The sequence below is a fragment of the Alphaproteobacteria bacterium genome (assembly GCA_020638555.1).
Taxonomy (GTDB): domain Bacteria; phylum Pseudomonadota; class Alphaproteobacteria; order Bin95; family Bin95; genus JACKII01.
Genome location: JACKII010000001.1, coordinates 794,848 through 1,253,531 on the forward strand (window position 1 = coordinate 794,848; position 458,684 = coordinate 1,253,531).

Consider the following 458,684-nt stretch of genomic DNA (forward strand, 5'->3'; position numbering starts at 1 on the left):
GCCGTTGGCGTCCGCCTGGGCCTTGAGGGTTTCCAGGCGCGGCAGTTCGCTTTCCGCGCTGGCGACGATCAGCTTGCCGATGCGCTTGTGCGGAATGCCGCGTTCGGCGCAATAGCCATAGAGAAACTGCTTGCCCTCGACGCAGGCTTTCGCCTTGAAGGTGCCGGTCGGGTAATAGATGCCGGCGTGGATGACCTCGCTGTTGCGGCTGGAGGTTTCGGAGCCGATCATGTCGGCCGCCTCCAGCACGATGACCTCGCGGCCGGCCTCGGCCAGCCATTTGGCACAGGCCAGGCCGACGACGCCGGCGCCGATCACCACACAATCCACACGCTCTGCCATCGTACGCACCGCGATTTCGCTAGGGTCGGAAACCCCTCCGTTGTGGCGCTGCCTCGGGCATTGGTCAACCGTCACGGCATTGTTAACGCGCGTACGTTGTTCCCGTTTGGGGGATACGGCATGATGCGGTCCTGCCACAATTTTGCCGGAGAAGGGCGGAATGCGGATCGGATTGATTTTGGCCATTGTGCTCGGTGTCATCGCGCTGGGGGCCAAGGCGAATCCGGAGTTCTGGAAGGGCGAGGGCTGGAAGACCGATTTCAGCCGCACCGTGGTCGATCTGAGCGAGATCATGAGCGGTGGCCCGGGGCGCGACGGCATTCCGCCGATCGACGACCCGCACTTCGTCGCTGCCGCCAAGGCGGACTACAACACGCGCGAGCCCGTGATCGCCTTCGGTCTGGGCGACGACCGGCGCGCCTATCCGCTGGCGGTGCTGATCTGGCACGAGATCGTCAACGACACGGTCGATGGCAAGCCGGTGGCGATCACCTATTGCCCGCTGTGCGACTCCTCCATCGTGTTCGACCGGTCGGTGGACGGGCGCGCCTTGCGGTTCGGGACCACGGGCAAGCTGCGTTTTTCGGATCTGGTGATGTGGGACGATGCGACCGAGAGCTGGTGGCAGCAATTCACCGGTCGGGCCCTTGTCGGCGCCTTTGCCGGCCGGCAACTCACCGTGCTGCCGAGCCGGGTGGAAGCGTTCGGCCTGTTCCGCGCGGCCCACCCGCAGGGCAAGGTTCTGGTGCCGCACGACGAAAACCGCCGCGCCTACGGTGCCAACCCCTATATCGGTTACGATCGGGCCGCGTGGCCGTTGCTCTATCGCGGCGAGGCGCCGGACGGCCTGCCCGCCCTGGCGCGGGTGGTGCGCGTCGGAGAGCGTGCCTGGACGCTCGACCTGTTGCGGGCGCGGGGGCGGATCGAAACCCGGGACGGGCTCGTCCTCACCTGGACGCCGGGGCAGGCGACGGCCCTGGGCAACCGCACCATTGCCAAGGGCGCGGACATCGGCAATGTCCTGGTTCGGCGCAACGGCGCCGCCGCGATCTTCAATGTGACCTTCGCGTTCGCGTTCCACGCCTTCGTGCCGAAGGGCGTCATTTTCGCCGACTGTGCCGGGGGGCGGCACACCACGGCGCCGGTTCGGTGCTTCTAGGCCATCGGTCCGGCCGCAACCGCACGCTTTTCTGCGTTGTCCCAGAACCCGATCTGGAGAGAATTGTTTGCCAGCATGGCGGATTCGCCCTGCCGGTTGGGGTCGGGCGCCGTAATATTCTTGTATCAATTTCTTGTATCACTTCGAAATATGTGGTATTAAAATACTGATTTCATATGGAGGGGTCAATGGATACCGAGCGCATGTTCACGGTGTATGGCCATGATTGTACTTGTCTGGTATTTTCCGACAACGGCCGCATCACGGATGCGGCGCCGTGTATCAGGCGGTTCGTTGGGATGAGTTCTCAGTTGTTCTTTGCATATGCAAGAAAAGCGGGTTGGACTTGGGAGGAGCTCCCGCCCTATGGCCCGAAGATCTCACCCGCAGGTCCCAGATGAAGTCCGCGAACGCGTCGCCGCGAGACTATTATCGTCTGAACCGACGACCTCATAGGTAACAGGTCCTGCTGCGACCTCGGTCTTGCTCCCCGGCGATGGGCGCGCTAGCTACAGCCCGACGCAAAGAGTGAAACCGCCATGACCCATCCGAATGCCACCGTCACCGCCGGCGCTGCCCTGGCCCGTCCGGCCGTGTTCGCCCAGGACAAGCCGCTGACCCTGATCGCCGGCCCCTGCGCCATGGAAAGCCGGGCGCATGCACTGGAAATGGCGGAGGCTCTGACCGCCATTGCCGGCCGGCTCGGCATCGGCTTCGTCTACAAGTCCAGCTTCGACAAGGCGAACCGCACCAGCCTGGGCAGCGCCCGCGGCATCGGCCTGGCCGACGCCCTGCCGATCTTTGCCGAGATCAAGGCCAAGTTCGGCTGCCCCGTGCTGACGGACGTGCACGAGAACGCCCATTGCGCCGCCGCGGCCGAAGCGGTGGACGTGCTGCAAATCCCGGCCTTTCTCTGCCGCCAGACCGACCTGCTGGTGGCCGCGGCCGAGACCGGGGCCGTCGTCAATGTCAAGAAGGGCCAGTTCCTGGCGCCCTGGGACATGCAGCACGTGGTCGCCAAGGTGACCGGCGCCGGCAACCCCAATGTGCTGGTGACCGAGCGCGGCGCCAGCTTCGGCTACAATACGCTGGTCAGCGACATGCGCGGCCTGCCGATCCTGGCGCAGACCGGCGCGCCGGTGGTGTTCGACGCCACCCACAGCGTGCAGCAGCCGGGCGGCCAGGGCGGCAAGTCCGGCGGCCAGCGCGAGTTCGTGCCGGTGCTGGCCCGGGCCGCGGCGGCGGTCGGCATTGCCGGCCTGTTCGTCGAAACCCACCAGGATCCCGACACCGCGCCCAGCGATGGCCCGAACATGGTGCCTTTGGCCGCATTGGAAGCGATGCTGAAGCCGATATTGGAACTCGACCGTATCGCCAAGGCGAACCCGATTACCCTCTGACGACTCCGAAAGCGAGCCCCGCCATGACCGCCATCGTCGACATTCACGGCCGCGAGATCCTCGATTCCCGCGGCAATCCCACCGTCGAGGTCGAGGTCGAACTCGAAGACGGCACCATGGGCCGGGCCGCCGTGCCCTCCGGCGCCTCCACCGGTGCGCATGAGGCGGTGGAGAAGCGCGACGGCGACGGCCGCTATGGCGGCAAGGGCGTGCAGGACGCGGTCGACGCCGTGAATGGCGAGCTGTTCGACGCGCTCAGCGGCCTGGATGCGGAGGAGCAGGTTTATCTCGACCAGGCGATGATCGAGCTGGACGGCACGCCGAACAAGGGCCGGCTGGGCGCCAACGCCATTCTGGGCGTGAGCCTCGCCGTGGCCCGCGCGGCGGCGCAATCGCTCGGCATGCCGCTCTACCGCTATGTCGGCGGCGTCTATGCCCGCACCCTGCCGACGCCGATGATGAACATCATCAACGGCGGCGAGCACGCGGACAATCCCATCGACATTCAGGAATTCATGATCATGCCGGTGGGCGCCGCCAGCTTCGGCGAGGGCCTGCGTTGCGGCGCGGAGGTGTTCCAGGCGCTGAAAAAGGCGCTGTCGGCGGCCGGCCACAACACCAATGTCGGCGACGAGGGCGGCTTTGCTCCCAACCTGTCCGGCACCCGCGACGCGCTGGACTTCATCCTCAAGGCCATCGAGAGTGCCGGGTACAAGCCCGGCGTCGATGTCATGCTGGCGCTGGACGCCGCGTCGACCGAGTTTTTCGAGGGCGGCAAGTACAACCTGAAGGGCGAGGGCAAGGTGCTGGATAGCGCCGGCATGGCCGACTATCTGGCCGCGCTGGTCAACGATTATCCCATTGTCTCCATCGAGGACGGCATGGCCGAGGACGACTGGGACGGCTGGAAGATCCTGACGGACAAGATCGGCAGCCGCTGCCAGCTGGTGGGCGACGACCTGTTCGTGACGAACCCGAAGCGGCTGGCCGACGGCATCCGCCAGGGCGTCGGCAATTCGATCCTGGTCAAGGTCAACCAGATCGGCACGCTGACCGAGACGCTGGAGGCGGTGGAGATGGCCCACCGCGCCGGCTATACCGCGGTGATGAGCCACCGCTCCGGCGAGACCGAGGACACCACCATCGCCGACCTGGCGGTCGCCACCAATTGCGGCCAGATCAAGACCGGTTCGCTGGCCCGGTCCGACCGGCTGGCCAAGTACAACCAGTTGTTGCGAATCGAGGAGCAGCTGGACCGTGCGGCGCTCTACAATGGCGGTGCTTTTATCCGCAAATAGAAGGTTTAAGTGCGAATCGCTTGACGGCATGGCCGCACCGGTGCATCGGTTGTGGCCATGACCTACCGGATTCGCTACCGCATCGTCGAATTTCTGCGCACATCGCGCCGGGCGATTCTGCCGGCGATCATTGCGTTGGCGACCCTGTATTTTGCGCTCTATGCGGTCTACGGGCCGAAGGGCTTCGGCATGCTGGGCGAACGCAAGGAGACGCTGGCCCTGTCATCGGCGGAACTCGGCCTGTTGGAAGAGGACCGGATGGCGCTGGAGCGGCGCGTGCGCCTGCTGGACGGCAAGGCCGTGGACCGCGACCTGCTGGAGGAAGAAACCCGTCGGGTGCTGAACCGAGCGCATCCGGACGAGGTGGTGGTGCTGATGCCGCCGCCGGTGGTTCCCGATCGCCTGGCCGACGCCGCGCGATAGGAGCCGCGCACCGGCGCATCGGCGGTCTTGGACAAGAGCATGACTTGCCGCGTCTGCCGTCTGCGGTATGGTAGGGGAACCGTATCACCGCAAGCGCAGGAACACCTTCATGGCCAGGTCCAAAGCGGCGGCAAGCACCGCCTCCAACGAGTTGCCTGCAGCGGACGTCGTCGAACAGTTGTACCGCGACATGTTGCTGATCCGCCGCTTCGAAGAGCGGGCGGGCCAGATGTACGGCATGGGGCTGATCGGCGGCTTCTGCCACCTCTATATCGGCCAGGAAGCGGTCGTGGTCGGCATGCAGACCGCGGTGCGCGAGGGCGACAGCATCATCACCGGCTATCGCGATCACGGGCATATGCTGGCGTGCGGAATGGATGCCAAGGGCGTGATGGCGGAACTGACCGGCCGGGAAGGGGGCTATTCCCACGGCAAGGGCGGCTCCATGCACATGTTCTCGAAGGAAAAGGGATTTTACGGCGGCCACGGCATTGTCGGCGCGCAGGTGTCGTTGGGCGTCGGCCTGGGCTTCGCCCACAAATACCGCGAGGACGGCGGCTGTTCCTTCGCCTATTTCGGCGACGGCGCCTCGAACCAGGGCCAGGTCTATGAGAGCTTCAACCTGGCCTCGCTCTGGCGTTTGCCGGTCGTGTTCGTGATCGAGAACAACCAGTACGGCATGGGCACCGCGGTCAGCCGCGCGGCCGCCGGCAACGGCCTGTTCGAGCGGGGCGCGGGTTTCGGCATTCCCGGCAAGCGCGTCGACGGCATGGACATCGTCACGGTCATGCGCGAGGGCAAGGAGGCCGCCGACTACGCACGCGAAAAGGGGCCGGTGATCCTGGAGATGGAAACCTATCGCTATCGCGGCCACTCCATGAGCGATCCGGCCAAATATCGCTCGCGCGAGGAAGTCTCGAAAATGCGCGAGGAACACGACCCGATCGAAGGCTTGCGGGCCAAGGCGCTCAAGGCCGGTCTGATCGACGAGGACGCCTTCAAGGCCATGGACCAGGAGGTGCGCAGCGTGGTGGCGGAATCCGCCGAATTCGCCCAGCAATCGCCGGAGCCCGACGTGGCCGAACTCTACACCGATATTCTGCTGGACGCTTGAGCCACACGGCCCGCGACTGCACCAGGGAGACCCAGAGGTTATGGCCATCGACATTCTCATGCCGGCGCTCTCGCCCACGATGGAAGAGGGCAAGCTGGCGAAATGGCTGGTAAAAGAAGGCGACGAGGTCAAGGCCGGCGATGTCATCGCCGAGATCGAGACCGACAAGGCGACCATGGAATTCGAGGCGGTCGACGAAGGCAAAGTCGGCCGCATTCTCGTTGACGAGGGCACCGAAGGCATCGCCGTCAACGCGCCGATCATGGTGCTGGTGGCCGATGGCGAGGCGGTGCCGGACGGCCCGTCCGGTGCGGCGCCGGCAAAGGCGCCGGACGGGGCCAAACCGGCCAAGGCCGAACCCCGGCTCGCGGCCGCGCCGCCCGCAAAGGCGAACGGAAAGGCGTCTCCCGCGCCAGCCGCCCCCGTGGTGGCAGCAACGGTCGACGGCCTGCCCGGCGCCGATATCGCGCCGGAAGGGGCAATGGGCGAAACCCAGACCCAGACCGTGCGCGAAGCGTTGCGCGACGCCATGGCGGAGGAGATGCGCGCCGACGACCGCGTCTTCGTCATGGGCGAGGAAGTGGCGGAATACCAGGGCGCCTACAAGGTGACCCAGGGCCTGCTGGAGGAATTCGGCGACAAGCGCGTCAGAGACACGCCGATCACCGAGCACGGCTTCACGGGCCTGGGTGTCGGCGCGGCCATGTCCGGCCTCAGGCCCATCGTCGAGTTCATGACCTGGAATTTCGGCATGCAGGCCATCGACCAGATCATCAACTCCGCCGCCAAGACGCTCTATATGTCCGGCGGCCAGATGGGCTGCCCCATCGTCTTCCGCGGCCCGAACGGCGCGGCGGCGCGGGTCGCGGCCCAGCATTCGCAATGCTATGCCAGTTGGTATGCGCACGTGCCGGGCCTGATCGTGGTCTCGCCCTACAGCGCCGCCGATGCCAAGGGCCTGCTGAAAAGCGCGATCCGCAATCCGAACCCGGTCGTCTTCCTGGAGAACGAGATTCTCTACGGCCAGTCGTTCGAGGTGCCGACCGCGGAGGACTGGGTGGTGCCGCTCGGCAAGGCCAAGGTGCTGCGCGAGGGCACGGACCTCACCATCACTGCCTTCTCCCGCGCCTGCGGCGACGCGCTGGCGGCGGCCGAGCAACTGGCGGAACAGGGCATTTCGGCCGAGGTGATCGACCTGCGCACCATCCGGCCGCTGGATGTCGCCACCATCATCGCCAGCGTGCGCAAGACCAACCGCCTGGTCAGCGTCGAGGAAGGCTGGCCCTATGCCGGCATCGGCTCGGAACTGGCGGCGCTTTGCATGGAACACGCGTTCGACTGGCTGGATGCGCCGGTGGTGCGCGTGACCGGCGAGGACGTGCCCATGCCCTATGCCGCCAATCTGGAAAAACTGGCCCTGCCCAGCGCCGAGCGCATCGTCGCCGCGGCGCGCCAGGTGACCTACGCCGACTGATCCGCTTCGTTCGACGGGACCCCGGCCCATGCCGACGCAAATCCTGATGCCCGCGCTTTCCCCGACCATGGAGGAAGGCAATCTGGTCAAATGGCTGGTGAAAGAGGGCGATACCGTTCGCGCCGGTGATCTGCTGGCGGAAATCGAGACCGACAAGGCCACGATGGAATTCGAGGCGGTCGACGAGGGCACGATCGGCAAGCTGCTGGTGGCCGAAGGCACCGAGGGCGTGAAGGTCAACGCGCCCATCGCCGTGCTGCTGGCCGACGGCGAGGATGCCTCCGCCGCGGAGGCGGCGGCCACGCCCGCGGCACCGGCGAAGACGGTGGAAGCATCCTCCGAGACGCCCAAGGCCGCGCCGGCCTCATCCGCCCCCGTGCCCCGGGCCAATGGCGCGGTGAAGGCGACGCCGCTCGCCCGGCGCATGGCCGAGCAGGCGGGCCTGGATCTGAACGTCCTCACGCCGACCGGGCCGGGCGGCAAGGTGGTGAAGGCGGACATTGAGCGGGCCATGCTGGGCGGCAGCAACGCCCGTGTCGGCGGGGCAAACGCCGCTGCCGCGGGCGGCGAGGGCCGCCTGTTCGCCAGCCCGCTCGCGCGGCGCCTGGCGAAGGAGGCGGGGCTGCCGCTGGAACGGATCGAGGGCTCCGGCCCGAACGGCCGCATCATTCGCCGCGACATCGAACGGGTGCAGCGCGACGGCCTGCCGGAACTGGCCGAGGAGGCGGCGCCCGCGGCCGCGGCGCCGGCAGCCCAGCCGAAGCTGGACCGGCCGGAACTGGCCGGCCTGCCGGATTACGAGCTGGTGCCGCACACCAGCATGCGCAAGACCATCGCGCGGCGGCTCACGGCCTCCAAGCAGACCGTGCCGCACTTCTACCTGACCGTGGATGTGGAACTGGACAATCTCCTGGAGGTGCGCAAGCAGATCAACGCGAACGCGCCGGAGGGGGTGAAGGTCTCGGTCAACGACTTTGTCATCAAGGCCGCCGCCATGGCGCTGATGCGCGTGCCGGACGCCAACGCCGCCTATGTCGACGAGGGGCTGCTGAAGTTCCGCTCCGCCGACATCTCCGTCGCGGTGGCGATTCCGAACGGTCTGATCACGCCGATCATCCGCGCCGCCCACACCAAGGGCCTGGCCGATATCTCGGCCGAGATGGCCGACCTCGCCAAGCGGGCGCGGGAGGGCAAGCTGCAGCCGATGGAGTTCACCGGCGGCACGTTCTCGATCTCGAATCTGGGCATGTTCGGCGTCAAACAGTTCGACGCGGTCATCAACCCGCCCCAGGGCGCCATTCTGGCGGTGGGCGCCGGCGAACAGCGGCCGGTGGTGAAGAACGGCCAGCTGGCGGTGGCGACCGTCATGAGCTGCACGCTTTCGGTCGACCACCGCGCCATCGACGGCGCCTTGGGCGCCCAGTTCCTGGCCGCCTTCAAGCCAATGATCGAGAACCCGGCGCTGATGCTGCTCTGACGACAGGAGCGGGCCGGTAGGGCCGCTCAGTTTCCCGGTTCATCCCGAGTTTGCGCGCAGCGCTGATCGAGAGGGTGGCTGCCGCCCTCACACCAGCCCGTGCACCCTGGCGAACGGGTCCCAGGACGGGTCGCGCTTCCAGTCATACTCGGTGCGGGTCGCCACGCGCTCGGCTTCGACCCAGTGGGCCTCCTACCCCTTCGAGCGCCAAGGCCAGTAGGCTCAAAGCTCTTCCCTCGGGTCCTGCCCACGCAGGATGCGGACGATTTCGACCGTCTCAGGAGCGATGATCCGGAAATAGATCGTATGCGGGCTATGGACACTGCGGCGGTAGCCCTCGCGGTAGTCTGACGCCTGGAATTGCAGGGGGCTGGCCGCGATCTGGCCCAATCTGGCCAGGAGGCTGTCGAAATACCGGTCGGCACGCTGGATGCCAAAGGTTTGAATGCCATGGCGATAGAGGCTTTCCAGGTCCGCATCGGCCTTGCGCGTAAGCCTATACGCGGCCATCCCGCTGCATTTCCTGCCTCACCGCCGCGCGAATGTCCTCTGGGGTGCGGTCGCTGACGCCGCTTTGTTCGCCTTCGATTAGCGCCGCAACCACGGCGTCCCGATGCCGGTTCCTCTCCTCGAGCAGGCGGAGGGCGTCGCGCATGACTTCGCTGGCGGACCGGTAGCGGCCCGAGGCAACCTGTCCGGCGATGAAATTCTCGAAATGCTCGCCAAGGGCCACGGACGTGTTTTTCATCGAAAGGCTCCTTTCCAGAGCAAGGTACCAAAGATTGGTACTTTCGCAAAGGGCCTGCACTCTTGATCCAGGCTACCGTTGCGATGCCGATGAAGGCGGTCTGGATCGCGGCTCACACCAGCCCGTGCACCCTGGCGAACGGGTCCCAGGACGGGTCGCGTTTCCAGTCATACTCGGTGCGGGTGGCGATGCGCTCGGCCTCGGCGGCGCCATAGAGGCGTTGGATTGCCGCCAGCGCCATGTCCATGCCGGCCGAAACGCCGGACGAGGTCAGGAACTTGCCGTCCTCGACCCAGCGCGCCTCCGGCTTCCAGTGCACAAGCGGGCCTTGCTCCGTCACCCAGGCGAAGGCCGCCTTGTTGCTGGTCGCGGCCTTGCCGTCGAGCCGGCCGGTCCGGGCCAGCAGGGCGCTGCCGGTGCAGACCGTCGTCACCAGGGAGGAAGCGTCGGAGGCCTCTCCCAACCAGCCGATCAAGGTGGCGTCCTCGACGCCCGGCCGCGTGCCGGGGCCGCCCGGCACCAGCAACAGGTCGAAGGCCGCACCGTCGGCGAAGGTCGCGTCGACGACGCTCGCCGGCCCCTGGCGGCTCGTCACCGGCTCGGCCGTGGCCGCCACCATGCGGATGCCGGGGGCGTCTTCCAGCATGCCGAACATTTCCAGCGGCCCGAACAGGTCCAGCAGTTCGAAGCCGGGGAAGATCACCGCGCCGATGGTTTTGGCCATGACCCTCGCTCCTATTCCGCCGCCACGGCTCCGGGCACCCGTTCCTCCGCCGGCGGCAGCGCCTTCAGCGCCGGCATCACCTTGGCGGCGAACAGCTCCATGTTGGCCCGCGCCTCGTCATGGGGCATGCCGGCCATGGAGAAAATGCCGGTGAACTGGTCCGAGCCCATGCGGTCCGCAATCTTGGTGATCTTCTGCACGCATTGCTCCGGCGTGCCATAGACCTGCAGGTCCATGAAGAACTGGATCGCGCCGTCCTCGTCCTGCTGCAGGTGCTCGGCAAACTTGCCGTAATACTCATAGCCCTTCTGGCCCTTCAGATGGTCCTTGTGGAACTCGTAGTGGTCCAGCACCGTCTGCCAGTAGCCGCCGATATAGTGCCGCGCCCGCTCGTAGGCTCGGCTCTCGTCCTCGTCGACAATGGTCCAGGCGGCGACGACCGGCTTCGGCGCCGGCTCGCCGTTCACTTCGCGATAAAGGGCCTTGTATTCGGCGAATTCCTTGGCCACGTGCTCCCACGGCTTTTGCGGGATCACCAGCAAGCCGATGCCCAGTTCGGCCATGATGCGGGAGCTTTCCGGCGAGACCGCGGCGGCATAGGTGCGGCCGCGGAAGCTCTGGAACGGCTCGGGCCGGATGGCGACACGCGGCTGCCGGTAGTGCTGGCCCTCGAATTCGACATGGCCGCTCTCCAGGCCGTTCAGCACCATCTGCGCCGCCTCGACGAAGCGCGAGCGGCTTTCGCCCATGTCCAGGCGGAAGCCGTCGAACTCCACCCGGCCGGCGCCGCGGCCCAGGCCCAGGATCAGGCGGCCGTCGCTGATATGGTCCAGCATGCTGATCTGTTCGGCCGTCCGCAGCGGATCGCGCCAGGGCAGCACCACCACCATGGTGCCGAGCTTCGCGTGCTTGGTGCGCCCGGCCATGTAGGAGAGGAACTGCAACGGGTCCGGGCACATGGTGTAGTCGGTGAAATGGTGTTCCACGCTCCAGACCGACTCGAAGCCCAGGGGCTCGGCCCGTTCGGCCAGCGCCATTTCCTCGCGCCAGACATCGCGGTCGGGGCGGGTGTGCCCCGGATTCTGAAAAATGACAGACATGCCTACATGCATTGCGCGCTTCCCATTGTACCGGTTGGTGGGACCAAAGTGTAACCGACATCACTGCCGCCGGCGGGCCGTTGCGCTAAGTCAACAATGGGAACCGGAGCGATGCAACCGCGGAGGTGAAAATGAGCACATTGGAGTTGTCGGGCCAGGCGGGCGGCGATCACCCGCGACGGGTGTTGGCGGTTTGGGGCTTTTGCGCGGCCGCGATCGCCTTCTGGGTCGGCATGGCGTGTTATCTCACCGCTTTGCCGGTTGCTGCGGCAATGGTCGCAGCGGTCGTTTTGGCGCTGGCGGTTATTCCGTTAGCGGGACGCATTGCCTATATAGTGTGGCAGGACGATGCCGACGGCTGACGCTGTCCATCGCCCTGTGGACCCTTGTGTCCAAACCCTTGATTGATCACTTGGCGGAGGCCGGAACCCGGCTTCCGCCATTTTTTTGTGCCCGATTTCCGATCCCTGGGAATTCTGGCAAGTCCGCATCTTCGCGAATTGACGGACAGCCATGCAGTTTTTAGGGTGCAGCTATGCGATGCGGGAATGCATTGCGTCAATGGAACCGTGACGGAGGATCGAACATGGGACTTTTGCGGCGATCACTGATCGCGGCTGCGACGGTGGCGGTAACGCTCACCGGTGCGGCTGAAGCCGAAACGCCGAAATACGGCGGCATCTTGAACTTCGTCGTTGGTTCGCGCCAGCCAAGCTTTGACGGGCATCAGGAATCGACCTTCGGGGTCATTCACCCGATTGCGCCCTTTTACAGCCTTCTGATCAAGGTCAACCCGGAGAATCCGGCCGATCCGACCGATTTTGTCTGCGATGTCTGCGTGGGCGATGTGCCCCAGCCGACGGATGACGGGCTGACCTACACCTTCCCCATCGTCAAGAACGCGACCTTCCACGACGGTCAGAAACTGACCGCGCACGATGTGGTCGCCAGCTTCAACCACATCATCAATCCGCCCAAGGGCGTGTTGTCCGTCCGCAGCTACATGTACGAGATGGTCGACAGTGTCGAGGCGACCGACGACTATACGGTGGTGTTTCATCTGAAGCGGCCGTCGCAGGCGTTCATTCCGGCGCTCGCAAACCCCTATAACTGGATCTATTCGGCCGACAAGCTGGCCAAGGACCCGAACTGGTACAAGACGAATATCGATGGCAGCGGCGCCTTCAAGCTGAAGGAAGTCCAGGCCGGTGCGTTGATCAGCGGCGTCAAATACGACAAGTATTTCAAGGAAGGCCGGCCGTATCTGGACGGCTTCAACGCCATCATCGCGCCGAAGCAGTCCGTCAGGGTCCAGGCGATCCGCGGTGGCCGCGCCGATATCGAGTTCCGGGCCTTCCCGCCGAAAGCGCGCGACGACCTGATTGCGGCCCTGGGCGACCAGATCACGGTGCAGCAGAGCACCTGGAACTGCAATGTGTCGGTGTCGCTGAATCACGGGTTCGAGCCGTTCAAGGACGAGCGGGTGCGCAAGGCGCTGACCCTGGCCATCGACCGCTGGGGCGGTTCGGAATACCTGTCCAAGATCGCCATCATGAAGACCGTCGGCGGCATCATCTTCCCGGGCCACCCCTATGCGCGCAGCAAGGAGGAACTGGAGAAGATGGTGGGCTATTGGCCCGACATCGAAAAGTCGCGTGCGGAAGCCCGTCGGCTGTTGAAGGAAGCGGGTTATGAGAACCTGTCCTTCGACCTGGTCAACCGCAATGTCGATCAGCCGTACAAGATCGCCGGCACCTGGTTGATCGGCCAGTGGAAGAAGATCGGCGTCACGGCCACGCAGCGCGCGGTGCCGACCGGCGAATGGTTCCGCTCGTTCCGCGAGACCAAGAATTACGAGGCCGCGGTCACGGCCAGCTGCCAGTCGGTGGTGAACCCGCTGCTCGACACGGCCAACAACCTGTCGATCGATCGTTCGCCGCAAAATTATCGCGGTTACAACGACGCCGAGGGCGATGCCATTTACGACAAGGCTGCCATGGCAACGAACCCGGAGGACGCAAAGAAGTATCTGCGCGAGTTCGAAGACTATATCATCAACGAAAAGGCGCATTACATGATCGTGCTGTGGTGGAACCGGATCGTTCCGTACCGCAGCTATGTCAAGGGCTGGAAGATCAGCCCGAGCCATTATCTGGGACAAACGCTGGTGAATGTCTGGCTCGACAAGTAGCCGGTTTCACCCGTCGCGGACCGGCGGGCCGGGACCATCCCGGCCGGCCGGTTCGAGGCGGCACCCGGCCCGGCGTGCGTGATTGCCGGGGCGGGGTTTTGGGTCCCTCGGGCCGTCGATCCTGGGCAAGTCTCGTCTGTCCGAGGTCTCCGGAAGGAAGAGCTTCGTCTCTATGCACAAGTATCTGGTCAAACGCGTAATCATGATGGTGCCGACGCTGATTGGCGCGGGCATCTTCATCTTTTTCCTGCTGCGCTTGATTCCGGGCGATGTCTGCCTTGTGCGCCTGGGCGGGCAGGGCGGATTCGTGGACGACGCCGCGATCCAGGCGTGCCGGGCGCAGTTCGGTCTCGACGAACCGCTGCTGATCCAGTTCGCCACCTGGTTCCTGAAGTTCTTCACCTTCGATTTCGGCATTTCCATGTGGACCCAGCAGCCGATCATTCACGAGGTCGGGCTGCGCTTCCAATTGAGCCTTCAGATCGCCCTGATGGCCACGTTCGTTTCGATTGCGCTGGCGCTGCCGCTCGGCATCATCTCCGCGGTCAAGCAGAACACCTGGGTCGATTATCTGGTCCGGTCCTTTGCCATCGCCGGCATCGCCATGCCGTCCTTCTGGCTGGGCATTCTGATCATTCTGGGCATTCTGCTCACCACCCAATGGGCGACCGGCGTTCCCTGGATGCCCCCGATCCACTATGTCCCGATCTGGGAGGACCCGTTCTACAACCTGTCCCAGTTGATCTGGCCCGCCCTGGCGACCGGCTATCGCTATTCGGCCGTCTCCACCCGCATGACCCGGTCCGCCATGCTGGAAGTCCTGCGCGAGGACTATATCCGCACCGCGAGGGCGAAGGGGGTGATCGAGAAGGTGATCGTCAACCGCCACGCGCTGAAGAACGCGATGCTGCCCGTGATCACGGTCATGGGCATCGAGTTCGCCTTTCTGATGGGCGGGTTGGTCGTGACCGAGCAGGTGTTCAACCTGAACGGGCTCGGCAAGCTGTTCGTCGAGAGCGTCACGAACTATGATTACACCATGACCCAGTCGCTGGTGTTGCTGGTGGCCGTGGTGTTCGTGCTCTCGAACCTGTGCATCGACGTGATCTATGCGTGGCTCGATCCGCGCATCCGCTATAGCTAGCCGGTCGGGAAGGAGCCCCTGGCGATGACCGCTGTCAGCCAAATCGAACCCGCCCGCCTGCCGGATCGCAAGACGATCCTGACCACCGTCCTGCGCTGGTGCCGTCGCCAGCCGATGGGCGCCATCAGCGGCGTGCTTCTGATCATCATGATCCTGGTGGCGGTTTTCGCCAGCCAGGTTGCGCCCTACGACCCGGAACTCAACGATTTCGCCAACATGCTGACGCCGCCGGGCGCGGAATTCCTGTTGGGCACGGACCAGTTCGGTCGTGACGTTTTGAGCCGGATCATCTATGGCGCGCAGACCGCGCTGCTGGTCGGCTTCGTCGCCTCGTTCGTCGGCTCGACCCTGGGGTTGGTCCTGGGCGTGACCAGCGCCTATCTGGGCGGGATGTTCGACCTGCTGTTCCAGCGGGTCATGGACGTGTTCATGGCGTTCCCGTCCATCATCATCGCGCTGGCCATCGTCGCCACCTTCGGCAGCGGCACGCAAAACGTGATCCTGGCGATCACCATTCCGATGATTCCCAACTGCGCCCGTGTCGTGCGTTCCAGCGCGTTGCAGGTGCGGGAAATCCCCTATATCGACGCCGCCCGCTCGCTGGGCTTCAGCCATGTGCGCATCGTGTTGCGCCACATGGCGCCGAACGTGATGGCGCCCTATCTGATCATGTTCACGAGCTTTCTCGGCCAGGCGATCCTGGCGGAAGCCTCGCTCAGCTATCTGGGCCTGGGCGTGCAGGAGCCGACGCCGGCCTGGGGCCTGATGTTGCAGGGCGGCGCCGAGGAATACGCCGAAAGCGCCATCTGGATCGCGCTGTTCCCGGGCCTCGCCATCACGCTGGCGGTGTTCGCCTTCAACCTGTTCGGCGATGCGGTGCGCGACACGCTCGACCCGCGGCTGCGCTCGAAATAGGGCTGCCCGTGACCGACATCCAACCGCTGCACCGCTGCCCCTGGGCCGGCGACGACCCGCAATACCAGCGCTATCACGACACCGAATGGGGCGTGCCGCAGTTCGACGACCGCGCCCTGTTCGAAAAGATCGTGCTGGAAGGGTTCCAGGCCGGCCTCTCCTGGATCACCATCCTGCGCAAGCGCGAGAATTTCCGGGCCGCCTTCGACGGCTTTCGCCCCGACGTGATCGCCTCCTACGACGCGACGAAGCAGGCGGCGCTGCTGGCGGATGCCGGCATTATCCGCAACCGGGCCAAGATCGCCGCCACCGTGACCAACGCCCAGGCCTGGCTCGCCCTGATGGAGCGGGGCTCGTTCGCCGACCTGGTCTGGGGCTTTGTCGACGGCCGGCCGCAACAGAACGCCTGGCGCTCCATGGCCGAGGTGCCGGCGGAAACGCCCGCCTCCAAGGCCCTGGCGAAGGAGTTGAAGCGGCTGGGCTTCCGCTTTTGCGGCCCCACCACCTGTTACGCCTTCATGCAGGCCATGGGGCTGGTGAACGACCACTTGGTTTCCTGTCCCAGGCATGCTGAAGTGGCCGCCCTGGCTTAAACCTCCCGATGTCCGGAGACCGAAGACCATGAGCATCACCGGCGGCTGCTATTGCGGCGCCATCCGCTACGAGGCGGACGGCGAGCCCCAGGCCCAGATTCAGTGTCATTGCCGCGAATGCCAGTACATCACCGGCGGCCATCCGAACGCCATCGTCATCTTGCCGCTGGCGGGCTTCCGCTGGACCAAGGGCGAGCCGGCCAGTTTCGCCCGCAGCGACCTGGAGCGGCCGGTCACCCGGTTTTTCTGCCCGACCTGCGGCACCGGCCTCGGCACGCGCGCGCCGGCGCGCCCGGACTCGATGATCGTCAAGGTCGGCACGCTGGACGATCCGAGCGGGTTCCGGCCGCAGGCGGCGATCTTCACCATCGACAAGCAGCCCTTCCACCATTTGCCGGACGGCGTGCCGGCCTTCGAGCGCCGCCCCGGATAGCCCCGCGGCGGGCCGGGCAGGGTGACGGCGCATGATGCGCGCGGTGGTCGGCCTGATCGCCTGTGCGCTCTACGCCTGGCGCGTGTCCGACCCGAAGGCGTCGTATGCCGCCTTCTATGATGCCTCGAACTGGCTGACCGGCTGGCTGTTGGACGCGGGCGGGCTGGCCGGGGTGGCGCGCAATGTGGTCAACCTCGTCCTGGTCGATCAGGCCGAGGGGTTCTTGCTCGGGATCGTGTTCCTGTCGGTCTTGCAGGCACCGTTGTGGGCGGCGCGCAAGGGCGGCGGCTGGTGCTGGCGGCGCGTGCTGCGGCTGCGCAACCGGCGCCGGGCCGCGAGGGGCGCGGCCAGGGGCGAGCAAGAGCCGCTGCCGCTCGGCCCACCGGTCGCGACCGGCCGGGACCGGCCCGAGGTGCGATGAGTCGCGGCACCGGTGTTTCCCGGCCGCCGCGGAGCGGTGGGCCGGGACCGGTTGCCGTCATCGAACACCCGCGCGGTCGGTGTTCGCAGGATGACGCCGGCCCCGGATCGGCGCTCCGCACCGTCCGGGGAACAGGGGCCTCCGCACCGTCCGGGGAACACCGGCGCTCCGCACCGTCCGGGGTACGGGGGCCTTCGCCCCGTCGGGGGGGGGGCATCGGTGCTTCGCCGAACGGAAGCGACAGTCAGGCCTTGTCGCGGTCGAAAATCCCGAGCTTCAACTCGGGCATGGTGCCCATCCAGAACGCGTGGTCGCGGTGATCCGCCAGGTCGTCGTCGGTGTTGGGGTGAACCAGCACGGTCAGGCCGTCGCGCTCCAGCGCCACGAAGGGCACGATCTCGGCGAACAATTCCTTGGGGAAATGCACCTGGTAGGACCATTCGGGGTGCGGACCCACCGGCTTGTCGTGCCAGCGGCCATAGACGGCGGCAGGGAAGGCCGCCTCCAGCTTCGCCCGCAGCGTCTCGGCCTTGGGCTTGGTGGTCGCGTCGTAATAGACGTGAATGTGATAGTCCTGAATCCGGCCGGTGATGGCCCGTGCGTCCGACATCTGCTAACCTCCGCGTTTCTGTCCATCCATATAGGCAGGTTGCCTGCCCGACAGGAGCCCGGCAGTGCCCGATTCCCTTGCAAGTCCCGAAACAGTGTTTAGCGCCTGCCCGCACGATTGTCCGTCCACCTGCGCGTTGGAGGTGGAACGGCTGGACGACCGCACCATCGGTCGGGTGCGAGGCTCGCACGAAAACCGCTACACCGATGGCGCCATCTGCGCCAAGGTCGCGCGCTACGCGGAGCGCATCCACCACCCCGACCGGCTGACCGCCTGCTTGCAGCGCACCGGCCCCAAGGGCTCCGGCGAATTTCGGGAACTCTCGTTCGCGGACGCGATCGCCGAGACCGCCGAGGCGTTCCTGAAGGCGGAAGCCCGCTACGGATCGGAGACGGTCTGGCCCTATTTCTATGCCGGCACCATGGGGCAGGTGCAGCGCGATTCGATCCATCGCCTGCGCCACGCCAAGAAATACAGCTTCCAACACGAAACCATCTGCGTGCCCACCGCCTGGAACGGCTTCGTCGCCGGCACCGGCTCGTTGCACGGCGCCGACCCGCGCGAGATGCGGGTGGCCGACGTGGTGGTGATCTGGGGCACCAACGCGGTCGCGACCCAGGTCAACGTCATGACCCACGCCGCGCACGCCCGCAAGACCCGCGGCGCCAAGATCGTGGTGGTCGACACCTACCGCACCGAGACCGCCCGCCAGGCCGACCAGTTCCTGTGCGTGCGGCCGGGCACCGACGGGGCGCTCGCCTGCGCGGTCATGCACGTGCTGTTCCGCGACGGCCATGCCGACCGGCCCTATCTGGAGCGCTACACCGATTGCCCGGGCGAGCTGGAGGCGCATCTGCAAACGCGCACGCCGGCATGGGCGGAGGCGATTTGCGGCGTGCCGGCGGCGGAGATCGAGGCGTTCGCGGCGCTGCTGGCGGCAAACCGCAAGCATTTTTTGCGCATTGGCTATGGCATGACGCGGCAGCGCAACGGCGCCCACAACATGCACGCCGTGCTCTCCATCGCCGCGGTCAGCGGCGCCTGGCAGTTCGAGGGCGGCGGCGCCTTCCACAACAACCGCGACATCTATCGCTGGAACAAGACGCTGGTGGAGGGGCGCGACTATGCCGACCCGTCGATCCGCCGGCTCGACATGAGCCGGATCGGCGAAGTGCTGACCGGCGATCCCGAGGCCCTGCGCGGCGGCCCGCCGGTCACCGGTCTGTTCATCCAGAACACCAACCCGATGATGGTCGCGCCGGACCTGACCAAGGTGCATCGGGGATTCGCGCGCGAGGATTTGTTTACCTGCGTGCACGAGCAGTTCCTGACCGACACGGCCAAGATGGCCGACATCGTCATCCCCGCCACCATGTTCCTGGAGCATGACGACGTCTACCAGGGCGGTGGCCACCAATACATCCTGCTGGGGCCGAAAGTGATCGAGCCGCCGGGCGACTGCCGCTCGAACGTGGCGGTGATCAACGCGCTGGCGCAGCGGCTCGGCTGCCCGCAGCCGGCCTTCCGCATGAGCGCGCGCGATCTGGTCGACGCGACCCTGAAGGCGTCGAAACGGGGCTCTTACGACGAGCTGTTGGTCCGCAAATGGGTCGATTGCCAGGTGCCGTTCGAAGAGGCGCACTATCTGAACGGCTTCGCCTGGCCGGATGGCAAGTTCCGCTTCAAGCCGGATTGGACCGGCATTCCACCGACCGACGACGCCACCGGCACCGGCCGGTTCGGCCCGGCGGACCGGATGCCGGCACTGCCGGACCACTGGGACGCCATCGACCGGGCCACGGCCGAGAAGCCTTTCCGCATGGTGACGGCGCCGGCGCGGTCCTTCCTGAATTCCACCTTCACGGAAACGCCGACTTCGCGCAAACGGGAAGGGCGGCCGGAGGTGATGATCCGGGCCGAGGATGCCGCGCCGCTTGGCATCGCCGACGGCGCTCCGGTGCGGATCGGCAACGAGAAGGGCGCGGTCACCGTGCATGCCCGCTATTTCGACGGGCTGACGCCGAACACGGTGGTGGTGGAAAGCGTCTGGCCGAACCACGCCTTTCCCGAGGGCGTCGGCATCAACCGGCTGACCTCGTCGCAGCCGTCTGCGCCGATCGGCGGCGCGCCGTTCCACGACACCGCCGTCTGGATCCGGCCGGCGGAATAGCCGTCCGGGCGCGGCTTGCGGGGTAATGGTGCGCGCCCACGGAGGCCCCGGACCGGCGCTCCGCACCGTCCGGGGAAGCGGGGACGTTGGGTTCGCTCAAGGGTGACGACGGCAACTCTCCACCCGCTTCAGCCTCGGGCTGCGCTCGCAGTGCGGACTTGACGTTCATAGAGTGAGCCTTCCCGGCCGAATTCCGGCCCCGCAGAGCGAGCTTTCCCGGCCGCGCCGGAGGCGGGGGCCGGGATCTCCCGCCCTCACGAACACCGCCGGCACCGATATGCGCGCGCCCACGGAGGCCCCGGACCGGCGCTCCGCACCGTCCGGGGAAGCGAGGGACTCCGGTCCGTCGCCGGGGCTATTTGTCGTATTTGAAGCCGATTTTCATCGTCACCTGATAATGGCCGACCTTGTCGTCCTTGATCCAGCCGCGCACCTGCCCGACCTCGAACCATTCCAGATTGCGGATGCTTTCGCCGGCCTTGGCGATGGCGCTTTGGATGGCGTCCGAAATCGATTCCTCGGAGGTGCCGACAATCTCGGTGACCTTGTAGACGTTGCTCATCCGTGGGTGTTCCTTCCGTTGCGTGAACACCCTTGACGTGGGGACGGGCCGCGCCTGCGACAATAATAACCAGTTCGAAAGCACAACCAGCCGCCGCGCTCGATGACGGAGCGCGCTCGGTCGACTGCGATTCTCAAGAGGAACGGGCGCCGCGCCCGGAATTCCGATCGGGCGGCGCCAACGGCGCGATCAGAGCAGGAAGATCGCCATCAGCGCCAGCACGACGAGCACGCTGACGGTGGAATACAGCATCAGATGGCTGAACGCGTCCCAGCTGGCCCGGTGGCGGCGGACGGAGTCTTCGAAGTTTTCCATGACTTCAGGCATCCCTCAAAGCGGCGACCCGCCATTGGTGGCGGCAACGCGATTGTTTCAGACCAAATGCCTACCCGGCAAGCGCGCCCGTATCTATGCGGTTTGAGGGCGCACGTCTTGCGCCCACCCGTTTTGAGTATGCCCGTTTTGAGTATGCCCGTTTCAGGCGCGTCCGTCGGTCGGGTTGAGCAGGGTGGTTTCGGCGACGGCAACGCTCGGGTGCAGCCTCACCCGTTCGCCCACGACCGGCGCCCGCCCCTCGGCCACCAGCCCGACCGCCAGCGGGTAGAGCCGGTGCTCCGCCGCCAGCACGCGGGCGGCCAGGATGTCGGCGTCGTCGCCGGGCAGAACGGGCACGGCGGCCTGGCCGATGATCGGCCCGGCGTCCATCTCCGCCCGCACATAATGCACGGTGCAGCCATGCCAGCGCACGCCGTCCGCCAGCGCCCGCTCGTGCGTGTCCAGCCCCTTGAACGCGGGCAGGATCGAAGGATGGATGTTGACCAGCCGGTCGCGCCAGCGTTCGACGAACCAGGGGGTGAGCAGGCGCATGAACCCGGCGAGGCAGACCAGTTCCACCCCGGCCTGCTGCAGGCGCGCGTCCAGCGCGCGCTCGAACGCCTCCCGGTCCCTGCCGAACGGCTTGCTGGCGACGACGGCGGTGGCAACGCCCCGGGCGGCGGCGTGCTCCAGCCCGGCCGCATCGGCGCGGTTGGCCAGCACCAGCGCCGCCTCCGCCGGATAGGCCGGGTCGGCCGCGGCGGCAACCAGGGCGGCCATGTTGCTGCCGCGCCCGGAGATCAGAATGCCGAGCTTGGTCTTGCCGCTCATCGGGTCAGCCGCCAGGGGGCATCCCCCTGCCACTGCACCCGTTCGGCGCCGTCGGCCACCGGCTGAATCGTGCCGAGCCGGATCGCATCGGGCTCGCCGGCGTCGGCCAGGGCGGCGCGCACTTCGGCCTCGCCCTCGGGCGGCACCGCGAGGATCAGCCCCAGGCCGCAGTTGAAGGTCTTGAGCATTTCCGCGACGGCGACCTCGCCCGCCTCGTGCAGCCAGCGGAACACCGCCGGCAGGGTCCAGGCGCCGGCGTCCAGGGCCGCGCCCAGCCCGTCCGGCAGCACCCGCGGCAGGTTGCCGGGCAGGCCGCCGCCGGTGATATGGGCGATGGCATGCACCCGGCCGGTCCTGGCCGCCGCCAGGGCCTGGCGGATATAGAGCCGCGTCGGTGCCAGCAGCGCCTCGCCCAGCGAGAGTTCCGGCGCGAACGGGGCCGGGGCGTCCCAGGCCAGGCCCAGGTCGCTCACCACCTTGCGCACCAGGCTGTAGCCGTTCGAGTGCACGCCACTGGAGGCGAGCCCCAGCAACACGTCGCCTGCGGCGACGCGGCTGCCGTCGATATAGGCGTCCCGCTCGACCGCGCCGACGACGAAGCCGGCCAGGTCATAGTCGCCGGCGGCATACATGCCCGGCATTTCCGCCGTCTCGCCGCCGATCAGGGCGCACCCGGCCTCGCGGCAGGCGCGCGCGATGCCGGCGACGACCGCGGTCGCCACGTCGCTTTCCAGATGGCCGCTGGCGAAATAGTCCAGGAAGAACAGCGGTTCGCCGCCATGGACGATCAGGTCGTTGGCGCACATGGCCACCAGATCCTGGCCGATGGTGTCGTGTCGGCCGGTGTCGATGGCAATGCGCAGCTTGGTGCCGACCCCGTCGGTCGCCGCCAGCAGCAGCGGATCGCGATAGCCGCAGGCTTTCAGGTCGAAGGCGCCGGCAAAGCCGCGCAGATCCGGCCGCGAGCCCATGCGCGCCGTTGCCGCCACCAACGGGCCGATCGCCCGGACGAAGGCATCGCCTGCCTCGATATCCACACCGGCATCCGCATAGCGGCGTCCGCCTTTGGACATGCCTACCTCGCCTTGATAAGAAGAAGCCGATATAAGAACCAATCGTGATTCATCCGGGCCCGGGCCCGAATCGAGTGGACCATAGCGAAAGGGCTTGGCAATGCAACGCAGGCGATGGGCGAACGGCAAGGCATGGCCCGGCCTCGCAGGGCTCGTCGCGCTGGCATGGGCCCTGCTGGCGGTTCCGGCCTGGGCGCAAGGCGCGGCCGGCGTGTATACGGTTACCGATATCGCCGTCAACAAACAGGCCCAAACCGGTCAGATCGCCCAGGATCAGGGCCTGGCGGAGGCACGGCAGGCCGCGTTTCACCATCTGTTTCAGCGCCTGGTGCCGCGCGCCTACCAGGCCTCGGAGCCGGCGCTGACGCCGGACATTCTCAACGGACTGATTGCCGCGGTAGACGTGATGCGCGAGCAGGTGACCGCCACCGCCTACCAGGCCAACCTTTCGATCCGCTTCGTGCCGGACCGGGTGCGCCGGCTGCTGGACGCCCGGCGCATTCCGTTCAGCGACCGGGCGAGCCCGCCGCTGCTGATCCTTCCGGTCTATGACTGGGCCGGTGCCCGCCAGCTTTGGGAAGTGCCGAACCCCTGGCACACGGCCTGGAGCGAGGAAGTGGGCACCGATGGTCTGCTCACCACGCTTCTGCCCGAGGGCAAGCCGGAAGAGCAGTTGCAACTGAGCGCCGATCAGGCCGTGGCCGGCGACGCGGCCGCGCTGCAACGCGTCGCCCGCACCTACAATGCCGGCGGTGCCGTGGTCGCGCTCGGCCGGTTTGCGGTCGACCCGCGGACGGCCAAGCCGGTGCTGGAGGTGACGCTCACCGGGCAGGGGGCGGCTCCCGCCGGTCCCTTCACCCGCCGCTTCACCGGCCAGCCGGGCGGCCGTGCCGGCATGGCGGCGGAGCAACTGACGCGGACGGCCGCGGCCACCATGCTCGACGAACTGGCCGACGCCTGGAAGCGCGAGAACCAGCGCCAGAGCGGGCCGGGGGGCAATTCGCTGCTGGTATCGGTGCCGCTCACCCGGCTGGGCGACTATGCCACCGCACTGCAAAGGCTGCGCGAGGTCGACGGCGTCGACAGCGTGGTGGTGTCGCGTCTGACGCCGCAACAGGCGGAGTTTCGCCTCGGCTATCGCTTTTCGCTGGAGCAGGTTCGCCAGGCGCTCGCCCAGTTCGGCATGCGCCTGACCCAGGAGCCCGGCGGCTGGGTGCTGCACGTCAATGGCTAGGCCGCCGCCAGACAGGGGAGCGCGGCCATGAGCGTGCGCGAGCGGGCGGCGGCCTGGCTGCTGATCCTGGCCGCGTTTATCCTGCTGCTATGGCTGTTTCAGCCGATCCTGCTGCCGTTCGTGGCCGGCCTCGCCATCGCCTATTTTCTGGATCCGGTGGCCGACCGGCTGGAGGCGTGGGGCGTCGGCCGCGGCTGGGCGGCGCTGTTCACGCTGCTGGCCTTCGCCGTTCTGGCCGTGGTGGTGATCCTGCTGCTGGTGCCGGTGGTCCAGAGCCAGATCGTCGGCCTGGCCGGCCGCCTGCCGGACATCGTTTCGGCTTTTCAGGCCTGGCTGGTGGGGTCGCTCGACCATTTGCAGGGCGTGGTGAGCCCGGAGGATTTCCAGCGCCTGAAAAGCGCGGTGACGTCGGAACTGGGCAGCGGCGTGAATATCCTGACCGGCATGGTTTCCGGCGTCTTTGCCAAGGGCATGGCCCTGTTCGAATTCCTGTCGCTGCTGGTGGTGACCCCGGTGGTGGCCTTCTACCTGCTGCGCGATTGGGATGGCATTGTCGCCAAGGCCGACGGTTTGGTGCCGCCGGAGTATCGGGAGACCGTCCGGGAGCAGGCGCACGCGGTCGACGACACGCTGTCCGGCTTCCTGCGCGGCCAGTCCAGCGTGTGTCTGACCTTGGGGCTCGGCTATGGCGTGGCGCTGGCGCTGGCGGGCCTGCCCTTCGGCTTCACCATCGGCCTGATGTCCGGTCTGGTCTCGTTCATCCCCTATATGGGCTCGATGTTCGGGTTCGTGGCCAGCGTCGGGCTGGCGCTGGTGGAATTCAACGATCCGCTGCGCATCGGCATCGTGGCGGCGATTTTCGTGGCCGGCCAGGCGATCGAGGGCAATGTGCTGACGCCGAAACTGGTGGGCGACAAGGTCAACCTGCACCCGGTCTGGGTCATGTTCGCGCTGTTTGCCGGCGGCTCGCTGATGGGCTTTGTCGGCATGCTGATCGCCGTGCCGGTGGCCGCCGTCATCGGGGTTGGCGTGCGCTTCCTGGTGGCGCAATACCGGGCCAGCGACCTGTACGATCACGGGGGGCGGTCATGACCGGCACCGCCCGGCAATTGCCGCTGCCGCTGCCGGTGCGCTCGGCCCAGGGGGAGGCGGACTTCCTGGTGGCCGACAGCAATGCCGAGGCCGTGCGCTGGCTGGATGCCTGGCCGGATTGGCCGGGCGGCGGCTTGTTGCTCTATGGGCCCGCCGCCAGTGGCAAGACCCATCTGGCGGCGATCTGGGCGGCGCGGGCCGCAGCCGAATGCCAACCGGCCGACCGCCTGACCCTGACCAGCGCATTGCATCTTGACGGCAACATGGCCATCGACGACATTGACCGGTGCGGCGATCCCCGGGCGTTGTTTCATCTCATCAACACGGCCCGCGAGCGCGGCCATTCCTTTCTGCTCACCGCGCGCGAGCCGGCCGCCGCCTGGAGCAGTGGCCTGGCGGATCTCGACTCGCGCCTGCGGGCGCTCCCGGCCGTGGGCTTGCAGGCGCCCGGCGACACCCTGCTGGCCGGACTGGCCGCAAAATTGTTCGCCGACCGGCAAATCACCGTGCCAGACTCCGTGATCGCCTTTATGCTCATTCATCTGGAACGCTCCTGCGCGGCCGTTGCCGCCGCGGTGGCCCGGCTCGACCGGGCCTCGCTGGCGCAGCGTCGCAAGATCACCCGGCAGTTCGCGCAGGACGTGTTGGCCCCAAAAGACCCGAATTAGCGGAGGATAGACGCCAATGGATATGGGAATTCGCGGCCGCAAGGCCATTGTCGAAGCCGCCAGCAAAGGCCTGGGCAAGGGCTGCGCCATGGCGCTGGCCGAGGAAGGCTGCGCGCTGTTCATCAACGCCCGCACCGCCAGCGAACTGGAGGCCACGGCCGAGGAAATCCGCAGCCGCTACAACGTGCCGGTCACCGCGATCCCCGGCGACATCACCCAACCCGAAATCCGGGCGGCGATCCTGCAAGCCTGCCCCGAACCGGACATTCTGGTGACCAATGCCGGCGGGCCCGCGCCCGGCAATTTCCGCACCGACACGCGCGAGCGCTGGCTGGCGGCGCTGGAGGCGCAGTTGCTCTCGCATGTGGAGATGATCACCGCCGTGGTCGACGGCATGGCGGAGCGCAAGTTCGGCCGCATTGTCAACATCACCTCGCAGAGCGTGAAAATGCCGGTGCCGAATCTGGGCCTGTCCACGGCGGCGCGCATGGCACTGACCGGATTTTCCTCTACCATCTGCCGCGAGGTGGCGCCGCACAACGTGACCATTAACGGCCTGCTGCCGGGCCCGTTCGACACCGACCGGCTGAAGGGCAATTTCAGCCACGCCGCCCAGGTCACCGGCAAGCCGGAAGCGGACCTGCGCCAGGCCCGCATGAACGAGAACCCGTCCAAACGCTTCGGCACCGCCGAGGAGTTCGGCGCCACCTGCGCCTTTCTTTGCAGCGTCCATGCGGGCTTCATCACCGGCCAAAACATTTTGATGGATGGCGGCCACTTCCCGGCGAATATCTGAGCCGTTGCGGCCCTTTTCGCGATAGGCCCCTTTTCGTGTCAGGCCCCACCCCGAGCGGCAAAAGTCCGCTCGGGAGCGCCCGGGTTCAGAAGCCGGCGCCCGGCTGGTCCAGATAGGCCTGTTCTTCCGGCGTGTTGTCGCGGCCGAGCGCGGCGTTGCGGTGCGGGAAGCGGCCGAACCGGGCGATGACGTCCCGGTGCTCGCGCGCATAGCGGGTCCATTCCGCATTGCCCAGCGGCTCGATCAGTTCGATGGAGCGGTCCTGGTCGGCCAGCGCCTCGCTGTGCTCGAACGGCAGATACCAGAACAGGCGTTGCACCGGCAGCGCGTCGCGGTCGAAGCCTTCGTCGATGGCGTGCTTGGCGACGCGCAGCGCGTGGGCGTCCTGGGCGAAGGCCTTCGCCTCGCCGCGATAGAACTGGCGAGAGAACTGGTCGAGGGTGATGACCAGCGCCAGGTTCGGGCCCGCGACATCCTTCCAGAAATAGTCGAGCATGCCGTGGCTCGCCGCCTGGTGCAGCCCGCCGAACCGGCGGCGGATTTCCGCGTCGAAGGCCTCGTCCTTGGCGAACCAGGCCTTGCGCGGTTCGCCATAGCCCGGCTCGTTCGGAGCGCCGAACCAGAAATCCAGCACCTGCTGGGCCGAATAGGGCGGATGGGAATCGTTCATGGCGGCGGGGGCTCCGGGGCGTGGGTCGTCGAAAAGGCGTGCGGTCAGGCCTGGAAGTAAGGCTTCGACACCGGATCGGCAACCCCGAGCGACGGCCGGGGCTGGAAGGGGGAGGCTGCGCGCCCGCATCCCCTTGCCGCCGCGGCCGGCACCGGCCTAAATCTAGCGCCATGCGCCTTGCCCTCTACCAACCCGACATTCCCCAGAACACCGGGGCGATCCTGCGCCTGGCCGCCTGCCTGGACGTCGGCGTCGACGTGATCGAGCCCTGCGGCTTCGTCTGGGACGACCGCCGGTTGCGCCGGGCCGGCATGGACTATCTGGCCGGTGTCGACCTGGTCCGCCACGCCTCCTGGCCCCGCTTCCTGGAGGCGCGGCCGCCGGGCCGGCTGGTGCTGCTCTCCACCAGCGCCACGCTCCGCCACACCGACGCGGCTTTCCGGCCGGACGACACGCTGTTGCTGGGCCGCGAGTCGGCGGGCGTGCCGCCAGACGTGCATCACCGCGCCGACCTTGCCATCCGCATACCCCTCCGCGCCACCGCCCGCTCGCTGAACGTGGCGCTGGCCGCCGCGCTGGTGCTGGGCGAGGCGTTGCGCCAGACCGACGGGTTTCCGCCCAACGGAATTCCCCCCGACGGGTTTCCGCCCGACCCCCTTTCCGATTCCCCGTTCGAGGACCCGCTGCCATGACCGCCACCGATGCCCGGAAACAGCGCGCCAGCGACTGGTTCGAGGCGCTCCGCACCCGCATCTGCACCGCATTCGAGCGGCTGGAGGACGAACTGGCGGACGGGCCGCACCGCGACCTGCCCCCTGGCCGGTTCGAACGCAAACCCTGGAGCCGCAACGCGGTTTCCGACGATCCGGACTCCGGCCCCGGCGGTGGCGGCATCATGGCGGTGATGCGCGGGCGCGTGTTCGAGAAGGTGGGCGTCAACGTCTCCACCGTTCACGGCCGCTTTTCCGAGAAATTCGCGGCCGAAATCCCGGGGGCTGCGGAAAACCCCGGCTTCTGGGCCAGCGGCGTGTCGCTGGTGGCGCACATGCGCTCGCCCAAGGTGCCGGCGGTGCACATGAACACCCGGCACATTGTCACCTCTCGCGCCTGGTTCGGCGGCGGCGCCGACCTGACGCCCATGGTGCCGGACGAGCGCGACACCGCCGACTTCCATGGCGCGCTGAAGGCTTGCTGCGACCGCTTCGACCCGGCCTACTATCCCAAGTTCAAGCAATGGGCGGATGACTATTTCTATCTGCCGCACCGGGGCGAGGCGCGCGGCGTCGGCGGCATTTTCTACGACTATCTCGACACCGGCGACTGGGAGGCGGACTTCGCCTTCACCCGGGCGGTGGGCGAGGCGTTCCTGGACATCTACCCGCAACTGGTGCGTCGCCACATGCACGCGCCCTGGACCGCAGCCGACCGCGAGCACCAGCTGGTGCGCCGCGGCCGCTATGTGGAGTTCAACCTGATCCACGACCGCGGCACCGCCTTCGGCCTCAAGACCGGCGGCAATACCGAGGCGATCCTCATGTCCATGCCGCCGGAAGCGAAATGGCCGTGAGCCGCTAGGGTGGAGTCTTTTCCAGCCGGCTCACCAGCCTATCTTCCCTGTCCTCGCGAAAGCGGGGACCCATGCCTGAGAGACAAATTCAGACTCCGTGTCCTGTGAGAAGTTCTCAGGCATGGGCTCCCGCTTGCGCGGAAGATGGGTTCAACCGGGACCGAAAACGCTCTAGCCCGCGGACTGGTGGCCGCGGAACGCGCTGGGGATGCGCTGGATGTCCTGCAACACGTCCGGCGGGATGTCGCTGCCCATTTCGGCCGAGGCGCTGGCAGAGACCGTGTCGCTGATGCCGCCGAAGCGTTCTGCGATCTTGCCGGCGATCTCGTCATGGCGGCCGATGGCGGCGCAGAGATGCAGCAGGTCGTCGGAGATCTCGCCGGCGAGCTTGTCCCACTGGCCCTGCTTGGTCATGTGGTTCAGCTTCAGGCCCAGCTCTTCCTGGCCGTGAGCGGCCAGCACCGGGTAATAGGCCGGGGTCGAGCCGTAGAAGCCGATGCGGTAGCGCACCCATTCCGCCACCTTGGCCACGCTCTCGTCGTCCGGACCGGTGGCGATGAAGCCGCCGCCGGAGACCTCGAACGTCTCCCGCGCCCGGCCGACATTGGCGAGGCCGCGGGCGATGCGGGGGACGATGGTCTCCTCCATGTATTTGCGGGTGCAGAACGGGTGCAGGCGCACGCCGTCCGCCTCCTCGGCCGCGACCCGCATCATCACCGGCCCGACGGCGGCCAGCGTCACCTTGGGCACGCCCGGCACGGTGTTCTCCGGCACGAAATTCGGCGTCATCAGGGTGAAGGTGTAGTGCTCGCCCTGATAGTCCAGCTTCTCGCCGCTCTCCCAGCAGCGCCAGATCGCCTTCAGCCCTTGCAGGTATTCGCGCATGCGCGGCGCGGGCGGCGTCCAGGGCACGGAGAAGCGCTTTTCGTTGTGGGCGCGGATCTGGGTGCCCAGCCCCAGCACGAACCGGCCGCCGGAGGCCTCGTACAGGTCCCAGGTGACATTGGCGGCGCTCATGGGCGAGCGGTTGAACGAGATGGCGATGCCGGTCGCCAGCTCCACCCGTTCGGTGCAGGTGGCGGCGACCGCCAGCGGCAGATAGGGGTCGTGCTTGTTCTCCATGGTGACGATGCCGTCGAAGCCGCGCGCCTCGACCGAGCGGGCCGCCTCCGGCACCTTGCGGAGATTGTCTTGCGGGATGGTGGTGACGATGCGCATGGGCCGGGCGGTCCTCGGTTGGCGATCTTTGGCCGGGAAGGGGGGCGCGGACTGGAACGCCCGCGCGGTTCGGCCCATATTGCCCGGCAACACCGCCTTCTGCCAACCGGGAGCCGTTCGCCCATGTCCGATTCCGCCCCCCTCATTCCCGACGTCTGGCGCGCGCCCGATGGCACCGCCCTTTCGTGCCGCGAAAAGATCAAGGTGCTGAACGAGAACCTGGAGGAATTGCAGCAAATGGCCCAGGACGCGCTCGAAGACGCCGTCATCATGGGCGCCGACGAGGGGCAGATCCGCGACGTGCTGCGCCGGCTGGTGGAGAGCCTGGAAAACCCCTATTGAGCCGGGCCGCGCCAGCCGATAGGGTCGGGCGCAGACACCTTTGCAGGAGATCCGGGTTCATGTCTTTGAAATTGTTCGATCTGTCGGGCCGCGTCGCCCTGGTGACCGGCGGCAATGGCGGTATCGGCCTCGGCATGGCCCGCGGCATGGCGGAGGCGGGGGCGGCGATCATGGTCGCCGGCCGCAATGCCGACAAGAATGCCGCCGCGGTGGCGGAACTGAAGGATCTGGGCGCCGAGGCTGATGCGGTGACGGTGGACGTGACCGACGCGGCCTCCTGCCGGGCCATGGTCGATGCGACCAAGGCCCGGTTCGGGCGCATCGACTGCCTGGTCAACAATGCCGGCACCGCCATCCGCAAGCAGCCGCAGGATTACGATCTGGCCGAATGGCAGGAGGTGCTGACCACCAACCTGACCAGCGCCTTTGTCTGCTCGCAGGCGGTCTATCCGCTGATGCAGGCGCAGGGCGGCGGCAAGATCGTCATGATCGGCTCGATGATGTCGATTTTCGGCGCCTCGTTTTCGGCGCCCTACGCCTCCAGCAAGGGCGGCATCGTGCAGTTGGGCAAGTCGCTGGCCAGTTCCTGGGCGAAGGACAACATCCAGGTGAACACGGTCCTGCCCGGCTGGATCGACACCGCCCTGACCATCCGCGCCCGCGAGCAGGTGGACGGCTTGCACCAGCGCGTGCTGGACCGCACCCCGGCCGGCCGCTGGGGCAAGCCCGAGGACCATGCCGGCATCGCCGTGTTCCTCGCCAGCCCCGCCTCGGACTTCGTCACCGGCACGTCGATCCCGGTGGACGGCGGGTTCTCGATTTATATCTAGCGCACATTCGGTCCTGGTCGACCCACTCTCCTGCCCCCTCTCCCGCGCAGGCGGGAGCCTATGCCTGAGGGCTTCTCACAGGACACGGGCTCTGTATTTGTCTCTCAGGCATGGGTCCCCGCTTGCGCGAGGACAGGGGAGATGGGGTGTGAGCCAGCGCGAAAAACTCCGATTGAGCGCAATTTCGGTTCGATTTTCGCCTGATCCGTCTCTTCCCTTCACGCTGAGGTGGCGCCTGAGGCGCCCTCGAAGCGCCCGGCCGGGGCTGCACTCGGCCGCGCCTTCACGGCTCGGCTTTGCCGGGCACTTCAGGCCGAAGGTGTGTTCGAACGACCGAACCGAATTGGCTCCGGGGTTTTGGTTCAGACGCGGGCGCGCGCCAGCCGCCACACCGCGACAATGTCCCAGAGCGCCGCCGCGGTGATCGCGGCACTGCCGAGCAGGGCGCTCGTCTCCGGGCGCAGCACCGGTGCGGGCTGGAGGCCCTGCACCTGGGTGCCGGCAAACCAGACCCAGGCGGCACCCGCCAGCGCCAGGGCGAGCGTCAGCGCCGCGGGCGGCAGCCAGCCGCTGGCGCCGAGCGCCTGGCGGATCAGCCATTGCCGCGTCGCCGGCTCGGCGTCGGGCGAGCCGGCGAGATCGGCCGCGGCCAGGGCCGCCTGGCGCCGTTCCTCCGCCGCGCGCAACAGCAGCAGGCCCAGCACGAGGCCGAGCACCAGCGGGAACAGGCCGATAAAGCTCGCGAGATCGACCGGCAGCGCACCGCCGAAGCCGGAGAGCGAGGCAAGCTGGCTGCGCTGGGCCGTGAACTGCTCCTTCAGCCGGTCCTGCGCCGTCTTGATCTCGTCCTGAAGCCTGGCCTGGAGCGTGAGCGTGCGCTGGATGTCGGCCGTCGCGCCGCTCGCCACCCCCAGCACGGCGTCCAGCTGGTCCCGGATGCTGGCGATCACCGCGCCGGCATAGGCCGCCTTGCCCTGGACCGTGAACCACCAGTCGGAGTCCAGCGAAGCGTCCACATGCGTGTCGTGGCTGATGGTGACGGTGTCGATGGCGGCCTTGCGCTGCTCCAGTGCATCGGCGGCGGCGCGGAGGTCGGCGGCGGTCGCCGCGGCTTCGGCTGGAGCACTCGCGGCGGCATTGCGGGCGCTTTGCACCACGGCCGAGAGGGTTTTGCCGTAGGCCGGCCGGATTTCGCGCGCCCAGACCCGCTCTGCCCGCTCATAGGCCGGCTTCACGATGGCGTCCCGGCCATAGGCAGCCATCAGAGGATAGGCGTCGCGGCGATTCTCGGCGACGGCGGTCAGGATTTCGTGCAGCGCCGGACTGACGGCGAACGAGGGATCGCCCGCGGGGCGGAAGGCCATGTTCGGGGCCTGCGGGCGGACCTCCTGCAACTGTTCCTGCGGTTGGCTCGGGCCTTGCGTTTGCTGCTGCAACTGTTCCTGCGGTTGGCTCGGGCCTTGCGTTTGCTGCTGCAACTGTTCTTGCGGTTGGCCCGGCATTTGCGCCTGCATCTGCATTTGCGGCGGCATGTTGGCCGGCGGCAGGCCCTGGAACGCAAGCCCCTGCGGCGCCATCTGCGCCTGCGGTGGCAGTTGCTGCTGCATGGGCGTTGCGAGGGGCCGGCACCGGCCACCTGCCGCGGCGAGGGCGCGGCCCGCGCGAGGCCGGCGGCCGGCAGGACGCGGCCCTGCTGCGCCTCGGCGATCAGGGGGCGGAGTGCGTTGAAGCGGCCGATCATGTCGTCGGTCGCCTCACGCAGCGTCTCTTCCAGCCGGCGCTGGGCGCGCTTGCCCGCCTCCGCCAGCGAGGCCACGCCCGGGTCGACCGCGGCGAGCAGCGCCCGGTTCGCCGCCATGGCGGCCTCGATGTCCGCAAGCGTCTTGGACGCGGCGATATAGGGGGCGACGGTCAGCAGATGCAGCAGCGCCAGCACGCCCGCCGCCAGATACAGGGTCCGCCGCGCCTGCCGGAGTGCGACACCCGAAGCCTTCAGCGTGTCGCGCGCTGCGTCCGCCACATAGCTCATGCCGCTGCCTCCCTGGAATGTGGAGCGGAAAGAACATGATAGCGAATTCCCGCCCCGACCGGAAATCCGGATTGCGCCGGGCGCCCGACGCGGCTCAGGGGAGGGGCGATTGCGCCTGGAAGATCTCCCGCACTTTCGCGCGGCTGACCTTGCCGTTGTCGGTCCGCGGCAGGTCGTCCATCAGGTCAATGGCGATCCGGACGCGATACGGCGCCCAGATTTCATGGATGCCGGCCTTGAGCCGGTCGATATCGGCGCCCGGCTCCGTCACCAGCGCCACGCAGACGAGATCGCCGCCGTCACTGTCCTTGATCGAGACCACGGCGGCGTCCCTGACGCCGGCGCCGGTGCGCAGCGTGTTTTCGAGGGCCAGGGGCGATTCCTTCACCCCGCCCATGATGACCATGTCGTCGGCCCGCCCCAGCAGCTTGACCTTGCGGGGGCCGATCATGACGCCGGCATCGCCGGTATAGAACCAGCCCTCGCGAAACCGCTGCCGCGTCTCCTCCTCGTTGCGGAAATAGGCATCGATCAGGCCGGGCTTCCGGAGCGCGATCAGGCCCGCCGTCCCATCCGGGACTTTCCGGTGGAGTTCGTCCCGGATTTCCAGTTCGACGCCCGGCAGCGGGATGCCGGTCCCCGCGTCCTGCATGCGCAACACGAAGCCGGCTTCGTTGGCGCCCATCATGCTGCGGAGCCGGGGGGTCAGTTTGGCAATGATGCGCTCTTGCAGGGACTGCGAGGCAGCGGCACCCGCGGACTCGGCGATCAGGTGAGGGTTCGGCCGGGCGTCGGCGGGGAGTTCGCCCAGCAGGCGCTCATACTCCAGCGGCAGCGCCCAGATATGTGTGATGCCATGGCGGCGCAGCGCGCCCGCGCGATCGGAAACCTTGACCAGGAGGGCACCGACCTTGAAGCAGATCAGGCACCAGCGGAGCATGCTGTTAATGCCGAAGACCGCGCCGATGATCAGCATTCTGGAGTCGGGGTTCAGGCCCGAGGTCAGGATGTCTTCGTTCAAGCGGAGTTCTTGAATTTGCCGGGTCACACAAATGAGCTTTGGAATGCCCGTCGTCCCGGACGACCGGCTGATGCGAACGGGATCCTGCCATTCGGGGAGCGGCAGGGCCTGGGACGCAGCGGCGGCCAGGTCCATCGCCAGCACCGTATGCACCCAGTCATCGCTCAAACGGTGGTGCCGGAACGGAGCCTGTCCTTCGACGGGCGAGTCCGACAGGGCGATATCCACATGATCGTAGAGAAAGCGCGCATGCTGCCAGGACTTGGCGTCGTCGGTTGTCGAGACGGCGCCCAGATTGTCGCAAGCGATGGTCAGCAGCCATGCGATGTAGAAGTGCGGATGGTGAATCGCGACGATCTGCCCGCGCCGGACCCCCAGGTCGGCAAGAGCCTTGGTAAACCGGAGCGCATCGTTCGCGAACCGCGAATAGGTAATTTCCGCATCATCGAGAATAAAAACTAAGCGATCTGGCGTATTGACGGCATGAAAATTCAGATAGTCGAACGTGGTTACCGGCGGTCTCTCCATGAAAACGGCTCCGTGTACCGAAATGTTCTTTAAAGGTATCCAGTTTGTCGGTATTGGCTGTTTATATGGAGCGCGGGATTTGGTCCAGGCCGAAGACCGGCGGAGGCAGGGCCGAATGCGGCCAAGACCCCTCGCCCGGTTGCGGGCCCGTCAACATTCTGTAATCGCCCGGCGGCGCGAACCGATTGGAGAGAGAATGGCACGCCTTACGGTCGAGCAGCGGCAGGCGCTCACCGCCTTGGAGGCTCGCAAGGCGCCGGCGCCTGCGGTCGCCACCGTGCCGGAGGACCAGCTGGCCCGACTCCTGTCGACCTACAACCAGGGGCGCCTGCCGGAGGCCTGGGCGCTGGCAAACGCCCTTCTCGCGCGCCATCCCGGTTCCTTCGGTCTCTGGAACATTTGGGGGGCCGCCAGCGACGGCCTCGGCAAGTCGGCGGAGGCCGTGCACGGCTTCCGGCAGGCGTGCGCCCTGAATCCGCACTCGGTGGACGCGCACTACAATCTGGGCAACACCCTGTTGCGGCAAGGGCAACGGGACGAGGCGATTGCCTGCTATCGCCGGGCGCTCGCGCTTCGGCCGGGCCTGGCCGAAGCCCATCACAATATCGGCCTTGCCCTGAAGGAGCAGGGGAAGATCGACGAAGCCATCGCTGCCTACCGGCAAGCAATCGCGGCCCGGCCGGACTATGGCGATGCGCTTTGCAATATCGGCGCGGCGTATCTCGACCACGGCAAGTTGGCCGAGGCCATCGCGGCGTTGCGACGGGCGCTGGCAATCCAACCCGGTCGAGCCGATGCGCTCTACAATATCGGCAATGCGCTGGCGCGTCAGAACAAGCCGGCCGAGGCCATCGCCGCCTATCGGCAGGCGCTCGCGCTTCGGCCCGACCATGCCGATGCGCACACCAATATCGGCAACATGCTGATGGCTCAGGGCAAGCCGGACGCGGCCATCGCCGCGTTTCGGCAGGCGCTGGCAATCCAGCCGGATCGTGCCGATGCGCTCTACAATATCGGCAATGCCCTGGCGCGTCAGGGCAAGCCGGCCGAGGCCATCGCCGCCTATCGGCAGGCGCTCGCGGTCCGGCCCGATCTTGCCGACGCGCACAACAATCTCGGTCATGCGTTGATGGGCGAGGGCAAGCTCGACGACGCCATCGCCTGTTTCCGGCGGGCGCTCGCGCTTCAGCCCGACCTGGCGGCAGCCCACAACAATATGGGCGCGGCGCTGAAAGATCTGGGCCGGCCCGGGGATGCGATCCGCGCCTGCCAGCGGGCGCTGGCGATCCGCCCGCACTATGCCGAGGCCCACAACAACATCGGAATTGCCCGGGCAAACCAAGGTCGGCCCGACGAGGCCCTCGCTGCCTACCGCCAGGCGCTGGCCATCAAGCCGGATTTTGCCGAGGCCCTCTACAATATCGGCAATCTGCTGAAGGATCAGGGCCGGCCCGCCGAGGCTCTCGCCTTCTATCGGCAGGCCCTGGCCATCGCGCCCGACTATGCCGAAGCCCACAACAATCTCGGCACTGCCTTGCAGAAGTTGGGTCGGGTCGATGAGGCGATCGCGTGTTACCGACGCGCGCTTGCGGCGGCGCCGGATTATGTCGAGGCGCAATGGAACCGGTCCCTGGCCCTGATCTTGAAGGGCGATTACCGGGAGGGCTGGAAACTCTATGAGAGCCGGATGCAAAAGGCGGATTTGAAGGCGGACTATCACCGCTTTGCCGCTCCCGCTTGGCGAGGCGATTTCGACATCGCCGGCAAGACGATCCTTGTCCATGGCGAGCAGGGGTTCGGCGATGTCATCCAGTTTTCCCGCTACCTGCCGCTGGTCGCCCGGCTGGGTGCCGAGATCGTGTTCGAGGTGCGGCAGCCGCTCACACGTCTGATGTCGACCCTCGATGGCCCGATGCGGGTCATAGCCCGGGGAGAGTGCCTGCCGGCGTTCGATGCCTGTTGCCCGGTGATGAGTCTGCCCCATGTCTTCGGCACCACGCTCGAAACCGTACCGGCGCCCATCCCCTATCTCCGCGCCGACCCGCTGAAAGTCCGGCAATGGCGGGAGGCGCTGGCGTCCGAGAAGAAGACGATCGGTCTGTGCTGGTCCGGTTCGGCCGACCATGCGAACGATGCCAACCGCAGCATCCCCATCGAAACCTTCCTGCGGTTCACCGAACGCATGGATTGCGACCTGATTTCCCTGCAAAAAGAGCCCCGCGATTTCGAACGGGAAAGGCTCGAACGGCGGTCGGACATCCAACGGTATGCCGATGACATGGGGGACTTCGCCGACACCGCGGCCTTGATCGCGTGCCTCGATCTGGTCGTCACGGTCGATACCAGCGTTGCCCACCTGGCCGGCGCGTTGGGCAAGCCCGTCTGGATCCTGCTGCCGTTCGCGCCGGATTACCGCTGGCTGCTGAAGCGCAGCGATTCGCCATGGTATCCGACCGCCCGGCTGTACCGGCAGCCGGCACCCGGCGACTGGGATCGGGTCATCGCCGCCGTCGGAGCCGATGTGCGCGCATTTCTGCAAGCGTAAGCGCAACCGCTTTGCGCCGGGCCTGCCAGGCCCCCACGGACCGGCCGGCGGAAACGGGCCTTACGGTCCGGCGGCCAATGCCGGCGCCCCGACGCCGCCCTCGATCAGGCTTTCGCCCGGCCGGACGATGGTGAACTTCACCGGCTCGGTCGTCACCTCGAACCCGGCCGTGGCATCGGCACCCGCCAGCTTCACCTTGGTGAAATAGCTGGCGTCCAGGTCGCCCTCGTCCGGGAAGTCGTCGCGGAAATGGGCGCCGCGGCTGTTCTCGCGCGCGACCGCCGCGTGGGTGATCGCCTTGGCGATCGTGATCTGGCTTTCCAGGTTCAGCCAGTCGTGCCAGGTCAGGTTGAACGCCGGCGAGGCATCCGGGATGCCGGTGCCAAGCAGTTCGGCCTCGAACCCGTCCAGCGCCACCAGCGCCCGGTCCAGCGAATCGCGGGTGCGGATAATGCCGGCCTCGTCCCACATCATGTCGAGCAGCCGCTTGCGCAGGCCGTTCAGGTCGCCCTTCGGCAGGGCGAAGGCGCGCAGCGAGGCCGCGGCCGCGGCCTGTGCGACGGCCAGGTCCGGCTCGCGCCAGCCGGGCTCCCCGGCGACGAAGGCCGCCATGCTCTCGCCCGCAATGCCGCCGAACACGGTGGAGTTGGCGACGCCGTTGCCGCCCAGGCGGTTGGCGCCATGCACGCCGCCCGAGTCCTCGCCGGCGCAGAACAGGCCGGGCAGGGCGGTGGTGGCATCAACGTTGAAGACGACGCCGCCCATCATGTAGTGCGCGGTCGGCACCACCTCGACCCGGCCGCCGGCCAGGTCGAAGCCGCAGTCGGCGCAGCGCTGCACCATGCCCTTGAACAGTTTCGCGACCTTTTCCGGCCCCAAATGCTTCATCTCGATATAGACGCCGCCATGGGGCGTGGTCTTGCCGTCGCGCATCTCGCGGTAGATTTCGCGGCTGACAATGTCGCGCGTCGCCCGCTCGCCGGCGGGATTGCGGTCCAGCATGAAGCGGTGGCCGTCGCCGTTCAGCAGATAGCCACCGGCGCCGCGCAAGCCTTCCTCCAGCACCGTGCCGGTCATGCGCGTGTCCTCGCCCGCCAAGAGGCCGGTGGGGTGGAACTGCACCATTTCCATGTCACGCAGCGTGAGCCCCGCCGCCAGCGCCATCGCCATGCCGTCGCAGGCCTTGTCGCCGGACGGGGTGTGGTAGCGGTACATGGTCGGCCCGCCGCCGGCGGCCATCAGCACCGCCTTGGCCCGCACCAACTTGAAGGCGCCGGTGCGCATGTCCGCGAGCAGCATGCCGGCGCAGGCCTGGCCATCCCGGTCCGGCACGATGGCCAGCGCCCGGTGCTCTTCCAGCCGGCGGACATTCGCCCGGGCCCAGATCTGCTCAATCAGACGGGAGACGATCTCGATACCGGTCAGGTCGCCCTTGTGCGCGGTGCGGTCGAAGCTCTGGCCGGCAAAGGCCTTCTGATGCAGGGTGCCGTCGGGGTTGCGGTCGAAAAAGCAGCCGATCTCGTTTTCCAACTCGCGGATGCGCTCGACCGCGCCGGTGACCAGACGCCAGCACAGGTCCTGGTTCGGCAGCCATTTGCCGCCGACGATGGAGTCCATGAAATGGCGCTCGATGCTGTCGCCGGGGTTGATGGCGACATTGTAGCCGCCCTGCACCATGCGGGTGCAGCCGCACTTGCCCAGCAGGCCCTTGACGGCGATGGTGATGTCCAGGTCCGGATTGGCCTGGGCCGCGTGCAGGGCCGCCATCAGGCCGGCACCGCCGGCGCCGACGATCAGAATATCGGTCTGGAGGGTCTCGAGGACGGTGGACGTCATGGGGGGCTCTCCGTCGGCCGCTAGCCGGCCAGGGCGCTGACGAGAAAGACGAGGCCGGTGCCCGCCGCGATCACGCCGCCCGCCGTGATCCAGCTTTTGCGGGCATCGCGCCAGGGCAGGAATTCCAGCGCCAGCACCCGCAGGCCGGCCAGCAAATGCACCGCCAGCAGGGTGACGAGGCCCCATTCCGCGATCTTGACCAGGGGGCGGTCGCTCCAGGCCAGGAAACCGTCGAGCCGCGCCGCGCCCTCGATGGCGAGGCCGAGCGCCAGGAAGTGAAAGGGCAGGAACACGGCCAGCAGCACGCCGGACAGCCGGTGCGCCAAGGCCGCATAGCGGCCGCGATGATGCTGCGAGCGGGGGCCTAGCAAGGCGAAACCCCGCCTTCCCGGACGCGATCCGGGATCTCCGTCAGCGTCTCCGTCGGCCAGGGATCCCGGATCAGGTCCGGGAAAGCACGGGAATTCTGCGCTTCCGGCCGGATCACGTCCGGGAAAGCACGGGAATTCTGCGTTTCCGGCCGGATCGCGTCCGGGAAAGCACGAAAATTCTGCGTTTCCGGCCGGATCACGTCGGGCGCGCCGGCTGGGAATGTTCGGATGTCTGATCGCATCGGCCTACACCCCCGTCAGGGCGCCGACGGCGCGGAAGCCGAGCCCCAGCAGCAGCAGGCCGAACGCCGCCAGCGCCAGATCCACGCTCATTCCCTTCCATCCCAGCCACTCGCGCAGCACGTTGCGCAGGCCGATGGGCGCATGCACGGACGCGGCCACGACGAACAGGCCATAAAACAGCGTCCAGCCGAGCGAGCCCTGGGTACGGGCCAGGATTTCCGCGGCGCTCAGGCCGCCGTGAATGGCATAGATCGCCAGTCCCAGATGCACCAGCACCAGCGGCGCCAGCACCTGCGCGCTGGCCCGCTGGGCCAGGAACAGCACCACCGGCATCAGACCTTGCCTCCGATCATGGCGAGCAGCGACAGCCGCTTCAGCCCGGCGACGCCGCGGGACGGGTTCAGGTCCACCGGACAATGCTCGGTGCAGGAGCCGTGGGAGTGGCAGGAATGGCAGCCGCCGCCGGCCATGGCCGCCGCCAGCACGCCCTTGCGGTCGGCCTCGCGGTCGTCATTCACCAGGGTCCAGGCGCGGTTCAGGGCGGCGGGGCCGAGATAGTCCGGGTCGCTCGCCACCACGTCGCAGGCGGCATAGCAGACGCCGCAATTGATGCATTCGATCGCCGCATCGGCGGCCTGGCGGCGCGGCGAGGCCGGATCGATGGCGTGCGGCTCCTCCGCCCGGCTGCGCGAGCCGGTGGCGCGGCCCTGGGCGGCCTGCCATTTCTCGAAGAACGGCGTCATGTCGGTGGCCAGGTCGCGGATCACCGGCAGCGAGCGCAGCGGCTCCAGCTCCAGCACGTCGCCGCCGCCGGTGGCGGTGTCGACATGGGTGCGGCAGGTCCAGCGCGGCCGGCCGTTCACGGTCATGCCGCACGAGCCGCACATGCCGACCCGGCAGGCGAAGCGATAGGCGAGCGTCGGGTCCAGTTCGCGCTGGATGTGGGTCACCACGTCCAGCACGGTCTGATGCTCGCGGCGCGGCACGGCGAAGGTCTGAAACGCGCCGTCCTCGCCGCCGCGCCAGACGCGGACGGTGAGCGTGTCCGGCGCGGCGGCCGGCGATGGGGATGGGGAGGGGGGGGCGGAACGCATGGTCGCGCGAGTATCGGGGCGGCCGGGGGCGGACGCAAGGTGATAAACGGCTGAAACGTCCATTGTCGCAGCCACCGCGGGCCAACCGGCGCCGGCCTCCCGATCAGAGCAGGCCGGTCAGAGCAGGCCGGTCAGAGCAGGGTGCGGAGCAGGTTGAGGTTGAGGGCGATGATGGTGGCCGCGATCAGGCCGCACAGCACGGTCAGCCAGCGTGGCGCCACCAGCGCCCCCATCTTGGCGGGGCTGGCCGCGAACATCACCAGGGGCACGATGGCAAACGGCAGTTGAAAGCTGAGCACCACCTGGCTCAGGATCAGCAGTCGTCCGGTTTCGCCGGTGCCATAGACCAGGATCACGCCGATGGTGGGCACGATGGCCAGAAGGCGGGTGATGAGCCGCCGCAACGCCGGGTTGATGCGGAAGCCGATAAAGCCTTCCATGACGATCTGGCCGGCCATGGTCGCGGTCACGGTGGCGTTCAGGCCGGAACACAGCAGCGCGATGCCGAACAGGGTCGGCGCCAGCGCGCCGCCCAGCAATGGCGCCAGCAGCGCGTGCGCATCTTCGATTTCGACGATTTCGGTGTTGCCGCTGGTGTGGAAGGTGGCGGCGGCCAGGATCAGGATCGACGCGTTGATGGTCAGGGCGAACATCAGCGCGATGGTGGAATCCCAGGTCGCGTTGCGCAGCGCCTCGCGCTTGGAGTCGGCGTCGAGGCCGTAGGCGCGCGTCTGGACGATGCCGGAATGCAGGTAGAGATTGTGCGGCATGACCGTCGCGCCGATAATGCCGAGCGCCAGATAGAGCATTTCGGGATTGCCGGCGATTTCCGGCGACGGAATGAAGCCGGTCAGCACCGCGCCCCAGACCGGGTCGGCGAGCGCGATCTGGACCGCGAAACAGGCGGTGATCACCACCAGCAGCGCGATCACCAGCGCCTCGATCCAGCGGAAGCCCCGGCTTTGCAGCCAGAGGATCAGCAGCACGTCGGCCGCCGTGATGACCACGCCGATGGTCAGCGGTATGCCGAACAAAAGGTAGAGGCCGATGGCGGTGCCGATCACCTCGGCCAGGTCGGTGGCGATGATCGCGGCCTCCGCGAACAGCCAGAGCGGCAGCGAGACCCAGCGGGGAAAGGCGTCGCGGCAGGCCTGGGCCAGGTCGCGCCCGGTGGCGATGGCGAGGCGGGCGCAGAGCGACTGCAACAGGATCGCCATGATGTTGGACAGCAGCGCGATCGACAGCAGCGTGTAGCCGAACTTCGCCCCGCCGGCGAGCGACGTCGCCCAGTTGCCCGGGTCCATATAGCCGACCGCCACCAGATAGCCGGGGCCGACAAAGGCCAGGAAGCGGCGGAAGCGCGAGCCGGTGACCGGCACGGCGACGCTGCGGAACACCTCGGATAGGGACGGGGTGCCGCGTCCCTCTCGCCATGCATTGGTTGTCACCACGCCCTCGACGGTGCCGGTCATCGAATTTAGTCTCAGCGATAAAATTTACCAAAGGCTAAGATTTGCGGTGCTGGCCCAGTTGTCAACCGGGAAATGGGCATGCGGTGGGCGCCAGGGGGCCGGCCTGTCTGTCCCGGACAAAAAAATCCCCGGCAGGCGGACGCCGGCCGGGGGTTCGGGACGGGGAAGGCCGCCTCGGGCCAATTGGGTTAGGCCGATTGGGTCGGGCCTATTGGACGGTCACATAATACAGCATGAACTGGTTGTCCGCGCGCTGGGCGAGCTCGACAGTGTCGCGCTTGCCCCAGGCCAGCCCCTGCTGGTGCAGCGGGATATAGCCGCGGTCGTCGTTGGTGATCTTGAACGCTTCGGCAATCATGGCATTGCGCTTCGGGATATCGGTTTCGGACAGGATCTTGTCCGTCAGCTCGCCAATGCGCGGATCGCAGTAATTGCCCAGATTGAACTTGCCGGCACCGCCTTCGCCGCGGCAGCGAATGAGGTTGTAGAGCACGTTCCAACTGTCGAAGCTGCCGGGCGTCCAGCCCAGCAAATAAAAGTCGGTATCGTATTTCGGCCCCAGCACCTTGGCGGCGTAAATGGACATCGGCTGGGCCAGAAGGTTCACCTTGATGCCGATCTTGGCCAGCATGCCGACCACCGCCGTGCAGATTTTTTCATCGTTGACATAGCGGTTGTTCGGGCAGTCCAGGGTGATCGAAAAGCCGTCCGCATAGCCGGCTTCGGCCATCAGCGCCTTGGCCTTGTCCGGGTCGAAGGGCAGGCGCTCCAGCCAGGCGCTCTTGTCGACCAGTTGCGGCGAGATCATCAGCGCCGACGGCTCCGACAGGTTGCGCATCACCTTGCGCTTGATCGCCTCGATGTCGATGGCCCGGTACATGGCCTCGCGCACGCGCACGTCGGCGAGCGGGTTCTTGCCCTTGATGTTGGAACTGCCGAGTTCCGGTGCCGACTGGTTCAGGCCCAGGAAGATGGTGCGCAGTTCCGGCCCGGTCAGCATGCCGGTGCCCTCGTTGCGCTCGACCCGGTTGATGTCCTGTACCGGGATCGGATAGGCCATGTCGATCGAACCGGAGAGCAGGGCCGCGACGCGGGTCGGGTCGCTGGAAATGGGCTTGAAGACGACCTTGGTCAGGTTGTGCTTCGGCGTGTCCCACCAGCCGGCATAGGGCTCCATGATCGTCTCGACGTCGGTTTCGCGCTTGACGACCCTGAACGGCCCGGTGCCGTTGGCGTTGAACGCCGCGTAATTGTCCTTGCCTTCGGTGACGCTGGACGGGGCGACGGCGTCATGCTCCTCCGACCATTCCTTGTCCATGATGTACCAGTTGGCCCATTCCGTCACCAGGATCGGGTTCGGCTGGCCGGTGATGAAATCGACGGTGTAGTCATCGACCTTGACCACCTGGGTGTCGTCCGGCAGGCGGGTTTTGAGGTCGGACCCGTCCGCGCGCACGCGTTTGGCGCTGAACACCACGTCGTCGGCGGTGAAAGCGTTGCCGTTGTGGAATTTCACGCCCTTGCGCAGGTGAAAGCGCCAGCGGGTCGGCTCCAGGATTTCCCAGCTTTCCGCCAGGGCCGGTTGGATCGACAGGTCCGGAGCGCGGCGAATCAGGCCCTCGTAGATATTGCCCAGGAATCCCAGCGTGAAGGTCTCGTTCAAGACGTAAGGATCGAGTGACTGCGCATCCTTCTGGAACGACCAGGTAAACTCTTTGGCTTGCGCGCTCGTGGCCAGACCCAAGGCCACCAACGCCGCCAACGCCGACTTCTTCATCCCATTCCCTCATCTTTTTTTAGCGTGCGAGTGGTGATGCACCCCAGACCGATGAGAATTTATACAGGATTATACAAGTAAACGCACGGCAATTTCCGCCATTTGGGCGAAGCCATTGGAGAGGTATGGCTTCGCCCGGGACGCTTGGGCCGGTCAGTTGCCGGTGAAATTCGGCTCCCGCTTGGCGCGCATGGCGTCGATGGCCTCGACATGATCCTGGCTGGTGCGGGCTACGATCATATGGCTGGAGACCTCGTCGAAATGGGTGCGCAGGTCCAGGGTCTGGCCCTGATAGACCAACCGCTTGATATAGCGCACCGAAATCGGCGCATTCTTGGCGATCTGCTTGGCGATTTTCATCACCTCGTCCATGAACACGTCATCCGGGAACACGTCGAGGACCAGGCCGATTTCCTTGGCTTCCTCCGCATTCACGAACCGGGCGGTCCAGAGCATTTCCAGCGCCCGCTGCACGCCGACAATGCGCGGCAGGAACCAGGCCGCGCCATTGCCCGGCACCAGGCCGACACGGGTATAGGTTTCGGCGAATCGGGCGGAGGCGGCCGCATAGCGGATATCGCAGTGCAGCGCCATGTCCAGGCCGGCGCCGGCGGCGACGCCGTTCAGGGCACAGATCACCGGCTTGTCGATGGTCTGGAGCGTCAGCGCGATCGGATGGATGTTGCGCTGCAGGTTTTCCTTGGCCTGGCGCGGGCTGGTCTGGTCGCTGCGGCCCATGCCGCCGGTGTCGCCGCCGGAGCAGAAGCCACGGCCGGCGCCGGTGACGACGATGCAGCGCACGTCGTCGCGGTCGCGGCACTCTTCCAGGCGCGCGGCCCAGGCGCGCAGCATCTCGTTGTTGAAGGCGTTGAGCTTTTCCGGAAAGTTCAGGGTGATCGTGGCGACCATGTCCTCGACCGAGAACAGCAGGCGGTCGGTATCGGTGACGCTCATGGAGGGCGTTTCCTTTTGTCCAAACAGGGAGGGATAAGGGTTAGTGGTCGGATTCGCGAGCCGGGCCGACGATAGTGCATCCGCCGTCGACCACCAAGGTTTGTCCGGTGATATAGCGGGCCCGGTCGGACAGCAGGAAGGTCACGGCGTTACCGATATCCCAGCCCTCGCCCTCGATTTTCAACGGCGAGGCGTTGCGGCGGCCGGCGCGGGCCTGTTCGCTCATGCCGTTGCGGATCACCATCGGCGTGTAGACCGGACCCGGCGCGACGCAGTTGACGCGGATGCCCTCCGGGGCGTGGTCCACGGCCATGGCCCGGCTGAGCGCGATCACCGCGCCCTTGCTGGCGGAATAGGCGGTCAGCCCGCGCGGGCGCAGCGCGCTGATCGAGGAAATGTTGACGATGGCGCCGCCGCCGCTTTCGGCCATGGCCGGGACGGCGTGCTTGGCGGTCAGCATCATGGTCTTGACGTTGACCTGCATCACCCGGTCCCACTCCTCCTCGGTCTCCTCGACCACGGTGCCGCGCGAGCCGATGCCGACATTGTTGTCCAGGCAATCGACCCGGCCCCACAGGCTCAGCGCCCGGTCGACCAGGGCCTTGCAGTCGGCGGATTGGGTGACGTCGGCGGCGAACGCGGCGGCGGTGCCGCCATTGTCCTGGATCATCCGGGCGGTGTGGCCCGCCAGCGCCTCGTCCCGGTCGACCACCAGGACCTTGGCGCCCTCGGCGGCCAGCAACAGGCAGGCGGCGCGGCCGTTGCCGATGCCGTCGCCGCGGGCACCGCCGCCGACGACGATGGCGACCTTGTCCTTCAGGCCGGATGCGGAGGGGATGTGCATGGGCGTGTCCTCGTGTTGGCTGCGCGGTTTGTTGGTTGCGCTGTGACAGTGCGTTGGCCGGGAAGTCTGGCAGGTCTCGCGAGTGGGCGCCAGACGCTCTAGCCCCGCTGGTCACCCTCCGGCATACTGACCGGCAAGCCCGAGACCATACCGAGGAACCGCCCCATGGACGCCCGTTTCAGCGCCGAAGAACTCGCCTTCCGCGACGAGGTTCGCGCCTTCATCCGCGACCGGCTGCCGGACGACCTGGCGGCGAAGGTGCGCCAGGGTCTGGAACTGACCAAGGACGACTATCGCCGCTGGATGATGATCCTGGGCGAAAAAGGCTGGCTCGCCACCAACTGGCCCGAAAGCGCCGGCGGCCCCGGCTGGAACGTGGCGCAGAAATACCTGTTCGAGGAGGAGATGGCCGTCTCCGCCTGTCCGGAAGTGGTGCCGTTCGGCACCCGCATGGTCGGGCCGGTGCTGCTGGCCTATGGCACCGACGCGCAGAAGGCGCAGCACCTGCCGGGCATTCTCTCCGGCGAGACCCTCTGGTGCCAGGGCTATTCCGAGCCCGGCGCCGGCAGCGATCTGGCCTCGCTCGCGACCAGCGCGGTCAAGGACGGCGACGACTATATCGTCAACGGCTCCAAGATCTGGACGACCCAGGCGCATATCGCCGACTGGATGTTCGCCCTGGTCCGCACCTCGAAGGAAGAGAAAAAGCAGCAGGGCATCACCTGCCTGCTGATCCCGATGGACGCGCCGGGCCTCGAAATCCGGCCGCTGATCAAGCTGGACGGCCGGCACAAGTTCAACCAGGAATTCTTCGCCGACGTGCGCGTGCCCCAGGCCAACCGCGTCGGGCGCGAGGGCGAGGGCTGGTCCATCGCCAAATACCTGCTGGGGCACGAGCGCTCGAACGGCGCCGGCGTGGCCGGTGCGCACATGATGCTGGACCTGTTGAAGAAAATCGCCCTCGACCAGCAGGCGGACGGCGGTGCGCTGGCCCAGAACCCGGATTTCCGCCGCAAGATCGCCGACCTGGAGACGCAGCTCACCACGCTGCAATTCGCCTCGTTGCGGGCGCTGGCCGGTGCGTCCGCCGACAAGGAGATCAAGCCGGAGGCCGCGGCCGGCCTGAAGCTCGGCATGGCGGAAATCCGCAAATCGATCAGCGAGGCCTGTGTGGAGGCGGGCGGCTACAGCGCCATGCCCTACAGCCAGAACGCCATCCGCTTCGGCTGGAACGAGCCGCCGGTGGGACCGGACTATCTGTTCAAGATGGCGCCCGACTATTTCGAGATGCGGGCCCGCTCCATCGCCGGCGGCTCGGACGAGGTGCAGAAGAACGTCATCGCCAAACGGGTGCTGGGCCTGTAGCGGCGCCCGCAAATTCCCCCGCCCTCCCGGGATGGCCGAGCCATTGGCGAGCTCGTGCGGTGGAGTGTTCCCCGGAGGCGGCGGAGTTGCGAGGCTTTCCGGACGTTACAGGCGATCCGGGATCTCCTCCCGTGCTGGCCTCCCGGAAGAGATCCCGGCTCAAGGGCCGGGAAAGCTGTGAGGCGGTGGAATACGCCGGATTCGTGCGGTGGAGTGTGCCCCGGAGGCGGCGGAGCCATGGCGAGCTTTCCGGACGCCGCAGACGATCGGGATCTCCTCCCGTGCTGGCCTCCCGGAAAGAGATCCGGCTCAAGGCCGAAAGCTGTGAGGCGGTGGAATACGCCGGATTCGTGGGGTGGAGTGTTCCCCGGAGGCGGCGGAGCCATAGCGGGCTTTCCCGGAGGCCGCAGGCGATCCGGGATCTCCTTCCGTGCTGGCCTCCCGGAAGAGATCCCGGCTCAAGGCCGGGAAAGCTGTGACGCGGTGGAATACGCCGGATTCGTGCGGTGGAGTGTGCCCCGGAGGCGGCAGAGCCATGACGAGCTTTCCCGGACGCCGCAGGCGATCCGGGATCTCCTCCGTGCTGGCCTCCTGGAAAGAGATCCCGGCTCAGGGCCGGAAAGCATTGAGGCGGTGGAATACGCCGGATCGTGCGGTGGAGTGTTCCCCGGAGGTGGCGGAGCCATGGCGAGCTTTCCCGGACGCCGCAGGCGATCCGGGATCTCCTTCCGTGCTGGCCTCCCGGAAGAGATCCCGGCTCAAGGCCGGGAAAGCTGTGAGGCGGTGGAATACGCCGGATTCGTGCGGTGGAGTGTTCCCGGAGGTGGCGGAGCCGCCATCCGGGGCCGATGCGAACACCGCCCCGCATAGAGCAGGAGTGCCTCGGTCGAGGCGAAGGGCAGCGGCTCCGGGCGCTCTACCCCTTCACCGCCTCCACCACCGCCGCGCCGAACGCCTCGGTGCCCAGCGGGCCGCCGAGGTCGGTGGTGCAGGCGTCCGGCGTCTGCAACAGCGCATCCAGGCCGCGATCCAGTGCTTCCGCCGCGGCGGCCATGGCGTTGTTCGAATCCTGCTCGCCCCGCCAGGCCAGCAGCATCGCAGCCGAGCGCATCAGCGCCACCGGGTTGGCAATGCCCTTGCCTTCGATATCCGGCGCCGAGCCATGGCTCGCCTGGGCGACCGCGATGCCGTCGCCCCGGTTCAGCGATCCCGCCAGCCCCAGCCCGCCGGAGAATTCCGCCGCGAGGTTGGAGAGGATGTCGCCATACATGTTGGTGGACAGCACCACGTCGAACCGGTCCGGCGTGCGCACCAGATGGCTGGTCATGGCATCGATGTGCTCGTTGTCCCATTTCACGTCCGGGAAGTCCTTCGCCACCTCCTCGACAGCGGCCAGGAACAGGCCGTCGGTCATTTTCAGCACATTGCCCTTGTGCACCGCGGTCACGTATTTGCGCCGTCGGCTCGCCAGTTCGAAGGCGGCGCGGGCGATGCGGAGCGAGCCCTCGCGCGTGATCTTGCGCAGGGAAAGCGCCACGTCCGCCGTCGGCATGAACTCGCCGCCGCCCTGGAACATGTTGCGGTCGGCATAGAAGCCCTCGGTGTTCTCGCGCACCACCACCAGGTCCATGCCGGGCGCGAAGGCGCCGGGAATCCCCTTGGACGGGCGGATATTGGCATAGAGTTGCAGGCCGGAGCGCAGGAATTTCGACGGCCCCATGCCGCCCTCGCTTTCCGGCGGATAGACGGCGGTGTCGGTCGGCCCCATGACGACGCCGTCGGCGGCGCGGCAGCGCTCCAGCACGTCCGGCGGCAGGGTGTGGCCGATGGCTTGCAGCGAAACCAGGCCGATGGGCACCTCTTCGAACTCCAGTCCCAGGCCGAACCGGGCGTCCAGCGCCTCCATCGCCCGGCGGGTGGCCGCCATGATTTCCGGCCCGATGCCGTCGCCATCCATCAGAAGAATGCGCATAAAGATATCCTTATATTTATGGCCGCCCGGTGAAGCAGGCCACTCGCCAAGCGCGTCGTTCTTACCTACAGTGCGATCGCCGAGCTGAAAAGGCCACGCGCCACACCACCGAAGGGAGACTCCGAAGCCATGACCTCGTCCAAGCATCCCGAAACCATCGTGCTGCACGCCGGCTATCGCGCCGACCCGGCGACCGGCGCCGTGGCCGTGCCGCTCTATCAGACCACGTCGTTCCAGTTCCGCGACACCGAGCACGCGGCGAACCTGTTCGCGCTGAAGGAACTGGGCAATATCTACACCCGCATCATGAACCCGACCAACGACGTGTTCGAGCAGCGGGTGGCGGCGCTGGAAGGCGGCGTGGCGGCGTTGTCGGTGGGCTCGGGCCAGGCGGCGAGCGCGTTTGCGGTCCAGAACATCGCCCATGCCGGCGACAACATCGTCGCCTCGACCGACCTGTATGGCGGCACCTGGAACCTGTTCGCCAACACGCTGAAGGACATGGGCATCGAGACCCGCTTCGTCGACCCGAGCGACCCGCAGAACTATGCCCGCGCCGTCGACGACAAGACCCGGGCCTTCTATGCCGAAACCCTGCCGAACCCGAAGCTGGAAGTCTTCCCGATCAAGGAGGTGGCCGATATCGGCCGGCCGCTCGGCATTCCGCTGATCATGGACAACACGGCGGCGCCGGTGCTGTGCCGGCCGCTGGATCACGGCGCGGCCATCGTCATGTATTCGACGACGAAATACATCACCGGCAACGGCACCTCCATCGGCGGCATGATCGTCGACGGCGGCAATTTCGACTGGGAGGCGCACAAGGAGCGCCAGCCCTATCTGAACCAGCCGGACCCGTCCTATCACGGCGCTGTCTGGACCGAGGCGGTGAAGCCGCTCGGCCCCATCGCCTATATCATCAAGGCGCGGGTGACGCTGCTGCGCGACCTGGGCGCGCCGATGGCGCCGTTCAACGCCTTCATGGCCATTCACGGCCTGGAGACGGTGACGCTGCGCATGGAGCGGCACTGCCAGAACGCCATCGCCGTCGCCAACCACCTGAAAAACCATCCGGCGATCGAACGGGTGATCTTCCCCGGTCTGATGGAAGGCGAGCCGCGCCGCCGCGCCGACACCTATCTGAAGGGCGGGTATGGCTCGCTGATGGGCATCGTCCTGAAAGGCGGCGCCGACGCCGGGCGGAGCTTCATCGACAAGCTGCAAATGTTCTATCACGTGGCCAATATCGGCGACGCCCGCTCGCTGGCGATCCACCCGGCGACGACGACGCACAGCCAGTTGTCGGAGGAAGAGCAGAAGGCCACCGGCGTCTCGCCCGGCTATGTGCGGCTCTCGATCGGCATCGAGCACATCGACGACATCCTGGCCGATCTGGACCAGGCGCTGGCCTGATCGCTTCTGGAGCGCCTCTGCATAAAGAACATCCCCGGACGCGTTCGCCCTGGAGCTTCCCCGGACGCGCCATCGCGATCCGGGGTCTCCGGGGGGCGGGGCGCAGGCGCATCGAGAGCTTCCCCGGACGCGCCATCGCGATCCGGGGTCTCCGAGGGGGCGGAGCGCAGGCTTAAAGAGGTCCCGGATCCGGCTGTGCCGGTCCGGGAAAGCTCTGGAGGGGGGCGTTACATGCGCGCCCAGAGCGTGTGTGCCAGCACGCCGACGCGGGCCTCGATCGCCTCCATCGCGTCCAGGATCGTGTCCTCGCGGAAGCGCTGGCCGACGATCTGCACGCCCGAGGGCCGGCCCTCGATCAGGCCGATCGGGATGTTGCCGGCCGGCAGGCCCATATAGTTGATGCCATAGGAATAGATCATCGAGTCGAACAGGTCCTTCGCCCCTTCGAAGGTCTCGTCGTGGTCGTAGTCGTGGGTCGGGCGCATCAGGAAAGGGGTCAGCACCAGCGGGTAGTCCTCCAGGAACACCGCCCACTGCCGGATCAGGCGCGAGCGGTCGGCGACGCGCAGCATATAGCCCTTGTGGTCGACCATGTCGCCGAAGCGGTAATACCAGTCGAAAATGGCCTGGATGGTCGGGCTGCCGTGCTGGCGCGCCAGCGGGTCGAGCCCTTCCTTGATCTCCAGCATCGCCACTTCGAGCCAGGCGTCGGCGGCCTCCTTCACCGACGGCACCGCCACCTCCTCCACCTGGTAGCCGGCGTCGGCCAGATAGCCGGCGGCGCGGTCGATGCTGGCGGCCACCTCCGGGTGGATCGGGTAGCCGTGCGCCGCCTTGGTGACCGCGACCTTGATCGGCTTTGGCAGCGGCGGGCCGTCGAACGGCACCGGCGCCCACCAGGGATCGCGCATATCGCGGTTCGCCATCACGCGGGTGGCGAGGCGCACGTCCCGGGTCTCGCGGCAGATCGCGCCCTGCACGCTCATCAACTGCGACAGCAGTAGGCGTTCTGCGCCCGCGCTGGGATTGAACGCCGGCACGCGCCCCAGGCCCGACTTCACCGTGGCGAGGCCGCAGCAGGATGCGGGGATGCGCAGCGAGCCGGCGATGTCGTTGCCGTGGTGGATCGGCCCGATGCCGGCGGCACAGGCCGAACTCGCCCCGCCGGAGGAGCCGCCGGGCGAGGCGCGCTCGTCCCACGGGCTGTGGGTCAGGCCGTGCAGCGGGTTGTCGGTGGTGCCGCGCATGGAAAGTTCCGGCGTGTTGGTCTTGCCGAAAATGATGGCGCCCGCATCCAGCAGATTCTGCACCACCGGCGCGTTGCCGGGCGCCAGATTGTTGGCCAGCGCCGGCAGGCCGTTGGTGTTGGGCGTGCCCTCATAGTCGACATTCACCTTGATGGTGACCGGCAGGCCGTGCAGCGGCCCCCAGGACTCGCCGCGGGCCAGCGCGGCGTCGGCCTCGCGCGCCTTGGCCAGCGCCTGCTCCGAATAGTCGTAGACGATGGCGTTCAGCGGCGGGTTCACCGCCTGCATCCTGGCCACGACCGAGGTCATGATCTCGTGCGCCGAGAATTGCTTGCTTTCCAGCCCCTGCCGCATCTCGACGGCGGAGCGTTTCCAGAGATCGCTGGTCATGGGCAAAGGCCTTTCCTCGGGACGGAACCAATCGGACCCGACCGAGGATAGCCGCGACCGGCCGCGGCTTCAAAGCGGATCGTCGGCTTGGGCGTCGGCCAGGGCGTCGGGGATGGCCGCCGGGTCCGTCACGATGCGAAACGCCCCGGCGTCGGCCAGTTCGGCCCGGCTGCCATAGCCATAGGCAACACCCAGGCCGGCCATGCCGTTGTTGCGGGCGCCCACCATGTCGTGGTGGCGGTCGCCGATCATCACGGTGCGTGCGGGGTCCAGGCCGTGGCGGGCCAGCACCCAGGCCAGCAACGCGCTCTTGTCGGTGCGGGTGCCGTCCAGCTCGGACCCGCAGACCGCCTCGAAATGCCGGTCGAAGCTGAAATGGGCGGCGATGCGGGTGGCATAGACCGTGGGCTTGCTGGTGGCGACGAACAGGCGGAGGCCGGCCTGGCGACAGGCGGCCAGGGTTGCGGGAATGCCGTCATAGACCCGGTTCTCGAACAGGCCCACCGCCCCGAACCGCTCCCGGTACAGGGCCAGTGCCCGGGGCGCCAGTTCCCGGTCGCCCAGCAGGGTCTCGAAGCTGGCGAGCAGGGGCGGGCCGATGCACCAGGTCAGGTCGTCCGCGGGCGGCGGCGTGCGGCCCAGCCGCTGCAACGCATGGCGGATGCAGGCGGTGATGCCGGGTTTCGGGTCGGTCAGCGTCCCGTCCAGGTCGAAACAGGCCGCCGACCAGCGGTGCGTCGTCATCCGATCCATGTTCGCCACGCCTCGCCCGAGACCCGCGCGTGCTCGCGAGGCCTAGGCCGCCGCGGGCAGGGCCGGGGCGGCGCCCAGCAGGCGGCAGATGGCCCAGGTCAGTTCGGCCCGGTTCAGGGTGTAGAAGTGGAACTCGTCCACGCCTTCCGCCTGCAACCGGCGGCAGAGTTCCGCTGCCTGGGTGGCGGCCACGAGCTGGCGGGCCTCCGGGTCGTCGTCCAGGCCCTCGTACAGCCGGCCCATCCAGTCCGGGATGCGGGCGCCGCACATGCCGGCGAATTTGGCGGCGGTGGCGAAATTGGTGATCGGCAGGATGCCCGGCACCAGCGGGATGTCGATACGGTTCGCCGCCAGCCGGTCGCGGAAGCGCAGATAGATGTCGGCGTCGAAGAAGAACTGGGTGATGGCACGGGTCGCGCCCGCGTCGATCTTGCGCTTCAGATAGTCGATTTCGAACGCGGCGCTGGGCGCGGCCGGGTGCGTTTCCGGATAGGCGGCGACGCTGATCTCGAAATCGGCGATCTTGCGCAGGCCCTCGACCAGGTCGACCGCATAGGCATAGCCATCCGGCTGCGGCAGATACTCCGCAGCGCCGTCCGGCGGGTCGCCGCGCAGGGCGACGATATGGCGGATGCCGGCGTCCCAATAGGCGCGGGCAATGGCGTCGATCTCGTCCCGGCTGGCGGCAACGCAGGTCAGATGCGCCGCGGGCTCCAGCTCGGTCTCGCGCCGGATGCGCGTGACGGTGGCGTGGGTCCGCTCGCGCGTCGTGCCGCCGGCGCCGTAGGTGACGGAGACGAAGCGGGGCTTCAGCGGCGCGAGGCGTTCGATCGTCTGCCAGAGCGATTCCTCGGCCTTGTCGGTCTTGGGCGGGAAAAACTCGAACGAAATCTGCACTCTTGGGCCTCCATAGGCGGTGTCGGTTCGGGCCGGGCCGTCAGGGGCGGCCGGCGGGTTGGGGCCGGATTCAGAGCCAGGGCGATCCGGCGATCCGGGCGCGGTTGATCAGGCTTTCGCCGGCGACCGTATGATCGGCCGTCCACAGGCGGACGGTCAGCGGGTCGCCGGGCAGGGCTTCCTCGCGCACCAGTTTCAGGCCGCAGCCGTCGAACCAGGTGCGCACTTCCTCGTCGTCGAATCCCAGCCGGCGGTGCGCGTGACGGCTGCGCAGGTCTTCGACCGAGTGACGGGCGAAATCGACCACGATCAGGCGGCCGCCGGGCCGCAGCACCCGCGCGGCCTCCGCCACCGCCCGTTCGGGCGTGTCGGCGAAATGCAGCACCAGATGCACCACCACCAGGTCGACCGAGGCATCGGCCAGCGGCAGCGCGTACATGTCGCCGAGCCGCAGGCTGACATGCTGCAGGTCGGCGCGGGCGACGCGGTCGCGCGCCACCGCCAACATCTCGCGCGAGATGTCGAGGCCGATGGCGTATTGCACCCGCGGCGCCAGCAGGCGCAGCACCTCGCCGGTGCCGGTGCCGATGTCCAGCAGCGTCTCGAACACGCCGGCCGGCACCTGGGCCAGAACCTGGCGGTCCACCTCGGCCGCGTCGATATGCAACTGGCGAATCGCATCCCACGATTCGGCATGGGTGCCGAAATAGGCGTCCGCTTCGGCCTGGCGCCGGCGGCGCACATCGCTGAGCCGGGCCTGGTCCAGCACGATCACCGGATCGTCGGCGGGGATCAATTCCAGCACCGCCGCGGCCAGCGGGTTGTCGATCCGCTCCAGCCGGTAAAAGCTCCAATTGCCTTCGCGCATCGGCGTCAGCAGGCCGACATCGGCCAGGATTTTCAAATGGCGAGAGACCCGAGGCTGGCTCTGGCCCAGGATTTGTGCGATTTCCGAAACCGCCAGTTCGCCGCTGGCGCACAGGCTGACAATGCGCAGCCGCGTCGGCTCGGCGATGGCTTTCAGCGACTCGATCAGGCTTTGCATGGCGGTCGCTCGCGGGCGGGGAAGCGTTTCTTCATAACGATATAAAGATATCATTATATAGAATGCGCTGGCAAGAGCCAAACGCAATTGTGATGCCAACCGCGGTGCCGGCGATGGCAATACGCACGATTATTGGCAAATATGGCCAATTGTGCTAGCAGGCGGATAACCTCTCCGGCATAGGATATGCGGGCGACCGGGTGCAGCGCCGTCAGGGCGCGTGCGCCTCAGAGGTTGGCCGGCCTGGTCGGCGTCTGGTGAGGATTTCGGAGTAGGGTGTGTGCGAATGGTACAGGTGAAGACCTGGTGCAGGAAGATCGGCCGCGGCTTGGCCGTCGGGGCGTTGTGTGCGGTTGCGGCCGGTTGTGCAACCAATCCGCCCGGCACCGTCTATGACCCGTTCGAGCCGGTGAACCGACAGGTGTTCGCGTTCAACAGCGCCGTGGACACCGTGCTGGTCCGGCCGGTTGCGGTGGTGTATCGCGACTGGGCGCCGCGCCCGTTCAAGATGATGCTGGGCAATCTGGTCAACCACCTGACCTTGCCGATGACCATCGTGAACGATCTGCTCCAGGGCAAGCCGGAGCAGGCGAAGATCGCGGCCAGCCGCTTCTTCGTGAACACCGTCGCCGGCATGGGCGGCCTGATCGACGTGGCCACCCCCACCGGCCTGAAACTGCACCAGGAAGACATGGGCCAGACCTTCGCCGTCCATGGCAGCGGCCCCGGCCCGTATCTGGTGCTGCCCCTGCTCGGCCCGTCGAACATGCGCGACGGCATCGGCACCCTGATCGACTGGTATGCCGATCCGATCCACGTGGCGAGCTACTTCCCGAACGAAGGCGGCACGGCCTTCCGCTACGGGCATGCCGGGGCGATCGGCCTGGTGCGTCGCGAGGAGCTGATCGACCCGATCGACTCGCTGAAACGCAGCTCGCTGGACTATTACGCGACCGTGCGCGCCGCCTACAACCAGCAGCGCGAGGCGGCCATCCGGGACGGCAAGCCCGATCCCGCGGCCGCAGGCCGGGACGCGTTCAGCGAGACCGAGAAGGCGACGAACACCCAGTAAGGCCGAGGCTGGCCGGGCCGGTTGCCGGCCCGGCTCCTTCCCCCGGACAGACAGCCGCCTTGACGCTGGCGGTCCGTCGCCGTACTGCCGGGCGAACGGAGCGGTGCGCGAACCGGCCGCTCCGGCTTATGGCTTTGATCCGCCGACCTTCGGCGCCGCGCGGGCGGCCGGAGGCGGCGCATGCGGTGAGGACCGATGGCAGAAGAAATCAAACGCGTGGTGCTGGCCTATTCCGGCGGCCTGGATACGTCGGTCATTTTGAAATGGCTGCAGGAAGAATACCGCTGCGAGGTGGTGACCTTCACCGCCGATCTCGGCCAGGGCGAGGAGTTGGAACCCGCCCGCAAGAAGGCCGAGATGTTCGGCGTTCGCCAGATTTTCGTCGAAGACCTGCGCGAAGAGTTCGTGCGCGATTATGTCTTCCCGATGTTCCGGGCCAACGCGCTCTATGAGGGCGTCTATCTGCTCGGCACCTCCATCGCCCGGCCGCTGATCGCCAAGCGCCAGATCGAGATCGCCGAACTGGTCGGCGCCGACGCGGTGTCGCACGGTGCCACCGGCAAGGGCAACGACCAGGTCCGCTTCGAACTGGGCTATTACGCGCTGAAGCCGGATATCAAGGTGATCGCCCCCTGGCGCGAGTGGGATTTGAACTCGCGCAGCAAGCTGATCGAGTTCGCCGAACAGCACCAGATTCCGATCGCCAAGGACAAGCGCGGCGAGGCGCCGTATTCGACCGACGCGAACCTGCTGCACATCTCCTACGAGGGCAAGGCGCTGGAAGACCCGTGGGTCGAGGCGGACGAGGATATGTACACCCGTTCGGTCGCGCCGGAGCGGGCACCGGATACGCCGCAATACGTCGAAATCGACTTCGAGCACGGCGACCCGGTCGCCATTGACGGTCAGGGCTACTCGCCGGCGGCGTTGCTCACCAAGCTGAACGAACTGGGCGGCGCCCATGGCGTCGGCCGGCTCGACATGGTGGAGAATCGGTTCGTCGGCATGAAGTCCCGCGGCGTCTACGAAACCCCCGGCGGCACCGTGCTGCTGGAGGCGCGGCGGGCGGTGGAAAGCCTTTGCCTCGACCGCGGTGCCCTGCACCTGAAGGACGAGTTGATGCCGCGCTATGCGGAACTGGTCTACAACGGTTTCTGGTTCTCGCCGGAGCGGGAAATGTTGCAGGCGGCCATCGACGAAAGCCAGAAACAGGTGACCGGCACCGCGCGGGTGAAGCTGTTCAAGGGCAGCGTGCGCACGGTCGGCCGCCGCTCGCCGAAGTCGCTCTACAACCCCGAATTCGCCACCTTCGAAGCCGATACGGTTTACGATCAAAAGGATGCGGCGGGTTTCATCAAGTTGAACGCGCTGCGCTTGCGGCTGCGCGGCATGATGGATCGCGGCTAGTTTCGGACAACTTGCCGCAAAACAGGCCAGAGCCGCAGGCGCACCTTGCATCCCGGAGAGAGGGCGCCTAGGTTCTGGCCATTCACATCGGAGCGAATTGACGGACGGTCGCCGCCGCGAATGGCAGGCAGCCGCGGCGAATGCGTTTCGGAACCGACGTTCCCCCGCCACCGGATTTCCAGCGAGCGTGCCTCGGCCTCTGCGCCTTTTTTCGCGCTTGTTGAGCAATGTTCGACGCTGGCTGGCGAACGCTGAACCCAGAGAAGGAGATATCCATGCAGCAGGAAAAGCGACTCAGCGGCAAGAAAGTGGCGATCATGGTGGCCAACGGCTTCCAGGAGACCCACATGACCGAGGTTCAGAAGGTTCTGACGCAGCAGGGTGCCGCGTCCTCGGTGATTTCGAATGAAATCGGTGTCGTCAATGGGTGGCATGAGGAATCCTGGGGTCACAACTTTTTCGTCGACAGCAGCCTGAACAAGGTGCTGCCCAGCCAGTATGACGCCCTGTTGGTGCCGGGTGGCGAGCGCTCGCTGCAGTCGCTCTGCGGCAACGCCCACGCCAAGCGCATCGTCAAGGGCATGATCGACTCCGGCAAGCCGGTCGGCCTGCTGGGCCGTGGCCCGCTGCTGCTGGTCGCCGCCGAGTGTGCTGCCGGCCGCAGCGTCAGCGGCAATGCGGTGATCGAGGAAACGGTGAGCAAGGCCGGTGCCATCTGGCAGGCGGGCGGCGAGCCGGTCGTCGACGGTGCGGTGCTCTCCGGCGCCGGTCGCGAGGACCTGGAAGCCTTCATCGAAATCTTCGTCGAGGCGATTGCCGTCGGCACGCTGGAGCAGACGAGCGAAGCCGCCTGATCGGCTAGCCCGCCCAAGCAACGGCGTCGCCGGGGGACAAGCCCAGTCGCGACGCCGCATGGCCCTGGTTCACGGCGATTTCCGCCAGACCCAGGGCATTTTTGTACCAGAACGCTTCTCCCGCCGCCGCCTCGGCGAAGGTGCGGCGTTCGGCAAAGCGCTGGCGGCCGGCCGCCAGCACCGCCCCCGGCCGCGGCTTCAGGCCGGTCATGACATTGCCATAGCCGTCGACATAGACCACCGCCGCCAGCTCGTCCGGCGTTTCCCTGCCGACCGGAGCCCGGTCCAGCGGCACGAGGCCGGTGCGGTCGCCCTCGGCGAGACGCGCACCGGTCGGTGCGAACAGGTCGCGGCCGTGAAACGAGGCCGACAGCCGCGCCGGCCGCCAGACGATGCGGTGCCAGGCCGGTGCGGCGTCGCGGGCGCGGGCGGCGGCGACCAGCAGCCCGTTGTCCGGCCCCACCAGCCAGCAGTCACCGGCTTGCACCGCCAAGGGCAGGCGGTCGCTGCCCACCCCCGGATCGACCACGGCGATGACGACGCTGCCGGGCGCCCAGTCCGACGCCAGCGCCGCCAGCAGGCACCCTGCCGCCAGCGGGTCGAAGGCCGGGGCGTCGTGCATCAGGTCCACCAGCGGCACATCCGGCGTGGTTCGGCGGATCGCGGCGTGCATCTGGCCGACATAGGGGCCCCGCCAGCCGAAATCCGTGTAGAGCAGGATCATGGCCCGACGCCGCGCTCGGGTAACGCATCCCCATCCGGGCGATCGATGCCGCCGGGCGGTTCGATGATCGGGTGATGCGACGCGGCGCTGCGGCGGAAATCGTCGAACAGCCGCGGGTCCGGCGCGATTTCGATCTCGCGCTTGAACGCCCGGAAGCCCCGGGCGAGGTAGAAGGGCAGGGCGTTCGGGTGGTCCAGCGTGCAGGTGTGTAGCCAGAGCCGCTCGGCCCCGCCCTCTTGAAACGCCAGGCGTTGCGCCTCGCCCATCAGCCAGACGCCGAGGCCGGCGCCGACCGCCTCCGGCACCAGGCCGAAAAAGACGATCTCGCAGGCCGGCCGCTCGCGCCAGTCGAGTTCCAGCAGGCCGATGGCCTCGCCGCGGTCTTCCCCTGCGGCTTCGAGGGCATAGACCGCGACGGCGGGGTGATGGATGACGGCGGCCAGTTGCGCATCGGTCATCACGGCCCGGCTGAACCAGAGCCAGTCCTCGCCGATGCGCCGGTACAGCGTGCGGTACCAGTCCAGGCCCGGCCGCTCCACCCGTCGGACGTGGAGACCGGGGCGCGGCGGGGCCGGATACGCGACGGGCGGCGCGGTTTTCTCCAGATGGGTGACGATGGCGGCAATGGAGCCGGGCGGCACCGGCAGCAGGCTCACTTGCGCCCCTCCGCCCGCCACTGCTCGACCCAGAGGGTGGCCGGGGCCAGATGGCCGGTGGGGCGCACGCCCTTCAGCCATTTCGGGATCACATACGGGTTGGCGCGGAAATAGAGCGGCAGCGCCGGCAGGTCCTGCGTGTAGATGCGCTGGAGTTCGGCCCATTTCGCCCGGCGCGACTCCCGGTCCAGGTCGACCTCGATGGCGTCGAGCAGGGCATCGACCCTGGGATTGCGGTAGCCGGTGTAGTTCTGGCCGGCCCAGTTGTTTTCCGCCGTCGGGATCATGGTGGAATGGAGCGTCGAACGGGGCAGGCTTTCCGGCGCGCTGATCCAGGCGAACATGGCCAACCCCTCGAAGCGCCGCTCGCGCACGGTCTGGCCGAAAAACACCCGGGCCGGCTCGTTGCGGATGCGTGTCTCGACGCCGATCTGCTTCCAGTAGGATTGCAGCACCTGCTCCACCTGCTCGCGCACCCGGGCGCCGGCGGTGGTCATCAGCGACAGGCTGAGCGTCTGGCCGTCGCCATTGACGCGCACGCCGCCGGGGCCGGGCGTCCAGCCGGCCTTCGTCAGCAGTGCCTTGGCTTTTTCGGGGTCGTAGGGATAGCGGGTCACGTCGTCCGAATGCACCCAGTCGAGCGGGCTGACATTGCTGTCCGCCACCGGCTGGCGGCCCTGGAACAGCCGCTGGCTGATCGCCTGCCGGTCGACGCCATAGAGCAGCGCCTGGCGGACCCGCCGGTCCGCCAGCACCGGATTGTCGAGATTGACGTCCAGATGCTCGTAGATCAGGCCGGCCTTGTAGACGAAGTCGAACGCGTCGCCGCGGCGTTGTTGCAGCGACAGCGCCTGGTCCAGGGTCAGGCCCAGCGGCCCGGCGATATAGTCGATGGCGCCGGACAGAAGATTGGCCTCCAGCGCCGCGGTGTTGGGGATCACCCGCACCACGATCCGGTCGAAATAGGGCTTGGGGCCGGGCCAGTGCGGGTTGCGCTCCAGCGTGGTGAAGGCGCCGGCCGAGACCGCGGCGATGCGATAGGGGCCGAAATAGAGGCCGGGATTGGCGGTCTCCCGGTCATAGAGCGTGCGCTGCTTGTAGGCGCGCGGGTCGGCCTCGAACACGGCGCGCTCCAGATGGGCCGGCAGCGGCTCCACCCCGAAGGCGTTGTAGGTGTAGGTGATGCGGTCGGTGTGCAGGATGACGGTGCGGGCGTCCGGCGTCTCCACCTTCCAGATGCGCTGGAACACGTCGGCGCCGGTGACGCCGCTGTCCTTGTGCTTGCCCACCTCCCAGGCGAAGCGGATGTCGTCGGCGGTGACCGGCACGCCGTCGCCCCAGGCCAGCCCCTCGCGCAGGCGGTAGGTGACGGCGATGCCCGCCTTGCCGTCCGGCGTGGTCTCGCGCACCGCGCCGCCGTTTTCCAGGGTCGGCAGCGTCTCGCACACCAGGCAGGCCAGTTGCCAGTCCCGGTCGTAGCCGGTGACCGGGCGCAGCGCCATGCCGAGCACATAGCTCTTGGCCAGCATGGCGTCGATGAGCGGGTGGAATGTGGAGGGAAACTGCGTGACGCCGATCACCAGCGTCCGCTTCGCCTCCTCCGCCCGCGCCGCCGGGGCCGCCGGGGCGGCGAGGCAGAGGGCGAGGATCAGCGCCAGCGCCACCCGCAGCATGGGGCTAGCCCGCTTTCGGCTGCCAGCCGTCGGGGGCGGCCAGGAATTCGCGCACCACCGCGGCCTTGTCCGGCGGGAAATAGCCGCGCGCCTCGGCTTCCTCGATCACGTCCCACCAGGTGGCGAGCCCGTGCAGCTTCACGCCCATTTCGCCGAGAGTCGATGTGCTTTCGGGGAAAATGCCGTAGTGGAACAGCACCATGCAGTCGTTGATGACGCCGCCCGCCTGGCGGATGGCGTTGATGAAGTTGACCTTGCTGCCGCCGTCGGTGGCCAGATCCTCGACCAGCAGCACGCGGGCGCCTTCCGGCATCACGCCCTCGATCTGGGCCATGCGGCCGAAGCCCTTGGCCTGCTTGCGCACATAGACCATGGGCAGGCCCATGCGCTCGGCGATCCAGGCGGCGAAGGCGATGCCGGCGGTCTCGCCGCCCGCGACCACGTCGATGCTTTCGTGGCCGATATCGCGCTCGATGGTCTGGACGGCCAGGTCCATCAGCTTGCGCCGGGCGCGCGGAAAGCTGATGAGCTGGCGGCAGTCGATATAGACCGGGCTGCGGCGGCCGCTGGTGAAGGTGAAGGGCTCGTCATCATAGCAATAGGCCGACTGGGTCTCCAGCAGGATATGCGCCATGGCGCGGGCGGCGACGGCGCGTTCGATCTCGTGCGCCTGGGCAACCGAGACCGGAGCGACCGAGACGGGGGAGACGGGAGCGGAGGGGGCGGTGGACATGGCGTTGCGGCACACTTCTTTTTTGGGACGAGGCTCGTATGGTGGGTCTCTCATACCATCCGTCGCGGCGTCCGCCCACCATTCATGCTGACCCAACTGACCCAGATCTTCGGCGACCTGTCGCCGGCCAGCCTGCTGTATGTGGTGCTGGGCGCCTATTGCTCGGCCGTGTTCCACAGCGTCGCCGTGTTCGGCGGCGGCCTGATCCTGTCGATCCTGCTGGCGCCGGTGATCGGCATCAAGGCGGTGGTGCCGGTGATCGCGGTCTCGCTGCTGGTCAGCCACACCAGCCGGGTGTGGGCGTTTCGCAAGGGCTTCACCTGGCCGGTCTATCGCAATCTGATGACGACCGCCTTTCCCGGCATCATCGTCGGCGCGGTGGTCTACTCCCACCTGCCGACCGAGGCGATTGCATTGCTGATGGGGGTGTTCCTGATCGCCACCATCCCGCTGCGGCGCACGCTGCACCGGCGCAATGTCAGCGTCGGCAAGCGCACGATCATGGGGGTGGGCGTGCCGTTCGGCGTGCTGAGCGGCTCCACGGTCGGCGCCGGCCTGATCCTGGCGCCGTTCATGCTGGCGGTGGGCCTGGCGGGCGAGGCGCTGCTGGGCACGATGGCGGCGGTGGCGCTGACGGTGAACGTCACCAAATCCGTGGTGTTCGGTGGCTTTGCCGTGCTGGACCCGGGCCTGGCGCTGGCGGGCTTCCTGGTCGGGCTCTGCACCATCCCCGGCAACCTGACCGGCCGCTGGATCGTGCGCCGCACCGGCGTGCGCGTGCACATCCTGGTGGTGGAAGCAGTGATCCTGGTGGGCGGCTGCTATTTCATCTACGCCGCCGGCCATGGCTGGGGCTGGTGGGGCTGGTGAGACCGGGGCGGGGCGGTATAGTTCCGGGCCAGGACCCGACCTTCCCCTGAGAGGACCCGCCCCATGTCCACCACCGGCAAACGCGTCGCGCTGATCACCGGCTGCGGCAAGGAAAACGGCATCGGTGCCGCCACGGCCCAGAGGCTCGCCCGCGACGGCGTGATCGTTGCGGTGGCCGATATCGCCGCCGCCGGTGTGGAGAACGACCTGGCGACCGACCGCGCGCCGTCGGCCTGGCAGGGCCTCGACACGCTCGTCGCCCGCATCGAGGCCGCCGGCGGCGAGGCGTTCAGCCTGACCGGCGATGTCAGCCAGGAGGCCAGCGCGAAATCCCTGGTCGACCGGGTGGTGGCGAAATACGGCCGGCTCGACATCCTGGTGAACAATGCGGGCGCGCCGCACGGCAAGGACCGGGGTCCGATCGAGGACGTGCCGGTCGAGGGCTGGGACGCGGTCATGAACATCAACGCCAAGGGCGTGTTCCTGATGACCAAGGCCGCGGTGCCGCACATGAAGCGCCAGGGCTGGGGCCGCATCGTCTCCATGGCGTCGGTGGCGGGGATGGTGGCGCTGCCGGAGCGGGCGGCCTATTCCGCCTCGAAGGCGGCGGTGATCGGCCTCACCCGGTCGGTCGCGCACGATCTGGCGCCGCTGGGGATCACGGTCAATTGCGTCTGTCCCGGCTCGATTGCCACGGACCGTGCAATTTCCTCGACCCTGCGCGCCGGCTGGAGCGATGTGCAGGCGGGCCTGGCCGAGCGCGCCCAGTTCCTGCCGGCGAAGCGGCATGGCGCGCCGGAGGAAATCGCCGCCCTGATCGCCTATCTCGCCAGCGAGGACGCCGGCTACACCACCGGCCAGGCCATCGCCGTCGATGGCGGCGGCCTGCCCGCGAGCGCGTTCTGAGGGTTCCATTCGGTGTGCCCCGGAATCGATCCGGGGCCGGCGTCCGCATGAGATCCTGGCGTCCGAGGCCGGCCCACCGCGTCGCTTTCCCGGCCTTGCGCCGGGACCTCATGCGGGAGGCGGGCCCAGCCGGAGGTCCCGGATCGGCGCTCCGCGCCGTCAGGGAAAGCTCGGGCCGGGAGAACTCGGCGCGGGGGTGGCTGGGCTCAGGCGGCGGCGATGGCGGCCCAGTCGATCGGCTGGTTGCGGTCGAGCGTGCGGGTCACCGGCGGCATGGCGTATTTCAGGCCGGTGGCGCAGTTGAACAGCACGCAGCTTTCGTCCGCCCGGATGCGGCCATCGCCGCGAGCGGCCTTGTAGGCGGCATAGGTGGCCGCCCCTTCCGGGCACAGCAACAGCCCCTCGTCGCGAGCGACCTCTTCCTGCGCCGACTGGATGGCGTCGTCGTCGACGGCGATGGCGAACCCGTTCGATTCGCGCACCGCGTCCAGGATGAGAAAATCGCCGATGGCCTGGGGCACGCGGATGCCATAGGCCAGGGTCTTGGCATTCTCCCAGCGCGTCGCGTGGCGCTCGCCCGCCTCGAAGGCGCGGACCATGGGGGCGCAGCCGGTCGCCTGCACCGCCACCATGCGCGGCCGCTTCGCGCCGATCAGGCCGATGGCCTCCAACTCGGCGAAGGCCTTCCACATGCCGATCAAGCCGGTGCCGCCGCCGGTGGGGTAGAGGATCACGTCCGGCACCTGCCAGCCCAGTTGCTCGGCCAGTTCCAGGCCCATGGTCTTCTTGCCCTCGATCCGGTAGGGCTCTTTCAGGGTGGAGGTGTCGAACCAGCCCATGGGCTCCTTGCCCTCGCCGACGATCTTGCCGCAATCGTCGATATAGCCGTTCACCTTCCAGACCTTGGCGCCCTGCAACTGGATTTCGCGCACATTGATGTCCGGCGTGTCCTCCGGGCAGAAGATATAGGCCTCCATGCCGCCGCGCCGGCAATAGGCGGCCATGGCGGCGCCGGCATTGCCGTTGGTCGGCATGGCGACGCGCTGGATGCCCAATTCCTTGGCCATGGAGACCGCCATCACCAGGCCGCGCGCCTTGAACGAGCCGGTGGGCAACCGGCCTTCGTCCTTGACCAGCAGCGGGGCGCCCGCGCCATTGGTCTTCTCCACCGCCGGCAGGCGCACCAGCGGCGTCACGATCTCGCCGAGACTGGTGATGTTCTCGCTGCGCCGCACCGGCAGCAGTTCGCGGTAGCGCCACATGGTCTGTGCCCGGCCTGCCAGCACGTCCTTGGTCAGGGCCTTCTTCACGCCCTCCAGGTCGTAGCGCACCAGCAGCGGCTTGCCGGCTTTCGAGAGATTGTGCAGCGTGTCGGCCGGATAACGGTCGCCCGCATAGCCGCACTCCAGGTGGGTGACGAAGGTTTCTGTCTCGGGAATGCCGTGCGGGTCGATCATCGGGAGCCTCTTGCGCTAAGGTGAGCGCAGCATACTCCCTCAACAGCCAGAGACCAGAGCCGATGCGCCTTGCCGTCGCCGGATTCGCGCTCGAAAGCGTGACCTTCCTGCCTGAAACCACGGATATTCCCGACTTCGAACGCGGGGCGCTGCGGGGCGCCGCGCTGGTGGAGGGGCTGGCCGGCACCAACACCAGCCTTGGCGGCTTCCTGGACGTGTGCGCGGCCGAGGGGGTGGAGCCGGTGGGCCTGGTCTGGGCCGGCGCCGGCGCGGCGGCCAGCGCCAGCGAGGCGGCGTTCGACACATATGTGGGCGAGATCGTCGCCGGCCTCGCCGCGGTCCGGGACGCGGTCGACGGCCTGCTGCTGCACCTGCACGGCGCGCTGGCCACGCCCAGCCGCCGCAACGCCGACGCCCAGGTGTTGCAGGCGATCCGCGCGACGGTGGGGCCGGACTTTCCCATCGCCGTCGCCTTCGACCTGCACGGCAATATCGGCGCGGACGTGGTCGAGGCCGCCACGGTGCTGGCGGGTTATCACTATTCCCCCCACACGGACATGGCCGCGACGGGCAAGCGCGCGGCGCGGATGCTGATTGCCCGGCTGCGGGGCGAGACCGGCCTCGCCATGGGCCATGCCCGGCCCGGCATCATCCTGCCCAGCATCTTCTCCGCCACCTGCCTGGAGCCGCTCGCGACCCTGATGCAGCACGCCCGCGACCTGGAACTGCACACGCCGGGCGTGCTCGACATCACGATTTTCTGCGGCTTCGCCTATGCGGACGTGCCGGACTGCGGCATGAGCGTGGTGGTCGTGACCGACGGCGATGCCGGCCTGGCGCAGCGCACCGCCGACCGGCTGGCCGGCCTCGCCCATGACTGGCGCACGGTGCTGTTCCGCCGCGAACTGGTGCTGGACGTGCCGGCCGGGGTCGAGAAGGCGCTGGCGCTGGCCGAAACCGCGGCCAAGCCCGTCTGCGTGCTGGAGCATGCCGACCGCCTGAACGACTCCACCTACACGCTACGGGAGTTGCTGGCGCGGGATCTGGGCGGCGTTCGCGTGTTCGCACCCTTTATGTTCGACCCGGAGAGTGCGGCGGCCTGTGTCGCCGCCGGAACCGGGGCCACGGTCGACCTGCGCCTCTGCGGCAAGACCTCGCCGCAGGCGGGCGGGCCGCTGAGCGTCACGGCGAAGGTGCTTTGGGCCGGGGACAAGACCATCAAGGTGACGGGGCCGCTCTACACCGGCGCCACCTTCAAGCTGGGCAACAGTGCGGTGCTGGACCTGGGCGGCGGCGTCACCGTCTCGCTGATCTCGGTGCAGTGGAGCGCCATCGACCGCGACCCGTTCGACCAGTTCGGCCTGAAGCCCGAGGATTTCGGCATCATCCTGCTGCGCTCCAAGACGCATTTCCGCCATGTCTACACGCCGCTCTGCGAGGACATTCTGATCGTGGACACGCCCGACTGGGGGCCCGCGGACGTGACGACGCTGCCCTACGAATACGCGGACCGGAACAGCTTTCCCTTTGTCGCTTGATACCGGCTTCCCCGAAGCCTGACCGGCGGACGAATACCTGAAAACCCCCGAAAACCACGATGGCGTCATTGCGAGCCCGCGCGGCGGCCGTGGCAATCCAGTCACGCTGCGACCTGGCAGAGCGGCCGGTCTGGTTTGCTTCGCCTTCGGCTCGCAATGACGGCTATCAGGGTGTCTGCTTTCAGGCGAAGCTTGAGCGAAAGCCGACCATCCGGGCCGCCGGCTGGATCAGGGCGGCTATTTCTTGCGCCACTGGCCTTCGATCAGCAGGAACGTGCCGGCCGGCACCTGTTTGTAAAGGCGCTGGCCGGTGACCGCCTCCACCTGTTGCAGGGTGGAGCCGGTGCGGTTGGCGATGGACTGGTACTCGGCGCGCCGGCCGGCATTGACCTCGTTCACCAGCGCCTGCACCTCGGCATTCTGGGCGCCGACCGGTGCGACATAGCCCTGCGGCGTCTCGCCGATCAGGCCCTGGGCGCGGGCGTCGCCCAGGCTCATCGCCTGGGCCGGCGCCACCGCCAGCAGCAACAACAGTGTCAGGACAAAGCGCATCAGAACAGATCCTTTCGCTCGCGCATCAGGTCCTCGACCTCGCGTTCGATCTTCACCCGCACCTCGCGCTCGATCTTGATGTTGAGATTGATGACGATCGGCTTGTCCGGCGCCTTCAATTGCACCGAGGGCTGGCAGCCTGCGAGCGCGAGGCCTGCCGCCAAGGTCACCGCGATTGAGAGCCTTCTTCGGTCCATGAAAAACTCGTGATGTCCGACGTATCATCGACCGCATCGTTCAGGATCTGACGCATCGGCCCTTCCAGTTTGATATTGATCTCAATGGGCAGCGGGTCAAGGGTGATGCCATCACGGGTCAGGGGCCGGGCGCTGCGGCCGCTGAAATGCAGGCCGATCGTCAATTCCTCCGCGTCCTGCTCGTCCAGGTCGATGGCGAACCGGTCGTAGCGGAAATCCTTCAGCGCCTGCACCACCAGGTCGGTGGCCTCGTTCGCCTGCTTCAGGGCATGGTCGACCGCGATGGGCGTGTAGCGGATGCGCCCCGGCTTGGTGGTCTCCAGCCGGGCGCCGCGCACCAGCATCTCGCCGTCGCGGGCGACGATGGGGATGCGGCCGGCCAGAACGCCCTCGGCCCGGAATTCGCCGAATTCGGCAAACCGCAAGGCCTGGGAGAGGTCGATGCCGTCGATCTCCAGCACGGTGTCGAAGCTCAGCGTCTCGGTGTTCAGGCGCAGCGGCTTGGCCCGCACCCGGCCGCCGAACAGGTCGAACTGCTCCAGATGCAGGCGCACGTCCTGAAGCGAGCGCATGTCGAAGGCGATCACGCCCAGGCTCAGCGGCACGCCCACATTGAGGCGGCCGATGGTGATGCGCTGCGGCCCGGCCGTGGCCGGCGGCACCAGGCTCGCCAACTCGACCGAGGCGACGGCGCCGGAGACCGAAAGTTCCGCGGTGGTCACATGGTCGACCGACACCGACAACCGGCCGTGCTGCGTCAGGCCCTTGGCCGACCAGCGGGCGGCGCCGTCGAGGGTGACGGCCGCGTTTGCGTCCAACACCAGATTGGCGGCGCTCGGAAACAGGTCGGCCGGTTGCAGCACGTTCGGCAGGAACAGCAAGGGCGCCCGGACGCGGACCGATCCCGTGCCGGTCGCCAGGTCGTGAGCACCCTTGACGGTGAAGGCGATGCGGTTCCCCTGGTCCGTGAGCCGGCCGGCAAAGCCGAGCCGGTCGCCCGCCTCGGTCAGGTTCAGCGCCAGGCGCAGCGGCACCACCGCCGGCCGGGCCACCGCATGCCGGATCCGGCCGATCACCACCTGCCCGGCATCGTGGCCTTTGCCCTGGCCGGACTCTTGGCCGAGCCGCAGGTCGGCCCGGATGCGGTCGGCCACCAGCGAGAGGTTCGGCACGCGGATCTCGCCGTCGCCGACGCGCAGGCGGTGGCTGTGCGGCGCGAGATCGACCCGGAAGCCGCTCAACCGGAATTTGGCGCCATGCGCCGCCTGTTGCACATCGCGCGCGGTGAAGCCGCCGGTGACGGGAGCGAAGCGCAAGGCGCCCGAGACCCCACCCCGGGCCAGGTCGATTGTCAGGCGCTGATCGTCGCCGGCCGCGAGGCGCAACTCGGTCGTCCCGGACTTTTCGGATGGCTTGGTCAGGCGCAGGGTGCGTCCCTCCAGGGCCAGCAGGCGGGCGCGGCTGCCGGGAGCCAGATGCAGGGTCAGGCGCTCGCCCCGCCAGTCCAGCGCCAGCGTTGCGTCCAGGTCCGCCTCGGCAAAGCGCACCGAAGGGTCGGGCGTGCCGCTGCTGCGTGCCGCCAGCGTCAGCCGGGCATGGGCGTTGCCGGGCGTGGCCTCCAGGTCGCGGAAGGCGAACTCGCCGCTGGCGCGCATCTTTCCCAGCCGCGTGTCGACCAGACGCAGGGTCAGGGCGTCGGCGGCGAGGCGCGGCGGGCCGGCCGGCGGCAATGTCGCCCGCAGCCCGCCTTCCGTCCGCACGGCGAAGACCGGGTTGCCGAGACGCAGCGCCAGCTCCCCCGCGGCCGTGATCGTGCCGTCGCTCGCCCGTTCCACGGCGATTTCCGGACTGCCGAGCAATGGGCCGCCATAGGCCGCGAACACGGGCTGCCGCAGCAGCGGCGCCAGGAGCGGCGGCAGGCGGGCGCGGATCGGCTCGGCGACGGTCAGGCCGGCGATCCGCAGACCCTCCGGCACGCGGACCCGGCCGCGATTGGCCGCGCCCTGGAAGACCAGGCGGCCGTTCACGCTGTCCATGGCGGCCTCGTCGCCCCAGCGCAGCCCTTTCAGCGCCAGCGAGACGACGCCGTTCGCCACGGCCCCGTCCCATGTTGCCGGCTCGGCGAGCGGCCCGTCCGGCAGGCGCAGCGACAGCAGGGTCACCGCCTGGCCGCTACCGTAAAGCGGCAGGCCGGCGGCGCGGAGGATCGGCGCCACCCAGTCGACGATGACGGTGCCGTTGGCGGTCAGCAGGGTTTCGGCGCCGCGCTGCCAGTGCACGGTCAGGGGCTGGTCCTGCGTTGCGCTGGCAAGCGTCAGCCGCAGGTCGTTCGGGGAGCCGTCCAGGTCGATCTGCGGTCGGGCCACGGCCCAGCCATCGCCGCTACCCTGCTCCGCGGCCAGCCGGACTGAGAGCGTCGGGGCGGAAGGCGTCGGGGCGGTGCCCGGCGCCTGCGCGGCCTCCGCCCGCAGGCTCAGGCCTTGCAGCGTCAGGCCGCCCGGCAGGTTTGCCCGCGGAGGGGTCCAGGTCACGGCGACCCGGCGGGCCTTGCCGAACGCGGCGGAGAGCGCCAGCGGACCCTCGGCCCGGGCCTGCTGGCCCGCCAGCGCCAGCGCACCGGTCAGCGCCAGCGACCAGGCGCCGTCCGGCCCCTGGGATGCCCGGGCTTCGTCCACGCTCAGGCGCGCCTCTCCCAGCGCGTGGTGCAGGCTCAGGGAGCCGGTGGCCGCGACGCCGGCCGCGAAGCGGGCGCGGAGCGTGCCCTCCACGCGAACCGGGCCTTGCGGCAGGTTCAGGGTCAGACGGGCCTGCCGCAACAGCAGGGAGCGCAGCGGGAAGGTCATACGGCGGGGAGGCGGCCGGTCGGGCGGGCCAGGCCGGGCCGGTGGGCTCTGCCGGCCGGCCTCGCCTGCGGGTTCGCCCCTGTCTGCCGGTTCGCCTCGTGCTGCGGGTTCGGCAGGCGCAAGCCGGGAATGACCGGGTTGCCGTCGGCGTTGAAGTCGATCGCGCCTTCCGCCCCGAAAATCCGCACCGCGTCGACCCGGCCCCGCACCAGTTGCAGCGGGTCGAACGTCACCTCCACCCGTCGTGCCGTGAGGGCGGGGCCGAGGCGCACCCCGGTCAGCACCGCCCGGTCGGTGCCGAGCGTCTCCAGCGTCGCCGCACTCTCGTCCAGGCCGAGGGCCTGGAGCAGGGGCCGGACCAGGAACTGGGCCCAGCTTTCCGCCCGAACCGGTGGAGCCACCAGCCCCGCGAGCAGAACGGACAGCACCAGGAGCCGGGTCAGGGCGGCAACCCGGCGCATCGATCAGCCCGCGGAGAAGGGGAAGGGCGTCATACCAGCGGCATCACCTCGGCCGCGAACCGCTCCATCCGGTCCAGCATTTCGCTGCGGTCGTTGGCGGTGAGGTTGACGATCATGATCTCCGTGCCCGCCTCGGCAAAGGCGCGCACGTCGCCGGCGCGCTGGTCCGCCGTGCCGGTCATGGCGATGCGCTGGCCGTCCAGGTCCGCCGCGGTCTCCGCATGGTAGGGGCTGTTGTAGGCGAGCGTCACCGCCGCCGGATCGCGACCGGCCTCGGCGACCGCCTGCTGCACCCGCGCGGCCCGCTCGCGATAGGCTGCCGGCGAGGCGAGGCGGAAGCGGGGGTTGGAGGCGAACGGGTACCAGACATCGCCCAGCCGGGCGACCCGCCGCATGGCCGGGCCGGTCTCGCCGCCGATCCAGAGCGGCGGGTGCGGCTTCTGCACCGGCTTCGGGTCGAAAATGATGTCGCGGAAGCGGACGAACTCGCCGTCGTAGGACGGGTTGTCCTGGGTCCAGAGCGCTTTCATCGCCTCGATATATTCGTTGGTCACCTGGCCGCGGCGGGCGAATTCCACGCCCAGGGTCTCGAACTCCTCGCGCATCCAGCCGGTGCCGCAGCCGATGGCGATGCGGCCGCCGGAGAGCACGTCCATGGTGGCGATGGACTTGGCCATGAACAGCGGGTTGCGATGCGGCAGCACCGCGACGGAGGAGAGAATGCGCAGCCGGGTCGTGGCGGCGCAGAGCCAGGCCATCAGCGTGAACTGCTCCATGCAGTCGCCGCCGCCGCCCTGGGTCCAGGGGAATTCGCCGGAATCGCTATAGGGATATTTGGCGTCGATGGACCGCGGGCAGAGAATGTGGTCCGAGACGGTCAGGTAGGCGAAGCCCAGCCGCTCCGCCGCCGTGGCGATGGCGCGGATATCCTCCGGATTGGCGAGCGGGCCGCGAAAGGGCGCGGAAAGGCCGAATTGCATGGGGGTGTCCTCCCGATTGCTGACAATAGCGGGTTATGGGCGCCGCGCCTACCGTTGGGGCGGCTTTTGCTTGGCCGGGACCGTCGGCATTTTGGATTTCAGCGGCTTCCAGTCCACCTTGGCGGCCAGGGTCGCGAACTGGGCCCGGTAGAACGGCGTCTCCGATGCGGGGGCGATACCGATGGTGCGCAGATAGGTGCAGGCGCGGAAGCGCAGGGTCTGCACCACGATTGCCGGCTGGCCGGCGACGGTGCCGTGCGCCTCGGTCACGACGCCGCCGTCGGCGCCGATCGGGCCCTGATAGGTGGTGTCCACCGTCAGGGATTGGACCCGTTGCAGGCTCTCCAGGGTTTCCTTGGCGAAGCCGTGCAGGTCCTTGCGCCAGGCGTTGCAGTCGATGCTGCGCGCGGTGCCGATGACGAACAGGGGCGTGGTTGCCGGCTCGCCCTTGTAGGCGATGTCGGCGAGCAGGGCGCTGCTGCGGGAAAGCGCGCGCTGGAAGCGGAACCGGTCGGTTTCGCCGAAGGTGAACAGCAGGCTGTCGCGCGGGTCGCTCCGCTTCACCGCCACCCGGACCGAGGCCAGCACCGCTTCCATCTTGGCGGTGCGTTCCGCGTTCGCCAGCAGGCTGGGCATTTGCGCGGTGACCAGCAGGGTGACCCGCGGTGCGCCGATCAATAGCAGCCATTTGTCGAACGGGACCGAGCCGACCCGTTCGCGGCCGCGGCCCAGCACGGCATCAAACTCGCCCTGGCGGGTGGGCTTGACCGTGTCGAGCAGGATGCCCTGGCTCGCCAGCGCCGCCGGGTCGCCCAGCAGGCCCTTGGACACCGGACCATAGGCTTCGGGCGGCATCTCGGTCACCAGAATGGTGGCGGAGCCGTCGTCCCAGAACACCCCGGTGAAATCCGGGCTTTCCACGAAGCCTTGCGGCAGGTCCATCACCGCGAAACTGCCGGCCAGCTGGTGCGCCGCTTCCGCGGGCGCCGCCGCAGGATCGGCCGCCACCGGATCGGCTGCGGCCGCCAGGGCCGGCGACAGCAGGGCGATCAGGCCCGCGAACAGGGCGGCGAGAACAGGGCGCCTTGGTTTCATTCTGTCAGGATTTCCCCTTGCACCGTTCGGGTCTGGCCGCGGAACACGGCGATTTGCTTGCCGTCCTGGTTGCGCACCTCGACATCGTAAACGCCGTTGCGTCCGGCTTGTGCCGTCTCGGTCGCGACCGCGGTCAGCCGGTCGCCCACCAGGCCCGGCGCCAGAAAGGTGACGTGGGCCGCTTGTGCGAGGGCCGGCCGGTTGGAGGCGTTGCTGGCATAGGCCATGGCCGTATCCGCCAGCGTGAAGATATAGCCACCATGGCAGACATTCAGCCCGTTCGCCAAATGGGGTTCCACGGTCATCGCAATGGTGGCGGTGCCGGGGCCGACCGACACCAGCGCCAGGCCGATATGGCCGGACGCCGGGTCCCGGTCCCGCAACCTGGCCGCAACCGCCTCCGCCAATTCCTGGGGCGAGCGTCCGCTCATGCGGGCACGGTCGATTGCATGGACGGACGGGCGTTGAAACCTTCGAACCACCGCGCCAGCTTCGGATGGCTCTCGCGCCAGCCCCAGTCGGCGAAGCGGAAATCCAGATAGCCCAGCAGGCAGCCGGTACCGATCGCCGCAGCATCGATGCTGGCCAGCGCATCGGCTTCGCTCTCCAGCGCGTCGAGCACGCGGTTGATGCGGTCCGTCTGCTGCTGGACCCAGCCATCCCAGCGGAACTCTTCCGGGCGGGCGAAGGTCTCGGTGCGCAGCAGCAGCGCGGCGTCGATCCCGGCTTCGGCCAGGCTCTCGCGCCGGGACACGCCCCAATGGCCGGCCGGATAGAGCGGACCGCCGACGGATTCGTTCAGAAAGCGCAGGATGATGCGGGAATCGAACAGGGCCTCGCCATTGTCTCGCACCAGCGCCGGCACTTTCTGCACCGGATTGACGGCCTTGATTTCGTCGCTGGCGGGCGCGGCATTGAGGTAGGCAATCTGCTGTGCCAGCCCGAGCTCGGCCACCGCCACGCGGCACTTGCGGACATAGGGGGAGGTGGAACTGCCAATGAGCTGCATCGGGGGTGTTTCCTTCGCAATTGCGCTTTGCGGACCGGTTTGGGCTTGCGGCCCGGGGTGGGGCCGTGGCTTCTTGGAAGAAATGTCTCATAGCAGGGCCGGCGCGCAAGCGATACGCCCAAAGCAGCCTTCGAGAGGACCGATCCCATGGCCGACCGCCTGTTCGAGGGGCTGGTGGTGCTGGACATTGCCAGCTTCATCGCCGCCCCCGTTGCCACCACCTTCCTGGCCGATTTCGGCGCCAACGTCATCAAGATCGAGGCACCGGGCGGCGATGGCTACCGGGCGCTGCACGCCGGCAACGGCATGCCGGACACCGGCGGGCAGGATTTCGCCTGGATGTGCGACAACCGTTCGAAGCGCGGCCTGTGCCTGGACCTGGTGAGCGAGAGCGGGCAGGACATCCTGCGCCGGCTGATCGCCAAGGCCGACGTGCTGGTGACCAATTTCCCCATGCCTGTGCGGCGCAAGCTGAAATTGATGTACGAGGACGTGGCGCCGCTGAACGACCGGCTGATTTATGCGAGCCTCACCGCCTATGGCGAGGAGGGGCCGGAGTCGGAACGCACCGGCTTCGACTCCACCGCGCTTTACGCCCGCACCGGCATGATGGACATGATGCGCGCGCCGGGCGTGGCGCCGGTGCGCTCGCTGCCGGGCATGGGCGACCATCCGACCGGCACGGCGCTCTATGGCGCGATCATGACCGGCCTCTACCGGCGCGAGCGGACCGGCAAGGGCAGCCATGTCTCCACCAGTCTGGTGGCGAACGGCATGTGGATGAACGGCTTCTACGCCCAGGCCGCCCTGATGGGCGCCCAGGTGGCCCTGCGCCCGCACCGGGACGACGCGCCGAACGCCGTCGCCAACCATTACTGCGCCAAGGACGGCCGCTGGTTCATCCTGGCGGTGCTGAACGAGGCGAAACAGGCGCCGCTGCTGTTCGAGGCCATGGGCCGGCCGGACCTGCTGGACGACCCCCGCTTCGCCGATCCGCAGGCGCGGCGCGAGAACTCGCTGGTGCTGACCAAGGTCATGGACGAGATTTTCGCCCGGCACGACTGGGCCTACTGGAAAGAGCATTTCGACCGGCTGGGCATCACCTATGGCCAGGTGGCCAAGATGGAAGACCTGGCCGGCGACGGGCAGTTGCGCCATGCCGGTGCGGTCGTGCCCGCCGACGGCGGCTTCGGCGCGGACTGGAGCGTCGGCACCCCGGTCCTGGTGCGGGACGAGGCCAAGCGACCGCCCGCGCCTGCGCCGGCGATCGGCCAGCACAATGCGGAAATCCTGGCCGAATTCGGGTACGCGCCGGCGGAGATCGCAGCGTTTGCGGCCGCGGGTGTGTTGAAGTGAACAGCGTGGCGCCCGCAACCCGTGAGACCCTGCCGCTGCGCGGCGCCGGCCTGATCGCGCTGCTGACGGCGCTGGCGGCGCTCGGCCAGTTCGCTTCCAGCGTCTACCTGCCCTCCATGCCGGCGATGCAGACCGGGCTGGACGCCTCGCGCGGCGCGGTGCAGGCCACCATGACCGCCTATCTGGCGGCGTTCGCCATCTTCCAGATCGTCTACGGCCCGCTGGCGGACCGGTTCGGACGGCGGCCCATCATGCTGCTGGGCGGCGTGCTGTTCGTGGTCGGCAGCCTGCTCTGTATGACCGCCCAGAGCATCGGCTTCGTCATTGTCGGCCGCATGGTGCAGGCCATGGGCGCTTGCGCCGGCGTCGTCGCCAGCCGCGCCGTCACCCGCGACCTGTTCGAGGGGCCGGAACTCAGCAAGGTCATGGCCGCCATCGCCATGGCCTTTTCCGCCGTCCCGGCGGTGGCGCCGGTCATCGGCGGCGCCTTGCAGGAACTGATCGGCTGGCGCGCCAGCTTTGCCGCCGCCACCGGCTTCGGTGTGGTGGTGCTGCTGGCGGTGACCGTCTGGCTGCGCGAGACCAACCGCAGCACCAAGGTCCGCCTGAGCTTCGGCACCATCTGGAGCGGCTACCGCACCGTCGCCGGCAATCCGCAGTTTCGCGCCTATGCCCTGACCACGGCGGCGACCATGGGCGGGCTGTTCGCCTTCCTGACCGGCGCGCCGGCGGTGGCGATCCAGGAGGCCGGGCTGTCGCCGATGGAATTCGGCCTTTATCCGGCGCTTTCGATTCCGGGCTTCATCATCAGCGGTACGTTGGTCCGCAAGTTGGTGGCGAAGACCGGCGACGCCTACCTGATGAAAGTGGGGGCGGCGGTGGCAGCGCTCGGCTGTCTCGCCATGCTGGCGATTGCCGCGGGCGGGCTGGTGACCGCCTGGAGCATGATGGTCTGCATGATGATCTTCGTCTGCGGCATGGGATTCGTGTTCTCGCTGGGGCATGCGGGCGCGCTGCGCCATTTCCCGGAGCGGGCGGGCGTGGCCTCCGGCCTGATGGGCGTGCTGCAACTGGGCTCGGCCGCGGTGTTTTCAGGCGTGGTGGCGGCCGTCGCCTCCTGGGGCGCGCTGGGGTTTGCCGCCGGCATGGCGGTGGCCGGCGTCGCGGCGTTCGTGTTCTCGCGCGGCTGTCGCTGAGACCGTCCGGCATCCTGTGGCTTGCCGGGGGGCAGCGTTAACCTCCTGTTAGGGTCAATCCGCGGTTAATCACCCGACGCCCAAGACGGGCGTCGGGAGAGGCCCATGCTGCCGGTCCGCCGCCGGTTCCTTGCCGCTGTGTTGTTGCTGGCGCTGGGCGCCTGTGCCGCCGAAACGGCGCGCGAGGCTCCGAGCCTCCGCCAGGCGGGCGGGCCGCCGCGGGTCGCGGTGTTGCCGCCGGACCTCAGCCTGGCGCGCCTGACCGCCGGCGGCACCCGCCAGCCGGTCGCTGCCTGGACGCTGGCGGCGGAGCGCAACCTGACGCTGGGCCTGATGGCGGCGATCCGCGAGCGGGGCGGTCGCGCCGAGCCTGCGCCGCACGACCTCTGGGCCGAGCCGGACCTGCAAGCCGTGCGCCGGCTCTATGGCCGCGTCGCCGCGGCAATCCTCGCCCACCGGTTCGGCCGCCGCGGCGACCGCCTGCCGGCCAAGGCCGGCCCGCTCGGCTGGAGCCTGGGGGAGGCGGCGGCACCGCTTCGCCACCGGCTGGCCGGTGCGGACTATGCGCTGTTCGTCACCCTGGACGACAGCTATGCCAGCGGCGGCCGCCGGGCACTGGCGGTGGCGGAAATGCTGCTGTTCCTGGTGCCCGCCACCTGGCCGAGTGGCGCCCAGGCCGGGCTGGCGACGCTGGTCGACCTGCGCACCGGCGCCGTCGTCTGGGCGTCGCACATCGACCGCGCCAGCGGCGACCTGCGGACCCCGGACGCGGCGCGGAGACCGCCGCCGCCCTGCTGCGGGACCTGCCGCTGTGAGGCGCGGTCCGGCCCTTCTGGCCGCGCTGGCGCTGGCCGGCTGCACCGCGCGCGGCCGCCGGCGCTGGAGCCGCAGGCGCGCCCGCCGGTGGCGGCGGACGAAGCGGGCCACTGGCTCGTCGCCGACCGGATGGAGCAGGCCTTGCGGAACGCCCCGGACCGCATCCGCGACCCGGCGCTGACGGCCTATGCGGAGGGCGTGGCCTGCCGGCTCGCCGGCCCCTATTGCCCGGATATCCGGGTCTATCTGGTGCGCCGGGCCGGCTTCAACGCTGGCATGTTGCCGAACGGCACGCTGATCCTGCGATCCGGCCTGTTGCTGCGGCTCGCCGACGAGGCGCAACTGGCGGCGGTGATCGGCCACGAACTGGGCCACTACATTCACCGGGACACGTTCGCGCAAGCCGAGCGGGCGCGGCAACTGGGCGATCTGACCGCCTGGATGGGGCTGTTCGGCCTGGCGCTGGGGGTGGCGGGCGGCACTGGCGCATGGCAGGCCGGGGTGGAACTGGACCGGCTCGCCTATGGCCGCGACCAGGAGCGCGTCGCCGATGCGTTCGGGCTGGAGCGCATGGCCGCCGCGGGCTACGACCCCGCCGCCGGTGCGGAGGTCTGGACGCTGGTACAGGCCGAGGCTGAGGCGAGCGGTGCCAGCGCGGCGGGCCGGCTGCTCGCCACCCATCCGGCACCGGCGGAGCGGCGGCAGCGGCTGACCGAGGCCGCGGCCGGCTTGCCGGGCAGCGCCGACCGGCGCCGCGGACGGGCGGCCTATCGCGCCGCTCTCGCCCCCTATCGCGCCGCCTTTCTGGCCGACGAGGTGCGCCTGCGCCAGCCGACCGCGACCCTGGTGCTGTTCCGCCATCTGGCCGCGCGCGACGGTCTGGACGGGCAACTGGCCTTTGCCTGGGGCGAGGTCTACCGCTTGCGCGGCTGGAAGGGCGACCGGGAAAAGGCGCTTGCCCGCTATGCCAAGGCCCTGGCCTTCGCCGACGCGCCGGCGGAGACGCACCGCTCCATCGGCCTGGTGCGCCGGGCGCTGGGCCAGAGCCGCGGCGCGCGCTTCGCCTTCGAGCGGTATCTGGCGCGCGCGCCGCGGGCAACGGACCGGGCGGTGGTCGCGGCCTATATCGCCGGGACGCTCTGAGCCATGCGATGGCAGCGAGCCATGCGATGGCGATTCCTCGCGGTGGCGGTGTTTCTCCTGGCGGTGGCCGGTTGTGCCCGCATCGCCGCGGTCGGGCCGGAGCGCGAGCCGGTCGGCCAGGGGTTGAGCGTGGCCGGTGGGGCCGGCTGGAACCGGCTGCCGGCGGAGGCTTTCGGGGCCGACCGGGCCTGGACCCGGGACGGGCCGGGGCTCGACCGGCTGCTGTTCGTGGCCGGGCGGGGCGAGGGCGAACCGTTGCTGACGCATCGGCGCGAACGGCGCTCGCTGCTGCTGCGGGCGACCATGACCCCCAGCGAGGTGATGGAGCTCTGGAGCACCGAACTGGCGCTGCGCGGCGGGCGGCAGGTGACCGTCGGCGGGTTGATGCCGGCGGCGTTCGCCGGTCGGCCCGGCTTCCGCTTCCAGTATGCCTTTGCCGGCGCCGACGGGCTGGTGTTCGACGGCTATGCCGCCGGCGCGATGGTGGCGGGGCGTCTCTACCTGATCGCCTTCACCGCCACCCGCGACCACGGTTTCGCCGCCCACTGGCCCGCCGTGGCCGCCCTGTTGCGCTCCGCGCGGATCGGGCCGGGGTGAAAAGCGACGAACGGGAAGCGGGGCGGGCCGAGCCTCGCGATTTGCGAACGAAAACCGCGCCACCGGTGGCGCCGCATCCATGCTCGCGGACCTGGTCCCGCGGCGTCAGCGGGCTTTTCCCCGGCGCGAATGGTCTTTAAGCTGTTCGCTTGGAATTCTTCCCTTGTCGCAGAGGCTTGGCGCCTTGCAGGTTCGATTGCACCCGGTCTTGTGGTTTGTCGCGCTGCCCCAACGGGGTGGCGGGCCCGTGCGCTGAGGGGAGCCGGCGCGCATGCGGCACACCATCGGCGGCCTCGCGGCCCTGTTTCTGGGGGCCGGCCTGCTGTTGCTGGGCCATGGCCTGCTGACGACGCTGCTGGCGGTCCGGGCCAATCTGGAAGGCTTTCCGGACACCCTGATCGGCGGTATCGGGACGGCCTATTACGCCGGCTTTTTTGCCGGCTGCGTGTTCCTGCCGCCACTGATGCGCCGGGTCGGCCATATCCGCATGTTCAGCGCCGCCGGCGCCCTGGTCGCCGCCGCGGCCCTGGGGCTCGGCCTGTTCGTCGAGCCCTGGACCTGGCTGCCGGTGCGGTTCTGCACCGGCTTCGCCATGGCGACCATGTTCATGGCGGTGGAAAGCTGGCTCAATGTCCGTGCCACCAACGCGACGCGCGGCCGGGTGATCGGCATCTATATGGTCATCAATCTGGGCGCGGCGACCGCGGCCCAACAGGGCTTGCGCCTGGCCCTGCCGGGCGGGCTGGACCTGTTCGCCATCGCCGCGCTGCTGGTCTGCCTCGGCCTGTTGCCGGTGGCGCTGACCCGCAGCGAGCAACCGCCGACGCCGCCCTCGGTGCGGCTGGACCTGCGGCGGCTGGTGCGCCTGTCGCCCATGGGTACGGTCGGCGTGTTCCTCTCCGGCCTGATCACCTCGCCCTTCTGGACGCTGGGGGCGGTCTATGCGCAGCGCCAGGGGTTCGACCTGGCGACGACGACGGTGTTTCTCAGCACGGTGATCCTGGGCGGCATGGCGATGCAATGGCCGCTCGGCTGGCTGTCGGACCGGGTCGACCGGCGGGCGGTGCTGATCGGCGTGTTCGGGCTGGTGGCGCTGGTCTCGGCGACGCTGGCGGCCTCGTCCTGGTTGCCGTTCGTCCTGCCGTTTTCCGCCTGGCTGGGCCTGGCGGCGGCGTTCGGCGGCACGGCGTTCTGCGTGAACGCGCTGTGCGTCAGCCATGTCAACGACCTGATGGGCGATGGCGACCGCATCAGCGTCAGCGCCGGCCTGCTGCTGCTGTTCGGCGCCGGTGCGATCGTCAGCCCGGTGCTGGCCGGCTTTACCATGGCCGAGTTCGGGCCGGGCGGAATGTTCGGCCAGATCGCCGTGGTTGCCGCCTTCGGCATGCTGTTCGCCGCGATCCGGCGCCGGGCCCGGCCGGCGCCGCCGGACGCGCAGAAAGAGCCGTTCGTCGCCGTGCCGCGCACCACACCCGCCGCCATTCCGCTCGACCCGCGCGTATCCGCGGAGGAGGCCGGGTTCGAGGACGTTCCGCTGGCCGATACCGGCGCTTGACGTCCCGGGGTGGCTCTCTACTTACTAGCGCCATGTCGAACAAAACCGCGCCGAACAAAACCGCTTCTGCCCTGCGCCTGCCCTCCGTCGAACGCCTGCTGTCCGAGCCGGCGATTGCCGCCCTGGCCGGCCCTTATGGCCGCCGCCCGCTGGTCGCGGCGGTGCGCGCGGCGCTGGACGAGGCGCGGGCGGCCGGCGCGTTCGATGCCGACGCCCTGCCGGACGCTCTCTCGCGCCGGCTGGCGGCGCGGCAGGCCATCGGCCTCAAGGCGGTCTACAATCTGACCGGTACGGTGTTGCACACCAATCTGGGCCGCGCGCCGCTGGCCGAGGAGGCGATCCGGGCCATGGTCGCCGCTGCCGGCGCGTCCGCCGTGGAGTTCGACCTGGCCAAGGGCCGGCGCGGCGAGCGGGACGCGCATGTGGAACGCTGGCTCTGCGAACTGACCGGCGCGGAGGCGGCGCTGGTGGTCAACAACAACGCCGCCGCGGTGCTGCTAGCCCTGAACGCGCTTGCCAGCGGCAAGGCGGTGCCGGTCAGCCGCGGCGAATTGGTGGAGATCGGCGGCGCCTTCCGCGTGCCGGACGTGATGAAGCGGGCCGGTGCCCGGCTGGTGGAGGTCGGCACCACCAACCGCACCCACCTGAAGGACTACGCCGAGGCCATTGAAACCGAAACCGAGCCCAGGACCGGCGCGCTGATGACGGTGCATCCCTCGAATTATGCGATCCAGGGCTTTACCGCCAAGCCGCCGCCGCGCGAGATCGCGGCGCTGGCGCACGCGCACGGCCTGCCTTTCATCGACGACCTGGGCTCGGGCGCGCTGATCGACATGGCGGCGCTGGGCCTGCCGGCGGAGCGGACCGCGGCGGAGGCACTGGCCGACGGCGCCGACATCGTCACCTTCAGCGGCGACAAGCTGCTGGGCGGGCCGCAGGCGGGCCTGGTGGTCGGCCGCAAGGACCTGGTGGAGAAGCTGCGGCGCAACCCGCTGAAGCGGGCCATGCGCCTCGACAAGGTGATGCTGGCCGCGCTGGAGGCGACGCTGGCGCTCTATGACGACCCGGAACGGGCGGCGCGGCGCATTCCCTCGCTGCGCCTGCTGACCCGGCCGGCGGCGGAGATCCGCGACCTGGCCGAGCGGCTGGCGCCGGGGTTTGCGGCGGCGGTGGGCGACGGCTTCGCGGTCGGCGTCGAGGATTGCCAGAGCCAGATCGGCTCCGGCGCGCTGCCGGTGGACCTGCTGCCGAGCGCCGCCCTGGTGGCGCGGCCGGTGGCGGCGAAAGGCAGCGGCCGGGCGTTGCAGCGCCTGGCGGCGGCGCTGCGCGCGCTGCCGCGGCCGGTGGTGGGCCGGCTGGCGGACGACGCCCTCTGGCTCGACCTGCGCTGCCTGGAGGACAAGGCCGGGTTCGCGGCACAGTTGCGGGAGTTGCGGCCATGATCGTCGCCACCGCCGGCCATATCGACCATGGCAAGACCGCGCTGGTGCAGGCGCTGACCGGCATCGACGCCGACCGGCTGCCGGAAGAAAAACGCCGCGGCATGACCATCGACCTGGGCTTCGCCTACTGGCCGGTGGAGGCCGGGCTGACCGTCGGCTTTGTCGACGTGCCGGGCCACGAGAAATTCGTGCGCACCATGCTGGCGGGCGTCGCCGGCATCGACCTCGCCCTGCTGGTGGTGGCCGCCGACGACGGGCCGATGCCGCAGACGCGGGAACACCTCGCCATTCTCGACCTGATGGCGGTGCCGGCGGGCGCGGTGGTCGTCACCAAGGCCGACCGGGTCTCGGCCGAGCGGCTGGCGGAGGTGGAGCAGGAAATCCGCGCCGCCACCCGCGGCACCTGTATGGCGGACGCGCCGCTCTGGGTCACCTCTGCCTATACCGGCCAGGGCGTGGCGGACTTGAAGGCCTGGCTGCTGGAGCGGGCGCGCGGCCTGGACCGACCGGCGGTCTCCGGCCATTTCCGGCTGGCGGTGGATCGGGCCTTTACGTTGCAGGGCGCCGGCCTGGTGGTGACCGGCACGGCGGTCAGCGGCGAGGTCCATGTGGGCGACCGGCTGCTGCTCTCGCCATTGGGGCGCGAGGTGCGGGTGCGTTCGCTCCACGCCCAGAATGCGGAGAGCGATACCGGCCGGGAACGCCAGCGGCTGGCGCTGAACCTGGTCGGCGTCGACAAGGACCTGGTGCGTCGCGGCGACTGGATCCTGGCGCCGGCAGTGCACGCGCCGACCGATCGGATTGACGTGTGCGTGCGGGTCGCGGCGGGCGAGGGCCTCTCGCTCGGAGACCGCCAGCCGGTGCATGTGCATCTGGGCGCGGCGGACGTGACCGGGCGGCTGGCCCTGCTGGAAGGGCGGCGGCTGGAGCCGGGCGAAAGCGGCTGGGCGCAACTGGTGCTGGACCATGCGGTGGGTGCGCTGGCGGGCGACCGCTTCGTGCTGCGCGACCAGTCGGCCCGGCTGACGCTGGGCGGCGGCCGGGTGGTGGACCCGTTCCCGCCCGCCCGCGGCCGGCGCGCGCCGGAGCGGCTGGCCTTTCTGGCGGCGCTGGACCGGCCGGACCGCGGTGCCGCGCTGGCGGCGGCGCTGGCGGCCTCGCCGAACGGGTTGGATCTCGGCCGGTTCGCGCTGGCCCACAACCTGATGGCGGCGGAGCGCGAGACGCTGACGGCGCGGCTGGACGCCAGGACGGCGGCCGGCCTCTCGTTCAGCCCGGAGCATGCGGCCGGCTGGGTCGAGCGGGTGCGCGCGGCGCTGACCCGCTGGCACGAGGACTTTCGCGACCGCGCCGGCGCGCCGCCGGAAAGCCTGCGCCGGACGCTGACGACCTCGGCGCCGCGGCCGACCTGGGCGGCGGCGCTGGCCCTGGCGCTCGCCGACGGCGTCACCAAGCAGGTGGGGCCGATGGTGGCCCTGGTCGAGCACGAGGCCACCATGGCCCATGCCGACCGCGTGCTGTGGGAGGAATTGGAGCCGCTGCTGCTGGAGGGTGGCCTGCGCCCGCCGCGGGTGCGGGAACTGGCGGCCAGCGTCGGCGAGGAGCCAGTGCGGATCGAGGCGGTGCTGCGCCGGGCGGCCAATCTGGCGCTGGTGGCGCCGGTGGCCAAGAATCGGTTCTTCCCGCCGCCGGCGATTGAGGCCCTGGTCGAGTCGGCCCGGCAACTGGCCGCGGACCAGCCGGACGGCCGCTTCACCGCCCAGCAATACAAGGATGCCACCGGCATCGGCCGCAATGTCGCGATCGAGGTGTTGGAGTATTTCGACCGGGCCGGCATCACCCGCCGCCGGGGCGATACGCGCATCCTTTTGTAAGCTGCCTCTTGCGCAATCGTGCCGAGAATGGTCCATTCCGCCCGGATCGGCCGTGTACCACGGTCCGAATGTCACGATTGGGATAGGGAGTTACCCCATATGCGTTCTCTGATCGCCGCCGCGGCCATGGCGGTTATTGGCACCGCGGCCTATGCTGACGGCGGCCTGCCGAAGCATCTGGCCTGGACGGCCTATGGCACCACCTCGTCCGGCTATGCCCAGTCGGTCGGCATCGGCAACATGCTGAAGGCCAAGTACGACACCGACCTGCGCATCATCCCGGGCAAGAACGATGTCAGCCGCATGCTGCCGATCAAGGTGGGCCAGGCCGATATCTGCGCCTGCGGTATTGCCGCCTATTTCGGTCAGGAAGGCGTGTTCATGTTCGCCGACGACCGCTGGGGGCCGACCAAGCTCTATAACCTGTTCAACAATATCGGCCGCAACGGCCAGTCGACCATCGTCGCGGGCGACCTGCACGTCAAAAGCTTTGCCGACCTGAAGGGCAAGCGCGTGTCGTGGGTGAAGGGTTCGCCGGCATTGCAGGTCAACCTGCTGGCGGCGCTCGCCTTCGGCGGCCTGACCCTGGATGACGTGCAGGTGGTGGTTGTGCCGGGCTGGGGCCAGTCCATGCAGGCGATCATCGACGGCCAGTCGGATGCGGCGGTGGGCTCGACCATCTCCAGCATCTTCAACCAGCTGGGCGCGAGCCCGCGTGGCCTGACCCATGTGGCCCTGCCGTTCAGCGACACCGAAGCCTGGGCCCGGGCCAAGGCGGTGGCGCCGTTCTGGAACCAGCAGATGATCAGCAACGCGGTCGACATCGAGTCGAACACGTCGGGCAAGGTGCCTTACGAGGGCAACAACTACCCCTATCCGATCTTTGTCGGCATGGACAAGCTGGACACCGACCTGGCCTACAACCTGACCAAGGCGGTGATGGAGAATTACGAGGTCTACAAGGACTCCGGTCCGGGCATGGACGGCTACCAGCTCCAGAACCAGAATTTCGAGTGGGTGTTCCCGTATCATGAGGGCGCCATCCGCTTTTACAAGGAAGCGGGTGTGTGGACCGACGCCGCCCAGGCCAACCAGGACATGCTGCTGAAGCGTCTGGAGGTGTTGGCCGCCGCGTGGAAGGACTTCAAGGGCATGGACGTCTCGAAGGATGAGCACGAGGCCAAATGGCTGGAGGTGCGGGCCAAGCATCTGAGCGACGCCGGCATGCCGGTGCCGTTCAAGGACCCGCTGCCCGAGCCGAACTGACGGTCTGTCATTCGCGCCGATTTCCAGCGGCCGGCGGGGCAATCCCGCCGGCCGTTTTCGTATCAGGATGCCGGGCCGGTTGGCATCGGGCCAGTTGTCATCGGGTCGATTGCTATCGGGCTGGTTGCCATTGGCGAGGCCCCGTGGTCCAATCCCGCCAACGACTCGACGCCCCGCGCGAGCGATGGGGCGCGCTCTCCAAAGGATGGAAACGCGATGCGATGGATTGTGGCGGCCCTTGCGGCGGCGGGCTTGATGGCGGGCAACGCCCTGGCGGCGGACGTGCAACTGCCGAAGCAACTGGCCTGGACGGCCTATGGCACGACATCGTCGGGCTATTCCCAGTCGATTGGCCTCGGCAACATGCTGAAGGCCAAGTACGACACCGACCTGCGCATTATTCCGGGCAAGAACGACGTCAGCCGCATGCTGCCGCTGAAGGCGAACCAGGCGGATATCTGTGCCTGCGGCATTGCCGCGTATTTCGGCCAGGAAGGCGTCTACATGTTCGCCAACGACCGCTGGGGGCCGACGCCGATCTACAATCTGTTCAACAATATCGGCCGCAACGGTGCCGGCCTGATCGTGGCCGGCGATCTGGGCGTGACGCGCTTTGCCGACCTGAAGGGCAAGCGCATCGCCTGGGCCAAGGGCGCCCCGGAAGTCAACCTGAACACCACCGCCAACCTGGCCTTTGCCGGCCTGACCTGGAGCGACGTGGTCCGCGTGGTCGTGCCCGGCTGGGGCCAGGCCATGCAGGCGATCCTGGACGGCCAGGCCGATGCCGCGTTCGGCACCACGCTTTCCAGCATTTACAACCAGATCAGCGCCAGTCCGCGCAGCCTGATCCACCTGCCGTTCCCGCATGACGACAAGGCGGCCTGGGCGCGGGCTTTGGCCGTCGCCCCCTATTGGTATCCGGTGACGGTGACGAATGCGATCGCCCTGGAAAAGAACCCGACCGGGGCGAAGTCGTACGATGGCGCGGCCTATCCCTACCCGACCTTTGTCGGCATGCCGACCCTGTCCGACGCCACCGCCTATGGCCTGACCAAGGCGGTGATGGAGAATTACGACCTGTTCAAGAATGCCGGGCCGGGCATGGATGGCTACCAGTTGCAGAACCAGAACCTGTCCTGGGTGCTGCCCTACCATCCGGGTGCGATCCGCTATTACAAGGAAGCCGGTCGCTGGACCGCGGAGAACCAGGCCACGACCGACGGCCTGTTGCAGCGCAACCGGGTGCTGGCGGATGCCTGGGCCGCGTTCCGGAAGACGACCGTCGCCAAGGACGCGTTCGAAACCGCCTGGCTGGCCGTGCGGGCGGAGCATTTGCGTGCCGCCGGGCTGGCGGTGCCGTTTCAAAGTCCGCTGCCCGAGCCGGACTGAGCCCGGCCGGCTCGGAGCGAGAAGGTGGCCGGCGGGGCGATTCCCGCCGGTTTTTTTATCTCCGGTTGCCTTCGCTTGTATCGCATGCTCAAATCCCGCCCGTTCAAAAGGACCCACGCCGATCAGGCGGGGCAAAAAACTGGGAGATCAACGTCATGAGATCGCTTTTCGCTGCGGTGGCGGCATCCGTATTGATGGCAGGCAGCGCGCTGGCCGCGGACGTGCAACTGCCGAAGAATCTGTCCTGGACGGCCTACGGCACCACGTCCTCCGGTTACGCACAGTCGGTCGGCCTCGGCAATATGCTGAAGGCGAAATACGACGTCGAACTGCGCATCATTCCCGGCAAGAACGACGTCAGCCGCATGCTGCCGCTGAAGGCCGGGCAGGCGGACATCTGCGCTTGCGGCATCGCGGCGTATTTCGGCCAGGAAGGCGTGTTCATGTTCGCCGAGCCGAAATGGGGCCCGACGCCGCTCTACAACCTGTTCAACAATATCGGCCGCAATGGCGCGGGTCTGATCGTCGCCGGCGATCTGGGCGTGAAGGGTTATGCTGATCTGAAGGGCAAGCGCGTCACCTGGGTGAAGGGTTCGCCGGCGCTGAACCTGAACTCCACCGCGGTGCTGGCCTTCGCCGGCCTGACCTGGAACGATGTCGAGAAGGTCGTGGTGCCGGGCTGGGGCCAGTCGATGCAGGCAATCATCGATGGCCAGGCCGATGCCGCCTACGGCTCGACCATTTCGTCGAAATACAACCAGATCAGCGCCAGCCCGCGCAGCCTGATCCATCTGCCGTTCCCGCACGACGACAAGGCGGCCTGGGCCCGTGCGCAGGCGATCGCGCCGCACTGGTATCCGATCGAAGTGACGAACGCGGTGGCGATCGAGAAAAACCCGACCGGCGGCAAGGCGTTTGACGGCGCGGGCTTCCCCTATCCGATCTTCGTCGCCAACCCGACCATGGACGAGACCGTTGCCTATGGCCTGACCAAGGCAGTGATGGAAAACTACGAGACCTACAAGGATTCCGGCCCCGGCATGGATGGCTATCAGGTCCAGAACCAGAACCTGTCGTGGATTTTCCCCTACCATCCGGGTTCGATCCGCTATTTCAAGGAGATCGGCAAGTGGACGGCCGAGAATCAGGCCAACACCGACGGCCTGCTGAAGCGGAACGAGGTGCTGGCCGCCGCCTGGAAGGAATTCCAGGGCATGGGCGTGTCCGGCGATGGCTATGAGAAAGCCTGGCTGGAGGTGCGGGCCAAGCATCTGAAGGATGCCGGCATGAAAGTGCCCTTCCCTGAGCCGCTACCGGAAGAGTGATCCGTGCGGAAGCCGCCCGGCCTTTGGGGTCGGGCGGCGTCTTTCCACGGTCGGTTGCGTCCGCCGGAAGCCGATGCTTCAATGGCGCCTCGCCAGCAATCCGGTAAGAAACCGGGTGCGGCCAATGACGACCGTGTTAGCGGAGGATGCCTCATGCGATCGATTCTAGCCTGGACCTGCGCCGCGTTGCTGCTTGCGGGCAACGCGGCCGCCGCGGACATCGAACTGCCCGCGGACTTGTCGTGGACGGCCTATGGCAGCACGTCTTCCGGCTATGCCCAGTCGGTCGGCCTCGGCAACATGCTGAAGGCGAAGTACGGTACCAGCCTGCGCATCATCCCCGGCAAGAACGATGTCAGCCGCATGCTGCCGCTGAAGGCGAAGCAGGCGGAACTCTGCGCCTGCGGTATCGCCGCCTATTTCGGCCAGGAAGGCGTCTATATGTTCGCCAACGAACGCTGGGGGCCGACGCCGCTCTACAACCTGTTCAACAATATCGGCGGCGCCGGCGGCGGGATGTTGGTGGCGCATGACCTGGGGATCAACAGTTATGCCGGCCTGAAAGGCAAGCGCATCACCTGGACCAAGGGCGCCCCGTCGCTCAATCTGAACACGACAGCGGCGTTGGCCTTCGCCGGGTTGACCTGGGACGACGTCACCAAGGTTGTGGTGCCCGGCTGGGGCCAGTCCATGCAGGCCATTCTGGACGGACAGGCGGATGCGGCCTGGGGTTCCAGCATTTCGAGCGTCGGCAATCAGATCGCGGCGAGCCCGCGCGGTCTCTGGCATCTGCCCTTCCCGCACAACGATACCGCGGGCTGGGAGCGTCTGCACGCCGTGGCGCCCTATATCTATCAAATGACGGTCACGAATGCGGTGGCGATCGATCACAATCCCGGCGGTGCCAAGTCGTATGAGGGCGCCGGCTATCCCTATCCCATCTTCATCAGCCTGCCGGACCTGCCGGACAGCATCGCCTACAACCTGACCAAGGCGGTGATGGAGAATTACGACAGCTACAAGGATGCCGGTCCCGGCATGGATGGCTACCAACTGGCCAACCAGCGCTTCGGCTGGGTGTTTCCCTATCACCCCGGCTCGATTCGCTTCTTCAAGGAAGCGGGGGTCTGGGACGCGGACGCTCAGGCCAACACCGATCGCCTGTTGCAGCGCAACGCGGTGCTGGCAGCGGCCTGGAAGGCGTTTCGGGGCATGGGCGTGACCGGTGACGCCTTCGAGGCCAAATGGCTTGAAACCCGTGCCCAGCATCTGAAGGCCGCGGGCCTGAGCGTGCCGTTCGCGGAGCCCTTGAATGACGATTGATCGATCCGGGCACATGGCCGCCGCCGGCCGTGGCCATGTGCTCCTTGCCCGGCGCCGTCGCGCGGCGTCTGTTGCCTCTCCCACCCGAACCCTGCATCTCTAACCCGAAACGGTCTCCTCCTCCATGACAAGCCCGTCGCCGGAACCCGGTTCCGTCAGTGCTGAAGAAGCGGTCGAACAGGCTGAAGCTGCCGTCGACCGCCACCGCAAACTGTCCCCCTTTTGGTGGACGATCCTGCTTGCATCGGCGCTGTTGTCGATCGCGCTCTCGATCTATGTGATTTTCGGTCTCGGCAACCGGCTCGGCCTCTATGTGCCGCTGGAAACCGAGTATTTCTATGCCATGCTGGGGCTGCTGCTGCCGCTGGTATTCCTGCTCTATCCGCCCTGGGCGGGGGTGGGGCCCATGGACCGGGTGCCATGGTATGACATACTGATTGCCGCCGTTACCTTTGGGATTTCGATCTATTTCGTGACCCACGGCAACGAGATCCTGGAGGACGGCTGGGAATACCTGCCGCCGCAGACGCCGGCAATCCTGGCTTTCGTCATGTGGGCGATCGTGCTGGAAGCGGCGCGGCGCGGCGGCGGTCTGCCGATCTTCTTCGTCTGCGTGATCCTGTCGATCTACCCGGTCTATGCGGACTGGTTCCCGGGCGTGCTGCAGGGCCAGCCGACCACGTGGACGGTGGCGGCCGCCTTCCACATCTACGGCACGGAGAGCGTGCTGGGCATTCCGATGACCGCCTTCGCCAACCTGGTGGTGGGCTTCCTGGTGTTCGGTGTGGCCTTGCAGTTTACCGGCGGCGGTGCCTTCTTCCTGAACCTGGCCTTTGCCATGCTGGGCAAGTACCGGGGCGGGCCGGCCAAGGTGGCGATCTTCGCCTCCGGCCTGATGGGCTCGATGAGCGGTTCGGTGATCACCAACGTGCTGACCACCGGCGTCATGACCATTCCGGCGATGAAGCGGGTCGGCTTCCGGCCCGCCTATGCCGGCGGCGTCGAGGCCTGCGCCTCCACCGGCGGCGTGCTGATGCCGCCGATCATGGGCGCCACGGCCTTCGTCATGGCGACCTATCTGGAAATCCCCTATGGCGACATCGTCCTGGCGGCGGTGATCCCCTCGGTGCTGTATTATTTCGGCCTGTTCGTGCAGATCGACGCCTATTCGGCCCGCTTCAAGATGAAGGGCCTGCCGGTGTCGGAACTGCCGCGGGTCCTGACCGTTCTCAAAGAGGGCTGGTATTTCATCTTCGTCTTCGCCCTGCTGATCGTCATGCTGCTCTACATGCAGCGCGAGGCGCAGGCGCCCTACTATGCCAGCCTGTTGCTGCTGCTGATCAACCAGGTCTCGCCGCGGCATCGCTGGAACATGCGCAAACTGCTGGATTTCCTGGTCGGCATCGGCAAGCTGTTCACCGAACTGGCGGCGATTCTGGCCGGCATCGGCCTGATCATCGGCGCGCTGACGCTGTCCGGCAAGATCGGCTCCATCGCCTATGAGCTGGTGAACGTGGCCGGCGACAGTGTCATCATGCTGCTGATTTTGGGCGCGGTGACCAGCTTCATCCTGGGCATGGGCATGACGGTGACGGCGGCCTATCTGTTCCTGGCGGTGACCGTGTCGCCGGCCCTGGTCGACGGCGGCCTGAACAAGCTGGCCGTGCACCTGTTCCTGCTCTACTGGGGCATGATCAGCTTCATCACCCCGCCGGTGGCCATCGGCGCCTATGCGGCGGCAAGCGTGGCGGAGGCGAGTCCGGTCAAGACCGGGTTCGAGGCGATGCGGCTTGGCACCGTGATCTATTTCGTGCCCTTCTTCTTCGCGCTCAACCCGGCGCTGATTGGCCAAGGGCCCACCCTTTATGTGATCGAGGTGGTCGCGGCCGCCCTGGTCGGCGTCGCGCTGCTCGGCGCGGCCTTGCAAGGCTATCTGATCGGCGTCGGAACCATGGTGTTCTGGGGGCCGGTCGGCTTCGCGTTGCGCATCGTGCTGTTCGTCGGCGGCGTCATCATGATGCTGCCGGGCGGCAAGATCGTCGGCTACAGCAACTGGGAGCTGAGCCTGGCGGCGGCGGTGCTGATCGTGCCCACCATCGTGCTGACCTGGATCGCCAACCGGTCCGTGGCGCCGGTGCCGGCGGAATAGCGCCTGTTCCTCCGCGTTGCGGCGAAATTAAACCCCCGGACCAGGCTGGTCCGGGGGTTTTTTCGTGGCTCGCAGGGGCCGTCGGGGACGGTGTGTCGCCGGTGGGTTGGAAGCGCGCCGGCTCAGGTGCCGGTGACGAAGGCCCAGAGGTCGTCGGCGCCGCGCTGGGCCACCATCTGCCCCAGCCGGATCGACCATTCGGCCTCGTTGCCGAACTCGTCGCGCCAGGTCCAGAGGCGGCGGGTGCGGTGGTGCAGCGAGTGCTCGTAGGTGAAGCCCATGGCGCCGTGCGACTGGTGCGCGATGGCCGAGCCCTTGGTCGCGGCCTCGCCCACCCGGACCTTGGCGGTGGCGATTTCGGCCAGCGCCGCCTCGCTCCAGCCGTCGGCGGTCAGGGCGTCCGGGGCGGAGACCGCCTCGGCAGCGGCGTCCGCGGCAGCGCCGGCGGCAGCGGCTTCGCCCGCCAGCTCGGCAAGCGCGTGCTGGATCGCCTGGAACTTGGCGATCGGCCGGCCGAACTGTTCGCGCTCCAGCGCATATTCCACCGACTGGTCGAGAATGCGTTGCAGGGCGCCGGCCATCTGGGCCGCGCGCACGGTGGCGCCGAAGCCTTGCAGCGCCGCCTCGTCCAGGCCGGCCGGGGCGGGCTCGACGCTGACCGGGACGACGGCATCGAACGAGACGTCGTCGGCCGGCTCGCCCGCCAGCGAGGTGCCGGGCACGATCGAGCAGGCGCCGGCGCGCACCATGGCCACGACCAGGGCTTCCTGCTCCGGCACCGGGCCGGCCTCGCGCGCCAGCACGACGATGTGGTCGGCATTGCGGGCGAACGGCACCGCACGGGCCGAACCCTCCAACTGGCCGCCCTTCAGGGTGATGCGCTGGTCGGGGCCTGCGGGAGCGACGGTCATCGGCCCCATCGGCACCTGCATGCCGGCCTGGGCCAGCAGCCAGCCGGCCATCAGCGTTTCGGCGAGCGGCACCGGGGTGGCGAAGGCGCCGGCCACTTTCAGCACGGCGAAGCCGTCGGCCATCTCCGCGCCGGCGCCGCCCAGTTCATCGCTGACCCAGGTGAGCGTCAGGCCGCTTTCCTCCAGCGTGTTCCAGAGGTCCGCCGGCCATTTGCCTTCCTCCGCGTCGTTGACGACGCCGGGTTCGCACAGGTCCTGGCATACGCGGGTGACGGTATCGACGATGATCGAGTCGGTCATGGGGGTGATTCTTGCCGTTCGGAAATGCGGATCGTGTTGGTCGTGCAGGAAACGCGGGCGCGGGGGAACTGTCAAGCGGGCGCTTGCGCAAGTGCGCGGGATGCGCGCGTATCAGGTTACCCAAAGCTGTCACAAACCGGTAACCGGCGTGACCCAAACGGTGGGCAGATTGGCGGCGCGGGCGGCGAGAGGCCGCTCCGCCAATCAGACGTTCGACCACACGGGATGCGTGCAATGCCAACCAAATTCGCTCTGACCCTGGGCGCCGTGCTCTACAGCACCACCGCCCTGTCCGCCGGGACGACGCTGTTCGACGACGTCGCCCCGCTCACCACCCCGGCGGTGGTGGTGCCGGAGGCGCAGGAACTCACCTCGCCCTTCGTCCTGCCGAACACGCCGACCATTGTCTTTCATCAGCAGGTGATCGCCGATCGCAACACCCAGCTCGGCCTGGGCCAGCAGAATTCCGGGTCCGCGGACATGATCGACACGAACCGCACCGGGCCGGACGCCAACCGCTATCTGTTCATGCCGTTCGAGCCCAATTACGGCGGCGGCGTAGCCGGCGTCGACGGCTCCGGCGTGCAGCGGGTCGACACCTGGGACGCGAACTACAACACCCGCACCGTGACGCTGGTGAACTCGCTGACCGACACCTTCATTCGCGGCGACGCCTCGCGCTGGACGCCCTGGGGCGGCTGGCTCACGGGCGAGGAGAACACCGGGACGGCCGGCGGCGTTCTGCACGGCCGCATGTTCGAGCTGACCAACCCGGTGGATGCGACCGGCCCGGGCGATGCCGATTTCGTCCACCGCAACATCATCCCGCGGGTTGCGCACGAGGGCGTCGCCTTCGACTCGCTGAACAACCTGTATTTCATCGACGAGCTGAACGGCGGCTCGCTCTACAAATACACCGCGGCCGACCCGAACGCGCCGGACGGCAACGCCTTTTTCGGTGCGGGCACGGTCTATGTGGCCAAGGTCGACGGCGGCAACAATTTCGGCGCCACCGGCGCGGTGCAGTGGGAAGCGCTGACCGACGCAATGGGCCAGGTGCTGCCGGCCTATGCGGCGGCGGTGGATGCCGGCACCGGCGACCTGGTCGGCGACGCGGCCGCCAATCTGGCACTGGCGACCGAGTTCAACCGGCCGGAAGACATGGAAATCGCCACGCTCGGCAATGGCGACGAGTTCCTGGCCTTCACCGCCACCGGCACGCACCAGATTTTCGGTCTGGACCTGACCACCGGGATGATGTCGGTCTTCGCCGACCGCAACACCATCGACCTGGCGACCGGCCTGCCGGTCGGGACGAATCTGGCCAGCCCGGACAACATGGCGGTGGATGCCGACGGCAATCTCTACATCGTCGAGGATCAGGCGGCGCCGAAGGCCGACATCTGGCGTGCGGTCGACCTGAACCACGACGGCGACCTGCTGGATGCCGGTGAGGGCCTGTCGCGTTGGATCGGCCTGCAGACCGCCGGCGCGGAGCCGACCGGCCTGTTCTTCAGCCTGGCTGACCCAAACGTCGCCTATGTGAACGTGCAGCACCCGTCGAGCGGCAACGACGCGCTGGTGCGCATCTCCGCCGTGCCGGTTCCCGGCGCCGGGCTGCTGATGGGTGGCGTGCTGCTCGGCCTGGTCGGCGTGGCCCGCCGCAAGCGGTCGTAGCAAGCTCGGACCCCGGCCGCCGCGGTGGCGGGAACCCTTGCTCGTGCTCGCTGCCGGTGTTCGCGGGGGGCGAGCGGCCCCGCATGGCGGCTCCGCCCCCTCCGGGGTACACGCGCTCTGAGAGATTGCGGGAATGAGCCGGGTTGCCGCCAGAACCCGGCGTGTTCCCCGGCCGCGCCGGAGGTGAGAGCCGGAGCCGGTCGCTCTCGCGAACACCCTCGCCGCTGCGTTTACCCCCGGAAGCGCGGTTCGGGCACGCCCTTGATGCCCAGGCCCTCGATCACGAACAGGCCGCCGTCGTCGGGGCCGTCGGCGGTCATGTTGTGGCTCTCGCTGATCGAGGTGATGTAGATGTCCTCCAGGTCCGGCCCGCCGAACATGACGCTGGTCGGGCGCGAGCAGGGCATGGCGACCAGCAGGTCGAGCGTGCCATCGGGCGCGAAGCGCGCCACCTTGCCGGCGGTCACCAGCGCCGACCAGATATAGCCCTTGGCATCGACCGTGCCGCCGTCCGGCCAGGCGTCGTGGGCCGCCTTGGTGTCGACCACGATGCGCTCGTTTGCGACGCCGGCGTCCGAATAATCGTAGGCGGCGATGCGGGCCTTTCGGCTGTCGGAGAAGTAGAAGGTCTTGCCGTCCGGGCTGAACGACGGGCCGTTGGTGACGATGATATCGCCCATCAGCGTGTCCAGCGACAGGTCGGGGTTCAGGCGGTAGAGCGTGCCCTGTGCCTCGCCGCTGATCCTGGTGGCCATGGAGCCGGCAAGCGAAGCGGCCCTGCTTGTCGCACTTGCCGTCGTTCAGGCGGTTGCCCGGCTTGTCCGGCTCCGGATCGGTGATGTGTTCGGTCTTGCCGGTGGCGAAGTCGAGGAAGTGGAAACCATCCTCCATCGCCAGCACCGCGCCGCCCTGTTCGCGCAACGCCATGGAGCCGACGGTGGAGGGCACCTGCCAGTCCTCGCGCCGGCCGGTCCGGGGGTCGAGCCGATGCACGGTCGGCCCGCGGCTGTCGAGCCAGTAGAGCGCCTGCTCGGCCACATCCCAGAGCGGGCCTTCGCCGAGCCTGTCGCGGGTGGAGCCGATGCGGCGGACGGTGTGGGGGCGGGCGGTTTCGCGAGACATGGGGGCGGTTCCTCGGTTTGGTGCTTTTGTCTGCAGCCAGTCTACCCCACCCTTCGGGCGTCATTGCGAGGCGGAGCCGAAGCAATCCAGGCCAGTGCCGGACCGGGAAGGGCATTGCCTGGATTGCTTCGTCGCCTGCGGCTTCTCGCAATGACGCCCACGAGGATGAGACGGCCTACCGCCCGGCGAACACCGGAATGACATCTTCGATCAGGCGCTGGGTCTGGTCGAGCAATTCCTGGTCGCTGCCGCCGGTCGGGCGCAGGACGAATTTGGAGACGCCGGCGGCGATATATTCCTCGATGCGGGCGCAGATGTCGTCGGCCGATCCCACCGCGAACGCGTATTTGGGGTCGCGGCCGGTGCGCTTCTGGATGTTCTTGACCAGGAAGGGCAGCGGGCCGTCCTCCCAGCCGCCGAAGCGGAAATAGAAGCCGGTTCCGTAATGGTCGTCGTCGATGGAGCGGCCGGCCTCCGCCGTCGCGGCCTTTGATCGCGGCGATCACCGGGGCGACCTGGGCCGGCGTCTCCGCGCCCGCCTGCCAGCCGGTGCCGATGCGCGCGGTCCTGCGGATCGCCGCCTTGGAGGAACCGCCGATCCAGAGCGGAATATTCTTGTTCACCGGCCTGGGGCTGATCGTGGCCTCCTTTGTACTGGAAATACTGGCCGTCATAGCTGACCTTTTTCCTCGCGCCAGAGGGCCGCGATCAGGTCCAGCGCCTCGTCGGCGATCTTGCCGGAGCCCTGGGACGAGCGGCCGGTGGCGCTCCAGTCCGGCGCCAGCGGCGAGCCGACGCCGAAGGCGGGCAGGATGCGACCGCCGAGAGGAAATCCACCGTCGCGCACTGCTTGGCCAGCAGCAGCGGGTCGCGCAGGCCGGCGCTGGCGACGTTCATGCCGAATTTCAGCCGCTGGGTGGCGCCGGCCAGCGCCGCCATGGTGCTCATCGCCTCCAGGAACGGCACTTTCGAGACCAGCCGATCGGTCTGCCAGAGCGAGTCGATGCCGCCGGTCTCGCACTGGTCGACCCAGCGCCAGAACGCCTTGGCGGACGAAAACGGAAACTCCGCCATGCCGAGGCCGATGCCGATTGCCATAATGAGGGTATCCCTTGTCCGCGGGTGCGCGTGTCGGGCCGCAGGATAGGACGTTCGGCGGACAGCGTCGATACGCAACGGCAAAGCGCCGGCCCCTTGAAAGAGCCGGCGCCGGGGAAGGGACCGGTACCGGACGCCCCTCGATACGCCCCGGACGGTGTCCGCGGCCACTCGGGGTGAAGCGGGGGGTGGGGAGTGGGGAGTCGACCGCCCACCGGCGCTTCATCCCGAGTAGCGGGCAAGGCCCGCGTATCGAGGGACGGTGTGCCTGACGCCCCTCGATACGCCCCGGACAGTGTCCGCGGCTGCTCGGGGTGAAGCGGAGGGCGGGACCGAAACGGCCGGGCTTCGGCCTATGTCTCGGGCGACAGGTCGACCTTGAACAGCGAGGTGTTGGCGATGTCGCGCAGATCGACGGTCATCACGCCGCTGTCGGCGGCAATGTCGATCCTGCCGTAGAATTGCAGGCCCTCGGACGGCGGCAGGTTGGCGACGCCGCCCGGGTCTTTCGAGAATTTCACCTCCGGCCCGAAGGTGTTGTCCATCGCACCCGGACCGAACGAGCCGGCATGGATCGGGCCGGAGACGAACTCCCAGAATGGCAGGAAGTCCTGAAACTGCGCCTTGTTCGGGTTGTAGTAATGGGCGGCGGTGTAGTGCACGTCCGTGGTCAGCCAGACGGTGTTGCGGATGTTCGCCGCCTTCAGGAAGGACAGCAGTTCGGCAATGTCGAACTCACGCCCCAGCACCGGGCCGTCGCCGTTGGAGCCGTTCTCGAAAGCGGTCTTGCCGTCGCGCACCAGGATGCCGATCGGCATGTCGGCGGCCATGACCTTCCAGGTGGCCTTGCTGGTCGCCAGTTCGCGCTTCAGCCACTGCAATTGCTCGCGGCCGAGGAAGTCGGTGGCGCTGCTGCGCGTCGGCTGCCGGTTCGGCGAGTTGTCGCCGCGATAGCTGCGCATGTCGAGCACGAACACGTCCAGCAGCGGGCCATAGGAAATCTTGCGGTAGACGCGGCCCGGCTCGACCAGGGACGGGTTGGTCGGCATGAATTCGTGGAAGGCCTGGTTGGCGCGGGCGGAGAGCAGGGCGACGCTTTTCTCGGTGTAGCGGTCGTCGGCCAGGATCTCGTTCGGATACCAGTTGTTCAGGGTCTCGTGGTCGTCCCACTGGGCGATCACCGGCACTTGGGCCAGCAGCGCGCGGACATTCGTGTCCATCAGGTTGTATTTGTAGTTGCCGCGGAACTCGGCCAGGGTTTCGGCCACCTTGGACTTTTCTTCCGTGGTGACGTTCTTCCAGATGCTGCCGTCCTTCAACGTGACTTCGGGCTTGATCGGGCCGTCGGCGTAAGATGCAGTCGCCGTTGTTCAGGAAGAAGTCCGGATTCTGGTCCAGCATGGCCTTGTAGCCGCGCATGCCGCCCCATTCGGTGTTGATGCCCCAGCCCTGGCCGCAGGTGTCGCCGGACCAGACGAAGGTGATGTCGCGCTTGGCCATGGGGGCCGTGCGGATGCGGCCCACCATCGGCTCGGACGTGGCCTTGTCGCTGTCGAGGCCGGCAAAGCGGACGCGGTAGAACACGTCCTGGCCCGGCTCCAGGCCGGTCACGACCATTTTCGCGGTGTAGTCGCTGTTGGCGAGTGCGTGCGGGCCGCGGATCAGGCGGGCGTTGTGGAAGTCTTCGGTGGCGGCGACTTCGACCATCATGCGGGCGGCGCGGTCGGCGCGGCTCCAGACCACGGCGCTGTTGGCGGTGATGTCGCCCGATTGGATACCGTGGGTGATGACCGGGCGGCCGCCGACAGCCAGCGCCGGACGGGCCAGGCGCCGGCGGCGGCGAGCGTCAGGCCCGCGCCGGCGGTCTGCAACAGGCGGCGGCGGGTGGTGAGGATGCGGGACATGGGCGGGCTCCGTGTCGGAAACGGTCAGAGACCCGCCTCCCTTATGGCGCCATCGCTACGCTGCCGTTGCAGACATTTGAAGGTTCGGTGACGGCCCCGCGCAGGCGCTCTCGTCCGTGTGTCTTTGTCCGGGAGGCATTCGCACCCGACTTTCGGTTCCTCCCCATTTCCCCGCGCAGGCGGGTGAGCCAGAGCGCTCGGCACTGGTTGACCCACTGTCCCGCCCATCTCCCGCGCAAGCGGGAGCCCATGCCTGAGAGCGTCTCACAGGACACGGACTCTGTCTTGGTCTCTCAGGCATGGGTCCCCGCATTCGCGAGGACGGGGAAGATTGGGTGGTGAGCCAGTGGGAAAAGAACTTTGCTCTAATCGGGACGATGGAGGGTCCGGATATCAATCCGCCGGCACGAATTTCGGCGGGTGGGCGCGGATCACGTCCTCGTTCAGCTTGGCGCCCCAGCCGGGGCCCGGCGGCAATTGCACCGCCCCGTTGCGGATGTCCGGCTTCCAGGTGAGGATGTCGTCCTTCCAGGGAATGTCGTCGATATCGATCTCCATCACCCGGAAATTCGGGATGGCTGCACAGAAATGCGCGCTCATCAGGCTGGAGAGGTTGCCGTAGAAATTGTGCGGCGCGCAGTTGATCTCATAGGCCTCCGCCATCGCCGCGATCTTGGCGCCGAGCCAGGTGCCGTTCCAGGGCAGGTCGACGATGGCGACGTCCATGCTGGCCTGCTCGAAAAAGGGCCGGAATTCGCGCAGGCCGAACAGGGATTCGCAGGACGCGATGGGGGTGGCGACCCGCTCGCGGATGGCGGCCAGCGCCTTCGGGTCGTAGAGGTCGATCTCGATCCAGGTCAGGCCCAGATCGTCCAGGCCCTGGGCGATCTGGCGGTAGCCTTCGGGCTTGAAGTTGAAGTTCAGGTCGAGGCGAATGCCCATTTCCGGGCCGGCGCCCTCGCCCAGCGCCGCGATCTGCTCGCGCAGACCGTCCACCAGCGCCGGGGTCGCGGGCAGCGCCGGCCAGCCGGGCGAGCGGCCGAAGCCCGGCATGTGCAGGCCCGCCGTTTCCGCCTCCGGATCGAACAGGAAAATGTTGGTCTTCAGGCCGCGGAAGCCGGCATCGCGCACCCGGCGGCCGAGCGCCACCAGGTCGTCGACCTTGCGGATCGCCGGCTGGCCGATCTGGTCCGCCATCTCCGGGTTGAGCAGATGGGTGCCGCAATGGCTCCAATAGACCGGGATTTCCGTGCGCATGGCCCCGCCCAGCAGGTCGTAGACCGGCGCGTTCAGGGCCTGGCCCTTGATGTCGAGCAGCGCGTTCTCGATCGCCGCGATGGCCTGCTGGTTGACGCCGCCCGGCGCCTGGCGGGTCATGGCGTAGAGCATCTGGTGCACGCGTTCGTGCGCCATGGCATCCATGCCGACCACGCGCTGCACCAGCCGGCGGATGACGACCGAAAGGCCGGGCGAGCCATAGCACTCGTTGTACTCGGCGATGCCGGTAATGCCCTCGTCCGTGGTCAGCTTCAGGAAGGAGAAATCCCGCCAGCCCGCGTTGCAGTGCAGGATTTCGCAGCCAGTGATGCGCATGGGATGGTCCGCCCGTCTACCGTTGAACGTGTCGGAACCGAGACTAACGAAACCAACCCAGCCCGCCCAGAGGGAATGGCGGTTGATGTGCGGTGCGCTATCGCAGGCGGACGCCCGCACCCATCAGGATCGCGCCTGTCAGAGGCGCCCGTCAGAAGCGTCCGTCGCAAGCGTGCGGGGTCCGGGGCGCCCGTTGGGGCCGCCCGGGTGCCGGGCGATCTGCCGGTCAGACGGCGAAGCCGCCGGTCTTGGTCTCCAGGTATTCGGCAATGCCTCTCGCGCGCGCCCTCGCGGCCCAGGCCCGAGTCCTTGGTGCCGCCGAAGGGTGCGCTGGCCGAGGTCGGATTGATGTCGTTGATGCCGATAATGCCGAAATTCAGCCCTTCGAAGGCGCGCATGCCGGTGGCGATGCTGTTGGTGTAGACATAGGCGGCGAGCCCGTAATGGGTGTCGTTCGCCATGGCCAGCACGTCGTCATCGTCGCCATAGGCGATCACGGGCGCGACCGGGCCGAAGGTTTCCTCGCGGTAGATCAGCATGTCCGGGCGCACGTCCGCCAGCAGGGTGGGGGCGTAGAAGCTGCCGCGGTCCAGGCCGTTGTCCATCAGCCGATGGCCGCCGGCCAGGACGCGCGCGCCCTTGGCGACCGCGTCCTTGACCTGGCGGTCGATTTTCTCGATGGCGGCCTCGTTGATCAGCGGGCCGACGCCGATGCCGTCCTCCAGGCCGTTGCCGGCGCGCAGCCGGTTCACCCGGCTCGTGAACTCCTCCAGGAAGGGCTCGACCTGGCTTTCGTGCACGAACATGCGGTTCGGCGAGATGCAGGCCTGTCCGGTGTTCAGGAACTTCACCGCCGCGGCGCCCTTGGCGGCGTGGACCGGGTCGGCATCCTTGAAGACGATGAAGGGCGCATGGCCGCCCAACTCGGCCGAGACGCGCTTCATGTTCGCGGCCGCCTTGCCGACCAGCATCTTGCCAACGGCGGTGGAGCCGGTGAAGGTGATCTTGCGCACCAGCGGGTTGGTGCAGAATTCCTCGCCGATCGGCTTCGGGTCGCGGGCGGTCACCAGGTTGATGACGCCTTCGGGCACGCCGGCGTCGATGAAGCACTTGTAGGTCTCGATGGCGCAGAGCGGCGTCGCCTCGGCCGGCTTCAGCACGATGGTGCAGCCCGCCGCCAGCGCTGGCGCCATTTTCCGGGTCAGCATCGAGATGGGGTAGTTCCAGGGCGTCACCGCGGCGACCACGCCCACCGGCTGGCGCAGCACCAGGAACCGCTGGTCGGCGCGACCGGACGGCAGCACGTCGCCATAAACCCGCTTCGCTTCCTCCGCATAGAACAGCAGGAAGTCGGCAGCATAGCCCACCTCGTTGTTGGACATGCGCAGCGGCTTGCCCTGCTCGACGGTCATGAGGCGGGCCAGGTCCTTGCGCCGCTCCAGCATGATCTGGTGGGCCTTGTAGAGAATGGCCGAGCGCTCGAACGCGGTCTTGCCGGCCCAGGCGGGAAAGGCCTTGTGCGCGGCCTCGATGGCGGCCTTGGCCTCGGCCGCGCCGCCGTCGGCCACCTGGCCGATTTCCTCACCGGTGGCGGGATTGGTGACCGGGAAGGTGGGGCCGGAAGTGGCCCAGACGCCGTCGATATACATGAGGGGAAGGCTCCGGAAGGGGGAGGGTGTCAGGGTGCAGAATGCCTGAGGCGGAGCAATAGCGGGTTTGGGGGAAGGGGGGAAGGGTGCGCCGCCGCGGCGATGCACCCGTACTGCCGCCTTCCTATGCCCTTTTTTGGCCTATGCCCTTTTTGGCCTATGCCCTTTTTGGCCTATGCCCCTTTTGGCTTGCTTTTGCGCATCAGCAGCAGCAGCGGGGCGGCGGCGAGCGTCACCCACATCATGAAATGGAAGTCGCCCAGATAGGCGATTGCGGCCGCCTGGCGGGTGACCTCCGCGTTCAGGGCCGCCACGCCCGTCTCCGTCTGCCAGTTCCAGGCCTGCGGCAGCCAGGGCGCTTGCAGCACCTGGCGGAACGGCGTCATGAGGTCGGCCAGGCTCGCATGGTTCGCCTGGGTGTTCTGGGCCAGCAGTGTCATCACCACCGAAATGCCGATGCTGCTGCCGATATTCCGCATCAGGCTGAACATGGCCGTGCCCTCGTTGCGGTAGTGCGGCGCCAGCGTCGAGAAGGTGACGGTGCTGAGCGGCACGAAGATGAAGCCCAGCCCCAGCCCCTGCATGATGCCGGTCCGGACGATGGCGGAAATCGGCACCTCGATGGTGAAGGCGGTCATCTCCCAGAGCGAAAAGGCGGTCAGGCCGATGCCGGTCAGCAGCAGCAGGCGCGGGTCGACCCGGCCGATCAACCGGCCGACGATCAGTATGGCGATCATCGTGCCGACGCCGCGCGGCGCCAGCACATAGCCGGTGGTGACGACCGGAAAGCCCATCAGCACCTGCAGGAAGGGCGGCAGCAGCGCCATGGTGGCGAGCAGGATCACGCCGATCAGGAAGATCAGCACCAGGCCGATGCTCAGATTGCGGTCGCGGAACAGGCCCGGCTCCAGAAACGGCTGCTTGGCCGTGAACATGTGCACCAGGAACAGGTAGGAGAACAGCGCGACCATGATCGCCTCGATCACGATCTCGGTCGAGGAGAACCAGTCCTGCGACTGGCCGCGGTCCAGCATCATTTGCAGCGCGCCGATGGCGAGGCTGAGCAGGGCGAAGCCGAACACGTCGAAGCTGCGGCTGCGGTCGCGCACCGTCTCCGGCACGAAGGTCAGAATGCCGAGCAGCGCCAGAATGCCGAAGGGCAGGTTGATGTAAAAGACATAGCGCCAGTTATAATACTCGGTCAGGTAGCCGCCGAGCGTCGGCCCCAGGATCGGGCCGACCATGACGCCCACGCCCCACATCGCCATGGCGGAGCCGTGCTTTTCCGGCGGGTAGGTGTCGAGCAGCACCGACTGCGACAGCGGCACCAGGCCCGCACCGAACACGCCCTGCAACAGGCGGAACAGCACGATCTCCTCCAGCGACTGGGCGGCGCCGCACAGCATGGAGGCGAGGGTGAAGCCCGTGACCATGCCGGCAAACAGCCGCTTGCGGCCCAGCTTCGCCGCCAGCACGCCGGTGGCCGGCGTCATGATCGCCGCGGCGACGATATAGGAGGTCAGCACCCACGAGATCTGATCCTGCGTCGCCGACATGCTGCCCTGCATGTGCGGCAGGGCGACATTGGCGATGGTCGTGTCCAACGCCTGCATGATCGTCGCCAGCATGATCGACCCGGTGATCAGGCCGCGGCCGAGCGGTGTGCTGTCCCCGGCCGTTGGGACTGTGGTCATCGCGGATGGTCGACTTCGGCCGCCAGGGCGGCCGAACTCTCCGTGAAGAGGGACAGCGCCGACTTCACCATGGCGGGAACGGGCCTTTTATAGCCGGTGTCGATCTCCACGCTGGTGCTCATGCCGGCGCGCAGGGGCAGGTCGGCCGCGGCGTCGTCGACGGCGATGCGCACCGGGATGCGCTGCACCACCTTGACCCAGTTGCCGGTCGCGTTCTGCGGCGGGATGATCGAGAATTCGGCGCCGGTCGCCTGGCTGATGCTCTGGACCGTGCCCTTCCAGTCATGGCCCGGATAGGTGTCCACCGTGATGTCGACCTTCTGGCCCGGCTTCACATGGGTCAGGTCGGTTTCCTTGAAGTTCGCCTCGATCCAGACGCCGGCCTGCGCCACCAGGCTCATGACCGGGGTGCTCGTCGGCCCGTCGCCGATCACGTGCTGGCCGATCTGCGGCGTGTTGCTGGCGATGCCGGCAAACGGTGCCCGCACCGCCGTCCGTTGCAGGTCGAGCGTGGCGCGGTCGCGGTTCGCCTTGGCCTCGCGGTAGCGCGGATGCTGCTCGACCGGCAGGTTCGGGTCGCCGCCAAGCTGCGCCTCGATCTGCTGGATCTGCTGTTTGGTGACGCTCAGATGCCGCATCGCCAGCTCGTAATCGTGCTCGGCCTGGTCGAACGAGGTCTGCGAAACATTCCTGCGCTTCAGCAGCATCGCCTGGCGGTCCAGCTGTTTGCGGGTGTAGTCGATATCGGTTTCCGCAATCGCCTTTTGCTCGACCGCCTCGCGATAGGCGGCCTTCAGGCGCACGATGTCGTCGCGCACATTGGTCAGTTGCGCGTCCGCCTCTTCCAGCGCGATCCGATAGGGTTCGCCGTCGATGCGGAACAGTACGTCACCGGCCTTTACCGGCTGGTTTTCGCGCACCGCAACGTCGGTGATCAGGCCGGAGACCTGGGCGGAAATCATCACCTTGTCCGCCTGGACATAGGCGTTTTCCGTGCTCACATAGCGGCCGCCGGTGATGTAGAAATAGCCGCCGACCAGGATGACGAGCACCGGGCCCAGAAGCAACAGCGGCCGCCGCCACCGCCGCATGCGCGAGCGGCGCTTCGGTCTGCCGCCGGCACCGGTGTCGACGCGGTTGCGGCCGGCCGGGGCCGGCACCGCCGCCGGTGTTTCGTTGGCCGGTGTTTCGTTGGCCTGCGTTTCGTTCGAGTGGGTTATTTCCGACATGATCGCCTTCGTCTTGCTGAGACATCCTGCATTGGCTCTGCCACCAGGCGTCCCTCAGCGCTAATCAGGTTCTGTTTGATTTGGGCGAGCGCCGTGATCAGCGCTTCGTATTCGGCTTGCGGCACGTCGCCCATGGCATCCGCCCGCGTATCCGCGGCAAGGTCCCACATATGGTCCAGAAGCGGCTGGGCCTTGTCCGTCAGCACCAGTTGCACCGCCCGCCGGTCATTCGGGTCCGGCTCGCGGGCGACCAGCCCTTGCTCCTGCAGCCGGTCGATGGTCCGGACCAGGCTGATGGGTTGGATTTCCAGCTTGTCCGCCAACGTCACCTGGTTGATGCCCGGCTGGATCGAGAGATAGGCGAGCGCCTGCCATTGCGCCTGCGACAGGCCGATTTCCTGCGCGCGGCGCAGGAAATTCTTGCGCAGCAGGCGCGCGACATCGCTCACCAGGAAGCCCAGGCTCGTTTCCGGATCGGTCTTCATACGGGGGCCGGTTATGGTTCGGGTTCGGTCAATCGGGAACGGCCTGGCCGATGGTTCGGGAATGCCATTCGATAGGTAGACATATAATACGCATTGCAATCTAAATCCAGAAAATTCGCTGCGGCGCGCCGTCCGCGTCCGTGCCGCGGGCGCCTTGCCTCACCCCCTTGCCCCTTCGCCCCCTTCCGCGCCATAAGAGGGGTCACGGCTTATCGCCTTGTTTTTCTCGCCAGGAGCCAACTCCCGTGTCCTCGTCCAAGCCCGTCATCATCGACCGCCATCCCGGCCGCTCCTCGCAGACCATCGGCATCGCGCGCGAACTCGACACGCCGATCGATCTGATCCACGAGCCCTCGGTCGGCGTGATCGGCAACAAGGGCGACAGCCAGTGCTATATCGGCGTGCAGCGCAAGGTGGAGGCGATCCACGAGGCGCTGCGGGGCAAGATCGGCACCGGTGCCGGCCAGATGCCGCTGCGCCTGGTGCAGCCGGAATACACGGTCGGCATTTCCGACGGCATCCGCAACGGCACGCGCGAGATGCGCTATTCGCTGATCGGGCGCGAGATCACCCAGGACAGCGCGTCCGAGCACCTGTCGGGCTCGGGCCTGGCCGGCTGCATCGCCGTCGTCGCCTGCGACAAGCCGCCGGTCGGCACGCTCGCGGCGCTGCTGGAGCACAACCAGCCGGCGATCATCATGTCCGACGGCTCGATCCATCCGGGCCACGATCCGGACTCGAACGAGCCGCTGGACATCGTCGCCTCCTACCAGGTGGCCGGCAGCCATGACGAGGACTACAAGTTCCGCATCGCCTGCCATGCCTGCCCGGGCTACGGCTCGTGCGGCGGCATGTTCACCTACAACACCATGCAGACCTTTATCGGCGTGGTCGGCCTGCAGCCGCTGCACATGGTGGCGCCGCCCTCCGACGATCCGCGCCGCACCGGCGAGTTCGCGGCGGAACTGGTGGGCCATTTGCAGCGGATGATCGAGCAGGGCGTGCGCCCGCGCGACATTGTCGGCCGCGACAGCCTGCGCAACGCGGTCATCGTCGCCATGGCCGTCGGCGGGTCGACCAATGTGGTGCTGCACGCGCCGGAGATCGCGCGCGCCGCGGGCTTTGCCCATTTCTGGCGCGATGTGATGACGCCGGAGGAGTTCAACCACCTCTCCCAGAACGTGGTGCCGGTGCTGACCGACGCCCGCCCCTATGGCCGCTATTCCATGGTGGATATCGACCGGGTCGGCGGCGTGCAGGTGATCGTCAAGGAGTTGATGGACGCGGGCCTTCTGAACGGCGACGTGCCCACCTGCACCGGCGAGACCCTGGCGGAGCAGGTCGCGCGCCTCGGCACGCCGAAGCCGGACGGCGACGTGATCCACTCCTGCGCCAAGCCGTACAAGCCGACCGGCGGCCTGCGCCTCCTGGGCGGCAATCTCTCGCCCGACTACAGCGCCATCCTGAAGCTGGCCGGCGTCGAGGGCGGCCTGGAGGACAACGTGTTCAAGGGCTCGGCCCGGGTGTTCGAGGGCGAGGCGGATCTGCTGGAGGCGTTGGACAAGACGCCGGACGTGTTCCAGAACCACGACATGGTCATCGTCCGCTACGAGGGCCCGGCCGGCGCGCCCGGTATGCCGGAAATGCTGGACAGCACCTCGCGCATCACCACGCTCTGCCGCGAGAAGGGCATTGTCGTCGGCCTGATGACGGACGCCCGCTTCTCCGGCGGCTCGGTCGGGCTGGTGATCGGCCATGTCGGGCCGGAGGCGGCGCTGGGCGGCCCCATCGCCCTGATCGAGGACGGGGACGAGGTCGTCGCCGACCTGAACAGCAACGAGCTGAACTGCACCGCGTTGCAGGACCAGGCTGTGTTCGCCACGCGCATGGCCGCGTGGCAGAAGGCGGTGGACGCCAATGGCGGCCTGCACCCGAAATGCGGCGTCGCCGACACGCGGCTGTTGCACCGCATGCGCAATATGGGCGTGCCCGCGACCCGCGGCGGCGGCATGCACCCGAACCGCGAGGTCTGGGTGCGCAACGAGCGCAAGCCGGAGGTCTCCGGCTTCGAGCCGAAGAACAAGTATCACTGAGGCTGGCGGCACGGCCATTTCCGAGCTTTCCCGGACGGCGCAGCCGATCCGGGACCTCGGAGCTTTCCCGGACGGGCGCAGCCGATCCGGGACCTCGGGCCGGGCCTGCCTCCCGCGTGAGATCCCGGCTCTCGCCTCCGGCTCGGCCGGGAAAGCATTGAGGCGACCGGGAATGGTGTTCCTTGTGGCGCATTCCGGCCGCGGATGGGGCGCACCCGAGCCGCGTTTGTTCCCCGGAGGTGGCGGAGCCGCCATCCGGGGCCGGTGGCCCTGTGCGAACACCGGTCCCGGCGGTGTTCGATCGTTGACACCGGTCCCGGCCCGCCGCTCCGCGACGGCCGGGAAAGCGAGCGTGCGGCGGGCGCCTCTTCCTCCGGCGCCCTACCCCTTCCAGGCGAAGGGGGCGAAATGGCCGTTATTGCCCTGGCCTTCCAGCGTCTCGGCGATGCCGAAGGCAGAGATGCGCATATGGCTCGCCTGGGCCAGGGCCAGCCGGCGGTTGGCGGGATGCGAGGTGTGGTCGATATGCATGGCCTCGCCCGGCGCGATGCGCGGCTCCACCCCCTTGATCGCGAACGACAGCACGCCCGGAATCTCGACCGAGCGCGCGAGGCCGTCCACCGTGAAGGCGATGGGCGCGCGCTGTACGCCGCGATGCTCGCTCACCAGCCCGTCGCAGACATGCTGCGGCACGCCGCCCGCCTTGCCGCCGGCAATGGCTTCGAGGGCTGCGGCCTGGGCGTCGCTGGCGGGGTCGATGACAGCGGCATAGGTCCAGTCGCCGTCGGCCATGACGCGGCCGGTCTTGAAGATCAGGGCGAACTTGCTGCCGGCCAGGTCGACGCCATCGGCCTGTCCTTCATCCACGCGGAAGATCAGCAGCGCCGTGCAATGGTCGCGCGTCGCCGGCCCCTGCGGGTTGGTGTAGATGCAGGGGCAGAGATAGTCGCAATTGCAGCTCTCCATGTATTCGCCCTTTATGGTCCAGGCCATGGCCGTGCTCCTTCCGCTACGATGATCGTGCGGATAGCCTAGGAGGGCTGGCGGGGGCCGGCAAGGCGGGGGAGTCCGAACCGCCGGCGGTCGGCGGGCGCACCTAGGGCACCACGCCGTCGGGCAGGGCGGCGACATGGGCGGCGATGGCGCCCGGCGTGGTGATCCAGACCCGTTCGTCCGCCTGCGCGATGATGTGCGAGAGCGCGCGGCGCAGATGGCGCAGGCGGTGGGGCTGGCCGACCAGATAGGCGTGCAGCGCGATGCCCATGACCAGCGGCTGCTCCCGCGATTGGGTCCGCATCTCCTCGAACGTGTCGACGATCATGTCGGCAAAGTCCGCAGCACTGCCCTGCCGGGCGGCAATCGCCGGAATGTCGTTCAGCTCCTGCGGGTAGGGGACCGACAGGATGCGGCCGCCGGATCGGGTGCGAAACCAGACCGGCTGGTCGTCATGGCACCAGTCGAGCAGATAGGTGTAGCCGCATTCCTCCAGCAGGTCCGGGGTCACCCGGCTTTCCGAAATCCAGGGGCCGAGCCATCCGGCCGGTCGCCGTCCCTCGAAGCGATGGAGGGTCGCCGCGCAATCGGCGATCAAGGCGCGTTCGTCCGCCTCGCGCATTTCGCCCTGGCGTTCCGAATTGGTGCGGCCGTGGCCGACCATCTCCGCGCCCCGCTGGCGGAACGCGGCCATGGCCGGGGCCGCATAGGCGTACATGGCCGTATTGGCGAGCACGGCCACGGGCAGGTCCAGGGCGTCGAACAGGTTCAGCAGCCGCCACACCCCGACCCGGTTGCCATAATCCCGCCAGGAGAAGTTCAGCACGTCGGGCTGCGGGCCGCCCGGCGCCAGCGCCGCGCCCAGCCCCTCGCCGAAGGCGAAATGCTCCAGGTTCAGCGCCAGATAGACCGCCAGCCTGCGGCCGTCCGGCCAGCAATAGTCCGGGCGCTCCGGCAAGGGCACGTAGTCGTAGCGCCCGTGCGTGGCAAGCGCGGCGGCCGCGCGCGGCGGCGGCTCGGATGGGGTGCCGGTCATCGTATCGGGCTCCTGTTCCGGGGCGGAGGGATTGGATCGCGACGGCAATGCAGCATTCCGGCCGCGGGAATATATTGCGATGCACAAATATGCATGTGTCTAGGGGCAACGATCAAAGTTCGAGCAGGTTTCGAATATAGCGGGATCGTAAACGAAAGTACCGATTTAATATCGCTCGGTATCATGGTGCGAAAAAGATTGACGGTAACGATCAATGATCGTGCAGATTGAGGGAATTTCGAATATTTCTTCATCATCCTGACCGTATTTCGGGCATTGGCAACATTATTCAACAATTGGCATGCCGTGTGCTTGTGAGAGGTTGTTTGGATTCGGGCCCTGTCGCGAACGGCGCGGTGCGATGTCCGGTGAACCTGACTGCCTTCTCAAAGCCAGGAGACGTTTGAATGACCCAAAATCCCCGCTCGCCATGGACGCGAATGCTGCGTCGCACACTGAGGCGCAGCGTCGGCGCCGCGGTGCTGGCCGGCGCGATCGCCCTGCCCGGAGCTCAGGCCCAGGCGGAGAGCGTGCTCCGCGTCGGCATGACCGCCGCGGACATTCCCATCAATATCGGCCAGCCGGACCAGGGGTTCGAGGGCTTCCGCTTCATGGGCTACATGCTCTACGACCCGCTGGTCCTTTGGGACCTGTCGAAGGCGGATGCACCGGCCGGCCTGACCCCGGGCCTGGCGGAAAGCTGGTCGGTCGACCCGGACAATCCCGAGCGCTGGATTTTCAAGCTGCGCAAGGGCGTGAAATTCCATGACGGCAGCGATTTCACCGCCGACGACGTGGTCTGGAATTTCGAGAAGGTCCGCAATTCCGACGCGCCGCAATACGAGCCGAAGCAGGCGGCGCTGGTCGCGGCGCGCATCCCGGCGCTGAAGGCCGTGAACAAGATCGACGACTACACTGTCGAGATCCTGACCGATGGCGTCAGCGCCTATGTGCCCTACCAGGTCAGCTTCTGGTTCATGTCGAGCCAGGAACAGTGGGAGAAGGTCGGCAGCTGGGCCGAATTCGCCAAGGCGCCGTCGGGCACCGGCCCCTGGAAGTTTGTCTCGCAGACGCCGCGGGCCAAGGTGGAAATGGTCCCGAACAAGGACTACTGGAACCCGGCCCGCGTGCCCAAGGTCGACCGCGTGATCCTGCGGCCGATCCCGGAAGCCTCGGCCCGTGTCGCCGCGCTTCTGTCCGGCCAGGTCGATTTCATCGAGGCGCCGCCGCCGGATGCGATTCCGCGGCTGAAGTCGTCGGGCATGAAGATCGTCACCAACGCCTACCCGCACAACTGGGCGATCAAGCCGAGCCGGATCGAGGGGTCGCCCTGGAACGACATCAATGTGCGCAAGGCGGCCAATCTCTGCATCGACCGCGCGGGCATGACCCAGATGCTGGGCGGGCTGGCGATCCCGTCGGAAGGCCATCTGCCGCCGGGCGACACCTGGTTCGGTGAGCCGACATTCAAGCTGGGCTACAAACCCGACGAGGCCCGCAAGCTCATGGCCGCCAGCGGCCACAGCGCCGACAAGCCGCTGACCGTGAAAATCGCGATCTCCACCAGTGGCTCCGGCCAGATGCAGCCGCTGCCCATGTTCGAATTCCTGCAGGCCAACCTGAACGAATGCTATTTCGACGTTCAGGCGGAGGTCATGGAGTGGAACGCGCTGACCGCGTTCGGCCGCAAGCCGGCGAACTCGGAAGAGGCCGTCAGCAAGGGCGTGAATGCGGTGGTCATCAGCCACGCGCTGCAAGACCCCTACAGCGCCTTCGAGCGGTTCTTCCTGTCGTCGCGCATTTCGCCGGCCGGCTCCAACTGGGGCATGCTGGTCGACCCCTGGTATGACGAGACCCTGGCGAAGGCGGCCAAGACCTTCGACGTGACCGCGCAGACCAAGATCCTGCAATCCGTGCACGAGCGTGTGGTCGACAATGCGGAATGGGTCTGGGTCGTCCACGACGTCAACCCGCGCGCGCTGGCCCCGTACGTGAAGGGGTTCGTGCAGGCGAAAAGCTGGTTCCAGGATCTGACGCCGATTTCCCTCGAACGTTAGGTCTTGCCGACCGCCGGCCCGGCCCAACCGGCCGTGGCCGGCGGCGGATCGGGCGCCATTCTCGTTGCGCTCTCCGTTTCCCCGCGATGCTTGGATTTGTTCATGCTGTTCTATGTTTTGAAACGGCTGGTGTATTCGATCCCGATCGCGCTCGGCGTCTCGGTGATCTGTTTTGCTCTTGTCCATATCGGGCCGGGCGATCCGCTCAGCACCCTGCTGCCGGAGGATGCGCCGCAGGAGGTCGTCGACCGTCTGAAGGCCGAGTACGGCCTCGATAAACCCCTGGTGATTCAATACGTCCTCTGGCTCGGCAAGGCGCTGACCGGGGATTTCGGCATTTCCATCGTCACCAGCCGCCCGGTGCTGGGCGAGGTGCTGCCGGCCCTGGTCAACAGCGTCATCCTGGCGGTAGGCGGCGCGATGCTGGGCTTCCTGGTCGGCATGATCCTGGGCGGCCTGGCCGGCTTTTTCCACGGCCGGCCCGCCGACCGCGCCTTTACCGGCCTCGCCATTACGGGCGTGAGCGTGCCGCACTACTGGCTCGCCATCGTGCTGGTGATCATCTTCTCGGTCGAACTGCAATGGCTGCCCTCGCTGGGCATGAATATGAGCGGGGCGACGGATTTCACCTTCAGCATCGAAAACCTGCGCCACATGGTGCTGCCGGTGATCGCGCTGTCGGTGATCCCCGCCGGCATCGTCACCCGCACGGTCCGGGGCGCGGTGGCGGAACTGCTCAACCAGGAATTCGTCGAGGCGCTGCGCTCCAAGGGCATGAGCGAGCACCGCATTCTCCGCCATGTCGCCAAGAACGCCGCGCCGCAGGTGCTGGCGGTGATGGGGTTGCAGATGGGGTATCTGCTGGGCGGGTCGATCCTGATCGAGACCGTGTTCGCCTGGCCCGGCACCGGCCTGCTGCTGAACAACGCCATCTTCTCGCGCGATATCCCGCTGCTCCAGGGCACGATCCTGGTGCTGGCCCTGATTTTCGTGGCGCTGAACCTGCTGGTCGATGTCGCGCAGGCGACGCTCGACCCGCGCATCAAACGCTAGCCCCGATTTCCGGTTGGAGACCGCCGTCATGACCGCTCCCACCCTCGATTCCCCCGTTCTCGCCGCGGCCGAGGCGCCGGCGGCCGGCCCGCAACGGCGCGGCTACTGGACCAGCGTGTTCGAGCGCCTGCGCCGCGACCCCGTCACCATCGGCTGCGCGGTGATCATCCTGTTGATCCTGTTGGCCGCCGTGTTCGCGCCGCTGATCGCGCCGCACGATCCGTACAAGACCAGCATGTTGAAACGCCTGGCCCCGGTCGGCTCGCCCGGCTTTCTGCTGGGGACGGACGAACTGGGCCGCGACATGCTGAGCCGGCTGATCTATGGCGGCCGCGTCTCGCTGTTCACGGCCATCGTGCCGGTGTTCGGCGCCTTGATCCTGGGCGGGACGCTGGGCGTCGTCGCCGGCTTTCTGGGCGGGCGGGTGAACATGATCATCATGCGCACCATGGACGTTTTCTACGCCTTTCCCTCGATCCTGCTGGCGATCGCCATTTCCGGCGCCCTCGGCTCCGGCATCGTCAACGCCGTCATCTCGCTGACGCTGATCTTCATGCCGCCGCTCTGCCGCGTGGCGGAGACGGTGACGACCCAGGTGCGCAACCTGGATTTCATCGCCGCCGCCCGGGCGACGCCCGCCAGCACCGGGCGCATCCTGCGCGTGCATATCCTGGGCAATGTGCTGGGGCCGATCCTGATCTACGCCTCCAGCCTGGTCAGCGTCTCGATCATCGTCGCCTCGGGCCTGAGCTTTCTGGGGCTGGGCGTCAGCCCGCCGGAGGCGGACTGGGGCCTGATGCTGAACACGCTGCGCCAGTCGATCTATGTGGCGCCGGTCAATGCCGCCCTGCCGGGCGTGATGATCTTCATCACCGGCATTTGCTTCAACCTGATGAGCGACGGCCTGCGGTCCGCCATGGACGTCAAGCTCTGATGCGCAAGGAGACCACCCGATGAGTTCCGATACCCCCATGGAAGATGCCCCCATGGATATTGAACGCTTTTCGCTCCTGGCCGCCCAGCGGGGCCTGCGGATCGAGAGCGCGGATATTCTGAGCCGCCTCTATGCCGGCTATTGCTCGCTGCAAGTTCTGCTGGCGCGCATGCCCGCCAACCCGGAACCCGCCATCGACCCTGCCAGCGTGTTTCTCGGCGACGGCGGGGAGGTCCGGCGATGACCGACCTGCACCATGTCTCCATGGCGGAGGCCGCGCGCCTGTTGCGATTGGGCACGGTCACGTCGCGGGACCTGACCGATGCCTGCCTGGAGCGGATCGCGGCCCATGATGCCGGGCTGAACGCCTATATTACCGTCTGCACCGACACTGCGCGGACGGCGGCGGACCGGGCGGACGCCGAGATCGCCCGGGGCCTGTGGCGCGGGCCGCTGCATGGCATTCCCGTCGCGCTGAAGGACATTTACGACACCGCCGGCATTCTCACCACCTGCCACTCGAAACTGTTCGCCGACCGGGTGCCGGAGACGGACAGCGATGCGTGGGCGCGGCTGTCGGCCGGCGGTGCCGTGCTGCTGGGCAAGACGGCGACGCACGAATTCGCCACCGGCGGGCCGTCCTTCGATCTGCCCTGGCCGCCGGCGCGCAATCCCTGGAACCCGGACCATATCCCGGCCGGCTCCTCCAGCGGGTCCGGCGCGGCCGTGGCGGCCGGCATGGCCTATATGGCCATGGGGTCGGACACCGGCGGCTCGATCCGCGGGCCGGCCGGCGTCGGCGGGCTGGCGGGCCTGAAGCCCAGCTATGGCCGCCTGTCGCGCCGCGGCATCTTCCCGCTGAGCTGGACGCAGGACCATGCCGGGCCGCTCGCCCGCACCAGCGAGGATTGCGCGCTCGTCCTGCAGGTGCTGGCCGGCCACGATCCGCTGGACCCGGCCTCGGTCAACGCGCCGGTGCCGGATTTTGTCAGCGGCCTCGACCGGCCGATCGAGGGCCTGCGCGTCGGCTGGTGCCGCAACTGGTACGAGGGCGAGGCGGATGCCAGCGTCGAGCAGGCGCTGGCGGCGACCGCGGAAACGCTCGCGGGCCTGGGGGCGGAGATCGTGCCGGTGGAGATGCCGCCGCTCGCCGACTTTCACGCCTGCGGCCGCGTCATCATCCTGTCGGAAGCGTTCGCGATCCACCGCCGCTGGATCGCGACCCAGCCGGAGCAGTATGGCGAGTTCTTCCGCCTGCGCACCCGCCTCGGCGCCTTCATCAGCGCCGACCAGTATCTGGACGCCATGCGCTGGCGCCGCTCGCTGGCCGCGGCCATGGTGGCCGCGATGGCCGATGTCGACCTGGTGCTGACCGCCAACCAGTACGGCCCGGCGGAAACCTTCGCCGCGTCGCAGCAGGACTTTCACTTCTTCGGCAAGCCGTCGCTCACCATGCCGGCGAATATCAGCGGCCAGCCGGCGCTGACGATCCGGGGCGGTCACGCCGCGAACGGCCTGCCGGTGGGCGTCCAGCTGATCGGCCACGCGTTCCGCGACGCCGACGTGCTGCGCGTTGGCCACCGGTTCGAACGGGCGCGCCCGGATCTGTTCACCTGGCCGGAGCTCTGAGCGCGGGTTCCCGTCGCTGGCTGCGATCGCCGCCCCCGGCCTTGAGCCGGGGGCTTGGCGGTGCGCTTCCCACAGGGGCCGGGTTGCGGGATTGGACTCTCAGGCATGGGCTCCCGCCTGCGCGGGAGAAGGGGGTGGTGAGACGGCGTGGGTGAGGGCGCTGGTGTCCCTCGCTACGGCGCTCCGCGCCTACTCGGGATGAAGCGCGGAGGATGAGGCGCGGGGGATGAAGCGCGGGGGATGGGGCGCTGCTTCCGCTGCTGTCCCGCTCTTCCCTTGCTTTCGCCTCTCCCTGTTTCTCCCTCTCCCGCTTATTCCTTCCACCTCCTTTCTCCCGCGCAGGCGGGAGCCCATGCCTGAGAGCCTCCCATGGGGCGCGGGTTTTGGGAGCCGTGTCCCGGACCGGCATCCGTTCAGGCCCGCGGACGCCGGTCCGATGGCGCGGGCGCCTGTCGATCCGGCGTACTGCGCCCAGTCGGGATGACGCGCGGGGGGATGGCCCGCGCCCGGTCTCAGGCGGCCTCGGTGCCGAGTGCGCCGATGCCCTGCGGGGTGTTGCCCCAGGCGCCGATGCGGGCGCAGCGGGACATGCGGGTCGGGCTCACCTGCACCTCGTCCGGCACCCGCGCCAGGCAGGCGTCGCCGGCATAGGGGCAGCGCGGCGCGAACGAGCAGGCCGCGGGCGGTGAGGACAGGTTCGGCGGCGTGCCGGGGATCGCCTGCAACCGCCGGCCGCGGCTCGCCGCATGGATCGTCGAGGAGAGCAGGCCCTGGGTGTAGGGATGTTGCGGGTCGCGCACCACATCGGCCAGCGGCCCGCTCTCGACGATCTGGCCGCCATACATCACCGCCAGCCGGTCGCCGATCTCGATGGCGACGCCGACATCGTGGGTGACGATGATGACGCCGAGCCCCAGCTCCCGCTGCAATTGTTGCATCAGCAACAGCACCTGGATCTGCACGGTGGCGTCCAGCGCCGTCGTCGGCTCGTCCGCCAGCAGGATTTTCGGATCGCACGACAGCGCCAGCGCGATCATGGCGCGCTGGCGCATGCCGCCCGACATTTCGTGCGGATAGTTGTTCAGGCGCTGGGCGGCGGAGGGAATGCGCACCAGTTCCAGCAGTTCCAGCGCACGGGCGCGGGCGGCGGAGTGGCTGCAGCCCTTGTGCTTCATCACCGCCTCGGTGATCTGCTGGCCGACGGTGTAGACCGGGTCGAAGGCGGTGGCCGGTTCCTGGAAGATCATCGCCACCTCGCCGCCGCGGAGCCGGCGCAGGCGCGCGCCGTCCATGTCCAGCACTTCCTCGCCCTCCATGCGGATCGAGCCGGACAGGCGGGTGCGCCGCTCCGGCAGCAGCCGCTGCACCGCGCGCAGCGACACGCTCTTGCCGGAACCGGACTCGCCCAGAATGCTGAGCACCTCGCCGCGCTTCAGGTCGAAGGAGACGCCGTTGACGGCGTGGACGGTGCGCTCGCGCGTGACGAAGGTGACGTGCAGGTCGCGGACGGCGAGCAGCGGTTGGGTCGCGGACATGGGGGAACTTCCTTCGGGCATCAGGCGGTGGCGCGGCGCGCATCCAGCGCACCGGAAACCAGGTGGCAGGCCGCCGCGTGGTCCGGCGCCTCGGCGCTGGTCAACAGCGGCGCGTGGATCTTGCAGAGCGCCTGCGCGTGCGGGCAGCGGGTGTGAAAGCGACAGCCCGACGGCGGGTTGATCGGGTTCGGCGGGTCGCCGCTGACCGGCGCTTCCTTGCGCCGGTTGTCCGGGTCCATGGACGGCTGGGCGCTGAGCAGCGCCCGCGTATAGGGGTGCTGGGGGTGGTCGTAGACGCTGTGAACGTCGCCGATCTCCACCACCTCGCCCAGATACATCACCAGCACCCGGTCGGAAATGTAGCGCACCACGTTCAGGTCGTGGCTGATGAAGATATAGGTCAGGTTGAATTCCGCCTTCAGATCGGTCAGCAGGTTCAACACCTGGGCTTCGACCGACTTGTCGAGGGCGGAGACCGCCTCGTCCAGGATCAGGAGTTGCGGCTGCATGGCCAGGGCGCGGGCAATGTTCACCCGCTGGCGCTGGCCGCCGGACAGTTCGTGCGGGTAGCGATGCAGGAACAGTTGCGGGTCGAGGCCGACCTTGGCCATCAGGTCGACCGCCCGCTCCATCGCCTCGCGCCGCGGCACGCCGGCCGAGACCGGGCCGAAGGCGATGCTTTCCTCGATCGGCAGGCGCGGGTTCAGCGAGGCATAGCTGTCCTGGAACACCATCTGCACCCGCGCGCGCATGTCGCGTACGGAAATACCGTCGGAAGCGCCGATTTTCTCACCGTCGAGGATGATTTCGCCGTCATCGTGGGTGATGAGCTGGATCAGCAGCCGCGCCATGGTGGACTTGCCGCAGCCGGATTCCCCGACCACGCCCAGGGTTTCGCCCGCATGGACGGTAAAGCTGACCCCGTCCACGGCGCGCACATAGGCGCTGGGCCGCCAGGGCAGCACGCCGGAGCCGATGGGGAAGTATTTTCGCAGTCCCGTGACCGAGAGCATGGATTTGGCAGGGGTTGGCATGGGGCCGTCCTTTGTTCGCGAGGGCGGGTGGATGGGGAGGGCGGGCCAGCCGGGGCGAGACCCCGCGGCCGGGTCGTGACGGGGTGGCTCACTGCATCAGCGTCGGCAGGAACAGGGTGATGTCCGGGATGAAGATCAGCAGCAGCAGCGTCACCACGTCCACCGCCAGAAACGGCATGACGCCGGCAAACACCTCTTCCAGCTTCAGGGGAATGGGCGAGGCGCTGCGCACCACATAGACGTTCAGGCCGACCGGCGGCGTCATCAGCGACATCTCCGCCAGCTTGATCGAGATGACGCCGAGCCAGATTGGGTCGAAGCCGGCGCCGGTCAGGATCGGGAACATCACCGGCAGCGTGATCACCATGATCGCGATCGGGTCGATCAGCATGCCGAGCACCAGGTAGATCAGCGCGAACGCGAACAGATAGGCGTATTTGTTCAGGTCCAGCGCCAGCAGGCCGTCGGTGATCTCGGTGACAAGGCCGGTATAGGTCAGGTAGCGGGCGAAGATGATGCCGCCGATGACGATGATGAAGATGACGGAGGTGGTGACGCCCGCGTCCTTCAGCGTCGCGACGGTGGTGCCGCGGTCGAGCCGCCGCTTGCCGAGCACGATCAGGAAGGCGCCGAACGCACCGACGGCGCCGGCATAGGTGGGCACGAAAAAGCCCGCATATATGCCGCCGATCACCAGCGTGAACAGCAGCGCCACGCCCCAGACGCCGGAGAGCGACTGCACCTTCTGGCGCAGCGAGATCGCTTCCGTCGCCCGCGGCGCCATTTCCGGCCGGACGCGGGCAATGCCATAGATCGCCCCCATATACATCGCGCCGGACAGCAGGCCCGGCAGCAGGCCGGCCATCAGCAGGAAGGCGATCGATTGCTCGGTCAGGATGGCATAGATCACCATCAAAATGCTGGGCGGGATCAGCGAGGCCAGCGTGCCGGAGGCGGCGATGCAGCCGGCGCTCAGGCGCTTGTCATAGCCGAAGGCCGTCATCTGCGGCAGCGCCATGCGGGTGAACACCGCGGCGTTGACCACGGTCGAGCCGCTGGCCGCGCCGAAGGCGGCCGAGGCGAGCGTCGTCGCCATGGCGAGCCCGCCCGGCAGACGCCCCAGCCAGTTGTAGGCCGCACGATAGAGGTCGGCGGTCAGCCCGGCCTGGGTCGCCAGCGACCCCATCAGGATAAAGAGCGGGATCACCGCCAGCGTGAACGAGTTGGTGGTGCTGAAGGGGATGGTGGCCATCTGGGCGATGGCGGCGTCGAAGCCGATCACCAGCAGGGTGCCGAGCACGCCGCAAAGGCCGAGGGCGACGCCGATATGGACGCCGAAGCCCAGCATGACGAGGAGGGCGGCGCCGACAATGGCGCCGCTGGTCATGGTATCGATCATGGCGTCACCGCGCGTCCGGTTCGATGAGGGAGACGGCGGAGCCGATTTCCCGTTGCAGCAACTCTTCGGCCGAAACCGCCGCGCTGCCGTCGGACAGGCGCCGGACATCGGCGATCAGGTCCGCGACCAGTTGCAGGATCATCAGGCCGGTGCCGAAGGCCAGCATCAGCCGTGCGGGCCAGAGCGGGAAGCGGATCAGGCCGAAGGTGGATTCGCCGATATCCAGGCTGAACTGCGCCTCCAGCACCGCCTGCCACAGCAGCAGGGAAAAGAAGGCGATGGCCATGAGGTCCGCGAACACGTCCATGGCCGCCTGCCCCCGCGGGCCGACGCGGGTGTAGAACAGCTCCACGCGGATATGGTTGCGGCGGATCTGCGAATAGGCGAGCGCGCCGAAGACGATCACCACCATGGTGCTTTCGGTCAGTTCCAGCGCGCCGGGGACGGGATGCGCCAGCAACTGGGTCCCGACGACGTCGGCGGTGCCGAGCACGGTCGAGAGCACCATGCCGATCGAGCCGATCATCAGGACGAGGAGCGCGACCCGCTCCAGCGATTTTGCAAAGACGCTCATGGCAGCCACCGTTCGCCGGTCAGGCCCGGCGTGCGCGGAAGGGGAACCGGAGCCGGCCGGCCCGTTTGGGCTTGGTGGCCGGCTCCGATGGGGGGCAACGGTTGCAAGAGGGCGTTACTGGGTCCACTCGCGCCAGGCCTTGGCGACGGCGGCGGCCTGTTCGCCATAGCCCCGTTCTTTCAGGTCCGCTTCCCAGGCGGCCAGCAGGTCCGGCGCCGCCGCCTTCCACTTCGCCAGTTCCGCGGGCGGGAACGCCTGGAACGCGCCGCCGGCGGCCTCGATGGCGGCCTTCGACGCCGCGTCGCCGGCAACCACCCAGTCGAGATAGTCCTGCTGGCTCTTGGCCGCCTGGTCGGTGAAGATCTCCTGAATGTCCGGCGGCAGCCGCTTCCAGGTGCGCTCGCCGATGATGATCATGTGGCCGGTGATGGTCATGATCGGGCCGCAATTGGTCTTGCCGACCTCGAACAGGCGCAGGCTCTCGATATTGCCAGTGTTCAGGAACGAATAGTCGATGGTGCCGCGTTGCAGCGCCTCATAGACCTCGACCGGGCTGACCGTGACCGGAACCGCGCCGATGGCATTGTGCAGTTTCGGCACGTCGGCCCCGAAGCTGCGCAGCTTCTTGCCCTTCAGGCTGGCGACCGTGGTGCAATCGGGCGAGGGGCCGGTCAGGTAATAGGAGCCGAGCGGCTGCTCGAACAGATAGTGCACGCGCATCTTGTCCGTCTCGTCCTTGAAGACCGGGAACTGCGCGTAGGATTTCTTCAGCACGTCGATGGCCTGGACCGGATCGTTGAAGACGAACGGGATCTGGAACGCCTTCCAGAACAGCAACTGGTCCGGGTAGTAGCCGGGCGGGATCGCCGCCATGTCGACCGCGCCGCGGCCGGCGAGCAGGCCCAGTTCGTTGCCCTTGCCGAGGCCGCCGGCGAAGGTGATGTCGATCTTGACCCGGCCGCCGGTCCGTTCCTCGATCTTGGCGGCGAAGTCCTTTTCCGCCTGAACGAACGGGCTGTTGGGCAGATAATGCCCCCAGCGCAGTTTGAACTCCTGCGCACTGGCGGTCGTCGTCACCGCCACCGCGGACGCCGCGATCAGAGCGGACCCCAAAATTCCCTTCAACGCCGATATCATTGTGTGCTCCTGGACTGTCGGACCGTGCGGCTCGTGAACGTGCGTTGTGCGGTTGCGAAAATGAACGCCTCAGAGCCTTCCAAAGCCCAACAAAGCAAGAAGTATGCCAATCGTGGAATATTGTGCGTTGCAATAATGGGTGGTGGCGGGCCGGCGGTCCGGCGCCAAAAATTTGGGCGGAGGCCGTGCCCGTTCGCTGGGCAGGGCCGGCCTGACGCATGGGCGCCGGCGGAAAGTTTCCCATTGCACAGGTTGTCGCGCCCGCGCACAGTAAACGCAACTTGTCGGGATGATTGTCCGTTCCGTGCAAGACAATTGCGAACTGGCGCCGACCGAGCGCTGGCCGAAACCCTTGGAGGAAACAATGCCCCTGTCTTTGAAGGGCCGGTTGCTGTGCGCCGGCTTGGCGACCCTTGCGGTCGCCTGGTCCGGTTCCGCGACCGCGGTAACAAAACTGACCTATGGCAGCTACCTGCCGGCCACCCATGTGATTCACGAGAAAGGCCTGCTGCCCTTCTTCAAGCGGGTAGAACAGGACACCAACGGCTCCCTGACCTGGGAATTGTTCTCCGGCGGCGCCATGGGCGGCCCGAAAGAGGCGTTGCAGACGATCGAGGACGATGTCGTCGATAGCGCCATCATCGTCGACGTCTATATCAAGCGCGATGTGCCGGTGTCGGTCACCATCGCCGATGTCGGCCTGCTGGTGGACGATCCGCTGGTCTTCGCCGCGGCCACGAACGAGGCTTATCTGATCGACTGCCCGCAATGCGCGGCGGAGACGAAGAAGCACAACAAGATTGCGCTCTCGCGCAATTCGACCGGCATCTACAACATCATGTGCACCAGCCCGATCCACACGCTGGAAGGGTTGCATGGCGTAAAGGTGCGCTCGGCCGGGCGGCACGGCGTGCTGATGAAGGAGCTGGGTGCGACGCCCGTCGGCATCACCACCGCCGAAATGTACGAGGCGCTGCAACGCGGCCAGGCGGATTGCACCACCGGGTCGACCGCGTGGCTGAACGCCTATGGCCTGAAGGACGTGATCAAGGCGGTGATCGACTATCCCATCGGCGCCTATATCGGCGGCGAGGGCATGAACATGAACGCCGACCGCTGGAACTCGCTCACCGACGCGGAGCGCATGGCGATCCGCAAGAACCTGCCGAAACTGGTCAGCGACACGGTGTTCGCCTACATGGCCGAGGGCGACCTCGCGCGCGAGGAAGCGATCAAGAACAACGGCCTGCAGGTTCTGGAAGCGGACGAACCGCTGAAGAACGCCATCGACAAATTCCGCCAGGGCGAGGTCCAGGTGTCCATCGACAAGGCCCGCGAGGCGGGGGTGAAGGACCCGGAACGGATCCTGAATCACTTCATGGCCAGCGTCGAGAAATGGCGCAAGATCGTGGCCGATATCGGCCGCGACAAGGAGAAATACGAGGAAGCGCTCTGGCGCGAGATTTTCTCCAAGGCCACCCCGTAAAACCGCCCGGCGATCCCGGCGGTTGCACCGCCGGGTGACGCGGCGGCGTCCCGGCGCCCGGTCTGCGGCGTGCCCGGACGCGCGGCCGGATGGCGGCTACTGCCCAGCGGAAGGCTCCGATGAAAAGCTTTGAACGGTTCTTCAACCGGCTGTCGAACTACAGCGCGTTCATTGCCGGCGCGGCCATGTTCGTGATGATGGTTCAGATCTCGCTCGACGTGGCGTTGAAATACATTTTCAGCTACCCGATCCCGGCGACGCTGGAGACGGTGTCGAGCTATTACATGGTGGCGCTGATCTTCCTGCCGCTCGGCATCGTCACCCGCGATCACGAGCATATCAGCGTCGAACTGTTCACCCAGGGGCTGAGCCCGCGCTGGCTGGCGCTGGTGAACGGCGTCGCGGGGATTCTGGCCATGGCCTATATCGGCGTGATGACCTTCCGTTGCGCCGAGGAAGCCTGGGAGAAGATGCTGATCGGCGAGTCCTGGGAAACCGCGATCTGGGACATGCAGGTGTGGCCATCGCGCTGGTTCATCCCGATCGGCGTCGGCCTGATGTTCGTCTATCTCCTGATCCACGTCATCGACAATTTCTCGTTCTTCGTCCGCGGCCACCGCATCATGACCAGCGGCGAAAGCCAGCATGGCCTCGACCTCGATCTCTAACTGTGCGGGTGCGGGCGGCTGGACGCCGCCGGCACTGGCACCCGCGCAGGAGCCGGAACATGGATAGTCTCACCATCGGGTTTTGCGGCATCGGCCTCGTGCTGGTTCTGCTGGCGCTTCGGGTGCCCATCGCCGTGGCGCTCGCCACGGTTTCGATCGGCGGCATCTGGATTTTGCGCGGGCAGGGTGCGGCGCTCGGCACGCTCGGCAGCCTGCCCTACGACTTTGCCTCCAACTTCACCCTGTCGGCGGTGCCGATGTTCCTGCTGATGGGCGCGGCCGCCTATCACACCGGCCTGACCGGCTCGCTCTACGACGCCGCCCGGCTGTGGCTGAACCGGCTGCCGGGCGGGCTGGCGGTCGCCTCGAACTTCGCGTCGGCCGGGTTCGCGGCGGCGTCGGGCTCCAGCGTCGCGACGGCGGCGGCCATGGGCCGGCTCGCCATTCCGGAAATGCTGAAGGCCGGCTATGACAAGTCGCTGGCGACCGGCACCATCGCCGCCTCCGGCACGCTGGGCGCGCTGATCCCGCCCTCGATCGCCTTCGTCATCTATGGCTGGTTCACGGAGCAGCCGGTCGGCACCCTGCTGATGGCGGGCTTCCTGCCGGGCGTGCTGACCGCTGTCATCTATGCGAGCATGATTATCTGGCGTTGCGCCCTGAACCCGAAACTGGCGCCGCCCATTCGCCAGCATGTGCCCATGAGCGCGAAGCTCGCGGCCCTGAAAGAGGTCTGGCCGCTGCCCCTGCTGGTGCTCTGCGTCATGGGCAGCATTTATGGCGGCGTCGCCACGCCGACCGAGGCGGGCGCGCTCGGCGCCTTTTTCGCGCTGATCATCGGTGCGGTGAAGAAGCAATTGAACCGCGAGACCTTCGTCCGCTCGTTCGTGGAGGCGTTGCGCACGGTCTCGGCGGTGTTCCTGGTCGCCATCGGCGCGATCCTGCTGACCCGCTTCCTGGCCATGGCCGGGGTGCCGCGGTTCATGGCCGAGATCGTGCAGCAATTCGATGCCGACGCGCTCACCGTGATCCTGGCGATGACGGTGATCTATCTCATCCTGGGCATGTTCCTGGACCCGCTGGGCCTGATGCTGCTGACGCTGCCGATCTTCCTGCCCGCCTTCAAGGTTCTGCACATCGACCTGATCTGGATCGGCGTGCTGGTGGTGAAGCTGATCGAGATCGGCCTGCTGACGCCACCGGTCGGGCTGAACGCCTATGTGGTGAAAGGCGTGGTCGGCGATGCGGTGCCGCTGACGACGATTTTCCGCGGCCTCGTCTGGTTCCTGGTCTGCGAGGCGGTCATCATGACCTTGCTGATCGCGTTCCCGGAAATCTCGCTCTGGCTGCCGGCTGTGCTGTCCGGCTAGGCCGGGCGCCGGTCCGGGCCTGCACACGCGATTGTGAGTGCGCTCGTTCGTCGACTGGCAGCGCGCGGCCGCGGAGGCGGGCCTGGCGGTGCTCGACCTGGTGCGCACCGACTCTGCCGCCGTCCTGCGCTCGCCGGAAAACGACGTGCTGGTTCTGGGGAGGTCGGAGGCGGCCTGACCGCGCCCGCACGGCTTTGTTCCGGCGCCGATGGCGCGCTGGAATAACCGGTTCAGGTGGCGCGGGGTCCGCGATAGAATGGCCGGCCGTGCGCGCGCCTGTCGGCGTGGGCCCGGTCGAACCCGCCCCGAAACAGGATGGTCCCATGCCGCAAGACACGAATGAGCTGGCGCCGAGCAGTATCGGCCAGATCGGGTTCTATGTGCATCAGATGCGGAACGAAGACGATTATTCGTTGAACAACCGCTTTTTCGCCTGGATCCGGGGCGACCTCGACGCCGACGCGCTGCAGCAGGCGCTGGATGCGGTGGTCGAGCGCCACCCGGTGCTGCGGACGATGCTGGTGCCGGCCGCCGGGCCGCGACCACTGCGCCAGGAGGTTCTTCCCGCCGCGCCGGTGGTCTTCGAACGGCACGACGCCTGCGCCGGCACCGTCGCCGAGACCGAAGCCGAGATGCGCCGGATTGTTCAGGCGTTTGCCCACACCCCGTTCGATGTCGGCGAGGAAGAGTTTCCGTTCCGGGCGCTGCTGGTTCGGGTCGACGACGACCGTTGCCTGTTCGGCATGATGGCGCATCACATCGCCTCCGACATGCTGTCGGGACAGATCCTGTTCCGGGACGTGGTGGCGTTTTACCGGTCTGTGACGCAGGGAACGGACGGGCCCGAGCCGCCGGCCGCCCAGTTCGCCGATTTCGCGACCCGGCAGTGGGACCGGTTGGAAAGCGGCGCCATGGACCGGCATGCGGATTTCTGGCGCGAAACCCTGGCCGGGCGTCCGCCCATGGTCGTGCCCGGCGCGCGGGCGACCGCCGCCGCTTCGCCCGTCCCGCAAGCCGGCGAGCGCCTGTCGCGGACGCTGCCGGATGCCCTGGCCACCGCCGTGCGCGGCCTGGCCTGGCGGCACCGGGCCACGATCACGACCGTGTTCCTGGCCGCCCTGGGCGTGTTGTGTCGCGAGAAGGGGGTGACGCAAACGACGCTCTGCATTCCGACGGCCAACCGCCCCGGGCCGAAATTCCAGGATGTGGTCGGCTGTTTCATGAACCCGGTGCTGGTGGTGCTGGAGGCGCAACCGGGCGAACCCTTTGCGGCGGTGCTGGACCGGATGCGCGACCGGGCCTCGCAGGCGTATGCCCACCGCGAATATCCGGTCGACCGGTTGAAGGCCCTTCTGGACGACGATTTCCGGGATATCGGCTATCCGCCCGGCCTGCTGTTCCAGTTGCTGCAACGTCCGGACGAGCTGGTTCTGGAGGCGGGTGGCTGCGTGTTCGAGCGCATCCTGACCGACATGCACCGCATCGCTGGCCTGTATTTTCCGCAAGCCCGGCTGCAGGTGCTGGTGTGGGAGGAACGGGACCGCATCACCTGCAGTTTCGACTATGACGCCGCGGCGTTCGAGCGGGAGACGGTGCAGGCCATGCTGGACCGCTACGTCGCCATCCTGCACGAGAATGCCGGCGCCGCGCCGGCCTGAGCCGCCCGGCGCAGCCCGGAGCCCGGCGATCCGCGTCCGTCGTCCGCGGCGGCCAGCGTGCGCAGGCTCCGGTCGCCGATCTTGCCGCCGGGGGTGCGGGGAGGGGCCGCGTGCGCCGGTGCACCGCCCCCGCAGCCGGGCCGTGGATCAGGCCGCTTTGCGATCCTGGTTCTGGCCGGGGCGCGTGGCGTCGTCGGCCAGCACCGGGGCCAGGCGACGGGCGGCGATTGTCTCGGAAACGCCGGTGCGCTCGGCATAGCGCAACAACTGATCCCGCTCCACGCGACCGATGCCGAAATACGAGGAGTCCGGATGGGCGAAATACCAGCCGCTGACCGCCGCGGTCGGCAGCATGGCATAGCCCTCGGTCAACTGGATGCCCGCTGCCGCTTCCGCATCCAGCAGTTGGAACAGGGTCGGCTTCTGGCTGTGGTCGGGGCAGGCGGGGTAGCCGGGGGCCGGACGGATGCCGCGATACTGCTCGCGGATCAGATCGGCGTTCGAAAGGTTCTCGTCCGACGCATAGCCCCAGAATTCGCGGCGAACGCGCTCGTGCATGCGTTCGGCAAAGGCTTCCGCCAGCCGATCCGCCAGGGCTTTCAGAAGGATGGCGTTGTAGTCGTCATTCTTGCGTTCGTAGTCCGCCAGCGGGCCTTCGATGCCGTGCCCGGCGGTGACCGCAAAGCCGCCCAGATAGTCGGTCTTGCCGCTGGCCTGCGGGGCGACGAAGTCGGCAAGGCAGAAATGCGCGCGCCCCTGGGACTTGTTCACCTGCTGGCGCAGGAAGGTCAGGGAGGCCAGCGGCTCGTTGAACCGGGCCGGGTCGTGCAGGACCACGCCTTCCTCGCCGTCGCTGTTCGCCGGCCAGAAGCCGATGACGCCGCGCGCTTCCAGCCATTTCTCGTCGACAATCCGCTTCAGCATCGCCTCGGCATCGGCGAACAGGGCGCGGGCGGCCTCGCCCACCACCGGGTCGTCGAGCAGGCGCGGATAGGTGCCGGCCAGTTCCCAGGTGCGGAAGAAGGGCGTCCAGTCGATGCGGTCCACCAGTTCGTCCAGCGGGTATTGGACGAAGGTCCGCGTGCCGAGGAAGGAGGGCTCCGGCGGGGTATAGGCCGTCCAGTCCAGCTTCGGCTTGTTGGCACGGGCATCCGCCAGGGTGACGGCTTCGTGCGTCGGGCCGGATTTGCGGCGGCGACGCAGCGTGTCGTACTCCTCGGCAATGTTCGCGGTATACGGGCCGAAGGTCTCGGCCGACAGCAACTGGCCCGCCACGCCGACGGCGCGCGAGGCGTCGAGCACGTGCACCACCGGCCCCTTGTAGGCGGGGTCGATCTTCAGGGCGGTGTGCAGCTTCGACGTGGTGGCGCCGCCGATCAGCAGCGGCGTTTTCAGGCCGCGGCGATGCATATCGCTCGCCACCTGGACCATTTCGTCCAGCGACGGCGTGATCAGGCCCGACAGGCCGATCAGGTCGACGGCCTCCTTGGCGGCGGTGTCCAGGATCTTGGCCGACGGCACCATGACGCCCAGGTCGATCACCTCGTAATTGTTGCACTGGAGCACGACGCCGACGATGTTCTTGCCGATGTCGTGCACGTCGCCCTTCACGGTGGCGAGCAGGATTTTGCCCTTTTTCTGCTGTGCGACGCCGGATGCCTCGGCCTCGGCTTCGATGAAGGGGATGAGGTGGGCCACCGCCTGTTTCATCACCCGGGCGGACTTCACCACCTGCGGCAGGAACATTTTGCCGGCGCCGAACAGGTCGCCGACCCGGTTCATGCCGTCCATCAGCGGGCCTTCGATCACCGACAGCGGCTTGTCGGCGCGCTGGCGGGCTTCCTCGGTGTCGTCGACGATGTGGGCGTTGATGCCGTGGACGAGCGCGTGCTCGATCCGCTGTTCCACCGGCAGTTCGCGCCAGGAATTGTCCTGCTCGCGCTTCTGTCCGCCCTGGCCGCGATACTCCTCGGCGATTTCGAGCAGCCGTTCGGTGCCGTCCTTGCGCCGGTTGAGGATGACGTCCTCGACGCGCTCGCGCAGGTCGGGCTTGATCTCGTCATAGACCGCCAGCTGGCCGGCATTGACGATACCCATGTCCATGCCCGCCCGGATGGCGTGGTAGAGGAACACCGAGTGCATGGCCTCGCGCACGGGCTCGTTGCCGCGGAAGCTGAACGAGAGATTGGACACGCCGCCCGAGATTTTGGCATGCGGCAACGACTGCTTGATCTCGCGGCAGGCCTCGATGAAGTCGACGCCGTAATTGTCGTGCTCCTCGATGCCCGTCGCGATCGCGAAAATGTTGGGGTCGAAAATGATGTCTTCCGGGTGGAAGCCGTCTTCGGTCAGCAGCTTGTAGGCCCGGGTGCAGATTGCGACCTTGCGCGCCTTGGTGTCGGCCTGGCCCTTTTCGTCGAACGCCATGACGACCGCGGCCGCGCCGTAGCGGCGGATCAGCCGGGCCTGGCGCAGAAACGCCTCCTCGCCCTCCTTCATGCTGATCGAGTTGACGATGGCCTTGCCCGCGACGCATTGCAGCCCCGCCTCGATCACCTCCCACTTGGACGAGTCGATCATGATCGGCACGCGGGCGATGTCCGGCTCGGCCGCGATCAGGTTCAGGAAGGTGACCATGGCCTCCTTGGAGTCCAGAAGGCCTTCGTCCATGTTGACGTCGATGATCTGGGCGCCGTTTTCGACCTGCTGGCGGGCGACTTCCAGCGCGGTGTCGTAATCGCCGCCCATGATGAGCTTCTTGAAGCGGGCGGAGCCGGTGACGTTGGTCCGCTCGCCGATATTGATGAATGTGGCTTGGGCTTGTTGCATGGTGATGGCGTGCACTCTCTGGGTCAGGCGGCGGAGACGAACGGATCCAGGCCGGAAAGGCGCAGGCGCGGCCGGTCGGCCGGAACCTGTCGCGGCGGGACATCCTTCACCGCCTCGGCGATGGCTTGGATATGATCCGGCGTGGTGCCGCAGCAACCGCCGACAATGTTGACCAGGCCTTCCTCGGCCCATTCGCGGATCAGGCGGGCCGTCATCGCCGGTGCCTCGTCATAGGCGCCCAGCTCGTTCGGCAGGCCCGCGTTCGGATACACGACCAGCGGCACCTCGCACTCGCGCGCCAGTTCCTCGACGAAGGGGCGCAGCTGTTCGGCGCCGAAGCCGCAATTCAGGCCGAAGGCCACCGGATCGGCGTGGCGCACGGCATACCAGAACGCGGTCACCGTCTGGCCGGAAAGATTGCGCCCGGTCAGGTCGGTGACGGTGCCGGTCACCATGACCGGCAGCTTCACGCCGGTTTCGTCCGCCAGTTGCTCCAGCGCGAACAGGGCGGCCTTGCAGTTCAGCGTGTCGAACACCGTCTCGACGGCAAAGCAATCCACCCCGCCCTCGAACAGGGCCTTGGCCTGGTGGTGGTAGGCCTTGCGCATTTCCTCGAACGTGACCGCGCGAAAGCCGGGGCGGTTCACATCCGGCGAGATCGAGCAGGTCCGGTTGGTCGGGCCGAGATTGCCGATGACATAGCGTGGCTTTTCCGGCGTCTTTTCGGTCCAGCGGTCGGCGGCGCGGCGCGCGATGCGGGCGCCGTCGAGATTGATGTTGTGCACGAACGGCTCGCAGCCGTAGTCGGACTGGCTGATCGTGGTCGCGTTGAACGTGTTGGTCTCGATCAGGTCGGAGCCGATGGCCAGATAGGTGTCGTGGATGCGCTCAATCACCGCCGGCTGGGTCAGGTTCAGCAGGTCGTTGTTGCCGCGCAGGTGATGGCCGTGGTCGGCGAACTGGCTGCCGCGATAGCCGGACTCATCCAGCTTTTCCGCCTGGATCATCGTGCCCATCGCGCCTTCGAGGACGAGGATACGGTCCGCCATCAATGCGGTCAGAGCGGGCCGGGTGTCGGCGGGCATAAGAAGGTCCTTTGGTCAGTGGAGATGCTTATAACCATATAAAGATATCGTTATATTGTCCAGGGCGAAATCCGCCGGCGCTGCGATACGCGGCGGTTGCGGCGGGCGTTTGCCCCGCTGGCATTGCGCGCCAAGCCGCCTATAATGCAGCCGTTCGCCCGATCCGAAGGAAAACTTATGGCCGCCGCCCACCCCGACGAGACCGTCGTAACCGCTGCGATCGCCGTGATCGGCAACGAAATCCTGTCCGGCAGTGTTCAGGACGAAAACATCGCGTATATCGCGCGCGGTTTGAACGAAATCGGCATTCAATTGCGGGAAGTCCGCGTCGTGCCGGACATTCACCGCGAGATCGCGGACGCGGTGAACGCGCTGCGCGGGCGCTGGGACTATGTGTTCACCACCGGCGGCATCGGCCCCACCCACGACGACATCACGGCGGAAGCGGTGGCCCTCGCCTTCGAGCGCAAGGTGACCTACCACCCGGAGGCCTTCGCGCGGCTGGAAGCCTTTTATGCGTCCCGCGGACAGGACTTTACCGAGGGGCGCAAGCGGATGACGCTGGCGCCGGAAGGCGCGGAACTGGTGAACAACGAGGCGATGATCGCGCCCGGCCTGAAGGTCGAGAACGTGTTCGTGCTGGCCGGTGTGCCCCGGATCGCCCAGGCCATGTTCGAGGCGACCAAGCCCTATCTGCGCCGGGGCAATGTCGTCCATTCCCGCTCGATCACCACCCATCTGGTCGAGGGCGAACTGGCCGGGCCGCTGGAGGCGATCCAGAAGCGCCACCCGCATGCGGACCTCGGCTCGTATCCGTTTTACAACACGCCGCGCGGCAATGGCGTGAAACTGGTGGCGCGCGCCACCAGCCAGGATCTGCTCGACACCGTCGGCGACGAGATCCGCCGCATGATCGCCGACCTCGGCGGCGAGACCATCGAAGACGACCGTAGTTGGTAAAGGGCAGATTCGGCCATGCGCGCCTTTTTCTCTGACGTTCATCTGAGCCATCAGCCGCCGGAAATCATCGCCCGCGGCCGGGCCGTTCCCCATTGGGAGGTGGCGGCCCGGGCCGGCGCCTTGCACCAGGCCCTGGTCGACGGCGGCCATAGCGTGGAAGCGCCGGAAAGCCATGGCCTGGCCCCGGTCGCCGCCGTGCACGATCCCGGCTATCTCGAATTCCTGGAGACCGCCTGGCAGCGCTGGCAGGAACTGCCGAACCCGCCGCCGGCGGTGCAGCCGAACGCGCATCCGGGCCGGCACATGACCGGCCGGCCGACGGACGTGCTGGGCCAGGCGGGCTATTACGTCACCACGAACTCCGCCCCCATCGTCGCCGGCACCTGGGAGGCGGCGCTGGCGTCGGCCGATACCGCCGTCAGCGCGGCCCGGGCGGTGCTGGACGGAGCGGACGTGGCCTATGCCGCCTGCCGGCCGCCGGGCCATCACGCCTATGCCGATACGGCCGGCGGATTCTGCTATCTCAACAATGTCGCTATCGCCGCCAACGACATGTTGCAGGAACTGGCGCGGGTCGCGATCCTCGACATCGACGTGCATCACGGCAACGGCACCCAGGGGATTTTCTATCGGCGGCGCGATTGCCTGTTCGTGTCGCTGCACGGCGACCCGGCCGAGTATTTTCCGTTCTTCGCCGGCTATGCGCACGAGCGCGGCGAGGGCGAGGGGCTCGGCTACAATCTGAACCTGCCCCAGGCCCAGGGCACCGGCGACGAGGACTATCTGTCGGCGCTGGACGATGGGTTGGGCGCCATCCGCCGCTATGCGCCGGATGCGCTTCTGGTCTCGCTGGGCTTCGATGCCTATGCGGGCGACCCGATCGGCTTCCTGTCGATTTCGACCGAGGGCTTTGGCCGGATCGGCGAAGCCATCGCCCGGCTGGGCCTGCCCACCGTCCTGGTGCAGGAGGGTGGCTACAATGTCGAGGCCCTGGGGGCCAATCTCACCAGCTTTCTGAACGGGTTCGCGAGCGGGCGCTGAAGACCCGCCCGCCCGCCGCACACGAGGACACGCCGATGGCTCACGAATTCCGCTTCGATTCCATGCCGTTCACGCCGGAGTTGGAGGCGTTCCGCATGGAAGTGCGGGAGTTCCTGCACCGGGAAATCGCCGCCGGCACCTTCACGCCCGGCGATACCGACAAGGAAGCGGGCTACAATCCCGAATTCTCGCGCAAGGTGGGCGAGCGCGGCTGGCTCGGCATGACCTGGCCCAAGGCCTATGGCGGTCACGGGCGCTCGCATTTGGAGCGCTATGTGATGACCGAGGAAATGCTGGCGATGCGGGCGCCGGTGCGCTTCCACTGGGTCGCCGACCGGCAGAGCGGCCCGGTGCTGCTGAAATACGGCCAGGAGGAGGTGCGCAAGGAGATCGTGCCGAAGATCGCGGCGGGCGAACTCTGTTTCTGCATCGGCCTGTCCGAGCCCAATTCCGGTTCCGATCTGTTCGCCGCGTCCACCCGCGCGACCAAGACCGACGGCGGCTGGCTGGTGAACGGCCGCAAGATCTGGACCTCGAACGCGCACCGCTCGCACTATATGATCGCCCTGGTCCGCACCTCGCCGTCGACGCAGGAAAACCGCCGCCACGGCCTGACCCAGTTCCTGATCAAAATGGACGAGAACGGGCCGCAACCGCGCCCGATCATCAACCTGACGGGTGCGCACGAGTTCAATGAGGTCGTGTTCGACGACGTGTTCGTGCCGGATTCCCATGTCATCGGCCGCGTCGACGAGGCCTGGAAACAGGCGACCGACGAGCTGGCCTACGAGCGCTCCGGTCCCGACCGCTGGACCGAAACCATCTTCTCGCTGATCGAGCTGACGCGGGTGGCGGAGGCCAGGGCGGACGACCGCATCAGCGCCGGCCTGGGACGGGAAGTCGCCCATCTGAAGACGCTGCGGCGCATGTCGGCCTCGATTGCAGGCATGCTCCAGGACGGCCAGTCGCCGGTGGCGGAGGCGGCGGTGGTCAAGGACCTGGGCACCAACTGGGAGCAGGCGCTGCCCAATACCGTGCGCCTGCTGGCCCCCAAGGCCGCCCAGGCCATGGCGGGCAACCGGGCCCGGTTCGAGGATGTGCAGCGGCTCAACACGCTGATCGCCCCGAAACTGACCATCCAGGGCGGCACGCGCGAGGTGCTGCGCGGCATCATCGCCCGCGGGCTGGGGCTGCGGTAGGACGTTTTCGGTCCTGGTTGAACCACCGATCTCCCGCGGAAGCGGGAGCCCATGCCTGAGAGCGTCTCACAGGACGCGGAGGCTGTCTTTGTCTCTCAGGCATGGGTCCCCGCTTCCGCGAGGACAGGGAAAATGGGGCGGCGAGCCAGCTGGGAAAGAACCTGCGCTAGCCGGGCCGTGACGGCTGCCGCCTTCCCGGGAGAAGGGGCTCAGGCGAAATCCAGCAACGGCCGGACCTCGCGGCCGAATTGCTCGATCTGGGCGTCGCGTTCCTCCGGCGTGCCGAGGAATTCCAGTTCGAAATGGCGGACGCCCGCGGCATGGAACTGCTGCAGGAAGGCCGCGATGTCCGCCGGTGCGCCCAGGGCCGCATAGCGTTTGGTCGCGCGCGAGAAGTCCATGGCGTAGCGCTTCGACAACAGCGCATTGGCGGCATCGTAGGCCTCCTCGTATGTGGGGCCGAGCCGCATGAACAACAGGTGCGAGGTGCCGTATTCGGCGTGCGAGCGGCCGGCGGCCGCGTAATGGCCGCCGATGCTTTGCAGGGCGGCTCGGTACTGGTCCGGCGTCACCACATAGCTCACATAGCCGTCGCACAGCGTGCCCGCGCGCCGGAACGCCGCCTCGGTGCGGCCGCCGACCCAAAGCGGTGGGCCGCCGGGGCGGGCCGGGGTCGGCAGCATCTGGGTTTCGGGGAAGGAGAAGAAGCGGCCGTCGTGCGCCACCTTCTCTCCGGTCCAGAGCTTGCGCAGCACCGCAATGCCTTCGTCCAGGCGCGCGCCGCGTTCCTTGTGCGGCACGCCGGCGGCGGCGAACTCGCCCGGAAACTCGCCGCCGACACCCAGGCCCATGACAAAGCGACCGCCGCTCACGCGGTCGAGCGTCGCCGCCTGCTTGGCCACCGGCACCGGGTGGCGGAGCGGCAGCAGATAGACCGAGGTGTGCACCCGGAGCCGGTCCGACAGCGCGACCACCTGCGCCAGTTGCACGAACGGGTCGAGGATCGGCAGGGCAAAGGCCAGATGGTCGCCGACGGCGAGCGCGGAGAAGCCGCCATCCTCGGCGGCGCGCACCAGCTTGCGGGTGTCGGCCACGGTCGGCATTTGCGAATGCAGGCCGAAGGTCACGGTTTTGGCGAGGGGGAGGGGCATGGGGCGCAATCCTCTTGGGCACGGTTATCGGCGTTGTGGGTCATTCAACGCCAAGGGCGGCGTGTTTGCCAAGTCGGGCCGGCGTGGTACTGATTCCGCTCGGCACAACACCGGAGCCTGCCCCATGGCCAACGCCCCCATCGACCTGAACAGCCAGAATCTGTTCGATATCCTCTACACCATGCGCGCCATGCGCCGGCTGAAGCCGGACCCGGTGCCGGACGAACTGGTGGTGAAAATCCTCGACGCCGCGATCCGGGCGCCCAGCGGCGGCAACAACCAGCCCTGGCATTTCGTCGTCGTCAAGGATGCCGCGATCAAGCAGGCGGTTCAGGTCTGGTACAAGAAGGCGCTCGATGAGGTCATCGGCCCGCGCTACGCCACCAGCGCGCCGCCGCCGGGTTCGAACGCGGAGAAATATCACCGCCAGCACCTGGCCGTGGAATATCTGACCGACCACTTCCACGAGGCCCCGGTCTGGATCGTTTGCTGCCTCAAGAGCGGCGGCGGGTTGCCGTCGCGCATGTCCGGCGCCTCGATCTATCCGGCGGTGCAGAACATCCTGCTCGCCTGCCGGGCGCTGGGGCTGGGCGCCAACCTGACCACGCGCCACCTGATCTATGCGGACGAGACGGAGAAGGCGCTGAAGCTGCCCGATGGCTGGCTCTCCTACGCCATCATCCCGATCGGTTGGCCCATGGGCCATTTCGGGCCGGTCAGCCGCGGCGACCTGAAGGATTTCGTCTCGCTCGACGTGATCGGCCAGAAGTGGGACGCGCTGGACTGAACGCGCGTCCGGCGTTCGACCGGGCGCCGCAATCGCGATCGGGGCTCTGTGCTATTGGCCTCGCTGCAACAAGCCGACAATGTCGCCGGCGGGCACCGTCTGGTTGCGGAAGGTGAAGGTGCCCTGCTCCGCCACCTCCTTCGCAGCGTTCAGCAGGGCGCTGTATGCGGCGTTGGCGAAGGCACCGCCGAGGCTCACACGCTTCACGCCCAGAGCCGCCAACTCCGCTATCGTGTGGAAGCCGGTGGCCCCGCCCATCAGCATGTTGAAGGGGCGGTCGATTTCGCTGAGCACACTGCGGATATCCTCCAGCGTGCGGAGGCCCGGCGCATACAGCACGTCGGCGCCGGCCTCTTGGAAGGCTTGCAGGCGGCGAATGGTGTCTGCCAGGTCGGTGACGCCGCGAATGTGGTTCTCCGCCCGGGCACATAGCATGAACGGGAAGGGGAGCGCGCGGGCCGCTTCGGCCGCCGCAGCCACTCGCTCGGCGGCTTCCGCGATGGGCCGGATGCGGGCTGCGTCGCCGGTGCGGCCCGGCGCCCAATCCTCGACCGAGCCGCCGACCAGACCGGCCTCCGCCCCCAGGCGGATGGTCTCGGCGACGCCTTCGGGCGTCTCGCTGAAACAATCCTCCAGGTCTGCGGCCAGCGGCAGGTCGGTTGCCGCGGCCAGCATGCGGCAATGCTCCAGCACTTGCTCGCGACCGACCTGGCTGTCGCCCAGGCCGAGGCTCCAGGCCATGCCCGCTGACGTGGTGGCCAGAGCCTTGTAGCCCAGGCCGGCCAGCATCTTTGCGCTGGTGACGTCCCAAGGGTTGGGAATGACGAAAATACCCTCCTGACGGTGCAGTCGTGCAAACAGATCGGCTTTGTCGACTTGGCTTCGCATTTCGGGTCCTTCCACGCTTGTCGAACCGGCGGCCGAACGCCATGATGCGCCCAATCCGAAGCCGGAGGAAGGCCATGGGCGTCATCATCGCCGCCGACAAACTCGAAGCGCTGATCGCGCGGATTTTCGAACACACCGACTGTGACAGCGTCGAGGCCAGGCGTATCGCGCATTACCTGCTGGACGCGAACCTGACCGGGCACGACAGCCATGGCGTGCTGCGCACCAGCCGCTATGTCTCCTGGCTGGAGCAGGGTCTGTTCAAGGCGGGGCGCACCATCAAGGTGGTGAGCGAGAACCCGGCCATGGCCGTGCTGGACGGCGATTACGGCATGGGTCACACCGTCGCCGAACAGGCGGTGGATTTCGGGCTGGAGCGGGCGAAGGCGAACGGCTGCTATATCGTGGCGCTGCGCAATGCCGGGCATGTGGGCCGCGTCGGCTCGTGGGCGATCAAGGCGGCGGAGGCGGGCTATGTCTCCGTTCATTTCGCCAATGCGCGCGGCTCGGTCCTGGTGGCGCCCTATGGCGGCACCGAGCGGCGGTTTTCGACCGCGCCCTTCTGCGTGGGCGTGCCGCGCAAGGGCGAGCCGCCGGTGATCCTCGACTTCGCCACCTCCATCGTCGCCGAGGGCAAGGTGATGGTCGCGGCGAAGGGCGGCAAGCCCTTGCCGGAGGGCGCGCTGATCGATGAGCACGGCAACCGCACCACCGACCCCGTGGCCCTCTATGGCACCGCGGGGCCGGATGCGCCGGTGGCCTTGCGCGACGGCAAGGGCGCGATCCGGGCCTTTGGCGACCACAAGGGGTCGGGCCTGGCGCTGATGTGCGAATTGCTGGGCGGCGCGCTCACCGGCAACGGCACCGCCGGCCCGCCGGGCAAGCCGTTCGCCAACGGCATGCTGTCGATCTATATCGACGCCGCCACGATCGACGACCAGGGTGGCTTTGCGGCGGAAGTGGCGGACTATGTGAATTTCGTCATGTCGGCCAAGCCTGCCGATCCCTCCAAACCGGTGCTGGTGCCGGGCGACCCGGAGCGCGCCACCAAGGCCGAGCGCCTCGCCAACGGCGTGCCGCTGGCCGACGACGCCTGGGCCAGCATCCAGGAAGCGGCGCGGCGCGTCGGCATCAACGATACGGACATCGCCGCCCTGAGCGGCCTGTAATCGTTCTTCTTTTCGAACCAAGGACCCCAGAGCCATGGATTATGTCGGCCTCGGCCTGCACTGGAACGACCTGGAAGTCGGCCAGAAATTCCGCACCATCAACCGCACGATCACCGAGGCGGATTTGGTGAACTTCATCAATGCCACCGGCATGGTCGAGATGATTTTCACCGACAAGACCTTCGCCAATCAGGGCGCGATCAAGGGCGCGCGGCCGGTGCCCGGCGCGCTCTGCTATTGCTTCGCCGAGGGGCTGCTGGTCCAGGCCACCATGCAGAACACCGGCCTGGCGATGCTGGAATGCGACCTGAAGGTGTTGGGGCCGACCAATGTCGGCGACACCATCCATGTGGAGGTCGAGGTGTTGTCGCTGCGTCCGACCTCCAAGGGCAATCGCGGCATCGTCAAGACCCGCAACGACATCGTCAATCAAGAGGGCGTGACGGTCGCGACCTTCGAGGCGACCCGGATGATGGCCGGTCGCTGACGGTCACGATTGCCGCCCCGAAACAGTGGCGCCGATTGGCAGGCGGTTTGCCGACAGTCCGCCAATCGGAACCCGCTTTCCACCAGAGGAAACCCCCACCATGCCGCAGACTCCCACCCAGCAAATTCCCGGCGTCTATCATCGCAAGATCGGCGATATCGTCGTCACTGCCGTAACCGACGGCTTTCTCGACGGCCAGTTGAGCGTGTTGCACAATATCACCGAGGAACAGGGCCAGGCCCTGATCCGCGACAATTTCGGGCCGGAGAAGGGGCGGCGCACCAGCGTCAACACCTTCCTGATTCAGAGCCAGGGGCGCTGCGCCATCGTCGATACCGGCTCCGGCACGTATATGGGTCCGACGGCCGGCTGGCAGCGGAACATGCTGGAGATTGCCGGCATCAAGGCCAGCGAGATCGACACGATCATGCTGACCCACATGCATCCGGACCATTCCGCGGGCCTGAGCGACCGGGAGACCTGGAAGCCGTTCTACGAGAATGCCGAACTGGTCTGCCACGAGAACGAACTGCCGCACTGGGAAGACGATGCGGCCATGGCCAAGGGCACGGATCGCGAGAAAATGCTCTATTTCCAATGCACGCGCGAGCAGGTGGGCCCCTATAAGGCGCGGATGCGGACGTTCGCGAAGGAACAGGAAGTGTTCCCGGGCGTGATCGCCATGCCGGCGAACGGCCACACGCCCGGCCACACCATCTATCAGGTCCAATCCGGCAACGAACAGTTGCTGATCTGGGGCGATACCGTGCATGTGCCGGAGATCCAGGCGCCCCATCCCGAGGTCTGCATCGACTTCGACACCGACAAGGAAAAGGCGGCGGCCAGCCGCCGCCGCGTCTTCGATATGGTGGAGACCGACCGGTTGCTGATCGCCGGCATGCACCTGCATTTCCCGGCGTTCAGCCATTTGGTGAAGCAGGGCAGCGGCTACCGCATCGTGCCCGAAACCTGGAAGTTCCAGATGTAAGGGGGGCGCTCCATGCCTTGGATCGAAGCGAACGGCGTTACCCTTCACTACAGCCTGGACGGGCCGGAGACCGGCCGGCCGCTGGTGCTGGTGCACGAGCTGGGCGGCACCAGCCACAGTTGGCAGCCCCTGATCCCGCGCGTCACGGCGGCGGGGCACAAGGTGCTGCGTTGGGATTGGCGTGGCTCGGGCCTGTCGGAGAAAATCCGCGGGGATTTCTCCATCGACGACATGTGCGCCGATCTGGCCGCGCTGATGGAGGCGGTGGGCTTCGGCCAGCCTGCGGACATGGTCGGCACGGCGCTGGGCGGCGGCGTCGCCATTGCCTTCGCCGCGCGCTATCCGGCCAGGGTCCGGAAGCTGGTCGTCTCCAGCCCCGCGACGGGCAGCCCCGGCGGCAATGAGCGGATCATGACCCGCGCGGCCGGGGTGAAGAAAGACGGCATGCGGCCGTTCGCCGATCCGAGCCTGGCGCTCTCCTACCCCGAGAAATACCGCACAGACCCAGCGGCATTCGCCGAATACCGCAACCGCTGGATTTGCAACGATCCGGACAGCTTTGCCGCCCACAATCTGATGCTGGGGGCCATGGACGAGTCGGTGAACTTCGGCAAGCTGGCCTGCAAGGCGTTGGTGCTTTCCGGTTCCGACGATCCGCTGCGCACCCCGGCCGCGGTGAAGGAGATCGCCGACGCCATTCCCGGCGCCGATTACCGGGAATTGCAGGCCGGCCATTTCCTGCCGGTCTATGCACCGGACCTGTGGGCCGAAACCGTGCTGCCCTGGCTGGCGGCGTGAGGAGACCGGGTCATGGCCTTGATCGAAGCGAACGGCATCGTCCAGGAATACGAGCTGACCGGGCCGGCCGGCGGCGCGCCGCTGGTGCTGATTCACGAATTGGGCGGCTCCCTGCAAAGCTGGGACCGCTGCATGCCGGCATTGGCCGCCGCCGGCCGCCGCGTGCTGCGCTACAACTGGCGGGGCACCGGGGCGTCGGAGAAGATCAGGGGGGAGCTGGATGTCGCGACGCTGTGCGACGACCTCGCGGCGCTGATCATCGCCGTCGGGCTTGCGCAACCGGCGGATGTGGCGGGCACGGCCCTCGGCGGTGGCGTCGCGCTGGCGTTCGCGGCGCGCCACCCGGCCAAGGTGCGCAGGGTCGCGGTCTCCAGCCCGGCGATCGGGGGGAGTGACGGGCTGAAAGACATGCTCCGGTCCCGCGCGGACCTGGTGGAAGTCCAGGGCATGCGCGGCCAGGTCGATACGAGCCTCGACCGCTCCTATTTGCCCAAATACCGCAGCGACCGGGAAGCCTTTGTCGCCTATCGCAACCGATGGATCGCCAACGATCCGGTGAGCTATGCCAGCCACAACCGCATGCTGGCGGCCATGGACGAAACCGCGCATCTTGCGCGCATTGCCGGCCCGGTGCTGGTGATTGGGGGCAGCGACGACGCCTTGCTGACGCCCACCGCCATGCGGGCCATCGCGGACGCCCTCCCCGTCGCGGAATTCCGCGAGTTGCCGACGGGCCATTTTCTGCCGGTCAACACCCCGGATTTGTGGGGGAGCGAAGTGTTGCCCTGGTTGGGCGAGGGGCGGTTCGGGTCCTAGTCTGCGCCGCTGCCGTTGCCGGTAATCCAAGCGCGCCTACATTGGCGACGGCATAGGTGGAGTTCTCCCGTTGGTGCCCCTCTATTCTTACCCGGAGAGGGGAGGAACTTGGCGTTTGAAGGAACAGTCAAAAAAGTTGTAGAATGAGGTGTCTGCGCATTCGGGTAACTGTCCCGTTTAAGCTGGGAATGTGCATGAGCAATGGTCTGTTGAGCCGGTTCAGTCCTCTGGCGACACTTCGACCCTGGCACCGCACATCCAAGAATGCGCGCTTGATTTGTTCGGTGGTAGCGGGCAATTGTTGGTATGAATGGCTGAGTCCATAAGGGATCGAGCGTCGATGAACATATGGCGGCATACCGCGGGCCGGGAAAGTTTGTACCGTCCATCGATTCGCTCTGCGGCGCGAATGCCGGATTGTGCGCACTGCCCGGTTCGCGACCACAGCCTCTGTGCGGGCATGGAGGCGGGCCAGCTGATCCGCGTGGCCGAGAAGACCGATCAGCTGGAAGCGACGCCGGGGCAGGCCCTGTTCTTTGAAGGCGATCCCGCGCGCCATTTCTTTACCATTCGCCGGGGGGTGGTGCGGGTTGTCCGAAGCTTCCCGGATGGCCGCCGCAGTGTTGTCGGATTTCTGCACGATGGCGATTTCTTCGGCGGCGGTTTCGGCCAATCGGCCTATCCCGCTACGGCCGAAGCCGTAACCGATCTGGAATATTGCCGGATCACCGTGCGGGACCTGGAAGAACTCGCCCAGGAGTTCCCGGCCCTGCACCGGCAGGTCGCCTCCATGGCGTCGGACCGGCTGCATGCCGCCAACGACCATATCGTCCTCTTGTCGCGCAAAACCGCGATCGAGAAAGTGGCGGCGTTTCTTCTGGCGTCCGCGGAATGGGTTGGCGACAAGGGCCAGTTCGACCTGCCCATGGCGAGAAGCGATATTGCCGACTATCTCGGCCTGACGATCGAGACGGTGAGCCGGACGATGACCCGTTTGATCGACAACCAGGTGATCGCGCTGCCGACGCCGCAGCGGGTGCGGGTTCTGGACTGGTCCGAGCTCAACACCTTGGCCAAGCCAGAGGCGGATCACACCGATCGATGATTTTCGCCTGACGCTTCGCAATGGCGCATGTCAGCCCCTGCCGTGAGGCGGTTTGGCGTTCGGAATCGGGATAGGGATATTGTATGGCATTGATTAACGCCGCCTATCCGGAGGGACTTTTGTAAGAGTCCCAGGGAAAAATAATGTCGAAGACGCTGTTTCTTTATATTTCACGTAGAATTCTGGTGTGGTTTTTCGGGTTTCTCGCCGTTGCAGCGATGGTTGTGCTGTTGCTGGAGGTGCTGGAGTTGGTGCGGCGCGCGGCATCTCGCGCGGACGTGGGCCTGGGCACGATCGTACAAATGGCATTGCTGCACCTGCCGCACATCATCGATATTGCCCTGCCGTTTGCGATGCTGTTCGCGGCCCTGGCGGCGTTGTCGCAACTGTCGCGGCATCACGAACTGGCCGTTGCAAGAGCGGCCGGATTGTCGATCTGGCAGTTGTTGTTGCCGGGATTGGCGGTGGCATTCTTGATCGGAGTGTTGAAGGTCGTTGCGTTTAATCCTTTGGTCGCCGTGTCGCTGACCATGTTCGAGGATTTCGAGGCGGTCTATTTCGACAAGAAATCCAGCAACACCGTATTTCAGGAGTCCGGATTGTGGTTGAAGGATTATTCGGAACGGTACAATTTTATCGTTCATGCGAACAAGCTGGTGCCCGGAAGCCGGTATCTTGAGGAAGTCACCGTCTTTGAGATGTCGGACGACGGCAAGTTCGAGAAGAGAATCGATGCGGCGCGGGGCGTATTGAAAAACGGGGTCTGGGCGTTTGACGATGTGAGCACCGTCGGTCCGGCCCAGGCTGCGGTCCAACAGCCCCATCTTGAATTGCCGACCCGGCTGACATGGCTCAAGCTCGAGGACAGTTTCGCGTCGCCGGCCAGCATGCCGGTTTGGCGTTTACCGGCGTTCATACGGCTGCTAGAAGACGCGGGCTTCTCTGCGGCGGCCCACAGGGTCCAGCTGCACATCGCATTGGCGGCTCCGATGGCGATGGTCTCGATGGTCTTGATCGCCGCGGGTTTCGCCATCCGGCCGCCTCGTCGGGGCGGCGTGCTTCTGCTGATGACGATGGCTGCCATTGCCGGCTTGGGTTTCCACTTGCTGACGCAAGTGTTCTTTCGCCTTGGATTATCCGGGCAGTTGCCAGCGGCTCTTTCTGCCTGGGCTCCGGTCGCATTCGTTACAATGTTGGGTGCCGCTTGGCTTTTGTATACCGAGGACGGATGATGAATTGTTTTTCTGAAGCCAAAAAGACGAGACCAATTATTGGGATTGTTGGTATAGTTTCTGTGCTTGTGCCGCTGCTTTTCCTTGTGCAGACCGGCATGGCCCAGGCGTCGGCTTCCAACAAGATTGTCCGCATCGTCAATGACTACCCGATCTCGGAATACGACGTCGATGCCCGGCTGCGCATGGTGATTGCCACCGCCGGCCGGCCGACGAGCGAGTCCGCCCTGCAACGGATCCGGTCCCAGGTGCTGGAGGGGCTGACGGACGAGCGGATTCAGTTGCAGGAGGCAAGCCGCCTGGGATTGACGGTCGATAACGAGGAAATTCAGTCGGCCATCGCCACGATCGAGAAATCCAACGGCATGGCGCAGGGCGCGCTGCTGAAGACGCTGACCGCCCGAGGGATCGATGCGGCGACATTGATCTCGCAAATCCGGGCGACCCTCGCCTGGCGGAAGGTGGTGCGGCAGCGATTGAGCGGCAGGGTCGCGATCAGCGACGAGGACATCGATGCCTATCTTGCCGATTTGGGACAAAGGCAGACCGAGGAATTTCTGCTGGCGGAGATCTTCATTTCCGCGCAGACGGTGCAGGACCTGCCCGCCGCGAAGGCCGTGATCGAGGATATCCGGGACCAGATCCGAAAGGGCAATTCGTTTCAAACCCTGGCCCGGCAGTTCAGCCAGGCGCCCACCGCGGCCGGCGGCGGGGATATGGGCTGGGTGGATGTCGATCAACTCGACCCGCGTTTGGCGGCCGCCCTGCGGGCGATGCCGGTCGGGCAGGTGTCGCCGCCGGTCGAGGTCGACGATGGCTATTACCTTCTGGCACTGCGCGATCGGCGCGAGTTCGGCAAGGAAGGGCGCCAGGAGACCCTGTACAACTTGCAGCGCTATTATGCGCCCTTCGCCCAGAACGCCAGCAACGCCGTGAAGCGGCAGATCGTGCAACGGGCGGAGCGGGCGCGGGCGGAAATTTCCGGTTGCACCGACGTGGCCGCGGTGGCGAAAAAATACGGAGCGCAGTCGACCGACCTGGGCGCCATCCGCCTTGGCGAGTTGCCGGGGCCCTTGCGCCCGTTCATCGAGAAACTCGGCGACAGCGGCAAGACCAAGGCCCTGACCCTTATTGACGGCGTCTTGATCATGGTGCTGTGCAACAAGGAGGTGAAGTCGATCGGACTTCCGGATCGCGACCAGGTTCGGGCGACCTTGTTGAACCGGCGGTCCGATCTTGAGGCGCGGCGATACCTGCGTGACTTGCGTCAGAATGCGCTGATCGAAATCCCGCAATAAGGCGACGACGTGTGCTCGCGGTAACCATGGGTGACCCCGCCGGAATCGGTGGGGAGATTACGCTGAAAGCCTGGTTGCAGCGCAAGAGCGACTGCATCCCCGCCTTTTGCGCCGTCGACAATGTCGAGCGCCTGCGCCGACTGGCGGCACGCCTGGGCTGGGAGGTGCCGGTCGTCGCCGTCGATACGGTCGCCGACGCCGCGAGCCGCTTTCCGCAGGCCCTTCCGGTCTTTCCGGTCGCCGCGCCGGTCCCCGACACCCTCGGGGCGCCGGATTCCCGGAGCATGGCCGCCATTATCGAAAGCATCGAAACCGCGGCCCGTCTGGCGATCGAAGGCGAGGTCGTGGGGATGGTCACCCAGCCGATCCACAAATCCTCCCTGTACGGGAAGGGGTTCGCCTTTCCGGGGCATACGGAATTTCTCGGGCATTTGACGGGAACGGAGGCGGCGCCGATCATGATGCTGGCGGGGCCGGATTTGCGGGTGGTGCCGGTGACGATCCACCAGTCCCTGGTGTCGGCCATCGCCAGCCTGAGCGGCGACCGCATCGAGGACACGGCCATCCGGGTGGCGCACGCGCTGACCGCGGATTTCGGGATCGAGCGACCGCGGCTGGCCCTGGCCGGACTGAACCCCCATGCGGGCGAAGACGGGGCTCTGGGCGACGAGGAGGTGCGCTTCATCCGCCCCGCCGCCGATCGGCTGCGCGCCCGCGGCCTGGCCATTGCCGGCCCGCTGGCGCCCGACAGCATGTTCCATGCCAAAGCCCGCGCCGGGTATGACGCTGCCATTTGCATGTATCACGACCAGGCGTTGATTCCCCTGAAGACGCTGGCCTTCTATGAGGGGGTCAATATCACCCTGGGGCTGCCCATCGTTCGCACCTCTCCGGATCACGGAACGGCGTTCGATATCGCCGGGAAGGGCGTTGCGAACCCGGCCAGCTTCATTGCGGCGCTGCGGCAGGCAAAAGCGATTGCGGCGTGCCGTGCCCGGAGCTGACGACAAGGCGCTGCCGCCCCTGCGCGAGGTGATCCAGCGGCACGGTCTCGCGCCGCTGAAGCGGTTCGGGCAGCACTTTCTCACCGATCCCCGGCTGATCGCGCGCATCGCAGCCGTGGCGGGGGACCTCACACAGGGCATGGTGATCGAAATCGGGCCGGGCCCCGGCGGCCTGACCCGCGCCCTGCTGGCGGCCGGTGCGCAACGCCTCGTGGCGGTCGAGTATGACGAACGATGTCTGGCCGCGCTGGAGGAACTGGTGTCGGTATATCCGGACCGGCTGGAGATCATCGCGGGCGATGCGCTGAAGGTGGATGTCGCCCGGATCGGCACACCGCCGCGGAAGATCGTCGCCAACCTGCCCTACAACATCTCCACCGTCCTGCTGACGCAGTGGCTTGCGCAGGCGCAGGCCTTTGCCGGCCTGACGCTGATGTTCCAGAAGGAGGTTGCGGATCGCCTGATGGCGGTGCCGCGGACGAAATCCTACGGGCGCCTCAGCGTTCTGGCGCAGGCGACCTGCCGCGTGGTCAAGAATTTCGATCTGCCGCCAGGCGCCTTCCATCCGCCTCCCAAGGTGACGTCGACCGTCGTCACGCTGACGCCGCACGAAACGCCGTTGCCCTGCCGGGTCGGCACCCTGGAGGCCTGTACGGCCGCGGCATTCGGCCAGCGGCGCAAGGTGCTCCGCACCAGCCTGCGTCGCTGGACACCCGCCGCGGAAGCCTTGCTGGAGGAAACCGGTCTGAACGCCGGCGCGCGGGCCGAAGAGCTGACGCCGGGCGATTTCGTCCGGCTGGCGGTGGCCCATGATCGGGATTTTCCGGACGGTCAGTGACCGGCCTGCAAGCCCCGGACGAACTCGCCCAGTCCGACCAGCCGGTCGCGGCGTGACCGTTCGGCCATCAGGATCGCGCGGACCTGGGCGACGCTGCGGTCGATATCGGCGTTGACGATCACATAGTCGTATTCCGGCCAATGGCTCATTTCGTCGGCCGCCTTTGCCATGCGCTCCGCCACGATCTCCGGCGGGTCCTGGGCGCGCCGGGTCAGGCGTTCCTCCAGGGCTCGGGTCGAGGGCGGCAGGATGAAGACCGATACCAGATCCGCCCGTGCGGATTCACGCAACTGTTGCGTTCCCTGCCAGTCGATGTCGAACAGCATGTCCTGGCCGGCGCTGAGCGCGGCCTCGACCGGGCCTCGCGGGGTGCCGTAGTAGTTGCTGAACACGCGCGCATGTTCCAGCAACTCGCCCCGGTTCAGCATGAGGTTGAACGTGGTCTTGTCGACGAACTGGTAGTCGACGCCGGCGACCTCTCCCGGCCGTTTGGTGCGGGTGGTGGCCGAGACGGACATGTCCAGATTCTCGTCTTCGGCCAACAGGCGCCGGGCAATGGTGGTTTTGCCGGCGCCGGACGGCGACGACAAAACCAGCATGAGACCGCGCCGACGCAGGATGGCATCCATATCGGTATCTCCTCAGGCGCGGACTATTCCACGTTCGCGACCTGCTCGCGCAACTGATCAATCGTGGCCTTAAGATCAAGCCCGATTCGGGTTAGGTCGATATCCTGCGATTTGCTGCAGAGCGTATTGGCCTCGCGGTTGAATTCCTGGGCCAGGAATTCCAGCTTGCGCCCGCAGGGCTCGCCGCGTGCGACCAGGTCGCGGCCGGCTTCGACATGGGCGGTCAGGCGATCCAGTTCCTCGCGCACGTCCGCCTTGGTGGCGAGCAGCGCGACTTCCTGGGCAATGCGGTCTTCGGAAAGGGCGGGCGTCGACGACACGAGGTCGGCGACGGCGCGGGTGATCCGCGCCTGGATGGCCTGCGGTTGCGTGGCCGCCGTCGCGCGCGCCGCGCCGGTCAGGCGTTCGATCGTGTCGAAATGGCTGGCCAGAACCGCATGGAGGGCCCGGCCCTCGTCGGCCCGAGCGCTCGCAAGCGCATCGACGGCAATCCTGGCACCGGCCAGCAACTCCGATTGGGCGGCGGCCTCCAGCGTGGGCGTTTGCGTGTCTTCGACCGCCTCGATCACGCCGCGCAGCGCCAGCAGCCCTTCGGGGCGGATCTGGTCGAAGATGGCTGTGTGGTGGCCCTCCGTCATGTCGCTGGCGCGTTTCTGCAGGGTCGCAAGCCACTCTTCGTTCAGTTGATAGGCCACCCGCTTGCGGGTCCACTGCACCTGAAGATTGATGGCAATGCTGCCGCGGGCGAACTGGCCGCTCGCGAGCTTGCGCACGGGTTGGTCCAGTGCCTCGAACCCGGAGGGCAGGCGCAAGCGAAGATCGAGGCCGCGGTTGTTGACGCTCCGCAATTCCCAGACCCATTGCAGGTCGTCCAGGCTGCCTTGCGACCGCGCAAATCCGGTCATCGAATGAATGGTCATGGGCTGCGCCTCATTCCGTGGCCTTGCGCGTATTTTCAAGCGCCCGCCATCGCGCGACATTGCGGTTGTGCTCGGCCAGGGTCCGGGCGAATGCGTGGCCGCCGCTTCCGTCGGCGACGAAATACAGGGCGTCGCTCTCGGCCGGGTGCGCGACCGCCATCAGGGCGGCCTCGCCCGGGTTGGCAATCGGCCCCGGCGGCAGGCCGGCAATTTGGTAGGTGTTGTACGGATGCGCCGCGGTCAGTTCGCTGCGGCGCAGGCCCCGCCCCAGCGGAGCCTTGCCGCCGGTGACGGCGTAGATCGTGGTCGGATCGGATTGCAGTCGCATATTGCGGCTCAATCGGTTGAAAAAGACGGCCGCCACCTGGCTCCGCTCCTCCGGAATGCCGGTCTCTTTCTCGACAATCGACGCCAGGGTCACCAATTCCTCCTTGCTGGCCAGCGGCAGTCCCGGGGCGCGGGACGCCCAGGCTGCCTCCACCGCCGCGGCCATCGCCGTCCGCATGCGGGCAAGGATCGTGGCACGCTCGGTGCCGCGTTGATAGTCGTAGGTTGCGGGCAGGAGCGTGCCTTCGGGGACCGACACGGGCAGATCGCCGCTCAATCCCTGCTCCGCCGCCAGGATTTTCAGGATGGCGCTGGACGTCAGGCCCTCGGCGAAGGTGATGAAGTGGACCTCGGTCTCGCCGCGCGCGATCCTTTCCAGGGCGGCCTGCAAGCTCGCGCCGGCGGGGAAGAGATATTCCCCGGCCTTCAACGCGCCCGACAGGCGACGCCAGTCACTCAGCAGGCGAAACAGCTGCGGGTGTTCGATGACACCGGCCCGCTTCAATTGCCAGGCGATTTCCAGGACGCCGCTGCCCTTGGCGATGACCACCGTTGTCGCCGCGGTCGATGGGCCGGGGGCCGTGATGGCCCTTTGCGCCCAAAGATACGCACCGCCGGCCGCCACCAGCGCCAAAACCACGGTCAGCGCCAGCAAACGCTTCCACACCGGCCGATCCCGTCCCGATCAATCAGGCCTTGGCAAAGATCAGCGAGGCGTTGGTCCCGCCAAACCCGAACGAGTTGGAAAGGACCGCGCGAATTTCGCGACGCTGGGCCGTTTTCGCGACCAGGTTCAGGTCGCACGCTTCCGAGGGCTGTTCCAGATTCAGGGTCGGCGGCAGGATGCCGTCGCGCATGGCGAGAATGCTGAAAATCCCCTCGACCGCGCCGGCCGCGCCCAGCAAATGCCCGATCGCCGACTTTGTCGAGGACATCGCAAGGTCGTAGGCGTGTTTGCCGAACAGCCGCTTCACGGCGCCCAGTTCGATTTCGTCGCCAAGCGGCGTCGAGGTGCCGTGGGCGTTGATATAGTCGATGTCGGCGACGGAAAGGTCCGCGCGCTTCAGGGCGCCGACCATGGCGCGATAGCCGCCGTCGCCATCTTCCGCCGGAGCCGTGATATGGTGGGCGTCGCCCGACAGGCCATAGCCGCGCAGTTCGGCATAGATTTTTGCGCCGCGGGCCTTGGCGTGTTCGTACTCTTCCAGCACGACCACCCCGGCGCCTTCGCCCATGACGAAGCCGTCACGGCCGATATCCCAGGGGCGCGACGCGCGCTCCGGCTCGTCGTTGTAACCGGTGGAAAGCGCCCGGGCCGCGGCGAAGCCGGCAATGCCGAGGCGGCAGATGGCGGCTTCCGAACCGCCGGCAACCATCACATCGGCGTCGTCGAAGGCGATCAACCGGGCGGCGTCGCCGATGGCGTGCGCCCCGGTCGCGCAAGCGGTCACGGGGGCATGGTTCGGGCCCTTGAAGCCGAACCGGATCGAGACCTGGCCGGATACCAGATTGATCAGGGCCGCCGGAATGAAAAACGGCGAAATCCGACGCGGGCCCTTGGTCTCCAGGATGATGGAGTTCTCGTAGATCGTGCCGAGGCCGCCAATGCCGGAGCCGATCATCACGCCGGTGCGGCAGCGCGCCTGCTCGTCGCCCGGCACCCAGCCGGAATCGTCGACCGCTTGTTGGGCGGCCGCGATCCCGTAGGTGATGAACGGGTCGATCTTGCGCTGTTCGCGCTTTTCGACCCAGTCATCCGGGTTCCAGAGACCATCTTCGGTGGCACCTACCGGGAGTTGCCCCGCGACTTTGCAGGGCAGGTCATCGACGTTGAACCGGTCAATCCGCTTTAGCCCGGATTGCCCTGCTACCAGTCGTTCCCAGGTTGCTTCAACCCCGCAACCAAGAGGAGTGACAAGGCCCAGCCCTGTAACCACGACGCGTCGCATGCACAATACTCCCGGCGATGTTAACCACGCCTTATATACGGACCCAAACGGTCAGGCGTTCTCTTGGATATAGGCGATCGCGTCTTTCACGCTTTGAATTTTCTCGGCGGCATCGTCGGGGATTTCCACACCGAACTCTTCCTCGAACGCCATCACCAGTTCGACCGTGTCGAGCGAATCCGCGCCCAGATCGTCGATGAAAGTGGCATTTTCGGTAACTTTGTCTTCCTCGACACCCAGGTGTTCGACAACGATCTTTTTAACGCGCTCAGCGACATCGCTCATGGATACGGGTCCTCTAAGGTTCTTGATGATGGGTTTTGTCGGTCGTGGCGTCTGCCCGTAACCCAGCGGGGAGGCCACAGGTTGGAAAAACCGCCCCAGCGCGAGCCGCGGAGGCCTTAGCGAGCGGTGTTACCATGATTTGACGCCACCTTCTAGGCCAACTCACACTGCGATTGGGCCGGAAACTTTCTGGTTGCAGCCGCGGCATATCCGCACCGGATCGCCTAAATCATCGCCATGCCGCCGTTGACGTGCAGCGTCTGCCCCGTCACATAGGCGGCCTCGTTGCTGGCGAGATACACCACGGCCGCGGCCACTTCGGGCCCGGAGCCCAGGCGCCCGGCCGGAATGCGCGGCAGGATGGCTTCCTTCTGTTTTTCGTTCAGGGCGTCGGTCATCGCCGTTTCGATGAAGCCGGGCGCGACGCAGTTGACGGTGACGCCACGGGCCGCGACCTCGGCGGCCAATGCCTTGCTCATGCCGATCATTCCGGCCTTGGAGGCGGCATAGTTCGCCTGGCCGGGATTGCCGGTCACGCCCACGACCGACGTGATGTTGATGATCCGGCCGAACCGGGCGCGGGTCATGCCGCGCAGCGCATTCTTCGCGAGCTTGAACCCGGCGGTCAGATTGACGTCGAGGACGGTCTGCCAGTCGGCGTCCTTCATCCGCAGGGCCAGGCCATCCCGCGTCAGCCCCGCATTGTTCACCAGGATATCCAGTCCGCCCAGCGCCGATTCGGCCTGCGCGACCAGGGCGTCGACCGCCTCGCCGTCGGCTAGGTTGCAGGGGGTGATGGCCGTGCGCTCGCCGCCGAGCTGGTCGGCCAGGCGTTCCAGCGCGTCAACGCGCGTGCCCGAGAGCGCGACCGCCGCGCCTTGCTGGTGGAAGGCCGTCGCAATGGCGGCGCCGATGCCGCCGGAGGCGCCGGTGACCAGGGCGCGCCGGCCGGTCAAGTCGAACATCATACCGATGGGCCTCCGCTTACAGCTTGCTCAACAGGGTTTCGATGTCGTCCGGGCCTTCCACGGCGACGCCGGCCAGATCGCGGTCGATGCGACGGACCATGCCGGTCAGAACCTTGCCGCCGCCCATCTCCACCAGCGTATCGACGTCGAGAGCCTTCATGGCCAGCACGCTCTCGCGCCAGCGCACCGTTGCGGTCACCTGGTCGACCAGCAGCGCGCGAATTTCCTCGGGATCGCTGGTCGGCCTCGCCGTCACGTTGGCGATCAGCGGCACGGAGGGCTCGTCCAGAACGATATTCGCCAGCGCTTCGCGCATGGCCTCCGCGGCCGGTTGCAGCAGCGGGCAATGGAAGGGGGCGCTGACATCCAGCATGATGGCGCGGCGCGCGCCTTTTTCCTTGGCGAGTTCCGCGGCGCGCTCGACCGCCTTGACCGCGCCGCTGACGACCACCTGTCCCGGTGTGTTGTCGTTGGCGATGGCGACCACGCCATCCGCGGCGGCCGCGGCGACAACCGCCTCGACGTCGGGGATGTCGAGGCCGAGCAGGGCGGCCATCGCGCCTTCGCCCACCGGCACCGCCGCCTGCATGGCCTCGCCGCGACGGCGTAGCAGCCGGGCCGTATCCGCTAGGCCGATGGCACCGGCGGACGCGAGCGCGGAGTATTCGCCAAGAGAGTGGCCGGCGACGACGGAGGCGATATCCGCCAGGCGCTTGCCGCCTTCGCGCTCCAGGGTTCGCACCAGGGCCACCGATACGGCCATCAGGGCGGGCTGGGCGTTGGCGGTCAGGGTCAGGTCTTCCGATGGCCCTTCGAACATCAGTCGGGACAGGCGTTGGCCGAGCGCGTCATCGACCTCCTCAAAGACCTCGCGGGCCACGGCCGAGGCTTCGGCCAGTCGCTGGCCCATGCCAACGGATTGAGACCCTTGTCCGGGGAACACAAATGCGCGCGCCATGGCGTTTCCGTCTCTGTATGATTAAAAGTGCTTCTGTTTGCCGAGAGCGACACGTTAGAGAACGGGTGTCGACCTTGTGTCAAGCGACATGGTACGAATTTTTCCCACTCCGGCCTTGCGCTAAAACCCAAAATCGGTATAAGGGCGCTTTCCGCTGCCGCGGGCTTTTCGTATGATTGGCCGAATGCGGTGGGGAGCGGGCAATTCCGCCGCCCGGTTTCCGGGGTTTGCGGCGGCATACCCGGCAAAATCCAAGGCCGCGGAGACCATAACCGGAGCAAGTGCGGACGGCGAGGAGTCGTACCGCCGGGATCGCTGAATGCCGTATTACGAGACAGTTTTTATCGCCCGTCAGGACATGTCCGCCGCGCAGGTTGAAGCGATGGCGGATGGCTTTGGCGAGCTGATGGCCGAACAGGGCGGCTCGCTGGCGAAGCGGGAAATGTGGGGCCTGCGCACGCTGGCCTATCGCATGAACAAGAATCGTCGTGGCCACTATGTCATGATGCATCTGGACTGCCCGCCGGAAGCCTTGTCCGAGATGGAGCGCCGGATGCGCATCTCCGAGGACATTCTCCGCTATATGTCGGTCAAGATCGACGCCATCCCCGAAGGGCCGTCGGCCATGCTGCAGCAGCGGGAGCGCGGGGACCGGGGTGACCGCGGAGATCGGGGCGACCGCGGAGATCGTGGCGACCGGGGTGATCGCGGCGAACGCCGCGGCCGGGATCGCGAGGAAGGGGAGAGCCGCGAGGCGCGTGCCCCCCGCAATGACGATGGCGCCGCCGCCGCAACCGATGGAGCGAACTAGTTATGGCTGCAACCGCCCGCCGGGCTTTCTTCCGCCGCCGCAAATCCTGCCCGTTTTCCGGCCCGAACGCGCCGACGATCGACTACAAGGATCTTCGCCTGCTGCAGCGTTTCATTTCCGAGCGCGGCAAGATCGTGCCGAGCCGGATCACCGCCGTGTCGTCGAAGAAGCAGCGCGTTCTGGCCCAGGCCATCAAGCGCGCGCGGTTCGTCGGCCTGCTGCCGTATGTGATCGACTGAGGGCACAGGGCCCCACCGAAGCGCGCCGGCATGGCGGGAAGCGGCGGGGCCTTGTGAGAGACGGCTTGGTCCAATGGCCCGTTACCTACCGATCGCGCTGGCTGCTGGACTGGGAAGTGCCGTTCTCTATGCCGCGGCCCTGAGCGGACACTTTCTCGGGGTCGTCCTGGCGTATCTGGCGGTGTTGCCGCTGTTCGTCGTCGGGTTGACCCGCGGTCCCGCGGCCACGGCTATTGCCGCGGTGTGCGCGGCAGCCGGCATCGTCGCCTTTGGCTCCTGGCTGCTGGGTTTGATGTTTGCCGTCACCCAAGCGATTCCCGCCGTCGCGATGACCGTCCTCGCCCTGCGCAACCGCCAGTGGACCGACGGTCAGACCTATTGGTATCCCGCCGGTCGGCTTCTGGCCGGCTTGTCGCTTTGGTGCGCCGGGCTGATCGTCGTGGCGGCGATTGCGCTCGCGGTCTCCGGCGATGGGCTCGTTGCCGGCGTGGAGACTGTGCTCCATGCCATGACGGCCGCATTCGGCCAGGAGGCCAATCTGCCGGTCGACGCTTCGGCGTTGAAGTCGGCGGCCATGATCCTGCCCGGGGTCGTTGCCTGGTCGTGGATGTTGATGATGACGGTGAACGGCCTGCTGGCTCAGGTCATCGCGCGTCGCCTGGGCAAGATCTTGCGCCCGCCGCTTCGCCTTGCCGACATCGACATCGGATACACCTGGATTGGCATCGGTGCCGTTTGCGTGCTAGTCGGCCTTGTCGTGCCCGGCGACTTCGGGTTTGGTGCCATCAATGTCGCCATTGTTTTGGCCTATCCGTTGTTCTTCCAGGGCCTGGGCGTGGTTCACGGCTTGGTGCATTACTGGGGAGGTGGGCCGTTGGCGTTCGGCCTGTTCTACTTCCTCCTGATTCTGCTGGGCTGGCTGGCGCTGGTTGTCATCGTGCTCGGACTGGCAGAGCCGTTTGTTCGACTTCGTACCCGCTTTGCCGGGCGCAAAAATACCTGATGGAGGTAAAGTGAAATGATCGAGATCGTCTTGTTGGAGCGGGTGGAACGCCTCGGGCAGATGGGCGACGTCGTCCGCGTGAAGCCGGGATTTGCTCGCAATTTCCTGCTGCCGCAGGGCAAGGCGCTGCGCGCAACCAAAGAGAATATGGCGGTGTTCGAAAGCCGTCGCGCCCAGCTGGAAGCGGAGAATTTGCGCCGCAAGGACGAGGCCGAAACCGTTGCCGAGCGCATGGACGGTCTGACGGTTGTTCTGATCCGTCAGGCGGGAGGCACCAACCAGCTCTATGGCTCGGTGACCGGTCGCGACATTGCCGAGGCGATCCGGGACGCGGGCTACACCATCCATGCGCGCCAGGTGCTGCTGGAGCGTGCGATCAAGGAATTGGGCATGCACGAGGTGCGCGTCGCCCTGCATCCCGAGGTGTCGATCACCGTCACCGCCAATGTGGCGCGCACGGTGGAAGAAGCCGCGGTTCAGGCCGAGGGCGGGGTTGTCGAGCAGGAGGAAGCCGGCTTCACCTTCGATCCCGACATCGATTTCGAAGAGCTGGGGACGCTGCCCGACGATGACCGTCGGCCGGTCGGCGATCCGGGCGAAAACCCGGAAGGCGAGGTCAACTAACCGCTCGCCTCCGCGGTTCCATAGACGTGTTTGCGGCCCTGGTAGTCTTCTACCAGGGCTTTTTCGTCGTCGCCGGGCAGCGGGGTGACGTAGGACGGCCCGACCGGCGTCTTGCCGAACCCGCCGGGAATATCCAGCACATAGGTCGGCTGGCACAGGCCGGAAAGCCGCCCCCGCAGGGCGGCGACCAGGGCCTGTCCCTCGGCGAGGCCGAGCCGGAAATGGCCCGTGCCGCGGGCCAGGTCCGGATGGTGCAGGTAATAGGGGCGAACCCGGATTTCGACGAACGCGCGCATCAACGCGGCCAGGGTTTCGACAGTGTCGTTGACAGAGCTGGTCCCGAAAAGTTGGACAAGGGCTTAAGGTGTGTTCCACCGAGCATCGGAGGAACCAAGTATGGCGAAGCGTCGCCGATTTACGGGTGAGTTCAAGGCCAAGGTTGCGCTGGAAGCGCTGCGGGGTGAACGTCCGATCCAGGACATCGCTGCAAAGTACGGCGTGCATCCCAACCAGGTGAGCACCTGGAAGAAGCAGGCGGTCGATGGCCTGAGCGGTGTGTTTTCGGACAAGGCCGAAAAGACGGAGCGGGATCATGAGGCGGCTGTTCGCGATCTGCACGCGAAGATCGGCGAATTGACGGTGGAACGGGATTTTTTGGCACGAGGGCTCAAGCGATGAGCCGGGACGTTCGCCAGGCCATGATCGAGCCCGACCATCCCAAGTTGAGCCTGAGCCGGCAATGCCGTCTGGTGGCGATCAGTCGGTCGTCGCTGTACTACCGCCCGCGGCCTGCCAATGCGGAGACGCTGGCGTTGATGCGGCGGATCGACGAGATCTACCTGGCCTGTCCCTTCTATGGCAGCCGGCAGATCATGCGCCAATTACGCCGGGACGGGCACCCGGTCGGCCGGCATCGGGTTCGCCGGCTGATGCGATTGATGGGCCTGCAGGCGATCTACCAGGCGCCGAAGACCAGCGAGCCACATCCGGAGCATCGGATCTATCCGTATCTTCTCAAAGACCTGGTCATTGGCCGCCCGAACCAGGCTTGGTGCAGCGACATCACCTACATCCCTGTCCAACGCGGGTTCCTGTATCTGGTGGCGATCATGGATTGGCACTCCCGCAGGGTGCTGTCGTGGCGGCTGTCGAATACCATGCACGCCGACTTTTGCGTCGAAGCACTGGACGAAGCGCTGACGCGCTACGGCAAGCCGGAGATCTTCAATACCGACCAGGGCAGCCAGTTCACCAGTTCCGATTTCACCGGCCTTCTGCAGGCGCACGAGATCCGGATCAGCATGGACGGGCGCGGCCGCTGGCTCGACAACGTGTTCATCGAGCGCCTCTGGCGGTCGCTGAAATACGAGGCTATCTACCTGCACGAGATTGCCGACGGCTTTGCCGCAAGGCGCGTCATCGGCGAGTGGCTGACTTTCTACAATGCCACCCGCCCGCACTCAGCCCTTGACGGCCGGACACCGGCAGAAGCGTATGAAACCGGCCTGCTGGATATGATGGACAAGACTGACGCCTTGCCCACATCTCCACAGGCCCAGCAGCAACAAAAATTTATCAATGGGATTTTGGCAGCCTGATCAGCAAGCGGGATACACCTTAGCAACGCTGCCAACCTGTCCAAACGACCAGGACCACCTCTGACACCGCGCAACAGCACTGTCTGGCTGACCATCGCAATGCCGGCGTCGATCAGGCGGGCGCAGGCCGCACGCGCCGCCGCCGTCAATTCCCGCGGATGATTGGCGTGCAGCGCGACATAGACACTGGTTCTGGCGGACAGGGCGCGGATCAGGGCCGGGTCGATGCGATCCGGGTCGACCACGGGAACGCGCGTGTGAAAGCGAATCACGCGGACATGATCGATGGCGTCCAGGGCCGCGACGATCTCGCCCAGGCGCCGCGGAGACAGGACGAAGGGGTCGCCGCCGGTGACGATGACCTCCCAGATCGAGGGCGTGTTGCGAATGTAGGCCAGCGCGCGCGCCAGTTCGTCGCCGGAGAGATTGCCCGCGCCATCCGGCCCCACCATCTCGCGCCGAAAGCAAAAGCGGCAGTAGACGGGACAGGTGTGCGTGGGCTTGAGGAGGGCCCGGTCCGGGTAGCGATGAACAATGCCCTTTACCGGCGCGAACGCATCGTCGCCAATCGGATCGTACCGTTCGTCGTCGGAGACGGTCAGTTCCGCCGCGCTCGGCACGAACTGGCGTGCGATCGGGTCCGACTCCGGGGCGCGGCCGATCAGGGCCGCCATGGCGGGGGTGACCGCCACGGCATAGGACGCCGCGACGGTTTCCAATTCGGCCCGGTGATCGTCGGTCGCGAACCCCGCTTCGATCAGTGCTTCTATGGTGCGCAGGGACATGCAAGCCTCGGCAGGGCCGTCGGGGAAATGGTAGAGAGGGGAAACGGCAGAGAGGGGAAACGGTAGAGATAGGAATGGGCCGCGTTTGACGGTAGGCTGAGCAATACGCCCAATCCGTGATCGAATTCAATCCATGCCGACCATAGACGTATCCGTTCATCCATCCGCCGATATGTTGCCGCGAGAGGACCAGCTGGCCTGGGCCATTGCCCGCTTCGCCTGCGGTCGGCCGCCGGTGCTGAACGAGGTCAAACGGACCGTGGCCCACCGCTTGGCCGACGCGCTGGCCGTGGCCCTGGCCGCGATCGATCGCAAGCCGGTTCGCGCGGCCCGGGGCATGGCGCTGGCGCACCCGCGCCCGCAGGGCGCCCGGGTTTTCGGCTGCGACACGCCCGTGCATGCGGAATGGGCGGCCTGGGCCAATGGCGTCGCGGTGCGCGAACTGGATTGGAACGATACCTTTCTGGCGGCGGATTTCGCCCACCCCTCCGATTGCATCGCGCCCTTGCTGGCGGTTGCCCAACAGACCGGCCGCACCGGTGCCGACCTGGCAGGGGCCATCGCCGTCGCCTACGAAGTGCAGGTTGCCCTGGTCAAGGCCATCGACCTGCACAGCCATAAGATCGATCACGTCGCCCATCTGGCGCCGGCGGTGACGGCGGGCCTGGCGGCCTTGCTCGGGCTGTCGAGCGAGGTGGCGTATGACGCCCTGAACCAGGCGGTGCACCTGTCGTTTGCGACGCGCCAGTCGCGCAAGGGGTCCATCTCGTCCTGGAAGGCGTATGCGCCGGCATGGGCCGGCAAAACCGCAATCGAGGCGGTGGATCGCGCCATGCGGGGCGAGGGCGGCCCCAACCCGATTTACGAGGGGGAGGATTCGGTTCTGGCCTGGATGCTGGGCGGCCCGGATGCGACCCACCGGGTCACCCTGCCCGGCCCGGGGGAGGCACCGCTCGGGATTTTGGAGACCTACCCCAAGGCGCATTCGGCCGAATATCAGGCGCAGGCGATGATCGACCTGGCCTTCGCGCTGCGGGAACGGGTAATCTTGGCGGATATCGCCAGCGTGGTGATTTACACCAGCGACCACACGCACCGGGTGATCGGCTCCGGCGCGAACGACCCGCAGAAATACGATCCGCTTGCCAGTCGGGAAACCCTGGATCACTCCCTGCCCTATATTTTTGCCGTCGCCCTGGAGGACGGCGATTGGGACCATGTGGCGTCCTACGCGCCCGAACGCGCGGCCCGGCTGGAGACCCATCGCCTCTGGAGTGCGGTCACGACCGAGGAAGACGCGCACTGGACCGAGCGGTATCACGCTACCGATCCGCGCGACCGCGTCTTTGGCGGTCGGGTGGAGGTGACCCTGAAGGATGGATCGGTCATCGAGGCGGAAAAGGCCGTTGCCGATGCCCACCCGAACGGCGCCGCGCCCTGGGATGGGCCCGACTACCAGGCCAAGCTACGCCGTCTGGCGTCGCCGCATATGGCCGCGGACGCGGTCGACCGCTTGTGGCAGATGGCCCAGGACCTTTCGACACTCGACGCTGGCCAGCTGGTCGCGCTAAATCCCAACCTTCCGGCGTTGGCCCTGGAGCCGCGCACCTCTGGTATCTTCGATTGGACGAACGCATGAGCAAGACCATCGCAATTCTTGGCGGTACCGGCGATCTGGGGACCGGCCTGGCGCGACGCTGGGCCAAGGCCGGCCATCGCGTGATCATCGGATCGCGCAGCGCCGAACGGGCGCAAGAGGCCGCGGCACAGGTGCCGGGAGCCGAAGGGATGGACAATCTGGCGGCGGCCAGTGCGGCGGAAATCGTTGCGATCACCGTGCCCTACGAAAACCAGTTGCGGACCCTGGACACGGTCAAGGAGGCGTTGCAGGGCAAGATCCTGATCGATGCGACCGTCCCGCTCATGCCGCCCAAGGTCGGGACCGTGCAATTGCCGGAGGGCGGCTGCGCGGCGGTGAATTCCCAGAAAATGCTGGGCGACGGCGTTCAGGTGGTGTCGGCGTTCCAGAATGTTGCGGCCGACAAGCTGAAATCCGATGCGGAACTGGACTGCGATATCCTGGTGGCCGGCGACAAGCTCGCGGCGCGCGACACGGTCATTGGATTGGTCGAAGACGCGGGGTTGCGGGGCTGGCACGCCGGACCGCTCGCGAATTCCGCCGCGGCGGAGGCGCTGACCAGCGTCATCATTCAGATCAATCGCCGCTACAAAATCGCCGGAGCGGGCATTCGCATCACGGGCGAGATCGGCAGTTCCGAAAAGGCGTAATCCTGTTCGCGCCGGCGGGTTCGCGGCCCTGCATGGCGAGTCTCGGCCGGCCGCCCGGTTCCTGTGGCATTTGTCCCTCCTTCGTCCCAATTGAAGATCATGGGAAGGGACGAGGCGACAGGGAGGTTCCCCATGAGCCGGGAAGCGATCCGCACGCACTATCTGGCCGATGAGGCCGGGCTGGTCCGACAGCTTGTGAGGCTGGCGGGGCTGGGCCGGACCGCTCGGGCGGCCATTGCGGCCGATGCGGCCAACCTCGTGCGGGCGGTGCGGCAGACGGGCCGCGTCGGCATGCTGGAATCCTTGCTGGCCGAGTATGGCCTCTCGACCCGGGAAGGCGTCGCCCTGATGTGCCTGGCCGAGGCCATGCTGCGGGTGCCGGATGCCGAGACGGTCGACGAACTGATCCGGGACAAGATCACACCGCACGACTGGGCCGCGCATATCGGCGATTCCGGCTCGATCCTCGTGAATGCCTCGACCTGGGCGTTGATGCTGACCGGGCGGCTTTTGGAGGACGACGGCGAGGGGGTTGCCGGCATCCTGCACGGCCTGGTCCGCCGGCTGGGCGAACCGGTGGTCCGAACCGCCGTCGGCCAGGCCATGGCCGAACTGGGCGCGCAGTTCGTGCTTGGGCGGAGCATCGACGAGGCATTGCAGCGCGGCCATGCGATGACCGCCAAGGGCTACACCTATTCGTTCGATATGCTGGGGGAGGCGGCGCGGACGGACGCGGATGCGGAGCGCTATCATGCCGCCTACGCCCACGCGATCCAACGCATCGCCCTGCGGGCCGTGGACGGTGGCGTTCGCCGCAATCCCGGCATTTCGGTGAAACTGTCGGCGCTGCATCCGCGCTATGAGCGGAGCCAGCGGGACCGGATGCTGCCGGAGATTTCGGCGCGGCTGCTGGAACTGGCGCGGGCGGCCAAATCCGCCGGCATCGGGCTGAATATCGACGCGGAGGAAGCCGAGCGCCTGGACCTCTCGCTGGATGTGATCGAGCGGGTTCTGGGCGATGGCAGCCTCCAAGGCTGGGACGGGTTCGGCGTCGTCGTGCAGGCCTATGGCCGGCGGTCCCTTCCGACCCTCGACTGGCTGCACGATCTGGCCGAGGCGCGCAACCGCAGGATCATGGTGCGTCTGGTCAAGGGCGCCTATTGGGACACGGAGATCAAACGCGCCCAGGCCATGGGATTGCGGGACTTTCCCGTCTTCACCCGCAAGGCGCACTCCGATGTCAGCTATCTGGCCGGTGCGCGCAAGCTGCTGGGGATGACGGACCGGGTCTACCCGCAGTTTGCCACCCACAACGCCCATTCGGTTGCCGCCATCCTTCGCATGGCGGGCGACCTTCGCATGGCCGGCGACCCTCGCCTGGGCGGCGACCGGCGCGACCGGTTCGAATTCCAGCGCCTGCACGGCATGGGCGAGGCGCTGCACGAGGCCGTGCGCGAGCGGGAGGGGACCGCATGCCGGATCTATGCCCCTGTCGGCGCCCATTCCGATCTGCTGGCCTATCTGGTGCGGCGACTGCTGGAAAACGGGGCCAATTCGTCGTTCGTCAACCAGCTCGTGGACGAGAGCGTTCCGCCCGAGGAGATTGCGCGCGACCCGATTGCGGTGGCCGAAGCGGCGGCGTTTGCGCCGAACGCTGCGATCGCCCGGCCCTCCCAGATTTTTGCGCCCCGTCGGAACAGCGCCGGTTGGGATCTCACCGACCCGGTCGATCTCGCCCGGATCGAGGCGGGCCGCGCCCCGTTTGCCGCGCCGTATCGGTGGCATGCCGCGCCGGTTTCGCCCGCTGCCGGCCAGTGGGAGCCGACGATCACCGTGACCAATCCGGCCCGACCGGCCGAGGTCGTGGGGACGGTCGCGGAGGCGGACGACCGTCTGGTGACCGCCGCCATGGGGATTGCGGTCGAGGCCCAGCCAGGCTGGGACGCGCGCGGAGCGGCCGGGCGCGCCGCGATCCTGCGCCGGGCGGCCGACCTGTACGAAGGCCATGCGGGCGAGGTGTTTGCCCTGACGGCGCGCGAGGCCGGCAAGACGCTGGCCGATGCCGTGGCGGAACTGCGCGAGGCGGTGGATTTCCTCCGCTATTATGCCGACGAGGCCGAGCGGATGGACGCGGCCGGTGGCGCACGCGGTGTCATCGTCTGCATCTCGCCCTGGAACTTTCCGCTGGCGATCTTCACCGGGCAGATTGCGGCCGCTCTTGCCACCGGCAATGCGGTCGTCGCCAAACCCGCGGAGCAAACGCCCCTGATCGCGTTCCGGGCGGCGCAATGGCTGATGGAAGCCGGCGTGCCGGAGGGCGTCCTCCAGCTCTTGCCGGGCGATGGCGCAACGGTCGGCGCGGCGCTCACCGCCGATCCGCGCGTTGCGGGCGTCTGTTTCACCGGCTCCGCCGAGGTGGCGAAAATCATCGACCGGCAGCTTGCGAACAGTGCGCCGGCGGCGATGCTGATCGCCGAAACCGGCAGCATCAATGCGATGATCGTCGATTCGACGGCGCTCCTGGAGCAGGCGACCCGCGACATCGTCCGATCCGCTTTTCAGTCCGCGGGCCAGCGGTGCTCGGCCTTGCGCATGCTTTACGTGCAACAGGATATCGAGACCGCGTTGCGCGCGATGCTGGAAGGCGCGATGGACGCGCTCACCGTCGGCGATCCGTGGTCCCTGGCAACGGATGTTCCGCCGCTGATCGACGCTGACGCCCATGCCGCCGTCGGCGGTTATGTGGCCGAGATGGCACGGCAGGGGCGCCTCTTGAAGCAACGCCCGGTTCCGTTCGAAGGGCACTTCGTTGCGCCTTGCCTGGTTCGGGTCTCCGGCATCGACGCGGTCGAGCGCGAGGTTTTCGGCCCCGTCCTGCATGTTGCGACCTTCGCGGCCGATGGGATCGAGGCGGTGGTCGAGCGGATCAACGCCCGGCAATTCGGGCTGACCTTCGGCCTGCACACGCGCATCGACCGCCGGGTGCAGCGCGTGCTGGATCGGATCCGGGTCGGCAATGTCTATGTCAATCGCGATCAGATCGGCGCGGTGGTCGGCAGCCAGCCCTTCGGAGGGCACGGCCTGTCCGGAACCGGACCCAAGGCCGGCGGGCCGCACTATTTGGCCCGGTTCCGCCGACGCGGAAGCGTCGCGCAGCCGTCCGAACGACGCGGTGCCGAGATCGGGGCGGCGGCCGTCCGCGCGGCGCTGGACGGGCTCGACGGGGCGGCCTGGCGGCGTGCGCCCGACCGGATCGCCCGTCTGCGGGCGCTGTTGCAGGGGCGTGCGGGTGAGGCAGTGGCGGCCGCTGCGGCGCTCGACCAGGGTCCCGTCGACCTGCCGGGGCCGACGGGCGAGTCAAACCGGTTCGAACTCGGGCCGCGGGGCGACGTGCTGTGCCTCGGCCCCGCTCCGGAGGCGGTGCTGGCGCAGGCGGTGCTGGCGCTTGCGGCCGGCAATCGGGTGATTGCCGTCGCGCCGGCTGTCCTTGGGGCGCTGAAGCCGCTGCTGCGGGCGGGCCTGCCCCTGGCGGCCCTGGCCGGCGTGCTGGCCCCGGAGGCGCTGGGCGCACTGGAGATCGACGTGGTCGCGATTGATGCGGCGCCTGCCGTGCTGACGGATGTGCGCCGGAACCTGGCGATGCGGGAGGGGCGCATCGTGGCCCTGGCGACGGATCAGGGCGATGCGGCGATCCACTGCCTCGAACGCGCGGTCTGCATCGATACGACCGCGGCGGGGGGAAATGCGACGCTGCTGAGTGCGGCGGGTTCGTGACGGTCGCAGCGCGGGGGCGCGGCTGCCGAATCGAATCGGCAAGCCACCCGTGGCGGAGGGCAGACTGTCCTCGATGACGAGCCGGTCCGGGCGGGGCGCGGATATCCGGGCGCCGCCAGGTCGCACGGCCATCCAGAATCGACTTTTTGGGACGCGATCACCGGCGTTGACAGGGCGGAATTACGGCGATTCCGCGGCGTTGGTGCGCGGCAGCGTCCCTCAGCGATGAGTGATAGAGACGTCAGGGAGACTGCGGGATCGGGCGTATTTCATGGTGTCGATTTCGTACCCCAATAGAATTTTACGGTTAATTAACTGTGATCGTTTGACAGGTAACAGCAGGAAAATATACATCATCAAGCGTTTCATATTGTGTGAATGAACATGGTACCAAAATACTCGCGCTCTGGTTACGGAAGGGTTTCCGGTGCGGTTAAGCCGAAGAAGTGGACGGATCGGATGGGCCAAATGAGAGGGATGTTGCGGAACGGCGTGTGCGTGGTGGCGGGGATGCTGCTGTGGTCGTCCGCCTACGCGCAGATTGCGTCGCCGTCGCAGACGTTGAAGCAGACGGTTCCGGACGAGCGGAACGCGGAGCATGCGCCTCTGCCGGGCCAGACGGCACCGCCGGACCAGGGCATGAAGGAGATGGCGGATCCGGGCCAGCCTGTGATGCTGCACAGCCTGAGCGTGACGGGTTCGACGGTGTTTTCGGATGCCGACTTCAGCCCGCTCTACGCGGACCTGGTGGGCAAGGAAACGACGACGGGTGCGCTGAACGGCGTGGCGCAGGCGATCCGGAACATGTACCGGGACGCGGGCTATGTGTTCACGCGGACGGCGCTGAATGTCGACGGTTCGGGCGCGGCGCAGATCACGGTGGTGGAAGCGACGATCGGGGCGGTGACGGTGGAAGAGCCGTCGGGTCCGATCGGGCCGGTGAAGAGCCTGCTGATGCGCATGGGCGATCGTCTGGTGGGGATGAAGAACCCGCGGCTGGCGGACCTGGAGCGGGTTCTGCTGCTGATGAACGACGTGCCGGGCATCACGCGGGCGACGGCGGTGCCGCGTCCGGGTCAGAATGCGGGCGAGGTCGACCTGTTCGTGAACGTGGAGCGGGATGCGTTCTCGGGCGCGGTGTTCGCGGACAACCGGCAGTCTCCGGTGATCGGCCGCGGCAGCGCCGGCGTGCAGCTGAACCTGGACTCCTACACGTCGATGGGCGACTCGACGCAGTTCACGTATGTGAACTCGTTCGGCGACGACGACAAGCTGGACCTGGACGAGCGCAATCTGGGCGAGATCTCGCACCAGCACAGCTTCGGCAGCAGCGGCCTGGTGGGCAAGGCGCGGTTCCTGTACGGGCGGACGCGTCCGGGCGACGTGCTGACGCCGCTGGACCTGGAAGGCGAGCAGCTCGAGGCGGAAGTCCAGCTGGAATACCCGCTCAAACGGACGCGGCGGCTGTCGATCTGGGTGAATGGCGGGTTCGAATACCGCAATGTGAAGAACGAGGTTCTGGGCGGTGCGGCGACGCTGTCGGACGACAAGCTGCGCATCGCCGCGATCGGCGCGCGGGTGCTGGAGCGGGACTCGCTGGGCTACACGGAAGGCCTGATCGAGGTGCGCCAGGGCCTGGACGTTCTGGGCGCGAGCGACAGCAACCATGACCTGACGAGCCGGTTCGACGGCAAGAACGACTTCACCCTGCTGCGGCTGGAGATCAACCGCGACCTGCAACTGACGCACGGGTTCTCGCTGTTCCTGAAGGGCGCGGGTCAGGTTTCGAAGGATGCGCTGCTGGCGTCGGAAGAGTTCAACGCGGGCGGCAGCACGTTCGGGCGGGGCTTCGACCCGTCGGAGATCACGGGCGACCACGGCATCGGCGGCACGGCGGAACTGCGGTACACGAACCAGTTCCAGATCAAGGGCTACCAGACGGGCTACCAGGTGTACGGGTTCACGGACGCGGCGAAGGTGTTCAACAAGGGCGACGGCCAGCCGGACAGCGACCAGCTGGTTTCGGTTGGCGGCGGCGTCCGCCTGGACCTGCCGCTGGACATCCAGCTGGGTGGCGAAGTTGCGGTTCCGCTTCAGGAGTTGAAGCGGAACGACGAGCGCAACGTGCTGTTCCTGTTCAACATTGTGAAACGGTTTTAGGGGCGAAGGATAGATCACATGGCCATCATCACGACACCCCGGCGCGCGGCTGACCGCGAGCGCCACTATTCGTCTGCCTCTGCGATCGCCATGCTGGCGTCGCTGGCAACGACCCTGGCCGTCGGCGCGGGCGGTACGGCCCAGGCGGGCCCGAACGGCGGCACGGTCGTCGGCGGCGCGGGCACGATCTCGTCGATCGGCAACACGACGGAAATCAACCAGTCGAGCTCGCGTCTGATCATCGACTGGGCGAGCTTCAACATCGACCCGAACGAGCTGGTGAAGTTCACGCAGCCCGGTGCGTCGGCGATTGCGCTGAACCGGGTTCTGGACGGTCTTCCGTCGGAGATCCGGGGCCAGTTGCTGGCGAACGGCAATGTTTGGATCGTGAACCATCACGGCGTGACGATCCACCAGTCGGCGCAGATCGACGTGGGCGGCCTGCTGGTGACGACGTCGGACATCGCCAACGAAGACTTCATGGCGGGGAATTACAAGTTCACGGTGCCGGGCGCCGAGGGCGCGAAGGTGGTGAACCGGGGCAATATCACGTTTGCCGAGGCGGGGCTGGCCGGCCTGGTGGCGCCGGGGGTCGAGAACTCCGGCACGATTGTCGGCAAGCTGGGCTCGGTCGTCGTGGCGGGCCAGGACACGTTTGCGGTGGACCTGGCGGGCGACGGCCTGATGGCGTTCCAGGTGGACCCGGCGGCGTCGGCGACGTCGGTGGTGAACAGCGGGACGATCAAGAACGACGGCGGCTACATCCTGATCACGGCGGCGCAGGCGGACGACCTGGTCTCGAGCGTGGTGAATGTGAGCGGGACGGTGGACGCGTCGTCGTCGACGGCGAATGGCGGCCTGGTCGAGGTGTACGGCAAGGACGTGACCATCGCGTCGACGGCCGAAGTGCGCGCCGACGGCGCCACCGGCGGCGGCAAGGTGCTGCTGGGCGGCGACAAGTACGGCGCCGGGACCAGCAACGCGTTTCTGGCAGACAGCTTGGTTCTCGAGAAGGGCTCCGTCCTGTCCGCGGCGGCCACCGTCGATGGCGACGGCGGCTTCGTCGAGACGTCGGCGGCGACCGGCAGCTTTGCGCCGTCGTCGGTCGAGATTTCGGGTGCGGGCACGGGCACGGGCGGCCTCTGGCTGATCGACCCGACCAACCTTGAGATCATCACCGGCGGCGTCGCCGTCATCCCGGGCTACACCGGGATTGACCCCGCCCCCCTCGTCACCGTTCTCCAAGGCGGCTCGGGCAACTCGGCGACCGTCTTCACAGCCAGTCCCGATCCCGATGTCGGCAACATTGTCGTCACGAGCGGATTCGGCAGCATTACCGATATTGGCTCCGGTGTCGGGCTCTTGACCCTGACCGCCGACAACGCCCTCACCATCGACTCGGCCATCAACACCGACGGGAGATTGACCCTCAATGCCGGCGCCGGCGGCATCAATATCGATGCGAATGTGACGGTCGACGGCAACTTCACGCTCAACTCCGGCGGAATCATCGACGCGTCCGGCTTCGCGGTCACGACCGGCAGCCTTTTGGATGTCAATGCCTCTGGCTTCGATGTGATCCTGAACGGTGCGGGCAACGACTTCGGCGGCCAGGTGGATGTGGCCGGCAACGCCATTTTCCTGGTCGACTCGAACGCCATCGTTCTCGGCAATATCGTGGCCGCGAACACGCTGAACGTGAATGCCGGCGGCACCATCACCCAGGCGGCCGCGACGACGATCGACGCCAACGGCGATCCGTCCGCGGTGTTCAACTCGAACGGCAACGCCATCACTCTCGACAATGCGGGCAACGACTTCTCCAATGAGGTCGACCTGATTGCGACCGGCTCCACCGCGACCATTCGCGATGACAATGCGTTGCAGTTGAGCGGTGTGCAGGCGCTGAACCTGACCGTCAATGCCGGCGGGGATGTCACCGACAGCGCCGCCGACACCATCGTGGTGAGCAACCTGACGCAGATCACCACCACCGGCGCGGTGACGCTGACGCAGGGCGGCGGCGGCCACAACTTCGGTACGTTTGCGGCGGCCGGCACCGATATTGCGGTGACGGACACCAACGGCATCATCTTCGGCGACATCGACGCGAGCGGCAGCCTGACGGTGATTGCCGGCGGTGCGGTGACGCAGCTCGCCGGGGGAATGGCCGGCGACCGGATCGACGTCGGCACCACCACGAATATCGACGCGACCGGCTCTGCCATCAGCCTGATCCAGGTGGCCAACGACTTCGGCGGCGCGGTGAGCGCGGTGGGGACGGCGATTGCCCTCACGGACCGCAACGGCATCCAACTGGGCACCGTCACCGCCTCGAACACGCTGAGGGTGACGTCCCTGGGCGGTGCGATCACGGATACGGTCGGTGAATCGATCACCGTCGCCAATGCGGCGACCTTCTTCGGGGGTGGGGCCGGACCCACAGAGGCGGTCATCCTCGACAACGACGAGCAGGCGGCCGGGGCGCACGACTTCGGCGGGCCGGTGAATGCGATCGCCGAGTCGGTCGTGCTGCACGATGCCAACGACATCCAACTGGGGTCGATCACCGCCATCGGGAGCACGTCGCTGACGGTTGTCGCCACCGGCGACATCACCGACACGGCCGGCAGTTCCGTCGCCACTGGCGGCACGGTCAACCTGACCGCGGACAGCGACAACAGCAATGTCGGCGATGTGGTCCTGGACAACGATCCGACGACCCTGCCGGGCGCGCACGGCCTGGGGACCGTGAACGCGTCGGGTGTGAACGTCACGGTGAAGGAAGCCAGCCTTATCCTGGTCGGCACCGTCACGACGAAGGCCGGCGGCACCTTGTTGCTCGAAACCGGCTTCATGGGGGCCGGCATCATCAACGCCGGCGGCTCGGCGATCACGGCGGTTGGCCTGACGGATCTGCGCACCCGCGGCGGGTTGATCATCCTCGACCAGGGCCATGACTTCCAGGGCCGTGTGGACGCCAACACCGCCATCGGCGGCGCGACCCCGGCGAGTGTGAGCCTGAACGACGACACCGGCGGCCTGGTTCTGGGGACGGTGACGGCATCGGACCTGACGCTGGTTTCGAGCGACGGCGCGATCAACGACGTGGCGACCCTGGCGATCACGGCGACGGGGACGACGACGATCACGGCGACGGACGGCGCGGGCACGAACTTCGACGTCCAGTTCGACAACGATGCGCCGGTGACGCACGACTTCGGCGGTCCGGTGGTGATCACTGCGGCCAATGACGTGCAGTTGGACGACATCAACGGCATTGAGTTCGGCGATGTTACGGTGAACTCGATGGATGCGACGTCGCACGGCAATGGCGGCGACATCGAGTTCAACGGCGTGTTCACGGGCGGCCCGGGCAACGACACCATCACGGCGCTGGACGGCAGCGTGATCGTGAACAACACGGTGGTCGGCGGCGGCGGCACGTTCGACGTGTTCGCCGACCAGGACTTCCTGGTGACGCCGGCGGGTACGTTCGCGAATGACGGCGGCGATGCAACGATGGTCGCGAACCAGCGTGTCATCCTGCGCGGCGACCTGACGGTTCTGAACGGCGCGCTGAGCATCACGGCGGACGCGGACGCCAATTCGGTCGACAATATCACGATCGACGGCGGCGTGACGGTGACCGGCGACAACGCGCTGACGCTGGCGATCGGCGGCACGGGGCGCCTGCTGGATGCGGGTGGACCGGACCTGGATATCACGCTGGTGGGCGCGAGCCTGACGCTGCCGCGGATCGTGATCACGGACAACAATCTGGTGCTGTCGACGGTGGCGCCGAACGCGGCCTCGCAGGCGTTCGACGACACGAACAGCATCCAGGTGGAAGGTCCGACGCACGAGCTGACGGTGCTGACGGACGGCCAGTCGGTGACGCTGGACCATGCGGGCAACGACTTCGACGGCCCGGTGAATGTGGACACGTCGAACGGCGGTGTCTCGGCGCCGGCGGACGTGGTCGTGTTCGACGGGGCGACGGACCTGTATCTGGGTTCGATCGTGGCCAACAACCTGACGGCGACGGCGGCGGGCGACAACATTTTCGATGTCGACGGCCGGTCGATCTCCGCGGCGGGCACCAGCCTGTTCACGGTCAGCGGCGGCGGCATGGTGGAGCTGAACGGCGACCACGACTTTGTCGGCGCGGTGAGCGTCGACACGGCGTCGGGCGGCCCGGGCAATGTTGTGCTGAACGACGTTGCGGGCGGCATCGTGCTGGGCACGGTGACGGCGGCGGACCTGACGGTGACGAGCAGCGATGGCGACATCACCGACTCGGCCGGCCAGGCGATCACGGTGGCCGGCATGGCGGACCTGTCGGCGACGGATGGCGCCGGCACGGACTTCGACGTGCTGCTGGATGAGTCCGCGACGCACGACTTCCAGGGCCAGGTGGATGCCTATGGCGGCACGGTCTATATCGATGACCTGAGCGATATCCAGCTGGGCACGGTGACGGCGACGTCTCCGATGACGCTGACGATCATCGCGGCGGGCGATATCGACGACACGCCCGGCCTGGCGATCACCTCGGTGGGTCCGGCGAACTTCTTTGCCGGCGGTCATGTGTGGCTCGACAACAGCACGCCGTTCACCCACGACCTGAACGAGGTGAATGCCGACGGCACCAGCATCATTCTGCGGGATGTGGACGACATCCAGCTGGGCAATATCAACACCGCGGGCGACCTGACGGTGGAGACGTTCGGCCCGATCACCAGCACGGCGGACTCCGGACCGGGCGGCAATGTCAATGTCGGCGGGCTGACGACGCTCGACTCCAACGGCAACGACATCACGCTGGATGCGGCCAGCAACGACTTCAACGAGGTCGATGCGGACGGCGCCAACATCGTGCTGGCGGATATCGACGACATCCAGCTGGGCACGGTGACGGCGACGGGCGACCTGTCGGTGACGGCGGGCGGCCAGATCGACGACGTGGCCGGCGAGGCGATCACGGTGGGCGGTCTGACGACGCTGACGGCGACCGGGTTCGACATCCTGCTGGACAACAGCCCGGCGCTGCACGACCTGAACGAGGTCGATGCGGACGGCGTCAACATCGTGCTGGTGGATGTCGACGACATCCAGCTGGGCACGGTGACGGCGACGGGCGACCTGTCGGTGACGGCGGGCGGCCAGATCGACGACGTGGCCGGCGAGGCGATCACGGTGGGCGGTCTGACGACGCTGACGGCGACGGGCGACGTGCTGCTGGACAACGACCCGGCGACGCACGACTTCAACGAGGTCGACGTCACCGGCGCCAACATCGTGCTGGTGGATGTCGACGACATCCAGCTGGGCACGGTGACGGCGACGGGCGACCTGACGGTGACGGCGGCCGGCGACATCACGGACGTTGCCGGCGAGGCGATCACGGTGGGCGGCGTGGCCGACCTGACCGCGACGGACGGCGCGACGGACTTCGACATCCTGCTGGACAATGCGGCGACGCACGACTTCCAGGGCCAGGTGGATGCCTATGGCGGCACGATCTATATCGAAGACCTGAACGACATCCAGCTGGGCACGGTGACGGCGACGGATCCGGCGACGCTGACGATCATCGCGGCCGGCGATATCGACGACACGCCCGGCCTGGCGGTCACGTCGGTCGGTCCGGCGAACCTGTTCGCCGGCGGTCATGTGTGGCTGGACAACGACACGCCGTTCACCCACGACCTGAACGAGGTGAATGCCAGCGGCACCAGCATCATCCTGCGGGATGTGGATGACATCCAGCTGGGCGACATCGACACCGTGGGCGACCTGACGGTGGAGGCGTTCGGTCCGATCTTCAGCACGGCGGATGCGGGGCCTGGCGGCAATGTCAATGTCGATGGGCTGACGACGCTGAACGCGAACGGCAACGACATCACGCTGGATGCGGCCAGCAACGACTTCAACGAGGTCGATGCGGACGGCGCCAACATCGTGCTGGTGGATATCGACGATATCCAACTGGGCACGGTGACGGCGACGGGCGACCTGTCGGTGACGGCGGGCGGCCAGATCGACGACGTGGCCGGCGAGGCGATCACGGTCGGCGGCCTGACGACGCTGACGGCGATCGGGTTCGACATCCTGCTGGACAACAACGGTCCGGCCCTGCACGACTTCAACGAGGTCGACGCGACGGGCAACCAGATCACGCTGGTGGACCTGGACGATATCCAGCTGGGGACGATCACGGCGACGGGCCTGACGGTGATCGCGCGCGGGCAGGTGGACGACGTGGCCGGCGAGGCGATCACGGTGTCCGGCAATGCCAGCGTCACGGCGGAGTCGGAAGACGGCCTGACCCATTACGACGTGCTGCTCGACAATGACGGTCCGGCGCTGCACGACTTCGCGTATGCGGATGTCGGCGCGATGCTGACCGTGGTCGGCCAGAATGTTGTGGTGATCGACGCCAACGACCTGTCGCTGCAGGTGACGGCCTATGGCGATGCGACGGTGATCGCGGAGCAGCGCCTGGAAGTGAAGGCGGGCGTCAACACGGCCGGCGGCAACACGATCGACGGCGCGCTGTCGGCGACGAGCCGGAACGCCTTTGCCTATGCGGGCACGGGCGACGTCAACATGATGATGGTCGGCAACGGCGCGGTGGTGACCGGCGCGACGATGGCGGGCCTTCGGGCGAGCGTTGTCGGCACGGTGGACGTCACCGGTCCGGACGGCGCGGCGTTCCTGGGGTCTGCGACCGGCAATACGACGGTGACGGCCCTGTCGGGCTCGGCCCTGGTCGACGGCAAGCCGGACCCGGAGGGGACGGTGGACCCGCGGGACCGGGCGTCGATCGGCGGCGACCTGATCGTGACGGCGCAGGACCAGATCAGCGTGGATGCCTCGGATATCGGCGGCGTGCTGACGCTGATCGAGACGGACGACGGCGCCGACGGCGTGTTCGATGCCGGCGACCGCATTCTGGCGAATGTGGGCACGGTGGCGGGCCTGGCCACGGTGACGGCGAATGGCGGCGACGCGGCGCTGATCGCGGACGACCTTCAGGGCGGTGCGATCGTCTCCAGCCCGCTGGGCACGGCGGCGTTTGCGGCGGGCCTGGTGGCGGGCGACCTGAGCATCACCAGCCTGGGCGGCAATCTGACGGCGACGGACACGGGCGGCGCGTCCGCGACGGACGTGCGCTTCGGTCCGGTGGACCTGACCAGCGGCGTGCCGGCGGAAGCGTCGGCGGGCGACATCGCGGTGTCGGGCGTGTTCACCAGCTACAATGTGGCGGTGGACTCGGCGCAGGGCCTGGTTCTGGGCGGCGGCATCGCCATCCCGGACCTGACGGTTCAGATCGACTTCGACACGGTGACGCCGGCGCCGGATCGTCCGGGGACGCTTGACGGCAGCGAGCGCGGCATGGCGCCGGGCGCGACCTACCCGTCGGCCAATCTGGAGGTGCATCTCGGCACGCTGGATGCGACGACGCTGGCGGGCCCGATCGTGGACGCGGACGACCGCGCCGTGATCGTGCCGGATGCGGCGACGGTGCTGACGGCGGCGGGCGACATCCTGCTGGACAATGTCGACGGCGGCGGCGTGCCCCTGCATGACTTCGCCTATGCGGACATCGGCACGATGCTGACGGCGATCGGCAACAATGTGATCGTCGGCGACAGCAACAATCTGTCGATTGCGCTGACGGCGGCGGGCGACGCGACCATCACGGCGAACGGCGACCTGGAAGTGAAGGCGGGCGCGAACACGCTGGCCGGCAACACGGTCGACGGCACGCTGCTGGCGACCAGCCAGACCGGGTTTGCCCATGCCGGCGACGGCGACGCGAACCCGCTGACGGTCGGGGTCGACGCGACGGTGACGGCGGCCGACGAAGCGGGTCTGCGGGGCGTGATCGGCAACAATGCCACGGTGACCGGCCCGGCGGGCGCGGTGTTCCTGGGCACGGCCGGCAACGACCTGACGGTGACGGCGAGCGGCGGGTCGGCCTATGTGGACGGCCAGCCGGCGCCGACGGGCGTGGATCGCGCCTCGGTCGGCGGCGCGCTGACGGTCAGCGCCCTGGACGACATCCTGGTGGATGCGACGTCGGTGGGCGGTGCCGTGAGCCTGACGGAGACGGCGGGCGACAGCGACGGCCAGCCGGACCGGATCCTGGCCAATATCGACGATATCGGCGGCTCGGCCACGCTGAGCGCGGCGGACGGCGATGCGGACCTGATCGTGACCAACACGCTGGCGGGCGATCTGAGCCAGTCGGCGCTGAACGGTGACGCCCGCACGGCGATCGGCACGTTCGACGGCGACAACCTGCTGGTCGACTGGAGTGCGGGCACGGTCCGGGCCGAAGGGTCGATGGGCATGGGCAATGTCGACATCCAGAACCTGCGGGTGGGTCCGGCGGACCTGGTCAACGGTCTGGCGGGCAGCGATCCGCGCGACGTTGCGGTTTCGGGCACGTTCCGGAACTTCAACCTCGCGATCGAGGCGGACTTCGGTGTCGTGCTGGGTGGCGGCGTGGTCATCGCCGGCGACACGGGCCAGGTGACGTTCGACGACGTCATCCCGGTTCCGAGCCGCCCGGTGGGGTCGACGGCGACCGACGGCATCGAGGATGTGGCGGTGAACGGCGGTTCGTTCGCGGTGGCCTCGCTGGTGATCGATCGCGGCCAGAACGCGATGAACCCGGACCACGGCAACCTGACGGTGATCGCCGATCAGGGCAGCTACACGGCCGATCCGGCCATGCTGCGCATCCTGGGCGACCGGGGCGTGGTCCAGGCCGGAAGTGGCCGGGCAGGACATCCTGCAGGCTCCGGGGACGGTGCTGACGGTTGCGGGCAACTCGACGCTGGACGCGAACACCGTCAGCGACGTGATCCTGACGGCGGCCGACAACAACTTCGGCAGCTATCACGACGACCCGGCCAACAACCTGGCCCTGCCGATCGGCCGCGTGCATGTGCGGGGCGAGACGGTGCAGCTCACGGACGCGAGCGACATCCACTTCGGTGCGGTGGTCGCGAACCGTCTGGAGGTGACGACGGCGAACGACGGTTCGGTGTTCTTCCGTCAGGTTCTGGGTCTGGATCGTTCGCTGACGCAGACGATCCGGGACGGCAGCGTGGTCGGCGGCGAAGGTGCGGTCGGCGACGTGGTCATCAACAGCGACGACGACGTTGTGATCAGGGGTGCTGGCGGATCCGACGGATCCGAATGCGGCGACGTTCGATCCGCTGCTGTCTGCGCCGGGCGAGCCCGGGTTCCGGGAGGACATCTTCTATGTCCGCAGCCTGAACGTGCAGCGTGCGCCGGGTCGGATCATCCTGCCGCGGACGGCGGCGACGAACGCGAACTTCGATGCGAACAATGCCTACTTTGGCGTGAACATCGCGCGGTCGTTCTGGTATGCCGGCCGGCGGGCATGAGCTGATCGATCTGACCGGCTTCCTGCGGGTGACGCGGACCCAGGTGGCAGGGCTTCTGCCGCATGGCCCGCGCAGCGCGCGCTACCGGTTCAACAACTGCGTGATCGGCGACACGAACACGTGCGGCTCGCTGCCGCCGGTGGATCTGATCTACCGGATCTCGGATGAGCCGAACCTGTTCGAACTGGACCGCGACCAGCTGGACTTCCTCTATGTGCCGATCGGCAACGAGGAGCTCTGGGGCGTGCCGGAGGCGATGCTGTACAACCTGGACCACCAGGTGAGCATGGCGAGCTTCGCGCCGATGGCGATGGGACCGTGGACGATCTACTTCGGCTTCGACCGTTCGAATGTCGCGGCGGATCAGCGTCAGGCGATCGACGAGGCGGCCCAGGCGGCAGCGGGCGGCGATGGCGAGGTGGTGGTGACCGGCCACACCGACACCAGCGGCCCGGCCTCGTACAACCTGGGTCTGTCGTCGCGGCGGGCGCAGTCGGTGGTCAGCATGCTGAACGCCGACGGTGTCGGAAGCGACCGCATCAATGTCAGCGCCACCGGCGAGGCCGACCTGGCCGTGCCGACCGCCGACGGCGTGCGGGAGCCGAAGAACCGCCGCGTCGAAATCCGCGTCCTGAAGTGAGGAGCCGGACCTTCTAACCGATGACCACGCTAACGCGGGCCATCCAACGCAGCGCCGCCAGCCTAACGCTGGCGGCGCTCGCCGCTTGTGTGGGGGGATCATCCGAACCGAGCCGGGGCCTCGCCCGCGGCGGGGTGTGAGCGGATATTGCCGGGGCCTGTGCGGAAATCGGTATAGCCCCAACGGCGTCGGAGTGTGCTATAGACTAGCACTTTCGTTCAAACCGCTCGCCGATATCGCATGCAGCCCGTTATTCTCTACATCACCGCCGCAACGCCGGAGGAGGCCGCCTCCATCGGCCGGACCCTGGTGGAGGAACGGCTGGCGGCATGCGCCAATATCCTGGGCGGCATCACCGCCTTCTATCGGTGGGAAGGGGCGGTGCAGCAGGGGGCGGAGACCGCGTTGATCGTCAAGACCCGCGTTGGCCTCGTCGAGCCGGCGACGGAGCGCATCAAGGCGCTGCACGGTTCGACCTGTCCCTGCGTCGTCGCGCTGCCCGTCCAGGGCGGCAATCCGGATTTTCTCGATTGGATCGCTGCCGAAACCGAGAGCCGAGCCAGCCAACAAGGCCCAGGCGATCGGCAAGGCCCAAGCGATCAACAAGGAACGCCCTAGCGCCATGAAAGATTTCTTCCGCGGGCCGATGCCCTTTCTGTGCCTCGGCCACAGCTTCGACCACATGCTGATCCTGCTGTTCGCCACCGTGATCGTGGTCGGGCCGCTGCAGACCGAGTTTGGCATGAGCTATGGCCAACTGGTCGGGCTCGCCTGGCTGGGCTTCGTGCTGTTCGGCGCCGGCGCGCCGCTCGCCGGCTGGCTGGCCGACCGGTGGAGCAGCGTCGGCACGATGACCCTCTATTTTGTCGGCATCGGCGCCTCGGCGGTGCTGGCGGGCCTGGCCGGTTCGGCCTGGGAGATCGGCATTGCGCTCTCGGCCATTGGCCTGTTCGCCTCGATCTATCACCCCGTCGGCATTCCCATGGTGATCCGCGCCGCCGGCAAGAACCGGGGCAAGATGCTGGGCGTCAACGGCATTTTCGGCTCGCTCGGCATGGCGAGTGCCGCGATCATCGCCGAGGTGCTGACGCTGACGGTGAGCTGGCGCGCCGCCTTCATTGTGCCGGGCATGGCGGCGATCCTGGTCGGCATCTGCTTCTACTGGCGGTGCCGCGGGCTGAACCTGGACGTCTCGCGCGCCAAGGCCAACGAACATGCGAGCCTGAAGGATTTCGTCGCCGCCGTCGGCCTGGGGCCGTTCCTGCGGCTGATGGGCCTGCTGGCGCTGCTGACCTTCTGCATGGGCATGGTGTTCCAGGCCATGACCTTTTCGCTCACCAACGTGGTCGACCATCGGGTGCAGATCGGGCTGGCCGCCGTGCTGGGCGCGGGCGGCCTGACCTCCGCCATTCTGATGGTGGCGGGCGGGGCGCAACTGGTCGGCGGCGTGCTGGCAGACAAATACCCGCTGAAACGCCTGTTCCTGATGACCTATGGCCTGATGGCGCCGGCGCTGGTGCTGTGCTCGCAGGCGGCGGACGGGACCATGGTGTTCGGCCTGTTCCTGGTCATGGTCTGCACCGTCGGCACCCAGCCGATTTCGGACGCGCTGTTCAGCAAATACGTGCCGCAGCGCTGGATCAACACCGCCTACGGCCTGCGTTTCGCCATCTCGCTGTGTTCGAGCGCGGCGGCCCTGCCGCTGGTTGGCTTCGTCTATGACAGCACGGGCGAGTTCGTGCAGTTGTTCCTGGTGCTGGCGGTCTTCGCTGCCGTGGCCATTGCAGCCATCGCCATGCTGCCGACCCCGGCCGACGAGGAGAGGCCGAAGGTCGCCGTGGCGGCGGAATAGGGGGGGGCTCGCGTTCGCGTGCGAGCATCGGCGTCGGTGTGCGATCAAGGACACCGGTCCCGGATCGGCGCTCAGCACCGTCCGGGACACACCGGCCATCCCGTTTTACACCGAGGGGCGAGCGCAGGCTCAGGCCATGCCGGCGGCCCGTTCCAGGTCGCCGAGCGCGCCGTCGACAATGTCCACCATCTGTTGCACCTCGTCCGCCGAAATGCAGAGCGGCGGGCAGAGATTCAGCACCGTGCCGGCGCGGGTGATCAGGCCGCGCTGGCGCAGCCCTTCGTTCATCGCCTTCAGTTCCGGACCGTTCTCGGCGAATTTCGCCTTGGTCGTCCGGTCCTTCACCACCTCGACGCCGGCGATCAGGCCGAGGCCGCGCACGTCGCCGATGCACGCGTGCTTGTCGCGGAGCCCGTTCAGCCCTTCCAGCAGCAGCGCGCCCATCTTGGCGGAGTTCTCCACCAGCCCTTCGCGCTCGATGATGTCGAGATTGGCGAGCGCGGCGGCGGCAGCGACCGGGTGGCCGCCATAGGTGATCAGGTGCGAGAGCGAGTTGTCGCCCTCGAACGCCTCGACCACGTGCGGCCGGCACATGACGCCGCCCATGGGGACGTAGCCGCTGGTCAGGCCCTTGGCCATGGTCATCATATCGCCGACCACGCCGAAATGCTCGCTGGCGAACATTTTGCCGGTGCGGCCGAAGCCGTTGATGACCTCGTCGGTGATCAGCAGCACGCCGTACTTGTCGCAAATTTCGCGCAGGCGCCGCCAATAGCCCTCCGGCGGGATGACGATGCCGTTGGAGGCGCTGATCGGCTCGCCGATCACGGCGGCGACGGTCTTGGGGTTCTCGTACTCGATCATCTGGCCGATCTGGTCGGCGCAGAGCAGGTCGCAGCCGGGGAAGGTCTGGCGGAAGTCGCAGCGATAGCAATAGGGCGGCGAGGCGTGCAGCACGCCGGGCATGAAGGGCGAGTGATAGGGGTCGCTCACCGGCCGGGTGCCGCTGACGCTCATGGCGGCATAGGTGCCGCCGTGATAGGAGCCACGCCGGCCGATGATCTTCTGCCGCTTCGGCTCGCCGCGGTGATAATGGTACTGGCGCGCGATCTTCAGCGCGCTTTCGACCGATTCCGAGCCGCCGGAGGTGAAGAACACCGTGTTCTGGTCGCCGGGGGTGATCGCCGCCAGCCGCTCGGCCAGCTGGATGGCGGGAATGGTGGTGGCGGTGGTGGAACTGGCATAGGCGAGCTGGCCGGCCTGGCGGGCGATGGCCTCGCCGATTTCCTTGCGGCCATGGCCGACATTGACCAGCCAGAGCCCGGCCATGGCGTCCATCAGCCAGTTGCCGTCGATATCCTTGACCCAGATGCCCTTGCCCTCCACCAGCACGCGCTTGCCGGCGTCGTGGGCCAGCGAGCGATAGGCGGAGCCGTGCATGAACACGTGCTCGTTGGCCGAGGCTTTCAGGGCGGCTTCGTTCGAGAGCGAGGGGGCGATGTCGTTCATCGGTCGGGTCCTTGTCGCAGACAGGCGATGGCGGAGCGAGAGGGGCAGTGTTCGTTCGATCCGGCACCATATTCAATCAGACAGGGCAAACTGCGGCAATCGGGGAAACTGCGGCGACAGTGTAGGCGCCCGGCAGGTGCGGCGCCGCCGCGTGCGGCACATTGACATGTCCCCGACGCCGGCCCGGACGGCTCCGCCCCTCCGGGGAACAGGTGACGGTCGTCGCGGGTCAGCGCCGCTCGGCGAAGAAGCGGCGCAGCAGTTCGGCCGCTTCGGCCTCGGCGACGCCGCCATAGACCTCCGGCCGGTGGTGGCAGGTGGTGCGGGCGAACACGCGGGCGCCGTGCTCGACGCCGCCGCCCTTGGGGTCGTAGGCGCCGAAATATAGTCGCCGGATGCGGGCGAGGCTCAGGGCCTGGGCGCACATGGCGCAGGGCTCCAGCGTGACATAGAGGTCGCAATCCTCTAGACGGGGCGTCCCGAGATCGTGCGCGGCCGCGCGGATCGCCAGGATTTCGGCGTGCGCGGTCGGGTCGTGGTCGCACTCGACGCGATTGTGCGCCCGAGCCAGCACCCGGTCGCCGCAGACCAGCACCGCCCCCACCGGCACCTCGCCCGCCGCGGCGGCGGCGCGGGCTTCGGCGAGCGCGAGGCGCATGGGATGGCCATGGGCCAGGGCGGAGGAGTGCGAACCGTTCGGCATGCGCCTACATAACAGCAAACCCTTGGCCGCGACAGGAACCCTTGCCATGCGTGCGTCCTTCCTTCCCCTTGGCCGTTCGGTCGGCCGCCGGAGCCGTGTCGGGCATGGCTGAAGCGCAGTCCCCGACGCCGGCTTCCGGCGAGCGCATCGCCAAACGCCTGGCCCGCGCCGGCCTGTGTTCCCGGCGCGAGGCCGAACGCTGGATCGAGGCCGGACGGGTCGCCGTCGGCGGCAAGGTGCTGACCTCGGCCGCGGTCAATGTCAGCGAAACCGATGTGATCACGGTCGATGGCCAGCCGATTCCCTCGGCCGAGCCGGCTCGGCTCTGGCGCTATCACAAGCCGTCGGGGCTGGTGACCACCAACCGCGATCCGGAAGGCCGGCCGACCGTGTTCGACCGCCTGCCGCCCGAACTGCCGCGCGTGATGACCGTCGGCCGCCTGGACCTCACCAGCGAGGGGTTGTTGCTGCTGACCAATGACGGCGCCCTTGCGCGGGAACTGGAATTGCCGAGCCGCGGCTGGCTGCGGCGCTACCGGGTGCGGGCGCATGGGCAGATCGACCCGGCCAGGCTGGCGCAGTTGGAGAAGGGGCCGGTGGTTGACGGTGTCCGCTATGGACCGATCCAGGCAACCCTGGACGAACAGAAAGGGTCGAACGCCTGGATCACGGTGGCCCTGCGCGAGGGCAAGAACCGGGAAATCCGCCGGGTGATGCAGTGGCTGGGCTATCCGGTCAGCCGCCTGATCCGCACGGCCTACGGCCCGTTCCAACTCGGCAAGCTGCCGCGCGGCGCGGTCGAGGAGGTGGGGCGCAAGGCCCTGCGCGATCAACTGGGCGAGAAGCTGATCAAGCCGCGCCCCCATCGCTGACGCCCCCATCGCTGACCTCGGCGGGGCCGTCTCCGGCGGGGCCGGGCGTCTAGTGTGCTTTCGGTCCTGGTTGAGCCACTCTCCTGCCCCATCTCCCGCGCAAGCGGGAGCCCATGCCTGAGAGCTTCTCCCAAGGACAGGGATTCTGTATTGGTCTCTCAGGCATGGGTCCCCGCTTGCGCGAGGACAGGGAAGATGGGGCGGTGAGCCAGCGGGAGAAGACTCCGCCCTGGTACCAGCGGGAAAGCACTCCGCCCTAGTAAATGCCGCCCATGCGTTTGCGAACCCGCGTGGCTTCGGTATCGGTCGCGGGTTGCGGCTGGTCGTCGGGGGTGTCGGCGATGGTGGCCTGGGGCGCGGCGCCGGGCTCGGTGCCGGGGCGGAACGCCTCCAGGATCACGTCGGTGTCGCCGGGCGACGGCAGTTTGCCGGTCTTCCGGTCGATGCGGACGAACCGCACCCCTTCCGGTGCCCGGAACGGGTGGGCCGGATAGAAATCCAGCGCCTGCTTCATGAAATCGCCGAAGATCGGCGCGGCCACGACGCCGCCGGCTTCGTGCGGCCCCAGGCTTGCCGGCTGGTCGAAGCCGACGAACACGCCCACTGCCAGGTTCGAACTGAAACCGATGAACCAGGTGTCGCGCGCGTCGTTGCTGGTGCCGGTCTTGCCGGCAAGCGGCACGCCCGGAATGCGGGCGCGTTTGGCCGTGCCGCGGTCGATCACGCCCTGCAACATCGAGACGATCTGATAGATCGACACCGGGTCGTCCACCTGCTCGGCCTGCCAGTCCGGCAGCGGAACGGCGTCCAGAATGGCGGCGGGCCCGGAGCAATCGGGGCAGGGGCGGGCATCGTGGCGGTATTCGGTCTTGCCGAACCGGTTCTGGATGCGGTCGATGAAACTCGGCTGGACGCGCTTGCCGCCATTGACCAGCATGGCATAGGCGGTGGTGAGCTTGAGCAGCGTGGTCTCGCCGCTGCCGAGCGCCATGGCCAGCACCGGCGCCATGTCCTCGATCACGTCGAAACGCGCGGCGGTGGCCGCGATCTTGTCCATGCCCACCGCATTGGCGAGGCGCACCGTCATCAGATTGCGCGAAAACTCGATGCCGAGGCGCATGGGCGAGGGGCCGTAAAACCGGCCCGAGCTGTAGTTCGAGGGCTTCCAGCCGCTGCCCAGCACCGTCGGGTCGCGCATCACGAACGGCGCGTCCTGGATGATGGTGGCTGGGGTGAAGCCGTTGTCCAGCGCCGTCAGATAGACGAACGGCTTGAAGGCCGATCCCGGCTGGCGCTTGGCCTGCACCGCCCGGTTGAACTCGCTGCGGCGCGCATTGTAGCCGCCGACCATGGCCAGCATGCGGCCGGTATAGGGATCGACCGCGATCAGCGCGCCGTCGACCGCCGGTGCCTGGGTCAGGGCGAAGTCGCCCTTGTCGAGCGGCTTGCCGTCGGTGTCGAACGGGCGCACCAGGATCACGTCGCCGGCGCTGACCACGTCGGACGGCCGCTTCGGATCGCCGACCCGCCGGGAGTTTTGCTCGTACCCGCCGGCCCACTCCATCTGGCCAAAGGGCAGGGTGCCCTTGCTGCCGTCGGCAAAGGCGATGGCGACGGATTGGGCGCCGACCTCGCGCACCACCGCCAGCCGGGCCTCGGTGCCGGGATCGGGGTCTTCCACCGCGGCCAGCGCCTTCTGCCAGTCGCCGGCCAGGTCGATCCGCGCGACCGGGCCGCGATAGCCATGACGGCGGTCATAGACCTCCAGCCCGCGGCGGAGCGCGGCCTGGGCGATGGTTTGCAGGCGCGGGTCCATGGTCGTGCGCACCGACAGACCGCCCTCGTACAGCTTGGTGTTGCCGAACTCGTTGGCCAGTTCGCGCCGCACCTGCTCGGCAAACCAGGGGGCGGGCTGCTTTCCGGTCTTGTCCAGCCCGGGGGCTTCGAGCGGCAGCGCCCGCTCGGACGTCAGGACGGCCTCGGAAATCAGCCCCTCGTCGGCCATGCGTTGCAGCACGACATTGCGGCGGGCCAGCGCCTCGTCATGATTGCGCACCGGGTTGTAGGCGCTGGGGGCTTTCGGCAGGCCCGCCAGGAAGGCGATTTCGCCCGGATGCAATTCGTCCAGCGTCTTGCCGAAATAGCGTTCGGCGGCGGCGCCGATGCCATAGGCGCCCGCCCCCAGATAAATTTCGTTCAGATAAAGTTCGAGGATACGGTCCTTCGGCAGGGCGCGTTCGATGCGGAAGGCGAGGATGGCCTCCTTGATCTTGCGCTGCCAGGACACCTCGCTCGACAGCGAGAAATTCTTGGCCACCTGCTGGGTGATGGTGGAACCGCCGACCAGCCGGCGGCCGGTGCCGATATTGCGCAGATTGGTGACGGCCGCGCGCAGAATGCCGCGAACGTCGATGCCGTGATGCTGATAGAAATTGTTGTCTTCCGCCGCCAGGAAGGCGTTCTTGACCATGGGCGGCACTTCTTCGATCGGCACGAACACCCGGTTTTCGGTCGCGTACTCGGCCATCAACTCGCCGTTTTCCGCATACAGGCGGGTGGTGATCGGCGGCACATAGGCTTCCAGCGCGCGGTTGTCCGGCAGGTCGCTGGCAAAGTGGTAGACAGCGGCGAGGCCAGCGGCGAGGCCGATCACCATCACCACCAGATAGGCCCACAGGCCGCGCAACAACCATCGCTTCATTCGACTGCTTCCGCCGTTGTCGGTGCGTTCGCCGTTCGAGACGCCTGCGCCCTACCTAAGCGTTCGGGGCGCCGTCGTCGACCCCGCGCGCCCGCGGCCTCGCAGCGCTCAACGGTCATCGGCCGCTGCCTGCCTGCGGTCGGCGAAGAAACTGTCGGTGGCGGCGACAATGCCGTCGATGATCGCCGCCCGGTGTTTCGCCGAAAGCAACAGCCGCTCTTCCTGGGGGTGCGAGAGAAAGCCCAGTTCGATGAGGGCGGCCGGCACGTCCGGCGCCTTGAGGACCGCAAAGCCCGCGTGCCGGATCGGGCGGTCCAGCACCGGCACCCGCAAAACCATGGCCTGGATCAACTGGTTGGCAAAGCGCACCGACTGGTTCTTGGTCTCGCGCTGGGCCAGGTCGATCAGGATCGAGACCACTTCCGGCTGCTCGTCCGACAGGTCGAGGCCGCCAATGGCATCGGCCCGGTTCTCCTGCTTCGCCAGCGCTGCGGCCTCGGCATCGGACGCCTGGTCCGACAGGGTATAGACCGACAGGCCGCGCGCCCGGGGATCGATCGCGGAATCGGCGTGCAGGGACAGGAACAGGTCGGCGTCGAGGCGCCGGGCGATGTGCATGCGTTCGCGCAGCGGCAGGAACCGATCGTTGTTGCGGGTCAGGACGACGCGGTAGCGGCCGGTATCGCGGAGCGCCCGCGCCAGTTGCTGTGCCACGGCCAGGGTGACCGATTTCTCCAGCGTGTTGTGCCGGCCGAGCGCGCCGGGGTCGACGCCGCCATGGCCGGGGTCGATCACCACCAGCGGCCGCGGTTGCCGGCTATGACGGGTCGGGCGCGGCGGCGGGATCGGCACTTCGCGGAAATTGCCGAACTCCTGCGCGCGGTAGGTCCGGTCGGCCCGCCATTGCAGTTCCAGCGCATACCGGCGTCCGTGCGGCCGCAGCGCCACCGATTCCACCCGGATCGGACCGGCAAGATCGAACACGATGCGCAGCGTGCCTTCCCGAAACAAACCCCACCGGACCGCCTTGACCTGCCGGCTCTGTCGCGCCGCCCGTTCCAACTGGCTTTCCGGCGCGCGCCAGTCCACCGCCGGCAGGTCGACCACCAGCCGCAGCGGCGAGGCCAGGGTGAACGCCCGGTAACCGACGTTTGCATCGACCATCAGTTGCACGGTGCTGGCCGGGCCCTGCTGCACCAGTTCGACATCCAGGACTTGGGGCCTGGCCATCGCGCCGGCGGCCGGCAGGATCGATCCGGCCAGCAGGCACAGCCACAGCCCGACGACCCAGCCGGTGGCACGGGGCGATCGGGGGAAGATGGATTCGGCCATCACGCGCTCGCGGAGGAGACAGGTCACCGCTAGGGCTTAACGGCGCTGCGGCGCAAACGCAATCGTCGGCAGAGACCGCCGTCCGCCGCGGCAAGCCTCCGCGGCAACGCGACCGCCAACAAAGAATTGTAAGCAGTCGCAAAACAGGCTATGTAAACACCACATTCGGATGGTGCGCGGTGCGCGATGTCATGCGTTCGGCCTTTCGATCGAGTGGAAGCCCGGCGGCAGGGTGTTTTCAAGCCCCGCCGACCCGCGTGCGAATCACCGCCGCCCGCTGCGCATTTCCCGTTTGACACTCTTGATGGAGGTTGAAGCACCGTTGCGTTCACCGACCGCGCCGTTTTTCCACTCAAGCGCGATTTTCGTGACGCTACCGGCTTGCTTGGACCTTCCGCCCCAATACCACACCGAACGGCCCAGCCGGATCAGTTCGATGCCTGCGCGCCGGTTGCTGGCCAGGCTTCTACCCGCGATTCGCGGCTCCGAAGTCCGCCACCCGGCGGTTTATCCGCCTTCGCTCAACCGCGCGCCCCTCACACGAACGCCCCCCGGCTCCCCATCGGCCGTTCGCCGATCGGAGACCATCGTTTATGACCAAACGGATGTTGATCGATTCCAGCCATGCGGAGCAAACCCGCGTGGTCATCATGGAAGGCAACACGCTTCTTGAGTACGATTCGGAACTTAGCAGCCAACGAGCGCTCAAGGGCAATATCTACCTGGCCAAGATCACCCGGGTAGAGCCGTCGCTCCAGGCGGCATTCGTCGATTACGGCGGCAACCGCCACGGCTTTCTGCCGTTCAGCGAAATCCACCCGGATTACTACCGCATTCCGGTCGCCGACCGGGAGGCGTTGCTGGCCGAACAGGCGCGCGCGCACCGCAATGACGATTTCGACGACGACGGCGACGATGATGACGCCGCGGAGGCGGCAGACGATGCCGCAGACGAGGCGGACGAGCGCGACGCCGACGATGCCGCGGACGATGCGGACGAGGACGGTGCCGACGCGGCGCTGACGGCGGAAGATGGCGCCGCGGCGTATGCCGAGCCTTCGGACGACGACGCGGACGAAGACGATGACGACGGCGAGGCGGAAAAGCCCCGTGCCCGGCGCAACGGCCGGGGCCGCAGCAATGGCCGCGGCCGGCGCAAGGACAGCCGCGACGAGCAGGACCGCCGCCGCGGCGCGCGGCTGCGTCGCTCCTACACCATCCAGGAAGTGATCAAGCGCGGCCAGATCATGCTGGTCCAGGTGGTGAAGGAGGAGCGCGGCACCAAGGGCGCGGCCGTCACCACCTATCTGTCGCTGGCCGGCCGCTATTGCGTGCTGATGCCGAACACGGCGCGCGGCGGCGGCATCAGCCGCAAGATCACCCAGGGCCGCGACCGCAAGCGGCTGAAGGGCATTGTCGACTCGCTGGAGATTCCGGGCGGCATGGCGGTGATCGTGCGCACCGCCGGCATCGGCCGCACCAAGTCCGAGATCAAGCGCGATTTCGACTATCTGGCCAAGACCTGGGAACAGATCCGCGAGGTGACGCTGCAATCGCGCGCGCCGGCGCTGATCTACGAGGAAAGCCAGCTCATCAAGCGGGTGCTGCGCGACAGCTATAGCCGCGAGATCGAGGAGGTGCTGGTCCAGGGCGATGCCGCCTATCGCGAGGCCAAGGACTTCATGAAGACCTTGATGCCGAGCCACGCCAAGCGGGTGCAGCCCTACAAGGACAGCTCGCCGCCGCTGTTCCACCGCTTCAAGGTGGATTCGCAGTTGGAGCATCTGCACTCGCCCATCGTGCAGCTGCGTTCCGGCGGCTATCTGGTCATCAACCTGACCGAGGCGCTGGTGGCGATCGACATCAACTCCGGCCGGGCCACGCGCGAGCGCCATATCGAGGAAACGGCGCTCAAGACCAATCTGGAAGCGTCCGAGGAAATCGCCCGCCAGTTGCGCTTGCGCGATCTGGCCGGCCTGATCGTCATCGACTTCATCGACATGGAGGACCGGCGCAACAACGCCGCGGTCGAGCGCCGGCTGAAAGACGCGCTGCGCAACGACCGTGCCCGCGTGCAGGTGGGCCGCATCAGTTCGCTCGGCCTGCTGGAGATGTCGCGCCAGCGCCTGCGGCCGTCCTTGCTGGAAACGATGATGCAGCCCTGCCCGCATTGCGAGGGCACCGGCCGCATTCACTCCGTCGGCACCAGCGCGCTGCATGTGTTGCGGGCGCTGGAAGACCATGGCCTGCGCGGCAATGCCGGTGTGGCCCGGGTGACCCTGGCGCCGGACGTGGCCTTCTACATCCTGAACGACAAGCGGGACGAACTGGCCCGGTTCGAGCGCGATTACAACCTGTTCTGCCGTTTCGAGCCCGACTCGACCCTGGTGCCGCCCGACATGCGGGTGGAGATGCTGGAGCGCGGCGAGTCGCCGACCCTCGACCTGGTGCCGCTGCCGGCGCCGGTCGTTGAGGCGGACGAAGAGGACGAGGACGAGGTCGAGGAGGCGGCCGAGGCGCGCAGCAGCCAGCCGCGTCGCGGTCGCCGCAATGGCGCCGCCGAACCAGCGGAGGACGAGGCCGACCGGCGCCGCGGTCGCCGCGGCGGTCGCCGCCGGCGGCGCGACGGCGAGGAGGCCGCCGTGGAGGCGGCCGAGCCGGTCGAACAGCCGGTTGCCGAGGAGAGCGGCGAGGCGGGCGAGGGCGATGCCGGCGACAGCAGCCGCAACAACCGCCGCCGCCGCCGCCGCCGTCGGCCGCGTCCGGAGACGAAGAGCCTGCCGGGTGTCGCGGTGTTTGCCCGTGCGGCCACGCCGCTGGCCTTCCATGTCGCGCCCGAGCCGGACCTGGAGGCGGACGGCAGCGAGGCGGAGAGCGAGGCCGAGCCGGTTGCCGAGGAGAAGCCGCGGGCGCGCAGCGACCGGCGCAAGGACAAGGGACGCCGGGGCCGGGCACGCAAGGAAGAAGTGACGGCAGAGGACGCGACGGTCAACGGCGCCGCCGCGCCCGTGCCGGAATCCGAGCCCGAGGCCGAGCCCGAGGCCGAGCCTGAGGCCGCGCCCGAGGCGGTCGGGGATGCCGTGCCCTCCGGGACGGAAGCCGCGGCGGAGCCAGAGGCGACCGAAGCTGCGGTCGAGCCGGAGACGGGCGAGGCAGACGCGGCGTCGGTTGTAACCGACGCATCCGACGCAATCGACGAGGCGCCCGCGGCCGAGGAACCGGCGGCTGCCGCCGAACCGGAAGCCGAGCCGGAAGCCGAGCCGGAACCGGAACTGGTGACGGCCGAGAGTGCGCCTGCACCCGCCATGGCCGGGAGCGAGCCGAGTCGGGGGGAACGCGCCGAATCCGAGCCGCTCCTGCCGACGCGGGAGCCGGCGGCGTCGGAGGCCAAGCGGCCGCGCCGTCGCGGCTGGTGGCAGCGGTTGCTGGAATAGCCCCGCCCCTGCCGGGTGTATCGGCGGCGGACACCGGATCGCCCGCGGTCCGGGCTCTCTGGACGGGCTCTCTGGACGGGCGGGCGCCGGTGCGGCAGACTCCTGATCTCGCAACAGGAGGCTGTCGATGACGGTTCTCACCCCGACATTGGTCTTGCGGGCCTACGCCATGGGCGTGTTCCCGATGGCGGAGTCCCATGACGCGGAAACCCTGTACTGGGTCGATCCGGACCGGCGGGGCGTGCTGCCGCTCGATGCGATCCATGTGCCGCGAAGGCTGAAGCGCACCGTGCGGCAGGGCCGCTTTCGGGTGCGGTGCGATACGGATTTCGAAGGCGTGATCGACGGCTGTGCGGAGGCGACCCCGGACCGCCGCGATACCTGGATCAATGCGGAAGTGCGCTCGCTGTTCCGGGCGCTCTATGACATGGGCGTGGTCCACACGGTCGAGTGCTGGCAGGACGATGCCCTGGTGGGCGGCCTCTATGGCCTGCGCCTCGGCGGGGCGTTTTTCGGCGAGAGCATGTTCAGCCGGGTGCGCGACGCCAGCAAGGTGGCGCTGGTGCACCTGGCGGCGCGTCTGTGCGATGGCGGCTTCACCCTGCTGGACACGCAGTTCATCACCGACCATCTGGCCCGGTTCGGCACGGTCGAGATTCCGCGCGACGACTACCGCGACCAGCTGGAGCGGGCCCTGACGGTGCGGGCGGACTTCCGGGCGGACCTGCCCCAGGCGGCTCTGGAAGCCTTTCTGGACCGCTGCATCTGAGCGCGGCGGCGGTGTTCGAAGGTGGACACCGGCCCCGGGTCTCGACCCCGCCTCGCGCGGGGGAGCAGGCGGCGGCGAGATCGGGGGGAAACCACACCAAGGAATGGTGTACCCCGGACGGTGCGGAGCGCCGATGTACCCCGGACGGTGCGGAGCGCCGATGTACCCCGGACGGTGCGGAGCGCCGATCCGGGGCCGCTCGCTGTCGCGAACACCGGCGGCGGCGGTGTTCGATGAAGGATACCGGCCCCGGGTCTCGGCTCGGCCTCGCCCGGGGAACAGGCGGCGCCTTATTCGGCGGCGGTTTCGGCCGTGCGCCGTTCGCCGGTACGGGCCTCGTAGGTCTCGAACCAGCGCCGGCCGCCGCCTTTCTGGTTCTCGTAGATCGAGCCCTGGTTTTTCGCCGCCGGCAGCGGCAGGCGCACCGGCACCGCCTCGACCCGCGGTTCGCGGGTGCTGACGCCGCGGGCGATGCGGGATTCATAGGCCTCGTAATCGCCCTTCAAGCCCACCATCGGAAAGGCATCGGCGGCGGCGTACTCGGTCAGCAACAGCCGGCGCTGGCGGTTCGAGGTGTTCAGGGCCGAGCCATGCACCGCGCGCACATGGTGGATGGTCATGGAGCCGGCCGGCCCGGTCAGCATCTCCGCGCCGGAGAGGTCCAGGCCGATGGCATCCGGATCGAAGGCGCCGCAGAAAAAGCCGTCATGGTGGTGGTCGTAGACCGGCCCCTTGTGGCTGCCCGGCAGCACCATCAGCGGCCCGTTGCTTTCGTCGCAGTCGTCCAGCAGCAGGCCGGTGGCCAGCACGTCGTCATTGGTGTGCGGGTAGAAGGCCCAGTCCTGGTGCCATTCCACCGGCGCACCATAGCCGGCCGCCTTCATGTTCATCTTCGCGCCGTAGATGCGGATGTTTTCGCCCAGCAGCGGCACCAGCACGTCGGTGATGTCGGTGTCGCAGAACAATTCGCGGAAGAAGGGAAAATGGTTGTGCGGCTCCTTGATCCGGCGCACGCGCGGATTGCTGGCGGAATGGCTGTCTTCCAGGTCGTAGACGCTGTTGTGCTCGGTGACGCTGGCCGCCTGGGCGATGATCCGCTCGGTCTCCTCGCGCAGCCGGCGCAGTTTTTCCGGGCTGAGGACGCCTTCGACGACGACATAGCCCTTTTCGAAATACTCTTCGACCTGCTGTTGGGAGAGGCGGACGGGCATGGCGCGCGGTTCCTGCGTTTGTTTTTGGGCCTGCGGGGCACTCTGCCCCTTTACCCCGAAGCGGGCAAGCGGCACTACTGCGGCTTCTCTCCGTGTGGAAAGCCGTTGCCTGCCGTGGCTGCCCTGGCGCCCTTTCTGTTCATCTGCCTGTGGTCCGGCGCCTTCATCGCGGTGCGGGCCGGCTTGCCGGATGTCTCGCCGCTGTATTTCCTGTCGGTGCGCTTCGCCATTGCCGGCTCGGTGCTGGCGGTGATCGTCTCGCTCTGGCAGCCGCGGCGCTGGCGGGAATTGCGCGGGCGCTGGGCGCTGACGGCGCTGGCGGGCGTGCTGATGAATGGCGGCTATCTGTCGGCCGCCTATCTGGCCATGACCGAGATCACCGGCGCGACCATGGCCCTGGTCGGATCGTTGCAGCCGATCCTGGTGGCGGTGCTGTCCGGCCCGCTGCTGGGCGAGCGCTTCGGCTGGCCGCAATGGCTGGGCTTCGCGCTCGGGACCGGCGGCGTGGCGCTGGTGGCGGGCGTCAACGTGCTGCAACTGGACACCGGGGCCGGCATGGCCTGGGGCCTGGGCTCGGTCTCGTGCATGGTGGTGGGGACGCTGCTGTTCGCCCGCTATGCCAAGGGCGTGCCGGCCGCCCATGCCAACGCGCTGCAATTGCTGGCGGCCGCGGTGTTCTGTTCGGTGCTGACCCTCGTCTTCGAGGACGTGCGCGTCGTCTGGACGCCGGCCAGCGTCGGCACGCTGCTCTATCTGATTTTCGGCGTGTCGCTGGGCGGCATGGGCCTGTATCTCTACATGCTGAACCGCGGCGCCGCCGGCAAGGTGGCGGCGAATTTCTACCTGACCCCCGGCCTGACCGCGGTGTTCGGCTATGGGTTGCTGGGCGAGACCCTGCCGCCGACGGCGCTGGCCGGCTTTGCCATGGCGATGGCGGGCCTCTGGCTGGTTCAGGGGCGGGCCGCCCTCGCAGGGCGCGCGCGCCGCACCTGAGCCTCGCGCCAGATCACGAACAGGCCGCTGGTAACGATCACCGCGCCGCCGGCGATGGTGTAGGCGTCGGGAAGCTGGTCGAACATCAGATAGCCGAGCAGCACGCTGGCGACGATGCGGGTGTAGTTGATCGGCGCCAGCAGCGACGCATCGGCCAGGCGGAAGGCATTGAACATGCAGATATGCGCCGCCAGGCCGACAAAGCCCGCCAGGAACACATAGCCGAACTGGTAGAGCGTGATCGGCGTCCAGAAAAAGGGCGCGGCCGGTATGGCGCCGACGGCCGCCACCACCTGGGTGTAGAGCAGGGTGGTCATGGCGCTGTCCTGGCCGGCCAGCTTGCGGGTGATGAGCTGGAACAGGGCGAAAAACACCGCGGAGCCGATGGGCAGCAGCGCCGCCCACTGGAACACCGCCGAGCCGGGCCGCACCACGATCAACGCCCCCGCCAGGCCCACCAGCACCGCCACCCAGCGCCGCCAACCCACTTTCTCGCCCAGAATGGGGCCGGCCAGGGCGACCATGAACAGCGGGCCGGTGAAGTTGATCACCGTCGCCTCCGCCAGCGGCAGGAAGCGCAATGCTGCGAAGATGAAGGTCAGCGAGCCGAGAATGCAGAGGCCGCGCGCCACTTGCAGCCACGGCCGGTTGGTCTTCGCCAGCTTGCGCACATTCTGGCGGGTCACGCCGAAATAGAGCGCCAGCACGATTAGCACGCAACAGAGATAGAGCCAGACCACCTGGGGGCTGGGCATGCTCTGGCCCAGCACCTTGGCCATGGCGTCGGCGAGCGCAATGAAGGAGAGGCCGGCGGTGAACAGCAACACGCCGGCAACGGTGGGCGGCAGGCTCACGGTGAAACGCTCCCGCCTACGCCTTGCCCTGCAGCGCGCTGAGCGTCGTCTGCGCGGTGTTCAACTCCAGGCTGGTGCGCACCTCGATCACCACCGGGCCGTCGGTCGCCATCGCCTCGCGCAGCACCGGCTCGACGTCGTCGGGCTCCAGAATGCGCAGGCCCTTGGCGCCGAAGGCGGCGGCGTAGGCGGCGAAGTCCGGATTGCGCAGCGTCGTCACCGGATGGGCCCGGTTCGGGAAATGGGTTTCCTGATGGAAGCGGATGGTGCCGTAATGCTGGTTGTTCGAGACGATGATGCGAGGCTTGGCGCCGGTCAGCATGGCGGTGGCCAGTTCCGAGCCGGTCATCAGCGCGCCGCCATCGCCGCAGAAGCTGAACACCTGCCGCTCGGGAAAGCGCAGCGAGGCGGCGACGCCGGCCGGAATGCCCATGCCCATGGCGCCGATCTCGGAGCCGAGCAGCAATTGCGTGCGGCGGAAGCGGAAGCGCTGGTGCAGCCAGCTCATGAAATTGCCGGCGTCGGTGGTGACGATGGCATCCGGCGGCGCCAGGCGGCTGAGCCCGTCCACCACATGGGCGAAGTCGATGCCGTCGGCGGCGGTGCGCGGCGGCAGCGAGGCCCCGCCCAGATAGGCGTCATGCGCCCGCCGGGTCCAGGCGGCGCGGCCGGCGGGCGGCGGCGGCGCGTTGCGGCCGGCGAGCGCGGCGAGGAAGCCCGGCGCGTCGGCGACAATGGCGTGGTCGGTGCGATGGCGCACGCCCACCTCCGCCGGGTCCGGGTGGATATGGACGAAGGTCTGCGCCTCGCCCGGAATGGTGTAGGCGAGATTGGTGGCGCCGGTCAGCCGCGTGCCGATGGCGACGACCACGTCCGCGTCCCAGGCGGTGCGGCGCACGTCCATCGGCGGGCGCACGCCCAGCTCGCCGGCATAGAGCGGGTGTTCGTGGTCGAACACGTCCTGGTGCTCGTAGACCGGCATCACCGGCACCTGATACGCCTCCGCCACCTGGGCCAGCAGGTCGCGGGCGCGGCCGGTGTGCTCGCCGGCGATCAGCACCGGGCGCTCGGACCGGGCGAGCAGGTCGGCAACGGCGGAAACGTCCGCCTCCGCCGCGCCGGGGCGGCCGAGCGGCTGCGGGTCGCGGGGCTCCGCCTCGGTTGCCGCCTCCAGCACGTCGGTGGGCAGGGCGACGATGACCGGCCCCGGCGTGCCGGTCTGGGCGACGTGAAACGCGCGGGCGGTGATCTCGGCGATGCGGTTCGGGTCGTTCACCTGCTCGACGCGCTTTGCCATGTCGGCGAAGGTTTTGGTGAAGTCCATTTCCTGGGTGTGGGTCTTGCCGATGGAGCGGGTACCGACCTGGCCCAGCATCACCACCAGCGGCACGCCGCCCTGATGGGCCGAGTGGATCGCGACCGCCGCATTGGTGGCGCCGGGGCCGCGGCTCGCAAACACCACGCCCGGCCGGCCGGTGCATTTCGCGTCGGCCACGGCCATGAAGGCCGCCCCGCCCTCGTGCCGGCACGAGACGATTTCCAGCGCCGGGTCCTCGACCAGGGCATCCATGACCGCCAGATAGCTTTCGCCCGGCACGCAGAAGGCGCGGTCGACGCCGTGGCTGCGCAGGGTTTCCACCAGAACTTTTGCAGCGGTCCGGGGCATCGGTTTCCTCGATTTTGGCAAAGCGGTCGCGTGGGCGAAGGCTGGAAGAATGGCCAGCTTGCCCCTATCTTCATCACTCTGCAACGGCTGTGCCGGTGGTATCGCCGGTGCGGTTACGGTACAATGCCACCCGAGAGAGCGATTTTCGCAGATTAAGGAACAACCATGGAGGCGCTGCAGGCCAAGTTTCAGATCGGGCAGGTGGTGCGGCACCGGCGATTCCCGTTTCGCGGTGTGATTTTCGACGTCGATCCCACCTTCGCGAACAGCGAGGAATGGTGGCTGTCGATCCCGGAAGAGTCGCGGCCGCGCAAGGACCAGCCCTATTACCATCTGTTCGCCGAGAACGCCGAGACCACGTACATCGCCTATGTCTCGGAGCAGAATTTGCTGGTGGACGAGAGCGGCAAGCCGGTGCGGCACCCGGATCTGGCAGCGGTGTTCACCGGCATGAAAAACGGCCAGTACGTGCTGCGCTCCGAACACGCGCACTGACCTTCGGCTCGCGGGGCGCGGCGCGGGCGGGACAGGATAGCCGCGACGCGGACGGGACGGGATAGCCGCGGCGCGGCGTGGCGGCTAACATTGCCGCCACGATCATTCCCGCCCTACGAGAAAGTGCCCCCCGATGCGAGCCTTCGAAGGAATCCGCGTGTTCGACGCCACCCAGGGCGTCGCCGGCCCCCATTGCGCCATGCTGCTGGCCCAGCACGGCGCCGACGTCGTCAAGGTGGAGCCGCTGGCCGGCGACTGGGGCCGGGCCATCGGCAAGAAGCATGGCGAGCACTGCGCCTATGGCCTGTCGGTCAACCGCGGCAAGCGCTCCATCGCGCTGGACCTGAAGCACGCCGAGGGCCTCGCCATCGCGCAAAAGCTGGCATTCGAGGCGGACGTGGTGCTGGAAAGCTTCCGTCCGGGGGTGATGGGCCGGTTCGGGCTCGACTATGCGAGCGTGAAGGCCCGGAACCCGAAGACGATCTATCTTTCGGTCACCGGCTATGGCCAGCAGGGGCCCTACAGCAACCGGCCGGTCACCGATTCGGTGATCCAGGCCTATAGCGGCTGGATGTCGATCAACAGGGACAAGGACGGCCTGCCGCAGCGCATCTCCATCATCGCCATCGACGTGATGACCGGCCTTTATGCCTTCCAGGCGGTGGCGCCGGCGCTGTTTCTGCGCGAGCGCACCGGCGAGGGCCAGTATCTGGACGTGCCGCTGGCGGCCGCCGCCGCCGCGTTCCAGGCGGGCAAGATGATCGAATACACGTTGGAAGGGGCGGAGCCGTCGGTGCTGGGGGCGCCGCTCGGCACGTTCAAGACCCAGGACGGCTTCATCAACATGAACGCGCGGCGCGACACCCATTTCCGGGCGCTGTGCGACATGATCGGCCAGCCGGACTGGAAGACCGACCCGCGCTTCACCACGCCGGAAGGCCGGATCGCCAACGAGGCGGCGCTGATGGCGGTCATTCGCCCGGCGATGGAACGGAAGACCAGCGACGAGTGGCTGGGGCTGCTCGAATCCGCCGACATCCTGGTCGCCAAGGTCAACGATTACGGCGACCTGTTCGAGGATGCCCAGGTGAAGGCGGTCGACCAGGTGGTCTGGCTGGACCAGAAAGGGTTCGACCGGCCGCTGCCGGTGCCGCAAATCCCCGGCCTGCCGGCGATCGAGCCCGGCGGCTTCCTGGCGCATGTGCCGGTGCCGGGCGAGCAGACCGACGCCATCCTGGCGGAACTCGGTTTCGACGCCGACCGCATTGCGGGGCTGCGCGCCGACAAGGCGATCCGGTAGCAAATCGCGCCGCCGGTACAGGTCATTGGTCGAATTCGGCCTTGCGACAATTGACTTGGGGCGGTGACTTCCCGTGTAGTGACCGTGTTCCCGCGCGCTCGGTTCAAGGGCGTGTGCAAAAAACCGTCTGGGAGACCCAAGATGCGCCCGATTCTGACCGCCAGCCTGGCGGCCATTGCCTCTGTCGCCATCGCCGCGACCGGCCAGGCCGCCACCATGTTGAAGCTTCAGACCGCCATGGCCGCCGGCAGCTTCACCCTGAACTATCTGAACGAGGTTTGGGTGCCGAAGCTGGAGGCGATGACCTACGGCAACCTGAAAATGGAAATCCTGCCCTCCAAGGCCGTGGTGCCGCACCGCGAGACGCCGGGCGCCGTCGCCGCCGGCATTTTGCAGGGCGACCTGAACGCTATCGCGTATTTCGCCGGCAAGGACCAGGGCTTTGCGCTGATGGGCGACCTGATTGCCGGCTATGACACGGTCGAGCAGATGCAGATGTTCTGCCGCTTCGGCGGCGGCAAGGAAGTGCTGCAAAAGCTCTATGAGAAATTCTATCCGGGCAAGATCCACGTGATCGGCTGCGGCCCGTTCTCGAAAGAGGCGCTGGTCTCCAGCATTCCGATCCGCGGCGTCGCCGACTTCAAGGGCGTGAAAATCCGCTCGCCGGAGGGCCTGGCGGCCGAGGTGTTCGCGCGGGTCGGCGCCGTGCCGACGGCCATTCCCTTCCCGGAAGTCTATACCGCGCTCGACAAGGGCATCGTCGATGCGGCGGATGCCTCCAGCTACACCAACAACCAGAGCCTGGGCTTCCACAAGCTGGCGAAATACCCGATCTTCCCGGGCATCCACTCCATGGCGGTGATCCAGTTCGTCGTGAACCAGAAGGTGTGGGACAAGATCGGGCCGGAAGGCCAGGCCGCGCTGGAAACCTGGTATTATGCGGCGTGGACGGATATGAGCCGGGCTTCGGACGTGGAAGACCACAAGATCGCGGCCCAGGACAGCGCCAGCGGCACCGGCATCGAGGTCATCGACTGGTCGACCGAGGAACGGGCCAAGTTCCGCAAGATCGCGCAACAGGCCTGGGCCGATGCCTCGACCAAGAGCGATCTGGCCAAGGCCGCGTATGACGCGCACGTCAAGTTCATGAAAGAGTACGGCCTGCTCGACTAGGGGCACCGTCCTCCGCCGATCCCGTCAGCCGGTCCGCTCGGACCCGACGTGCGGCCCGATGCGATCCCGCATCGCATCGGGCGTGCGAGGCGATGACGGGATGGGCCTCGGGGGCGTCGGCGCGGCGTCCTCTTCCGCCATCAAAGCGAGATTGCGATGTTCGGCCTTCTCAATGCCATGGACCGGCTGAGCCAGTTTCTGGGTCTGTCCGTTGCCCATTTCTACCTCGTCTGCGCGATCATCACCGCCTACGAGGTCGTCATGCGCTATTTCTTCGACGCGCCGACGCTGTGGGCGTTCGAACTGGTCATGGTGGTCTGCGCCATCGCCTGGGTGATGAGCGGCCCCTATGTCACCATGCGCAACAGCCATATCGCGATCACCGTCCTCTACCAGTACACGAGCGGTACCGTGCGCTGGTGGCTGGATGTCTTTATTTTCGTGGTGTCGATCGCGGCGATGGCGGTGCTGGCCTATTCGCTCTATGGCCCGATGGCCGACGCGATCCAGGTGCTGGAGCGCAGCGGCACCAGCTTCAACTCGCCGGAGCCGCTGCTCCTGAAAACGGTGATGTTTGCCGGCGCCGCGCTCTATGCCTTGCAGGCGCTGGCCAATCTGATCCGCCATTGCATCGGCCGCGACCGCGCGCGCGTCGAACTGCCCGAATAGACCCGACGACCGCCTGAAGAGCCCGGCCCATGATCGATATCCAAACCGCGACGGTCGTCATCGTCGTTTCCATGCTGCTGCTGATGATGACGGGCATGCCGCTCGGCATCGTCACGCTGACGGTGTCCATCGGCACCGCGCTCTATGCCTTCGGCGAGCCCGGCCTGTTCCTGGTGGCCAGCAATGTGCAGGGCCTCCTGGAGAATTATTCGCTGGTGGCGGTGCCGCTGTTCGTGCTGATGGCGAACATCCTGGAACGCTCCGGCGTGGCCGAGGACCTGTTCAACGCCATGTCGATCATCGGCGGCCGCCTGCGCGGCGGCGTGGCGGTGCAGACGACGCTGGTGGCCGTCATCATGGCGGCGATGACCGGCATCATGGGCGGCGAGATCGTGATGCTGGGCCTGATCGCCCTGCCGCAGATGCTGCGCCTCGGCTATGACCGCAAGCTGGCCATGGGCGCGATCTGCGCCGGCGGCTCGCTGGCGACCCTGATCCCGCCGAGCGTCATCATGATCGTCTACGGCGTCACCGCGAACGTGTCGATCAACGACCTGTTCCTGGGCGGTTTCCTGCCGGGCATGCTGCTGGCCTCGCTCTACATCGCCTATATCCTGATCCGCAGCCATCTGCACCCGCATCTGGCGCCGATCCCGAGTGAGGCGGAGCTGTCGAAAAGCCGGTCGGAGAAGCTGGCGGCGATGAGGGGGCTGATCCTGCCGGGCCTGGTGATCGTCTGGGTGCTGGGGTCGATCTATGGCGGCATCGCCACGGTGACCGAGGCCGCCGGCGTCGGCGTGTTCGGTTCGATCGCGGCGGCGATTTTCCGCGGCCAGTTCAGCTGGGAAATGCTGAAAGAGGCGCTGCGCAAGACCATGATCACGGTCGGCACCATTATCTGGCTGGTGCTGGGTGCGGTCAGCCTGGTCGGCATTTACAACGTGATCGGCGGCACCGATTTCATGCGCTCGCTGCTGGCGGGCCTCGACCTGCCGCCCCTGGGCGTGATTTTCGTGATGATGGGCATTCTCATCATCCTCGGCACCTTCATGGAGTGGATTGCCATTGCCTTCATCACCGTGCCGATCTTCGCGCCGGTGGTGGTGCAACTGGGCTATGACCCGATCTGGTTCGGCGTGCTGTTCGTGATGAACATGCAGATCTACTTCCTGTCGCCGCCCTTCGGCCCGGCCTGTTTCTGGCTGAAGAGCGTCGCGCCGCCGGAGATCACGCTGCAGAACATTTTCGCCAGCGTCTGGCCGTTCATCATCCTGCAGGTGATCGGGCTGGCCCTGGTGATCGTGTTCCCGGATATCGTGCTGTTCCTGCCGCGCGTGTTCGGCGGATAGCCGCGCGGTCGGCGGGCGCCTCAGGGCAGGCCGCCGGCGATGCGCAGATTGGCGCCGCTGGTGTAGCTGGCGGCGTCCGAGAGCAGATAGGCGACGCCCTGGGCGATTTCCTCCGGCGTGCCCGCCCGTTTCATCGGCAGGCCGGGCACGCGGCGGGCCAGTTCGTCCGGGCCCGGCATGTCGGTGGCGATCAGGCCGGGCGACACCGTGTTCACGCGGATGCCGTCGGCCACCAATTCCTGGGAAAGCCCGATGGTGAGCGAGTTCACCGCCCCCTTGGTCATGGCATAGAGCACCGAATTGTTCGGCGAGCCGCGATGGGCGGAGCCGCTGGAAATGTTGCAGATCACGCCGCCCTGGCCGCCATGCCGGGTGCTCATGCGCCGGATCGCCTGCTGGGTCGGATAGACATAGCCCTTGACGTTGACCGCCAGCATCCGGTCCACGGTTTCGCGGCGCATATCCTCGAACCGGCCGCGCTCGGTGATGACGCCGGCATTGTTGACCAGATGGGTGAGGGGGCCCAGCTCCCGGTCCACGGTCTGGAACAGGGTTTCGACCGCGTCCGGATCGGCGACGTCGGCCTTGACGGCGATGGCGGTGCCGCCGGCGTTCAGGATGTCGGCGGCGACCGTGGCGGCGGCCTCGGAATTGCCGGCATAGTTGATGGCGACGGCATAGCCCTGGCGCGCCAGCAGGCGCGCGCAGGCGGCGCCGATGCCGCGGCTGGCCCCGGTGATGAGGACGATTTTGGTCATGGGCGATGGCACCTCGATTGCGGCGGGTCGGGAAAGGCTCTAATCCTGTGAGCCAACCGCTCACAGCCGCCGGAGGCAAGCCCCCATGTCGCACTATTTCATCGAAGACCCGCGCGAGCACGGCCTGAAGTTCAATCCGTTCAAGGCCCTGATCGCGCCGCGCCCGATCGCCTGGGTCTCGACCGTCAGCGCCAAGGGGGTGGTGAATCTGGCGCCGTACAGCTTTTTCAACGCAGTGAGCGATGCCCCGCCAATGATCGTGTTCGCGCCCAACAATCCGCGACCGGGCGGCGGTGCCAAGGACACGCTCGCCAACCTGGAGCAGACCGGCGAATTCGTGGTCAATCTCTGCAATTTCGACCTGCGCGAGGCGATGAACCAGACCTCGGCCCATGTCGACCCCGACGTGGACGAGTTCGAACTGGCCGGCCTGACCAAGGCCGACTGCCATCACGTCAAGGTGCCGCGCGTGGCCGAGGCGCCGGCGGCGCTGGAATGCAAGTTCCTGTTCCGCACCCGGCTGCCCTCCTGGCACGCCAAGGTCGAGAACAATGTGGTGTTCGGCGAGGTCAAGGGCATCCACATCGCCGAGGCCATCCTGAAGGACGGGCTGGTCGACATGGCCGCCTACCAGCCGCTCGCCCGCCTGGGCTATATGGATTATTCGGTGGTGCGCGAGGTGTTCTCCATGGATCGCCCGGACGGCGACCTCGCCTCCTACGAAAGCTCGAAGCGGGCCCGCCGCGCGGCGGAATAAGGCCGCGACGCCCGACCGGACGCCCGGGGCAGCCTCCTCATTTTGGCGTCCTTGCGACGCGGCGGAGCCGCCGTGGCAATCCAGACCGGCCTCTCGCGCCCGGCCGCGCGGCTTCTCTGGATTGCCACGTGGGCAAAGCCCGCTCGCAATGACGCCAGAGGGGAAACTGCCGGCCCGGCGGCGCTCCCTCGGTCCGTCACCAAAGTTTAATGCGGTGCAGCATGGACAGGGCGCGAATCCCCTGGCCTCCTGGTCCGGACGGATATTCCACCGCTAGAGGGACGCTGATTGCCTGCGCCGCCATTGACCGCACGACCGGCCCCGCCGCGACTGCCCTTGCAGGCGCCGAATGGTGCAGCCTCCGTTTCACCCTCCGTTTCCGACGCCGCCCGGCTCCCCGCCCGGCGGCGTTTTTCGTGGGCGGTTCGCCCGATCCAGCAGGAGAAGCCTCCATGGGCAAGAAAGCGGCACGTCAGCAGGTCACGCACCTGGAAGAGGTGCGCCAGCACCAGGAATTCCTGGAAACCCGCTTTCTGGAGAATGGCGAGCGCTCGGCCGGTGGAGCGTGGGACCCGCTCGCCACCGTCGACCGGCAGCGCGACCGCCGCTATGTGCGCCATGTGCGGCCCATGTCCGACAACCAGCGCCTGTTGATGGAGGCGGTGGCCGAGCACAGCCTGACCTTCGCCATCGGCCCGGCCGGCACCGGCAAGACCTATCTCGCCATCGCCCAGGCGGTGGAGGCGCTGGAAAAGGGTGCGGTCGGCCGCATCGTGCTGACCCGCCCGGCGGTGGAGGCGGGCGAGAATCTGGGCTTCCTGCCTGGCGCGCTGGAGGACAAGCTCGACCCTTATCTGCGGCCGTTGTTCGACGCGCTCGGCGAGCGCCTGGGCGGCAAGCGGCTGCGGCAGTTGATGGGCGACGGCACTATCGAGATCGCGCCGGTCGCCTATATGCGCGGCCGCACCCTCAACAACGCCTTCATCGTCGTCGACGAGGCGCAGAACTGCACCTACCAGCAGATCAAGATGCTACTGACCCGGCTCGGCTGGCACTCGACCATGGTGGTGACAGGCGACCCGGAACAGACCGACCTGCTGCCGGAACTCTCGGGCCTGGCCGAGATCGCCGGCCGGCTGGACGCGCTGGAGCGCATCGCCGTCGTCCGCATGACCCGCGAGGACGTGGTGCGTCACCCGCTGGTGGGGGAAATGCTGGAAGTGTTATGAGGGCACTGCCAGCGCTGGTGGTCACACCGGGCGGCGTGCGCGCCCAGGGCGCAGTCATGCCTCGGACGGGACGTGAACCCGAACCCTTGAGCTTCCCCGGACGGTGCGGAGCGCCGATCCGGGGTCTCTTGGGGGTGCGCGCAGGATGACGGAGATCCCGGCCCTCGCCTTTGGCTCGGCCGGGAAAGCTGGCGGGTGGTGGGTGACGGGGCGGACGGGACCTGACCCCAAGCCCTTGAGCTTCCCCGGACGGTGCGGAGCGCCGATCCGGGGCCTCTTGAGGGTGCGCGCAGGAGGGCGGAGATCCCGGCCCTCGCCTTCGGCTCGGCCGGGAAAGCTGGCGGGTGGTGGGTGGTGGCGGCGGGGGCCTACCCCGTCTCCATCGGCTGGTCGCTTTTGGCCCATTCCTGCAGGCTGGCGTCGTAGACCCGGACATGGTCCTGGCCCAGCAGGTGCAGGACGAAGGCGTCGCCGGTCGCCGCGATGCCGCCGCCGCAATAGGTGATGACCTGGGGCTTGGCGAGCGCACCCACCGCGGCAAAGTCCTGCCGCAACGCCTCCAGCGGGCGGAAGCGGTGGTGGGCGGCCGGATCGGTCAGGCTGCGGGCGGCGACGCAGACGCTGCCGGGAATACGGCCGGGCCGGCCGTAATGGGTGCCGCCGCCGCTGTGCTGCTCTTCCGTCAGGGCGTTGACGGTCAGGATGTCGCCGGCGCCGATGGCGTCGCGGATCGCGGCCAGGTCGCAGAACAGGCCGCGGGTTTGGCCGAGCGTCAGGGATTGGGCCGCCACCGGTTGGGCCGCGCCGCGTTCCAGCGGCCGGCCCTCGGCGGTCCAGGCGTGCAGGCCGCCATCCAGCACGCCGGCCATGTCGAAGCCGTAATGGCGCAGCATCCACCAGAGCCGCGTCGCCCAGTGCGCCACGTCCGCATACAGCACCAGATGCGTGCCGTTGCCGACGCCGAGCCGCCCCAGCGCCGCCGCAAACGCCTCCGCCGGCGGCAGGGTGAAGCGCAGCGGGCTGCCGGTGTCGCTCAGGTCGCGGATCAGGTCGGCGAAGCCGGCGCCGGGGATGTGCGCGTCCTCGAACGCGGCCAAACCGGTTTCCGCCCGCATGTCGCCCCCCGGCAGCGGGTGCAGCGTCACGGTGCAGTCGAGCACGCGCACGCCGGGATGGTCGAGGTGGTCGGCCAGCCACGCGGTGGAGACCAGCGGGCCGAACCCATTCAGCGTTTCGCTCATTGCAATATCGTCCTTATGCTGGGGCCTTCTCGCCCCGTCGGCAGGACGGGCAGTCTGCCCCAACCCGCAAGGAAGGTCGATGTCGAACGACCATTGCCGGCTTCCGGATGCCACCTCCCGACGCGCGCAAGGGGCGTCCGACGCATGAGCCCCACCCCATGAATCCCACCTCAAGGGGCATCCTCTACATGATCGCCGGCACCCTGCTGCTGTCGACCCAGGATGCGATCACCAAACTGCTGACCGCCACCTATTCGCCGGGCGAGATCATGTGTCTGCGCGGCGCGGCCTCGTTCGCGGTGCTGGCGGTGCTGGTGCATCGCGAGGGCGGCTGGCGGCGGGTGAAGGCCCGGCGGCCGGGCTTGGTCTGGCTGCGGGGCGTGCTGGGGTTTCTGACCAGCCTGGTGATCGTCTCCGCCTTTCAGCGCCTGCCGCTGGCCGATGCCATGGCGGTGCTGTTCGCCGCGCCCTTGTTCGTGGCGCTGTTGCAGGGGCCGGTGCTGGGCGAGCGGGTGGGCGGCGCCCGCTGGGCCATCATCCTGGTCGGCTTTGCCGGGGTGCTGGTGATGGTGCGGCCGAACCCAGAGGGCATTGACTGGCTGATGCTCTGGCCGCTGGCGGCGGCCCTGCTCTCGGCCGTGCGCGACACCGTCACCCGCAAGCTGGCCGGCCATGACAGTTCCACCACCCTGCTGCTCTACACCCAGATCGCCGGCACGGTCGGCGGCGCGTTTTTTCTCTCCGACGCGACGCCGATCCCGGAGTGGTGGCAGGTGGCGGCGCTGTTCGCCGCCGGCAGCATGGCCGGGCTGGCCCACTACATGACCATCAGCGCCTTCCACCTGGCCGAGGGTGCGACGGTCGCACCCTTCCGCTATTTCTCGCTGCTGTGGGGCGTCGTGCTAGGCTTTGCCATCTGGGGCGACATTCCCGACGCCTTCATCGCGGCCGGCACGGTGCTGGTGATCGGTTCGGGGCTCGCCATGATGCAGTTGCAGCGACGGAACCAGCGACGCCATGCCTAAACCCGCGCAAAAGCCGTTCCATCTGGCCCAGTTCCTGGTGCACGGGCCGACCTATCACTCCATCGCCATGTGGCGCCATCCGCTGACCGACCACGCGCGCTTCGACTGGCGCCGGCCGCAGCTTTACCAGCACATCGCCCGGGTGTGCGAGCGCGGCGGCTTCGACATGGTGTTCTTCGCCGACCTCAACTACATCTCCGACACCTATACCGGCAGCATGGCGCCGGCGTTGCGCAACGCCACCCAGGCGCCGGAGCACGATCCGCTGCCGCTCTTGTCCTACATGGCGGCGGCGACCGAGACGATCGGCGTCGCCGCCACCTTCTCCACCAGCCATTCGCATCCGTTCTATGTCGCCCGCCTGTTCGCGACCCTGGACCATCTGACCGGCGGACGGGTCGGCTGGAACGTGGTGACCGGCATCAACCACAATCTCGACGACAATTACGGCGCCGAGCGCCTGCCTGCCGACCAGCGCTATGACCGCGCCCACGAGTTCATCGAGGCCTGCCGCGCGCTCTGGCAATCGTGGGACGAGGACGCCGTGGTGATGGACGCGGCCAACGCCGTTTTCGCCGATCCGGACAAGGTGCACCGGGTGAATTTCGCCGGCCGGTTTTTCCGCACGCGCGGGCCGTTGAACGTGACCCGCAGCCCGCAGGTGGGCCCGGCAATCCTCCAGGCCGGCACCAGCCCCAAGGGGCAGGACTTCGCGGCCCGCTATTCCGATGGCATTTTCGCGATCCAGCCGCGGCCGGAAGACGCCCGCGACTATCGCCGGTCGATCCGCGAGCGGGCGCGCGCGTTGGGGCGCGACCCGGACGCGTGCAAGATCCTGTTCGGTGCCCAGCCGATTGTCGGCCGCGACGAGGCGGACGCGCGGGCGAAGCAGCAGCAGCACAACGACCTGGTGCCGCTGGAAGGCGGCAAGGCCATCCTCTCCGGCCATCTGGATTTCGACCTCTCGCAACTCCCCGACGATGCCCTGCTGCTGGAGCGCCCGGAGCCGGAACTGGAACGCCACCGCACCCGCTATCGCGACCGGGACGGCCGGCCGCTGACCCTGGCCGAGGTGGCGAAGCGCCATGGCCAGAGCGTCGGCCTGCCCCAGATCGTCGGCACGGCCAAGAGCGTCGCCGACCAGATGGCCGATTTCATGGCGGAGGCAGGCGGCGACGGTTTCATGCTCTCGCCGATCCACTGCCCCGGCGCCATCGAGGAGTTTGTCGACGAGGTGGTGCCGATTCTCCGCGCCCGCGGCCTGGTGCGCACCGCCTATGCCGGGCGGACGCTCCGGGAGCATCTGACCCAGTTCGATTGAGGCCCGTGTCCCGGGCGGGTCAGGCGTCCGCGGTGCTGGCTTCGGAGAGCAGCCAGTCACGGACGATGCCGATATTGGGGGCTTCCAGTTCTGTCGCGCACTGGAACAGGGACAGCGAGTCGCATTCCGCCCGCATGTCCGGGAAGGGCTCGACCAGTTGCCCGGACGCCAGTTCCTCTTCCACCAGTTCCCGGAAGGCGATCCCCACGCCCGCCCCCGCCGCCGCGGCTTTCAGGGCGACCAGGGTATCGTCGAAATTGAGGTTGCGTTTGGCCTCGAAACCGGGCCGCCCGGCGGCGGCCAGCCAAAGCTCCCAGTCGATCGGCCGGAGCGAGGAATGGAGCAGGGTCTCGGACGCTAGGTCGTCCAGCGTTTTCAGCCGCGCCGCAATGGACGGGTGCGCAACCGGCGTCAGGTAGATTTCCACCAGTTTCCAGTGCGTGTTGTGCGCCACCAGCATTTCGTGCTTGGGGGCGCAGATCGCCAGATTGGCTTTGGTGCGAACGAAGTCATCCGTCGTCAGGCAGCGCCCCAGGCTGACATCGATGTCGGGGTGCTCGGCGATGAACCGGGTCCAGCGCGGCAACAGCCAACGGGCCCCGAAGGCCGGGTAGGTGACGATCGAGACCGGCTGCGTTTGTGTCGCCTCGTGCATGCGCCGGCTGGCCAGGCGCAGGGCCTGAAGCGGCGGTCCGACCTCGGCGAGATAGGCCGTGCCGGCCGAGGACAAGGCAATCTTGCGGTGCGCGCGCACGAACAACTCGACGCCCAGGCGTGCCTCAAGGCCTTGCACCTGCCGGCTGACGGCGCTGGATGTCAGGTGCAATTCCTCGGCCGCCAGTTTGATGCTTTGCAGTCGGGCGACTGCCTCGAAGGCCAACAGGGCCGACGCAGGGGGGAGGCGTGTCATCAATGCGATTCTTGAGTTACCGAAACGGTATCCAAAGATTGATTATATATCAATTGATATGTCAGGCAAGGCGCATAGATTGTCTACATGCAGTCTTCGCTAAGCCTTGAAATACCATAAAGAAGGCGCCACACATAAATACCATAATAAGAGTGGTCGCCTGCGAACAAAGAGAGGCTGTAGGATTGCATATGGCCACCGGATCGATAGGGCCTGGCGGTTATTGTTTCAGCACTGGGGGCTGCAAATTCTCCCAGCGGCAAGACTGGGCTCCGGTGGGCACGTGACCGCCGGAGCCGTTCGTTTTGGGCGCAACACTTGTCCGCGCGTGAGCGAAGGGCGGGCGAGGGCCTGATCCGCGGGTTTCGCCCATTGGGGCCGTGTCCGCCCCGTCTTTAGCCGCCGGCTCGCAAGCGTGCAATCCCATGCGCCCGAAACTGCCGGAGCGGGCCAGGGACAATCCTCCTTTGATACGCTTGAATCCGCTGTGTCCGGCCGTGGGAATCGCCGATGACGGTTCCTGGGCGCGCGGGCTGGCGATTGACGGTGACGAAGGCGCCGCCTAATGAATTTTCCTCGTTCATTTGATGAATATTCAGGTAAGGGCCGTGTGGCAAACTATGAAAGTCGCTTCGCGTGAAGTGTCTGGAGACCCCGACCCGGACAATCCCCAAAACCAGAAGACGTTCGGTCGCCCATTGCCGGCGTGTCACTGCGCGCCAGGCGATGGCTCCTACGCGATCGCGGGCCGAAACACGCTGCAAACCATCGATTGGAACCGTTGGCTGCCGCTGCTCTTGATTGCCGTCGGGCTGGCGCAGGCGGTGTTGCAGTCGCTGTTCTTTACGGAAATCAAGTTTGACGACGCCCAATTGATCGAGTGGGCGGCCCAGGCGCGGGCCGGCAATCTCGACCAACCGACCCTGCTGTCGAACATTGCCTGGGCCTTTTCAAAACTGGGGCTGCCGCCGGACATTTTTATCAAGATCGCGCGACAGGTGTTCGTTGTCGGTGCCATCCTGCTGTTGCAGAGGGCGCTGCGCCACTGGACGGCGGACACCGCTCTGGTCTGGATTGGCGCCCTGTCGGTCACCCTGGTCGACGACATTCGGGGCAAGGCGGTCACCGAGTTCACCCATTACACGTTCCTGATGTGCACCATGGCCGCCGCGCTGCTGATCGTCACCCTGTTGACCGAGCGCAGGTCGATTGGGCTCTACGTGCTGTTGGGATTGTCGGCGGCGCTGGTGTTCCACAGCAAATACAATGGGATGCTGCTGTTCTTCATCCTGCTGGCCGCTTGCGCCTACGACGCCACGGCCCGGAGGGTATTTCTCGACCGGCGGGCGCTGGTGTCCGCGGCGATCCTGGCGGCACTGGCCGCGCCGGCGCTGATCTGGGGATATTTGAACCCGTCGAAGGTCACGGGGACGTTCGGCAAATACCACTTCGATACCGCCGACAGGTCTCCCTTCGTCGAAGCGCTCGACGCCTATGGTTCGAGCATCACCTCGGTGATCGTTGTCGTGGCAATCGCTCTCGCCTATCGCCTGTGGCGGGACAGGGCGCTTCGGTTCGGGAGTCCCGGCGTCGACCCGGAGAAAATGCGGCTGCTCGGCCGCTATTGCCTGACATTCTTCGTTGTCTCGATCATCGCGGCCATGGCTCTGAATGTCGGCGAGGTCGGGCGCCGTTGGGTGTTTCCCGGCACGATGTTCATGGCGATTTTCGGCGGCCTGCTGGCCGGGCAGATCCTGCCGAAGGCCGCCCGACCGGTGCTGTTGGCGGCTCTCGCCGGGTATTGGCTCGCGGTCAATATCTGGTTGCTGTTGCGATAGCGCGTTTTCGGCACGGGTTGCCCGCTCTCCTGCCCCATCTCCCGCGCAAGCGGGAGCCCATGCCTGAGAGTTTCTCACAGGACACGGGATCTGTATTGGTCTCTCAGGCATGGGTCCCCGCTTCCGCGGGGACATTGTGTTTTTCAGCAGCCTGCCAGGTGTTGGCCCGGCCCATAGCGTTGCCGAAATGGCATGCGACGATTGCCGATAAATTGATTGAGTTGTCGGGAAATTGTCATAGATTGTCTACATGCAGTGACGGTTAAGTCTTCGAGTTCACATCGACCGGATGTCAATAAAAAGCGAGTGTTACAACAATGGTAACATTCGGTTGGAACTCCAGACGGGCCGGCCTGCAAATGGCTTCCAGGTAAAATTTGTCTGGTGGCCGTCCCCCCCCCCGAACCGGACGTAGCCAAACCGCCCGGTGACAATGCCTCGGCTCCGGTGGACGATCGTTCGCCGGAGCCTTTCCCTTTTTGGCCCTGCCATTGCTGCGGGCCGGTGGAAATCGCTCCAATCGTCGGTATGGCCGCGAGTCCCGCGGTGCTTGCTCCCCTCGCCGCGCCGGGAATGGCGTCAGGCCTGGCTTAACAGCCAATCCCGCATGATCGAGACCTTCTCGGACTGGGACGGGAGGGTGCGTTGGAACAGGTATAGCGGGCGGCTGTTGGCGTGGGCCTGGGCAAACGGGCGGGCGAGGCGCCCCGCTTCCATGTCGTCGGCAACCAGCGCATCGAAGGCCATGACAATGCCCAGGCCTTCGATCGCGGCCTGGATCGCCAGGTTCAGGCTTTCGAACCGCAGCGTCCGGACGGGTTTGAGATTGGATGCGCCCGCCACCTGGAGCCAGTGCTCCCAGTCGCGCGGCCGCGTCGCCGCGTTGAGCAGGGTTTCCGCGGCCAGATCGCGCGGGCGGCGCAGGCGGGCGGCCACGTCCGGGGATGCCACCGGATACGGCTGCACCTCCAGCAGACGCCAGTGGGACGTGATCGTGGTCAACATCCCGGGCTCCGGCACGCAGATCCAGAGATCGCCATCGCCATTGGTGAAATCCGCGGCCGTGGTCGCGGTCACCAGCTGGACGTCGATGTCGGGATGGCTGGAGACGAAGCGGGCCCAGCGCGGCAGCAACCAGCGAATGGCAACGGTCGGGTACGTGATCACCTTGATCGGCCGCGATTGGGCCAGGGACCGCACCTGTTGCCCGGCCGTACGCAAGATCGACAGTGCGGGGCGAATCTCGGCGAGGTAGGCCGTACCGGCCGCCGTCAGGGTCACCTTGCGGTGCGAGCGCCGAAACAGTTCCACACCCAGCCGCTCCTCCAGCGTCTGGATCTGGCGGCTGACGGCGCCGGGCGTCAGATTGAGATCGTTGGCGGCCTGTTTGACGCTTGCCGCGCGGGCAACCGCCTCGAAGGCTTCAAGCGCAGAGATTGGTGGGAGCTTTTCCATGAACCGGCATTTGGAGTGCGAAATTCTCACTCGATGAATGCACAAAAATCGGTTGAGTCGTCAAGCGAGTTGGAGAATTCTCTTTAAAGAGCAGTCCTGTACCAGCTTCGGACTATCCAAATAACGCTGCAACTAATGTTGTAGCGGTAGAACAAGACACAACACGGCGGGGTCTGGGGTACATTGGTCTGTTGGCGGCATCCGAGGGGCGGCTTCGGATGCCGCCTTTTGGTTGTGGGGTGGGGCCATCATGCCGCCGGTAATGTCATCTCGCCGCCGGCCACCACAAGGCCCATTCTGGGGGCGTTAGCGTCCGTGCGTGTGTTTCCCGGCTTGCTGACCGCTCCGGAACGGCTAAAATTCCTGGCTTGCTCTTCCCGATTTCGCGCAGAGGGCCAACCATGGCACAGCCGCTGAAAGGCGCCAATCCGTTCGAGACCGATCTCGAAAAAACCCCCGCCAACTACGAGCCGCTGACGCCGCTGTCGTTCCTGCAACGGACGGCCGGGGTTTTCCCGAACCGCACCGCGGTCATTCACGGCCCGATCCGTCGCACCTGGCGCGAGGTGCACGACCGCGCCCACCGGCTGGCCGGGGCGCTGTCGCGGCGGGGCATCGGCATGGGCGACACGGTCGCGGCCATGCTGTCGAACACGCCGGAAATGCTGGAATGCCATTTCGGCGTGCCGATGACCGGGGCGGTGTTGAACACGATGAACACAAGGCTGGACGCCGCCATTGTCGCCTTTACCCTGAACCATGGTGAGGCGAAGCTGCTGATTACCGACCGGGAATTCGCACCCGTGGTCAAGGCGGCGCTGGCCCAGCTGGGCCGCGACATCGTCGTCATCGACGTGGACGACCCGGAATACGACGGGCCCGGCGACCTCCTGGGGGAGAAAACCTACGAGGCGCTGCTGGAGGAGGGGGATCCGAACTTCCCCTACGCCCCGCCCATCGACGAATGGCAGGCGATCAGCCTGAACTATACCAGCGGCACCACCGGCAATCCGAAGGGCGTGGTCTATCATCATCGCGGCGCCTATCTGAACGCGGTGTCGAACGTGCTGTCCTGGTCGATGCCGATGCATCCGGTCTATCTCTGGACCCTGCCGATGTTCCACTGCAACGGCTGGTGTTTCCCCTGGACCATCACCCTCCAGGCGGGCACCCATGTCTGCCTGCGCCAGGTGCGGGCGGATGCGATCTACGACGCCATTGCCGACCACAAGGTCGACCATTTCTGCGGCGCGCCCATCGTGCTCAACCTGGTGGTGAACGCCGAGGCCGGCGTGAAGCGCACCTTCGAGCACACGGTCAAGATCATGACCGCCGCCGCGCCGCCGCCGCCCTCCACCCTGGAAAAGATGGAGGCGGCCGGCTTCCGCATCACCCATGCCTATGGCCTGACCGAGACCTACGGCCCCTCGGTGGTCTGTGCCTGGAACGAGGACTGGAACGGGCTGCCGGCGGCGGACCAGGCGGCGATGAAGGCGCGCCAGGGCGTGCGCTATCCGATGCTGGAAGGCCTGCAGGTGTTCGACCCGGAGACCATGCACGAGGTCACGGCCGACGGCGAGGCGCTGGGCGAGGTGATGATGCGGGGCAATGTCGTCATGAAGGGCTATCTGAAAAACCCGAGCGCCACCGCCGAAGCCTTTGCCGGCGGCTGGTTCCATTCCGGCGATCTGGGCGTGATGCACGAGGATGGCTATATCGCGCTGAAGGACCGCTCCAAGGACATCATCATCTCCGGCGGCGAAAACATTTCCTCGGTCGAGGTGGAGCAGACGCTGTATCGCCACGACGCGGTCATGGAGGCCGCGGTGGTCGCGAAGCCGGACGAGAAATGGGGCGAGACGCCCTGTGCCTTCGTCGAACTGAAGCCCGGCGTGCCGGAGCCGAGCGCGGCGGACGTCATCGCGTTCTGCCGGGCGAACATGGCGCATTTCAAGAGCCCGCGCCATGTCGTGTTCGGGCCGCTACCCAAGACATCGACGGGAAAAGTGCAGAAATTCGTGCTGCGCGAGCGTGCGAAGGAACTTTAATGCCGGCACCTGTGAACCGGTTCACAGGTGCCGGCGGGCGCCCGCCCGCATAGTGGTTGCGTCACCGGTTGGCAGTCACTGACCCATTTGTGCCGCCGGCGACGCTCTTCTCCCTCCCTGTTGGGACTAGGGCGGAGCGCTCTTCCGAGACGCTCCGCCTCTTTTTTTGGGCGGGAGGCGAAAGGGAAGGGGCTCGCCCTTCCGGTCAGTCGGTGACGAAACCGAGGGTCCAGCGGCCGCCGACGCGCTCGAATTTCAGCGGCGTCGCATTGGCGACCGAGCCCTCCGGCAATTCCGTATTCAGGCCGGCGGCGATCACGCGCAGATTTCCGCCATGGGCGACGATGGCCGGTATGCCGCCCGCCTCGCAGATCTCGCGCACGCCGCGGCGGGTGCGGGCGATGAAGGTTTCCATGCTCTCGCCGCCCGGCGGGTGATAGGCCCAGTCCAGATCGTGGTTCGGCTGGCCCATGGTATTGCCAAAGCGGCGCTCGACAATGTCGAGGCAGACGGAGAGATGCGTGTGCGTTGCCCGCGCCACGGCCTGGCCGGTCTGGAAGGCGCGCATGAACACGCTGGCGACGGTGCGGTCCACGGGCTCGTTCCGCATCAACTGGCCGGCCCGCCACGCCTGGGCCATGCCGGCGGTGTTGAGCGGCGCGGTTGGGAATTGCACGATGCCGCCGGCATTGCCGGCCGTCTCGCCATGGCGGACGAAGTAGAACAGGTCGAGCGGCAGGTCCAACGGTTCGCGGCCCGCCGCCTCCATCATCAGGTCGAGATTGATGGACATCGATCGGTTTTCCTCGGTTGTTCCGTCTGGTTGTTACGGGCCGGCGCCCCCGGGGGCGGGGCCACGCGCCCTAGCTTTGCCATCGCAGCACGCGGGCGTCGACCGGGTTTTTGAAGGGGCGGCCGTCCGCGCGCGCCTGCTGCCATTCGCGCTTCAGCCGATAATACCACTTGGCCTGCACGTCGGCGTCATTGATCAGCATCAGGTCGGGCGCATCGTGCAGCCCTTCCGCCTGCATCGCGACCACGTCGCGGTCCTGGCCGAGAAAGGTGCGCGCGAAATAGGGCAGCACCGGCCTGACCAGGTTCAGCACCGGCCAGGTCCAATAGATGGCGTGGTGCACCACGGTGTGATCGTCGTCGACCGGGGTGACCGCGGTCAGGCCGACAAAGTGCTGGGCCGGCTTGCCGGGCCGGTCCATCTGCACGTGCTCGATGCGCACCCCCGGCAGGCGGAAGGCGATCTCGGTCGAGACCTCGCCGCGCAGGATCTTGTAGGCGGCCGAGTTGGCGGACGGCTTGTGCCGCACCATGGTGAAGCCGAGCGGCGAGGGCGCGAACGCCTTCTGCTTGGCGTGGATCGACTTCGGCGCCCGCCACCACCAGGCGCGATGCACGAAGGGGCCGTGCGCCGGGTCCATCAGGCCGATGACGGCGTGGTCGATGCCGCAGGGAAACACCATGCTTTCCACATGGCGCGGGCGCGCGTCCGCCGGCAGCGCCGGCAGCGCCGGCGGCTCCGGCGCTTCCGCGTTGGCGGTGGGGCCGGCATCCGGGCGGGCGCCCAGATAGACCCAGATCAGGCCGTGTTGCTCGCGCACCGGATAGGCGCGCACGCGGATGCGCTCGGTCTCGAACGCCTGCTCCGGCACCAGGCTCGGGATGGCGGTGCAGCGGCCGTCGCCGGCGAAGCGCCAGCCGTGATAGGGGCATTCGATGGTGCCGTCCTCGGCCAGCCGGCCCTTCGACAGCGGCACGCCGCGGTGCGGGCAGAGGTCGCGCAGGGCATAGGCTTGGCCGGTGGCGGCGTCGCGGCCGAACACGATCGGGTGATCGGCGAGCCGGACATGCACCAGCCGCCCGCGGGCGAGGCGTTGCGACGGCAGCGCCATGTACCAAAGGTCGGTGAGCGCCATGGACTGTCTATTCCGCCGCCGCTTCGGAAGGGGGCGTGAGGCGCCACCAGGCCGGCCGCGCGGCGGTCAGCAGCGCCGCGCCGCAGGTGAGCGGCTCTGGCTTGTCCAGCGCCTCCAGCTTCAGCAGGGCGAGGCCGACGCCGTCGCCATGGCCGCGCAGGTCGCCGACATCGCAGCCGTCCTGCATCACCTTGCCGTCGTCGGCCGGCGCGCCGCCGGTCAGCGCGACCGGGATCAGTCGCCGCCGCACCAGACCGCGGTATTTCGTGCGGGCCGTGACCTCCTGGCCGACATAGCAGCCTTTCTGCCAGTCGATGCCGTTCAACTCGTCGAAGCCGCTTTCCAGCAGGAAGGATTGTTCCACGCGCAGGTCGTCCGGCGCGGCCGGAACGCCCAGAGAGCGGCGCAGCCGCTCATAGGCCGCGGGAGAGGATTCGGTCAGGCCGGCCGGCGGAGCGGCGGCGTCCGCCGGCACCCGAATGCGCAGGCCAAGCTCTGCCAGCCGGGGGTCGGCGGCGATCGCGGCGTCGGCGCCCCAGCCAGCGGCGGCGGTCGCGGCGTCCTCGCCCCAGACCAGGGCGATGCGCCAGGCCTCGGTCTCGTCGGCCAGGTCCACCTTGGAGCGCAGCCGGTAGCGTTTCAGCCGTTGCAGCAGGTCGCCACGGCGCGCGGCCTCGCACTCCAGCCGGAAGGTCTCGCCGCTGCGCGTGACGAAGAAATCGTGGAGATACTTGCCTTGCGGCGTTAAAAGGGCGGCGTAGACGGCCCTGTCGGGGCCGGCCTTGCTCACATCGTTGGAAACTAGGCCTTGCAGAAACGCCTCCGCCTCCGCGCCGCCGACGCGCAGCACGCCGCGGTTCTCTGCCCAGATCCATTCTGCCATCGGTTCCTCCTTCGGGACGATTCCCCCGAATATAGGGACAATACCGGCAAAGGCCAGCGAGCGAGGCATCGCGCATGCGACTGATGCAGGTGATGGCGGGCGGGCCGCACGGCGGGGCGGAGGGGTTTTTCGAACGCCTCGCCCTGGCGCTGCGCGCGCCGGATATCGAGCAGATGCTGGCCTTCCGCCGCGATGCCGGCCGCGCCGCGCGCATGCGGGCCGCGGGGCTGGCGGTGTCGGAATACCGCTTTGGCGGTCGGCTCGACGTCCTCACGCCGCGGCGCCTGCGGGCGCTGGCGCGGCGCTTCGACCCGGACGTGACCCTGTCCTGGATGAGCCGCGGCAGCCGCATGGCCCCGGCCGCGCCCGGCGTGCTGGCGGGCCGTCTGGACGGCTATTACAAGCTCAAGAATTTCCGCCACTGTCATCATCTGATCGCCATCACGCCGGGGATTCGGGACTATGCGGTCCAGGCCGGCTGGTCCGCCGACCGGGTGCATCTGATCCCGAATTTCGTCGCCGCACCGGAGACCTGCCCGCCGGAGTCGCGCGCCGCGCATGCGACGCCGGAGGAGGCGCCGCTATTGCTCGCCCTCGGCCGGTTGCATCCGGTCAAGGGCTATGACGTGCTGCTGCACGCGCTGGCCCGCCTGCCGCGGGCCGTCCTGTGGATTGCGGGCGAGGGCGCGGAAGGTCCGAAGCTGAAGGCGCTGGCGCAGTCGCTGGACGTGGCGGACCGGGTGCGCTGGCTCGGCTGGCGCCAGGACGTGGCGCCGCTGTTCGGGGCCGCCGACCTTTGCGTCAGTTCCTCGCGATTCGAGTCGTTCGGGCATGTGATCGTCGAGGCCTGGGCGCACGGCCGGGCGATTGTCTCGACCGACGTGGTCGGCCCGGCCGGGACCATCACGCCCGGCGAGAACGGCCTGCTGGTGCCCAAGGATTCGGCCGATGCGCTGGCGACTGCCGTGCAAACATTGATCGACGACCCGCAACGGGCCGCCGCTCTGGCCGCTGCCGGGCAGGAGACCTTTCTCGCCCGCTATAGCGAGCCGGTGGTGGTGGAGGCCTACCGCGACCTGTTCCAGGCGATTGCCGGGGTTTAGAACTGGGCAGGGCGCCGAGAGCGGTTTCGGTCCTGGTTGACCCACCCTTCCGCCCCATCTCCCGCTGCCGCGAGGACAGGGAGACTGGGCGGGTGAGCCCGCTGGAAAAGACTCCGCTCTAAAACAGCTTGTCCAGCGGCACCGAGTAGCTGACGGTGGCGATCTCGGTGCCGGGATTGCGGTCGTCGAGCCCGGCGTTCGAGAGGTGATGGAAGGCCACGCCGATCTGCGATTCGTTCGGCAGGGTGAACACCAGTTCCAGCCCGGAGCGGAACTCGACGACGCTGCCCAAATCCCGGTCGTCGCCCTGGCCGTAGGCGCCGATGGCGGTGTTGCCCCGAATCAGCACCCAGTCGGTTAGCGGCAGGTCGATGCCGACGCCGGCATAGCCGTAGACGGCGCCGCGATGGCTGACGAAGCCGCCCACATGCGGATAGAATTTCCAGAGCAGCGGCCTGGCGCGGTATTCGATGCCGCCGACCACGCTCGCCTTGTCCTCGACCAAATTGGCGACACCCAGGTTGATGCCGACATAATCCTTGCCGCCCGCGGCCTCCTGGGCGTTTGCGGCGGGGGCAAGCCCGGCGCCGAGCGTGAAAGCCATGGCGCCCGCCGCCAGGGTCGTGAGGGAATTGCGCATCATGGCTTCTCCGGCATTAGGGTTCGTGCGAAGCGGTCGGTCGCACGCACCAGAGCGGCGCGAACACCGGGCTCCAAGGCCGAATGGCCTGCATCCTCAATCATTTCCAGCGTAGCACCGGGCCAGCCGTGAACCAAGCGTTGTGCTGTGGCGGGGGGGCAGATCACGTCGTAGCGGCCCTGCACGACATGGCAGGGCAGGTGGGCGATTCGGCCCAGGTCGCGGAACAACTGGTCCGGCTCCAGGAAGCAGGCATGGCGGAAATAGTGCGCTTCCATCCGCGCCACCGCCAGCGCGAAGCGGTCGGAGCCGAGGCGCATGTCGCGGCCGCGGGCCCGGAGCGCCGCGCAACTGCTCTCGTAGGTGGCCCAGGCCTGCGCCGCGGCCAGGTGCACCTCCGGCTCCGGATGCATCAGCCGGTCGTGGTAGGCGGACAGCAGGTCGTGGCGCTCGCCGGGCGGAATCGGCCGGTGAAACGCCTGGCCGGCTTCCGGGAAGAACTGCGCCATGCCGGTCATGAACCAGTCGATTTCCGGCTGGGTCCCCGCAAACACGCCGCGCAGCACGAAGCCCAGGCAGGCCTCCGGATGGGCCTGGCCATAGGCGAGGCCGAGCGTGCTGCCCCACGATCCGCCGAAGATCAGCCAGCGCTCCACAGCGCGGGCGCGGCGCAACCGCTCCAGGTCGGCGATCAGGTGCGCCGTGGTGTTCGCCTCGGTGCAGGCGGCGGGCGAGGAGCGGCCGGCGCCGCGCTGATCCAGCAGGATCACGCGCCAGACTTTCGGGTCGAAGAACCGGCGATAGGCGCTCATGCAGCCGGCGCCGGGGCCGCCGTGCAGGAAGACCACCGGGATGCCATCCGGATTGCCGCATTCGCTCCAGTAGAGCGTGTGGCCGTCGCCGACATCGAGCCAGCCCTCCGCGTGGGGCTCGATCGGCGGATAGAGCTCGCGCCGGGTGGCGCCGGAGGGCATCAGGTCAAAGCTCAAAACGGGCACCCTGTCATGGCGAAACGGGCCGCGGCCGGTCGGGTTGGCCGTGCGTCATCAAAGCGGGTATAAGGGCGCTATGCAATGGCATTGCCTTTCGCTATCGCGCCGCCATGCGCTCCGGACCCTGTCCGGCTGGATGCTGGGCGGAAGCGCCATCGGCAGTGGCCGCGCATGGGCCGGTTCGCCGGTCGCGACCCTGCCGCCATGGCAATCCGCTCCGGAAATCGGCACGGCGCGGGTGGCCGCCGTGTCCGGTGGCGACAGGTTGATGCTCGACGATGGCCGCACGCTGGTGCTGGCGGGGCTGCGGGCGCCCCGAGACGCCGAGGGCGAGCGGCCGGCCGAGCCGGGATTCGCGGCCGCGCGGGAGCATCTGGCCGGGCTGGTGCAGGGGCGGACGCTGCGCCTGTTCGCCCCTGCGGACGGTCGCGACCGGCTGGGCCGCACCGTCGCCCATGCGCTGGTGGCAGGCCCGCGGCAGCAGTGGTTGCAGGCGGTGATGCTGCGGGACGGATTCGCCCGCGTCTATGCTCCGGCTCGGACAAGGCCGGCCATTGCGCGGGCGCTGCTGGCGGAGGAAGCCGCCGCGCGCGCGGCGGGGCGCGGCCTGTGGCGTCTGCCGGATTTTGCCATTCGCGATGCGGCCACGCCCGAACGCATCGGTCCCGGCTTCGCGCTGGTCGACGGGCGGGTGTTGGCAATCGGCGAGACCGCGCATACCCTGTTCCTGAATTTCGGACCCGACCGGCGCACCGATTTTTCCGCTCTGGTCGAGCGGCGGGACCGCGACGGCTTCGCCCAAGGCCTGCGCGGGCTTCGCGCCCTGGAAGGGCGGCGCGTCCGCGTGCGGGGAATGGTGTTCCGCTATGGCGGGCCGGCCATTCGGGTGCGGAGCGACCGGGCCATCGAACTGTTGGAGGAGCAGCCATGACACGACCGAAAACCGGTGCCCGCTGGCGCCTGCTGGCCCTGGCGGGTGCGCTGGTGGCCCTGCCCTGGTTGCAGGGCTGCACGACCAACCCGGCAACCGGTCGCGACAACCTGACCTTCGTCAGCCAGGACGAGGAGCGCCGGCTGGGGGCCGAGGCCCATCCGAAAATCCTGCAACAGTTCGGCGGCCCGTACGACGACCCGAAATTGCAGGCCTATGTCAACGGCATCGGCCAGTTGCTGGCGTCATCGTCGGAACTGCCGAAGGAGAAATGGACGTTCACGGTCCTGGACAGCGATATCATCAACGCCTTCGCACTGCCCGGCGGCTATATCTATATCTCGCGTGGGCTGGTCGCGCTGGCCGACGACGAGGCGCAACTGGCCAGCGTCATCGGCCACGAGATCGGTCACGACACCGCCCGCCATTTCGCCAACCGCCAGACCCAGGCCATCGGGGCGCAGATCGGTGTCGCGGTGCTGAGCGTGCTCACCGCCGCCACCGTCGGCGGCGACGCCGCCGGCATGGTCGGCCAGCTGGGCGGCACGGCGGCGCAGGGCTATCTGGCCAGTTATAGCCGGGGGCAGGAGTTGGAGTCGGATTCGCTCGGCATTCGCTATATGGCCCGCACCGGCTATGACACGGCGGCCTCCGCGGAATTCCTGGGCAAGCTGGAGACGTCGAAAGCCCTGCTGGCCAGGCTGAAGGACGAGGCGCCGCGCGGCTATAGCTATCTGGACACCCACCCGCCGAGTGCGGAACGGGTGCGCGAGGCCACGGCCCAGATCCACCGTCCGCCGCCGCCGGGGGCGGGTCGCGACCGCAATCTGTTCCTGCAAAAGCTGGACGGCATGATCTATGGCGACAGCCCGGCCCAGGGCTTCCGCAAGGGGCGGGTGTTCGCCCACCCCCGCCTGCGGCTGCGCTTCGAGGTGCCCGAAGGCTTCTATCTGCTCAACTTCCCGGACAAGGTGGTGGGCGATGGCCCCGACGACGCCTATGTGATTTTCGACCACGACGCGAAGCGCTGGTCCGGCGACATGCCGTCCTACCTGACCCGGCAATGGGGGGCGAAGGTGCGCTTGCGCGACGTGGAGGCCATTCGCGTCAACGGCCGTTCGGCCGCGACCGGCTGGACCCGCGGCACCTCGAACGGGCGACAGGTCGATCTGCGGCTGGTGGCGGTGCGCTGGAACGATGGCCAGATCTATCGCTTCCGTTTCCTGGCGCCGACCCAGGTGATGGCCCGCTACAACCGCGGCTTCCGCGAGACCACTTACAGCCTGCGCTCGCTGAGTGCGGCGGAGGCGGCGCGATTGAAGCCGGACCGGATCCGCATTCACACGGTGCGCAGAGGCGAGACGTTCGAGGGCCTGGCGCGCCAGACCCCGTTCACACGGCTGGCGGCGGAGCATTTGCGGGTGCTGAACGGTTACGCACCCGGCCAGCAGCCGCAGGCGGGCGTGCGGATCAAACTGGTGGTGCCGGGGCGGCGATAGGGGCGGCGATAGGGCCGGAGGGCGCGGATGGAGGTCCCGGCTCAAGGCCGGGATACAATCCCGCCTCCGCCTCGCGTCACTCGTCCGGTTTCAGGTCCAGGGCGACGGAGTTCATGCAATAGCGCTCGCCGGTGGGCGGCGGGCCGTCGGGGAAGACGTGGCCCAGATGCGCGTCGCACTTGCTGCACAGCACCTCGACCCGGACCATGCCATAGCTGGTGTCCTTGTGCAGCGTCACCCGGTCGGGGCTGATCGGCTGCCAGTAGGACGGCCAGCCGGAGCCGCTCTCGTACTTGGTGTCGGAGTGGAACAACTCCTGGCCGCAGCAGGCGCAGGCATAGACGCCCTTGCGCTTTTCGTCGTTGTACTTGCCCGACCAGGGGCGCTCGGTGCCGTGCTTGCGGGTGACGGCATAGACGTCGGCGGGCAGGGCTTCGCGCCACTCGGCGTCGGTCTTGGTGAGTTTGTCGCTCATGCGGGGACGGTCTCCGGCTGGCGGGTTGGCGGCACAATGTGTTGTGCGGGAGATAGCTTCACGGTCGTGCGTTTCAAGAGCCGCGGCACTGCCGGGTCGAGCACGCCGCGGCGGTGCAGGGTAAAGCCGTTGTCCCACATCACCAGATCGCCCATGCGCCAGTCGTGGCGGTAGACGAAGGGCGGCTGGGTGGCGTGCTCGGTCAGGGCGCGGATCAGGGCCAGTGCTTCGGCATCGGCCATGCCTTCGATGCCGGGCATGGTGCCGGGGTCGAGATAGAGCGCACCCCAACCCTGGGTCGGGTGACGGTTCACCAGCGGGTGCTGCACGTCCGGCGACTTCGCCCGCGCCCTGGCCGAGGCGTCCGGGCTTTCGTCATAGGCGGCGGCGCGGTGGGCGTAGCTGAACACGCCCCAGGCGCGGTCGGCCAGAGCCTTCAGCGCGGGCGGCAGGGTGGCGTAGGCAAGGCGGAGATTGGCGAACTCGGTCGCGCCCTGGTCCGCCGGGATTTCAACGCCGTAGAGAAACGAGCCGGTGGCGGGGTCCGCCTGGTAGGACTGGTCCGAATGCCAGGTGATCTCGCCGGCGCCGAGGCCGCCAATGGCGGTGCCGTTGCGGTCCAGCAGGTTGGAAATATAGATCACCGCCTGTTGTTTCTTGCTGGCCCAGTCCTCGCGCACGATCCGGTCCGGCTCGCCGAAGGCCTCGGAAAAGCGGACCAGCGCGTCTTCCTCCAGCAACTGGCCGCGGAAGACGAGGACGCCGTGCTCCGACCAGGCCTGGCGCAGCGCCTGGCGGTCGGCTTCGGCGAGCGGCGCGGCGCAGTTCAGGCCGTGCACCTCGCGGGCGAAACTGTCGGCGATGGGGCGGAGTTCGAAGGTCGTCATGGTGGCGGTGTCCTCCCGTTGGGCGTCATCGCGAGGCGCGGACTTGGGTCGGGCGAAGCGATCCGGGCCGGCGCTTCATCCGGGTTCGAGGCATTTTGGGTTGCCCCATACTGGATTGCCCCGCACTGGATTGCCACGTCGCTTCGCTCCTCGCAATGACGCCCAAGGGGGAGGGACGGCAACCGGCTTAGCCGGCCGCGAATGCCGCGACGGCCGCCGCCACCGCCTCCGGCGCGTCCAGTTCCGCCATATGGCCGGCGCCGGCCAGGGTCTGGACGGTCACCGGTCCGGCAAGGCCGGCCTTCAGCGTCTCGGCATAGGCGGGGGGCTGCACCTTGTCCTTCTCGCCCCATAGCACCAGCGTCGGCGCCTGGATGCGGCCCAGGCGCTTCTCCACATGGGTCGCGCTGTTCGGCCAGAGATAGCGGGCCGAGGCCTCGCGCGCGCGGGTCATCTCGATCGGCCATTCGATCTGGTCGGCATTGCCGGGGCGCTCGATCAGGGCGGTGTAGGCGCCGGCGGTCTCGCACATCAGGCCGTCGACCTCGTCGCCGCGCTGGCCCCAGGGGTCGGTCGGCGGGTTGGCGTCGTCGAACAGGCCGAACGGGGCCAGCAGCACCAGCCGGCCGACGCTCTCCGGCCAGATCGCCGCCACCTCCAGCGCCAGCGCGCCGCCGACGGAGGCACCCATCAGCGTCGCGCCGCGGCAGCCGGCGGCGTCGACCAGGTCGTGGGCGGCCAGCGCCCATTCGAACAGCGAGTCCAGTTCCAGATGCCCGCGGCCGCCGCCGGGGAAGCCCGGCAGCGAAATCGCCGCCACCTCGCACCGGGCGGCGAGCGCGTCCAGCATCGGGATCCATTTCGGCAGGCCGGCAAAGCCCGCGAAATAGGCGACCTTCGGCCCGCTGCCCTTGCGCCAGACCCGCGCTTCGAGGCCGTGGGCGGCGATTGTTTCCTCGCGATAATCCATCATTCCGCTGCCATCGTGTTCGGGGCTCCCACCTTGGCACGCTCCTTGTCCGGCAGCGGGGTTGGCCACCAGCGGTCCTCCCACTCGTCGTCGAACAGGTCGCGGATTTGCGGCATCACCTTTTCCGCGAACAGCCGGGTGTTGTACTGGGTCAATTGCTTGGACATGTTGCCGAACTGAAGCAGCAGCATCAGATGGCCCACATGCAGCTCCTTCGCGACCTCGCGCAGGCGCTCGGCCACCTGGTCCGCCGTGCCGACGATGACATAGCCGTTGTCGAGAATGGCATCGTATTCGCGCGCGTTCTTGTTGGCGCGCAGGGCGGCGCGGTTCTCGGAGATGGCGCGGCCGACCTGGCTCTGAATGCCGGCGCGCAGCGTGCCCTCGGTGGTGTAGCCGGGTGGGTTGCCGAAGCGGGCGTCCACATGCAGGCAGCGGCCATAAAAATACTCGGCGGCTTCCTTGTAGAGGTCATAGGCCTCTTTCTCGGTCTCGCCGACGCCGACGAATTGCAGGAAGCCGGCGCGGTAAGGGTTCCGGTCTTTGCCGAGCCGCTCCATCTCCTTCCAGAAGCCCTGCATGGTCTGGAGGCCGGCCTTGTAGCCGTAATAGGACAGGTAGCAGTAGACATAGTCCATCTCGGCACACCAGTGCCAGGTCTCGACCGAGCCGCCGCCCGGCACCCACACGGGCGGGTGCGGCCGCTGGACCGGGCGCGGCCAGATATTGACATAGCGCTGCTGGTTGAAGCGGCCGTTGAAGGCGAAGGTGTCCTTCTCGGTCCAGGCCTTGACGATCAGGTCGTGCGCTTCCTGATAGCGCTGGCGCAGCTGGCTGGGGTTCTGGCCATAGGCAAAGCAGGTGTCCATGGGCGAGCCGACCGGGAAGCCGGCGATCAGCCGGCCGCCGGAAATGCAGTCCAGCATCGCGAACTCTTCGGCGACGCGGGTCGGCGGGTTGTAGAGGGCGATGGAATTGCCCATGACGCAGAGCTTGGTGTCCGTCGTCCGCCGGGCCAGCGCCGAGGCGATCAGGTTCGGCGACGGCATCAGGCCGTAGCCGTTCGAATGGTGCTCGTTCACGCAGATCGCGTCGAAGCCCATGTCGGCGGCGTATTCCAACTCATCCATGAAGTCGTTGTACATGTGATGGGCGCGTTCGGGCTGGAACAGCGAGGAATGAATGTCGACCCAGACGGAGGGATGGTTGTCGCGGAAATCGTCCGGCAACTCCGTATAGGGCATCAGGTGGAACCACATCAGCTTCATCGGGCAGGCTCCTCTGGGCGAAGCGGCGGCGGCGGGCCGCGGCTGGGCACGCCGGTCGCCAGCATTGTACGGGGATTGGTCTTTGGTGCAATGCCCGGCGACCGGCGCGCGCCGGCCAATCCCTCAGAAGCCGCCCACCTGGGCATAGAGAAAGCGCCGCTTGGCGCCTTCCAGCACCAGGGCCGTCAGCCGGTTGGACATGAAGGCGCCGGTGTCCACGCCGATGCGGTTCTTGTACTCTTCCGGTGTGTGGGTGGGGGTGTGGCCGTGCACCACCACCTTGCCGAAATCGGCATCGGAATAGAGGAATTCCTCGCGGATCCAGAGCAGGTCCGCGGGCTCCTGTTCGGCCAGCGGCACATCGGGGCGCACGCCGGCATGGGCAAAGAAATAGTCGCCTTCCTCGTGGCAGTAGGCGAGCCCCTGCAGGAAGGTCCGGTGATGGGCTGGCAGCACGCGGTCGAGCGCATCGCGCAGGCCCTGCAATTCCTGGCGCCGGGACTCCTTCGCGACGTCGCCGACGCCATAGCTGGCCAGCGTCGCGCGGCCGCCATTCATTAGCCAGGCATGGCCCTGGCCGGGATCGTCGAGAAAATCCAGCAGCCAGCGGTCGTGATTGCCCGCCAGATGCACGCTCTCGCACCCGGGGAGGGGCCGGGTGGAGAGATGCTCGATCACGCCGCGGGAATCGGGGCCGCGGTCGATATAGTCGCCCAGATAGACAACCACCCGACGGGAGGCCTTGCGCCGGGCCATGTCATCGGCGATTTCCCGCTCCAGCTTTTGCAGCAGGTCGAGGCAGCCGTGCACGTCGCCGATGGCATAGACCACGGCATCGTCCGGCACCCGCGGTGCGTCCGGCTGCTCCTTGCGCCGGAACAGAGCGAACACCATCGCCCGGCTCCCCGTGCCGGCGGCGCTATTCGCGCGGCGCGTGCTTGGCCAGGATGCGTTGCAGCGTGCGGCGGTGCATGCGCAGCCGGCGCGCCGTTTCCGACACGTTGCGCTCGCACTGTTCGTACACCCGCTGGATGTGCTCCCAGCGCACGCGGTCGGCCGACATCGGGTTTTCCGGCGGCGGCGGCGGCCCTTCGCCGGTTTGCAGCAGCGCCGCCTCGATGGCGTCGGCGTCGGCGGGCTTCGGCATGTAGTCGATGGCGCCGGCCTTCACCGCCGCGACGGCGGTCGCAATATTGCCATAACCGGTCAGGATGATGGCGCGGATGTCCGGGCGGTGTTCGCGCAGCGTCGCGACCACGTCCAGACCGCTGCCGTCGCCCAGGCGCAGGTCGACCACGGCGTAGGCGGGCTTGCTGCGGGCGGCCGCAACGCCGGCCGCAGCGCTTTCGGCAATCTGAACCTCGAAACCGCGCCGCTCCATCGCGCGGGCCAGCCGCCGCAGGAACGGCGGATCGTCGTCGACGATCAGCAGCGAGCGCTCCTTCAGTTCGGCAACGGCCGGAGACATGTCGTTCATATCTGGTCCTCCTGTTCTAGGCGGTGGCGCGGCCAGGTCACCACCACCTCCGCGCCACCGTCGACGCGATTGTCAAATTCGACCCGTGCACCCGTTCGTTCCAACAAGGTCTGTGCGATGAACACGCCCAGGCCCATATGGCCGTCCGCGTCGCGCCGGGTCGAGACATAAGGCTCTCCCAGGCGGCTCAGAACACTGGGTGCAAAGCCGGGTCCGTCGTCCTGCACCGTAATGCGACAGGTCTCAGAATCCCAGTAAATCGTTACCAACACTTCCGATTCTGCGAATTGGCGTGCGTTGGAAATAAAGTTTCCGATGCCATGCACAATTTCCGGACGCCGCATCACCCGTGGCTCCGCAGCGGGTGATTCGGTGTCTGCCTCGCGAACGATTCGCACCGACGCCCCGGCCATGCCCCGGCTCTCCGACACGGCTTCGACCAGCAGGCTGATCGGCCCCTTGTAAAACGCCTCGCCGGTATCGCCGCGGGGCCGCGCCGAAAGCTCGGCCAGGATATCACGGCACCGCTCGGCTTGCGAGAGCAGGAGTTCGGCATCCTCCGCCCACTCGCCGTCCTTCGGCAGGTCGCGCACCAGCTCCTTCGCCACCACGGAAATCGTCGCAAGCGGTGTGCCCAGTTCGTGGGCGGCCGCGGCGGCGATGGCACCGACCGCGGACACCTGATGCTCGCGCGCCAGCGCTGCCTGGGCTTCCGCCAGCGCATCCTGCATCCGTCGCTGCTCGCGGGCGACGCGGTAGACATAGCCTGCGGTGAAGCCGATGGCCAGGATCATCGCGATCCAGAGCGCGAACACGAACACCGGGTCCGGCTGGGCCATCGGGTGCGGCGTCGGCAGCGGCAGGTGGCGGAAGGCCAGCAGCGTCACGGAGCCGATGGCCAGCAGCGACAGGATCACGGTGCTGGCCGAGGACAGCACCGTCGCCGAGACGACAATGGGCGCCAGGATCAGCACCAGAAACGGGTTCAGGATGCCGCCGGTCAGATAGAGCAGAACCCCCAATTGCAGAATGTCGAAGCCCAGATAGAGCGTCGCGTCGCGGTCGCCGATATGCGGCCGGGCCCAGTGGCGCAGCAGCACGAACAGGTTCAGCGCCGCCGAGGCGATCACCGCGGCAATGGCCGGGACAATGGGGAAGACATAGCCGAGGCCGTAATAGACGATCAGCAGCGTGACGCCCTGGCCGGCCACACCGACCCAGCGAATGGCCACCAGCGTGTGCGAGCGGACGCGAATTTGCGGGGCACCACGGGCCAAGGGGCGGTTCCATTTCCATATTGCAACCGCCCGAGCAGCATGCAGGCTGTGGGACGGTGTTTCGATTCTTTCTATCTATCGGGCCAGTCATGACCTCTGCAAGCCACCAAGCGCCGATTTTCGCCGAAAGGCTAACCAAGCATTTCGGCGCCGTCCGGGCCGTGGACGGCGTTTCCTTCGCCATCGGTGCCGGCCAGGTGGTGGGGTTGCTGGGCGGCAACGGCGCCGGCAAGACCACAACCATCGCGATGCTGCTGGGCCTGTTATTGCCGAGCGGCGGCCTGGCGCAGGTGCTGGGCCACGACATGGCGCGCCGGCGCTACAAAGCCCTGCCGGCGGTCAATTTCTCGTCGCCCTATGCGGAACTGCCCGGGCGACTGACCGTATGGGAGAATCTGCGCGTCTATGCCGGCCTTTACGGCGTGCCGCGCCCGCGCCAGCGCATTCGCGACCTGGCGGTGGAACTGGACCTGGCCGGCCTGATGCACCGCCGCACCAGCACGCTGTCGGCCGGGCAGAAATCGCGCCTGTCGCTGGCCAAGGCCTTGTTGAACCGGCCGAAAGTCCTGTTCCTGGACGAGCCGACCGCCTCGCTGGACCCGGACACGGCCGACTGGATCCGCGGCTATCTGGAGGACTATCAGCGCCAGACCGGCGCCGCCATCCTGCTGGCCTCGCACAACATGCCGGAGGTGGAGCGGCTCTGCGATCGCGTGCTGATGATGAGCGCCGGCCGCATCGTCGCGGAGGGGGCGCCGGCCGACCTGATCCGCCGCTACGGCCGGCGCGACCTGGAGGAGGTGTTCCTCGCCATTGCCCGGGGAGCCCGTGGCGCCGGCGCGCCCGTGGTCGCGGATGGGGCCGCGGAAGGGGGGATCGTGTCATGATCGGCCCCATCCGCAGCCTGGGGCGGATCCAGGCGCTGTTGCTGCGGCACTTCTATATCTACCGCGGCTCGTGGATCCGGCTGATCGAACTGGCCTACTGGCCGGTGATGCAAATCCTGCTCTGGGGGCTGATCACCAAGTTTTTCATCCAGCATTCCGACTGGCTGTTGCAGGCCTCGGGCGCGCTGATCGCCGGCGTGCTGCTGTGGGACACCCTGTTTCGCGGCCAGCTGGGCGTGTCGGTCTCGTTTCTGGAGGAGCTGTGGTCGCGCAATCTGGGGCAGTTGTTTTGCAGCCCGCTGCGGCCGTGGGAATTGCTGGCGGGGCTGATGACGGTCAGCCTGGTGCGCACCCTGGCCGGCATGCTGCCGGCGGCGGGCGTGGCCATTCTGCTCTATCACTATTCCGTGTTCGATCTGGGGCTGGCGCTGGTCGCCTTCTTTGCCAATCTGATGGTGTTCAGTTGGGCCGTGGCGGTGGCCGTTTGCGCGCTGCTGCTGCGCTACGGCCTGGGAGCGGAAACCATCGCTTGGGTGTCGATCTATGCCATCGCGCCGTTGAGTGCGGTTTATTACCCGGTCTCGGTTTTGCCCGAATCGGTGCAGTGGATTGCGTGGGCTCTGCCCACCGCCTACGTGTTCGAAGGGATGCGCGCGGTGATGATCGAAGGCGCGTTCCGGTTCGATCTGTTCTGGAGCGCGGTTGCGCTGAACGGCGTCTATCTTGCCGGCGCACTGGCGCTGTTTCTGTATGCCTTCCGGATCGCCCGCCATCGCGGGCTGTTGTTGCAATCGGCCGACTAGGGCCGTCGAGGAGCTGAACCATGGTGACGCGGATCGCCCGCTTTCTGACCCTGTTGCTGCTGGTGGGAAGCCTGGCGCCGATGGCGCGGGCCGCCGACCTGATCACCCAGCGCGAGTTGCTGTCGGACGCGCAATTCGCCCTGGAGCGCATCGCGGACTCGCCGAAAATGGCGGATGCGCGGGCGCTGGCCCAGCACGCCCAGGCGATCATGATCTTTCCGAACCTGCTGAAGGGCGCGTTTTTCGTCGGCGGCGAGGGCGGCAGCGGCGTGTTGCTGGCGCGCAAGCCGGACGGCAGCTGGTCCTACCCCGCCTTCTACACCCTGGGCTCGGTGAGTTTCGGGCTCCAGATCGGCGGACAGTCGTCGGCGGCCGTGCTGTTGATCATGAACCGGGATGCGTTGCGGGCGATCATGGCCGACCAGGTCAAGCTGGGCGGCGATCTGAGCGCGGCGGTCGGCCCCGTCGGAACCGGCATCGAAGCGTCGAGTTCCACCGAGGTCGGCACGGACATCTACACCTATTCCACCACCAAGGGCCTGTTCCTGGGCGCGTCGCTGGAAGGCGCGGTGCTGGCGCGGCGCGAGGACTGGAACGCCGAGGTCTACAATGGCGAGACACGGCCGGAGCAAATCGTTCTCTACGGCAATTTCTCGAACCCGATTGCCGACTCGCTGCGCGCAGAGGTGGCCGCGATTGGCTCGCCGGCACCGGCCCAACCCGTCCAGCCGCAACAGGTTCAGCCGCAACAGGTCCAGCCGCAACCCGTCCAGCCGCAAACGACGCAGTAGCGCCCGCCCGGTTTGAGCGCCCGCCTGACGTGAGCGCCCGCGCGGTGGTGCGCGGGCGCCGTCAGCGCCGCACCGACCAGCTTTCGCGCGTGTTCAGCGTATCTTTGTCGAAGCCCGCCAGCGCCTTGTAGCGCTCGGCCGTCGCTGCCAGTTCGGCGGGCGACACGATGGCGGCAAGGTCGTCGAAGCCGTCCGGTGCGCGCTCGTGCACCATTTCCATCGCCTGTTCCGGCCCGTTCTCGCGGTTGGCGAGCACGATGGCCGCCGTCGCCGGCCGACGCTCGGCATCGTAGGCCCGCAGGGCGGCGTCCGGGTCGGGCTGCCGGACCAGGTGCCAGGCGAGCCGGCGGGCGTCGAGGATCGCCTGACTCGCCCCGTTCGAGCCGATCGGATACATGGGATGGGCGGCGTCGCCCAGCAGCGTGACGCGGCCGAAACTCCAGGCCGCGACCGGGTCGCGGTCGACCATCGGGTATTCGAACACCTCCGCCGCGCCGCGGATGATGTCCGGCACTTTGAGCCAGCCGAAATCCCAGTCCTCGAACGCCGGCAGGAAATCGGCGAGGTTGGCGCGGCGGTTCCAGTCCTCGCGCCGCCAGGTCTGGCGGTCGGTGAACTTGATCTCGGCGATCCAGTTGATCAGGGCCTCGCCCCGCTCTTCCGCCTGGCGCGAGATCGGGTAGCAGACGAATTTCTGCGCCTGGTGCCCGGCCATGACCATGCTGCGCCCGGTCAGATAGGGCTGGGCCAGGGTGGTAGCGCGCCAGAGCACGTTGCCGTTCCAGATCGGCGCGCCTTCGTCCGGATAGAAATGCCGGCGCACGGTGGAATGGATGCCGTCGCAGGCGACCAGCAGATCGCCCTCGGCCGTGACCGTCGCGCCGTCGGCGCGGGCGAAGCGGGCGGTCACGGTGTCGCCCGACTGGTCGAACCCGGTCAGGCGGTGGTCGGTCAGGATGGCGTCGGCGCCGAGCCGCGCCCGCGCCTCCGCCAGCAGGGCCATCTGCAATTCGCCGCGATGGATCGAGAATTGCGGCCAGCGATAGCCGGCGGCCGTGCCCCGCGGCTCCTGCCAGATCTGCTGGCCGTGGCGGTTGGCGTAGATCAGCTCCGCCGTGGGGATGGCCGTGGCGGCGAGACGGTCGGCGAGGCCAAGCTCGGTCAGCTCCCGCACCGCATGGGGCAGCACGTTGATGCCGACCCCCAGCGGTTGCAGGTCCGGCACGGCCTCGTACACCCGGCAGGAAATCCCGGCGGCGTGCAGGCTGAGCGCCGTGGTCAGCCCGCCAATGCCGCCGCCGACGATGAGCGCGTGCATGGCGGACCTCAGGACGGGGTGAAGATGTTGATGCCGTCCTGGCTCGCGACGCGGCCCTTGGCGCCCAGATGGTCCTTGACCTCCATTTCCGCCAGCAGGGCCGGGTCGGCCGGCGTGTTGGCGATGAAGCGCGAGCCGTCGTCGAGGCGGCCGAACAGCAGGCCGAAGCTGGGCCCCTTGCGGTCGTGCACGACGGTGTAGGTCTCGATCTCCGCCGCGCCCTCGGCGAATTCGGTGACCTTCGGGCCTTTGGCGGCGTCGATTTCGGCCTGGTAGGTCTTGGGGTCTTTCGGCGCGAACGGCCGGGCCGGCGGCTCGGTCGAATAGATGCCGACCGCCTGCTTGGTCACATAGTTGCCGTTCGCCGTCACCATGCCCTTGGCGCCCGGCTGCGAGCGGACCTTGTTCATCATCTCGGCGATGGAGTGGGTGACGTAGTTGTTGCCGGGGCCGCCGAAATAGGGCAGGCCGCCGGTGACGGTCAGGCCGCGCGGGTCGTCCTCGGCAATGCCCTGTTCGGCGCAGCAGATCTCGACGGCGCTGGGGAAGCAGGAATAGAGGTCGAGAAAGGCCATGTCGTCGGCGGTGCACTCCGCCATTTCGAACGCCTCGCGCGCGGCGATGCGCATGGCCGGGCTGGTGTAATAGTTGATCCGCTCCGACAGGAACCAGTGGTCGTAGGTATCGGCGCAGCCGTGCAGATAGACCCACTTCTCCCGCGGCACGCCCAGCTTCTTGGCCATGGCGACGGAGGTCAGGATCACCGCCGCCGACTGGTCGATGAAGGCGTTGGCGTTCATCAGCTTCGGATAGGGGAAGCCGATATAGGGGTTTTTCTCGTTCACGGTGGCGAGTTGTTTGGCGGTGAAGCCGTCGCGCCGGTCGGCCAGCGGGTTGTCTGCCGCGACCCGGGCAAAGCCCTCGAACAGCTTGCCCATGGCCAGCATGTGCTCTTCGATGGTGCGGCCGCGGGCGCCGCGGATGGCGTTTTCGATCATCGGATAGGCGAAGATGGCGCCGGCCATGCGGTGGCGGTCTTCCATGTCGTTCCAGCCGCGGGTGGAGACGCCCCAGGTCTCGGGCTCGCCGCCGGGGTCCTCGTTCCAGTCCAGGTTCAGGCCGGCGCGCTGGGCCGCCTTCTGCGTCGCCAGCGCCTCGCCGCCGCAGACCAGCGCGGCCTGCACCTCGCCGCGGGTGATCATCTCGCTGAAGCGGCTGACCAGCCATTGCGGCATGTTTCCGCCCGGATGGGTGTAGAGCTTGCGGGCGATCTGGTCGGCGCCGAGGCGGGCGGCGAGCGATTTCGGCGGGTGTTTCGAGCCGCCGAAGGGCGAGGCGAAGCGCCAGCTCGTGTCCGAGAACGAGCGCAGCAGCGCCATGGTGTCCAGCGCCTCCAGCAGTTTCTGGCCGGGGCCGGCGTCGTTGGCGGCCTCGCGGCAGGCGGCGGCGGTCAGGTCGAGCGGCGACAGCGCCTTGGCCGGGTCCGGCTCGCGCTGGGTGACCTGGCCGCAGCCGACGAGAATGGGGGTGCGGGCGTCGTCCTGGGCGGTGGAGGGCATGGGGCGGATCCTCGTGATCGAACGGGTCAGGGTTGGCGGCAGCTTACCGGGGCCGTGGCGCCGCGGCTAGAGACCGCCGGCGCGCCGACGCCGCGTCGATGCCGCGTCGATGCCCCGTGCCGGCGCCGGGGACCGGTGCGCCCCGCGGGCGGCCGCGTCGGGTGTGTTGTCGCAGCACCGGCTTCCGGGCGCTTTTGCGGGCGGTTCGCATTGGAGCCGCCACGGTTCGGGCGTAGGCTGGGCCGACATTGCGAACCGATTGCAACCGGGGAGACGATCCGATGGCGTCCACGGCAGACCAGATGCGGGCATGGCGGGGGCCGGCCCTGCTGACCTTCGGCTTCCGCCCGTTCTTTTTGGGCGCGGCGCTCTGGGCGGCGCTGGCCATGGTGCTGTGGCTCGGCATGCTGGCGGGGCATGTGACCCTGCCGACCCGGTTCGACCCGATCTCCTGGCATGCGCACGAATTCCTGTTCGGCTATCTGGGCGCGGTCATGGCCGGGTTCCTGCTGACAGCGGTGCCGAACTGGACCGGGCGGCTGCCGGTGGTCGGCTGGCCGCTGACCGTCCTGGTGCTGCTCTGGCTGGCCGGGCGGGGCGCGGTGATGGTGAGCGGCCTGCTGGGGCCGATCCCGACCGCGGCCATCGACCTGGCGTTTCCGGTCGTGCTGGCGGGCGTGATCGCGCGCGAGATCGTGCGCGGGCGCAACTGGCGCAATCTGGCGGTGCTGGCGCTGTTCGCGGTGTTCGTCGCCGGCAATGCGGTGTTCCATGCGGAGGCCGCGGCGGACCGGTTTGCGGCGCAGGGGTTCGGCATGCGCATCGGCATCGCTGGCGCGGTGCTGATGATCGCCTTTATCGGCGGCCGCATCGTGCCTTCCTTCACCCGCAACTGGCTGGTGCGCCGCGAGGCCGGGCGCCTGCCGGCGCCGCCGATGCGCGGCTATGACAAGCTCGCCCTGGCCGGATTGGCGCTGGCGCTCGTCGCCTGGATCGCGGCGCCGGAGAGCGTGCCGGCCGGCGTGTTGCTGCTGGCGGCCGGCGGCCTGCATGCCCTGCGTTTGGTGCGCTGGAGCGGCGATCGCACCGGCGCCGAGCCGCTGGTCTGGGTGCTGCACGCCGCCTATGCCTTCGTGGCGCTGGGGGCGCTGGCGCTCGGCGTGGCCGCGCTCTGGCCCGATGGGCTGGCCCCCGCCGCGGCACTGCATCTCTGGATGGCCGGCGCCATCGGCCTGATGACGCTGGCGGTGATGACGCGGGCGACCCTCGGCCATACCGGGCAGGCGCTGACCGCCGGGGCGGGAACCACCCTGGTCTATGGCCTGATGATCGCGGCCGCGCTGGTCCGTCTGGCCGCCGGACTGGTGCCGGAGGCGGCGTCGGACCTCTATCTGGCGTCCGGCCTGCTCTGGATCGGGGCCTTTGCCGGGTTCGCCCTGCTCTATGGCCCGTTGCTGCTGCGCGAACGCCAGGGCTGAGGCCGGCACGGCCGGGACGGGATGCGGCGCTTGTTGGCTCCGGACGGGGGCGATACGCTGTCGTACCGCGAACCCGGTGAGAGTTTGGCATGAGGGTCAAGGACCTTTGGCGCGTCGGCGGCCTTGCGCTGACGCTCGGTTTTCTGACGCTGTTCATCGGCGGTGGCGCCCGTCACGGCATCGGTCTGGTGCTGAAGCCGATGGCGGAGTCGCTGGACTGGGACCGCACGCTGCTGGGGGCGGTGATCGCGGTGTTCATGGTGACCACGGCCTTCACCATGGTGCTGGTCGGGCGCCTGGCCGACCGGTATGCGCCCGCCTGGATCCTGGCCGGCGGCTGTCTGGTGAGTGCGGCGGGCATCGGCCTGATGGCGCTGACCGAGCACGCCTGGCAGGCCCTTCTGCTGTATGGCGTGGTGTTCGCCGTCGGCAATGGCGCGATCTCGATCACGCCGGTGGGCGTGATGCTGACCCGGCGGTTCGGCGCGCGGGCCGGGCTCGCCAACAGCATCGCCATTTCCGGCATGGGGGTCGGGCAGTTGCTGATCCTCTCCGGCCTGTCGGTCGTGCTGGTCGAGGCCGGCTGGCGCGAGGTGTTTCTGTGGCTGGGGCTGCTGAACCTGGTGACGGCGCCCGTGTTGCTGATCGGGCTGCTGCGTGACCGCGCCGGCGGGACGGCCTGCTCCGACAGCCCTGGCAGCCCTGGCAGCCCTGACGGCCCTGGCGGCCGGGCGGCGCCGGGCGATGGCGCGACGGTGCGGCAGGCGGCGGGGACGGGCGGTTTCTGGGCGCTGATGGCCTTTTATGCGGTCTGCGGCTTCCAGGATTTCTTCGTGTCCTCGCACGTGGTGGCCTTCGCGCTCGATCAGGGGGTGGCGCCGTTGCTGGCCGGCAATCTGCTGGCCTTCATGGGGCTGGCGGGCCTGGTGGGCGTGCTGACGGCCGGGGCGTGGTCCGACCGGTCCGGGCCGGCCTGGCCGGCCTTTGCGAGCTTCATCGTCCGCAACGCCCTGTTCCTGCTGGTGCTGGTCGACCGGTCGCCGGCGGCGATCGCCGTGTTTGCGCTGGGCTATGGCCTGACCTTCTGGGTGACGGCACCCCTGACGGTGATTTTCGTGCGCGACCGGTTCGGCGGGCGCAATCTCGGCACGATTTCCGGCATGGTGACCATGACCCATCACATTGCCGGCGGCCTCGGTGCGCTGATCGGGGCGATGGTGTTCGATGCGGAAGGGGACTACCGGGCCGCGTTCGCGCTGATGCTGGCGCTGTCGCTGGTGGCCAGTGCCATCACCTGGCGGCTGGCCCGGCTTCCGAAGACGCGCCACTGAATCGCGGTTGGCCCGGCGGCGCCGCTATTCTATGATTGGGTCGATCTTCGGGTGAGCGCGATGGCAGGGCAATTGCGCCCTGCGGCGTTCGCTCCCCGGCAACGGCGAAAGGTAGCCCATGAGCGATCAATCGCAGACGGACGCCGCGCTCGGCTTTGCGCCCGAGCACGATGCGCCCGTCCCGTATATGAAACGATTGCGGGATTATTATCTCGCACTCGGTTATGGCAATCCGTACCGGTGGGCCCAATACCGGGACGTTCCCTTCACGAAGCTGGCCAAGCCGCTGAACCAGACCAAGGTGGGTCTGGTGGTGACCGCGGCGCCCTATCAGGCCGACAAGGGCGACCAGGGCCCGGGCGCGGCCTACAACGCCTCGGCGAAATTCTATCGGGTCTACACCGACTCGATCGAGGGCGAGCCGGACGTGCGCATCTCGCACATCGGCTATGACCGCAAATACACCACCGCCGCCGACATCAACAGCTACTTCCCGCTGAAGGCGCTGAAGCAGGCAGAGGCGGACGGGCGGATCGGCGAGCTGTCGAAGCGTTTCGTCGGCACCCCCACCAACCGCAGCCAGGTGGTGACGATCGAGCAGGATTGCCGGGACGTGCTGGCCGCGCTGCGGGCGGACGGTGTCGAAGCGGCCGTGATCGTTGCTGTTTGACCGGTGTGCCACCAGACCGTGAGTCTGACCGCACGCTATCTCGAATCGCACGGCATCCCGACCGTCATCATGGGTTGCGCCAAGGACATCGTCGAGCAGGCGGGCGTGCCGCGCTTCCTGTTCAGCGACTTCCCGCTGGGCAATCCGGCCGGCAAGCCCCACGACGCCGACTCCCAGCGCGAGACGCTGGCCATGGCGCTGGACCTGCTGGAATCCGCCACCGGCCCGCGCACCACGCGGCAGTCGCCCCAGCACTGGAACGACGACGCCGAATGGAAGCTGGATTTCCAGAATATCGACCGCATCCCGGCCGAGGAGATCGCCCGTCGCCGGGCGGAATTCGACGAGGTCAAGCGCGTCGCCAAGGAACGCCGCGAACAGGACGGCAGCGGCAAGGCGACCGCAGCGGAATGAGGGGGTGGGGACGGCCGCGCGCCGTCCCCGGCCTCCATTGCGTTTATCGACGTTTCGGTGAGCCCCGGCCTCGTGCCGGGGTCTTGCCGTGACGCCCCATTCCCGGCGGGCCATGCCGCGCCGACAGGACAGGAAACATGAGCGAAAATCTGCCCCTTTCCGGCATTCGGGTTCTCGACATCGGCACGCTGATCGCCGGCCCGTTCGGCGCCACCATGCTGGGCGACTTCGGCGCCGAGGTGATCAAGGTCGAGCAGCCGGGCCGCGGCGACGCGCTGCGCGGCTCGCCGGTGAACGGCAAGGCCAACCGGTCCGGCAACTGGCTGGTCGAGGGGCGGAACAAGAAGTCCGTCACCCTGAATCTGCGCGTGCCGGAAGGGCAGGCGGTGCTGAAAGAGCTGATCGGCCACGCCGACGTGCTGATGGAGAATTTCACCCCCGGCACGCTGGAAAAATGGGGGCTCGGCTGGGACGTGGTGCACGCGCTCAACCCGCGCCTGATCATGACGCGCGTCTCCGGCTATGGGCAGGTGGGGCCGTATGCCAAGCGGTCCGGCTATGACCGCATCGCTCTCGGCTTTTCGGGCTATATGTACCCGACCGGCTTTCCGGACCGGTTTCCGGTGCGCCCGGCGTTTGCGACCGCGGACTACAACACCGGCACGTTTGCCGCGCTGGCGACCATGTTCGCGCTCTACCATCGCGATGCGCCCGGCGGCAGCGGCGAGGGCCAGCTGATCGACCTGGGCCTGTATGAGGCGCCGTTCCGCATCACCGCGGACATGATGACCATGTACGCCCGCAACGGCGAAATCCGCGAGCGCATCGGCAACCGCAATCCGGGCTTCACGCCGGCCGGCACGTTCGAGACCAAGGACGGCCGCTATGTGCAGATCGCCGCCGGCGGCGATGCGGTCTGGGCCCGTCTGGCCAAGGCCATGGGGCGCGCCGAAATGGCGGAGGATCCGCGCTACAAGACCATCGCCGAGCGCATGACCCGCGCCGACGAGATGGAGCAGATGCTGGCCGAATGGGTCGCCACCATGGACTTCAACGAAATCGAGTCCCTGCTGGTGGGCGCCAATGTGCCGTTCGGCGGCATCTACACCGCCGCCGACATCGCCAGCGACCCGCATTACGCGGCGCGGGACAATATCGCCCGCGTGCCGGATGCGGAACTGGGCGAGGTGGTGATGCCCGGCGTGGTGCCGCGCATGGAGGGCACGCCCGGCCGTATCACGCACCCCGGCGAGGAGATCGGCGCCCACACCGACGAAATCTATGGCGGCCTGCTCGGCAAGTCCGCCGAAGACCTGGCAGCACTGCGCGAAGCCGGGGTCATCTGACCCCGGCCGTCTTGAGGCAGGAAACCTTGCCGCTGGCCGCGGCCGGGCCTCAGGCGGCGCGGCGGGCCAGTTCCTGGGCGGCCGAAAGGATCGGGTCGCCCTCCAGGCCGGTGGAGGGGCGGCCGTCCACGCCCACCGGCACCTCGCCCACCAGGGTGATGCGGTAGAGCTGGCGGTCGTAGTCGGACTCGAAAATGTCGGTCGGCGCCAGGTGCGAGGTCGACCGGTTGTCCCAGAAGGCGATGTCGCCGGCATTCCACTTGAAGCGCACGGTGTATTCCGGCCGCACCACATGCTCCCAGAGCAGGTGCAGCAACTGCTCGCTTTCGCGCGGCGTCAGGCCGACGACGGATTTGAGGAAGGATGGGCTGACGAACAGCAGCTTCTCGCCGCTTTCTGGATGCACCGTCACCAGCGGATGTTCGCTCACCAGCACGCGCTTGCGCACGCTGTCGTCATAGGCGGCCTTGCCCGAGGTCGCCTCGAAGCGGTGGATGGCGCGCAGGCTCTCGACGAAGCCCTGCATCGGCGCCGACAGGCCGGCATAGGCGGCGGCGAGATTGGTCCAGAACGTGTCGCCGCCATAGGGCGGGATGGTGACGCCGCGCAGGATCGAGGCCATGGGCGGGTTCACGGCGGCGGTGATGTCCGTGTGCCAGCCGGACCAGGGGGTCACCTTTTTCTGCTCGCGATTGCTGTTGGCGGTGCGGTTCTTGGCGACCGAGTAGACTTCGGGATAGCCGTCCACATGGCCGAAGACCGCGTGGCCGATGGTGCATTCGCCGAATTGCCGCGCCATGGCGACATGCTGGGCATGGTCCAGGTCCTGGCCGCGGAAGAAGACCACCTTCCAATCCACCAGGGCCTGGCGGATTTCCTTCAGCGTTTCCTTTGCCACCGGCTGTTTGAAGTCGACGCCCTCGATTTCCGCGCCGATGTGCAGGGTTTGCGGGCGCACCCGGATTGTGCGGTAGGAGCTGGGATCGGCGGCGGCGCGCATGGTGGCGTTGGACATGGCGGTTTCCTCTTTGGGTTCGGTCCCCGGGCGGCATGCGAAGCGTGCCAGCTTCGGGGCCGAAGGCGGTCAAGCCACCAGCGTAGGCGATCGCCGGGCGAAGAGACAGGCGAATCTTTCGCGCCCGGGCCTTGCGCGCAGGCGCCCGGGCCTTGCCCGCACGCGACCGACGCCTTGGCGCCTCAGAGGTCGTAGCCGAAGTCGGCGCCGAGGCGGGCGGTCATCGGTCCGGCCGCGGCCTCCGCCCAGTCGGTGCCGGCGGGCAGGTGCATGGAGACAGCGCGGACCATGAAGGTTTCGGGTCGGGTCGCGCCCGGTGGCAGCGTGCCGGTCTCGCGATGGGCGCGGACGGCATCCAGCAACAGCCGGCGGGTCTGGACGATGCCGGCGTCCGAAGCGCAGAGATGCTCCTGCGTGCGGTCGTAGATCGGCATGGTGCCGGCCTGGCAGGCGGCATCCTGCACCCAGAGCCCCGGCACGCCGGAAAACCAGTGGTCCTGCTGGCTTTGGTAGTCGAAGCCGAAGCCGTTGTCGGGCCGGTATTTGGTGCGGAAGTCGCCATAGGGCACGGTCGGCGGCTGCGGCTCGTAGACCTGGCGGCTGGCATGGCCGGTCTCGCGGCCCTTGTGGCCGTTCGCCAGCACCTCGCGCATGCGCGGGTAAAGCTCGCCCACGGGCGTGTAGGAGAACATCAGGCAGAGCGTGTTTTCGTCATCCATCGGCACCCACGCATGGCCGGAGAGTTCCGGGAATTTCGACTGTGGCGGCACCAGGGTCCAGAACGGCGCCAGGAACTGGTTGACGCGCCAGTAATGGGTCCGCTCGTCGACGACGCGGCGGGCGGCGATGCGGACGCCGGCCTCGGTGCGCTGGCACTCGAATTTCGGGCGCAGGTCCTGGGCAGCGATCCACTGGTTGATCGCGCCCTGGCCGTCGATGCGGCCGTGCAGGATCGGCGCGTGCGCGGAATCGATCTCGCCTTCCAGCGCCTGGAGCCAGTTGCATTCCTGCACCCGGAACGAGACGAACACGTTTTCGGCCGGCACCAGGTTGAACTCGATCTCCGGCAGCGGCGGCGGTGCGGTTTCGGGCCCCAGATAGGCCCAGAGCACGCCGCCCCGTTCCCGGCAGGGATAGGCCCGCAGGCGCACGCTCTTGTACATCAGGCTGTCGTCGTCGACCGCCGGCATGTCGAGCGCCCGGCCGTTCACGTCGAACTTCCAGCCGTGATAGACGCAGCGCAGGCCGCATTCCTCGTTGCGGCCGAACATCATCGGCGCGCCGCGGTGCGGGCAGGCATTGGCGACCAGGCCGGGCCGCCCGTCGCTGTCGCGGAAGGCGACCAGATCCTCGCCCAGCAGCTTGACGCGCTTCGGCTGGCCGTCCGGCGCGAGGCCCTCCGTGGGGTAGAACGGGATCCAGAACAGGCGCATCCAGTCGCCCATGGGCGTGCCGGGGCCGACGCGGGTCAGGGTCTCGTTGTCCTGGGCGTTCAACATGCGCGGTGTCTCCTCAAAAAGGGCCGAGGTCGGCGGCGGCGGTGGCGCCGGCGGGGGTGAGCAGGCCGTGGGCCAGCAGGTCGAACGAGGCGCGGACATAGGCGTGCACGTCGTGGCTGCGGTCGAAGCGCCAGGATTGCAGCGCCCAGGCATGGGCCATGGAGGCCAGTTGCGAACAGACCAGGTCCACGTCGAGGGCGCGGACCAATCCCCGTTCCTGGCAGGCGCGGACACAGCCCGCCAGGAGCGCGTGAATCTCGCGTTCGCGTCGCAGCACCGGCTTGCGGCGTTCCGGGTCCAGCGAACGGAACGAGCGATAGGCGAGGATGGTCGCTTCCTTGTTGGCGTCGACCACGCCGCAATAGGCGGCAAAGGCGGCATAGAGGCGGGCGAGCGGTTCCGGCTCGCGGGCGGCCGCGGCGGCGACCTCGCGGTGGTACTGGTCCAACCGCTCCAGCAGGGTGAGGAGGAGCACGTCCTCCTTGTTGCGGAAATACTGGTAGATCAGGCCGGGGCTGATGCCGGCCTCCTGGGCGATGTCCTTGATGGTGACGGTGTAATAGCCGCGCGCGCCGAACAGCTTGATCGCGGCGGCGATGATCTGGCCGCGGCGCCGGTCGACCAGATCCGGGTTCTCGACCTGGGCGGTGACGAGGTCGTGGCGGCTGTCGGGGCTCATGGCGGGGTCAGGCATCCGGCCGGCAGCGATAGAGGCTGGACGATTTCATCGTGTGCACCGCCTCGCCGCGCTGGTTGCGGATTTCGCGGTGGAAGACGACGATGCCCCGCTTGCCGTCGCTGGTCAGGCGCTTTTCGACCGGCGTGTTGATGACTTCCAGCGTGTCGCCATGCTTCACCGGCTTGTGGATGCGCCAGTCGTCCGTGCCCATCATGGCGATGATGGTGCCGTCGTTGACGCCGCTCTGGCACATCAGGCCGCCGGCGATGGCGAGGACCAGCGGGCCGTGGGCGATGGGCTCGCCATAGGGTTGCTCCTTGCAGAATTCGTGGTCCACATGCGGCGCGTTGAAGTCGCCGGAAAGGCAGGCGAAGTTGACGATGTCGGTGGACGTCACCGTGCGCCGGGGCGTGCGGTACGGCTTGCCGATCTCGAAATCCTCGAAATAGAGGCCGCGCGGCTGTCGCGGTTGCATGGCGGTTCTCCCTTAGAGGCCCATCCGGCTGGCGATGACATTGCGCTGGATTTCGCTGGTGCCGCCGCCGATCGGGCCGACTCGGGCGTCGCGGAACAGCATCTGCATGTCCGGGTCGACGATATAGCCGGCGCCGGCCATGATCTGCATGGCCATGTCCGCCACCTTCCAGTTGACCTCGGTCGCATAGGCCTTGGCGACGGCGTTTTCCAGGATCGGGTCGAGGCCGGCGTCCAGCATCTCCGCCACGCGGAAGGTCTGGGCGCGGGCGGTCTGGTACATCATCTGCATCTCGGCGAATTTGTGGCTGACCGCCTGGAACTTGCCGATGGGCCGGCCGAATTGCTGCCGCTCGCGGGCATAGGCGAGGGCGTGCTCCAGGATGCGCAGCGTGTTGCCGACGCCGTTGGCGGCCAGGTTCAGCCGCTCGACGTTCAGGCATTTCATCAGGCCGTGCCAGCCGTCGTTCTCGGTGCCGATCAGCCGGTCGGCCGGCAGGCGCACGCCGTCGAAAAAGCAGTGGTTCGCCTCGGTCGTGTGCCGGCCGAGGGCCGAGAGGCGGTTGACGGTGACGCCGGGCAGGGTGGTGTCGACCAGGAACAGGCTGATGCCGTCATAGCCGCGGCCGGGCTTGGTCTTGGCGACCACGACCAGATTGTGGGCCACGTGCGCGGCGCTGTTGTAGATTTTCTGGCCCGACAGCACATAGGCGTCGCCGTCGCGCCGGGCGAAGCATTCGATGCCGGCGACGTCGGAGCCGTGGTCCGGCTCGGAGAGGCAAAGGGCCAAGCGCATGTCGCCGGCCATGATGGGCGGCAGGATCTCCCGCCGCATCGCTTCGGAGCCGTGCAGGGCGATGTGCATGCCGGCATAGATGCAGGTGATGCCCCAGGCCTGGGCGATGCCGCCATAATGGTAGGCCAGCGCCTCGCCCAGCACGGCCAGGTCTTTGAACGAGCCGCCGAGGCCGCCGTCGGCCTTGGGATAGACGATGCCGTTGACGCCCAACTCGGCCAGCGCCCGGCAGGCCTCATAGGGGTATTCGCCGGCCCGGTCCAGCTCGCGGATTTTCTCCGGCGGCAGCACTCGGGCGAGCGTGCCGAGCACGCTCTCGCGCAGCAGTTTCTGCTCGTCTGTGAAGCCGTGGGTCAGATGCGGGTCGGTCATCGGTCGGTCTCCGCCAGGCGGATCGCGCCGGCCTCGGCAATGTGGATCACGCCGGCCTCGGCAATGTGGATCACGCCGGCCTCGGCGAGGGCGGCGATGCGCGACGTGTCGTAGCCGAGCAGGCGGGTCAGCACCGCGGCGGTGTGTTGGCCGAGCAGCGGTGCTGCGACCGGGTCGGCCACCGGCGTCGCGCGGAACTGGAAGGGCGGCGCGATGTTCGGCACGCTGCCGCCGTCCGGGAAGGGAATGGCGGTGGCACGGCCGCGCTCCCGGATCTCGCCGGCCGCATAGACCTCGTCCAGCGCCCGCACCTCGCCGGCCGGCACGCCGGCCTCCAGCATTTTGGCGAGCAGGTCCGCCCGCGGTTGGGCGGCGAACAGGGGGCGGATGATCGCCGCCAGCTTGTCCTTGTTGGCGGCGCGGGTGCGACCCTCGGCGAAGTCCGGATGCTCGGCGAGGTCGGGGCGGCCCAGCACGCTGCGGACCAGGCGCTGAAAGGTGCGGTCGTTGGCGCAGGTGATGTAGAACGGCCCGTCCGCCGCCTCGAACACGTCGGTCGGCGCGCTGTCCTTGCTGGAATTGCCGAAGCGCTCGGGCACCTGGCCGCTCATCAGATAGAGCATGGCGTGGAAGCCGCTCATCTGCACCGCGGTGTCGAACAGCGACACCTCGCAATACTGGCCCTGCCCCAGGCGCTCCCGCGCCATCAGCGCGGCCAACACGGTGTTGCAGGCCATCATGGCGGTGCTGTTGTCCATGATCGAGGGGCCGGCGCGCAGCGGGTCGCCGTCGGCCTGGCCGGTCAGGCTCATAAAGCCGCTTTCCGCCTGGGCGATGGGATCGAAGCCGAGCCGGCCGGCATAGGGGCCGGAACGGCCATAGGCGGAGACGGCGCAATAGACCAGGCGCGGGTTCGCCGCCGCCAGCGCCGCGTAGCCGAGGCCGAAACGGTCCATGACGCCGGCGGAGAAGTTCTCGATCACCACGTCGGCGGTCGCGGCCAGATCGCGGGCGATCTGCTGGCCCTCCGGCCGGGTCAGGTCGAGGGCGACGCTCTGTTTGTTGCGGTTGCACCAGACGAAGGCCGGCCCCATGTCGGCCCGCTGCGGGCCGAAGCGGCGGAAATCGTCGCCGCCGGCGATTTTCTCGATCTTGACGATCTCCGCCCCCAGATCGCCCAGCAGCATGGTGGCGAGCGGCCCGGCGATGAAATGGGTGAAATCCAGCACGCGGATGCCGTCCAGGGCCTTGGGCGCGTCTGCCGCGCGCGGCGGGTGGGGCGGCAGGAGGGGCGCTTCGGGCATGGGCGTTTCTCTTGCGACTGTTATTGAATGAATGTTCATTCAATTTTGCGCCGCGCCCAAACAGGAGTCAACCGCCTGCGGTCGGCGGCGACCGGGAGGGATGGACCGGAGCGGGCGCGCTCCTGGGCCTGCGGGACTGCTATGCCTCTGGGGTTGCTATGCCTGTGGGGCCTCGATACCGACCATTTCGGTGCCGCAGCGGAAGCGGAGCGTGTTTTCGGCGTCGGCCCATTGCTGAAAGCCATCCGGTTGCAGCGTCCGCCAGAACGCGGCCTGGGCGGCGGTGTCCGGGAAATACAGTTCCGCCATGCCCGCATAGGGGGCCTGTTCGGGCGCGAGGCTGAGGCTCACCGCATAGCGGAAGCCGCCGACCTTGCGCATGGTCTCCAGCACGTTCGGCGCGTGCACGTCCAGCCAGTGGTCGAACAGGGCGGCGACGTCCGCCCCCGGTTTCGCCGGCACCAGCGAGACCTGCTTGACGAAGCCGCTGCGGGTGCAGGGGAAGGGCGGGTTCAGGGTCAGCGGCTCCAGCGGCAGCCTGCCGTCGAGCACCACCCATTCGCGCGTCGCCCAGGGCCAGTAGGGCTCGGCCTTCTGCTGAAAACTGTCCGCCGGCACGGTGCCGCTGGCCTGGGCCGGGCGCGGCGGTTCGGTTTCGAACCAGAGCTGCGCGACACCATCCCAGGCCGGCGGCGCGGCGCCGTCGGGGTCGAACAGGCTCGCCACATAGCGGGTGGCATGCAACCGGCCTTCGGCGCGGCTCTGTTCGTTGCGGGCGATGACGCTGGGCATGTGGTTGGCGAACCAGTGGGCGATCAGCTCCTCGCGGCTGGGGCCGGGGCGGCGCTTGATCAGATACTGCATTTTGACGCCCGGGGTCTGGGGCGGTCGGTCCTTGGGCATTCGTTCGGGTCTCCCATGCAGGCGGTCGGGCATTCGAAGCCGTCTATCATGGCCAGGATGGCGCGTTCGCGGGCGCACGGAAAGCGGGTTATGGACAGGAGAAGCCCGGCGCGCTCGAATCCATGGGCTTTGCCGGCTCTTCCGAACGGGACCATTGCATGCCCACAATCTCCACCCCTGGCGGTGCCATCGCCTATTCCCGCAGCGGTCGGGGAACACCGCTGGTTTTGCTGTTGCCGCAGAGTGCCGGGCCGGTGGGAGTGGCGCCGTTCGCCCAGGGCCTGGCCTCGGGCTTTGCCGTGATCCGCTACGACCAGCGCGGCACCGGCCAGAGCCCGCCGCCGAGCGACCCGGAGGCCGTGTCCATGGCCGACCGCGGCCAAGAGGTGGCGGACCTGCTGGCGGCGCTGGGGATCGCGCGGGCGCATCTGGTCTGCCATTCCACCGGCTGCGGCATCGGCCTCGCCTTCGCGTCCGCCCATCCGGAGCGGGTGGAGCGCCTCGCGCTGATTGCGCCCTGGAGCCATGGCGACGCCTTTCTGACCGACATGCAGACCCTGCGCATTGCCGCCGCGGCGGAACTGAGCGCGCAGACCTATGCCCGGTTCAATGCCAGCCTGCTGTTTCCGCCGGACTATCGGCGCGAGCACGCGGCCGGGTTCGCGCAACTGGCGGCCGAGGCGCCGCCGCCGGACGTGGCGCAGTTCAGCCGGCGGCTGCACGCGATCCTGGCGTTTGACGGCCGTCCGCTGTTGCCGGGAATCGGCCGGCCGGCGCTGGTCGTCTCGGCCGACGACGACCCGCTGATGCCGGCCTGGTTCGGGCGGGAGATCGCGGCGGGGCTTCCCGACGCCCGCTATGTGGAGCTGCGCGGCGGCGGGCACATGCTGCCGGAAACCCGGACAAGCGATCTGCTGGCGCTCCTGGTGCCGTTCCTGCACGGCGCGGATACGGCGCGCTGAGGGGCAGGGATGCCGCTCAATCTTCGGGGATGAGGCCCAGGCCGCGGAGATAGACCAGCAGGCCGGATTCCAGCAGGTCGGCAGCGCTGATCGGCGCGCGCCTGGGCGGGCGGTCGCCGAACAGCTCGGCGACGCCGTGGCAGAGCGCCCAGAGATGGTAGGTCATCATATGCACCGGCGGCCGGTTCGCCACCGGGCGGGTCGCGGCCAGGGCCTGGCAGGCGCCCTGCAACACGGCGAAGGCGCGGTCGGCGGCGGATTTGACCGCCGGGTCCTCCGGCACGCCGGACTGGAACATGGCCTGGAACAGCGGCCGTTCCTCCCGCGCAAAGGCCAGATAGGCCAGGCCGACGGCCTCCAGCGCCGCCAGCGGGCTGGGCGCACCCCGGTTCCAGGCGCGTTCCAGCCGGTCGGCGAAGCGTTCGAAGCCATAGCGCGCCACCTCCGCGATCAGGGCGTCGCGGTCGGCGAAATGGCGATAGGGCGCAGCCGGCGACACGCCGGCGGCCCTGGCGGCCTCGGCGAAGGTGAAGCCTTGCAGCCCCTTGTCGGCAATCAGTCCGATGGCTGCGAACAGCAGCGCCTCGCGCAGATTGCCGTGATGATAGCCGCGCTTGGCACGGTCCCGCTGGTCCATGGCGAAGACTTAGCCGGGGGCCGCCATGGCGGCAAGGCTGGCCGCGCGGCGGCTGGCCGTCGCCCGCCTGCCGGCGAAGGGGGTTGTTTGCGCCCGCGCTTGGCCTTAGGACCGCGGGCGGACATTCTTGTGCCGGAAAGACCATGCCATGAACCTCTCCCGACTCCTCGCCGCGCGCGCCGAGGCCGGCCAGCCCTTGCGGGCCGGCCTGATCGGCGCCGGCAAGTTCGGCTCCATGTTCCTGTCGCAGGCGCGGCGGACGCCCGGCCTGCAGGTGATGGCCGTGGCGGACCTGGACGCGGACCGGGCCCGGGCCGCGCTGGCGGGCGTGCACTGGCCGGCGGAGCAGTATGCGGCGCAGAGCTTCGAGGAGGCGCGCGTCTCCGGCGGCTGCCATGTGACCGAGGATGCGATGGCGATGATCGCCGCCCCCGGTCTGGACGTGGTGATCGACGCCACCGGCAGCCCGTCCGCCGGCATCCGCCACGCGCAGGAGGCGTTCCGGCAGGGCCGGCACATGGTCATGGTCAATGTGGAGGCGGACGTGCTGGCCGGCCCGTTGCTGGCGCGGATGGCGCGGCAGGCGGGCGTGGTCTACAGCCTGGCCTATGGCGACCAGCCGGCGCTGATCGCCGAGCAGGTGGATTGGGCGCGGGCCTGCGGCCTGGAGGTGGTGGCCGCCGGCAAGGGCACCCGCTACCAGCCGCGCTACCACCAGTCGACCCCGGCAACGGTCTGGGATCACTATGGTCTGTCGGCAAACGAGGCGGTGGCGGGCGGCCTGAACCCGCAGATGTTCAACAGCTTCCTGGACGGCACCAAGTCCGGCATCGAGATGGCGGCGGTGGCCAATGCCTGCGGCCTGAACGCGCCGAAGGACGGGCTCGCCTTTCCGGCGGTGGGCTTCAACCGGTTCGCGCAGGACCTGATCCCCCGCGCCGACGGCGGCCTGCTCGACGGCCGCGGCATGGTCGAGGTGGTGGCGAGCGAGGACCGGGACGGCCAGCCGCTGCCCGACGACCTGCGCTGGGGCGTCTATGTCGTGTTCGACGGCGAAACCGACTATGTGAAGGACTGTTTCCGCCAGTACGGCGTGCTGACCGATGCCGGCGGGCGTTATGCGGCGCTGTGGCGGCCCTATCACCTGATCGGGCTGGAACTGGGCATTTCGGTCGCCAGCGTCGGCCTGCGCGGCGAGCCGACCGGCTGCCCGGAGGCGTTCCGCGCCGACGTGGTGGCAACCGCCAAGTTCGACCTGAAGGCCGGGCAGCGGCTGGACGGCGAGGGCGGCTATACGGTCTGGGGCAAGCTGATGCCGGCGGCGGATTCGCTGCGGCTCGGCGGCCTGCCCATCGGCCTCGCCCATGGCGTGACGCTGAAGCGCGACGTGGCAGAGGGCGAGGCGCTCGGCTGGGACGATGTGGTCTATGACGCGGCCGACCCGACCATTGCCTTCCGCCGGCAGATGGAAGCGGCTTTTGGCGGCTGACGGGGCGATGACGATGCCGATGACGGACGCTGGGGCCGCCGGCCCGGTCGCGGGGCTGAAGGCCCTGGTGGCCCGCGGGGACTTGCGGCCGGATCCGTTGCAACGGGCGGCGGCGGAACGGCTACAGGGGCTGTACGAGGACTTGCGGGGCTACCGACCGGCGCCGCCACCGCCGGAGCGCAAGGGGTTGCTGGGCCGGCTGGGCTTCGGCGGCGGGAGGCGCGAGGCGCCGCCGCCCGTTCCGAGCGGGCTCTATCTGTTCGGGCCGGTCGGCCGCGGCAAGTCCATGCTGATGGACCTGTTCTTCGACACCGCGCCGGTGCAGCCGAAACGCCGGGTCCACTTCCACGCCTTCATGCAGGAGGTGCAGGAGCGCGTGCACGCCCGCCGCCAGAGCGGGGCCGAGGGCGACCCGATCCCGGACATCGCCCGCGACGTGGCCGAGCAGGCGACGCTGCTGTGCTTCGACGAGTTCCAGGTGGAGAACATCGCCGACGCCATGATCCTGGGGCGGCTGTTCCAGGCCCTGTTCGACCGCGGCGTGGTGGTGGTCGCCACCTCGAATGTGGAGCCGCAGAATCTTTACAAGGACGGCTTGCAGCGCGAGCGGTTTTTGCCGTTCATCGCCCTGATCCAGGAGCGGCTGTCGGTGTTCGAACTGGAGTCGGAAACCGACTACCGGCTCGACCGGCTGAAGGGCCGGCCCACCTATCACACCCCCCTGGACGAGGCGGCGACGGAGGCGCTGGACCGGGCCTTCCGCGACCTGACTGACGATGCGCCGCCGCATGCGGAGACGCTGAAGGTGCGGGGGCGCAAGCTGACGGCGCCGGTGACGGCGAAAGGCGTGGCGCGGTTCACGTTCGAGGATTTGTGCGCGCGGCCGCTGGGCGCGGCGGATTATCTGGCGATTGCGGCGCGGTTCCACACCGTCATTCTGGACGGCATCCCGGTCCTGCCGCCGGAAAAGCGGAACGAGGCCAAGCGGTTCGTCACCCTGATCGACGCGCTTTACGAGGCCAAGACCAACCTGATCTGCTCCGCCGCGGCCCTGCCCCAGGCGCTGAACCCGGAAGGCGAGACGTCGTTCGCCTTCCAGCGCACCGTGTCGCGCTTGATGGAGATGCAGGCGGACGACTATATCGCGGCGCGGCGCCCGACCGAGGCGCCGGCCTGACGGGCAGGCGCCACCCTTATCCTCCGCTTTTGTGGGACAAGCGATACGGCGAGGCGGCGACGCTCCCGCCAATCGCAGGGCAGACGTGAACCTTTGTAGGGTTGCTCCGTACTGCCGTTGGGCGTAGGAACGCGGCCAACGGCGCGCCCGTTATCGCGGGCTGCGACCAAACATTCTATGGTCGAAGGAAATCCCATGGCTCGGAACAAGATTGCGCTGATCGGCGGCGGCAATATTGGCGGCACGCTGGCTCACCTGGTCGGTCTGAAGGAACTGGGCGATGTCGTCATGTTCGACATCGTCGAGGGCCTGCCGCAGGGCAAGACCCTGGATATCGCCCAGAGCAGCCCGGTGGAGGGCTTCGACGCCTCCGTGACCGGCACCAACGACTATGCCGACCTCAAGGGCGCGGACGTGGTCATCGTCACCGCCGGCGTGGCGCGCAAGCCGGGCATGAGCCGCGACGACCTGATCGGCATCAACACCAAGGTCATGGGCTCGGTCGGCGAGGGCATCAAGAAGAACTGCCCGGACGCCTTCGTCATCTGCATCACCAACCCGCTGGACGCCATGGTCGGCATCCTGCAGCAGGCGAGCGGCCTGCCGACGAACAAGGTGGTGGGCATGGCCGGCGTGCTGGACAGCGCCCGCTTCCGCCTGTTCCTGGCCGAGGAATTCAACGTCTCGATCGAGGACGTCAACGCCTTCGTGCTCGGCGGGCATGGCGACACCATGGTGCCGCTGATCAACTATTCGACCGTTGCCGGCATTCCGGTGCCGGAGCTGATCAAGATGGGCTGGTCGACGCAGGAAAAGATCGACGCCATCGTCCAGCGCACCCGCGACGGCGGGGCGGAGATCGTCGGCCTGCTCAAGACCGGCTCGGCCTTCTATGCGCCGGCCTCGTCCGCGATCCAGATGGCCGAGGCCTATCTGAAGGACAAGCGCCGCCTGCTGCCCTGCGCCGCCTATCTGGACGGCGAATACGGCGTGAAGGGCCTCTATGTCGGCGTGCCGGTCATCATCGGCAAGAACGGCGTGGAAAAGGTTGTCGAGGTGCCGCTGGCCGGCGCCGACAAGGCCGCATTCGACCACTCGGTGGCTGCGGTTACCGAATTGTCAGGTCTTGCGGTCAAGCTGCGCGATGAGGCGGGCGCCTGACACCGGCGCACCCGTCATCGTGCCGTTCGCCTCGGGTCGGGGCGCCGCCTGCCGGCGGTGCCCGCGGCCGGGGCGGTTGTGTGAGGCTCATTAGGTGTTTCTGACCCGAGGGAACCGAACGACGCGATGAATATTCACGAGTATCAAGCCAAGCAATTACTGGCGAAGTACGGCGTTGCCGTACCGAAGGGCGGCGTGGCCTTCACGCCCGACGAGGCGGTCGCCGCCGCCAACGACCTGGGCGGGCCGGTCTGGGTGGTCAAGGCCCAGATCCATGCCGGCGGCCGCGGCAAGGGCGGCGGCGTCAAGGTGGTCAAGTCCGTGGACGCGGTTCGGGCCGAGGCGGACCGGATGCTGGGCATGACCCTGGTCACGCACCAGACCGGGCCGGAGGGCAAGGAGGTCGGCCGCATCTATGTCGAGGACGGCTGCGACATTGCCCGCGAACTGTATCTCTCGCTGCTGGTCGACCGCGGCAACAAGCGGATCAACGTGATCGCCTCCACCGAAGGCGGCATGGATATCGAGGAAGTGGCGGCGAACACGCCGGAGAAAATCCTCACGCTCGCCATCGACCCGGTGACCGGGCTGATGCCGCACCACTGCAACCGCATCGCCTTCGGCCTGGGCTTGCAGGGCGACCAGATCAAAAGCGCGGCGAAATTCCTGACCGGGATGTACAAGGCCTTCACCGAGCTGGACGCCAGCATGGTGGAGATCAACCCGCTGGTGGTGACCGGCGGCGGCGAGGTGATGGCGCTGGACGCCAAGATGAACTTCGACGACAACGCGCTGTTCCGCCATGCCGACATCGCCGCGCTCCGCGACGAGACGGAAGAAAACCCGCTGGAACTGGAAGCCAACAAGTACGCCCTCAACTATGTGGCGCTGGACGGCACCATCGGCTGCATGGTGAACGGCGCCGGCCTCGCCATGGCGACCATGGACATCATCAAGCTCTACGGCAAGGAGCCGGCGAACTTTCTGGATGTCGGCGGCGGCGCCAACGAGGAGACCGTGGCGGCGGCGTTCAAGATCATCCTGTCCGACCCGAAGGTCGAGGCGATCCTGATCAACATTTTCGGCGGCATCGCCCGTTGCGACGTGATCGCCGAAGGCGTGGTCGCGGCGGCCAAGGGCCTGTCGCTCGACGTGCCCCTGGTGGTGCGCCTGGAGGGCACCAATGTCGAGAAGGGCAAGGAGATCCTGAAGAATTCCGGCCTGGCGATCATCGCCGCCGACAATCTGGCGGATGCGGCCGAAAAGGTCGTGGCCGCAGCCAACGAAAAGGCGGCGTGAACCATGGGCGTGCTGATCAACAAGGATACCAAGGTCATCTGCCAGGGCTTCACCGGCCGGCAGGGCACCTTCCATTCCGAGCAGGCCATCGCCTATGGCACCCGCATGGTCGGCGGCACCTCGCCGGGCAAGGGCGGCTCCACCCATCTGGGTCTGCCGGTGTTCAACACCGTGCAGGACGCGCAGGACAAGGTGGGCGTCGATGCCAGCGTCATCTATGTGCCGCCGCCGTTCGCCGCCGACAGCATTCTGGAGGCGATCGACGCGGAAGTCCCGCTGATCATCTGCATCACCGAGGGCATTCCCGTGCTCGACATGGTCAAGGTGAAGCGGTCGCTCGACGGCTCCAAATCGCGCCTGATCGGCCCGAACTGCCCGGGTGTGATCACCGTCGGCGCGTGCAAGATCGGCATCATGCCGGGCCATATTCACAAAAAGGGCAAGATCGGCGTTGTTTCCCGCTCGGGCACGCTTACTTATGAGGCCGTCGGCCAGACCACCGCGGTGGGGTTGGGTCAGACTTCGTGCGTGGGTATTGGCGGCGATCCGGTGAACGGAACCAATTTCATCGATTGCCTGAAAATGTTCCACGAGGATCCGGAAACCGAAGGCATCATCATGATCGGTGAGATCGGCGGGTCGGCGGAAGAAGATGCCGCGGCCTTCTATGCCAGCCTGCCGAACAAGAAGCCCATGGTCGGCTTCATCGCCGGTGCGACGGCGCCTCCGGGCAAGCGCATGGGCCATGCCGGGGCGATCATCGCCGGCGGCAAGGGCACGGCGGCGGCCAAGTTCGCGGCGTTCCGCGATGCGGGCATCGCGGTGAGCGAGTCGCCGGCCGCGCTGGGCAGCACCATGTTGAAGGTGATGAACGGTTAACCTTGCAAAGGACGGTCGTCTGCGACACGTTGACCAGAGCCGTCGACCGTCCCTGGCAAGCACAACAAAGGCGTTTTCATGGTGACCCAGATCGACCCAGCAAGCTTCCTGACCGGCGGCAACGCAACGTTTGTCGCCGAATTGTATGCCCAGTATCTGAGCGACCCGCAGTCGGTCGACGCCAGCTGGATCGGCTTTTTCGAAAGCCTGAGGCGCGACGGCGTCGTTGTCGATGACCTCGATGCCGCACAATGGGGCCGGATGCGGGCCAGCGTGATCGAGCGCAACGGCCACCTGCCAGGCGCGAACGGGCATGCCCTCGGGGAGAACGGCCACGCCGCCAACGGGTCGGTGGTCACCGCCGAGATCGCGGCCTCCGCGGCGCAGGTTGCGCGGGCGACGATGGGATCGGCCGATCCGGCCGCGATTCGGGCGGCAACGCTGGATTCGATTCGGGCGCTGATGATGATCCGCGCCTATCGGGTGCGCGGCCACCTGTATGCGAAGCTCGACCCGCTGGGCCGTTCGCACTCGGACCATCACCCGGAACTGGATTACAAAACCTACGGGTTTACCGACGCCGACCTGGACCGGCCGATCTTCATCGATCATGTGCTGGGCATGGAAACGGCAACCTTGCGGCAGATCCTGGACGCGCTGGAGCGGACCTACTGCAACCTGATCGGCGTCGAGTTCATGCACATGCAGGACCCGGACCAGAAGTTCTGGATCCAGCAGCGCATCGAGGAACCGCGCAACCAGACCGAATTCACCGACCTGGGCAAGCGCACCATCCTGGAACGGCTGACCGAGGCGGAGACGTTCGAGCAATTCCTCGACAAGCGCTATGTCGGCACCAAGCGTTTCGGCCTGGAAGGCGGCGAGTCGCTGATCCCGGCCATGGAGCAAATCATCAAGCGCGGCTCGCAACTGGGCATGGAGGAACTGGTGGTGGGCATGGCCCATCGCGGCCGCCTGTCGGTGCTGGCCAATGTCATGGGCAAGCCCTTCACCAACATCTTCTCCGAATTCCAGGGCAATGCCGCCAACCCGGAGGACGTGCAGGGCTCCGGCGACGTCAAATACCATCTCGGCACCTCGTCGGACCGCGAGTTCGACGGCAAGGTGGTGCATCTCTCGCTGACGCCGAACCCGTCGCACCTGGAAACCGCCGACCCGGTGGTCATCGGCAAGGTGCGGGCCAAGCAGGAGCAGAAGCACGACACGGCGCGCGAAAAGGTGGTGGCCTGCCTGTTGCACGGCGACGCGGCCTTCATCGGCCAGGGCGTGGTGGCGGAAACCTTCCTGCTGTCCGACCTGAAGGGCTATCGCGTCGGCGGCACGATCCATGTGGTCATCAACAACCAGATCGGCTTCACCACCTCGCCGACCGACAGCCGCGGCGGCCAGTACTGCACCGACCTGGCGCGCAGCGTGATGGCGCCGATCCTGCACGTGAACGGCGACGATCCGGAAGCCGTGGTGCACGCGGCGCGCATCTGCACCGAATTCCGCTATCAGTTCAAGAAAGACGTCGTGCTCGACATGTACTGCTATCGCCGGCAGGGGCACAACGAGGCGGATGAGCCGAGCTTCACCCAGCCGGACATGTATCGGACCATCGCCAAGCACCAGACGACGCGCAAACTCTATGCCAAGCGCCTGGTCGACGAGGGCCTGCTGAGCCAGGACGAGGTCGACGGGATGGAGCAGAATTTCCGCAACCGTCTGGAACAGGATTTCGAAGCGGCCAAGAACTACAAGCCGAACAAGGCCGACTGGCTGGAAGGCGCATGGAGCGGTCTGGACATTGCCCGCGGCGAGGACCGGCGCGGCGAAACCGCCGTCGACCTGGAGACCATCCGCGAGATCGCCCGCAACATGACCCGGGTGCCCGAGGATTTTCACATCAACCGCAAGATCGCCCGGCAGTTCGATCACCGCCGCGCGTCGGTGGTCGAAACCGGGGAGGGCATCGACTGGGCCACCGGCGAGGCGCTGGCGTTCGGTGCGGTGCTGGTGGAAGGGACGCCGGTGCGGCTGTCCGGTCAGGATTGCGGCCGCGGCACGTTCAGCCAGCGCCACGCGGTGCTGACCGATCAGGAAAACGAAACGAAATACGTGCCGCTCGCCAATCTGCGCGAGGGGCAGGGGCGGTTCGAGATCATCGACTCGCCGCTGGCCGAGTATTCCGTGCTGGGCTTCGAATACGGCTACACCCAGTCGGAGCCGCACGCGCTGGTGATGTGGGAGGCGCAGTTCGGCGATTTCGCCAACGGCGCCCAGGTGATGATCGACACCTATATCGCCGCGGCCGAGACCAAATGGCTGCGCATGTCCGGCATCGTCATGCTGCTGCCGCACGGCTATGAAGGCCAGGGGCCGGAGCACTCGTCGGCGCGGCTGGAGCGCTATTTGCAGCTCTGCGCCGAGGACAATATCCAGGTCTGCGCGCCGACGACACCGGCCAACTATTTCCACATGCTGCGCCGCCAGGTGCGCCGCAATTTCCGCAAGCCGCTGATCGTGATGACGCCGAAATCGCTGTTGCGGCACAAGGCGTGCGTCTCGGACGTGGAAGAGTTCGGGCCGGGCACCTCGTTCCACCGCGTGATTGCCGAACATCGCGACCTGGTGGCGGGCGAGCACGTCAAGCGCATCGTGCTGTGCAGCGGCAAGGTCTATTATGACCTGTTGCAACGGGCCGAAGAAGCCGAGGTCCGCGACGTGGCCCTGGTGCGGGTGGAACAGCTCTACCCGTTCCCGCAGCGCTCGCTGACCGCGGAACTGGTCAAATACCCGAATGCGGACGTGGTCTGGTGCCAGGAAGAGCCGCGCAATATGGGCGCCTGGCATTTCGTCGACCGGCGCATCGAAGAGGTGCTGGCGGCGATCGACACGGTTGACATGCAGGCCAAGCGGCCGCGTTTTATCGGTCGGCCGGACAGCGCCGCCACGGCGACGGGCCTTTTGAAACGGCATCTGGCCGAGCAGGCCAAACTTGTGGACGAGGCCCTGATGCTCGCCTGACGGCGCACCGGGCGAACGAGAGAAAGCGCTAGAGGATCCGATGAGCGTTGATATCGTTGTGCCGACCCTGGGCGAGTCGGTGACCGAAGCGACCGTGGCGCGCTGGCTGAAGCAGGCCGGCGAAGCGGTGGCGGCGGACGAACCGATCGTCGAACTGGAGACCGACAAGGTCACGGTCGAGGTGCCGGCACCGCAGGCCGGCGTGCTGACCGACGTGCTGGTGGCCGAGGACGGCACCGTCGCGGTCGGCGCCGTGCTGGGCCGGATCGGCGAAGGCAACGGTGCCGCCGCCGCTCCGAAGCCAGCGCGCAGCACCCGCGGTGCCCGCGGCGCCCGCGGCAGCCAAGCCCGCTCCGGAACCGGCGCGCCGCCGCGGCCCCAGCCAAACGGGGCGGGCGATCCGCTGGCCGCGGCCGGACCGGCGGTGAAAAAGGCGGCGGCGGAGGCCGGCGTCAGCGGCGACCAGATCGCGCCGACCGGGCGGGGACGGCCGCGCCACCAAGGCCGATGTGCAGGCCGCCGCGGCCCGCCCCTCGGCTCCGCCCACCCCACCGGCCCCTCCGGCCGCTGCGCGCGCGCCGGCGGCGAACGAGGAACGGGTGCGCATGTCGCGCCTCCGCAAGCGCATCGCCGAGCGGCTGAAGGAAGCGCAGAACACCGCCGCCATGCTCACCACCTTCAACGAGGTGGACATGACGGAGGTCATGGCGATCCGCAACGAGTTCAAGGACAGTTTCGAGAAGCGCCACGGCGTCAAGCTGGGCTTCATGTCCTTCTTCGTCAAAGCCGCCATCGCCGCCCTGCGTGAAGTGCCGGCGGTGAACGCGGAAATCGACGGCGACGACATCGTCTACAAGAACCATTACGACATCGGCGTTGCGGTCGGCACCGCGCAGGGGTTGGTGGTGCCGGTCGTGCGCAATGCCGAGACCATGACCTTTGCCGAGGTGGAACAGACCATCGGCGATTTCGGCCGGCGCGCCCGCGACGGCAAGCTGAAGCTGGACGAGCTTTCCGGCGGCACGTTCACGATTTCGAACGGCGGCGTCTATGGCTCGCTGATGTCGACGCCGATCCTGAACCCGCCGCAATCGGGCATTCTCGGCATGCACAAGATCCAGCAGCGGCCGATGGTGATGCCGGACGGCTCGATCCAGGCGCGGCCGATGATGTATCTGGCGCTCAGCTACGATCACCGCATCATCGACGGTTCCGAGGCGGTGACCTGCCTGGTGCGGATCAAGGAAGGCATCGAGGACCCGCGGCGCCTGCTGTTCGATATGTGAGGCCCCTCTGCGGCGGTGCGCGCACCGCCGCAGGCACTCCGATCCTGGCTTCTCTGGCGGAAGGACTTCCCCCAAATGTACGACGTGGTGGTAATCGGCGGCGGTCCTGGCGGCTATGTGGCCGCGATCCGGGCGGCGCAGCTGGGCATGAAGGTGGCGTGCGTGGAAATGCGCGGCGCCTTGGGCGGCACCTGCCTGAATGTCGGCTGTATCCCCTCCAAGGAATTGCTGCACGCCTCGCATCTTTACGAGGAGGCGAAGAAGGGGCATTCCCGCTTCGGCGTGAAGATCGAAGGGGTATCGTTCGACCTGGCGCAGATGATGAAGGCGAAGGCGCAGGTGGTGACCGGCCTCACCAAGGGCATCGAGTTTCTGTTCAAGAAGAACAAGGTCGATTACATCCAGGGCACCGGCCGTATCACGGCGCCGGGCAGGGTCGCGGTGGCGGGCGCCGACGGCGGCGAGCAGGTGCTGGAGGCGCACAACATCGTCATCGCCACCGGGTCGGAGCCCATGCCCCTGGCCGGCGTCGAGGTGGACGAGCGGACCGTGGTGACGTCGACCGGCGCCATCGCGCTGGCGTCGGTGCCGAAGCATCTGGTGCTGATCGGCGGCGGCATTATCGGCCTGGAAATGGGCGTGGTCTGGCAGCGGCTCGGTGCCAAGGTCACGGTGGTGGAATTCCTGGACCGCATCGTCCCCGGCGTCGACCGGGAGGTGGCGGCGGAAATGCAGAAGCTCCTGAAAAAGCAGGGCTTCGAATTCAAGCTGTCGACCAAGGTGACGGGCGCGGAGAAAACCGACGACGGCGTGCGCCTGACGCTGGAGCCGGCGGCGGGCGGCGCGGCCGAGACGCTGGAATGCGATACGGTGCTGCTGGCGATCGGCCGGCGGCCCTACACCCAGGGGTTGGGGCTGGAGACGGTGGGCATCGTCCCGGACGAGCGCGGCCGCATTCCGGTGAACGGCCGGTTCGAGACCGCGGTGGCCGGCATCTATGCCATCGGCGACGTGATCGCCGGGCCGATGCTGGCGCACAAGGCCGAGGACGAGGGCGCGGCCTGCGCCGAGTTCCTGGCGGGCCAGCATCCGCATATCGACTACAACTGCATTCCGGGCGTGGTCTACACCCATCCCGAGATTGCCTGGGTCGGCAAGGGCGAGGACGAGTTGAAGGCCGAGGGGCGCGCCTACAAGGCGGGCAAATTCCCGTTCATGGCAAACGCCCGTGCGCGGGCGGCGGCGGATAGCGACGGCTTCGTCAAGGTTCTGGCCGATGCCGCCACGGACGAGGTGCTGGGCGTGCACATTATCGGCCCCGACGCCGGCCATCTCATCGCCGAGGCCGTGATCGCCATGGAGTTCAAGGCCAGCGCCGAGGATATCGCCCGCACCTGCCATGCGCACCCGACATTGAGCGAGTCCGTGAAAGAAGCGGCACTGGCCGTCGCCGGGCGCGAGATCCATATCTGAAGAATTCTCCTATCGTCGCAGCCGCGCGAAATCCGAAGACAGCGGCGAACCGATGGCGATAAGGTGCGTTCGCCATGGCCACATTGTGGCGACAGCGAACCGATCAGAGTGGTTAGGTGCAAGTCGATTTGGTGATCATTTGCCGTCGGTCCGTCATTGCGGTGATGACAGCGGTCATCGCGGCGGTGACCGTTGTCGCCGATGCCGAGCTGGCGTTTCCGGCAATCGCCGCGGACGTGGTGCGGGGGCAAGCCGTGACCCAGGCGCCGCCGCTGGACCCGGCGGCGCTCTATGCGCGGGGGCAAGCCTATCAGACCGGCGAGAAAGCGCCGATCGATTTCGAACGGGCCGCAGGCTATTACGCCACCGCCGCCTTGCTCGGATATCCGCCGGCCCAGTTTCGGTTCGCCGCCCAGCTGATCGGTGGCGTCGGCGTCGACCGCGATTTGCGCAGCGCCGCCAAATGGCTGTTTGTCGCCGCTGCCAATCGCAGCGACAGCAAAGTGGCGGCAGCGGCCCGCGACATGCTGAAAACCCTGGAATCGTCGATTACCGCGGAAGACCTTGCGACGGCCGAGGGAGAGGCCCGGCAATTCAAGCCGACTTCGGACCCGATCGGCGCGGTCGAGACCTTGTCGCCGTCGGTCCGCCGGGCCGTGGCCCTCGCCAATCTGGACCCGCCGCCCACCGTGTTTGAACTGCAACGGCATCTGGGCGTGCGGTTCTGTGCGCCCCCCACCGTCGAGGCGGAAACCGGGGGTGGCTATGTCGTGAAAGGCTATCGCGAACACTTCCGGGGCACGGACCGGCCGGCGGTCGATGCGGAATGGGTGAAGCGGCGCCGGGTGGCAACCGCATTGACCCCGCTCGCGCCCGCGATCTGTGACTATAGCCGGTTCGTCGAATCCCTGCCGGCGAAGGCGCGAACCCTCGACGTGCAGGTGGAGGATGCGGAAGGGCACGATCTGGCCGGGGTCGCCAAGGGGACGATCCTGTCGGTCACGCTCCCCGCCCAGGATTTTTCCGGCATTGTCAGCGTGGATTATCTTGAGCACACCGGCGCGATCCATCACCTCGTGACCTCGGTGCAGGGGCGTCGCTCGGTGCTGCGCCGCAACGAGTCGCTGACCCTCTCCGGGCCATGGGGGCGGGGCGCATCCCGCAAACAGGGACGCACGCTGCCGGATATGGTGATCGTGACGGTCTCGGAAGTGCCGCTCTACGACAAGGCCCGGCCCGACCCCGACAATGCCGCCGGCTACCGCGATCTTCTGCGGCAACGCCTGGGCGAGGAGGATGTGGACACGCGCATCTATTATCGGATTTTGCCCGCGCTGCCCTGACCGCCCTTCGGTCCGTCGCGCCGGCGGCAGTGCGACGGTGTGAGGCAAGTCATACTTGACCGAATCGCGAATGGGTTAGACCATAGGTTGCTGATTTTGGTCACCTAATGGAAGGGCCGCGGCGTGATACGCAAAGTCGTCAATACCCTCGCCATCGTCATCGGCGTTGTTGCGCTGGTGGCGTCCGTCGGTTGGCTGGTGCTGGAGCAGCGCTGGAGCGCCGGGGATACGGACGGGCCGAAGGATGGCTATGCGGCCTTCACTCACGGCGCCTTCGGCCTGGAAGCCTTCCCGATCAAATACGCGGTCGTGGCCGGTCGGGTCTCGCCCGCGGCGTTCCGGACGACGCTGGAGGACGGGCGCTCGCTGTGGGAGACCTACGGTTTCCTGGCCAATCCGAAGGCGAAGGACCTGAAGGAGCAGGCCTGCCAGGGCAATGCCGAGCAATGGCTGCCCTATGGCTTCGCGGTGACGAACTCCCTGCCGCAGACGGCGGTGCAGACGCCGCTGAAATTCGCGGGCCTGACCTGCGCCTCCTGTCATTCCGGCCAGATCCGCAAGGCGGATGGCAGCCTGTCCGCGCCGATTTCCGGCATGGGCAATATGGAACTGGACGTGATTGCGTTTTCCGATGCGGTGCGCAACGCGGTGCTGGACCCCGACCTGACCGCCGACCGGATTCTGGACGAATACGCCAAGCTTTGCCCCAACGATTCGACCGGCCCGATCGAGGCCTTCATGCTGGACCAGTGGCTGAGCGGCGCCCGGGCCGGTATCGGCGGCGAGACTTCGAAATACGGCCTGCCCTACCATGGCGCGGCGCTGAAGTCGGCGGACGCCATTCCGGCGGGACCGGGGCGCACCCGGCCGTTCCGCTCCATCGTGCGCGTGGCGATGGACCTGCCGGGCGAGGACAATTACGCCTACTCGAAAATCCCGGTCGTGTTCGAGCAGGCCACCGATTTGCGGCCGCGGGCGCAGTATGACGGCTCGCTGGGCGACCCGGTGACCCGCAGCTTCACGGCGGCCTATGCCAGCGGCTCCAGCGTGACGGCGCTGTCCAAGCCGGAAGTGGTGGCCGACATCAAGGCCGCGGCCGCCTATACGGAGAAGCTGGGCATTGAAATTCCGGTGCAGCCGTTTGCGGCCCACTTCCCGGACGCCGTGCCCGACCCGGCAGAGGTCGCCCGTGGGTTCGAAGTCTACAAGGCGTATTGCTCCGACTGCCACGGCTATCGCCCGGTCGCCGCGAAGCCGACCGAGGTGAAGCCCTGGGTGGCGGAGGGCCGGTACATCCATCACATGATGGGCGTCGGGCCGAAGGCACCGGCCGACGGCGGCCTGGGCGTCGACGCCGACCGCGTCACCTTCCGCTATGCCCACGATCTGCCCTTGACGCTCTGGACGGCATTGCCGGGCAATGCCGCGGTGGCCGCGGTGCAGGAGGCGCGGCTCGACAAGGCGCGCAACGATGCGCTCGCGGCCGGGGACCCGGCGCTGGCCTATTATTGGGACGAACGGAAATCGGCGTTCCTGGAGGCGAAGCGCATCTATCGCACCGGCCATCCGCTGTATTTCCCGGCCTGCCCCGAAGGGGACGGCAATTGCAAGCCGGAGGACCTGTTGGCGAAGGCGCCGCCCTGTGCCGACGACATGAACGCCGTGCCGCAAACCTGCGAGATCACGGATTACGAGGCGTTCGTGAACAACCCGATCCCCTATGCCTTCCTGCGCGCGCCCTATCTGCACAACGGCTCGGTGCCGACCATGGCGCAGTTGCTGAACCTGGAGCCGCGGCCGACGCGGTTCTGCCGGGGGCAGAATGTCTACGATCCGGACGCGCTCGGCTATGTCACGCCGGCGCCGGTCGACGGCAAGTGCGCCGACCCGCGCCAGGCCTTCCTGTTCGACACCACCGTTCGCGGCAACGGCAACCAGGGCCACGACTATCCCTGGAAGCCGGAAGAGTTGAACGACGAGCGTCGGGCCGAGTTGCGGGCGCTGCTCGCCTATCTGAAGACGATCTAGGGCGGGGGCGATCATGGCCCATCTCCACACCGAGCCCGCGCCCCGCCTGCATGCCGGGCATGTGGCGTTCACCCTGCTGCCGTTCGCGCTGGCGGTGGCGTTCGCCGTGTTCTTCGCCCTGGCGCAGGCCAACCCGGACGCCTATCGCGCCAGCGCCTTTGCCTGGGGTTCGACCGTGATGGCGGTGCCGGCGCTGTTCGCGCTGACCCGACGGCTGGGCCGGCGGGTGCTGACCCATTGGTGGCGCCTGTTCTGGACCTTCGGCCTGATCCTGTTGCTGGCCCATGGCGTGGCCATGTTGGGCTGGCAGCATCTCTGGCGGCCGGATCTGGTGGCCGCCGAGTTCGGGCTGGTCGGCGCGGTGCTGTTGTGGGGGCTGGAGGCGGTCTGGCTGCTGGACGTGCTGATGGCCTGGAACCGGCTCGACTGGGCCCAGGCCGAGGGGCGCTATGCCTGGTGGCAGGGCTGTGTCGGCGCCTTCGTCCTGGTCAGCTTTGCGCTGGCCCTGCTGCTGTTCGGGCACGGGCCGGTTGATCCGGTGCTGGGCGTGGTGCTGCTGGCCGGCGTCGCGCTGGCCTTGCTGCTGCGCGGGTTCGACCGGGAGGAGGCGCGATGATGGACGGTTCGGTGGCAGAGCGGCCGCTGCTCGATTCCCGCGTGGCGGCGTTCCTGGTGTTCTCCGTCGGCCTGCTGCTGGCGATCCTGGCGGGTCTTCTGGGCGAGAATGCCGACTATATGCGGGCCAAGGCGACGATCTGGCCGGCGGCCGCCCTGGGCGGGTGGGCCGTGGCGCTGATGATCCGCCACGGCTTCGGCCAGGCGCTGGCGGCCACCGCCTGGCGCAGCTGGTGGGCCTGGGGGCTCCTCGCCTATGCCATCCACCTCTGGTGGGGGTTCGGCGTGATCTATGGCGGCGATCTGGACGCGGTCTATGCCGGGCAGGGCACGCTGGTGGCGAGTGCGAATTTCGCGCTGCTGGCCTTGTGGGCCGCCAGCGTGATCGCGGCGTTCGCCGGCGCGCCGGCGGCCTGGCTGCACGGTGTGACCGCGTTGCTGTTCGGGGTCTCGATCCTGGCGGCCAGCATTCTGTTCGGTCGGGATGTCTCGCCCATTGGCGGGATCGTCCTGGTCCTGATCTGGCTGGGAGCGTTGTATCTGCGGCCTTCGGAGAAGGAGTGACGGCGCATGGCAAAACAGGCGGGCGATGTGCGGGAGCCGACGAAATTCGAGCGACCGACGGGCGATGTTCCGACCGCACCCAACGTACCGGGATCGTTCCTGCTGGTGCAGTTCTGGCGCGATATTTTCGGCAAGGAAGTGCAGAGCGCGGCCACCTATTCCTATCTTTGGATGGCCGACCAGATGGGGCATGTGGCGCTCGGCATCATCCTGCAATTCACGCTGACCTTCCTGTTGCAGCATGTCCTTGGCGTGGCGGAGGCCTGGGCCAGCGGCATTGCCCTGGTCGGGATTTCCGCCGTCGTATCCTTCTGGGAATACCGGGCCTATTCGGCTTCCGCCGCCAAGGCGCAAGGCAACACATTCCCGCTGGACAAGACCCTGTTGCGCGACAATGCGGTGATCGCGTCGGCCTATATGGTGTTCGGCGTTCTGGGCGGCTATGCCTTCCATCTGCCCGGCTGGTGGGGCGCCGGCGTCTTTGTGGTGGCGCTGCTGCTATGCGTGGTCTGCGCGCCGAAATGGCTGCGCCAGAAGATCATCTGGCAGAAGGCGGCGCTGCCCTATCTTTCGCGCCTCGCCGACCTGAACACGCCCGTGGCGGAGGGCCCGGCGGAGGCGATCCGCCGGTTCGTTCACGCTCCGGAACGCGATGCCTCCAAACCGGCCGATTGGCGCCAGATCGTGATTGCCGGCGCGATCGGTTCCGGGCGCACGCCGATGGTCACCGGACTGGGCACCGACCTGGCCTTTGCCGGGCGCAAGGTCCGCTACATGTCGTTCGACGATCTGGTCGAGATCGACGACCAGTTCGTGGCGGGCCGGCCGCTGCCGCCGCTGGGCTCGTGGGGGCCGGCCAACATCTTCTACTGGCCCTGGTTCGAGTCGGAAGTGCTGCTGATCGACAATGTCAGCCCGGCCGTGGTCGAGGATCTGGAAAGCGCGACGGCGGACGATGTGCGCTCGGCCCTGACGGAGAAGCTGCCGCATATTCGCGACGTGCTGTGCGGTCGGAACACCGTTTGGGTGTTCGGTCTGGACCATCACCTGTCCGAAGAGGAGGCGCAGCGACTGGTCGAACAGTATGCGAGCGTGATCCAGAACTTTTGCAACAGCGGTGAGCCGCCCATCACCGTGCGCCTGCCGGCGCCGCCATGGTTGGAGGCGGCCCGGGCGTCGGGGCATGTCGGTCACCATCACGCCTGAGGGCCAACCGCAGCCCCTGTAGTGGCCGGCCCGACGGTGCCGGCCCGGCGGTCACAGGGCCATTTTGCCGAAACAGGCGCGCAGGTCGGCGACGAAGGCCTCCGGTTGCTCGAACGCGGCGAAATGGCCGCCCTTGGGCTGCTCGCTCCAGTGGACGATGTTCGCGAAGCGGGCCTCGGCCCAGCGGCGCGAGGCGCGGAAGATTTCCTTGGGATAGATGGCAGCACCGACCGGAACGGCGATGGGCGCCGGCCGCAGCGAGCCGAAGCTCTGCCAGTAGAGCCGGGCGGAGGACGCGGCGCTGTTGGTCAGCCAGTAGATCGAGATGTTGGCCAGCATCTCGTCGCGGCCAAGCGCACTTTCCGGGTGGCCGTCATTGTCGGTCCAGGCCCAGAATTTCTCCAGGATCCAGCCGCACTGGCCCGACGGCGAGTCGGCCAGCGCATAGGCGACGCTCTGCGGGCGGGTGGCCTGCTGCTTGGAATAGCCGCTGTCCCAGTCCTGGTAGTGCTTGTAGGCGGCGAGCGCCGATTGCTCCTGCCGGGTCAGGTCGTCCTTCGAGGTCGGGCGCGCGCTGACCATGTTCAGGTGGATGCCGGCGCAATGCGCGGGGTCCTGCGCGCCGATGCAGCCGGTGACAGCGGAGCCCCAGTCGCCGCCCTGGGCGAAATACCGATCATAGCCGAGCCGCGCCATGAGGGCGGCCCAGGCATCGGCGATTTTCTCGATGCCCCAGCCGGGCGCCGTCGGCTTGCCGGAAAAGCCGTAGCCGGGCAGGGAGGGGGCGACCACGTGGAACGCGTCCTTGGCCGCGCCGCCATGGGCGGTGGGATTGACCAGCGGGTCGATCACCTTGTGGAACTCGATTTGCGAGCCGGGCCAGCCATGGGTGATGACCAACGGCCGCGCCTCCGCATGCGGTGAGCGCACGTGGAAGAAATGAATGTCGAGCCCGTCGATGGCGGTGACGAATTGCGGCCAGCCGTTCAGCTTCGCCTCCCAGGCGCGCCAGTCGAAACCGTCGGCCCAGTGGGCGCAAACCTCTTGCAGATAGGCGAGCGGCGTGCCCTGGCTCCAGTCGTCCACCGCCTCTTTCTCCGGCCAGCGGGTGGCCTTCAGGCGGCGGCGCAGGTCGGCGAGATCGGCATCGGGGATGGCGATGCGAAATTCGCGAATGGCGTCGGACATGGCGTTGGCTCCCCTTCCGTCAAAATCAAAACGACCCCGACCGGCCGCGGGCCGGGCCGATCGGGGTCGCGATCGAGCCCAAAGGGCTCAGAAGCTTTCGAGCCGCTGGTGTGCCGGCACGTCCAGCTTGAAGCACTTGGCAGCGTTCAGGCCCAGGATCTTGGCGCGCTGCACGTCGTTCAGCATGCCCATGGTCCGCTCGATGGCCTGGTAGGAATGCGGCCAGGTGCCCTCATGGTGCGGGTAGTCGTTCGCCCAGCAGAAATTGTCCTCCAGGCGGAATTGCTCGGCCAGATAGAGGCCGGCGCGGTCTTCCTGGAAGGTGGCGTAGCCGTTGCGGCGGAAATACTCGCTCGGCATCATCGGCAGTTTCGGGCGCACCCACATGTGATGCTTCAGATAGGCCTCGTCCATGGCGTCCAGCAGCCACGGCACCCAGCCGATGCCGGCCTCGACGGTGGCGAAGCGCAGGTTGGGGAAGCGCTCCAGCACGCCGGACGAGCAGAGATTCGCCACCGGCTCGATGGTCGGCGACAGCGAGTGGGTGACATAGTTGATGACCGCGCCGCCATTGCCCCGCGCCGCCCGCGGATCGCGGCCGGTGGAGACGTGGAAGGTCATGGTCAGGTCGGCTTCCTGGATCAGCGCCCACATCGGGTCGAAATGCGGCAGGTTGTAGTTGACGTGGTCGACGTCATGGGCGCCCCAGACCGGCTTGCACGGCAGCGACAGCGTCGTGTAGCCCATCTTCGCGCAGCGCTCGATCTCGGCCATGGCGCAGTCGAGGTCGCCGGTGGCGATGGCGGCCACCGGCACCATGGCCTGGCCGTGGCCGGTGAACTGCTCGTGCGCCCAGTCGTTCCAGACCGCGCACTGGGCCGAGGAGAACACCGGGTCCGGCGTCGCCCACATGGCGAGGCCCTTGTTCGGGAAGATGATCTCGACGTCGATGCCGTCGGCCTGGTTGTCCTTCAGCCGGTCGGCCGGATCGGCGCCGGCCTTGGAGCGGATCCAGTCCTCGCCCTCGAAGCTCATGACGCGCACGCGGTCCGGGCGGTAGCCCTCGCAATAGCGCCACTGCACGCCGTCGGCGTCGGTCTCGATGCGGGGCACGCGGTCGCGGTATTTCGCGTCGATGTGCTTGACCCAGAGGTCCGGCGGCTCGTTGGCGTGGCAGTCGGTCGAGACCATGAAGTATTTCTTCGGGTCGTCGACGCGGGCGGTGCGGCTCCAGCCGTCAATGCCCGGAGTCTCCAGGCGCCAGAGATTTTCCTTGTTGATGGCGACGTCGTTCATGGCGGTTTCCTTCCGTGGTTCGGGGGATTTGTCGGCGCTGTGTTGTCCTTAAGTTGTAGCCTACCGGAGGCGCGACAAATTTGCCAAGGGATTTGCGGCACCCGGCCGGCCGGGGCGGTGCGCAGCATCGGCGGCGGCGCTAGGGGTCCTGGCGCTCGCTGGCGCTGAAGTCGCGGCGGATGGTCGTTCCCAGCGGGCCCGGGGTTCCGCGATTGCGCCCGGTGTCGCGGGCGCTCGGCGAGGAAGTGCCGTCGACGCGCGGTCGGGTCGGGGCGCGCTGCACTACGGGCAAGGGGGTGGCCGGGACGTCGGCCAGGGCGGCCCGCATGAAGGCGCCCCAGAGCGAGGCCGGCAGATTGCCGCCGGTCATGCCGTCGACCGGCGAGTTGTCGTCATTGCCGGTCCAGACGCTGGCGACCAGATCGGGCGTGTAGCCGACGAACCAGGCATCGCGATAGCCCTGCGTGGTGCCGGTCTTGCCGGCGGCCGGCCGGCCGAAGGCGGCGCGGTGTCCGGTCCCCTCGGTCAGCACGGCGGACAGCATGCGGTTGGCCTGCCCGATCACGTCCGCGGTCAGCAGCTTCGGCAGTTGCGCGGGACGGGAGCCCGCTGGCGGGTAGATCACCCGGCCCTGGCGGTCGCGGATCTCGACAATGCCGTAGGGCGTGACCGGTTCTCCGCCATTGGCCAGCACAGCATAGGCCGCGGTCAGCTCGGTCAGGCGCACGCCGCTGGCGCCCAGCACCAGGCTGGGCCGCTCGGTGAGCGGGCTGGCGATGCCGAGCCGTTGCGCCATCTCGCGCACTTTCGGATAGCCGACCTGATCGGCCAGGCGGACGGTGACGCTGTTCAACGACTTCGCCAGCGCGGTTTCCAGGGTGACGTCGCCGTAATAGCGGCTGTTGTAATTGTCCGGCCGGTACTCGCCGCTTTGCAGCGGGGCGTCGGTCACATGGCTCTCCGGCGTGTAGCCGGCTTCGAGGGCCGCGAGGAAGGTGAAGGTCTTGAACACGGAGCCGGGCTGGCGGCGGGCCTGGGTGGCGCGGTTGAACTGGCTTTCCTGATAATCGCGGCCGCCGACCATGGCGCGCACCGCCCCGTCCGGGCTCATGGCCAGCAGCGCGGCCTGGCCGGGCCAGGCCTTGGCGGTGGACGGGCGCAGGATCAGTTGCGCCTTGACCAGCGCATCCGCATTGTCCTGCATCGCCCGGTCCAGGGTGGTGCGGATCAGCAGGTCGCGGTCGATGGTGGGCAGATAGGTCTGGACCTGATCCAGCACCCAGTCGATGAAATAGCGCCCGCCGATGGCGTGGCCGCTGCGGTCCGGCTCGATCGGTTGGGCGGTGAGAACGGCCCGGCGGTGATCGTCGGGCGACAGCAGCCTCGCATTGACCATGGCGTCGAGGACGACCACGGCCCGGTTTTCCGCCGCGGTGCTGTCCATCAGGGGCGAGAGGTGCGAGGGCGCCTTGACGAGCCCGGCCAGTACGGCGGCCTGCCAGAGCGAGACCTCGCGCGCGCTCTTGCCGAAATAGCGCCGGGCGGCCGCATCGACGCCATAGGCGCCGGCGCCGAAATAGGCGCGGTTCAGGTAGGTTTCCAGGATTTCGCCCTTGGAGAACCGGTATTCGAGCCAGAGCGCCAGCAGGGTTTCCTGGATTTTCCGCCGCAGCGAGCGCTCGTTGGTCAGGAACAGGTTCTTGGCCACCTGCTGCGTGATCGTGCTGCCGCCCTGGCGCACCTCGCCCGCCACCAGGTTGACATAGAAGGCGCGGGCAATGCCCAGCAGATCGACGCCCCAATGGTCGTAAAAGCGGCGATCCTCGATGGCGACGAAGGCTTGCGGCAGATAGGGGGGCAGGTCCGAGAGGCGGACTGGCTGGCCATAGAGGTCTCCGACCGCGGCGAGGAAACTGCCGTCGCGGGCCTCGAAGGTCAGGCTCGGCGCGCGCGGCAGGTGCGTGGCCTTGCTGACATCGGGCAGGTCGTAGGCGAACCAGCCAAGCGCCAGCAGGCCGAAGCCCGCCGCCCAGAAGCCCCCAATCAGCGTCCAGCGCAAAGCCCACCGAACCAGCCGGCGCACCGGATGGCGCCGGGGCGGCGGACCGCCGCCCGGCATTTCGATGGTCGGTGGCGGGCGCCGCTTGCGGCTCACGCGGCCGGGTCGGCCGGCGTGAAGTCCGGCGCCATGCCGAGGGCGTGCAGGTACAGGTCGAGCAGGCTTTCCAACTCGGCCCGGTCGTTCGCATCCATTTTTCGGAGCTTCAACACCTGGCGCATCACCTTGGTGTCGAAGCCGTTCGCCTTCGCTTCCGCGAACACCTCGCGCACATTGGCGGCCAGTTCGGCCTTTTCCTCTTCGAGGCGCTCGATGCGTTCGATATAGCTTCGAAGCTGTTCGGCGGTGATTCCACCAACGTCGGTCATACTGCTAGCCTTCGCCTGGAGCGGTTGTTGCAATCAGGGCGCCGCACCATAAGGGACGAGTCGCGCCGGCGCCACGGGCAGAGCGTCTCAAGCGCCGGCAATCCAGCCTTCCTGGGCGGTTGCCGCCGCCCGCTCCGCGGCGGAGAGGGTTGCGGGCGGCCCTAGCAGGGTCGCGATTCGGCCGGCATCCAGCGTTTCGCGGATGGCGAGCAGGGTGGCGGCGACCTGGCCCGCGTCGCGGATGGCGTGGGCGGCGATGCGGGGATCGTCCCGCCGCTCGGGAAAGAACAGGTTCGGCCAGATCTCGGCGATGGTGACGGGCGCGAGGTCGCGGTGCCAGTCGGTCTCGAACGGCCAGAGGCGCGCTTGGGCGAAGGCGGGGCGTTGCAGCAGCCGGCCGATGGCGTGCATGCCCATCAGCACCTGGCTGCCGACCGAGGCCGGATAGGCGAGCTTCCAGACCGACTGGATGCCCTTGCCCTTCAGATGCCGCTCCGCCAGCCGGTATTCCGGAATGTGTGCCGGCCAGGGCTTGGGGCGGTTCGGCGAGAGGCCGGGCAGGCATAGGCGGGCCGGACAACCCCAGAACGGACCCTCGCCCGCCGGGTTGAGGTCGCGGTTCAGGCGTGCGGCAACGGCGAAGCGGTTGTTGCGGTCGTCCGGCCCGTCCTCGATGCGAGCGGCCAGAAAATCGCAGAGCGCCCGCCCGCCGGGCAGGCCGCTCTCGGCCGGATAGCCGAACGGAAAGTCGAAGCCGATCAGGACGGGACCCGCCGCTGCCTCCGTCCAGGCCGCGATCCGGTCCAGGGCCTCTCGCCGGGTGCGGCAGTAGGCCAGGTCCGGCGCGGTTCCGCCGGCGTCCAGCCGCCCGACCCAGCAGCGATCCTTGTGCGGCCGTGTCGGCCCCGGCGACCCCGCCGCCGACCAGTCCGCCATGATCAGGCGGGCGAACCGCATCGGCTCAACCGGTCTTGGCCGTCAGCGTTTCGTTGGTGACGAGGGCGTTGCTTTCGCGGATCGCCTCGATCAGGGCCTGTTCGATCTGGGCCTGCTTGCCCGGATGCACGATCTTCAGGCCGAACACGTCCTTGACATAGAACACGTCGACCGCGCGTTCGCCATAGGTGGCGATGTGGCTGGACGCGATTTGCAGGCCGAGCTGGGTCATGGTCCAGGCGACCTTGTTCAGGAAGCCCGGCCGGTCGCGGCCGTTGACCTCGATCACCGTGAAATAGCGGCTGGCCTCGTTGTCGATGATGACGCGCGGCGCCACCTTGAACACGGCGGTGCGGCTGACCCAGGTCGGCGGCTGTTGCAGGGCGTTGGCCAGTTGCACGTCGCCGGTCAGCACCTGGCGCACGCGCTTTTTCAGACGCTCGTGTTCCTGGTAGAAGCCGCCTTCGCCCGCCTGCACCCAGAAGCTGTCGATGACATAGCCGTTGTGCAGGGTAAAGGCGCGCGCACCGACGATGTTGGCGCCCGCCAGCGCCAGCGCGCCGGCAATGCGGGCGAACAGGCCGGCATGGTCCAGCGTGCAGATGGTGACAATGGTGGCCTGGCCCTCGTCGTCGTTCTGGAATTCGATGGTCAGGCCGGGGTCTTCGGCCTCCGTCCGGCGCAGCAGGTCGGCGTGATAGGCCAGGGTGTCGGTATCCCAGGCGACCCAATACGTGTCCGCGGCCTTGGCAAAATGGGTGTCGAGCGCATCCTGCGTCCAGCCGGAAAGGCGCTCGGCCAGGTCCGCCCGTGCGGCGGCGGCGCGGCGCGGCAGCGACTCGACATTGCCGGACCCCGAAAGCCGTTCGTCCGCGCGCCAGAAGAGCTCGCGCAGCAGGGCGGCCTTCCAGCCGGTCCAGGTGTCGGGGCCGACGGCGCGGATGTCGCAGACGGTCAGCACCAGCAACTGCCGCAGCCGGTCCGGCGACTGCACGATGGCGACGAAATCCTGAATGGTCTTGGGGTCGTTCGGGTCGCGGCGCTGGGCGGTGTCGGACATGACCAGATGGTAGCGCACCAGCCAGGATGCGGTCTCGGTCTCCGCCGGGGAAAGGCCGAGGCGGGGGCCGTATTCCTCCACCAGGTCGGCGCCGATCACCGAATGGTCGCCGCCGCGGCCCTTGCCGATGTCGTGGAACAGCACCGCCACATAGAGCGCGCGGCGGTGCGGCACCAGCTTGACCATGTTGGTGGCGACGGGGGCGGCGTCGGCCAGCAGGCCGTCCTCCAGCCGGCGCAGTTCGGAGATGGCGCGGATGGTGTGCTCGTCCACCGTGTAGGAGTGGTACATGTTGTACTGCATCATCGCGACGACGCGGCCGAACGGCGGCAGGAACCGGCCGAACAGGCCGGCCTCGTTCAGGCGGCGCAGGGTGACAATGGTGTTCTTGCGCGCGGTCAGCATCTCCAGGAACAGGCGGTTCGCCTCCGGATCGTCGCGCACCTGGTCGATCAGGCGCAGGTCGCGCCGCACCAGGCGCAGGGCTTCCGGGTGGATGTCGACATCGTGTTCCTGGGCCGTGCGAAACAGGCGCAGCATGTTGACCGGGTCGTCGCGGAAGGCCTTGGGGTCGCGCAGGGACAGCCGACCGTGGCTGAGGGTGAAATCCCCCAGTTTCTTCTCGAACGACAGCAGCCGCGACAGGGAAAAGAGGCCGGGGCGCTTGTGCTCCGCTTCCAGGGCCGCGCAGAAAATGCGGGTCAGATCGCCCACGTCCTTTGCGACCATGAAGTAATGCTTCATGAAGCGTTCGACAGCGCGCATATTGCGCCGCCCGTGATAGCCCATGCGCTCGGCCAGCGCGTGCTGGTGGTCGAAGGTCAGCCGCTCCTCGGCCCGGCCGGCATAGTAATGCAGGTGGCAGCGCACGTCGGCCAGGAAATCCTCGGCCTTTTCGAAGCGGCGGGCCTCCGCCTTGGAGAACACGCCCTTGGCGACCAGTTCGCCGACGCTTTCGACGTGATAGAGCGCCTTGGCGATCCAGTAGAGCGTGTGCAGGTCGCGCAGGCCGCCCTTGCCGTCCTTGATATTGGGCTCCAGCACATAGCGGGTGTCGCCCATGCGCTGGTGGCGATCGTCGCGCTCGGTCAGCTTGGCCTGGACGAAGCCGATGGGATTGGCACCCATGGCCTTCTCCCAGAACCCCGTTTTCATCTCCTCGAACTGTCCGGGATCGCCCCAGAGATAGCGGGCCTCCAGCAGGGCCGTGGCGATGGTCTGGTCTTCCTTGGCCATGCGCACGCACTCGTCGGGCGTGCGCACCGCCTGGCCGACCTTCAGGCCCAGGTCCCAGAGCATGTAGAGCACATACTCTATTACCTGTTCGCTGCGCGGCGAGGTCTTGACCGGTTGCAGGAACAGCAGGTCGATGTCGGAAAACGGCGCCAGCTCGCCACGGCCATAGCCACCGACCGCGGCGGCGCTCAGCAATTCGCCCTTGGTGGGGTTGGCGGCGGGGAATTTGTAGCGGCTCGCATGGTCCAGCAGGCCGCAGATCAGGCTGTCATACAGCGCGGAGCGCGCGGGCATCAGCGCTTCGGACCGGCCGCCAAGCTCGAACATGTGCCGCAGCTCGGCTTCGGCCTTGGCCAGGGCCTTTTTCAGCGTCGCGAGCGTTTCGGTGCGGGTGCGGCGGTCGCCGGCAATATCGGCGGCGAGCAGATCAGGCCAGGCAGGGGCGGGGAGGGTCTCGGAATCGATGAGCGCGTGTTCCATGGCGTCACACTAAGGCCCCCGCGGCCATGGCCGTCAAGCTGGCACAATGTCGAAGGCGATGCTGACGCGCTCCGCCCCTGTTTCCAGGGGGCCCGCCTCCAGCGGGACGGTGTGGTGCCAGAGATATGAGGGGAACAGAAACATGCTGCCCGCCCGTGGGCGCAGCGTGCGGATTTCCGGTTCCGGTGGGCTCGGAAGGCCGTATCCCGGCGTTCCGAAACTGATCCATCCCGCCTCGCTGCGCTCGGTGATGGCGGCGGGCAGGGTGGGGTAATAGGCGCCCGACACCCAGCCGTAATTGTGGATGTGGGCCGCCTGATGGCCGCCGGGCGCCAGGATGTTCGCCCAGACGATCATGCGGTAGTCGCGCGGCTTCGCGCCGAAGAACGGGTGGCCGGGGCGGTCCGGCAGGCGCTCGCGCAGCCCCTCGACCTCGGCCCGGATCATGGCGAGGAAGCGGGCGACGGTCGGGGACGGGTTGCGGGTCAGGTCCGGCACCACCTGGCCGCCGCGGGCGGCGCGCCTGGTCGGGTCCCAGTCGCCGATCAGGTCCGGATGGCGGCGGATTTCGGCCTCCAGCCGCTCGCCGAAGCCAGGCTCGGCCGCGAGCGCGACCGGGTAGACCATGGTGGCGACATCGGCCAACGCGCGCGCCTCGTCGCGGCGGCCCAGCATTTGCAGGGCCAGCACCCGGTAGGCCACCACGTTGGCGCTGCGCGTGCCGGTGGCGAGATAGGCCTCGGCATCCGCCAGCGCGCCGGCGGCATCGCCGGCCTTGAGGCGGGCGGCGGCGCGATTGCTGAGCGACGGGGTATGCCCCGGCTGGCGCGCCAGGGCTTCGGTGTAGAGCGCCGACGCGTCGGCGAAATCGCCCTGTTCCTGGGCGATGTTGGCGAGTTCGAACGGCGGACCGGCGAGGGTCGGGCGCTCGCGGCTGGCCTGGCGCAGCCGGTCTTGCGCTTCGGCCAGGCGTCCGGTGGTTTTCAGCAAGGCGGCGAGGCCGCTTACCGCCGGCCAGTGGCCGGGACGGGCCGCCAGGGCGCGGGCGAAGGCCTGCTCGGCCTCCTGCAGGTCCTCCCGGCTCGCCAGCGCGCGGCCGAGACTGGTCCAGGCCTCGGCATAGCGGGGCGCGGCGGCGACGGCCTGGCGCAGCAGGGCGATGCCGGCTTCGGCATGGCCGGCACGGACGCCCGTCTGCCCCAGCAGGTGCAGCGCTCCCGGATGATTAGGGGCGGTTTTCAGCACCGCGCGGCAGCTGCGCTCCGCAGTGGCGAAGTCGCCGGTCTGCAAGGCCCGGGCGGCGCGCTGCAGCAATGGGGCGGGGTCAGCAGGACGGGACGGTGTCATGGCTGCGATCTCTCAAACTTGCCGCATGGGCTGTACCCCGGCCGCCGCGGAGCGGTGCGCCGGGGCCGCTTGCGCTCGCGAACACCCAAGCCAGCGGTGTTCGCAGGCCGACACCGGCCCCGGATCGGCGCTCCGCACCGTCCGGGGATCAGGGGCGGCGTTCCGCACCATCCGGGGAGCCGGGGCGGCGCTCCGCATCCTCCGGGGGATACGCATCCCGGAAACCGGGGCGTGCATCTCAGTCTTCCCCGTCGGCGAGGCGTTTCAGGCGGTAGAGCATGTCCAGTGCCTCGCGCGGGGTCAGGCTGTCGGGATCGGTCTCGCCCAGCACGCGCAGCAGTTCGCGCGGCGGCGGCGGAGTGGCGGGCGCGGCAGCGACCTCCGGTGCCGGCGGCGGCTTCGGCGCGGCGGCGGCGAACAGCGGCAGGTCCTCCACCAGGCGGCGGACGGCGGAGCCCTGGTCGCCTTCCTCCAGCAGTTTCAGCACCTCTTCGGCCCGCGCCAGCACCGGCTTGGGCAGGCCCGCCAGCCGCGCCACATGGATGCCATAGGACCGGTCGGCGGTGCCGGCGGCGACCTCGTGCAGGAACACCACCTGGTCCTGCCACTCGCGAATGCGCATGGTCGCCAGATGCAGCGCGTCGAGCCGGCCTTCCAGCAGGGTCAGCTCGTGATAATGGGTCGCGAACAGGGCGCGGCAGCGCAACCGGTCGTGCAGATGCTCCACCGCGGCCCAGGCGATGGACAGACCGTCGAAGGTGGCGGTGCCGCGGCCGATCTCGTCCAGGATCACCAGCGCGCGCGGGCCGGCCTGGTTCAGGATGGCGGCGGTCTCCACCATCTCCACCATGAAGGTGGAGCGGCCGCGGGCCAGGTCGTCGGCGGCGCCGACCCGGCTGAACAGGCGGTCGACGACGCCGATATGCGCCGCGTCCGCGGGCACGAAGCTGCCGATCTGGGCCAGGATGGCGATGAGCGCGTTCTGGCGCAGATAGGTGCTCTTGCCCGCCATGTTCGGGCCCGTCACCAGCCAGAGCCGTTCGGCCGGGTCGCGGTCGGCGGAGAGGTCGCAGTCATTGGCGACGAAGGCCTGGCCCGCCGCGGTCAGCACCGCCTCCACCACCGGGTGGCGGCCGCCCGTGATCTTGAAGGCCAGCGTGTTGTCGACCGCCGGCCGGTTGTAGCGCAGGTCGACGGCCAGGTCGGCAAGGCCGCCCAGCACGTCCAGCAGCGCCAGCGCCTCCGCCGTGCGGGCGAGGTCGTCGGCCCGCGCGGCCACCTCGCGCACCAGATCGGCGAACAGGTCCAGTTCCAGCGCCAGCGACCGGTCGCCCGCCTGGAGAATACGCGCCTCCAGGTCGGACAGTTCGACGGTGGTGAAGCGCATGGCGCTCGCCATGGTCTGGCGGTGGACGAAGCGGTCGTCCTCCTGCAGCCGGGCGGCCTGGTTCTGGCCCACCTCGACGAAATATCCCAGCACGTTGTTGTGCTTGACGCGCAGGTTGGCGACGCCGGTTTCCTCGGCATAGCGCTTTTGCAGGCCGGCGATATGGCGGCGGCTGTCGTCGCGGAGCGTGCGCAGCTCGTCCAGTTCCGGCGCATAGCCGGGCGCGATGAAGCCGCCCTCTCGCGGGTTGGCCGGCAGGTCCGGCGCCAGCGCGCGGCCCAGGCGTTCCACCAGCGGGCCGAACTGGCCGAGCGAGCCGATGGTGTCGGCCAGCAGTTCCGGCCGCTGGGCGCTCAGGTCAGCGGTGGCGGTGCCGAGCAGCACCCGCAGCACGCCGGCAATGCGCGCGGCCTCCCGCACCGCCGCCAGGTCGCGCGGCCCGCCGCGCTCGAGCGAAAGCCGTTGCAGGGCGCGCGCGAGGTCCGGGCAGCGGCCGAGTTGCTCACGCAGATCCTCGCGCGTGCCGGTGCCCTCGCACAGGAACTGCACCGCGTCCAGGCGGGCGGCGATGCGGCCGGAGTCGGTGAGCGGAGCGGACAGCCAGGCATAGAGCAGGCGCGCGCCGGCGCCGGTCACCGTGCGGTCGATGGCGGCGAGCAGCGTGCCGTCGCGGCCGCCGGACAGCGCCTCGGTCAGTTCCAGATTGCGGCGCGTGGCGGCGTCGATCTCCATCGCGGCCCGGCCGGAGAAATGCCGCGGCGGGTCGAGGCGGGGCAGGCGGTCGACCTGGGTCAGGTCCAGATAATCGAACAGGGCGCCCGCCGCCGCGATTTCCGGCCGGGTGAACTGGCCGTAAGCCTCCAGGCTGGCGACGCGATAGGCTTCCAGCAGCCGTCGGTGGCCGTTGGCGGTGTCGAACTTGACGCCGGGCAGCGGCGACAGCGCTGCCTTGTGCTCGGCCCAGAGTTCGAACAGGGGTTCGCGCTCCAGCAGGCGTTCCGACAGCAACAGTTCGTTCGGCGCGAGCCGGGCGAGGGCGGCGGCAAGGCCGGCTTCCGCCAGGGTCTGCACCGTGAAGCTGCCGGTGGAGATGTCGACCCAGGCCAGCCCGAACTCGCCCGCCACCTCGGCCAGGGCGGCCAGGTGGTTGTGCTGGCGCGCGTCCAGCAGCGAATCTTCGGTCAGCGTGCCGCGGGTGACGCGGCGGACCACGTCGCGGGCCACGACGGACTTGGAGCCGCGTTTCTTCGCCTCCGCCGGGTCTTCGGTCTGCTCGCAGATGGCGACCTTGAAGCCGGCGCCGATCAGGCGGTGCAAATAGGCCTCGTGCGACTTGACCGGCACGCCGGCCATGGGGATGTCCTCGCCGCCATGGCGGCCGCGTTTGGTGAGCGCGATGTTCAGCACGGGGGCGGCCCGGACCGCATCGTCGAAGAACATCTCGTAGAAGTCCCCCATGCGATAGAACAGCAGAAAGCCCTCGTTCGCCTCTTTCAGCGCGAGGTATTGCGCCATCATCGGCGTGACGGAAGAATCGGCGGCTTGGTTCATCGGCAAGGGCGGGGCTGAGCGGAGAAACGAGGGGACGCGCCGCCACCATACCGACTTCCTGGCGAAAGGCGATGCATCCGGGTGGGAATTTCGCGGAACGGTCCACAGCATTGTCTTGCGCCCGGCAGCGAAGGCGCTAGGGTCGCGCCAGAATCGACCCGCAACAGTATCGGAGGCCCGTGACGCCATGCCCGTGATCAACTCCATCGCCGCGATGCAGGACGAAATGGCGGAATGGCGCCAGGATATTCACGCCCACCCGGAACTGGCGTTCGAGGAAGTGCGCACCTCGCAACTGGTGGCCGACAAGCTGGAAAGCTGGGGCATCAAGGTCACCCGCGGCCTGGGCAAGACCGGCCTGGTCGGCACGCTGGAAGGGCAGGACCCCGGCAGCCGCTCCATCGGCCTGCGCGCCGACATGGACGCGCTGCCGTTGCAGGAACTGAACGACCTGCCCTACAAATCGACCTTCGAGGGCAAGATGCACGCCTGCGGCCACGATGGCCACACCGCGGTGCTGCTGGGTGCGGCCAAGTATCTGGCGGAAAACCGCAACTTCAAGGGCACGGTGCATTTCATCTTCCAGCCGGCCGAGGAAGGCTTTGCCGGCGCCAAGGCGATGATCCGCGACGGCCTGTTCGAGCGCTTTCATTGCGACGAGGTCTATGGCCTGCACAACGCGCCGCACATGGAATTCGGCAAGATCGGCGTCATGAGCGGCCCGATGATGGCCGCAGCCGACACGTTCGATATTGCCATCCAGGGCCGCGGCGGCCATGGCGCCTTTCCCCAGACCTCGGTCGACCCCGTGCTGATCGGCGCGCAGATCGTCACCGCCCTGCAAAGCATCATCAGCCGCAACACGGACCCCCAGAAAAGCGGTGTCATCAGCGTGACCCGTTTCCTGGCCGGCGAGGCGTTCAATGTCATTCCGGACAGCGCGCTGCTGGGCGGCACGGTGCGCACCTTCGATCCCAGGGTGCAGGACATGATCATCCAGCGCATGGAAGAGGTCGCGACCGGGATTGCCGCCGCACTGGGCGGTTCGGCGGAACTGCGCTACCGGCGCGGCTATCCGGTCACGGTCAATCCCGAAATCAATGCCGACTACGCCGCCGACGCCGCCAAGGCCGTGGTGGGCGACGAGGCGGTGGTGCGGGATATCGCGCCGGTGATGGGGGCGGAGGATTTCTCCTACATGCTGCAGGAGCGTCCGGGCTGCTATATCTGGCTCGGCCAGGGCGGACAGGTGGGTGGCGAAGGCGCCCTGCACCATCCGCGCTACAATTTCAACGATGCCGCCTTGCCGATCGGCGCCAGCTATTTCGCCAATCTGGTCGAGCAGCGATTGGGCCGGGCGGCCTAGAAGGCGGGACCGGATTCGGCGGGGCGGTTTCGGCGGGCGGATTGGGGGGCGGGCGAAACTCGCGGCTCCGCCGGACCGCTGTCGTAGCGGTAAGGTATGGCGCCTGTGCCCACCGGTGCAGGCGGAAACATGTCATTTTTTGCCTCTATCGTTTCGAGGCGTGAAAAGTCGCTTGGCGATGCGGAAAGCAATCGCTTCTACTGACCAGGCGCGTTCAACGGACAACTGCGGGCAATGCACCGGCGCCCGGAGCCTATCGGCGGGAGACTGAACAGAATGTCGGACCATTCCCAATATTCGGCACTGGACCGGGAAGCGCTGCGCATGCACGCGGCCGGGCGGCCGGGCAAGATCGAGGTCGTGGCGACCAAGCCGTTGACGACGCAATACCATCTCTCGCTGGCCTATTCGCCCGGCGTCGCGGCGCCCTGCCTGGAAATCGAGAAGAACGAGGATCTGGCCTACGACTACACGTCGAAGGGCAATCTGGTCGCCGTGATCTCCGACGGTTCGGCGGTGCTGGGCCTGGGCGATATCGGCGCCATCGCCTCCAAGCCGGTGATGGAAGGCAAGGCGGTGCTGTTCAAGCGCTTTGCCGACGTGGACGCGGTCGATATCGAGGTCGACACCCGCGACCCCAACGCCTTCATCGATTGCGTGAAGCTGCTGGGCAAGAGCTGGGGCGGCATCAATCTGGAGGACATCAAGGCGCCCGAATGCTTCATCATCGAGCAGCGTCTGCGCGAGTTGATGGACATCCCGGTGTTCCATGACGACCAGCACGGTACCGCCATCATCGCCGCGGCGGGCCTGATCAACGCGCTGGAACTGACCGGCCGCGACCTGGGCAATGTGAAACTGGTGGTGAACGGTGCCGGCGCCGCCTCGATTGCCTGCGTCGAGTTGATCAAGGGCTTCGGCGTCGCGCCGGAAAACGTCATCATGTGCGACAGCCGCGGCGTGATCTACCAGGGCCGGACCGAGGGCATGAACCAGTGGAAGTCGGCGCATGCGGTGCCGACGCCGGCGCGGACCCTGGCGGAAGCGGTGCGCGGTGCGGACGTGCTGTTCGGCCTGTCGGTGAAGGGCGCCTTTACCAAGGACATGATCGCGTCCATGGCGCCGAACCCGATCATCTTCGCCTTGGCCAACCCCGACCCGGAAATCACGCCGGAGGACGTGCATGCCATCCGCAACGATGCGATCGTTGCGACCGGCCGCAGCGACTATCCGAACCAGGTGAACAACGTTCTGGGCTTCCCCTTCCTCTTCCGGGGCGCGCTGGACGTCCGCGCGTCCTCGATCAACGACGAGATGAAGCGGGCCGCTGCCGAAAGCCTGGCGGAACTGGCGCGCGAGGACGTGCCGGACGAGGTGGCCGCGGCCTATTCCGGCCGTCGCCTGCGCTTCGGTCCGGAATACATCATTCCGACCCCATTCGACCCGCGCCTGATCACCCGCCTCCCGGTGGCCGTGGCCAAGGCGGCGATCGCGACCGGCGTGGCGCGCAAGGAGATCACCGACTGGCCCGCCTATGAGCGCCAACTCGCCATGCGGCTCGACCCGACGGCGGACCGGCTCGACCGGGTGTTCGCGCAGGTGCGGGCGAACCAGAAACGGGTGGTGTTTGCCGAGGGCGAGGACGAGCGGGCGATCCGCGCAGCCCTGGCGTTCCGGGCCGACGGGCTCGGCCATCCGATCCTGATCGGGCGCGAGGACGTGGTGGCGGACACCATGCGCAGCCTCGGCCATTCCTCCACCCTGGGCCTGGAAATCCACAATGCCCGCCTGAGCGAGGCCAATGCCCGCTATCGGGACTATCTGTACGCGCGCCTGCAACGCCAGGGCTATCTGGAGCGCGACTGCCAGCGCATGGTCAACCAGGACCGCAACGTGTTTTCCGCCTGCATGGTGGCGCTGGGCGACGCGGATGCCATGGTCACCGGCCTGACCCGCTCGTTCCGGGTCAGCTATGACGGCGTGACGCGGGCGATCGGGCCGGCGAACGACGGCACGCGGGTGATCGGCGTGACCGGCATTCTGTCGCGCGACCGCACCGTGGTGATCGCCGATACCCTGGTGCACGAGGTGCCGCCGCCGGACGAACTGGCGGAAATCGCCATCCAGGCCGCCAACGCCGCCCGCTCGCTGGGGCTGGAGCCGCGGGTTGCCTTCCTCAGCTATTCCAATTTCGGCAATCCGGCCATGCCGGCGACGGAGCGCGTCACGCAGGCGGTGGCCAGGCTCGACCAGCGCGCGGTCGATTTCGAGTACGAGGGCGACATGTCCGCCGACGTGGCACTGGACCACGACCTGATGAAGCGCCTCTATCCGTTCGCGCGGCTTTCCGGCCCCGCCAATGTGCTGGTGATGCCGGCGCTGCATTCGGCGAACATCTCCGCCAAGCTGTTGCAGAAAATGGCCGGCGGCACCGTGATCGGGCCGATGTTGCTGGGCCTGGAAAAGCCGGTGCAGGTGGTGCAGATGGGCGCGACCGTGTCCGAAGTGGTGAACATGGCGGCGCTGGCCGCGCACGCGGCCATCCGCTGAGCGCGGCGCTTCGCCATCGCGGCCGCGAAAGGGCTGCGGACAGCCGGGCCCGGCTCTACCAGGGGCCGGGAACCCCAGCCCCAACCGCGGCATGACGGGAGCCGGCGATGCGGTTTGGCATTGGTGGACGCGACTTTGGCTTCGTGTTTTTGGCAGCCGCCGCGCCAGGGGCTGTTGGTCTGCTGGCGCTGCGGTTGGCGGATGCGCTTGGCTGGGCTGGGTTCGCCGTGGCGCTGGCGGTTGTTCTCTCGGTGGCCGCTGCCATGGCCTGGCTTCTGGCTCGCGATGCCTCCGCCCTGCGCGCGCGGGCGGGGCTGATTGGCGCCGACGCTTCCGATCCTCACGCCCGACGTCCCGCCAAGGCCCTGCACACGCCGCCCGGCAAGGCGCTGGCGCGGCGTCTGGAAGAGGCGCGCCGCCGTGCGTTCCGGGTGCATCTGGCGCTGGAATCGCGCGCCCTGGAGGCGGAACGCCTGATCGATGCCCTGCCGGAGCCGATCCTGGTGGTGGGCAGCAGGCGCCGCATCGCGCACGGCAATCAAGCGGCAGAGACACTGCTGGGGTCGGAGCTGGCCGGTCGGGATCTGTCGGAGGCCTTGCGCAGCCCGGACGTGCTGGAGGCGGTCGAAGATGCGTTTGCAGGCGGCGCGGCCCGGGATGTGGCTTTCGAGATGGCGGGCCCGGTCGAACGGGCGATGCGGGCCCGGATCGCCGTCCTGGACCGCGAAGGTGCGGATGAGGCCGCGGTGGTGCTGGTGCTGGAGGATCTGACGGCCGTGCGCCGGGCGGAGCAGATGCGGGTCGATTTCGTCGCCAATGTCAGCCACGAACTCCGCACGCCGCTCGCCAGCCTCGGCGGCTTTATCGAGACCCTGCAAGGACCGGCGAAGGACGATGTCGCGGCGCGCGAGCGCTTTCTGGCGATCATGGCCGAGCAGGCCCGGCGCATGGGTCGGCTGGTCGACGACCTGCTGTCGCTGTCGCGGATCGAGATGGAAGAGCACAACCCCCCGTCCGGGACGGTCGATCTGGCGGCGGCGGTGGGCTCGGTGGTGCAGTTGCTGGAGCGGATGGCGGCGGAACGGGACGTGACGATCGCGCTCCACATACCGGGCGATCTGCCGTCGGTGGTCGGCGACGCGGACCAGGTGGGGCAGGTGCTGCGCAACCTGATCGAGAACGCCATCACCTATGGCCGCAGCGGCGGCACCGTGCGGGTGACCGGGCGTCGGGACGGGGCGGACGTGGCCCTGGCGGTGCAGGACGATGGCGAGGGCATTCCCCGCCAGCATTTGCCGCGGCTGACGGAGCGCTTCTACCGCATGGACGTGGCGCGGTCGCGCCGGGTGGGGGGCACCGGCCTGGGCCTTGCCATCGTCAAGCACATCGTCAATCGCCATCGCGGGCGCCTGCTGATCGAGAGCACGCTTGGCGAAGGCAGTTGCTTCACCACCGTCTGGCCGGCGGCGGAGAGCGACCGGATGCGGCCGGACGCGCCAGCCGGCGTCACAAAAGCTTCATCGGACCGTAGTAAATCTGCCGGCCGCGGGGCGTAGGAGCGGCCCGCGTTTCGCCGCAAATTGCCATGAGCCATCGGCTGGCGATGGTGGAGGTGGGGCGGATGGACAGGTTTTGCGCCCATTCCACCGACGGACGCACCAACGGCTACAGTACCGGTCGCTTCGGCCGCAGGCCTTTACGACGGTCGAATGCAGACACGAAAAGGATGACCCCATGACCTCCGATGGCCATATCGTTAAGAGCTATACCGCGGAAATGGACCGCCTGACCGCGATGATCGCGGAAATGGGGGGGTATGCGGAAACCGCCCTGGCCGAGGCGATGCTGGCCTTGCGCCGGCGGGACGGCGACCGGGCGGAGCGGGTGATCCTGGGCGACCGCAAGATCGATGCGCTGGAGGAACAGGTCTCGGCCCTGGTGATCCGGCTGCTGGCGCTGCGCCAGCCCATGGCCGCGGATCTGCGCACCATCGTCGCCGCCCTGAAAATCTCCGGCGACCTGGAGCGGATCGGCGACTATGCCAAGAACATCGCCAAGCGCACCCTGATCCTGAACCAGAGCCCGCCCACGGGGCCGGTCGCGGGCATCGCCCATCTCAGCCGGATGGTCGAGGCGATGCTGCACGAGGTGCTGAACGCCTATGTGGCCGGCGATGCCACTGCCGCCGAGCGCTTGCGCGAACGCGACAGCGGCGTGGACGATGCGCACACCGGCCTGTTCCGCGAGTTGTTGACCTATATGATGGAAGACCCGCGGACGATTTCGGTCTGCACCCATCTGATCTTCATCGCCAAGAACCTGGAGCGGATCGGCGATCATTCGACCAATATCGCCGAGAATCTGGTGTATCAGGTGCGAGGCGAACGACTGGGCGACCGCCATGCGGACGATCCGGAGAGCGACAATCCCGAGGCGCGGTTGTAGCGCGGCGCGGTGGGCCTGACGGAAGGGATTCGAACCATGCAGCCCTATGTGCTGGTCGTGGAAGACGACGCGGCGATTGCCGAATTGCTCCGCTACAATCTCGAAGCCGCCGATTTCGAGGTGGTGGTGGCGGAAGATGGCGACGAAGCCCTTGTCGCCGCGGTCGAACGGCAACCGGACGTCATGCTGCTGGACTGGATGCTGCCGGGAACGTCCGGCCTGGAAGTGTGCCGGCAGCTGCGCCGCAAGCGCGAGACCCGCATGCTGCCGATCATTCTGCTGACCGCGCGCGGCGAGGAGACGGACCGGGTCCGGGGCCTCGACAGCGGTGCGGACGACTATGTCGTCAAACCGTTTTCGCCCAGCGAGCTGGTGGCCCGGGTGCGGGCGGTGATCCGGCGGACCCGCCCGGCGCTGACCGAGGACCGGTTGGCCTTTGCCGACCTGGAAATGGACCTGAACGCGCACCGTGTCGTGCGCGGCGGCGAGACCGTGCATCTGGGGCCCACCGAGTTTCGCTTGTTGCGACATTTGATGGAGCATCCCGGCCGCGTGTATTCGCGGGAACAACTTTTGGATGCGGTATGGGGGTATAATGTTCACGTCGAGGCGCGGACGGTGGACGTGCATATTCGCCGCCTTCGTAAGGCGTTGAATCGGGGTGATGCTTGCGATCTGATACGCACGGTACGCTCTGCCGGTTATGCGTTGGATCTTGGGGAGGCGTCGGCCGACCCGCGGGCGTGAGGCTGCGCCAAAGGGTCGCTTACTGGGGTAGGTTTTCCGATTCCGGTTGTAGGCCGGGAACCGATTGTGAAGAAATCCACGGCGTCTGTGGATAAACCTGTTCACAAGCGCCGGGCAACACGCCGAACCCCGCAGAAACTCTTGGGAGTGACGAGTTTGCCCAAAATATGGGCAAACTCGTCAAATATTTGAAATTAAACAGTTTTTTTATTGCAACTCTATGGCGCGTCGATCTTGCCGTGCATCCGAGTGCAAATTTTTCCTTGCGTCGCCGCCGTGTGCAAAACTCGGCCCCTGGCGGCGTCTCCGCGTAGAAGTCTCGCGATTATCGCATATCATTGTAAGTGAAGGCGGGTCGAGAGGTGCTCCGATTGTTAACAAAAGGCAGAACCGGCGAAGGCACGCGTGAGCCGGCTCGGGAATCCTCTCCAACCCTGTTGGCCGGCGACACGGCAGGATCACCGTTCGGGATGGCGTTTCTCGAAATCCCACACCGCCGGAAAGCCGACCAGGCGATTCATATCGGCAAATGGTAGCATCGCGGTTGTCGCCTCCAGCGTTGCGCCCGTGTCTTTCAACGTTTGGTAGATGCCGGCGCACGCCGCCGCCGTCGCCATGAAGGCGCTGCCGGGATGGATGGAGATGCTGTAGCCCAGTTCCTGCAACCTGGCCTTGGAGAGAACCGGCGTGCGTCCGCCCTCGACCATGTTGGCCAGCAGCGGCACACCCTGGAACCGCTCGCCGATGATGGCCATTTCCTCCTGGCTTTCGGGCGATTCGATGAACAGCACGTCGGCGCCGGCTTCGGCGAAGGCCTCGCCCCGGCGCAACGCCTCGTCCAGCCCCAGGTCGGTGCGGGCATCGGTGCGGGCCACGATCAGGAAATCGCGGGAATCGCGGGCTTCCACGGCCACCCGGATCTTGCGCACCATGTCCTCCAGCGGCACGACGCGCCGGCCGGGGGTGTGGCCGCAGCGTTTCGGAAATTCCTGGTCCTCGATCTGGATCGCGGTGGCGCCGGCGCGCTCATAGCCCTTGACCGCATAGTCGACATTCAGCAGGCCGCCGAAGCCGGTATCGGCGTCGGCGATCAGCGGGGTCCGGGTGCCTTGCGCGATGGTCTCGACCCGGCTCACCATGTCGCGATAGCTGGCAAGCCCGGCGTCCGGCACGCCCAGATGCGAGGCGACCGTGCCATAGCCGGTCATGTAGAGCGCGGGAAAGCCCATGCGGTCGGCGGTGAGCGCGGAGATCATGTCGAACACGCCGGGCGCGACGATGAATTCGCCGTCGGCCAGGCGCTGGCGCAGGGTCTGGGGCATGGCTGGGCTCGCTGTTCCGGTTGAATCCGGCTTCGGGGTACACGGCGCATTCGCAAATGCAAAGGGCTTTTGCATGCTTCCGCCTGTTGCTGGCGAGCGGACGGAGCGGCATATGAGCGGCTGTTCCCGCCAACCATCAACGACCACGAAAAAGGATCGAACCGATGAGCATTTCCGTTCTGGGCCTGTCGGGCAGTCTGCGCCCGGCCTCGTTCAACACCGCCGCCCTGCGTGCCGCACAGGAACTGGCGCCGGCCGGCATGACGATCGCCATCGCCGATATCAGCGGCGTGCCGCTGTATCACGAGGACGTTTACCAGAAAGGGTTCCCCCCGGCCGTGGAAACGCTGCGCGAGCAGATCCGCTCCGCCGACGCCCTGCTGATCGCGACGCCGGAATACAATTACTCGTTTTCGGGCGTGCTGAAGAACGCGATCGACTGGGCTTCGCGCCCGCCCTCCCATCCGTTCGACGGCAAGCCGGTGGCGCTGATGGGCGCCAGTCCCGGACGCCTGGGCACGGCGCGGGCGCAGTATCATCTGCGTCAGGTGCTGGTGTTTCTGAACGCTCACGCGCTCAACAAGCCGGAAGTGATGATCGCCAGCGCCGGCAGCGCGTTCGATGCCGATGGCAAGCTGACCGACGAGGCGGCCCGCAAGGGGATTGCCGACCTGTTGGCCGGGCTGGCCGCCGCGGTGGAAAAGGCCCGGTAGACGCAGGCGCGCCCCTCCGGCGCGTCAGGCCCGGGCCAGCAGCAGGCTGGCGGCGGACACGCCGCCGCCGGCCGTCATGCTCGAAAGCAGGGTCAGCGCGCCGCTGGCGGGTAGGCCCGCAGCGGAGGCGGCCCCGCCCGTTGCCTGGGAGAGGGCCAGGAAGCGGCGGATCAGCTTTTCCGCATTTGCCGGCTCGGCAAAGGTCGCGGGCGAGCCGTCGCCGCCGAACAGATCCCGGGTGCGCTGGGTCAGCACCTGGCGTTGTCGGTCCAGGTCGATCAGGCCGAACGAGGCCGGCAGGCCGAACGCGCCTTCGACCACTTTGCGCAAGGGCAGCTCGCCCATGATCTGGAACCAGCCGGCCTGGTCGACGGCCGCACCGTTGGCGATGGTCCGGATGCGCCGTTCGAAGGTCAGGGCGAGCCGCAGGTCGTCGTCGCCGGCGCCGACGGCTTCCTCCAGCGTCTGGCGCAGATACCCCTGCTCGATTTCGCTCTGGAACTTGCCGAGCAGCGTGCGGCTGCCGCCGATATTGCCGAAGCCGACACCCTTGGCCAGCGCCTGATAGCGAGGGTCGCGCAGCCGGTTGGCAAAGGAGGCCGGATCGTCGGTGCCTTCCGCCATGACCTTTTCGAGCAGCGCCTTCTTGCCGATCTCGCCGCCCATGCCATAGGCGGTCAGCACGACGCGGGCCAGGCGGTAGTCGCCCATCAGGGCCTCCGGCGAGTCCGCCTCGCGGATGTGCTCGCGGAAATATTGCAGGTCGCGCGTGACCTGGGGCGACCTTGCGACAAGGGCGAGGTTGTCGTCCATGCGCCGTTGCAGCAGCGCATAGCCGGCGACACCGCCGAACGGCACCGGGAGGGGGACGCCGATCATGCCGCGCCCGCTTTCGGCGCTTCGGCGCCGGCGGCATTGGCGATCAGCAGCGCCTCGTAGGGCAGCAGCTTGCGCATGGCCTGGAGCGCTTTGTAAAAATTGCCCTCCGCGGCCAGGGTCAGCGCGTCTTCCATGAGACGGGTGGAATTGGGGTTGGTGAACACCCGTTGCAGGGCCCGGATTCCCGCCCGGATCTCCGCGAACGCGTCTTCGTTCGTCACCTCTCCCGCCACGGCAAGCTGGGCGATATAGCAAACCCGCTTGGTGGGGGTGTTGGCCTCGTCCGGATGAATGGCATCGCGCAGACGCAGGATTTTGGTGTTCGGCGTCTTGATCCGAAGTTCGACCTTGTTGTGGCCATTCTGGACGACGGCGCCGTTGATGAGCACCTGCTCGTTCGGGCCGAGCTTGAGCCGCAGGCCGGTCATGCCTCCTCCTTTGCCAAGGGCAGGGCGACCGGTTGCGGCGGCAGGCCCCGCAGGCCGTCCATCACCGCCTGATTGACCTCGACGATCGGCCGGACGCCGGCCTTGCCGTTCAGCACCTTCTGGCCGTGCTGGCGGACGAAGAAGGCCAGGGACAAAAGCCGGGCGCGAAGGTCCGGGCCCAGCCGATTGTCGTCGTCGATCAGGTCGACGGTGAGCGCGTCCCACAGGCGCCGGTTGTCATGCAGCGCCTGCACCAGATCCCCGAACCCGGCCCGTCCGCGCCGCTCGGCGGCGGTCAGGGCGGCGGTGATGCGGGCGAAGACCTGGTACTCGATTCCCCTATCGGTGGCAGCGCCTTTTTGCGCATGACCATAGGCGGCAATTGCCTGGGCGGACGCGTCCATCGCTATTGAGCCCTCAGACTTTCATGGGGGTTTGCAGCGGGCCTACCGGCCCGGACGGGCAAGGGGCGGGCGTGGATGGCAGCCGGAACCGACCGCCACCCGCGCCCGCTGTCCCGGTTAACGGAACAGAGCCAGGATGTTCTGCGGCGCCTGGTTGGCGATCGAGAACGCCTGGATGCCCAGTTGCTGCTGCACCTGCAGCGACTGCAAACGGGCCGAGGCCTCTTCCATGTCGGCGTCGACCAGCGAGCCGATGCCGGTGTTCAGTCCGTCCATCAGCTTCGAGACGAAGCTGTCCTGGATTTCCAGACGGCTCTGGCCCTGGCCGAACACGGTGGCCGCGGCAACGGACGTGTTGATCAGGCCTTCGATCGAGGCGAGGGCCGCGGTCGCGCCGTCTTCGGTCGACACGTCAATGTCGGCGAGGGCCTTGAGCGCGCCGGCGGCCGTGCCATCGGAGGAGCCCACATCCGCCAGAGCGGACACCGCGAGGGTGGCATGGTTGTTGGTGAAGGTGATGCTCGCGGTGCCGGTGCTGGGATCGGATGCTTCGGTCACGGCAAAGGCGAATTCCGCGACGTCCAGGTCATTGAGCGCCTGGGACAGGCCATTGGCGACATCGTTCACCGAATCGCCGCCGCGGGCGACATATTCGGCGGAGTAGTTGGTGGCATTGTAGGTGAACGTCACCCGGAAACCGTCGCCGGCGCTGGGCTCGGCAACCGAAGCGGCGAAGGCGATGGTCTGAGTGCCGCCGTTGGCAGCAACGCCGGCGCCGCCGACCGAACCGATGCCGTTGTCCGCACCGGTGCCCCAGACGGCGTCCGAGGTTTGCAGATCCTGCTTGCGCACATTGATCGAGCTCGCCGTCACCGAACCGTCGCTGGCGCGGTCGAGCGAGGCGAGGACGTCGACGCTGCCGACCTCGGTGCTTTCGGTGTTCTTCAGCAGGTTCAGGCCGTTGAACTGGGCCGCGTTGACGATGGATTCGACCTGGCCGCGCAACTGCTCGATATCGTCCTGGTAGACCGAGCGGTTGACGTTGTCTTCCTGGGCGGCGACGATCCGGCCCTTGATCTCGGTCAGCAGGTCCGACACGGACTCTGCGGCGCTGCGGGCGACGGCCACCGTCGACTGGCCGAGCGAAAGCGAGTCGCTGATGCCACGGAAACCGGCCACGTCGGATTTCATGACCGTGGTGATCGAGTAGGTCGCGGCATTGTCCTTCGCCGTCGCGACTTTCTTGCCGGTCGAAATCTGATCCTGGACCATGCCCAAATTGCTGTTGATGCTGCGCAGGGTCTGCAGGGCGGTCATCGCGCCGGTGTTGGTGAGAATGCTGGACATAAGTGCGGTCTTCCTTTGCGATTAAGGGGCGTTCGCCCCATCGGAAACGACCGGCGGTGCGTGTCCGCCGGTGGCTGGCAAAGGTGGGCGCGAGGGCGAACCCTCCCATCCGCGGCCTTTGCACGTCAGCGACCGTCGATCACTCGCGGCCACTGCGTGCGCCTTCTGGCGCGGGCATCTCGGCTGGGGCGGTCGGGGCCGCCGCTCCGGATATGCTGAACCCTACACGGGCCGACCTAACAAGCGATGAAAGCGGGTCGATCGATTTGCGGCCAATGGCGACGGCGCGCTTGCGGAGACGCAGTCAGGCGATGCGGTTCACCTGGCCGGCCGTTCCGGCATCCGGGGCGCCGCCCGCAGCACGGCCCGGATAGTCTTCGGTGGCCTGGCGCATGGCATGAACCAGCAGGCGGCTGCCGCACATGGCACCCCGCAGCACGGCCTCGTTCCGGGTTGCGGCTTGCAGCAGGCGCTCGAAGCCGGTGCGCAGCTGGCGGCGCTCGTCCGCACCCATACCGGCCGCGAGCCGCGGCGCTTCGGGGATTTGCGGTTCCAACTGGGTGACCAGGTGGAGTTTGCGCTGGCAGAGCGCCGCGTCCGGCAGGCCCCCCGCGAGCAGGGTCTCCGTTTCGCGGTTCAGGACCGACTCCGTCATGGCGAGGAGGCGGAGCAGGTGGTCCGCGTCATTCATGGGGCTGGCCCGTATCGGTCTGGCCGGCGTCCATGACGGCCCGGACGATGGCATCGGCCAGGCCGATCTGGCCGCTTTCCGCAATCCGTTCGGCATAGGCCTGGGTCAGAAACGAGGAGAACGCGCCTTCCATCGCCCCGCCGCCAAAGGCTTGCGGCGGCTTGCCGACACCGGCCTCGGACAGCATTTGCGCCAGAAATTGCGCCTCGAACGCTTGGGCCGCCTTGCGGATCGCCGTTGCGTCGCGGGCGGTTGGCAGGGCGGAGGGGGCAGAAGAGGGCGGGGCAGAAGAAAGCGGGGCAATCGGTGGCATCGGGCATCGGGACGTCTGTGGAGGCTTCGTTTAGCAAGCACGGCGGGCGTTAAATCCCGGTAAAGCGAATGCCGACGACATTGGAGTTTCCAGAGTGGGGATGTTTCCAAAGTGGGGATGGTTCCGGAGCGGCCGTGCGGCCATTTCCGTTTTCTCAACCGGTCGCGGTTAGGGATGGGGGCAGCGGCTTGCCTGCCGAACCCTGTCGCGGTCGATGGCAAGCCTGGACCGAAGGCTGCGGGGATAACCGAGACGTGCTGAATCCGCTGTTCGAAGCGACGGCAAACGAGACCACCAGCTTTGCACGGTTGCGGCCGGGTGGCGGTCGGGACCCGTTCAACCCGTCGGGGACGGACGCTGTCGAGACGGGCGCCGTCGAAGCGGGCGCCGTCGCGGCGGGCGAACCGGAGGCCCGGTTTGCCACCCTTGTCGATGGTCCGGAGACCGGCGGCCCGGGCTCCGGCGGCCGCGGCGCCAATGGCCGGGCTGCCGGCGATGCGGCGGCCATGGCCGGGGGGCCGGTCCGCAAGGCGCAGGCGCAGAAGGACGGGGGTCCCGTGGCCGATGACACGCCCGACGGCCAGACGCCGACACGCATCGGTATCCGTCGATGCGGGCGGGGCGGTGGTTGGCGTGGCTCCCGTCCTCGCGGACGTGTCCCCGGAACCGTCAGGGGCCGCGTCGGCGTGCCCGAACCCGCCCGCGATGGTGGCGTGCCCGATCCGATCCGTGACAGCGCGCCGGAGGTCGACGCAGCCCCACCGCCGCAGGACGCCCCGCCGCCGGAGGTCGCCCCGCGGCGATTGTCGGCGGTCGATGCGGTTCAAGCGCCGGAGCGCCAGGCGGTTGCGAGGCGCTCCGGGCCGCTGCAAATGGCGCCCACCGTTGCGAGCGGCGTGCCGGAACCGGTCGCGCCGGTTGCCGATGCGGGGGCGGCCTCGGATGGGCATGCGACGGCGGCCCTTTCCGCGCGTTCCGATGACGAGGCGGCGACTGTCCAACCGGAGGCAAAGCGCTCCGGCGCGCGCCAGCGCGCGGCGTCGGCTGCACTCGCTGCCGGCAGGGAGAGTGCGCTCCGTGTTCCTCGGTGGATGCGACCGTGCCGGCCGCCCGCCCGTTTTGGCGGCGACGGATGGACTGTCTGTCGAGCGTTCCGCGCCCGGGCCGATGACGATGGCGATGGCGACCGCTTCACCGCCGCAGGTGGGACTATCCGCTCCGGCGTCCGCAGCCGATGGAGCGGCTATGGCTGTCGCGACGCAACCGGCCGCTGCCTCCCTGCCATCCCTGGCGGAGCGGGCGTCGGTTTCCGACCCTCCGTCTGCCGAGGCCGGGGAGGGCGGGGGCGCCGAACACCGCATGGCAACCCTGGCCGGCTCCACGCCGGCTTCGATCCCGCCTTCGGCGCCGGCTCCGCTCGCGATCCGTCCCGCCCGATGCCGCGGTCCCCGGCGCAACGGCGGCTGCCACGGCAGGCGATGCAAATGTGCGCCTCCCGGCTGGCGCACCGGCAACGCGCCCGGAACCGGATGTGCTGGCAATGGCCGGTTTGGACACGGCCCCGCCATCGCCAAAGCCGGACGCGCCGGCCCCGATGCGGTTTGAGCCCGCCTTCGTCGGAATGGCGCCACCCGCCGCAATGTCCGCGGTCACGGCGGCCCCTCCCACGGACACAGCGCGGGGCAAGGAGCGGTCCGCGGCACCGGCTATGGCCGCCGGCGATCCAAGCATTCCCGTCGACCGTGTCGCCGGCCCTGCGGCAACGGCGGCGTCGGCGGCTCGCCCTTCGGCTGCGGAGCCGTCCACGGTGCCCAGCGTGAGGGAGATCCCGGTTCACATCGCCAAATCCGTCCGCGACGGTCACGCAGACCTGACCCTCGCCTTACGCCCGCCGGAGCTCGGGCACCTGACCATCCGCCTGCATTTCGCCGACGGCCATTTGCAGGTGGACGTGCGCGCCGACCGGCCGGAGACCCTGCACCTGCTACAGCGGGAGGCGGATCACTTCGAGCGCTCCCTGCGCCAGGCCGGCCTCGACGTGCGCGACGGTGGGCTGCAATTCTCGGCCCAGGGCGATGGCGGCCGCCAGCGTCCGACCGGCGGCGGCGGAGCCGGCTGGCAGGGCAATTGGGCTCTGTCCGCGGACGGGCACCCGGATTCCAACGCCAATGCCTCCGGTCGCGCCGGCGGCTCCCCGCCACTTTCCGTGTGGCTTGCCGGCGACGACCGTCTCGACCTTCGCCTTTAAGAGGAACTGCGTCCATGGCCTCCATCGCCCCCACGTCCAGCCCGACCGCCGCCGACCCGGTCGCGGCGATCCGCACCCAGGCCGACGCCCTGGTCAAGGAAAAGGCCGCGGACGATTTCGACAAATTCCTGTTGCTGATGACCGAGCAATTGCGCCAGCAGGATCCGCTGAACCCGACCGACGCCACGGAGTTCGTCGCCCAGCTGGCCACGTTCTCGTCGGTGGAACAGTCGATCAAGTCGAACGAAAAGCTGGATCGGCTGATCGCCACGACCACGGGCCTCGCGGACACCAGCGCCACGGCGCTGATCGGCAAGACGGTGGAATCGGCGACCGGCCAAGTGGCCGCCTCCGGCGAGCCGGTGGCCTTCTCCTATGAGCCGGTGTCGGATGCGAACCGGCTGGTGGCGCAGGTGCGCGATGCGGGGGACCGGCTGGTGCGGGAAATTCCGCTGGATGCCGGCACGTCGCAAGCCCTCTGGGATGGGCGCGACAGCGACGGCAACCCGGTGACGACCGGGCAGCAGACGATTGCGGTGCTGCAATACGCCGACGACCGGTTGCTGACCAGCGCCCCCGCCGTGACCGCCAGCCGGGTGACGGAAGTTCGGATGCAGGCGGATGGCACGCGCCTGGTGCTGGCGAACGGTGCCGAACTGACGGCGGACGAGGTTCGGGCGATCCGGGCCGGGGAGTGACGGTGATATTCCCCGGACGGTGCGGAGCGCCGATGTTCCCCGGACGGTGCAAGGCACCGATCCGGGGCCGCTCGCGTCGTGCGAACACCGCCGGCGCGGGTGTTCGATGAAGGACACCGGTCCCGGCGCACCGCTCCGCGGCGGCCGGGAAACACCGGCATTCCGTATCTGCGGACTTAGCGATCCTGTTTCAGCAGGTCGCTGATCAGCACCGCGTTGACTTCGGGCCCCAGGAGGTTGCGGGCGGCGGCCAGCAGGCGGCCGCGCAGTTCCTTCTGCACCATCGGGGCGAACATATCGCCGTCAAAGGCGCCCTCGGCTGCCATCTCGAACAGGATTTTCAGGAACAGGTCCCGCAGCCGCGGCTCGCGCAGCAACACCTCTTCCGAGGCCCCCTCGGTCACTTCCAGTTGCAGGTTGGCGACCACCAGGGCGGTGACGCGGCGGTCGGACTGGAGCGGGACCACGAACTGCGAGTTGAACTTGACATAGTCGAAGCGCGAGGGTGCCGCATGAACCATCGGCTTGGCATCCTCCATGTCGGCCCCGTGCGGGCCGGCAGCGCCGAGCATGGCGCCGGCGACGGCGCCGCCGGCCAGCGAGACGATGCCGGCAACGGCGATGATGATCGGTTTCATGGGCGGTGGGTCCTCGCTCGGCCGGGGTTAGAGCAATTTCAAGCACAATGGGATCGCTGTGCGACTCGGATACTTGCGTAAAATCAAATGGCTGGAGCGGGTGCCGTGAGCCAAGGCGAACGGAAACCGCTCTAGAAGGGCAGGACGCGGTCCAGCACTTGCTGGCCCAGGCGCGGCTGTTGCAGGTCGGTGATCTGGCCGCGGCCGCCATAGACGACCCGGGCTTCCGCGATCTTTTCGTAGCTGATCGTGTTCTGGCGCGAGATGTCTTCCGGCCGTATCACGCCCGAGACCTGCAGGTCGCGCAGTTCGAAATTCACCCGCACCTCCTGGCTGGCATAGATCACCATATTGCCGTTCGGCAGCAGGTCGGTGACGGTCGCCGCCACTTTCAGTTCGATGGTCTCCTCGCGCTTGATCGTGCCGGAGCCGTTGCTGGTGGAATCGCTGTTGGCGGACACCAGGGAGGAGGGATCGGGCTTGCCGGGCAGGATGCGCACCAGGGGCTTTTCCAGGCCGAACAGGTTGGGAATGCCCATGGCCTCGCTGGCATCGCGCTGGCGGGATGTGCTGTTGTCGATCTGGGCCTTGTCGTCGATCTTGACCAGCACGGTCAGAATATCGCCGATATTGCGGGCGCGGCGGTCGCCGAACAGCGAACGCGGACCCGATTGCCAGAGCGAGGCGGTCGTCGCCGGCCGGTCGATGGGCTTGGGCGGCGCGGTGATCTCGGCCGGCGGTGCGATCTGGGTGCGCGAGGCGCCGGCGGGCGACATGGTGGGCTCCTTGCCCAGATGATCGAAGCCGGCACAGGCGCTGAGCCCCAGGCTCAGCGCCAGCGGGACGAGGCGGAGGGGGAGGCTACGACGCGACATCGACCGTCTCCGGCCCGCTGACGCGGCCGTAAATCGTGCGCCGGGAATCCAGGTTCATGACCCGGATGATGGTGCCGAGGCCGCCCCGATCCAGCGCCCGGCCCACCGTGGTCAGGTCGAGCCCGCCCTGCCGGAAGCGCAGCGTGACCCGGGCGTTCCGCTCGACCAGGGTGATCGGGCCGATATCGTGCTCGCGGATCGGCCGGTTGGCATAGAGGCTGCGCTGTGCCTCCTTGCCGATCGCGGCGCCGGGGGACTGGAGCGTGTCGGCGGCCGGGGGTTGGCGGACGGGCTGCAAGGCGACGTCCTCGGCGGCGATGACCGCGCCGGCGGGGATGGTGCGAACGGGGACCAGCACCTGGGAGCCGGCGAGCGCGCCCGCCGCCCATCCGACCAGCGCCAGGCCGAGGACGGGCGCGGCCAGCCGGCGTGTGAGGCCGAACATGGTCAGCGCACCTGGTTGGCGGCGGCCAGCATCTGGTCGGCGGCGGTGATGACCTTGGAATTCATCTCATAGGCCCGCTGCGCCTCGATCAACTGGGTGATCTCGGTGACGATGTCGACGGAGGACTGCTCCAGATAGCCCTGGCGCATGCTGCCGCGCCCGTCGGTGCCGGAATCGCCGACCTGGGCGTCGCCGCTGGCGGTGGTCTCGGTGAACAGATTGCTGCCGCGGGCTTCCAGCCCCTTTTCGTTGATGAAGGTCGCCAGCGTGATCTTGCCCAGCTCCTGCGGCGCCTGGCCGTTATCGAAGATCGCGAACACCTGGCCGTCGGCGTTGACGCTGACCGAGCGGGCGTCGGCGGGGACGGTGATCGACGGCACCAGCGGATAGCCTTCGGAGGTCACCACTTGGCCGTCGGGCGACAGTTTGAAACTGCCATCGCGGGTATAGGCGCTGTCGCCGGAGGGCAGTTCGATCTCGAACCAGCCGCGGCCCTCCAGGGCCAGGTCGAGCTGGCCGTTGGTCTGGCGCAGCGTGCCCTGGGCCGGCTGCATGGCGACGGCAGCGGTGCGCACGCCCAGGCCGAGCTGGATGCCCGCCGGGACGACCGTGCCCGTGTCCGACGAGACCTCGCCCGCGCGTTGCGCCTGCTGATAGAGCAGGTCGGCGAATTCCGCCCGGCGGATATTGTAGCCGGTGGTGCCGACATTCGAGATGTTGTTGGCGATGACCTCGACCCGGGTTTGCTGGGCCTGCATGCCGGTGGCGGCGATTTCCAGTGCGCGCATGATCTCTCGTTACCCTCCGATTGCCGTTACGAGAAAAAGGCCAACGCCTCAGTTGGCGTTGCCTGCGATGTCCGTGACCTGGCGGATGCGCTCATGTTCGGATTGCAGAATGGCCTGCCCGCGCTCATAGGCGCGCTGGATCTCGATCAGGTGCACCAGTTCGGTCACGGGGTTGACATTGCTTTGTTCGCGAAACCCCAGGGCGAATTGCGGCTCCTCCACCTGCGGCGGGCTCTCGGCCCGGAACAGGCCGTCGCCGACCCGCTCCAGCCGCGGCGCCTCCAGTGCGAACAGGCCGAGGCGCCCCAGTTGGAGGCCGCCGGCGGAGACGGTGCCGTCGCGGGCGATGCCGATTGCGGTCGCATCGGGGGGGATCTGGATCGGCGCGCCGCCGGCGTCCAGCACCCGGTTGCCGGTCGCGAGCTGTACCAACTCGCCATCCGGGCTGACGGCGAAACGGCCGTCGCGGGTGTAGACCGTCTCGCCGTTGCGCTCGACGCTCAGCATGCCGTCGCTCAGAATGGCCACCGATAGCGGATCGCCGGTCTGCGCCGCGACGCCGGGCGTCAGGTCGGTAAAGGTGGCGGGGTCCGAGCCCATGGAAAGGCGATCCCCTTCGGCCGGCAGGTGCTCCACCACCTGTCCGAACAGCGTGCCCTCGCGTTTGAAACCGGTGGTGCTGACATTGGCGATGTTGTTCGCGACCACGTCCATCTGGCGTTGCAGGGCCGTCAGGCGGCCGAGGGTGACATAGATCGGATTGTCCATGGGGGCCTCACGATCCGGGGGCTGGCTTGGGGAACAGGGCGCGCACCTGCCGGCTGCGCTCCAGCGTTGCGGCGATGGCGTCGGGCAGCGTCAGGCTGCCGGGCAGGGGCCTGGCGGTCAGGGCCGCCGCGGCGTCGCCGAGCCCGGCGGCATTGGCGATGGCGATGGCCCGGGCGGTCGCGTCCGATGCGAGCGTGGGGCCGGCACTCATATAGTCGGCGGCGAGCGCGCGGATGGCGGCCTGGCCGGCAGCGGGCGCGGCCTCTTTCGGCGGCTTCGCCGGCAGGGTCCGCGCATAGTCGGCGGCGGCGGCGGGGCCAATCGGCACCGGCCCAGCGCAGGGCGGCGGCGTCGGGTTTTGCGGCCGCGGCCGCCTCGCCGTACCGGCCGAGGCGGGCGAGGGCCTGGCGTTCCAGGTCCTCGGCCGATGGCCCGGTAAGGGCCGGCGGCGCGCGCAGGGCGGCCAGCGCCTGCTCGGCTTGGCCGCTGCGCAGCCGGGCCTCCGCCCGCATCAGGCGCACGGTTGCCGTGACCGCGGCGCCGGTCAGGGGCGCGAGGATTTGCGTTGCCGCCGACGGCAGGCCGACGGACAGCATGCGTCGGGCCAGCTTGGTGCGGACGGCCACCCCCGCCGGGTTGTCGGCGAGGAAATGGCTGTCGTCGGCGAACAGTTGCAGAGCGTCCGCAACGCTCATGGCCGACGGGTCGGCAAATGCCGCCTCCAGGATGGAGCGGGCCTTGGCCACGATGGGCGCGAGGCTGATTTCGGGCGGCAGGCGCTCGGCGGCATCGCCCAGCGCTTCCAGGGCCGCGGGGAAATGGCCCTGGGCCGCATGGACGTCGGCGGCCAGCAGGGCCGTGGACAGCAATCGCCGGTCGCCGCGATAGTCGAACAACGCGCTCCGCATCTCGTCGGAAGCCCGCTCCGGCAGCGGCGCGCCCGCCGCCAGAGCATGCCGGATCCGGAACAGGCGCACCTGGCGGGCGGCGTCGCCGCCTGCGGCCAGCGCCTGCGAGAAATACCAGTCGGCGCGATTGGGGCGGCCGTGCATCAGCGCGAGACGACCGCGCAGCGCAGCCATCGGCCCGACCACGTTCTGGGCCGGGGCCGGGTCGACCAGCGCCAGCAACTCCTCCGCGAGTTCGAGATCGTCATGGTCGAGCGCGATGCGGGCCAGTGCCAGCGCCATGACGGTGCGCGGATGTTTGGGAAACGCGGCCAGCGGGGCGAGCGCATCGCGGCTGGCTGCGAGCGCTTCGGCCGCTCGGTTGTGTGCCGCGAACCAGGCGGCCCGCCAGACTGCGCCGTCGCTGTAGCAGGCGACCTGATCGGCCAGGGTGTCGCCGGTCCGATCGGCGCGGTCGAGCAGGATGCGGACCGCGTCCAGCAGCGGCCGCGGCGTGGTTCCGAGCGCGATCAGAGAGGCCAGCGCCTCCTGCGTGAACCCCTCGCTCAGGTAAAAGAGCGCCAGATCGTGCAGCGTGCCGGCGTCCGTGCGGGCCGCGATCTCGGCCCGCTGGCGGCCGATGGCGGCGAGGAACCCGCGCCGGTCCGTTGGTGCGTGCGGCCAGTCGACCAGCGGCGTGCCCGGTGGCCCGGCACAGACCGGCGCTGCTTCCGCGCTGGCCGGCGGGTCCGTTTGCGCGGTTTCGGCGGGGGCGCCGGGCGCGGCTTCCGGTTCGCCCGGTCGCTGCTGCACGTTGGTGAGATTGGCCGGCGGCGGTGACGGTGGCATTGCCTTGGCCGGGTCGTGCCCGGGTTGTGGGCTGTCGGGGTCTTTCCCGCCGCCGATAAAGCCTTGTTCGGCGGCCCAGCGCAGCGAGGCGCGCAGCCGCTCGACCTCCTGTGCCGTGAGGCTGCCGTCGGCGGGCGGCACGCTCGCCAGCGGTGACGCGGCGGCAGCGCGCGCGCCGGGTGGCCGGGGCCGCGGCAGGATGGGGTGGCCGGTCGCGGCGTTGGGAATCGGCGCCGCCGCGACCGAGCCGTTCGGTGCGGGAGCCGCCGACGCCACGGGCGCGGTCGCGCCGAGGCTCAGCGTCAACAGCAGGGACGGGAGGACGGCGGCTCGCATCGCTCAGGCCGCTGCCGCCAGGGTGGCGGTGCTCTTCAGGGTGTCGAGGGCGTTTTCCACCTCGAAGAACGACGGCTGAATATGCCCCGGCACGCTTTTGCGGCCCACTTCGATGCAGATATTCGGCTGGTGGCGGTTCAGATAAGCCACCAGCACGTCGCGGATCAGCCCATAGAAGCGCGCCTCTTCGTCGTGAATGGCCTTGATGCGGGAGGCGAGCGGCCCCACCACGCCATACGACAGAAACACGCCGAGAAAGGTGCCGACCAGCGCGCCGCCGATCATCTTGCCCAGGATTTCCGGCGGCTGGTCGATGGCGCCCATGGTCTTGATGACGCCCATGACCGCCGCAACGATGCCCAGCGCCGGCAGGCCGTCGGCCATGGTCTGGAGCGCACCGGAGGTGGCCAGCACCTCCTCATGGTGCTTTTCCAGCTCGCGCTCCATGATGTCGTCGACCTGGTGGGGATTGTCGAAGCTCATGCCGGCGGCGCGCAGGTAATCGCAGATCAGGTCGGTGGCGTGGTGATCGTGCAGGATTTTCGGATAGCGCTTGAAAATGTCCGACTCCTGCGGAGTTTCCACATGCGCTTCGATCGCCATCGGGTTGGTCCGGCCCAGCCGCACCAGTTCGAACAGCAGGCACAACAGGGCCGTGTAGTCGTCCTTTTTCCATTTCGGGCCCTTGAGCGCCTTGGCGAAGTCCTTGCCGGTCTGCTTCAGGATCGTGCCGCCGTTGGCTATCATGTACGCGCCGACCGCTGCGCCGCCGATGGTCAGCATTTCGTGCGGGATGGCTTCCAGGATGATTTCCAGATGTCCGCCCGCCAGCACATAGCCGCCGAACACACACGCAAGCACCACCACCACACCGATGATCGGAAGCATCGTCGTCCTCGTTTCAGTCCATCGGGGCCGCGGGGCCCGGGCCGGGCCGTCCGCCGCAGGGAGTATCGGGCAGAAGCCTTAACAAGGCGCTGAAACGGCTCATTCCTGACGCACCGCGCCCGAGCGGCCGGCCAGCAACAGGCTGACGGCGAACGCTTTCTCCGGGTCCATGTTCGCCATGATCAGGGCCGAATTCGTCTTGCGCATGCGGCGGACGAAGCCGGCGGCGATTTCCGGCGGCATCCGGTCGAAAATCTGGGCCGCCTGCTTCGGCTTCATGCGTTCGTAGATGGAGACGAGTTGCATCGCCTCGTCCTCGGCCGCGGTTTCCGCCTGGCCGAACGCGGCCTTCAGCGCCTTCTGCTGGGTTGCGAGTTCCGCCAGTTGCGCGGCGACTCGTTTTTCGATGACCTCCAATTCGCGGCGGCGGCCGGCCATGGTCGCTTCCATGGCGTCCAGCTCCCGCTCCCTCTCGCGGGCGGCAGCGAGGAATGCTCCGTCGAGGCAGCCGGACGGCGAGCCGGGGTCGGCGGCCGCGTCGCTGGTTGCCGAGGGCGGGGAAGGGCTGTCCCGGGTGGCCATGGCTGCATGGCTGGTGTCTTCGGCCCTGGCGGCTGCGGCGCCCGCGGGACCGCCGCCGGCGGGCCTGGCGTTGGTGGTCATGGCGTTGGCGCTCGCTGCGGCGGCGGGTTCGCTCTCCTGCGGTTCGGGTTTTGCGTCATGCTCGGCCTCTGCCCCGCGCCCGGCCCCGTGTTCGGCCCCGTGCTCGGGCGTGGCGGCGTGCGCGGGAGCGGCAATCAGGGCGGCGATGTCGTGGCGCATGTCGTTGGCGCGCAGGACCGCCGTCGCGAGGAAGGCCGAGGCCATGAGATAGAGCGCGGTCGAACTGCGCCGGCGGGCCTCGCTGCGGGCTCTCGCCAGGCTGACGGAAACCGGATTGGCCTTGGGTCGCGCGGCAGCGGCGGGACAAGAGGCGGCGGCTCCCGTCTGCGCCGCCGGTTGGATCGGCTGGGCGGGCGGCATGGATCACGCTCCCTTACGCAAGGCCGAACCGTTGCGCACGGCCGGGCCGGCATGGCGATTGCGGCGGCGCATGATCGGCATCACGTCCGGCAGCGGATCCCCATCGTCCTCGCTTTGGTCCAGCGCCATGGCGTCCAGTAGCAAGGCGTCGTCATCGTCGCCAGCGGCGGAGGGGGAGGGGCGCCGCGGCAGCGGGGGCGCGGCCTTGTGCGCCTCTTCCGCCGGCAGTCCGTCGGAGAGGTCCGGCCGCCAGGTCTCCCGCTCTTCCGCGCGGCGGGCGCGCTGGCGGCGTTTGTTGGCGGCTTCGACCAGGCTTTCCAGGGACTGGACCATCTGGCGGGCGTCGGACAGGCGGTTGGCCACGTCCGCCAGCAATTGTTCGCTTTCGTCCTGCTGTTCGGCCGCCCGCTCCGACAGGGAGCGAGCTTCGGCCAGCCGACGCTGCAACTGGTCCGACTCGGTGCGGGCGGCCAGGCGGGTTTGTTCCAGGCTGGCGTTGAGCCGTTCCACGGCCTCGGTCATGTCGGCGATGCCCTTGCCGACGCCCTGGTCGGCGCTGGCCAGCCGGCGGACCCGTCGTGACAGCAGGATGCAATAGAAACAGGCGGCGAAGCTTGTGGAAATCAAAATTCCATCGATGAAAATATTAAATCCGGTCATCGTCAGTGTCCCGCATTCACGTGTTAAATATTGACGGGGAGGTGTTTCGGCGGGTGTCCTGGCCTAGCGCAGCAGGAATTCGCCGATCAGAACCGCGTGAACCGCATCCTCGCCGGTGACCAGTTGTACGCGGCGCAGCATCTCGGCCCGCAACGTTTCCATTGCCAGAACGGAGGAAACATCCCGTTCGTCCACGGACCGAAGAAAGACATTCAAAGTATCCATGATTCTCGGTTCCGTATTGCGGATGATTTGTTCCTGGTTTTGGTTGGTTTCCAGATAGATTTTTGTGCGCAAATATCGGGAATACGCGGTTTTTCCAAGTGGAATGACGAGTTCAGGCAGGTGGTAATACGCAATATTTTCCATTGGTTTTGGGTCTTTTGCATGAGATTCCGCCGGGGAATGCTCGGCTTCGGTCGGGCCGAACGGCAATGGGAGCAGGCCGCTCATGCCGATGCCAAAGCCGCCGCCGCCCGCCACCGCCACGACGGCGATCAAGAGGATCAACCCCATTCTCCCGCCTTTTTTCGGCGGCTCCTCGGCTGCGACTTCTGTCATGTCCATCCACCTGTCTCTTCTTGCGAGGGGGCGGATCATGCCTCAACCCCCTAAACGGGTTATTAATCTAACCTGCGCATTGTCTTGCTCGTGACTTTTCACACGGTTTCGGCCGGGCGCATTGCGCGCCGGCTACCTCAAGCCAGAAGGCGAGCAGAGCGGGCATGGATCGGCTCATCGAAAACCTGCAAAAGCTGGGCGTCGGCCGGTTGCTGGCATTGGGGCTCGGCATTGCCGCGACGGTTGCGGTGATCGGCTATCTCGCCCTTTCGACCACGCGACCGGATTTCGTGCCCCTCTATTCGGGCCTGGACGCGCGGTCCGCCGGCGAGATCGCGACGCGGCTGGATGGGATGGGCATTCCCTACGAGGTGTCCGGCCCATCCTTGCTGGTGCCCTCGACGGCCCGCGACCGCGCCCGGATGGCGCTGGCGGCGGACGGTCTGCCGCGCCAGGGGCAGGCCGGTTACGAATTGCTGGACGGGCTGAACGGGTTCGGCGTGACCGCCGACATGTTCGACGCCACCTATTGGCGCGCGAAGGAAGGCGAGCTGGCGCGTACGATCACGGCGCTGGACAATGTGCGCAACGCCCGGGTGCATATCGCCCGGCCGGCGCGCACCGCCTTTTCGCGCGAGCGGGTGGCGCCATCCGCCTCGGTGGTCATCACCACCGCCAGCGGCGCGGCGCTGACCCGCCGGCAGGCCTCCGCCGTGCGCCATCTGGTGGCGCTGGCGGTGCGCGGCCTCGAACCCGCGCGGGTTTCGGTCATCGACAGTTTTAATGGCCTGATGCCGGGGCCGGATTCCGGTGACGGCGCGTTGAGCGTCGACGATGCCCGCATCGCCCGCGAGGCGCGCATCCGGGCCGAACTGGAAGCCCTGCTCACCGCCCATGTCGGCGCCGGCCGCGTGCGGGTGAGCGTCGCCGTGGAGACCGACAACGAAACCGAGTCCGTGACCGAGCGCTCCTACGACCCCGAGGGCCGGGTGGCGGTGCAGACGGATGTGTCGGAATCCGCCGAAAACCGGACGGAACCGGCCGAGAGCGCCGTCGGCGTCTCGGGCAATCTGCCGGAAGCCCAGGCCGACAAGGCCAAGGGCGGCTCCAGCAACAAGTCCGAAACCTCCGAGCGCACGAATTACGAAGTCTCGGAGGTGCGGCGCGAACGGCACAAGCTGGCCGGCGCGATCAAACGCATCTCGGTCGCGGTGCTGGTCGACGGCACGCTGGTGCCCAACGCCGACGGCGAGCCCCAGTGGCAGGCGCGCAGCCCCGAGGAACTGGCCACCATCGGCAAGCTCGTGCGCTCCGCCATCGCCTTCGACGAGGCGCGCGGCGATACGGTGACGGTGGAGAACCTGCCCTTCGCGCTGTCCGCCAGCGACGAGGCAACGCCGCCGGACAGCGGCCTGGCGTCGGCGGTGGCCGGCAATGTGGTCGACCTGGCGGAAATCCTGGGCCTGGTGTTGGTGGTCGCGCTGCTGATGTGGTTCGTGGTCCGCCCCCTGACCAACGGCCGCGCCTGGGGGCCGGTGGCCGCGCCGGCGCTGGAGCCGATGCCGGAGGACGAGCCGTTGCTCGGCTATGACGGCGGCGCGGATGCCGCCCCGGCCGGCGACGGCGAAGACGACAGCCTGGCCGTCGCGCAGTTGGCAGCGCCTGCCCCCTCGGACCACCCGCAGGTGGCGCGCCTTCAGGCCATTGTCGACGACCGGCCGGACGAGGCCTTTGCCCAGATCCGCCAGTGGCTGCACGAGAGCGAGGAGGAGGCGGCATGACCGTATCCCCGATGCGGCTCCGCGACTTCGCGCTGGAGGCTCGGGTGCGCCGGGCCGAGGCCAGCGCCTACAGCGCGGCCGAACTGGCCGCCGCACGGCGCCAGGGCTTTGCCGAGGGCGAAGCCCGGGGCCGTGCCGCAGCCGAAGCGGTCGCGACCCAGGCGGCGGCGGACCAACGGGCCGAATCCGAACGCCTGATCGGTGACGTCGCGACGCTGCGACGCGAGGCGGACGCGCTGTTGGCCGACGCGCTCGGCGGCCTGGAACAGGCGTTCCGGGCGGCCTTGACCGCCATCGCCCCCGGATTGGCCGAGCGGGAGGCGATCCGATCTTGCGCCGCCGCCTTGCGGCAGGCCGGGGAGGCGGTGCGGCTGCCGGCGGTTGCCGTCCGGGCGCATCCCGAGACGGTGACGGCACTTCAGGCTGTCACCCCGCCCCTGCCCGAGACCTTGCGGTTGCAGCCGGATTCGGCCCTGGCCGATGGCGTCGTGCGTCTGGCGTGGGACGAGGGCGGCGGCGGGATTGCGCCGGACGCCGCCATCGCGGCGGTGCAGAGGGTTTTGGACCAAGTGCTGACTTCTGGACCGGAATGCGGCGGCCGTGCCGATCCGGTCGCATCGATCGGGAGCGAGACCGATGACCGACGAAACTGAGACGAACGCCAGCGACCCGGAAGCCGGCGTCGTCGACGCAGAGTATGAAGAGGGCGCGGTTGCGCCGACCATGGCCCAGGCCCTGGCCGCCGCCGCCCGGGACACCGGCTCGCGGCGCGCCATCTTTTCCGTGCCGGTGGAGGTGGTGGTCAGCGTCGGCAAGGCGCGCCCGCCCATCGGCGAACTCATCAACATGCGCCGCGACGGCATCATCGTGCTGGACCGGCGGATCGACGATCCGGTGGATATCCGCATCGGCGACCGGGTGATCGCCCGCGGCGAGCTCCAGGAACTGGAGGATGGGTCCGGGCGCCTCGGCGTCCGCATGACGGAGATCGTCGATGCTCTCGGCAATGGCTAGGACGCCCGCCGTGCGTCGGGTGCGGCCGCTGTTGTTGGCGGCGTTGGGCCTGACGCTCCTGCTGCTGCCGGGCGCATTGCTGCCGGGCCTGGCGCTGGCCCAGTCGGTGTCCATCGATCTGGGGCCGGACGGCGCGCTGACGCCGCGGCTGGTCCAGCTCTTCGCCATCGTCACGGTGCTGAGCCTGGCGCCCGGCGTGCTGATGATGGTCACCTGCTTTCCGTTCATGGTGACCGTGCTCTCGATCCTGCGCCAGGCCATCGGCGTGCAGCAGGCGCCGCCGAATATGATGATCGTCAGTCTGGCGCTGTTCCTGACCTTCTTCGTCATGGCGCCGGTGTTCGACCAGGCCTGGCGCGACGGCATCGCGCCCTATATGGACGGCGATATCACCGAGCAACAGGCCATCGACCGGACCGTGGCGCCGTTCCGCACCTTCATGGAGGCACGGGTGAAGGACAATCACGGCGGCCTGATGCTGAAACTGGCCCGCGCCCGCGTGGACGAGGACGGCCATATGCCGCTCTCGGCCTTGCTGCCCGCCTTCATGATCACCGAGATCGAGCGGGCGTTTCAGTTCGGCTTCGTGATCTTTCTGCCCTTTCTGGTCATCGACATCGTGGTGGCCTCCATCCTGATGGCGATGGGCATGATCATGGTGCCGCCGGTCATGGTGGCGCTGCCGTTCAAGCTGGCCTTTTTCACGGTCAGCAATGGTTGGGACCTGATTGCGGGGTCGATGGTTGGGAGTTATGGCGGATGAGCGGGAATTCGGACCGGGAGGCGTCCGGCGCGCTGGCGGCTACGGTCGGCGCCATGGTGCGGCAGGCGCGGGCGGACGGTTTGCCGCTTGCCGGCAGCGATGGCTCGGCCCTGACGGCGCTGCTGCGCTGCCACGGCTTCGATGCGCCGCCCTTGCGCACCGCGGCGCCGCCGCTGGCGCGCCTGCTGGCCGAACTGCTGACGCCGTCCCGAACCGGCCACACGCGTGGGAGAGATGACCGATGAGCCCGACCGACCCGACCGACCCGACCGAGCCGAGCCGGAACCCGCTGGCCCTCGTCTCGCATCGCCCGCTGGCGCCGGACGAAAAGGCGGCGGTGGTCGTCTACAGCATGGGGGAGGAGCGGGCCGAGAAATTGCTGAGCCGCATGGACGAAAGCGACTATCGCCGCTTCGCCCGGGCCATGAACCGCCTGGGGCCGGTCGATGCGGCAACCGTCGATGCGGTGCTGGGCGAATTCGCGGTGGCGGTGGGCGACGGCGCCATGGTGCGCGGCGGGACGACCGAAACCCGCCGCTTCCTGACCCGCTTCCTTGAGGAAGGGCAGGTGGACCAGATCATGCAGGAAATCGGCGGTCCGTCGGGCCGCGATGTCTGGGAGAAGCTCTCGAACACGCCGGAGCAGACCTTGTATGCCTATCTGCGCAACGAACAGCCGCAATCGGCGGCGGTGATCCTCAGTCGCATCCGGCCCGAAAAGGCCGCGCGCGTGCTGCAATTGTTTCCCGAGGGCAAGGCGAACGAGATCATTCTGCGGATCAGCCGCACCGGCACCATCGACCGGCGGATCATGGCGGAGGTCAAGGCGACCTTGCAGGACGATTTGCTGGCCGCGCTGAAAAAACAGCAGACCACGCGCCAGCCGCACGATGTGATCGGCAACCTGTTGAACCAGATGCCGCCGGACCGGGCAGCACCGATCCTGAACGCCTTGCAGGACCACGATCCCGACCTGGCCGGCAAGGTGCAGAAGGCGATCTTCGCATTCCCGGACTTCGCCAGCCGGGTCAGCGCTGCGGGTGTGCAGGCGGTGATCAAGAACTGCGAGCGCGACACGCTGGTCCTGGCCCTGACGCTGGCGAAGCGCAACGCGCCCGAAGTGGTCGACCACTTTTTCGACAACATGTCGAAACGGGTGGGCGAGCAGATGCGCGAGGACATGGAGACCGCGGGGCCGGTGCGCCTGAAGGATGCGCAGGACGCCCAGCAGGCGGTGGTGAGCCTGGCCCAGTCCCTGGCCAAGGCCGGCGAGATCGAGATCACCGATGGCGACCAAGCGGACGAGCCGCTCCTGGATTAGCCCCGTGGCCTTGCCGCGCACCGGCCCTTGGCTCGCCGCGGGCCGCGCCGTTCTGCGGGGTGTGGCAACGCCCCCCTGGGCCCGGTCGCTGACCGACCTTCTCGAGCGGACGGACCCGCAGGCGGTCCTTGCCGGGCTGCGAGCGCGGGTCGGGCGGGCAGCGGCCCGCCGGGCGGCCGCCGGCGTGGCCCCGGCAAAGGAGGGAGGCGAACCGGAGGCGTTGTCGCGCCGTCTCGGCTGGGAATTGCGCGAATGGCGGCCGGAGGCGCCGGGACCCGTCCGCTTCCTGGCGTGCCACTGCCAGGCCCTGCCGGATCCCGTCTCCCCCGATCCTCAGCCGTCGTCGGACCGGTCCGCTTGGCGGTTCGAGGTGATGGTGGAGACGACGGCGGGCCGGTCCTTCGTGGTGGTCGGCCGCCTGGACCGGACCCAGCTGCGCTTGCTGCTGCGATCCACCGATCCGTTGTCGGAGCGGGAGCGGGCCCGATTGTCCGAGGTGGTTGGTCGCCTGCGGCTGGCGGACGGGCAGCGGGCGGTGCTGAATTTCGACCCGGTCGCGAAGGGATCAGGGCGCGCAGGCGCCCGTGCTGTCGACCGGCGGGCCTGACCCGGTCGGCGATGCAAGGGCCGGGCCAAGCCGGGAAACGGGCCAAGCCGGGAAACGGGCCAAGCCGGGATAAGGGGTGGAGGCGCGAACCGGAATCGAACCGGTGTACGAGGATTTGCAGTCCTCTGCATCACCACTCTGCCATCGCGCCCCGCATCCGTCGGTTCCTGAAACCGAAATTCCCTGGACCGGAAATGGGTCGGAACCGGAGGCCGGTCAATAGATTGGTCCTCGCCGATCGTCAAGTCCGTTCCGCCCGGCCGCCGACACGCCGCGCCGGCGCGGCACCGAATCCGGGTTGGCGGCATCGTTCTTCCCTTGCTTTGTTGGCAAAAATCGGTTGTGTTCTGCGTACGCCGCCAAAGTTTTGGAGTGGTGACGTAGCGCTCCGAGCTTGGCTTGGTGGTATCGTGCGGCATCAGGCTCGCATCCCCATCGACGATAGGCCCCATCGACAATAGGATTGTCCGCTCGCTATGACCGATTTTGTCCTTGCCCGTCGCAACATGGTCGAAAACCAGCTTCGGACCAACAAGGTAAGCGATCCGCGGGTGATCGATGCCATGGCCACCGTGCCGCGGGAAGCGTTCGCGCCCTCCGGCAGGCGGTCCGTCGCCTATATCGACGAGCCGTTGCCGCTTGGCGGCGGGCGCTGGCTGCCGCCGCCGATGATTGCGGGCCGCATGTACCAGCTGGCCGCCCTCGGCCCGGGCGATCTGGTCCTTCTGGTCGGCGCCGGCACCGGCTACGGTGCCGCCATTCTCGGCAAATTGGCCAGTGCCGTGGTCGCGCTGGAGGAAGACGAAGCCATGGCCCAGAGCGCCGAGCAGGCCCTGGGCGGGGTGGAAGCCGACAATGTGGTGGTGGCGCACGGGGCGCTCGCGGCCGGCTGGCCGAAACAAGCCCCCTATGATGCCATTGTATTCGAAGGGAGCGTCGAACACGTGCCGGACGCGATTCTCCAGCAACTGGCGCCGAACGGCCGGCTGGTCGTCGCCATTGCGGGGCCGACAGGTGTTCCGGTCCTCACGGTCATGCGCAAAGCGGGTGATACGGTTGCAGCGGATCGCGTTTGCGATGCGAATGTGCCGTTGTTGCCAGGTTTCGAACGGGCGCAGGAGTTCGTCTTTTGAGCAATAAGTTTTCCGCTGTTTCTTGGCTGGCACTGGGATTGGCGTTCGGGCTTGCGGTCGCAGGCCCGGATGGCGCGAGCGCACAGTCGCTGCTCGATACCTTTGCCAAGGCCTATATGAGCAATCCGACCCTGGAAGCGCAGCGGGCGCAGGTGCGGGGCACCGACGAAAACGTGAACCAGGCCATCAGCCTGTGGCGGCCCACGGTGACCGGCACGGCATCGGCGGGTGTCGCCTACCAGGATTCCAACCCGGCGATCGACCGCTACCAGACGCGGACGCCGGCCTCGGTTCAGCTGGAGGTGGTGCAGCCGCTCTATCGCGGCGGGCGCAATCCGGCGGCTTTGGCCCAGGCCGAAAACCAGGTGCTGAGCGAGCGGGCGGCCTTGCTGTCGGTCGAGCAGCAGGTGTTGCAGTCGGCCGGCGTCGCCTATGTCAACGTGGTGCGCGATCAGGCCGTGGTCGAACTGAACCTGAACAACGAGGAGGTGCTGCGCCGCCAGTTGCAGGCGGTGCGCGACCGGTTTCAGGTGGGAGAAGTGACGCGCACCGATGTCAGCCAGGCGGAGGCCCGGCTGTCCCGCGCCATCGCCGACCGACGGGCGGCCGAAGGCAATCTGGAAACCTCGCGCGCGAACTACGAGCAGGTCGTCGGGGTGGCGCCGGGCGTGCTGGTGCCGCCGCCGCCGCTGCCGGGCCTCCCCGCCTCGCGCGACGAGGCGATCCAGCGCAGCCAGAAGGACAATCCGCTGGTGGTGCAGGCGGTGTTTTCGCATCTTTCGGCGACGAAAAACGTCCGCGTGATCGAAGGGGAGTTGCTGCCGTCCGCCTCGCTGGTCGGGCAGGTGCGGCAATCGTATGAAAATTCGGCCGCCGACGTCAGCGCATTCAACGCGCAGGCCCTGGCCCAGGTGACCGTGCCGCTGTACCAGTCCGGCTCGGTCCGTTCGCGTGTGCGTCAGGCCAAGCAACAGGCCTCGCAGCGATTGGTCCAGGTGGAGGAAGCCCGGAGGGCGGCCATCGAAAGCGCCACCGCCGGCTGGGAACAATTGTCGGCGACCCGCAACCAGATTTCGGCCCTGCGGTCCGAGGTCACGGCGCAGGAGATCGCGCTGGATGGCGTGCGGCAGGAAGCGCTGGTCGGAACCCGCACCGTGCTGGATGTGCTGGACGCCGAGCAGGAATTGCTCAACGCCCGCGTGAATCTGACCCGTGCGCGGCGCGACGAAGTGGTGGCGTCCCTGTCGCTGGCGGCGTCTGTCGGCTATCTCACCGCCGAAACGCTCGACCTGTCGGTGCCACGTTACGACGTGCGGGCGCACTATAATGCCGTACGCGGCGCCTGGTTCGGCACCGATGTCGGCAGCCCCTGGCAGCCTGCGGACAAATAGCGCGGGCGGGGCCGATCATGTCCAAGCGGGAGAACGAACCCGGCCATCTCGCTGACGAGGCGTTCTATGCCCGGCTCCGGGACCTGGCGCGGGGCGATGGCAGGGCGGCGGGCCGGGATGCGCCATTGGCAGCGCATGCCGCCAAACCCGACGAGCCCCTGGAGTTGACCGCCGTCGTTCGCGGGGCCGAGACTGTCCCGGTGCCGATGAAGCCGAAATCCCTGGCGGAACGCCTGTCCCAGCGCGTGCCGGGCTCGCTCCCTGTTCCCCCTGCCGCGGCCATCCGGCCGGACCCGGAGGACGAGGCGGGGCCGGAGGCGGAGGACGACCATACCATTGCCGGCGTTCTGGCCCGGCTGGATGCGCGCGAGCGGGATCTGTCCGCTGCCGGACGCGGCGTCGGAACCCCGGTGTCCGGCCGCCCGCTGGACCGGATCGTCGAGGATGTGTTGCGTCCGATCCTTGCGGATTGGCTCGACCGGAATTTGGAGCGCATCGTCCGCGATCAGGTCGATGTGGCGTTGCAGGCGGAAGTCGCCGCCCGGGAGCGGGGCCGGCGGGCCGACGACTGACGCGCCCGTTTGTGGCTGCGCCTCTTGCCGCGGGGCAAAAAATTTTGCATTGCGATATGGTCCGCGCCCCCGGGTTGGCCTGTAGCGAGGCCGGCCCGCGAGCCGTTGGAGAGATGCCATGCCCAATTCCGTCGCCGCTTCCGCCAAGGCCCCGCTGGATAAGACCTTCGAGCCGGCCGGCGTCGAAGCGCGCCACTACCGGGACTGGGAGGCCTCGGGGGCGTTTGCGGCCGATCCCGAGTCGAACAAAGAGCCCTATACCATCATCATGCCGCCGCCGAACGTCACCGGCAGCCTGCATATGGGCCACGCGCTGACCTTCACGCTGCAGGACGTGCTGATCCGCTATTGGCGCATGCGCGGGCGCGATGCGCTGTGGCAGCCGGGCCAGGACCATGCCGGCATCGCGACCCAGATGGTGGTGGAGCGGCAACTGGCCGAACAGGGCGTGACCCGGCACGACCTCGGCCGCGAGGCCTTCGTCGAAAAGGTCTGGGCGTGGAAGGGGGAATCCGGCGGCACCATTTCCGGCCAGTTGCGCCGGCTCGGCGCCTCCGCCGACTGGCCGCGCGACCGCTTCACCCTGGACGAGGGCGTCTCCCGCGCCGTGCGCAAGGTGTTCGTCGACCTCTATCGCGAGGGGCTGATCTACAAGGACAGCCGCCTGGTCAACTGGGACCCGGCGCTGGAAACCGCGATCAGCGACCTGGAGGTCGAGCCAAAAGAGGTCAAGGGCCATCTCTGGTATTTCCGCTATCCGGTGGAGGGCCAGCCGGATCGCTTCCTGACCGTCGCCACCACCCGGCCCGAGACCATGCTGGGCGACACCGCCGTCGCGGTGCACCCGGATGACGAGCGCTATCGCGACCTGATCGGCCAGCACTGCATTCTGCCGATCGTCGGCCGCCGGATCGTCATTGTCGGCGACGAGTATGCGGACCCGGAGACCGGCTCCGGCGCGGTGAAGATCACGCCCGCCCACGACTTCAACGATTTCGAGGTCGGGCGCCGCCACGATCTGGAGATGATCAACGTCCTGGACCGCAAGGGCCGCATCAACGAGAACGCGCCCGCAGACTATCAGGGCCTGGACCGGTTCGAGGCGCGCAAGAGGGTGGTTGCGGCCATCGAAGCGTTGGGGCTGCTGGAGAAGATCGAACCGCACACGCATATGGTGCCCTATGGCGACCGCGGCGGCGTGCCGATCGAGCCCTATCTGACCGAACAATGGTATGTGGACGCCAAAACGCTGGCCAAGCCGGCCATCGAGGCGGTGGAGACCGGCCGCACCAAGTTCGTGCCCGAGAACTGGTCCAAGACCTATTTCGAGTGGATGCGCAACATCCAGCCCTGGTGCATCTCGCGCCAGCTCTGGTGGGGCCACCAGATCCCGGCCTGGTACGGCCCGGATGGGCAGGTGTTCGTCGCCCATGACGACGCCGAGGCCGCGGAACGGGCGTTGCAGCACTATGGCAAGGCGGTGGCGCTGCAGCGCGACCCGGACGTGCTCGACACTTGGTTTTCCTCCGGCCTCTGGCCGTTCTCGACGCTCGGCTGGCCGGACCAGACGCCGGAATTGCAGCGCTACTACCCGGGCGACGTGCTGGTCACCGGCTTCGACATCATTTTCTTCTGGGTCGCCCGCATGATGATGCTGGGCATCCATTTCATGGGCGACGTGCCGTTCCGGCATGTCTATATCCACGCCCTGGTCCGGGACGAAAAGGGCCAGAAAATGTCAAAGTCCAAGGGGAATATCATCGATCCCCTGGAACTGATCGACCGCTATTCCGCCGACGCGCTGCGCATGACGCTGGCGGTGATGGCGGCGCAGGGCCGCGACATCAAGCTGGCGCCGCAACGGGTCGAGGGCTACCGCAATTTCGGCACCAAGATCTGGAACGCCGCCCGTTTCTGCGAGATGAACCAGTGCGCCCTGCCGGCCGGCTTCGACCCGGCGGGCGTCGCGCAGACCGTCAACCAGTGGATCGTCGGCGAGACCGCGCGCGCCGCGGCGGAGACGGCGGCCGGGATCGAGGCCTACAAGTTCAACGAGGCGGCCGGCGGCGTCTATCAGTTCGTCTGGAACACGTTCTGCGACTGGTATCTGGAATTCATCAAGCCGATCCTGAACGGCGATGACGCCGCGGCCGCGGCCGAGACGCGGGCGACCGCCGCCTGGGTGCTGGACCAGATCGTGCTGATGCTGCACCCGTTCATGCCCTTCATCACCGAGGAGTTGAACGATCATTTCGGCTTCGTTCCGGATCGCCCGCTGATCACCGCCGACTGGCCGGACGGGCAGGGGCTGGAAGCGCCGGCGGCCAAGGCCGAGATGGATTGGGTCGTGCGCCTGATCACCGACATCCGCGCCGTCCGCGCCGAGATGAACGTGCCGGCGGGCGCGCAGATCCCGTGTCTGGTGCAGGGCGCCGCGGCCGAAACCCTGGAACGGCTGGAGCGCCATGCGGGCTATATCCTGCGTCTCGCCCGCCTGACCGGCGTCGAACCGGCGACGGACATGCCGAAGGGCGCCGTGCAGATCGTGGTCGGCGAGGCCACCTATGGCCTGCCGCTCGCCGACGTGATCGACATCGCGGCCGAGCGGGATCGCCTGACCAAGGCCATCGACAAGGCGGAGAAGGAAATGGCCGGCATCGACAAGCGCCTGGCCAATCCCGGTTTCCTCGCCAAGGCGGACCCGGCGGTGGTCGAGGACACGCGCGAGAAGCGCAACGACCTGGCCGGCCAGCGCGACAAGCTGGCGGCGGCCGTGGCCCGGCTGGCGGAGATGTAGGCGCGGGTCCCGGTCCGCCGCCGGTTCCGCCGGCGGCTCGCGGGGTGAGGCTCAGCCCATCACCAGGCCGCCATCCACGTAGAGCGTCTGGCCCGTCATGAAGCGGGCCCAGTCGGAGGCCAGGAACATCACCGGCCCGGCCACGTCCTCCGGCGCAGCGATGCGGCGGAGGGGCGTCTGGGCGATGAGGGCGTCTTTCAGCCCTTCCCTGGTGCTGCGGCTGGCCTCGGTCGGATAGACCAGGCCGGGGCAGACCGTGTTCACCCGGATGCCGAGCGGCCCCAACTCGACCGCCAGATTGCGGCTGAAGCCGATTAGCGCCGCCTTGGCCGTGGCGTAGTCGTGATAGGGCACCACCGGCCGGGCCACCAGATTGGTGGCGATGGTGACGATGCACCCCTCGGCCCGTTCCAGCATGGACGGCAGCACGGCCTGCACCACGCCATGCGCGGCCTTCACTGAACCGTCGATCTGAGTCTGGAAGGCGTCCCAGCCCAGTTCCCAGAACGGCGTGCGCGCCTCCGGGTCGAAGACATAGGGGCTGAAGGCGTTGTGCACCAGAACGTCGATGGTGCCGAACGCGTCCAGGGTCTCGGCCGCCAGCCGGTCGACGGCGGCGCGGTCGGTGACGTCCGCCGCAATCGCCAGCGCATCGCCGCCCAGCGCCTGGCAGGCCGCGACCGTGGCGGCAGCGGCCTCGCCATTGCGCCGATAGTTGACGGCCACGGCCGCCCCCTCCGCCGCAAAACCCTTGGCGATGGCCGCGCCGATGCCGCGGCTCGCGCCCGTGACCAGAACGGTCTTGCCGGCGAAGTCCATGCGCGCTCAGTCCGGCAACAGGTCGGTCTTGACCACCTGGCCCATGTCCAGATGGGTCTTGAGCAGACCATGCAGATAATAGGCGGCGGCACCCTGTTGCAGCACGTCCAGATCGAAATGGCCCAACCCCTTGGCCCGCGTCGTCTCCGACTGGGCGGAGGCGTTGCGGAGCTTGATGATCGCCAGGTTCACCGCCTCGTCGCGGCCGTTGATCGACCGGGTGACGGCGATCTTCGCCGCTTCCTCCGGATGGGCGATCATCCAGGCGGCGCTGTCGCGGTAGCCGGCCAGGAACCGGCGCAACAGCGGCTTGTTGGCTTCGTAATAGGCGCGCGGCACGACGAACAGGTCGGACGGCACGTTCAGGCTGTCCCGGACATTGATCACGTTGACCTCGCCCAGCCCTTTCAGCTTGCCGACATAGAGGCCGGTGTCGGTGGCGGCGGTGGCGTCCACCTGGCCCTGGATCACCGGGGCGAAGTTGAGCAGGCCGGTGACCTGGATCGTCACGTCCGCTTCGCTCAGACCCACTTCATGCAACAGGAACAGCAGGTTCTGCCGGGTGCCGCTGTTGAGGCCATAAACCCCCACGGTCTTGCCCTTCAGGTCCGCGGCGCTCTTGATGCCCCGATCCACCGGCGAGACCACATTGAACACGTTCTGCGGGTAGATGTTGTAGATCGCCACCAGATCCTCGCCCCGGTCCAGCGCCTGATAGAGCGAGGACGGATCGGTGAAGGCGACATTGGCGGCGCCGGACAGCATGTTGGTGATGGCCGAGCCGCCGCCCGTGCCCGGCACATAGCCGAGGTCGATGCCCCGGGCCTTGAAAAAGCCCTTGTCCGGCTCGGCCAGGATGTTGGTGATCTCGCTGATCGGCTTGCCCCAGCCGGCGATGGTGACCTTGTCGAGCGCGTGGGCCAGACCCGGCGCGAGGGCGGAAAGGGCGGTCAGTCCCAAGGCCGCAACAGCGGCGGCGAGCGTGCGCAATTTCATGCTTCGTTTCCTTTCTGCCAGCCGCGCAGCAGCCAGCGTTCGGCCAGAACGGTCAGGTGGTAAAACAGCATCCCCATCGCCGTGATGACGATGAACAGGGCAAACATCAGGGTGGAATCCATCATCCCCTGGGCGGCGATGATGCTGGCGCCGAGGCCCAGGCCGCCGGTGATGAACTCGCCGACCACGGCGCCGACCAGCGCCAGGACGATGGCGACGCGCACGCCGGAGAGGATCAGCGGCAGGCCCGCGGGAATCTTCAGGCGCAGCAGCGTCTGCCAGCGGGTCGCGCCCAGCATGCGGAACAGGTCGCGCTTGTCCGGCGGCGCGGATTGCAGCCCGGTGATCGTGTTCTCCAGCAGCGGGAAGAAACAGATCAGCGCGGTGATGATGACGATCGAGGTCAGGCCGAAGCCGAACCAGACGATGAAAATCGGCCCCAGTGCCAGCTTCGGCACCACCTGACTCGCCAGCACATAGGGCCAGAGCAGCCGGCGCAGAAACGCCACCTCGCCCAGCACCAGCCCGCAGACGAAGCCGATGGCGCTGCCGAGCGCGAAACCCAGCAGGGTCTCCGCGCCGGTCACCCAGATGTGCGGCCAGAGAAAGCCTTGCGTCAGCCCCTGCCAGAGCACCGTCAGCACCGCCGACGGCGCCGGCACCACCAGGGCCGAAACGCCGGCCCACCGCACCCCGCCCTCCCAGGCGAGGCCGAACGCCAGCAGCAGGCTCAGGGAGAGCAGTCGCGTCGCCGTCATGCCGCGGCCTCCGCCGGCGGCGCCAGGGCGGCGCGGATGTCGTGGCAGAGCGCGGTGAAGCGCGGGTCGTAGCGGCTTTCGGCGCCATGCCGGGCCGGCAGGTCGACGGCGAAGGTCCGGCCGATCCGGCCCCGCGCCATGACCGAGACATGGGTGCCCAGATAGACCGCCTCGGCCATGTCGTGGGTGACGAACAGCACGGTCGTGCCGCGCTCGCGCGTGAGCCGCAGCAGGTCGTCCTGCAACTCCTCGCGGGTGATGGCGTCGAGGGCGGCGAAGGGTTCGTCCATCAGCAGCGCCGGCGGCGCCGTGACGAGCGCCCGCGCCAGCGCCGCCCGGCTCTGCTGCCCGCCGGACAACTGGCGCGGATAGCGCGGCCCGTGCTCCGCAATGCCCAGCCGGTCGAGCCAGTCCAGCGCCGCCGCCCGGTCCGCCGGCCGCACCCGGCGGTGCAGCGAGATCGGCAGCAACACATTGTCCAGCACCGTCCGCCATTCCAGCAGCGACGGGCTCTGGAACGCGAACCCCACGTCTCGCGACGGCCCGGTCAGCGCCCGGCCGGCAATGCGGACCCGCCCGGCGGTTGGTAGCACCAGGCCGGCGGCCAGTTTCAGCAGGGTGGTCTTGCCGCAGCCGCTGCGCCCGACCAGGCAATGAAAGTCGCCGGGCGCCAGCGCCAGGTCGGCGCGGTCCACCGTCGGCCCCTCGCCGGGATAGGCATAGCTGGCCTGCTCGACGGCCAGGAAGGGCGGGTCAGTCGGCATAGCCAGCCAGCCGGTCCGCCACGGTTTCCGCGCGGGCGTCGATTTCGCAGATCTGGACCAGGTCCAGCAGGTTGAAGCGACCGTCATGGTGCCAGCCGGCTTCCGGCGCGGTCATGTCGCCCAGCGCGGAAATGCGGGTGACGCCGGCCTCGCCCAGCGCCGCGGCCAGCCGCACCAGGTCCTCCGGCGGCGCGGCGAGGCCAACGGTCTGAAGCAGGGGGCGGAACGGCGCGACCATAGCCGGCACGGCGGCCAGGTCGTCCACGGCCACCACCCGCACCGCGCGGTTCAGGCAGGAAGGGCCGAAGCCGGCCTCGCCTTCGTGAACCGACACGCTCCAGCTGCCGGCGGCGTCGCCCAGCACCGTGCCGCCCTGGGCGAATTCCTCCCGCTGGCGCCAGGCCGCGACGGCGCTTGTCTCCGCCAGCGTCAGGCCGCGGCGAGGGTAGCGCTCGCCAAAAGCGGCCAGTTCGCGAGCCAGATAGCGGGCGAAGGTCCGGGGCGGGATGGGGCCGCCCCGCTCCACGAACACCACGTGCGGCGCAAAACACCCCTGCTGGTCGTAGCGCGCCACGTCATGGGCGGCCCGCCGCGCGGTTTCGCCGGCCTTGGCCGGGTCCAGCGCCGCCGCGGCGATCATGGCGAAGCTGACCTTGTGGCCGTAGGCGAGGAAGCGCCTGGCCGGCGGCATCCGGCCCTGGATCGCCGCCAGGGACTCGGTGCCGCCATAGGCGAGCGTCAGGTCGGCCACCTGCAACAGGGCGCGCTCCGGCGCCTCCGCTCCGCCCGGCCACCAGACCACGGCCAGGCAGTCGGCCAGATCCGGCGCCTCCTCGGCCAGCAATTGCGCGAACCCGGTGGCGAACAGCGGTTCGGCGCTCGGCAGTTTGCCGATATTGCCGGCCTTGACCAGCAGGCCGCTGACCAGGCTCCAGAGCGGCAGGCCCGGCACATTGCCGGCCCAGATATGCGCCAGCACCGGCGGCCCGAACGCCCGACCGAGACCGCCCTTCGGCAGCGGCTGGAAGCCGTCGAGCATGGCGGGGTTGGTGAAATCCTCGGCCAGGAAGCGCAACAGCTCCGGCTTGCGGAAGGTCTTGAGATACTGGGTCAGGCCCAGCCGCACCATCTCGCGGTCATAGCCGGTGACGACCGGCAGCAGGTCTTCCATGCGCCGGCGATACGGGTCCTGCCGGTCGAGCAGCCGGGCAATGGCCCGGTCGATGGCCTCCACCACGCGCGCGACGGGCTGCGCGCGCAGGCGCTCGGCCGCATGCCGGCGCACATGCGCGGCCAGACGGGCGATCTCGTCCGGACCCAGCACCGGCACCTCGACCGCCAGGGCCTGGCCGGTGCGGTCGAAGGTCAGCGTTTCCCAGCGGAGGGCCGTCGGGTCGAGACCGGGAAGATAGCCGGCGCGCTCCACCATGGCGGCTCAGCCGGCGGCGCTCAGGAATTCGTCGACGGCCATGGAGCAGCCCTGCGCCTCCGCCCCCGCGACCCGGCCGAGCAGCAGGAAGCCGCCGTCGACCTCCACGCCGGCGTCCTCGGTCAGGATGGTGGTGACGATGTTGTAATGCGCCAGATCGGTGTGGGCGAGCACGCCGGTCTGGCCCTTCGGCACCGCCGCGCCGGTCAGCGGGTCGACGACGCGGCTGCGGATCCAGTGCGGGCCCGACTTGACCGACGGGCAGACCGCATTGCCGTCGTCATAGAACTGGGTCGACAGCTCGGTCATGCCGTACATGTTCACGCAATCGGCCCGCGGCACGCCGAAGGTCTGGCCGAGCGCGTCGTAGAACGCATCCAACTCCAACTCGCGCGACTGGCCCTTGAACCCGCCGGTGTCGAGAATGCGGCTGCCGGCCGGCAGGCGGAAGGTGCGCCCGTGCGCCTGAAGCGCATCCAGCGCATGCACCAGGCTGAAGCTGGCGCCCAGCAGGGCGTAGGGCGCGCCGGTTGCCTCCGCCCGTTCCAGGTCTGCGGTCAGGCCGGGAAGGTCGATCCCGTCCGGGCCGATGCGATGGCCGCTGCCGGGCGCGCCGAAATGGCGGACGGCCAGGTCCAGATAATGCGCCAGCGAGGAATTCGGCATCATCGCCGGCGTCGGGAACAGAATGCCCATGGCCATGCGCTCCGCGCCGCGCATGAAGCGTTCGCCGAAATTGCGGCGCATGGAGGCGTCATAGACGGCCAGGTCGGCGTGATAGCTCTTGCCGCGCAGCCCGCCCTGGGTCGTGCCGCTGGTCATGAACACGGCTGCGGCGTCCCGGGGCGGGCAGCAGGTCAGGTCCAGGGTCTTGAAAGCGTTGATCGGCACTGCCGGAATATCGGCCCAGTGCCGCACGGTCCGCGGGGTCTTGCCGCGGGCGCGGGCGAATTTGGCGAACGGCTGGTTGTGCGCAAACTGGTGGGCGAACAGTCTCAGCGCCAGCGCGTTGAATGCGTCCTCGTCCGGCCGGTCGGCGGCGATGAAGTCCAGAAGTTCGGTGGCAATCGGGTCTCGCGCCATGCGCCTGTTTTCCCTTGGGAACCGGGCCGGGCGTCGAATGCGGGTGCTGTTGTGAGCAAGTCCCATTCCCTCCGCCGGCATGATCCGGTTCAGGTTCAAAGGGTCATCGCGCCGGCACTGCGAAACGGGGGTCGTCGCTGCGCCTAGCGATATCTCAGCCTCTTCGAGCGAGGCTCCCCTACGGTTAAGCGACTGGACGCTAGCGCCGGGCCGGTGTGGCGTCAAGATATAGCCGCCGGCACGGCGGACCGCTAAGCTTTCGGGCCAGCGAATTCAGGCCAGCGAATTCGGGCCAGAAAATTCGGGCCGGCGAACCCGGCCGATCCGGACAGAAACGAGGACATGCCATGAGCAATGACCGATTCGGTGTGCGCTGGGGGCTGGCCGGCGGCACCACGCTCGCCTCCGTTGCCGAGACCCTGGAAGCGGCCCGCTTTGCCGAACAGGCCCGGTTCGACAGTTTCTGGGTCTCGCAAGCCGCCGGCGTCGACCCGGTGGTGGCGCTGGCCTGCATCGCCGACCAGGTGCCGGGGCTGGCCGAGGTCGGCACGTCGGTCGTGCCGCTTTATGGCCGCCATCCGCTGCCGTTCGCGCAAATGGTGCGCACGGCGCAGAACGCTCTTGGCGGCCGGCTGACCCTGGGGGTCGGTGCGGCGTCGGCCTGGTATGCGGAAGGCAAGCTGGGCGTGCCCTGGGACAAGCCGTTTTCCTTCACGCGCGAATTCCTGGATGCGTTGCAGCCCTTGCTGGCCGGCCATGCCGCCGATGTGACCGGCGACCAGCTCAGCGCCCATGCCGGACTGGAAATCGAGGCCCGGCCGACGCCGATCCTGCTGGCGGCCCTCGGCCCGCGCATGCTGCGCTTCGCCGGCGGGCGGGTCCAGGGCACGACGCTCGGCCAGTGCGGCCCGCGCACCATCGCCCGCTATATCCGGCCGCATCTGGAGGAAGGCGCGGCCAAGGCCGGTCGCAGCGAGCCGCCGCGCATCATGGCGCTGGTGCGCCTCGCCGTGACCGAGGACCGGGCCGCCGCCAAGGCCCTGGCCCGCGAGATTTCCGGCTTCTACCAGGCGATCCCGTCCTATGCCCGCGTCCTGGAACACGAGGGCCTGGCCGAGCCGGCCGACCTGCACCTGATCGGCTCCTGGCAGGAGGTGCTGGACGGCATCGCTGCCTATGCCGAGGCGGGCGTCACCGACCTGCGCCTGCAGGTGGCGGCCCCGGACGAGCGCTCCCGCGCCGCCAGCCGCGAGGCCCTGGCCGCCTATCTCGCCTGAAGACCGCGCGCACGGCGGGGAGGTGTCAGAGCAATTTCCGGCGAAGGGTCGTCGCCGAGCGGCCCGGAAATTGCGGGAGTACAAATGGCTCTAGCGCGCTTTCGGCACAGGTCGACCCACTCTCCCGCCCCATCTCCCGCGCAAGCGGGAGCCCATGCCTGAGAGCGTCTCACGGGACACGGACCCTGTATCTGCCTTTCAGGCATGGGGCCCCGCTTCCGCGGGGACAGGGGAGATGGGGTGGTGAGCCAGCGGCAAAAGAAGCCGCTCTAGAAAATCTTCCGGCCGCGCAACAGGGCGATCACGAACAGGATCAGAAAGATCACGAAGACGATTTTGGCAATCCCGGCCGCCGCCGCCGCTATGCCGCCGAAACCCAATACACCGGCAATCAGAGCGACGATCAGGAATGTCAGAGCCCAACCGAGCATGGCGGTTCCTCCGCGGTTCTCCTTCGGGCGGACCGCGCCGGTCCTGCCCATGGCAGGCCGGAACGCTAACACGATACCCGAATCAAGGGCAAATGCCGCGGCCAGGTCAGCCAGACCGCATCGGCCAGGCGTCAAAAGCGCTTGCACATGTAGAACAGCGAGCCCCCGGGCGGCATCTCGTCCAGCTGGCCGAACAGGCGGTAGCCCTGCTTTTCGTAAAAGCCCCGCGCCTGAAAGCTGGCGGTGGTGAGGTGGGCGCCTTGCATGCCGCGATGGCGGGCCAGGGCCTCGGCCTCGGCCATCAGCGCGGAGCCGAGGCCATGGTGCCGCGCGACAGACTCCACCCACAAATGGCTGACATAGAGCCAGCCCCACGCCGTCCCGCCATTGAGGCCCCCAACCATGCGCCCGCGCCGCCAGGGCCAGCGGCTCGGCGCATGGGCGAACACCGACAGCGGACGCCAGTCGTCGGGAAAGCCTTCGCTGCCGTTATGCCGGCTCAGGGCTCGGGCCACATCGCCGCGACGGCGGTCGTCGTCCCGCTCGGAGACCGTCAGTTGCCAGGCCCGCGCCAACACCGCGCGCCGCGCCTAACGGCGTCCCGCATAGGGGTCGAAGGGCGAGGGGAACACGCCCCGCGGCGCGATCTCGTCATAGGGCGCCCGCGCCAGGAACCGGCCATGCCCCGCCGCGCCGACGAAATCGCCGTCCTGCGCCACCACCTGGCCCCGGCAAAGCGTCGTCACCGGCCAGCCGGTCACCTGCCAGCCCTCATAGGGCGTGTAGTCGATGGCGTGGTGCAGATCGGCCTGGCGAATGGTGACCTGGCGGGAGGGATCCCAGATCGCGATGTCCGCGTCCGACCCCGGCGCAATCGTCCCCTTCTTCGGATAGAGCCCGAACAGCTTGGCCGGATTGGTGGCCGCCAGCGCCACGAACTGCGACAGGCCGATCCGCCCGCCATTCACACCCTCGTGGAACAGCAGCGGCAGCCGGGTTTCCAGGCCGGGCAGACCGTTCGGGATTTTCGGGAACGGGGTTTCCGGCCCATCCGGCAGTTTCAGGTCCTGGCTGTGCTCGCTCGGCACGGCGAAGTTGGTGGGCGCGTGGTCCGAGGAGACCATGCCCAGCACGCCGGTCTTCAGATAGCCCCACAGCGCCTCGATATCGGCCGGCGTCCGCGGCGACGGCGAGCAGACGAATTTGGCGCCCTCGCCGTCGGCCCGGTCCATGTCGTCGGCGGTGAGCGTCAGATACTGGGCGCAGGTCTCGCCGAAAATCTTCAGGCCTCGCTGCTGCGCCCGGTGGATTTCCTCCGCGGCTTCGGCGCAGGTGACGTGGAAAATCTGCACCGGCTGGTCCAGCAACTCGGCCATTGAGATGACGCGGTGCACGGCCTCGCGCTCCACCACCGGCGGTTTCGACCAGGCGTGGTATTTGGCATCGGTCAGCCCGGCGTCGAGCAGGCGCTGGGTCTGCCATTTGATCATCTCGTGATGCTCGGCATGGATGACCAGAAACGCCTGGTTCTCGCGCGCGCACGCCATCAGCTTCAGCACGCCGTCATCGGTGACGCGGTTGCTGTCATAGGTCATGAAAATCTTGATGGAGCGGTGCCCGTCCGCGATCAGTCGCGGCAGCGTCGCCATCACGTCCTCGTTCGGATCGTTGATGATCAGGTGGAACGTGTAGTCGATCGCCGCCTTTTGCGCCCGCTCGTGATAGTCGGCGGTCGAATCCGCCAGCGTCCAGCCCTGGCGCTGCGGCGAGAAGCAGATCACCGTGGTGGTGCCGCCGCACGCCGCCGACCGGGTGCCGGTCAGGAAGGTATCGGCGTTCATCTTGCCGCTGATCGAACTGGGCTGTTCGATGTGGCAATGGCTGTCGACCCCGCCCGGCAGGACGTATTTCCCCTGGGCGTCGATCTCGTGCTTGCCGGCCGGCAGGCTCTTGGCGACGGCGGTGACCACCTCGCCCTGGATGCCGACATCCGCCAGCATGATGTCGCTGGCGGTGGCGACGAGGCCCCCGCGGATCACCGTGTCGAACTCTGCCATTGGTTTTGCTTTCATTGGTTATGCTGCCGGCCAAGCCTAGCAAACTCGATCCGCGGTCGGCAATTCCACGTGCGTCCGCTATACTCCGGGACAAACGACCGCAGACGGAGAGACGCATCATGCGCGCCGCGATCCTGCAAGGCAGTGCCATTACCATCGACACCTGGCCCGACCCCGAGCCCAACCCCGGCCAGTTGCTGGTCTCGCCCATCGCGACGGGCATTTGCGGCTCGGACCTGCACTATCGCGAGCGCGCCATCGCGGCAGAGGCGGCGCTACCCGAGGATCGGCGCGGCGACCTGCCCCGGATCGTCCCCGGCCACGAGTTTTCGGCCCGGCTGGTCGAGGCCGGCCCGAACACGGAGACGCCGTTTCGGCCGGGCGACCGGCTGGTGGCCCTGCCTTTCACCCACAGCGCCCACGCGGATCAGCGCTTCGAGGTGATCGGCCTGTCGCCGGTCTTTTCCGGCGGCCTCGCCACCCTGACCGTGATCGACGCCGAGCGTGCCTTCGCGATCCCGGAGGAGGTGCCGGACGATCTGGCGGCGCTCACCGAGCCGCTGGCGGTCGGCCTGCACGCCGTCAACCTCGCCACCCGCAACCGGGCCCCGAACGTGGTTCTGGGCTGCGGTCCGGTCGGTCTGGCGGTCATTCTCGGCCTGATCGCCGAGGGGCGCGGCCCGATCCTGGCGGCGGATTTCTCGCCGCAACGGCGCAGGGCCGCCGCGGCGCTGGGCGCCGATTTCGTCATCGATCCTTCGGAGGAGTCGCCCTACCAGCACTGGCGCGACCTCGACTTCCGCCCGCATCCGCCCTCGCCGCTGCTGGAGCGGACCTTCCGCGGTCTGCCGCCCGGCGCCAACATTTTCGACTGCGTCGGCGCCCAGGGCCTGCTCGACCGCATCGTCAAGGGCGCCCCCCAGCACAGCCACGTTATCACCGTCGGCGTCTGCGCGCACGAGGACAAGCTGACCCCGCGCGAGGCCATCGTCACCGAACTGACCCTGGAATTCAGCTTCGCCTACCGCCCGGAGGAATTCCAGCAGGCGCTGGCCATGATCGCCGCCAATCCGGACCGGGTGCGCACGCTGGTCACCAGCCATTTGCCCCTGTCCGAGACCGCCGGCGCCTTCGACCGGCTGGCCCGGAACCCGGAAGAGATCAAGGTTCTCATCGATCCCCACCGGGATTGAGGCGGCCAACCGGCGCTTCTATTCCCCGGACGGGGCGGAGCGCCGATCCGCCGGGGCGGTCACGCGCGCACCCTGCCCCGACTCTCCCGGACGGTGCAGAGCGCCGATCCGGGATCTCCGCCCGAGTTGACTCCCCTTGCCGCCGGCGGCAAGGCCGGAGATCCCGGCCCTCCGCTTCGCTCCGGCCGGGAAAGCGCAAAGGGGGCACGGGCGATCTGGGAGGCGCATTCTGCCAAGGCGGCCGCCGCGATCAGCCGCCTCGCACCCGCCGGGCCGCCTGCCTGGCCAGTTCGCCGGAAAGGCCGGTATAGGCCGCGGGGTCGAGCATGGCGGCGATCTGCTCCGGCGTCAGATGCCCGGTCACGCGCGGATCGGCGGCCAGGGCCGCGTCGAAACTCTGGCCGCCGGAGATGGCGGCTTCGGCGGCGTCGTAGATGACGTCGTGCGCCTCCTGCCGGCCGATATGCCGGGCGAGGTCCAGCATCAGCGCCTCGGCCATGATCAGGCCGCCGCCCAGATTCAGGTTGGCGCGCATCCGGGCCGGGTCCAGGTCCAGGCCGCGCATGATCTCGCGGAGCCGCACCAGAATGTCGCCGGTGGCGATGCAGGCGCGGTTCATGGCGTCCCGCATCATGACCGAGTTGGTGCGGTCCGCCTCGTGCTCGATCTGCGCCGCCTCCAGCGCCAGCGGCACGGTCGCGCGCACCTGCGAAGCGTAGGCGATGATGTCCTGGGCCAGGATCGGGTTGCGCTTTTGCGGCATGGTCGACGAGCCGACCGTGCCCGGCGGCACGGGCTCGCGCGCCTCGCCGTATTCGGTGCGCATCAATTGATAGCATTCGCGCCCGATCATGCCGCCGACCGCGGCCAGCAGGCCCAGATGGGCGATGTATTCGGCCTGGTAATCCACCAGCGCCCGGCTCGGTACGGTCATCGGCGTCAGGCCCAGCAGTTCGCTCATCTTCGCCTGCAACGCCAACCCCTGGTCGCCGAACGAGGCCAGCGAGCCCGCGGCACCGCCCAGCATGCCGACAAAGACCCGCTTTTCGCTCTCGACCAGCCGTTCCTTGCTGCGCATCAGGCCGTCGATCCAGCCCGCCACTTTCAGGCCGAAGGTGATCGGCACCGCGTGCTGGCCGTGGGTGCGTCCGGCCATGACCATGTCGGCGGAGCGCTCGGCAATCGCGGCCATCGCCGCCAGCGTGTCGTCGATCAGGCGAAGGAAGATCGCGTGCGCCTTCCGCAATTGCAGCGTATCGCCGGTGCGGACGATATTCTCGGTGGTGGCGCCCCAGTGGACATAGCCGCCGGCGGGCTCGCCGCAGAGCCGCGCCAGCTCCCACACCAACGGCACGATGGTGTGGCCGGTGCGGCGGAAGCCTTCGGCGACCCGCTCCCGGTCGAACAGCGTCAGGTCGGCCTTGGCGGCGATGACCGGCGCGACGTCGGCCGGGATCATGCCGATGGCGGCCTGGGCCCGGGCCAGCGCGGCTTCCACGTCCATCCAGGCCTGCCAGCGGGCCTCGGTGGTGAACAGGGCGCGGATGCCGGCCTCGGGCAGGCGGGCGGCGGTGGGAGAATGGGCAGTGGCGTCGGACATGGCGGGCAGTTTCCTCGTATGGGATGGTTGCCGCCAGTCTAGCCCAGCCCGTGTGCAACGCCCAGCCACCGCCCTTGAGCCCCATTGAGCCCGCCAGTCGGCCGGCGGTCGACTCTTGGTCAGTCGCCGGTCAGGCCCTGGGTGATCTTGGTGCCTTCGATGCCGGCGCCGGCAAACGCCCCTTTTTCGTTCACGAAGAAATAGACGACGCCGCTTTCCAGCGTGGTCGTGGTGAACTTCTTCGCAAAGGCGGCGTCTCCCGCCACCAGCGTCGGCCCGACGCCCAATTCCCAGCCATCGGTGCGTTTGACATAATCGACCGAGTCCTGATCCATCAGGAACAGGATATAGCCGAAGCGCGCAACGCCGGCCTGAAGGCCGAACGACGCCGCGACCGAGGTGTAATAGCTGTCGACCTTGCCATCCACCCGCAACACGCCCGAGCCCACCGCGCCGCCGACCAGCAGGCCGGCCTTGTAGATCTCCGGAAAGATCAGGACGCCCTTGGCCGCCTCCGCGATCTTTTTCGATTCCGGGATCGACCGGAACAGGTCCGCCAGCGCGGTGTCGGCCTTGGCATCGACCTCCGCCTTCGTCACCGCCGACGCGGGCGGCGCCAGCGCAGCGGCGAACAGAACGACCAGCGCGAACAGCATGGCGAGAGCGCCGCCCGTCGGCCGTGCCCCGGCCTTCGCCACACCCGAGTGATTGTGCATCATGAGTCCGAACCTCTATCAGAGTGGGGTCGTATCGTACCATGATGCCGATGATGCGCCACCGGTTTCGTGTTGTCCGTTCGGTGCAGGGGTGCCGGCCCCGGCCTCAGAGCACCGGGCCGGCGACGGTGACACGGATGGTGCCGAGCGGCCCGAAATCCGCCACCACATGGTCGCCCGGCTCGATCTCCAGCGGCGGCACCGCCGTGCCGGTGGTGACCAGTTCGCCCGCCTTCACGCCCATGCCGAGCCCCGAGACCTCGTTCACCAGCCAGGCGAGCGCCACGCGCGGGTCGCCCAGCACATTGCCGCCGGACCCGTCGCGCTCGTAACGGCCCTGCACCCGGCCCCGGACCGGATGACGGGAGAGGTCCAGCGACCGCCAGTCCGCCCGCACCGGCTTGCCGACCACCAGGTCGCGGGCGCAGGCCGCCTCCGCGATCAGCGACGGGCCGCCGGCTTCCGCGAAGCGGGCGAAGCGCGAGTCCGGCAGTTCGATCGCCAGATGCAGGTCCGCGACCGCGGCCATCACCTCGTCGACCGCATAGGGCTCGGCACGGGGCGGCAGGTCCCGGGCGAAGCGGAAGGCGAATTCCGGTTCGGCGACGCGCATATGGTTGTGGGCGATGGAAACCGTGGCGCCGTCGGGATGCAGGAACTCCGCCAGCAACCGCCCGGCAAGCGGCCCGTCGACGCCGATATGCTGCTGGCCGGCGGTGCTGGTCGCCGCGATCTTCCAGCCCGCGGGCGGCTTCGGCGAGCGTTGCAGCACATGCGCCTGGATCGCATAGCCCTCGGCCCGGGACGTGGGTTTCAGGTCCGCGGGCAGGCCGTCCATGACCGTGCCCTGCTGCCAGTGCTGCCAGATGCACGCGAAGGCTTGAGCGGTGTCGGTGTCGGGGTCGGTGTCGATGGCCATGGCCTCAGCCCTTGCCCGGCGCCGGACCGGCCTGGCTGCTGGCGCCGGCGGCGATCAGCGCCTGGATGTCCGCATCGGAAAGCCCGGCCTCGCGCAGGATTTCCTCCGAATGCTCGCCGAGCCGCGGCGCGTGGCGGGTCAGGCCGCCGGGGGTTTTGGAGAAGGTCACCGGCACCTTGATGTGGCGCACCGTGCCCTCGCTCGGGTGTTCGTCGACCGGGAACATGCCGACGGCGGTCAGGTGCGGGTCGTGGAACAGGTCTTCCGGCGTGTTCATCGGCGCCGACGGCACGTCCGCCTTTTCCAGCACCTCCAGCCATTCCGCGGTGGTGCGCGTCGGCATGATCTCGGCCAGATGCCGGTAAAGCTCGCCGATATTCTGGGTTCGGCCCGGCATGGTGTGGAAGCGCTCGTCCGCGGCCAGGTCCGGCCGGCCGGCCAGTTCGAAGAAGGCCAGCCAGTGCTTGGTCGAATAGGGCATCATGCAGATATAGCCGTCCGCGGTCTTGTGCGGCCGGCGATAGGGCGACAGCAGGCGCACATAGCCGGCCTCGCCCACCGGCGGCTCGAAGAACCGGCCCTGCATGTGCTCGTTGATGATGAAGCTGGAAAACGTCTCGAACATGGGCACGTCGATGCGCTGGCCCTCGCCCGTGCGCTCGCGGTGGAACAGGCCCATGCAGATCGAGTAGAGCGCGAACAGGCCGCTGGTCTTGTCCGCCAGCACGCTGGGCGCATAGCGCGGCTCGCCGGTCACCTTGCCGGTCAGCGCCGCCAGGCCGGACAGGCCCTGGATCAGGTCGTCATAGGCCGGCTTGTCGGCATAGGGGCCGGTCGGGCCGAAGCCGATGGCGTTGCAATAGACGATGTCTGGCCGGGCCTTGACGATGTCCTCATAGGCGATGCCGAGCCGGGCGGCCGCCTTGGGCCGCATGTTGTGGATGAACACATCCGCGGTCTCGCACAGCTTGTAGAGCGCCTGGCGGGCCGCGTCGTTTTTCAGGTCCAGTACGACCGAGCGCTTGTTGCGCCCTTTCACCATGAAGGCCGCCGACATGCTGGGATGGCGGTTGTCGCCGACCTGGCGCGAGATATCGCCTTCCGGCCCTTCCACCTTCATCACGTCGGCGCCCATTTCGCCCAGGATCTGGGTGCAATAGGGGCCGAACATGACGGTGGTCAGGTCGATGACGCGGACCCCGGACATGGGGCCTTTGGGGGGAGGGGAGGCGGACATGGGCAGGCACCGAAAGCGGAGGGGACGTGCCTCCTTAGTAGCACAGTCTTGCGCCCGTGAACCAATCGCGGATATTTCGCCCCACCGACCGGCGCCGCGCTCCGACGCATCCGCCTTTGGTGCGCCTGTCTCCGCAACCGCCCGGTGCGATAGACTGAACCGAGCCGGCCCGGCCGCCATTGCCATCCCTCCCAACCGAAACCCAGGATTGAACGAAATGGGCGAGACCGCCGAGACGCCGCACGGCGAACTGACCATCCGCACGGTCGCCATGCCGGCCGACGCCAACCCCAACGGCGATATCTTCGGCGGCTGGGTGCTGTCGCAGATGGATATCGCCGGCGGCATTGCGGCGGGCCACCGCGCGCAGGGCCGGGTGACGACCGCCGCCATCGACGCCATGAGCTTTATCCGCCCCGTCTATGTGGGCGATGTCATGTGTGTCTATGCGGCGGTGGAAAAGACCGGACGGACCTCGCTCACCATCCGGCTGGAGGCGTGGGCGCTGCGCAATCAACTGGGCGCGCGGGTGAAGGTCACCGAGGGCCGGTTCATCTTCGTCGCCATCGACGACGACGGCAAACCCCGGCCCTTGCCGCCCACCGCGCCATAGCCCCCATTGCCCTTTGCGCAATTCCGGGGATGATAGCGGTCTCCCGTCAATCGTACGCACGTGTCGATTGCGCCCCTGCCAACAAGACCCGTGCCCACAAGGCCCGTGCCCACAAGGCCCATGCCAACAAGGATCGACCGCCATGGATGCCCTGACCCTGCTGAAAGAGCGCTCCTCGACCCTGCCGCGTTTCATGTCCGAACCGGGGCCGAGCGATGCCGACCTGGCCGAGATGTTCGAGGCCGCCACCCGCGTACCGGATCACGGTTTGATCCGGCCGTGGCGCTTCGTGGTGCTGCGCGGCGACGACCGCGCCCGGATGGGCGATGTGTTCGCCGATGCGCTGAAGGCCCGCAAGCCGGATGCCGACGAAGAGGCGCTGCAAGCCGAACGCGGCCGCGCCCTGCGCTCGCCGGTGGTGGTGGTGGTGCTGGCCCGCACCAAGGCGCACCCGAAAGTGCCGCAGGTGGAACAGGTGGTCTCGGCCGGGCAGGCCGCGCTCACCCTGCAACTGGCGGCCCAGGCCAAGGGCTTCGGCAGTGTCATGCTGACCGGCGACAACGCCTACGATCCGCAGGTGAAAGCCTTTTTCGGCCTGAAAGAGGACGATGCCATTGTCGCCTTCCTCTATCTGGGCACGCCCGCGGACAAGGTGCCGGGCAAGCAGCGGCCGGACCCGGCCAAATATGTCGAAGCCTTCGGCGCCAACGCCGGCTAGACGGCGCGGCGGGCGGACGGAACGCGTGTCCCCATCATGAACCGACCTCTCTCCGCCCCGGCCCGCTGGGCGTTGATCGCCCTCGGCTGGACGGCGGTCGGGCTGGCCGCCCTCGGCGTGCTGCTGCCGCTGCTGCCGACCACGCCCTTCCTGCTGGTTGCCGCCTGGGCGTTCGGCCGGTCGAGCGAGCGCTTCCACAACTGGTTGCACCGCAATCGCTGGTTCGGCCCGCTGATCCGCGACTGGCAACAGCACGGCGCCATTCCGCTTTGGGCCAAGATCATGGCCGTCACCTTCATGGCGCTGGCCATGATCGGCCTCGTGCAACGCAACGCCCTGCCTGTCTGGGCCATGATCCTGATCGGAGCCGGTCTGGCCGCGGTCTCGGTCTGGATCACCACCCGACCCAGCCCCCGGAGAGACCCCGACCGATGAGCGAACTGCACCCCGACGTCGCCCCGCAACTGACCGACCTGGCCCTGGACCCGCACCGCCCGCTGCTGATTTCGGACGCGGACGAGGTGTTGTTCGATTTCATGCGCGCCTTTGTCGGCTTCGTCGAGGAAAACGGCCATTACTACGACTGGAAGACGTTTGCGCTCACCGGCAATATCCGCCGGCCGCACGATCACTCCGCCCTGTCGCCGGCCGAGGTGCGCGACCTGATCAACACGTTTTTCGCCGAACGCACCGAGGCCATTCCGCCGGTGGCCGGCGCCGCCGCGGCGCTGGCGGCGCTGAGCCGCGACGGGGTGCAGGTGCTGGTGCTCTCCAACCTGCCGCTGGCGCAGCGGGCCGACCGGGCGCGGGCGCTGGCGCGGCACGGCATGGCCTATCCCATCGTCGCCAATGCCGGCCTGAAGGGCCCGACCGTGCGGGCGCTGGCAGGCCGGACCGGCGCCGCCACCGCCTTTGTCGACGATATCGGCCACCACCACGAGAGCGTCGCCGAGCATGCCGAGGCCGTGCACCGGCTCCACTTTTCCAGCCATCCGCGTCTGCGCGCGCTCCAGGGCCATATCCCCACCGCCCACCACCAGGCGGAGAGCTGGGCGGAGTTGGAGGCGGAATTGCGGGCGCGGTTGCTGGGGTAACAGCAACGGTCGCGGCGGTTGTTGTACCCCGGAGGCGGCGGAGCCGTCATCCGGGGCCGCTGTATCTCGCGAACACAGGCGGCGACGGTGTTCGAAGGATGACGCCGGCCCCGGATCGGCGCTCCGCACCGTCCGGGGTACAGGCTCCGCTATTCCGGGTCGCGCCCGCCCTCGCTTTCGATCTTCTCGGCCAGGCGGCGCATGCCGCGCAGCCAGCGTTCCATATCGTTGGTCTTGCCTTCCATCCACTTCTGGGCCAGGTCGTCGGTCAGGATCAGGAAGCGCTCGTCCTCGACCGCCTTGGCCACCATCTCCGCCACGTCCTCCGGCTCCTTGACCGGGCCGACGGCGTTGCGGGCGAAGGGCTTGCTCGGGTCGCCCAGCATCGGCGTGCGCACGCCGAGCGGCGCCAGCAGCGAGACGCGGATGCCCTGGTGGTGGTGCGTCACCGCCAGATACTCCGCCAGCCCCACCACCGCGTGCTTGGAGACGGTGTAGGGCAGGTTGCCGTTCGACATCAGAATACCGGCCATGCTGGCGGTGTGGATCAGATAGCCGGAGCCGCGTTCCAGCATGCCCGGCAGCACGGCGCGCACCGCATAGACATGGGCCATGACATTGACCTGCCAGTGATCCTCCCACACCGAGAGCGGCGTGTTCAGAAGTTCGCGCCCGGAATTGATGCCGGCATTGTTGAACAACACGTCGACCGGGCCGAACCGCGCTTCCGCCGCTTTGACCAGGGCGTCGACCTCGTCCTCGCGGCCGACATCGCAGCCGATGCCGAGGCCGCCGAATTCGGCGGCCACCGCCTTGGCGCCGTCGCCGTTGCGGTCCGCCACCACCACCTTGGCGCCGCGGGCCGCGAAATTGCGGCAACAGGCAGCGCCGATGCCCGACGCCCCGCCGGTGACGACGGTCACCTTGCCTTGCCAGTCCATGGGTTGGTTCCTTCCTGCATTCTGGTTGTCGTTCCCCGCTTCCGACAGCGTGGCGGATCAGGCCGGCGCGAACACGTCCTCGTGCGCCTGGCCCTTGAGCACCGGCTTCTGCGTCGGCCCCTTGAAGGCGGCGTCCCGTTGCAGCACCGGCATCACCTCGTTCGCGAACAGGCGCATGTTCAACTCCGCCTCGTGATGCGGCATGCGGCCATAGGAGAAGTCGCAGACAATGTGGTCGGTGCCGGTCAGGCGCTGCAATTCGCCCACCTGTTGCAGGCAGTCGTCCGGCGTGCCGACGATCTGGATCGACACATAGAACTCGGTCATTTTCCGGCGCGCCTCGGGGTCCTTCATCTTGGCATAGGTCTTGGCGGTCTTGCCGTAGGACTCATAGCCTTTGACGGTGGAAAGGTGCCCGTCGGAAAAATTGTAGTGGGCGTCGATGCTGTCCCATTTCGCGCCCAGATACTGAATCGCCCGCTCGTGCGCTTCTGCGCGGCTGGGGGCGCAGGAGACGTTGGTCAGGATCACCGGCGGGGTCGGCGTGTGGCCGACGCTGGTGGCGATGTCGCGATAGGTCTGGATGTCGGCCGCGGCCTTGTTCCATTCGTTCTGCATGATCACCATCATGCCGAAGCCGAGCTTGGCCATGATCTCCGCCGATTCCGGGCTGACGGAGGAGGCGTAGAACCGCGTCTCCGGCCGTGACATCGGCCGGGGCCGGATCGACGTTTTCGGGATTTTGTAGAACTCGCCGTCCCAGGAGAATTCCTCCTCGCGCAGCGCCGTGGTGACCAGTTGCGCCGCCTCGGCGAAACGGGGGCGGGCTTCCTCCATCGGGATGCGGAAGCCCTCGTATTCGCGCGTCGCGGCCCCCCGGCCGAAGCCGAACATGCAGCGCCCGCCGCAGAGCAGGTCGAGATAGGCGATCTGCTCCGCCACCCGGATCGGGTCGTACCAGGGCAGCACGATCACGCAGGTGCCGAGCGTGATGCGGCTGGTCTTGGCCGCGTAATAGCTGAGCAACTGCAACGGCGCCGGCGACATCGAATAGCCGGTGAAGTGGTGCTCCAGGCCGAACAGCGAGTCGAAGCCCAACGGTTCAGCCAGATCGGCCAGTTGCAGATGGTCCGAGAGCACGGCGGCATCTGGGCGACCGGGCTCGGCCAGGACGCTGATATCGGTTCCGACTTTCATGGGCTTGTCCTCCGGGGTATTCGACCTTTGGGCAATGCTACGCCCGGGAAAGCGGCGTGCCACTGCGTCGATAGCGCACCGGCGGTGGGGAGCCATCGCCCAAGAGCTTTCCCGGCCGGAACCGCCGCCAGGCGGGCCCGAGCCGGGACCTCCAGCCGGGGAGACCTCCGAGCGTTGGGGAAACGCCCGGCGGAGACAGAGCGGGCGGCCGCGGCACTCCCCGGTCGGAGATCCCGACTGGAGGAGATCCCGGCCGGCCGCTTCGCGCCCGCCGGGAAAGCGGGGCGATTGCCCAAGAGCTTTCCCGGACGGAACCGCCGCGAGGCGGGTTCGAGCCGGGACCTCCCGCCAGGGCGCCCTGCGTGCGTCGGGGGAGAGCTATTCCTTCGGCGCGTTGCGGCGCGAACGGACTTCGACGCCGCCCGCCTGCTCCTCCATATAGCGCACCAGATGGGTGAAGTCCTCGCCGGAGCCGCCTCGGTTCAGGGCATAGCTCCACCACTGGCGCACCGGCTGGCCGACCCACATGGGCACGCCCAGCGCCTCCGCCTCCTCGATGGCCAGCTTCACGTCCTTGTGCATCAGCTCGGTGCGGAAGCCGTAGTCGAAGGTGCGGGTCAGCACCGATTTCGGGAATTTGTCGCGCACGGCCGTGTTCATGCCGCTGCCGGCGCAGATCACGTCCACCATCACGTCCGGGTCGAGCCCGGCCTTGGCACCGACCACGAACGCCTCGGCGGTGGCGACCATGGCGGTGGCGGAGAGATAGTTGTTCAGCAGCTTCATCATCTGGCCGTGGCCGGCGGTCTCGCCGACGAAGAACGGCTTGCCGATGTGCGCCAGCGCCGGCTGGTAGCGCTGCCACAGCGCCTCCGGCCCCGCCACCATGACGGCGAGCGTGCCCTTCTCCGCACCGCCGACGCCGCCGGAGACCGGCGAGTCCATCTGGGCGATGCCGTGCCCGGCCAGGCCCTCGGCGATGGTCTGGGCCATGCGCGGGCCGGTGGTGGAAAGGTCGATGAAGGTCTTGACGCGGCTGCCCTCGGCCACGCCTCCCTCGCCGAGCGCGACGGCCTTGACCACGTCCGGCGTCGGCAGGCTGACCAGCACGCACTCCACCCGATCGGCCACGTCCTTGATCGAGGCCGCGGCTTCGGCGCCGGCCTCGACCAGGGCCTGCACCGCTTTCGGGTTCTGATCGAACACCAGCAGCGGATAGCCGCCGCCCAGCAGGCGTTTGGCCATGGGCGCGCCCATGGCGCCCAAACCGATGAAACCGAGGCGCTCTGTCATGATGCGGTGTCCTTGCACGCGGGAATTCGATGACGCTCGGCAGAGCATACAAAGGCGCCGGCCGCCTGACCATGCGGCGGGGCCATGCAGCGGGGAACACGGCTCAGCGCCGGGCGAACAGGCGCTCGATATCGGCGAGTTTCAGTTCCACATAGGTGGGCCGGCCGTGATTGCACTGGCCGGAATGCGGCGTCACCTCCATCTCGCGCAGCAGCGCATTCATCTCGGCCGCATTCAGGGAGCGCCCGGCGCGGACGCTGCCATGGCAGGCCATGGTGCCGCAGACCGCATCCAGCCGCTCGCGCAGGCCGTGGGTGGAATCCCAACTGGCCAGTTCGTCGGCCAGGTCGCGCAGCAGGGCGGCGCAGTCGGTGTGGCCGAGCAGGGCCGGCGTCTCGCGCACCACGACGGCGCCGTGGCCGAACGCCTCGATCACCAGGCCCAGCTCCGCCAGTTCGTGGCTGCGGTCGGCGAGCCGGTCGGCGGCGGCGGGCTCCATCTCCACCACTTCCGGCAGCAACAGGGCCTGCCGGGCGACGCCGCCCTGGGCCAGGGCCTTTTTCATCCGCTCCAGCACCAGACGCTCGTGCGCGGCATGCTGGTCGACGATGACGACGCCGTCGCCGGTCTGCGCGACGATATAGGTGCCGTGCAACTGCGCGCGGGCGGCGCCCAGCGGAAACGCCTCGGCCTCTCCCGCCAGGGCATCGGCCAGGGCGTCGTCGCCCGCCTCCATGGCCGCCGGGCGCGCGTCCGGCGCGGCCAGCGGGCTGCCGGGCACCGGCTGCGGCGCCTGGAACGCGGCCGCCCGCTCCGCCACGGCGAGGGACGGGTGCTCGGCATAGGCGGGCCGGGCGAACAGGCTGGCGACCGGGGCCCGCCCCCCGCCACTCGCCGCCCCGCCACTTGCCATCGCGCCACTTATCCCGCCGCCCGGCCGGAACGCGCCCAGCGCCGCGGTCGACACGGTGGCCGCGGCCCGATAGCCGGCGGCGTCCAGCGCCTGGCGCACGCCCGCCACCAGCAGGCCGCGCACCATGCCGTTGTCGCGGAAGCGGACCTCCGCCTTGGCCGGATGCACGTTCACGTCCACGGCTTCCGGGTCGACCTCCAGAAACAGGGCGACGGCCGGATGGCGGCCGCGCGGGATCATATCTTCATAGCCGCCCTTCAGCGCCCCCAGCAGCAGCCGGTCGCGCACGGCCCGGCCGTTCACGAACAGATACTGGCTCGCCGTGGTGGCGCGGTGATAGGTGGGCAGGCCGATCAGGCCGGAGAGGCGCAGCCCCTCGCGCGCCGCGTCCACCGGCACGGCATTGGCTCGGAAATCGCGGCCGAGCACGGCGGCGAGCCGGTCGGCGCGGGCGTCCGGCCCGGCGCAGGCGGGGAATTTCAGCACCTCGCGGGTCTCGTCGCGCAGGCTGAAGGCGACCGCCGGCGCGGCCATGGCGAGGCGGCGCAGATGGTCCTGCACCTGGCCGCTTTCGGCGCGCGCGGTCTTGAGGAATTTCAGCCGGGCAGGGGTGGCGAAGAACAGGTCGCGCACCTCCACCAGCGTGCCCCGGCCCTGGGCCACCGGCTGCGGCGCGCCCACGCGTCCACCCTCGACGGCGATGGTCCACGCCGCGTCGGCGTCGGCGGTGCGCGAGGCGATGGTCAGGCGCGCGACCGCGCCGATGGACGGCAGCGCCTCGCCCCGAAACCCCAGCGAGCGGATATGCACCAGGTCGCCGTCCGGCAGTTTCGAGGTGGCGTGCCGCTGCACCGCCAGTTCCAGGTCGCCGCGGCTCATGCCGCAACCGTCGTCGCGCACGCTGACCAGCGCCTTGCCGCCGTCGCGGATCGCCACCTCGATGCGCGAGGCGCCGGCGTCGAGCGCGTTTTCCACCAGTTCCTTGACCACCGCCGACGGCCGCTCGATCACCTCGCCGGCGGCGATCCGGTTGACCAGGACTTCGGGCAGCAGCCGGATGGTCATCCCGTCCCTCTCAGCGGCGCGGCGGCGTCGCGCTCAGATACTGGCGCGCCAGCACCTTGCCCTGCTCCACCGCCGGCTGGTCGAAGGGATCGATGTCCAGCATGCCGGCGGCGATGATGGTTTCCGCCATGAAATGCATCATCACCGAGCCGATACCGGCCTCGTCGACCCGGTCCAGCGTCAGCACGCGGGTCGGACAGCCGTTCTGGACAAGGGTTTCCGCCGTCGCCCGCTGCATCGCATCCAGCAGATCGCCCATGGTGCGCCCGTCCAGATAGTCGAGCGCGCCCGTGTCGCCGGCCAGTGCCGTGCGCATGCGCCGGCCGGTGCCGCCCACCGGGGTCTGGATCAGCGTGAAGACCTTGTCGCGCGGCCCGCCCAGATAGAGTTGCAGCTGGCTGTGCTGGTCCACGGCGCCCACGGCCCGGACCGGCAGCGTGCCTTCCCCGCCCTTGCCGAGGGATTCCGCCCACAATTGCCGGTACCACAGGCCCAGATCGGCCAGCCGGTCGCCATAGGGCATCAGCACCGAAGTGCGCACGTCCCGGGTCTTGGCGAGCGCGCACTGCACCGCCGCCCCGATGGCGGGCGCGCAGCGGTCGCCGGTCAGCAGCTCGGCGATCACCGGCTCCGCGCCGCCGCGGATATTCGCCGGGTCCAGCCCCGCAATGGCAGCCGGCAGCAAGCCCACGACAGAGAGGGCCGAAAACCGCCCGCCCACCGCCGGATCGTGCGGCAGCGCCACCATGCCGTAATGCTGCGCCAGATGGCTCAGGGGCGACGGCCGGGGCTCGGTGATGACGGTGAAATGCTCGGCCGCGACGGCCTCGTCCTCGCCCTCCAGCAGGGCTTCCAGGCAGATCATCGCCTGGGCGAGCGTATCGGCGGTGCCGCCGGACTTGGAAATGACCAGGAAGTCGGTCCGGGCCAGGTCGAGCGAGCGGAACAGGTGGTCGAACGTGTGCGGGTCGACATTGTCGAGAAACACGATGCGGGGGGAATCGCCGCTGGGACCGAAGCCGGCATCGGCCAGGGCGTAAAGCGCCTGCCCGCCCAGGCTGGAGCCGCCCGTTCCCAGCACCACCACCGTGTCGGCGCGGCCGCGGTGGTATTCCGCCCGGTTTTCGATCATCGGAATGTCGTCGCGCCGTTCCGGCAATTGCACCAGCGGCATCGAGCCGTCGCGATGGCCGGTGCGCAGCCGCGCCAGCCCCGGCGCCGCCTTCTGCACCCAGGCCTGCAACGCCTCCTCCGACAAGCCAGCGGGGCCGATGGCCGCGGCCATGCAACCGTCGATGCTCTGCGTGTACATGGGCGCGCTGTTCCTCGTCATCCGGGACGCCGACCCCCGGTCGGCCACTTACACCATAAAGATAGCAAGGATTCGCCGCCAGTCCGGTGGCACAGTTCAGCGCGGAAGCCCGGCTCGGCCCGAGGTCAGGCCCATCCCCAAAAGGCGTCCGGCCCACCCGAAAAAGAAGTGGCCGGGCGCTCATGGAGCGGCCCGGCCAAGTCAGAACAGGGAGGCTTAACGTCTGGGAGACGCGTCCGGATCGCGCCGCGAAACGCGGCGAAGATGACCGAACTAAGTTGTCAATCGACAACGCACGGGCATAGTTGCCGAAAACCGTGGTGAAATGCAGAGCAATTATCGCCTGCCAGCTATGCGATTGCTGCATGGCTAAGCAAAAGCGGTGTGGCCAGAACGCATTGCACGGCTAGAATACCGCAGAAATGCCCAAAATTGCATACAATTCGAGAGGAAAAGCCGATGTCGTGGGAACCGGAACTTGAGGAACTGGCCCGTCGCGAGGCAATGGCCCGGGAAATGGGAGGGGCCGACAAGGTCAAGCGCCAGCACGACGGCGGCCGTCTGACCGTGCGCGAGCGGGTGGAGCAACTGGCGGATGCCGGCTCCTTCCACGAGATCGGCGCCATTGCCGGCAAGGCCGAGTACGACGCCAACAACGACCTGGTCAAGCTCACCCCCTCCAACTGCGTGTTCGGCCGGGCGAAGATGGCCGGCCGGCCGGTGGTAATTTGCGGCGACGATTTCACCGTGCGCGGCGGTTCGGCCGATGCCACCATCAAGGAAAAGCCCCAACTGGCCGAGAAAATGGCCAACGAGTTGCGCCTGCCCATCGTCCGCCTGATCGAGGGCTCCGGCGGCGGCGGTTCGGTGCGCACGATCGAGACCACGGGCCGGGCCAACCTGCCGGGCGGCCAGGGCTCGTCCAGCCGCTTCGACCTGATGGCGACCAACATGGCGACGGTGCCGGTCGTGGCGCTGGGCCTGGGCTCGGTAGCGGGCCTGGGGGCGGCGCGCATGGCGGCCAGCCATTTCTCGGTCATGACCAAGGACACCTCGGCCATGTTCGTCGCCGGGCCGCCGGTGGTCAAAGGCATCGGCCAGGACCTGACCAAGATGGAACTCGGCGGCTGGCGCATCCAGACCCGCGCCGGCGGCGTCGACAATGCGGTCAACACCGAGGCCGAGGCGTTCGAGGCGGCGCGACGCTTCCTCTCCTACCTGCCGAACTCGGTCTACGAGGCGCCGCCCAGGGCCGAGCCGGTGCCGGCCGCGGACCAGGAACCGCTGGCCGCCGCCATCCCCAAGGCCCGGCGCCAGGCCTATCGCATGCGCCCGATCGTCGAACGGCTGGTCGATCCCGGCTCGTTCTTAGAGATCGCGCCGAATTTCGGCCGCTCGATCATCTGCGGCCTGGCCCGGATCGACGGCTGGCCGGTGGCGCTGATGGCGAGCGACCCCTATCACTATGGCGGTGCCTGGACCGCGGATGCCTGCCAGAAAATCATCCGCCATGTGGACCTGGCCGAGACCTTCCACCTGCCGGTGGTCTATCTGGCCGACTGCCCCGGCTTCCTGGTGGGCAAGGAGGCGGAGGAGACCGGCACCATCCGCCACGGCGTGCGCGCCATGGCGGCGGTCAACCAGTCGACCACGCCCTGGTGCGCCATCGTCGTGCGCAACGCCTTCGGCGTGGCCGGTGGCGCGCACGTGCCGGTGGGCCGCTACCACACCCGCTATGCCTGGCCGAGCGGCTTCTGGGGCTCGCTGCCGCTGGAAGGCGGCATCGAGGCCGCCTATCGCGCCGACTTGGACGCGGCGGACGACCCGGCGGCGGAACTGGTGCGGATCGAGGACCGGCTGGAAAAGCTGCGCTCGCCCTTCCGCACCGCCGAACGGTTCTGGATCGAGGAGATCGTCGACCCGCGCAAGACCCGCGGCCTGCTGGAGGAGTTCGCCAACCTCGCCGCACCGCTGCGCGATCCGGGGCCGCGCCGCTTCGGCATCCGGCCCTGAGGGCAAGGGGCGGCGACGGCCGCCGCCCCGTTCCGCACCTGGGGCGCTTTCGGTGCGGATTGAACCCCTCTCTTCCGCCCCATCTCCCGCGCAAGCGGGAGCCCATGCCTGAGAGCTTCTCACAAGGACGCGGGCTCTGTATTTGTCTCTCAGGCATGGGTCCCCGCCTCCGCGGGGACAGGGAGGATGGGGTGGTGCGCCGGCGAAAAAACCGCTCCAGGGCCCATGCGGTTCGAATTGGGCCTGCGCCCCGCCCTTCACGCGGAAGGGGCGACGCAACCGCCCTAGCCGTAGAATGCCTGGAGGCCGGTGATGGCCCGGCCCAGGATCAGGGCGTGCACGTCGTGCGTGCCCTCATAGGTGTTCACGGCTTCCAGGTTCATCATGTGACGCACGACATTGTATTCGTCGTGAATGCCGTTGCCGCCATGCATGTCGCGGGCGACCCGGGCGATGTCCAGCGCCTTGCCGCAATTGTTGCGCTTGATCAGGCTGATCATCGCCGGCGCCGCCTGGCCCTGGTCCATCAGCCGGCCCACCTGCAACGAGCCTTGCAGACCGAGCGCGATTTCCGTCTCCATGTCCGCCAGCTTTTTCTGGATCAGCTGGTTGGCGGCCAGCGGCCGGCCGAAGGCCTTGCGGTTCAGCGTGTAGTCGCGGGCGGCGTGGAAACAGGTCTCGGCCGCGCCCATCGCGCCCCAGGAAATGCCATAGCGCGCCTTGTTTAGGCAGCCGAACGGGCCGCCCAGGCCACGGGCGTTCGGCATGTAGTTCGCATCGGGCACGAACACGTTGTCCATCACGATCTCGCCGGTCGGCGAGGCGCGCAGCGAGAACTTGCCCTCGATCTTCGGCGTCGACAGGCCCTCCATGCCGCGCTCGGCGATGAAGCCGCGAATGTCGTCGTTCTCGTCCTTGGCCCAGATCACGAACACGTCGGCGATGGGGCTCGACGTGATCCACATCTTGGCGCCGTTCAGCACATAGCCGCCGTCGACCTTCTTCGCCCGGGTCTTGAGCCCGCCGGCGTCGGAGCCGTGGTCCGGCTCGGTCAGGCCGAAGGCGCCGACGAACTCGCCGGAGGCGAGCTTGGGCAAAAAGCGCTCCTTCTGGTCCTCGGTGCCGTAGCTGTGGATCGGATACATCACCAGCGAGGACTGCACGCTCATGGCGCTGCGATAGGCGCTGTCGCAGCTTTCCACCGCGCGGGCGACCAGGCCGTACATGACGGCGCTGCCACCGGGGCAGCCATAGCCCTCCAGCGCGATGCCGAGGAAGCCGGCCTCGCCGAACTTGCGATAGATGGCGCGGTCGAAGGTCTGGTTGCGGTTCGCCTCCAGCACGCCCGGCAGCAATTCCTCGTCGGCGAAGCGCTTGGCCATGTCATAGGCCATGCGCTCGTCTTCGGAGAGCTGGCTGGACAGCAGCAACGGGTCGGCCCAATCGAACGAGGGCAGTTTCGAAGACTTGGCGGGGGATTGGGTCATCGGTCCGATGCTTTCTTTTGGGGTTGACGCCGTGTTTGCCGGTTTGCTGACCACACCCCGCCCCGGTCATGCAAGCCCTTTCCCCGTCGCACACGACCTTAGTCCTGGGAAACGGGCTTCGCGACAACAAAACATTGGGAAATGCCGCCAGAACCGCTAACACGTAATGTGTTCGACACAATGTGTCCGATGGCCGGAGGCGACGGTCAAGTCGGCCCGGCACTGCTCCAAAACGGGACAGGGATTTGGCGCGATATGGAGTATTTCGCCCAGCAGTTGATTAACGGCCTGACACTCGGGTCGATCTACGGGCTCATCGCCATCGGCTACACCATGGTCTATGGCATTATCGGCATGATCAATTTCGCGCATGGCGAAGTGTTCATGATCGGCGCGTTCGTGGCGCTGATCGCCTTCCTCGCGGTTTCGGCCACCGGCATCACGATGGTGCCGCTGTTGCTGCTGATCATGCTGGCGACCGCCATGATCTTCACCGCCGCCTATGGCTGGACGGTGGAGCGCATCGCCTACCGGCCGTTGCGCGGCTCGTTTCGCCTGGCGCCGCTGATCAGCGCCATCGGTATGTCGATCTTCCTGCAGAACTATGTGCAACTGTTGCAGGGCGCACGGGTGAAAACCCTGCAGCCGCTGATATCGGGCGGCATCGAGTTGATGGAACGGGACGGCTTCACGGTCGTCCTTTCTTATATGCAGATCCTGATCATCGCGCTGACCACCGGGCTGATGATCGCCTTCTGGCTGCTGATCGAGCGCACCAGTTTCGGCCGCATGCAGCGCGCCTGCGAGCAGGACCGGACCATGGCCGGGCTGTTGGGGGTGGATGTCGACCGTACCATCTCGCTGACCTTCGTCACCGGCGCGGGGCTGGCCGCCATCGCCGGCATGATGTTCCTGATGTATTACGGCGTCATCGACTTCTTCATCGGCTTCCTGGCCGGGCTGAAGGCCTTTACGGCGGCGGTGCTGGGCGGCATCGGCTCGCTGCCGGGCGCCATGCTGGGCGGCCTGCTGATCGGCCTGATCGAGGCGTTCTGGGCCGGCTATTTCACCACCGAGTACAAGGACGTCGCCGCGTTCGCCATCCTGGTGCTGGTGCTGATCTTCCGCCCGACCGGGCTGCTGGGCCGGCCGGAAGTGGAGAAGGTCTGATGGCGGTGCAAAGCGCGCTGAAGGAGGCCGGGCTTGCCGCCGTCCTGGCGATGATCCTGGCCCTGCCGCTGGTCGGCTTTCGCACCGTCGAGCAAGGCGCCAGCCTGGGGATCGACACCCGCATGGCCTGGGTGCCGGCGGCGGGCGCGGTGGTCTTCGTCGGCCGCCTGCTGCTGATCGCCTGGCGCTCGCGCAGGGGGGCGGGCGAGCCCGGCGTCCTCGGGCGCGGTGCCGCCGCCCTGGGCGAGCGGTTCCACGGTGCCATCACCGGGATCGCCATTGCCGGCATCCTGTTTGCCGTCGTCCTGCCCTTCCTGCCCTTTGCCAACCGCACCGTCGTCGATCTCGCCACCCTGGTGCTGATTTACGTGATGCTGGGCTGGGGGCTGAACATCGTCGTCGGCCTGGCCGGGCTGCTGGATCTCGGCTATGTGGCATTCTATGCCATCGGCGCCTATTCCTTCGCCATGCTGGCGATGCACGCCGATTTCACCTTCTGGATGGCGCTGCCGCTGTCGGGCCTGTTTGCCTGCATGTTCGGCGTGATCCTGGGCTTTCCCGTCCTGCGCCTGCGCGGCGACTATCTGGCCATCGTCACACTGGGCTTCGGCGAGATGATCCGCATCATCCTGCTGAACTGGTATCATGTCACCGGCGGCCCGGACGGCATCTCCAACATCCCCCGCCCCGGCCTGTTCGGCATGGAGTTCTCCCGCCGCGGCGACCCGGCGTTTCACGAGGTATTCGGTCTGGAATACTCCTCCATGCACCGGCTGATCTTCCTCTATTATCTGATCCTGATCCTGGCGCTGATCACCAACTGGGTGACGCTGCGCCTGCGCCGCCTGCCCATCGGCCGGGCCTGGGAGGCGTTGCGCGAGGACGAGATCGCCTGCCGCGCGCTGGGCCTGAACCCGACCGCGATCAAGCTGTCGGCGTTTGCCACCGGCGCCATGTTCGGCGGTTTTGCCGGCGCCTTTTTCGCGACGCGCCAGGGCTTTATCAGCCCGGAAAGCTTCACCTTCATCGAAAGCGCCATCATCCTGGCCATCGTCGTCATGGGCGGCATGGGCTCGCAGGTCGGCGTCGTGATCGCGGCGGTGGTGATGATCGGCCTGCCGGAATGGTTCCGCGAGTTGCAGGAATACCGCATGCTGTTCTTCGGCGCCGGCATGGTGCTGATCATGGTCTGGCGGCCGCAGGGTCTGGTGCACCGACGCCAGCCCAGCATTTTGCTGGGAGGGCGACGATGAGCCCGCCGCTGCTCCAGGTGGAGCATCTCACCATGCGCTTCGGCGGCCTGACCGCCATCGACGACCTGTCGTTCGCGGCCGCCGACGGCGAGATCACCGCCATTATCGGCCCGAACGGGGCCGGCAAGACCACGGTGTTCAACTGCCTGACCGGCTTCTACAAGCCGACGGTCGGCCGCCTCGCCCTGCGCCGCGACGGTCGGGAACACCTGCTGGAACGCATGCAGGGGTTCGACATTGCCCGCCATGCAGGCGTCGCCCGCACGTTTCAGAATATCCGGCTGTTCGGCCGGATGAGCGTGCTGGAGAACCTGCTGGTCGCCCAGCACGGGCCGCTGATGCGCGCCTCGAAATTCACCTTTGCCGGCCTGTTCGGCCTGCCGTCCTACAAGGCCGCCGAGCGGGCCGCGGTGGAGCAGGCGCGCTACTGGCTCGACAAGGTGAACCTGACGGACCGGGCCGACTGGGACGCCCAGAACCTGCCCTATGGCGCCCAGCGCCGGCTGGAGATCGCGCGGGCCATGTGCACGCGGCCATCGCTTCTGTGCCTCGACGAGCCGGCCGCCGGCCTGAACCCGCGGGAAAGCTATGACCTGAACGTGCTGCTCCAGGGCATCCGCAACGAGCAGGGCATCGGCATTCTGCTGATCGAGCACGACATGAGCGTGGTCATGGAAATCTCGGACCATATCGTTGTGCTGGATTATGGCTGCAAGATTTCCGATGGCTCTCCCGATTTCGTGCGCAACGATCCGACCGTGATCCGCGCCTATCTCGGCACCGACGACGAGGAAGACGACGAAGCCGCCACCGCATCCGAGGGGGCGAAGCGATGAGCGAGCTGCTGCTGGAAATCGAGGGGGTCGAGACCTATTACGGCAACATCCAGGCGCTGCATGGCATCGACCTGACCGTCACACGGGGCGAGATCGTGACCTTGATCGGCGCCAACGGCGCCGGCAAGTCGACGCTGCTGATGACGATCTGCGGCAATCCCCAGGCCCGCCACGGCACGATCCGCTTCGAAGGCGAGGACATCACGCACCAGCCGACCTTCACCATCGTCCGCCGCGGCGTGGCGCATGCGCCCGAGGGCCGGCGGATCTTCCCGAAAATGACCGTGCTGGAAAACCTGCAACTGGGCGCCATCACCGCGCCGGAGGCCCATTACGCGCGCAACCTGGATGCGGCCTTCACCCTGTTCCCGCGCCTGGCGGAGCGGCGCTCGCAGCGGGGCGGCACGCTGTCCGGCGGCGAGCAGCAAATGCTCGCCATCGCCCGCGCGCTGATGAGCGAGCCGAAACTGTTGCTGCTGGACGAGCCGTCGCTTGGCCTGGCGCCGATCATCGTCCGCCAGATTTTCAACGCCATCCGCACCGTCAACCGGGAAACCGGCATGACCGTGTTCCTGGTGGAGCAGAACGCCTATCACGCCCTGCGGCTCGCCCATCGCGGCTATGTGATGGTGAACGGCATCATCACGCTGTCCGGCACCGGCCAGGACCTGCTGGCCAACGAAGAGGTGCGGGCGGCGTATCTGGAAGGGGGCCACTGATGCAGGCAGTCCTCGGCACATCGGTGCCGGTCTATATCGGCCTGGTGGTGGTGCTGGCCGGCGGCGCGGCCTTCATGACCGGCCAGGCCATCGCCCGCACCTGGCGCCCGCTCTGGCAGGTGGTGGCCTATGGTCTGCTGCTGGCCATCGCGTCGCGCTTTTTCGTCTATGCCCTGTTCGACGGCACCATGCTGAGCGCCACCGGCTATCTGGCCGATGCGGTGATCCTCTGCGGCATCGGCCTGCTGGCCTTCCGGCTCAACCGCGTGGCGATGATGGTGAAACAATATCCCTGGCTCTACGAGCGCGCCGGCCCGTTCGCCTATCGCGACCGGTAGCAAAACGCATGGCGAGGCTTCCGACCACGGCCCAAACGCCGTTCCGGGAATCGCCGTCTCAGGGGGACGGCAAGGGGCGGGTGCCCCGATGCCGTCGGGCCGAGCGCCCTTAAGTCGAGCGCCCTTAAGCCGAGCCCCCTTGAGTTGGGCCCCCTTGAGTTGGGCCGAGCCCCCTTAAAACGTGGTCGGCCAGTTGGCGAGCAGGTGCTCGCCGACCGGCTTGCCCTGATAGACCTCCAGCAGTCGCGCCAGGTGTGCGCGGGTCTCGCGCGGGTCGATCACGTACTGGGCTTCGTAGAGACCGGCCAGGTCCCAGGCCTCGGTGTCGCGGTCCAGCTCGGCGGCCAGCGCGGCGAAGCGGTCCGGGTCGTCCTCCGCACGCACGCCGTGCAGCACGTTGACGGCCAGGCGCGGCTCCATGAAGCCCAGGTCGGCGGTCGGCCAGGCCAGCACCTCGTCGGCGTTGCGGCCGCCGCCCATGTTGAGATAGGCCTGCCCGAACGATTTGCGCACGATGACGCTGAACCGCGGCACGGTCACCTGCGCCAGCGCGTTCATCCAGTTCATGATCTTGCCCGGCGCCCGCTTGCGCTCGCCCTCCAGGCCGATGAAAAAGCCCGGCTGGTCGACCAGGGAGACCAGCGGGATGTTGAAGCTGTCGCAAAGGACGATGAAGCTCACCGCCTTGTCGCAGGCGTCGGGGTCGATGGCGCCGCCCTTTTGCAACGGGTTGTTGGCGAGGAAGCCGACCGTCCGCCCCTCGATCCGGGCGAGCGCGGTGACGACGGCGCGGCCGAAGCGCGCCTTCAGTTCGAACACGCTGCCCTCGTCGGCGAGGGTGCGCAGCACGCGGCGCATGTCGTAGACGCGCTGCCGCGCCTCCGGCACGATCTCCAGCAGCTTTTCCTGCTCGCCGCCGGCCGGTTTCGGCTCGGCCCGGGGCGGCGGCTCGCCGGCATGGGAGGGCAGGTAGGAGAGGAAGGTGCGCACGGCATCCAGCACCTCCTCGTCGGTGTCGAACGCCTGGTCGACCAGGCCGGTGACCTCGGTGTGCAGCTTCCAGCCGCCCAGGGCTTCCGGCGTGATCTCCTGGCCGATGGCGATGGAGGTGACGCGTGGGCTGGTCACCGCCATCACCGCGCCCTTGCGGGCGAACACCACGTCGGAAATGACGCTGTACCACGTGGACGAGCCATAGCTCTGCCCCATCAGGGTCGAGACCCAGGGGGTTTCGCGGGTGCGGCGGTATTCCTCCCGGTCCTGGCCGATGGTGGCGCGGCCGGAGGCGCCCATGCGGTCCGGCATGCGCCCGCCGCTGCTTTCGCCCAGCAGCACCAGCGGCATGCGCCGCTCGCGCGCCGTGCGCTTCATGTGGCCCATCTTCTTCATGTTCACCTGGCTGGACGAGGCGCCCAGCACGGTGAAATCGTTGGCGACCAGCGCCACCGGCCGGCCGTCCACGCGGCCATAGCCGGCAATCTTGCCGTCGGCCGCGGACTTGTCCCGGGTTTCCGGCCGGATGGAGTAGGCGTGCAGGCCCGCCTCCAGGAACGAGCCGTCGTCCAGCAGATAGGCCAGGCGCTCGCGCGCGTTCAGCACGCCGGCATTGCGCCGTGCCTCCAGCTTGCGGGCGCCGCCCATGGCCAGGGCCTCGGCGCGGCGGCGCTCCAGTTCGGCCAGTTTTTCGTCATGGGGCATGAGGCGGGTCCCGGAAGGCAAGATTGCAAAAACCGCACCCGACGCGCCGGGCCATTTCCGGCACGTCGGGTGCGGGGAAAGACGGCGCTAGCGCTGCACGTTGCCGGAGCGCACCGGCACGCCGAATTCGCGGTGGCAGACATCCGCCAGCTTGGCAACGCCCTCGCGGATCGTTTCGACGCTGGGCTGGCCGAAGCAGAGGCGGAAGGAGTGCTTGCCGGTCTCGGGATCGGCCACCCATTCGCGGCCGGGATTGATGGCGATGCCTTCTTTGGCGGCAGCCACCGCCAGCGCGCTCGAATCCACCTCCTTCGGCAGGGTGACCCAGATGAAAATGCCGCCTTCCGGCGCCCGGAATTCGGCGGCGGTGCCGAAATTCTCGTGCAGCGCCTCCTGGATGGCGTCGCATTTGGTCTTGAGCAGGCCGACCAGCTTGCCGACATGGTCCTCGAACTGCGCGGTGCAGAACTCGGCCAGCGTCACCTGTTCCAGCGCGCCCGAGCCGGCGTCGGTCTTCAGCGGCAGCGCCTGGGCGATGAACGGCCAGTCGGCCACCAGATAGCCGACCCGCAGCGCCGGCGCGATCGACTTGGAGAAGGTGCCGCAATAGATCACCCGCCCCTCGGTATCGAGCGAGCGGATCGCCGGCGGCCGTGTGCCGGACCAGGTCAGGTCGGCATAGCAGTCGTCCTCGAAAATCATGATGTCGTGCTTGCGCGCGATGTCGAGGATGGCGTGGCGTCGCTCCAGGCTCATGACCGTGCCGGTCGGGTTCTGCACCGTCGGGATGGTGTAGACGTATTTGCAGCGCTTGCCCGCCGCCTTGATCTGGCCCAGCACTTTCTCCAGCTCGGCCGGGATGATGCCGTCATCGTCCATGGCGACGCCGACATATTCCGCCTGGACGCCTTTCAGCCGGGTCATGGTGCCGCCATAGGTGCCGCCCTCGATCACCACTACGTCGCCCGGCTCCAGCAGCACCTGGTGCACCAGGTCCAGCGCCTGGAGCGAGCCGGTGGTGACGATCATGTCGTCGGCCGAGCACTCGATGGCGGTCCAGCGTTTCAGGCGGCCGGCGATCCACTCGCGCAGCGGGCGATAGCCCTGCGGGCCGGTCATCAGATTGTAGATGGCGAGGTTGGCGCCCTCTTTCTCCAGCGCGCGCGTGGCGGCGGCGATCAGGTCCGGCACCGGCAGCGATTCCGGCGCGTTGTTGCCGCCGACGAAATAAAACGGCGGAAAGCCCTTGAACGGCGCGGGCGCGGGCGCGGGCAGGCCCTTGCGGAAATGGGCGGCGTAGTCGAACCCCATGGGACAGCATCCTCGATTGTGATGAACGATTTGGTATTGGCGCAGATACAGCCGATTGCGGGTCTCCCGGTCAACCGAGAACATCGCCGCTTCGGCCCGGTCGCGACCGCATGCCCGCGGCTGGCGTAATGACAAGCGGCGCCGATCCGCTACAGTTGCCGCAACGCTTCGGGGCCGCGTGCCGCCCGGCAGGCCGCCCCGCGATTGCAACGGAGGAACGCTTCATGGAAATCGGTTATGTCGGCCTCGGGGCCATGGGGGGCGCGCTCGCCCGCCGGTTGATGCTGAGCCACAAGCTGCACGTGCTGGACCTGCGCCCGGACGTGGTGCAGGGCTTTGTCGACAAGGGCGCTATCCCGGCCCAGAACGGCGCGGCGCTGGCCCAGGCCTGCGACATCGTCCTGACCTGCCTGCCGCGCTCGGCCAATGTGCGTGAGGCGATTTTCGGCCCCGGTGGCCTGGCCGAGGGGCTGGAGCCCGGCAAGATCGTCGTCGACCAGACCTCCGGCGATCCGGACGAGACCCGCGCCATGGCCGCCGAACTGGCCGAGCGCGGCGTGACCCTGATCGACGCCCCGGTCTCCGGCGGCCCGGCGGGCGCCGATGCCGGCACCATCGCCATCATGGTCGGCGGCCCGCTGGAGGCGTTCGAGAAGGTGAAGCCTTATTTCCTGTCGATCAGCCCGAATGTCATGCATTGCGGCGATGTCGGCAACGGCCATGTGGTGAAGATCGTCAACAACACCATCGCCGCCTGCAACCGGCTGGCGATGTACGAGGCGGTGGCCGTCGGCCGCAAATACGGCCTGTCGCTGCAAACCATCTCGGACGTGGTCAACAAGTCGTCGGGCCGCAGCGGTGCCACCGAGCGCACCCTGCCGGCGCTGTTGGAGGGCACGGAAGCCTCGAACTTCGCCATCGGTCTGATGCTGAAGGACGTGAGCCTGGGCACCAAGCTCGGCATCAATGCCGGCGCGCCGATGTTGCTGGCGGGCGTGGTCCGCGGCATGTTACAGGCCGGTACCTACGAACTGGGCGAGAGCGCCAATCTCGACGACATCCGCCAGATGATCGAAGCCTGGGCCGATGTGAAACTGGTCGGCTAGACCGATAGAAAAATTCAGAGGACTCCCCATCATGGCCACCCCCTATGGCAGCTATCCGGACATCGGCGTCACGCTGGACAACCATGTCGCCGTCATCGAGCTTCAGCGCCCGCCGCACAATTATTTCGACTACACCCTGATCGAGTCGATTGCCGCGGCCTGCGAGGACCTGGGCACCGACGCCCAATGCCGCGCCATCGTGCTCTGCGCCCAGGGCAAGAATTTCTGCGCCGGCGGCAACTTCACCCAGCCGGTGCAGGACACGAAACCCCGCAAGGGCCATCTGTATCAGGAGGCCGTGCGCCTGTTCCGCACGCCGAAGCCGATCATCGGCGCGATCCAGGGCGCGGCGGTCGGCGGCGGCCTGGGCCTGGCGCTGGTGCCGGATTTCCGGGTGGCCTGCCCGGAAGCGCGCTTCTCCGCCAATTTCACCCGATTGGGCTTCCATCCGGGCTTCGGCCTGACGGTGACCCTGCCGGAGGTGATCGGCAAGAGCCGCACCCAGCTCATGTTCTACACATCCCGCCGCATCAAGGCCGAGGAGGCCAAGGAATGGGGCCTGGTCGACGTGTTGGTGCCGATGGACGCATTGCGGGAGACCGCCGTGGCTCTGGCGACCGAAATCGCCGAGTGCTCGCCGATTTCGATCCTGGAGACGCGCAAGACCATGCGCGGCGACCTGGCCGACCGGGTGAAAGCGGCCACCGACCATGAGCTTTCCATCCAGGACCGTCTGCGCGGGACCGAGGACTTCAAGGAAGGCGTGCGCGCCATGACCGAGCGCCGGGTTCCGGTCTGGAAGGGCCGCTGAGGCGTCTTCGGTCCGTCCCCATTTCCTCCCTGGAAGGAGCCATTTGCATGAATGCCAGTGTTGAACAGCAGGCCTTTCGCAGCGACGCCCGCGACTGGCTCGCCGCCAATTTTCCCCCGGCGCTGAAGGACAAGTCCTACCGGGCGCTCGCCGACAAAGATCCGGCGCTTGCCGCCGACCTGGAGGTTTGGCGCTCGCGCCTGGCCGGCAAGGGCTGGGGCGCGCCGACCTGGCCGGCCGAATACGGTGGCGCCGGCCTCGGCCATCCGCAGGCCAAGGTGATTCAGGAAGAAATGGAGGCCATTGGCGCCTTCAATCCGATCCCGACGCTGGCCGGCATGGGCGTGACCATGGTCGGCCCGACCATGCTGGAATACGGCACCGACGACCAGAAGGCCCGGCACCTGCGGGGGATGGCCAGTGGCGAAGTCCGCTGGTGCCTGGGCCTGTCGGAGCCGAATGCGGGCTCCGACCTGGCCTCGCTCGGCACCAAGGCCGAGGACAAGGGTGATCATTTCGTCGTCAACGGCCAGAAAATCTGGACCTCCGGCGCCGATATCTCGCAATGGTGCGGGGCGCTGGTGCGCACCGACCCGGCCAAGCCGAAGCGCGACGGCATCAGCTTCGTGCTGCTGCCGATGGACCAGCCCGGCGTGCGCACCCGGCCAATCCCGCTGATCTCCGGCGCCTCGCCGTTCTGCGAGACCTATTTCGACGACGCCCGCGCCGACAAGGCCGACCTGCTGGGTGAGCTCAACGACGGCTGGAGCGTGATCAAGCGCTTGTTGCAGCATGAGCGCCAGAGCCAGACCAGCGCCGGCCGCCGCAAGCTCGACAACGAGGAACCGTTGCAAGACCTGGCGAAACGCTATGTCGGCACCGACGCGGACGGCACGCTCAGCGACAAGGACCTGCGCGCGCGCCTGACCGACAATCTGATGGCGGCGAAGGCGCACGAACTGACCATCGCCCGCATCACCGCGGAGGCCAGGGGCCAGGTCAAGGTCTCGGCGGCGGCATCGATCCTGAAAAACTCCGCCACCCGCGTCGCCCAGACCAAGGCCGAGCTCAAGATGGAGATCATGGGCGCACAGGGCGTCGGCTGGGACGGAGAGGCCTATGAGGCCGACGAACTGGCCAGCGTGCGCGAATGGCTGTTCGGCAAGGCGGCGTCGATCTATGGCGGCTCGTTCGAGGTGCAATACAACATCATCTCGAAGAACATTCTGGGCCTGCCCGAAACCACCCAGAAGGGCTGACGGCAGGGCGCCGGTCGGCGCCCGCCCGGCAACGTACAAGAGGAACCGCCGTCATGGCAGCACTCAGCGAAGAACAATCCATCATCCGCGACCAGGCCAAGGCCTGGGCGGTGGAGCAGGCACCGGTCCAGGCCTTCCGGGCCGTGCGCGACGCGCACCTGCCCGGCGCCTTCGAACCCAAGACCTGGGCGGCGATGGCCGAACTGGGATGGACCGGCATCGTCATCCCGGAAGCCTATGGCGGCTCCGACCTGGGCTATCTCACCTTCGGTCTGGTGCTGGAGGAACTGGGGCGCAATCTGACCGCCGCACCGCTGTTCGCCTCGGCGCTGGTCGGCGCCTCGGCCCTGCTGCTGGGCGGCAACGAGGCGCAAAAACGGGCGCTGTTGCCGGAGATCGCCAAGGGCCAGGCCATCGTCACCCTGGCGGTCGACGAAGGCCCGCGCCACGCCCCGGCGGCCACCGCCATGACGGCGGTCGCCGAGGCGGGCGGTTTCCGGCTCGACGGCGAAAAGACATTCGTTCTGGAAGGGATGGCCGCGACCCACCTGATCGTCGCGGCGCGCACCGCGGGCCGACCGGGCGAGACCGCGGGGATCACGCTGTTCCTGGTGCCGGCCGATGCGGCGGGCATCCGCCGTGCGCCGATCGGCACCATGGATAGCCGCGGCTATGCCACCATCCGCTTCGACGGCGTCGCGGTGCCGGCGGACGCGGTGCTGGGCGCGGTCGACGGCGGCTTTCCGTTGCTGGATGCGACGATGGACCGGGCGCGGGCCGGGCTGGCGGCGGAAATGCTGGGCACGGCGGCGGCGGCGTTCGACCTGACGCTGGACTATCTGAAGACGCGCAAGCAGTTCGGGCGGGTGATCGGCTCGTTCCAGGCGCTGGGGCATCGCGCGGCGGCGCTGTTCAGCAGCCTGGAACTGGCGCGGTCCTGCGTCGAGGCAGCGTTGCAGGCGCTGGACGACGGCGCGCCGGACGCGGCCCAGCTCTGTTCGCTCGCCAAGGCCCGCATGGGCGAATGCCTCTATGACATGTCGAACGACCTGATCCAGATCCATGGCGGCATCGGCATGACCGACGAGTTCGACGCCGGCCTCTATCTGAAGCGCGCCCGCGTGCTGGAGGCGGCGTTCGGCAACCGCGCCTTCCATCGCGACCGCTATGCGCGCCTGCTCGGCTATTAGAGCAATTTCAAGCGCAATGGAGTCATTGCGCGACTCGGATAATTGCGTCAAATCAACAAAATAGAGCAGGTTCCGTGAGCCAACGCGATTGGAACCTGCTCTAGGAGAACCACCCGCTCATGTTTCCCGGCCAGACCGCCGAAACCCGTCCCGACCACCCCGCCGTGATCATGGCGGGAACCGGCGAAATCGTGACCCATGCGCAGTTGGACGCCCATTCCAACCGCATCGCGCAGTATCTCCACGCCCAGGGCCTGCGCCGCGGCGACCATTGCGCGGTGCTGATGGAGAATGTGCCGCAATTCTTCGCGGCCATGTGGGCGGGGCTGCGCTCCGGCCTGCACGTGACGCCGGTCAACCGCTATCTGCCGCCGGCCGACGTCGCCTATATCCTGGAGGATTCCGGCGCCCAGGCGGTGATGACCTCGCCCGGCAAGGCCGAGAGCATCCAGAAGCTGGGCGACCGGGCGCCGGGCTGCCGGCTGCGGCTGTGCCTGGGGGGCGCGGCGGAGGGGCTGGTCGACCTCGACCGCGAACTGGCAGCCTTGCCCGACGCGCCGCTGGCCGAGCAGCCCATGGGCGCGTTCATGTTCTACAGCTCCGGCACCACCGGCCGGCCGAAGGGCATCAAGCGGCCGCTGACCGAGCAGTGGATCGGCCACGGCATGTTGCAGACCGCCTCGCTGGCCGCCTATGGCTTCAGCGAGGACACGGTCTATCTGTCGCCGGCGCCGATCTACCATGCCGCGCCCTGCGCCTGGAGCATCGGCGTGCAGGCCCTGGGCGGCACCGTGGTGATGATGGAGCGGTTCGACGAGGAAGCGGCGTTGCGCCTGATCGAGCGCCACCGCATCACCCACAGCCAGTGGGTGCCGACCATGTTCGTGCGCATGCTGAAACTGCCGGAGGCGGTGCGACGGCGCTACGATCTCTCCAGCCACCAAATGGCGGTGCATGCCGCGGCCCCCTGTCCGGTCGAGGTCAAGCGGCAGATGATCGATTGGTGGGGGCCGATCCTGCTGGAATATTACGGCGCCTCCGAAGGCAATGGCCGCACCTCGCTTGACAGTGCGGAGTGGTTGCAGAAGCCCGGCTCCGTCGGCCGCGCCAAAAGCGGCATTCTCCACATCTGCGACGACGAGGGCACCGAATTGCCGCCGGGCGAGACCGGCCTGATCTATTTCGAGCAGCCGGAACGGCCGTTCTCCTATCACAACGACCCGGACAAGACGCTGGCGGCGCAGCACCCGGTCCACCCGAATTGGACCGCGCTCGGCGATGTCGGCTATGTCGATGCCGACGGCTATCTGTTCCTGACCGACCGCAAGAGCTTCATGATCATTTCCGGCGGCGTGAACATCTATCCGCAGCAGATCGAGGATGTGCTGGTGCTGCACCCGAAGGTGGCGGATGTCGGCGTGATCGGCGTGCCGAACGATGAGTTCGGCGAAGAGGTCAAGGCCGTGGTCCAGGCGGCGGACGGCGTCACGCCCGACGCGGCGCTCGCCGAAGAGTTGATCGCCTTCGCGCGCGAGCGGCTGGCCGGCTATATGGTGCCGCGTTCGGTGGATTTCTGGGCGGAACTGCCGCGCCTGCCGACCGGCAAGCTCTACAAGAACGAACTGCGCGCACCCTATTGGGAAGGCCGCAGCCAGCGGATCTGAGAGGGACGGCCGAGCCTTTCGCGGCCTGGTCGCTCCGCCCGCAATTCCGGGCGCACCGTTCCCCGGGCGCGGCGGAGCCGAGACCCGGGGCCAGTGTCAGCCTTCGAACACCGTCGCTGCCGGTGTTCGCGGGAGCGGCCGGTCCCGGATGCCCGCTCCGCAGGCTCCGGGAAGGGCGCTACATCCGCTCGATGATGACGGCAGGCGCCATGCCGCCGGCGGCGCACATGGTGACCAGCCCCCGTTGCAGGTCGCGGCGCTCCAACTCGTCCAGCACCGTGCCGATCAGGATCGAGCCGGTGGCGCCGATCGGATGGCCGAGGGCGATGGAGCCGCCGTTGACGTTCACCTTCTCCCGGTCCAGGTCCAGGTCGCGGATGAACTTCTCGGCAACGACCGCGAACGCCTCGTTGATCTCGAACAGGTCGATATCGGCGAGCGTCAGACCCGCCCGGGCCAGCGCCTTTTTCGCCGCCGGCACCGGCGCGTTCAGCATCAGGGTCGGCGAGTCGCCGACATTGGCCCAGGCGACGATGCGCGCCCGCGGCTTCATGCCGTGCGCCTTGGCGTAGTCCGGCGAGGCCAGCAACAGCGCCGCCGCGCCGTCGACCACGCCGGACGAGTTGCCGGCATGGTGCACGAAATTGATATCCAGATCCGGGTATTTCTGCAGGATCAGGTTGCGATACGTCGTGCCGGCCTCGTCCAGCGGGTGGTCGGCCATGGCCTGGAAGGCCGGCTTCAGGTTCGCCAGCCCCTCGCGCGTGGTCTGCGGCCGCGGATATTCCTCGTGGTCCAGCGCCAGCGTGCCGTCCTCGTGATAGACCGGCACCAGGCTTTTGGCGAAATGCCCGTTTTCGATGGCATGGGCGGCGCGCTGCTGGCTGACATAGCCCAGTTCGTCCAGCGTCTCGCGGCTGATGCCCTCCAGGGTGGCGATGGCGTCGGCGCAAATGCCCTGGTGGGTCTGCGGGTGTTTGGCGCGCAGGCGCAGATTGCCGTTGTCCATGGTCGGCGAGTCGTTGGGATTGCGCCGGTTCGGCATCGACATCATTTCGGTGCCGCCGGCAACCACCAGATCCTCCATGCCGGCCATGATCGAGGCCGCCGCCATGTTCACCGCGGTGATGCCGGAGCCGCAATAGCGGTCGAGCGTGACGCCGCTGGCCTTGGTGTCGTAGCCGGCATCCAGCGCCGCCATGCGGCCGAGATCGCCGCCCTGCTGCGCCACCTGGGCGCTGGTGCCCCAGACGATGTCGTCGACCGCGGCGGTGTCGAGGGCGTTGCGCTTGGCCAGGGCCTTCAGCACGCTGGCGCCCAATTGCTGCGGGTGGATGGTCGACAAGGCGCCCTTGCCGTATTTGCCGATGCCGCGGGGGGTGCGGCAGGCGTCGATGATCCAGGCTTCGCCCATGACCGACTTCCTCGTTCCGTAAGGTATACCGCCCCGTATGTGGTCTTGCCCGCCGGGCCTTGTCCAGGGAATTTTGCCGCGGCCGGCGATCGCTGCGGCACCCGGACGCCAAGCCTGGCCCGGCCGCTCCGACCGGAGCACGCTTGGCGTTCGGGCGCCTTTCGTTCACGCTACCCCGGTGAGCGCATGCGTTGCGGCGGCGGAAAAAGGGATTGCGGACAATGACCTCTCTGTTCTGGTTGATCATCCTTGCGGCATTCGTCGCCTATTCCCTGGTGAGCGGCGCGCTGGGGCGGACGGTGCTGACCTTGCCGATCCTGTTTGCCGCCCTGGGCTATGCCCTGTCGGAGACCATGACCGCGGCACTGAGCCCCGCCCTGGTGGGCGAAAGCAAGTGGTTGCTGGCGGAGGTGACGCTGGTGCTGGTGCTGTTCTCGGACGCCAGCACGGTGCGGTTTCGGCGCATGGGGCGAAACTGGCGCCTTCCCGCCCGGATGCTGATCGTGGGCATGCCCTTGACCGTGGCCCTCGGCACCGTGGCGACGCTGTCTCTGGAGCCGTCGATCGGCTTTGCGCTCGCAATGTTGGTTGCGGCCTTGCTGACGCCGACGGATGCGGCGCTCGGCCAGTCCGTGGTCACCAGCGCGGACGTGCCGGAGCGGCTGAGCCAGTCCATCAATGTGGAAAGCGGGCTGAACGACGGGCTGGCGCTGCCCTTCGTCCTGGTCGGCGCGATCCTGGCGGCGGGGCTCGGCCGGGAGGTGCTGGGCGGCATGCTGGTCGAGGCGCTGGGCGAGGTGATCCTGGGGCCGCTGGCCGGCGTGGCCGTGGGGTGCGGGGTCGCGCGGGCGATGGACTGGGCCGAGGAGCGGGACTGGGTGGTGCCGTCCGCCGGGGGCGTCGTGTTCCTTTGCACCGCCTTTGCCGCCTATCTCCTGGCCGGCGCCATCGGCGGCAACGGCTTTATCGCCGCCTTCGTCGCCGGGATGGCGTTCGGCAACACCTATCGGCACGATATTCGCTTCATCCGCGAATTCGTGGAGGGGGAGGGGCAGATCCTGACCATGGCGTCCTTCTTCGCCTTCGGCGCCCTGCTGCTGCCGCAGGGCCTGGCCTTCGCCTCGCCGGGGGCGGTCGTGCTGGCGGTGCTGTTTCTGACCGTGGTGCGCATGCTGCCGATCTACCTGTCATTGGCCGGCACCGGCCTCGCCCTGCGCGAGAAATTGTTCCTCGGCTGGTTCGGTCCGCGCGGCCTGGCGTCGATCCTGTTCACGCTGATCATGACAGAGCGGTACGACCTGCCCTACGAGCACGACGTGCTGGCCATCGTGTCGCTGACGGTGGGGCTATCCATTTTGCTGCACGGCATCACGGCCAGCCCGCTGGCACGCTGGATGGGGCGGCGGTCGCCGGACGATCCGCAACGGCCGAGCCGGGCCGGCGAGTGCTCCTAAATACGCATTTTGGCGGGCTGGACCCGGCCGGGCTTCCTGGCTAGCCTTGGATTTTGCGGCTGCCCGTGCCGCCCGGCAGCCGCGGCCCCAGTGGTCGTGCAATCCTTGTGTGCGGCGCAGCATGAAAGGAGCGTTCCGGTGCCCCAGCCCTGGACGACGACGGCCCTGCCGGGCGCCTCGTTCGGCAAAGCGATCGTGACGGACCTGCCGGCCGCCGCCTTCGTCGCCGCCGCCGAAGCCGATGCGGATTGCCTGGTCGCGGCGCTGGCCGACGGGCACGGGCTGATGCGGCTGCGCGGCCTGGGCGCCCTCTCGGAAGAACCGGAATTGCTGCTGCGCCTGTCGCGGCTGTTCGGCGACGAGGTCGAGGACTATCGCACGACGACCACGCCGAAAAACATGGTCCATCCCGACGTGCCGCAGATCTTCGTGGTCTCGAACACGCCGCCGTTTTCGCGGCCGCCGCCGGCCCGGCCGGAGCCGCCGTTGACCGCCGATGGCGCGCTGCCGGTGCGCTTCCCCCACCGCATCGGCTGGCACACCGACCAGAGCTACCGGCGGCCGCCGCCGGATATCTCGCTGTTCTATTGCCACCGGCCGGCGCCGCCGGACCAGGCCCAGACCCTCTATGCCGACGGGGTTGCCGCCTATGCCGCCTTGCCGGACGACCTGAAGGCACGGGTCGAGGGGTTGCAGGCCTTGCATGTCCGGCCGCGCTCCGGCCGGTCGCCACTGCAATTGCGGGCGGGCGAGAGGCCCAAGCCCCTGCCGCCGCACGAACAGCCGCAGCCGCAACCGGTGGCGCGGACGCATCCGGTGACGGGGCAGACAGCCTTGTTTCTCTGCGAATACGGTCAGTTGGACTGGCAGAACGGGCCGTTTGTCGGCCTGGAGCCTGGGCCGGATGGCGAGGGCGCCCGCCTGGCCGTGCAACTGATGCATCACTACACCGACCCACGCTTCGTCTATGCGCACGAATGGCGCCAGGGCGACCTGATTGTCTATGATAACCGCTGCACCATTCACGCGGCGACCTGGTTCGATGCGGACCGGTACGAGCGGATCATGTGGCGGACCACGGTGCGCGGCAATCCGGGCCCGGACTATGCGGGTGAGGCACCGAGTTGGATTCCCCGGCCGGAGTGAGCGCCATCCCTGCACCGACTGACACCCTGACGCTGCAACCGCCCGTCCGCCTGGGCATGCTCACGCCATCGTCCAACACCGTGTTGGAGCCGGTGGTGGCCGCCATGCTGCGGGACGCGCCCGGTGTTTCGGCCCATTTCAGCCGGTTCCGGGTGTTGCAGATTTCGATGGGCGCGGACTCGCAATCCCAGTTCGATCCGGAGCCGATGCTGGCCGCCGCGGACCTGCTGGCGGATGCGCGGGTGCACGCGATCTGCTGGAACGGCACGTCGGCCGGCTGGCTGGGCTTCGAGCAGGACGAACGCCTGTGTGCGGCGATCACCGCGCGCACCGGCATCCCGGCGCAGTCCGCCGTGCTGGGCTTCAACGCCCTGTTCGCCGAACGGGGCCTGAAGCGGCTGGGGCTGGTCTCCCCCTATATCGCCGACGTGCAGCGGCGGATCATCGCCAACTACGCCGCCATCGGCATCGAGACCGTGGCGGACGAGCGCCTGGGCATTGCCGAGAACTTCGCCTTCGCCGCGGTGACCGAGGACACGATAGCGGCCCTGTGCCGCCGGGTGGCCGAGGCCCGGCCGGACGGCATCGCCATCTACTGCACCAATGTCGACGGTGCGGCGCTCGCGCCGCGGCTGGAGCGGGAATTGGGCATTCCGGTCTACGATTCCGGCGCGGTCGCGCTCTGGGCCGGCCTGCGCGCCGCCGGCGCTTCCCTTGCGCCCTTCGCCCGCTGGGGCCGGCTGTTCGGTGCCGCGTGAGGCATGAGGCCATGACCGCCGCGCCGCATCCCCCGGATTTCAACAAGCAAACCGCCGAGCGAAACGCCCTTCCACCGCAAACGAGGCTCTCATGATCAAAGCCAATCCGGAGCGTGCGCTCCGCGACCTCTACCACCTGCGCAGCATCGGCACGTACAAGACCGGCGTGCACCGGCCGACCCTGTCCGAGGACGATGTGCTGACCCGGCGCTGGCTGGTGGACGAGTTGAAGGCCATCGGCCACGAGGCCTGGATCGACGGCATCGCCAATGTGATCTCGCAGACGCCGGCGAGCGGCCGGAAGCTGCTCTGCGGCTCGCACCTGGAAAGCCAGAACCATGCCGGCTGGCTCGATGGCGCGCTGGGCGTGGTCTATGCGCTGGAGGCGGCGCGGGCGGTGGTCGAGGCCGGGCGCAGCGATATCGGCGTCGATGTGTTCGCGTTCGCCGACGAGGAGGGCCATTTCGGCAGCTTCACGGGCTCGCGCTCGCTGACCGGCGAGCTGACGGAGGCCGACATCGACGCCCGCGCCGACCGCACCACCGGCCGGCCCTTGCGCCAGGCGCTGGCGGATGCGGGGCTCGGCACGGTGCCGCGGCATCGGCTCGATCCGGGGCGCTATATCGGCATGCTGGAAGCGCATATCGAACAGGGCGACTGGCTGGAAAGCGAGGGGTTGCAGATCGGCGTCGTCACCCGCATCGTCGCGATCTGGCAGTACAAGATCGTGTTCGAGGGCGTGCAGAACCATGCCGGCACCACGCGCATGGCGATCCGCAAGGATGCGGGCGTGGCGCTGCGCCGGTTCTGCCAGCGGGTGGAGGAGCGCTTCCCGGACGTGTGCGGCGAGCGCTCGGTCTGGACGGTGGGCCAGATCACGCTGGTTCCGGGGGCGCCCAGCATCATTCCCGGCCGGGCCGAGATGACCCTGCAATTCCGCGATGCCGACATGGAGACCCTGTTGCGCCTGGAACGCACCGTCGGCGAACTGGTGGACGAGGCGAACGCCGCCGGGCCCTGCACGGTCTCGTGGCAGACCATGAACCAGAACAAGCCGGCGCGGATGGACGACGGCATCCAGGCCGCGCTCGACGCCGCCGGCGAGGCGTTCGCGCCCGGCAAGCACGCGCGCATGCCCAGCGGCGCGGGGCACGACGCGCAGATGATGGCGCAACTGATGCCCGCCGGCATGATGTTCATCCCCTCCATCGGCGGCATCAGCCACCACTGGACCGAGGATTCCTCGGACGCGGACATCATGCGCGGCGCCCAGGTCTATGCCGATGCCGTGGGTCGGCTGCTGGCGGGGTAGGCGGCGGAGCCTGGGGCGCGGTCCCGGAACGGTTTCGGTTCGGGCTGGCGGGAGGTGGGGGTGAGCCAGCGGGAAAGGAACTCGTCCTAGATCGCCGTGAAGCCGCCGTCGATCACCAGTTCGGCACCGGTCACGAACGCGCTTTCGTCGCTGGCCAGGTAGAGCACGCCGTTGGCGATGTCCTGCGGCTGGCCGGCGCGGCCGATGGGCGTGCGGTTCAGCATCCAGTCGCGGACGGCGTTGTCCTTGAAGCGCTCGCGCGTCATGCCGGTTTCGATGAAGCCCGGATGGATGGTGTTGACGCGCACGCCGTTGCCCGCCTTGCCGCACTCCAGCGCCGCGCCCTTGGAGAACACGCAGACGGCGCCCTTGCTGGCGTTGTAGGCGACCGAGCCGACGGCGCCGACCTTGCCGTAGATCGAGGAGATGTTGACGATGGAGCCGCCATTGCCGGCCTCCTCCATCAGTTCGATGCCGTATTTGGTGCCCAGATAGACGCCTTCGACATTGGCGGCGTTGACGAAGCGCCACTGCTCCAGGCTGGTGTCCTTCAGCAGGCGGCCGTCATTGCTGACGCCGGCATTGTTCAGGACGATGTCGAGCCGTTTCTCGGTCGCGCGGATCGTGGCCATGACCGCCTGCCACTGGCCCTCGTCGGTGGTGTCCTGCGCCAGGGCGCGGGCCTGGCCGCCCGCCTCCCGGATCAGGCGCGCGGTTTCCTCTGCCGTGTCGCCGCGCAGATCGGTGACGACCACGCTCGCACCCTCGCGCGCCAGGGTCAGGGCAGAGGCCCGGCCGATGCCGGAGCCGCCGCCGGTGATGAGTGCGACCTTGCCTGAGACGCGTCCGGTCATGATGGGGTTCCTCCTGAATGGGTTGGTTGGGCGGGAGTGTAGGGCGAAGCGCCACGGCTCACCAATCTGTTATTTCGGTGTTCCGCGGGTGCAGGCTACCTGTGGAAGGCCGTTTCGTTTGTCTTGACCGCGCGCGGGAGCCCCGTTTCATGAACCATATCGCCGGCCGGCCGGCCACGTTTGGCCTCGACCCGCGCAAATTCCAGGATCCACTGCGGACGCTGGACGGTTCGGACCGGGCGTCCGTGGCGCTCGACCGGCTGACCACGCTCTGGTTCAACACCGGCACGCTCTGCAACCTGACCTGCCGCAACTGTTATATCGAAAGCTCGCCGGTGAACGACCGGCTGGCCTATCTGACATGCGCGGACGTCCGGCCCTATCTGGACGAGATCGCCCGCGACGGCTGGCCGGTGGCGGAAATCGGCCTGACCGGCGGCGAGCCCTTCATGGCGCCGGATATCGTGCCGATTCTGGAGGATATTCTCGCTCGCGGCTTTCGGGCGCTGGTGCTGACCAACGCCATGCGGCCGATGATGAAGCTGACCGCGGCACTGCTGGACCTGCGAGACCGGTATGGCGACCGCCTGGTGCTGCGGGTCTCGCTGGACCATCACACGGCGGCACTGCACGAGGCGGAGCGCGGCCCGCGGTCGTGGGAGCCGACGCTGGCCGGCATTCGCTGGCTGGCCGGGCACGGTTTCGCCCTGCATCTGGCCGGCCGCACCTGCTGGGGCGAAGGCGAGGCCGAGGCGCGGGGCGGCTATGCCCGCCTGATCGCGGCCGAGGGCTGGCCGGTGGACGCCGCCGACCCCGCGCAACTGGTCCTGTTTCCGGAAATGGATGCCGCGGCGGACGTGCCCGAGATCACCACCGCCTGCTGGGGCATTCTGGGCCAGGACCCGCGGGCGCTGATGTGCGCCTCCAGCCGCATGGTGGTGCGGCGGAAGGGGGCGGAGAGGCCGGCGGTCGTCGCCTGCACCTTGCTGCCCTACGACCCCCAATTCGAGCTGGGCGAGACCCTGGCCGATGCCGGCGAAGCGGTGCCGTTGAACCACCCGCATTGCGCCAAATTCTGCGTGTTGGGCGGGGGCAGTTGCAGCAAGGCGTCGTGATCCGGCCCCGATGGGCGCGGGTGCCTTGGTTCCGTTGCACACCATTGCTTGACGCACGCGCTCGCCGTCCCGTATAAGTTTGCCCCGTGGTGATTTGCACGACCAGCTTGCGGCCACGTTAAATAACCTCGCTAAACGGTCGGGACGTCCAGTGCCGGCCTGCGCAATGCGAGCGCTTCCAGGGCCGGTTTTTTTGTGTCCTGGCGTTCGCAGTGGCAGAGTTCGGTTGACGATGGCCCGGCCTCCGTTGACCCCGAAGGAGCACTGCAACCATGTCCCAGAACGATCCCCTCGCCGACTGTCGCCCGGAAACCCTGGCGGTTCGCGCCGGCCTCGCCCGCAGCCAGCACGCCGAAACCAGCGAGGCGCTGTATCTGAATTCCGGGTTCGTGTTCGACAGCGCCGAGCAGGCGGATGCCGCGTTCTCCGGCGATATCGACCGCTACCTCTACGGGCGCTATGCCAACCCGACAATTACCATGCTGGAAGAGCGCCTGCGGGTGCTGGAAGGGGCGGAGGTCTGCCGGACGACGGCCAGCGGCATGGCGGCGGTGTTCGCCTCGATGGCCTGCTATCTGGAGGCCGGCGACCGGATCGTGGCCGGCGCCACCCTGTTCGGCTCCAGCCTGCACATCCTGACCAAGATCCTGCCGAAATGGGGCGTGGAGGTCGATCTGGTGCCGCCGGCCGACCTGGACGCCTGGGCCAAGGCGCTGGCGACGCCGGCCAAGCTGGTCTTTGTCGAGACACCGACCAACCCGACCCTGGACATTGTCGACCTGGCCGCCCTGTCCGATCTGGCCCACAAGGCCGGGGCCAAGGTGATCGTCGACAATGTGGTCGCGACACCGGTGCTGCAACGGCCGCTGGACCTGGGCTGCGACGTGGTCGTCTATTCGACCACCAAGCATCTGGACGGCCAGGGCCGGACCCTGGGTGGGGCGGTGCTGTGCGACGCGGCGTTCGACAAGGACCATTTGCAACCCTTCCTGCGCCATACCGGCCCCTGTCTCAGCCCGTTCAACGCCTGGGTCGTGGTCAAGGGGCTGGAGACGCTGGCGCTCCGCGTGCGCGAGATGAGCCGGACCGCCGCCACGCTGGCCGCGCGGCTGGAGCAATTGCCCAACGTGACCCGCGTCGCCTATCCGGGGCTCGCCAGCCATCCGAGCCACGGGGTGGCGAAGGCGCAAATGCGGGATGGCCTGTATGGCAGCGTGCTGAGCGTTGAGGTCGCCGGCGGGCGGGCCGCGGCGTTCGCCTTTCTGAATGCCCTGCAGATCGTCGACCTCTCCAACAATCTGGGCGATGCCAAGTCGCTGTCCTGTCATCCGTGCACCACCACCCACCGGGTGCTGACGCCGGAGGCGCGCGAGGCCGCCGGCATCACCGAGGGCCTGGTGCGCATTTCCATTGGCCTGGAACATGTCGACGACCTCTGGGCCGACCTGGAGCGCGCGGCGGCGGCGGCCGACGCGGCGGTGCGCAAGGCCGCCTGAGCCTTTCCCGAACGCGGGGCGGCTCCACTGGGGGGAGCGGCCCCGCATTCGGGTTCGACAGCGCTGGCGTTTGAACCCCGCAGCATCGGCGCCGATGCTGCGGGGTTTGCCTTGGCGGTTGGCCTTCGATCGGGTGGCTTGAGGGCGGCGGGCGTCGCCTCTAGTATCGCCCGCGTCCCGCCGGCCGTGCCGGAGGGGGGCATGGGGCGATCACAGCGGCGGAACCCGAAAACGATGTACCGCGAAACCACCCGAGCCTTGACCGTATCGGTGCAGCCGGAATATCTCGCCCGCGAATCCCGTCCGCAAGACGGGCGCTATGTCTGGGCCTATCACGTCCGGATCGAGAACCATGGCGCCGAGACGGTGCAACTCGTGCGCCGGTATTGGCGCATTGTCGACGGCGGCGGGCAGGTTCAGGAGGTCCGGGGCGCCGGTGTCGTCGGCGAGCAGCCGATCTTGCGGCCGGGCGAGAGTTTCGAATATACCAGCGGTACGCCGCTGTCGGTGCCGGGCGGGTTCATGACCGGCGCCTATGAGATGACGACGGAAAACGGCGATGTGTTCGAAATCGCCATCCCAACCTTTTCGCTCGACTGCCCCGGGCAGGGCGCGCGGCCGAACTAGCCTGTCGCGTCGGCGGTTGCAGGGAGAGTCCCGTCCATGTTCGAATTTCGTCCGGTGCTGTTCGTGGTTGGCCTGCTGCTGTTGGCTCTGGCCGGCGCGATGCTGGTGCCGGGCGTGGTGGAGCTGGCCTCCGGCACCCCGGACTGGCGCGCCTTTGGCTTTGCCGCTGCGGCGACCCTGTTCGTTGGCGGCGCGCTGGTGCTGGCGACATTTGCCGAGCGCGCCCGCCTGGGGCTGCGCCAGGCGTTTCTGACCACGGCCCTGTGCTGGCTGGTGGCCGCGGTGTTTGCCAGCCTGCCCTTCGTCCTGATGCAGGTTCCGCTCAGTTTCACCGATGCGTTCTTCGAGGCGATGAGCGGCATCACCACCACCGGTTCGACCGTGATGATCGGCCTGGATCATGCGCCGCCCGGCATTTTGCTGTGGCGCGCGCTGCTGCAATGGTTCGGCGGCATCGGCATCATCGTCACCGCCCTCGCGGTGCTGCCGATGTTGCAGGTGGGCGGCATGCAGTTGTTCCGGATGGAAAGCTCGGACCGCTCGGACAAGGCGTTTCCGCGGACCGCTCAACTGGCCGCGTGGATCGCCATCGTCTATGGGGCGATGACATTGCTCTGGTCGGCCATGCTGTGGGCGGCGGGCATGACCCTGTTCGACGCCATCGCCCACGCCATGACGACCATTGCCACCGGCGGGTTTTCCACCTCCGACAAGTCGGTGGGGGCCTATCCGGACCCGCTGATCCACTGGTTGATCACCGTTGGCATGATCGCCGGATCGCTGCCGTTCGTGCTCTATCTCCAGGCGGTGCGGGGGCAGGTCCGGCCGTTCTTTCGGGATACGCAGGTGCGCTGGTTCCTGGGCACGCTGGGCGTGATCATTCTGGCCCTGACCCTCGGGCAATTGGCCTTCACCGCCGAGGATTTCGGTACGGCGCTGCATTTGAGCGCGTTCAACGCCACGTCGATCATGACGGGGACGGGCTATGCCACGTCGGAATACGACCATTGGGGCAGTTTCGCGCCGGCCATGTTTTTCGTCATCATGTTCCTCGGCGGTTGCGCCGGGTCCACGACCTGCGGCATCAAGATTTTCCGGTTCCAGATTCTGTTCGGCGCGGCGATCGTGCAATTGAAGCAGTTGCTGCAACCGCGCGGCGTGTTCATCGCCTATTACAACCGCCGCCCGATCTCGCCGGAGGTGGTGGGCTCCGTCATGGCGTTTTCCTTGGTCTATGCGGCCGGATTTGCGACGCTGGCCATCGCGCTCAGCTTCATGGGGCTGGATTTCATCACCTGCATGTCCGGTGCGGCCACGGCCATTTCCAATGTCGGGCCGGGCTTGGGCGAGATTATTGGCCCCGCCGGCACGTTCGTTGCCCTGCCGGTCGGCGCCAAATGGGCGCTGGCCATCGGCATGTTGTTCGGGCGGCTGGAATTCTTCACCATTCTGGTGTTGTTTCTGCCCAACTTCTGGCGGGGCTAGGCGCAGGGATGCCGCCGTTTGCGCCAGATCGCCGTATCGACGGCACCCATGACGCCGCAGCGGCAACCGCAGCGTGAGAGATCGCTAGGCCATGATCGAGTTTCGCCCTGTCCTGTTCGTGGTTGGTGCCCAGCTGGTGGCGTTGGCGACGACCATGGTGGTTCCCGTACTGACGGAAGTCTTTTTGGGGGGGGTGGATTGGCGCGCCTTCCTGTTTGCTGCGGCGGCGACGCTGTTCGTCGGTGGCGCGCTGGTGCTGGCGACCCATGCCGACCGGGCGCGACTGGGATTGCGGCAGGCGTTCTTGATGACGAGCCTTTCCTGGTTTGCCGCCGCGGCGTTCGGCGCGCTGCCCTTCACTTTGTTGCAGGTGCCGTTGGGCGTGACGGACGCGTTTTTCGAAGCGATGAGTGCGTTCACCACCACCGGCTCGACCGTGATGATCGGATTGGACCATGCATCGCCCGGCATTTTGCTGTGGCGCGGGATGATGCAATGGTTCGGCGGCATCGGCATCATCGTCACCGCCGTGGCCGTGCTGCCGATGTTGCAGGTGGGCGGCATGCAGTTGTTCCGCACCGAATCGTCGGACCGATCCCACAAGACCCTGCCCCGAACCGCGCAGCTGGCGACCTGGATCGGCCTGGTCTATGTCGGGCTCACTTCGATGCTGGTCATCGGGCTCTGGCTGGCGGGGATGTCGTTTTTCGACGCCTTGATCCATGCCATGACCACGATCGCGACCGGCGGCCTGTCCACGTCCGACGGCTCGATCGGTACGTTCGAGACCCCGGCGATCCACTGGATCATCACGTTCGGCATGATCGCGGGCGGCATGCCGTTTGCCTTGTTCGTGGCTGCCGCGCGGGGGCAGGGGCGCCGGCTGATCCGGGATTCCCAGGTGCACTGGTATCTGGCGACGCTGGGCATCGTCACCCTGGGCGTGATGATCGCGCTGATGATCGTCGGCCACGAAGACATTTTGGTCGCCCTGCGCTTGAGCGCGTTCAATGTCGTCTCGGTCATGACCGGCACCGGCTATGCCACTGCGGAATACGACCGCTGGGGCAGCTATGCGCCCGGCGTGTTCGTCCTTCTGATGTTCATCGGCGGCTGCGCCGGATCGGCGTCCGGCGGCATCAAGATTTTCCGCTTCCAGATCCTGTTTGCCGCCGCCGGGCTCCAGATCAAGAAGCTGATCCGGCCGCATGGCGTCTTCGTCGCCCATTTCAACGACAATCCGCTGTCGATGGAGGTCGTCGAGTCGGTGCTGGCCTTCACCTTGGTGTTCATGGCCTGCTTCGCGCTGGAAACGGTCGCCCTGGGCATTATGGGCCTGGACCTGACGACGGCGGCCACCGCCTCGATCGCCACCATGTCCAATGTCGGCCCCGGTATTGGGGAGATCGTCGGGCCGGCGGGAACCTATGCGGCCTTGCCGGTGCTGGCGAAATGGATCCTGGCCATCGGCATGCTGCTGGGCCGGTTGGAATTCTTCACCATTCTGGTGCTGTTCGCGCCCAGCTTCTGGCGCCCGTGAGGCGCGGGCGATTGCGCTGGCGGCGTGGCTGGGATAACCCTTAGGGCAACGACTTCTGGCCTTGCCAGCAACAAAGGATCACGCCCATGCCGAAGCGCCTCTGGTATACCGGCGCCCCGCTCGACCGCCTGTCCCATCGCCGCGCCGACCCGGAGTGGCTGAAAGAGCGGCTCGCCCATTCCGAAACCTTTCTGGTGCCGGTCTGGCGCAACCAGAACCTGGCCCACGCAGAGGACGACCGCGCCCTGTTGCCGACCGTGGGCGAGGCCCGGGACCTGCTGGACGCGGGCCGGCATGTGACCCTGCTGGGCCTGCGCGAGGGGCGGGCGTATTTTGCCCTCGACCTTTCGCACCACGAGGACCCCTATATCCATCCGCTGCTGGAGGCGCAGGGGGCGTTCGACGACCTGCGCAAATTCGGCCCGACCATCGACCAGCACGAGGGGGCGATCCTGGCGCATGCGCGCGGGCTGATGTTCTGGCACGCCCGCCACCAGTTCTGCGGCGTCTGCGGCAGCCCGACCGAGCCAAGCCAGGCCGGCAACCAGCGCGACTGCACCAACCCGGATTGCAAGGCCCAGCACTTCCCCCGCACCGATCCGGCGGTGATCATGCTGGTCTACAAGGGCGATTATTGCCTGTTGGGCCGCAACGCCAATTTCCCGATCCCGGGCATGTATTCGACGCTGGCGGGCTTCGTCGAGCCGGGCGAAAGCCTGGAGGAAGCCGTCGCGCGCGAGGTGCTGGAGGAAGTGGGCGTCACCGTGCTGCCGGAGAAGGTGCACTATTGGGCGAGCCAGCCCTGGCCGTTCCCCGCCTCGCTGATGCTGGGCTTCCATGCGGAGGCGGAGGATATGGAACTCGTCCTCCAGGAAGACGAGATCGAGGACGCCAAATGGCTGCACCGGCTGCAAATGGATGACCCGGAGGCGCACGGCGTCCGCTTCCCGCGCCGCGACAGCATCGCCTACCGCCTCATCAACGCCTGGATGGAAGGCGACATCCGGGGCTGAGGCCGCCTGCGATCCCCGGACGGTGCGGAGCGCCGATCCGGGGCCGCTGTGTCTCGCGAACACTGCATCTTGCGAACACTGGCGCGAGCGGTGTTCGAAGGCTGATACCGGCCCACCGCTCCGCGGCGGCCGGGGAACACCGGCTCCCCTGGCCGGGGATCAGCCGCCGGCGACGGTGCCGTAGACCAGCCGCGGCAGCCAGAGCGTCAGGTCCGGGAACATCCACAGAATGCCCAGCATGACGATCTGCATGCCCACGAACGGTATGATGCCGGTGTAGATCTGCATGGTGGTGACGGACGGCGGTGCCACGCCGCGCAGATAGAACAGGGCAAAGCCGAAGGGCGGAGTCAGGAAGCTGGTCTGCAGGTTCACGGCGATCATGATGCCGAGCCAGACCGGGTTCAGGTCCATCATCAGCAGGATGGGCGCGACGATCGGGATGACGACGAAGGTGATCTCGATGAAGTCCAGGAAGAACCCCATGATGAACATCACCAGCATCACCACCAGCATGGCGCCGAACGCCCCGCCCGGCAGGTTGTTTAGGAATTCGTGCACGATGTCGTCGCCGCCGAAGCCGCGGAACACCAGGCTGAACAACTGCGCGCCGATGACGATGCCGAACACCATGGCGGAGATTTTCGCGGTCGACTGCATTACCTCCCTGAGCGTGCCATTGGCATGGGTGCGGCGCAGCGCATCCAGAATGCCGACGGAGAGAAGCACACAGCAGAGCGCGGCCGCGTAAATGCCCCATTGCTCGGTCTGGGACACCTCGTTCCGGCCGAGCCGCAGATCGAGTGCGCCGGTCAGGATCAACACGCCCACCAGCGCCAGCCCGCCGACGAGCATGACCAGGCTTTGACGGCCGGAGGTCAGCCGCAGGCCGCCCAGCAGGGTCGCGCCGATGGCACCCACGGCGGCCGCCTCTGTCGGCGTGGCGATGCCGGCCAGGATCGAGCCCAGAACGGCAATGATCAGGATGATCGGCACGACCAGCGCGCTGAGCGTCGTGGCCAGCGACGTGTTCGCCTGCGCGATTTCCGGCGGGGCCGGTGGCGCCGACTCCGGCCGCAGCGCTGCCATCAACAATTGCCAGCCGATATAGAGGCCGACCAGCATCAGGCCGGGGATCAGGGCGCCGGCGAACAGGTCGCCGACGCTGACCGGATCGGGCGCGAAATTGCCCAGCGCCCGCTGGGCGTCCTGATACGCGTTCGAAATCTGGTCGCCCAGCACCACGAGGACGATGGAGGGCGGAATGATCTGGCCCAGCGTGCCGCTGGCGCAGATGGTGCCGCAGGCCAGCTTCGGGTCATAGCCCCAGCGCAGCATGGTCGGCAGGCTCAGCAGGCCCATGGTCACGACCGTGGCGCCGACAATGCCGGTCGAGGCCGCGAGCAGGGCGCCGACCACGCACACCGAAATGCCAAGGCCGCCGCGCATGCTGCCGAACAACCCGCCCATGGTGTTGAGCAGGTCGTCGGCGACCTTGGAGCGTTCGAGCATCACGCCCATGAACACGAACAGCGGCACCGCCAGCAGCACCTCGTTGGTCATGGTGCCGTAAATGCGGTTCGGGATGAAGCCCAGATAGGACAGGTCGAACGCGCCGACGCCATAGCCGATCAGGCCGAAGATCAGCGACACGCCGCCCAGGGTGAAGGCGACGGGAAAGCCGGCCATCAGCGCGACGCAGACGCCGCCGAACAGCAGCAGGGACAGGATTTCGGCGAGGATCATACGCCTTCTCCCGTCATATCCGCTTTCGGGGACGGGGGCGTTGCCGCGCCCGAGAGCGTCAGGATCGAGCGGGCCATCATCGCCAGCCCCTGCAACGCCACCAGGAGGCAGAACACCAGGATGACCGATTTCAGGAGATAGACGCCGTGAATGCCGTTGTCGCCTTCCGGCGAGCCTTCGAGAATGCCCCAGGCGCGGGTGACGAAGCCGAACGAGGCCCAGGCGATGACGCCGCACATCGGCAGCAGGAAGACCACGCCGCCGATCAGGTCGACGATGGCCTTGCTGCGCTCGGACATGCCGCCATAGAAGATATCGACCCGCACATGACCGTTATGCACCAGGGTATAGCCGGCCGCGGCCAGGAACACCGACGCGTGCATGTAGATGATGCTTTCCTGCAGCCAGATCCAACCGAGGCCATAGACATAGCGCAGCAACACGACGGCGAATTGCACCAGGACCATGAACAGGGCCAGCCAGGATATGGCCCGCCCCAGGCTTTCGTTCAGAATGTCGACGGTGCGGATGAAAGAGGAAAGCATGGCGGCTCCGCGCGCTGGGAGAGTCCCCGGGCCGACCGGCGGGATGGGGGCGGATGGCTCCGCAACCCGGCGCTTCGGCACTGCCCCGAACGCCGCGGCAGCGGCGCCCGGGGGTGAAACGAGGGGCGGGCGGGCCGGTTAGGACGCCGCCGCCCGCGCGGCCATGTAGCCGAGTTCGCCGATGGCGGCGTAGTCCATCGCCTGTTTCTGGAAGGCGGAGTAGCTGTCGTACACGCGCTTGGTGATGTCGTCGGTGGCGGCCATGGTGGCGATGACGTCCGCGGATGCGGCCCGCGCCTTGTCCAGCACGTCGTCCGGATAGCGTTGCAGGATCACGCCGTGCTTGTTCACCAGCGTGTCGAGCGAGGAGGAATTCAGCGCGTTGAACTCGGCCGACTGTTCCCAGGCTTCCGCCATCACGGCGATGGCGACGATCTGCTGCTGTTCCTTGGTCAGGCCGTCATAGAGCGTCTTGTTGATGCCCACAGACGCCACCGTGCCCGGCTCGTGGAAGCCCGGATAATAATAGTTCTTGGCGATCTTGTAGAAGCCGAAGGCCAGATCCTGCCAGGGGCCGACCCATTCGGTCGCGTCGATGGCGCCGGATTGCAGCGAGGGGTAGATTTCGCCGACCGGCAGGTTCAGCGGCGTCGCGCCCAGGGCGCGCAGCACCTCGCCGCCCAGGCCCGGCATGCGCATTTTCAGGCCCTGGAAATCGTCGATGCTGTGGATTTCCTTGCGGAACCAGCCGCCCATCTGCACGCCCGTCGTGTGCGAGGGGAAGGCCTTGATGTTGAAGCCCGCGGACAGTTCGTCCCACAATTGCTGGCCGCCGCCATAGCGGATCCAGGCATGGGTTTCGGAGCCGGTCATGCCGAACGGCACCGCGGTCATGAAGTTGTAGGCCTTGGACTTGCCCTGAAAGTAATACTCGGCCGCGTGATACATGTCCGCGTCGCCCGCCGACACCGCATCGAATGACTGGAAGGCGGGGACAAGCTCGCCGGCGCCATAGACCTTCACCGTCAGCATGCCGCCGGACAGCATGGTGATGCGGTCGGCGATGCGCTGGCCGGACGTGCCGGCGCCAGGCGAATTCTTCGGCCAGGCCATCACCATTTTCAGTTCGCGCTTGCCCTGGGCGATGGCCGGCGCGGCCAGGGTCGAGGCGGCGGCAGCGGCGCCGGCAACCGCGGCGCCCTTCAAAAAGTCACGACGTTCCACGAGCAGTATCCTCCGTATTTTTCACGCCGGCCCCTCATTCGATTCCGAGGCCGATCCACCCGCACGGTACGCCGGACGTCCATTGCGCACAACGGCTATGATCCTGTTGTGCGGTCGATCTTTGCCGCCGCTGTCAGGCGGGTCTGACCAGCACGTGCCGCTTGCGGCCGGCGGAGAGTTTCAGCGTTCCGGCCGCGGTCAGGTCGGCGGCGCCGATGGTTTGGTTCTCGTCGCCGATCGGCACGTCGTTCAGGCGGGCGCCGCCGCCCCGCACCAGCCGCCGCGCCTCACCGCCGCTGGCCGCAAGGCCGGCCCGCCGCAGCAGGTCGAAAGCGGGAATGCCGGCTTCCAGGTCCGTCGCCGGCACATCGACCGTCGGCAGGCCTTCCGCCTGGGCGCCTTCCTCGAAGGTGCGCCGCGCGGTTTCCGCGGCTTCCGCTGCCTTGGTCCGGCCGTGCAGCAGGGCGGTGGCCTCGGTCGCCAGGATTTTCTTCGCCTCGTTCAGTTCGGCGCCTTGCAGCGCCTCCAGCCGGGCGATCTCGTCCAGCGGCAGCACGGTGAACAGTTTCAGGAAGCGCCCGACATCGGCGTCCAGCGTGTTGCGCCAGAACTGCCAGTAGTCATAGACGCTGAGCCGCTCCTCGTTCAGCCAGATCGCGCCGGCGGCGGTCTTGCCCATCTTGGCGCCGTCGGCCGTGGTGATCAGCGGGCTGGTCAGGCCATAGAGTTGCGGCTGCTCCAGCCGCCGGCCCAGATCGACGCCGGAGACGATATTGCCCCACTGGTCGCTGCCGCCCATTTGCAGCACGCAGCCATAGCGCTTCGACAACTCCACGAAGTCGTAGCTTTGCAGGATCATGTAGTTGAATTCGAGGAAGGTCAGCGGCTGTTCGCGTTCCAGGCGCAGGCGGACGCTGTCCATGGTCAGCATGCGGTTGACGCTGAAATGCCGGCCGATCTCGCGCAGCAGCGGGATGTATTTCAGCTCGCTCAGCCACTCGTCGTTGTCGACCATGATGGCATCGGTGGCGGACGCCTCGGCCCCGAAGGTCAGCAGCTTTTCGAACACCCGGAAAATGCCGGCCTTGTTGCGCTGAATATCCTCGTGCGTCAGCAATTGCCGGGTTTCGTCGCGGCCGGAGGGGTCGCCGATCTTGGTGGTGCCGCCGCCCATCAGCACGATGGGCTTGTGCCCGGTCTTTTGCAGCCAGTGCAGCATCATGATCTGCACCAGACTGCCCACATGCAGCGAATCGGCGGTGCAGTCGAAGCCGATATAGGCGCGAATCGGCCCCGCGGCGGCGCGGGCGTCCAGGCCCTCCGTATCGGTGCATTGGTGGACAAAGCCCCGCTCTGTCAGCGCGGCAAGGAAGTCGGAACGCGGCATGGATCTGGCACTGCTTGTCGTCGGAAGCGAGGCCTGTACCATGCCTGACATGCAAGAACAATCGCACCCCTGGCCGCTGCTGCCCTGCCTGGCGCTCGGCCTGATGAGCGGCACCTCCATGGACGGGGTCGATGCCGCCCTGCTCTGGACCGACGGCGAGCGGGTGGTGGAGCCGCGCGGCTTTGCCTTCCGCCCCTATCCGCCGGCTTTCCGCGCCGCGCTGGCCGACGCCCTGCTGGCGCCGGAGGAACGGGCGCCGGCGTTGGAAGCCGCGCTGACCGATCATCACCGCGACGCCGTGCGAGGGTTGCTGGCGCAGACCGGCGTCGGGCTCAGCGACGTGGCGGTGATCGGCTTTCACGGCCACACCGTGCTGCACAAGCCGGCCGCGCACCGCACCTGGCAGTTGGGCGACGGCCGGCGGCTGGCGAAGGCGCTGGGGCGGCCGGTGGTCTGCGATTTCCGCTCCGCCGACGTGGCGGCCGGCGGTGAGGGGGCCCCGCTGGCGCCGGTCTATCACCGGGCACTGGCCGGCGGCGCGCCCCGGCCCTGCGCCGTGCTGAATCTGGGCGGGGTCGCCAATGTCACCTGGATCGGGCCGGGCGCGGGCGAGTTGCTGGCGTTCGACACCGGCCCCGCCAACATGCTGCTGGACGAATGGGCGCTCCGCCACACCGGCGAGCCGCTGGACCGCGACGGCCGGCTGGCGGCGGCCGGCACGGTGGACGCGGGCGTTTTGGCCGAGATGCTGGCCGCCCCCTATTTCGCCCGCACGCCGCCGAAATCGCTCGACCGGCTGGATTTCGGGCTGGAGGCGGTGGCGCACCTGTCCGCGGCGGACGGGGCGGCGACGCTTGTCGCCTTTACCGCGGCCAGCGTCGCCGCCGCCTGCCGGCATATGCCGGCGCCGCCGAAACTCTGGATTGTCGGCGGTGGCGGGCGGCACAATCCGGCGCTGATGCAGGCACTGCGCCAGCGCCTCGCCGCGCCGCTGGATGCGGCCGAGGCGCATGGCATTGACGGCGATGCGCTGGAGGCGGAAGCGTTCGCCTATCTGGCCGTGCGCTCGGTGCGCGGCCTGCCGATCAGCTTCCCCGGCACCACCGGCGCGCCGGAGCCGCTCTCCGGCGGTCGCCTGTTCCGGCCGGGGCGCGGCTGACCCGGAGCGGGCCGCGGCCGATTCCGAACCGGGGCAGGCCCGCCGCGGCGGGTGAACCCAAGCCGCCCGTGCTTCATGTTCCCGTGCTTCCCCGGACGGCGCGGAGCGGCGATCCGGGGTCTCTCTGGGGGAGGTGGCAATGGCGGGAGATCCCGGCCCTCGCCTCCGGCTCGGCCGGGAAAGCTCGGGGGTGTGGTCCGTCGCAGCGGGCGCACCCGCATCTCTTCGCGCTTCCCCGGGCGGCGCGGAGCGGCGGTCCGGGGTCTCGCTCCGAGCGGGCCGGCCGGAGCGGCCGCCCGGGTCAGTAGAAAATCTTGTTCTGCGGCATGCCCTTGTAGATATCGGCCACCTGCTCGCCATAGCCGTTGTAAATCAGGGTCTTGCGGCGCTCGTTCGTGCCGAGCACCCGCTCCTCCGCCTGGCTCCAGCGCCGGTGCGGCACGCCCGGATTGACGTTGGCATAGAAGCCGTATTCCGCGCCCAGCACCTCCATCCAGAAGCTCGTGGGCATTTCGTCGGTGAAGGTGAAGCGCACGATCGACTTGATCGACTTGAAGCCATACTTCCAGGGCACGGCGAGGCGCAGCGGCGCGCCGTTCTGCTTCGGAATCGGCTTGCCATAAAGGCCGGTGGCGATGAAGGCCAGGTCGTTGGTCGCCTCTGCCATCATCAGCCCTTCGATATAGGGCCAGGGATACCAGAAGGCCCGCTGGCCGGAGGCAACGCTCGAATCCTTGAACGTCTCCATGCGGAGATACTTGGCCGAGGCCAGGGGCTTGGCGAAATCCACCAGCGCCTTCAACGGAAAGCCGCTCCACGGCACGGCCATGGACCAGGCCTCGACGCAACGATGCCGGTACAGCCGCTCTTCCAGCGGCATTTTGCGGATCAGGTCGTGCGCGTCGATCTTGATCTCTTTTTCGACCATGCCGTCGATCACCACCTGCCAGGGCTCGATCTTCAGGCTCTGGGCCGCACGGTGGATGTTCTTCTGGCTGCCGAACTCGTAGAAGTTGTTGTAGGTGGTGGCGTCCGCCTCGTCGGTGATCGGCCGGTCGAGGGTGAAGGCGGGGTTGCGTGCCACCGGATAGAGATCGTCGCTGGCCGCGGCAAAGGCGAGGCGCGGCATGGCGGCGGCCCCGATCAGGCCGGCGGCACCGCCCAGCAGGCCGCGCCGGGAGAGATACACCGACTCCGGCGTCGCCTCGCGTTCCGGGATCATCCAGGACGGTCGCGTACGGATCAACATGGTGTGCACACCCTTTATAACGGAGTCTCTGGCGTTTGTTTGCCGAGAAGGTAGGGTGTCGGGCGGTGTTTTCCCAATAACGATGCCGTGTGCCATCTGATTCAGAAGAGGAATTCTCCATGAGCGATCCGGTCCTGCTCGCCATTGCCGACGGTGTCGCCACTGTCACCCTGAACGCGCCGGAGGTGCGCAACGCGCTGACGCCCGGCCTGCGCACCCTGTTCCGCGAGATCGTTTGCGACCTGGAGTTCAACGACGACGTGCGCTGCGTCGTGCTCAAGGGCGCCGGCGACCATTTCATGGCCGGCGGCGATATCCGCGTGATGCAGGAGCGGCTGGACATGCCGGACGGCCAGCGCCGGCAGGTGATCATGGAGGGCATTCACCTGCTGCACCTGCCGCTGTTCGCGATCCGCCGCATGGGCAAGCCGGTGGTCGCCTCGATCCAGGGGGCGGTGGCCGGTGCGGGTATGGGGCTGGTCGGCGCCTGCGACCTGGCGATTGCCGCGGACGATGCGATTTTCACGCTCGCCTACTGCCATATCGGCGCCAGTCCGGACGGCGGCTCGTCCTATTTCCTGGGGCGGACGCTGGGGATGAAGCAGCAGATGGAACTGGCCTTCCTCGGCGACCGGTTCGGGCCGGACAAGGCCAGGGAGTTGGGCATCGTCAACTGGGTCGTCCCCCGCGCCGACCTGGAGGCCGAGACCGACAAGCTGGCGCGGCGCCTGGCCGACGGCCCGACCCATGCCTATGCCAACGCCAAGAAGCTGTTCAACGCCACCAACCATCTGAGCCTGGAAAGCCATTTGCAGATGGAGGGCGAGTTGATCGCGGACAGCATGTGCACCGAAGACCATGCCGAGGGCGTCGCGGCCTTCCTCGGCAAGCGCAAGCCCCAGTTCAAGGGCCGCTGACGCGTATCCCGGCCGAGCCGGAGGCGAGAGCCGGGACCGGTCGCTTTCGCGAACACGGTCATCGCCGGTGTTCGCTCGCCCACAGCGGCCCCGGACGGCGGCTCCGCCACCTCTGGGGTGCCTATGCTCGGAAGTAGGGTGTTTCCCGGCCGCCGCGGTGCGGTGCGCCGGGACCGGTCGCTCTCGCGAACACCGGCGGCGGTGGTGTTCGCTCGCCCGCAGCGGACCCGGACGGCGGCTCTGCCACCTCCGGGGTACAGATTGCTCGGAGGTGGGAGGCGCCGGGCCGGGGCTGGTCGCGCCCCGCCCTTGGGGATCAGTCGAACAGGGTGGCGAGCCGCCGTTTCATCTGGTCGGCGATATAGAGCGCCAGCGCCTGGATGGTCGCCGTCGGGTTGACGCCGCCGGAGGTCACCCAGATGCTGCCGTCGACGATGAACAGGTTCTTCACATCGTGGCTGCGCCCCCACTCGTTCACCACCGAGCGCTCCGGGTCCAGGCCCATGCGGGCGGTGCCGAGCAGGTGGCCCGGATAGTTCAGCACCGTGCGCGAGCAGGCAATATCGTGCGCACCGGCGGCTTCCAGAATCTCGGTGGCTCGCGCGATGCCGTGTTCCATCATCGCGGCGGTGTTGGCGCTGATCGTGTAGTCGATCTTCGGTGCCGGAATGCCGTGGCTGTCTTTCAGCACCGGGTCGAGGGTGACGCGGTTGTGCTCTTCCGGCAGGTCCTCGCACGCGATGCCGATTTGCAGGCGGCGATGATAGAGCGTGCGGTAGACGCGGTGGTGGTCCGGCCCCCAGGGCAGGCGGCCGGCGATCATGCTGGAGACCGCCTCGTTCACCGGCCCGGTGCCGCGGGAATATTGCAGCGTGTAGCCGCGCACGAAGCCGCGGGACCGGTCGGTCTCGTAGAATTCCTTGCTCCACATGACGGTTTGCGGCGCGCGGTCGCCGTCCATCTCGTCGTCGACATAGCCCGAGACCATGGGCCAGGGGTGCAGCATCAGGTTCCTGCCGACCAGGCCGGAGGAATTGGCGAGGCCATGCGGAAACCGGCCGCTGGCGGAATTCAGCAGCAGCCGCGGCGTGCCGACGCCGTTGGCGGCCAGGATCATCACCTCCGCCGGCTGGAAGCGCTCGACGCCGGTGGGGTCGTAGTAGACGACGCCGGTGGCCATGCCGGCCGCGTCGGTCTCGATAGCGCGCACGCGGCAGTTGGTGCGCAGTTCGACACCGGCGCGGATCGCCTGCGGCCAGTAGGTGATGTCGACGCTGGCCTTGGCGCCCTGGGCGCAGCCGGGCGTGCAATTGCCGAGATTGATGCAGGCCGCGCGGCCCTCGTACTCCACCGTGTTGATGGCGATTTCCGACGGCCACCAGTGCCAGCCGAGCGTGTTGGTCGCCCGGGCATAGCGCGTGCCGGTCCGGCCGAGCGGCACCGGCGGCAGGGTCGGTTGGTGCGGCGGGTAGGACGGGTCGCCCGCCAGGCCCGCCACGCCCATCATCCGGTCGTTCTCGGCAAAAAAGGGCTCCAGCGCCCAATAGTCCACCGGCCAGTCGTCGGCGACGCCGTCCAGCGTCCGCACCTTGAAATCGGACGGATGCATGCGCGGGAAATGCGCGGTGTAGTGGACGGTGGCTCCGCCGACGGCGTTGTAGTTCGCCACCTTCATCGGCGAGGCGTCGTCGTTGACGGGATAGTCCGCCGGCAGGCCGCGCCGGTTCGGCAGGATGTCGGCGTCGCCATAGCGCCTTGCCTCCCAGTCGCGGCCGTTGGTGGGATAGTCGGTCGGCTTCACCCAGTCGCCCTGCTCCAGGCAGAGAATGCGCATGCGCGTCTCGGCCAGGCTCCAGGCCATCGCGGCGCCGGAGGCACCGGAGCCGATGATGAGCACGTCGACCTTGTCGTCGGTGGGGCGGGGCGTGTCGGAGATGGCGGTCATCGGGCGGTCTCTCCGCCCCTGCCGTCGATGTCGCGCCACATCCGCGGCCGGCCGCGCTGGGCGTCGAGCAGGGACCAGTCGCCCGGCTCCAGGGCATGGCCCTTGGGGAAGGGCGGACGCGGCTCGCGGCCGAGCGCGCGGGCGACGCGGTCGTCGCGGTAATAGCATTGCAACACCGCCCGCCCGAGCGCGACGGTGATGGGGCCTTGCCGGTCGAGCAGTCGCATGGCGAGGGCTTCCGCGCGCTCGGCCGGCAGATCGGCAAACCGTCCGCCCGCGGGCGCACTGAGGGCGGCCAGATCGGCCAGGGCGGCGCGCACGGCCTCACGGTCGCGACCGAGCGAGGCGAGGATGTCGGCAAAAATGGCGGCGTCGTCCGCGCCGGGCACGCCGTAGGCGTCCGACGCCGGCACCATAATGCCCGCCAGCCGGCGAAAATCGCGCTGTTCTTCGGGGGGAAGCCCGGAGTTTGGATCGTGCATTCGGGGAGCCTCGACCGAAACGACAGGCGAAAATACTGAGCCGCGGGCGCGGGGTCGGTCAAGGCCGATGGCAACGCAAACAGGACCGCAATCGCGGCCGGCGCGGCCATTCCAAAGGAATTCGAGGGAAGTGGCACAGCGGCGGCAATCCACGCACCCGGCCGCGGCTGGCGGCGGGCGCGGAGGATTGGTGATCCCAACGGGACTCGAACCCGTGTCTTCAGCGTGAAAGGCTGATGTCCTAACCACTAGACGATGGGACCAGCGGCAGAGACGCGCCTTCTACAGGGCTCGAACGAGAAATGCAACCGCTTCTCCGCCCTTGCTTGACAGGGCGCGACCCTACGCCCATTCCTGCCGGCCGAGACCCGCCAAAAACCGCCTTGAGAAAGGGCTTTGTCGTCATGACCCAGCCGCATTCCGCCATTTCCGCCGAGACCGAAGCCCAGATTCTCGACGCGCTCGACAAATTCCTGGAGCGCGACGTGCGCCAGCACGTGCTGCGCCTGGAGCATGCCGACGAATACCCGCACGCCATCGTCGAGGGCATGAAGGAGCTGGGCCTGTTCGGCGCGATCATTCCGGAGGAATATGGCGGCCTCGGCCTGCCGGCGACCACGTATGCCAAGATCGTCGAAAAGGTCTCGGCGGTGTGGATGTCGCTCTCCGGCATTTTCAACTCGCACCTGATCATGGCGTCCGCCGTGGTGCGCTTCGGCACCGAGGAGCAGAAGCGGCGCTGGCTGCCGAAATTCGCATCGGGCGAGATTCGCGGCGGCCTGGCCCTGACCGAGCCGAACTGCGGCACAGACCTGCAGGCGATCCGTACCACCGCGCGCCGCGACGGCGACCATTATGTGGTGAACGGCACCAAGACCTGGATTTCCAACGGCATTCACGGCACCTGCTTCGCCTTGCTGGTGAAAACCGACCCGACGGCGCAGCCGCGGCACAAGGGCACCAGCCTGTTCCTGGCCGAGAAGGGCGAGGGCTTCACCGTCAGCCGCAAGCTGGAAAAGCTGGGCTACAAGGGCATCGATTCGGCCGAACTGATCTTCGACAATTACCGCATTCCCACCGACCGGCTGATCGGCCTGGAAGAGGGCAGGGGCCTGCCGCACGCGCTGGGCGGCCTGGAACTGGGGCGGATCAACGTGGCGGCCCGCGGCGTTGGCGTGGCGCAGGCGGCGCTGGATCTGGCGGTCAAGTACAGCCAGCAGCGCGAGACCTTCGGCCAGCCGATCGCCAACCACCAGGCGATTGCGATCAAGCTGGCCGACATGGCCACCCGCCTGGAGGCCTCGCGCCATCTGGTGCGGGCGGCGGCCCAGGCCTATGACGCCGGCGAGCGCTGCGACATGGAGGCGGGCATGGCGAAGCTGTTCGCCACCGAGACCGCGCTCTTCAACGCGACCGAGAGCATGCGCATCCACGGCGGCTACGGCTATTCCAAGGAATTCGACGTGGAGCGGCTCTACCGCGACGCGCCCTTGCTCTGCATCGGCGAGGGCACGAACGAGTTGCAACGCATCATCATCGCCCGCCAGTTGATCCAGCGAAACCCGGTCTGAGGCGCGCGCGGCCAGACCGCAAGGCCTGCCGCGCGCAGACGGGTTTCGGTCAGAACTTGGCGCTGAGCCGCAGGTAGAACGAGCGGCCCGGTTCGTGAACACCGGCGCCATAGGTGTTCGCGAGCGCGCGACCGATCCCGGATCGGCGCTCCGCACCGTCTGGAAACATCCCGGCGCTCCGCACCGTCCGGAAACATCCTCAAGCGACGCTACGTGATACCCAAGTGTATCGTCCTCCCGGACCGGACACAATGGCAAAGATGTCCGGTCGAAACCCCCTGATGCCGGCCGCCGGCGGGGATGCTTGCGTGAGGTCTATTCCGCGGCGGCCCGTTGGGTGCCGGGCGTGGCCAGGCCGTTGGCGAGGTCGTCCTCCCGCGCCTGCGGCTGGCGCTTGGCGGGCAGGCCGTAGCCGCCGCCGCCACCGGGGGCGATTTCGATCTCGTCGCCGGCGCGGAAGGTCAGGCTGGCCTTGGGCGGCAGCACGCGCGCCTCGCCGTCGCGATAGAGCACCGTCCGGCCGGCCTGGCCGCTGCCGCCGCCGAACAGGCCTGCGGGAGCGAGCCGGTGGCGGTCGGAATAGGTTTGCAGCTTGGCGCCGTCCTTCAGGATGCGGTAGCGCCGGCGGAAGCCGGCGCCGCCGCGATGCTCGCCGTCGCCGAAACTGTCCGGCGCCAGCGCATAGTCGACGACGCGGAAGAAATCGTAGTCGGCGTCCAGCGCCTCCACCGGCGTGTTCGAGCAGTTGGAGAGCGGCGAATCCACCGCGTCGCAGCCGTCCGAGCCCTTGCCGCCGCCATAGCCGCCGCCGAAGATTTCCAGATAGACGCTATAGCCGGCCTCGCCCAGATGGCTGAGGCAGAAGCTGGTGGTGGCATCGAAGCCGGGCGCGATCACCAGGTCGGGCACGGCTTTCGACAGCGCGTCCATGACGGCGTTGTAGGCGCGATAGGCCGGCAGCAGCCGCGCGCGCACCGGCGCCGGCGGGCGCGGGTTCAGGATGCTGCCGAACGGCGCTGTGACAGTGATCGGCCGCTTCACGCCCTCGTTGAACGGGATGTCCGGTGCCGTCAGCACCGATTTCACGCAGGACAGCGCCGTCGCCAGGGTCGAGGCGAACGGGCAGTTGATGTTGGTCGCCACCTGCGGATCGGTGCCGTCGAAGTCGACGGTCAGGGAGTCGCCGGCAATGGTGACGGTGCAGCGGATCCAGACCGGCTCCTGGCCGACGCCGTCGTCGTCCATGGCCGCCTGACCGTGATAGACGCCGTCCGGTGCGGCGGCGATGCCGGCGCGGACCCGGCGCTCGGCATAGTCGAGCAGTTCGCCCATGGCCGCTTCGACCTTGGCCGCGCCGTATTTGGCGGCGAGTTGTTGCAGGCGGTTCTCGGCGATGGCGTTGGCGGCGAACTGGGCGTTCATGTCGCCCATGGTCAGGTCCGGCACGCGCACGTTCAGGCGCATGAGCGCTTCCAGACGGCCGCTGTTCCAGTCCTCGGCCCAGTTCCACTTCGAGGGCGGCAGGCGCAGGCCCTCGGCATAGACGTCCGGCGCTTCCATGTTCAGGCCGGGCGCGCCGCCGCCCAGGTCGAGATGGTGGGCGACGCTGGCGGCGAAGGCGATGACGCGGCCGTCGTGGAACACCGGCGTGAAGATGAAAATGTCCTGGAGGTGCTGGCCGCCCTGGAACGGATCGTTGTTGATCAGGAAGTCGCCGGGCTTCAGCGTCTCCGGCGGGTGGGCTTCCAGGCAGGGTTTGCAGGTGGCGGAGATGCCGCCCAGCTGCATCGGGATCAGGTCCGCCTGGGCGATGACATTGCCCCGGGCGTCGAGAATGGCGGCGGAGCCGTCCCGCGCCTCGCGCAGGATCGGCGTGTAGGCGGAACGGATCAGCTTGGCGCCGGCCTCGTCGGCCGCGGCCTGGAGCGCCTGGGAGATGACGGCATAGTCGATGGGGTCGAGGGCCATGGGTCTCAGCGCTCCCGCGAGAGGATCAGATTGTCGTGGGCGTCCAGTTCGGCCTGCCAGCCGACGGGCACATAGGTGGTCGAGGTCGGGCCGGCCAGGATGGTCGGGCCGGCGAGCCGCACGCCGGGCGCGACCGCGGCGATGTCCTGCAACGAGCCCTCGTGCCAGTCGCCGTCGTCGAACAGGCGGGCGGCGATGGCGGCGCGCGCCTCGTCGCGGGCGATGGCCAGGGAGGGCAGATCGCCGGCGGGCAGGGTGGCGGCAACGCGCAGCGCCACCACCTCCACCGCCCGGCGCGGGTCGGCGGGCTGGAAATACACCTGGCGATGGGCGCGGTCGAAGCCCTCCCGCAGTTCCGCCTCGCTCAGCCCCTGGGCGGCGGTGGCGGGCAGGGGCACCGGCAGTTCGAACGCCTGGCCGACACAGCGCATGTCGGCGGAATAGGCGAAAGTCGGCTCGCCCTCCAGCCCCAGGGTGCGGAATTCGTCGGCCAGGCCCCGGGCAAGGCCGGCCAGCACCGCCGGTGCGTCGGCGGCGGCCCGGGCCGCATCCATCTTGCGGGTCAGCGAATCGTGCTTGGTGAAGTCGCTCGCCAGCAGGCCATAGGCGGAGAGGACGCCGGGATTGGGTGGCACCACCAGCCGCCCGACGCCCAGTTCCTGGGCGATCTTGGCGGCGTGCAGCGGGCCGCCGCCGCCGAAGGGCACCAGCACATAGTCGCGCGGGTCGCGGCCGCGCTCGGTCGAGACCAGCTGGATCGCGCGCACCACCGCGTTGTTGGCGAGCCGGATGGCGGCGTCGGCGGCCTGTTCGATGGTCATGGCGAAATGGTCGGCGACCGGCTGGAAGGCGGTGCGGGCCGCGGCGACGTCGATGGCCATCTTGCCGCCGAGAAAGCCCTCCGGCCGCACCGCGCCGACGATGACCTGGGCGTCGGTGATGGTTGGTCGCCGGCCGCCCTTGCCATAGCAGGCCGGGCCGGGGTCGGCGCCGGCGCTCTCCGGGCCGACGCGCAGCAGGCCGCCATCGTCGACCCAGACGATGGAGCCGCCGCCGGAGCCGACCGAGACGATGTCGAGCACCGGCGTGCGGATCGGCAGGCCGTCGATCTCGGTTTCCGGCGTGGTGGCGGGCTGGCCCTCGTCCACCAGGCAGACATCGGTCGAGGTGCCGCCCATGTCGAAGGTGATGAGGTTGCGATAGCCGGAGCGCTCCGCCTGCCGCACCGCGCCGACCACGCCGGCGGCGGGGCCGCTGAAGAGCGCGGTGATGGCGTTGCGGCGCATGCCGGCCGCCGGCAGCCGGCCGCCATTCGACTGCATGACGGTGAAGCGCCCGCCGAACCGCCCCTCGGCCAGCCGGTCCTCGATGCGCGACAGATAGCGGTCGATCACCGGCTGCACGAAGGCGGCGAGCGTGGTGGTCGACGCGCGCTCGAACTCCCGGAACTCGCGGATCACGTCGGCGGACCCGGTGATGAACACGTCCGGCAGGGCGGCGTGGATCAGCTCGATGACGCGGCGTTCGTGCGCGTCGTTGGCATAGGCGTTGAGCAGGCAGATGGCGACCGCGTCATAGCGGCCCTGTTGCAGGGCGGGCAGCAGCCGGCCGGTGACGGCCGCTTCGTCCAGCGGCGTTTCGACCGCGCCGTCGGCCAGCACGCGCTCGGCCACCTCGAAACAGTCGGCGCGGCGCACCACCGGGGCCGGTTTCCGATAGTGCAGGTCGTAGATGTTGCGGCGGTCGTGGCGTTGCAGGAACAGAATGTCCCGGAAACCCGCCGTGGTGACGAAGGCAACGCGGGCGCCCTTGCGCTCCAGCACCGCGTTGGTCGCGACCGTCGAGCCGTGGCCGAGATCGGCCATGTCCGCCGGGGAGAGGCCGGCGGCCTGGATGGCGTCGAAGGCGCCGATATCGGGGCTGGCGGGGGTGGAGGGGACCTTGGCCACCTGGACGCCGCCGTCCCGAAACGCCACCAGATCCGTAAACGTACCGCCGATTTCGACGCCGACTCGCAAGGCCATCGGGCCAGGGCTCCTATTGTGCAGGGAAATCCGGCGGCGAGCATAGCGGCCCATTTCCGCTTGGGCCAGCCGGGGAAACTGGCGTAAGCTTTGCGGCAATCTCAGCGCCGAAAAGGCGCGGCTTGCAGAAGGAACATGCCCCATGCCGTTCGGTCCCGCCGAAGAAGCCTTCCGCCAGGAAGTGCGCGCCTTCATCCAGGAAAGCCTGCCCCAGGATATCGCCCAGAAGCATCTGGCCGGCATGGAGATGCAGAAAGAGGATTATATGCGCTGGCATAAAATCCTCTATGCCAAGGGCTGGGTGGCGCCCAACTGGCCGAAGGAATATGGCGGCTGCGAGTGGGATGCGGTGCAGCGCTATATCTTCGATGAGGAAGCGGGCCTGGCCGGTGCGCCGCGGCTATCCGGCTTTGGCCTGAACATGGCCGGGCCGGTGATCATGGCCTTCGGCACGCCGGAGCAGAAGAAAGAGCACCTGCCGAAAATCCTCTCCGGCGAGCGGGTGTTCTGCCAGGGCTATTCCGAGCCGGGCTCGGGCTCGGACCTGGCGTCGCTGAAAACCCGGGCGGTGCGCGACGGCGACCACTACGTCATCAACGGCCAGAAAATCTGGACCTCGCTCGCCCACCACGCCGATTGGATTTTCTGCCTGGTGCGCACCTCGGTCGAGGCGAAGAAGCAGGACGGCATCAGCTTCCTGGTCTTCGACATGAAGACGCCGGGCGTCGAAATCCGGCCGATTATCACCATGAACGGCCTGCACCACACCAACGAGACCTTCTACACCGACGTGCGCGTGCCGGTCGACGGCTCGCTGGTGGGCGAGGAAGGCCGCGGCTGGACCATCGCCAAATTCCTGCTGGGGCACGAGCGCATGGGCGGCGGCTCCTGTGCCGAGGTCAAGGTGGCGTTGCAGCGGGTCAAGGAAATCGCGGAGCAGGAGCGCGACGGCGACGGCACCCGCCTGATCGACGAGCCGGATTTCCGGCGCAAGCTGATGGATGCGGAAGCCCAGTTGATGAGCGTCGAGCAATACGTGCTGCGCACGCTCTCGGCCTATCGCTCGAACAAGGAAATCGGCGCGGCGGCGAACATGATCAAGGTGCGTCGCTCGGAGGTGCAGCAACTGGTGACCGAGATCGGCACCGAGGCCGGCGCCTATTATTGCCAGCCCTACAGCCTGGAAGCCCTGCGCTTCGGCTGGAACGAGGAGCCGGTGGGCGCGGAGTATTTCAACGGCCTGACGCCGAACTACGCCTTCCTGCGCGCGGCCTCGATCTATTCCGGCTCGAACGAGATCCAGCGCAACATTGTCAGCAAGGGCATGCTGCGGCTCTGAACGGGGCGCGTGGTTGCCGTGCGAGAGGTCGCCATCCGGCGGCCTCTTTCGCGTTGGGGCGCCGCCGTCAGAGACGCCGGATCAGCGCCATCGCCAGCAGGTTGGGCCCGGCGAACAGGGCGGTCACCAGCAGGAAGCCGCCAAAGGTGTCGGGCGGCCAGGCCAGGGTCAGGATGAAGGCCAGCGCCATGGTCGCGACGCCGGAGAGCGGCGCCAGCAGGCCGGCGATCCAACCGGGCATGCGCAGGCGTCGGGCCAGGCGAATGGCGTTGACGGCGCCCACGATCATCCAGGCGAGCGCGATCAGCATCAGCAGCGTGAGCGAGGTCTCGCTGCCGTCGCCGCCGTCCGGTCCGACGCCCTGGCTGCGCAAATACGCATGCACCGGCCACAGCGCCGCGACCAACAGCCAGACCACGGCGTAGAGCCATCGACCCTGTCCGTGGCCGACCCAGAATGCGGTGAGACGGTTGAGCGACATGGGGCGTGAGCGCAACGAGGATCGCCGGAAGGCGTCGTCAGTTGCCGGAGGAATTGAACCGACCGATATTGCCGATCAACTGCTCCAGCAGGGTCAGCTTGTGGCCTTCGGTCGGCGTTTCCCGGTCGACCAGCGTCACTTCCGAGCCGTCTTCCTTCGACAGCGTGGCCACGCTCTTCAGCACGCGGTTCTGATCGAAATGCAGGATCAGGACCTTGCGGTCCACCACCTCGGGCTGGAAAAACGCCACGCCTTGTTGAACCTCGGAAATGTAATACCACGTGCCGGGGTCGAAGGCCGACTGCGTCGACGGCGTGCCCAGGAGCTCGATCACGCGCGTATCGCTGACATTGGGGCGTTGCAGTTCGGCGACCACGCCTTGCGGCAACTGGTGGCCGTGATGGGATTCCTTGACCGTGCAGGCGCCGACGGCGGCAAGCGCCACCAGGGCGATCAACCATCGTGCGCACGTGTCACGCAGCGGGAAGCGGTGTTGCATCCTAAATTCCTGGGCCAACCTTCAACGGGAAGTGACGGATAACGTGTTTCGCTCTTGGTTCAAACGACGTGGGCCGGATGTAACGGCTTTGACGCTGGCGGTCCATGCCGCGGCGCGTCGCCCCGTCTTTTACACCACTCTGGGCGTCCCCGATACCTTTGACGGTCGGTTCGAGCTGCTGGTGTTGCATGGCCATTTGATGATCCGCCGCCTGCGCCAGGACGGGGATGTCGGAGCCGAAACGGCCCAGAACCTATTCGATGCGCTGATCGGCCATTTCGACGAGGCGCTGCGGGAGATCGGGGTGGGGGACATGTCGGTCGGCAAGCGCATGAAAACGATGGCGAGCGGCGTTTACGGGCGTTTGGCCGCCTATGATGCGGGGCTGGACAGCGAAGGGCCGGACGGGCTGGAGGACGTGGTTCGCCGCAACGTCTATGGCACCGCGCCGGACGCGGACGCTTCCCGGGTGCAGGCGGTGGCGGCCTATATGCGGGCCGCGGAGCGCCATCTGGCGACCCGGCCCCACGACGCGGTTCTGGCCGGTGTGGCGTTGTATCCGGAACCGCTCGCCCCGGCGGACGGGGAAGCGGGCATGGCGGCGCGGGAAGCGGACGTATGATCGAGTTTTCCCGCCCCGTGGCCCTGGCGGATGTGGATCGCCATCCGGTGCGCAAGCGAATCGAAGCCTCCCCGTCCGAGCGGGCGGCGTTGGCCAAGCGTTTGGGCGTGTCGGCGCTGGGCCGGCTGACCGCCGATCTGACGGTGGCGAAGCGCCGCGGCGCCATCCACGTGACCGGTTCCTTCGCGGCGGTGATGGATCAGGTCTGCGTCGTGACGCTCGACCCGTTCACCACCGCTCTCGAAGGCGAGGTGGACGAGGATTTCAGCGAGCAGGCGGATGCGGCCGACGATCTGGAGATCGATATCGACCTGGAGACGCCGGAACCGTTGACCGAGGATGCGCTGGACCTGGGCGAACTGGTCGTCCAATGCTTGGCGTTGGAGATCGATCCGCACCCCCGCGCGCCCGGTGCCGATTTGACCCAGTTGGAAGCCCCGGCGGAGGCGCCGGACGAGCCCGTCCATCCCTTTGCGGCCCTCCGGAAATGGCAGTCGAACTCGTAGGCCGTTGCCGCCGGGTCTGGCAGGCGCTATCAAAGCGGCTGGAATGGGTCGCAATCGTTTCGGCCCCGGGCCGCTATCCGAAAAAGGTTTGACCGAACGCATGGCAAGCAAGGGTGTAATCGCATTGGATGCCATGGGCGGCGATAACGCGCCGGCCAGCGTGCTCCATGGCGCCAACACCGCGGCCGAGCGCTTCCCCGACCTGAACTGGCTGGTGGTGGGCGACCAGGCGCAGATCGACCCCTTGCTGCGGCAATTGCCCCGCCTGAAGGATCGCGTGGAGGTGGTGCACACGGAGAGCCGGGTGGCCGATACCGAGCGGCCGTCGGTGGCGCTCCGCTCCGGTCGGCAGTCGTCCATGTGGCTGGCCATCCAGGCGGTGCGCGAGGGCCGGGCGCAGGCGGTGGTCTCCGGCGGCAATACCGGCGCCCTGATGGCGATTGCCCGTTTTATCCTGCGCTCGCCGCCCGGCATCGCCCGGCCCGCGATCATCTCGTTTTTCCCCACCGCGCGCGGCGAAACCGCGATGCTGGACCTGGGCGCCAATATCGACTGCGATGCGGAACAGCTGGTCCAGTTCGCGGTGATGGGCGGCCTGTTCGCGCGCAGCGTGCTGGGCTTGCCCCACCCGACTGTCGGCCTGTTGAATGTCGGCGTCGAGGATATGAAGGGCAATGACGAGATCCGCGCGGCTGCCCAGCGCCTGCGCAACGGCGAATATCCGTTTCAGTTTCACGGCTTTGTCGAGGCCAACGAGATCGGTCGCGGCGCGGTCGACGTGGTCGTCTCCGACGGCTTCACCGGCAATGTGGCGCTGAAAATGGCCGAGGGCACCTCGGAACTCTACAGCCACTTTCTGCGGGAGGCGTTCAACGCCTCCTGGATGGCGAAGATCGGCTATCTGCTGGCACGACGCACCCTGACGCAATTGCGCCGGCGGGTCGATCCGCGCCGCTACAACGGGGCCGTGTTTGCGGGCCTCAACGGCGTCGTGGTGAAAAGCCATGGCAGCACCGACGCGTTCGGGTTTGCCAATGCCATCGGCGTGGCCGCGGACATGGTGCAGCAGGATTTCATGGAAGACATTCGCAAGGAATGCGAGCGGTTGCACTGGGACACCAGCACCGCCGCCCAGGCGGCGACGGCATAGGAGCTGGAATGGCGTATCATTCTGTTATCGTTGGTTGCGGTTCGTATCTGCCGGAACGGGTGGTCACGAACCAGGAATTGGCGGAGAGCGTCGACACCACCGACGAATGGATCATCGAGCGCACCGGCATCCGCCGGCGCCACATCGCGGCCGAGGGCGAGACCACCTGCGATCTGGCCTATGCGGCGGCCTGCGCGGCACTGCGCAATGCCGACCTGCAGGCGGATGCGCTGGACCTGATCATCCTGGCGACGGCGACGCCGGACAACACCTTTCCGGCGACGGCGACCGAGGTGCAGGCGCGCCTGGGGCTGACGCACGGCGCGGCCTTCGACGTGCATGCGGTCTGTTCCGGCTTTCTCTATGCCCTGGCGGTCGCGGACAACTTCCTGCGGGCCGGCCAGGCCCGGACGGCCCTGGTAATCGGCGCGGAGACGTTCTCGCGCATTCTGGACTGGAAGGACCGGACCACCTGCGTGCTGTTCGGCGATGGCGCCGGCGCCGTCATTCTGCGGCGCGAGGACGGTCCGTCGGACGTATCGAAGCAGGGGGTGATCTCCACCCATCTGCATTCGGACGGCCGCTACAAGGACCATCTCTATGTGGATGGCGGCCCGTCGTCGACCCAGAGCACCGGCTATCTGCGCATGGCGGGCAAGGAGGTGTTCCGGCATGCGGTCACCAATCTCGCCAGCGTGGTTCAGGAAGCGCTGGCCGCCAATCACGTGACGGCGGCGGATATCGACTGGGTGGTGCCGCACCAGGCCAATCAACGGATTCTGGACGCCACGGCCCGTAAGCTGCATCTGGACCCGGCCCGGGTCATCAGCACCGTGGACCATCACGCCAATACCTCCGCCGCTTCGGTGCCGCTGGCGCTGACCGAGGCGGTGCAGGACGGGCGCATTCGGCGCGGTCAGTTGCTGATCCTGGAAGCGATGGGCGGCGGCTTCACCTGGGGCGCCAGTCTGGTCCGCTGGTAGCCGCCGTTTGCCTTTCGGTTTTTGATGGATGATTCAAGCGTTTGTTGCTTGACGCCCAACGGCGTCGGTCGGTACGTTTACACTCCTGTATGTGGATGGGGAGTAACGCCAAAATGGCTGGACGAACGATTACGCGTGCAGATTTGAGCGACGCGGTCTGCCAGGAAGTGGGCTTGTCGCGCGTCGATGCTGCAGAACTGGTTGAATCGGTGCTGGAGGAAGTGTCCGGCGCACTGACACGCGGAGAGACGGTCAAAATATCCTCGTTTGGCAGTTTTTCCGTGCGCGAGAAGGGCGAACGGTGGGGCCGGAATCCGAAGACCGGAGAGCCGGCCCGTATCGATCCCCGCAAGGTGTTGGTGTTTCGGCCGTCGCACGTGCTGAAGGACCGCATGAACGGCCTCGAACCATCCGGCGATGCCGCCGACAGTGAATGATGGAACGGCCGGCTCGGGCAAAAGGCGCGGATGCGTTTCGGACCATTAGCGAGGCGGCGCAGGAAGTCGGCGTCGCCCCGCATGTCTTGCGGTTCTGGGAAACCAAATTCCCGACATTGCGTCCGCTGAAGCGGGGCGGCAGCCGGCGGTATTATCGCCCGCGCGATATCGAATTGCTGCACCGGATCAAGCGCCTGCTGCACGAGGAAGGCTATACGATCAAAGGCGCCTCCAAGGCCCTGCGCAGCGGGAACGACCCGGGCAGCGGTTCGGCCCAGGATTTGGATCGGGGTTCGGATCGGAATGCGGATCAGAATTCCGACAAGGGGACGGTAGAGACCGTCGCCGAGGCGGCCGATATGGGGGAGGCCCCGACCGGGTTCGGGGGCCATGGGCCGGCGCTGGAGCGGGTCGGGAGGCTTCTCGATACGCTTGCGGCAGAATGCGCCAGCGTGGCGGCGGGAAATTCGCCGCCCATGCCCCAGGACTGATTGCCAGAACTGCCCGGCGCGTCTATGGTGCCGGCCTTCGTCGGAGCGTAGCGCAGCTTGGTAGCGCGCCAGCATGGGGAGCTGGAGGTCGTGGGTTCAAATCCCGCCGCTCCGACCATTCCCCCCTTCCAATCGAAATGCGAATGCTTGCGCCCGGATGGCGCCACGGGCTTCGTGTGCCTTGACGGGTGGCCCTGAGGGATTCCTTGTGCGGCGCCGATGCGTCCCATGGCTCGCAAGGCGTTCTGGCGCCCACAGGGGGCCTGCCGGGCGCAACGCGCTGGGGATCTGGCCCATGAAAAAAGGGGCGCCGTTTCCGGCGCCCCTCGCTTTGCGATCCCACGCTTCGCGGGTCAGTGTGCCAGCATGGCCAGCAGCAACAGCGCCACGATGTTGGTGATCTTGATCATCGGGTTCACGGCCGGGCCGGCGGTGTCCTTGTAGGGGTCGCCGACGGTGTCGCCGGTCACCGCGGCCTTGTGCGCCTCGGAGCCCTTGCCGCCGTGATTGCCGTCCTCGATGTACTTCTTGGCGTTGTCCCACGCGCCGCCGCCGGCGGTCATGGACAGCGCCACGAACAGGCCGGTGACGATCACGCCCAGCAGCAACGCACCCAGCGAGGAGAACGCCGCGGACTTGCCGCCGATCCACCAGACCAGGAAGAACACCACGATCGGCGCCAGCACCGGCAGCAGCGACGGGATGATCATCTCGCGGATCGCCGCCTTGGTCAGCATGTCGACGCAGGAGCCGTATTCCGGCTTGCCGGTGCCTTCCATGATGCCCGGAATGCTGCGGAACTGGCGACGCACTTCCTCGACGACGCTGCCGGCCGCCCGGCCGACCGCGGTCATGCTCATGGCGCCGAACAGGTAGGGCAGCAGGCCGCCGATGAACAGGCCGACGACCACATACGGGTTCGACAGCGAGAAGTTCAGCTTCACATCGGCGAAGAACGGATAGGCCGCGGTGTCGCTGAGGAAGTAGTCCAGATCATAGAAATACGCGGCGAACAGGATCAGCGCGCCCAGGCCGGCCGAGCCGATGGCATAGCCCTTGGTCACGGCCTTGGTCGTGTTGCCGACCGCGTCCAGCGCGTCCGTCGTGTTGCGCACGTCGCTTTCCAGCTCCGCCATTTCGGCGATGCCGCCGGCATTGTCCGTCACCGGGCCGTAGGCGTCGAGCGCCACCACCATGCCCGCCAGGGCCAGCATGGCCGTCACGGCGATGGCGATGCCGAACAGGCCCGCCAGGCCATAGGCGATGATGATCGCGGCGCAGATGATGATGGCCGGGCCGGCGGTCGCCTCCATGGAAATGGCGAGGCCCTGGATCACGTTGGTGCCGTGGCCCGTCGTCGACGACTGGGCGACGCTGCGCACCGGCCGGTAGCCGGTGCCGGTGTAGTATTCGGTCACCCAGATGATCAGGCCGGTCACCGCCACGCCGACCACGGCGCAGAGGAACAGGCTGAAGCCGGTGAAACTGCCGTCCTTGGCGACATAGGTCTCGCCCAGGCCCATCACGAACCAGGTCACGAAGAAAATGCCGACGAGCGAGATCACGGCGCTGGCGATGAAGCCCTTGTAGAGCGCGCCCATGATGTTGTTGGACGGCCCCAGCTTGACGAAGAAGGTGCCGGCGATCGAGCCCAGAATGCTGACCGCGCCGATGACCAGCGGGTACATCATCGAGGCGCTGGCATGGGCGGCGACGTCTGCGAAGAAGATCGAGCCCAGCACCATGGTCGCGACCACGGTCACCGCATAGGTCTCGAACAGGTCCGCGGCCATGCCGGCGCAGTCGCCGACATTGTCGCCCACGTTATCGGCGATCACGGCGGGGTTGCGGGGGTCGTCCTCCGGAATGCCGGCCTCGACCTTGCCGACCAGGTCCGCGCCGACGTCCGCACCCTTGGTGAAGATGCCGCCGCCCAGACGGGCGAAGATGGAGATCAGCGAGGCGCCGAAGCCCAGCGCCACCAGCGGGAACACCAGTTCGCGGCCCTCAAGGCCGACCGCCTGCAGGATCATGTAGTAGACGACCACGCCCAGCAGTGCCAGGCCCGCCACCAGCATGCCCGTGACCGCGCCGGAGCGGAACGAGATGTCCAGGCCTGCCGCCAGGCTGCTGCGCGCGGCTTCGGTGGTGCGCACATTGGCGCGAACCGAAATCAGCATGCCGGTATAGCCGGCCGCGCCCGAGAGCACCGCGCCGAGCAGGAAACCCACCGCCGCTGCGAAGCCCAGGAAGATGATGATAATGACGAACATCACCGCACCGACAATGCCGATGGTGGTGTATTGCCGCCTCAGATAGGCGCTGGCGCCCTCCTGAATGGCGGCGGCGATTTCCTGCATGCGCGCGGTGCCGGCACTGGCCGCCAGCACCTTTTTCGAGGCCAGGGCGCCGTACAGCACCGCAGCCAGGCCGCATGCGAGAACAAAGAGATACGCGAACCACATCGGTTGTGCTCCCTGGTGTTAACGCGGGTGGAAGGGGTCCGCGGGCGATCGGCCCGCGCATAAAAGAACAACGCACCGCCTCCCACCCTTTGCAGAAATGGAGGGAGGCGGTCCGTCGCAAGTAGGCGCGGACCTTAGTGTGGCCGTGGGCCGGCGCCAAGTTCGGCGATGGGTGTGCGCGCCGTTAAGCCGCAGAGACCCGTCGCCTGTCCGCCCGGGCCTGCCAGAGGACGAACACCAGGATGCCCGCCAGCAACGGCAGCACGCCGTAATTGACCATGTCCCAGCCGAAATAGTGCAGCAGATTGCCCGACGAGAACGCGGACGAGGCGATGACGGCAAAGATCGCGAAGTCGTTGAAACCCTGCACCTTTGCCCGTTCGCTGGCGTCGTGGGTCTCGGTCAGCAGGGCGGTCGCGCCGATGAACATGAAGTTCCAGCCGACGCCCAGCAGGAACAGCCCGATGCCGAAATTCAGGAAGTGGATTCCCGCCAGATCGACGCCGACGCAGGCGATGTTGATGAGGATCCCGACCAGGATGATGCGAATGCTGCCGAACCGTCTGACCAGACTGCCGGTGAAAAAGGACGGCACGAACATGCCGAGAATGTGCAACTGGATCACGGTCGCCGAGTCGTTGAACGCGAAGCCGCAAGCCTGCATCGCCAGGGGGGTGGAGGTCATGAGCAGGCTCATGACGCCATAGGCGACGATGGCGGACGAGACCGCCATCAGGCATTTCGGTTGCTTCAGGATCTGCAACAGCGGCCGGCCGCGCATGGCGCGCTCTTCCGCGGTCATGGGCGGGATTTTGACCCGGCTGACCAGCAACAGGTTCGCCACATATAGGCCGATCAGCGAGAAATAACTGCCCGCATAGAGGATCGGGTCCAGCAGGTGGATGGTGTGCTTGGCCAGTTCCGGCCCCAGGATCGCCGCGAACAGGCCGCCGGTCAGCACCCAGCTAATGGCCTTGGGCCGGAATTCGGGCGAGGCGCTGTCGGCGGCGGCGAAGCGGTAGAACACGGCAAAGCCGTTGAACCAGCCGACGATGAACACGCCGAGGCAGAACATCCAGAAGGCCGCATCCATGACGGCGAGGCCGGCAATGGTGGCGCCGGTCATGCCGAACAGGGTGGCCAGCATGAAGCCGTTGCGCCGGCCGATGGCCCGCATCAGGTGCGAGGCGGGAATGGTTGCCGCCATGACGCCGGCATGGTGGCAGGCCAGCGGCAGTGTCGCCAGCCCCTTGTCCGGCGCCATCATGGCGCCGATCAGCGGGCTGGTGGTGATCATGAGCGAGGTACCGCTCATATAGAGCGTCTGGCAGGCAGCCAGAATCAGCACATTCCGCTTTGCGGCATCCATGATGCGGGTGTTTCCTCGGTGGCGGGCGCTTGGGCGGCGGGGAGGCCATGGTTGGCGATTACCTTACCCCACCGTACCATCGGCCGAATGTGGCTTATTGCAACGGCTCAGGTGCCGAAGAAGTCGTGGCCCTTGTCGTCGGTGACGATGAAGGCCGGGAAGTTCTCGACCTCGATCCGCCAGACCGCTTCCATGCCGAATTCGGGGAAGTCCAGGCATTCGACCTTGCGGATATGGTCCTGCGCCAGACGCGCCGCCGAGCCGCCGATGGAGCCGAGATAGAAGCCGCCATGCTTGTGGCAGGCGTCGACCACCTGGCGCGAACGGTTGCCCTTGGCCAGCATGACCATGCTGCCGCCCTTGCCCTGGAACTCGTCGACGAAGGAGTCCATGCGGCCGGCCGTGGTCGGGCCGAACGAGCCGCTGGCATAGCCCGCCGGGGTCTTGGCCGGGCCGGCATAGTAGATCGGGTGGTTCTTGAAATAGTCGGGCATCGGTTTGCCCTCGGCCATTTCGCGCTGGATGCGGGCGTGGGCCAGATCGCGGGCGACGATCATCGGACCGCTCAGCGCCAGGCGGGTCTTGATCGGGTGCCGGGTGAGCTGGGCCCGGATCTGCTCCATCGGCTGGTTCAGGTCGATGGAAACGACCTCGCCCCCCAACTCCTGCTGGCTGGGCTCGGGCAGGTACTGGGCCGGGTTGTGCTCCAACTGCTCCAGGAACACGCCGTCGCGGGTGATCCTGCCGAGCGCCTGCCGGTCGGCCGAGCACGAAACGCCCAGGCCGATGGGCAGCGAGGCGCCGTGGCGCGGCAGGCGGATGACGCGAACGTCATGGCAGAAATACTTGCCGCCGAACTGGGCGCCGATGCCCATCTGGCGGGTGAGGCCGAGAATGGTCTGCTCCATCTCCACGTCGCGGATCGCCTGGCCGTTCAGGCCGCCGACCGTGGGCAGATGGTCGTAATAGCGCGCCGAAGCCAGCTTGACGGTCTTGAGATTCATCTCGGCCGAGGTGCCGCCGATGACGATGGCCAGGTGATAGGGCGGGCAGGCGGCGGTGCCGAGCGTGCGGATCTTCTCGTCCAGGAACTGTACCAGGCGTTCCGGGTGCAATTGCGACGGCGTCGCCTGATAGAGGAAGGCCTTGTTGGCCGAGCCGCCGCCCTTGGCCATGAACAGGAACTCGTACTCGGCGCCCGGGGTGGCGTAGAGGTCCATCTGCACCGGCAGGTTGGTGCCGGTGTTCTTTTCCTCGAACATGGACAGCGGCGACAGCTGGCTGAAGCGCAGGTTTTCCCGGTCGTAGGTGCGGAACACGCCCTTGGAGATCGCCTCTTCGTCATTGGCGCCGGTCCAGATGCCGGCGCCCTTCTTGCCCAGGACGATGGCGGTGCCGGTGTCCTGGCACATCGGCAGCACGCCGCCGGCGGCGATGTTGGCGTTCTTCAGCAGGTCCAGCGCCACGAAGCGGTCGTTCTCGCTCGCTTCCGGATCGTCGAGGATCGCGCGAAGCTGGGCCAGATGGCCGGGGCGCAGATAGAAGCTGATATCCTTGAACGCCTCGCGCGTCAGATCGGTCAGCGCGTCCGGCTTGACGGTCACGATTTCCTGGCCGCGGAAGGAATCGACCGACACATAGTCGCCCTCCAGCTTGCGCCACGGCGTGTCGTCGTGCGGGGAATCGAACATGGGAAAATAGGCGAAGTCGGCCATGGCCAGGGCGCTCCGGTCGGTAAGGGATGGCGGTTTGCCGTGGGTTTAGGTCTTCTTGCGGAAGGCGTCCAGCCGAATGACCTGGCCGCCCGGCTCGCCGCCGTCGGGGGCGTCCGGCGGCCCGCCGGGATCGTCCTCCGGCTGGTGGTCGTCGCCGGCCGGCGCGGCGGCCTCGCCCGGCTGGAATTGCAGGCCGAAGCCGACCGACGGGTCGGCAAAGCTCACCAGGGCATCGAAGGGAACCGACAGCCGCTCCAGCTTCTTGTTGAAGCTGAGCGTGACCTCGAAATGGTCGTCGGAGACTTCCAGATTGTAGAACTGGTGCTGCAACACGACCGTCATCTGGTCGTTGTACTGGGCGCGCAGCACATCGGCCAGCATCACGCCCGGAAAGTCGGTCAGGAACGAGATGTAGAAGTGCTGGTCGCCGAGAAAGCCTTTCTCGGCAACCTCCTGCATGGCGTCGCGCACCACGCCTTTCAGCGCGCGCTCCACCAGTTGGTCGTAATATTCTCGGGAATGCTGCTCAGCCGGGCCAGCCATCGGTTTGCCGTCTCTTGCGGGTCGTGACGAAACTTGGAACCGACAGCATACCGCGCACTGCGGAAAAACGATAGTGGGAGGGCTTCTGTTGCCCGGTGCCCTCCCGAACCGCGCTTGCCTAGGTTCTAAGCAGCGAGTGCGATTTCGTTATCGTTCGCACATAGAGATTGGCCCGATAACGGTGGTACCATGCCGAGCAAAAAGCACGTCTTTACCACGCACGTCGATCCTATTTCACCCCCAGTATCCGCCGGCCGGCGAGCCGGCGGAAGAATTTGGTGGAGGTGCCGGGTACCGCCCCCGGGTCCGTAACGCTTATTCCACGTACCGTTTATCGCCATAGTCAGGTGCGACCTGACAGGGCCTATATAGGAAAGCCTTGTTGCGATTGGAAGGGGGGAGAACTAGCGTCGCGGGTTTCCGTCCTCGCGGCGGTGGGCTATAGGACAAGGCGGTTCACACCGATACAAGCCCAAAGGTCATCCCGTGCCGCTCAAGCCCGAACAAGCCCAGGAACTGGCCGAGGCCCGCCGCGCCCGTGCCGAAACCCGCCGCGCCACCGTGCCGGCGCTGGAAGACCTGCTGTTCCAGGCGCTGCCGGTGCTCGACCACGGCTTCGTGCGGGTGGTGGATTATATGGGCGACGACTCGGCCATCGTGCAGGCGGCGCGGGTGTCCTATGGCGTCGGCACCAAGCGGGTGCGCGAGGACGAGGGGCTGATTCGCTACCTGATGCGGCACCGGCACACGACGCCGTTCGAGATGTGCGAGATCAAGTTCCACGTCAAGCTGCCGGTTTTTGTCGCGCGCCAGTGGATCCGCCACCGCACCGCCAATGTGAACGAGTATTCGGCCCGCTACAGCGTGCTGGACCGGGAATTCTATGTGCCGGCGCCGGAGCACCTGGCGGCGCAGTCCACCAGCAACCGCCAGGGCCGCGGCGACGTGCTGGAAGGGGAGGAGGCGGCGCGGGCGCTGCGGTGGCTGCGCGAGGACGCCATGCGCGCCTTCGACCACTACGAAGCCCTGCTGAACGAGGACGAGAGCGCCGCCGACCACGATCCGGACGGCCAGGGGCTGGCGCGGGAACTGGCGCGGATGAACCTGCCGCTGTCCACCTATACCCAGTGGTATTGGAAGTGCGACCTGCACAATCTGTTGCACTTCCTGTCGCTGCGGGCCGACCCGCACGCCCAGTACGAGATCCGGGTCTATGCCGAGGCGATGCTGAAAGTGGTCGAGGCCTGGGTGCCGCTGGCCCACAAGGCGTTTTCCGACTATCGCCTGGGGGCGGTCGAACTGTCGGCGCCGGCGCTGGCGGTGGTGAAACGCCTGCTGGCCGGCGAGGCCCCGGAGCAGAAGGGCAGCGGCCTCAGCCCCCGCGAATGGCGCGAGTTGATGGCGGTGCTGGGCCGCGCCTGAAAGGCCCGGGCCGCTCCGGTCGCCGATGAGTCTTTTGGAATGTCTGCGGTTATGGTACTCTGTTGAGCAACGATACGGTAATCAGGAGAGTACATGATGCGCATTTTGAGTCTGGCTGCGGTTGCGGTGCTGTTTTCGGGTGCGGCGTCTGCGGCGCCGCTGCAAGTGTATTTCAACGACATGGATGGCGGCGAGACGTTCGGCGCCGGTGTCACCGGGTCGTTCATGGACCCCGTCGGGACGGTGATCGAGTCGGTGCAGGGATTTGCCGGCCTGGGCCTGCCGGGCAACCAGTTCAGCGGCGATTTTGCGCGCAATATCAGCAACTCCCACCCAGGCTCGTCGCTGACCCTGCAATTGAACAACCTGCCGAGCCATGACAGCGTCGATATCGGGTTTTTGTTCGCCGCCATCGACTCCTGGGATTCGGACAATGGATCGGTCTCGCCCGACTGGTTCGAGGTGCTGGTGGACGGGGCGTTGATCACCGCCCGAACCTTTGCCAATGCCAGCGGCAGCAACACCTCCAGCTTCGGCGTCGACATCGGCAGCGGCTTGGTGAATCGCGGTTTCTCCAGCTATTCGGACCGGGCGTTCGACACCAACAGCGACCCGGCCCTGGACGTTGCCCACAGCGCATCGACGCTGACCGTGGAATTCCGTTCGAACGGCGCCGGCTGGCAGGGCGGCAGTGACGAAAGCTGGGCCATCGACAATCTGAATGTCAGCATCAACACGACAGCGGCGGTGCCGGAGCCGGCGGGCTTGGCCCTGGCGCTTGGCGGGGTCCTCGGCATCGCGGCGTTGCGCCGGCGCGGTTAACCGCTTGCCATCGTTGGCGGTCCGCGGGCACACTCGGCCTCATCCGACAATCTTCCGAGCGGACAAGAGGGTTCGAATCCATGCCTGTTCTGACCACCGACGATGGCGTTTGCCTGGCCTATGAAGACACCGGCGCCGGCACGCCGGTCGTGTTCGTGCACGAATTCGCCGGTGACATGGCCAGTTGGGAACCGCAGCTCCGCACATTCGGCCAGCGCTACCGCGCCATCGCCTACAACGCACGCGGCTATCCGCCGTCCGATGTGCCGCCGACGCCGGCGAGCTACAGCCAGGATCGCGCGCGGCAAGACATTCTGGCGGTGCTGGACGGTCTCGGCATCGCCAAGGCGCACATTGTCGGCCTGTCCATGGGCGGGTTCGCGACGCTGCATTTCGGCCTGCACCACGCCGACCGGGCCTTGTCGCTGACCGTGGCCGGCTGCGGCTATGGCGCCGAGCCGGACAAGCGTGCGCAGTTCAAGGCCGAGGCCAACGCCACCGCCGACCTGATCGAGGGCCAGGGCATGGAGGCGTTCGCCGACACCTATTCCCTGGGGCCGACGCGGGTGCAGTTCCAGAACAAGAACCGCCGCGGCTGGCAGGAATTCCGCGACCAGCTGGCCGGCCATTCGGCGCTCGGCTCCGCCAACACCATGCGCGGCGTCCAGGCGGAGCGGCCGTCGCTGTTCGACCTGAAAGACGCCATGGCCGGCCTCGCCGTGCCGACACTGGTGCTGACCGGCGACGAGGACTGGCCGTGCCTGCTGCCGGGCCTGATGATGAAAGAGACAATTCCGTCGGCGGCGCTGGTGGTGATGGCCAATTGCGGCCACACCATCAATATCGAGGAGCCGGACGAATTCAACGCGATCGTCCTGGATTTCCTGGCCCAGGTCGATGCGGGCCGCTGGCCGAGCCGCGACCCGCGGGCGGTCAGCCGGTCGATCCTGGGCGTGGAGAAATAAGCCTAGGCCGGGCCGTCGGCCGGAAACGTGACCTCCACCACCGTGTGACCGCAGGCCCGGACGAATTCCCGGAAGTCGGCGGCGGAAACCGCGGTAGTGGCGCTGTTCACCAGCGGGTGGAAGTGCAGCGGCTCCATCGCCGCCAGGCGCTGGTCGAGGACGAAGGTCACCCGCCGGTCCGGATCGTTGATCAGGCCGAACGGCGTGACGGAGCCGGGCTCGACGCCCAGCACGTCCCGCAACAGGTCCGGCTTGCCGAACGACAGCCGGCCGGCTGCCAGCGTCTTGGTCAGGGCTTTCAGGTCCACCGCCGCATCCTCGGCCGCGGTCACCAGCCAGAGATCGCCCTTCTTGTTCTTCAGGAACAGGTTCTTGGAATGGCCGCCGGGCAGGGCGCCCCGCAGGCTCCGGCTTTCGGCCACGGTGAAGACCGGGTCGTGCCAGTGGGTTCGGTGGGCGATGCCGAGGGCATCCAGGCGTTCGAACAACTCGTCCGGCGTTGCGGGGGCCATCACCGGCCCCAGGTGCGCACGGGGCCCGTATCGACGTGGACGAACTTCGAATGGGTGTAGAGCCCGACCCCGCCGCTGTTCATGGCCAGCGCGGTGCGGTAGGTTTCGCGAATGTCCTGCCGCGGCAGGTGGAAATCCACCGCCTGCCCCTTCATGTGATAGGACTTTTTCGCGACGCCGCTGGACGTGTGCCGCAGCATGGCATTCGTCTGCGGCGAGCGATAGCCGCCGATGATCTCCACCGGGCCCATGGTGCGCATCCGCTCGCAGACGCCGTGGATGATGTCCAGGGTCTTCAGGTCGATCCGCTTCACGGCATCGGTGCGCCAGTCGCGCAGGAAGTGATTGAGTTCAGCCCAGGCACCGCGGTCATAGCGCCCGTTGCGCCAGTAGGTCGCAACAATGCTTTCCTCGGTGTGCAGATGCTTCATCGCCAGGGCGCGGGCGCGTCCGGCGGCTTCTGCGGGTCTGATGATGAAGGGAGCGGCAAGTACGCCGCCCAATACGGCACGTCGACTGATTAAGCTCGGCGTGTCAGCCATTATGTCCGACCCTCTTTTCTTCGGCGGCGCGCGTGGGTCGCGCCGTTAACCAACCCCCTTATGTGAGCCTATTGGGCTGCCTATTTGTTGCGAAAGGGTTAGCAAACCGTCGGGCGGTTTGCCAAGGGGCGATTGTGTGGCAACGCGCGCACGCGACGCGCCCGGCCGCCGCTTGGGTGCGTGGCCGGGCGCGTCGGTTGTCCCCGATCAGGTCAGCGCGGCACAGGCCCGCTGGATGCGGCGGCCGGCTTCTTCCAGCTTTTCGTCGCTGGTCGCGTACGAGATGCGGAAGTGCGGCGACAGGCCGAAGGCCGAGCCGGGTACGACGACGACCTTTTCGGCATTCAGCAGGTAAATGGCGAAATCGTCATCGTTTTCAATTACCTTGCCATCCGGGGTTTTCTTGCCGATTGCGCCCGCGCAGGAAGGATAGACATAGAACGCGCCTTCCGGCGTGTTGCATTTCAGGCCGGTCGCCTGGTTCAGCATGCTGACGATCAGGTCGCGCCGGCGCTGGAACACCTTGGCCCATTCCGGGATGAAATCCTGCGGTCCGTCCAGGGCCTGAACGGCGGCGGTCTGGCTGATCGAGGACGGGTTGGTGGTGCTCTGCGATTGCACCTTGCGAATCGCATCGATCAGTTCCTTCGGCCCAGCCGCGTAACCGATTCGCCAGCCGGTCATGGCATAAGCCTTGGAAACGCCGTTCACGGTCAGCGTGCGCTCATAGAGCCTGGGCTCCACCTGGGCCGGCGTGCAGAACCGGAACTCGTCATAGACGATGTGCTCGTACATGTCGTCCGACATGACCCAGACATGCGGATGGCGCAGCAGCACGTCGGTCAGCGCCTTCATCTCGTCCCACCCATAGGCGGCGCCGGTCGGGTTCGACGGCGAGTTCAGGATGATCCACTTGGTCTTCGGCGTGATCGCCGCTTCCAACTGCGCCGGCTGCAGCTTGAAACCCTTGTCGGCCGGGCACTGGATCGCGACCGGCTTGCCTTCGGCCAGCAGCACCATGTCCGGATAGCTGGTCCAGTACGGCGCCGGGATGATGACCTCGTCGCCCGGGTTCACGCTCGCCATCAGGGCGTTGTAGAGCACGTGCTTGCCGCCATTGCCGATGGTGACCTGGGCGTTGGTGTAGTCCAGGCCGTTCTCGCGCTTCAGCTTGCGGCAGATGGCGGCCTTCAGTTCCGGCCGGCCGTCCGGGGCGGTGTATTTGGTGTCGCCTTTGCGGATCGCGTCGATGCCGGCCTCTTTGACATTGTCGGGGGTGTCGAAATCCGGCTCGCCGGCAGCGAGACCGATCACGTCTTCGCCGGCGGCGGCCAGTTCCAACGCTTTCGCATTCATGGCCACCGTCGGCGACGGGCGAATGACGGAGAGGCGATCGGCGACGATCGACATAGCGTATGGTCCTTAGCGGGTTGGGTTGAAACCGCGACGGACCCTAAGAGCGTTGTTTGCGGAGGGCAACAGTCCGTGACCGACAATTGCGGCCCAGCGGCAAATATTCGCCGCAAAAGGGACAAGCCCGGCAGGGGAGGCCGGGCTTGTCTGGGGGCTCATGTCGTCGGCCGAAGGGGAAGGGTTGCGACCGACACAAGCAATCTAGGCACGGAAAAACCGATCCGCAACCAAAAATAGAAATACGTCGAGGCTCAATCGACTTAGTACGGGCGACTTAGCACGGTCAACTTAGCACGGTCGACTTGGAAGGGCGAGGCGGTCGATCAGGCGGCGAGGCGGCGTTCGAGGCCCTGTTTCACGCCCGGCCATTCGTCCGGCAGGATCGAGAAATAGACGCTGTCGCGGAACCGGCCATCGGGCAACACCATATGGTTGCGCAGCACGCCCTCGCGCTGGGCGCCCAGCTTGGCGATGGCCGCCTGGCTGCGCTTGTTCCGGGCGTCGGTCTTGAGTTGCATGCGGATCAGGTCGCAGGTCTCGAACCCATGGCGCAGCAGCAGGAACTTGCATTCCGGGTTGGTCTTTCCGGCCCAGTAATCCGGATGATACCACGTGTAGCCGATTTCGGCGCCGCGGTGCTGCACGGAGATGTCGAAGAAGCGGGTCATGCCGATCACCCGGTCCTCGGCCAGCCAGCGCACGACATAAGGGTGGTGGTTGTCCGGCTTCACGGCGGCATAGGCCGCGTCCAGATACTGCGCCATGCTGCCGCCGCGGGGCGTGAACGCCCAGATGCGGTCGTCCGCGCCGATGGTTTCGAGCGCGGCGCGGTGCTCGGGCGCGAGCGGTTCCAGCCGGACATACCGGCCTTCCAGCGGGGGGAACGGGATTTGCGACATGGTCTGGGCTCCGGCGCGGGCGTTTCGCGGGATCATGCGGCGACCGGCCGGCATTGCCAAGGGGCCAGGAACGCCGATGGCCCCGGGTCGGCGCTCGGCGTCGTCCGGGAAACAGGATTGCCGGCGGTTGGGCAACGGCGTCTGCCGCGCTATATTCCGTTTGGCTTATTCCCCGTGGCGCCCCGCCGCCGCGGCATCCGAACCCGGGAGACCGTGCGTCCATGGACACCGCGATTATCGATCGCCTCGCGCTGTACGATCCGGCGAGCCGTGGCGTCACGCGGCCGGAGCCCGGGGATTCGCCGCCCTTCCGGCTGGCCTCCGAGTTTCAGCCGGCGGGCGACCAGCCGCAGGCGATTGCCGAACTGGTGCAGGGCCTTCAGGCGGGTGAGCGCGACCAGGTGCTGCTGGGCGTCACCGGCTCCGGCAAGACCTTCACCGCCGCCCATGTGATCCAGCAGATGCAGCGGCCGGCGGTGATCCTGGCGCCGAACAAGACGCTGGCGGCCCAACTTTATGCGGAGATGAAGAGCTTCTTCCCCGAGAATGCGGTCGAGTATTTCGTCTCCTATTACGACTATTACCAGCCGGAAGCCTATGTGCCCCGCTCGGACACCTATGTGGAGAAGGAGGCGTCGATCAACGAGGAGATCGACCGCATGCGCCACTCCGCGACGCGGGCCTTGCTGGAACGGCGCGACGTGGTCATCGTCGCCTCGGTCTCGTGCATTTACGGCATCGGCGCGGTCGAGACCTATGCGGAGATGACGGTGGATGTCACCGCCGGCAAGCCGCTGGAGCGCGAGGCGTTCCTGCGCCGGCTGGTGGAACTGCAATACCGCCGCAACGATGCCAGCTTCTATCGCGGCTCGTTCCGTGTGCGCGGCGACACGATCGAGATCCACCCCGCCCACCTGGAAGACCGCGCCTGGCGCATCTCGCTGTTCGGCGACGAGGTCGATGCCATCCACGAGTTCGACCCGCTCACCGGCGAGAAAATCGCCAGCATGGACCGGGTGCGGCTCTATCCGAACAGCCACTATGTGACGCCGAAGCCGACGCTGATGCAGGCCATTGACGGCATCAAGAAGGAGTTGAAAGGGCGGCTGGAGGAACTCAATGCCCAGGGCAAGCTGCTGGAGGCGCAGCGGCTGGAGCAGCGCACCACATTCGACCTGGAAATGCTGGTGACCACCGGCTCCTGCAACGGCATCGAGAACTATTCCCGCTATCTGACCGGCCGGCCGCCGGGTGCGCCGCCGCCGACCCTGTTCGAATACATCCCGTCCGACGCCCTCCTGTTCATCGACGAGAGCCATGTGACCGTGCCGCAGGTGGGCGGCATGTTCCGCGGCGACTATGCGCGCAAGTCCACCCTGTCCGAGTTCGGCTTCCGCCTGCCGTCCTGCGTCGACAACCGGCCGCTGAAGTTCGAGGAGTGGAACGACATGCGGCCGCAGACCGTCTATGTCTCGGCCACGCCCGGCGACTGGGAGCTGGAGCGGGTGCAGGGCGTCGTGACCGAGCAGGTGGTGCGGCCGACGGGGTTGATCGACCCGGTCTGCCTGGTCCGCCCGGTGGCGACCCAGGTCGACGACCTGATCGCCGAGGCGCGGGAGGTGGTGGCCCGGGGCGGCCGCGTGCTGGTGACGACGCTCACCAAGAAAATGGCGGAGGACCTGACCGACTATCTGTTCGAGCTGGGCATGCGGGTGCGCTACATGCATTCCGAGGTGCACACGCTGGAGCGGATCGAGATCATCCGCGACCTGCGCCTGGGGGCGTTCGACATCCTGGTCGGCATCAACCTGCTGCGCGAGGGGCTCGACATTCCGGAATGCCAGCTGGTGGCGATCCTGGACGCGGACAAGGAGGGCTATCTGCGCTCCGTGCGCTCGCTGATCCAGACCATCGGCCGGGCGGCGCGCAATGTCGACGGCCGGGTGATCCTCTATGCCGACACCATGACCAAGTCGCTCACCGCGGCGCTGGACGAGACCGCGCGGCGACGCGAGAAGCAGCAGGCCTACAACGCCGCCAACGGCATCACGCCCGAAAGCGTGAAAAAGGGTATCAGCGACATTCTCCAGGGGGTGTATAGCCGCGACCACCTGAACGTCGACACCGGCCTGCTGGGCGAGGACGAGCGCATCGGCTCGAACCTGGAGGCGACCATCGCCGACCTGGAAAAGAAGATGCGCGCCGCCGCCGCCGACCTGGAATTCGAGGATGCCGCCCGCTTTCGCGACGAGATCCAGCGGCTGCGCAAGCTGGACCTGGGGCTGGAGGACCGGGGCTTCGGCCAGAAAAAGGCCGGCCGACCCAGCGTCGGCAACACGGCGATCGAGAAGATTTCCGCCGGCGCGGTCTCGTCCCGGCGCGGCGGGGGTGGCAAGAAGACCGGAGCGTCCGGCAAGCCGCGCGGCCGGCGGCGCAAGGGGCCGTAAGCCTCAGCCGCCCGTGTTTCCCGGCCGAGCCGGAGGCGAGTGCCGGGACCGGTTGCTCTCGCGAACACCTCGGCTGGGGGGGGGGGCGAAGGATGACACCGGCCCCGGACAAGATCGGCGCCCGCACCGTCCGGGCTGCGGGCGGCGGGCGAGCCCGCACCGTCCGGGGAACAAGATCGGCGCTCCGCACCGTCCGGGGAACAAGATCGGCGCTCTGCATCGTGCGGGGACGATCGAGGGTTTTGCGGGCGTCGGGGAAAGCCGGCGCACCGCCCGTGCGGGGAGCAGGGATTGCCGAGCCGGAGGCGAGGCCGAGGGACCGAGAAGGACCGAGTCTCTCGCGAACACCGCGGCTGCGGGTGTTCGAAGGATGACACCGGTTCCGGACGGCCCTGCCCGTCTGGGGGGATCGGCGCTCCGCACCGTCCGGGGAACACGATCGGCGCTCCGCATCGTGCAGGGTTTGCGGGCGGCGGGAACAGCTGCTGGTGTTTCCCGGCCGAGCGGGCGGCGGTGGTCGGCCTCGCGAACGCCGCGTGATGTTCGAAGGATGACCGGTCGAGTCCGGGGGAGGGGCGGGCGGTGGACCTGAGTTGCCGGTGTTTCCCGCGAACACCGCGGCTCGCGAACACCGGGGCGGACGGTGTTCGAAGGATGACACCGGCCCCGGATCGGCGCTCCGCACCGTCCGGGGAACAAGATCGGCGCTCCGCATCGTGCGGGGGAGCAGGGTGCGGGGGCGGCCGCCTGAGCCGCCTGTGTTTCCCGGCCGAGGGGAGGCAAGTTCGGCGCTCCGCGAACACCGCGGCTGCGGGTGGGGAACATGATCGGTGGACCGCACCGTGCGGGGAACAGGGTTTTGCGGGCATTGTGCGGGGAGCGGGGTTTGCGGCCGGCGGTTTGCCCAGCCGTCGGCAGCGTCTGCCCGGTCAGCGACGACGCACAGCAATTCGAACATCACGTTGGCGGCGAGGAAGGCGGTGTTGTTGGTCGGGTCGTAGGCCGGCGCCACCTCGACCACGTCGGCGCTGACCACGTCCAGGCCGGACAGGCCGCGCACCAGCAGCAGCGCCTCCAGCGCGGTCAGGCCGCCGACTTCCGGCGTGCCGGTGCCGGGGGCGTAAGCGGGATCGACGCTGTCGATGTCGAACGTGACATAGCAGGGGCGGTCGCCCACCACCTGCCGGGCCTCGGCAAGGGTGGCGTCGAGGCCGAGCCGGTAGACCTCCTCGATCGGCATCACGCGCATGCCGCTGTCATAGCTGAACTGCCACTGGTCGGGCACGGTCAGGCTGCCGCGAATGCCGATCTGCACGGTGCGTTTCGGGTCGATCAGCCCCTCTTCGGCCGCGCGGCGAAACGGCGAGCCATGGTGGAAGCGCGAGCCGGCATAGTCGTCGCCGGTGTCGCAATGGGCATCGATATGCACCAAGCCCAGCGGCCCCCGGTCCCGGGCGACCGCCCGCAGGATCGGCAGCGAGACGGAATGGTCGCCGCCGACGGCCAGCGTGCGCAAGCCCGCTTCCCGCCAGCGATGGAAGGCGGCCTCGATGTCGCCATGGGCGTCCAGCAGATTGTAGGGGCGCTCGATCGGGACGTCGCCGCCGTCGACGACGCGGGCCGCCTCGAACGGGTTGTGACCGGTGGCCTGGCTGAAGCGGCGGATCAGGGACGAATGGTTGCGCACCTCGCGCGGGCCGTGGCGGGCGCCGGGGCGGTTGGTGACGCCGCCGTCGAACGGCACGCCGACCATGGCGATGTCGGCCGCCTCGCCTGGCTGCCAGAGCGGCATGCGCATGAAGCTGGCCAAGCCCGTATAGCGGGGCTGAAAGGGCGGTAATGTCATGCCGTCCACTCCCGTTCGACCTCAGCCTGCGTTGAACCTCGCGCGTTTGCCTGTGTCCGCAGCGGGGTTCATCGTCGTCCAGTACTGAACCTTGCGGATCAGTTCGGCGCGGTCAATCGGTTTGCTGATATAATCGTTCATGCCCGCACCGAGACAGGCCTCCCGATCCTCGGCGAACGCGTAGGCGGTCATTCCGACAATCGGCGTATCGCGGTTCGGCGCTGGCAGGTCGCGGATCTGGATCGTGGCTTCGAGCCCGTCCAGTTCCGGCATCTGCACGTCCATCAGGATCAGATCGAAGCCGCCATTGGCGACATGGCGCACCGCACTGAACCCGTTGCCGGCGACGGTGATGTTGCAATCGAAGCTCGCATTGAGAATGGCCAGGGCCACGGTCTGGTTGACCGCGTTGTCCTCGACCAACAAAAGGTTCAACGGCCGGCCGGCGGGCTCCGAGGCGGTGCGGGTGTCGGCCTTCGGTGCGGCGGGCGTGTGGGCCGATGCCGGGGAATTGGGGCCGGCGCCAGCGGTCGGCTCTGCGGGCCGGTCGCGGTCGGGTGGCGGGTTTGCCGCATTCCGGGCGAAATCCGCCAGGAAGTGTTCGATCTCGTAGCTTCGCAGCGGTTTGGTCAGGCACTGCGCATAGCCGGATTGGCGCGCCGCAGCCGATCCGTGGCACATGCCGTGGGAGGCGAGCAGCACGATTGGCGGCGAGCGGAACGCCCGCAGCGCGGACGCCGCCGCTTCCGGGCCTTCGCTGCCCAGCAGATCCTCGTCGACCAGCACCAGGTTTGCGGCCAGGCCGGCCTTGCGGTCGCTGACAATGGCCCGTTGCAGCGCCTGGATCGTCGCCACCGCGGTGACGGCGCAGCCATCCCGCGCCAGTTCGGTTTCGAACCAGCGGCGGACGATGGGATTGGCGGAGCCGGCCAGCACGCGGAGCGGCCGGGGCGTTGCCCGGTCGTCGGCCGCCGGGATGCGCCGCGGTTCGGCCGGTGCCGCCGGCGCGGCCGGTGCCGCCGGCGCGATGGGAATCTCGAACCAGAATTCGCTGCCGCCGCCGACCCGGCTTTCGACCCCGATCCGGCCGCCCATCAGTTCCACCAACTGCCGGCAGATGGCGAGGCCGAGGCCCGTGCCGCCGAATTCCCGGGTGGTGGAGGCGTCGGCCTGGGTGAAACGCTCGAACAGGCGCGCCCGGACCTCCGGGGGAATGCCGATGCCGGTGTCGGCGATCACGGCGCGGATGCCGCCTGCCGCCGACCCGGCGCGAGCGCCGATGCGCAGGCTGACACCGCCGCGCTTGGTGAATTTGAGCCCGTTGCCGATCAGGTTGAACAGGATCTGACGGATGCGGTTGCTGTCGCCGACCCAGGTGCCCGCAAGGCCCGGTTCGACGGAGACGAGCAGGGCCAGGCCGGCGTCGGCGGCCCGCACGCCCAGGGGTTCGACCACGGCATCGATGGTTTCCCGCAAATCGAACGGCGTTTCCAGCAGTTCGAGATGGCCGGCCTCGATCTTCGAATAATCGAGGATATCGTTGATGATATTGAGCAGGATCTCGCTGGATTGGATCAGGATCGCCAGATAGGAGCGTTGCTTTGCGTCCAGGTCCGTGTCGGACAGCAGATGCGTCATCCCCAGCACACCGTTCAGCGGCGTGCGGATTTCGTGCGACATGGTGGCCAGGAATTCGGACTTGGCCCGGTTTGCCGCTTCGGCCTGGGCATGGGCATTGCGAATATCGGTCACGTCGGTGGCAATGCCGACAATGGCGCCGTCGCCGGCGCGCCGTTCGTGCACGAGGAGCGTCTGGCCGCTGGCCGAGACGACTTCCAGCGGGCGGCCGGGCGCGCGGTGAGCCGCGAGCCGGTGTTCGGCCCACTCCTCCGGGCTGCAATCCCTGGGCTGGAACCCATGCGCCACTTTCGCACGCACAAGTTCCTCGAACGTCATGCCGACGCGAATCGGGTCCGGGAGTTCCGGGTTGAATTCGCGGAACCGATCGTTGAACACCACCAGCCGGTCGTCGGTGTCCCAGATGCTGAACGAGGAATCGAGCGAGGCGATGGCATAGAGCAGGCGCTCCTGCGCCGCCGCCAGGCCGGCCTCGGCGCGTTCGCGTTCGGCCTGTTGCCGCTTTTCCGAATCGATGTTGAACGCGGCGCCGCGATAGCCGAGAAAGGCCCCGTCGTCGGCATAATAGGGAATGCCGGTGATCCGCATCCACCGGCTTTCGTCCTGGTGGGTCCGGCGGAATTCCAGGCCGCGGATCGGCAGGCGGCGTTCGAACAACTCTTCGAACGCGCGAATTTCCGCTTCGATGGTTGCCCCCTCCATGATTTCCCGATGGGTTCGGCCATAGTGCCATTCCGGCGCCAGGCCCGAAAACTTCTGGACGCTGCGCGATTTGAAGGTGAAGCGGCCGGCGGCATCGGTCTCCCACACCCAACCGCCCATGGCTTCGGCCATGTCCGACATGCGGTCTTCCGCCAATTGCCGCTCGCGCTCGACCGCATTGCGGCTCTGTTCCAACTGCCGCTGCACCGCCTTCAAGGCCGAAACGTCGTGCCATTCCAACAGCCAGCGTTGCCGGCCGTCGAAGAAGATGGCGGTGACGCCCACATCCGCCGGAAAGGCGGTGCCGTCAAAGCGCATCAGCCGCCATTCGCAGTGCTGCGTCGCCGCGATACCGGCCTCCAGCAGGGCGGCGATGGCGGCGGTCGAGTCGCGTCCGTCGGGCTGCTTCGGCGGCATCAGTCGCGCCAGCGGCAGTTGCAGCACCGCCGCGCGATCCGGTGCGCGCAGCGAGGCGACGGTGGCGGTGTTGCAGGCAACGATCCGGTCGGCTTCGATGATCAGATGCGGGTCGGCAGCGTTTTCGAACAGCGTCTGGAACTGTTGTTCCAGTTCGTGCTGCTCGGTCACGTCATCGAACAGCCAGACCTCCGCCTCCGCGCCAAAGGCGACCGAGAGCGCAAAGACGCGGATGGCGCCGTCGGCGCGTTTGACCTTTGTGATCAGGCGGGTGGACTGGCGGGCGGCATGAATCTCGTCATAGCGACGGCGCGCGGCCTCGGGCCCGATCTCGTAGGCGAGGTCGAACCAGTCGTCCATGGTCCGCAACCGGTCGCGGGAATAGCCGGTAAGGGTTTCGAGGGCCTGGTTGATCTGCAACCGCCCCTGGCCGTCGACCTGGGCCGCGCCGGAGGGAAGGTTTTCGATGAAGCGCCGCAATTGCTCGCGCGACCGGTCCCGTTCCGCCTGGGCCTGACGCTCCGCCGTCACGTCGGAAATCAGCGTGCCGACCCCGTCCGGCAGGGCGTGGCCGGAATGGATCGGGAAGTCGACGATGGAGAAGGTGCTGTCGCCGACCGCGAGGTCGAAGGAGACGGGGCGGCCGTCGGCCAGAACAGAGGCCTCCGCATCGCTCTGTGCGGTTTCGTCCGTCTGGTCTCCGGCTTCGCGCAGGCGTTTCCGAAAGCCCTGGTAGCGGTCGTTGAACAGCACCACGGTCCCGTCGCTGTCCTTCAGACACACGGCGCCGGGGAAGTTGTCGATCATCGCCCGCAGCACCCGCTCGCTCTGGATCACCGCCTCGTCGGCGCGGGCCCGGTCGATGAACGGGCGCATGTGCGCCACATAGCCGAGCAAGCGGCCATCGGCCCCCAGTCTCGGCCAGGCGTTCAGGCGCAGGTGCAGTGGGTCGCCGTCGGGCTGCGGCAGATACCACTCGGCATCGGCCAGCGGCAGGCCCTCCGCCATCGCCTCGGCGACCGCCAGATTGGCGGGGTGCGGGGCGTCGGCGGCGATGGCGGGCAGGCTCTGGCCAACCCAAAGGCCGAGCGGCGTGAGCGCCTCCAGATACGAGCGGTCCGCCACGCGGACGATGCGCAGGCCGTCGTCGCATTGCCAGATCGCGCCATGGTTCAGGGTCGCCAGCTGGCCAAGATCGTTCTGGTGCATCGCCTGGAGGCGCTCCACCAGGCGCAGATGCCGAAACACCAGCCATCCGCCGATGGCGAGGCCGCCGATGGCGGCACCGCCGATCAGGGCCCTCCCGGTCGGCGACAACGGGGCCAGCCAGGCCAGCGACGCAGCCGCCGCAAGCACCACGGCCGCTGCGAGTGGCCGGGTGTATGGCTTCCACCATGTGTACACGTGCGCTGCCCGATCCATTGCCGCTGTCCGATGCCCGGGGAGGGTCGGCTGGTCCATTGTCGCGATTGCCGGAGCGGGCATGCTGGCCGAAGGCCGATTAAGATCGCCCTAACCGGGCGCCAACGGTCGGTGGACGAGGGGGCTATCCTTCGTCGATGACGGCGTGGGCCACCCGCAGGGGAAACCCGGCCCGGCACAGGGCCGCGATGTCCCGTTGGCGCTGGTCCGGCTTGCCGGGCCGCAGGCGATACGGCCCCAGCCGCTTGCGCTGGGCGAACCGGGTCGCGGCGGCCGTTTCGTCCGCGTCGAACTGGGCCAGCGCGGCGGCGATGTCGGCGGGCTCCAACCCCTTTGCCATCAGGCGGGCGCGGATCCGGGCCAGCGACTCGCCACGCCGCCGGTGTTGGCGGGCATGCGCGGCGGCGTAGTCCGGATCGTTCAGCAGGCCGAGCGCGGTCGCTCGGGCCAGTGCGGTTTCGACGGCTTCGGTCATCACGGCCTCGGCAGGGGGGGTATCCCACTGCGCGACCCGCCGTTCCGCCTTGCGCCGCAGCACCTGGCGCAGGTGCGCCGTGCTGGCCGCATACTTGGCCAGATAGGCCAGTGCCGCGGGCACCAGATCAAGTTTTGGCGCTGGGGGCATTCGACTTGCGTTCGGGCGTTGACAGTTTTGCATGCCAGAACGATATTGGTCGCTTCCGTTTTCACTAGCAACCGCGGAGCAAGTGTCGTGACCGAGGCATTGATGCCCACCTATGGCGATCGCACGATGACGTTTGTGCGGGGCGAAGGGGCTTATCTCTTCGATGCCACTGGGCGACGATTCCTGGACTTCGGCGGTGGCATTGCGGTGACCTCGATCGGTCATTCGCACCCGACCATGGTGAAGGCGTTGCAGGAGCAGGCCGCCAAGGTTCTGCACACGTCGAATCTGTATCTGATTCCGGGCCAGATCAAGGCGGCGGAGCGGCTGTGCGCCAACTCTTTCGCCGATGTGGTGTTTTTCGGCAATTCGGGCGCGGAAGCGAACGAAGGCCTGATCAAGCTGGTGCGCAAATACCACGCCCATCACGGCCATCCGGAACGCTATCGCATCATCACGGTTGAAGGCGCCTTCCATGGCCGGACCCTGGCGACCATCGCGGCCGGCGGCTCGAAAAAGCACCTGGAGGGCTTCGGCCCGCCGGTGGAAGGGTTCGACCAGGTGCCGTTCGGCAATATGAACGCGCTGCGCGATGCCATCACCAAGGAAACCGCGGGCGTCCTGATCGAGCCGATTCAGGGCGAGGGCGGCATCCGGCCGATGGACCTGGAATATCTGCGCCAGGTGCGCAAGGCCTGCGACGAGTTCGGCATCCTCATGGCGCTGGACGAGGTCCAGAGCGGCATCGGGCGCACCGGCAAGCTGTTCGCCTACCAGTGGGCGGGCATCGAGCCGGACGTGCTGGCGGCGGCCAAGGGCCTGGGCGGCGGCGTGCCGGTCGGCGCGGTGCTGGCCACCAAGGAAGCGGCCATCGGCATGGTTGCCGGCACGCATGGCTCGACCTTTGGCGGCAATCCGCTGTCGACGGCGGCGGTCAATGCGGTGCTGGACGTGGTCCTGGCCGACGGCTTCATGGACCACGTGCAGGAGGTCGCGGCCGATCTGCGCAAGAAGGCCGAGGCGCTGTGTGCCAAACACCCGGGCGTGTTGAAGAGCGTGCGCGGCGCCGGCTTGATGCTGGGCTTCGTCGCCGGCCCGCCGAACGGGACGGTCGTGGCGGCGGCCGCCGAAAACGGCCTGTTGCTGGTGCCGGCGGGCGACAATGTCGTGCGCATGCTGCCGCCGCTCACCATCGGCACGGCGGAAGTGGACGAGGCGATCGCGATTCTCGACAAGACCGCGTCGGCTTTGGCCTCCAGTTCATAGGCTGCCCATGACCGATACCCGGCATTTTTTGGACCTCGCTGACATCCCGGCCGAGGCTCTGCGCGGGATTCTGGACGCCAGCGTCGAGATGAAGCGCACGAACGGCGCGTTCGGCAAACCGTTGGCCGGCAAGACGCTGGCGATGATTTTCGACAAGCCGTCGACGCGGACCCGCGTGTCGTTCGAAGTGGCGATGCGCCAGTTGGGCGGCGACGTGATCCTGCTGGATCCGGCGTCGATGCAACTCGGGCGCGGCGAGTCCATTGCCGACACGGCGCGCGTGCTGTCGCGCTATGTCGACATCATCATGATCCGAACCGGCGAGCATGCGACGCTGCTGGAACTGGCGGAACACGCCACGATTCCGGTGGTGAACGGCCTGACCAACACCTCGCATCCCTGCCAGGTGATGGCGGACGTGCTGACGTTCGAGGAACACCGCGGGCCGATCCGCGACCGCAAGGTGGCCTGGGCCGGCGACAGCAACAACGTGCTGACCTCCTGGGTGCATGCGGCGTCGAAATTCGATTTCCGTCTCGACGTCGCCTCGCCGCCGCCGCTCCAGCCGACATCGGCGGTGCGCAAATGGGCCAAGGCGAACAAGACCCGTCTGCGCGTGACCGAAGACCCGATGACCGCCATCGCGGATGCCGATGCCGTGGTCACGGACACCTGGGTTTCCATGCACGACGAGGATGCCGGGCGCCGTCACAATCTTCTGATGCCCTATCGGGTTTCGTCGGCGTTGATGGCCAGGGCCAAGCCGGGCGCCATCTTCATGCACTGCCTGCCGGCGCATCGGGGCGAGGAAGTGGAGGCCGCCGTGATCGACGGCCCGCAATCGGTCGTGTTCGACGAGGCCGAAAACCGCCTGCACGTGCAAAAGGGCATCCTGGCCTGGTGTTTGGCCTAGGACGGCACGCGGTGCCAATCGTGGTGCGGGCGCGGCCGCTCTGAGGGCGGGCGTTTGCGGGCCTAGGCCTGCGTGCGCCGCCGGGGCGCCGTTGGGGCGCGGCCGGGACAGGCGGGCGCCCCCGGCCATGGACGATCTGTTCCGTTGGGAGCTTGGCGATGACGGCGATAGCCGACAATTTTGCGTTGCCATTCGAAATCGAACGCAACGGCCTGCGCGGCCGACTGGTGCGGCTTGGCGATAGTGTCGATGGCATCTTGCAGCGGCACCGCTACCCGGCCGTGGTCTCCGCCCTGCTGGGGGAGGCGCTGGCGCTGGCCGCCTGTCTCGCCTCCACCGTGAAGATCGAGGAGGGGGTGTTCACCCTCCAGGCCAAGGGCGGCGGCGGGCCGGTTCGCCTGCTGGTGGCGGACGTTACCAGCGAGGGCGCGTTGCGCGGCTATGTCGGGTTCGATGCGGAGGCCGTGGCGGCGCTGCCGGCGGAGGAGGTCTCGACCGCGCGGCTGTTCGGCGGCGGCCATCTGGCCTTCACGGTCGACCAGGGCGCCGATTTCGAACGGTATCAGGGCATTGTGGAACTGGCCGGCGAATCGCTGGCCGACGCCGTCCACCAGTATTTCCGCCAGTCCGAGCAGATCGGCAGCGGCCTGAAACTCGCCTGCACGCAGGGAGAGGACGGACGCTGGCGCGCGGGGGCGTTGCTGGTGCAGAAACTGCCGGACGACGTGATCCGTAAGGCCGCACCGGAAGATATCCCGGACCTGGTGGAGGCGGACGAGGGCTTTCGCCGGGCGCTGATCCTGATGGGCAGCGCCACGGCGGCCGAAATGACCGATGCGACATTGCCGGCCGAGCATCTGCTGTTTCGGCTGTTCCATGAGGACGGGGTACGGGTTTACGATCGGCGCGAGGTGGTCGATCGGTGCCGCTGTCGCATCGACCGGATCGAAAGCGTGCTGCGCCAGTTCGGGCGCGCTCGGGTGGAAGAGTTCAAGGTCGATGGGGCCGTCAAGGTGACCTGCGAGTTTTGCACCCGCGAGCGCGTTTTCGACGATGCGGCGTTGGATGCCATGGGATTGGAGTGACGGGAAAAGCCATGCGAGTCGTCATTGCCAGACAGGCCAGGGTGGCGGTGCTGCTGACCGCCCTCGTGTTGACCGCCCTTGAGCTGACCGGATGCATGTCAGGAGCCGATTCCGGGCCGCAGCCCGGCATGACCAAGGCATGGCAGCCGCTGACCTTTCGCCTGGGCAGCGTGACGCTGGTGGATGCCGCCGACGGGATCGAGGCCGATCCGGATCTGATCGGTGCCTTTTCCCGCCCGCCGCACCAAGTGGTTCGCGACTGGGCCGTGGCGCGTCTGCACGGCACGCCGGGTCAGCCCGGCCGGCTTGTGGTCGATGTCAACGAAGCCTCGGCCGCGCGGACCCAGTTGGACACGACGCCCGGCGTCCGCGGCTGGTTTACGCGCGATCAGGTCGAGCGGGTGACGATTCGGCTGGCGGTTCACCTGGAGGCCCAGCGCAATGACGGCAGCCTGATTGCCTCTGCCGACGCGCGCGCGTCCTCCAACCGCACCTTCGGCCAGCGGCTGGCGCCGGCCGATCGCCGGGCCGCGCTCGACGCGCTGCTGCAACAGGCGCTGGTGGCGCTGGATCGCGAGATGGAAACCCAGGTGCGCGCGCAAATGGCCGACCTTGTGACGCCATAGCGCCATTGCTGCCCTTTCGTTTGGTGCGGACGATGCTATATTGAGCGGTGACTGGCGGCGGGCGGACCCCTCGCCAACCCGGTCAGGTCCGGAAGGAAGCAGCCGCAACGAGCTCCGGTCTGGGTCGTCCGCCAGTCACCCTCTCCCCCGTCCATGGCCTCTGGTGCTGGATGTCTGATCCCGCCTACCGCGTTCTTGCCCGAAAGTATCGACCGGTCGATTTCGACGGCCTGATCGGGCAGGAGGTGCTGGTTCGGACACTCTCCAACGCCATCGCGGCCGGCCGGCTGGCCCAGGCCTATGTGCTGACGGGCGTGCGCGGCGTCGGCAAGACCACGACGGCCCGTATCCTGGCCCGCGCCTTCAACTGCATCGGGCCGGACGGCACCGGCGGCCCGACCGTGAAGCCCTGCGGCGTCTGCGAACATTGCCGGGCGATTGCCGAGGACCGCCATGTCGACGTGGTCGAGATGGACGCCGCGTCCAACAACAGCGTCGACAATATCCGCGAAATCGTCGAGGCGTCGCGCTATCGGCCCGCCTCCGCGCGCTACAAGATCTATATCCTGGACGAGGTGCATATGCTCTCCAACGCGGCGTTCAACGCGCTGCTGAAAACCCTGGAAGAGCCGCCGCCGCACCTGAAATTCATCTTCGCCACCACCGAGATCCGCAAGGTGCCGGTGACGGTGCTCTCGCGCTGCCAGCGCTTCGACCTGCGCCGGGTCGAGGCCGCGGAACTGGCCGCCCATTTCGCCGGGATCGCCCGGCAGGAAGGCGTCGAGATCGAGGCGCCGGCCCTGGAACTGGTGGCGCGCGCCGCCGATGGCTCGGTGCGCGACGGCCTGTCGATTCTGGACCAGGCGATTGCGCTGGCCGATGGGCCGGTGCGCGAAACCCAGGTGCGCGACATGCTGGGCCTGGCCGACCGCGGCGTCGTGTTCGATCTGGCCGACGCGCTCATTGCCGGCGACGCGGCCGAGGCCATCGCCGTTGCCGAGCGCATGCACGCGGTCGGCGCCGACCCGGCGGTGGTGCTGAACGACCTGCTGGAACTGGCGCACTGGCTGACCCGCCTGAAGATCGACCCCACCGCCGGCGGCGATGCGCTGATGCCGGAGGCCGAACGGGCGCGCGGCGCGCAAATGGCCGAGCCGTTGAGCGTGCCGGTGCTGGCGCGGCTCTGGCAGGCGCTGCTCAAAGGGGTGGGCGAGCTGAACCAGGCGCCGTCGCCCTTGCTGGCGCTGGAAATGCTGTTGGTGCGCGTCGCCTATATGGCGAACCTGCCCAGTCCCGCCGATCTGGTGCGGCAGTTGCAGGAGGGCGGTGCCGCCGCGGCGCCGCGCCCGCCCGCTGCGCCGTCCGACGCCCCGCCGTCGCGTCCGCGAGCGGTCGGCGCCATGCCCGTTGGGGAAATGCCCGTTGGGGAAATGCCGGTCGGGCATATGCCAGTCGGGGATATGCCGGTGAGGAATAGGCCGGTGAGAGGCGCGGCGGCTGTCGCGCCGGCGGCGGCGGCCGTCTCGCGGGATCGCGCGCCGCCGCCTCCGATCGAGGACATCGTGGACCTGCCGCCGGCGGGGCCGGAAGAGGAGGAGGCCGCGGTCGTCCATCCGCTGCCGGAGAGTTTCGCGGCGCTGGTCGGCTATTTGGAAAAGCGCAAGATCGAGCCGTTGCTGACCGCGCGCCTGCGCTCGCAGGTGCGGCCGGTGGCGTTCGCGCCGGGAATGGTCACCGTGGCGCTCGTGCCGGGGGCCGACCGCGAAATCGTGCAGTCGCTGCGGCTGCTGCTCGAACGCCTTTATGGCAATGGCTGGCGGGTGACGCTGGCGGAGTCGTCCGACGCGGCCACGGTGGCGGAACAGGCCGAGGCGGCCGAGGCGGCGGAGCGCGAGGCGGTGTTGCAGCACCCGCTGGTGCAGGCGACATTGGACGCCTTTCCCGGCGCATCCGTCGGCGCTATTCGTTCGCGGGCCATTGAAGTCGATCCAGACGAGGCGGTGATGCCGCCCGAAGACGAGGACTAACCGAATGAAGAACCTGGGGAATATCCTGAAGCAGGCCCAGAACATGCAATCGCGCATGGCCGAGATCCAGGAGGAGTTGCAGGACCTGGAGATCGAAGGCCAGGCCGGTGCCGGCCTGGTGCGGGTGACGGTCAACGGCAAGGGCGAAATGCGATCCCTGCAACTCGACCCCGCGGTGGTCGACAAGGACGAGGTCTCGGTGCTGGAAGACCTGATCGTCGCCGCGGTGAACGATGCCCGCGGCAAGGCCGAAACCGTCAGCCGGGAAAAAATGGCGGCCCTGACCGAGGGCTTGCCGCTGCCGCCGGGCCTGAAACTGCCGTTCTGAGGCGGGACGCGCCGCGCGTGGCCGACAATGCGATCGAGCATCTGATCCGCCAGTTGGCGCGGCTGCCGGGGCTGGGACCGCGGTCGGCCCGGCGCATCGCCTTGCATCTGCTCCAGCGGCGCGAAAGCGCGTTGCAGCCGCTGCTGGCGAGCCTCACCGCGGTGGCCGGGTCGGTGCGGCCCTGTGGCGTCTGCCGCAATCTCGACCTGACCGACCCGTGCTCCATCTGCGCGGACCCGGCCCGCGACCGTCACGCGCTTTGCGTGGTGGAGACGCTGGCCGACCTCTGGGCGCTGGAGCGCAGCGGTTCGTTCCGGGGGCGCTATCACGTGCTGGGCGGGCTGTTGTCCGCCTTGGACCGGGTGGGGCCGGAAGACCTGGGAATCGGCGCCCTCATCGAACGGGCCAGTGCGGCGGAGGTGACCGAGGTGGTGCTGGCGCTGGGGGCCACGGTCGACGGCCAGACCACGGCGCACTATCTGTCCGACGCCCTGGCGCACACGGATGTGCGCATCACCCGGCTGGCGCACGGCGTGCCGGTGGGGGGCGCGCTGGAATATCTGGACGACGGCACGCTGTCCGCCGCCATGCGGGCGCGCCGGCCGCTATAGGGGCGTCGTCTTACTGGCTGGCCCAGAGAATGCGGGCGAGCCATTCCACTTCGCTGGTTTGCAGCACCGGATCCGGGTGATCCGGATTGACGCTGCGCAATTCCACCCATTGGGCCGTGCGGCGCACCAGTTCCTTTGCCATCACCTCGCCTTCGCGGGTTTTGATGACGACGCGGTCGCCGCGCCGGATATTGGCCGCGGGCGAGACGATGATGCGGTCGCCGTCGCGGTAGAGCGGTTCCATGGAATCGCCGCTGACCACCAGGGCGTAGGCGTTGGGGTCGCTGATATCGGGAAACACGACCTCGTCCCAGCCGGCGCCGGTCGGATAGCCGGCATCGTCGAAATAGCCGGCATGCCCCGCCTGCGCGCAGCCGATCACCGGGATGCGCTGGGTCGCGCGCACCGTCTGGTTCGGCAATTCTTCCAGAAATTCCGCCATGGAAGCGCCGGTGGCCTCCAGCACCTTGGCCACGCTCTCGGTGCTGGGCCAGCGCAGCTTGCCGTCCCGTGTGACCCGTTTGCTCTTGTTGAAGGTGGTCGCATCGAGCCCCGCCCGTTTGGCGAGGCCGGAGGGCGACAGGCCATGCCGTGCCGCCAAACCATCGATTGCCGCCCAAATATCCGAATGCTTTAGCATGGGAACACTATCTCATAAAATCCCTTGACGTACACTAAGAACATATTCATAATACGGCGGAAATCGGGCGAAATATGGAGTGATAAATGTCTCATATCACAACAGTTTCCGGAAAGTTCCGAGAAGAGGGTCTTAATATGTTCTCTTCGGCGGAGGAGGCCTGGCTCTGGGCGGTGCAGGGCATGCGGTGCCGCCTGGCCGGTGCCCATGTCCTGCCGGGGCTGGCAAGGGCGGAGCGGCCTTGCGAGGCTTCGGACGTGCTGAACTGGGCGACGCGCCTGCGCCGGGAACGGCGGCTGACGGCGGACGAACTGGGGGTGCTGCTCCTGTACGGCCGCCACGCGGTCCCGCCCCACGCCCTGGGGGCGAAGCACCGGCCCGCCGTGCCGGTCTGGGACAAGGCCCTGGCCGTGCTTGAGTCATTGCTGGTGCAAAAGGGGGTCGTCGCGGCGGGCGCGGAGGGCGGTATCCATGGCTGACAGGGCATTGGTGGTGTTCAGCGGCCAGACGGACCTGGCCTGGCAGCGCCTGTTGTGCCCGGGATTCCGGCACTGCAGCCTGATTCTGGAAGAGGGAAGCGACTGGCTGTTGGTCGAGCCGCTGGCGACACGCTTGCAGGTGCGGCGGCTGGGATTGGCGTCGGTCGATTTGCAGCGGCGATTGACCCGCGCCGGCCTGACCGTGGTCGAGACCGCACGCCGTCCCCCGTCCGACCGGCCGGCGCCGCCCGGGCTGTGGACCTGTGTCGAGACCGTGAAACGCGGCCTCGGCATCCGTGCCCTGTGGGTGCAGACCCCCTGGCAGCTCTATCGCTATTTGGGAACAAAATAGGAAAATAAGGCTTGACCTTGTGGTAATATAGGATTATAAAGCTAATCAAGAGGCCGGAATTGCGCCCTGCGACCAGTAACCCGTTGGGTGCGCATCGAAAGGAGTGTCCATGGCTGCCGTACTCAGTCCTCTGCTGCTCGATCAGCCCGCGGTGCCGCCGCCGACCGCGGCGCCGACGCCGTCCTCCGCCAATGCCGCGGCGAGCGCCGCCCGGGCGGAAGCGGATGCGGAAGCCGCCGTGCGGCGGCAGGCGCTGGCCCGGGTCCGTCGCGGCCGGCTGGGCACGATCGCGACCAGCGCGCGGGGGATTCTCGCCCCCGGCCCGTCCACGGTCGAGCGTCGCTCGCTGCTGGGAGGCTAGGCATGACCGGTGCCGATCGGATCCGCGCGGACTTCCGCCGGGCCTTCCAGAATCGCCAGTCATGGGAATCCCGCTGGCGCGACTGTTACCGCTTTGCCTTGCCGCAGCGGGAGGTCTCGGCAACGGCCGGCGGCGACCCGCTGTTCGATGCGACCGCGGCCGACGCGGTCGACCAGCTGGCCGCCAGCCTGCTGTCGGAACTGACGCCGCCCTGGGTGCGGTGGCTGGAACTGAACCCCGGCACCGACGTGCCGGCCGCGGAACGGGCGGAGGTGGCCCCGGCCCTGGATCAGGCCAGCGCCGTGCTGCAATCCCATTTCGACCGCTCCAACTTCGCCGTCGAGGTGCACCAGTGCTTCCTCGACCTGGTGACGGCGGGGACCGCCTGTCTGCTGTTCGAGGAAGCGCCGCTGGGCGAGGCCAGCGCCTTTCGCTTCACCGCGGTGCCGATCCTGGACGTGGTGCTGGAGGAAGGCCCGGCGGGGCGGCTCGACCGCACCTGGCGGCGGCTGCGCCTGGACGCCGACCGCTTCCGGTCACGCTATGGCGTCGAACCGCCGGAGAGCGCCAAGGGGGAGGGCGCCCCGCCCATCGCCGTGCTCGAATCGGTGCAGCCGGTCGCCGACGGCTATCACTATGTTGCCGTGCGCGAATTGCCGGATGGCGACGACGGTTTGCTGGCCGAAGGCCAGTTCGCCTCCAGCCCCTTCATCAGTTTCCGCTGGATGAAGGCGCCGGGCGAGGGCTATGGCCGCTCGCCGGTGATGAAGGCGCTGCCGGACATCAAGACCGCCAACAAGGTGGTGGAACTGGTGCTGAAAAACGCCTCCATCGCTGTCACCGGCATCTGGCAGGCGGACGATGACGGTGTGCTCAACCCCGCCGCGGTCAAGCTGGTGCCGGGGGCGATCATCCCCAAGGCCGTCGGGTCCGCGGGGTTGGCGCCGTTGGAGGCGCCGGGGCGGTTCGACGTGTCCGAACTGGTGCTCTCGGACCTGCGCGCCCGCATCCGCCATGCGCTGCTGGTGGATCGGCTGGGCCTGGTGCAGGGGCCGCGCATGACCGCGACCGAGGTGCTGGAGCGCGCGGCGGAAATGGCGCGCGTGCTGGGCGCCACCTATGGCCGCTTGCAGGCGGAATTGCTGGAGCCGCTGGTCGGCCGGGGCTTGGCGATCCTGCGCCGGCGCGGCGAGATCGGCGATATCCGCGTCGATGGCCGGGTGATCGCATTGCGCTACCGCTCGCCGCTGGCCGAGGCGCAGCGCCGGGCCGATGCGCAGTCGGCGCTGCAATGGATCCAGACGGTGGCGGCGCTGGGGCCGGAGGCGATGGCCGCGGTCGACCTGCCCGCCTTTGCCCGCTGGTTCGGCGAGCAGATGGCGGTGCCGGGCGAGCTGATCAAGCCGCTGCCGCCCCCGGACCCGTTGGGCGTCCAGGCCCTGGGCGTCGCGCCCTTGGGGCTCGAAACGATGGTCGCCGCGCTGGAGCCGGTGCAGGCAGGGATGACGGGCCATGACGGATAGCGATGCCGACGGTTGGGCCTGGTTCGAGCCGGCCGTCGACGCCAGCGGGGATTCGGCCTTGCCGGATGTCTTCGTCCGTGCCTTTGCCAGCGATGCCGGCCGGCAGGTGCTGAGCCATCTGCGCCGCGCCACCATCGAGCGTCGGCTGCCGCCGGACGCGCCGGAATCGTTGCTGCGCTTCGTCGAAGGCCAGCGCAGCCTGGTGGCCCGGATCGAGTCGCTGGCCACTCCCAAGCCGCAGTAAGGAGCTTATCGTATGGAACAAAATGGCAACGAAACCGCCGCGACCGCCGCGACCGCCGTCGACACCGCGCGGCCGCAGGACATTCCGGAGAAATTCTGGGACGCCGAGGCCGGCGCGGTGCGGGTGGACGCCCTCGCCAAATCCTACCGCGAGCTGGAAAAGCATATGAGCGGCATGGTTCGCCTGCCCACGGACGACACCCCGCCGGACGAGCGCGAACGCTTCCGTCGCGCCCTGGGCGTGCCGGAAACGGCGGACGCCTATGACCTTGCCGCCGGCGCGGACGAGTCCGGGTTGGCCGCGGACCCGGACGTGAACCGGCGGCTGCACGCGGCCGGCTTCTCCAACGACCAGGCCCGGCTGGTCTATGATCTGGCGCGCGAATACGTGACGCCTCTGGTCGAGCAGGCCGCGGTCGAGTTCGAGGCGGAGCGGCAGACCGAACGGCTCGCCCGGCATTTCGGCGGCGAGGACAAATGGCAGGATATGAGCCGCCAGCTGCGGGACTGGGGCCAGGCCAACCTGCCGGCCCCGGCGCTGCGGGCGCTGTCCACCACCTATGAGGGCTGTCTGGCGCTGCACGCCATGATGCAGACCGGCGAGCCGGCGCTGGACCGGGGCGACGCCGGGCCGGATCGGGCCTCGCTCGACCAGTTGAAATCGATGATGCGGGACCCGCGCTACTGGCGCGACCGCGACCCCGCCTTTGTCCGTCAGGTCACCGAGGGCTTCGAGCGCGCCTACCAGGGCGGCTGAGGCCCATCTCCGCAATCGCGCTGCCGCATGGCTCCGTTTGGTGAGCCACGCGGCGGCGCGGTGGTCGGCCCGCCGGGGAACTGCCCGGGCGACGCGCGGGTGCCGATGGCGCCCCGACGCCGGCGCCGCAGCCCGGCGGGCCGCTGTCTTGTCGTGGCCGCGAAGGCTCCGAACCGGAGCCTCGCGACAACCGCAGCGCAAGGCGTTGTTCCACCCACTCCCAATGCAAGGATGACCACCGCATGTCGGTATCCATCGACCAATCCTTCGTCCGCCAGTTCGAGGCGGAGGTGCACGAGGCCTATCAGCGGATGGGCTCGAAACTGCGCCAGACCGTGCGCTCCAAGGGCGACGTGAAGGGCAGTTCCACCACGTTCCAGAAGGTCGGCCAGGGCGCGGCCTCGACCAAGTCGCGCCATGGCCTGGTGCCGGTCATGACCATCGACCACACCGCGATCGAGTGCGTGCTGACCGACTATTATGCCGGCGACTGGATCGACAAGCTCGACGAGATGAAGGTCAATATCGACGAGCGCCAGGTCGTCGCCAATGCCGGCGCCTTCGCGCTGGGGCGCAAGACGGACGAGTTGATCCTGTCCGCCCTGGATGCGTCGGCCAATTTCGCCGGCACCGCCGCCGATGGCCTGACCAAGGCCAAGGTCCTGGCCGCCTTCGAAATGATGGGCGCGGCCGACGTGCCGGACGACGGCCAGCGCTTCGCCGTCGTCGGCTGGAAGCAGTGGGCCGAACTGCTGGATATCCCGGAATTCGCGAACGCGGAATATGTCGGTGCGGATGCGTTGCCCTGGCGCGACACCCAGGCCAAGCGGTGGCTGGGCACGACCTGGATTCCCCATTCCGGCCTGACGCTTTCGGGCTCCACCCGGCTTTGCCACTGGTTCCACCGCACCGCGGTCGGCCACGCGTCCGGCGCCGAGGTCCAGACCGATATCACCTGGCATGGCGACCGAGCCGCCTGGTTCGTCGCCAACATGATGAGCCAGGGCGCGGTGATGATCGAGGGCGCGGGCGTGGTCACCATGCGGTGCCTGGAGAGCTAGGGCCGGTGCCGGCCCGGAAAGGCGGTCGCCATGGCCTTCGATGATGATGGTCTGGGTGTGCTCGCCTATTGCAACGGGTTCACCTTCTGGCACTACCGCAGTTCGGTCGATGGCGCCGCGGCGGTCGCGGCGAACGGCTATTTCAACCCTGCGGCGGCGCTGCTGCGGTGGGGGGACGTCGTTCTGGTCCAGGACCGCAACAACGCGACCTGGCTGCGGTGCGTGTCGCTGCATTCCGGCGGCCAGGTGAACACCGCGGCGCTCGCCTGACCCACGCGGGCGACGCTCGCCTGACCCACGCGGGCGACGCTCGCCTGACCCACGCGGGCGAGGCCCGTCTGACCCACGCGGGCGAGGCCCGCCTGACCCGCGCACCCGTGGCGTGAGCCCGACCCCCGCCGCTTGCGGAGCCGTGCCGTCCACGTCTCCGCCCGCGACGGGGGTCGGTCCGTTTCGGCCGGTTCCATCCATTCCACCAAGGAGGTTTGCCATGGCGATCAGCGCCATTGCGCTTTGTTCGCGCGCGCTCCTGAAACTGGGCGCGCGCCCCATCGCCAGCTTCGACGAAGGCACGGCGGAGGCGGAGGTCGCGGCCAATCTTTACGGCTCGATCCGCGACGCCCTGCTGTCCGCCTATGCCTGGTCGTTCGCGACGGCCCAGGCGCGCCTGCCGCGGCTGGAGGCGCCGCCGGTGGCCGACTTCGACGCGGCCTTTCAACTGCCCGCCGACTTTCTGCGCGCGGTCTCCGCCGGCGTCGGCGCGCGCGGGCGCGGTCTTGCCTACCGCATCATCGACCGGCGGCTGCACACCTCCAGCAGCGAGGCCTATCTGACCTACATTTTCCGACCGGCGGAGACGGATTTCCCGCCCTTTTTCGACCAGTTGCTGATCGCGCGACTGGCGGCCGAGTTCTGCATCCCGATCACCGAAAGCTCGTCCCGGGCCGAGATGCTCTATCGCATCGCCGAGGCGGAATTCCGCCGCGCCCGCCTGATCGACGCCCAGCAGGACACCCCGGCCGCGCTGGAGGACTTCCCCCTGGTCGGGGTGCGCGGCCGATGACGCGGGTCAACCTGCTGAAGACGAATTTCACGGCGGGAGAAATCTCGCCATTGCTGTTCGGGCGCGGCGACCTGCGCGCCTATGACAACGGCGCGGCGGCGCTGCGCAATGTCTTCATCCACCCGACCGGCGGCGTGCAGCGCCGGCCGGGCCTGCGCTATGTGGCGACGGCGCGCGGACCCGGGCGCCTGGTCAGTTTCGAGTTCAACACCGAACAGACCTATCTGCTGGCCTTCAGCGACGGCATGCTGGATGTCTATGACGACGGCGTGCTGACCGCGTCGGTGGCCACCCCCTGGTCCGCGGCGCACCTGCCCCAGATGGCCTGGACCCAGAGCGCCGACACCCTGCTGGTCACCCATCCGGAGGTGGAGCCGCGGCGGATCACCCGCACCGGCCCCGGCAGTTGGAGCATCGACACCTGGCCGTTTGCCGCCGGCGGCGACCTGCGGTTTCACCCCTATTACCGGTTTGCCGCCGCGGCGGTGACGCTGACGCCGAGCGATGTCACCGGCGTCGTCACGCTTGCGGCCTCGGCGGCGGTGTTCGACGCCGCGCATGCCGGGCAGACTTGGCGGGTTGCCGGCAAGCAGGTGCGTATCGACGCCGTCGCCTCGGCCACGGAGGCCACGGCCACCGTGCTGGAAGACCTGCCCGCCGCCGACCCGACCCCGGATTTCGAGGAGCCGGCGTTTTCGAGCCTGCGCGGCTGGCCGGTGACCGTGGCCTTCCATCAGGACCGGCTGGTGATCGGCGGCAGCCGCGATCTGCCGAACCGGCTCTGGCTTTCGAAGGCGGGCGACCTGTTCAATTTCGACCTGGGCGAGGGGCTGGACGACGAGGGCATCGAATTCCCGATCCTCTCCGATCAGGTCAACGCCATTCGCGGCGTGTTCAGCGGCCGGCACCTGCAGGTGTTCACCTCCGGCGCCGAATGGATGGTGACCGGCGATCCGCTGACCCCGACCTCGGTGCAGGTGCGCCGGCAGACGCGGATCGGCTCGGTGGTCAGCCGCCACATTCCGCCGAAGAACGTCGACGGCGCGACCCTGTTCATCGGCCGCACCGGGCGCGAGCTGCGGGAATTCCTGTTCGCCGACATTGAGCAGGTCTACCAGGCCGCGGACCTGGCGCTGCTGGCCCGCCACTTCTTCCGCCAGCCGGTGGCCCAGGATTTCGATCCGGAGCGCCGCCTGCTGCATGTGGTGCTGGCCGACGGTTCGCTGGCCACGCTCACGGTCTACCGCGCCGAACAGGTGACCGCCTGGAGCCGGCAGGAGACCGAGGGTGCGTTCCGCGACATCGCCGTGGTGGGCGAGCAGACCTATGTGGCGGTCGAACGCGAGCACGGCCTGTTCCTCGAAACCTTCGACGAGGCGCTGGGCGTCGACAGCGGCGAGGTGCGCCGGTTTTATGCGCCGGCGACGCAGGTCGACTATCTCGACCGGCTGGAAGGCCAGACCGTGACCATCGTCGCCGACGGAACGGCGCGCAGCGATGCCGTGGTTGCGGGGGGCACCGTGCCGGTCGGCGCGGGCTCGACCGAAATCGCCATCGGCCTGCCCTTCCGCCATGTGATCGAGGCGCTGCCCGTGGCCGCCAATTTCCCGCGCGGCCCGGCCCAGGGTGCGGCCTACCGGCTGGTGGAGGTGACGTTTCGCCTGCACGAGACCGGGGCGCTGGTGGTCGATCTGGGCGACGGCGCCAAGCCGACGCCGTTCCGCCAGGTCGGCGGCAACATGACCTTCGGCGCGCCGACCCCGAATTTCAGCGGCGACAAGCGCCTGCGCGCGCTCGGCTGGCGCCGGGCCGGGATCGACCGGCCCTGGCGGATCGAGCAGGCCGCGCCGGTGCCCTGCACCGTCCTTTCCGTATCCACCGAACTCAAGGTGACCGACTGATGGCAGCCCTTTCCTCCGCCGTCGGACCGGCTTTGCTGTCCGGCGCCTCCGTCGGCCTGAACCTGCTGCAACGCTCGCAGGACTTGCAGGCCGCCGAAGCCGAAGCGCGCCGCCGCGCCCGCACCGCCGAGGCCGACGCGCAATTGCGGCTCGACGATCTGCGCGCGCAGCAGGCGGCCGACAGCGCCCAGCGCCGGGACGCCCTGCGGCGCGCCCAGGCGCGGGCGCAGGCGCTGCTGGGCGCGCGCGGCGCCGGCACCGGGTCCGGCTCCGGTGCGGCCGTGTTGCAGGGGCTGGCCGCCGAAACCGCCCGCGATGCGGCCTTTGCCGACCAGGAATTCGCGCTCAAGGCCGACGGCATCCTGCAGGGCGCGGACAGTGCGCGCGAGCGGGACCTGCTGGCGCTCGCCGACCGGCGCCGCCGCGCGCAACTCGACAGCCTGCGGGACGGGCTCGGCCTGACCGGCCGGCTCAACCTGCTTTGATCCGAACGGAGGACCGGCCCCATGGCTAACAGCGGCCATATCCAGATCACGACCACGCCGCCCCGGGTGCAATACGTCGCCGACGGCGTGCAGAGCGTGTTCGTCTTCCCCTTTCCGATTTTCACGGCCGGCAATCTGCAGGTGTTCCTGGACGGGTTGCTGCAATCGGGCACCTACACCACCGCCGGCGTCGGCGCGAGCCATGGCGGCTCGGTCGCGTTTCTGACGCCGCCGGCATCGGGCGCGCGCATCACCATCCGCCGGCAATTGCCGGTGCAGCGCACCAGCGACTTTCAGGAAGGCGGCGACTTCCGCGCCAAGACCCTGAACGACGAACTGGACTACCAGACCGCCGCGATGCAGCAGATCGAGACCGACGTGATCCGCGGCCTGCGCCTGCCGCCGGCCGACCCGGATGTCGACACCACCCTGCCGGACAGTCAGGCCCGCGCCGGCAAGCTGCTGGCCTTCGATGCGACCGGCGCGCCGGTGACGCTGGCGCCCACCGCCTCGCTGCCGGACGATGCCAGCGACCGCTATGTCACCGGCACGGGCCAGGTGACGCCGCGCACGCTCGCCGACCGCTTTGCCGCGATGCCGACGGTGCTGGACCGCGGCGCGGCCGGCGACGGCAGCCGCGACGACGGCCCGGTGCTGGCGGCGCTGGACGAGCCGCACGGGCTGCCGAAGGGCGACTATGCGGTCGCGGCCGACGCCCTGGCGGCCATCCGCCCCTACCGGCTGGAGGGCGCGGGCGCGCTGCACGATCCGGCCGCGACGGAAACGCCGCTGAAGGCGCGCCACGCCCTGTTCAACCCTCAGGGCACCGGCCGGGCCGTGGCGATGCTGGCCGGCCTGCTGCCGGATCTGGCCGGGCCGACGCCCGACCTTTCGGCCCTGGCGCGGGCGATGGCGGACGGGGCGGTCAAGGTGGTGTTCGTCGGCGACAGCATCACCGAAGGGGTCTATGACGTCGAGCCGGAAAACCGCTGGGCGGCCCTGTTCCAGCAGTCGCTGGAGCACGCCTTCCCCCGCGTCGCCTGGACGTTCGAGAACCTGTCGCTGGGCCAGCGCGACGCCCAGCATCTGGCGGATCCGAACTATCTGGCGCTGGCGGCGGAGCCGTCGGACCGGGATCTGGGCTTTTACCGCGCCCCGCCCGGGCCGTTTCCGGCGGATTCCTGGAGCACCGGCTCCGAGACCGGCGTTTCCTGGCGGCAGCACGTGGCGAATGCCGCGCCGGACCTGGTGGTCTGGGCCCATGGCATGAACAATTTCACCATGACCGGCCAGGAGTATGCCGACGCGGTCGCCGGCTTCCATGCCTTCACCCGGACCTGGGCGAAGCCGCCGAGCATGGCCGTGGTCGCGACCTTCCTGCCCACCCGCCTGGACCCGGCCTACCGGGCGCAGCAGGTGGCGCTCGACAGCCATTACCGCATCCTGCGCGCGCTGGCCCGCCAGCATCGCCTGTCCCTGATCGACGCCAATCGCGTGCACCATTTCCTGCGCGACGGCCTGGACGAGGGGCGTCGCCTGTGGTTTCGGGAGGACGCTTTCCGCGCCTTCGGCACCGATTGGTGGGACTATCTGGAAGGCAGCGCCGCAGGCGTCAGCCTGAACAGCGGCCGGCTGGTGTTCGGTGGCACGGCTCGGCCGTGGCGCAAGCTGGCGGCGGCGGATTTCCAGGCCGATCTGACCTGGCGGCCGGCCCAGAGCGGCGACGTGCTGGCCTTCAACTACCGCATCGACCCGGATACCCCCCTCGAACGCTACGAGTTCCAGTGGTCCGGCGGCAATCTTCGCCTCTACTGGAAGGGCGGTTCCAAGGCCCAGGTGATCGCCGGTGCCGCCACCGTCGGCGCGGACAACCATGTGCGCCTGCGCTGCGATGGCGCCCGGCATCGGGTCTGGATCGACGGCGTCCTGAAGCTCGACGCGCTGGACCATGAGAGCCTCCGCGAGGGCGGCTGCGCCTACCGCGCCTATCGGGGCGGGGCGGGCTCGCCGCAGATCGGCTGTACGCTGAAAGTGGGCTATCCCGCCCGCTATGCCCGGCCGCTGCTGCACGAGGACGACCTGGTCGGGCTCGGCGACTGGGCCGGCAATGCCGACAGCGCCGGCGGCAATGGCGTGAACCATCCCAGCACCGCCGGGCATTATCTGATGTACGCCCCGGCCTTCGGCGCCTTCATCGCCCTGCTGCGCGCGCTGCCGGCGCCATCGGTGATCCGCCATGCGGCGTCGACCGCGGCGATCGCCACCACGGCCCCCACCTTCGTCTCCACCGGCGAACAGGTGAGCGTGCAGGGAGAGGCGGGCGAGTTGGCGCTGGTGAGTTTCAACCTGCACGTGGTGAACCAGGCGCCGGCCACCAAGGCCAACCTGGCCCGCCTGACCCTGAACGGCGCTCAGATCGCCGAGACGACCCAGTATCTGCCGCCGACGGACGACGCCGGTGTCGTCGTGTCCATGGCGACGGTGCCGGTGGCCCTGGTCCAGGGCAGCAACACGTTCGCTCTGGAATGGCGGGCCGAGGCCGACACCCACACGCTGGAAAGCAAGGTGCCGGGGCGCTCGCTCGTGGTCCAGAAAGTGGGGGCGGCGAATGGGTGACGTCGACACCGAGGCGCGGGAGCGCATCGCGGAAGTCGCCGGCCGGCTGGCGGCGCACGAGCGCCATTGCGACGAGCGCCACGCCAATCTGCGCGATTTCATGGCCCATATCCAGCGCCAGACCGAACGCATCAACATGCGCCTCCTCTCGATCTGGCGCTGGATCATCAGCGTGCTTTGCCTGCTGGTCGTCAGCCTGCTGGGGCTGATGACCGACCTGCTGAGCCGTTCGCTTTTCACATGAACAAAAAGGGAACAATCATGTCGCGATACAACAAGGCCTGGGCGGCCGGAATCGCCCAGGCGGCGATTCAGATCGCCGCCGCCTTCGTGCCGTTCGATCCCGAGCTGGAACAGGCGCTGGGCGTGGTGCTGACCGCAGCCATCGTGTTGCTGGTGCCAAACCGGCCCGCGGACCCGGCGACGGCCAAGCCGGAGGCGACGCTCCGCAGCCCGGTCTGGGTCGGTCTGGCGGCGATCGGTCTGGCCGTGCTGCTGGGTGCCTGCTCCGGACTGGGCGATACCGTGGGCGACGGATTGCTGGGGCCGGATTGCGGGCCGGAGAGCCGGGCAAAGCGGGCGGAATTGCTGACGGAACGGGTGCTGGCCCGCTACCCGTCCGTGGCCAACGATACGCTCACGGCGGCGGTGGCCGGGATGTACGCCGCGGCTGCCGACGGCGGCGACATGGAGGCGGCCTCCGTCGCCTACCAGTCGGCCCTGGCCGCCAGCCTGGTGCCGGTGATCGGCGCCAGCATTGCCGAGCCGGTGTTGCTGCATCTCAGCCGGATGCCCGGCGCGGCCCAGGACTTTCTCGTCATCCGCTCGCAACTGGCCGCCTTCTGCGCCGCTGCCGGCGCCTGAGATCCCGTCCCGACCCTGGGGAGAATGGTGGAATGCAATCGAGCCTGTTTGCCCTGACCCTGATAGGATTCTTCGCCTCTGCCGCAGGCCCGGCCGGGGCGTCCGCCGCGGCGGCGACGGCCACGGTGACCGTGCCTTGCGGACCGCGACCCGAGGTGGTTGCGCAACTCGCCGGCCGTCATGACGAACGCCAGGTGGCGTTCGGCCTGGCCCGAAGCGGGCAGGTGATGGAGTTGTGGGCCGGCCCCGCCGGCGGCTGGACGTTGCTGGCAACGCTGCCGTCGGGCCTGACCTGCCTCGTCGCGGTCGGCGAGCGGCTGGACGTGCGCCCGCCGCCCGCGGCACCGCCGGCGGATCCGGCGTAATCCGCATGGCCGATCCCGACCCGGAACAGCCGTGGCAGTCCTTGGCCGCGCGGTTGCCGACCCTGGTTCACGGCCAGTTCGCGCTCTATCGCCGGCTGATGCGCCTCGAAACCGCGGAGGACGACGGCCCGCGCGAGGTCACCGCCTGGGAGAACGCCCGCAAGGCCGCGCTCGCCCATTTGCAGGCGCTGATCCGCGTGCACGACCTGGTGCAGGCCCGTCTCACCGCCACCGGCGGCTCGGAGCCGCCCGATCTCGACCGGATGCTGGCCGGCATCCGCGAGGAACTGGCGGAAAGCCGGGACGGGGAGGGGGAGCCGGAGCCATGACCCCGCTGTCCTTCCCCGAATTCGCCCTGCTCTGGCAGCGCTGGCAGGGGCAGGCCACGCCGGCCGTGCACCGGCGCATCCTGCGCTGGCTGGCCGCGCGGTTGATGGAGGGCGAGCAACGGCTGCTGCTGCTCGCCTTCCGCAATTGCGGCAAGTCCACCCTCCTGGGGCTGCTGGCGGCCTGGCTGCTGTACCGCCACCCGGACCATCGCGTGCTGGTGCTGGCGGCGGAACAGGCGCTGGCGACCAAGCTCAGCCGCTATGCCCGGCAGGTGGTGGAGCGCCATCCGCTCTGCGCGCCGTTGCGCGGCAAGGGCGCCGGGCTCTGGACCGACGAGGCGTTTACCGTCGCCCGCACGGCCACCTGGCGCGATCCGTCGCTGCTGGCCCGCGGCATCGGCGGCAATATCACCGGCGCCCATGCGGACACGGTGATCTGCGACGATGTCGAGGTGCCGAACACCGCTGCCACCGCCGCGCGCCGCGCCTGGCTGCGCGAGCGGCTGGGCGAGATCGAGCACATCGTCTCGCCGGACGGGCTCCAGATCTATGCCGGCACGCCGCACACCTATTACTCGATCTATGCGGATGCGCCGCGCGCGGAGATGGGCGAGGACGCGCCATTCCTGGCGGGCTATCGCCGCTGCACCGTGCCGATCCTGGCGCGCGACGGCAGCAGTGCCTGGCCGGAGCGGTTCCCGCCGGACGCCGTGGCGGCGATGCGGGCGCGGATCGGCCCTTCCGCCTTTGCCAGCCAGATGCTGTTGCAGCCGGAGGCCCCCGATGCCGCCCGGCTCGACCCGGACCGGATGCGCGCCTACGACGCGGACCTGGTGCTGACGGTGCGCAACGGCCGCTCGGAATTGTCGCTGGGGGATACGCGCCTGGTCGCTGCCAGCGGCTGGTGGGACCCGGCCTTCGGTCAGGGCGAGCGGGGCGACGGCAGCGTGTTCGCCGTCGTGTTCAGCGATGCGGACGGCGGGCTCTGGCTGCACCGCGTCGCCTATCTGCGCGTCGATCCGGCCGATCCGCTCGACCCCGCCGGCCAGCAATGCCGGCAGGTGGCGGAGCTGGCGGCCGACCTCTACCTGCCCGGCCTCACCATCGAGACCAACGGCATCGGCGCCTTCCTGCCGGGCCTGTTGCGCCGCGAACTGGCGCGCCGGCGCCTGGGCGTCAGCGTTCAGAGCGCCACCGCCCGTCAGGCCAAGGACACGCGCATTCTGGCGGCGTTGGAAGTGCCGCTCGCCGCCCGGCTGCTGCGCGTTCATCGCTCGGTGCTGGAGACGCCGTTTCCCCGCGAAATGCGGGAGTGGCGGCCGGGTCGCAACCAGCGCGACGACGGCCTGGACGCCGTCGCCGGCGCCATCGCCGCCGCACCGGTGCGCCTGCCGGTGCACGCCATGGCGGGACAGACCGCGCCCTGGTGGGGCCACGGCCCGGTTCAGGCGCCGAGCGACTTTTCCCTCTGACCCGTTTCCCACCCTCCCAACCCCTTCGGACAAAAGGAAACCCGCCCATGACCCTGGCCGCCACCCTGCAGCCGGCAACCGACCGCCACGGCCGCACGCTCGCCCCTACGCTCGCCATCGCCGACGCCCACCGCAGCCCCGCCGGGCATCTGGCCGACCTGCTCGACGCCATCGTTCTCGACGGCAATGTCCGGGCCATGGAAGGGGTGGCCGCGGTGCTGGTGCGGGCCGGAGCCCGCATGCGGATGCTGGCGGACGACGCGCTCGACGGCCGGGCCCGCACCCGCCGGCTGCCGGTTGCGGGCAGCGCCAGCCACCGCACATGGCCGAGCGCACGGCGCGGCGCGCGCTGGCCGGCGCCATCGCCGACCCGAGCCGCGGCGCGACGCGCTTTCACCGCCTGGGCGACCTGCCTGCCTGGGCCACCGGGCAGAAGCCGGTGGTGCAGTTGGGAGAGATCGTGTTCTACCGTGCGGCGCTGGACCGGCTGGCGGCGGGGAGAGGCGGCTGATACACGGGGCGGAATCTCTCGACACTGGGCGGACCGATGGCGGACCAAATCATTCAGGACTGGGCGATGCGGGCGTTTCGGCTCTGCGACCCGGAAACGGCGCACCGCGGGGCTCTCTGCGCGTTGCGCCTGGGGCTCGTCCCGCCCTTGCCGCCCGCGCCGGACAGTCTGGCGACGGAGGCGTTCGGCCGCCGGCTGGCCTCGCCGGTCGGCATCGCCGCCGGCCTCGACAAGGACGGCGAGGCGATGGCGCCCCTGCTGGCGCTGGGGGCCGGCTTCGTCGAGATCGGGGCGGTGACGCCGCGGCCGCAGCCGGGCAATCCCAAGCCCCGACTGTTCCGCCTGACCGCCGACCGGGCCGTGATCAACCGGTTCGGCTTCAACAGCGCCGGCCATGCGGTCGTGGCCGAGCGGCTGGCCGCCTTCCGCCGCTATTCGCGCCAGGCCGCGGGGGTGGTCGGCGTCAATCTCGGCATGAACAAGGACAGCACCGATCCGGCCGCGGACTACGAGGCCGGCGTGCGGGCGTTCGCGCCCCATGCGGACTTCGTGACCGTCAACGTCTCCTCGCCCAACACCGCCGGCCTGCGCGACCTGCAACAGGAAGACAGCCTGCTGGCCATTGCCGGGCGGGCACGCGCGGCGCTGGCGGCGATGCCGGGCCCGTGTCGCCTGATGGTGAAGCTGGCCCCCGACCTCTCCGACGAGGCCGCGGCGAGCCTGGTCCGGCGCATGACGGAGGCCGGGCTGGTCGACGGCTGGATCGTCAGCAACACCACCATCGCCCGCCCCGATTCCCTGCGCAGCCCGAACGCCCGGGAAACCGGCGGGCTGAGTGGGCCGCCGGTGTTCCAACGCTCGACCGAGCTGCTGCGCGTGGTCTGGCAGGCGAGCGGCGGCGGCTTCGTCATTGGCGCGGGCGGTGTCAGCGACGGCGCCACCGCGCTGGCCAAGATCCGCGCCGGTGCCTCGCTGCTGCAACTCTACACCGCCATGGTCTATGACGGGCCGGGCGTTATCGGTAGGATTCATGCCGAACTCGCGGCCTTGCTGGCCCGCGATGGCTTTGCCCGTGTCGCCGACGCGGTGGCCGCCGACCATCGCTGATCGTCCCGGACCGTCCCGGACCGCCCCGGATCGCCCCGCCCGTTCGCCGCCTCTCCATCAGGATTTCTCATTGCCATGACCGAGCCCTCCGCCGCCATCCCGCAAATCCTTTCCGGCCTGGCCGAGGTGATCGACGCCTATGACGGCCTGTTGGTCGACCTCTGGGGCTGCGTGCACAACGGCATCGCCCCGTTTCCGGCGGCGGTCGACGCCCTGTTGCGCGCGGCCGAGCGGGGCAAGCAGGTGTGCCTGCTCTCGAACGGGCCGCGGCGCGGGTCGGTTCTGGTCAGGCGCCTGGACGAGATGGGCGTGCCGCGCGCGGCCTACCACCACGTCATGTCCTCCGGCGAGGCGGCCTGGATGGCGCTCGCCGAGCGGGCCGATCCGTTCCACGCCGCGTTGGGGGCGCGGTGCTACCGCATGGGGCCGGAGCGCGACGCCAGCGTGCACACCGACAACGGCCTGACGCTGGTCGAATCCCTGGCCGAGGCGGATTTCGTCCTGTGTACCGGCATTATCGACAATGACGAGACCGTGGAGGATTACACGCCGGCGCTGCGGCAGGCACTGGCGCACAACCTGCCGATGGTCTGCGCCAATCCGGACCTCGTGGTGCATATCGGCGACCAGCTGACGATTTGCGCCGGCGCCCTGGCCCAACGTTATCAGGAGCTTGGGGGAGCGGTCAGCTATCACGGCAAACCGTATCCGTCCGTCTATCACCAGTGTTTCCGCCTGACGGGGATTGCCGACCGGCGCCGGCTGCTGGCCATGGGCGACGGCCTGCGGACCGATATCAAGGGCGCGAACCTGATGGGAATCGACTCGCTGTTCCTGACCGCTGGCATTCATATCGACGACATCGGGCCGTCGCAGAACGACCCTCACGCGGTGCAGGCCGTCGCGCGCCAAATTGGGGCGAATCCGACATACGTTTTGTCTCAACTTCGGTGGTAGGAATCGGCTATCTTAAAATATATGGTTGCGACATCTTATCATCGTATGAGATCTACTTAAGAAATTACCTCATAAGGACTAAGTAGATTGAACCATGTTTTGCCGCAATTCGGCACAAAATTGCCCAGATGAGGCGGTAACCCTAACACTCTGCGGTCGATTTGTGAGGGAAAGTTCGCGTTTTAAGAGAATGACGCTTGACCCATACAAGCGTATACTGACAATATGTATTCAACCGTATATCGCCCGAATTGGATTCACCCTATATCTCCGGGTGTAGACAATCGGTCTTTAGGTCGTCGAGGAGGAGTGTTAGGGCAATGGCGGTAGCCGAAGCGCGCGAACCAAAAGTGCAAAGAAAGACAAGGGGAAAACCGAATTCGGTCGATGTCCATGTCGGAAACAGGGTTCGGCAGCGTCGGACCTTGCTGGGACTGAGTCAGGAACGGCTGGCCTCGGCGCTGGATCTGACCTTCCAGCAGGTTCAGAAATACGAACGCGGTGCGAATCGCATTGGCGCGGGGCGCCTTTACCAACTGGCGCGGGCCCTCGACGTGCCGGTCACGTATTTCTTCGAAGACATGGACGACGCCAGCTATCCGCCGTCAGCCTTGCACGAGGGGGCGGGGCCGTCCTACGAGGCCGATCCGATGTCGCAGCGCGAGACCCTGCTGCTGGTGCGCGCCTATTACGCCATTCCCGATCCCGCCGTGCGGCGGCGCATGCTGGACCTGATGCGGTCGATGGCGGGTGGTCCGCCGCGCGAAGATTGAGGCCGCGGGCGATTGTCGGCGGGCCGGGCGGGCCTGGGCGCGGTGATGGATTAAGCCATCGCGGCCTGCGGTTTGACCGCGGTTCGAGGCGCGTGCACTTGACGGCGGGCAACCACTTTAGGCAGAACAGGCGCCGCACGAGCGATGCGTGACCTCCGGGACGGAGTGCGCATCCGAGTTGCCGATATGACGCAAGGGGATATTCTGTGGCCCGATCTTCCTATCTTTTCACCAGCGAATCCGTTTCCGAAGGCCATCCGGACAAGATCTGCGACCGGATTTCGGACTCGATCGTCGATGCCTATCTGAGCACCGATCAGGCGGATTCCGTGCGCTGCGGCGTGGAAACGCTGGTAACCACCAACTATGTCTGCATCGCAGGCGAAACCCGCGGTCCCGCCAGTGTCGATCATGCACTGATGGAAAAGCTGGCGCGCCAGGCGATCCGCGACATCGGCTATGACCAGGACAACTTCCACTGGGAAAACGCCAAGGTCGATGTGCTGGTGCACAACCAGTCCGCCGACATTGCCCAGGGCGTCGACTCCTCGGGCAACAAGGACGAGGGCGCGGGCGACCAGGGCCTGATGTTCGGCTATGCCTGCAACGAGACCGAGCACCTGATGCCGGCGCCGATCCATTTCAGCCACGAAGTGCTGCGCCGCATGGCCGATGCGCGCAAGTCCGGCGCGGTCAAGGGGCTGGGGCCGGACAGCAAGAGCCAGTTTACGCTGGAATACCGCGACGGCAAGCCGGTGCGGGCGACCTCCATCGTCGTCTCCACCCAGCATGACGAGGCGCTCAGCACCAGCGATGTGCGCGAGATCGTGCGGCCGTTCGTAATGGACGTGCTGCCCGACGCCAGCTGGATGTGCCCGGAAGACGAGTTCTATGTGAACCCGACCGGCCGGTTCGTCATCGGCGGCCCGGACAGCGACGCGGGCCTGACCGGGCGCAAGATCATCGTCGACACCTATGGCGGTGCGGCGCCCCATGGCGGCGGCGCGTTCAGCGGCAAGGACCCGTCGAAGGTGGACCGGTCTGCGGCCTATGCGACCCGCTATCTGGCCAAGAATGTCGTGGCCGCCGGTCTGGCCGAGAAGTGCACGATCCAGGTCGCCTATGCGATCGGCGTCGCCAAGCCGCTGTCGCTCTATGTCGACACCCACGGCACCATCAAGGGCGGCGCCACCGAAGCGCGGCTGGAAGAGGTTCTGCCGACGCTGTTCGACCTGTCGCCGCGCGGCATTCGTCAGCACCTGAACCTGAACCGTCCGATTTACACGCCGAGCTCGTCCTATGGACATTTCGGCCGTCAGCCGACCGATAAGGGCCATTTCTCGTGGGAAAAGACGGACTTGGTGGATCGCCTGCTGAAGGCGCTCTGACCGGTTCCAGGCGAAGCGTTCACGGCCGCCGCATCGGGCGGCCCTTGCGCAAACGGGCGCAGCATGCGGTGGAAGATGTTCTGCCGCGGCTGCGCCTTTCGCTTCCGCAGACCGGTGGTTTCGACCCTGCCGCCGCCTTCGGCCGGCCGGTGCGGGCGGTTTGGCTGGAGATCGGCGCCGGCAATGGCAGCCATGCGGTCTGGCAGGCGGCCCGGAACCCCGATGTCGGCGTGATCGCGGTCGAGCCGTTCCTGAACGGCGTCGCGGCGCTGGTGGCGGCGGCCGCGGAGCAGGGGCTCGACAATATCCGGGTGCTGGACGACGACGCCCGGCTGCTGCTGGCGCGCCTGCCGGAGGCCAGCATCGCCCGAACCTTCATCCTGCATCCCGACCCCTGGCCGAAGCGCCGGCACTGGCGCCGCCGCATGGTCTGCGGGCCGGTTCTGGACCAACTGACGCGGCTGATGCCTGCGGGGGCGGAGTTGCGCGTCTCGACCGACGATGTCGGCTATCTGGTCTGGATGCTGCTTGTGTTGCGGCGGCATCCGGGCTTTGCCTGGGCGCCCCGGTCCGCCGACGACTGGCGCCGGGCTCCGGCCGATTGGCCGCAGACCCGGTTCGAGGAAAAGGGCCGGGCCGCGGGAAGGCCGCCCACCTATCTTTCGCTGCGGCGCAACGGCCGGCCGGCCGATGAACCTTGAAAGCCGATTAACCTTGAAATTGGCCGGCTGCAACGCTATACAAGATGCAGGACAGCGAACCGACGCTGACGCTCTCTATACCAACCCTATGGAGAGGGTGGGTCCCCATGGGCCCGCCCTGTTTTGTTATCGGGCCAGTGCTTTCGGTCGCGTGACGGCGCCGGCAGAGGCCAAACCACCCAGGAGTCCGAGTGGAACGGGGACCCAGACACATCGAAGACGCTCTCGCGCCGCAGGTGGAAGCCCTGGGCTTCGCGCTGGTGCGCGTGCGGTTTTTCGCCGGCCGGCGCCAGGTGTTGCAGATCATGATCGAGCGCGCGGACGGCAGCGATGTCACCGTGGACGATTGTGCCGCGGTCAGCCGGGCCGTCTCGCCGATTCTCGACGTGTTCGACCCGGTGGACGGCGCCTATGCGCTGGAAGTCTCCTCGCCCGGAATCGACCGGCCGCTGACCCGCCCGACGGATTTCGACCGCTTTGCCGGATTCGAGGCCAAGGTCGAACTGGCGGAAAGCCGGGGCGGGCGCCGCCGGTTCAAAGGGCTGTTGGTGGGGCTCGTGCCCGATGATATCGTCCGCCTTGACGTGGATGGGGAAACCGTGGATTTGCCGTTGGACGAGATCCAATCGGCCAAGCTGGTATTGACCGATGCTCTGATCGCCGCGCATCAAGCGGCCCGGTCGGACGTCGCGCCGGCGGATGAGGGAGTTCAATAACCATGGTGCAAATTCTCGGCGCCGAACTGCTGCAAGTGGCCGATGCCGCCGCGCGCGAAAAGGGCATCGACCGCGAGGAAGTGCTGGAGGCCATGGAGCAGGCGATCCAGCGCGCCGGTCGGTTCAAATACGGCCTGGAGCACGACATCCGCGCGGAAATCGACCGCAAGAGCGGCGACATCCGCCTGACCCGCCACCGCGAAGTGGTGGAGGACGGGGCGGAAATCGAAAACGAGGCCATGCAGATCCCGCTCTCGGCCGCCCGGCGCGAGAAAAAGGACGCGGCCATCGGCGACGAGCTCATCGACCGCCTGCCGCCGGTGGATTTCGGGCGCATCGCCGCGCAGACCGCCAAGCAGGTGATCGTGCAGAAGGTGCGTGAGGCCGAGCGCCTGCGCCAGTATCAGGAATATATCGACCGCGTCGGCGAGATCGTGAACGGCGTCGTCAAGCGGGTCGAGTTCGGCAATGTCATCGTCGACCTGGGCCGGGCCGAAGCCATTCTGCGCCGCGACGAGATCATCCCGCGCGAGCATTTTCGCCGCAACGACCGGGTGCGCGCCCTGATCTACGACGTGCGCGAGGAAACCCGCGGGCCGCAGATTTTTCTCTCGCGCACCAAGCCGGACTTCGTCCGCCGCCTGTTCGCGCAGGAAGTGCCGGAGGTCTATGACGGCATTATCGAGATCAAGGCCGCCGCCCGCGATCCGGGCAGCCGGGCGAAGATCGCCGTCATCTCCTACGACTCCTCCATCGACCCGGTCGGCGCCTGCGTCGGCATGCGCGGCAGCCGCGTCCATGCGGTCGTGAACGAGTTGCAGGGCGAGCGCATCGACATCATTCCCTGGTCGGAGAACCCGGCCACCTTCGTCGTCAACGCCCTGGCCCCGGCCGAGGCGGCCAAGGTGGTGATCGACGAGGACGACAACCGCATCGAAGTGGTGGTGCCGGACGACCAGTTGAGCCTGGCCATCGGCCGGCGCGGCCAGAATGTCCGCCTGGCGAGCCAGCTCACCGGCTGGTCGATCGATATTATGACCGAGGCGCAGGAATCCGAGCGCCGGCAGGAAGAGGTGCGTCTGCGCACCCAGGCCTTCATCGAAGACCTGGACGTGGACGATGTCATTGCCCATTTGTTGGTGGCCGAGGGCTTCAGTTCGGTCGAGGAAATCGCGTTCGTCGAACTGGACGAACTGACCGAGATCGAAGGCTTCGACGAGGAAATCGCCGAGGAGTTGCGCCGCCGCGCCCAGGATTTCGTCCTGGCCGAGCAGGAGCGGCTGACCCAGCGCATCCAGGAACTGCAAATTGCCGACGACCTGCTGGAGGTCGAGGGGCTTTCGCTGGCCATGCTGGTGAGGCTCGGCGAGGCGGGCGTGAACTGTCTGGATGATCTGGCGGATCTGGCGAGCGACGAACTGCGCTATATCGTCAATCCGGCAACGGAAACCGCGACGGTCGATCAGATTGCGCTTTTGGATGAAACGGCGCAGAGATTGGGTGCCGATACCAGCCCGATCGGAGCCGCGGAGGCTGATGCCATCATCATGGCGGCCCGCGCCCATTGGTTCGACGACGAGGATGCGCCGGAAGGCGATGGCGAGGATGCGCCGGAAGGCGACGGTTCGGCCGAGTCCGAGCCGGCAGCGGAATAGAAAGGTGGGCACTCGCGGATATGACAGCGGCAGTGCAGCAGCAAAACGATGCGCAGCGTGAGCGGCGCCCGACGACGGGCGGCGATGCGCCGACGCGTCGCTGCATCGTCAGCCGGCAACCGCGGCCGCGCTACGGTCTGATCCGGTTCGTCCTCGATCCGGACCGGACCGTTGTTCCCGATCTGGCGGAAGTGCTGCCCGGGCGTGGCCTCTGGGTTTCCGCGGATCGTGCAATCCTGGAAAAAGCCTGCAAGAATAACACCTTCGCGAAAGCGGCCCGCGGCCCGGCCACGGTGCCGGACGGGTTGGTCGCGACCGTGACGGACCTGTTGCGCGCGCGCTGTCTCGCCTGGCTTGGCCAGGCGCGGGGGGCCGGCCAGTTGCAGTCCGGGTTTTTCCAGGTGCGCGAGGCCCTGGCGCACGAAGGGGTTGCGGTGCTAATCGAAGCCGTGGACGGCGCGGCGAACGGCAAGGCAAAACTGGCGGGCGCCGCGCGTGGCCTGCCTCTCGTGGATTGGTTCACGGCCGTGGAACTGGGCAATGCCCTGGGCCGGGACCATCTGGTTCATCTGGCGTTGGCGCCAGGCAAATTGAGTGAGCGCTTCGTGCACGATGCGCTTCGGTACTCAGGCATGTTAGGCGGTCACCTTCAAGGCGCCGGCGGAGAGCAATAAGCAGATCATGGCAGACAAGACGATCGAGCGCGAATCTGGCAAACTGTCCCTTTCGAAGGGGAAGTTGGGCCTCTCCAAGGGTGGCGATGGCGGCAAGATCCGGCAGAGCTTCTCGCACGGCCGCACCAAGACCGTGACCGTCGAGGTCAAGCGCAAGCGGGCCGCGGGCGATAGCGGCGGCAAAGGCGGCCGCGGCGCCGGCGGGCTGAGCGACGAAGAGCGCGCGGCCCGTATCCGCGCCCTGCGCTCGTTGCAGAAAAGCGGCGAGGCCAGCGAGAAGGCGGCGCCGGCCAAGGCCGAGCCGGGGCCCCGCCCGTCCGATGACGCTGCCGAACGCCGGCGCCAGCTGGCGGAAGAGCGTGCGCGGCGCGAAGCCGAAGAGGCGGCCGCCATCGATGCCGCCGAGGCCGCGGCCCGTGCCCCGGCCCCGCCGGTCGAGCCGGCCAAGACGGAAGAGGTGACGGCCGAGGCCAAGCCCGTCGGGGAGGCCGAAGCGGCCGAGACGACCGCGGCCGCAGAGCCCGTCATGGCCGAGGAGCCGGTCGAGGCCGCGCCCGCCACGGCGGAGGAGCCGGTCGCCGCTGCCGCGCCGGAAGCCGAGACCGCCGCGCCGGAGCCGGAAGAGGCGAAGGCGCCGGCGGAGCTGACGGACGAAGAACGCGAATTGCGCGCCCTGCAGGAGGCCGAGGCCGAAGAGCGGCGCAAGCAGGAAGCCGATGCCGCCCGCCGGGCGCAGGAGGCCGCGCGGCACGAGGCCGAGGCCGCGCCCAAGCGCAAGAGCCGGTCCGGCCGCCGCGAAGAGGACGGGGCCGCCGAGGCGGTGTCGCCCGCCGATGCCATGCCGCCGGAGCCCGCCGCCAATCTCCGCTTTGCCGGTGGCCGTGCCGCCCCGACGGAGGAGGAAGACGGGCGCGGTCGTCGCGATGCCAAGCGCCCCGCCGCCGCGCGCACCCGTGGCGAGCCGCGGCGCCGCACCGGTCGCCTGACCATCACCCAGGCGCTCGACGAGGGAACGGTGGAGGAGCGGCAGCGCAGCCTGGCCTCCGTCCGCCGGGCCCGCGAGCGCGAACGCCAGCGCCAGCGCCAGTCTGGTGGAGAGCAGCAGAAGATCGTGCGCGACGTCGTCATTCCCGAGTTGATCACCGTGCAGGACCTCGCCAACCGCATGGCCGAGCGCGGCGCCGACGTCGTCAAGACCCTGATGCGCATGGGCGTGATGGCCTCGCTCAGCCAGACCATCGACGCGGACACCGCGGAACTGGTGGTGGCGGAGTTCGGCCACAATCTGCGCCGTGTCGCGGATTCCGACGTGGAGGAAGGCCTGGCCGGCCCGGCGGACGATGCGGCCGATCTGCGGCCGCGCCCGCCGGTCGTGACCATTATGGGCCATGTCGACCACGGCAAGACCTCGCTGCTGGACGCGCTGCGGTCCACCGACGTTGCCGGCGGCGAGGCCGGTGGCATCACCCAGCATATCGGCGCCTATCAGGTGCAGCTGGCCTCCGGCGACCGCATCACCTTCCTCGATACCCCCGGCCACGCCGCGTTCAGTGCGATGCGCTCGCGCGGTGCCAGCGTCACCGATTTGGTCATCCTGGTGGTGGCCGCCGATGACAGCGTGCAGCCGCAGACGGTGGAGGCGATCGCCCACGCCAAGGCCGCGGGCGTGCCGATGATCGTCGCGGTCAACAAGATCGACCGGCCCGACGTCAATCCGGAGCGGGTGAAACAGGACCTGTTGCAGCACGAGGTCGTGGCCGAGGACTTCGGCGGCGACGTCCAGTTCGTCAACGTGTCGGCCTTGAAGAAAATCGGCCTGGACGCGCTGGAAGAGGCGATCCTGCTCCAGTCGGAATTCCTGGAACTGACGGCCAACCCCGACCGGCCCGCCAACGGCATCGTCGTCGAGGCGAAGCTGGATCGCGGCCGCGGCTCGGTCGCCACCATTCTGGTGCAGCGCGGCACGATGCGCATCGGCGACTCCATCGTCGTCGGCAGCGAGTGGGGCCGGGTGCGTGCCATGGTCGACGAGCGCGGCCAGCAGTTGAAAGAGGCCGGCCCGTCCATGCCGGTGGAGGTTCTGGGCCTGCAGGGCACGCCCATGGCCGGCGACGAGGCCGTCGTGGTCGAGAACGAGGCGCGGGCGCGCGAGATTGCCGAATACCGGCAGCGGCTCGACCGCGACAAGCGCACCGCCGCGGCGGCGCGCGGTTCGCTGAACCAGATGTTCGACAAGCTGAAGGCCGGCGAGACCAAGGAATTGTCGGTCGTGATCAAGGCCGACGTGCAGGGCTCGCAGGAAGCCATTGTCGGCGCGCTGGAGAAGATGGGCAATGACGAGGTCAGCGTGCGCGTGCTGCACGCCGGCGTCGGCGGCATCAACGAATCCGACGTGACCCTGGCGGCGGCGTCCGAAGGCTTCATCGTTGGCTTCAATGTCCGCGCCAGCAAACAGGCGCGCGACCTGGCCAGCCGCGACGGCGTCGAGGTTCGCTACTACTCGATCATCTACGAGTTGATCGACGACATCAAAGCGGCGCTCAGCGACATGCTGGCCCCGATGATCCGCGAGCGCCAGATCGGCAATGCGGAAATCCGCGAGGTGTTCTCCATCACCAAGGTCGGCAAGATCGCCGGTTGCCGGGTCATCGACGGCATTGTCCGCCGTGGCTCCGGCGTCCGCCTGCTGCGCGACGATGTGGTGATCCACGAAGGCCGGCTTGCAACCCTCAAACACTTCAAGGATGACGTGGCAGAGGTGCGCGAAGGCTATGAATGCGGCATGTCGTTCGAGAACTACCAGGATATCCAGGTCGGCGACGTGATCGAATGCTTTGAGGTGGAAGAGGTTGCCCGCACGATCTAGCCGGCAGCGCCGGCGGGCCTCCGTTTCGAGGGGACCAAGCGCATGAGCCGCGCCAAACGCGCCGGTGTGGGCGCACCGGGCCCCTCGCAGCGGCAGTTGCGCATGGGCGAGCTGTTGCGCCATGCGCTGTCGGAGATCATGGCGCGCGGCGAGTTCCGCGACCCGGTCCTGGCCCACACCCACATCACCGTGACCGAGGTTCGCCCCTCGCCGGACCTGAAGAACGCGACCGTGTTCGTCACGCCCCTGGGCGGCGGCGACACGGCGGCGGTCGTGGCGGCGTTGCAGCATGCCCGCGGCTATCTGCGCGCCCAGATCGCCGGCATGATCGAGGCCAAGTTCACGCCCAACCTCTCGTTCAAGCCGGACACGTCGTTCGCGGCGGCCGAGCGCATCGAATCCCTGCTGGCGAAGGAGCGCGACTGATGGCCGGCCGGCGGCGCAAACAGAAATCGCACGTCAACGGCTGGCTGATCGTCGACAAGCCGTCGGGGATCACCTCGACCGGGGTGTGCAACGTGGTCAAGCGCCTGGCGAAGGGCGCCAAGACCGGCCATGGCGGCACGCTCGACCCGCTGGCGACCGGCGTGTTGCCGATTGCCTTTGGCGAGGCGACCAAGACGGTGCCCTATGTCATGGACGGGCGCAAAATCTACCGATTTGCCGTGCGCTGGGGCGAGGCGCGCGACACCGACGACGCGGAAGGCCAGGTGACCGCGACCAGCGAGGTCCGCCCGGACCAGGCGGCGATCGAGGCGGTGCTGCCGCGCTTCGTCGGCGAGGTCGAACAGGTGCCGCCGGCCTATTCCGCGATCAAGGTGGGCGGCCAGCGGGCCTATGACCTGGCGCGCGAGAACCAGGCGGTGGAACTGGCGGCGCGCGTGGTGGAGATCGACCGGCTCGAACTCGAGTCGATTCCCGACGCCGATCATGCGGTGTTTTTGGCCGAATGCGGCAAGGGCACCTATATGCGCAGCCTGGCCCGCGACATCGCGCTGGCGCTGGGCACGGTCGGTCATGTGACGGCGCTGCGTCGAATCGCCGTTGGACCGTTCCACGAAGACACCGCCCACCCTCTGGCCAAATTCGAGGCCGTGGGTCATATAGACCAAGATTCACCAGAATTGCTTCCGGTGGAGACCGCGCTGGCCGACATCCCGGCGCTGGCCGTTTCCGGAAGCGAAGCCGCCGGGTTGAGGCAAGGCCGCCCCGTGGCGCTGTTCCGCAGAAGCGATCTCGACCGGGTGGCGGATTTCGAGGATGGCGACATCCTCCGCGCCGTCTGCGACGGGGTCACGGTTGCGCTCGTGCGTCTCGAGGAAGGGCAGGCCCAGCCCATGCGGATCATCCACCAGCCGCGACGAAAGGATATCGCGGCCGGTACAACGATGGAAGGACAAGACGATGTCGATCACGCCTGAGCGTAAGCAGGAACTGATCCAGGAATACGGCCGCGTCGAAGGGGACACCGGTTCGCCGGAAGTCCAGGTCGCGATCCTGACCGAGCGGATCAAGAACCTGACCGAGCACCTGAAAGAGCACAAGAAGGACGTGCACTCGCGGCGCGGCCTGCTGATGCTGGTTGGCCAGCGTCGCAGCATGCTGGACTATGTCCGCCGCAAGGAAGAGGCTCGCTACCGCAGTTTGATTCAACGTCTCGGTTTGCGCCGGTAACCCCGGAAAACGGCGCCGGGCAAGGGTCCGGCGCCGCATGATGTAAGGATGAAGACCCGATGTTTGATATTGTCCGCAAAGAAATAAACTGGGCGGGGCGCACCCTCACCCTGGAAACGGGCCGCATGGCCCGCCAGGCCGATGGGGCCGTTTTGGCGACCTATGGCGGCACCACGGTCCTGTGCACCGCGGTGGCGGAAACGAAGCAGCGCCCCGGGATCGATTTTTTCCCTTTGAGCGTTCACTACCAGGAAAAAGCCTATGCGGCCGGCAAGATTCCCGGCGGCTTTTTCAAGCGTGAGGCCCGGCCGAGCGAGAAGGAGGTGCTCACCTCCCGCCTGATCGACCGGCCGATCCGCCCCCTGTTTGCCAAGGGTTTCCGCAACGAGACCCAGGTCATCTGCACCGTGCTGGCGCACGACATGGAGAACGATCCCGACATCGTCGCCATGGTCGGCACCAGTGCCGCGCTCACCATTTCCGGCATTCCGTTCCTGGGCCCGATCGGCGGCGCCCGCGTGGCGGAGATCGGCGGCGAGCTGGTGCTGAACCCGACCCTGGACCAGGTGAAGGAAAGCGCCCTCGACCTGGTCGTGGCCGGCACCAATGCCGGCGTGCTGATGGTCGAGTCGGAAGCGCAGGAACTCTCGGAAGCCCGCATGCTGGAGGCCGTGATGTTCGGCCACCGCGGCTTCCAGCCGGTGATCGACGCCATCATCGACCTGGCCGAGGAATCGGCGAAGGAGCCGTGGGAAGCGCCGGCGGAGGCCGACGGCACCGCGGCCCTGCGCACCCGTCTGGCCGAACTGGCCGGCGACGGCCTGCGCAACGCCTACCAGATCGCCGGCAAGACCGAGCGGCAGGATGCGGTGGCGGCGACCAAGTCCGCCGCAATGCAGACGATTGCCGCCGAAGACGGCGATGCGGAAGTGGCCGCCGGCCTGTTCAAGGAGCTGGAAAGCGACATCGTTCGCGGCGGCATTCTCGACACCGGCAAGCGGATCGACGGCCGCACCACGGTCGACATCCGGCCGATCGTGCCGGAAGTGGGCGTGCTGCCCCGGGCCCACGGTTCGGCGCTGTTCACCCGCGGCGAGACCCAGGCGCTGGTGATCGCCACGCTCGGCACCGCCCAGGACGAGCAGATCATGGATGCGCTGGCGGGCGAATACCGCGAGCACTTCCTGCTGCACTACAACTTCCCGCCCTTCTCGGTGGGCGAGGCGGGCCGTTTCGGCGCGCCGGGTCGCCGCGAAATCGGCCATGGCAAGCTTGCCTGGCGGGCGGTGCGGCCGCTGCTGCCGAAGAAGGAAGACTTCCCCTACACGCTGCGCGTCGTCTCGGAAATCACCGAGTCGAACGGCTCGTCCTCCATGGCCACGGTTTGCGGCACCTCGCTGGCGCTGATGGATGCGGGCGTGCCGCTGAAGCGGCCGGTGGCCGGCATCGCCATGGGCCTGATCAAGGAAGGCGACCGGTTCGCCGTGCTCTCGGATATTCTCGGCGACGAGGATCATCTGGGCGACATGGACTTCAAGGTCGCCGGCACCGAGACGGGCGTGACCTCGCTGCAGATGGACATCAAGATCACCTCGATCACCGAGGAGATCATGCAGGTGGCGCTGAACCAGGCGCGTGACGGCCGCATGCACATTCTGGGCGAAATGGCCCGGGCCATCGGCGATGCCCGGACCGAGGTCAGCCAGAACGCACCGCGCATCACCACCATGAAGATCAGCAAGGACAAGATCCGCGACGTGATCGGCACCGGTGGCAAGGTGATCCGCGAGATCGTCCAGGAAACCGGCGCCAAGGTGGATATCGAGGACGACGGCACGATCAAGATCGCCAGCGTCGATTCCGATGCCGCCCAGCGCGCCATCGACTGGATCCGCGGCATCGTTGCGGAGCCGGAAGTGGGCGTGATCTATGACGGCAAGGTCGTGAAGATCATGGACTTCGGCGCGTTCGTGAACTTCCTCGGACCGCGCGACGGCCTCGTTCATATCAGCGAGTTGAAGAACGAGCGCGTGAAGTCGGTTGCGGATGTCGTCAGCGAAGGCCAAATGGTGAAGGTCAAATGCCTCGGCATCGATGACCGCGGCAAGGTCAAGCTGTCCATGAAGGCGGTGGATCAGGATACCGGCGAGGATCTGACCGCCGCGCCGGCCGACGCCTGATCCCCGGTCACGACCGTCGTTGAAAGGGTCTGCCCTGTGGGCTTTGAGTTGAAACAGGTTCGTCTCTCGGGACGCGATGCCCTGCCGCTGGTCGAAGGCGGCAAGGGGATCGCGGTCTCCAACGGGGAAAGTTCCGGCGCCTGGGCCGCCACCGGCGGCGTCGGCACCTTCTCCGGCGTCAATGCGGATTCCCGCGACGACGCCGGCAACCTGATGTCCCAGGACTATCTGGGCAAGACCCGGCGCGACCGGCATGACGAACTGGTGGCCCACGCCGTGCGCGGGGCCGTGTACCAGGCCCGCGTCGCTTACGAGCGGGCGGCGGGCGCCGGTCCGATCCACATGAACGTGCTGTGGGAGATGGGCGGCGCCGAGCGGGTGTTGCATGGCGCATTGCAGGGGGCGGCCGGTCTGATCGACGGCGTGACCTGCGGCGCCGGCATGCCCTATCGCGTGGCGGAGATCGCTGCGTCCTACGGCGTTTACTACTACCCGATCGTGTCGTCGGCTCGCGCCTTCCGCGCGTTGTGGAAGCGGGCCTATCACCGCTTCCCCGATCTGCTGGGCGGTGTGGTCTACGAGGATCCCTGGCGGGCGGGCGGCCATAACGGCCTCTCGAACAGCGAGGATCCAGAGGCGCCGGAAGACCCGAAGCCCCGGGTGCGCGAATTGCGCAAGGTCATGAACGAGGCCGGCCTGCACGACACGCCGGTGATCATGGCCGGCGGGGTCTGGCGGCTCGACGAATGGGCCGACTGGATGGATGACCCGGAGATCGCGCCGGTGGCCTTCCAGTTCGGCACCCGGCCGCTGCTGACCCAGGAAAGCCCGATTTCGGACCTGTGGAAGCAGCGCCTGCTGACCTTGAACGAAGGCGACGTCTATCTGAACCGGTTCAGCCCCACCGGCTTCTATTCCTCGGCGGTCCACAACGAGTTTCTGGAGGAATTGCGCGAGCGCAACGACCGCCAGATCGCGTTCTCCAGCGAGCCGGTCGGCGACCACGACACGGCGTTTGCCATGGGGCCGCGCGGCCGCAAGGTCTATGTCACCGCCGAAGACCTGCAACGGGCCGAGGCCTGGCAGGAGCAGGGCTTTACCGAGGGGATGCGCACGCCGGATTCGACCCTGATGTTCGTCGATCTGGAAACCCGCAACCAGATCTTGACCGACCAGATCGAATGCATGGGCTGCTTGTCCGCCTGCCGGTTTTCGAACTGGGCGGAGAACGAGGCCGGAACCACCGGGCGCAAGACCGACCCCCGCTCCTATTGTATTCAGAAGACGTTGCAGACCATCGCCCATGGCGGCGAGCCGGATATGCAGTTAATGTTTGCCGGCCACAACGCCTATCGGTTCTCGACCGATCCGTTTTATGCGAACGGCTATATCCCGACCGTTAGGTCGTTGGTTGAGCGGATAAAAACCGGCGCCTAGCCTGGCTGCGGCCGGCCAAAATGGCATTATTCTTATTTTCGTCGTTGGACAACAACCTCAACAATGTGTATACATTGTTGAGGTTTGGCGTATGGGCGTCCGACCGAGAGTCAGACGGTGGGGATGAAAAATGACGGCGAAAAGCTATAGCGAGGTCATCGATCGTTTGCGTCAGGCGGGGTTGCGGCCGACACGGCAGCGGATCGGACTGGGCAAACTGCTGTTCGCCGGCGAGCATCGGCATGTGACCGCCGACCAATTGCATATTGAGGCGGAGCGTTCGGGCCTCTCGGTGTCGCTTGCCACGGTGTACAACACGCTGCACCAGTTCCGGAATGCTGGCCTGCTGCGCGAGGTGGTGGCCGAGCCGGGGCGCTCGTATTTCGACACCAACACCGAGGCGCATCATCATTTCTTCAATGTGTCCGAAGGGGCGCTGATCGACATTCCGGCAGCGGATGTCGACCTGCCTTCGCTACCGGTTCCGCCGGATGGCATGGGGGTCGACCGGGTGGATATCGTCATTCGGGTTCGCAATCTCACATAGATTTTCAATAAGTTGCAGAAATATTTAGAACAATTCTATATTGACATTCCCGCGGGAAGCGACCAAATTGATTGAGTGTGGGCCAGTCTGTGGCTCGGTCCACGCGGGAATTGGTCCACTATCGCATAAGGAACGTCACCCATGTCGTTGAAGGGCACAAAGACCGAAGGTAATCTGAAAGAGGCGTTTGCCGGGGAATCGCAGGCCAACCGCCGCTATCTCTATTTCGCCCAGAAGGCTGACGTCGAAGGCTACAACGATGTCGCCGCCGTGTTCCGCTCCACCGCCGAAGGCGAGACCGGCCACGCGCACGGCCATCTGGAATTCCTGGAGGAAGTGGGCGATCCGGCCACCGGCCTGCCGATCGGCGGCACCGACAAGAACCTGAAGGCCGCCGTCGCCGGCGAAACGCACGAATACACCGACATGTATCCGGGCATGGCGCGCACGGCCCGCGAAGAGGGCTTCGACGAGATCGCCGATTGGTTCGAAACCCTGGCGAAGGCCGAGCGCAGCCACGCCGGCCGTTTCCAGAAGGCTCTGGACGACCTCGCCTAAGACGGCGCCGGTCGAAAGACCCCTGGCGGGGCCGCGGCGTGCGTGCCCCGCCACTCTTGTTTTGCATCCGTTGGAATCGTGAACAGCAGGTAGGGAGCCGGCACCCTCTGGCGTGTCCGGCAGGAGCGAGCAATGGCTGAAGGCAGTTTGGAAGCCCCCGTCCGTCACCCGGTGCCGTGGCAGGACGCCGATTTCACCGACCCCGCGGCGATCGATGCGGAATTGCGTCGGGTGTTCGACATCTGCCATGGCTGCCGGCGGTGTTTCAATCTGTGCGACTCGTTCCCGACCCTGTTCGACCTGGTCGACGAGGCGCCGTCGATGGAATTGGACACGGTCGACAGCAAGGATTTCAAGGGCGTGGTCGACGGTTGCACGCTCTGCGACATGTGTTTCCTGACCAAGTGCCCGTATGTGCCGCCGCACGAGTTCAACATCGATTTCCCGCACCTGATGCTGCGCTATCGCTATGCGGAGTTCCAGAAAAGCGGCGTGCCGTTCGGCGAGAAGCAACTGACCGAAACCGACCGCAACGCCGCGCTGGCGCGGATCGCGCCCGGCATCTGCAACTGGGCCAGCCGCGAGGGCAACGGGCTGACCCGGCCCCTGCTGGAAAGCACCATGGGCGTGCACCGCGACGCGGCACTGCCGGAATACGCCGCCAAGCCGCTGACCGCCCAGGCCAAGGCGAAGCCGCCGGTGCGCGACGGGTCGGCGCCGGCCGCCGGCCGCAAGGCTCTGGTGTTCGCCACCTGCTTTGCCGAGCACAACCGCACCGAAACCGGCACGGCGGCGCTGGCCATCCTGGCCAAGAACGGCGTCGAGGCGGAACTGATCTATCCCATGTGCTGCGGCATGCCCCAGCTGGAGCATGGCGACATCGCCAATGTGGCGGACCGCGCCCGCAAGGTGGCGGCGCAGTTGCGGCCGCAGGTCGATGCCGGCCTGCCGGTGATCGGCCTGGTGCCGTCCTGCACGCTGATGCTGAAATTCGAGTGGCCGCTGCTGGTGCCGGACGACGACAACGTCCAGGCGCTGTCGGCGGCGACCAAGGATATCAGCGAATACATCGTCGACATCGCCAAGACCGAAGGGCTGGCCGCGGGGCTGGCGCCGCTGGATGGCAGCGTCACCGTTCACATCGCCTGCCATGCCCGCGCCCAGAATATGGGCCAGAAGGCGGCCGAGCTGCTGCGGCTGATCCCCGAGATCGACCTGAAGGTGATCGAGCGGTGCTCCGGCCATGGCGGCTCGTGGGGCATCATGAAACAGCATTTCGAGGTGGCGCTGAAAGTGGGGAAGCCGGTGGCGCGGCAGGCGGTGAAGAACGCCAAGGAGGCGCCGGGACGGCACTATGTCGTCTCCGAATGCCCGCTGGCCGGCATGCACATCGCCCAGGGCATGGGCCTGATCGAAGCCGGGGCCCGCGTCGAGGATGCGCCGCACCCGGTTGAGTTGTTCGCCCGTGCCTATGGGCTCGCCTGAACCGATTGGACAGAGAAGGTCAACAAGCGCGATGCCACAGAAACAGATCACGCGCGCCGACGTGATGCCGTTGGCGGACTACGAGGCCATCCGCAAGCCGAAGCGCAAGGAAATGGCGGCGCTGAAGAAGACGCGGCGCATGGAAGTCGGCCCGTTCTGCACCTTTTATTTCGAGAGCTTCGCCACGATGTGGCACCAGATCCACGAGATGCTGGCGATCGAAAAGGGCGGCGAGGCGCAGATTGCCGACGAACTCGACGCCTACAACCCGCTGATCCCCCAGGGCTCGGAACTGGTGGCGACGGTGATGTTCGAGATCGACGACGAGGTGCGGCGCAAGAATGTGCTGAACCGCCTCGGCGGTGTCGAGGACACCATGTTCATCGAGCTCGGCGGCGAACGGGTCATGAGCCGGGCCGAGGTCGATGCGGACCGCACCACGGCGGAGGGCAAGGCGTCCTCGGTCCAGTTCGTGCATTTCGATTTCTCGCCGGCGCAGATCGCGGCGTTCAAGACGGCCGGCACCCAGGTTCTGGTCGGCGTCGCGCACGAGAATTACGGCCATATCGCCGTCATGCCGGAAGCCACCCGCGCCGCACTGGCAACCGATTTCGACTGATCGGGCCACTTGTTCCCCGGACGGTGCGGAGCGCCGATCCGGGGCCGCTCGCTGCGTGCGAACACGGGCGGGGACGGTGTTCGAAGGATGACGCCGATCCCGGCCCTCGCCTCCGGCTCGGCCGGGAAACAGGAGGCTCAGCCGAGCGGCACTGCGGCGCCATCCTGCCAGACATGGCTGCACCCGAGGCGGCGGGCCTCATGGGCGGCGTCTGTCGCCGGCTCCAGGCCGATGACGGTCCACCAGCCCTCTGCCTGCCGCGCGCGACGGTCGGCGCTGGTGGTTCCCGCCGGCAGATACAGCCGGCGGGTCGGCGCCGGCGGATCGAGCGCGCGCATCACCTTGTCCAGATAGAGCGTGGCGCCGGTCGCGGTTTCCCCCGCATGGCCGGGCGCCGTCGCCCAATAGCGGCCGCCGCGGCCCAGTTCGCCGTTGAGGCCGCGGGCGAACAGCGAAAAGCTGATGCCGCTGTGATACTCGAAGCCGCGATGCTCCACCGGGTCGAGGGTCACTTCCAGGTCCGGCAGGCTTTCGGCCAGCAGCGGCAGCAGCGCCTCCGCCGGCGCCAGGGCCTCCCGTGCCGCGGCCGGCAGGTCCAGCGCCTTCAGCGCCTTCAGAGCGGCCGCCGCCGGGCCTGCCGTCGCCATGACCGCGGCCAGCAGCGGGGCCGCCGTGCCGGTCAGGCGCTCGACCGAGGCCTGGTCCTTGCGGTTGAGGGCCTCGCGCAGGTCGTGCGAAACCGCATCGCCCGCCACCAAGGCCGGCAGCAGGGCAGGGGCGAGCACAGGCAGGCTCAGGTCCACGGTCAGGCCCTTGACGCCGAGGGCGGTCAGGGCTTCGACCGCCACGGTGATCGCCTCGGCGTCCGCCGCCACGCTCTCGCAGCCGATCAGTTCCAGGCCGGCCTGGCGAAACTGCCGGTCCGCCCGCAACTGGTCGCCGGTGACGCGCAACACGGTGCCATTGTAGCAAAGGCGCAGCGGTCGGGGCCAGCCGCTCAGGCGGGTGGCCGCGATCCGCGCGATTTGCGGGGTGATGTCGGCGCGCACGGCCATGGTTCGCTGCGAGACCGGGTCGACCAGGCGGAAGGTCTTGTCGACCATCGCCGCGCCGGGGCCGGTCAGCAGCGAGGCTTCGAACTCCACCAGCGGCGTCGACACCTGGCGATAGCCGTTCTGGCGAAACCGGGACAGCAGGCTTTCGGTGACGAAGGCCTCGTGCTCGGCTTCGGGCGGCAGGGTGTCGCGCAGGCCGCTGGGCAGCAGGGCGGTGCTTTCGGTCATGGCGGAGATGTTCCGGCTTCCGGGCGTTGGCCGCCGTTCTAACGGCTACAGCAATTTCCAGCGAGGCGGAATCGCCGCGCGACCCCGAAATTGCGGCAATAAACGGCGCTAGGACGGCGCTGGCAAGCGCTTCAGAACCGCAGCACCTTGGCCTGGATCACGCCATCCACGCCGGCGATCTCCGCCGCCACCGCATCGGAGCACGGCTCGTCGATCTCGACCAGGGCCAGGGCGTGGCCGTTGGCCGGCGAGCGCCCCAGGTGGAAGTTGGCGATATTGACGTTGGCATTGCCGAGAATGGTGCCGAGCTTGCCGATGAAGCCGGGCTTGTCCTCGTTGCGGATGAACAGCATGTGCGAGCCGAGCTGGGCGTCGAAATTGATGTCCTGCACCTCGACCACCCGCGGCATGGTGCCGAACAGGGCGCCGGCGACGGCGCGGGTCTGGCGCTCGGTCTCGACCGTGACGCGGATCAGCGACTGGAAGTCGCCGGACTGGTCGTTCTTGACCTCGGTCACGTCGATATTGCGCTCGCGCGCGATCACCGGCGCGTTGACCATGTTGACGCTGTCCAGCAGCGGCCGCAGCAGGCCCATCAGCACCAGGGCCGACAGCGGCCGGGTGTTCAGCTCCGCCACATGGCCGCGGTATTCGATGGTCAGCTTGCGCAGGCCGCTTTCGGTCAACTGGCCGGCAAAGCTGCCCAGCTGCTCGGCCAGGCCCATGAAGGGCTTCAGGCGCGGCGCTTCCTCGGCGCTGATCGACGGCATGTTGAGCGCGTTCGACACCGCGCCGGTCAGCAGATAGTCGCTGATCTGCTCGGCCACCTGGAGGGCGACGTTCTCCTGCGCCTCTTCCGTGCTGGCGCCCAGATGCGGCGTGGTCACGACATTGTCGAGGCCGAACAGCACGTTCTCGCGCGCCGGCTCCTGCACGAACACGTCGAAGGCGGCGCCGGCCACATGGCCATCCTTCAACGCGGCCGCCAGGTCCTCTTCCACCACCAGGCCGCCGCGGGCGCAGTTGATGATGCGCACGCCCGGCTTGCACCGGGACAGGGTTTCGGTGTTGAGCAGGCCGCGGGTCTGCTCGGTCATGGGCGTGTGCAGGGTGATGAAATCGGCCCGGCGCAGCAACTCCTCGAACTCGACCTTTTCCACGCCCAGATCGGCGGCGCGCTCCGGCGAGAGGAAGGGGTCGAACGCGATGACGCGCATGCGCAGGCCCAGCGCGCGCTCGGCGACGATGGTGCCGATATTGCCGCAGCCGACCACGCCCAGGGTCTTGGCGTACAGTTCGACGCCCATGAATTTCGATTTTTCCCACTTGCCCGCCTGGGTGGAGCGGTCGGCGGCGGGAATCTGGCGCGCCAGCGCGAACATCATGGCGATGGCGTGCTCGGCGGTGGTGATGGTGTTGCCATAGGGCGTGTTCATCACGACGATGCCGCGGGCGGTCGCCGCCGCCTGGTCGACATTGTCGACGCCGATGCCGGCGCGGCCGACCACTTTCAGATTGGTCGCCTTTGCCAGCAGATCGGCGGTGACCTTGGTGGCGGACCGGATGGCGAGGCCGTCATAATCGCCGATGATGGCGGCCAGTTCGTCCGGCTTCAGGCCGACCTTGCGGTCGACCTCGATGCCGCGCTCCCGGAAAATCTCGGTGGCGCGCGGGCTCAGATCGTCGGAAATCAGAACTTTGGGCATGGGGGATTTATCCCTTCAACAGATCGGCTTTGACGGCGGCGAAGGCCCAGTCCAGCCAGGGCAGCAGCGCGGCCACGTCGTCGGGCTCCACCGTGCTGCCGCACCAGATGCGGAGGCCGGGCGGGGCGGCGCGATAGCCGTTGATGTCATAGGCGATGCCGGCGGCGTCCAGGCGCTTGGCCATCAGACCCGGCACCTCGGCGGCCTTGTCGCCCAGCTCCGGGTCGTTGACCGTCAGGCAGACCGAGGTGCAGGACCGGGTCGCGGCCAGTTTCGGCAGGAAGGCCGCCCATTGGGTCCGCTCGACCCAGGCCGCGATATGCGCGAGCGACTGTTCGGACCGGGCCTGACAGGCCGGCTGGCCGCCGATCGCTTCCATCCAGTCGAGCGCGTCCAGCGCATCCTCGACGCAGAGCATGGAGGGCGTGTTCATGGTCTCGCCGCGGAAAATGCCCTCGGTCAGCTTCGCGCCCTTGGTCAGGCGGAACACTTTCGGCAGCGGCCGCGGCGGCGTGAAGGTTTCCAGCCGCTCCACGGCGCGCGGGCTCAGCACCAGCATGCCGTGCGCGGCCTCGCCGCCCATGGCCTTCTGCCAGGACCAGGTCACGACATCCAGCTTGTCCCACGGCAGGTCCATGGAGAAGGCGGCCGACGTGGCGTCGCAAATGGTCAGCCCCTCGCGGTCGGCGGCGATCCAGTCGCCGTTCGGCACGCGCACGCCGGAGGTGGTGCCGTTCCAGACGAACACGGTATCGCGCTTCGGGTCCACCTGGGCCAGGTCCGGCAGGTCGCCATAGCCGGCCTGCAACACGCGCACGTCGTCCAGATGCAGTTGCTCCTGAATGTCGCCCATCCAGTCCTTGGAGAAGCTCTCCCAGACCAGCACGTCGACGCCGCGGGCGCCCAGCATGGACCAGAGCGCGATCTCGACCGCGCCGGTGTCGGAGGCGGGGACGATGCCGATGCGGTAGTCGTCGGGAATGCCCAGAATCGCGCGGGTCTTGTCGATCACCGCGGCCAGCTTGGCCTTGCCGGGACCGGAGCGATGGGACCGGCCGACCAGGGCGCCGGCCAGGGCGGACGGGGACCAACCGGGGCGCTTGGCGCAGGGGCCGGAGGAAAAGTTCGGGTTGGCAGGCTTGATCGAAGGCTGCTGCATAATGCCAAACCTTTTTTGGAGGGACCGTTCACGGTCACCGCGGTTGCGCGGTCAGAGAGTTCCGTATCGCGGAATGCGGCGAACCCTAGAAGGGGCTTGCCGAAATATCAACATGGTGCACCGCAACACCTATGCGGCGGGCCGTAGCAGGACCAAAGGCGCGAGAGCAGGGCGTGATTTGTCGCAGCGATTCCGGGCCACCGGATTCGCTGCGGCGGCGCGCATGTCATAGGATGGTGGCGAGGCCCGATCGCAGAGCGGCAAGGGCCTTGCGGTTTCAAGCGGTTGCCGAAGTTATCCCACGAGGCGTGCGTTCGTGACGGATCGACTTGCGCGCCGGTGCCGTTTACATCTTCTGCCTTACAAATGGCCCTTTTAGCGTGGCAGTCTCAAACGACATGCTGCAGGCGGAACCAACCCGAACGATGGCGTCCAGTCAACCTTTTGCAATCCGCGGTACGAATTTCAACATGGTGGTGCTGCAACTGCGCGACGGTGCGCCGGATGTGGTGTTGCCGGCGTTGGAGCGGCTGATCCAGCAGTCGCCGGCCTTCCTGCGCGACTCGCCCGTCGTGCTGGGCCTCGACGATTTGAAGGCGGAGGGGCGACAGCCCGATTTCGCCGGCCTGGCGGAAGGGTTGCGCGGCCTGCGTCTCGTGCCCGTCGGCACCACTGGCGGCTCCGGCATCTTGCGCCAGGCGGCGGCTGCGGCCGGTCTGGCCCAGCTCAGCAAGGGGCAGCAACTGTTCCGGCCCAAGGGCAATGCCGCCGCAGCGGCCGAGACGCCGCCGCCGGCCGCGCCGGCCGCGCCGGTTGCGCCGGTCGTGGCGGCCCCGCCTCCGGTTGCTGTCCCGGAGCCCGAGCCCCAACCGACCGCCTTGCCGGCCGCGGAGAGCGAGCCGTCGGCGGAACCGGGGCAGACCGCCCTTGTCATCACCCAGCCCCTGCGGGCCGGTGCGCGCGTCTATGCCAAGGGCCGCGACGTGATCTGCATCGCCACCGTCAATCCCGGGGCGGAGATCATCGCCGACGGCCATGTGCACGTCTATGGCACCCTTCGCGGCCGGGCCATTGCCGGGGCTGCCGGCTTTGAGGGGGCGCGAATTTTCGCACTCAATTTCGATCCGGAACTGGTCTCTATTGCAGGACTCTATCGGGTGCGGGACGATCTCGACCCGGCCATGATCGGCCAGCGTCTTCTGGTCAGCCTGCAGGGCGACGAGATGCGGTTGACGCCCCTCGGCTGACGGATGCCGCAGGATAACGCACGTTGAAGGAGAAAGGCACGATGTCTGAAGTCGTCGTCGTCACATCGGGCAAAGGCGGGGTCGGCAAGACGACCACCAGCGCGGCCTTGGCCACCGGCCTGGCCATGCGCGGTCACAAGACCGTGGTGGTCGATTTCGATGTCGGCCTGCGCAATCTCGACCTGATCATGGGCTGCGAACGCCGGGTGGTGTTCGACATCATCAACGTGATCCAGGGCGAAGCGAACCTGAAGCAGGCCCTGATCCGCGACAAGCGGGTCGAAAATCTCTGGATCCTCCCCGCCTCCCAGACCCGCGACAAGGATGCCCTGACGCGGGAAGGGGTCGAGGCCATCCTGAACGAACTGCGCGAGACCTTCGACTATATCGTCTGCGACAGCCCGGCGGGGATCGAGCGCGGCGCGCATCTGGCGCTGTATTTCGCGGACCGGGCGATTGTCGTCACCAATCCGGAAGTCTCCAGCGTGCGCGATAGCGACCGCATTCTGGGCGTGCTCGCCAGCCGCTCGAAGCGCGCGGAGGACGGTCTGGACCCCGTCAAGGAACACCTTTTGCTGACCCGCTACGACGCGGCCCGAGTCGAGCGCGGCGAGATGCTGAAGGTCGAGGACGTGCAGGATATCCTGGCGATCCCGCTGCTGGGCATCGTGCCCGAGAGTTCGAGCGTGCTCCAGGCCTCGAACCAGGGCGTGCCGGTCATTCTCGAAGACGCCTCGACCGCCGGGCGCGCCTATGCCGACGCGGTCGGCCGCTTTCTGGGCGAGGACATTCCGCACCGTTTCCTGTCGCCCGAGAAAAAGGGCTTGTTCAGCCGCTTGTTCCGAGGTGCCGCATGAGCCTGCTGGATATCTTCCGCGCCAACAAGCGGGCCAAGCCGTCCGCCGACATGGCCCGCGACCGCCTGCAAATCGTGCTGGCGCACGAACGCATCAGCCGGGACGGCGACGACTTCCTGCCGCGCCTGCAAAAAGAGCTGATGGATGTGATCGCCCGCTATGTGGCGGTCGACCAGAAGAAGGCGCTGGTGAAGCTCGACCGGGGCGAAGACGTCTCGACCCTGGAAATCGAGATCGAACTGCCGAGCCCGGATGTGCGCACCCGGCGGACCGAATCCCTGCCGCAACGGGCGGCCTCGAACGGGTAGGGCCCGGCTCGGCCGCGTTCGGCGGCGGCGGCGGCAGGCTATGCCGCTATGCTGCTATGCCGCCAGGCCGAGCCCGTCCGTCCCCGCGCCGCAAATGACGGCCACCACCGTCTCGTCGGCGGCGGGCCGGTGGCGGCCGGTCATGAGTGCGGCCAGGGAGGCGGCGCCCGCCAGTTCCGCCGCGACGCCGGTCTCGAACCACAGCCATTCGGCCGCCCGGCGCATTTCCTCGTCCGTGACCAGCACCATCCGGTCCACATGGGCGGCGATCAGGTCCAGGTTGATCGGCATGGAGCGCCGCGGCGCCAGCGAGCCCGAGGCGGTCTCAATCGCATCCAACGTGACCAACGCCCCGGCCTTCAGGCTCTCATAGAGCGTCGGCGCGCCGGTGGGCTCGACCCCGACAATGCGGATGCCGGGGCGGATCGCCTTGGCGGCCGCGGCAATGCCGGCGATCAGGCCGCCACCGCCGATGGCCACCACCAGCGTGTCCGCGTGCGGCACCTGGCGCAGGATTTCCAGGCCCAGCGTGCCCTGGCCGGCGATGACTTCCGGGTCGGCGAACGGGTGCACATAGGCGAGGCCGCGCGCCTGTTGCGCCGCCAGCGCGGCTTCCTGGG

398 protein-coding genes, 3 tRNA genes, 2 other RNA genes, 8 pseudogenes and 2 riboswitches (2 of these 413 only partly in view) are annotated in these 458,684 nt (G+C 67.9%); of the genes and pseudogenes, 229 read left to right on the plus strand and 182 right to left on the minus strand.

Annotated elements, in window-relative coordinates; all coding sequences use genetic code 11:
• On the minus strand, positions 1–342 hold the beginning of the coding sequence (locus tag H6844_03725; GenBank protein MCB9928512.1) for an NAD(P)/FAD-dependent oxidoreductase. Its footprint begins 771 nt before the window's first position; 342 of the gene's 1,113 nt are visible here — the first part of the coding sequence; its start codon is at positions 340–342; its stop codon lies beyond the left edge, outside the window.
• Positions 343–502: 160 nt separating this feature from the next.
• On the opposite strand from H6844_03725, the gene H6844_03730 reads away from it, so the two are divergent.
• The 7 genes from H6844_03730 (at position 503) to H6844_03760 (ending at position 8,687) form a co-directional block, all read left to right on the plus strand.
• On the plus strand, positions 503–1,501 hold the full coding sequence (locus H6844_03730; protein ID MCB9928513.1) for a DUF3179 domain-containing protein: 999 nt from the start codon (positions 503–505) through the stop codon (positions 1,499–1,501).
• Between the two features lie 539 nt (positions 1,502–2,040).
• Positions 2,041–2,901 (plus strand): 3-deoxy-8-phosphooctulonate synthase, encoded by an 861-nt coding sequence (gene kdsA / locus H6844_03735; protein MCB9928514.1) that lies wholly within the window; start codon positions 2,041–2,043, stop codon positions 2,899–2,901.
• Positions 2,902–2,924: 23 nt separating this feature from the next.
• Positions 2,925–4,199, plus strand: coding sequence for a phosphopyruvate hydratase (gene eno / locus H6844_03740; protein ID MCB9928515.1), 1,275 nt, complete (start codon positions 2,925–2,927; stop codon positions 4,197–4,199).
• Between the two features lie 57 nt (positions 4,200–4,256).
• Positions 4,257–4,622 carry a septum formation initiator family protein gene (locus tag H6844_03745; protein MCB9928516.1) on the plus strand — a complete coding sequence of 122 codons (366 nt, stop codon included), beginning with the start codon at positions 4,257–4,259 and terminating at the stop codon, positions 4,620–4,622.
• A gap of 109 nt (positions 4,623–4,731) precedes the next feature.
• Entirely contained in the window at positions 4,732–5,736 is a 1,005-nt protein-coding gene (pdhA, locus tag H6844_03750; GenBank protein MCB9928517.1) for a pyruvate dehydrogenase (acetyl-transferring) E1 component subunit alpha, read from the plus strand.
• 40 nt (positions 5,737–5,776) lie between these two features.
• Positions 5,777–7,210: a pyruvate dehydrogenase complex E1 component subunit beta gene (locus H6844_03755; protein ID MCB9928518.1), complete on the plus strand. Its 1,434-nt coding sequence runs from the start codon at positions 5,777–5,779 to the stop codon at positions 7,208–7,210.
• A gap of 28 nt (positions 7,211–7,238) precedes the next feature.
• Positions 7,239–8,687: a 2-oxo acid dehydrogenase subunit E2 gene (locus tag H6844_03760; GenBank protein MCB9928519.1), complete on the plus strand. Its 1,449-nt coding sequence runs from the start codon at positions 7,239–7,241 to the stop codon at positions 8,685–8,687.
• A 222-nt stretch (positions 8,688–8,909) separates the two neighbouring features.
• On the opposite strand, the gene H6844_03765 is transcribed toward H6844_03760, so the two are convergent.
• From H6844_03765 to H6844_03780, 4 genes are all read right to left on the minus strand, one after another.
• Positions 8,910–9,197 (minus strand): type II toxin-antitoxin system RelE/ParE family toxin, encoded by a 288-nt coding sequence (locus H6844_03765; protein MCB9928520.1) that lies wholly within the window; start codon positions 9,195–9,197, stop codon positions 8,910–8,912.
• On the minus strand, positions 9,184–9,435 hold the full coding sequence (locus H6844_03770; GenBank protein ID MCB9928521.1) for a type II toxin-antitoxin system ParD family antitoxin: 252 nt from the start codon (positions 9,433–9,435) through the stop codon (positions 9,184–9,186). Before H6844_03770 ends, H6844_03765 begins: the two co-directional genes overlap by 14 nt.
• 112 nt (positions 9,436–9,547) lie before the next feature.
• Positions 9,548–10,159 (minus strand): DJ-1/PfpI family protein, encoded by a 612-nt coding sequence (locus H6844_03775; protein ID MCB9928522.1) that lies wholly within the window; start codon positions 10,157–10,159, stop codon positions 9,548–9,550.
• A gap of 11 nt (positions 10,160–10,170) precedes the next feature.
• Positions 10,171–11,259 carry an LLM class flavin-dependent oxidoreductase gene (locus H6844_03780; protein ID MCB9928523.1) on the minus strand — a complete coding sequence of 363 codons (1,089 nt, stop codon included), beginning with the start codon at positions 11,257–11,259 and terminating at the stop codon, positions 10,171–10,173.
• Between the two features lie 131 nt (positions 11,260–11,390).
• Here H6844_03780 and H6844_03785 point away from each other — a divergent pair, with 131 nt between their 5' ends.
• The 7 genes from H6844_03785 to H6844_03815 all read left to right on the plus strand — a co-directional run bounded on the left by H6844_03785 (position 11,391) and on the right by H6844_03815 (position 16,956).
• On the plus strand, positions 11,391–11,621 hold the full coding sequence (locus tag H6844_03785) for a hypothetical protein (protein MCB9928524.1): 231 nt from the start codon (positions 11,391–11,393) through the stop codon (positions 11,619–11,621).
• 224 nt (positions 11,622–11,845) lie between these two features.
• A complete protein-coding gene (locus H6844_03790) occupies positions 11,846–13,450 on the plus strand; it encodes an ABC transporter substrate-binding protein (GenBank protein MCB9928525.1) in 1,605 nt (534 codons plus the stop codon).
• Between the two features lie 172 nt (positions 13,451–13,622).
• Positions 13,623–14,594, plus strand: a complete 972-nt coding sequence (locus H6844_03795) for an ABC transporter permease (GenBank protein MCB9928526.1) — start codon at positions 13,623–13,625, stop codon at positions 14,592–14,594.
• Positions 14,595–14,618: 24 nt separating this feature from the next.
• The gene (locus H6844_03800) at positions 14,619–15,509 is read left to right on the plus strand and encodes an ABC transporter permease (GenBank protein ID MCB9928527.1); all 891 of its coding nucleotides are present in this window, start codon (positions 14,619–14,621) and stop codon (positions 15,507–15,509) included.
• 17 nt (positions 15,510–15,526) lie between these two features.
• On the plus strand, positions 15,527–16,102 hold the full coding sequence (locus tag H6844_03805; protein ID MCB9928528.1) for a DNA-3-methyladenine glycosylase I: 576 nt from the start codon (positions 15,527–15,529) through the stop codon (positions 16,100–16,102).
• A gap of 28 nt (positions 16,103–16,130) precedes the next feature.
• The gene (locus tag H6844_03810) at positions 16,131–16,535 is read left to right on the plus strand and encodes a GFA family protein (GenBank protein MCB9928529.1); all 405 of its coding nucleotides are present in this window, start codon (positions 16,131–16,133) and stop codon (positions 16,533–16,535) included.
• A gap of 31 nt (positions 16,536–16,566) precedes the next feature.
• On the plus strand, positions 16,567–16,956 hold the full coding sequence (locus H6844_03815; GenBank protein MCB9928530.1) for a hypothetical protein: 390 nt from the start codon (positions 16,567–16,569) through the stop codon (positions 16,954–16,956).
• 244 nt (positions 16,957–17,200) lie between these two features.
• On the opposite strand, the gene H6844_03820 is transcribed toward H6844_03815, so the two are convergent.
• The gene (locus H6844_03820) at positions 17,201–17,566 is read right to left on the minus strand and encodes a DOPA 4,5-dioxygenase family protein (GenBank protein ID MCB9928531.1); all 366 of its coding nucleotides are present in this window, start codon (positions 17,564–17,566) and stop codon (positions 17,201–17,203) included.
• A gap of 64 nt (positions 17,567–17,630) precedes the next feature.
• Between H6844_03820 and H6844_03825 the strand changes: the two genes are divergently transcribed.
• On the plus strand, positions 17,631–19,736 hold the full coding sequence (locus H6844_03825; protein MCB9928532.1) for a molybdopterin oxidoreductase family protein: 2,106 nt from the start codon (positions 17,631–17,633) through the stop codon (positions 19,734–19,736).
• Positions 19,737–20,091: 355 nt separating this feature from the next.
• Here the strand turns inward: H6844_03825 and H6844_03830 are convergent, their stop codons facing one another.
• The 4 genes from H6844_03830 to H6844_03845 all read right to left on the minus strand — a co-directional run bounded on the left by H6844_03830 (position 20,092) and on the right by H6844_03845 (position 22,517).
• Positions 20,092–20,298, minus strand: coding sequence for a dodecin domain-containing protein (locus H6844_03830; GenBank protein ID MCB9928533.1), 207 nt, complete (start codon positions 20,296–20,298; stop codon positions 20,092–20,094).
• Positions 20,299–20,487: 189 nt separating this feature from the next.
• The gene (locus H6844_03835) at positions 20,488–20,613 is read right to left on the minus strand and encodes an aa3-type cytochrome c oxidase subunit IV (protein ID MCB9928534.1); all 126 of its coding nucleotides are present in this window, start codon (positions 20,611–20,613) and stop codon (positions 20,488–20,490) included.
• A 162-nt stretch (positions 20,614–20,775) separates the two neighbouring features.
• Positions 20,776–21,444 (minus strand): phosphoribosylglycinamide formyltransferase, encoded by a 669-nt coding sequence (locus tag H6844_03840; protein ID MCB9928535.1) that lies wholly within the window; start codon positions 21,442–21,444, stop codon positions 20,776–20,778.
• Positions 21,441–22,517, minus strand: a complete 1,077-nt coding sequence (locus H6844_03845; GenBank protein ID MCB9928536.1) for a phosphoribosylformylglycinamidine cyclo-ligase — start codon at positions 22,515–22,517, stop codon at positions 21,441–21,443. The genes H6844_03840 and H6844_03845 overlap by 4 nt, the downstream gene beginning before the upstream one ends.
• Positions 22,518–22,617: 100 nt before the next feature.
• Between H6844_03845 and H6844_03850 the strand changes: the two genes are divergently transcribed.
• Genes H6844_03850 through H6844_03865 form a run of 4 tightly spaced genes read left to right on the plus strand, consistent with a single transcriptional unit; the run spans position 22,618 to position 26,307 of the window.
• Positions 22,618–23,751, plus strand: a complete 1,134-nt coding sequence (locus H6844_03850) for a DUF2066 domain-containing protein (GenBank protein MCB9928537.1) — start codon at positions 22,618–22,620, stop codon at positions 23,749–23,751.
• A 27-nt stretch (positions 23,752–23,778) separates the two neighbouring features.
• Positions 23,779–24,843, plus strand: coding sequence for an AI-2E family transporter (locus H6844_03855; GenBank protein ID MCB9928538.1), 1,065 nt, complete (start codon positions 23,779–23,781; stop codon positions 24,841–24,843).
• Positions 24,840–25,511 (plus strand): hypothetical protein, encoded by a 672-nt coding sequence (locus tag H6844_03860; protein MCB9928539.1) that lies wholly within the window; start codon positions 24,840–24,842, stop codon positions 25,509–25,511. Before H6844_03855 ends, H6844_03860 begins: the two co-directional genes overlap by 4 nt.
• Before the next feature lie 16 nt (positions 25,512–25,527).
• Positions 25,528–26,307, plus strand: coding sequence for an SDR family oxidoreductase (locus H6844_03865; protein MCB9928540.1), 780 nt, complete (start codon positions 25,528–25,530; stop codon positions 26,305–26,307).
• An 85-nt stretch (positions 26,308–26,392) separates the two neighbouring features.
• Here the strand turns inward: H6844_03865 and H6844_03870 are convergent, their stop codons facing one another.
• Positions 26,393–26,977 (minus strand): DUF924 domain-containing protein, encoded by a 585-nt coding sequence (locus H6844_03870; GenBank protein ID MCB9928541.1) that lies wholly within the window; start codon positions 26,975–26,977, stop codon positions 26,393–26,395.
• Positions 26,978–27,147: 170 nt separating this feature from the next.
• On the opposite strand from H6844_03870, the gene H6844_03875 reads away from it, so the two are divergent.
• The gene (locus H6844_03875; protein MCB9928542.1) at positions 27,148–27,669 is read left to right on the plus strand and encodes a tRNA (cytidine(34)-2'-O)-methyltransferase; all 522 of its coding nucleotides are present in this window, start codon (positions 27,148–27,150) and stop codon (positions 27,667–27,669) included.
• Positions 27,666–28,544 (plus strand): oxygen-dependent coproporphyrinogen oxidase, encoded by an 879-nt coding sequence (gene hemF / locus H6844_03880; protein ID MCB9928543.1) that lies wholly within the window; start codon positions 27,666–27,668, stop codon positions 28,542–28,544. The genes H6844_03875 and hemF overlap by 4 nt, the downstream gene beginning before the upstream one ends.
• 171 nt (positions 28,545–28,715) lie before the next feature.
• Here the strand turns inward: hemF and H6844_03885 are convergent, their stop codons facing one another.
• The gene (locus H6844_03885) at positions 28,716–29,762 is read right to left on the minus strand and encodes a TIGR03617 family F420-dependent LLM class oxidoreductase (protein MCB9928544.1); all 1,047 of its coding nucleotides are present in this window, start codon (positions 29,760–29,762) and stop codon (positions 28,716–28,718) included.
• A 123-nt stretch (positions 29,763–29,885) separates the two neighbouring features.
• On the opposite strand from H6844_03885, the gene H6844_03890 reads away from it, so the two are divergent.
• Positions 29,886–30,104, plus strand: a complete 219-nt coding sequence (locus H6844_03890; protein ID MCB9928545.1) for a hypothetical protein — start codon at positions 29,886–29,888, stop codon at positions 30,102–30,104.
• Positions 30,105–30,163: 59 nt separating this feature from the next.
• A complete protein-coding gene (locus H6844_03895; GenBank protein MCB9928546.1) occupies positions 30,164–30,934 on the plus strand; it encodes a glucose 1-dehydrogenase in 771 nt (256 codons plus the stop codon).
• Positions 30,935–31,296: 362 nt separating this feature from the next.
• Here H6844_03895 and H6844_03900 read toward each other — a convergent pair whose 3' ends face one another.
• The 3 genes from H6844_03900 to H6844_03910 form a co-directional block, all read right to left on the minus strand.
• Positions 31,297–32,298, minus strand: a complete 1,002-nt coding sequence (locus H6844_03900) for a hypothetical protein (GenBank protein MCB9928547.1) — start codon at positions 32,296–32,298, stop codon at positions 31,297–31,299.
• Complete coding sequence (locus tag H6844_03905) at positions 32,235–32,963, minus strand: hypothetical protein (GenBank protein MCB9928548.1); 729 nt, start codon at positions 32,961–32,963, stop codon at positions 32,235–32,237. The genes H6844_03900 and H6844_03905 overlap by 64 nt, the downstream gene beginning before the upstream one ends.
• Before the next feature lie 94 nt (positions 32,964–33,057).
• Positions 33,058–34,512, minus strand: coding sequence for an acyl--CoA ligase (locus tag H6844_03910; protein MCB9928549.1), 1,455 nt, complete (start codon positions 34,510–34,512; stop codon positions 33,058–33,060).
• 196 nt (positions 34,513–34,708) lie between these two features.
• On the opposite strand from H6844_03910, the gene H6844_03915 reads away from it, so the two are divergent.
• Entirely contained in the window at positions 34,709–37,057 is a 2,349-nt protein-coding gene (locus H6844_03915) for a tetratricopeptide repeat protein (GenBank protein ID MCB9928550.1), read from the plus strand.
• Between the two features lie 60 nt (positions 37,058–37,117).
• Here H6844_03915 and H6844_03920 read toward each other — a convergent pair whose 3' ends face one another.
• The 9 genes from H6844_03920 to H6844_03960 all read right to left on the minus strand — a co-directional run bounded on the left by H6844_03920 (position 37,118) and on the right by H6844_03960 (position 45,648).
• A complete protein-coding gene (locus H6844_03920; protein ID MCB9928551.1) occupies positions 37,118–38,893 on the minus strand; it encodes an FAD-binding protein in 1,776 nt (591 codons plus the stop codon).
• A gap of 20 nt (positions 38,894–38,913) precedes the next feature.
• On the minus strand, positions 38,914–39,264 hold the full coding sequence (locus H6844_03925) for a succinate dehydrogenase (GenBank protein ID MCB9928552.1): 351 nt from the start codon (positions 39,262–39,264) through the stop codon (positions 38,914–38,916).
• Positions 39,258–39,506 carry a hypothetical protein gene (locus H6844_03930; protein MCB9928553.1) on the minus strand — a complete coding sequence of 83 codons (249 nt, stop codon included), beginning with the start codon at positions 39,504–39,506 and terminating at the stop codon, positions 39,258–39,260. Before H6844_03930 ends, H6844_03925 begins: the two co-directional genes overlap by 7 nt.
• 4 nt (positions 39,507–39,510) lie before the next feature.
• Positions 39,511–39,840, minus strand: a complete 330-nt coding sequence (locus H6844_03935) for a succinate dehydrogenase (GenBank protein MCB9928554.1) — start codon at positions 39,838–39,840, stop codon at positions 39,511–39,513.
• The gene (locus H6844_03940) at positions 39,840–40,601 is read right to left on the minus strand and encodes a succinate dehydrogenase/fumarate reductase iron-sulfur subunit (GenBank protein MCB9928555.1); all 762 of its coding nucleotides are present in this window, start codon (positions 40,599–40,601) and stop codon (positions 39,840–39,842) included. Before H6844_03940 ends, H6844_03935 begins: the two co-directional genes overlap by 1 nt.
• Positions 40,602–40,732: 131 nt before the next feature.
• Positions 40,733–42,073 (minus strand): Nramp family divalent metal transporter, encoded by a 1,341-nt coding sequence (locus tag H6844_03945; GenBank protein MCB9928556.1) that lies wholly within the window; start codon positions 42,071–42,073, stop codon positions 40,733–40,735.
• 208 nt (positions 42,074–42,281) lie between these two features.
• Positions 42,282–43,850 (minus strand): ABC transporter substrate-binding protein, encoded by a 1,569-nt coding sequence (locus H6844_03950; GenBank protein MCB9928557.1) that lies wholly within the window; start codon positions 43,848–43,850, stop codon positions 42,282–42,284.
• Between the two features lie 153 nt (positions 43,851–44,003).
• A complete protein-coding gene (locus H6844_03955) occupies positions 44,004–44,759 on the minus strand; it encodes an enoyl-CoA hydratase/isomerase family protein (GenBank protein MCB9928558.1) in 756 nt (251 codons plus the stop codon).
• Between the two features lie 85 nt (positions 44,760–44,844).
• Positions 44,845–45,648, minus strand: coding sequence for an SDR family oxidoreductase (locus H6844_03960; GenBank protein ID MCB9928559.1), 804 nt, complete (start codon positions 45,646–45,648; stop codon positions 44,845–44,847).
• Between the two features lie 165 nt (positions 45,649–45,813).
• On the opposite strand from H6844_03960, the gene H6844_03965 reads away from it, so the two are divergent.
• A complete protein-coding gene (locus H6844_03965) occupies positions 45,814–47,013 on the plus strand; it encodes an acyl-CoA dehydrogenase family protein (GenBank protein MCB9928560.1) in 1,200 nt (399 codons plus the stop codon).
• 916 nt (positions 47,014–47,929) lie between these two features.
• Here the strand turns inward: H6844_03965 and H6844_03970 are convergent.
• Positions 47,930–48,985, minus strand: coding sequence for an isocitrate/isopropylmalate dehydrogenase family protein (locus H6844_03970; GenBank protein MCB9928561.1), 1,056 nt, complete (start codon positions 48,983–48,985; stop codon positions 47,930–47,932).
• 129 nt (positions 48,986–49,114) lie between these two features.
• Between H6844_03970 and H6844_03975 the strand changes: the two genes are divergently transcribed.
• A complete protein-coding gene (locus H6844_03975; protein ID MCB9928562.1) occupies positions 49,115–50,398 on the plus strand; it encodes a PLP-dependent transferase in 1,284 nt (427 codons plus the stop codon).
• 227 nt (positions 50,399–50,625) lie between these two features.
• Here H6844_03975 and H6844_03980 read toward each other — a convergent pair whose 3' ends face one another.
• The 4 genes from H6844_03980 to H6844_03995 all read right to left on the minus strand — a co-directional run bounded on the left by H6844_03980 (position 50,626) and on the right by H6844_03995 (position 54,730).
• On the minus strand, positions 50,626–52,035 hold the full coding sequence (locus tag H6844_03980) for an amidase (GenBank protein ID MCB9928563.1): 1,410 nt from the start codon (positions 52,033–52,035) through the stop codon (positions 50,626–50,628).
• 69 nt (positions 52,036–52,104) lie between these two features.
• On the minus strand, positions 52,105–52,779 hold the full coding sequence (locus H6844_03985; GenBank protein ID MCB9928564.1) for an HAD family hydrolase: 675 nt from the start codon (positions 52,777–52,779) through the stop codon (positions 52,105–52,107).
• 51 nt (positions 52,780–52,830) lie between these two features.
• Positions 52,831–53,685: a methylenetetrahydrofolate reductase gene (gene metF, locus H6844_03990; protein MCB9928565.1), complete on the minus strand. Its 855-nt coding sequence runs from the start codon at positions 53,683–53,685 to the stop codon at positions 52,831–52,833.
• Between the two features lie 70 nt (positions 53,686–53,755).
• On the minus strand, positions 53,756–54,730 hold the full coding sequence (locus tag H6844_03995; protein ID MCB9928566.1) for a metalloregulator ArsR/SmtB family transcription factor: 975 nt from the start codon (positions 54,728–54,730) through the stop codon (positions 53,756–53,758).
• Positions 54,731–55,016: 286 nt separating this feature from the next.
• Between H6844_03995 and H6844_04000 the strand changes: the two genes are divergently transcribed.
• From H6844_04000 to H6844_04010, 3 genes are all read left to right on the plus strand, one after another.
• Positions 55,017–55,802 (plus strand): VacJ family lipoprotein, encoded by a 786-nt coding sequence (locus H6844_04000; GenBank protein ID MCB9928567.1) that lies wholly within the window; start codon positions 55,017–55,019, stop codon positions 55,800–55,802.
• Between the two features lie 195 nt (positions 55,803–55,997).
• Positions 55,998–57,209, plus strand: coding sequence for an argininosuccinate synthase (locus H6844_04005; protein MCB9928568.1), 1,212 nt, complete (start codon positions 55,998–56,000; stop codon positions 57,207–57,209).
• A 275-nt stretch (positions 57,210–57,484) separates the two neighbouring features.
• A complete protein-coding gene (locus tag H6844_04010; protein MCB9928569.1) occupies positions 57,485–58,063 on the plus strand; it encodes a DJ-1/PfpI family protein in 579 nt (192 codons plus the stop codon).
• Between the two features lie 4 nt (positions 58,064–58,067).
• Here the strand turns inward: H6844_04010 and H6844_04015 are convergent, their stop codons facing one another.
• From H6844_04015 to H6844_04030, 4 genes are read right to left on the minus strand one after another with little or no spacing between them, the layout of a single operon-like run.
• Positions 58,068–58,787, minus strand: coding sequence for an SAM-dependent chlorinase/fluorinase (locus H6844_04015; GenBank protein ID MCB9928570.1), 720 nt, complete (start codon positions 58,785–58,787; stop codon positions 58,068–58,070).
• Positions 58,784–59,524, minus strand: a complete 741-nt coding sequence (locus tag H6844_04020; protein MCB9928571.1) for a GNAT family N-acetyltransferase — start codon at positions 59,522–59,524, stop codon at positions 58,784–58,786. Before H6844_04020 ends, H6844_04015 begins: the two co-directional genes overlap by 4 nt.
• A complete protein-coding gene (locus H6844_04025) occupies positions 59,440–61,116 on the minus strand; it encodes a peptide ABC transporter substrate-binding protein (protein MCB9928572.1) in 1,677 nt (558 codons plus the stop codon). Before H6844_04025 ends, H6844_04020 begins: the two co-directional genes overlap by 85 nt.
• Before the next feature lie 4 nt (positions 61,117–61,120).
• Positions 61,121–61,849 carry an orotate phosphoribosyltransferase gene (locus H6844_04030; GenBank protein ID MCB9928573.1) on the minus strand — a complete coding sequence of 243 codons (729 nt, stop codon included), beginning with the start codon at positions 61,847–61,849 and terminating at the stop codon, positions 61,121–61,123.
• 84 nt (positions 61,850–61,933) lie between these two features.
• On the opposite strand from H6844_04030, the gene H6844_04035 reads away from it, so the two are divergent.
• Both H6844_04035 and H6844_04040 read left to right on the plus strand, forming a co-directional pair.
• A complete protein-coding gene (locus tag H6844_04035; protein ID MCB9928574.1) occupies positions 61,934–62,719 on the plus strand; it encodes a sulfite exporter TauE/SafE family protein in 786 nt (261 codons plus the stop codon).
• 63 nt (positions 62,720–62,782) lie between these two features.
• Positions 62,783–63,625: an SDR family oxidoreductase gene (locus H6844_04040; protein ID MCB9928575.1), complete on the plus strand. Its 843-nt coding sequence runs from the start codon at positions 62,783–62,785 to the stop codon at positions 63,623–63,625.
• A 206-nt stretch (positions 63,626–63,831) separates the two neighbouring features.
• On the opposite strand, the gene H6844_04045 is transcribed toward H6844_04040, so the two are convergent.
• On the minus strand, positions 63,832–65,082 hold the full coding sequence (locus H6844_04045; GenBank protein MCB9928576.1) for a threonine synthase: 1,251 nt from the start codon (positions 65,080–65,082) through the stop codon (positions 63,832–63,834).
• A gap of 62 nt (positions 65,083–65,144) precedes the next feature.
• Between H6844_04045 and H6844_04050 the strand changes: the two genes are divergently transcribed.
• The gene (locus H6844_04050) at positions 65,145–66,620 is read left to right on the plus strand and encodes a M81 family metallopeptidase (GenBank protein MCB9928577.1); all 1,476 of its coding nucleotides are present in this window, start codon (positions 65,145–65,147) and stop codon (positions 66,618–66,620) included.
• 237 nt (positions 66,621–66,857) lie between these two features.
• Here H6844_04050 and H6844_04055 read toward each other — a convergent pair whose 3' ends face one another.
• From H6844_04055 to H6844_04090, 8 genes are read right to left on the minus strand one after another with little or no spacing between them, the layout of a single operon-like run.
• Entirely contained in the window at positions 66,858–67,172 is a 315-nt protein-coding gene (locus tag H6844_04055) for a YdbL family protein (protein ID MCB9928578.1), read from the minus strand.
• Positions 67,172–67,369, minus strand: a complete 198-nt coding sequence (locus H6844_04060; GenBank protein ID MCB9928579.1) for a YnbE family lipoprotein — start codon at positions 67,367–67,369, stop codon at positions 67,172–67,174. The genes H6844_04055 and H6844_04060 overlap by 1 nt, the downstream gene beginning before the upstream one ends.
• Entirely contained in the window at positions 67,339–70,212 is a 2,874-nt protein-coding gene (locus tag H6844_04065) for a YdbH domain-containing protein (GenBank protein ID MCB9928580.1), read from the minus strand. Before H6844_04065 ends, H6844_04060 begins: the two co-directional genes overlap by 31 nt.
• On the minus strand, positions 70,209–70,673 hold the full coding sequence (locus tag H6844_04070; protein MCB9928581.1) for a hypothetical protein: 465 nt from the start codon (positions 70,671–70,673) through the stop codon (positions 70,209–70,211). Before H6844_04070 ends, H6844_04065 begins: the two co-directional genes overlap by 4 nt.
• Positions 70,674–70,702: 29 nt before the next feature.
• A complete protein-coding gene (locus H6844_04075) occupies positions 70,703–71,653 on the minus strand; it encodes an LLM class F420-dependent oxidoreductase (GenBank protein MCB9928582.1) in 951 nt (316 codons plus the stop codon).
• 48 nt (positions 71,654–71,701) lie between these two features.
• A complete protein-coding gene (locus H6844_04080; GenBank protein ID MCB9928583.1) occupies positions 71,702–72,748 on the minus strand; it encodes a hypothetical protein in 1,047 nt (348 codons plus the stop codon).
• Positions 72,745–73,179, minus strand: coding sequence for a hydroxyphenylacetyl-CoA thioesterase PaaI (paaI, locus tag H6844_04085; GenBank protein MCB9928584.1), 435 nt, complete (start codon positions 73,177–73,179; stop codon positions 72,745–72,747). The genes H6844_04080 and paaI overlap by 4 nt, the downstream gene beginning before the upstream one ends.
• Complete coding sequence (locus H6844_04090) at positions 73,176–73,757, minus strand: glutathione S-transferase N-terminal domain-containing protein (GenBank protein ID MCB9928585.1); 582 nt, start codon at positions 73,755–73,757, stop codon at positions 73,176–73,178. The genes paaI and H6844_04090 overlap by 4 nt, the downstream gene beginning before the upstream one ends.
• A 147-nt stretch (positions 73,758–73,904) precedes the next feature.
• On the opposite strand from H6844_04090, the gene H6844_04095 reads away from it, so the two are divergent.
• The 12 genes from H6844_04095 to H6844_04150 all read left to right on the plus strand — a co-directional run bounded on the left by H6844_04095 (position 73,905) and on the right by H6844_04150 (position 91,188).
• The gene (locus H6844_04095; protein ID MCB9928586.1) at positions 73,905–75,113 is read left to right on the plus strand and encodes a CoA transferase; all 1,209 of its coding nucleotides are present in this window, start codon (positions 73,905–73,907) and stop codon (positions 75,111–75,113) included.
• 5 nt (positions 75,114–75,118) lie between these two features.
• Positions 75,119–76,309 (plus strand): multidrug effflux MFS transporter, encoded by a 1,191-nt coding sequence (locus tag H6844_04100; protein MCB9928587.1) that lies wholly within the window; start codon positions 75,119–75,121, stop codon positions 76,307–76,309.
• A gap of 105 nt (positions 76,310–76,414) precedes the next feature.
• Complete coding sequence (locus H6844_04105; protein ID MCB9928588.1) at positions 76,415–78,268, plus strand: M48 family metalloprotease; 1,854 nt, start codon at positions 76,415–76,417, stop codon at positions 78,266–78,268.
• A gap of 21 nt (positions 78,269–78,289) precedes the next feature.
• On the plus strand, positions 78,290–78,865 hold the full coding sequence (locus H6844_04110; protein ID MCB9928589.1) for a hypothetical protein: 576 nt from the start codon (positions 78,290–78,292) through the stop codon (positions 78,863–78,865).
• A gap of 271 nt (positions 78,866–79,136) precedes the next feature.
• Entirely contained in the window at positions 79,137–80,420 is a 1,284-nt protein-coding gene (locus H6844_04115) for an MFS transporter (protein ID MCB9928590.1), read from the plus strand.
• Between the two features lie 32 nt (positions 80,421–80,452).
• Positions 80,453–81,862: an L-seryl-tRNA(Sec) selenium transferase gene (locus tag H6844_04120; GenBank protein ID MCB9928591.1), complete on the plus strand. Its 1,410-nt coding sequence runs from the start codon at positions 80,453–80,455 to the stop codon at positions 81,860–81,862.
• A complete protein-coding gene (gene selB, locus H6844_04125) occupies positions 81,859–83,736 on the plus strand; it encodes a selenocysteine-specific translation elongation factor (GenBank protein ID MCB9928592.1) in 1,878 nt (625 codons plus the stop codon). Before H6844_04120 ends, selB begins: the two co-directional genes overlap by 4 nt.
• A gap of 99 nt (positions 83,737–83,835) precedes the next feature.
• The gene (locus tag H6844_04130; GenBank protein MCB9928593.1) at positions 83,836–85,002 is read left to right on the plus strand and encodes a TAXI family TRAP transporter solute-binding subunit; all 1,167 of its coding nucleotides are present in this window, start codon (positions 83,836–83,838) and stop codon (positions 85,000–85,002) included.
• A 216-nt stretch (positions 85,003–85,218) separates the two neighbouring features.
• Complete coding sequence (locus H6844_04135; GenBank protein MCB9928594.1) at positions 85,219–86,391, plus strand: TAXI family TRAP transporter solute-binding subunit; 1,173 nt, start codon at positions 85,219–85,221, stop codon at positions 86,389–86,391.
• 155 nt (positions 86,392–86,546) lie between these two features.
• The gene (locus tag H6844_04140; protein ID MCB9928595.1) at positions 86,547–87,716 is read left to right on the plus strand and encodes a TAXI family TRAP transporter solute-binding subunit; all 1,170 of its coding nucleotides are present in this window, start codon (positions 86,547–86,549) and stop codon (positions 87,714–87,716) included.
• Positions 87,717–87,869: 153 nt separating this feature from the next.
• Positions 87,870–89,039, plus strand: a complete 1,170-nt coding sequence (locus H6844_04145) for a TAXI family TRAP transporter solute-binding subunit (protein ID MCB9928596.1) — start codon at positions 87,870–87,872, stop codon at positions 89,037–89,039.
• Between the two features lie 124 nt (positions 89,040–89,163).
• A complete protein-coding gene (locus H6844_04150; GenBank protein ID MCB9928597.1) occupies positions 89,164–91,188 on the plus strand; it encodes a TRAP transporter fused permease subunit in 2,025 nt (674 codons plus the stop codon).
• 122 nt (positions 91,189–91,310) lie between these two features.
• On the opposite strand, the gene H6844_04155 is transcribed toward H6844_04150, so the two are convergent.
• Positions 91,311–92,399: an acyl-CoA dehydrogenase gene (locus tag H6844_04155; GenBank protein MCB9928598.1), complete on the minus strand. Its 1,089-nt coding sequence runs from the start codon at positions 92,397–92,399 to the stop codon at positions 91,311–91,313.
• Positions 92,400–92,624: 225 nt separating this feature from the next.
• On the opposite strand from H6844_04155, the gene H6844_04160 reads away from it, so the two are divergent.
• Positions 92,625–94,076 carry a DUF839 domain-containing protein gene (locus H6844_04160; protein ID MCB9928599.1) on the plus strand — a complete coding sequence of 484 codons (1,452 nt, stop codon included), beginning with the start codon at positions 92,625–92,627 and terminating at the stop codon, positions 94,074–94,076.
• 230 nt (positions 94,077–94,306) lie between these two features.
• Here the strand turns inward: H6844_04160 and H6844_04165 are convergent.
• The 9 genes and pseudogenes from H6844_04165 to H6844_04205 all read right to left on the minus strand — a co-directional run bounded on the left by H6844_04165 (position 94,307) and on the right by H6844_04205 (position 104,850).
• Positions 94,307–95,198, minus strand: a pseudogene (locus tag H6844_04165) (SMP-30/gluconolactonase/LRE family protein).
• A gap of 41 nt (positions 95,199–95,239) precedes the next feature.
• A complete protein-coding gene (locus H6844_04170) occupies positions 95,240–95,872 on the minus strand; it encodes an LLM class flavin-dependent oxidoreductase (GenBank protein ID MCB9928600.1) in 633 nt (210 codons plus the stop codon).
• Positions 95,873–95,906: 34 nt separating this feature from the next.
• Positions 95,907–96,296, minus strand: coding sequence for an LLM class flavin-dependent oxidoreductase (locus H6844_04175; GenBank protein MCB9928601.1), 390 nt, complete (start codon positions 96,294–96,296; stop codon positions 95,907–95,909).
• A 353-nt stretch (positions 96,297–96,649) separates the two neighbouring features.
• A pseudogene (locus tag H6844_04180) lies at positions 96,650–98,200 on the minus strand (alkaline phosphatase D family protein).
• A 393-nt stretch (positions 98,201–98,593) separates the two neighbouring features.
• Positions 98,594–99,793 carry a mandelate racemase/muconate lactonizing enzyme family protein gene (locus tag H6844_04185; protein MCB9928602.1) on the minus strand — a complete coding sequence of 400 codons (1,200 nt, stop codon included), beginning with the start codon at positions 99,791–99,793 and terminating at the stop codon, positions 98,594–98,596.
• 226 nt (positions 99,794–100,019) lie between these two features.
• A pseudogene (locus tag H6844_04190) lies at positions 100,020–101,442 on the minus strand (NAD-dependent succinate-semialdehyde dehydrogenase).
• 173 nt (positions 101,443–101,615) lie between these two features.
• Positions 101,616–103,136, minus strand: a complete 1,521-nt coding sequence (locus H6844_04195) for a DHA2 family efflux MFS transporter permease subunit (protein ID MCB9928603.1) — start codon at positions 103,134–103,136, stop codon at positions 101,616–101,618.
• Entirely contained in the window at positions 103,133–104,365 is a 1,233-nt protein-coding gene (locus H6844_04200) for an HlyD family secretion protein (GenBank protein ID MCB9928604.1), read from the minus strand. The genes H6844_04195 and H6844_04200 overlap by 4 nt, the downstream gene beginning before the upstream one ends.
• Complete coding sequence (locus H6844_04205; GenBank protein ID MCB9928605.1) at positions 104,353–104,850, minus strand: MarR family transcriptional regulator; 498 nt, start codon at positions 104,848–104,850, stop codon at positions 104,353–104,355. Before H6844_04205 ends, H6844_04200 begins: the two co-directional genes overlap by 13 nt.
• 245 nt (positions 104,851–105,095) lie before the next feature.
• Between H6844_04205 and H6844_04210 the strand changes: the two genes are divergently transcribed.
• Complete coding sequence (locus tag H6844_04210; protein MCB9928606.1) at positions 105,096–106,943, plus strand: dihydroxy-acid dehydratase; 1,848 nt, start codon at positions 105,096–105,098, stop codon at positions 106,941–106,943.
• Between the two features lie 381 nt (positions 106,944–107,324).
• Here H6844_04210 and H6844_04215 read toward each other — a convergent pair whose 3' ends face one another.
• Together H6844_04215 and H6844_04220 are read right to left on the minus strand one after the other, a co-directional pair.
• Positions 107,325–107,936 (minus strand): DUF1326 domain-containing protein, encoded by a 612-nt coding sequence (locus tag H6844_04215; GenBank protein ID MCB9928607.1) that lies wholly within the window; start codon positions 107,934–107,936, stop codon positions 107,325–107,327.
• Between the two features lie 103 nt (positions 107,937–108,039).
• Positions 108,040–108,972 (minus strand): polysaccharide deacetylase family protein, encoded by a 933-nt coding sequence (locus H6844_04220; protein MCB9928608.1) that lies wholly within the window; start codon positions 108,970–108,972, stop codon positions 108,040–108,042.
• A gap of 440 nt (positions 108,973–109,412) precedes the next feature.
• Between H6844_04220 and H6844_04225 the strand changes: the two genes are divergently transcribed.
• From H6844_04225 to H6844_04245, 5 genes are all read left to right on the plus strand, one after another.
• The gene (locus H6844_04225; GenBank protein MCB9928609.1) at positions 109,413–111,029 is read left to right on the plus strand and encodes an ABC transporter substrate-binding protein; all 1,617 of its coding nucleotides are present in this window, start codon (positions 109,413–109,415) and stop codon (positions 111,027–111,029) included.
• 102 nt (positions 111,030–111,131) lie between these two features.
• Entirely contained in the window at positions 111,132–112,082 is a 951-nt protein-coding gene (locus tag H6844_04230; GenBank protein MCB9928610.1) for an ABC transporter permease, read from the plus strand.
• A 28-nt stretch (positions 112,083–112,110) separates the two neighbouring features.
• Entirely contained in the window at positions 112,111–113,016 is a 906-nt protein-coding gene (locus H6844_04235) for an ABC transporter permease (protein ID MCB9928611.1), read from the plus strand.
• A 19-nt stretch (positions 113,017–113,035) separates the two neighbouring features.
• Positions 113,036–113,260 (plus strand): hypothetical protein, encoded by a 225-nt coding sequence (locus H6844_04240; protein MCB9928612.1) that lies wholly within the window; start codon positions 113,036–113,038, stop codon positions 113,258–113,260.
• A complete protein-coding gene (locus tag H6844_04245; GenBank protein ID MCB9928613.1) occupies positions 113,257–114,645 on the plus strand; it encodes an amidase in 1,389 nt (462 codons plus the stop codon). Before H6844_04240 ends, H6844_04245 begins: the two co-directional genes overlap by 4 nt.
• Positions 114,646–115,157: 512 nt before the next feature.
• On the opposite strand, the gene H6844_04250 is transcribed toward H6844_04245, so the two are convergent.
• The 5 genes from H6844_04250 to dctP all read right to left on the minus strand — a co-directional run bounded on the left by H6844_04250 (position 115,158) and on the right by dctP (position 120,324).
• A complete protein-coding gene (locus H6844_04250; protein ID MCB9928614.1) occupies positions 115,158–116,180 on the minus strand; it encodes an ABC transporter ATP-binding protein in 1,023 nt (340 codons plus the stop codon).
• 20 nt (positions 116,181–116,200) lie between these two features.
• The gene (locus H6844_04255; GenBank protein MCB9928615.1) at positions 116,201–117,214 is read right to left on the minus strand and encodes an ABC transporter ATP-binding protein; all 1,014 of its coding nucleotides are present in this window, start codon (positions 117,212–117,214) and stop codon (positions 116,201–116,203) included.
• An 88-nt stretch (positions 117,215–117,302) separates the two neighbouring features.
• Positions 117,303–118,613, minus strand: a complete 1,311-nt coding sequence (locus H6844_04260; GenBank protein MCB9928616.1) for a TRAP transporter large permease — start codon at positions 118,611–118,613, stop codon at positions 117,303–117,305.
• Positions 118,614–118,617: 4 nt separating this feature from the next.
• Positions 118,618–119,187: a TRAP transporter small permease gene (locus H6844_04265; GenBank protein MCB9928617.1), complete on the minus strand. Its 570-nt coding sequence runs from the start codon at positions 119,185–119,187 to the stop codon at positions 118,618–118,620.
• Between the two features lie 114 nt (positions 119,188–119,301).
• Complete coding sequence (gene dctP / locus H6844_04270; GenBank protein ID MCB9928618.1) at positions 119,302–120,324, minus strand: TRAP transporter substrate-binding protein DctP; 1,023 nt, start codon at positions 120,322–120,324, stop codon at positions 119,302–119,304.
• 364 nt (positions 120,325–120,688) lie between these two features.
• On the opposite strand from dctP, the gene H6844_04275 reads away from it, so the two are divergent.
• From H6844_04275 to H6844_04295, 5 genes are all read left to right on the plus strand, one after another.
• Positions 120,689–121,810, plus strand: a complete 1,122-nt coding sequence (locus H6844_04275) for a C4-dicarboxylate TRAP transporter substrate-binding protein (GenBank protein ID MCB9928619.1) — start codon at positions 120,689–120,691, stop codon at positions 121,808–121,810.
• Positions 121,811–121,929: 119 nt separating this feature from the next.
• The gene (locus tag H6844_04280) at positions 121,930–122,478 is read left to right on the plus strand and encodes a TRAP transporter small permease (GenBank protein ID MCB9928620.1); all 549 of its coding nucleotides are present in this window, start codon (positions 121,930–121,932) and stop codon (positions 122,476–122,478) included.
• 59 nt (positions 122,479–122,537) lie between these two features.
• A complete protein-coding gene (locus tag H6844_04285; GenBank protein MCB9928621.1) occupies positions 122,538–123,848 on the plus strand; it encodes a TRAP transporter large permease subunit in 1,311 nt (436 codons plus the stop codon).
• A 37-nt stretch (positions 123,849–123,885) separates the two neighbouring features.
• On the plus strand, positions 123,886–124,026 hold the full coding sequence (locus H6844_04290) for a hypothetical protein (protein ID MCB9928622.1): 141 nt from the start codon (positions 123,886–123,888) through the stop codon (positions 124,024–124,026).
• Positions 124,027–124,171: 145 nt separating this feature from the next.
• Complete coding sequence (locus H6844_04295) at positions 124,172–125,506, plus strand: hypothetical protein (protein ID MCB9928623.1); 1,335 nt, start codon at positions 124,172–124,174, stop codon at positions 125,504–125,506.
• A gap of 147 nt (positions 125,507–125,653) precedes the next feature.
• On the opposite strand, the pseudogene metH reads toward H6844_04295, so the two are convergent.
• Positions 125,654–129,420, minus strand: a pseudogene (gene metH, locus H6844_04300) (methionine synthase).
• 177 nt (positions 129,421–129,597) lie between these two features.
• Between metH and H6844_04305 the strand changes: the two are divergent.
• The 3 genes from H6844_04305 to H6844_04315 are packed head-to-tail and all read left to right on the plus strand — an operon-like array spanning position 129,598 to position 132,620.
• Positions 129,598–130,380, plus strand: a complete 783-nt coding sequence (locus H6844_04305; GenBank protein ID MCB9928624.1) for a competence/damage-inducible protein A — start codon at positions 129,598–129,600, stop codon at positions 130,378–130,380.
• A 15-nt stretch (positions 130,381–130,395) separates the two neighbouring features.
• The gene (locus H6844_04310) at positions 130,396–131,421 is read left to right on the plus strand and encodes a histone deacetylase family protein (protein ID MCB9928625.1); all 1,026 of its coding nucleotides are present in this window, start codon (positions 130,396–130,398) and stop codon (positions 131,419–131,421) included.
• A gap of 35 nt (positions 131,422–131,456) precedes the next feature.
• Entirely contained in the window at positions 131,457–132,620 is a 1,164-nt protein-coding gene (locus tag H6844_04315; protein ID MCB9928626.1) for an acyl-CoA dehydrogenase family protein, read from the plus strand.
• A gap of 209 nt (positions 132,621–132,829) precedes the next feature.
• Here H6844_04315 and H6844_04320 read toward each other — a convergent pair whose 3' ends face one another.
• A complete protein-coding gene (locus tag H6844_04320) occupies positions 132,830–133,771 on the minus strand; it encodes an LLM class flavin-dependent oxidoreductase (protein ID MCB9928627.1) in 942 nt (313 codons plus the stop codon).
• A gap of 124 nt (positions 133,772–133,895) precedes the next feature.
• On the opposite strand from H6844_04320, the gene H6844_04325 reads away from it, so the two are divergent.
• Complete coding sequence (locus H6844_04325; GenBank protein ID MCB9928628.1) at positions 133,896–134,558, plus strand: nitroreductase family protein; 663 nt, start codon at positions 133,896–133,898, stop codon at positions 134,556–134,558.
• 51 nt (positions 134,559–134,609) lie between these two features.
• Here the strand turns inward: H6844_04325 and H6844_04330 are convergent, their stop codons facing one another.
• A complete protein-coding gene (locus H6844_04330; protein ID MCB9928629.1) occupies positions 134,610–135,446 on the minus strand; it encodes an isocitrate lyase/phosphoenolpyruvate mutase family protein in 837 nt (278 codons plus the stop codon).
• Between the two features lie 44 nt (positions 135,447–135,490).
• Here H6844_04330 and H6844_04335 point away from each other — a divergent pair, with 44 nt between their 5' ends.
• The 9 genes from H6844_04335 to rsmA all read left to right on the plus strand — a co-directional run bounded on the left by H6844_04335 (position 135,491) and on the right by rsmA (position 145,181).
• Positions 135,491–136,615, plus strand: coding sequence for a malate/lactate/ureidoglycolate dehydrogenase (locus H6844_04335; protein ID MCB9928630.1), 1,125 nt, complete (start codon positions 135,491–135,493; stop codon positions 136,613–136,615).
• A gap of 34 nt (positions 136,616–136,649) precedes the next feature.
• Entirely contained in the window at positions 136,650–137,102 is a 453-nt protein-coding gene (locus tag H6844_04340; protein ID MCB9928631.1) for a MaoC family dehydratase N-terminal domain-containing protein, read from the plus strand.
• A gap of 100 nt (positions 137,103–137,202) precedes the next feature.
• Entirely contained in the window at positions 137,203–138,090 is an 888-nt protein-coding gene (locus tag H6844_04345) for an MBL fold metallo-hydrolase (protein MCB9928632.1), read from the plus strand.
• 12 nt (positions 138,091–138,102) lie between these two features.
• Positions 138,103–138,888 (plus strand): alpha/beta fold hydrolase, encoded by a 786-nt coding sequence (locus H6844_04350; GenBank protein MCB9928633.1) that lies wholly within the window; start codon positions 138,103–138,105, stop codon positions 138,886–138,888.
• 12 nt (positions 138,889–138,900) lie between these two features.
• Entirely contained in the window at positions 138,901–139,704 is an 804-nt protein-coding gene (locus tag H6844_04355; protein ID MCB9928634.1) for an alpha/beta fold hydrolase, read from the plus strand.
• Between the two features lie 340 nt (positions 139,705–140,044).
• Positions 140,045–140,809, plus strand: a complete 765-nt coding sequence (locus tag H6844_04360; GenBank protein ID MCB9928635.1) for a helix-turn-helix domain-containing protein — start codon at positions 140,045–140,047, stop codon at positions 140,807–140,809.
• A 143-nt stretch (positions 140,810–140,952) separates the two neighbouring features.
• Positions 140,953–142,041 (plus strand): LPS export ABC transporter permease LptG, encoded by a 1,089-nt coding sequence (gene lptG / locus H6844_04365; GenBank protein MCB9928636.1) that lies wholly within the window; start codon positions 140,953–140,955, stop codon positions 142,039–142,041.
• Complete coding sequence (locus tag H6844_04370; GenBank protein ID MCB9928637.1) at positions 142,014–143,339, plus strand: peptidylprolyl isomerase; 1,326 nt, start codon at positions 142,014–142,016, stop codon at positions 143,337–143,339. Before lptG ends, H6844_04370 begins: the two co-directional genes overlap by 28 nt.
• Before the next feature lie 843 nt (positions 143,340–144,182).
• The gene (gene rsmA, locus H6844_04375; GenBank protein MCB9928638.1) at positions 144,183–145,181 is read left to right on the plus strand and encodes a 16S rRNA (adenine(1518)-N(6)/adenine(1519)-N(6))-dimethyltransferase RsmA; all 999 of its coding nucleotides are present in this window, start codon (positions 144,183–144,185) and stop codon (positions 145,179–145,181) included.
• Here rsmA and gmk read toward each other — a convergent pair.
• From gmk to fabD, 7 genes are all read right to left on the minus strand, one after another.
• On the minus strand, positions 145,175–145,810 hold the full coding sequence (gmk, locus tag H6844_04380) for a guanylate kinase (protein MCB9928639.1): 636 nt from the start codon (positions 145,808–145,810) through the stop codon (positions 145,175–145,177). The two genes, rsmA and gmk, sit on opposite strands and share 7 nt — an antisense overlap.
• Positions 145,811–145,833: 23 nt before the next feature.
• A complete protein-coding gene (locus H6844_04385) occupies positions 145,834–146,730 on the minus strand; it encodes a YicC family protein (GenBank protein MCB9928640.1) in 897 nt (298 codons plus the stop codon).
• Positions 146,731–146,740: 10 nt separating this feature from the next.
• Positions 146,741–147,724, minus strand: coding sequence for an endolytic transglycosylase MltG (gene mltG, locus H6844_04390; protein ID MCB9928641.1), 984 nt, complete (start codon positions 147,722–147,724; stop codon positions 146,741–146,743).
• 22 nt (positions 147,725–147,746) lie between these two features.
• Positions 147,747–149,006 carry a beta-ketoacyl-ACP synthase II gene (gene fabF, locus H6844_04395; protein MCB9928642.1) on the minus strand — a complete coding sequence of 420 codons (1,260 nt, stop codon included), beginning with the start codon at positions 149,004–149,006 and terminating at the stop codon, positions 147,747–147,749.
• 51 nt (positions 149,007–149,057) lie between these two features.
• A complete protein-coding gene (locus tag H6844_04400; protein ID MCB9928643.1) occupies positions 149,058–149,291 on the minus strand; it encodes an acyl carrier protein in 234 nt (77 codons plus the stop codon).
• Positions 149,292–149,515: 224 nt separating this feature from the next.
• The gene (gene fabG / locus H6844_04405) at positions 149,516–150,256 is read right to left on the minus strand and encodes a 3-oxoacyl-[acyl-carrier-protein] reductase (GenBank protein MCB9928644.1); all 741 of its coding nucleotides are present in this window, start codon (positions 150,254–150,256) and stop codon (positions 149,516–149,518) included.
• Between the two features lie 19 nt (positions 150,257–150,275).
• Positions 150,276–151,217, minus strand: coding sequence for an ACP S-malonyltransferase (fabD, locus tag H6844_04410; GenBank protein MCB9928645.1), 942 nt, complete (start codon positions 151,215–151,217; stop codon positions 150,276–150,278).
• 319 nt (positions 151,218–151,536) lie between these two features.
• Here fabD and rpsF point away from each other — a divergent pair, with 319 nt between their 5' ends.
• From rpsF to rplI, 4 genes are all read left to right on the plus strand, one after another.
• On the plus strand, positions 151,537–152,028 hold the full coding sequence (gene rpsF / locus H6844_04415) for a 30S ribosomal protein S6 (GenBank protein MCB9928646.1): 492 nt from the start codon (positions 151,537–151,539) through the stop codon (positions 152,026–152,028).
• 2 nt (positions 152,029–152,030) lie between these two features.
• Positions 152,031–152,267, plus strand: a complete 237-nt coding sequence (locus H6844_04420; protein MCB9928647.1) for a 30S ribosomal protein S18 — start codon at positions 152,031–152,033, stop codon at positions 152,265–152,267.
• A gap of 73 nt (positions 152,268–152,340) precedes the next feature.
• A complete protein-coding gene (locus H6844_04425) occupies positions 152,341–153,270 on the plus strand; it encodes a DUF2232 domain-containing protein (GenBank protein MCB9928648.1) in 930 nt (309 codons plus the stop codon).
• A gap of 18 nt (positions 153,271–153,288) precedes the next feature.
• A complete protein-coding gene (gene rplI / locus H6844_04430; GenBank protein ID MCB9928649.1) occupies positions 153,289–153,894 on the plus strand; it encodes a 50S ribosomal protein L9 in 606 nt (201 codons plus the stop codon).
• Here rplI and H6844_04435 read toward each other — a convergent pair.
• Positions 153,891–154,190: a hypothetical protein gene (locus H6844_04435; protein ID MCB9928650.1), complete on the minus strand. Its 300-nt coding sequence runs from the start codon at positions 154,188–154,190 to the stop codon at positions 153,891–153,893. The genes rplI and H6844_04435 overlap by 4 nt on opposite strands.
• Before the next feature lie 100 nt (positions 154,191–154,290).
• Here H6844_04435 and H6844_04440 point away from each other — a divergent pair.
• Positions 154,291–155,393: pseudogene (locus H6844_04440) on the plus strand (IS3 family transposase).
• Here H6844_04440 and H6844_04445 read toward each other — a convergent pair.
• Positions 155,333–156,277, minus strand: coding sequence for a radical SAM protein (locus H6844_04445; GenBank protein MCB9928651.1), 945 nt, complete (start codon positions 156,275–156,277; stop codon positions 155,333–155,335). The pseudogene H6844_04440 and the gene H6844_04445 sit on opposite strands and share 61 nt — an antisense overlap.
• Before the next feature lie 133 nt (positions 156,278–156,410).
• Between H6844_04445 and H6844_04450 the strand changes: the two genes are divergently transcribed.
• From H6844_04450 to H6844_04485, 8 genes are all read left to right on the plus strand, one after another.
• Positions 156,411–157,916: an MmgE/PrpD family protein gene (locus tag H6844_04450; protein MCB9928652.1), complete on the plus strand. Its 1,506-nt coding sequence runs from the start codon at positions 156,411–156,413 to the stop codon at positions 157,914–157,916.
• Positions 157,913–158,566 carry an NADPH-dependent F420 reductase gene (npdG, locus tag H6844_04455; GenBank protein MCB9928653.1) on the plus strand — a complete coding sequence of 218 codons (654 nt, stop codon included), beginning with the start codon at positions 157,913–157,915 and terminating at the stop codon, positions 158,564–158,566. The genes H6844_04450 and npdG overlap by 4 nt, the downstream gene beginning before the upstream one ends.
• A gap of 132 nt (positions 158,567–158,698) precedes the next feature.
• Entirely contained in the window at positions 158,699–162,340 is a 3,642-nt protein-coding gene (gene putA, locus H6844_04460; protein MCB9928654.1) for a bifunctional proline dehydrogenase/L-glutamate gamma-semialdehyde dehydrogenase PutA, read from the plus strand.
• Positions 162,341–162,808: 468 nt separating this feature from the next.
• Positions 162,809–164,500, plus strand: a complete 1,692-nt coding sequence (locus H6844_04465) for a ShlB/FhaC/HecB family hemolysin secretion/activation protein (GenBank protein MCB9928655.1) — start codon at positions 162,809–162,811, stop codon at positions 164,498–164,500.
• A gap of 18 nt (positions 164,501–164,518) precedes the next feature.
• Complete coding sequence (locus H6844_04470; protein MCB9928656.1) at positions 164,519–173,797, plus strand: filamentous hemagglutinin N-terminal domain-containing protein; 9,279 nt, start codon at positions 164,519–164,521, stop codon at positions 173,795–173,797.
• A gap of 111 nt (positions 173,798–173,908) precedes the next feature.
• Positions 173,909–174,568, plus strand: a complete 660-nt coding sequence (locus tag H6844_04475) for an OmpA family protein (protein ID MCB9928657.1) — start codon at positions 173,909–173,911, stop codon at positions 174,566–174,568.
• 240 nt (positions 174,569–174,808) lie between these two features.
• The gene (locus H6844_04480) at positions 174,809–175,186 is read left to right on the plus strand and encodes a divalent-cation tolerance protein CutA (protein ID MCB9928658.1); all 378 of its coding nucleotides are present in this window, start codon (positions 174,809–174,811) and stop codon (positions 175,184–175,186) included.
• 4 nt (positions 175,187–175,190) lie between these two features.
• Entirely contained in the window at positions 175,191–176,420 is a 1,230-nt protein-coding gene (locus H6844_04485) for an MFS transporter (GenBank protein ID MCB9928659.1), read from the plus strand.
• Between the two features lie 129 nt (positions 176,421–176,549).
• On the opposite strand, the gene H6844_04490 is transcribed toward H6844_04485, so the two are convergent.
• On the minus strand, positions 176,550–177,929 hold the full coding sequence (locus H6844_04490; protein MCB9928660.1) for an aspartate aminotransferase family protein: 1,380 nt from the start codon (positions 177,927–177,929) through the stop codon (positions 176,550–176,552).
• 229 nt (positions 177,930–178,158) lie between these two features.
• Entirely contained in the window at positions 178,159–178,587 is a 429-nt protein-coding gene (locus H6844_04495) for a nucleoside deaminase (GenBank protein MCB9928661.1), read from the minus strand.
• A gap of 149 nt (positions 178,588–178,736) precedes the next feature.
• On the opposite strand from H6844_04495, the gene H6844_04500 reads away from it, so the two are divergent.
• Entirely contained in the window at positions 178,737–179,504 is a 768-nt protein-coding gene (locus tag H6844_04500; protein MCB9928662.1) for an rRNA pseudouridine synthase, read from the plus strand.
• A gap of 256 nt (positions 179,505–179,760) precedes the next feature.
• Here H6844_04500 and H6844_04505 read toward each other — a convergent pair whose 3' ends face one another.
• Both H6844_04505 and H6844_04510 read right to left on the minus strand, forming a co-directional pair.
• Positions 179,761–182,205: a penicillin-binding protein 1A gene (locus H6844_04505; GenBank protein ID MCB9928663.1), complete on the minus strand. Its 2,445-nt coding sequence runs from the start codon at positions 182,203–182,205 to the stop codon at positions 179,761–179,763.
• 108 nt (positions 182,206–182,313) lie between these two features.
• Positions 182,314–183,537, minus strand: a complete 1,224-nt coding sequence (locus tag H6844_04510; GenBank protein ID MCB9928664.1) for an N-acetylmuramoyl-L-alanine amidase — start codon at positions 183,535–183,537, stop codon at positions 182,314–182,316.
• 593 nt (positions 183,538–184,130) lie between these two features.
• Between H6844_04510 and H6844_04515 the strand changes: the two genes are divergently transcribed.
• Positions 184,131–186,971: a ribonuclease E/G gene (locus H6844_04515; protein ID MCB9928665.1), complete on the plus strand. Its 2,841-nt coding sequence runs from the start codon at positions 184,131–184,133 to the stop codon at positions 186,969–186,971.
• Between the two features lie 127 nt (positions 186,972–187,098).
• Positions 187,099–187,740 (plus strand): leucyl/phenylalanyl-tRNA--protein transferase, encoded by a 642-nt coding sequence (locus tag H6844_04520; protein ID MCB9928666.1) that lies wholly within the window; start codon positions 187,099–187,101, stop codon positions 187,738–187,740.
• A 290-nt stretch (positions 187,741–188,030) separates the two neighbouring features.
• Here H6844_04520 and H6844_04525 read toward each other — a convergent pair whose 3' ends face one another.
• Entirely contained in the window at positions 188,031–188,951 is a 921-nt protein-coding gene (locus H6844_04525; protein ID MCB9928667.1) for a phytanoyl-CoA dioxygenase family protein, read from the minus strand.
• Between the two features lie 105 nt (positions 188,952–189,056).
• Between H6844_04525 and H6844_04530 the strand changes: the two genes are divergently transcribed.
• A complete protein-coding gene (locus H6844_04530) occupies positions 189,057–189,944 on the plus strand; it encodes a DMT family transporter (GenBank protein ID MCB9928668.1) in 888 nt (295 codons plus the stop codon).
• Here the strand turns inward: H6844_04530 and H6844_04535 are convergent.
• Both H6844_04535 and H6844_04540 read right to left on the minus strand, forming a co-directional pair.
• Positions 189,902–190,798 (minus strand): DMT family transporter, encoded by an 897-nt coding sequence (locus tag H6844_04535; protein MCB9928669.1) that lies wholly within the window; start codon positions 190,796–190,798, stop codon positions 189,902–189,904. The genes H6844_04530 and H6844_04535 overlap by 43 nt on opposite strands.
• A gap of 16 nt (positions 190,799–190,814) precedes the next feature.
• Positions 190,815–192,464 carry a hypothetical protein gene (locus tag H6844_04540; GenBank protein MCB9928670.1) on the minus strand — a complete coding sequence of 550 codons (1,650 nt, stop codon included), beginning with the start codon at positions 192,462–192,464 and terminating at the stop codon, positions 190,815–190,817.
• Positions 192,465–192,629: 165 nt separating this feature from the next.
• Here H6844_04540 and hspQ point away from each other — a divergent pair, with 165 nt between their 5' ends.
• The 5 genes from hspQ (at position 192,630) to H6844_04565 (ending at position 197,450) form a co-directional block, all read left to right on the plus strand.
• The gene (gene hspQ / locus H6844_04545; protein ID MCB9928671.1) at positions 192,630–192,959 is read left to right on the plus strand and encodes a heat shock protein HspQ; all 330 of its coding nucleotides are present in this window, start codon (positions 192,630–192,632) and stop codon (positions 192,957–192,959) included.
• Positions 192,960–193,116: 157 nt separating this feature from the next.
• Entirely contained in the window at positions 193,117–194,259 is a 1,143-nt protein-coding gene (locus H6844_04550) for a CoA transferase (GenBank protein MCB9928672.1), read from the plus strand.
• A gap of 141 nt (positions 194,260–194,400) precedes the next feature.
• Complete coding sequence (locus tag H6844_04555) at positions 194,401–195,432, plus strand: TRAP transporter substrate-binding protein (protein ID MCB9928673.1); 1,032 nt, start codon at positions 194,401–194,403, stop codon at positions 195,430–195,432.
• Between the two features lie 156 nt (positions 195,433–195,588).
• Complete coding sequence (locus tag H6844_04560) at positions 195,589–196,101, plus strand: TRAP transporter small permease (protein MCB9928674.1); 513 nt, start codon at positions 195,589–195,591, stop codon at positions 196,099–196,101.
• Positions 196,102–196,133: 32 nt separating this feature from the next.
• Positions 196,134–197,450 (plus strand): TRAP transporter large permease subunit, encoded by a 1,317-nt coding sequence (locus H6844_04565; protein ID MCB9928675.1) that lies wholly within the window; start codon positions 196,134–196,136, stop codon positions 197,448–197,450.
• A gap of 20 nt (positions 197,451–197,470) precedes the next feature.
• Here H6844_04565 and H6844_04570 read toward each other — a convergent pair whose 3' ends face one another.
• Entirely contained in the window at positions 197,471–198,208 is a 738-nt protein-coding gene (locus H6844_04570; GenBank protein MCB9928676.1) for an SDR family oxidoreductase, read from the minus strand.
• 85 nt (positions 198,209–198,293) lie between these two features.
• Between H6844_04570 and H6844_04575 the strand changes: the two genes are divergently transcribed.
• Together H6844_04575 and H6844_04580 are read left to right on the plus strand one after the other, a co-directional pair.
• On the plus strand, positions 198,294–198,965 hold the full coding sequence (locus tag H6844_04575; protein ID MCB9928677.1) for a flavin reductase family protein: 672 nt from the start codon (positions 198,294–198,296) through the stop codon (positions 198,963–198,965).
• A 452-nt stretch (positions 198,966–199,417) separates the two neighbouring features.
• Complete coding sequence (locus H6844_04580; GenBank protein MCB9928678.1) at positions 199,418–200,194, plus strand: PhoH family protein; 777 nt, start codon at positions 199,418–199,420, stop codon at positions 200,192–200,194.
• Between the two features lie 368 nt (positions 200,195–200,562).
• Here H6844_04580 and H6844_04585 read toward each other — a convergent pair whose 3' ends face one another.
• Positions 200,563–201,435, minus strand: coding sequence for a sulfurtransferase (locus tag H6844_04585; protein ID MCB9928679.1), 873 nt, complete (start codon positions 201,433–201,435; stop codon positions 200,563–200,565).
• A gap of 158 nt (positions 201,436–201,593) precedes the next feature.
• Between H6844_04585 and H6844_04590 the strand changes: the two genes are divergently transcribed.
• Together H6844_04590 and H6844_04595 are read left to right on the plus strand one after the other, a co-directional pair.
• Entirely contained in the window at positions 201,594–202,460 is an 867-nt protein-coding gene (locus H6844_04590; protein MCB9928680.1) for a DMT family transporter, read from the plus strand.
• Positions 202,453–203,781 (plus strand): NtaA/DmoA family FMN-dependent monooxygenase, encoded by a 1,329-nt coding sequence (locus H6844_04595; GenBank protein ID MCB9928681.1) that lies wholly within the window; start codon positions 202,453–202,455, stop codon positions 203,779–203,781. Before H6844_04590 ends, H6844_04595 begins: the two co-directional genes overlap by 8 nt.
• A 19-nt stretch (positions 203,782–203,800) precedes the next feature.
• Here the strand turns inward: H6844_04595 and H6844_04600 are convergent, their stop codons facing one another.
• Positions 203,801–204,691: a LysR family transcriptional regulator gene (locus H6844_04600; protein MCB9928682.1), complete on the minus strand. Its 891-nt coding sequence runs from the start codon at positions 204,689–204,691 to the stop codon at positions 203,801–203,803.
• A gap of 584 nt (positions 204,692–205,275) precedes the next feature.
• Here H6844_04600 and H6844_04605 point away from each other — a divergent pair.
• Positions 205,276–206,529, plus strand: a complete 1,254-nt coding sequence (locus H6844_04605; protein ID MCB9928683.1) for a glycosyltransferase family 39 protein — start codon at positions 205,276–205,278, stop codon at positions 206,527–206,529.
• A gap of 579 nt (positions 206,530–207,108) precedes the next feature.
• Here the strand turns inward: H6844_04605 and H6844_04610 are convergent.
• A complete protein-coding gene (locus H6844_04610) occupies positions 207,109–207,984 on the minus strand; it encodes a LysR family transcriptional regulator (GenBank protein ID MCB9928684.1) in 876 nt (291 codons plus the stop codon).
• 401 nt (positions 207,985–208,385) lie between these two features.
• On the opposite strand from H6844_04610, the gene H6844_04615 reads away from it, so the two are divergent.
• Positions 208,386–210,032 (plus strand): acyl-CoA synthetase, encoded by a 1,647-nt coding sequence (locus tag H6844_04615; protein ID MCB9928685.1) that lies wholly within the window; start codon positions 208,386–208,388, stop codon positions 210,030–210,032.
• Between the two features lie 205 nt (positions 210,033–210,237).
• Here the strand turns inward: H6844_04615 and H6844_04620 are convergent, their stop codons facing one another.
• From H6844_04620 to H6844_04630, 3 genes are all read right to left on the minus strand, one after another.
• Positions 210,238–210,825, minus strand: a complete 588-nt coding sequence (locus tag H6844_04620) for a histidine phosphatase family protein (protein MCB9928686.1) — start codon at positions 210,823–210,825, stop codon at positions 210,238–210,240.
• A gap of 70 nt (positions 210,826–210,895) precedes the next feature.
• Entirely contained in the window at positions 210,896–211,960 is a 1,065-nt protein-coding gene (locus H6844_04625; GenBank protein ID MCB9928687.1) for an aromatic ring-hydroxylating dioxygenase subunit alpha, read from the minus strand.
• Between the two features lie 7 nt (positions 211,961–211,967).
• Positions 211,968–212,843, minus strand: coding sequence for a folate-binding protein YgfZ (locus H6844_04630; GenBank protein ID MCB9928688.1), 876 nt, complete (start codon positions 212,841–212,843; stop codon positions 211,968–211,970).
• A 74-nt stretch (positions 212,844–212,917) separates the two neighbouring features.
• On the opposite strand from H6844_04630, the gene H6844_04635 reads away from it, so the two are divergent.
• Positions 212,918–213,946: a glycosyltransferase gene (locus tag H6844_04635; GenBank protein MCB9928689.1), complete on the plus strand. Its 1,029-nt coding sequence runs from the start codon at positions 212,918–212,920 to the stop codon at positions 213,944–213,946.
• A gap of 118 nt (positions 213,947–214,064) precedes the next feature.
• On the opposite strand, the gene H6844_04640 is transcribed toward H6844_04635, so the two are convergent.
• Positions 214,065–214,589: an acyloxyacyl hydrolase gene (locus H6844_04640; GenBank protein ID MCB9928690.1), complete on the minus strand. Its 525-nt coding sequence runs from the start codon at positions 214,587–214,589 to the stop codon at positions 214,065–214,067.
• Entirely contained in the window at positions 214,586–215,560 is a 975-nt protein-coding gene (gene pip, locus H6844_04645; protein ID MCB9928691.1) for a prolyl aminopeptidase, read from the minus strand. Before pip ends, H6844_04640 begins: the two co-directional genes overlap by 4 nt.
• A 154-nt stretch (positions 215,561–215,714) precedes the next feature.
• Between pip and H6844_04650 the strand changes: the two genes are divergently transcribed.
• Both H6844_04650 and H6844_04655 read left to right on the plus strand, forming a co-directional pair.
• The gene (locus tag H6844_04650; protein MCB9928692.1) at positions 215,715–216,509 is read left to right on the plus strand and encodes a thermonuclease family protein; all 795 of its coding nucleotides are present in this window, start codon (positions 215,715–215,717) and stop codon (positions 216,507–216,509) included.
• Positions 216,506–218,008, plus strand: coding sequence for a M48 family metalloprotease (locus tag H6844_04655; GenBank protein ID MCB9928693.1), 1,503 nt, complete (start codon positions 216,506–216,508; stop codon positions 218,006–218,008). The genes H6844_04650 and H6844_04655 overlap by 4 nt, the downstream gene beginning before the upstream one ends.
• 76 nt (positions 218,009–218,084) lie before the next feature.
• Here the strand turns inward: H6844_04655 and msrB are convergent, their stop codons facing one another.
• From msrB to H6844_04690, 7 genes are all read right to left on the minus strand, one after another.
• Entirely contained in the window at positions 218,085–218,483 is a 399-nt protein-coding gene (msrB, locus tag H6844_04660; GenBank protein MCB9928694.1) for a peptide-methionine (R)-S-oxide reductase MsrB, read from the minus strand.
• Positions 218,480–219,370, minus strand: coding sequence for a TauD/TfdA family dioxygenase (locus H6844_04665; protein MCB9928695.1), 891 nt, complete (start codon positions 219,368–219,370; stop codon positions 218,480–218,482). Before H6844_04665 ends, msrB begins: the two co-directional genes overlap by 4 nt.
• Positions 219,371–219,557: 187 nt before the next feature.
• Entirely contained in the window at positions 219,558–220,343 is a 786-nt protein-coding gene (locus tag H6844_04670) for an alpha/beta fold hydrolase (GenBank protein MCB9928696.1), read from the minus strand.
• Positions 220,340–221,608, minus strand: a complete 1,269-nt coding sequence (locus H6844_04675) for an LLM class flavin-dependent oxidoreductase (GenBank protein ID MCB9928697.1) — start codon at positions 221,606–221,608, stop codon at positions 220,340–220,342. Before H6844_04675 ends, H6844_04670 begins: the two co-directional genes overlap by 4 nt.
• 123 nt (positions 221,609–221,731) lie before the next feature.
• Positions 221,732–222,502 (minus strand): serine/threonine protein phosphatase, encoded by a 771-nt coding sequence (locus H6844_04680; GenBank protein ID MCB9928698.1) that lies wholly within the window; start codon positions 222,500–222,502, stop codon positions 221,732–221,734.
• A 25-nt stretch (positions 222,503–222,527) separates the two neighbouring features.
• The gene (locus H6844_04685; GenBank protein MCB9928699.1) at positions 222,528–223,085 is read right to left on the minus strand and encodes an ActR/PrrA/RegA family redox response regulator transcription factor; all 558 of its coding nucleotides are present in this window, start codon (positions 223,083–223,085) and stop codon (positions 222,528–222,530) included.
• Positions 223,082–224,383, minus strand: coding sequence for an ActS/PrrB/RegB family redox-sensitive histidine kinase (locus H6844_04690; protein ID MCB9928700.1), 1,302 nt, complete (start codon positions 224,381–224,383; stop codon positions 223,082–223,084). Before H6844_04690 ends, H6844_04685 begins: the two co-directional genes overlap by 4 nt.
• 68 nt (positions 224,384–224,451) lie before the next feature.
• Here H6844_04690 and H6844_04695 point away from each other — a divergent pair, with 68 nt between their 5' ends.
• The 3 genes from H6844_04695 to H6844_04705 are packed head-to-tail and all read left to right on the plus strand — an operon-like array spanning position 224,452 to position 226,843.
• Positions 224,452–225,249 (plus strand): ABC transporter ATP-binding protein, encoded by a 798-nt coding sequence (locus H6844_04695; protein MCB9928701.1) that lies wholly within the window; start codon positions 224,452–224,454, stop codon positions 225,247–225,249.
• Positions 225,246–226,052 carry an ABC transporter permease gene (locus H6844_04700; protein MCB9928702.1) on the plus strand — a complete coding sequence of 269 codons (807 nt, stop codon included), beginning with the start codon at positions 225,246–225,248 and terminating at the stop codon, positions 226,050–226,052. The genes H6844_04695 and H6844_04700 overlap by 4 nt, the downstream gene beginning before the upstream one ends.
• Before the next feature lie 20 nt (positions 226,053–226,072).
• On the plus strand, positions 226,073–226,843 hold the full coding sequence (locus tag H6844_04705) for a lipid-binding SYLF domain-containing protein (GenBank protein MCB9928703.1): 771 nt from the start codon (positions 226,073–226,075) through the stop codon (positions 226,841–226,843).
• Positions 226,844–226,904: 61 nt separating this feature from the next.
• On the opposite strand, the gene H6844_04710 is transcribed toward H6844_04705, so the two are convergent.
• Together H6844_04710 and H6844_04715 are read right to left on the minus strand one after the other, a co-directional pair.
• Positions 226,905–228,161 carry a flavin-dependent oxidoreductase gene (locus H6844_04710; protein MCB9928704.1) on the minus strand — a complete coding sequence of 419 codons (1,257 nt, stop codon included), beginning with the start codon at positions 228,159–228,161 and terminating at the stop codon, positions 226,905–226,907.
• A gap of 8 nt (positions 228,162–228,169) precedes the next feature.
• Entirely contained in the window at positions 228,170–229,720 is a 1,551-nt protein-coding gene (locus tag H6844_04715) for an acetyl-CoA acetyltransferase (GenBank protein ID MCB9928705.1), read from the minus strand.
• A gap of 281 nt (positions 229,721–230,001) precedes the next feature.
• Here H6844_04715 and H6844_04720 point away from each other — a divergent pair, with 281 nt between their 5' ends.
• The 4 genes from H6844_04720 (at position 230,002) to H6844_04735 (ending at position 234,959) form a co-directional block, all read left to right on the plus strand.
• Positions 230,002–231,198 (plus strand): NnrS family protein, encoded by a 1,197-nt coding sequence (locus tag H6844_04720; protein ID MCB9928706.1) that lies wholly within the window; start codon positions 230,002–230,004, stop codon positions 231,196–231,198.
• An 89-nt stretch (positions 231,199–231,287) separates the two neighbouring features.
• The gene (locus H6844_04725) at positions 231,288–232,529 is read left to right on the plus strand and encodes an MFS transporter (GenBank protein ID MCB9928707.1); all 1,242 of its coding nucleotides are present in this window, start codon (positions 231,288–231,290) and stop codon (positions 232,527–232,529) included.
• A 118-nt stretch (positions 232,530–232,647) separates the two neighbouring features.
• Positions 232,648–233,613: a glycine reductase gene (locus H6844_04730; protein MCB9928708.1), complete on the plus strand. Its 966-nt coding sequence runs from the start codon at positions 232,648–232,650 to the stop codon at positions 233,611–233,613.
• Positions 233,614–233,750: 137 nt separating this feature from the next.
• Complete coding sequence (locus H6844_04735; GenBank protein ID MCB9928709.1) at positions 233,751–234,959, plus strand: CoA transferase; 1,209 nt, start codon at positions 233,751–233,753, stop codon at positions 234,957–234,959.
• A gap of 49 nt (positions 234,960–235,008) precedes the next feature.
• On the opposite strand, the gene H6844_04740 is transcribed toward H6844_04735, so the two are convergent.
• From H6844_04740 to H6844_04770, 7 genes are all read right to left on the minus strand, one after another.
• Positions 235,009–235,959 carry a TauD/TfdA family dioxygenase gene (locus tag H6844_04740; GenBank protein MCB9928710.1) on the minus strand — a complete coding sequence of 317 codons (951 nt, stop codon included), beginning with the start codon at positions 235,957–235,959 and terminating at the stop codon, positions 235,009–235,011.
• Between the two features lie 197 nt (positions 235,960–236,156).
• On the minus strand, positions 236,157–237,473 hold the full coding sequence (locus tag H6844_04745) for a Rieske 2Fe-2S domain-containing protein (protein ID MCB9928711.1): 1,317 nt from the start codon (positions 237,471–237,473) through the stop codon (positions 236,157–236,159).
• A 13-nt stretch (positions 237,474–237,486) separates the two neighbouring features.
• Entirely contained in the window at positions 237,487–238,152 is a 666-nt protein-coding gene (locus tag H6844_04750; protein ID MCB9928712.1) for a TetR/AcrR family transcriptional regulator, read from the minus strand.
• A gap of 7 nt (positions 238,153–238,159) precedes the next feature.
• Positions 238,160–238,627 (minus strand): MaoC family dehydratase N-terminal domain-containing protein, encoded by a 468-nt coding sequence (locus H6844_04755; GenBank protein MCB9928713.1) that lies wholly within the window; start codon positions 238,625–238,627, stop codon positions 238,160–238,162.
• A 12-nt stretch (positions 238,628–238,639) separates the two neighbouring features.
• Positions 238,640–239,794, minus strand: coding sequence for an acyl-CoA/acyl-ACP dehydrogenase (locus H6844_04760; GenBank protein ID MCB9928714.1), 1,155 nt, complete (start codon positions 239,792–239,794; stop codon positions 238,640–238,642).
• Positions 239,791–241,098 (minus strand): CoA transferase, encoded by a 1,308-nt coding sequence (locus H6844_04765; protein MCB9928715.1) that lies wholly within the window; start codon positions 241,096–241,098, stop codon positions 239,791–239,793. Before H6844_04765 ends, H6844_04760 begins: the two co-directional genes overlap by 4 nt.
• 156 nt (positions 241,099–241,254) lie before the next feature.
• On the minus strand, positions 241,255–242,001 hold the full coding sequence (locus H6844_04770) for an EthD domain-containing protein (GenBank protein MCB9928716.1): 747 nt from the start codon (positions 241,999–242,001) through the stop codon (positions 241,255–241,257).
• A 158-nt stretch (positions 242,002–242,159) separates the two neighbouring features.
• On the opposite strand from H6844_04770, the gene H6844_04775 reads away from it, so the two are divergent.
• On the plus strand, positions 242,160–242,963 hold the full coding sequence (locus H6844_04775; GenBank protein ID MCB9928717.1) for an alpha/beta fold hydrolase: 804 nt from the start codon (positions 242,160–242,162) through the stop codon (positions 242,961–242,963).
• Positions 242,964–242,979: 16 nt separating this feature from the next.
• Here the strand turns inward: H6844_04775 and H6844_04780 are convergent, their stop codons facing one another.
• Positions 242,980–243,600: a TetR/AcrR family transcriptional regulator gene (locus H6844_04780; GenBank protein ID MCB9928718.1), complete on the minus strand. Its 621-nt coding sequence runs from the start codon at positions 243,598–243,600 to the stop codon at positions 242,980–242,982.
• Positions 243,601–243,748: 148 nt separating this feature from the next.
• Between H6844_04780 and H6844_04785 the strand changes: the two genes are divergently transcribed.
• The 13 genes and pseudogenes from H6844_04785 (at position 243,749) to H6844_04845 (ending at position 261,150) form a co-directional block, all read left to right on the plus strand.
• Positions 243,749–245,089, plus strand: a complete 1,341-nt coding sequence (locus tag H6844_04785; protein ID MCB9928719.1) for a Gfo/Idh/MocA family oxidoreductase — start codon at positions 243,749–243,751, stop codon at positions 245,087–245,089.
• 19 nt (positions 245,090–245,108) lie between these two features.
• Positions 245,109–246,266 carry a cell division protein ZapE gene (locus H6844_04790; protein ID MCB9928720.1) on the plus strand — a complete coding sequence of 386 codons (1,158 nt, stop codon included), beginning with the start codon at positions 245,109–245,111 and terminating at the stop codon, positions 246,264–246,266.
• Positions 246,267–246,461: 195 nt separating this feature from the next.
• Positions 246,462–247,427 carry a malate dehydrogenase gene (mdh, locus tag H6844_04795; GenBank protein ID MCB9928721.1) on the plus strand — a complete coding sequence of 322 codons (966 nt, stop codon included), beginning with the start codon at positions 246,462–246,464 and terminating at the stop codon, positions 247,425–247,427.
• 126 nt (positions 247,428–247,553) lie between these two features.
• On the plus strand, positions 247,554–248,726 hold the full coding sequence (gene sucC, locus H6844_04800; GenBank protein ID MCB9928722.1) for an ADP-forming succinate--CoA ligase subunit beta: 1,173 nt from the start codon (positions 247,554–247,556) through the stop codon (positions 248,724–248,726).
• A 3-nt stretch (positions 248,727–248,729) separates the two neighbouring features.
• On the plus strand, positions 248,730–249,605 hold the full coding sequence (gene sucD, locus H6844_04805; protein ID MCB9928723.1) for a succinate--CoA ligase subunit alpha: 876 nt from the start codon (positions 248,730–248,732) through the stop codon (positions 249,603–249,605).
• A gap of 78 nt (positions 249,606–249,683) precedes the next feature.
• Entirely contained in the window at positions 249,684–252,635 is a 2,952-nt protein-coding gene (locus tag H6844_04810; GenBank protein MCB9928724.1) for a 2-oxoglutarate dehydrogenase E1 component, read from the plus strand.
• Positions 252,636–252,675: 40 nt separating this feature from the next.
• Positions 252,676–253,921 (plus strand): annotated as a pseudogene (odhB, locus tag H6844_04815) (2-oxoglutarate dehydrogenase complex dihydrolipoyllysine-residue succinyltransferase).
• Positions 253,922–253,996: 75 nt separating this feature from the next.
• On the plus strand, positions 253,997–255,394 hold the full coding sequence (gene lpdA, locus H6844_04820) for a dihydrolipoyl dehydrogenase (GenBank protein MCB9928725.1): 1,398 nt from the start codon (positions 253,997–253,999) through the stop codon (positions 255,392–255,394).
• A gap of 116 nt (positions 255,395–255,510) precedes the next feature.
• A complete protein-coding gene (locus tag H6844_04825; protein ID MCB9928726.1) occupies positions 255,511–256,737 on the plus strand; it encodes a sel1 repeat family protein in 1,227 nt (408 codons plus the stop codon).
• Positions 256,738–256,860: 123 nt separating this feature from the next.
• On the plus strand, positions 256,861–258,765 hold the full coding sequence (locus H6844_04830; protein MCB9928727.1) for a cytochrome c: 1,905 nt from the start codon (positions 256,861–256,863) through the stop codon (positions 258,763–258,765).
• Positions 258,766–258,778: 13 nt separating this feature from the next.
• Positions 258,779–259,381: a hypothetical protein gene (locus H6844_04835; GenBank protein ID MCB9928728.1), complete on the plus strand. Its 603-nt coding sequence runs from the start codon at positions 258,779–258,781 to the stop codon at positions 259,379–259,381.
• Positions 259,378–259,944: a hypothetical protein gene (locus H6844_04840; protein ID MCB9928729.1), complete on the plus strand. Its 567-nt coding sequence runs from the start codon at positions 259,378–259,380 to the stop codon at positions 259,942–259,944. The genes H6844_04835 and H6844_04840 overlap by 4 nt, the downstream gene beginning before the upstream one ends.
• Positions 259,945–259,950: 6 nt before the next feature.
• A complete protein-coding gene (locus H6844_04845; GenBank protein MCB9928730.1) occupies positions 259,951–261,150 on the plus strand; it encodes a hypothetical protein in 1,200 nt (399 codons plus the stop codon).
• A 51-nt stretch (positions 261,151–261,201) separates the two neighbouring features.
• Here the strand turns inward: H6844_04845 and H6844_04850 are convergent, their stop codons facing one another.
• From H6844_04850 to mutS, 8 genes are all read right to left on the minus strand, one after another.
• A complete protein-coding gene (locus tag H6844_04850) occupies positions 261,202–262,338 on the minus strand; it encodes an epoxide hydrolase (protein ID MCB9928731.1) in 1,137 nt (378 codons plus the stop codon).
• 87 nt (positions 262,339–262,425) lie between these two features.
• A complete protein-coding gene (locus H6844_04855) occupies positions 262,426–263,634 on the minus strand; it encodes an amidohydrolase family protein (protein MCB9928732.1) in 1,209 nt (402 codons plus the stop codon).
• Positions 263,635–263,773: 139 nt separating this feature from the next.
• On the minus strand, positions 263,774–265,789 hold the full coding sequence (locus tag H6844_04860; GenBank protein ID MCB9928733.1) for a PBP1A family penicillin-binding protein: 2,016 nt from the start codon (positions 265,787–265,789) through the stop codon (positions 263,774–263,776).
• Positions 265,786–266,061 (minus strand): DUF2312 domain-containing protein, encoded by a 276-nt coding sequence (locus H6844_04865; protein MCB9928734.1) that lies wholly within the window; start codon positions 266,059–266,061, stop codon positions 265,786–265,788. Before H6844_04865 ends, H6844_04860 begins: the two co-directional genes overlap by 4 nt.
• A gap of 87 nt (positions 266,062–266,148) precedes the next feature.
• Positions 266,149–267,018 (minus strand): hypothetical protein, encoded by an 870-nt coding sequence (locus H6844_04870; GenBank protein MCB9928735.1) that lies wholly within the window; start codon positions 267,016–267,018, stop codon positions 266,149–266,151.
• A 4-nt stretch (positions 267,019–267,022) separates the two neighbouring features.
• Positions 267,023–269,773 (minus strand): [protein-PII] uridylyltransferase, encoded by a 2,751-nt coding sequence (locus tag H6844_04875; protein MCB9928736.1) that lies wholly within the window; start codon positions 269,771–269,773, stop codon positions 267,023–267,025.
• A gap of 33 nt (positions 269,774–269,806) precedes the next feature.
• Positions 269,807–271,120: a tetratricopeptide repeat protein gene (locus H6844_04880; protein MCB9928737.1), complete on the minus strand. Its 1,314-nt coding sequence runs from the start codon at positions 271,118–271,120 to the stop codon at positions 269,807–269,809.
• 238 nt (positions 271,121–271,358) lie between these two features.
• On the minus strand, positions 271,359–274,025 hold the full coding sequence (gene mutS, locus H6844_04885) for a DNA mismatch repair protein MutS (GenBank protein MCB9928738.1): 2,667 nt from the start codon (positions 274,023–274,025) through the stop codon (positions 271,359–271,361).
• 220 nt (positions 274,026–274,245) lie between these two features.
• Between mutS and H6844_04890 the strand changes: the two genes are divergently transcribed.
• The 5 genes from H6844_04890 to phoB all read left to right on the plus strand — a co-directional run bounded on the left by H6844_04890 (position 274,246) and on the right by phoB (position 281,166).
• Positions 274,246–275,424 carry an amidohydrolase gene (locus tag H6844_04890; GenBank protein MCB9928739.1) on the plus strand — a complete coding sequence of 393 codons (1,179 nt, stop codon included), beginning with the start codon at positions 274,246–274,248 and terminating at the stop codon, positions 275,422–275,424.
• 276 nt (positions 275,425–275,700) lie between these two features.
• Positions 275,701–277,974 carry an NADP-dependent malic enzyme gene (locus H6844_04895; GenBank protein MCB9928740.1) on the plus strand — a complete coding sequence of 758 codons (2,274 nt, stop codon included), beginning with the start codon at positions 275,701–275,703 and terminating at the stop codon, positions 277,972–277,974.
• A gap of 107 nt (positions 277,975–278,081) precedes the next feature.
• Positions 278,082–279,530: a PAS domain-containing protein gene (locus tag H6844_04900; GenBank protein MCB9928741.1), complete on the plus strand. Its 1,449-nt coding sequence runs from the start codon at positions 278,082–278,084 to the stop codon at positions 279,528–279,530.
• A gap of 178 nt (positions 279,531–279,708) precedes the next feature.
• Positions 279,709–280,419: a phosphate signaling complex protein PhoU gene (gene phoU / locus H6844_04905; protein ID MCB9928742.1), complete on the plus strand. Its 711-nt coding sequence runs from the start codon at positions 279,709–279,711 to the stop codon at positions 280,417–280,419.
• A 36-nt stretch (positions 280,420–280,455) separates the two neighbouring features.
• Positions 280,456–281,166: a phosphate regulon transcriptional regulator PhoB gene (gene phoB, locus H6844_04910; GenBank protein MCB9928743.1), complete on the plus strand. Its 711-nt coding sequence runs from the start codon at positions 280,456–280,458 to the stop codon at positions 281,164–281,166.
• A gap of 458 nt (positions 281,167–281,624) precedes the next feature.
• On the opposite strand, the gene H6844_04915 is transcribed toward phoB, so the two are convergent.
• On the minus strand, positions 281,625–282,488 hold the full coding sequence (locus H6844_04915) for an isocitrate lyase/PEP mutase family protein (GenBank protein ID MCB9928744.1): 864 nt from the start codon (positions 282,486–282,488) through the stop codon (positions 281,625–281,627).
• Between the two features lie 164 nt (positions 282,489–282,652).
• On the opposite strand from H6844_04915, the gene H6844_04920 reads away from it, so the two are divergent.
• On the plus strand, positions 282,653–283,201 hold the full coding sequence (locus tag H6844_04920) for an NAD(P)H-dependent oxidoreductase (GenBank protein ID MCB9928745.1): 549 nt from the start codon (positions 282,653–282,655) through the stop codon (positions 283,199–283,201).
• A 24-nt stretch (positions 283,202–283,225) separates the two neighbouring features.
• Here H6844_04920 and H6844_04925 read toward each other — a convergent pair whose 3' ends face one another.
• The 6 genes from H6844_04925 to H6844_04950 form a co-directional block, all read right to left on the minus strand.
• Complete coding sequence (locus H6844_04925) at positions 283,226–284,080, minus strand: DUF1217 domain-containing protein (GenBank protein MCB9928746.1); 855 nt, start codon at positions 284,078–284,080, stop codon at positions 283,226–283,228.
• On the minus strand, positions 284,077–284,508 hold the full coding sequence (gene flbT / locus H6844_04930; protein ID MCB9928747.1) for a flagellar biosynthesis repressor FlbT: 432 nt from the start codon (positions 284,506–284,508) through the stop codon (positions 284,077–284,079). Before flbT ends, H6844_04925 begins: the two co-directional genes overlap by 4 nt.
• Entirely contained in the window at positions 284,505–284,912 is a 408-nt protein-coding gene (gene flaF / locus H6844_04935) for a flagellar biosynthesis regulator FlaF (protein ID MCB9928748.1), read from the minus strand. The genes flbT and flaF overlap by 4 nt, the downstream gene beginning before the upstream one ends.
• A 117-nt stretch (positions 284,913–285,029) precedes the next feature.
• Positions 285,030–286,259: a flagellin gene (locus tag H6844_04940; protein ID MCB9928749.1), complete on the minus strand. Its 1,230-nt coding sequence runs from the start codon at positions 286,257–286,259 to the stop codon at positions 285,030–285,032.
• A gap of 304 nt (positions 286,260–286,563) precedes the next feature.
• The gene (locus tag H6844_04945) at positions 286,564–286,950 is read right to left on the minus strand and encodes a hypothetical protein (protein ID MCB9928750.1); all 387 of its coding nucleotides are present in this window, start codon (positions 286,948–286,950) and stop codon (positions 286,564–286,566) included.
• Positions 286,943–287,263: a rod-binding protein gene (locus H6844_04950; protein ID MCB9928751.1), complete on the minus strand. Its 321-nt coding sequence runs from the start codon at positions 287,261–287,263 to the stop codon at positions 286,943–286,945. Before H6844_04950 ends, H6844_04945 begins: the two co-directional genes overlap by 8 nt.
• 1,807 nt (positions 287,264–289,070) lie before the next feature.
• On the opposite strand from H6844_04950, the gene H6844_04955 reads away from it, so the two are divergent.
• A complete protein-coding gene (locus H6844_04955; protein ID MCB9928752.1) occupies positions 289,071–289,511 on the plus strand; it encodes a flagellar hook-length control protein FliK in 441 nt (146 codons plus the stop codon).
• Between the two features lie 14 nt (positions 289,512–289,525).
• Positions 289,526–290,209, plus strand: coding sequence for a hypothetical protein (locus H6844_04960; protein MCB9928753.1), 684 nt, complete (start codon positions 289,526–289,528; stop codon positions 290,207–290,209).
• A gap of 176 nt (positions 290,210–290,385) precedes the next feature.
• Here the strand turns inward: H6844_04960 and H6844_04965 are convergent, their stop codons facing one another.
• From H6844_04965 to H6844_05010, 10 genes are all read right to left on the minus strand, one after another.
• Entirely contained in the window at positions 290,386–290,847 is a 462-nt protein-coding gene (locus H6844_04965) for a flagellar basal body-associated FliL family protein (protein MCB9928754.1), read from the minus strand.
• Between the two features lie 131 nt (positions 290,848–290,978).
• Complete coding sequence (locus H6844_04970) at positions 290,979–291,722, minus strand: flagellar basal body L-ring protein FlgH (GenBank protein MCB9928755.1); 744 nt, start codon at positions 291,720–291,722, stop codon at positions 290,979–290,981.
• Positions 291,709–292,167, minus strand: coding sequence for a flagellar basal body P-ring formation protein FlgA (flgA, locus tag H6844_04975; protein ID MCB9928756.1), 459 nt, complete (start codon positions 292,165–292,167; stop codon positions 291,709–291,711). The genes H6844_04970 and flgA overlap by 14 nt, the downstream gene beginning before the upstream one ends.
• 2 nt (positions 292,168–292,169) lie before the next feature.
• A complete protein-coding gene (gene flgG / locus H6844_04980) occupies positions 292,170–292,955 on the minus strand; it encodes a flagellar basal-body rod protein FlgG (protein MCB9928757.1) in 786 nt (261 codons plus the stop codon).
• Between the two features lie 48 nt (positions 292,956–293,003).
• Positions 293,004–293,723: a flagellar hook-basal body complex protein gene (locus H6844_04985; protein MCB9928758.1), complete on the minus strand. Its 720-nt coding sequence runs from the start codon at positions 293,721–293,723 to the stop codon at positions 293,004–293,006.
• Positions 293,687–295,795, minus strand: a complete 2,109-nt coding sequence (locus H6844_04990; protein ID MCB9928759.1) for a hypothetical protein — start codon at positions 295,793–295,795, stop codon at positions 293,687–293,689. Before H6844_04990 ends, H6844_04985 begins: the two co-directional genes overlap by 37 nt.
• Before the next feature lie 3 nt (positions 295,796–295,798).
• Positions 295,799–296,683: a flagellar motor stator protein MotA gene (gene motA / locus H6844_04995; protein MCB9928760.1), complete on the minus strand. Its 885-nt coding sequence runs from the start codon at positions 296,681–296,683 to the stop codon at positions 295,799–295,801.
• A 99-nt stretch (positions 296,684–296,782) separates the two neighbouring features.
• Positions 296,783–297,706, minus strand: a complete 924-nt coding sequence (locus H6844_05000; protein ID MCB9928761.1) for a hypothetical protein — start codon at positions 297,704–297,706, stop codon at positions 296,783–296,785.
• 3 nt (positions 297,707–297,709) lie between these two features.
• Entirely contained in the window at positions 297,710–298,366 is a 657-nt protein-coding gene (locus H6844_05005; protein ID MCB9928762.1) for a hypothetical protein, read from the minus strand.
• Positions 298,367–298,429: 63 nt separating this feature from the next.
• Complete coding sequence (locus H6844_05010; protein MCB9928763.1) at positions 298,430–298,933, minus strand: flagellar basal body-associated FliL family protein; 504 nt, start codon at positions 298,931–298,933, stop codon at positions 298,430–298,432.
• A gap of 158 nt (positions 298,934–299,091) precedes the next feature.
• Here H6844_05010 and fliF point away from each other — a divergent pair, with 158 nt between their 5' ends.
• The 7 genes from fliF to H6844_05045 all read left to right on the plus strand — a co-directional run bounded on the left by fliF (position 299,092) and on the right by H6844_05045 (position 304,413).
• On the plus strand, positions 299,092–300,708 hold the full coding sequence (gene fliF / locus H6844_05015; protein MCB9928764.1) for a flagellar M-ring protein FliF: 1,617 nt from the start codon (positions 299,092–299,094) through the stop codon (positions 300,706–300,708).
• Complete coding sequence (locus H6844_05020) at positions 300,705–301,361, plus strand: hypothetical protein (protein ID MCB9928765.1); 657 nt, start codon at positions 300,705–300,707, stop codon at positions 301,359–301,361. Before fliF ends, H6844_05020 begins: the two co-directional genes overlap by 4 nt.
• A 70-nt stretch (positions 301,362–301,431) precedes the next feature.
• A complete protein-coding gene (locus tag H6844_05025; protein MCB9928766.1) occupies positions 301,432–301,722 on the plus strand; it encodes a FliM/FliN family flagellar motor switch protein in 291 nt (96 codons plus the stop codon).
• Positions 301,715–302,485, plus strand: a complete 771-nt coding sequence (gene fliP, locus H6844_05030) for a flagellar type III secretion system pore protein FliP (protein MCB9928767.1) — start codon at positions 301,715–301,717, stop codon at positions 302,483–302,485. The genes H6844_05025 and fliP overlap by 8 nt, the downstream gene beginning before the upstream one ends.
• Positions 302,482–302,730, plus strand: a complete 249-nt coding sequence (locus H6844_05035; protein ID MCB9928768.1) for a hypothetical protein — start codon at positions 302,482–302,484, stop codon at positions 302,728–302,730. The genes fliP and H6844_05035 overlap by 4 nt, the downstream gene beginning before the upstream one ends.
• Complete coding sequence (locus H6844_05040; protein ID MCB9928769.1) at positions 302,727–303,806, plus strand: flagellar motor switch protein FliG; 1,080 nt, start codon at positions 302,727–302,729, stop codon at positions 303,804–303,806. Before H6844_05035 ends, H6844_05040 begins: the two co-directional genes overlap by 4 nt.
• Positions 303,807–303,810: 4 nt before the next feature.
• Positions 303,811–304,413: a hypothetical protein gene (locus H6844_05045; protein ID MCB9928770.1), complete on the plus strand. Its 603-nt coding sequence runs from the start codon at positions 303,811–303,813 to the stop codon at positions 304,411–304,413.
• Positions 304,414–304,490: 77 nt separating this feature from the next.
• Here H6844_05045 and H6844_05050 read toward each other — a convergent pair.
• A tRNA-Cys gene (locus H6844_05050) sits at positions 304,491–304,564 on the minus strand.
• A gap of 325 nt (positions 304,565–304,889) precedes the next feature.
• On the opposite strand from H6844_05050, the gene H6844_05055 reads away from it, so the two are divergent.
• The 4 genes from H6844_05055 to H6844_05070 all read left to right on the plus strand — a co-directional run bounded on the left by H6844_05055 (position 304,890) and on the right by H6844_05070 (position 310,306).
• A complete protein-coding gene (locus H6844_05055) occupies positions 304,890–305,546 on the plus strand; it encodes a protein-L-isoaspartate O-methyltransferase (GenBank protein ID MCB9928771.1) in 657 nt (218 codons plus the stop codon).
• Between the two features lie 116 nt (positions 305,547–305,662).
• Positions 305,663–306,937, plus strand: coding sequence for a TolC family outer membrane protein (locus tag H6844_05060; GenBank protein ID MCB9928772.1), 1,275 nt, complete (start codon positions 305,663–305,665; stop codon positions 306,935–306,937).
• A gap of 17 nt (positions 306,938–306,954) precedes the next feature.
• Positions 306,955–307,509, plus strand: coding sequence for a DUF2497 domain-containing protein (locus H6844_05065; protein MCB9928773.1), 555 nt, complete (start codon positions 306,955–306,957; stop codon positions 307,507–307,509).
• Between the two features lie 118 nt (positions 307,510–307,627).
• Positions 307,628–310,306 (plus strand): valine--tRNA ligase, encoded by a 2,679-nt coding sequence (locus H6844_05070; protein MCB9928774.1) that lies wholly within the window; start codon positions 307,628–307,630, stop codon positions 310,304–310,306.
• Between the two features lie 51 nt (positions 310,307–310,357).
• Here the strand turns inward: H6844_05070 and H6844_05075 are convergent, their stop codons facing one another.
• From H6844_05075 to H6844_05100, 6 genes are read right to left on the minus strand one after another with little or no spacing between them, the layout of a single operon-like run.
• Positions 310,358–311,125: an SDR family oxidoreductase gene (locus H6844_05075; GenBank protein ID MCB9928775.1), complete on the minus strand. Its 768-nt coding sequence runs from the start codon at positions 311,123–311,125 to the stop codon at positions 310,358–310,360.
• A gap of 6 nt (positions 311,126–311,131) precedes the next feature.
• Complete coding sequence (locus tag H6844_05080; GenBank protein ID MCB9928776.1) at positions 311,132–312,121, minus strand: ABC transporter substrate-binding protein; 990 nt, start codon at positions 312,119–312,121, stop codon at positions 311,132–311,134.
• Positions 312,118–312,879 (minus strand): ABC transporter permease, encoded by a 762-nt coding sequence (locus H6844_05085; GenBank protein ID MCB9928777.1) that lies wholly within the window; start codon positions 312,877–312,879, stop codon positions 312,118–312,120. The genes H6844_05080 and H6844_05085 overlap by 4 nt, the downstream gene beginning before the upstream one ends.
• Positions 312,876–313,643: an ABC transporter ATP-binding protein gene (locus tag H6844_05090; protein MCB9928778.1), complete on the minus strand. Its 768-nt coding sequence runs from the start codon at positions 313,641–313,643 to the stop codon at positions 312,876–312,878. Before H6844_05090 ends, H6844_05085 begins: the two co-directional genes overlap by 4 nt.
• Positions 313,633–315,072, minus strand: a complete 1,440-nt coding sequence (locus H6844_05095) for an acyl-CoA reductase (protein MCB9928779.1) — start codon at positions 315,070–315,072, stop codon at positions 313,633–313,635. Before H6844_05095 ends, H6844_05090 begins: the two co-directional genes overlap by 11 nt.
• Positions 315,073–315,078: 6 nt before the next feature.
• Positions 315,079–316,155 carry a long-chain fatty acid--CoA ligase gene (locus tag H6844_05100; GenBank protein MCB9928780.1) on the minus strand — a complete coding sequence of 359 codons (1,077 nt, stop codon included), beginning with the start codon at positions 316,153–316,155 and terminating at the stop codon, positions 315,079–315,081.
• Between the two features lie 49 nt (positions 316,156–316,204).
• A riboswitch (TPP riboswitch) is annotated at positions 316,205–316,345 on the minus strand.
• A gap of 157 nt (positions 316,346–316,502) precedes the next feature.
• Here H6844_05100 and H6844_05105 point away from each other — a divergent pair.
• On the plus strand, positions 316,503–317,432 hold the full coding sequence (locus tag H6844_05105) for a TIGR03564 family F420-dependent LLM class oxidoreductase (GenBank protein MCB9928781.1): 930 nt from the start codon (positions 316,503–316,505) through the stop codon (positions 317,430–317,432).
• 269 nt (positions 317,433–317,701) lie between these two features.
• Here H6844_05105 and H6844_05110 read toward each other — a convergent pair whose 3' ends face one another.
• The 3 genes from H6844_05110 to hydA form a co-directional block, all read right to left on the minus strand.
• On the minus strand, positions 317,702–317,863 hold the full coding sequence (locus tag H6844_05110) for a DUF1328 domain-containing protein (GenBank protein ID MCB9928782.1): 162 nt from the start codon (positions 317,861–317,863) through the stop codon (positions 317,702–317,704).
• A gap of 131 nt (positions 317,864–317,994) precedes the next feature.
• Positions 317,995–318,438 carry a GNAT family N-acetyltransferase gene (locus H6844_05115; protein ID MCB9928783.1) on the minus strand — a complete coding sequence of 148 codons (444 nt, stop codon included), beginning with the start codon at positions 318,436–318,438 and terminating at the stop codon, positions 317,995–317,997.
• 15 nt (positions 318,439–318,453) lie between these two features.
• Positions 318,454–319,920 (minus strand): dihydropyrimidinase, encoded by a 1,467-nt coding sequence (hydA, locus tag H6844_05120; protein ID MCB9928784.1) that lies wholly within the window; start codon positions 319,918–319,920, stop codon positions 318,454–318,456.
• 119 nt (positions 319,921–320,039) lie between these two features.
• Between hydA and H6844_05125 the strand changes: the two genes are divergently transcribed.
• The gene (locus tag H6844_05125; protein ID MCB9928785.1) at positions 320,040–321,113 is read left to right on the plus strand and encodes a zinc-binding dehydrogenase; all 1,074 of its coding nucleotides are present in this window, start codon (positions 320,040–320,042) and stop codon (positions 321,111–321,113) included.
• A gap of 250 nt (positions 321,114–321,363) precedes the next feature.
• Here the strand turns inward: H6844_05125 and H6844_05130 are convergent, their stop codons facing one another.
• The 4 genes from H6844_05130 to H6844_05145 all read right to left on the minus strand — a co-directional run bounded on the left by H6844_05130 (position 321,364) and on the right by H6844_05145 (position 325,585).
• Complete coding sequence (locus H6844_05130; GenBank protein MCB9928786.1) at positions 321,364–322,713, minus strand: adenylosuccinate lyase family protein; 1,350 nt, start codon at positions 322,711–322,713, stop codon at positions 321,364–321,366.
• Positions 322,714–322,832: 119 nt separating this feature from the next.
• Positions 322,833–323,432 carry a lipid-binding SYLF domain-containing protein gene (locus H6844_05135; protein MCB9928787.1) on the minus strand — a complete coding sequence of 200 codons (600 nt, stop codon included), beginning with the start codon at positions 323,430–323,432 and terminating at the stop codon, positions 322,833–322,835.
• 103 nt (positions 323,433–323,535) lie between these two features.
• On the minus strand, positions 323,536–324,348 hold the full coding sequence (locus H6844_05140; GenBank protein ID MCB9928788.1) for a hydratase: 813 nt from the start codon (positions 324,346–324,348) through the stop codon (positions 323,536–323,538).
• Positions 324,349–324,352: 4 nt separating this feature from the next.
• Entirely contained in the window at positions 324,353–325,585 is a 1,233-nt protein-coding gene (locus H6844_05145) for a CoA transferase (protein ID MCB9928789.1), read from the minus strand.
• A gap of 217 nt (positions 325,586–325,802) precedes the next feature.
• On the opposite strand from H6844_05145, the gene H6844_05150 reads away from it, so the two are divergent.
• The 4 genes from H6844_05150 (at position 325,803) to H6844_05165 (ending at position 328,010) form a co-directional block, all read left to right on the plus strand.
• Complete coding sequence (locus tag H6844_05150; protein MCB9928790.1) at positions 325,803–326,198, plus strand: acyl-CoA thioesterase; 396 nt, start codon at positions 325,803–325,805, stop codon at positions 326,196–326,198.
• Between the two features lie 142 nt (positions 326,199–326,340).
• Positions 326,341–326,916, plus strand: coding sequence for a nitroreductase (locus H6844_05155; GenBank protein ID MCB9928791.1), 576 nt, complete (start codon positions 326,341–326,343; stop codon positions 326,914–326,916).
• A 36-nt stretch (positions 326,917–326,952) separates the two neighbouring features.
• Positions 326,953–327,351 (plus strand): YbaN family protein, encoded by a 399-nt coding sequence (locus H6844_05160; protein MCB9928792.1) that lies wholly within the window; start codon positions 326,953–326,955, stop codon positions 327,349–327,351.
• On the plus strand, positions 327,348–328,010 hold the full coding sequence (locus H6844_05165; protein ID MCB9928793.1) for a hypothetical protein: 663 nt from the start codon (positions 327,348–327,350) through the stop codon (positions 328,008–328,010). Before H6844_05160 ends, H6844_05165 begins: the two co-directional genes overlap by 4 nt.
• Positions 328,011–328,159: 149 nt before the next feature.
• Here H6844_05165 and H6844_05170 read toward each other — a convergent pair whose 3' ends face one another.
• From H6844_05170 to H6844_05190, 5 genes are all read right to left on the minus strand, one after another.
• The gene (locus H6844_05170) at positions 328,160–328,951 is read right to left on the minus strand and encodes an SDR family oxidoreductase (GenBank protein MCB9928794.1); all 792 of its coding nucleotides are present in this window, start codon (positions 328,949–328,951) and stop codon (positions 328,160–328,162) included.
• Between the two features lie 57 nt (positions 328,952–329,008).
• On the minus strand, positions 329,009–330,148 hold the full coding sequence (locus H6844_05175) for an LLM class flavin-dependent oxidoreductase (protein ID MCB9928795.1): 1,140 nt from the start codon (positions 330,146–330,148) through the stop codon (positions 329,009–329,011).
• A gap of 378 nt (positions 330,149–330,526) precedes the next feature.
• A complete protein-coding gene (locus tag H6844_05180; GenBank protein MCB9928796.1) occupies positions 330,527–331,489 on the minus strand; it encodes an NAD(P)-dependent oxidoreductase in 963 nt (320 codons plus the stop codon).
• A 55-nt stretch (positions 331,490–331,544) separates the two neighbouring features.
• On the minus strand, positions 331,545–333,419 hold the full coding sequence (gene mutL, locus H6844_05185; GenBank protein MCB9928797.1) for a DNA mismatch repair endonuclease MutL: 1,875 nt from the start codon (positions 333,417–333,419) through the stop codon (positions 331,545–331,547).
• A 10-nt stretch (positions 333,420–333,429) separates the two neighbouring features.
• Complete coding sequence (locus H6844_05190; GenBank protein MCB9928798.1) at positions 333,430–334,731, minus strand: glucose-6-phosphate isomerase; 1,302 nt, start codon at positions 334,729–334,731, stop codon at positions 333,430–333,432.
• Positions 334,732–335,190: 459 nt separating this feature from the next.
• On the opposite strand from H6844_05190, the gene H6844_05195 reads away from it, so the two are divergent.
• A complete protein-coding gene (locus H6844_05195) occupies positions 335,191–336,744 on the plus strand; it encodes a methylmalonyl-CoA carboxyltransferase (GenBank protein ID MCB9928799.1) in 1,554 nt (517 codons plus the stop codon).
• 284 nt (positions 336,745–337,028) lie between these two features.
• On the opposite strand, the gene H6844_05200 is transcribed toward H6844_05195, so the two are convergent.
• Positions 337,029–338,231: an acyl-CoA dehydrogenase gene (locus tag H6844_05200; GenBank protein MCB9928800.1), complete on the minus strand. Its 1,203-nt coding sequence runs from the start codon at positions 338,229–338,231 to the stop codon at positions 337,029–337,031.
• 255 nt (positions 338,232–338,486) lie between these two features.
• Between H6844_05200 and H6844_05205 the strand changes: the two genes are divergently transcribed.
• Genes H6844_05205 through H6844_05225 form a run of 5 tightly spaced genes read left to right on the plus strand, consistent with a single transcriptional unit; the run spans position 338,487 to position 342,547 of the window.
• Positions 338,487–339,401 carry a branched-chain amino acid ABC transporter permease LivH gene (locus H6844_05205; GenBank protein MCB9928801.1) on the plus strand — a complete coding sequence of 305 codons (915 nt, stop codon included), beginning with the start codon at positions 338,487–338,489 and terminating at the stop codon, positions 339,399–339,401.
• Entirely contained in the window at positions 339,401–340,654 is a 1,254-nt protein-coding gene (gene livM, locus H6844_05210) for a high-affinity branched-chain amino acid ABC transporter permease LivM (GenBank protein ID MCB9928802.1), read from the plus strand. The genes H6844_05205 and livM overlap by 1 nt, the downstream gene beginning before the upstream one ends.
• The gene (locus H6844_05215; protein ID MCB9928803.1) at positions 340,651–341,490 is read left to right on the plus strand and encodes an ATP-binding cassette domain-containing protein; all 840 of its coding nucleotides are present in this window, start codon (positions 340,651–340,653) and stop codon (positions 341,488–341,490) included. The genes livM and H6844_05215 overlap by 4 nt, the downstream gene beginning before the upstream one ends.
• Positions 341,487–342,209, plus strand: coding sequence for an ABC transporter ATP-binding protein (locus H6844_05220; GenBank protein MCB9928804.1), 723 nt, complete (start codon positions 341,487–341,489; stop codon positions 342,207–342,209). The genes H6844_05215 and H6844_05220 overlap by 4 nt, the downstream gene beginning before the upstream one ends.
• On the plus strand, positions 342,209–342,547 hold the full coding sequence (locus tag H6844_05225) for a hypothetical protein (protein ID MCB9928805.1): 339 nt from the start codon (positions 342,209–342,211) through the stop codon (positions 342,545–342,547). Before H6844_05220 ends, H6844_05225 begins: the two co-directional genes overlap by 1 nt.
• 174 nt (positions 342,548–342,721) lie before the next feature.
• On the opposite strand, the gene H6844_05230 is transcribed toward H6844_05225, so the two are convergent.
• A complete protein-coding gene (locus H6844_05230; GenBank protein MCB9928806.1) occupies positions 342,722–344,245 on the minus strand; it encodes a methylmalonyl-CoA carboxyltransferase in 1,524 nt (507 codons plus the stop codon).
• An 87-nt stretch (positions 344,246–344,332) separates the two neighbouring features.
• On the minus strand, positions 344,333–345,556 hold the full coding sequence (locus H6844_05235) for a PLP-dependent aminotransferase family protein (GenBank protein ID MCB9928807.1): 1,224 nt from the start codon (positions 345,554–345,556) through the stop codon (positions 344,333–344,335).
• 224 nt (positions 345,557–345,780) lie between these two features.
• On the opposite strand from H6844_05235, the gene H6844_05240 reads away from it, so the two are divergent.
• From H6844_05240 to H6844_05260, 5 genes are all read left to right on the plus strand, one after another.
• Positions 345,781–346,662, plus strand: a complete 882-nt coding sequence (locus H6844_05240; GenBank protein ID MCB9928808.1) for an NAD(P)-dependent oxidoreductase — start codon at positions 345,781–345,783, stop codon at positions 346,660–346,662.
• Between the two features lie 31 nt (positions 346,663–346,693).
• Positions 346,694–347,473 carry an enoyl-CoA hydratase/isomerase family protein gene (locus H6844_05245; protein ID MCB9928809.1) on the plus strand — a complete coding sequence of 260 codons (780 nt, stop codon included), beginning with the start codon at positions 346,694–346,696 and terminating at the stop codon, positions 347,471–347,473.
• A gap of 47 nt (positions 347,474–347,520) precedes the next feature.
• Positions 347,521–348,732: an acyl-CoA dehydrogenase family protein gene (locus H6844_05250; protein MCB9928810.1), complete on the plus strand. Its 1,212-nt coding sequence runs from the start codon at positions 347,521–347,523 to the stop codon at positions 348,730–348,732.
• Between the two features lie 53 nt (positions 348,733–348,785).
• Positions 348,786–349,922, plus strand: coding sequence for an acyl-CoA dehydrogenase family protein (locus tag H6844_05255; protein ID MCB9928811.1), 1,137 nt, complete (start codon positions 348,786–348,788; stop codon positions 349,920–349,922).
• 119 nt (positions 349,923–350,041) lie between these two features.
• Positions 350,042–351,586, plus strand: a complete 1,545-nt coding sequence (locus H6844_05260) for an acyl-CoA synthetase (protein MCB9928812.1) — start codon at positions 350,042–350,044, stop codon at positions 351,584–351,586.
• A 178-nt stretch (positions 351,587–351,764) separates the two neighbouring features.
• On the opposite strand, the gene H6844_05265 is transcribed toward H6844_05260, so the two are convergent.
• Complete coding sequence (locus tag H6844_05265; GenBank protein MCB9928813.1) at positions 351,765–353,000, minus strand: acetyl-CoA C-acetyltransferase; 1,236 nt, start codon at positions 352,998–353,000, stop codon at positions 351,765–351,767.
• Positions 353,001–353,221: 221 nt separating this feature from the next.
• On the opposite strand from H6844_05265, the gene H6844_05270 reads away from it, so the two are divergent.
• The 4 genes from H6844_05270 (at position 353,222) to H6844_05285 (ending at position 357,670) form a co-directional block, all read left to right on the plus strand.
• Positions 353,222–354,454, plus strand: coding sequence for a cation:proton antiporter (locus H6844_05270; protein ID MCB9928814.1), 1,233 nt, complete (start codon positions 353,222–353,224; stop codon positions 354,452–354,454).
• Between the two features lie 138 nt (positions 354,455–354,592).
• Positions 354,593–355,600: a TauD/TfdA family dioxygenase gene (locus tag H6844_05275; protein ID MCB9928815.1), complete on the plus strand. Its 1,008-nt coding sequence runs from the start codon at positions 354,593–354,595 to the stop codon at positions 355,598–355,600.
• Between the two features lie 56 nt (positions 355,601–355,656).
• On the plus strand, positions 355,657–356,358 hold the full coding sequence (locus H6844_05280) for an Asp/Glu/hydantoin racemase (protein ID MCB9928816.1): 702 nt from the start codon (positions 355,657–355,659) through the stop codon (positions 356,356–356,358).
• A gap of 91 nt (positions 356,359–356,449) precedes the next feature.
• Positions 356,450–357,670: a Zn-dependent hydrolase gene (locus H6844_05285; GenBank protein MCB9928817.1), complete on the plus strand. Its 1,221-nt coding sequence runs from the start codon at positions 356,450–356,452 to the stop codon at positions 357,668–357,670.
• 86 nt (positions 357,671–357,756) lie between these two features.
• Here the strand turns inward: H6844_05285 and H6844_05290 are convergent, their stop codons facing one another.
• Entirely contained in the window at positions 357,757–358,524 is a 768-nt protein-coding gene (locus tag H6844_05290; protein MCB9928818.1) for a glucose 1-dehydrogenase, read from the minus strand.
• A 149-nt stretch (positions 358,525–358,673) separates the two neighbouring features.
• On the opposite strand from H6844_05290, the gene H6844_05295 reads away from it, so the two are divergent.
• From H6844_05295 to nudC, 6 genes are all read left to right on the plus strand, one after another.
• The gene (locus H6844_05295) at positions 358,674–359,639 is read left to right on the plus strand and encodes a radical SAM protein (GenBank protein ID MCB9928819.1); all 966 of its coding nucleotides are present in this window, start codon (positions 358,674–358,676) and stop codon (positions 359,637–359,639) included.
• A gap of 76 nt (positions 359,640–359,715) precedes the next feature.
• Positions 359,716–359,794: riboswitch (SAM riboswitch) on the plus strand.
• A gap of 117 nt (positions 359,795–359,911) precedes the next feature.
• Entirely contained in the window at positions 359,912–361,135 is a 1,224-nt protein-coding gene (gene metZ, locus H6844_05300; GenBank protein MCB9928820.1) for an O-succinylhomoserine sulfhydrylase, read from the plus strand.
• 234 nt (positions 361,136–361,369) lie between these two features.
• A complete protein-coding gene (apaG, locus tag H6844_05305) occupies positions 361,370–361,762 on the plus strand; it encodes a Co2+/Mg2+ efflux protein ApaG (protein MCB9928821.1) in 393 nt (130 codons plus the stop codon).
• A gap of 36 nt (positions 361,763–361,798) precedes the next feature.
• On the plus strand, positions 361,799–363,247 hold the full coding sequence (locus H6844_05310) for a TrkH family potassium uptake protein (GenBank protein ID MCB9928822.1): 1,449 nt from the start codon (positions 361,799–361,801) through the stop codon (positions 363,245–363,247).
• A 91-nt stretch (positions 363,248–363,338) separates the two neighbouring features.
• A complete protein-coding gene (locus tag H6844_05315) occupies positions 363,339–364,787 on the plus strand; it encodes a TrkH family potassium uptake protein (GenBank protein ID MCB9928823.1) in 1,449 nt (482 codons plus the stop codon).
• Between the two features lie 86 nt (positions 364,788–364,873).
• Entirely contained in the window at positions 364,874–365,800 is a 927-nt protein-coding gene (gene nudC, locus H6844_05320) for an NAD(+) diphosphatase (protein MCB9928824.1), read from the plus strand.
• 159 nt (positions 365,801–365,959) lie between these two features.
• On the opposite strand, the gene H6844_05325 is transcribed toward nudC, so the two are convergent.
• From H6844_05325 to H6844_05340, 4 genes are all read right to left on the minus strand, one after another.
• A complete protein-coding gene (locus tag H6844_05325) occupies positions 365,960–367,546 on the minus strand; it encodes a TRAP transporter large permease subunit (protein MCB9928825.1) in 1,587 nt (528 codons plus the stop codon).
• On the minus strand, positions 367,543–368,091 hold the full coding sequence (locus H6844_05330) for a TRAP transporter small permease subunit (GenBank protein MCB9928826.1): 549 nt from the start codon (positions 368,089–368,091) through the stop codon (positions 367,543–367,545). The genes H6844_05325 and H6844_05330 overlap by 4 nt, the downstream gene beginning before the upstream one ends.
• Before the next feature lie 138 nt (positions 368,092–368,229).
• The gene (locus H6844_05335; protein MCB9928827.1) at positions 368,230–369,315 is read right to left on the minus strand and encodes a TRAP transporter substrate-binding protein; all 1,086 of its coding nucleotides are present in this window, start codon (positions 369,313–369,315) and stop codon (positions 368,230–368,232) included.
• Positions 369,316–369,448: 133 nt separating this feature from the next.
• Entirely contained in the window at positions 369,449–370,744 is a 1,296-nt protein-coding gene (locus H6844_05340) for a tyrosine--tRNA ligase (protein ID MCB9928828.1), read from the minus strand.
• Between the two features lie 61 nt (positions 370,745–370,805).
• Between H6844_05340 and H6844_05345 the strand changes: the two genes are divergently transcribed.
• Positions 370,806–371,861, plus strand: a complete 1,056-nt coding sequence (locus tag H6844_05345) for an anhydro-N-acetylmuramic acid kinase (protein MCB9928829.1) — start codon at positions 370,806–370,808, stop codon at positions 371,859–371,861.
• 301 nt (positions 371,862–372,162) lie between these two features.
• Here the strand turns inward: H6844_05345 and msrP are convergent, their stop codons facing one another.
• Positions 372,163–373,110, minus strand: a complete 948-nt coding sequence (gene msrP / locus H6844_05350; GenBank protein MCB9928830.1) for a protein-methionine-sulfoxide reductase catalytic subunit MsrP — start codon at positions 373,108–373,110, stop codon at positions 372,163–372,165.
• A gap of 119 nt (positions 373,111–373,229) precedes the next feature.
• Between msrP and H6844_05355 the strand changes: the two genes are divergently transcribed.
• Positions 373,230–374,027: an enoyl-CoA hydratase/isomerase family protein gene (locus H6844_05355; GenBank protein ID MCB9928831.1), complete on the plus strand. Its 798-nt coding sequence runs from the start codon at positions 373,230–373,232 to the stop codon at positions 374,025–374,027.
• 316 nt (positions 374,028–374,343) lie between these two features.
• Here H6844_05355 and H6844_05360 read toward each other — a convergent pair whose 3' ends face one another.
• The 3 genes and pseudogenes from H6844_05360 to H6844_05370 form a co-directional block, all read right to left on the minus strand.
• Positions 374,344–375,972, minus strand: a complete 1,629-nt coding sequence (locus tag H6844_05360; GenBank protein ID MCB9928832.1) for a GMC family oxidoreductase — start codon at positions 375,970–375,972, stop codon at positions 374,344–374,346.
• A 62-nt stretch (positions 375,973–376,034) separates the two neighbouring features.
• Positions 376,035–376,454: pseudogene (locus tag H6844_05365) on the minus strand (hypothetical protein).
• 188 nt (positions 376,455–376,642) lie between these two features.
• A tRNA-Glu gene (locus H6844_05370) sits at positions 376,643–376,717 on the minus strand.
• A 141-nt stretch (positions 376,718–376,858) separates the two neighbouring features.
• Here H6844_05370 and H6844_05375 point away from each other — a divergent pair.
• Positions 376,859–378,025: an acyl-CoA dehydrogenase family protein gene (locus H6844_05375; protein MCB9928833.1), complete on the plus strand. Its 1,167-nt coding sequence runs from the start codon at positions 376,859–376,861 to the stop codon at positions 378,023–378,025.
• 315 nt (positions 378,026–378,340) lie between these two features.
• Here the strand turns inward: H6844_05375 and H6844_05380 are convergent, their stop codons facing one another.
• Positions 378,341–379,993, minus strand: a complete 1,653-nt coding sequence (locus H6844_05380; GenBank protein ID MCB9928834.1) for a hydantoinase B/oxoprolinase family protein — start codon at positions 379,991–379,993, stop codon at positions 378,341–378,343.
• 5 nt (positions 379,994–379,998) lie between these two features.
• On the minus strand, positions 379,999–382,011 hold the full coding sequence (locus H6844_05385) for a hydantoinase/oxoprolinase family protein (protein MCB9928835.1): 2,013 nt from the start codon (positions 382,009–382,011) through the stop codon (positions 379,999–380,001).
• Positions 382,012–382,159: 148 nt separating this feature from the next.
• Between H6844_05385 and H6844_05390 the strand changes: the two genes are divergently transcribed.
• Positions 382,160–383,356 (plus strand): acyl-CoA dehydrogenase family protein, encoded by a 1,197-nt coding sequence (locus H6844_05390; protein ID MCB9928836.1) that lies wholly within the window; start codon positions 382,160–382,162, stop codon positions 383,354–383,356.
• Positions 383,357–383,423: 67 nt separating this feature from the next.
• On the opposite strand, the gene H6844_05395 is transcribed toward H6844_05390, so the two are convergent.
• Both H6844_05395 and H6844_05400 read right to left on the minus strand, forming a co-directional pair.
• A complete protein-coding gene (locus tag H6844_05395; GenBank protein ID MCB9928837.1) occupies positions 383,424–383,837 on the minus strand; it encodes a hypothetical protein in 414 nt (137 codons plus the stop codon).
• Between the two features lie 37 nt (positions 383,838–383,874).
• Positions 383,875–384,336: an outer membrane protein assembly factor BamE gene (locus H6844_05400; protein MCB9928838.1), complete on the minus strand. Its 462-nt coding sequence runs from the start codon at positions 384,334–384,336 to the stop codon at positions 383,875–383,877.
• 88 nt (positions 384,337–384,424) lie between these two features.
• Here H6844_05400 and H6844_05405 point away from each other — a divergent pair, with 88 nt between their 5' ends.
• The 7 genes from H6844_05405 (at position 384,425) to H6844_05435 (ending at position 388,643) form a co-directional block, all read left to right on the plus strand.
• Positions 384,425–384,958 (plus strand): ubiquinol-cytochrome C chaperone, encoded by a 534-nt coding sequence (locus H6844_05405; protein MCB9928839.1) that lies wholly within the window; start codon positions 384,425–384,427, stop codon positions 384,956–384,958.
• Positions 384,955–385,464 (plus strand): DUF177 domain-containing protein, encoded by a 510-nt coding sequence (locus H6844_05410; GenBank protein MCB9928840.1) that lies wholly within the window; start codon positions 384,955–384,957, stop codon positions 385,462–385,464. The genes H6844_05405 and H6844_05410 overlap by 4 nt, the downstream gene beginning before the upstream one ends.
• 100 nt (positions 385,465–385,564) lie before the next feature.
• The gene (gene plsX / locus H6844_05415) at positions 385,565–386,614 is read left to right on the plus strand and encodes a phosphate acyltransferase PlsX (GenBank protein MCB9928841.1); all 1,050 of its coding nucleotides are present in this window, start codon (positions 385,565–385,567) and stop codon (positions 386,612–386,614) included.
• Positions 386,615–386,622: 8 nt separating this feature from the next.
• The gene (locus tag H6844_05420; protein MCB9928842.1) at positions 386,623–387,597 is read left to right on the plus strand and encodes a ketoacyl-ACP synthase III; all 975 of its coding nucleotides are present in this window, start codon (positions 386,623–386,625) and stop codon (positions 387,595–387,597) included.
• 113 nt (positions 387,598–387,710) lie between these two features.
• The gene (locus tag H6844_05425; protein MCB9928843.1) at positions 387,711–388,034 is read left to right on the plus strand and encodes an integration host factor subunit alpha; all 324 of its coding nucleotides are present in this window, start codon (positions 387,711–387,713) and stop codon (positions 388,032–388,034) included.
• The gene (locus tag H6844_05430) at positions 388,034–388,525 is read left to right on the plus strand and encodes a MerR family transcriptional regulator (protein MCB9928844.1); all 492 of its coding nucleotides are present in this window, start codon (positions 388,034–388,036) and stop codon (positions 388,523–388,525) included. Before H6844_05425 ends, H6844_05430 begins: the two co-directional genes overlap by 1 nt.
• 41 nt (positions 388,526–388,566) lie before the next feature.
• Positions 388,567–388,643, plus strand: a tRNA-Pro gene (locus H6844_05435).
• A 235-nt stretch (positions 388,644–388,878) separates the two neighbouring features.
• Here H6844_05435 and H6844_05440 read toward each other — a convergent pair.
• The 5 genes from H6844_05440 to ssrA form a co-directional block, all read right to left on the minus strand.
• Positions 388,879–390,990 carry a sodium-translocating pyrophosphatase gene (locus H6844_05440; GenBank protein ID MCB9928845.1) on the minus strand — a complete coding sequence of 704 codons (2,112 nt, stop codon included), beginning with the start codon at positions 390,988–390,990 and terminating at the stop codon, positions 388,879–388,881.
• 184 nt (positions 390,991–391,174) lie between these two features.
• Positions 391,175–392,359, minus strand: a complete 1,185-nt coding sequence (locus H6844_05445; protein ID MCB9928846.1) for an MFS transporter — start codon at positions 392,357–392,359, stop codon at positions 391,175–391,177.
• A gap of 107 nt (positions 392,360–392,466) precedes the next feature.
• Complete coding sequence (locus H6844_05450; GenBank protein ID MCB9928847.1) at positions 392,467–394,074, minus strand: fumarate hydratase; 1,608 nt, start codon at positions 394,072–394,074, stop codon at positions 392,467–392,469.
• A gap of 45 nt (positions 394,075–394,119) precedes the next feature.
• A complete protein-coding gene (locus H6844_05455) occupies positions 394,120–394,617 on the minus strand; it encodes a hypothetical protein (protein MCB9928848.1) in 498 nt (165 codons plus the stop codon).
• A 72-nt stretch (positions 394,618–394,689) separates the two neighbouring features.
• Positions 394,690–395,015, minus strand: a transfer-messenger RNA (tmRNA) gene (ssrA, locus tag H6844_05460).
• An 88-nt stretch (positions 395,016–395,103) separates the two neighbouring features.
• Between ssrA and H6844_05465 the strand changes: the two genes are divergently transcribed.
• The 3 genes from H6844_05465 to H6844_05475 all read left to right on the plus strand — a co-directional run bounded on the left by H6844_05465 (position 395,104) and on the right by H6844_05475 (position 397,826).
• Positions 395,104–396,039, plus strand: coding sequence for an FAD-dependent thymidylate synthase (locus tag H6844_05465; protein ID MCB9928849.1), 936 nt, complete (start codon positions 395,104–395,106; stop codon positions 396,037–396,039).
• Positions 396,040–396,132: 93 nt separating this feature from the next.
• Positions 396,133–396,861 (plus strand): PEP-CTERM sorting domain-containing protein, encoded by a 729-nt coding sequence (locus tag H6844_05470; protein MCB9928850.1) that lies wholly within the window; start codon positions 396,133–396,135, stop codon positions 396,859–396,861.
• A gap of 80 nt (positions 396,862–396,941) precedes the next feature.
• Positions 396,942–397,826, plus strand: coding sequence for an alpha/beta fold hydrolase (locus H6844_05475; GenBank protein MCB9928851.1), 885 nt, complete (start codon positions 396,942–396,944; stop codon positions 397,824–397,826).
• A 2-nt stretch (positions 397,827–397,828) separates the two neighbouring features.
• Here H6844_05475 and H6844_05480 read toward each other — a convergent pair whose 3' ends face one another.
• The 4 genes from H6844_05480 to H6844_05495 form a co-directional block, all read right to left on the minus strand.
• Complete coding sequence (locus tag H6844_05480; GenBank protein ID MCB9928852.1) at positions 397,829–398,338, minus strand: prolyl-tRNA synthetase associated domain-containing protein; 510 nt, start codon at positions 398,336–398,338, stop codon at positions 397,829–397,831.
• Positions 398,338–398,880: a DUF882 domain-containing protein gene (locus tag H6844_05485; protein ID MCB9928853.1), complete on the minus strand. Its 543-nt coding sequence runs from the start codon at positions 398,878–398,880 to the stop codon at positions 398,338–398,340. Before H6844_05485 ends, H6844_05480 begins: the two co-directional genes overlap by 1 nt.
• A gap of 207 nt (positions 398,881–399,087) precedes the next feature.
• Positions 399,088–400,290 (minus strand): pyridoxal phosphate-dependent aminotransferase, encoded by a 1,203-nt coding sequence (locus H6844_05490; protein ID MCB9928854.1) that lies wholly within the window; start codon positions 400,288–400,290, stop codon positions 399,088–399,090.
• 326 nt (positions 400,291–400,616) lie between these two features.
• A complete protein-coding gene (locus H6844_05495; protein ID MCB9928855.1) occupies positions 400,617–401,192 on the minus strand; it encodes a GNAT family N-acetyltransferase in 576 nt (191 codons plus the stop codon).
• A gap of 221 nt (positions 401,193–401,413) precedes the next feature.
• On the opposite strand from H6844_05495, the gene uvrB reads away from it, so the two are divergent.
• A complete protein-coding gene (gene uvrB, locus H6844_05500) occupies positions 401,414–403,639 on the plus strand; it encodes an excinuclease ABC subunit UvrB (GenBank protein MCB9928856.1) in 2,226 nt (741 codons plus the stop codon).
• A gap of 928 nt (positions 403,640–404,567) precedes the next feature.
• On the opposite strand, the pseudogene speB reads toward uvrB, so the two are convergent.
• From speB to H6844_05515, 3 genes and pseudogenes are all read right to left on the minus strand, one after another.
• A pseudogene (gene speB / locus H6844_05505) lies at positions 404,568–405,485 on the minus strand (agmatinase).
• A 21-nt stretch (positions 405,486–405,506) separates the two neighbouring features.
• On the minus strand, positions 405,507–409,601 hold the full coding sequence (locus H6844_05510; protein MCB9928857.1) for a response regulator: 4,095 nt from the start codon (positions 409,599–409,601) through the stop codon (positions 405,507–405,509).
• Between the two features lie 187 nt (positions 409,602–409,788).
• A complete protein-coding gene (locus H6844_05515; protein MCB9928858.1) occupies positions 409,789–410,289 on the minus strand; it encodes a RecX family transcriptional regulator in 501 nt (166 codons plus the stop codon).
• Between the two features lie 87 nt (positions 410,290–410,376).
• Between H6844_05515 and H6844_05520 the strand changes: the two genes are divergently transcribed.
• The 8 genes from H6844_05520 (at position 410,377) to recR (ending at position 417,145) form a co-directional block, all read left to right on the plus strand.
• Positions 410,377–411,555, plus strand: coding sequence for an aspartate aminotransferase family protein (locus H6844_05520; protein MCB9928859.1), 1,179 nt, complete (start codon positions 410,377–410,379; stop codon positions 411,553–411,555).
• A gap of 7 nt (positions 411,556–411,562) precedes the next feature.
• Positions 411,563–412,468 carry an ornithine carbamoyltransferase gene (gene argF, locus H6844_05525; protein MCB9928860.1) on the plus strand — a complete coding sequence of 302 codons (906 nt, stop codon included), beginning with the start codon at positions 411,563–411,565 and terminating at the stop codon, positions 412,466–412,468.
• 158 nt (positions 412,469–412,626) lie between these two features.
• Positions 412,627–413,553, plus strand: a complete 927-nt coding sequence (locus tag H6844_05530; protein ID MCB9928861.1) for an Hsp33 family molecular chaperone HslO — start codon at positions 412,627–412,629, stop codon at positions 413,551–413,553.
• An 11-nt stretch (positions 413,554–413,564) separates the two neighbouring features.
• Entirely contained in the window at positions 413,565–414,179 is a 615-nt protein-coding gene (locus H6844_05535) for a hypothetical protein (GenBank protein MCB9928862.1), read from the plus strand.
• A gap of 46 nt (positions 414,180–414,225) precedes the next feature.
• Positions 414,226–414,322, plus strand: an RNA gene (gene ffs, locus H6844_05540) — signal recognition particle sRNA small type.
• A 27-nt stretch (positions 414,323–414,349) separates the two neighbouring features.
• The gene (locus H6844_05545; GenBank protein MCB9928863.1) at positions 414,350–416,206 is read left to right on the plus strand and encodes a DNA polymerase III subunit gamma/tau; all 1,857 of its coding nucleotides are present in this window, start codon (positions 414,350–414,352) and stop codon (positions 416,204–416,206) included.
• Positions 416,207–416,210: 4 nt separating this feature from the next.
• The gene (locus H6844_05550) at positions 416,211–416,534 is read left to right on the plus strand and encodes a YbaB/EbfC family nucleoid-associated protein (protein MCB9928864.1); all 324 of its coding nucleotides are present in this window, start codon (positions 416,211–416,213) and stop codon (positions 416,532–416,534) included.
• A gap of 17 nt (positions 416,535–416,551) precedes the next feature.
• Positions 416,552–417,145 carry a recombination protein RecR gene (gene recR, locus H6844_05555; protein MCB9928865.1) on the plus strand — a complete coding sequence of 198 codons (594 nt, stop codon included), beginning with the start codon at positions 416,552–416,554 and terminating at the stop codon, positions 417,143–417,145.
• A 10-nt stretch (positions 417,146–417,155) separates the two neighbouring features.
• Here the strand turns inward: recR and H6844_05560 are convergent, their stop codons facing one another.
• Entirely contained in the window at positions 417,156–417,785 is a 630-nt protein-coding gene (locus tag H6844_05560; GenBank protein MCB9928866.1) for a helix-turn-helix transcriptional regulator, read from the minus strand.
• A 137-nt stretch (positions 417,786–417,922) separates the two neighbouring features.
• Between H6844_05560 and H6844_05565 the strand changes: the two genes are divergently transcribed.
• The 36 genes from H6844_05565 to H6844_05740 all read left to right on the plus strand — a co-directional run bounded on the left by H6844_05565 (position 417,923) and on the right by H6844_05740 (position 451,504).
• On the plus strand, positions 417,923–418,264 hold the full coding sequence (locus H6844_05565) for a hypothetical protein (GenBank protein ID MCB9928867.1): 342 nt from the start codon (positions 417,923–417,925) through the stop codon (positions 418,262–418,264).
• Positions 418,257–418,616, plus strand: a complete 360-nt coding sequence (locus tag H6844_05570) for a hypothetical protein (GenBank protein MCB9928868.1) — start codon at positions 418,257–418,259, stop codon at positions 418,614–418,616. The genes H6844_05565 and H6844_05570 overlap by 8 nt, the downstream gene beginning before the upstream one ends.
• A 109-nt stretch (positions 418,617–418,725) precedes the next feature.
• Positions 418,726–418,977 (plus strand): hypothetical protein, encoded by a 252-nt coding sequence (locus H6844_05575; protein ID MCB9928869.1) that lies wholly within the window; start codon positions 418,726–418,728, stop codon positions 418,975–418,977.
• Positions 418,978–418,979: 2 nt separating this feature from the next.
• A complete protein-coding gene (locus H6844_05580; GenBank protein ID MCB9928870.1) occupies positions 418,980–420,500 on the plus strand; it encodes a head-tail connector protein in 1,521 nt (506 codons plus the stop codon).
• Entirely contained in the window at positions 420,490–420,744 is a 255-nt protein-coding gene (locus H6844_05585) for a hypothetical protein (protein MCB9928871.1), read from the plus strand. The genes H6844_05580 and H6844_05585 overlap by 11 nt, the downstream gene beginning before the upstream one ends.
• 12 nt (positions 420,745–420,756) lie before the next feature.
• Positions 420,757–421,500, plus strand: coding sequence for a hypothetical protein (locus H6844_05590; protein ID MCB9928872.1), 744 nt, complete (start codon positions 420,757–420,759; stop codon positions 421,498–421,500).
• A 242-nt stretch (positions 421,501–421,742) separates the two neighbouring features.
• The gene (locus H6844_05595; GenBank protein MCB9928873.1) at positions 421,743–422,561 is read left to right on the plus strand and encodes a hypothetical protein; all 819 of its coding nucleotides are present in this window, start codon (positions 421,743–421,745) and stop codon (positions 422,559–422,561) included.
• A gap of 30 nt (positions 422,562–422,591) precedes the next feature.
• The gene (locus H6844_05600; protein MCB9928874.1) at positions 422,592–422,831 is read left to right on the plus strand and encodes a hypothetical protein; all 240 of its coding nucleotides are present in this window, start codon (positions 422,592–422,594) and stop codon (positions 422,829–422,831) included.
• A gap of 220 nt (positions 422,832–423,051) precedes the next feature.
• Complete coding sequence (locus tag H6844_05605; GenBank protein ID MCB9928875.1) at positions 423,052–423,624, plus strand: hypothetical protein; 573 nt, start codon at positions 423,052–423,054, stop codon at positions 423,622–423,624.
• On the plus strand, positions 423,621–425,525 hold the full coding sequence (locus H6844_05610; GenBank protein ID MCB9928876.1) for a hypothetical protein: 1,905 nt from the start codon (positions 423,621–423,623) through the stop codon (positions 425,523–425,525). Before H6844_05605 ends, H6844_05610 begins: the two co-directional genes overlap by 4 nt.
• Positions 425,525–426,010 (plus strand): hypothetical protein, encoded by a 486-nt coding sequence (locus H6844_05615; GenBank protein ID MCB9928877.1) that lies wholly within the window; start codon positions 425,525–425,527, stop codon positions 426,008–426,010. The genes H6844_05610 and H6844_05615 overlap by 1 nt, the downstream gene beginning before the upstream one ends.
• 21 nt (positions 426,011–426,031) lie before the next feature.
• A complete protein-coding gene (locus H6844_05620) occupies positions 426,032–428,626 on the plus strand; it encodes a hypothetical protein (protein MCB9928878.1) in 2,595 nt (864 codons plus the stop codon).
• Positions 428,619–428,870 (plus strand): hypothetical protein, encoded by a 252-nt coding sequence (locus tag H6844_05625; protein ID MCB9928879.1) that lies wholly within the window; start codon positions 428,619–428,621, stop codon positions 428,868–428,870. Before H6844_05620 ends, H6844_05625 begins: the two co-directional genes overlap by 8 nt.
• Before the next feature lie 17 nt (positions 428,871–428,887).
• Positions 428,888–429,490 (plus strand): hypothetical protein, encoded by a 603-nt coding sequence (locus tag H6844_05630; protein ID MCB9928880.1) that lies wholly within the window; start codon positions 428,888–428,890, stop codon positions 429,488–429,490.
• A 32-nt stretch (positions 429,491–429,522) separates the two neighbouring features.
• The gene (locus H6844_05635; protein ID MCB9928881.1) at positions 429,523–429,855 is read left to right on the plus strand and encodes a hypothetical protein; all 333 of its coding nucleotides are present in this window, start codon (positions 429,523–429,525) and stop codon (positions 429,853–429,855) included.
• 5 nt (positions 429,856–429,860) lie between these two features.
• Positions 429,861–430,184 (plus strand): hypothetical protein, encoded by a 324-nt coding sequence (locus H6844_05640; protein MCB9928882.1) that lies wholly within the window; start codon positions 429,861–429,863, stop codon positions 430,182–430,184.
• Entirely contained in the window at positions 430,181–431,656 is a 1,476-nt protein-coding gene (gene terL, locus H6844_05645; protein ID MCB9928883.1) for a phage terminase large subunit, read from the plus strand. The genes H6844_05640 and terL overlap by 4 nt, the downstream gene beginning before the upstream one ends.
• 322 nt (positions 431,657–431,978) lie before the next feature.
• Positions 431,979–432,167 carry a hypothetical protein gene (locus tag H6844_05650; GenBank protein MCB9928884.1) on the plus strand — a complete coding sequence of 63 codons (189 nt, stop codon included), beginning with the start codon at positions 431,979–431,981 and terminating at the stop codon, positions 432,165–432,167.
• A 36-nt stretch (positions 432,168–432,203) separates the two neighbouring features.
• Positions 432,204–433,274, plus strand: coding sequence for a quinone-dependent dihydroorotate dehydrogenase (locus tag H6844_05655; GenBank protein ID MCB9928885.1), 1,071 nt, complete (start codon positions 432,204–432,206; stop codon positions 433,272–433,274).
• Between the two features lie 75 nt (positions 433,275–433,349).
• Complete coding sequence (locus H6844_05660; GenBank protein MCB9928886.1) at positions 433,350–434,231, plus strand: TIGR01459 family HAD-type hydrolase; 882 nt, start codon at positions 433,350–433,352, stop codon at positions 434,229–434,231.
• Between the two features lie 320 nt (positions 434,232–434,551).
• Positions 434,552–435,004, plus strand: a complete 453-nt coding sequence (locus H6844_05665; protein ID MCB9928887.1) for a helix-turn-helix transcriptional regulator — start codon at positions 434,552–434,554, stop codon at positions 435,002–435,004.
• 206 nt (positions 435,005–435,210) lie between these two features.
• Positions 435,211–436,392 carry a methionine adenosyltransferase gene (locus tag H6844_05670; protein MCB9928888.1) on the plus strand — a complete coding sequence of 394 codons (1,182 nt, stop codon included), beginning with the start codon at positions 435,211–435,213 and terminating at the stop codon, positions 436,390–436,392.
• Positions 436,347–437,093 carry a tRNA (guanosine(46)-N7)-methyltransferase TrmB gene (gene trmB / locus H6844_05675; protein ID MCB9928889.1) on the plus strand — a complete coding sequence of 249 codons (747 nt, stop codon included), beginning with the start codon at positions 436,347–436,349 and terminating at the stop codon, positions 437,091–437,093. Before H6844_05670 ends, trmB begins: the two co-directional genes overlap by 46 nt.
• 191 nt (positions 437,094–437,284) lie before the next feature.
• Positions 437,285–437,809 carry a ribosome maturation factor RimP gene (gene rimP, locus H6844_05680; GenBank protein MCB9928890.1) on the plus strand — a complete coding sequence of 175 codons (525 nt, stop codon included), beginning with the start codon at positions 437,285–437,287 and terminating at the stop codon, positions 437,807–437,809.
• A gap of 2 nt (positions 437,810–437,811) precedes the next feature.
• Positions 437,812–439,464 carry a transcription termination/antitermination protein NusA gene (gene nusA / locus H6844_05685; GenBank protein ID MCB9928891.1) on the plus strand — a complete coding sequence of 551 codons (1,653 nt, stop codon included), beginning with the start codon at positions 437,812–437,814 and terminating at the stop codon, positions 439,462–439,464.
• 20 nt (positions 439,465–439,484) lie between these two features.
• On the plus strand, positions 439,485–440,138 hold the full coding sequence (locus H6844_05690) for an RNA-binding protein (GenBank protein MCB9928892.1): 654 nt from the start codon (positions 439,485–439,487) through the stop codon (positions 440,136–440,138).
• A 7-nt stretch (positions 440,139–440,145) separates the two neighbouring features.
• Entirely contained in the window at positions 440,146–443,004 is a 2,859-nt protein-coding gene (infB, locus tag H6844_05695; protein MCB9928893.1) for a translation initiation factor IF-2, read from the plus strand.
• A gap of 42 nt (positions 443,005–443,046) precedes the next feature.
• Entirely contained in the window at positions 443,047–443,430 is a 384-nt protein-coding gene (gene rbfA / locus H6844_05700) for a 30S ribosome-binding factor RbfA (GenBank protein MCB9928894.1), read from the plus strand.
• On the plus strand, positions 443,430–444,425 hold the full coding sequence (truB, locus tag H6844_05705) for a tRNA pseudouridine(55) synthase TruB (protein ID MCB9928895.1): 996 nt from the start codon (positions 443,430–443,432) through the stop codon (positions 444,423–444,425). Before rbfA ends, truB begins: the two co-directional genes overlap by 1 nt.
• Complete coding sequence (gene rpsO, locus H6844_05710; GenBank protein MCB9928896.1) at positions 444,409–444,678, plus strand: 30S ribosomal protein S15; 270 nt, start codon at positions 444,409–444,411, stop codon at positions 444,676–444,678. The genes truB and rpsO overlap by 17 nt, the downstream gene beginning before the upstream one ends.
• Before the next feature lie 59 nt (positions 444,679–444,737).
• Entirely contained in the window at positions 444,738–446,858 is a 2,121-nt protein-coding gene (gene pnp / locus H6844_05715) for a polyribonucleotide nucleotidyltransferase (GenBank protein MCB9928897.1), read from the plus strand.
• A 36-nt stretch (positions 446,859–446,894) separates the two neighbouring features.
• Entirely contained in the window at positions 446,895–448,295 is a 1,401-nt protein-coding gene (locus tag H6844_05720; protein ID MCB9928898.1) for a nitronate monooxygenase, read from the plus strand.
• A 130-nt stretch (positions 448,296–448,425) separates the two neighbouring features.
• Complete coding sequence (locus H6844_05725; GenBank protein ID MCB9928899.1) at positions 448,426–448,842, plus strand: transcriptional repressor; 417 nt, start codon at positions 448,426–448,428, stop codon at positions 448,840–448,842.
• A 141-nt stretch (positions 448,843–448,983) separates the two neighbouring features.
• On the plus strand, positions 448,984–449,400 hold the full coding sequence (locus H6844_05730) for a rubrerythrin (GenBank protein ID MCB9928900.1): 417 nt from the start codon (positions 448,984–448,986) through the stop codon (positions 449,398–449,400).
• 132 nt (positions 449,401–449,532) lie between these two features.
• A complete protein-coding gene (locus tag H6844_05735; protein ID MCB9928901.1) occupies positions 449,533–450,885 on the plus strand; it encodes a glycerol-3-phosphate dehydrogenase in 1,353 nt (450 codons plus the stop codon).
• A gap of 31 nt (positions 450,886–450,916) precedes the next feature.
• Positions 450,917–451,504 carry a DUF3501 family protein gene (locus H6844_05740; GenBank protein ID MCB9928902.1) on the plus strand — a complete coding sequence of 196 codons (588 nt, stop codon included), beginning with the start codon at positions 450,917–450,919 and terminating at the stop codon, positions 451,502–451,504.
• 137 nt (positions 451,505–451,641) lie between these two features.
• Here the strand turns inward: H6844_05740 and H6844_05745 are convergent, their stop codons facing one another.
• From H6844_05745 to H6844_05755, 3 genes are all read right to left on the minus strand, one after another.
• Positions 451,642–452,787, minus strand: coding sequence for an ATP phosphoribosyltransferase regulatory subunit (locus tag H6844_05745; protein MCB9928903.1), 1,146 nt, complete (start codon positions 452,785–452,787; stop codon positions 451,642–451,644).
• Positions 452,788–452,918: 131 nt separating this feature from the next.
• Positions 452,919–454,493 carry a phosphoglycerate dehydrogenase gene (locus H6844_05750; protein ID MCB9928904.1) on the minus strand — a complete coding sequence of 525 codons (1,575 nt, stop codon included), beginning with the start codon at positions 454,491–454,493 and terminating at the stop codon, positions 452,919–452,921.
• 7 nt (positions 454,494–454,500) lie between these two features.
• Positions 454,501–455,652, minus strand: coding sequence for a phosphoserine transaminase (locus H6844_05755; GenBank protein ID MCB9928905.1), 1,152 nt, complete (start codon positions 455,650–455,652; stop codon positions 454,501–454,503).
• A gap of 425 nt (positions 455,653–456,077) precedes the next feature.
• On the opposite strand from H6844_05755, the gene minC reads away from it, so the two are divergent.
• From minC to minE, 3 genes are read left to right on the plus strand one after another with little or no spacing between them, the layout of a single operon-like run.
• Positions 456,078–456,899, plus strand: coding sequence for a septum site-determining protein MinC (gene minC, locus H6844_05760; GenBank protein ID MCB9928906.1), 822 nt, complete (start codon positions 456,078–456,080; stop codon positions 456,897–456,899).
• A 41-nt stretch (positions 456,900–456,940) separates the two neighbouring features.
• Positions 456,941–457,756 (plus strand): septum site-determining protein MinD, encoded by an 816-nt coding sequence (gene minD, locus H6844_05765; protein ID MCB9928907.1) that lies wholly within the window; start codon positions 456,941–456,943, stop codon positions 457,754–457,756.
• The gene (gene minE / locus H6844_05770; protein MCB9928908.1) at positions 457,753–458,064 is read left to right on the plus strand and encodes a cell division topological specificity factor MinE; all 312 of its coding nucleotides are present in this window, start codon (positions 457,753–457,755) and stop codon (positions 458,062–458,064) included. Before minD ends, minE begins: the two co-directional genes overlap by 4 nt.
• 54 nt (positions 458,065–458,118) lie before the next feature.
• Here the strand turns inward: minE and H6844_05775 are convergent, their stop codons facing one another.
• A protein-coding gene (locus tag H6844_05775; protein ID MCB9928909.1) for a pyridoxal-phosphate dependent enzyme crosses the window boundary here: on the minus strand, positions 458,119–458,684 show its 3' portion. 397 nt of this gene lie beyond the right edge of the window; 566 of the gene's 963 nt are visible here — the last part of the coding sequence; the start codon falls outside the window, past its right edge; its stop codon occupies positions 458,119–458,121.

What these genes read in the sequence shown, in the direction of transcription:
- H6844_03730 (MCB9928513.1), top strand. Translation starts at nt 503, where the DNA reads ATGCGGATCGGATTGATTTTGGCCATTGTGCTCGGTGTCATCGCGCTG.
- kdsA (MCB9928514.1), top strand. Translation starts at nt 2,041, where the DNA reads ATGACCCATCCGAATGCCACCGTCACCGCCGGCGCTGCCCTGGCCCGT.
- eno (MCB9928515.1), top strand. Translation starts at nt 2,925, where the DNA reads ATGACCGCCATCGTCGACATTCACGGCCGCGAGATCCTCGATTCCCGC.
- H6844_03745 (MCB9928516.1), top strand. Translation starts at nt 4,257, where the DNA reads ATGACCTACCGGATTCGCTACCGCATCGTCGAATTTCTGCGCACATCG.
- pdhA (MCB9928517.1), top strand. Translation starts at nt 4,732, where the DNA reads ATGGCCAGGTCCAAAGCGGCGGCAAGCACCGCCTCCAACGAGTTGCCT.
- H6844_03755 (MCB9928518.1), top strand. Translation starts at nt 5,777, where the DNA reads ATGGCCATCGACATTCTCATGCCGGCGCTCTCGCCCACGATGGAAGAG.
- H6844_03760 (MCB9928519.1), top strand. Translation starts at nt 7,239, where the DNA reads ATGCCGACGCAAATCCTGATGCCCGCGCTTTCCCCGACCATGGAGGAA.
- H6844_03765 (MCB9928520.1), bottom strand. Translation starts at nt 9,197, where the DNA reads ATGGCCGCGTATAGGCTTACGCGCAAGGCCGATGCGGACCTGGAAAGC.
- H6844_03770 (MCB9928521.1), bottom strand. Translation starts at nt 9,435, where the DNA reads ATGAAAAACACGTCCGTGGCCCTTGGCGAGCATTTCGAGAATTTCATC.
- H6844_03775 (MCB9928522.1), bottom strand. Translation starts at nt 10,159, where the DNA reads ATGGCCAAAACCATCGGCGCGGTGATCTTCCCCGGCTTCGAACTGCTG.
- H6844_03780 (MCB9928523.1), bottom strand. Translation starts at nt 11,259, where the DNA reads ATGTCTGTCATTTTTCAGAATCCGGGGCACACCCGCCCCGACCGCGAT.
- H6844_03785 (MCB9928524.1), top strand. Translation starts at nt 11,391, where the DNA reads ATGAGCACATTGGAGTTGTCGGGCCAGGCGGGCGGCGATCACCCGCGA.
- H6844_03790 (MCB9928525.1), top strand. Translation starts at nt 11,846, where the DNA reads ATGGGACTTTTGCGGCGATCACTGATCGCGGCTGCGACGGTGGCGGTA.
- H6844_03795 (MCB9928526.1), top strand. Translation starts at nt 13,623, where the DNA reads ATGCACAAGTATCTGGTCAAACGCGTAATCATGATGGTGCCGACGCTG.
- H6844_03800 (MCB9928527.1), top strand. Translation starts at nt 14,619, where the DNA reads ATGACCGCTGTCAGCCAAATCGAACCCGCCCGCCTGCCGGATCGCAAG.
- H6844_03810 (MCB9928529.1), top strand. Translation starts at nt 16,131, where the DNA reads ATGAGCATCACCGGCGGCTGCTATTGCGGCGCCATCCGCTACGAGGCG.
- H6844_03815 (MCB9928530.1), top strand. Translation starts at nt 16,567, where the DNA reads ATGATGCGCGCGGTGGTCGGCCTGATCGCCTGTGCGCTCTACGCCTGG.
- H6844_03820 (MCB9928531.1), bottom strand. Translation starts at nt 17,566, where the DNA reads ATGTCGGACGCACGGGCCATCACCGGCCGGATTCAGGACTATCACATT.
- H6844_03830 (MCB9928533.1), bottom strand. Translation starts at nt 20,298, where the DNA reads ATGAGCAACGTCTACAAGGTCACCGAGATTGTCGGCACCTCCGAGGAA.
- H6844_03835 (MCB9928534.1), bottom strand. Translation starts at nt 20,613, where the DNA reads ATGGAAAACTTCGAAGACTCCGTCCGCCGCCACCGGGCCAGCTGGGAC.
- H6844_03840 (MCB9928535.1), bottom strand. Translation starts at nt 21,444, where the DNA reads ATGAGCGGCAAGACCAAGCTCGGCATTCTGATCTCCGGGCGCGGCAGC.
- H6844_03845 (MCB9928536.1), bottom strand. Translation starts at nt 22,517, where the DNA reads ATGTCCAAAGGCGGACGCCGCTATGCGGATGCCGGTGTGGATATCGAG.
- H6844_03850 (MCB9928537.1), top strand. Translation starts at nt 22,618, where the DNA reads ATGCAACGCAGGCGATGGGCGAACGGCAAGGCATGGCCCGGCCTCGCA.
- H6844_03855 (MCB9928538.1), top strand. Translation starts at nt 23,779, where the DNA reads ATGAGCGTGCGCGAGCGGGCGGCGGCCTGGCTGCTGATCCTGGCCGCG.
- H6844_03860 (MCB9928539.1), top strand. Translation starts at nt 24,840, where the DNA reads ATGACCGGCACCGCCCGGCAATTGCCGCTGCCGCTGCCGGTGCGCTCG.
- H6844_03865 (MCB9928540.1), top strand. Translation starts at nt 25,528, where the DNA reads ATGGATATGGGAATTCGCGGCCGCAAGGCCATTGTCGAAGCCGCCAGC.
- H6844_03870 (MCB9928541.1), bottom strand. Translation starts at nt 26,977, where the DNA reads ATGAACGATTCCCATCCGCCCTATTCGGCCCAGCAGGTGCTGGATTTC.
- H6844_03875 (MCB9928542.1), top strand. Translation starts at nt 27,148, where the DNA reads ATGCGCCTTGCCCTCTACCAACCCGACATTCCCCAGAACACCGGGGCG.
- hemF (MCB9928543.1), top strand. Translation starts at nt 27,666, where the DNA reads ATGACCGCCACCGATGCCCGGAAACAGCGCGCCAGCGACTGGTTCGAG.
- H6844_03885 (MCB9928544.1), bottom strand. Translation starts at nt 29,762, where the DNA reads ATGCGCATCGTCACCACCATCCCGCAAGACAATCTCCGCAAGGTGCCG.
- H6844_03890 (MCB9928545.1), top strand. Translation starts at nt 29,886, where the DNA reads ATGTCCGATTCCGCCCCCCTCATTCCCGACGTCTGGCGCGCGCCCGAT.
- H6844_03895 (MCB9928546.1), top strand. Translation starts at nt 30,164, where the DNA reads ATGTCTTTGAAATTGTTCGATCTGTCGGGCCGCGTCGCCCTGGTGACC.
- H6844_03900 (MCB9928547.1), bottom strand. Translation starts at nt 32,298, where the DNA reads ATGGCCTTCCGCCCCGCGGGCGATCCCTCGTTCGCCGTCAGTCCGGCG.
- H6844_03905 (MCB9928548.1), bottom strand. Translation starts at nt 32,963, where the DNA reads ATGAGCTATGTGGCGGACGCAGCGCGCGACACGCTGAAGGCTTCGGGT.
- H6844_03910 (MCB9928549.1), bottom strand. Translation starts at nt 34,512, where the DNA reads ATGGAGAGACCGCCGGTAACCACGTTCGACTATCTGAATTTTCATGCC.
- H6844_03915 (MCB9928550.1), top strand. Translation starts at nt 34,709, where the DNA reads ATGGCACGCCTTACGGTCGAGCAGCGGCAGGCGCTCACCGCCTTGGAG.
- H6844_03920 (MCB9928551.1), bottom strand. Translation starts at nt 38,893, where the DNA reads ATGACGTCCACCGTCCTCGAGACCCTCCAGACCGATATTCTGATCGTC.
- H6844_03930 (MCB9928553.1), bottom strand. Translation starts at nt 39,506, where the DNA reads ATGCGATCAGACATCCGAACATTCCCAGCCGGCGCGCCCGACGTGATC.
- H6844_03935 (MCB9928554.1), bottom strand. Translation starts at nt 39,840, where the DNA reads ATGCCGGTGGTGCTGTTCCTGGCCCAGCGGGCCAGCGCGCAGGTGCTG.
- H6844_03940 (MCB9928555.1), bottom strand. Translation starts at nt 40,601, where the DNA reads ATGCGTTCCGCCCCCCCCTCCCCATCCCCATCGCCGGCCGCCGCGCCG.
- H6844_03945 (MCB9928556.1), bottom strand. Translation starts at nt 42,073, where the DNA reads ATGACCGGCACCGTCGAGGGCGTGGTGACAACCAATGCATGGCGAGAG.
- H6844_03950 (MCB9928557.1), bottom strand. Translation starts at nt 43,850, where the DNA reads ATGAAGAAGTCGGCGTTGGCGGCGTTGGTGGCCTTGGGTCTGGCCACG.
- H6844_03955 (MCB9928558.1), bottom strand. Translation starts at nt 44,759, where the DNA reads ATGGTCGCCACGATCACCCTGAACTTTCCGGAAAAGCTCAACGCCTTC.
- H6844_03960 (MCB9928559.1), bottom strand. Translation starts at nt 45,648, where the DNA reads ATGCACATCCCCTCCGCATCCGGCCTGAAGGACAAGGTCGCCATCGTC.
- H6844_03965 (MCB9928560.1), top strand. Translation starts at nt 45,814, where the DNA reads ATGGACGCCCGTTTCAGCGCCGAAGAACTCGCCTTCCGCGACGAGGTT.
- H6844_03970 (MCB9928561.1), bottom strand. Translation starts at nt 48,985, where the DNA reads ATGCGCATTCTTCTGATGGATGGCGACGGCATCGGGCCGGAAATCATG.
- H6844_03975 (MCB9928562.1), top strand. Translation starts at nt 49,115, where the DNA reads ATGACCTCGTCCAAGCATCCCGAAACCATCGTGCTGCACGCCGGCTAT.
- H6844_03980 (MCB9928563.1), bottom strand. Translation starts at nt 52,035, where the DNA reads ATGACCAGCGATCTCTGGAAACGCTCCGCCGTCGAGATGCGGCAGGGG.
- H6844_03985 (MCB9928564.1), bottom strand. Translation starts at nt 52,779, where the DNA reads ATGACGACGCACCGCTGGTCGGCGGCCTGTTTCGACCTGGACGGGACG.
- H6844_03995 (MCB9928566.1), bottom strand. Translation starts at nt 54,730, where the DNA reads ATGCAAAGCCTGATCGAGTCGCTGAAAGCCATCGCCGAGCCGACGCGG.
- H6844_04000 (MCB9928567.1), top strand. Translation starts at nt 55,017, where the DNA reads ATGGTACAGGTGAAGACCTGGTGCAGGAAGATCGGCCGCGGCTTGGCC.
- H6844_04005 (MCB9928568.1), top strand. Translation starts at nt 55,998, where the DNA reads ATGGCAGAAGAAATCAAACGCGTGGTGCTGGCCTATTCCGGCGGCCTG.
- H6844_04010 (MCB9928569.1), top strand. Translation starts at nt 57,485, where the DNA reads ATGCAGCAGGAAAAGCGACTCAGCGGCAAGAAAGTGGCGATCATGGTG.
- H6844_04015 (MCB9928570.1), bottom strand. Translation starts at nt 58,787, where the DNA reads ATGATCCTGCTCTACACGGATTTCGGCTGGCGGGGCCCCTATGTCGGC.
- H6844_04020 (MCB9928571.1), bottom strand. Translation starts at nt 59,524, where the DNA reads ATGGCTGAAGGGCGTGCGCCCCACCGGCCATCTGGCCCCGGCCACCCT.
- H6844_04025 (MCB9928572.1), bottom strand. Translation starts at nt 61,116, where the DNA reads ATGCTGCGGGTGGCGCTGGCGCTGATCCTCGCCCTCTGCCTCGCCGCC.
- H6844_04030 (MCB9928573.1), bottom strand. Translation starts at nt 61,849, where the DNA reads ATGTCCACCGCCCCCTCCGCTCCCGTCTCCCCCGTCTCGGTCGCTCCG.
- H6844_04035 (MCB9928574.1), top strand. Translation starts at nt 61,934, where the DNA reads ATGCTGACCCAACTGACCCAGATCTTCGGCGACCTGTCGCCGGCCAGC.
- H6844_04040 (MCB9928575.1), top strand. Translation starts at nt 62,783, where the DNA reads ATGTCCACCACCGGCAAACGCGTCGCGCTGATCACCGGCTGCGGCAAG.
- H6844_04045 (MCB9928576.1), bottom strand. Translation starts at nt 65,082, where the DNA reads ATGATCGACCCGCACGGCATTCCCGAGACAGAAACCTTCGTCACCCAC.
- H6844_04050 (MCB9928577.1), top strand. Translation starts at nt 65,145, where the DNA reads ATGCGCCTTGCCGTCGCCGGATTCGCGCTCGAAAGCGTGACCTTCCTG.
- H6844_04055 (MCB9928578.1), bottom strand. Translation starts at nt 67,172, where the DNA reads ATGCGCTTTGTCCTGACACTGTTGTTGCTGCTGGCGGTGGCGCCGGCC.
- H6844_04060 (MCB9928579.1), bottom strand. Translation starts at nt 67,369, where the DNA reads ATGGACCGAAGAAGGCTCTCAATCGCGGTGACCTTGGCGGCAGGCCTC.
- H6844_04065 (MCB9928580.1), bottom strand. Translation starts at nt 70,212, where the DNA reads ATGACCTTCCCGCTGCGCTCCCTGCTGTTGCGGCAGGCCCGTCTGACC.
- H6844_04070 (MCB9928581.1), bottom strand. Translation starts at nt 70,673, where the DNA reads ATGCGCCGGGTTGCCGCCCTGACCCGGCTCCTGGTGCTGTCCGTTCTG.
- H6844_04075 (MCB9928582.1), bottom strand. Translation starts at nt 71,653, where the DNA reads ATGCAATTCGGCCTTTCCGCGCCCTTTCGCGGCCCGCTCGCCAATCCG.
- H6844_04080 (MCB9928583.1), bottom strand. Translation starts at nt 72,748, where the DNA reads ATGAAACCAAGGCGCCCTGTTCTCGCCGCCCTGTTCGCGGGCCTGATC.
- paaI (MCB9928584.1), bottom strand. Translation starts at nt 73,179, where the DNA reads ATGAGCGGACGCTCGCCCCAGGAATTGGCGGAGGCGGTTGCGGCCAGG.
- H6844_04090 (MCB9928585.1), bottom strand. Translation starts at nt 73,757, where the DNA reads ATGCAGCTCATTGGCAGTTCCACCTCCCCCTATGTCCGCAAGTGCCGC.
- H6844_04095 (MCB9928586.1), top strand. Translation starts at nt 73,905, where the DNA reads ATGGCCGACCGCCTGTTCGAGGGGCTGGTGGTGCTGGACATTGCCAGC.
- H6844_04105 (MCB9928588.1), top strand. Translation starts at nt 76,415, where the DNA reads ATGCTGCCGGTCCGCCGCCGGTTCCTTGCCGCTGTGTTGTTGCTGGCG.
- H6844_04110 (MCB9928589.1), top strand. Translation starts at nt 78,290, where the DNA reads ATGCGATGGCGATTCCTCGCGGTGGCGGTGTTTCTCCTGGCGGTGGCC.
- H6844_04115 (MCB9928590.1), top strand. Translation starts at nt 79,137, where the DNA reads ATGCGGCACACCATCGGCGGCCTCGCGGCCCTGTTTCTGGGGGCCGGC.
- H6844_04120 (MCB9928591.1), top strand. Translation starts at nt 80,453, where the DNA reads ATGTCGAACAAAACCGCGCCGAACAAAACCGCTTCTGCCCTGCGCCTG.
- selB (MCB9928592.1), top strand. Translation starts at nt 81,859, where the DNA reads ATGATCGTCGCCACCGCCGGCCATATCGACCATGGCAAGACCGCGCTG.
- H6844_04130 (MCB9928593.1), top strand. Translation starts at nt 83,836, where the DNA reads ATGCGTTCTCTGATCGCCGCCGCGGCCATGGCGGTTATTGGCACCGCG.
- H6844_04135 (MCB9928594.1), top strand. Translation starts at nt 85,219, where the DNA reads ATGCGATGGATTGTGGCGGCCCTTGCGGCGGCGGGCTTGATGGCGGGC.
- H6844_04140 (MCB9928595.1), top strand. Translation starts at nt 86,547, where the DNA reads ATGAGATCGCTTTTCGCTGCGGTGGCGGCATCCGTATTGATGGCAGGC.
- H6844_04145 (MCB9928596.1), top strand. Translation starts at nt 87,870, where the DNA reads ATGCGATCGATTCTAGCCTGGACCTGCGCCGCGTTGCTGCTTGCGGGC.
- H6844_04150 (MCB9928597.1), top strand. Translation starts at nt 89,164, where the DNA reads ATGACAAGCCCGTCGCCGGAACCCGGTTCCGTCAGTGCTGAAGAAGCG.
- H6844_04155 (MCB9928598.1), bottom strand. Translation starts at nt 92,399, where the DNA reads ATGACCGACTCGATCATCGTCGATACCGTCACCCGCGTATGCCAGGAC.
- H6844_04160 (MCB9928599.1), top strand. Translation starts at nt 92,625, where the DNA reads ATGCGTGCAATGCCAACCAAATTCGCTCTGACCCTGGGCGCCGTGCTC.
- H6844_04170 (MCB9928600.1), bottom strand. Translation starts at nt 95,872, where the DNA reads ATGACGGCCAGTATTTCCAGTACAAAGGAGGCCACGATCAGCCCCAGG.
- H6844_04175 (MCB9928601.1), bottom strand. Translation starts at nt 96,296, where the DNA reads ATGGCAATCGGCATCGGCCTCGGCATGGCGGAGTTTCCGTTTTCGTCC.
- H6844_04185 (MCB9928602.1), bottom strand. Translation starts at nt 99,793, where the DNA reads ATGCGCATCACTGGCTGCGAAATCCTGCACTGCAACGCGGGCTGGCGG.
- H6844_04195 (MCB9928603.1), bottom strand. Translation starts at nt 103,136, where the DNA reads ATGACCACAGTCCCAACGGCCGGGGACAGCACACCGCTCGGCCGCGGC.
- H6844_04200 (MCB9928604.1), bottom strand. Translation starts at nt 104,365, where the DNA reads ATGTCGGAAATAACCCACTCGAACGAAACGCAGGCCAACGAAACACCG.
- H6844_04205 (MCB9928605.1), bottom strand. Translation starts at nt 104,850, where the DNA reads ATGAAGACCGATCCGGAAACGAGCCTGGGCTTCCTGGTGAGCGATGTC.
- H6844_04215 (MCB9928607.1), bottom strand. Translation starts at nt 107,936, where the DNA reads ATGGCCTGGACCATAAAGGGCGAATACATGGAGAGCTGCAATTGCGAC.
- H6844_04220 (MCB9928608.1), bottom strand. Translation starts at nt 108,972, where the DNA reads ATGACCGGCACCCCATCCGAGCCGCCGCCGCGCGCGGCCGCCGCGCTT.
- H6844_04225 (MCB9928609.1), top strand. Translation starts at nt 109,413, where the DNA reads ATGCTGCGTCGCACACTGAGGCGCAGCGTCGGCGCCGCGGTGCTGGCC.
- H6844_04230 (MCB9928610.1), top strand. Translation starts at nt 111,132, where the DNA reads ATGCTGTTCTATGTTTTGAAACGGCTGGTGTATTCGATCCCGATCGCG.
- H6844_04235 (MCB9928611.1), top strand. Translation starts at nt 112,111, where the DNA reads ATGACCGCTCCCACCCTCGATTCCCCCGTTCTCGCCGCGGCCGAGGCG.
- H6844_04240 (MCB9928612.1), top strand. Translation starts at nt 113,036, where the DNA reads ATGAGTTCCGATACCCCCATGGAAGATGCCCCCATGGATATTGAACGC.
- H6844_04245 (MCB9928613.1), top strand. Translation starts at nt 113,257, where the DNA reads ATGACCGACCTGCACCATGTCTCCATGGCGGAGGCCGCGCGCCTGTTG.
- H6844_04250 (MCB9928614.1), bottom strand. Translation starts at nt 116,180, where the DNA reads ATGTCCGCGACCCAACCGCTGCTCGCCGTCCGCGACCTGCACGTCACC.
- H6844_04255 (MCB9928615.1), bottom strand. Translation starts at nt 117,214, where the DNA reads ATGCCAACCCCTGCCAAATCCATGCTCTCGGTCACGGGACTGCGAAAA.
- H6844_04260 (MCB9928616.1), bottom strand. Translation starts at nt 118,613, where the DNA reads ATGATCGATACCATGACCAGCGGCGCCATTGTCGGCGCCGCCCTCCTC.
- H6844_04265 (MCB9928617.1), bottom strand. Translation starts at nt 119,187, where the DNA reads ATGAGCGTCTTTGCAAAATCGCTGGAGCGGGTCGCGCTCCTCGTCCTG.
- dctP (MCB9928618.1), bottom strand. Translation starts at nt 120,324, where the DNA reads ATGATATCGGCGTTGAAGGGAATTTTGGGGTCCGCTCTGATCGCGGCG.
- H6844_04275 (MCB9928619.1), top strand. Translation starts at nt 120,689, where the DNA reads ATGCCCCTGTCTTTGAAGGGCCGGTTGCTGTGCGCCGGCTTGGCGACC.
- H6844_04280 (MCB9928620.1), top strand. Translation starts at nt 121,930, where the DNA reads ATGAAAAGCTTTGAACGGTTCTTCAACCGGCTGTCGAACTACAGCGCG.
- H6844_04285 (MCB9928621.1), top strand. Translation starts at nt 122,538, where the DNA reads ATGGATAGTCTCACCATCGGGTTTTGCGGCATCGGCCTCGTGCTGGTT.
- H6844_04295 (MCB9928623.1), top strand. Translation starts at nt 124,172, where the DNA reads ATGCCGCAAGACACGAATGAGCTGGCGCCGAGCAGTATCGGCCAGATC.
- H6844_04305 (MCB9928624.1), top strand. Translation starts at nt 129,598, where the DNA reads ATGGCCGCCGCCCACCCCGACGAGACCGTCGTAACCGCTGCGATCGCC.
- H6844_04310 (MCB9928625.1), top strand. Translation starts at nt 130,396, where the DNA reads ATGCGCGCCTTTTTCTCTGACGTTCATCTGAGCCATCAGCCGCCGGAA.
- H6844_04315 (MCB9928626.1), top strand. Translation starts at nt 131,457, where the DNA reads ATGGCTCACGAATTCCGCTTCGATTCCATGCCGTTCACGCCGGAGTTG.
- H6844_04320 (MCB9928627.1), bottom strand. Translation starts at nt 133,771, where the DNA reads ATGCCCCTCCCCCTCGCCAAAACCGTGACCTTCGGCCTGCATTCGCAA.
- H6844_04325 (MCB9928628.1), top strand. Translation starts at nt 133,896, where the DNA reads ATGGCCAACGCCCCCATCGACCTGAACAGCCAGAATCTGTTCGATATC.
- H6844_04330 (MCB9928629.1), bottom strand. Translation starts at nt 135,446, where the DNA reads ATGCGAAGCCAAGTCGACAAAGCCGATCTGTTTGCACGACTGCACCGT.
- H6844_04335 (MCB9928630.1), top strand. Translation starts at nt 135,491, where the DNA reads ATGCGCCCAATCCGAAGCCGGAGGAAGGCCATGGGCGTCATCATCGCC.
- H6844_04340 (MCB9928631.1), top strand. Translation starts at nt 136,650, where the DNA reads ATGGATTATGTCGGCCTCGGCCTGCACTGGAACGACCTGGAAGTCGGC.
- H6844_04345 (MCB9928632.1), top strand. Translation starts at nt 137,203, where the DNA reads ATGCCGCAGACTCCCACCCAGCAAATTCCCGGCGTCTATCATCGCAAG.
- H6844_04350 (MCB9928633.1), top strand. Translation starts at nt 138,103, where the DNA reads ATGCCTTGGATCGAAGCGAACGGCGTTACCCTTCACTACAGCCTGGAC.
- H6844_04355 (MCB9928634.1), top strand. Translation starts at nt 138,901, where the DNA reads ATGGCCTTGATCGAAGCGAACGGCATCGTCCAGGAATACGAGCTGACC.
- H6844_04360 (MCB9928635.1), top strand. Translation starts at nt 140,045, where the DNA reads ATGAACATATGGCGGCATACCGCGGGCCGGGAAAGTTTGTACCGTCCA.
- lptG (MCB9928636.1), top strand. Translation starts at nt 140,953, where the DNA reads ATGTCGAAGACGCTGTTTCTTTATATTTCACGTAGAATTCTGGTGTGG.
- rsmA (MCB9928638.1), top strand. Translation starts at nt 144,183, where the DNA reads ATGAGGGGGTCAATATCACCCTGGGGCTGCCCATCGTTCGCACCTCTC.
- gmk (MCB9928639.1), bottom strand. Translation starts at nt 145,810, where the DNA reads ATGGATGCCATCCTGCGTCGGCGCGGTCTCATGCTGGTTTTGTCGTCG.
- H6844_04385 (MCB9928640.1), bottom strand. Translation starts at nt 146,730, where the DNA reads ATGACCATTCATTCGATGACCGGATTTGCGCGGTCGCAAGGCAGCCTG.
- fabF (MCB9928642.1), bottom strand. Translation starts at nt 149,006, where the DNA reads ATGCGACGCGTCGTGGTTACAGGGCTGGGCCTTGTCACTCCTCTTGGT.
- H6844_04400 (MCB9928643.1), bottom strand. Translation starts at nt 149,291, where the DNA reads ATGAGCGATGTCGCTGAGCGCGTTAAAAAGATCGTTGTCGAACACCTG.
- fabG (MCB9928644.1), bottom strand. Translation starts at nt 150,256, where the DNA reads ATGTTCGACTTGACCGGCCGGCGCGCCCTGGTCACCGGCGCCTCCGGC.
- fabD (MCB9928645.1), bottom strand. Translation starts at nt 151,217, where the DNA reads ATGGCGCGCGCATTTGTGTTCCCCGGACAAGGGTCTCAATCCGTTGGC.
- rpsF (MCB9928646.1), top strand. Translation starts at nt 151,537, where the DNA reads ATGCCGTATTACGAGACAGTTTTTATCGCCCGTCAGGACATGTCCGCC.
- H6844_04420 (MCB9928647.1), top strand. Translation starts at nt 152,031, where the DNA reads ATGGCTGCAACCGCCCGCCGGGCTTTCTTCCGCCGCCGCAAATCCTGC.
- H6844_04425 (MCB9928648.1), top strand. Translation starts at nt 152,341, where the DNA reads ATGGCCCGTTACCTACCGATCGCGCTGGCTGCTGGACTGGGAAGTGCC.
- H6844_04435 (MCB9928650.1), bottom strand. Translation starts at nt 154,190, where the DNA reads ATGCGCGCGTTCGTCGAAATCCGGGTTCGCCCCTATTACCTGCACCAT.
- H6844_04445 (MCB9928651.1), bottom strand. Translation starts at nt 156,277, where the DNA reads ATGTCCCTGCGCACCATAGAAGCACTGATCGAAGCGGGGTTCGCGACC.
- H6844_04450 (MCB9928652.1), top strand. Translation starts at nt 156,411, where the DNA reads ATGCCGACCATAGACGTATCCGTTCATCCATCCGCCGATATGTTGCCG.
- npdG (MCB9928653.1), top strand. Translation starts at nt 157,913, where the DNA reads ATGAGCAAGACCATCGCAATTCTTGGCGGTACCGGCGATCTGGGGACC.
- putA (MCB9928654.1), top strand. Translation starts at nt 158,699, where the DNA reads ATGAGCCGGGAAGCGATCCGCACGCACTATCTGGCCGATGAGGCCGGG.
- H6844_04465 (MCB9928655.1), top strand. Translation starts at nt 162,809, where the DNA reads ATGAGAGGGATGTTGCGGAACGGCGTGTGCGTGGTGGCGGGGATGCTG.
- H6844_04470 (MCB9928656.1), top strand. Translation starts at nt 164,519, where the DNA reads ATGGCCATCATCACGACACCCCGGCGCGCGGCTGACCGCGAGCGCCAC.
- H6844_04475 (MCB9928657.1), top strand. Translation starts at nt 173,909, where the DNA reads ATGCCGGCCGGCGGGCATGAGCTGATCGATCTGACCGGCTTCCTGCGG.
- H6844_04480 (MCB9928658.1), top strand. Translation starts at nt 174,809, where the DNA reads ATGCAGCCCGTTATTCTCTACATCACCGCCGCAACGCCGGAGGAGGCC.
- H6844_04485 (MCB9928659.1), top strand. Translation starts at nt 175,191, where the DNA reads ATGAAAGATTTCTTCCGCGGGCCGATGCCCTTTCTGTGCCTCGGCCAC.
- H6844_04490 (MCB9928660.1), bottom strand. Translation starts at nt 177,929, where the DNA reads ATGAACGACATCGCCCCCTCGCTCTCGAACGAAGCCGCCCTGAAAGCC.
- H6844_04495 (MCB9928661.1), bottom strand. Translation starts at nt 178,587, where the DNA reads ATGCGCCTCGCGCTCGCCGAAGCCCGCGCCGCCGCCGCGGCGGGCGAG.
- H6844_04500 (MCB9928662.1), top strand. Translation starts at nt 178,737, where the DNA reads ATGGCTGAAGCGCAGTCCCCGACGCCGGCTTCCGGCGAGCGCATCGCC.
- H6844_04505 (MCB9928663.1), bottom strand. Translation starts at nt 182,205, where the DNA reads ATGAAGCGATGGTTGTTGCGCGGCCTGTGGGCCTATCTGGTGGTGATG.
- H6844_04510 (MCB9928664.1), bottom strand. Translation starts at nt 183,537, where the DNA reads ATGGCCGAATCCATCTTCCCCCGATCGCCCCGTGCCACCGGCTGGGTC.
- H6844_04515 (MCB9928665.1), top strand. Translation starts at nt 184,131, where the DNA reads ATGACCAAACGGATGTTGATCGATTCCAGCCATGCGGAGCAAACCCGC.
- H6844_04520 (MCB9928666.1), top strand. Translation starts at nt 187,099, where the DNA reads ATGACGGTTCTCACCCCGACATTGGTCTTGCGGGCCTACGCCATGGGC.
- H6844_04525 (MCB9928667.1), bottom strand. Translation starts at nt 188,951, where the DNA reads ATGCCCGTCCGCCTCTCCCAACAGCAGGTCGAAGAGTATTTCGAAAAG.
- H6844_04540 (MCB9928670.1), bottom strand. Translation starts at nt 192,464, where the DNA reads ATGCCCCGGACCGCTGCAAAAGTTCTGGTGGAAACCCTGCGCAGCCAC.
- hspQ (MCB9928671.1), top strand. Translation starts at nt 192,630, where the DNA reads ATGGAGGCGCTGCAGGCCAAGTTTCAGATCGGGCAGGTGGTGCGGCAC.
- H6844_04555 (MCB9928673.1), top strand. Translation starts at nt 194,401, where the DNA reads ATGCGCCCGATTCTGACCGCCAGCCTGGCGGCCATTGCCTCTGTCGCC.
- H6844_04560 (MCB9928674.1), top strand. Translation starts at nt 195,589, where the DNA reads ATGTTCGGCCTTCTCAATGCCATGGACCGGCTGAGCCAGTTTCTGGGT.
- H6844_04570 (MCB9928676.1), bottom strand. Translation starts at nt 198,208, where the DNA reads ATGACCAAAATCGTCCTCATCACCGGGGCCAGCCGCGGCATCGGCGCC.
- H6844_04575 (MCB9928677.1), top strand. Translation starts at nt 198,294, where the DNA reads ATGTCGCACTATTTCATCGAAGACCCGCGCGAGCACGGCCTGAAGTTC.
- H6844_04580 (MCB9928678.1), top strand. Translation starts at nt 199,418, where the DNA reads ATGGGCAAGAAAGCGGCACGTCAGCAGGTCACGCACCTGGAAGAGGTG.
- H6844_04585 (MCB9928679.1), bottom strand. Translation starts at nt 201,435, where the DNA reads ATGAGCGAAACGCTGAATGGGTTCGGCCCGCTGGTCTCCACCGCGTGG.
- H6844_04590 (MCB9928680.1), top strand. Translation starts at nt 201,594, where the DNA reads ATGAATCCCACCTCAAGGGGCATCCTCTACATGATCGCCGGCACCCTG.
- H6844_04595 (MCB9928681.1), top strand. Translation starts at nt 202,453, where the DNA reads ATGCCTAAACCCGCGCAAAAGCCGTTCCATCTGGCCCAGTTCCTGGTG.
- H6844_04600 (MCB9928682.1), bottom strand. Translation starts at nt 204,691, where the DNA reads ATGACACGCCTCCCCCCTGCGTCGGCCCTGTTGGCCTTCGAGGCAGTC.
- H6844_04610 (MCB9928684.1), bottom strand. Translation starts at nt 207,984, where the DNA reads ATGGAAAAGCTCCCACCAATCTCTGCGCTTGAAGCCTTCGAGGCGGTT.
- H6844_04615 (MCB9928685.1), top strand. Translation starts at nt 208,386, where the DNA reads ATGGCACAGCCGCTGAAAGGCGCCAATCCGTTCGAGACCGATCTCGAA.
- H6844_04620 (MCB9928686.1), bottom strand. Translation starts at nt 210,825, where the DNA reads ATGTCCATCAATCTCGACCTGATGATGGAGGCGGCGGGCCGCGAACCG.
- H6844_04625 (MCB9928687.1), bottom strand. Translation starts at nt 211,960, where the DNA reads ATGGCGCTCACCGACCTTTGGTACATGGCGCTGCCGTCGCAACGCCTC.
- H6844_04630 (MCB9928688.1), bottom strand. Translation starts at nt 212,843, where the DNA reads ATGGCAGAATGGATCTGGGCAGAGAACCGCGGCGTGCTGCGCGTCGGC.
- H6844_04635 (MCB9928689.1), top strand. Translation starts at nt 212,918, where the DNA reads ATGCGACTGATGCAGGTGATGGCGGGCGGGCCGCACGGCGGGGCGGAG.
- H6844_04640 (MCB9928690.1), bottom strand. Translation starts at nt 214,589, where the DNA reads ATGATGCGCAATTCCCTCACGACCCTGGCGGCGGGCGCCATGGCTTTC.
- pip (MCB9928691.1), bottom strand. Translation starts at nt 215,560, where the DNA reads ATGCCCTCCGGCGCCACCCGGCGCGAGCTCTATCCGCCGATCGAGCCC.
- H6844_04650 (MCB9928692.1), top strand. Translation starts at nt 215,715, where the DNA reads ATGCTGGGCGGAAGCGCCATCGGCAGTGGCCGCGCATGGGCCGGTTCG.
- H6844_04655 (MCB9928693.1), top strand. Translation starts at nt 216,506, where the DNA reads ATGACACGACCGAAAACCGGTGCCCGCTGGCGCCTGCTGGCCCTGGCG.
- msrB (MCB9928694.1), bottom strand. Translation starts at nt 218,483, where the DNA reads ATGAGCGACAAACTCACCAAGACCGACGCCGAGTGGCGCGAAGCCCTG.
- H6844_04665 (MCB9928695.1), bottom strand. Translation starts at nt 219,370, where the DNA reads ATGACGACCTTCGAACTCCGCCCCATCGCCGACAGTTTCGCCCGCGAG.
- H6844_04670 (MCB9928696.1), bottom strand. Translation starts at nt 220,343, where the DNA reads ATGATGGATTATCGCGAGGAAACAATCGCCGCCCACGGCCTCGAAGCG.
- H6844_04675 (MCB9928697.1), bottom strand. Translation starts at nt 221,608, where the DNA reads ATGAAGCTGATGTGGTTCCACCTGATGCCCTATACGGAGTTGCCGGAC.
- H6844_04680 (MCB9928698.1), bottom strand. Translation starts at nt 222,502, where the DNA reads ATGGTGTTCGCTCTGTTCCGGCGCAAGGAGCAGCCGGACGCACCGCGG.
- H6844_04685 (MCB9928699.1), bottom strand. Translation starts at nt 223,085, where the DNA reads ATGAACGACATGTCTCCGGCCGTTGCCGAACTGAAGGAGCGCTCGCTG.
- H6844_04695 (MCB9928701.1), top strand. Translation starts at nt 224,452, where the DNA reads ATGACCTCTGCAAGCCACCAAGCGCCGATTTTCGCCGAAAGGCTAACC.
- H6844_04700 (MCB9928702.1), top strand. Translation starts at nt 225,246, where the DNA reads ATGATCGGCCCCATCCGCAGCCTGGGGCGGATCCAGGCGCTGTTGCTG.
- H6844_04705 (MCB9928703.1), top strand. Translation starts at nt 226,073, where the DNA reads ATGGTGACGCGGATCGCCCGCTTTCTGACCCTGTTGCTGCTGGTGGGA.
- H6844_04710 (MCB9928704.1), bottom strand. Translation starts at nt 228,161, where the DNA reads ATGCACGCGCTCATCGTCGGCGGCGGCATTGGCGGGCTGACCACGGCG.
- H6844_04715 (MCB9928705.1), bottom strand. Translation starts at nt 229,720, where the DNA reads ATGCCCTCCACCGCCCAGGACGACGCCCGCACCCCCATTCTCGTCGGC.
- H6844_04720 (MCB9928706.1), top strand. Translation starts at nt 230,002, where the DNA reads ATGGCGTCCACGGCAGACCAGATGCGGGCATGGCGGGGGCCGGCCCTG.
- H6844_04725 (MCB9928707.1), top strand. Translation starts at nt 231,288, where the DNA reads ATGAGGGTCAAGGACCTTTGGCGCGTCGGCGGCCTTGCGCTGACGCTC.
- H6844_04735 (MCB9928709.1), top strand. Translation starts at nt 233,751, where the DNA reads ATGAGCGAAAATCTGCCCCTTTCCGGCATTCGGGTTCTCGACATCGGC.
- H6844_04740 (MCB9928710.1), bottom strand. Translation starts at nt 235,959, where the DNA reads ATGCGCGCCGCCGCCGATCCCAGCTCCTACCGCACAATCCGGGTGCGC.
- H6844_04745 (MCB9928711.1), bottom strand. Translation starts at nt 237,473, where the DNA reads ATGTTGAACGCCCAGGACAACGAGACCCTGACCCGCGTCGGCCCCGGC.
- H6844_04750 (MCB9928712.1), bottom strand. Translation starts at nt 238,152, where the DNA reads ATGAGCCCCGACAGCCGCCACGACCTCGTCACCGCCCAGGTCGAGAAC.
- H6844_04755 (MCB9928713.1), bottom strand. Translation starts at nt 238,627, where the DNA reads ATGCAACCGCGACAGCCGCGCGGCCTCTATTTCGAGGATTTCGAGATC.
- H6844_04760 (MCB9928714.1), bottom strand. Translation starts at nt 239,794, where the DNA reads ATGACCGACCCGCATCTGACCCACGGCTTCACAGACGAGCAGAAACTG.
- H6844_04765 (MCB9928715.1), bottom strand. Translation starts at nt 241,098, where the DNA reads ATGCCCGAAGCGCCCCTCCTGCCGCCCCACCCGCCGCGCGCGGCAGAC.
- H6844_04770 (MCB9928716.1), bottom strand. Translation starts at nt 242,001, where the DNA reads ATGCCCAAGGACCGACCGCCCCAGACCCCGGGCGTCAAAATGCAGTAT.
- H6844_04775 (MCB9928717.1), top strand. Translation starts at nt 242,160, where the DNA reads ATGCCCACAATCTCCACCCCTGGCGGTGCCATCGCCTATTCCCGCAGC.
- H6844_04780 (MCB9928718.1), bottom strand. Translation starts at nt 243,600, where the DNA reads ATGGACCAGCGGGACCGTGCCAAGCGCGGCTATCATCACGGCAATCTG.
- H6844_04785 (MCB9928719.1), top strand. Translation starts at nt 243,749, where the DNA reads ATGAACCTCTCCCGACTCCTCGCCGCGCGCGCCGAGGCCGGCCAGCCC.
- H6844_04790 (MCB9928720.1), top strand. Translation starts at nt 245,109, where the DNA reads ATGACGGACGCTGGGGCCGCCGGCCCGGTCGCGGGGCTGAAGGCCCTG.
- mdh (MCB9928721.1), top strand. Translation starts at nt 246,462, where the DNA reads ATGGCTCGGAACAAGATTGCGCTGATCGGCGGCGGCAATATTGGCGGC.
- sucC (MCB9928722.1), top strand. Translation starts at nt 247,554, where the DNA reads ATGAATATTCACGAGTATCAAGCCAAGCAATTACTGGCGAAGTACGGC.
- sucD (MCB9928723.1), top strand. Translation starts at nt 248,730, where the DNA reads ATGGGCGTGCTGATCAACAAGGATACCAAGGTCATCTGCCAGGGCTTC.
- H6844_04810 (MCB9928724.1), top strand. Translation starts at nt 249,684, where the DNA reads ATGGTGACCCAGATCGACCCAGCAAGCTTCCTGACCGGCGGCAACGCA.
- lpdA (MCB9928725.1), top strand. Translation starts at nt 253,997, where the DNA reads ATGTACGACGTGGTGGTAATCGGCGGCGGTCCTGGCGGCTATGTGGCC.
- H6844_04835 (MCB9928728.1), top strand. Translation starts at nt 258,779, where the DNA reads ATGGCCCATCTCCACACCGAGCCCGCGCCCCGCCTGCATGCCGGGCAT.
- H6844_04840 (MCB9928729.1), top strand. Translation starts at nt 259,378, where the DNA reads ATGATGGACGGTTCGGTGGCAGAGCGGCCGCTGCTCGATTCCCGCGTG.
- H6844_04845 (MCB9928730.1), top strand. Translation starts at nt 259,951, where the DNA reads ATGGCAAAACAGGCGGGCGATGTGCGGGAGCCGACGAAATTCGAGCGA.
- H6844_04850 (MCB9928731.1), bottom strand. Translation starts at nt 262,338, where the DNA reads ATGTCCGACGCCATTCGCGAATTTCGCATCGCCATCCCCGATGCCGAT.
- H6844_04855 (MCB9928732.1), bottom strand. Translation starts at nt 263,634, where the DNA reads ATGAACGACGTCGCCATCAACAAGGAAAATCTCTGGCGCCTGGAGACT.
- H6844_04865 (MCB9928734.1), bottom strand. Translation starts at nt 266,061, where the DNA reads ATGACCGACGTTGGTGGAATCACCGCCGAACAGCTTCGAAGCTATATC.
- H6844_04870 (MCB9928735.1), bottom strand. Translation starts at nt 267,018, where the DNA reads ATGCGGTTCGCCCGCCTGATCATGGCGGACTGGTCGGCGGCGGGGTCG.
- H6844_04875 (MCB9928736.1), bottom strand. Translation starts at nt 269,773, where the DNA reads ATGGAACACGCGCTCATCGATTCCGAGACCCTCCCCGCCCCTGCCTGG.
- H6844_04880 (MCB9928737.1), bottom strand. Translation starts at nt 271,120, where the DNA reads ATGACACCGTCCCGTCCTGCTGACCCCGCCCCATTGCTGCAGCGCGCC.
- mutS (MCB9928738.1), bottom strand. Translation starts at nt 274,025, where the DNA reads ATGATGGCGCAATACCTCGCGCTGAAAGAGGCGAACGAGGGCTTTCTG.
- H6844_04890 (MCB9928739.1), top strand. Translation starts at nt 274,246, where the DNA reads ATGCCCGTGATCAACTCCATCGCCGCGATGCAGGACGAAATGGCGGAA.
- H6844_04895 (MCB9928740.1), top strand. Translation starts at nt 275,701, where the DNA reads ATGTCGGACCATTCCCAATATTCGGCACTGGACCGGGAAGCGCTGCGC.
- H6844_04900 (MCB9928741.1), top strand. Translation starts at nt 278,082, where the DNA reads ATGCGGTTTGGCATTGGTGGACGCGACTTTGGCTTCGTGTTTTTGGCA.
- phoU (MCB9928742.1), top strand. Translation starts at nt 279,709, where the DNA reads ATGACCTCCGATGGCCATATCGTTAAGAGCTATACCGCGGAAATGGAC.
- phoB (MCB9928743.1), top strand. Translation starts at nt 280,456, where the DNA reads ATGCAGCCCTATGTGCTGGTCGTGGAAGACGACGCGGCGATTGCCGAA.
- H6844_04915 (MCB9928744.1), bottom strand. Translation starts at nt 282,488, where the DNA reads ATGCCCCAGACCCTGCGCCAGCGCCTGGCCGACGGCGAATTCATCGTC.
- H6844_04920 (MCB9928745.1), top strand. Translation starts at nt 282,653, where the DNA reads ATGAGCATTTCCGTTCTGGGCCTGTCGGGCAGTCTGCGCCCGGCCTCG.
- H6844_04925 (MCB9928746.1), bottom strand. Translation starts at nt 284,080, where the DNA reads ATGATCGGCGTCCCCCTCCCGGTGCCGTTCGGCGGTGTCGCCGGCTAT.
- flbT (MCB9928747.1), bottom strand. Translation starts at nt 284,508, where the DNA reads ATGACCGGCCTGCGGCTCAAGCTCGGCCCGAACGAGCAGGTGCTCATC.
- flaF (MCB9928748.1), bottom strand. Translation starts at nt 284,912, where the DNA reads ATGGACGCGTCCGCCCAGGCAATTGCCGCCTATGGTCATGCGCAAAAA.
- H6844_04940 (MCB9928749.1), bottom strand. Translation starts at nt 286,259, where the DNA reads ATGTCCAGCATTCTCACCAACACCGGCGCGATGACCGCCCTGCAGACC.
- H6844_04945 (MCB9928750.1), bottom strand. Translation starts at nt 286,950, where the DNA reads ATGAATGACGCGGACCACCTGCTCCGCCTCCTCGCCATGACGGAGTCG.
- H6844_04950 (MCB9928751.1), bottom strand. Translation starts at nt 287,263, where the DNA reads ATGCCACCGATTGCCCCGCTTTCTTCTGCCCCGCCCTCTTCTGCCCCC.
- H6844_04960 (MCB9928753.1), top strand. Translation starts at nt 289,526, where the DNA reads ATGGCCTCCATCGCCCCCACGTCCAGCCCGACCGCCGCCGACCCGGTC.
- H6844_04965 (MCB9928754.1), bottom strand. Translation starts at nt 290,847, where the DNA reads ATGAAACCGATCATCATCGCCGTTGCCGGCATCGTCTCGCTGGCCGGC.
- H6844_04970 (MCB9928755.1), bottom strand. Translation starts at nt 291,722, where the DNA reads ATGTCGCGTCGTAGCCTCCCCCTCCGCCTCGTCCCGCTGGCGCTGAGC.
- flgA (MCB9928756.1), bottom strand. Translation starts at nt 292,167, where the DNA reads ATGTTCGGCCTCACACGCCGGCTGGCCGCGCCCGTCCTCGGCCTGGCG.
- flgG (MCB9928757.1), bottom strand. Translation starts at nt 292,955, where the DNA reads ATGCGCGCACTGGAAATCGCCGCCACCGGCATGCAGGCCCAGCAAACC.
- H6844_04985 (MCB9928758.1), bottom strand. Translation starts at nt 293,723, where the DNA reads ATGGACAATCCGATCTATGTCACCCTCGGCCGCCTGACGGCCCTGCAA.
- H6844_04990 (MCB9928759.1), bottom strand. Translation starts at nt 295,795, where the DNA reads ATGCGAGCCGCCGTCCTCCCGTCCCTGCTGTTGACGCTGAGCCTCGGC.
- motA (MCB9928760.1), bottom strand. Translation starts at nt 296,683, where the DNA reads ATGCTTCCGATCATCGGTGTGGTGGTGGTGCTTGCGTGTGTGTTCGGC.
- H6844_05000 (MCB9928761.1), bottom strand. Translation starts at nt 297,706, where the DNA reads ATGCCGCCCGCCCAGCCGATCCAACCGGCGGCGCAGACGGGAGCCGCC.
- H6844_05005 (MCB9928762.1), bottom strand. Translation starts at nt 298,366, where the DNA reads ATGACCGGATTTAATATTTTCATCGATGGAATTTTGATTTCCACAAGC.
- H6844_05010 (MCB9928763.1), bottom strand. Translation starts at nt 298,933, where the DNA reads ATGGACATGACAGAAGTCGCAGCCGAGGAGCCGCCGAAAAAAGGCGGG.
- fliF (MCB9928764.1), top strand. Translation starts at nt 299,092, where the DNA reads ATGGATCGGCTCATCGAAAACCTGCAAAAGCTGGGCGTCGGCCGGTTG.
- H6844_05020 (MCB9928765.1), top strand. Translation starts at nt 300,705, where the DNA reads ATGACCGTATCCCCGATGCGGCTCCGCGACTTCGCGCTGGAGGCTCGG.
- H6844_05025 (MCB9928766.1), top strand. Translation starts at nt 301,432, where the DNA reads ATGGCCCAGGCCCTGGCCGCCGCCGCCCGGGACACCGGCTCGCGGCGC.
- fliP (MCB9928767.1), top strand. Translation starts at nt 301,715, where the DNA reads ATGGCTAGGACGCCCGCCGTGCGTCGGGTGCGGCCGCTGTTGTTGGCG.
- H6844_05035 (MCB9928768.1), top strand. Translation starts at nt 302,482, where the DNA reads ATGAGCGGGAATTCGGACCGGGAGGCGTCCGGCGCGCTGGCGGCTACG.
- H6844_05040 (MCB9928769.1), top strand. Translation starts at nt 302,727, where the DNA reads ATGAGCCCGACCGACCCGACCGACCCGACCGAGCCGAGCCGGAACCCG.
- H6844_05055 (MCB9928771.1), top strand. Translation starts at nt 304,890, where the DNA reads ATGACCGATTTTGTCCTTGCCCGTCGCAACATGGTCGAAAACCAGCTT.
- H6844_05060 (MCB9928772.1), top strand. Translation starts at nt 305,663, where the DNA reads ATGAGCAATCCGACCCTGGAAGCGCAGCGGGCGCAGGTGCGGGGCACC.
- H6844_05065 (MCB9928773.1), top strand. Translation starts at nt 306,955, where the DNA reads ATGTCCAAGCGGGAGAACGAACCCGGCCATCTCGCTGACGAGGCGTTC.
- H6844_05070 (MCB9928774.1), top strand. Translation starts at nt 307,628, where the DNA reads ATGCCCAATTCCGTCGCCGCTTCCGCCAAGGCCCCGCTGGATAAGACC.
- H6844_05075 (MCB9928775.1), bottom strand. Translation starts at nt 311,125, where the DNA reads ATGGACTTCGCCGGCAAGACCGTTCTGGTCACGGGCGCGAGCCGCGGC.
- H6844_05080 (MCB9928776.1), bottom strand. Translation starts at nt 312,121, where the DNA reads ATGAAATTGCGCACGCTCGCCGCCGCTGTTGCGGCCTTGGGACTGACC.
- H6844_05085 (MCB9928777.1), bottom strand. Translation starts at nt 312,879, where the DNA reads ATGACGGCGACGCGACTGCTCTCCCTGAGCCTGCTGCTGGCGTTCGGC.
- H6844_05090 (MCB9928778.1), bottom strand. Translation starts at nt 313,643, where the DNA reads ATGCCGACTGACCCGCCCTTCCTGGCCGTCGAGCAGGCCAGCTATGCC.
- H6844_05095 (MCB9928779.1), bottom strand. Translation starts at nt 315,072, where the DNA reads ATGGTGGAGCGCGCCGGCTATCTTCCCGGTCTCGACCCGACGGCCCTC.
- H6844_05100 (MCB9928780.1), bottom strand. Translation starts at nt 316,155, where the DNA reads ATGGCGCGAGACCCGATTGCCACCGAACTTCTGGACTTCATCGCCGCC.
- H6844_05105 (MCB9928781.1), top strand. Translation starts at nt 316,503, where the DNA reads ATGAGCAATGACCGATTCGGTGTGCGCTGGGGGCTGGCCGGCGGCACC.
- H6844_05110 (MCB9928782.1), bottom strand. Translation starts at nt 317,863, where the DNA reads ATGCTCGGTTGGGCTCTGACATTCCTGATCGTCGCTCTGATTGCCGGT.
- hydA (MCB9928784.1), bottom strand. Translation starts at nt 319,920, where the DNA reads ATGGCAGAGTTCGACACGGTGATCCGCGGGGGCCTCGTCGCCACCGCC.
- H6844_05125 (MCB9928785.1), top strand. Translation starts at nt 320,040, where the DNA reads ATGCGCGCCGCGATCCTGCAAGGCAGTGCCATTACCATCGACACCTGG.
- H6844_05130 (MCB9928786.1), bottom strand. Translation starts at nt 322,713, where the DNA reads ATGTCCGACGCCACTGCCCATTCTCCCACCGCCGCCCGCCTGCCCGAG.
- H6844_05135 (MCB9928787.1), bottom strand. Translation starts at nt 323,432, where the DNA reads ATGATGCACAATCACTCGGGTGTGGCGAAGGCCGGGGCACGGCCGACG.
- H6844_05140 (MCB9928788.1), bottom strand. Translation starts at nt 324,348, where the DNA reads ATGGCCATCGACACCGACCCCGACACCGACACCGCTCAAGCCTTCGCG.
- H6844_05145 (MCB9928789.1), bottom strand. Translation starts at nt 325,585, where the DNA reads ATGTCCGCCTCCCCTCCCCCCAAAGGCCCCATGTCCGGGGTCCGCGTC.
- H6844_05150 (MCB9928790.1), top strand. Translation starts at nt 325,803, where the DNA reads ATGGGCGAGACCGCCGAGACGCCGCACGGCGAACTGACCATCCGCACG.
- H6844_05155 (MCB9928791.1), top strand. Translation starts at nt 326,341, where the DNA reads ATGGATGCCCTGACCCTGCTGAAAGAGCGCTCCTCGACCCTGCCGCGT.
- H6844_05160 (MCB9928792.1), top strand. Translation starts at nt 326,953, where the DNA reads ATGAACCGACCTCTCTCCGCCCCGGCCCGCTGGGCGTTGATCGCCCTC.
- H6844_05165 (MCB9928793.1), top strand. Translation starts at nt 327,348, where the DNA reads ATGAGCGAACTGCACCCCGACGTCGCCCCGCAACTGACCGACCTGGCC.
- H6844_05170 (MCB9928794.1), bottom strand. Translation starts at nt 328,951, where the DNA reads ATGGACTGGCAAGGCAAGGTGACCGTCGTCACCGGCGGGGCGTCGGGC.
- H6844_05175 (MCB9928795.1), bottom strand. Translation starts at nt 330,148, where the DNA reads ATGAAAGTCGGAACCGATATCAGCGTCCTGGCCGAGCCCGGTCGCCCA.
- H6844_05180 (MCB9928796.1), bottom strand. Translation starts at nt 331,489, where the DNA reads ATGCTCTGCCGAGCGTCATCGAATTCCCGCGTGCAAGGACACCGCATC.
- mutL (MCB9928797.1), bottom strand. Translation starts at nt 333,419, where the DNA reads ATGACCATCCGGCTGCTGCCCGAAGTCCTGGTCAACCGGATCGCCGCC.
- H6844_05190 (MCB9928798.1), bottom strand. Translation starts at nt 334,731, where the DNA reads ATGTACACGCAGAGCATCGACGGTTGCATGGCCGCGGCCATCGGCCCC.
- H6844_05195 (MCB9928799.1), top strand. Translation starts at nt 335,191, where the DNA reads ATGTCGTGGGAACCGGAACTTGAGGAACTGGCCCGTCGCGAGGCAATG.
- H6844_05200 (MCB9928800.1), bottom strand. Translation starts at nt 338,231, where the DNA reads ATGACCCAATCCCCCGCCAAGTCTTCGAAACTGCCCTCGTTCGATTGG.
- H6844_05205 (MCB9928801.1), top strand. Translation starts at nt 338,487, where the DNA reads ATGGAGTATTTCGCCCAGCAGTTGATTAACGGCCTGACACTCGGGTCG.
- livM (MCB9928802.1), top strand. Translation starts at nt 339,401, where the DNA reads ATGGCGGTGCAAAGCGCGCTGAAGGAGGCCGGGCTTGCCGCCGTCCTG.
- H6844_05215 (MCB9928803.1), top strand. Translation starts at nt 340,651, where the DNA reads ATGAGCCCGCCGCTGCTCCAGGTGGAGCATCTCACCATGCGCTTCGGC.
- H6844_05220 (MCB9928804.1), top strand. Translation starts at nt 341,487, where the DNA reads ATGAGCGAGCTGCTGCTGGAAATCGAGGGGGTCGAGACCTATTACGGC.
- H6844_05225 (MCB9928805.1), top strand. Translation starts at nt 342,209, where the DNA reads ATGCAGGCAGTCCTCGGCACATCGGTGCCGGTCTATATCGGCCTGGTG.
- H6844_05230 (MCB9928806.1), bottom strand. Translation starts at nt 344,245, where the DNA reads ATGCCCCATGACGAAAAACTGGCCGAACTGGAGCGCCGCCGCGCCGAG.
- H6844_05235 (MCB9928807.1), bottom strand. Translation starts at nt 345,556, where the DNA reads ATGGGGTTCGACTACGCCGCCCATTTCCGCAAGGGCCTGCCCGCGCCC.
- H6844_05240 (MCB9928808.1), top strand. Translation starts at nt 345,781, where the DNA reads ATGGAAATCGGTTATGTCGGCCTCGGGGCCATGGGGGGCGCGCTCGCC.
- H6844_05245 (MCB9928809.1), top strand. Translation starts at nt 346,694, where the DNA reads ATGGCCACCCCCTATGGCAGCTATCCGGACATCGGCGTCACGCTGGAC.
- H6844_05250 (MCB9928810.1), top strand. Translation starts at nt 347,521, where the DNA reads ATGAATGCCAGTGTTGAACAGCAGGCCTTTCGCAGCGACGCCCGCGAC.
- H6844_05255 (MCB9928811.1), top strand. Translation starts at nt 348,786, where the DNA reads ATGGCAGCACTCAGCGAAGAACAATCCATCATCCGCGACCAGGCCAAG.
- H6844_05260 (MCB9928812.1), top strand. Translation starts at nt 350,042, where the DNA reads ATGTTTCCCGGCCAGACCGCCGAAACCCGTCCCGACCACCCCGCCGTG.
- H6844_05265 (MCB9928813.1), bottom strand. Translation starts at nt 353,000, where the DNA reads ATGGGCGAAGCCTGGATCATCGACGCCTGCCGCACCCCCCGCGGCATC.
- H6844_05270 (MCB9928814.1), top strand. Translation starts at nt 353,222, where the DNA reads ATGACCTCTCTGTTCTGGTTGATCATCCTTGCGGCATTCGTCGCCTAT.
- H6844_05280 (MCB9928816.1), top strand. Translation starts at nt 355,657, where the DNA reads ATGCTCACGCCATCGTCCAACACCGTGTTGGAGCCGGTGGTGGCCGCC.
- H6844_05285 (MCB9928817.1), top strand. Translation starts at nt 356,450, where the DNA reads ATGATCAAAGCCAATCCGGAGCGTGCGCTCCGCGACCTCTACCACCTG.
- H6844_05290 (MCB9928818.1), bottom strand. Translation starts at nt 358,524, where the DNA reads ATGACCGGACGCGTCTCAGGCAAGGTCGCACTCATCACCGGCGGCGGC.
- H6844_05295 (MCB9928819.1), top strand. Translation starts at nt 358,674, where the DNA reads ATGAACCATATCGCCGGCCGGCCGGCCACGTTTGGCCTCGACCCGCGC.
- metZ (MCB9928820.1), top strand. Translation starts at nt 359,912, where the DNA reads ATGTCCCAGAACGATCCCCTCGCCGACTGTCGCCCGGAAACCCTGGCG.
- apaG (MCB9928821.1), top strand. Translation starts at nt 361,370, where the DNA reads ATGTACCGCGAAACCACCCGAGCCTTGACCGTATCGGTGCAGCCGGAA.
- H6844_05310 (MCB9928822.1), top strand. Translation starts at nt 361,799, where the DNA reads ATGTTCGAATTTCGTCCGGTGCTGTTCGTGGTTGGCCTGCTGCTGTTG.
- H6844_05315 (MCB9928823.1), top strand. Translation starts at nt 363,339, where the DNA reads ATGATCGAGTTTCGCCCTGTCCTGTTCGTGGTTGGTGCCCAGCTGGTG.
- nudC (MCB9928824.1), top strand. Translation starts at nt 364,874, where the DNA reads ATGCCGAAGCGCCTCTGGTATACCGGCGCCCCGCTCGACCGCCTGTCC.
- H6844_05325 (MCB9928825.1), bottom strand. Translation starts at nt 367,546, where the DNA reads ATGATCCTCGCCGAAATCCTGTCCCTGCTGCTGTTCGGCGGCGTCTGC.
- H6844_05330 (MCB9928826.1), bottom strand. Translation starts at nt 368,091, where the DNA reads ATGCTTTCCTCTTTCATCCGCACCGTCGACATTCTGAACGAAAGCCTG.
- H6844_05340 (MCB9928828.1), bottom strand. Translation starts at nt 370,744, where the DNA reads ATGGTACAGGCCTCGCTTCCGACGACAAGCAGTGCCAGATCCATGCCG.
- H6844_05345 (MCB9928829.1), top strand. Translation starts at nt 370,806, where the DNA reads ATGAGCGGCACCTCCATGGACGGGGTCGATGCCGCCCTGCTCTGGACC.
- msrP (MCB9928830.1), bottom strand. Translation starts at nt 373,110, where the DNA reads ATGTTGATCCGTACGCGACCGTCCTGGATGATCCCGGAACGCGAGGCG.
- H6844_05355 (MCB9928831.1), top strand. Translation starts at nt 373,230, where the DNA reads ATGAGCGATCCGGTCCTGCTCGCCATTGCCGACGGTGTCGCCACTGTC.
- H6844_05360 (MCB9928832.1), bottom strand. Translation starts at nt 375,972, where the DNA reads ATGACCGCCATCTCCGACACGCCCCGCCCCACCGACGACAAGGTCGAC.
- H6844_05375 (MCB9928833.1), top strand. Translation starts at nt 376,859, where the DNA reads ATGACCCAGCCGCATTCCGCCATTTCCGCCGAGACCGAAGCCCAGATT.
- H6844_05380 (MCB9928834.1), bottom strand. Translation starts at nt 379,993, where the DNA reads ATGGCCCTCGACCCCATCGACTATGCCGTCATCTCCCAGGCGCTCCAG.
- H6844_05390 (MCB9928836.1), top strand. Translation starts at nt 382,160, where the DNA reads ATGCCGTTCGGTCCCGCCGAAGAAGCCTTCCGCCAGGAAGTGCGCGCC.
- H6844_05395 (MCB9928837.1), bottom strand. Translation starts at nt 383,837, where the DNA reads ATGTCGCTCAACCGTCTCACCGCATTCTGGGTCGGCCACGGACAGGGT.
- H6844_05400 (MCB9928838.1), bottom strand. Translation starts at nt 384,336, where the DNA reads ATGCAACACCGCTTCCCGCTGCGTGACACGTGCGCACGATGGTTGATC.
- H6844_05410 (MCB9928840.1), top strand. Translation starts at nt 384,955, where the DNA reads ATGATCGAGTTTTCCCGCCCCGTGGCCCTGGCGGATGTGGATCGCCAT.
- plsX (MCB9928841.1), top strand. Translation starts at nt 385,565, where the DNA reads ATGGCAAGCAAGGGTGTAATCGCATTGGATGCCATGGGCGGCGATAAC.
- H6844_05420 (MCB9928842.1), top strand. Translation starts at nt 386,623, where the DNA reads ATGGCGTATCATTCTGTTATCGTTGGTTGCGGTTCGTATCTGCCGGAA.
- H6844_05425 (MCB9928843.1), top strand. Translation starts at nt 387,711, where the DNA reads ATGGCTGGACGAACGATTACGCGTGCAGATTTGAGCGACGCGGTCTGC.
- H6844_05430 (MCB9928844.1), top strand. Translation starts at nt 388,034, where the DNA reads ATGGAACGGCCGGCTCGGGCAAAAGGCGCGGATGCGTTTCGGACCATT.
- H6844_05440 (MCB9928845.1), bottom strand. Translation starts at nt 390,990, where the DNA reads ATGTGGTTCGCGTATCTCTTTGTTCTCGCATGCGGCCTGGCTGCGGTG.
- H6844_05445 (MCB9928846.1), bottom strand. Translation starts at nt 392,359, where the DNA reads ATGGATGCCGCAAAGCGGAATGTGCTGATTCTGGCTGCCTGCCAGACG.
- H6844_05450 (MCB9928847.1), bottom strand. Translation starts at nt 394,074, where the DNA reads ATGGCCGACTTCGCCTATTTTCCCATGTTCGATTCCCCGCACGACGAC.
- H6844_05455 (MCB9928848.1), bottom strand. Translation starts at nt 394,617, where the DNA reads ATGGCTGGCCCGGCTGAGCAGCATTCCCGAGAATATTACGACCAACTG.
- H6844_05470 (MCB9928850.1), top strand. Translation starts at nt 396,133, where the DNA reads ATGATGCGCATTTTGAGTCTGGCTGCGGTTGCGGTGCTGTTTTCGGGT.
- H6844_05475 (MCB9928851.1), top strand. Translation starts at nt 396,942, where the DNA reads ATGCCTGTTCTGACCACCGACGATGGCGTTTGCCTGGCCTATGAAGAC.
- H6844_05480 (MCB9928852.1), bottom strand. Translation starts at nt 398,338, where the DNA reads ATGGCCCCCGCAACGCCGGACGAGTTGTTCGAACGCCTGGATGCCCTC.
- H6844_05485 (MCB9928853.1), bottom strand. Translation starts at nt 398,880, where the DNA reads ATGGCTGACACGCCGAGCTTAATCAGTCGACGTGCCGTATTGGGCGGC.
- H6844_05490 (MCB9928854.1), bottom strand. Translation starts at nt 400,290, where the DNA reads ATGTCGATCGTCGCCGATCGCCTCTCCGTCATTCGCCCGTCGCCGACG.
- H6844_05495 (MCB9928855.1), bottom strand. Translation starts at nt 401,192, where the DNA reads ATGTCGCAAATCCCGTTCCCCCCGCTGGAAGGCCGGTATGTCCGGCTG.
- uvrB (MCB9928856.1), top strand. Translation starts at nt 401,414, where the DNA reads ATGGACACCGCGATTATCGATCGCCTCGCGCTGTACGATCCGGCGAGC.
- H6844_05515 (MCB9928858.1), bottom strand. Translation starts at nt 410,289, where the DNA reads ATGCCCCCAGCGCCAAAACTTGATCTGGTGCCCGCGGCACTGGCCTAT.
- argF (MCB9928860.1), top strand. Translation starts at nt 411,563, where the DNA reads ATGACCGATACCCGGCATTTTTTGGACCTCGCTGACATCCCGGCCGAG.
- H6844_05530 (MCB9928861.1), top strand. Translation starts at nt 412,627, where the DNA reads ATGACGGCGATAGCCGACAATTTTGCGTTGCCATTCGAAATCGAACGC.
- H6844_05535 (MCB9928862.1), top strand. Translation starts at nt 413,565, where the DNA reads ATGCGAGTCGTCATTGCCAGACAGGCCAGGGTGGCGGTGCTGCTGACC.
- H6844_05545 (MCB9928863.1), top strand. Translation starts at nt 414,350, where the DNA reads ATGTCTGATCCCGCCTACCGCGTTCTTGCCCGAAAGTATCGACCGGTC.
- H6844_05550 (MCB9928864.1), top strand. Translation starts at nt 416,211, where the DNA reads ATGAAGAACCTGGGGAATATCCTGAAGCAGGCCCAGAACATGCAATCG.
- H6844_05560 (MCB9928866.1), bottom strand. Translation starts at nt 417,785, where the DNA reads ATGCTAAAGCATTCGGATATTTGGGCGGCAATCGATGGTTTGGCGGCA.
- H6844_05565 (MCB9928867.1), top strand. Translation starts at nt 417,923, where the DNA reads ATGTTCTCTTCGGCGGAGGAGGCCTGGCTCTGGGCGGTGCAGGGCATG.
- H6844_05570 (MCB9928868.1), top strand. Translation starts at nt 418,257, where the DNA reads ATGGCTGACAGGGCATTGGTGGTGTTCAGCGGCCAGACGGACCTGGCC.
- H6844_05575 (MCB9928869.1), top strand. Translation starts at nt 418,726, where the DNA reads ATGGCTGCCGTACTCAGTCCTCTGCTGCTCGATCAGCCCGCGGTGCCG.
- H6844_05580 (MCB9928870.1), top strand. Translation starts at nt 418,980, where the DNA reads ATGACCGGTGCCGATCGGATCCGCGCGGACTTCCGCCGGGCCTTCCAG.
- H6844_05585 (MCB9928871.1), top strand. Translation starts at nt 420,490, where the DNA reads ATGACGGATAGCGATGCCGACGGTTGGGCCTGGTTCGAGCCGGCCGTC.
- H6844_05590 (MCB9928872.1), top strand. Translation starts at nt 420,757, where the DNA reads ATGGAACAAAATGGCAACGAAACCGCCGCGACCGCCGCGACCGCCGTC.
- H6844_05595 (MCB9928873.1), top strand. Translation starts at nt 421,743, where the DNA reads ATGTCGGTATCCATCGACCAATCCTTCGTCCGCCAGTTCGAGGCGGAG.
- H6844_05600 (MCB9928874.1), top strand. Translation starts at nt 422,592, where the DNA reads ATGGCCTTCGATGATGATGGTCTGGGTGTGCTCGCCTATTGCAACGGG.
- H6844_05605 (MCB9928875.1), top strand. Translation starts at nt 423,052, where the DNA reads ATGGCGATCAGCGCCATTGCGCTTTGTTCGCGCGCGCTCCTGAAACTG.
- H6844_05610 (MCB9928876.1), top strand. Translation starts at nt 423,621, where the DNA reads ATGACGCGGGTCAACCTGCTGAAGACGAATTTCACGGCGGGAGAAATC.
- H6844_05615 (MCB9928877.1), top strand. Translation starts at nt 425,525, where the DNA reads ATGGCAGCCCTTTCCTCCGCCGTCGGACCGGCTTTGCTGTCCGGCGCC.
- H6844_05620 (MCB9928878.1), top strand. Translation starts at nt 426,032, where the DNA reads ATGGCTAACAGCGGCCATATCCAGATCACGACCACGCCGCCCCGGGTG.
- H6844_05625 (MCB9928879.1), top strand. Translation starts at nt 428,619, where the DNA reads ATGGGTGACGTCGACACCGAGGCGCGGGAGCGCATCGCGGAAGTCGCC.
- H6844_05630 (MCB9928880.1), top strand. Translation starts at nt 428,888, where the DNA reads ATGTCGCGATACAACAAGGCCTGGGCGGCCGGAATCGCCCAGGCGGCG.
- H6844_05635 (MCB9928881.1), top strand. Translation starts at nt 429,523, where the DNA reads ATGCAATCGAGCCTGTTTGCCCTGACCCTGATAGGATTCTTCGCCTCT.
- H6844_05640 (MCB9928882.1), top strand. Translation starts at nt 429,861, where the DNA reads ATGGCCGATCCCGACCCGGAACAGCCGTGGCAGTCCTTGGCCGCGCGG.
- terL (MCB9928883.1), top strand. Translation starts at nt 430,181, where the DNA reads ATGACCCCGCTGTCCTTCCCCGAATTCGCCCTGCTCTGGCAGCGCTGG.
- H6844_05650 (MCB9928884.1), top strand. Translation starts at nt 431,979, where the DNA reads ATGGCCGAGCGCACGGCGCGGCGCGCGCTGGCCGGCGCCATCGCCGAC.
- H6844_05655 (MCB9928885.1), top strand. Translation starts at nt 432,204, where the DNA reads ATGGCGGACCAAATCATTCAGGACTGGGCGATGCGGGCGTTTCGGCTC.
- H6844_05660 (MCB9928886.1), top strand. Translation starts at nt 433,350, where the DNA reads ATGACCGAGCCCTCCGCCGCCATCCCGCAAATCCTTTCCGGCCTGGCC.
- H6844_05665 (MCB9928887.1), top strand. Translation starts at nt 434,552, where the DNA reads ATGGCGGTAGCCGAAGCGCGCGAACCAAAAGTGCAAAGAAAGACAAGG.
- nusA (MCB9928891.1), top strand. Translation starts at nt 437,812, where the DNA reads ATGGTGCAAATTCTCGGCGCCGAACTGCTGCAAGTGGCCGATGCCGCC.
- H6844_05690 (MCB9928892.1), top strand. Translation starts at nt 439,485, where the DNA reads ATGACAGCGGCAGTGCAGCAGCAAAACGATGCGCAGCGTGAGCGGCGC.
- infB (MCB9928893.1), top strand. Translation starts at nt 440,146, where the DNA reads ATGGCAGACAAGACGATCGAGCGCGAATCTGGCAAACTGTCCCTTTCG.
- rbfA (MCB9928894.1), top strand. Translation starts at nt 443,047, where the DNA reads ATGAGCCGCGCCAAACGCGCCGGTGTGGGCGCACCGGGCCCCTCGCAG.
- truB (MCB9928895.1), top strand. Translation starts at nt 443,430, where the DNA reads ATGGCCGGCCGGCGGCGCAAACAGAAATCGCACGTCAACGGCTGGCTG.
- rpsO (MCB9928896.1), top strand. Translation starts at nt 444,409, where the DNA reads ATGTCGATCACGCCTGAGCGTAAGCAGGAACTGATCCAGGAATACGGC.
- pnp (MCB9928897.1), top strand. Translation starts at nt 444,738, where the DNA reads ATGTTTGATATTGTCCGCAAAGAAATAAACTGGGCGGGGCGCACCCTC.
- H6844_05725 (MCB9928899.1), top strand. Translation starts at nt 448,426, where the DNA reads ATGACGGCGAAAAGCTATAGCGAGGTCATCGATCGTTTGCGTCAGGCG.
- H6844_05730 (MCB9928900.1), top strand. Translation starts at nt 448,984, where the DNA reads ATGTCGTTGAAGGGCACAAAGACCGAAGGTAATCTGAAAGAGGCGTTT.
- H6844_05735 (MCB9928901.1), top strand. Translation starts at nt 449,533, where the DNA reads ATGGCTGAAGGCAGTTTGGAAGCCCCCGTCCGTCACCCGGTGCCGTGG.
- H6844_05740 (MCB9928902.1), top strand. Translation starts at nt 450,917, where the DNA reads ATGCCACAGAAACAGATCACGCGCGCCGACGTGATGCCGTTGGCGGAC.
- H6844_05745 (MCB9928903.1), bottom strand. Translation starts at nt 452,787, where the DNA reads ATGACCGAAAGCACCGCCCTGCTGCCCAGCGGCCTGCGCGACACCCTG.
- H6844_05750 (MCB9928904.1), bottom strand. Translation starts at nt 454,493, where the DNA reads ATGCCCAAAGTTCTGATTTCCGACGATCTGAGCCCGCGCGCCACCGAG.
- H6844_05755 (MCB9928905.1), bottom strand. Translation starts at nt 455,652, where the DNA reads ATGCAGCAGCCTTCGATCAAGCCTGCCAACCCGAACTTTTCCTCCGGC.
- minC (MCB9928906.1), top strand. Translation starts at nt 456,078, where the DNA reads ATGGCGTCCAGTCAACCTTTTGCAATCCGCGGTACGAATTTCAACATG.
- minD (MCB9928907.1), top strand. Translation starts at nt 456,941, where the DNA reads ATGTCTGAAGTCGTCGTCGTCACATCGGGCAAAGGCGGGGTCGGCAAG.
- minE (MCB9928908.1), top strand. Translation starts at nt 457,753, where the DNA reads ATGAGCCTGCTGGATATCTTCCGCGCCAACAAGCGGGCCAAGCCGTCC.